Here is a 456,520-nt window from a genome sequence, read left to right on the forward strand (position 1 = left end):
CACGATCGCCACCGCGCCGGCGAGCAGCGCGATCTTCAGCGCGATGTAGTAGAGCCAGTGCCGCGGAAACGGCGTGTCGGGCCGCTTCATCGCGCGATCTCCCAGGTCGTGCCTTCCTTGGAGTCCTTGATCGCAACGCCCATCGTAGCGAGCAGATCGCGGATGCGGTCGGACTCCTTGAAATCCTTGCGGCCACGGGCGGCCGTCCGCTCGGCGATCAGACGCTCGACTTCCTTGGCATCGACGCCGCTCGCCTGCTGCTTGCGCCTTTCCCACTGCGCCGCGCTCTCGGCCAGGAATCCGAGCAGCCGCAACGAGCCCGCAAGACCCGCGATATCGTTGCCGCGCAGGCCGTGCAGCGCCGCGATCGCCTGCGGCGTATTGAGGTCATCGAGCAGCGGTTCGACCACCGACGCATCCGGCTCGCCCGGCACGGCGTCGGCCGCGATGCGGTACCAGTCGTCGAGCGTCTTGGCGCTCTCCTCGAGCGACTTCATGGTCCAGTCGATTGGAGAGCGGTAATGCGTCTTCAGCATGTTGAGGCGCAGCACCTCACCCGGCCAGTCCTTGAGCAGTTCGTGGATCGTGATGAAGTTGCCGAGCGACTTCGACATCTTCTCGCTCTCGACCTGCAGGAAGCCATTGTGCATCCAATAGTTCGCCATGCGCTGCTGGTGGAAGGCGCAGCAGGTCTGAGCGACCTCGTTCTCGTGGTGCGGAAACACGAGATCGATGCCGCCACCATGGATGTCAAAGTGCTCGCCGAGATGCTTCCAGGCCATGGCCGAGCACTCGATGTGCCAGCCAGGACGACCCTGCGCGGCGATACCGGCCGGCGAGGGCCATGACGGCTCGCCCGGCTTGGACGGCTTCCACAGCACGAAGTCGGTATTGCCCTTCTTGTATGGCGCGACATCGACGCGGGCGCCCGCGACCATCTCGTCCAGTGAGCGGTTGGACAGCGCGCCGTAGCGCGGCAGGCCGGCATTGGCCGCGTTCATGGCCTGCGGCGAGAACAGCACATGGTCCTCGGCGACATAGGCAAAGCCGCCGGCGATCAGCTTTTCGATGATCTCGCGCATCTCGCCGATATGCTCGGTCGCGCGCGGCTCCACGGTCGGCCGAAGCGCGCCGAGCGCATCGACGTCGGCGTGAAACTGCTTGCCGGTCTGCTCGGTGACCTTGCGGATGGCCTCGTTCAGCGGCAGGCCCGGGAAATCGCGCGCGGCGCGGTCGTTGATCTTGTCGTCGACGTCGGTGATGTTACGGACATATTTGACATTCGCTTCGCCATAGAGATGGCGCAGCAGCCGAAACAGCACGTCGAACACGATCACCGGCCGCGCATTGCCGATATGGGCGAAGTCGTAGACGGTCGGTCCGCAGACATACATGCGGACGTTCTTCGGATCGAGCGGTACAAAGGTCCGCTTTTCCCTCGTCAGCGTATCGTGAAGGCGCAATTCCATATGGATACCCGTCGGCTGTTGGCCGGGCGTCCAAGGCTCTCAATGTGTTTGAGAAAAGACGGCTCCAGCCAGCGAATCGCTAGCTCGTAATCTCGCGGCAAATGGCGCAAATGGCGAGGAGACCGTTCATGCGGTCACATATGGGCCACCACGGGCCCCGGCGTCAAGAGCCGCGGAAATGCCGTTTTTTCTCCGCAAAGCGCGCGGCCCGCCCTGATGGTTCATGATCCCCTAACCATTTGAGGCCATTCTGGAACCAGCGGTTCCTCCATTTTTAGCCTCGGTATTTTCATGCGATCCCTGCTCGCGCTCGTTTTCAGCGCCGCGATCCTTGCAGCACCCCGCGCTTGCGCCGAGACCCGCGTTTTCATCATTGCCAATCAGGCGGATGGCTACGGCGTCGACCAGTGCCTGGCCAAAGGCGACAAATGCGGTGCATCCGCTGCGCGCACCTACTGTCAGTCACGAGATTTTGCGATAGCCTCGGCCTATCGCCGGGTCGATCCCGACGAAATTACCGGCTCCGTCCCCAAAACTGGCGCAAACTGCTCCCATGGCCGTTGCGACGAATATGTCGCAATCACCTGCCAGCGCTGAATTCCCTCGGAGCTGGCGGACCTTAGGACCGGTCTTTGTCCCTGAAACGACGTGACGATGCCGCAGGAAGCGGCTATTGGGAGGGCGCGCTTCGGCCCCCCAGATCACGCTGGGCCGTGACCTCGCTAGAATGGCGGATATGCCTGAATTTTTGTCTCTCTCCCGCGCCCGCTCCCTCCTTGCCTGCACCGTGCTCCTGAGCACCGTCATGCTCGCCAATGGCGCTTTGGCGCAGGCTGGCCCGCCTGGCCCGCCGCCTCAGCCGGGCCAGAACGGGCTCGGACCGAACCCGATGTGCGCGCGGCTGGAAGGCCAGCTCGCCGCGCTCGATCGTGGCGGCGGCGGTGGTGACCCCGCGCGCGAAGAGCAGATCCGCCGCTATCAGGATTCCCAGGCCAAGCAGCAGGCCGAGCTGGATCGCGTCACCATGCAGGCCAAGCGCATGGGCTGCGACTCCTCCGGCTTCTTTTCGCTGTTCAACGGCCAGTCGGCTCAGTGTGGCCCGGTGAACACCCAGATCCAGCAAATGCGCGCCAATCTGGACCAGATCACCGGCAATCTCGAACGGCTGCGCGGCGGTGGCCCCGGCGGCTTCAGCCCGGAGCGCGACAACCAGCGCCGTTCGGTCCTGTTGGCGCTGGCGCAGAACAATTGCGGCCCGCAATATGCCAATGCCGCGCAGTCGCAAGGCGGCGGCAACTTCCTGAGCAATTTGTTCGGCGGCGGCAACAACCCGAACAATCCGCAAGCCGTGCCGCCCTCCGATCTCGGCCCGCAATCCGGCACCTTCCGCACGGTGTGCGTGCGCACCTGCGACGGTGCCTATTTCCCGATCTCGTTTGCGACCGTGCCGGCGCGCTTTCCCGACGATGAGAAGACCTGCAAGGCGCTGTGCCCGGCGGCCGAAGCCGTGCTCTACACTCATCGCAATCCCGGCGAGGACATGAACTCGGCGGTCTCGATCGGCGGCCAGCCCTACACGGCGCTGCCGACCGCGTTCAAATTCCGCAGCGAGTTCAACCCGTCCTGCTCCTGCAAGGCAGCGGGCCAAACCTGGGCGGATGCGCTGAAATCAGCCGACGACAAGGCCGCAGCCGAGCAGCAGGGCGATATCATCGTCACCGAGGAGAGCGCCAGGAAGATGCAGCAACAGCGGCTCAACAAGGGCACGCCTGCCAATGCCAAGAAGGGCGCGGCTCCCGCGCCGACCACGGCGACTGCACCTGCAACGCCGCCGGCGGAGACGGCCCCCGCTGTCAACTCCGAGAACAAGCCGATCCGGTCGGTCGGTCCAACCTTCTTGCCGCAGCAGCAGAAGTAGGCAGCCCTGCTTTTACTGTCATGCCCCGCGAAGGCGGGGCATCCAGTACGCCGTGCATACAAGCAGTGCCGCAGGGTACTGCATCATCTGTTTCGCGGATGATGCAGCAATCCACAATCGCACGTCTTACTCGCAACCGTTATCCCTCAAGCGCGCGCTACTACTCGCCCTCGCGGCTCCACGGGAAGAGATTGGCCGGAAAGTCTGCTGCGTAGCGCCTGCCCCTCGCGGGCGGCGGCGGTGCGTCCGGTGGATTCGGATTGGGTTCGACCATCCGCCGATAGAGATGCCAGGTGGCATGACCGAGCACCGGAAGAACGACGGCGAGACCGACGAAGAGCGGCAGCGAGCCGATCACGAGCAGCGCCGCCACGATGAGGCCCCATCCGGCCATCGCAACCGGATTCGCCGCCACCGCTCGCAGCGAGGTGCGGATCGCGTCGATCGCGGTCGCATGCCGGTCGAGCATCAATGGAAATGACACGACGCTGACGCACAATGCCACAACCGCAAACAGGAAGCCGACACCGCAACCGATGATGATGAGCGACCAACCTTCCGGCGTCGTCAGCACGCGCGTTGCGAAGTCGGGGATGCTTGCGGCCGCCGCATGACCGAAGATTGAGACATAGATCGCGTTCGCGACGCCGATCCAGGCCCCGAACAGGACCAGCAGGAGCACGCCGAGTTCGATCATGGCGCCGAACGACGGTGCGCGCAGCACCTTGATCGCATCCCACGCTTCGACCTCCTCGCCGCGCTCACGACGGCGGCTGAGTTCGTAGAGACCGATCGCAGCAAAAGGACCGATCAAGGCAAAGCCGGCGGCCAGCGGAAACAGTAGCGGCAGCACCGAATAGCCGAGCACCATCCTGAACAGGACGAGACCGAGAACGGGATAAATCAGGCACACGACGATCGCGTGACTCGGCATCGCCTGGAAATCCTCCCAGCCCAGGCGCAGGGCCTCGGTCAGGTCGGACAAGCTGATCTTGCGAATGGGATACGAGGCTGCTTCACCGAATACGTGCCGCCTGACGATGTGGTGGGAGTAGAGAGTGGCCATGGACGGACCTCCCGTGCTGAAGATCGCGGTTTTCGACAACACGCGCTTTCCAGCCACGCGTGTCCGCCGGACGAGCAGGAAACGCGATGGGTCAGGTACGGCAACCCAGGTTCAGCGAACGAGCCTGGCCGGACGGAACCCGTCGCGACCTTACCTCCCAAGCTTAGCGCGCGCGGGGCATGGCTGCACTCACGGTTGGGTGAATTGTGCACCAGCACCGACTTGTGCATTGCACCACCAAGACGCGACATGCGCACCTCATGCTTTGTCGGTTTGCCCAGCCTGGCTATCGCACCACTTTGGGGCACCCACACTGCTCTATTGACGCCGGATCAGGCTGGGATCATTTTAGACGCAGACGCCCTTAGAGTTGATGGTCGCGAGCGTTCTCTTGAATTTCGCGACCAGTGGAATGGGCGAAGCAAGAGGCCGGCGATGGCATAGATGCCAACCAGAAAGGCCAGCCATCGCGACAGACATGAGCTCCGCCCTGGATTCGTATCCGTAGCCTTCGATGGCAAGGATGGATCAGGATGGCTGTCGCACTGATACTGCTTCTGGTCGCGATCGGCTCGGTGCTGTTTCATATCTACAGCCCGTGGTGGTGGACGCCGATCGCAACCAACTGGGCCTATATCGACCACACCATCAACATCACGTTCTGGATCACGGGCTTCGTTTTCGTCGCGGTGATCGCCTTCATGGCTTACTGCGTCTTCCGCTTTCACCACAAGGAGGGAAGACGGGCCGACTACAATCCGGAAAACAAAAGGCTCGAATGGTGGCTGAGCGTCGGGACCGGCGTCGGCGTCGCAGCCATGCTCGCGCCTGGCCTCGTGGTCTGGCACCAGTTCGTGACGGTGCCTGCGGATGCCACCGAGGTCGAGGTCATGGGCCAGCAATGGCAGTGGAGCTTCCGCCTTCCGGGCAAGGATGGGCAGCTGGGCACAACCGATGTCCGCAACATCGCTTCCGACAATCCGATGGGTCTCAATCGTGACGACCAACACGCGCAGGACGACGTCGTCATCGAGAACGGCGACCTGCACCTTCAAGTAGGCAAACCGGTCAAGGTTCTCCTCCGCTCGGTTGATGTCCTGCACGATTTCTACGTGCCCGAATTCCGGGCCAAGATGGACATGGTTCCGGGCATGGTGACCTACTTCTGGATAACGCCGATCCGAACCGGAACGTTCGATGTTCTCTGTGCGGAGCTTTGCGGCGCTGCTCATTATCAGATGCGCGCCAAGGTCATCGTCGACGAAGAGCGTGAATATCACGCCTGGCTGGAGCAACAAAAGACGTTCGCAGAATTATCGCCGGCAAAAGCCGTCGTGAAGGCGACGTATCAACCCGGCGGCAAGTAGCAAGCTGCCGCCGCGAAGATGGATCGGGTGCAATGAGGCCGGGCCTCATCCCCGATGGAAACGACCGAGGAGGTTTCTATGGTCGATATTCCATATGAAGGGATCCGCGGCATCCCGCCTGCCGAAGTACCCGATGTCGAGCTCTATCATCCGCGGAGCTGGTGGACACGGTATGTCTTCTCGCAGGACGCCAAGGTAATCGCCGTCCAGTATTCGCTGACCGCGACCGCCATCGGGCTCGTGGCCCTGGTGCTGTCGTGGCTGATGCGGTTGCAACTGGGATTCCCCGGCACCTTCTCTTTCATCGATGCCAATCAGTACCTCCAGTTCATCACCATGCACGGGATGATCATGGTGATCTATCTGCTCACCGCGTTGTTCCTGGGCGGCTTCGGCAACTACCTGATCCCGCTGATGGTCGGCGCCCGGGACATGGTCTTTCCGTATGTGAACATGCTGAGCTATTGGGTCTACCTGCTCGCAGTCCTGGTGCTGGCCTCGACATTCTTCGTGCCCGGCGGCCCCACCGGCGCCGGCTGGACGCTCTACCCGCCGCAAGCAATCCTCTCCGGAACGCCAGGGCAGGATTGGGGCATCATTCTCATGATGTCGTCCCTGATCCTGTTCATCATCGGCTTCACGATGGGCGGGCTGAACTATGTGGTGACGGTGCTGCAGGCGCGCACCCGCGGCATGACGTTGATGCGCCTGCCCCTGACGGTCTGGGGCATTTTCACGGCGACCGTCATGGCGCTCTTGGCATTCCCTGCACTGTTCGTTGCCTCGGTCATGCTGCTGCTCGACCGTCTTTTGGGCACCAGCTTCTTCATGCCTTCGCTCGTCGAGATGGGCACGCTGTCGAAATATGGCGGCGGCAGCCCGCTGCTCTTCCAGCACCTGTTCTGGTTCTTTGGCCATCCCGAAGTCTACATCGTCGCCCTGCCCGCGTTCGGCATCGTCTCCGATCTGATCAGCACGCATGCGCGCAAGAACATCTTTGGTTACCGCATGATGGTCTGGGCGATCGTGGCCATCGGCGCGCTGAGCTTCATCGTATGGGCGCACCACATGTATGTGAGCGGCATGTTCCCGCAATTCGGGTACTTCTTCGCCACCACGACGCTCATCATCGCGATCCCCACCGCCATCAAGGTCTACAACTGGGTGCTGACGCTTTGGCGCGGCGACATTCACCTCACGGTGCCGATGCTGTTCGCGCTCGGCTTCATCATCACCTTCGTGAACGGCGGGCTCACCGGCCTCTTCCTCGGCAACGTCGTCGTCGACGTACCGCTCTCGGATACCATGTTCGTGGTCGCGCATTTCCACATGGTGATGGGCGTGGCACCGATCATGGTCGTGCTCGGCGCGATCTATCATTGGTACCCCAAGGTCACGGGACGGATGTTGAACGAGACCCTGGGCAAGTTTCACTTCTGGGTCACCTTCTTGGGTGCCTACCTGATCTTCTTCCCCATGCACTATCTCGGACTGCTCGGGGTTCCGCGCCGGTATTTCGAACTCGGGGATGCGACGTTCATCCCGTCTTCGGCCCATTCGCTGAACGCGTTCATCTCGGTGGTGGCCTTGACCGTCGGCTTCAGCCAGATGGTATTCCTGTTCAACCTTGCTTGGAGCTTGTTCAAAGGTGAGCCCTCAGGCGGCAACCCGTGGCGGGCGACGACGCTGGAGTGGCAGACGCCGGAGACGCCCCCAGGGCACGGCAACTGGGGCAAGGAGCTCCCGGTCGTGTACCGCTGGGCCTATGACTACAGCGTGCCCGGCGCCGCCGAGGACTTCATTCCGCAGAACCAGCCGCCGCGCGCGACGCAGCTCGCTCAGGGAGCCGCTTCGTGAGCGCCATCATCCTGTTCCTGGCAGTGCTTGCGGTAATCGCCGGATGGTGGCTGTCGCAGCAGCGGCTGACGGCCAAGCCCTGGCTGGAGGAAGGCCCGGTCGGTGACTTCCCCGGCGGCGATGCCATGGCCTGGCCGGCAGCGAAGGTGGGACTTGGCGTGTTTCTCGCTGTCGCGAGCGCGTTATTCGTCCTCTTCATCAGCGCCTACTCGATGCGCATGAGCGTGGCGGACTGGCGGCCGCTGCCGGTACCGCGGCTGCTGTGGGTCAATACGGGTGTCCTGGTCATGAGCAGTGTCGCGCTGCAATGGTCCTACGTGGCCGCGCGACGATACGATGCGGAAGGCATCATGATCGGTCTGCTCGCGGGCGGAGCATCCGCGGTGATTTTCCTCGCCGGACAGCTCCTGGCCTGGCAACGGCTCGGGGCCGCCGGATATTTGGTGGCGTCCAATCCGGCGAACTCGTTCTTCTACCTGTTGACCGCAGTGCACGGGCTGCATCTGACGGGCGGTCTGGTGGCCTTGGGCCGAACCTCGGCCAAGATGTGGCGCGGCGCCGAGATCGCCGAGATGCGCTTGAGCGTGGAGCTGTGCGCCATCTACTGGCACTTCCTGCTGCTGGTCTGGCTCGTCCTGCTCGGTCTTCTCACGGGCTGGACCGACGATTTCGTCAACATCTGCCGCCAATTGCTGAGCTAGGGAGGCGAGACCAGATGGCCGAGACCCTGCTGACAGATCCGGGCCAATCGCCTGCGCGGCTTGAAGGCTGGCGCGGCATCGCCGCCGACTGGGCGTCCGATCAGCGCGCCTTCAAGAACGTGTCCTGGGGCAAGGCCATGATGTGGATCTTCCTCCTCAGCGACACCTTCATCTTCAGTTGCTTCCTGCTCTCCTACATGACGGCGCGCATGTCGACGACCGTGCCGTGGCCGAATCCCAGCGAAGTCTTCGCTCTCAACATCGCCGGCAAGCACATTCCGCTGATCCTGATCGCCATCATGACGTTCATCCTGATCAGCAGCAGCGGCACCATGGCGATGGCCGTCAATTTCGGCTACCGCCGCGATCGCGTGAGAACCGCAATCCTGATGCTGGTCACTGCAGCCTTCGGCGCAACCTTCGTCGGAATGCAGGCCTTCGAATGGACCAAGCTGATCATGGAGGGCGTCCGGCCCTGGGGCAATCCATGGGGTGCCCCGCAATTTGGCGCGAGCTTCTTCATGATCACCGGCTTCCACGGCACCCATGTGACGATCGGCGTGATCTTCCTGATCGCCATTGCGCGGAAGGTCTTTCGCGGCGACTTCGACGTCGAAAGGCGCGGCTTCTTCACGAGCCGCAAGGGGTATTACGAGATCGTCGAGATCACGGGCCTGTACTGGCACTTCGTCGATCTCGTGTGGGTGTTCATCTTTGCATTCTTCTATCTTTGGTGAGGTCGGCGCATGACAAACGCGGCGGTACACATGGAAGGACAGCTCCACGCTCCGGCGCATGGCGCAGTCGCAACGGCAGCCGTTCACGCCAAGGGTCAACAGCACCCGATCAAGCTCTACCTGGTGGTCTGGGGCTGGCTGTTCGTCCTCAGCACGTGCTCCTACCTCGTCGACTACTTTGGCCTGCACGGCTATCTGAGGTGGTCGCTGATCCTGTTGTTCATGGTGTTGAAGGCCGGCCTGATCGTCGCCGTCTTCATGCACATGGCCTGGGAGCGGCTGGCCTTGGCCTATGCCATCCTGTTGCCGCCGATCGCGGTATTGGTATTTGTGTCGATCATGGTGCTCGAATCCGAATACACGCACTTCCTGAGGGTGCTGTTTTTCGCAGCCCCGTCATAGGGCCCACCGTCGCTCAAGCTGGAGTTCAGCCCTCGAAGGCGTCGATCGACGCCTTGCTGCCGCGCGAGACCAGCGTCTCGTCCGGCGCCGGCAGCGGCTCGCCCTTGTCGCGGAAGCGGTTGGTGATGGGATAGCGCCGGTCGCGACCAAAGTTCCTCGCCGTCACCTTCACCCCGGGCGCGGCCTGGCGGCGCTTGTATTCGGCAACGTTGAGGAGATGGTCGATGCGGGTGACCGTCTCGCGGTCGAACCCGGCGGCGATGATCTGGTCGAGCGGCTCCTCGCGTTCGACCAGGCGTTCGAGGATCGCATCGAGGACCTCGTAAGGGGGCAATGAATCCTGATCGGTCTGGTTCTCGCGCAGCTCCGCGGTCGGCGGACGCGTGATGATGTCTGGGGGGATGACCTCGCCGGCAGGACCGAGCGCGCCATCCGGCTTCCAGAGGTTACGCAGCGCCGCCAGCCGAAACACCTGCGTCTTGTAGATGTCCTTGATGGGGTTGAAGCCGCCATTCATGTCGCCATAGAGCGTGGCGTAGCCGACCGACATCTCCGACTTGTTGCCCGTCGTCACCACCATCAGGCCGGTCTTGTTGGAGATCGCCATCAGAAGCGTGCCGCGGGTGCGGGCCTGGAGGTTTTCCTCGGTGATATCAGGCGGCAGGTTCTTGAAGATGCCGGACAGGATGGTCTCGAACCCGTTCACGGCTTCCGCGATCGGCAAGACTTCGTAGCGAATGCCGAGATGGCCGGCGAGCTCGCCGGCATCGGCAATCGAGTGTGCTGCCGTATAGCGGTAAGGCAGCATCACGCCGTGCACCTGGTCGGCGCCGAGCGCATCGACCGCGATCGCCGCGCAGAGCGCGGAATCGATGCCGCCGGAAATACCGAGCAGCACGCCGGGAAAGCCGTTCTTGCCGACATAGTCGCGCAGGCCCAGCACGCAGGCGGCGTAATCGGCCTTGTCGCCCTCAGGCAGTTCGGCAATCGGTCCGGTGCAGCGCCAGTCGTCGCCGTTTCTGGTGAAGCGCAGCGTGACGATGCTCTCTTCGAAGGCCGGCAACTGCGCCGCAAGCGAGAGATCGCCGTTGAGGGCGAAGGATGCGCCGTCGAACACAAGCTCGTCCTGGCCGCAAACCTGGTTGAGATAGAGCAGCGGCAGCCCGCTCTCGGTCACGCGTGCCACCGCGACCGAGAGGCGCACGTCGTTCTTGTCCCGGGCATAAGGCGAGCCGTTCGGCACCAGGATGATCTCGGCGCCGGTCTCCGCCAGCGTCTCGACCACGTTCTCGTAGTCCTCGGATTCCTCCAGCCAGATGTCCTCGCAGATCGGCACGCCGACGCGAACGCCGCGCACGGTGAGGGGACCGGCAGTAGGGCCGCGCGAAAACAGCCGCTTCTCGTCGAACACGCCATAGTTCGGCAGATTGCACTTGAACCGCAGTGCGGCGATGCGGCCCCCGTCGAGCAGCGCGCAGGCATTGTAGAGCCTGCCCTCCTCGACCCAGGGCGTGCCGACCAGCATCGCCGGACCTCCGTCGGCGGTCTCGCGCGCGAGCGTCTCGATGACGGCGCGGCAGGCGGACTGGAACGCCGGCTTCCGTACCAGGTCCTCCGGCGGATAGCCGGCGATGAACAATTCCGGAAACAGCACGAGATCGGCGCCGTCAGCGGCAGCTCGCGCACGCGCCGCGCGGACCTTGCCCGCATTGCCCTCCACGTCGCCCACCGTCGGATTGAGCTGGGCGAGCGTGACCGCGAATGTGTTGAGACGTTCGGTCATGGCGCTCTCGCTGTCACCTCTCCCGAAGGGAGAGGTCGGATTGCATCGAAGATGCAATCCGGGTGAGGGATTGCGGTCTCTCGTGGGACCCACGCCCCCTCACCCGCGTTGCGCTCGACGATGCACATCGCGAGACGCAAATCGACCTCTCCGCGTTGGGGAGAGGTGAAGGAGCCTCGGGCACCGACGCTCAATCGACTATCTCCGCGTCTTACAGGAACCCCAACCGCTCGACGACGGCAAAGATCCAGAACGCGCCGGCCATCAGCAGCGCGACACCGACGGCCGCCGAGCCCATGTCCTTGACCCGCCCGATCTGCTTGTCGTGATCCATCGTCAACCGGTCGGCGAGCTTTTCGATCGCCGTGTTGAGCAGCTCGACCACGAGGACGAAGGCGACGGCACAGACCAGCTCGACCGCGCGCATCGCGGTCGCGCCGATGAACCAGGCGAGCGGCACCGACAGCAGCAGCGCAAAGATCTCCTCGCGGACGGCCTGCTCCGATTGGAACGCAAAGGCCAGACCGTTGCGGGAATTGATCGTGGCCTTCCAAATCCGCAGCAAGGTCTTAGAGCCCCGCTGCGGCCGGAATCGGCTGCGCCTTGCCGGCGCGCTCCTGTTTGAGGAGCTCGGCGACCAGGAAAGCCATATCGATGGATTGCTCGGCATTGAGGCGGGGATCGCAGACCGTGTGGTAGCGGTCGTTGAGATCCTCGTCCGTGATCGCGCGGGCGCCGCCGAGACATTCGGTGACGTCCTTGCCGGTCATCTCCAGATGCACGCCGCCGGCGTGGGTGCCTTCGGCGGCGTGGATCGCGAAGAACGACTTGACCTCGGACAGGATGCGGTCGAACGGCCGCGTCTTGTAGCCCGACGTCGAGGTGATGGTGTTGCCGTGCATGGGATCGCACGACCAGACCACCACCCGGCCCTCGCGCTTCACGGCGCGGACCATGTTCGGCAGATGCTCGCCGATCTTGTCGGAGCCGAAACGGCCGATCAGCGTCAGCCGACCCGGTTCGTTGTCGGGGTTGAGCACGTCGATCAGCTTCAAGAGCTCGTCCGGCTTGAGCGACGGGCCGCATTTGAGCCCGATCGGGTTCTTGATGCCGCGGAAATATTCGACGTGGCCATGATCAAGCTGGCGGGTGCGGTCGCCGATCCAGATCATGTGGCCCGAGGTCGCGTACCAGTCGCCGGTGGTGGAATCGACGCGGGTCAGGGCCTGCTCGTAACCGAGCAGCAGTGCCTCGTGGCTGGTGTAGAAATCGGTGGCGCGCAGCTCGGGATGGCTCTCGAGATCGAGGCCGCAGGCGCGCATGAAATTGAGCGCGTCCGAGATGCGGTCGGCCAATTCCTTGTAGCGGCGGGACTGCGGACTATCCTTCAAGAAGCCGAGCATCCATTGATGCACGCTGCCGAGATTGGCGAAGCCGCCGGTGGCGAAAGCGCGGAGCAGGTTCAGCGTCGCCGCCGACTGGCGATAGGCCATCAGCTGGCGCTGCGGATCCGGCACGCGCGCTTCCTTCGTGAAGGCGATGTCGTTCACGATGTCGCCGCGATAGCTCGGCAGCTCGACGCCACCCACCTTCTCGGTCGGCGAGGACCGCGGCTTGGCAAACTGGCCGGCGATGCGGCCGACCTTCACCACGGGGACAGCGCCGGCATAGGTCAGCACCACCGCCATCTGCAGCAGCACGCGGAAGAAGTCGCGGATGTTGTTGGCGCCGTGCTCGGCGAAGCTCTCGGCGCAGTCGCCGCCCTGGAGCAGGAAGGCGTCGCCGGCCGCAACGCGGCCCAGCGCCTTCTTCAGATTGCGCGCCTCGCCCGCGAACACCAGCGGCGGAAAGGTCGCAAGCTGCGCCTCGACGTCGGCCAATGCCTTGGCGTCGGGATAATCGGGCACCTGTAGAACCGGCTTGCTGCGCCAGGACTCGGGCGTCCACCGCTCGGACATCGCAATCTCTCCGTGAAGCAAAAAGTACAACCTGATCTAGGGGTTGCGAGGGTCGCCTTATACACAGGCTGGCTCCCGGCCGCCAGTTGTAAATCCATTTCGCACCGCAACCCTTGCGGCGAAAGCCAAATTCGCATTTGCTGGGGATGGCTAAGAAAACTGGCAGGACAGCTTCTGCCCATGGGCGCGGCACTGGACGACGTTTTCATCGACGAAATCAGCTCTCCGGCAACCGACGGCTATGCGCTGACCGGCACCCTGTTCCTGCCGCGCGGCGTCAAGCGCCACGCCGTCCTGATCAATTCAGCGACCGCCGTGCCACGCAAGATTTATCGGGGCTTTGCCTCCTACCTCGCCCATCGGGGCTGCGCGGTGCTGATCTACGACTATCGCGGCATCGGCGACTCCCGGCCGCCGGCGATGGTCGGCTACAACAAGCCGAAATCGCTGGCCGGCTTCAAGGCCTCGATGTCCGACTGGGCCGCGCTCGACGTCACTGCCGCGGTCAGCTGGATGCGCGAGCGCTATAGCGCCCTGCCGCTTGCCTATGTTGGCCATTCCTTCGGCGGTCAGGCGCTCGGGCTGATCGCGAACAACAGCGACGTCTCGCGCGCCGCGCTCGTGGCTTCGCAAGCGGCAACTTGGCGGCTGATGACTTCGCCGGAGAAATACCGCGTCTACGCCTTCATGAACTTTGTTGGCGTGCCGCTGGCCCACGCGCTCGGTTACGCGCCGGGCTGGGCCGGTGTTGGCGAGGATTTGCCCAAGGGCGTGTTCCTGCAGTGGGCCGAGTGGGTCTCGAGCCCGCGCTATCTCTTCGATTCAAAACTGCCGGCCCTCGAGAACTTCACCAAGTTCAAGGGCGAGCTGCGCGCGCTATGCTTCTCCGACGATCCCTGGGCCACGCGTCCCGCGGTCGAGCTGCTCGCGAGCGGATTCACCGCAACCAAGCCGGAGGTGCTGACGGTAAAACCGTCCGATATCGGCGCCAAGGCCATCGGCCATTTCGGCTTCTTCCGCCCCGAGCACCGCGACACGCTGTGGCGCGGCCTCGCGGAATGGATCCAGGGGGAATGACCCTGGGGCGCCAGCGAGGACCAATTTTGGTTGAATCGATGCCAGCTGCGAGTCCACCTCTCGCGTAGGGAGAGGTGAACCGAGCAAATCGACCGAGCCGCAACTCGTCATTCTTTAACGAATGATCGTCGTCATCGACGAGTAGCGCCTGTTCGGCTTGGCGTCACCCGGCGCAAACTGCGCGAAGGCGTCGCTGACGCGGACTGCCGGCGGCGTGTCGCTCGCAAAACGAAATTCCTTCGGCCCCGGCGCATAGAAGCTGGCACTGTAATAGGCGTCGTCGAAGCGCGTCTCGCCGGTCCCGAACAATGTGTCGCAGACGAACAGGAGCGCGTAGACTCCCGCGACCGCTGCGACGATCTCCCTGAAAATTGACATGCTGATGCCCTGCCCTTTTGCGGGCAGGATGCCGATCGGTTCCAAAGCTCTGGTTTAAAGCGCCGTGCTTCTTGTCCTCAGCGTTTGCCGCCGCTGGACCGATTGCCGACAATTTTATCGATCTTGAAAGAGAGCCCGCCCGACCGGACGATCAGGCGAGCTCCAGGATTGGCCGCTCGGGAGGTATTCAGGCGGCCGGGTTGATCAGCCGTGGCCGGCCTCCTTGCGATGGCCGCTCTCGCTGAGCCGGTCGACCCAGGCGATGCCGATCGCCGAGATGATGAAGGTCATGTGGATCAGCACCTGCCACATCACGCCAGTCTCGGTGAAATTGCTCCGCGTGGTGCCGAGATTGCCGGCCTCGATGAAGGTCCTGAGCAGCGAGATCGAGGAAATGCCGATGATCGCCATCGCGAGCTTGATCTTGAGCACGCTGGCATTGACGTGGCTGAGCCATTCCGGCTCGTCTGGATGCCCACTCAGGTTCAGGCGGGAGACGAACGTCTCGTAGCCGCCGACGATCACCATCACCAGCAGATTCGAGATCATGACGACGTCAATCAGCCCGAGCACGACCAGCATGATCTGCTGCTCGCTGGCGTCGAACGAGTGCGCGACCAGATGCCAGAGCTCCTTCAAGAACAACAGCACATAGACGGCCTGCGCGACGATGAGGCCGATATAGAGCGGCAATTGCAGCCAGCGCGAGCCGAAGATCAGCTTCGGAAACAGGCCAATCGGCGGCTGCGGCGCGGCCAGCGCCGAAGGTGCTTTGAGTTCAGACGTCATTGATCACTCCGGATTGCAGACAGGCGAGCGTCTCAGAGACTCGCGATGACAGGCGCGAGCTCGAGCGAGCCCCGATAGATCATCTCGAACGCGACGTAAATGATGATGGCGAGACCGACATAGGCGACCCAACGATGCTTCTGGAGCACGCGGCCGAGCAGATCGGCGGCGATGCCCATCATCGCAACCGACAGCAACAGGCCGAAGACGAGAATGTAGGGATGCTCGCGCGCAGCGCCCGCGACTGCGAGCACGTTGTCGAGCGACATCGAGACGTCGGCCGCGACGATCTGCACCGCCGCCTGGCCGAAAGTCTTTCGCTGCACCGGCGCAGCATCCGCGCCGCCGCCATGGCTGAGCACGAGCTGGCTCGAATGCCCGGACTGCTCGCGCAGCTCGCGCCACATCTTCCAGCACACCCAGAGCAACAGCACGCCGCCGGCGAGCAGCAGGCCGATCACTTGCAGGAGCTGGGTCGCGATGCCGGCAAAGACGATGCGCAGCGCAGTCGCAGCGATGATGCCGACGACGATGGCCCGGCGGCGCTGCTCGGCCGGCAGACCCGCCGCGGCAAGACCGATCACGACGGCGTTGTCGCCGGCGAGCACGAGGTCGATCAGGACGACTTGGAACAGCGCGGTCAGCGCCTCGGGAGTGATGAATTCAGTCATGTTTGATCATTCTTCGATGCCGACGGATCAAGCCAATGCGGCTTGCGGCGCTCGATCCAGTCGAAGACCTTTGAACGGGAGGAGCGCAGCGCAGGCACGTCCTCGGCGAGCAGCGCGAGGCCGAGCGGCAGCATCCAGACGCCGAGCACCGGCAGGAAGGAGAGCACACCGCCGACGACCAGCAGCGTGCCCGAGGGAATCCTGACCCAGCGGCTGGACGGCTTGAGCAGATAGGTGAATGTGTCGCCCATGCGCGGTGGCAGGCGGCGGACGAGCTTGGCCAGGCGCGGGTCTCCACCGGCGATCTGGCCGGTGGTGCCCTCGGTTTCCGTGGTGCGCCCGTCCGAAACCGTGCTCATGCTTACTCCTTCAAGGCGGCCTGCAGCTCGGCGCGCGCCGCGCTCGGCACGACCGGCTTGGCGCGCGGCAGCACCAGCGTCAGCAAGCGCAACAATTTGATCGCCTGCACTTCGTGGGGATGTACGTCCTCATCTGCGGCGGCAACGCGCTCCGACAGCTCCATCAGATGGGACGAGAGCGGCAGATTCGAAACCGGCCGCAGCGTGTCGATCACGACATTGGCAAAATCCGGTTCTGCAAGCCGTTCGGCGAGTTCATCGAACATCGCACAGAGCCGTTCGTCCGACATGTGCGGCGCCAGCTTGCGATCCCGGATGAAACGAACCACCTCGTCGCGTTCGACCGGCGAGACGCGGCGGTCGGCAACCGCGACCAGCGCGCCTACGATCACCAGCGCGACCGCGGCCTGCTCGTTCAGGCTGAACGGCTCCGCGATCTCGATCGGATGTGAGGTTTTGGCGTCAGACATCGTAGCTCCCTTAACTTGCGAAATGGCCGCACGGAGTTGCGATGGAGACGAATGGTCGGAGGGAACGAAAAGGGGCCCGACAATCGGCCGATCCATCGCATTCGCGCGGGACAGGTCATCCGACATCACGAGGTTTGCCGACATCTGTCGGCGTCCTCGCCAGAGGGGCCCGGATTCTTGTTCGTCCCAGAGATAACGGCGGGTCTGTCGGAATCAAGGCGATACGACTGCGACCAGCCGCCGCATCGGTTCCGTGTTGGAAGCGCTGCGCCCGGGGCAAGAGAGCGTGGTTTTCGCGCACACCTGTTTCAACAGCGTCATTGCTGTCGATGTTCAATAATTCGCTGATTGGATCGCGGTGGTCTTGGAAGCGGCGAAAGCCTTGGGAGTTTGTCCTGCCAAGGCCTGATGGGGTCTGTGGTTGTTGTAGTAGACGAGGTACTCGAACAGTTCATTGGCGAAGTGGTCCAGGTTGTCGAAGGTCGCGCCGTCGATGACGTCGTCATCGAGGGTACGCCAGAAGCGTTCGACCTTGCCGTTGGTCTGCGGCCGATAGGGCCTGGTGTAGCGGTGCTTGATGCCGAGCTCGAGCAGCATGGCCTCGAATGGATGCTCGGCCGGCTTGGTGCGGGCGGCGAACTCGGCGCCGTTGTCGGACAGGATTTCCTGGAAGACGAGCCCATAGGTGACGTTGAGGGTGTTGATCATCTTCAGGGTCTTGAACATGACCGGCAGCGCCTTCTTGGATGTCAGGACCTCGGCCCAGGCCAGACGCGAGCAGCTGTCGATCAGGCTGATGATGTAGGCCGTGACCGGGGGTGGCGCGAGGAACATATCGCGCGGCAATTGATGCAGATCGACGTGGCCCAGCTCCCCGAGCTTGTCCTTGATAATACGGCGTTTCTCCTCGCGCATCGCCGGCGTGCGGCGGTTCAGGCGGTGGCGCTTCAGCACCCGGTAGATCGTGATCGGCGAAGGTACCGTGTCGCGCGTTTCGCGCAAGCAAGACGGCATGAATCTCATAACGGTTCATCCCCGCTTGCGATGGGCGACGATCTCCGCCTCGATCCCTTCCGGCTCGCGCCGTTCCCGCCACTTCGGGCCGCGCCGCCGCGGCAGCAGATCCGCGTCCTCGCCGCTCTGCAGATAGCGATTGTAATACTTGCGGAACGTCTGCGAGCAGGTCCCGTGGTGCCGGTAGAAGTCGCCGACCCGCTTGAACAGCGGCGATCGGCCAGCCTTCACCGCCTCATACTCCGAAATCAGAAAACGCCACTTCTGCAGATAGTTGCGTTCAACCGTTCGGTCATAGCTGTTGTCTCGCATCGGATCGTTCCTCCGCTGGAGCGATCCAATCAGCGAATTATTGAACATGCACAATTGCGAGCGCAGCGAAAGCAATCCAGAATCCCTCCGCGGAAAGACTCTGGATTTGCTTCGCTGCGCTCGCAACGACGCAACATGGCCGACAGGCGTCACTCCTTCAATTCACCCGCTCGACAAGATGTGCACGGGACGGCGACGGATCGAACCGGTCGCCGAAATATTGCGTTTCGTGCGCGACCAATCCGTCGCGGAACTCCATGATGCTGACGACGTAGGACGGCACCCCGTCATAGCTCAGGATGAACTCGCTCACCCAGAGATCGCCGCCGCCGATGATCCGACGGACCGTGAAGCGCTTCCTGTTCGGCTGCACGAAACGGCTCTGCTGGATGTTCCTGCGGCCATGAATGCGCTCGCCCGATTGCGGATAATCGAGCATCGCATCCTCGCAATAGATGTCGTGCTCGGCCTCGAAATCATTTGCGTCCGAGGCGTCCCAATGGCGCTGAAGCGCAGCTCGCGTGGCGTGATCGTCCATCTCGACCTCCGATCTCGACGTCTCCATCTTAGCACCGGAGCCGCGCAAAACGGCGACATCGCAACCGTGTCACGATGAAGTGCGACGCTCTCAGCGACAAGCGCTTCCGAGGGGGCGCAGCGCGCCCTCATAGCGTCCGCGCAAGCTTCGGCAACGAAAATGCCTTTCCTGAACTCGACGATCGCGGAGAAGCGCATGAATCGCATCACATCCTGCAGGCGGCGGCGGCCACGCGCTTGTCCCGATGCTGGCGGCCAAAGGCCGCCCGGAGCTGAGCTGCCTCTGGTGCGAAGTGTTCGACGCGTGCGCGTTGGACATGGCCAAGTGGACCGATAGCCCGTTCGGCAAGCCCGAGGGCACCGTCCGTCGATCGTTCGAATGAACCGCGTCAGACGTTGAGCTGTCGGCACTTGCCTGTCGCTGCAACCGGCGCGGCTGCATGCCCTTTGCAGGACATGCCGACAAATTAGACAAGATCAGTCGCTCCACCCACATGCGGTTGGCACGGACAGGCCAGGCATGTTGGCGCCCCCTGTTGCCTAACCTCAGGTGCAATCTCGATTATTTTCGCGCCGCATGGAGCCGGCGAGCCTGCAGCGCTCCGACTGGCCTAAAATTCGCAAGACGGCATCAGGCCAATTCCCTGCCCCGCCACGATAAGGAGCGGCAAGTTGCGCGCGCCCAGCTCCGGGATGAACGGCCTCAGATCGGAGAATGCCATGAACGTGCATGCTGCCGGAGACCTCAAATTCACCGGTCTCGCCCATCCGAACGGCGCGCGGCTGCGCCTCAACGATCAGGATTTCGTGGCGATCGATCGCGACCGCGATGCGAAATTCGAGGCAACGTACCGGCCGCAGGCGCTGTACAACCGCGCCAATGAAGGCTTTCACGCCAACAACGAGACCTTCCTCCTGCACGAGGTCGCGACCAATCTGCCGATCTACCGGGCCGACACCGGCCCCACTGATTTCCATCTGCATCTGCCACCGGGCGGCTTTCAGCTCGTGCTGGTCACCTCTGGCGCGTTCACCTTCGACTATGACGGGCGCTTCTACAATGTGGGCCCTGGCGCGGTGATGCTGCAAAGCGCGATCGTGCACCGGCAGCTGTTCTACACCTGGTCGGGCCTGTCGACCGAAGAGAATTTGAAGACGCCGCAGACCGTGGTGCCCGATCCGATCTCGATGGGCTATTCGGGCAAATTCCTCGAAGCCTTCATCACCGATCCCACCACCTTTCCCAACCCGACCATCGTCGGTCCGGACCAGATCAACGAGGCCGAGACACCACGTGTGGCCTGGAGCCATCCGTTGCACAACCGACCGGCCGGTGCCGGCTTCTGGCTGCAGGATCCCCTGGCGCTGGACGCGGTGTTCAAGCCGCTCGCCGGTGGCGCGGTCAAATCGGCGATGCCGGTTTACGTGCGCGACATCGGCATCGAGATTCCCAGCGGTCATCTCGTTACCGGCCACATCATCGCGACAGACCCGCGCGGTCGGTCGCTGCTGCCGAAGAGCACGTCGGTCGCCGCGGACGCGGCCTGTTTCGCCAGGGGAGAGGTCGTGATCTACCGCGTCATTCGCGGCACGGCCGAATTTCAAAAGAAGGCCGGCGAGAGCTTCGAGCTTTCCGCCGGCGACGTTGTGACCGCAGGCAAGGAGTCCATCAGCCTCACGGGTGTCGGCGAAAATACCCAGGTCCTCCGTCTCGGCCTGCTCAAGGGCATGAACGAGCTGCGCAGCTGGACACCGACGCAGCGTGACGAGATCGACGGCCTCGCCGGTCAGATCATCACGCAGAAGGACGTCCGCCCCCTGCGCACCGAAGGCAAGCCGGTCGGGTATCTGTACGGGTAGGCGCGGATCTCGTTGCGGCCATCCTTCGAGCCGCCCGCCTACGGCGGGCCCTCAGGATGAAGTCGTGTTTTGCGGCGAAATCTTAGACCCTCATGGTGAGGAGCCCGCCACAGCGGGCGTCTCGAACCATGCAGGCCGAGCTCGTCCGGCGGACGATAGCCCTACTCCGCCGCCTGACGCACGTGGCGTGCGGTCGGGGTGCGCATCGTGACGAGCTCTTCGGCCGCGGTCGGATGCAGCGCGATCGTCGCGTCGAAATCCGCCTTGGTCGCCTTCATCTTCACCGCGATCGCCACGGCTTGCGTGATCTCGGCGGCAGAGTCGCCGACGATGTGACAGCCGAGCACGCGGTCGGTCGCGCCGTCGACCACGAGCTTCATCAGCACGCGGGTGTCGCGGCCCGACATCGTCGCCTTGATGGGCCGGAAGGTCGTCTTGTAGATGTCGACGTGGCTGTATTGCGCGCGCGCCTCGGTTTCCGTCAGGCCAACCGTGCCGACTTCCGGCTGCGAGAACACCGCGGTCGGGATGTTGGCATGATCGACCCTCACCTCGCGCTTGCCGAACACGGTGTCGGCGAAGGCATGGCCCTCGCGGATCGCGACGGGCGTCAGGTTGAAGCGATGGGTGACGTCGCCGATGGCATAGATGCTGTCGACCGAGCTCCTGGAGAAATGGTCGACCGCGATGCCGCCGTTGTTCGGGTTGATGGTGACGCCGGCCTTCTCCAGACCGAGATTGGCGACGTTGGGATGACGGCCGATGGCGAACATCACCTGGTCCGAGGCGAGGCTCGAACCGTTCGACAGATGGGTGGTGAAGCCCTCGCCCTGGCGCTCGACCTTCGTCACCGTGCAGCCGGTGAGAATCGTGATCCCCTGCTTCTCCATCTCGGCTCGCACGTGCGTGCGAACATCCTCGTCGAAGCCGCGCAGAATGTTGTCGCCGCGATAGATCACGGTGACGTCGGAGCCGAAGCCGGCGAAGATGCCGGCGAATTCCAGCGCGATATAGCCGCCGCCCTGGATCACGATCCGCTTCGGCAGCTTCGCAAGGTGGAACGCCTCGTTGGAGGAGATGACGTGCTCGATGCCGGGAATCGCCGCGCCATGGTTCGGCGCGCCGCCGGTTGCGATCAGGATGTATCTTGCAGTGATCTTCTTGTCGTTCTCGAGCAGGCGGACGGTATGCTTGTCCTCGATCACCGCGCGGCTCTTGACGATCTGCGCGCCCGACTTCTCGACATTGGCGGTGTAGGCCGCCTCCAGCCGCGCGATCTCCTTGTCCTTGTTGGCGATCAGCGTCGGCCAGTCGAAGCTGGCGGACGGAACGGTCCAGCCGAAGCCTGCGGCGTCCTCGAGTTCCTGACGGACATGCGAGCCGATCACGAACAGCTTCTTCGGCACGCAGCCGCGGATCACGCAGGTGCCGCCCATGCGGTACTCTTCCGCGACCATCACGCGGGCACCATGACCGGCCGCAATGCGGGCGGCACGCACACCGCCCGAGCCGCCACCGATGACGAAGAGATCGACGTCGAATTCAGCCATAGTCCACTCCGACCTCTCCTAGAGCATGATCAGGATTCTGATCAGATAGGTACTGTCAGATCTCCTTGCCACGCTTGCGCATTTCGGCGCGGAAGGCGCCCATCACGGTCTCGGAGAAGTTCTGGGCCCAGGAGTTCATGAAGGCCATGCTGAGGCCGATGGCGCGCGGCTCGGCTTCGATCAGCTTCTTGCCCAGCGGCGACTTGTAGAAGGTGACGAGATCCTTCAACTCCTGTTCGGTGAACTCGCTGGCGTAGATCTGCGCCATGCCTTCGCCGATCTCGTTCTGGCGGCCGGCGAGCTGCTGGGCCACGATCGGCGCGACCTCGTTGAGGTCCTTCTGGTAGTTGAGGTTCTGCTGCGTCAGCGCGATCTTGGTCTTCTCGACGAGGCCCGGCACGGCGCCCTGATACATCGCCGTAGCGTTCTTGATCTGCAAAATTTCCTTGGCCGCTGCGATCGCCGCCGGCGAGGCTTTCGGCTGGGCCGGCGCGGCGGCCGCCTTGGGCTGGGCCGGCGCCGGCTGCTGCGCGATCGCCGGGACCGCCGAGACGGCCAGGCCAGCAGCAAAGGTCGCGGCCGGCAACAATTTCAAAACGCTCTTCATTCCTAGTCTCCTTAGGGCTTTCGCCGTTCAATCACGCGGATTCCCTCGCCGCCCGCCAGAACGGCCGAGCTGGCCAAGCCGATGAACAATCCATGTTCGACCACGCCGGGGATCGCGCTCAACGCCTTGGCGAGGCTGGCGGGATCCGCAATACGTCCGAGCTGGGCATCGACGATCCAGTGGCCGCCATCGGTGACGAAAACGTGGCCGTCTTTGGCATTGCGGACCGCCATTTGCCCGGAAACGCCGCAGTCCGCAAATGCCTTCTCGATCGCGCGGCGCGTCGCCCCGAGGCCGAACGGGATGACCTCGACCGGCAGCGGAAACTTGCCGAGCGTCGGCACCCATTTGCTGTCGTCGGCAATCACGATCATGCGATCCGAGGCGGCCGCCACGATCTTCTCGCGCAAGAGCGCGCCGCCGCCGCCCTTGATCAGATTGAGCTCGGGATCGATCTCGTCCGCGCCGTCCACGGTGATGTCGAGATGGTCGATCTCGTCCAGCGTCGTCAGTGGCACACCGCAACGCTGCGCATCGGCCCGCGTCGCCTCGGAGGTCGGCACGCCGACCACCTTGAGCCCGGCGGCGACGCGCTCGCCGAGCAGCTCGACGAAATGTTTGGCCGTTGAGCCCGTGCCGAGCCCGAGCTGCATGCCGTCACGAACCTCCTCGAGGGCGCGCGCAGCAGCCTGCCGCTTCAACTGGTCCATATTCACGTGTGCGCCCGCCTCTGAATCCGGAGGATGCGCCGCCGATCGCGGCCGCTTTCGGCGGCCTATGTAGCCTCGTTTTTCCCGCGGGAACAGGCCTATAAAGCGATCTTATGGGCCCGCCCCTTGCGCGGATGCGACCGGGCCGGTAGCGCTTGGATCATGACCTCCTTCAAAAAGACGCGCCCGCACACCATCGTCTTCGATCTCGACGGCACGCTTGTGGATACGGCGCCCGACCTGATCACCGCGCTGAATTATGTGCTCGACCGCGAAGGCCTGCCGCCCGTGCCGATGGCCTCGGCCCGCAACATGATCGGCGCAGGCGCCCGCAAGCTGATCGAGCGAGGGCTGGAGGCCGAGGGCCGCACCGTCACCCCCGCCGACATGGACCGGATGACGGCGGATTTCATCGCCTATTATGCCGACCATATCGCGGTCGAATCCCGCCCCTTCGATGGGCTCGAGGCCGCGCTCGATCATTTCGCGGCGCAGGGCCATCGCCTCGCGGTCTGCACCAACAAGCTGGAATGGCTGTCCAAGCGTCTGCTGGACCAGCTCGACCTCAGCCGGCGCTTCGCGGCGATCTGCGGCGCCGATACCTTTGGCGTCCAGAAGCCCGATCCGACCATCTTTCGCGAGACGGTGGCTCGGGCCGGCGGGGATGTGAAGGCGAGCATCATGGTCGGCGATGCCGGAACCGACGTCGGGGTCGCCCGGCGGGCCGGGGTTCCCGTGATCGGGGTCAGCTTCGGCTACACCGACGTGCCGATTGCCGAGCTGAAGCCGGACCGGTTGATCCATCACATGCGCGACCTGCCGGCGGCCGCAATCGATCTGATGGCGACTCCTACAACTAACTGATATTACTGGGTTATTATCTATGCGCCGCGCGCCAATTGCTTGCCCCAAACGACACTTCTAAGGTCGGCCCGGGGATGTGGCGGTTCGCCGCAGTAGATGTGGATGGTTCATGCGTCGTGTCATCGCGATTGCGTTAGCGGGGGCGAACCGCACCCGCTGCCAGCTCGCCCTTCCCCGATCCGAATGCAGGCAAGCGCTGAGTTACATACACCAGCCGATTGTCCTAGCCGCGTCCGATGCTTAGATTGCGTCGACCGCACCGCTGAAAAGTGCGCCCGTCGCCGCAAGTGACAAGGCATTTGGTATGAACGGACCTTCCGTGAGCCCCCGCGCCGCGCTATCGAGCGCGATGACCGATCCGTTCGGACGGACCATCACCTACTTGCGCGTTTCCGTCACCGACCGCTGCGACCTGCGCTGCTTCTACTGCATGTCGGAAGACATGACGTTCCTGCCCAAGGCCGACCTGCTGACGCTGGAGGAACTGGACCGGCTCTGCTCGGCCTTCATCGCCAAGGGGGTGAAGAAGCTGCGGCTCACCGGCGGCGAGCCCTTGGTCCGCCGCAACGTGATGACGCTGGTGCGCTCGCTGTCGCGGCATCTTTCGAGCGGCGCCCTGAACGAGCTGACGCTGACCACCAACGGCACCCAGCTTGCGAAACACGCGCGGGAGCTCGCCGATTGCGGCGTCCGCCGCATCAACGTCTCGCTCGATACGCTCGATCCCAAGAAGTTTCGCGAGATCACCCGCTGGGGTGAGATCGACAAGGTGCTGGAGGGCATCGAGGCCGCACGCGCCGCAGGACTTGCCGTGAAGATCAACGCCGTAGCCCTGAAGAACCTCAACGAGGACGAATTGCCCGAGCTGATGCGCTGGGCCCACGGCAAGGGCATGGGCCTGACGCTGATCGAGGTGATGCCGATGGGCGAGATCGGCTCGGGCCGGATCGACCAGTATCTGCCGCTGTCGCTGGTGCGTGCCCGCCTCGCCCAGCAATTCACGCTGACGGATCTGGCCGAGAGCACCGGCGGTCCGGCCCGCTATGTCAGCGTCGCCGAAACCGGCGGCAAGCTCGGCTTCATCACGCCGATGACCCATAATTTCTGCGAATCCTGCAATCGGGTGCGCATCACCTGCACGGGGACGCTGCACACCTGCCTGGGCCACGAGGATGCCTCGGACTTGCGCAAACCTCTGCGTGCATCGAGCGACGATCTGCTGCTTGCAGATGCGATCGACCGCGCCATTGGACTAAAGCCCAAGGGCCACGATTTCATCATCGACCGCCGCCATGACCGTCCCAGCGTCTCCAGGCACATGAGCGTCACCGGCGGCTGAGGGATTCGCCAGCCGCCATCTAAGCCGCTGCTGACGCGTCAATTTGTCCATTTTCCGATTGACGGCACGTGAACCCGCTGGTTTGGTGCGACCGCCTTTGCTTGCCCGGCAACATAAGCCGGCCCGCCCGTTGGCGGTCGCGGTCAAGACGGCAAGGCGCGAGGGGAGGACTGACGCTGCAATCGCTTCGGAATGCGATCCGTGTGGTCGTGTGCCTTTTGCACGCGAGCCGAGCGATACGTGCTGAAGCCTCCCGGTGAAGTATTAGGCCGCGACGGAGAGAGAGTAAGATGCGTCCATTGCTGGCGCTGAGTAACGCCATTGACGCCCTCAACGAAAAGATTGGGTACGTCTGTAACCTGCTCGTGCTCCTGGCATGCCTGGTTAGCGCGGCGAACGCCATGATCCGCTACGCCTTCAACGACTCGTCAAACGGCTGGCTCGAGCTGCAATGGTACATGTTCGCCATTCTCGTGATGTTCGGCTCGGCCTACACCTTCAAGCGCAATGAACATGTGCGGGTCGAGATCTTTTATCTGGTCCTGTCCGAGCGTGGTCAGCTCTGGCTCGACATGATCGGCACGCTGTTCTTCCTGATTCCCTCGTGCCTCCTGCTCGCCTATCTGTCCTGGCCGTTCTTCATGCAGGCCTACAGTGTCGGCGAGATGTCGGCCAACGCCGGCGGCCTGATCCGCTGGCCGATCAAGTTCGTGATCCCCGCCGGCTTTGTGATGCTGGCGATCCAGGGCGTTTCCGAGGTCATCAAGCGTATCGCGGCTCTCCAGGGCTATGTGACGATCGACGCCAAGTACGAGAGGCCGACCCAATGATTACGCTGGAGATGATGCCGCCCTTGATGTTCGGCGGCCTGGTTCTGGCGATGCTGATCGGCTTCCCCGTGGCATTCACGCTCGCCGCGGTCGGCCTCTCCTTCGGCTTCCTCGCCATCCATCTCGGCTTCTTCGACCTCAACTTCCTTCAGGCCATTCCCGGCCGCGTGTTCGGCAGCGTGCTGTCGAACGAGCTCCTGCTCGCGATCCCGTTCTTCACGTTCATGGGCGCCATATTGGAGAGATGCGGTCTCGCCGAGGACATGCTGGATTCGATGGGCCAGCTGTTCGGCCCGGTCCGCGGCGGCCTCGGCTATTCCGTGATCATCGTCGGCTTCATTCTCGGTGCCATCACCGGCACGGTGGCGGCGCAGGTGATCGCCATGGCGCTGATCTCGATGCCGGTGATGATCCGTTACGGCTACAACATGCGCTACATCACCGGCGTGCTGGCGGCCTCCGGCACCATCACTCAGCTGGTGCCGCCCTCGCTGGTGCTGATCGTGCTCGCCGACCAGCTCGGCAAGTCGGTCGGCGACATGTATCTCGGCGCCTGGGGCCCCTCGGTGTTCCAGATCGTTCTGTTCGCCGGCTACACGTTCATTCTCGGCCTGATCAAGCCAGGCCATGTGCCGGCAGTGCCGCTGGAGGCGCGCACGCTGACCGGGTGGGCGCTGTGGAAGAAATGTCTGAAGGGCATCATCCCCTCGGCCGTGCTGATCTTCGTCGTGCTCGGCACCATGATGATGGGTCTCGCGACGCCCACCGAGGCCGGCGCGATGGGCGCCGTCGGCGCGATCGTGCTCGCCGCGATCCACCACAAGGACTTCTCCTCGACGGACAACAAGATTTTGCTCATCGGCGTGATCGCGGCCGGCATCGGCACCATCGTCGCGATCCTGTACAGCGAGAACTTGATCTTCAAGATCGCCTTCGCGGTGACCTATCTGGCGATCGCGTGGATCTGCATTCGTGCCGCGCGCATCCCCGACCTGCGCGACCTGATCACGCAGGGCTACCAGTCCACCATGCGCCTCACCTGCATGGTCACCTTCATCCTGATCGGGTCGACCTGCTTCTCGGTGGTGTTTCTCGGCGTCTCCGGCAGCGTCTGGCTCGAACATCTCCTGACCTCGCTGCCCGGCGGCGTCTGGGGCTTCCTGATCTTCATCAATCTCTTCATCTTCTTCCTGGCGTTCTTCCTCGACTTCTTCGAGATCGCCTTCATCATCCTGCCGATGATCGCGCCGATCGCGCAGAAGATCCTTGCGCCGGTGGTGGGACCGGACGCGGCCCTGATCTGGTTCGGCGTGATGCTCTGCGTCAACATGCAGACCTCGTTCCTGCATCCGCCGTTCGGCTTCGCGCTGTTCTACCTGCGCGGGGTCGCGCCGAAGGAAGTGAAGAGCTCCGACATCTATTGGGGCGCCGTGCCCTGGATCGGCTTGCAACTGATCATGGTGCTGCTGGTGATCATCTTCCCGTCCGTGGTGACGGGCCTCCTGGACAAGCCGCTCAACGTCGATCTCGACAAGGTCAAGATCGAAGTGCCGCAGATCGAGCTGCCGCCGCTGGATCTCGGCCCGCCGCAGAAGTAGGTGGTTCTACCAGCAAGCGCCGATCCCCTCTTCTCCCCTTGTGGGAGAAGGTGGCCTCTCTCCGCGCATTTGACTCGCAGTCCGACTCGCGTAGGCAACCCCTCGCCCAGCCTCGCTATCGCGAAGCCACCCTCTTCCCCACGAGGGGAGAGGGTGCAGCACCGCCGCGCGTGACAAGCGCCGCGAACACAGGCATATCGGGCTACTTCTTCAACCGAAGGACCGCCGCGCATGCCCCGATCGCACCCTGTTCCCTCGCTCGTCGCTCCGTTGATCGCCTCGCTGTGGCTGGCATGTGCCGCCACCGTCGCGCATGCCGAGCCGATCGCCGATGTCCATGCGCTGGCGCAAAAGGAACAGCAGCCGCTGCTCGACACGCTGCGCGATCTCGTCAACATCGAATCCGGCAGCAAGGACATCGAGGGCCTGAACCAGATCGCCGAGCGTGTTGCCGGTCAGCTCAAGCAGCTCGGCGGCACGGTGGAGATCCTGCAACCGACCGACATCTATCGCCTCGACGACACCCCCGAAAAGATCGGGCCGGCCGTGCGCGCCGTGTTCAAGGGCACGGGGGATAAGAAGATCATGCTGATCGCCCACATGGACACGGTGTACCTGAAGGGCATGCTGAAGGACCAGCCGTTCCGCGTCGAGGGCGACAAAGCCTACGGCCTGGGCATTGCCGACGACAAGCAGGGCGTCGCGCTCATTCTGCACACCGTCGCCCTGCTGCAGAAGCTGAACTTCAAGGATTACGGCACGCTCACCGTGCTCACGAACGGCGACGAGGAGATCTCCTCCCCCGGCTGGCGCAGCACCATCACACGCCTCGCCTCGGATCAGGACGTGGTGTTCTCGTTCGAAGGCGGCGGCACCGACGGGACGCTGCGTCTCGCGACCAGCGGCATCGGCTCGGCCTATCTCACCGTGCAGGGGAAGTCGTCACATGCGGGCGCACGGCCCGAGGGCGGCGTGAATGCGCTGTACGAGCTGTCGCACCAGGTGCTGCAGATGAAGGATCTGTCCAAACCCGAGCAGGGCCTGAAGCTGAACTGGACCGTCTCAAAGGCCGGCACCAACCGCAATGTGATCCCCGCCGAGGCCACGGCCCAGGCTGATGCACGCGCGCTCAAGGTGTCCGACTTCGACGAGTTGCAGAAGGTGCTGCAGGACAAGATCAAGAATCGGCTGCTGCCCGACTCCAGGGTCGACCTGAAGTTCGAGGTACGACGCCCGCCACTCGAAGCCAACGAGGCCTCGCGCCGGGTGGCGGCCCATGGCAAGACGGTCTACGGAGAGATCGGGCTATCCCTCAAGGTGGACGAGAAGGCGACCGGCGGCGGCACCGATGCGGCTTTTGCCGCGCTGCAGTCCAAAGGAGCCGTGGTGGAAGGCATGGGCCTGTCGGGCTTCGGCGCGCACTCCAACGATGCCGAATATGTGAAGCTCGACAGCATCGTGCCGCGGCTGTATCTGGCGACGCGCATGATCATGGACTTGTCCACCGGCAAGCTGAAATAGGGACGGCGCTTTCTTCCTTCTCCCTTGTGGGAGAAGGTGGCGCGAACGCAAGAACCCCTCACCCGTCTCGCCGCTGACGCGGCGCGCCACCCTCTCCCACAAGGCGAGAGGGTGTAGCGTCACTGCCGCGCCAGCTCTTCTCAACAGTCTTTAGCGCCTTCACCAACCTGAACCGAAGCGTGAACTCCGCACCGCCGCCTGCAAGGTTCTCCACCGCAACCGTGGCCGCGTGATCGTCCGCCACTGCGCGCACGATCGAGAGTCCCAGCCCCGCACCGTCGCTGCGCCGGCGGTCGCCGCGCCAGAAGCGCTGGAAGATCAGCTCGCGTTCGGCTTCCGGGATGCCCGGGCCGTGGTCACGTACGCGCACCGAACCGTCTTCGCGCACCTCGACATCGACGGAGGTGTCCTTTGCCGTGAACTTGATGGCGTTTTCCGCAAGGTTGAAGATCGCACGCTGGAGCATCTCGGAATTGCCGTGGATCTCGACCGGTGCGTCCGTGCCCTTCAGCTCGATATCCTTGTGCTGCGCAATCGCGAACGGCGCGATCGAGCCGACCACCTCGGCGCAGACGGCGCGCAAATCCGCGGTCTCGCCGGGATCGAGCACCAATGTGTCGAGTTCGGCGATCTCCAGCAGCTGGGCGACGAGGCGGCTCATGGTTTCGATGTCGGCATGCAGCGCCTGTCGTGCCGCACGGTCGTCGAGCGTCTCGATGCGCGTGCGCAGGATCGCGAGCGGCGTGCGCAACTGATGCGCGGCGTCCGCCGTGAACTGCCGCTGCACGCGAAAGCCGCCCTCGAGGCGATCGAGTGCCTGGTTCACGGCGGTGACCAGCGGCAGGATCTCGCGCGGGATCTGTGCCGTAGGCAAGCGGATGTCGGTCCGCGCCGGGCCGATATTGCTGGCCTCCTCCGAGGCCTTCCACAGCGGCGCAATCGCCCGGCGGAAGATGATGATGTCGGTGGCAAGCAGGACCAGGAGGATCGGGATGGTGATCCAACCGACCCGCCGGAAGAAGTTCGAGACGATGTCGTCGATGATGACGTCGCGGTGCGCGAGATCCTCGGCAACCTGGATGCGCACAGTCTTGCCGTCGATGTCGCGGGTGACGCCGGCGCCGGAAATGGTATCGGACAAGCGCGGCGCCGCCACCGCGGGAGAACGCCGGTGGGAGGAGAACAGCAGCCGGCCTTCGGCGTCGCGAATGTCGTACTGGTAGCGGCCATAGGCGTCTGAATAGAGGCCCTTGAGGCTGTCGGGCAGGTTGAAGGTCAACGTACCGTCCGGCTGCGCGACGATGCGCTCCGCCAGCACCTCGGCCTGGGCGCGCATGGCGTCGCGATGCAGCTGGCTGATCTCGGAATTGAGCAGCCAGAACAGTACCAGCGGCAGGAAGATCGCGACCACCGCGACCGCAACGATGTGGAGGAACACGATGCGCCAGATCAGCGATTTGAAGGTCGGCGACCTGCCATAGGACCCGGCGCCGGATCCGAGCTGGGTCACGCTATTTCTCCTCGGTCATGAGATAGCCGACGCCCCGGATGGTGTGGATCACCACCTTGGCGCCATGTTCCGCCAGCTGCTTGCGCAGTCGCGAGACATAGACCTCGACCGCGTTGGAAGCGACTTCGCCTTCGAGCCCGAAGATGTGGTCCTCGACGTTCTTCTTCGGCACGACCCGCCCCTGCCGGCGTAGCAGGATCTCGAGCACCGAGGTCTCGCGCGCGGAGATGATCCGCGGCTGGTCGTCGACGAAGATCTGGCGGCTCTCGGTGTCGTAGACGAGGTTGGCGAGACTGAGCGAGCGGCCGAGCAGCTGGCCCGGCCGGCGCAGGATCGCCTCCAGCCGCGCCACCAGTTCCTCCATCGCGAACGGTTTTACGAGGTAGTCGTCGGCACCGCTGCGCAAGCCGCTGACGCGATCCTGCACGCCGCCCCGCGCGGTCAGCACCAGCACCGGCAGCGGCTCCATCTTGAGGCGCAGCTCGCGCAGCACCGACAGGCCGTCGCCGTCGGGCAGGCCAAGGTCGAGAATCATCGCGGCATAGCTGACACTGCTCACCGCCTCGCGTGCCTCGGCCGCGCTGCCGACGATGTCGCTCTCATAGCCGGCCGCCGCCAGCCCGCCGGCAACGAGCCGCGACAGCTCGACATTGTCCTCAACGATCAGAAGGCGCATCAAAGTCCCGCCGGACAGCCCGGTGTCATTGTACGGCCTGCGCCGCATCGGCGCTCTCTTCCACTATTCCGAGCGCTTGGGCCAGTGAAAAAGCAGCCGGTTGACTAGTCAAGATCTTGTCAGCTTCATGTCAGCCGATCAGATGTGTTCCAGTGGTTGACCAGACCAGCAAATTCGGCCCCAGGACGAAAGGATGAGCTTCATGAGCAGACCGTTGAAAACGGAAAGCGAGCTGATTGCAATGGCAAGGGCCGAGTTGAAGGCTCACGCCGACTGTCCCGACACAATGACGATTTCCATCATTCGCGACGGCAGTTCCTGGGAGTTTCGAGCCAGCGCAGATCAGGCCACGTCGGATCGGCCCGGTTATCCGGAATGTGTCGCCATGCTGGTTCAGATCGGCGATCACCTCAGCAAGCAGTACGACCTTAAGGGTTAGATCACCCCCGCGCTTCGAACAGCGCGTAGCGGCTTCAGAACGTGTGTTCGAGCACCATCGTCAGACCGGCTGCGAACCCGATGACGACCAGCAATGAAAGAGTACGACTTTAAAGGAACCACGTTACTACGAGCCCGGCGCTGGCCGAGAACACGGCGGCCGTGGTGATCCAGCCGAGCGCGTTCATCCACGCAGAATTCACCTTGTCCCCCATGATCTTGCGGTTGTTCGTCATAAACATGATCAGCAGCAAGAGCGGCGGGGTCGAAAATCCCTGAACGATCCCCGACCAGACCAGGGCCTGCATCGGATTGAAACCAAGGAAGTTCAGAGCGACAGCAATCGCTGTGAGTCCGGCAATCGCCCAATAGAATCCTGGTGCTTCGCGTGGACGGGCGTGAAGGCTGGCCCTCCAGCCGAGCGCCTGTGCTAGATCGTACGCGGCGCCGGCAGTCATCACCGGTACGGCGAGAAACCCGACGCCTATGATGCCAGCGGTAAACAGCACGCTTGCGCCCGCACCAGCAAGAGGGCGCAACGCCTCCGCCGCTTGCGCAGCGGTTTCTATGTTGGTCTGGCCGTGGTCGTGGAGCGTGACTCCTGTGGACATGATGATGAAATACATGACGGCATTGGAAAACAGCATGCCGATGAGCACGTCGCGGCGGCTGCGGGAGAGCTCGGTACTGGATGCTCCGATGCGCTGAGAAAGTCTGATCTTCCCTTCCTCAATCTTCTCTTCGACCTGCTGGTTGGATTCCCAAGTGTAGATATAGGCCGACAACGAAGTCCCGATGATCGCGACGACGATGGACAGAAAGTGCCGGTCTAACCGCACCGTGGGGATGAATGTGCCAATCAAGACCTCTGCAGGATCTGGCTGAGCGAGCAGAGCGGCGGCCGCGTAGGCGAGCAGCGCCAGGGCGAGCCAGCGGAAGATCGCCCGTATGGTTGCGTAAGATCCCCACAATTGAAGTGCCAGCAGTACGACGGCGACTGCAACCACGATCCATGGAACGGGGAGCGGAATGAAAATGCCGAGCGCGGCGGCCATGCCGCCGAGATCGGCGGCCGCTTCGATCGTGTTGCCGATCATCACGCCCACCAGCACAGCCCAGAGCAGCCAGCGCGGATAGAAGTCTCGGATGACGTGGAAGAGCCCTCGTCCCGAAACTTGCCCCAACTTCGAGGACAGGTAGACGACCGTGAACATCATCGGCAGGACGACAGGCGCCAACCAGAGGATTTGTGTTCCGAATTGCGCCCCGGCGCTGGCATATGTGCCGATTGCGGAAGGATCGTCGTCGGCCGCCCCGGTGATGACGCCCACCCCTATCGACCTTGCGAGCCCTCGTTCCTTCTGGTCGTCCTTGTCGGCCATGTAATCCGCGGCACTCCTTGCCCTTTGACGTCGACAAGTGCCGGCGGCTGATCGTAGTTCCTATGCGATGACGTGGTCCGCGGCGGCCTCACCGGACCTTCCGAAGCGAGGCGCCAGGTTGCCTCCTCCTCACTTAAGCTGGCTCGATACGCTGCGACTCGAAGGCCGCTCTGAGTGCAGCCAGCTGGTCGCCTGTTGCTCCCAGCTCTGCCTCGGCCGGATCCGCAGGTAGATCCGCGTAAGCAATCGGCTGATCGAACTGGCTCGCCGTGAAGTCGTATCTCTGCCCTTCAATCCGGTTGTAGAAGTGGTCGCCGGCCGACAAGGGCGTCTTCAGTAATTCGCCGCAGAAGAGTTCTCGTATCAGCAATGCCGTGACGTTGCATTGCCCTGCCGCCGGATTATCCGCACTCCATTGGCTTGAGGTCGACAATGACCACGCCTTGCGAAGCGCCCTTTGGACGGCGTCGGGATCGAAGCTCATCGTCGTCTCCAGAGTGAGTGCCGGCGAGATATTTCGGATTATTCGATACTCACACTCTGCCACTGTTTTGCCCGACAGGTCAAACCGCTCCTGGTTCGTGGGAGCTGGTGAGCGGAACGATCCTTCGATCGAGCCGGTTCCGGAGTCGCCCTCTCCTGCATGCCGCAGCACAGACCCGCCTCCCGCGAAGACCGTTTGTACCGCCAATTTTTTTTCACGGCTTATCAATCGGTTGGCTACTGTGCATGGGGTTGTTTTTCGAGTTTTGAGTGGGGCACTCTTCGCGACGCCCAAAAAGAACGCCCCGGAGCCTTCGCTCCGGAGCGCTGCATGCGACAGATGACGTGATCAGCTCTGTGAGCGCCGCGCCATGAAGATGTCGTAGCCGACCTCGGCGACCTGGAACCAGGCGTAGCCGTCGCCCGTGAACTTGGCGAGGGAGTCGTGCACCTTCTTGAAGTTGGCGTTGGTTGCGCCAACTTCGGCGTGCAGCTCCTTGGCGGCCTTGTAGCAGGCATCCATGATCGCCGGCGAGAAGGCGTGCAGCTTGGCGCCGCCGGCGAGCAGCTTCTTCAGCGCCAGCGGATTGGCGGTGTCGTAGCGCGCCATCATGTAGTTGTTGGCATAGTGGCCGGCCTGCTCCAGCACGCTCTGGTAATATTTCGGCAGCGCGTTCCATTTGTCGAGATTGACGAAGGCCAGCAGCATCGGCCCGCCTTCCCACCAGCCGGGATAGTAGTAGTGCGGCGCGATCTTGTAGAAGCCGAGCTTCTCGTCGTCATAGGGACCAACCCATTCCGCGGCATCGATGGTGCCCTTCTCCAGCGCTGGATAGATATCGCCGCCGGCGAGCTGCTGCGGCACCACGCCGAGTTTCTGGAGCACACGGCCGGCAAAGCCGCCGATGCGGAATTTCATGCCCTTGAGATCCTCGGGCGAGTTGACCTCTTTCCTGAACCAGCCGCCCATCTGGAAGCCGGTGTTGCCCGCGAGCAGCGAGATGACGTTGTAGCTCTTGTAGAACTCGTTGAGAACGTCACGTCCGCCGCCTTGCATGTACCAGGCCTGGTTGATGCGCATGTTGGGCCCGAACGGCACGGCCGAGCCGAAGGTGAAGGTCGGGTCCTTGCCGAAATAATAGTAGGACGCGGTGTGGCCGATCTCGCAGGTGCCGTTCTGCACGGCGTCGAGCACCTGGAGACCCGGCACAATCTCGCCGGCCGCGAAGATCTGGATCTGGAATTTGTTGTCGGTCGCCTCAGCGACCATCTTGCACATCATCTCGGCACCGCCAAACAGCGTGTCGAGCGATTTCGGCCAGCTCGTGGGCATCCGCCATTTGATTTCCGGCATCGACTGCGCGATCGCGGGAGCCGCGAGCGTGGCGGCGCCGGCCGCACCAAGTCCTGTGACCTTGATGAAGTCTCTTCTCTTCATGATTTCCTACCCTGATGGATGTGCTTGTGGAGCCTTCTTGTCGAGGCTTTCCGACAGCATGGAACATCGCCGGGCCGAAAGCCATCCCGATCGCACTGCGGCAACGAAATAGCCCGGCCTCCTGCGAGGCCGGGCTATCCGGTCTTACGACTTAAGCCGTAGATCAGCCGCGGGTGCGCGAGCGGATCATGAAGCTGTCATAGGTGTATTCGGCAACCTGCCACCACAGATATTCGTCGGAGCGGTAGGCCTGCATGGCGTCGATCGACTTCTTGAAGTCGGCGTTCTTGGCCGAGGTCTCCGCCCACAATTCGTTAGTCGCCTTGAGGCAGGCCTCCAGCACTTCGTTGGTGAAGGGACGGAGCTGGGTGCCACCCGCGACCAGACGCTTCAACGCCGACGGGTTCTGCATGTCGTAGCGCGCGGCCATCCAGGTGTTGGCATTGGCCGTCGCGTTGGTGAGAATCGCCTGGTAATTCTTCGGCAGCGCATTCCACTTTTCCAGGTTGGTGAAGGCATGCACGGTCGGGCCGCCTTCCCAGAAGCCTGGATAGTAGTAGTACTTGGCGACCTTGGCGAAGCCGAGCTTCTCGTCATCGTAGGGACCGACCCACTCGGCGGCGTCGATGGTGCCCTTTTCCAGCGCGGGATAAATGTCGCCGCCGGCGAGCTGCTGCGGCACCACGCCGACCTTCTGAAGCACCTGGCCGGCGATGCCGCCGATGCGCATCTTGAGGCCGGAGAGGTCGGCGACCGTCTTGATCTCCTTGCGGAACCAGCCGCCCATCTGGGTGCCGGTGTTGCCGCAAGGGAAGCCGATCACATTCGACTTCTTGAAGAACTCGTTGGCGAGCTCGTTGCCGCCGCCCTGGTAGAGCCACGAATTCTGCTGGCGCGCGTTGAGGCCGAACGGCACCGAGGCGAAGATCGCGAAGGTCGGATCCTTGCCGACGTAATAGTAGGAGACGGTGTGGCACATCTCGACCGTGCCGTTCGAGGTCGCATCGAGGGCCTGCAGGCCAGGGACGATTTCACCGGCCGCGAACACCTGGATCTGGAACTTGTTGTCAGTCATTTCGGCGACGTATTTCGCCACCTGCTCGGCGCCGCCATAGATGGTGTCGAGCGACTTCGGAAAGCTCGAAGTCAGCCGCCACTTTACCTCGGGCGAGGACTGCGCGATCGCCGGCGAGGCCACCGCGGTCGCCGCCGCGCCTGCTGCCGACACTTTGAGAAAATCACGACGCTTCATCTCAGGTCTCTCCTTGCTGGGGCGTTTCCCCTTGACTTCTCTTCTTGCCGCCGCGCATTCCGGCGACGCGTTGGGACGCGCCGAACCGAAGGGGCTTGACTGCCGTGGGCCTTTAACACGGAAGCCCCGCTTGCGGAACGCGACAATGGCATGACGGGGCTCTACGAAAGTCGCATGTCCCCGCAGCTTGCCGCGGGGATCGGATCAGGCCGCCGCGATGACACCCTTGAGCTGGTCCCGGACCTGGCCGGCGATGGCGCGGTAGATCGCCGCATGGGGACCGTCCGGCTCGCTGTCGACGACGGGATTGCCGGCGTCCGAGGTGGCGCGAATCGCCATGTGCAGGGGGATCTCGCCCAGGAACGGTACCCCGAGCTTCTCGGCCTCATGCCGCGCCCCGCCATGACCGAAAATGTCCGACCGCGTGCCGCAATGCGGGCACTGGAAGTAACTCATGTTCTCGACGATGCCGAGCACGGGCACGTTGACCTTCTTGAACATGGCAAGGCCCCGCCGCGCGTCGATCAGGGACAGATCCTGCGGGGTCGAGACGATCACCGCGCCCTTGAGCGGCACGTTCTGCGCCAGCGTGAGCTGGGCATCGCCGGTGCCCGGCGGCATGTCGACGACGAGCACGTCGAGCTTGCCCCATTCGACGTCGCGCAGCATCTGCGTCACCGCCGACATCACCATGGGACCGCGCCAGATCATCGCGGTCTCCTCCTCGACCAGGAAACCGATCGACATGATTGCGAGGCCGAAACGCCGAAGCGGAATCATCTTGCGCTCGCCGTTCAGCTCCGGCTTGTCGCGCAAGCCCGTCAGGCGTGGCACTGAGGGGCCGTAGATGTCGGCATCGAGCAGCCCGACCTTGAGGCCGAGGTCGCGCAGGCCGAGCGCCAAATTGAGCGCCGTGGTCGACTTGCCGACGCCGCCCTTGCCGGACGCCACCGCAATCACCGCGGCGACGCCGGGGATCTCAGACTGCCGTGCCATCGGCGACCCACCGCCCTGCGGCGGCTTGTGGGCATGGACCGGCTGCACGCCAGGCGAGCCGCGGCTCGGTTGCGGGGGTGGCGGCGGCGCGGCACCCGGCTTGCGCTCGGCGGTCAACGCCACCATGACCGTGGTGACGCCGGGAATGGTGCGCACGGCGGCCTCCGCTTCGGCCCGGACCGATTCCCAGGCCCTCGCCTCGGCGGCATCGACATTGATCGAGAAGAACACCTTGCCGTCCGACGCGCTGATCGCGCTCAGCACATTGGCATGGGTGAGCGCGACCCCGCGGGGTGATTTGACCTTGGTGAGGCTGTCGAGAACCTGTTGCTGCGTCACGCTCAAAGCGCATCTCCTGGACTTGAGGATGCCCCATTAGAGCGGAAACGCCCAAAAGGCTACTGCCTGCCGATATCGTCGGCTTTTTCGGCAGGCGCCGCCCCCTGCTCCCTGGCGGCCTCGTAGTTCAGCTCGATCATGACCCCGTTGGGGTCGTGGACGAAGATCTGCCAGAGGTCGCCGCCGGGCACTTGGCGGGACTCGAACTTCATCCCCTTTGACGCCAGCCGCTGTTTCATGCCGTCAAAGCCGCGACTGACGAAGGCGACGTGGTGGACAACGCCGGAATCCGGCTTTTGTGGCTCGGCGGTCGGAGAAATATCGACGAGGTGCACCACTGGCTTGCCCTCGCTATACATCCAGGCGCCCGGGAAGACGAAATTCGGCCGTGGCCCTTTTTCCAGGCCCAGCACATCCTTGTAGAAGCGGACGGTCTCGGCCAGATTCCGCGTCCGGATGTTGAAATGATCGAGGACGCCAACGCTCACGCCGCCCATGCTCTCGCTCCCTTGTTTTGAAGTCCTTAGGTCCATCATCCTAGCACAGGAGGCCGCCAAACGAAGCCGTTGCCCTCTGCCCTCAAGGGTTTATGGTGCGCCTCCGATCCGCCCTCACCGCGGAACCCAGGCGTCCCCCGCCTGGCAAGAACCGTAAAACCCAAACTACGGACAAGGTACCACAATGGCTAAAGTCGCTTTCCTCGGTCTCGGCGTGATGGGCTTCCCCATGGCCGGACACCTCGTGAAAAAAGGGGGCCATGAGGTCACCGTCTACAACCGCACCGCGGCCAAGGCGAAAGAATGGGCGGACAAATTCGGCGGCAAGACCGCACCGACGCCGAAGGCGGCCGCCGAGGGCCAGGATTTCGTGATGTGCTGCGTCGGCAACGACAACGATCTGCGCGCGGTCACGATCGGCCCCGACGGCGCGTTCGCCGGCATGAAGAAGGGTGCGACCTTCGTCGACCATACCACGGCCTCCGCCGAGGTCGCACGTGAGCTCGACGCGGCCGCCACCAAGGCCGGCTTCAAATTCGTCGATGCGCCCGTCTCCGGCGGCCAGGCCGGCGCCGAGAACGGCGTGCTGACCGTGATGTGCGGCGGCGCGCAAGACGGTTATTCGGGCGCCGAGCCGATCATCACGGGCGCCTATGCACGGATGTGCAAGCTGCTCGGGCCCGCCGGAAGCGGCCAGCTGACGAAGATGGTCAACCAGATCTGCATCGCCGGTCTGGTGCAGGGTCTCTCCGAGGGCATCCACTTCGCCAAGAAGAGTGGCCTCGACGTCGCCGCGGTGATCGAGACCATCTCGAAAGGGGCCGCACAGTCCTGGCAGATGGAGAACCGCTACAAGACCATGAACGAGGGCAAGTACGATTTCGGCTTCGCGGTCGAGTGGATGCGCAAGGACCTCTCGATCTCGCTGGCTGAAGCCCGCCGCAACGGCGCCAATCTGCCAGTGACCGCGCTGGTCGACCAGTTCTACTCCGAGGTCGAGAAGATGGGTGGCAAGCGCTGGGATACGTCGAGCCTGCTTGCACGACTCAATCGCTGACAGCTGACGTTCTGAAACGACCTTGCTGATCGCGATCGCCGCCATCTTCATCCTCGCCTATGCGGCGATCGCGCTCGAGCACCCGCTTCGCGTCAACAAGAGCGCTACGGCGCTGCTCGGCGCTGGGCTGCTGTGGACCATCTACGCTGTCGCAACCGGCGACCACGCGCTGGTCGGCCGCCAGCTCGACGCGTCCGTCGGCTCCACCGCGCAGATCGTCTTCTTCTTGATCTGCGCCATGACGATCGTCGAGGTGATCGACGCCCATGATGGCTTCGAGGTCATCACCTCGCTGATCCGCACCACGAGCCAGGTCACGCTGATCTGGCTGATCGGCTTCGTCACGTTCTTCCTCAGCGCGATTCTGGATAATCTGACGACCACCATCGTCATGATCTCGCTGATCCAGAAGCTGATCGCCCGCCGCGACGACCGCCTGTTGTTCGCCTCCCTCATCGTCATTGCCGCCAATGCCGGCGGCGCCTGGACCGTGATCGGCGACGTCACCACGACCATGTTGTGGATCGGCGGACAGATCTCGCCGCTCAAGATCATGAGCGCGGTGTTCCTGCCCTCGCTGCTCAATCTGCTGGTGCCGCTCGTCTTCATCAGCTTCTCGCTCAGGGGCAAGATCATCGCACCGCCGCCGAAAGATAACGGATTGCTGGCCGTCGACCGGTTCGAGCGCAACCTCATGTTCTATCTCGGCCTCGGCACACTGATCGCGGTGCCGGCGTTCAAGGCGGTCACGCATCTGGCGCCCTTCATGGGCATCCTGTTCGGCCTCGGCGTGCTCTGGCTGGTCGGCGAGATCGTGCATCGCCACAAGGAGGAACACGTGCGCCAGCCTCTCACGCTGGTGCACGCGCTGACCCGGATCGACATGAGCTCGGTCGTGTTCTTCGTCGGCATCCTGCTCGCGGTTGCCTGCCTCGAGCATGCCGGCCTGCTGTCGATGCTGGCGCGCTGGCTGGATACCGCCATCGGCCGCCAGGACGTCATCGTCGTCGTGCTCGGCTTGCTGAGCGCCGTCATCGACAACGTACCGCTGGTCGCCGCGACCATGGGCATGTACGACCTCGCGCATTATCCGCCCGACAGCTTCATCTGGGAGTTCATCGCCTATTGCGCCGGCACCGGCGGCTCGATCCTGATCATCGGTTCGGCGGCGGGTGTTGCCGCCATGGGCCTCGAGAAGATCGAGTTCTTCTGGTACGCGCGCCGCATCGCGGGGCCGGCCTTGGTGGGATATTTGGCCGGGGCCCTGGTGTACATAGCGCAGCACGCGGCACTGCATTGAACGGCGCAGGCGAGATCCGAATTAACGCCGGGTTAACGTAATTCTTTAGCTCCTTAAGTCAGCTCTTAAGGATTTCTTGCCACAGATAGACAATGCAGAAGGCCCGCGTCCGGCGTGGGCAGGAATCGTGTTGCTTGATGAGTAACCCCGCTGAAAAGCCCGAGGTTGTGCAGCTTCCGGCCGAGCCGGTGAGCGCGCCATCGGCGAGCAGCCGAAGGGCTGCGGCGCAGCGGGTGCGCGAGGCACGCGACAAGTTAACGTCGACCAGTGGAACCCGGCCGGCCTTCGACGCCGAGATGCTGCGGCAATACGCCCAGACGCGACTGTCTGCCTCCTATGTCGTGATGCTGCTGGTGGTGGCGACCGGCATGCTGTTCGGGCTGTGGATGCAGCCGATCCCGGCCGCGGCCTGGACCGCCGGCATGCTTTGCATCCACAGCGCCATGATCCGCAGTTGTCGGCGCTTCCTGACCGAGCCCGCCTCGCCCTCCGCGACGCGCGCATGGCGGACGCGCTTTGTCATGCTCGACCTGCTCTATGGCCTGTGCTGGATGGCGATCCTGATCCATCCCGTGCTCGACATGGTCACGGAAACGTTGATGATGTTCCTGATGCTGCTGGTGATCGCAGTATCGAGCATGCTCGCTGCCAATCTGCCGATCGCCGCCGTTGCCGCCACCGCGCCGGTCGCCGTCGCGATGGCGCTGAGCTTCGTGATGACCGGCTCGCTGGACAATTACATCCTGGCGGCACTCGCGCTCGCGGCCGAAGGCTATTTCGTCCTGCTGGCGCACCGCCTGCACTCCTCCACCTTTGCCACGCTGGAAGCGCGCGCAGAGAAGGATGCGCTGATCGGCGAGTTGGAACAGGCCAAGGCAATCTCGGACGAAGCCCGCCACCGCGCCGAAGCCGCCAATGTCGCCAAGTCGCGCTTCCTCGCGCAGATGAGCCACGAGCTGCGCACGCCGCTGAACGCCATTCTCGGCTTCTCCGAGGTGATGAAGAGCGAAATTTTCGGCGCGCATGCGGTGCCGGTTTACAAGGAGTACTCGGCGGACATCCATAATTCCGGCGTGCACCTGCTGAACCTCATCAACGAGATCCTCGATCTGTCGCGGATCGAGGCCGGCCGCTACGAACTCAACGAGGAAGCGGTGTCGCTGGTCGGTATCGTCGCAGACTGCCATCATTTGATGAAACTGCGTGCTTCGAGCCGCGGTATCACCATCCACGAAGTGTTCGAGCAGGCCATGCCGCGGCTTTGGGCCGATGAGCGCGCGATCCGCCAGGTCGTGCTCAATCTGCTCTCCAACGCGATCAAGTTCACCCCGCAAGGCGGCGAGATCTGGCTCAAGGCGGGATGGACCGCCTCGGGCGGGCAATATCTCTCGGTGAAGGATACCGGCTCCGGCATCCCCGAGGACGAGATCCCGGTGGTGCTCGCATCCTTCGGCCAAGGCTCCAATTCGATCAAGTCAGCTGAACAGGGCGCCGGCCTCGGCCTGCCGATCGCCAAGAATCTGATCGACCTGCATGGCGGCACGTTCACGCTGAAATCGAAGCTGCGCATCGGCACCGAGGTAATCGTCACCTTCCCGCCGGAGCGCGTGATGAGCGCGCTGGCGCCGCTGTCGGATGATTCTCCGCCTCTCCAGCCGGAGAGTTCCGTCCTGCCGGACGAGAAACGCCGGCCGCGCCACAAGCCGATCATGAGCGCCGGCACAGGTTCCTAACCAGATGCTTGCCGACATGCCCGATTATCCCTCACTATGTCCGTATGAGCAAAGAAACGCCGTGCGTCGCCGTCTGCATGATCGATCCCAAGACCAAACTGTGCTTCGGCTGCGGCCGGACCTTGCCCGAGATCGCGCGCTGGCACACAATGGAGAGCGTGGACCGGCTCGCGATCATGGCCCTCTTGCCGGCGCGCATGGCGGAGGCTGGACTTATGCCGATTGCGGCGTCGCCGAAACGCACCTGATCCGCCTGCGTACATTCGGAGGCGCGCGATGATCCGCCTCCTGCTCGTTCTGATCATGCTCGCCGGCACGGCAGGTGCCGTCGTCGCCTATGGCGATCCCGACCAGATCGCGCGAGCCAGCCACAAGGTCTCGCACATTTTTCGCGCACAGGCCGCCTCCCCGGCACCGGCCGTCCAGATCCCGCGCAGCCAGGGCGGCGAATTCACGCTGCGCGCGAAGATCAATGGCGTCACCGCACCGATGGTGATCGATACCGGCGCGACGTCGGTGGTGCTGACCTGGGAAACCGCAAAGGCGATCGGGCTGCCGCTCGAAATGCTGGAATACGATGTCGACCTCGAGACCGCGGGCGGTCACACCAAGGCGGCCCGGCTCACGCTCGACCGTCTCGCCGTCGGCAAGCTGGTCGAGAAGTCGGTGCCGGCCCTCGTGGTGCAACGCGGCCAGATGAAGACCAATCTGCTCGGCATGAGCTTCCTGGATCGCCTGCAAAGCTGGGGCGTGCGCGCGGATACGCTGATGCTGACAGGATATCCGGAGCTCCAGAGCAGCCCTCGCCGCTCCCGCACGGCGGTCGACTAGCAAGGGGCGGCTACGCCGCCGCCTCGGCCGGCGCGCTTGCACCGACGCGCGCGATCGCATCGCGCAGCACGTCGAGACCGGCACCCGGCTTCACTCCTTGCTCGGCAAGATGGCGGCGGAACGCCCGTGCGCCGGGCACGGCATGGAATGCGCCGACGAAATGCCGCGTAATGGCGTGCAGCCGGGCGCCGCGCGCCAGCTGCCCTTCGATGTAGGGCATCATCGCCTCGAGCGCGTCCTGCATGGAGGCGTGCGGTGCCGCCTCGCCGAAGATGTCGGCATCGACGCTGAGCAGCCGCCATGGCTCCTGATAGGCGGCGCGGCCGAGCATCACGCCGTCAACATGGGCAAGATGCGCATTTGCCTCGTCAATGCTCCGAACGCCGCCATTGATGATGACGGGCACACCAGGCATCGCGCGCTTGAGCCGATAGACGCGATCATAATCGAGCGGCGGGATGTCGCGGTTCTCCTTCGGCGACAAGCCGTTGAGCCAAGCCTTGCGCGCGTGCACGATCAGCGCATCGCAGCCGGACGCCACCACCGCACGCGCGAGCGCATCGAGCGCGACCTCCGGATCCTGGTCGTCGATCCCGATACGGCACTTCACCGTGACGGGAACGGAGACCACGTGCTTCATGGCATCAACGCATCTCGCCACGAGCTCCGGCTCCGCCATGAGGCAGGCGCCGAAACGGCCGTCCTTCACGCGATCGGAGGGGCAACCGACATTGAGGTTGATCTCGTCATAGCCGAACGCCTCGCCAATCCGCGCGGCCTGCGCCAGCTCCTTGGGATCAGACCCGCCAAGCTGAAGCGCCACCGGATGCTCGCACGCGTCGAACCCTAGCAGCCGCTCCTGGTCGCCATGGATGATTGCGCCCGTGGTCAGCATCTCCGTATAGAGCAACCCCCGCCGCGTCAGTTGCCGATGGAACACCCGGCAATGCCGGTCGGTCCAGTCCATCATCGGGGCACAGCTAAATTTCCAATGATTTTCAATCACTTAAGATTCTCTGTCGATCCAATCCTGGGAGGACACGGCGACGTATCTATACTGGTTTCGTTCGGTTTTTTAGAGATGGTTCGATTATCTAGCCAGTTTTTGGGCAGTCCTTTGCTACCAAATTTGCTGCCAAACCGGCCCGCGCGACGGCTTCGCCGCGAGGGTAAGCCCCATCCACTCCAACGTCGCAGAGGGACGTGATGAACTTGCATCACACACCCGGCCAATCCGACGGCGGCACATAATGGGCTCGTCGGACCAGAGGCGTGCGACGGACAGGGAAATAGCCGTCTGACGCCACATAAAAGAAGCCGTGTCCGAGGGACACGGCAAGTTTCAGGGAGGGGAACCGGAAAATTCCGATACGTGCGTGAGGCGTAGCCCCCGGACCGATCGTCCGCCGGAGCGCGATCGGAAAAAAAATCAGCAGTCGTTCCCAGCCGCGGTCACCATTTCAACGCGGGCGTACGCACGGGATGGTCCCACAGCGCCGCGGTCTCACTATCGAGCAGGCTCACGGTGAGCGAGCACCCGGCCATGTCCAGCGAGGTGACGAAGCTGCCGACCAGCGAGCGAGCGATGCGCAAGCCGCGCTTCTCGAGCATCCGCCGCGCAGCATTGTACATCAGATAGAGCTCGATCGTCGGCGTCCCGCCAAATCCGTTGACGAGCAGGATGGCCTCGCCCCCACCGCGCGCGTCGAGATCCTGCGCGATGGCCGTTGTCATCTCGTCTGCGATCGCATCGGCCTGCTCCAGCTTGACGCGGCGGCGCCCCGGTTCACCGTGAATGCCGACCCCCATCTCCATCTCGTCCTCCCGAAGCGAAAAGGTCGGCGTGCCCGCGGCCGGGACCGTGCAGCTCGTCAACGCCACGCCCATCGATCGCGTCCGCGCATTGACGCGCTCACCGAGCGCAACGCAACTTTTCAGGTCAGCACCCTTCTCGGCAGCCGCGCCGACGATCTTCTCGACGATCAGCGTGCCGGCCACGCCGCGGCGTCCGATGCTGTGGGTGGAGTTCTCGACCGCGACGTCATCGTCCGTCACGATCGTCGCCGTGCGGCCCTCGGCGATCTCGGCCGCCATCTCGAAATTCATGCGGTCCCCCGCATAGTTCTTCACGATGAACAGCACGCCGGCTTCACCAGAAACCGCCTGCGCGGCCTCGACGATCTGGTCCGGCGTTGGCGACGTGAAGACCTGCCCCGGACAGGCGGCATCGAGCATGCCATAGCCGACGAAGCCCGCATGCAGCGGCTCATGCCCGCTGCCGCCACCGGACACGAGTGCGACCTTCTTCGGGTTCAGCTCACGACGTCGCACGAATTTCCGCTCCGGCCCGAGCGCGACGAGATGGGCATGCGCACCAGCAAGCCCGTCGAGACTCTCTGCGAGCACGCCGTCGACCGAATTGATGAACTTCTTCATTGTCTCCTCCCCGTTTTCTCCCCTGGCCTCACGCTATTTTTCCCGCATGATGGCAATCAAGCGCCGCGCAAAATCCTGGAGCAGCGCATCGAGTTCGGCGTTCCGCTTGGCGCTGCCGAGATCCGGCAAATGCAGCGTCAAGCTCCGCTCATGCGATCCCTCCGTCAGCCGGCCGATCCGGCGCGGATGGGCGCGCGCATAGGCACGAAGGAAGGCGGCCTTCGCCTGCGGCGGGAAGTGGCAGACATCGAAGATCGTATTGAGGTGCTGCACGGGTATCGGCACCGGATAGGCGGGGTTGCTGATCTGGCTGACGAAGCTGCGGTTCTTCCCGATGGCATGCGCCAGACGCAGCCGCATGCCCGACGGGCGGCTCTCCAGCACTTCCTTGAAGATGCGCTTGTAGACCGCAACAGCGCCGGCTTCTGCCGGTTCATCGATCGCCGTGTCAGCCAAGCCCGCCTCCGTTGCTCAGCCGGTCGATCGTCCGCTTGATCTGTGCGAGCGCCGATGCATTCACGGACAGCTCCCGCAAGCCGCAATTCAACAATGCGGGAAGGCAGCGCGGGTCGCTGGCCATGTCGCCGCACAGGCTCACGCTGATGCCGGCGCGCCGCCCGTGCTCCGCGGTCCGTGCGATCAGTTCGAGCAAGGCCGGATGTAGTGGATCCATCAAGGGGGCGAGAGCTCCATTGGAACGATCGCAGGCAAGGACATATTGCGCGAGATCGTTCGAGCCGATCGAGAAGAAGGAAGCCTTGAAGCTCGCAATCGCAAGGGCCGCCGCCGGGACTTCGACCATGATTCCCAGCTCGGGGAGCATCGCGTCAATGCCGTCCACCTGCAAGCGCTGCACGATTTCAGCGAACAGCTTCCGCCCTGCTTCGAGCTCGTCCGCCGATGTGACCATCGGAAACATGACCTTGAGGTTTCCGCGCACGGCGGCACGCGCGAGCGCGCGAAGTTGAACGGTAAAGACGTCGGGCCGGGCCAGGCAAAGCCGCAAGCCGCGAACCCCCAGGAAGGGATTGGCTTCGCCGTCCAGCGTGAAGCCGGGCACCGGCTTGTCGCCACCGGCGTCAAATGTACGAATGGTGACTGGACGCCGGTCGGCCCAACGCAACACCGCATCGTAGGCTGCGAACTGGGCCTCCTCGTCGGGCAGGCGCCCCCGCTCGGTGAGCAGAAATTCGGTGCGCATCAGGCCGATGCCATCTGCGTATTGTGCGTCGGCGTGATCGAGATCGTCGACGCGCTGGATATTGATGAACAGCTTGATCCGCTCGCCCCGCCACGAAGCCGTCGGCCGCCGCAGGATTGCGCGCGCAGACGCCCTGCTCTTGCGATGGTTCTCGCGCCGCTTCTCGAACAGCCGGACCTGCTCCGCATTTGGATCGAGCTCGAGCATCGCACTTTCGCCGTCGAGCAGCGCCGTGGCTCCGATCTCCGGAATGGCGCCGAGTTGCACGACCATGGGGATCCCCCGTGCCCGCGCCAGCATGGCGACGTGGCTCGTGGGGCTGCCGCGCAGGAGCGCCAGACCGCCGCCGCTGGACCAGTCGATCTCAAGGAATCGCGAGGGCGGCAGATCGTCGGCGCAGACGACGGCGCCGTTCGGAATCTTCAGGACCTGGCCTTCGCCTCCCCGCAGAATGTTGATCACGCGGTCGCGCAGGTCAGCGAGATCCGACGAGCGCGCCTTCAGATATTCGTCCTCTGCCGAATTGTAATCGGCAATCTGCTCATCGAGCGCCGAACGCCACGCGACGTCCGCAGAACTCCCCTCCCCGATCGACGCGAAGATCGCTTCGATGAAATCTTCATCCTCCAACAATGCGACCTGGAATTCGAGAATTTGCGCGGCTTCGCCTCCGGCGATCGTGGCAAGCTCCGCAATCTGCCCGCTCGCCACGTCTATCGCACTGCGCAGCGCGAGTGCCTCTTCGACCAAGGTACCCGCGACGCGCTCGCCGTTCGTGCCCGCATCGACGCGGACGAACGGGCCATGGGCAAAGCCGATCGAGGCGGTTCTGCCGCGGTAGGCCAGTCCTGTCGCGCCTCCCTGCATGCTACGAAGCTCCGTCCGGAAAATCAGTTGCGATCAGGTCGACCAGCGCCGCGACGGCGGCCTCGGCGTCACTGCCGGATGCCTTGATCTCGATCGTGCTGCCGTGCGCCGCACGCATGGCCATGATCTTGGCCACACTCTTGGCATTGATCCACTCGGCCGCGCCCGCCACCCGAACGAAAATCTGCGCCTCGAACTTCTTGGCAAGCTTTGTGAGCTTGACCGCCGGGCGTGCATGCATGCCCACCGCGTGCACCAGCCGTACATTGCCGATGAATGTCTGTCCGTCCGCTCTGTCCAGCATGCTCATCTTCCATCATCGCTTCGCCGACGCGTCAGTCGGCAGAGAGTTCCTCGGCCACGGCCTTCACCTGGGCCAGTGAGCTGCCGCCCGCCGCCTCGGTCGCCGCCATCACGGCGCCCTCGACGATCGGCGCGTTGCATACGACAACGAGCTCGCGCCGTGCGGGCTCCAGCATTTCGACTGCCATTTCGCTGTTGGTCTCTGCGCCGCCGAGATCGACGAGGATCGCGACGCCCTTCGCCGACCAGGCATCGTTGATGGCATCGATGATCAGGGAGACGCTCGTGCCGAGCCCGCCGTCGGGATTGCCGCCGCAGAAGGCCACCTTGACCTCGCTGCCGACCATCTGCCGCACCATGTCGGCGGTGCCCTTGGCGATATCCTTCGAATGCGAGACGATCACGATACCCACAGTGTCGGTCATTGCTGTCCCTCCAGGCTCGCGCAGACCGCCTGCACGAGTATGCAGCTCGAACGTGCGCCGGGATCGACGTGTCCGACGCTGCGCGGCCCGAGGAACGACGCTCGCCCCTTGGTGGCCTGCATCGGTGCAGTCCGCTCGACTGCTTCGGCAGCAGTGGCTCGGACCCGCGCGATCAGATCCGGCTGACCGGCCGCCGTCCTCAACGTTTCCAGGACGGGAACAAGCACGTCGAGCATTGTCTTCTCGCCGGCCTGCGAGCGCCCCCGCGCGCTCACCGCATTCACGCCGCTGCCAAAGACGTCCGCGAGATCGTCCGGCAGGTGCTTGTCGTGCGAAAGTGCTTCGCCCGCGCCAAGAAAGAAACTGCCGTAAAGCGGCCCGGAGGCGCCTCCGACGGTCATCACCAGCGTCTTGCCGATCATCTTCAGCCCCTCGTCCAGCGGCTGCGCCGAAATGGCATCGAGCTTGCCGAGCACGGCCTCAAAGCCGCGCTTCATGTTCGTTCCATGGTCGCCGTCGCCGATCGCTTGATCCAGGGTCGTGAGTTCCGGCGCGCTCGCGATGACCTGCTCTGCGGCCATCTTGACCAGCGACTTGAATGTCTCGGGTTGCAGCGACATCGAACGGATCCTCTAGTGAACCATCGCAGGGATGCGTTGCCCCGCGCGATCGAAACAGAGCGGATGCAGCAGGTGTAGTTCGACCTCCTGGCCGGACTGAAGCGGCCGGCGCGGATCCGCAAGCGTCACCAGCATCTCGCCCTTGTAGTCCAGGTGGACGTGATTCTGCTCGCCGAGGTGCTCGACGCGGTGCACACGCCCGACCATTCGTCCGCCGTTGCGCGCGGCAATTTGCAGATGCTCGGTTCGGATACCAATGGTCTCCGTCCCCGGCGGCACCGGCACGTCTGACAACAGACGGGCCGGAAGGAAGTTGATCTGAGGCGTGCCGAGGCGCGAGGCGACATAGCTCGATGAAGGACTCTCGTAGATCTCCCGCGGCGTACCGCACTGAAGGAGCTGGCCGTCCCTGATCACGCCGATCCTGGAAGCCATCGTCATGGCCTCGACCTGATCGTGGGTCACGTACAGAATGGTCGCGCCAAGCTCGAGCTGGATCCGCTTGAGTTCGAGACGAAGCTCCGCACGCAGCTTCGCATCCAGCGATGAGAGCGGCTCGTCCATCAGGTAGATCGAGGGATCGCGAACCAGCGCGCGGCCGATCGCCACCCGCTGCATTTCGCCTCCGGACAGACGGGTTGCACGGTTGTTCAGCTTGCTTGCGATGTGCAACAGCTCCGCAGTCCGTTCGACGCGCTTGCGGATGATCGGCTCCGGCACGCGCCGTGCGGGAGAGCGCAACGGAAATGCCAGATTGTCATAGACCGTGAGGTGCGGATACAGCGAATATTGCTGGAAGACGAAGGCGATATCGCGTGATCCCGGCGGATCACGCGTCACGTCGCGGCCGTCGATCATGACCGAGCCGGTGTCGGGGGTCTCGAGCCCCGTGATCAGCCGCAACGTCGTGGTTTTGCCCGCGCCGCTCGGCCCGAGCAGGACCAGGAACTCTCCATCGTTCACCGCCAGCGAAAGCTCGCGGACCGCCTCGGCCGCGCCGAAACGCTTGCTAATGTTGCGCAACGCGACGTCAGCCATGGCGCACCCTCCCCTCATTGGCGGTTCGAACAGCGAGACCGCTGGCGACATCGAACAGCGCCAGCCGCTCGGAGTGGAATTCAAGACCCACCGTCTCGCCGATCCGCACCGACGCGCTGGAGGGCAGCCGCGCCGCAAGGCGTCCGTGCGGCGTGTCGACGGTGACGATCTGCGTGGTGCCGAGATATTCGGCACCGAACACTTCGCCGCGGACGGGAGCCTCGTCGGCAAAGCGGATGTGCTCAGGACGTATCCCGAGCGCCAGCGGTGCGCTCGCACGATCCTCGCGGATCTCCGGGACGTCGACGCTGACGCTATGAAAGGCGACAGTCCGATCCCCCGACCGCAAGCCGCTTTCAAACCGCAGGAAATTCATCGGCGGCGAGCCGATGAAATCGGCCACGAACATGCTGGCGGGCCGGTCATAGACTTCTTGCGGCGAGCCGATCTGCTCGACCCGTCCCTTGTTCATGACCGCGATCTGATCCGCCATCGACATCGCTTCGAGCTGGTCGTGCGTCACGTAAACAGTGGTCGCACCGATGCGCTCGTGCAAGTCGCGAAGCTCGCCGCACATCAGATGCCGAAACTCGGCATCGAGCGCCCCGAGCGGCTCATCCATCAGGAAGGCCTTCGGCCGCCTCACCATGGCGCGGCCAAGCGCGACGCGCTGCCGGTCGCCGCCCGAGAGCTTCGACGTCTTGCTCGACAGGAGATGCTCGATCCGCAGCAGCCGCGCGGTTTCCTGCACCCGCTCGCGAATCTCGCGCCGCCCCATGCCCTGGCACTTCAGGGGAAAGCCAATGTTGCCCGCTACATTCATGTGTGGATAGAGCGCAAAGAGCTGGAAGACGAAGGCGATATCGCGGGCGGCGGCGCGGCGGAAGGTCACGTCCTCGCCGTCGAGCAGGATCTTGCCCTCGGTTGGCAACTCGAGGCCAGCGATCATGCGCAGCGTGGTTGTCTTGCCGCAGCCGGAGGGCCCGAGCATCGCAAAAAAGGTGCCGTCGTCGATGGTGAAGTTCGAGCCTTCAACGGCCGTGAACTGATCGAACGACTTGCGCAGGTTTTCGACGCGGATTTGTGCCATGGCTGCCGCCCTATTCCGGAAAATGGCTGACGATGACGTAGCCAACCGTGCCGGCGAGGATGGTCGCGAAGGAATAGCTGTACAGATCGATCGACCACGGCTGCACCAGCATGACGATGCCGCCCCCGATCAGGGTCATCGCGCCGGCCTCCCAAGGCCCACGCAGCAACCAGCGAGACATTCCGCTTTTTCCAACCGCAGAACCGCTCATTTGCGCACAGCTCCGAAGGTGATGCCGCGCAACAAGTGCTTGCGCAACAACACGGTGAACAGGACGATCGGCACGACGAACAGTGTGGTCGCGGCAGCAACCGCCGGCCAGTCCTGCCCGCCCTCGCCGATGATGAAGGGAATGAAGGGCGGCATGGTCTGTGCCTCGCCGCTCGTCAGGAGAACCGCGAACGCGTACTCGTTCCACGAGAAGATCAGACAGAAGATTGCGGTTGCGGCGATCCCCGTGACGGCCTGCGGCAACACGACCTTGCGCAGGGCCTGGAGCCGCGTGTAGCCGTCGACGAGGGCGGCCTCCTCGTATTCGCGCGGGATCTCGTCGATGAACCCCTTGAGCAGCCAGACCGCGAGCGAGACGTTCACGGCGGTATAGAGCAGGATCATTCCGAGCCTGGTGTCGGTCAGGTTGAGCTGCCGGTACATCAGATAGATGGGGATCGCCACGGCAACGGGCGGCATCATGCGCGTCGACAGGATGAAGAATAGAAGATCGTCTGCCAGGGGAATGCGGAAGCGCGAGAAGGCGTAGGCTGCGAGCGTGCCGAGAAAGACGGCCAGGAAGGTCGAGCCGAACCCGATGATCAGCGAGTTGACGAAGCGCGGCACGACCTTCGACGGTCCGGCAATGACCATGTCGCGCTGGCGCACGAGCTTGTCGTACCACGTGTCCGGCGGCGGCAGCTTGGCGATGAAATCCGGTGTCTGGCGGGTACGTACGGTAAAGAGGTTCACGTAACCCTCGAGGGTCGGCTGGAAGATCACCTTCGGCGGATAGGCGATGGCGTCACTCTGCGACTTGAATGCGGTGGCGACGATCCAGAGCAGCGGCAGGATCGTGATCACGGTGTAGAGGATCACGAGGCCGCCGGCCACGGCCTTCGCGCGCGGCGAGGCCTCCACGATGGAGTGAGCGGTGGACTTGGTGAGGACGGCGGTCATCGTTGCTTCACCTTGTTGAGCGCTTTGACGTAGATGTTGGCGGCACCGAACACGGTCACGAACAGGATGATGGCGAGCGCGGAGGAATACCCGGTGCGCCATTTCTCGAACGCGGCGCGCTTCAGCGTGATCGACACGAGCTCGGTGGTCGAGCCGGGGCCTCCGGACGTCAACAGATTGACCATGTCGAACATCTTGAAGTTCTCGATCGCGCGGAAAAGCACGGCGAGCATCAGGAATGGAACCGTCATCGGCAGCGTGATCGACCAGAACTGCCGCCAGGCTGAGGCGCGATCGACTTCGGCCGCCTCATAGATGTAGTCGGGAATGGAGCGAAGCCCGGCGAGGCAGATCAGCATGACGTACGGAGCCCACATCCAGGTGTCGACCAGCACGATGGTCCAGGGTGCGAGCGAGACCTGCCCGGTCATGCTGAACGAGCTCGGCGGCACACCCGTGAACAGGCTGATCAGGTAGTTGAACGGACCGATCTGCGGCTGCAACAGCAGTGTCCAGAAGTTGCCGACCACCGCCGGCGACAGCATCATCGGCAGCAGGATGATCGTGGTCCAGAAGCTGTGGCCGCGGAACTGGCGGTTGATGAGCAGCGCGAGGCCAAACCCGATGATCACCTGCAGCGTCACTGACCAGATCACGAATTGCGCCGTGGTCTGCAGGCGGAACCAGATGTCCTCGTCGCCGAGAATGTCGGTGAAATTGTCGAGCCCGACGAACCGCAGCGGCAGATAGGACATGCTGAGATTGAGGCTGGTGAACGACAGCCGGATCATCCAGATCAGCGGAAAGATATTGATCGCGAGCAGCAGCCCGATCGTCGGCGCAACGAACAGCCAGGCGATGGTCCGGTCCGACAGGCCGCGGACACGCCGCTTGGCGCGCGATTTGGCGGGCTCACTCACGCCGGCGATCGTAGCATGATCAGGTTGAAAGATCGTCGTCATCTTGTCCATCGGTTGGCTGGTTCGGCTTCCCCGAGGCACCTCCCCGGGGAAACCAGTTCAGTTGATGCGAGAACCCGAGTCTATTGCGACGCGACCTGCTTGCCCTGTTCCTTGAAGACCTTGGTCCAGTCCTTGACGAGGAGATCGAGCGCTTGCTGCGCCGTGCCCTTGTCGGCAACGACGTAGTCATGCACCCGCTTCTGCATGTCGAGCAGCAGTTGCGCGTAGGATGGCTCGGCCCAGAAGTCCTTGACGATGCCCATCGACTCCAGGAATTGCGGTGCGAACGCTGCGCTCTTCGGGAAGTCGGGCGCGTCGACGACCGCCTTGAGAGCCGAGTAGCCGCCGAGCTGCCACCATTTCTGCTGCACGGCGGGCTGCGCGAACCATTTGATGTAGGCCAGCGCGTCGTCCTTGCGGTCGGAGGTCGCGACCACCGAGATCCCCTGCCCGCCAAGCTGGGTGAAGTGTCCGCCTGGACCGGCCGGATTGACGAAGAAGCCTATTCTGTCGCCGCCGACATTCGGATCCTTGTACAGGCCGGGGAAGAATGCGAACCAGTTCATCTGCATCGCCACCTGGCCGGACTTGAAGGCGTCGAGCCCCTCCTGCATGTAGGCGTTGGTCATGCCCGGCGCGGTGCAGCACTTGTAGAGCTCCTTGTAGAACTCGAGCCCCTTGGCCGCCTCGGCCGAATTGACGACGCCCTGCATTTGGTACGGCTTCTTGGGATTGTCGTAGCTGAAGCCGTAATTGTAGAGCACGTTGGTCACGCCCATGGTGATGCCTTCGGAGCCGCGCTCGGTGAAGATGTAGGCGCCGTAGACCTTTTTGCCGTCGATCTCGCGGCCCTGGAAGAACTCGGCGACCTGCTTCAGCTCGTCATAGGTCTTCGGCGGCGCCAGGTCGCGGCCGTACTTGGCCTTGAACGCGGATTGAATTTCGGGCCGCGAGAACCAGTCCTTGCGATAAGTCCAGCCGACCGCATCGGCCATGGCCGGCAGCGCCCAATAGTTCGGCGAGTTCTTCGGCCACTGCGAATAGCCGACAACCGTCGCCGGAACGAAGTCGTCCATCGATATCTTCTCCTTGTCGAAGAAATCGTTGAGCTTGACGTACCACTTGTTCTCGGCGGCTCCGCCGATCCACTGGCTGTCGCCGATGATCAGGTCGCAGAGCTTGCCGTGGGAGTTGAGCTCATTGAGGAAGCGATCGGCATAGCTCGTCCATGGGACGAACTCGTATTTCATCTCGATGCCGGATTGTTTCGTGAAGTCCTTGCCGAGTTCGACCAGCGCATTGGCGGGATCCCATGCCGCCCAGCACAGCGTGAGCTGCTTACCTTGGGCCGCAGCTTCGCCTCCGCCAAATCCCCCCAGCAGCGCCGCTCCGAGAACGGTGGTGGCCGCCGAGCTTCTCAACCAACTGAATGTCCGCATATCCGTTTCCTCTCTCGTTGAAGCATCCAATCCGCTCGGCGCTTCCTGCCGGAACGACGCCGAGACCCTGAAACCGAGTTTGAGGAGCGATGAGTGAAGGACGAGACGGACCGCTTCCGGAGACGGCTCCGGAATGGCTTGGGCTCCTCCCACACATCGGCCCGATGCGTGATGTTTAGTTTTTTTACAGAACTAAACGTATTACTAAATTCTGGAGATCGTCAAGCCCCGTTTGTCGCGAGCCTGGCGAAAAGACTTACAGTGTTCGCGCGCAAGCGGGATGTTCGCAGTTGCAGCGAAAATTCCGCAAAATCTTGCCGAATGCGACCGCCGATGTCGCCCGGCAGGAGCAATCCAGCCCATCCGAACAACAGGAGAGCCGGAAGGTCGGCCATAGCCGCGTGTTTAGCAAACGGCTTTTACTGAAATGTTCAATGAAGCAGTTCGGAGGCGCAAGTAGCCCCCTCGTTGTCCGAAATCTGACGATGGCCGCCTCCGTTCGGATTCGTCGCATCTGTGCGGTCGGTGCTGCCTCGCAACCTGCTTCGAGACAGCTCCCTGCGCCCTTGTGTCCCCGAAATCTGCCAGAATGTGGCAACGGGCGGTTGGATCAGAACCGCCCGTTGCCGGAACTGAGCCCGTTGCGCCCAAAGGCGACAGAGCCTGCTAAAGAGCAAGGGACAGCTCCGGTGTCTTCCTGAACCCGAACAGTTGCAAGGGCTGCGAGCCCGTACCAGGCAAGGAAGGGAGTGGATGATGACACAAGACGATCTGGTTGTCGTCGGCATCGATGTCGCTAAAGACAAGATTGATGCGTGCATTCGGACCGTAACGGAGCGGAAGACTTGCCCAACAACCGCGGCGGGGCGACGGAGCTTGATTGCATGGCTTCGCAAGCATCAGGTCGGCAAGGCAGTGATGGAGGCAAGCGGCGGCTACGAGCGGGTATGGGCCAAGGCGTTGCGCCAAGCAGGGCTGGAAGTACGGATCGTCGATCCCAAACGGGTTCGCCACTTTGCGGAATCGGCGGGACGCCTTGCGAAAAATGACAAGATCGACGCGGAGATGATCTCCTGGTTCGCCGAGACATTCGGCGAGGCTCCCAGCCAAGTCGACAATCCCGCTCACGAGGAGATGAAGGCACTGGTGAAGGGACGCCAAGGCCTGCTTGACGTCAGGGCTCGCCTGGAAATGCAGAAGGAGCATGAGGCGCCGGCCCTTGTTCAGAGGCTCGCGCGCGTCTTCTTAAGAAGCTGGCTGACGAAATCGCCGCGCTCGAGACCGCGATCGCGGCGACGATCAAGACAACGCCGGACTTTGCCAAACGTGCCGAGATCATCCAGAGCGTACCAGGCTTTGCTGAGGGGACCGCAATGGCGCTGCTTGGAGGACTACCGGAGCTGGGGCAGGTGAGCGACGAAGTTGCCGCCGCGTTGATGGGCGTTGCTCCTTATGACGACGATAGCGGCAAACGTCGAGGTGAACGCTGCATCAAGGGTGGCCGCCGCTGGGTGCGAAATGCCCTCTACATGCCCTGTGTCGGTGCCGCAACGCTGAACAATCCGGTGTTCAAGGCCTTCTACGAACGGCTGATTGCCAAGGGCAAGCCGCCAAAGGTCGCGATCGTCGCCTGCATGCGCAAGCTGATCATCATCCTCAACACCATGATCGCGCGCGGCGAGACGTGGGATCCGAAGAAATACAGGGTGGCCTGACGAGCGCGCCTATCTCGCGCTCGGACCTCGGCCGAGCGCATGCAAAGCCAACAGACCGGTGAGCGGACGGGGTCAAGGCCGTCAGCCGCCGCAGGCGGGGGCGCGCCAGCGCCAGCCTTGAGGCCGGCCGATCGCCGGGCTACTTCGCCACAGTTGCTCTTGGCTTTCAGAGGGTGAACCGACGAAGCAAAGCTCGGGCGGAAGGCGCCGCGAGAATGCGGAGGTGTGTCCTTGAAAGAAGTGTTGGCGCGCCGCGATGCTGCCGCTTGCTTCATCAGCGAACACCGGGAGCTGCGGCTCTCGTTTGAGTCGTTGCAAGGCGACCGGATTCTGCTCTCCTCGGCTGCGATGCGATCTTTCTTGATCGCGGTGCACACCGCAAATTGCGGCCGAAAGCCAGCAGGTCCTGTCACTTCTGGTCTAGATGCTGCGATAGCGCTCGATCGAGGCAAGATCGGGCACTATTCCGAGCCCGGGGTCTTCGCCCAGCTGAACGGTTCCTTCCCTCACGTTGACGATCGAGCCACAGAACAGATCGCGCAGTGGGTTATCGTTGGCATCGACTTCCAGCCAGCCATCACCTCCGATACCGGCGAGAAGATGCGCGGATGCAAGCAGGCCGAGACCACCGCCGAGATAGTGCGGACAAAACGTCTTTCCCGCCTCCAGGATGTCGCGAGCCAGACCGGCACAGAGGCTGAGGCCGCCCCATTTCGCAATATCGGGCTGAACCACGCCAAGCACGCCTTCCGACAGAACGTCGTTGAAGGCTTCGACGCTCGAAATGTTCTCGCCGCCGGCGATCGGCATCTTCGCCGCGGCATGCAGCCTGCGCCACTCCTCGCGCGGGCGATCGGCGCGGATCGGCTCCTCCAACCAGCGCAGATCGAATTCGGCAAGCCGCGGCAGCATCTGAAGCGCCTGAGCCGTTGACCAGCCCTGATTGGCATCGCTGGCAAGCATGCCGGCGCCGACAAGTCCGCGCAGCGCGGCCAAATTGGCAAGGTCGGTCTCGATGCCGAAGCCGACCTTCAGCTTCAGCGCACGATGACCGCGCGCGAGCGCGGCCTCCGCTGTCTGTGCCGCACCGCCGGGATTGATGCCGCTGGCATAGACCTTGATCGTATCGGACTGCGCGCCCAGAAGCCGCCAGAGCGGCGAACGCTGGCGGCGTGCGGAGAGGTCCCACAGCGCGAGGTCGATACCGGCGATCGCCTGCGCAAATGGTCCCGGTTCGCCGCATTGAAGCGCCAGCACCTCGGTGCCCTTGGTCAAGGTCTCGAAAGCCTGAGCGGGACCGCCGAATTTGCGACCGACAAGGCCGGGCGCAAGCACCTCGTTGACGAGCCGGGCGCGATGCTCCGCGCCGGGCGCCGGAAAGTTGGACCAGGATTCACCCCACCCCTCGACGCCGTCTTCATCGACAGCGCGAACAAAGACGGCGGGACGGTTGAGCATCTTGCCGAACGACGTCACAACCGGCGTCGCCAGTGGATAGCGATAGCAGAACGCCTCGATCGAGCGGATGGTGAAGCCGTCAGTCATGTTGCGGATCCTGCGATCGGGGTGAAACCACGCAGAGCCACTATCTCAATAGGCGCGCGCGAAGTCACCTTCCTGCTTGATCTCAGTGAACACCGGAAAGCGCGCTTTCCACGGCGGCCTTGGCCGTGGTCAGCTTGTCGAGCCTTCTGAAGTGGGCCGAGAGCGGCACCGATTTTGCCATCGGCATGAACCGCGGCCGCATCGATATGGCGACGCCTTACTTGCGGGAAATCCTGCGCTTCATCGGCATCAGCAATGTCCGTTTCGTGCTGATAGGTCCAACCACCGGACCGCAGCAGCGATCGACGCTGCCCGTAAGGACCCATCAGCGCCTCGCTGCAATGGCCGCGAGCTTCTGGATGTCCGCTTTGGCGGCAGGTGGAGCCGGATCAGATCAGGCTCGACTTGCCCCGGCTCAGCACTTGGCCTGCACCTTTGGCACCGACGATCCGCCCCTTGTTGAAGACCACCTCTCCGCGGGCGATCGTCGTCACCGGCCATCCCGTGACCTCGAACCCTTCCCAGGGCGTGTAGTCCGAGCCGTGATGCAAATCGGCCTGCCGGATGGGCTTCTTCAATTTGGGATCCCAGAGAACGATATCGGCATCAAAGCCGACGCCGATCGAGCCCTTGCGCGGATAAAGACCATAGATCCTTGCATGGTTGGTCGCGGTCAGCTCGACGAACTTCTGCAGGGTGATGCGTCCCTTCGAGACGCCTTCTGAGAACAGGATCGGCAGCCGCGTCTCGACACCGGGGATGCCATTCGGCACCCAGCGGAACGAGGTGCGGGCGTTCGGCGTCTGCTTGCCCTTGGGATCGTCGTAGCGGAACGGGCAATGGTCGGACGAGAAGGTCTGGAACACACCCGACGTGATGCCTTCCCAGATCGCTTGCTGGCTCTCGATATCGCGCGGCGGCGGCGAGCAGACATATTTCGCGCCCGTGATGTCCATGTTGAGGCCCTTCATGTCGTCGGCCGTCAGCGTGATGTATTGCGGGCAGGTCTCTGCATGCACCGGCAAGCCGCGCTGCTGCGCCCAGCGCACCTGCTCCATCGCCTCGCGACCGGAGACGTGCACGATCATGATGGGGACGCCGATCACCTCGGCATGGCTGATGGCGCGGTGCGTCGCCTCGCGCTCGACCGCCTGGGGCCGCGACACCCCGTGATAATAGGGCGCGATATGGCCTTCGCGCTCCAGCTTGCTGGTGAGGAAGCGGATGGCGTCATAGCCCTCGCAATGGACCATGACCAGCGCCTCCTCGCGGCGCGCGACCTCGAACACCTCGAGCAGCTGCTTGTCGCTGAGCACGAGGTCGTCATAGGTCATGAACACCTTGAAGGAGGTGTAGCCGTCCTTGACCAGGGCCGGCAGCTCCTGCCCGAGCACGACCGCGGTCGGGTCGGAGATGATGAGGTGGAACGCGGTATCGATATAGCATTCGCCTTCGGCGAGCTTGCGATAGTTCTCGACACAGGTTCGCAGCGAGGTGCCCTTCTCCTGCAGCGCGAAGGGCAGCACCATGGTGTTGCCGCCGGCAGCCGCCGCGCGTGTCGCCGAGGCAAAATCATCGGCCATCACCACGTCGGGGCCCGAGGGCTGGGAGATGTGGACGTGGCTGTCGATGCCCCCCGGCAGCGCCAGCAGGCCGGTCGCGTCGATCTCCTGCGCCGCGCCCTCGAGATGATCGGCGATGCTGACGATTCGGCCGTCGCGAATGCCGATATCGGCGCGGAACTCGTCGCTGGCCGTCACGATGGTGCCGCCCCGAATGGCGAGATCGAGTTGGGTCACGTGCGCCTCCGTCACTTGATGGCCGCGGATGTCTGGAATATGCGGCCCCACCCCGCAAGGGCCCTGATGTCGCAGCAGGCAAGACCGAGGGTCCGCCACAGCGTGACCGCGACCGAGTCGAGCACAGCGACGTCCAATTCCCGTTCCAGCGAGGCCGCAAGCGCCGCAGCGTCGAGATTGGTGCAGAGGATGACGATCGCATCTGCTCCCTCCGCCGCCACGGCGCGAATCATGTCCGCAATGGTCGTCGGCGCGACCTCTCCAAAGGAGAAATTGTCGCGCAGGCCGAGGTGCCGCTCGGCGTGCGGGGCGATCCCCTCCTCGGCCCAGACGTCGGCGATCCGCCGCTGCACATCGTCCGTATAGGGCGAGACCAGGCCGACGCGCTTGGCGCCGAGCGAGCGGGCGGCATCGATGCAGGCGAGCGTCGACGTTGTCGCCGGGACGCCCGCGCGCGCCGTGATCGCCTCGCACAGGCTCCGGTCGCGGCCGATACCGAGCCAGCTTGCGGAGGTGCCATTCCAGGCAATCGCGTCGACCTTGGCATCGGTCAGCAGGTCCGCGGCCGGCAGCATCACCGAGGCATCGAACTGGCTCAGCGCGGCGGCGTCGAGCGCAATCTCGGTGACGCGAAAGCGCGAGAAATGTGCGGTGACATCAGCCACGCCATGCAGCATGGCGCTGGTGACGGGCTCCAGCACCGAGTTGGAGGATGGCGTGATCATGCCGAGACGCTTGCGCATGGCGATACCTTACGACGCCTGCGCAAGCCGCGTCGACTCCTCCCGGATCAAAGCCAGGATGTGGCGCTTGGCGTCGTTGAATTCGGGGCCGGTGATGTCGCGCGGGCGCGGCAGGTCGAAAGTGACGGCCTCGCGGATCCGGCCCGGCCGCCTGGTCATCACCACGATCTTGTTGCCGAGCACCAAGGCCTCGTCGACGCTATGAGTGACGAACACGATGGTGCAGCGGCGCTTCTGCCAGATCGCGACCAGCTCCTCCTGCATTTCGAGCTTGGTCTGGGCATCCAGCGCCGCGAACGGCTCGTCCATCAGGATCACGCTCGGGTTCATCAGCAGCGCGCGGGCGATGCCGACGCGCTGGTTCATGCCGCCCGACATTTCGGAAGGATGATGATGCTCGAAGCCGCGGAGGCCGACGAGATCGATGAACTCCATGGCGTGGTCGTGGCGCTCGGCCTTGGCGACCCCCTTGAGCTTGAGATGGAAGGCGATGTTGTCGATTGCGGTCAGCCACGGCATTAGCGTCGGCTGCTGGAACACCACCCCACGGTCCGAGCCGGGCCGCTCCACCTGCTTGCCGTCCACCAGCGCGCGGCCGCTTGTCGCCTGCTCGAAGCCCGCAATGATGTTCAGGAGTGTCGACTTGCCGCAGCCGGAGGGGCCGAGCAGGCAGACGAAATCGTTGGACTCGATGTCGAGATTGATGTTGTCCAGCGTCAAGAGGTCCCGGCCGCGGCGCTTGTCGGAGAACACCTTGACGATGTTGCGAAGCTCGATTGCCGCCATCAGCCCGCCCTTCCCTGCACGGTGGTCGTCTGCTGCCAGCGCAGCGTGCGCGCCATGATCGCCTTGAGTCCGAGGTCGGAGAGATAGCCGAGCAGGCCGATCGAGATCATCGCAGCCAGCACGATGTCGTAGCGCAGGAAGTAATAGGAATCCCACAAGACATAGCCGAGGCCGCTCTTCACCGCGACCATCTCGGCCGTGACCGTCAGCATCCAGGCCGATCCGACCGCGATGCGCAAGCCCGCAAAGATCGACGGCAGCGCCGCCGGCAGCACGATGTCGGTCAGCATCTGCCGGCTATTGGCGCCCATCATCTCGCCGGCGCGCACGAGATTGTGGTCAACGGTCTTGACGCCGTGGATGCAGTTCATCAGCACCGGAAAGAAGGCGCCGAGGAAGACGAGGAAGACCGCCGGCTTGTCGGCGATGCCGAACCAGATGATCGCCAGCGGAATCCAGGACACCGGCGGGATCGGACGCAGCATCTGCAGCGTGGGCTCCAGCGTCTTCTCGAACAAGCGCGACCAGCCGATCGCGACTCCCGCGAGGATGCCGAGCAGACTTGCCAGCGCAAAGCCGCCGAACACGCGAAACGCGCTGGCGAGCGCGTCACGCAGCCAGTGCCCCGAATAGGTCTGCGTGGTCTCGTCGAAACCGAACACCCAGTCGCCGAGCGCATGCAGCACCGCGCTCGGCGCCGGCAACAGCGCCGGCGGAAGCATGCCGCTGCGGGCAAAGGCCTCCCAGCCCGCGATCAGCAGCGCGGGTACGACGAGGCGTTCGAGCCCCTGGAATGCCCGCGTCAGCCGAAACGCCGGCCTTGCGGGAGAGACATCAGTAACCGAGGTCATTCTTGGCCTTTCCGGTGGCCTGCTCCAGGAACGAATAATCCATGTTCTTCTCCGCTTCCGCGGAGACGTCCTTCGAGATGTATTTGAGGTCGCGCATCATCGCGGCGATCGCCAGCGTCTGCGAGCGATGGATCGCAGGATCGGGCGAAGCGTTCTTCAGCGCCTCGGTCGCCACATTCTTGTCGAGGCCGGTGAGCTTGTTGATGACCTCGACCCACGGCCCCTTGTCGGCGATCAGCTTGTTGTCGAGCTCGACCACGGCGCCGACGACGGCCTGGACGCCGGCGCGCTGGCCCGCGATCACATCCGAACGCGTGACGATCAGATTCGTGAGATTTCCCGCAGCCTGCTCATACGGCAGCACAAAATGCTTGCCGGCGCCGGCGAGCCGGATCTGGGAGGCGAACGGCTCGACCGAGCAGATCATGTCGACCTCGCCGCGCTGGAGCGCGGCGAGATGATCTGACGGATTGGGGATGTTGATGAACTGGATGTCCTTGTTGGGATCGACGCCCTGCTTGAGGAACGCGCCGCGCATGTGGATGTCCTGCGCATTGCCGCGGGACGCCGCGACCTTGAGCGGCTGACCGTCGCTCTTCGCCTTCGCAACGGTCGTCTTGAACGTCGCCCAGTCCTCAGGGGGAAGGTTCAGCTTCGCGGAGGAGAGACATTCCGAGCCGCCATTGATCTGACCTGAGACGGCGACGACGTCGAAACCTTTGTCGAGCGCGGTGATGTAATGGAGATAGGTCACCTGCGCGACGTCGATGCTCTTCGAGACCAGGGCGGTGAGCACGTCATTGCCCGAGTTGAAGCCGGTCGCCTCGACCTCGATGCTCTTGGCAATGCCCGGGATCAGCGACATCGGCAGGCAGTGCGCGCATTTGGCGTAGCCGAGCTTGATCTTCGCCGCCTGCGCGGAGGCGAGATCGCTTCCGCCAAGCATCGCCGCCATTACCACGAGGCCCAGTCGCAAACTCGTCCGCATCACCTGCTCCGTTTCGAATGCGCGGGATCTCGCGCGTCGGAAACGATCATCCGCCGCCCTTCGCCGCAAGGCAATCCAGTTTCTGCATGCTGCATACAATTTGCGCGCTATGACATTGTTTTCAGCGAGATACGTCGATATTTTGGGCAGGCCAAAGGACCGGAAACGGCTAAGATCCAACGTGAGAAGTGAGGCACGCGTGCAGCCAAAATCGGAAGCGTCAAAGGGACGAAAGTCGCCCAAACTCAAGCGGATGGGCCTGCATGAGCGTGCCGCGGCGCGGATGCGGACGATGATCATTCGCGGCGAGCTGCCGCCGGGTTCGCAAACCCAGGAGACTAAGCTGTCGAAGGAGCTCGGCGTGTCGCGCACCCCCTTGCGCGAGGCGATGAAGGTGCTGGCGGCTGAAGGATTGATCGAGCTTCGTCCCAACCGCAGCCCGCGCATTGCCGATGTCGCAGTGGACGGCATCTCGGAATTGTTCGAGGCCCTCGCCGGCATCGAGCGGCTCGCCGCCGAGCTCGCCGCGGAGCGCGCCACCGAGCGCGACCTCGCCCGCCTGCGTACGCTTCAGACCCGCATGGAGGGTCATCACCGCAACGGCAAGCTCGACGATTATTTCACCATCAACGGCGAGATTCACAACACCATCGTCCGCATGGCCCGCAACACGCCGCTGCGCGAAGCCCACGAGACGCTGATCTCCCGCGCCGAACGCGCGCGCTATCTCGCGCTCGGCGCGAACAGGCGCTGGAGCAATTCGGTCGACGAGCACGCGGACATCCTGGCTGCACTGGAGGCACGCGACGGCGAAGCCGCCGGCCGCCTGCTCGGCGCCCACGTCGCGCGCACCGGCACGGCGCTGCTCGAAGTCCTCGCCGCCCCTCAGGCCAAACGGACGGCGGCATAATCATGAAGCTGCTGCTGCTCAACCCGAACACCAGCACCGAGGTCACGCAGCTGATGCTGGGAGTCGGGCAGCGCGCCGCTTCCTCCGGAACCGAGCTGATCCCCTGCACCGCGACCCGCGGCGTGCCCTATATCGCCACGCGCACCGAAGCGCAGATCGGCGGCGCCATCGCGCTGGAGATGCTGGCCGAGCAGCACATGAAGGTGGATGCCGCAATCATCGCGGCATTCGGCGATCCCGGCCTGTTCGCGGCGCGCGAGATCTTCGACATCCCCGTGATCGGCATGGCGGAAGCCGCCATGCTGACCGCCTGCATGGCCGGACGCCGCTTTGCCATCGTCACCTTCGCCCAGGCCCTGGGCCCCTGGTACGAGGAATGCGTCCGCGCCCACGGGCTGTGGGAGCGGTGCGCCGGCATCCGCATGCTCGATGCGCCGTTTCAGGCGATCTCCGAGGTCGGCACCGAGAAGGAAGACGTGCTGGTCGAACTCGCCCAGCGCGCCATCGTCGAGGACGAGGCCGATGTGCTGATCTTTGCGGGCGCGCCGCTGTCCGGCCTTGCCGAGCGCGTCGCCGACCGGATCCCTGTCCCCGTGGTCGATCAGGTCATCGCCTCCGTGAAGCAAGCCGAAGCGCTTCATGCGCTGCACCTGCGTAAGGCGAGCGCAGGTACGTTCCGCCGCCCCGCCGCGAAGCCGACCATCGGCCTTGCCGATGCGCTCGCCGCCCGGCTCGAGCATCGCGACAGCTGATCAGAGAGGCGGCCGGCGATGCGAAAAACCCAGTTCGTTCTCGAGGCTGCGGCCGAAGGCAAACAAGCGGGATTCGCACCCCGGCGACGCGATGACCTGGATGCCGAAGGGCAGCTCATTCTCGCCTCGCGGCACCGGCAAAGTCAGGACCGGAAAGCCGACCAGCGACACGATGAAAGTAACGGCGAGATAATCGATCGGCGTCTCCAGCGCCGCCCCGTCGATCGCGGTGACGTCGCTGATCTCGTTCGGCCAGGGGAAGACCGACGCAGCCGGCGCGACCAGGATATCGGCACGGGTGAACAGCGCGCGAAAGCTGCGATAGATCACGGTGCGGCGTCGTTCGGCGTTCAGGTAAGCCTCCGCGGACAGCCTTGCGCCGGCCTCGATGTTCCAGATCACCGTCGGAGTGAGCTCGGTACGACGCATCCTCAGCAACTCGCCATAGCTGCTCGCGATGTGCGCGCCGCGCAGCGTACCAAAGGTTTCGATCGCCCCGCCACAATCGGGCGAGGACAGCTCGACATCGCCAACACGCGCGAGCGCCTCGCAAGCCGCAGCGAAGCGCGCACGAACCTCGCACGCAACCGGCGCGACACCGAAATCGGGCGTAGCGGCAATCCGGGGACGGCCAGCGATGGGTCGATCATCGCCGGCGCCGTGGAGCGAGAGCGGATCATTCGCATCGCCTCCGGCGCAGGCCGACAGCGCAAGCTCGAGATCGTCGACACTGCGGGCGAGAAAACCGTGCGTGGCCAGCATGTCCCAGCCGAGCGGCCGGCGCGGCGACGGAATGCGGCCGGGGGTCGGCCGGATCGAAGCAACGTCGCAGAAGCTGGCGGGCGTGCGCACCGAGCCACCGAAATCGGTGCCGTGCGCCAGCGGCGCCATGCCGGTCGCGACGGCGACGGCAGAGCCGCCGGACGATCCGCCGGAGGTCAGCGCGAGATCGAACGGATTGCGTGTCGGCCCGCGCAATCTGTTGGTACAGACCGCACCAAAGCCAAACTCCGGCGTGTTGGTCTTGCCCAAAATGATCGCGCCGGCGCGCCGCAGCCGCGCCACGATGAGATCGTCCTCGGCCGGGACGTGATCGCGGAACAGCACCGAGCCGTAAGTCGTCGCAAGTCCCGCCGTGTCGGTGAGGTCCTTGATCGCGATCGGCACGCCATGCAGCGGGCCGATCGGCGCAGAGGCCGCATCGCACATCTGCGCAGCGCGGCGGGCGCCGTCCGCATCGACCGTCACGAATGCCGCCAATCGGGCGTCGAGGCTCGCAATCCGGGCCAGATACGCTTCGATGGCGTCACGGGAGGACAGCTCGCCCCTCGCAATGGCACGCGCAAGCTCCGTGGCCGTGACGTCGCATATCGATCGATCCGATGTCATCGGGCCACCATGCCAAAACGCTCGCCGAAAAGCGACAGGCGCGGGCACGAGACTTGCTTTCTCTTCCGGAGCAACGGGAGGCAACACCATGGCTGATGCGCCAAGCGGCCGATCGCTCGTCGTCGACGCGGTCACCCACCGGTATCCGAGTGGCGCGCTTGCGGTCGAGAACATCAATCTCGACATCAAGGGCGGCGAGATCATCGCCCTGCTCGGCCCCTCCGGCTGCGGCAAGACAACGCTCTTGCGCATCATCGCCGGCTTCATCGCCCAGACGCAAGGGAGGATCATCATCGGCGACGACATCGTCGATGCGCTGCCGCCGAACAAGCGCGCGGTCGGCATCGTGTTCCAGAACTACGCGCTGTTCCCGCACCTGTCGATCATCGAGAACGTCGCCTATGGCCTCGCCGCCCGCGGCATCGACAATGTGACGCGGCAGCGCGAGGCGCAGCGCCTGTTGGAGCTGGTGCAGCTCCCGACAATGGCCGAGCGGCTGCCGCGGCAGCTCTCCGGCGGGCAGCAGCAGCGCGTTGCGCTCGCCCGCGCGCTCGCGATCAAGCCGTCGATCCTGCTGCTCGACGAGCCCTTCGCCGCGCTCGACAAGAATTTGCGGCTGGACATGCAGATCGAGGTCAAGCGGCTGCAACGCGTCTCCGGCATCACCACGCTGCTCGTGACGCACGACCAGGAAGAAGCGCTGTCCATGGCCGATCGTGTCGCCGTGCTGAGCCATGGCAAGCTCGAGCAGTTCGGCTCGCCGTCGGACGTCTACGACCGTCCGCAGACGCTGTTCGTCAACACCTTCGTCGGCTCCACCAACCGCATGCCCGGCGTCGTGGTTTCGGTGGACCGCACGGCGGCAAAGGTGCGCCTCGATGCCGGCGCGGAGATCATCGCGCGTCCCGCGGGCGGTACGCTCAGCGAAGGCGGCCGCGTCACGGTCTGCATCCGTCCCGAGCATCTGCAATTCGTCGGCGACGAGACCGGCTTTGCCGGCGTGATCGGGATGTCGCTGCCGCTGGGCGCCACCGTCGTGCACGAAGTCACCACCGCCGATGGCTCCGGTGTCAAGGTCTCCCAGGCGCGCATCGGCGAGACGCGCGCGCTGGAGAACGGCGCGGCGGTGCGTCTCGCGCCGCTCGCCCCGTCGCTCGCCAACGCCTTTCCCGCAACGCTTTGAATTCAGTTTCTGTCCAGAGGGGAGTTCGACATGATCATGAATCGCAGAAGCCTGCTGACCACCGCGCTCACACTCGGCGCCATGAAGGCATTTCCTGGCCTGAGCTACGCCCAGGCCCGTCCACTGGTGTTTGCGACCTTTACGGGAAGCTGGGAGGAAGCGCACAAGGCCGTGCTGGTGCCGGCGTTCCGCAAGGCTAACGCGGACGCCGCGATCGTGCTGGACCCCATGCTCTCGGTCGACCAGATCGCCAAGGTGAATGCCGCCAAGGCCAATCCGCCGATCGATGTCATGCTGCACGATCCCGGCCCGGCCCTCGTCGCCATCGGCCAGGACCTGGTCGATCCCTATCCGGTCGAGAAGAGCGCCTACTACAAGGACCTGATCGCCGAGGCGCAGGAGCCGATGGGCCCCGCCCCATTCTTCCAGGTCGTCGGCCTCACATACAATCCCGAGGCCGTCAAGACGCCGCCGACCTCCTGGGCCGACCTCTGGAAACCGGAGTTCAAGGGCCGCGTCGGCATCACCAACCTCAACTCGACGCTCGGCACCGGCTGGCTTGTCGAGATCGCCAAGATGCGCGGTGGCTCCGAAGCCAATGTCGATCCCGGCTTCAAGGCGCTGGAGGAGCTCAAGCCCAATCTCGCCGCGGTCGCCGCCAATCCCGGCGCGCTCGCCACCCTGTTCCAGCAGGGTCAGATCGACATCTCGCCCGGCAATTTCAACGCCATTCAGATCCTCAAAGCCCGCGGCGTGCCGGTCGAGTTCGTGGCGCCGAAGGAAGGCGCCATCGCCTTCAAGACCACGATCCACATCGTCAAGAATTCGCCGAACCGCGAGCTCGCCTTCAAGCTGATCGAGGCGGCCTTGATGCCGGAAGTGCAGACCACGCTGATGAACCCGCCCTATCTGATCGTGCCGACCAATTCCAAAGTGGCGATGGGCGGCGAGATCGCGCGCGTGCTGGCCAAGGACGCGGCCGAGCTGAAGAAGAAGTTCGTGTTCCAGGACTGGAAGAAGATCAACGAGCAGCGCTCGGCCTGGATCGAGCGGTTCAACCGCGAGATCAAGATCTGAGACATTGAAGGCTTGAGTCATGGGCGCAGCACCGGCATCAAGGGACGTGACGTCCTACGGAATGGGATTGGCGGCGCCGCTGGCGCTGTTCTTCCTGGTCTTCTTCGTCGCGCCGCTGCTGCAATTGTTCTGGCTCTCGCTGCACAACGACACGGCCGGGCTCCAATGGGGGCTCGGCCAATACCTGCACTTCCTCACCGATCCCTTCAGCCTCGGCGTGCTCGGCTCGACGCTGCTATTAGGGGCCGAGGTGACGGCGGTCTGCCTCGTGCTCGGCTTTCCCATCGCCTGGCTGTATCAGCGGGTCGGACCAAGGCTTCAGACCATCATCATCCTGATCGTGCTGCTGCCGCTCTTGACCAGCGTCGTGGTGCGCACCTTCGCCTGGATCGTCATCCTCGGACGCCAGGGCATCATCAACGCGACGCTGCAATCGCTCGGCGTCATCGATACGCCGCTAAAATTGCTCTACACCCAGTTCGGCGTGGTGATCGCGCTGGCGCAGGTGCAGATGCCCTTGATGACGCTGCCGCTGATCACCGCGCTCGGCCGCATCGATCCCAATCTCGACGATGCCTCCTGCTCGCTCGGCGCCGGGAGCTGGCGCACCTTCTTCCGGATCGTGCTGCCGCTGTCACTGCCCGGCGTCATCGCCGGCTGCACGCTGACCTATGCCGCCGCGATCACCGCCTTCATCACCCAGTCGCTGGTCGGCGGCGGGCAGATGCTGTTCATGCCGATGTATCTCTACCAGCAGGCCTCGACACTGCAGAACTGGCCGTTCGCGGCCGCGATCTCGATCATCTTCCTGCTCGCCGTGCTCGCGGTCGTCTCGGTCTTCACCACGCTCGGCCGCCTGTCGCGCGGCTATGGAGGCGCATGATGCGCGGGCGCAGGCGCACATTGGAAGCCCTCAGTTTCGAGCTCGTGATGACCGTGATCGCGGTGATCGCGCTTGTCATCATCATCGCGCCGTCGCTCGTGGTGCTGATCGTCTCCTTCACCAGCGGCTTCTCGCTGCGCTTCCCGCCGCCGGGCTATTCGCTGCGCTGGTACGCCGAATTGTGGAATGCCTGGCAGCTGCATTTCGCGGCCAAGAACAGCCTGATCGTGGCGCTGTGGGCGACGGGCCTGTCAGTCGTGCTTGGCGTCGCCGCGGCGCTCGCGATCTCGCGGTCGCGCACGCTATCGGCGCGGCTGCTCGATTCCCTCTTCATGTCGCCGCTGGTGCTGCCGGCCCTCGCCTTCGGCCTCGCCGCTCTGATGCTGTTCTCGCTGGTCGGCCTGCCGGTGTCGCCGCTGACCTTGGTGATTGGGCACACCGTGGTCTGCGTCCCCTATGTCGTGCGCAACACGGTCGCAGCCCTCGCCCAGCTCGAGCCGACCCTGCTCGAAAGCTCGGCGGTGCTCGGCGCGAGCCGCCTCTACACCTTCCGCCGCATCGTGCTGCCGCTGATCCGCCCGGGCATCATCGCGGGCGCCTTCATCGCCTTCATGTCGTCCTTCGACAACGTGCCGGTGTCGCTGTTCCTGCGCGATGCCGCCACGGACATGCTGCCGATCCGGATGTGGCAGGACCTCGAGGGCAAGCTGGATGTCACCATCGCCGCGCTGTCGGGCGTGCTGATCATCGCGACCGTCGCGCTGGTCGCAATCATGGAGCGCGTCACCGGCCTGTCGCGGCGGCTGACGAATTGATCAGGCACCGCGGAACAGCGAATAGCCCCAGCGGGTGAATTTCAGCGGCAGATGAAAATGCTCGTCAACGTTCTTGATGCGGAAGCGGAACGGCGTCACGGTCAGGAAGCCGTCGCGCTCGCCGAAGAACTCGCCGAGATGAAACAGCACCTCGTATTCGCCGGCCGTCACGCCGGCGCCTTGCGCGATGGCATGATCGAGCACGCCATTGCCGCCGAGCCGCCCGTCGGCGATGCGCAGCGAGTCCGGATCGATCCGCCAGATCTCGACGCGCAGCCCCTGCGCCGGGCGCCCGCTTGCCACATCGACCGCGTGAATGGAAATGCCGCCTGCCACGATGTTCCTCCCATGAGCACGCCGCTATGGTAGACGCAAACACGGCCGCTCGGCCAGCACCGGCGTTGCTGCCGGCCCTCGGAGCGATGACCGCGCTGCAGGGCCTCGTCGCGCTGGCCTTGTTCGCGCCCGGCGTGGTCGCGCCGCGCGCGCATATCGAGGTCTGGCAGCTCTCGATGTTTTCCTGCGCGGTGTTCGCGGTCGGCATCCCCGCCTCGTTCTGGGGCGGCGGCTTCATCGCGCGCCTTGGCTCGCTGCGGATCGCGAGCCTCTGTGCGGCGGCCATCGTCGTCGGCATGGCATTGGCTTCGCTCGGATCGAGCGCCGCGCTGCTCGCCGCAGGCCTTTGCCTCGGCCTTGCCATGGGGCCCGAGACGCCCGCGAGCGCGGCGCTGCTGGCGCGGCTCGTCACCGCCGAGCGGCGCGCCTTCGTGTTCTCGGTGCGTCAGACCGGCAACCAGATCGGCGCGGTTTGCGGCTCGCTCGCGCTGCCCGCGATCGCGATCTCGCTCGGACCGGCCTGGTGCTATGCGTTTGTAGGCGGCTGCGCGCTGCTCGCGATCCTGTTGTTCGAATGGTTGCGGCCGGCCTATGCCGGCAAGGTCGCTCCGCCGCCAAAGCTCGATCTCCGCGCGCGGCTGGCGCTGGTGATTGCGGACCGGCGGATCGCGACGCTGGCGCTGGCCTCGATGCCGTTCAGCGCGATGCAGGTGTCGCTCAACACGGTCTTCGTCACACTCGGCACGCGCGAGCTCGGCCTTGGCCATATCGAGGCCGGCATGGCGCTCGCCTGCGCGCAAGCCGGCGGCCTCGTCGGCCGGCTCGGCTGGGGCTATGTCGCGATGCGCCTCGATGCCTCGCGGACGATTCTCGTCGTCATTGGCCTCGGCATGGCATTCTGCGCCGCGCTGCTGGGCCTCAACGGCGCTTCGCTCGGTCGCGGCGGGCAATTCATCATTGCCGCACTGTTCGGCCTGACGGCGTCGGGCTGGAACGGCGTCTTCATCGCCGAGATCGCCCGCCTCGCCCCGCAGGAGCGGATCGGCGAGACCACCGGCGCGGTGCTGACAGCCTCCTATGCGGGCCTGCTTGCGGCGCCGGCGCTGGTGTCGATCCTGGATGGCGTGGCCAGTCTCGGCATGGCATTCTTCACCTTGGCCTGCCTCGCTCTCTGCGGCACATTGGCGCTGATCTGGGGAGGCCATGACAAAGCCGACAAGTAGCGTGCGCGAGATTGCTGCCGACGTCGCCGCCGGACGGACGACTGCTGTCGAGACCGCCAAGGCCGCCCTCGGCCGCATCAAGGCCGCAAAGGCCTTGAACGCGGTCGTCGCGGTCAATTCCGCACGCACGCTCGCCGATGCCGCAGCCGTCGATGCTCGCCTGCGCGCCGGCGAGACCATGCCGCTTGCCGGCGTCCCCATCGTCGTCAAGGACAACATCTGGGTCGGCGGCTGGCGCGTGACGCAAGGCTCGCGCCTGTTTGCGAACTTCATCGCGCCGCAGGACGCGATCGCGATCGAGCGCCTGCGCAGCGCCGGAGCGGTCATCGTCGGGATCGGCGCGACGTCCGAATTCGCCTGCAAGGGCGTCACGACCTCGCAGCTGTATGGGCCGACGCGGCATCCGCTCGATCCCGCGCTGACACCCGGCGGCTCATCGGGCGGCCCGGCCGTGGCCGTCGCTGCCGGCCTCGTGCCGCTCGCGATCGGCACAGATGCCGGCGGCTCGAGTCGCAGGCCGCCGGCGCATGTCGGGGTCGCCGGCTTCAAGCCGTCCTATGGTGCGATCCCCTATGGGCCAGGTTTCGCCGAGCCCTTCTTCGGCCTCTCCGTCATTGCACCGATCGCCGCCGAAGTCGCCGACATCACGCTGGCGTTCGAGGCCATGGCCGGCCTCGATGGACGCGATCCGGATTCTGCCGTCGTTGCGCAGCAGGCCAAGGACACCGCCGGTCAGCGCATCGCGTTTTCGCCGCGCCTTGGTCTCGATGTCGCGATTGACGATGTCGTCGCGAATGGGCTCGCCTCCGCTGTCGACCGGCTTTCCGCGGCAGGTTTGCGCATCACGCAACGCGATCCCGTCTGGTCGGCAAACGCCACGGAGGACGCCATCATGCCGCTTCAGCATGCGGGTCTGGCGGCGCTCTATGGTAACGCCTTCCGCACGGATCCGACTATCTTCGATCCCGATGTCGCCAAGCAGATCGAGCGAGGTCTCTCCTGGTCGGGTACGGAAGTTGCCGGAGCGCTGCTCGCGAGCGCCGCGATCGCCAATGCCTTCGCGGCTTTCTTCACCGAGATTGACCTGCTGCTGACGCCAACCGTCCCATGCGCTGCGTGGCCGCTGACGCAGCTCGGCCCGGACATGATCGGCGGAAAAGCCGCAAGCCCTCGTGCCCACGCGGTGTTCACGCCCTTTGTCAATCATGCCCGCCTGCCGGCGATTTCGATTCCGTGCGGAACCGATCGGCACGGACTTCCATTCGGCCTTCAGATCATCGCCGCGCGCGGACAAGACCGCTCGCTGCTCGCAGCAGCGCAAGAGATAGAGGCCATCTTGCGAGCGTAGTTTCTGGCGCAAGATGCAGGCAAGCTCATCCCGGTCGAAGGTGCCGACCATTTCACCATTCTCGAGGCGCTGCGGCGGCCGGACGGCATTCTCGTGGAGGCTGCTCGGCGACTGCTGAAACTGCAAAAACAACCCCATGCACAGTAGAGACGCCGTTGTTTTCAAAGGACAATTTTCGAGGCCAGATCGACACCGCCATCGCTTTGACTCGTCGGGCAAAACAGGAGCATAGTGCCATCATCGCCGCGGCTGCAGCTCCTGCATCTCAATCCAGATTTGCTCGCCCGTGATCCGCACCGGATAAAGCCGCAGCGGCGGGCTCGACCATCCCGAATTGATCGCACCGTCGCGGAGATCGAACGATGCGGCGTGACGCGGGCAGTACAGCCGCCCTGCCCTCACCTGCCCCAAGCCGAGATCCGCCTGCTCGTGCGGGCACGCGCGATCGCGTGCGATGATATCGCCCTCGTTCCAGATCACGAGCACGTCGAGGCCCGCGACGTGTACGCGAACGATCGTCTCCGCCTTCAGCCGGTCGAGATCGCAGACCGCTCTCCAGGCTGAAATCCAGTCCGCGGCGGGATCGGCATGGCTGAGCGAGCCGCCGATCGTGCCGCGGTTGCGCACCGGGCGATAAGCGATGTTGGCGGCGACGCCGCGCATGGCGCCGCGGGTCACATCCGTGATTGCAGCAATCAAACCTCACTTCATCGCGCTTTAGATCATCCGCCGCCCCGCTCGCGATCAGCGATCGCCTCGACTGGCGTGCACGCGCGCGTTTGGAACACCGCGTCACGCGCCGCGTTTAATGTCGAAATTGGAGATTTCAGATGACATATCGATTGCTCGCCGCTACCGCCGCTCTCGCGATCATGGGCAGCTTTGCCGCCCCGAGCGCCGCGGTCGCGCAAGATCGCTATTGCCTGCAGGGCCGGATCTGGGGCTATCCGGGCAATTGCCAGTTCGCCAGTTACAGTCAGTGCATGGCGAGCGCATCGGGAACGAACGCCTATTGCGGCATCAATCCCCGCTACGCCGATGCGCGCCGTTACAGGGGATACCGGTGATCAGCCCAGGCCTCCACATCGGCGACAGGCGCGCGTCTTGACCGATCCCACAGCAGAGCCGAGCGGCACGACGCCAGCAGAGCGCCCCCTCACCGCCATCGCATTCTCCGGCGGTCTCGGCCTCGGCGCGTATCATGGCGGTGTGTTTGAAGCGCTCACCTCTCTTTTGTTGCCGATCGACTGGGTGACGGGCTCATCGGCAGGGGCCATCACCGCCGCACTGATCGCGGGGAGCCCGAGTGCCGAGCGGCTGCGCAATCTACGCAGCTATTGGCATGCGCCAAGCAGTCCAGCCGGAGTGCCGAACGCGGGCCGCCATACGTTCGCCTGGCTGAGCTCGATCAACACGCGCGTGCTGGGTCGTCAGGGCTTCTTCCGTCCCCGCCTCCCGATTCCGACATCTCACTTCGCCGGCCTTTACGACCTCGGCCCGACCCGCGAACGCCTTCAGCAGTTGATCGATTTCGGACGTCTGAACGACGGCGATCCGCGCATCACGATCTGCGCCACGGACCTGGAAAGCGGCGATGCCGTACTGTTCGACTCCTCGTCCGAGCGGATCGAAATCGACCATATCCTGGCCAGTTGCGGATTCCTCCCTGAATTCGCTCCGATGCAGATCGCCGGCCGGTGGCTCGGCGATGGCGGGTTCGCGTTGAACGCGCCATTCGATCAGATCCTCGAAACTGCGCGACGGCTCCGCCTCTATGTCGTCGATCTCTTCCCGCGCGACGGCAAGGTCCCCGACGGGCTCGAGGCCGCGGCCGAGCGCAAGAGCGACCTGACCTTCGGCAACCAGACCTTCCAGCGCCTTGGCTACGCCCTGGAGGCCCGGCAGCTCCGTGCCGAGCTTCAGGACCTCGATGACGACGACGAGGTCTATCTGCTGAGCTACCGGCCGGGCCGCGAGGAAGCAGGTCCCGAAAAATCCTTCGACCTGTCGGAGGAGGCCATGGCGCAACGCTGGCGGGCCGGCTTTCTGGACATGCAGTATGCCGCACGCCTGGCCCCGATCCCGAACGGGATCTGCAGCGTGCGGCGGCTTTAACGATGTCTCTCAATGGCCAGGGCGCGAGCTGCTCTCCATGGGTCGATCGAGGCGCCGGCGAATGTCGCGCGGCAGCTGCGTGAGACCGTCGTCGGCGGCCATGCCATCGGGCGGAGCAATGGTGGTGATCCCCCGGTTCGCGAGCACAGCCTCCTGCACCGGATTACGCTGCGCGACGAACACGAAGGATTTCGGCCGTTCCTGACTGTGCCCGGACTCGTCCCAGATCTGCCAGATCCGGTGCAGCAGCAGGCGGATATTGGGATCGGACATGCTGTATCCGATGAAGAGCAGCGTGCTTCCAAGCGCATCAGCGCGAAAACGGATATCGAGCGGAGAATTGAAGGCGAGCCGATTCGAATTTCTCCGTGCTGAGGCTCCCGTGGGATCGCCACTCGCGTTGTGACCTTCACGTGGAGCAATGAGTTGGCAGCGGGGTCGTTCCCGAGCCGATCGTCGCGGCGCGAACGAATACAGAGGCGCAAGAAATCCCGAAAAGGACCGGATCGACGCGAGCGGCCGCCAGTCGCCTGGAGCGTTGGCAACTCGAATGCGCGCCAACCAGATGCACGCTCCTACGAGCCGTCGAGATCATGAATGACCGGCCGCAGCGGGCCGCTCGGATCGAGCTCGAGCGTTGCCAGCGTAATCGGCAGCTTGAACCGCCGCTTCCCTGCACTTCCCGGATTCAAGTAGAGCACGCCTTCGGCGGTCTCGATTCGCACGCGGTGGGAATGGCCTGAAACCACGACGTCAATCCCAAGCTCCGCAGGATTGATCGTCAGCTCCTTGAGGTCGTGCAGGATATGGAAGCAGCGGCCGCCGAGGCGCAGCGTTTGCGTTTCAGGCAAACGTTCAGCCCACGCCCCGCGATCTACATTTCCTCTGATCGCGGTAACCGGCGCGATCCGGCAAAGCCCATCCATCACAGCCTGGGTGCCGATATCGCCGGCGTGGATGATGTGCGAGACGCCGGCGAGGCAGTGCTCCGCCTCCGGCCTCAGCAGCCCATGTGTATCGGCAATCACCCCAATCCTGAACGTCATCAATGCAGCACGTCCAAAGGCATCCGGCCGACTTCCTCGCCATCGTCGTTCGTGACCAGGATCGAGAAGTGACGGCCCTTGAGCTCGGGATGCTCCTCGAGCAGGCGCCTGGCAATTTCTTCGGCAACATCCATGGCTTTCATGTCATCCGGCAGTTCGGCACCCCTCTCGTCTGCCACGGTTTCGGAATCCACCAAATCAAAATGATAGCGCGGCACGTCCGGCCCTCGGGTTTTCCCGCAGGAACGCCCGGTCTCGAACCTTCGTTCCGGCGTGGAGGCCGTCTGCGGTTCTGAACAACAGGAACATCTCGGTTCCCAAGACATTGCAAGCAGCGAGCATTGGCACCGCCCGCAACCTCGGGGCGTTTCTCCCTCCGCTGAAGTGAACCCCATGATCCGTCGTTCAGTAGACTGGTTACGCGACGCGCCATTGCTGGCCGTCACCATCCTTGTCGTCACCATCATGGGACTGCGGTGCCGCAGGGTCCGGCGCCCGGGGATCGGCTGTCGCCCACCCAACCCTTCTCCGAATTGAGCTTCCGGCCACCTCGCATGCTGACGGACGCTCAGATGTGGGGCAGCACGATGTTCGACCAGCTCGCCTGCCGCATCAAGTTCAAGCGCCTGCGCTATGAGGGGCCGTTCACGCCGCCGTCCGAACAGGGCACGCAGGTCTTCCCTGGAGATTTCGGCATGTTCGAATGGGGCGGCATCGCCGTCGATCCGCGGCGCCAGATTGCGATCGCAAATCCGCAATCGATTCCCTTCATCTCGCGTCTCGTGCCGCGCGGAAAGGACAATCCGGCGGCGCCCAACGCGGCGCATCCGCCCGGCACCGAGCTCGGCGTGCAGCCGATGTACGGCGCCCAGTTCGGCGTCGATCTCGGGATTTTCCTCTCGCCGCTCGGCATCCCCTGCCTCGCCCCGCCCTGGGGCAACATCGCCGCCATCGATCTCAGGACGCACAAGGTGGTCTGGCAGCACCGTATCGGCACGATCCGCGATCAGGCTCCGTTGTCGCTGCCCTTCAAGCTCGGCGTTCCCATGCTCGGCGGCCCGATCGTGACGGCTGGCGGCATCATCTTCATCTCGGGAACGATGGATGACTACATCCGCGCCTTCGACGTCCGCGACGGCAAAGAGCTTTGGCAGGCCCGCCTTCCTGCCGGCGGGCAGTCGACGCCGATGACCTACTCAGTCGGCGGCAGGCAATACGTCGTGACCGTCGACGGAGGCCATGGCTCATTCGGCACCAAGCTCGGCGACTACGTCCGGGCCTACGCGTTGCCCGAGCGGCGGCAATAGCCGAGTTGCACCTCGAGCGCATCGCGCACTTCGGCGACGACATGGCCCCAATCGCCCGGCCGTCTTTGGCGAAACAGCCGCACGCTCGGATACCAGAACGAGTGCGCTCCGGATTGAGGCCAGCGCCAGTCGCAATCGGCATGCAGCAGCACCCAGGCCTCGCATCCGAGCGCTCCCGCAAGATGCGCGACCATGGTGTCGACGCAAATGAGAAGGTCAAGCTGCCGCAGGCGATGGCCGAGGGCCACGATATCGGGCGTGCTGATCTCCAGCGCACCGAGCGCCGCGAGCTCTTCGCTGCTGGCGCCGCGCTGGAGCGAATAGAGCGTCACGCCCGGTCCGGCGACATGACGCAGCAAGACGGCCGGAACCTCCCGCCGCTTGTCCCAGTCGCCGACTTTCCAGACCAGGCCGAGGGCCAGACCTTGTTCCCCCCGCAGCGGCGGAACTGCAGCGGGAGGCAACGCCAGGTAGGGAACGCGCATCTCGACCTGATCCCGCCGCGCCCTGATGGCGTGCGGCACCTCCATGATTTCGATATCGACCTCGAAACCGACCTCGGGCGCTCCATCATGCAGCGGAATTGCGCGATCGACGCCCGTGGCGCCCGCGGCCAGCGGCAGCAGCTCGGGTTGACACCACAGGGTGACGCTGCGCGCGATCTCGCGAAGCGCGCGCATGAAGCGCAGGAACTGAATGGTGTCGCCGAGTCCGTGATAGCAGCGCACCAGCACGTGCTTATCTTTCAGATCCTCGCCGCGCCAGATCCGCTGGAGATGCCGCGGGCCGGTGTGCTTGGGCGGATGCGCCGTTTCCAGCAGATCACGATCGTTGATCGCCCAGGCGCGCGCAAAATCGCCCGCCCTGATCGCCTCAGCCCAACCGCCCGCCATTTCGCGCAGTCGCTAGTGTCGAACGAATTTGTGGAATCGGCTGAGCTTGCCGTCCTTGGTTCGGTCCTGGTGCAGGAACGCAATGCCGGCTTCATCGAATTTTTCAAAGAACTCGTCCCAGCTGATGCGGTCCAGCCCTTCGTCCGGCGGATCGAAATCGATGCGCAGGATTCCGGCGTGGCCATCTTCTTCCGTCGCCTTCACGGTTGCGGGTTTCCCTCCGCGCTCCTCGGCCCATTTCCGGATGACATTGTGATCGGTGGTCTGCTGGGCTTCAATATTCTGCGCCTTTGAAGTCATGTCATACCTCGCTTACTGGCCGGGCGATGAGCCCGGCATCGCATCGAACCATTGGCCGACAAACGCGGACCGAAGCAATTTGTTCTTTCGCTCGGATGCTAAGCAGTCCTGCGACGCAAGCATCATCTTCTTCATCTTCATCATGAAAGTTCTTCGTTCCCTACGGGCGGCCGGGGATCCTATCCCATGTTAAGCCCGCCGCATTTTATCTACCCGAATCGCGCGCGACGCGACGCTCGGATCTTCCTGCCAGGAACGAACATACCTTCCGCACGTTCGCCGACGTACTTACCGACGCCGTCTGTTTCCCGGAGGCTCCATTCCATGCATTCTCGTCTTCAAGACAGGCGCCGCGTGCGCGTCGGACTCGTCGGCGTCGGCAATTGCGCGAGCTCCTTCGTCCAGGGCCTCTCCTACTACCGGAACGCCAAATCGAACGAGCCGGTCCCGGGACTGATGAATGCCGAGCTCGGCGGCTACCATATCAGCGACATCCAGATCGCGGCGGCGTTCGACGTCAACGCCGGCAAGGTCGGCCGCGATGTCGCCGACGCGATTTTCGCGCCACCCAACAACACGCACCGCTTCTCCGATGTCGCACCGACCGGCGTGATCGTGCAGCGCGGACCGGTCATGGACGGCATCGGGCACTACCTGACGGACGACGTTCCGATTGCGGACGTGCCGGAGGCTGACGTGTCCGAAATCCTGGCGATGTCCCGCACTGACGTCCTGGTGTCCTATCTACCGGTCGGCTCGCAACGCGCCAGCGAATGGTATGCGGCGCGTGCCATCGAAGCGGGCTGCGGCTACGTCAATTGCATTCCCGTCTTCATCGCCTCCAATCCGGAGTGGCGGCGCCGCTTCGAGGAGGCCGGCCTGCCGGTCGTCGGGGACGACATCAAGAGCCAGGTCGGCGCCACCATCTTGCATCGCGTGCTCGCCAATCTCTTCCGTGACCGCGGCGTGCGGCTCGACCGCACCTATCAGCTCAACGTCGGCGGCAATACCGATTTCAAGAACATGCTGGAACGGGAGCGGCTGACCTCGAAGAAGATCTCCAAGACCCAGGCCGTGACCAGCCAGTTCGACGTCCCGATGGACCCTGATAACATCCATGTCGGGCCGAGCGACCACGTGCCGTGGCTGACCGACCGCAAGCTCGCCTTCATCCGCCTGGAGGGAACGACGTTCGGCGGCGTTCCCCTGAGCGCCGAGGTCAAGCTCGAGGTCTGGGATTCTCCGAACTCGGCGGGCGTCGTGATCGACGCAGTGCGATGCGCCAAGCTCGCCATGGACCGCGGCCAGGCTGGAGCGCTGACCGGTCCTTCCAGCTATTTCATGAAGTCGCCGCCGCAACAGTTCACCGACGAGGAGGCCGGACGGCGGACACGCGCCTTCATCGACGACAAGGCGTATGCGTGATGGCCAAGATCATCCATCTCGTTCGGCACGGTCATCACGCCCTGCTGGGCCGCGTTCTGTGCGGGCGAATGAGAGGCGTCGAACTCGACGATCTCGGCTGCGAGGACATGGCGCGCTGTGCCGGAACCCTTTCGCCTCGACCGACGCTCATTCAATCCAGCCCGCAGCGACGGTGCATGCAGTCGGCCTGCATCCTCGCCGCGCATTTCAGACTGCCGGTCGAGATAGCCCCGGCCCTCGACGAGATCGACTATGGCGAATGGACCGGACGATCATTCGACGACCTGGCGCCGGATTCACGATGGTCGCGCTGGAATGGGCGACGCGGCACGAGCCGACCGCCGGGCGGCGAGAGCATGCGGTCGCTTCAAAGTCGCATCGTTGCTCATCTGGAGCAACTGCGCAGCGATCGCAATCTCGACATCGTCGTCGCAGTCAGTCATGCCGAGCCGATCCGTGCCGCGCTCCTGCACTATTCGCGGACGCCGCTCGACGAGTTTCTCTCGATCGAGATCGATCCAGCCAGCACCAGCACGCTCCGCGCCGACAACCGCGGCATGAAGATCACCGGGATCAACCAGCGGGTGCCGGCGTGAAGATCGTCATCTTCGGCCTGACAATCTCCTCCTCCTGGGGCAACGGACACGCCACCCTGTGGCGCGGCCTCTGCAAGCACCTGGCACGGTCGGGATACAGCGTGGTCTTCTTCGAGCGCGACGTTCCCTACTATGCCGGTGCCAGGGATCTCTACGAACTGCCCGGCGGCGAGCTCCGGCTGTTCTCGAACTGGGACGATGTGCGGCAGGCTGCAAGCGCCGACGTCCGTGACGCCGACGTCGCGATTGTGACCTCCTATTGTCCCGATGCGGTTGCGGCGACCGACCTGATCTTCTCCGAAGGTCACGCTATTCCCGTGTTCTACGACCTCGATACTCCGGTCACGCTGGCAAGGCTCCTGGCCGGCGAAGCCGTTCCTTATGTCGGCCCGCGCGGCCTGCGGGATTTCGAGCTGGTGCTCAGTTTTACCGGCGGACCTCGCGTCGCGGATGAATTCCGAGACAGGCTGGGTGCCCGCGACACCCGGCCGCTCTATGGTCACGTCGACACCGACATCCACCGGCCGGTCGCGCCCCAGCCGCATTATCGCGCCGATTTGTCCTATCTCGGCACCTATTCCGAAGATCGTCAGCGCACGCTCGAGACGCTTTTCGTCGCGCCCGCGCGGGCGCGCAGGGATCTCCGCTTCCTGATTGGCGGAGCGCAGTATCCGGACGATTTCCCATGGTCGCCCAACATCTATTTCGTGCGGCACCTGCCGCCGCCTGAGCACGCACCGTTCTTCGCCTCGTCGCGGCTGACCCTCAATGTCACGCGCCGGGCCATGGCGGAGATGGGCTGGTGTCCGTCCGGCCGGTTGTTCGAGGCCGCGGCCTGCGGCGCGCCGCTGCTCAGCGACGATTGGCCGGGAATAGCGGATTTCTTCGCGCCCGGAGAGGAGATCCTGATCGCACGCGACGAGCATGACGCGCTCGCCGCACTTGCGATGACGGATGCCGAACTCCGCCGCATGGCCCGGCGCGCCTATGAACGCACCATGGACCAGCACACGTCCGACAAGCGCGCGCGTGAACTGATCTCGATGCTCGAGCAGATAACGTCGAACCGCGTGAGCCGGCAACAACCCGAGGAGGCCTGATCATGTGGGGCATCGTTCCGGCCGCGGGCCGCGGCAGCCGCATTCAGCCGCTCGCCTTCTCGAAGGAATTGCTGCCAGTCGGCAGCCGGCGTGACGACGGTACGGACCGCCCCTGCGCCGTCTCCGAATATCTCCTGGAGCGGTTGATCCTGGGCGGTGCCGACAAGATCTGCTTCGTGATCTCGCCGGGCAAATCCGACATCCTCGAATATTTCGGTGACCATTACGGCAGCGCCGAGCTCGCCTATGTCGTGCAGCCGGAGGCAGCCGGCCTGTGCGACGCCGTGTTCAGGGCAAGCACCGTCGTCGGGCAACACGAGGATGTCTTCGTCGGACTGCCCGATACCGTGTGGTTTCCCAAGGCGGCCTTGCATTCCCTGCCGGATGCAGACCTCTCGTTCCTGCTGTTCCCGGTCGAGCACCCCGAATTCTTCGATGCGGTGGTGCTGGACGGCGAGCAGGTGACGGAGATCCAGGTCAAGCAGCCGCACGCAACCTCGCGCTGGATCTGGGGCGCCTTCAAGATGTCGGCGCGCGGCTTCCGCGAGCTCCGGTCGCTGTGGCACGCGCGCGAACGCCGCGACGAATATTTCGGGACGCTGGTCAATGCTTATCTTTCGGCCGGTGGCCGCGGCATCGGCGTCAAGGCCGGCGAATCCTACGTCGACGTCGGAACCATCGACGGCTATCGCACGGCGATGGCGCTGCTCGCCGAGACCGCCGAGGGCCGATCGAGGCTGCGGGCCCGCGCGTCGTCGGACGGCGCCCGCCCGCTCGCAGCGAACAACGGAGCGAATGCATGACCAGAGGTGCCCTCTCCCGTGAGGAGATCCGCCAGCGCATCGACGCGCTCGGGCCATGGTTTCACAATCTCGACCTCAAGGGCGTGCCGACCGCGCCGTCGCACTTTCTCGGCGACTATCCCAATGTGAAGTGGCAGCGCTTCTCCGGAATCATCCCCGATCGGCTCGAAGGCAAGACCGTGCTCGACATCGGCTGCAACGCCGGCTTTTACGCCATGGAGATGAAGCGGCGCGGCGCCGAACGCGTGCTCGGCCTCGACACCGACGAGGAATACCTTGCGCAAGCCCGCTTCGCGGCCGAAGTGAATGGACTCAGGATCGAGTTCCGCAAGATGTCGGCCTATGATGTCGGCCAGCTGCGTGAAAGGTTCGACCTCGTCATCTTCATGGGCGTGCTCTACCATCTGCGGCACCCGCTGCTCGCGCTGGACCTGATCCATGAGCACGTCGCCGGCGACCTCCTGCTGTTCCAGTCGATGCAGCGCGGCGACAGCCGCGTCGACGCGATCGAGAAGAACTACGACTTCTGGACCACCGAGCAGTTCGATTCGTCCGGCTACCCCAAGCTGCACTTCGTCGAGCATAAATATGCCGACGACCCCACCAATTGGTGGGTGCCCAATCGCGCCTGCGTCGAAGCCATGCTGCGCAGCGCGGGCTTTGCCATCGCGGCCCATCCGGAGGATGAGGTGTATCTGTGCAGGCGCACGACGCGGCCGCAGGCCGATGGCCCGGTCTATCCGTCGCGGGAGACGGACCGATGATCGAGGCCGCCAAGATCTGGAACGAGCCCAACAACAAGTCGCATTGGGACCTCCTGATCGACCCGGCCTGGGCGATGTTCGCAAACCTGGCGCTGGCGGCCGGCAAGGCGATCCGCAGTGCGCACCCGACCTTGCCGCGCGTGCTCGGCGGCATCTCGCCGATCGACCCGTCCTTCATGCGCAACATGCAGGCGCGCGGCGTGATCGATCACGTCGACGCCGTCGCCGTGCACGGCTTTCCGCTCGACTGGAATTTGTGGCAGATCGGGGAATGGCCGGCCAAGATCGAGGAGATCAAGGCTGTCATCTCGCTCCCGGTCTGGGTGACCGAAGTCGGCGTCTCCTCGTTCGGCGCCGAGGAGGTACAGGCCTGGGGCCTGTCGCGCACAGCCGAGCTCTTGATCGGCCGCGCGCCGCGTATCCACTGGTACAGCCTCTACGATCTCCCTTCGACCTGGGAGGCGACCACCCGGCACAAGGAGGCGGAGGGTTCCTCCTATTACCGGCACTTCCACATGGGCCTGCTGCGCGAGGATGGAACGCCGAAAGCCGCAGCGGAGCTGTTTGGCCAATATGCGCCAGACATGGGTCTGTGCCAGTGGTTTCACTTCGAGGACCATCGACTTGATGACGCCGTGCGCTGGATGCGCCGCTTCGGCGTGAGGCACTTACGGACCGGCCTGTCATGGGCCGACAGCTTCCGTCCCAACGCGCTCGACTGGTTCGACCGCCAGATGGACGCGCTGGCCGAGTTCGATGTCACCGTGACCTTCTGCTTCACACCGGAACACCGCGGTCTCGAACCTCATCACACCAGCCCGCCGCTCGACGTCAACGAGTTCGCCGATTTCTGTGCGCAGATGGTCGAGCGCTATTGCACGAAAACCGGCGTCGCTTCGTCGCTGGCGACGCCGCCGCTCAGGGAGCCGACATGCGTGCCCTGATCCTCGTGATGGATTCGGTCGGTATCGGCGCGGCGCCCGATGCCGTCAATTACGGTGACGAAGGCGCCAATACGGTCGGCCACGTCGCGGACGCGTGCATGGCCGGCCATGCCGACAGCCCGCAGCGGGAGGGCAGACTGCGCGTTCCCAATCTGGTGGCACTGGGACTGGGTGAGGCCTGCCATCTGGCCACCGGCCGCGTCCCGCCCGGGCTCGACGGCCGGGTTCAACTTGCGCGCTATGGATGCGCGAGCGAGATATCCTGGGGCAAGGACACGCCGTCCGGCCATTGGGAGATCGCCGGCGTGCCTGTCGCGTTCGACTGGGGCTATTTTCCAAAGATCCAACCCTGCTTCCCGCGCGATCTCGTGGAGAAGCTGTGCGAACTGGCCGGACTGCCCGGCATCCTCGGGAACTGCCACGCCTCCGGCACCGACATCATCTCCGAATTCGGCGAGCGCCACATGCGCAGCGGCGAACCGATCTGCTACACCTCCGCCGACAGCGTGTTCCAGATCGCGGCGCACGAAGAGACGTTCGGGCTCGAGCGGCTCTACGAGGTCTGCACGATTGCGAGGCGGCTGGTCGATCCCCTGAACATCGGCCGCGTCATCGCGCGTCCGTTCGTCGGATCGAACGCGCATGACTTCAAGCGCACCTCGCACCGGCGAGATTTCTCCGTTCCGCCGCCCGAACGAACCATTCTCGACCTTGCGCAACTCTCCGGCCGCGATATCGTGACGATCGGCAAGATCGACGACATCTTCGCCCATCGCGGCACCGGGCGAAACCTGCGCGGCGACGGCAATGCGGCACTCTTCGATGCCACGCTGGATGGGCTGGCGAGCCTTGCAGAAGGCGGGCTGCTGTTCGCGAACTTCATCGATTTCGACACGCTCTACGGCCACCGCCGCGACGTGGCCGGCTACGCAGCGGCGCTCGAAGCCTTTGACGCCCGCCTTCCCGAACTGCTGAACCGGCTGCGAAGCGACGATCTGCTGATCATCACCGCCGATCATGGCTGCGATCCGACCTGGAGCGGAACCGATCACACGCGCGAGCAGGTCCCGATCCTGGCACAGACCGCGCAATCAATGTCTCCGATTGGCCGACGCGCGGGGTTCGCCGATATCGGTGCGACCGTCGCAAGCCATCTCGATCTGCCCGCGCCGCTTCATGGCGCGCATTTCTAGCCGCCATTCACTTGGGTTATTGATCCAGGTTAGAGAAATTTTCGTTTGTAGGTCTCGCAGGAACGAACATTCCTTGCATCGCTTCTAACTCCCAGACGTGACTGGCGCGCGGGTCGCCCGACCAAGCAAAGCGCGCTTCAACTCTCATCATCGACTGATCCCGAACGGATCGGTCCCATGCGGCACGGAGCGGTGAATGACGCGAGTATTGATTACTGGAGGCGCGGGATTCATCGGCTCACACACGGCCGACGTGCTGCTTGCGGCCGGTTACGACGTCCGCCTTCTCGACAATCTCTCTCCGCAGGTCCACGGCGGCAACCGTCAGCGGCCCGCCTATCTTGCGGACGATGCGGAGCTCGTCGTCGGCGACGTCACCGACTCCGTCGCCGTCGAACAGGCCTTGCGCGGCGCCGACATGGTGCTGCATCTCGCCTCCGCCGTCGGCGTCGGCCAGAGCATGTACGACATCGAGCCTTATGTCAGGACGAACGAACTCGGCACCGCGGTGTTGCTGCAGGCGCTGGCCAAGCGCCCCGTCGCGCGGCTGGTCGTGGCATCCTCGATGAGCATCTATGGCGAGGGCCTCTATCGCGACGGCGGCGGGAGCATCGTCGCGTGCGACGAACGACCGATCGAGCAGCTTCGCAAAGGCGAATGGGAATTGCGGGACACCGCTGGTCATCTGCTCGATCCCGTGCCCACCCCTGAAACGAAGCAGCCGTCGCTGAGCTCGATCTACGCGCTGAACAAGTATGCGCAGGAGCGCATGTGCCTGATCACGGGCAAGGCCTACGGCATTTCGACCGTCGCCTTGCGCTTCTTCAACGTGTTCGGTCCGCGACAGGCCTTGTCCAATCCCTACACCGGCGTGCTGGCCATCTTCGCTGCACGGCTGCTCAACGGCCGTCCGCCGCTCGTTTTCGAGGATGGCCTGCAGCGGCGCGACTTCGTCCATGTGCGCGACGTTGCCCGCGTCTGCCGCATGGCTCTCGAAGCCGAGCACAGTCAGGACGTCTTCAACGTCGGCTCGGGTCAGAGCCGCAGCATACTGTCGGTCGCCGAGGATCTGGCCCAGGTGATGGGACGGCGCGAGATCGCGCCCGAGATCACGCGAAAATACCGGGCCGGCGACATCAGGCACTGCTTTGCGGATATCGGCAAGTCACGCGACCTGCTCGGCTTCGAGCCGCATGTCGCGTTCAAGGACGGCCTTGAAGAGCTCGCCGGGTACCTCGCTGACCAGATCGCGGACGATCAGGCCGAGCGGGCGACCCGCGAGCTGCTGCAACGGGGGTTGGTTGCGTAATGAGCGAGCAAGCGAACGGACACGTCCTGGTCACCGGCGGCTGCGGCTTCATCGGCTGCAATCTCGCCGACCGCCTCGCCGAGCGGGGTGATCGCGTTCTGGTGCTGGACAATCTCGCCCGCGCCGGCGTGCGCGAGAACGCGCAATGGCTGAAATCCCGGCATGGCGACCGCGTCACCATCACGGTGGCTGATATCCGCGACCCAATTCCGGTGATCGACGCCGTGCGCGAGGCGCGGGCCGTGTTGCACCTGGCAGCTCAGGTCGCCGTCACCGACAGCGTCAGCGATCCCGCCGCCGATTTCGAGATCAACGCGCGCGGCACGCTGAACGTGCTCGAGGCCGTTCGCCTGCACAACAAGTCCGCGCCGGTTATCTTCGCTTCGACCAACAAGGTCTATGGGCGCCTGATCGAGGACAGCGAGATCGCGCTCCAGGAGCGCCGCTACATGCCGATCAGCGACCTGCTCACCGGCGGCGTCTCGGAGAATGCGCCGCTGGATTTCTACAGTCCCTATGGATGCTCCAAGGGCACGGCCGATCAATACGTCCACGACTATGCCCGGGTGTTCGGGCTGCAGACCGTGGTGATGCGCATGAGCTGCATCTACGGGCCGCGGCAATTCGGCACCGAGGACCAGGGCTGGATCGCACACTTCCTGCTCAGCGCCATCCGCGGCAATCCGCTGACGATCTATGGCGATGGCAAGCAGGTCCGCGACGCGCTGCACGTGTCGGACGCGGTGAGCGCCTGGCTCGCAGCCCTCGACCACATCGCGCTGGCCCGCGGCCGCGTCTTCAATCTCGGCGGTGGTCCGGCCAATGCGGTCAGCCTGCTCGAACTGATCGACCGCATCACCGAGCTGACCGGCCGCAAGATCAACTACCGCTTTGCGGATTGGCGACCTGGCGATCAACCCTGGTACGTGACCGACACAAGGGCGCTGGCAACCGCGCTCGGCTGGACGCCGCAAATGTCCCTCGCCGACGGCCTGCGCTCGCTTCACGCCTGGCTCGACGGCCGCTTCGGATCACCCGGAAACCGCGAGGCCATGGCATGACGCGGATCGCTCTCATCAATCCCAACTGGGATTTTGCGGGAAGCATCTATTTCGGCTGCCGCTCGCCCCATCTTCCGCTCGAGCTCGGCATCTCCGAGCACTATTTGAAGGCGGCCGGCCACAAGACGCTGCTGCTCGATGCGCATCTGTTCGATCTCTCGCTCGGCGAGATCGAGGCCGAGCTGCACGCTTTCGGTCCCGACCAGATCGTCTTCACCACTGCGCCGACATACCTGTTCTGGCGCTGCGCGCCGCCGGAGCTTCGCGTGCCGCAACAGCTCGCACTGGCGGTGAGGGACCATGCGCCGACACTGATTGCGGTGGGCCCGCATGGCTCGACCACGCCGAGGACGGCCTTGAAGAAGCTCGGCGCCGACATCGTCGTGATGGGCGAGTGCGAGGCGTCCCTGCTGCGTCTCGCCAACGGCGAGTGGGACTTTCCCGGCCTGTGCTTCGCAGACGGTGCTTCTTTGCGCGTCAATGGCGGCCCACAGGCCGTCGCGTTCAGCGACCAGCCCGCACTCGATTGGCCGGACGAGATGATCCGGCGCCATCATCACCATCATCACCGCTTCGAGGCCGAGCCGAGTGCACCGGGCGCCGAGGTCGAGGCCTCGCGCGGCTGCCCCTACAACTGCACGTTCTGCGCCAAGGAGAATTTCCGCAACGCCTACCGCAAGCGGCCGCCAGCGGTCATTCTCGACGAGATCGACCGTTTGTGCGACCAGGGTATCGAGTACGTCTACTTCATCGACGAGATCTTCCTTCCCAATCGCGAGCTGCTGGAGGGGTTGACGACCCGCGGGCTGAAGTTCGGCGTGCAGACACGTATCGATCTGTGGAAGCCCGACATGCTCGCCCTGCTCGGCCGCGCCGGCTGCGTCTCGATCGAAGCCGGCATCGAGAGCCTGACCGTCGAGGGGCGCGCAGCACTCGCCAAGAACTGCAAGATGACCACGGATCAGCTCGCCGACCGGCTGGTCGAAGCCCGCCGCCACGTCCCCTTCGTGCAGGCCAATCTGATCGAGGTGCCCGAGGACGACGATCCCGTCGTGCAGCGCTGGCGCCGCACGATGCAGGATGCCGGCGTCTGGGCCAACGATCCGGTGCCGCTCTATCCCTATCCCGGTTCGCCTGACTATCGGAAGCTCTGGGGCGAGCCCGACGATTTCGCCTGGGAGCGCGCGCACCGGCACTATCTGGCGATGTTCGACCAGTTCAGCGACGTGCAGAACGACCGCCCGGTCCCACTCGACACTCTCGAACGTCAGGTGACCTCATGAGGCCTAGCGCGGACCTCAGGATCATGATGACGACCGACACGGTTGGCGGCGTTTGGACCTATTCCTGCGCCCTCGCCTCCAGCCTCGCTGCGTCCGGTGCCGACGTCACGCTCGTGACACTGGGCCCGCAACCTCGCAACGATCAGCGCCGGATGCTGCGCGACACCCGGGTGCACCTGATCGAAACGGATCTCGCGCTCGAATGGCAGGACCCGGACGGGCGGAATGTTTCCGAGGCGAGGCGCGTGCTCGCCAACCTCGAAGCCAGCTTGATGCCCGATGTCGTGCACCTGAACAGCTTTCGCGAAGCGACCTTTGCCTGGCACGCCCCGACCGTGCTGGTGGCGCACTCCTGTGTGAATTCCTGGGCCGTCGCCTGCCGCGATACGGCCTGGCTCGACGAGCCCCGTTGGCGTCGCTACACCGAGCGGGTCGCCGCGGCGCTCGACATGGCGGAGGCCTGGGTGTGTCCGAGCGGGGCCTTCTACGACGACATGACGGCGATCTACCAGCCGCGGTCGCGCGGCGCGGTGATCTGGAACGGCATTGCGCCTCGCGACCCCGCGGGACGGAAGCAGGACTTGATCTTCGCGGCCGGTCGGCTGTGGGACCGCGCCAAGAACATCGAGGCTCTCGCCGCCGCCGCACCCGAGCTCGATTGGCCGGTCGAGGTGGCCGGCCCCATCGATACAGACCTGGCTGCGGGTGTGACCTGGCTCGGAGAGCTGCCGCACGAGGCCATGGCCGCGCGATTGCAGCATGCGGCGATCTTCGTCAGCCCCGCGCTCTATGAACCCTTTGGCCTCTCGGTGCTGGAGGCAGCCGCGGCAGGCTGCGCCCTGGTCCTCTCGGACATCCCGACGTTCCGGGAATTGTGGAGCGGTGCCGCCCTGTTCTTCGATCCGGCCGACAGCCAGGCGCTCCACCGAACGCTCTCAGAGCTTTGTGCCGACAATTTCGGGCGCACGCGCCTGCAACGCGCCGCCTATGAGCAATCCCTGACCTATTCGCTGACGCGGACGACGAGCGCCTATCTTGGTCTCTACGAGGACCTGCTCGCATCGAGCCGGACGAGCGCGGCGGCCAGCAAGATCGAGGTGCGCGCATGAAATGCATCCTATTCTATCATGCGTTCACTTCCTGCTGGAACAACGGCAACGCGCATTTCCTGCGTGGCTATGCGCGCGAGCTTCATGCGCTCGGGCACGAGGTCGTCGTATTCGAACCCGTCGACGGCTGGAGCCGGCTGAACGCCATCCGCGAAGGCGGCAGTCATACACTGGAGGATATTCCCGCCCTTTTCCCCGGCATCGAGATCCGCCGCTACGATGCCAGTCTGGATCTCGAGCGGGCGTTGGACGGTGCCGATCTCGTCATCGTGCATGAATGGAATTCGCCCGATCTGATCGCGCAGATCGGTCGCAGGCGGGCGCAGGGCGCGCCCTTCACCCTGCTGTTCCACGACACCCATCACCGCGCCGTCAGCGCGCCTGAGGAGCTGGCGCAATTCGACCTCGACGGATTCGACGGCGTGCTCGCCTTCGGCGAGGTGCTTCGGCAGATCTATCTGAAGCTCGGCTGGGCCGACCGGGTCTTCACCTGGCACGAGGCAGCCGATGTCGCGCTGTATCATCCGCTGCCACAGGTTGATCGTACAGACGATCTGGTCTGGATCGGCAATTGGGGTGATGGCGAGCGCAGCGCCGAACTGACCGAATTCCTGGTCGAGCCCGTGGCGGAGCTGAAGCTCCGCGCGAGCGTTCACGGCGTGCGCTATTCGGACGAAGCGCTCCACACCATCAGGAGCGCAGGTATCCGTTATGGCGGCTGGCTGCCGGCACACTGGGCTCCCATTGCCTTCGCCGGTGCGCGCGCAACGATTCATGTGCCGCGCGGGCCTTACGTAGCCCTGCTTCCGGGCATTCCGACCATCCGCGTGTTCGAAGCGCTCGCCTGCGGCATTCCCCTGGTCTCGGCGCCTTGGTCGGATACTGAAAGGCTGTTTCCGGAGGGCGCCTATCTCAGCGTTGCCGATGGCGCGCAGATGAAGCGTGCGCTTCGCGCGGTTATCGACGATCCGCAGTTGGCGTCCGCCATGGTGGAGACCGGCCTGAAGGCCATCCAGGATCGTCATACCTGCCGCCACCGCGCCGCGCAGCTCATCGACATCGTGAGCGACATTCGGGATTCGAGCCGCCGGGCGCGCTCCCGCCACATCGGAGCCGTCGCATGAAGATCTCGTTCTTCGGATCCAGCCTCGTCTCGTCGTACTGGAACGGCGCCGCCACCTATTATCGCGGCATGCTGAAGGAGATCGCAGCGCTCGGCCACGAGGTCACCTTCTACGAACCCGACGCCTTCGGGCGCCAGGCGCATCGCGACATCGACGATCCGGATTGGGCCAGAGTGGTGATTTATCCCGCGACTCCGGACGGCTGGCGCCGCTCGCTCGATGCAGCCGTGCAATCGGCCGACATGCTGATCAAGGCCAGCGGCGTCGGCGTGTTTGATCTGGAGCTGGAGAACGCCGTTGCTGCGTTGCCTTCCCGGCTGATCCGGATCTATTGGGACGTGGACGCGCCCGCCACGCTCGAAGCGATGGAAAGCGATCCACAGCATCATCTGCGTCGCGCGATCCCGTGCTACGACATGGTGCTGACCTATGGCGGCGGCGATGGTGTCGTGTCGGCCTACCGATCGATGGGCGCGCGGCACTGCGTGCCGATCTACAATGCACTCGATCCGGCCACGCATTTTCCGGCGCCCGCCAATGCGCGCTTCGCCTGCGATCTCAGCCTGCTGGCGAACCGCCTGCCCGATCGCGAGACGCGTGTCGATCACTTCTTCCTGGACGTCGCACGCCACCTGCCCGGCAAGTCCTTCGTGCTCGGCGGCTCCGGCTGGGACGACAAGGACGCCTCCGCCAATGTGCGCAAAGTCGGCCATGTCGGCACCGCCGATCACAACGCGTTCTTCGGCTCCGCTCTCGCCACGCTGAACGTCAATCGCGACAGCATGGCGCGCTACGGTTTCTCTCCGCCAACCCGTGTGTTCGAAGCGATCGGCGCGGGCGCCTGCCTGATCACCGATCAATGGGCCGGCATCGATCATTTTCTCGAACCCGGCCGCGAGGTGCTGGTTGCCGCTGACGGAGCCGAGGTCGCGGAGCACCTCGCCGCACTGGATCCGGAGCAGGCCCGATCGATCGCCCGCCGCGCCCGCGCGCGCATCCTCAGCCAGCACACCTACCGGCAGCGCGCCCGCCAATTCAACGATCTCTTCGTCGCCAGTAGCTCGCGAATCGAGGCAGCAGAATGAACCTCTCCATCGTCGTCATCGGACTTTCGGTCACTTCGTCCTGGGGCAACGGTCACGCCACGACGTACCGCGCCCTGATCGAAGCCCTGGCGCGACGAGGTCACCGCGTCACGTTTCTGGAGCGGGACGTACCCTGGTATCGAGATCACCGCGACCTGACCAAGCCCTCTGCCTGGGCCGTCGAGCTGTACCAATCCTTGAAGGAAATTCCGCGCCGGTTCGGCAAGCTGATCCGCGATGCCGATCTGGTGATCATCGGCTCCTATGTTCCTGACGGCATTCCGATTGCCGAATGGACGACGACCCATGCGAGGGGCATCACGGCGTTCTACGACATCGATACGCCGGTCACGTTGGCGAGGCTCGAGCACGGCCTCAATTATCTTTCCGCCGCAATGATCCCGCGCTTCGATCTTTATCTGTCGTTCACCGGCGGACCGGTGCCCGGGATGATCGAGCAGAGCTACGGCAGTCCACTCGCACGTGTCCTCTATTGCAGCGCGGATGCGGAGATCTACGCACCGAAGCGGGCACAGCCGAAATGTGCGCTGGGCTATCTCGGGACCTACAGCGAGGACCGGCAGCCGGTTCTCGACGAGTTGCTGCTTGCGCCGGCGCGCTCGCTGCCGTCGGAACAATTCGTCGTCGCCGGCGCGCAGTATCCCGAACATATCGCCTGGCCCGCCAACGTCGCCCGGATCGAGCACCTCCCGCCAAAGCAGCATCCGACGTTCTACGCCGCGCAACGCTTTTCCCTGAATGCCACCCGCGCCGACATGAGGGCGCTGGGCTTCTCACCGAGCGTCCGGTTGTTCGAGGCCGCCGCCTGCGGCACGCCGGTGATCTCGGACCGATGGCCTGGGATCGAGACGATCTTCGCGCCGTCCCGCGAAATCCTGCTGGCGTCCAGCCCGCGCGAGGTGATCGAGATCCTGCGCGATATGCCGGAAGAGCAACGGCGCACCATCGCTCACAACGCGCGGCGGCGGGTTCTCGCCGATCACACCCCCGATCATCGCGCCCGGCAGCTGGAGACCTATTACGCCGAGGCATCCGCGCGGCTCCGCCGTAAGACGGCGCCCCTTCCCGTCGCTCGCCCCATGCAGGTCGCAGAACTCTGAAAGGCCAGATCATGACACTCCAGACCCGCATCCACGCCTCCCGCCGCTCGCCGACAGTCCTGGTCGCCGGCGGTGCCGGCTTCATCGGATCGCACCTCTGTGACGCGCTCCTGCAACGCGGCAGCACGGTGATCTGCCTCGACAATTTGTTCACGGGGACGGCCGACAACATCCGGCCGCTGCTCAATCATCCGAATTTCCGTTTCGTCGAGCATGATGTTCGCGATCCCATCGAGATCGAGGGCGATATCGACCGGATCTACAGCCTCGCCTGCCCGGCCTCCCCCCGGCACTATCAGACCGATCCGGTCGGGACGATGAAGACCTGCGTGCTCGGCTCGATCAACCTGCTCGAGCTCGCGCGGCAGAAGCGCGCTCGGGTCCTGCAGGCCTCCACCAGCGAGGTCTACGGCGACCCGGAGGTGCATCCGCAGCCGGAATCCTATCTCGGCAGCGTCAATCCGATCGGGCCGCGGGCCTGCTACGACGAAGGCAAGCGCGCCGCGGAGACGCTGATGTTCGACCACCGGCGCATGCACGGGACGGAGGTCAAGGTCGCGCGCATCTTCAACACTTATGGCCCGCGCATGCTCGAGAATGACGGACGCGTCGTCTCCAACTTCATCGTGCAAGCCTTGCGCGGAGAGCCGATCACGATCTACGGTCAAGGCACGCAAACCCGCAGCTTCTGCTTCGTCGACGATCTCGTGCGGGGGCTTCAGCTTTTGATGGAGAGCCCCGCCTCGGTCACCGGCCCATACAATCTCGGCAATCCGCACGAGGTCACGATCGAGGCGATCGCTCGTGAAGTGCTGGCCTGCACTGAATCGGCCTCCCCGCTGCGCTTCGAAGCGCTGCCAAAGGACGATCCCAAGCGACGCAAGCCCGTGATCGATGCCGCAGAGAAGATTCTGGGATGGCGTCCGCGGGTGGCACTGAGGGACGGTCTTCAAGCGACCATTGCTTATTTCGCGCTGCGTCTCGCCGGCGAGTCGCCCCCGCTCGTGCCGGCCATCGCCCCGCGCAGGGCACGCCATCCAGCGCGCGACCGGCTGACGATGTCCGATCAATCGTGACGGCGGATCATTGGGTTGCGCCCCGCTGCAGAGCGCCAGCGCAGGGTCCGCGATCTGAGCAAACCTAAAGCGCGATGAGATTTGGATGAATCGTCATCGCGCTTCAGCTTGTTGTTTACGCATGATCTTTTCCGGAAAACCGCTTCGCACTTTTCCGGATCATGCTTTAGAACGTCCCGGCCACGGTGACCCGGAATGTCAGCGGCTCCGCCGGGTGCAGCACGTAGTCCATCACGCCATTCCGGCAGACTGCCGCTGGAGCGGCGCCTGACGTGCAGAGATTGTAGAGCGTATCGGTCTTGAGCAGCGAACCATAAGCATAGGTGATCTGGTTCGCCCTCGCGTTGAAGAGGTTGAGCACGTCGAGCTGAAGGCGCCAGCCGTTATCGATACGATAGCCGAGGCGGCCATTGAAGATGCTGGTCGCAGAGGAGCGGAATGCGTTGTCCTCCGTCAGCGGGCTCGAGGCCAGATAGCGCCAGCGCAAAGTTCCGAACCAGCCGGTCTTCTCGCCCACCGTGACGCCGGCTGATGCCACCATCGCCGGCGCGTTCGGAATGTAGTTGCCGGGCGCATTGCCGATCTGCGCCTCGGGATAGCCGGCAAGCGAGGCATAGGCCTGTGCCTGCTCGCTGTCATAACCGCGAAAGCGCGCATGCGTCATTGCGAGATCCGCGTCGATATCGATCCACGACCATGGCCGGTAATGATTGCTCCACTCGAAGCCGTACCGACGGCTGGCGCGGGTTGCCGAGGTGTCGCCGGCATCGCCCGAGAACAGGATCTCGGAATCCTGATCGAGGATGAAGAGACTAAGCGAGGTGTCGAGGCCGTGAACAATCCTGCTGCGGATACCGATCTCCGCGCCCCTGGTGCGCACCAGGAGCGGCGACGGCGTGAGCCTTGTCGCGGGATCGGCGGGGTCTTCCGTCGTGGTCGCGCCGCGGGCATCGTTCGAGTGCATGCCGTAGCCGGCACCGAGGAAAAATTCGGTCTGGTTGAACGGACCAAGCACCATCCTGAATTTCGGACTGCCGAGCGCGGCATCGGCGCAGCCGGAATTGGCGGCATTGAACAGAGAGGTGACGTCAGCGGCGTAATAGTCGCCGCGCCAGCCCACCGTCGTCCTGAGCCAATCGGTCCAGCGCACCGCGTTTTCGGCATAGATCCCGACGCTCCCCTCGCCGACCTTGTCGCTGCGGATATTGGCGCGGAAGCCGCGCTGGAAAGTGTTGGTGAGCGCGAGATCGATCGCATCATAACGCGATTGCAGACCGAGGGTGATCTGCATCGGCAGGCCGGCAAACGAACCGTTCAGCGTGCGCGAGATGTTGGCGCCCGCCATCAAACGCTTGTCGTGCTGGTGGAACTGGTCGCCCAGCAGGGGATCGTCGAGAAAGTAGGTGAAATTGTTGAAGAGGTCGAGCTGGCTCTTCACCACATAGGCATTTGCTTTCCACGATCCCGTATCGTCGGTCTGCGCGATACGGCCGGAGAGCGCGAAACGGTCGGCGTTTCCACCGTCGCTCGGGTCTTCCGAACCGTACCGGTCGAGCAGGCCGCTGGTGATCGCGCGCTGCGGCACCTGGTCGGTCGAATTCCATTTGTTGACGTAGGCCATGCCGGTGATGGACACGCCGTCGGTCGCAGTGCCATGGCTGTAGCGCACGAGGCCGTTGAGCTTTCTCACATTGTCGGAGTTGTCCCACGGCCCGTTGTAGGTGCCCACTTCGCCGGCCACCAGCAGCGAACCGTCACCGAGCTTCGCCGAATCCATGCCGAGCAGACGGCGGTAACCAAAGCTGCCGGCGCTCACCTGCGCCAGTCTCCAGGTGCGATCGATCAGACCGATATGAACGCTTCCGACCGAGGCGAAATCGCCCTCGTCGGCGAAGTAAGGCCCCTTGCGCACGTCCATTGCGGCGACGGTTTCCGGGATCAGCCAGTTGAGATCGGCATAGCCCTGCCCATGCGCGTGGGTACGCATGTTGACGGGGACGCCGTCGACGATGATCGCCAGATCGGTGCCGTGGTCGAGATTGTAACCGCGCAGGAAGTACTGGTTGGCTTTGCCCTCGCCGGAATGCTGCGTCACGATCAGACCCGGCACGGCTTCGAGCACCTCACCAGGCCGCGAGATCGGGCGCGCGTTGATCTCCTCGCGGGAGACGGTGATCTCGCTGGCCGTGCCGGCTCCGCTCTTTGCACCCGAGCCGGCACTGCGCGCATCCGACGCCTGCGTCGCTGCTGGATACACGAGGATGCGGTGAACGGCGGGGGACGGCTTTCTGGTGCGGCGCGATGCGAGCGGCTTCTTGCGGACCAGCGCCTCGCCATCGACCTGGATTGGCGGAAGTTCGCGCGAGATGCCGGTGCTCTGCGCAAGCGCGCGGCCATTATCGGCGAGGAGCAGCAGGGCCGAGAGTGCAGTCAGCGCGCCGCCGCAACAACTAGGCTCACACCGCCTCGGTTGCATCGGCGCATTCCAAGACCTTCGTCCCGGCACAATGGCGGCCGTCCGCGAACATGCGGCGATAGAGCACGACCGAGACGAGCCATGCGATCGCGAATAGCGCGATCACGGCGAAGCCGACATTCGCCAGCGACTCGTTGAGGCCCTCGACCAGCGTCCACATACCGCCGGAGAGGCCGAGCCGATCCGCGATCAGGCCGAGCGCCTCGACGCCGCCGATGAACAGCGCGACCGCGACCGAGGCGCCCGTGATCGTGAGGTTGTACCAGAGCTTGCGCAGGGGATCGACGAAGGCCCAGCGATAGGCGCTCACCATCAGCGCGGAATCGGCCGTGTCGACCAGCGCCATGCCTGACGCAAACAGCGCGGGAAAGACCAGGACATCGGCGAGCGAGGCGCCACGCGCGGCTTCGCTGGCGGAGATGCTGAGCAGGCCGATTTCGGTCGCAGTGTCGAAGCCGAGCCCGAACAGGAAGCCGAGCGGGTACATATGTCCCGGCTTTGTCACCAGGCGGAACATCGGGCCGAGCAGCCGCGCCAGGATGCCGCGGCTGGCGAGCAACGCGTCAAGCTGCGCAACATCGTGGACGCCCTCCTCCCGTGCCGCGCGGAACGTCCGCCACAGGCCGACGAAAATGACGAGGTTGATGAGCGCAACAGCGAGCAGGAACAGCGCCGACACCGACGTGCCGATCAAGCCGCCGATCTCCTTGAGCAGGCTGTCGCCGCCAAGACTGACCACGCCCAGCGCAAGCAGCATGGTGGCGACAACGACCACGCTGGAATGGCCGAGCGCGAAATAGAGACCGACGCTGCGCGGCGCGCCACCCGCCTGCATCAGCTTGCGCACGACATTGTCGATCGCGGCGATGTGGTCGGCATCGACGGCGTGGCGGAGGCCGAACACCCAGGCCAGCAGTGCGGTCGCCATCACCGTCGGCCGGTCGCCGAACAGCATGAAGGCCCAAGACCACGTGGCGAGGTTGGCGGCGACGAGCCCGCCGAGCAGCGCCACAGTTCCGGGCTCGACCGCCCGCAAAGTTCGCATCGCCGCTCGTTCCATTCCCGACCCCACAGTATGACGTTTATCAAAATCCCTCATACTGGCAAGAGCAAGAGCTGGGCCACTTTCGACCTGACGGTTGAAAAGCCGCCAAGAACCGAAGCCAAATCACTGCTCTCATGGAAGAATTCTGCGCCCGGCTCATCATGACGCTGGGGTGGGATGGGGCGCTGCTATTGGCAACCTAATATCCACTTTCACGATCAAGTTGACGGTCGCCAGGTGATCACGCGCAGCACGGCATGGCATCCATTCAAGGCATGCAGACAGGCCAAGCCATCAAGCTTCCCGAGCAGGAGCTGCAGGACCGCTCCGTCTTGTTTGCGAAAGAGTCGGCTCGGTAGGTCGGAGCGTCCGCGCCGGTGCTTCGCCCTATTCAGCCGCCGCGGTCGCGGGTTGCGGTCGTCCGTCGTTGGGTCCCGTTCGCGCCATCTGCTCGTCGAGCCAGAGGCTATGGTGCTCGCGAGCCCAGTTGACGTCGACTTCGCCCGTGCCCATGGCCTCGAACGCACCTTCCATGCCGATGGTGCCGATATAGATGTGTGCGATCATCGCCGCGACGAACAGGACCGCCACGACCGAGTGGACGATCTGGGCCATTTGCATGCCTTCGATCCCCGTTGTGTAGAACGGGAACATCAGGACATAGCCGCTCGCAGCGACCAGTCCGCCACCGATCACGACGATCCAGTAGACCGCCTTCTGGCCGGCGTTGAAGCGATAGGCCGGCGGATGATCATGCCCGACGATGCCGCCGCCCCGCTTCAGCCACTCGACGTCCACCTTGTTCGGAATATTGCCGCCGATCCACATCAACAGGATGAGGACGACTCCGATGGTGAACGGGAAGCTCAGATAATTGTGGGCGTACTTGGCCCATAGCGACCATTCGGAGAAGTTCTCGAAGCCGATCAGCGGCAATAGCAACGGTCGGCCAAAGGTGATGTTCAGTCCGGAGATCGCCAGAATGATGAAGCAGGTGGCGGTCATCCAGTGCACGAAACGCTCATAGATATTGAAGCGCACGAGGGTGCGGCCGGACCGTCCGCTTTCGAGCCGCACCATGCCGCGGGTCAGATAGAAGATCACGAGCACCGCCAGCATGCCGATGATCGCGATGCCGCCGATCCAGCGCAGCGTGACGTTGTGGAACTCGCGCCATTGCCGCCCCTGCGGCTGCTCGAGAACGCCGGACCTCTGATCAGGGATGCTGACGCGACCCTGGATCCGCTTCAGCTCCTGCAGGAGCTGCTGCTCCTTGACCGAGCTCGCGGTCGGATTGACCTGCTGGGCGCCGACCGGCGCCGGAGCTGCCACGACGAGGAGGAGTAAAGCACAGGCGCCGACGGCCGCCCGGACGAACCTTGCAAACGACACCATGAGCTCCTCCTCAATGTCCGCGCGCGACCTTCGTCAGGATTCGATCGTCTCGCGATAGGCCGTCTTCCAGCCCCAGGCACCCGAGCCGTAACCGCGCTTCATCACGCGCTCCTTGTAGATCTGCGCAATGATCTCGCCGTCGCCCGCAAGCAACGACTTTGTCGAGCACATTTCGGCACACAGCGGCAGCTTGCCTTCGGCCAGCCGGTTCGCACCGTATTTCTCGTACTCCTCCTTGCTGCCATCGGCTTCCGGACCGCCGGCGCAATAGGTGCATTTGTCCATCTTGCCGCGCGAGCCGAAGTTCCCGACCTTCGGATATTGCGGAGCGCCGAACGGGCAGGCGTAGAAGCAGTAGCCGCAACCGATGCAGAGGTCCTTGGAGTGCAGCACCACAGCATCGGCCGTGGTGTAGAAGCAGTTCACCGGGCACACGGCCGCGCACGGCGCGTCCGTGCAGTGCATGCAGGCCATCGAGATCGAGCGCTCGCCCGGCTTGCCGTCGTTGAGGGTGACGACGCGGCGCCGGTTGATGCCCCAGGGCACCTCGTGCTCGTTCTTGCAGGCGGTGACGCAAGCGTTGCACTCGATGCAGCGATCGGCGTCGCAGAGGAATTTCATACGTGCCATCGTCGTTACTCCTAAGCCGCCGCGATTTGGCAGAGAGTGACCTTGGGCTCCTGCATGCCCGTCGCGGGGTCGTACCCGTAGGTCGTGATCGTGTTGGCGCTTTCGCCGAGCACGATCGGATCGGTGCCCTTCGGGTAATTGCCGCGAAGATCCTTGCCTGCGAACCACCCGCCGAAGTGGAATGGCATCCAGGCAACGCCCTTGCCGACGCGCTCGGTGACGAGCGCTTTCATCCTCGCCCTGGAATTGTTCTCAGCACCGGTGACCCAAACCCAGCCACCGTCCTTGACACCGCGCTCGGCGGCATCGGCAGGATTGATCTCGATGAACATGTCCTGCTGCAATTCGGCAAGCCACGGGTTGGTTCGGGTCTCCTCGCCGCCGCCCTCATATTCGACCAGACGGCCGGACGACAGGATGAGCGGGAACTGTTTTGCAATTCCCTTCTCCACTGCCGCCTTCTGCACGGAAAACCCGATATTCGGCATCCGGAACTGCTTGGCGTCGGGTAGCGTCGGATATTTGGCGACGAGGTCGACGCGTGGCGTGTAGATCGGCTCGCGGTGAACCGGGATAGGATCGGGCAAGCCGAAGGCATTCATGCGCGCCTTGCCGTTGCCGTAGGGAACGCAGCCATGCGCCAGCGCCACGCGCTGGATGCCTCCCGACAGGTCGAGCGCCCACGACACCGTGTCCGGATTGGCGGGATTGACCTTGTTGATGACGGCCATTTCCGCTTCGGTGAGCTCGCTGTCCCAGCCAAGCTTCTTCAGGCTCGCCAGCGTGAACTCCGGGTAGCCGTCCTGAATGCCCGACCCCAACGAGTACGAGCCGTCCGCAAGCAGGCTCACCTTCCGCGTCGTGCCGTCCGGCAGCTTCTCCTCGCGCTCGATGCCGAATCGCGGCCGGAACGTGCCGCCGCCGTCCATCACGTGCAGATTGGTGTTGTAGAGCAATGGCGTGCCGGGATGCTTGACTTCCGGTGACCCCCAGCACGGCCAGGGCAGACCGTAATAGTCGCCTCCGACCTCGGGATCGTCCTTCGGCGCCCGCATCGTCAGCATATCGAACTTGGCCTGGTTCTTCATGTGCGCCTTCAGGCGCTCGGGCGATTGCCCGCAATAGCCGGTCGACCAGCTGCCGCGGTTCATCTCGCGCAGCACATCCTCCGCTTCAGGAAGATTGTTCTCGACCTTGATTTTCTTGAACATCTGGTCGGCGAAACCGAGCTTCTTCGCCATCAGATAGATGACCTCGAGATCATCCTTCGATTCAAAGATTGGCTTCACGATCTGCTCGCCCCATTGCAGCGAGCGGTTGGAGGCGACGCGCGACCCCTTGCATTCGAATTGCGTGGCAACCGGCAGAATGTAGACGCCATCCTTGCGGCCCGCCTCGACGGCAAGCGAGGCCCAGGTCGTCGGATGCGGGTCGGCAATGACGAGCAGCTCGAGCGCCTTCAGGCCATTGAGGGACTCGGGAATGCGGGTGATGCTGTTGGAGGCGTGCCCCTGCACGAACACCGCCTTCACAGTGTCCTTCTGCGCGACCTGATCCTTCGGCAGCGTCACCGCCTCGAACCAGCGGGTCAGCGGGATGCCGGGGGTTTCCATGATCTGCTTGGAATCGAAGCGGGACTTCAGGAAGTCGTAGTCGACCTCCCAGACCCGCGACCAATGCTTCCAGGCGCCTTCGGCGAGGCCGTAGTAGAACGGCAGCGTGACGATATCGAGCCCGACGTCGGTCGCGCCCTGCACGTTGTCATGGCCACGGAAGATGTTGGCGCCGGCGCCGGCCTTACCGACGTTGCCGGTCATCAGGAGCGCGATGCAGCTCGCCCGCACGTTGGCGGTGCCGACGGTCTTCTGGGTCTGGCCCATGGCCCAGATGAGGGTTGCCGGCTTCTCGGTGGCGAACATCTTGGCGACTCGCTTGAGCTGCTCGCCCGGAATGCCGGTGACGCGCTCGACTTCTTCCGGAGGCCACTTCTCAACCTCTTTCTTGATGTCGTCGAAACCGTAGACGCGCTGCCGGATGAACTCCTTGTCCTCCCAGCCGTTCTGGAGAATGTGCCACATCATGCCGTAGAGCACCGGGATGTCGGTGCCCGGCCGCATCCGCACATATTCGGTTGCATGCGCGGCCGTGCGCGTCAGACGCGGGTCGATGACGACAAAGTTGGCCTTTTGCAGCTCCTTGCCCTCGAGCAGATGTTGCAGCGATACCGGATGGGCTTCGGCCGGATTGCCGCCCAAGACGACCTGTGTCTTCGCATTGCGGATATCATTGTAGCTGTTGGTCATCGCACCGTAGCCCCAGGTATTGGCGACGCCGGTGACGGTGGTCGAATGGCAGATGCGAGCCTGGTGATCGGTGTTGTTGGTCCCCCAGAACGCACCGAGCTTGCGGAATAGGTAGGCGCCTTCGTTGGTCATCTTGGCCGAGCCGAGCCAATAGACCGAATCGGGGCCCGACTTCTCGCGTACAGCCTGAAGCTTGTCTCCGATCTCGTTGATCGCGGTGTCCCAGGACACGCGTGTCCACTGCCCGCCCACGAGCTTCATCGGATAGCGCAGCCGCCGCTCGCTGTGCACGAGTTCGCGTACCGAAGCGCCCTTGGCGCAATGCGAGCCTCGATTGATCGGCGAATCCCAACTGGGCTCCTGCCCGATCCATACGCCGTTCAAGACCTCGGCCGTCACCGTGCAGCCAACCGAGCAATGCGTGCAGATGCTCTTGCGGATGGTCGCGCCTTCGGTGAGCGGACCGGCCTTGGCTGCTTCCGCCTTGCGCACGCTGCCGAGCGGCATGGTGCCAAGCGCAGCAAGTGCGCCGCCGGCAACACCGGATTTGCGCAGGAAGCTGCGGCGGTCGAGACCGCCGGCCCGTGCCGCTAGGGACTCGACAACGGAGCCCTGGCGAGGGGAATGCTGGTGTGTTCGCTTGATCAGCACGGTCAGCCTCCCTTAGCCGGATAACGATTGACGCGGTAAAAAGCCTTCACGTGATCGGATTCCTTGTAGCGCGCCTTGCGCTTCTCATCGTTGTTTTCGCTGTCCGCCTGTGCGGACCCGACCAACGGCGTCGCAAGCGTCGCGCCGACACCGGCCGTGCCCAAGCCGACCTTGCGAAGGAAATCGCGGCGTCCGACCTTTGCTTTCGTCTCGTCACTCATCGCATCTCTCCCGGACCGAGGCACCTCGGTCAGCTCGCGAATGTGAATGCTTCCGTTTCGATTTCGATGAAGGTCCGGCCGAGCGCGCCGACCGCTCGATAGAAGCCGGCATCCCGGGCGCTCTCGATGTCTGTGAACAGCCGCCCCATCCAGGGCGACACATGCTTTTCGAAGAAGGCGCGCTGCGCCTCGGGCGAGGCATCGAAGCGGCCGCCGGCAAGGCCCGCCATGATCTCGCACAGGATGGCGGCGTGATCCTCGGGCTCGGAATTGTTGGCAACCGGCTCGATGCCGAGCGTCGTCAGGTCACCGCGCAGGCGCGACAATGGCCGCTCGTTGAGAAAGCCCGTGAGATAATAAGAGGCATAGGGCAGCAATTCGCCGCGGCCGAGCCCGACGAACAGATCGAAATATTCCCGCTCGACTTTCGCTGCGACGGCACTTGCAGCGGCCTCGGCCAGCGCCGCATGCGCGCGCCCGAGGGGCGTCGCGTCACCGCTCAAGGCCGCGAGCTGATCGAGCAGTCGCTTCGACGGAGGCGCGGACAGCAGCAGCGCCAGCAACGCGTATTCCTGCGCCCGCGCCGCATCGATGGGGTCGACGAGCTCAGCGGATCCGGCTTGTTCGCTGTAGAGATCGGGCCGCAGATCATTCCGGGAAACGCCGGTGGCGGCTTCGACTGCAACCACCCGTTGTGCGGGCACGCGGGTCCAATTCGATACGGAGGGCTGGCTGATGCCTATTTTGCGCGCAAGCTGAGCAATGCCGCCCGCGGCGTCGATCGCGCGATCAAGCCCGTCATCACGCACGTGGACCTCCCATCCAAGTCCCGTCTGCTTGATTATCGCTTTTGTTACAAAGCAGTAGGCAGCGTAATCCCGGTTCCACTGACCGTCAATCGCCTGCCATAGCCTGGGCCTATAGCCTTTGGTCGAGTTGCTCAGCGCGGCAGTGCACCGCCGTGCGTACGGGGCCTGACGGGCTCGGCAGATTCTGCAGATCTGTCGACCACTGCTGGTTGCACTGCAGCAGGGATTGCCGGGTGCTCGGTCTCATCGGGCGGCTCAGCGACATTGGAAACCGCTGTTGCTTCGGCTTGATGCAATTCCGCCGAGGAATCTGCCGTTTCGATCGACGCCTCGGGGAGAGACTGGGCCACCTCGCGCACACCACCAACTATGCGATCGACCAGTGCGGCCAGTTCCTCCGACGAGCAATCCAGTGGTCCAAAACCCGGCATCGCAGTCGGATCGTTGAAGTCCCATGCATTCTCCGCAAGCCCGACGAAGTCGCGGATGGCGGGGTCGGTCGCCCAGGCGCGGCGAAGAGCCGCACGGCTCAACTCCCGAGGAACACCTTTGCTGAGAAAGGCCGTGATGTCGGTCGCCGCATTGATTTCGTCGATCGACGGCAGACAAGAGAGATCGAACTTGCTCTCGTCGTCCTTGGCCTCGGACGGCGGCATGGGCTGCGCCGGGGCAGGCTTCGCCGGCTCCGCCAGCGATGCGCGCTTGCGGCGGGACCAACGTGCAAGGAATTCCTCCTCACTCATTCCTGTCCGCCTTCATGTTCGCGCCGTGCCAGCGCCTCCGGGTCGGCGCGGCGCCGCGTACGCTTGACGAATTCCCGCTCGACATGGTGCTCGGCCACGAAGCTTTCAATCGCTTCGCGCAGCACCTCCGGCATCGGCACGGCCTCGACGAGATTATCGGCGGCTTCGGTAAAGCCTTCGCCCTCCGCGGGGTCGGCGGTCACCGCGGCGACGGCATAGGGCCAGGGGCCCTCCGAGGGCGACAGCACGGTCCAGATGCTCGGGCTACCCGAGGCAAGATTGTCGCGATAGCGCGCGGTCTCGGAAGGATAGAGATCGACGGTGGCACTTCCGGCATAGAACATGGTCGTGCCATCCTCCTCGCGAAGCACGGTCCAGGGTTGGGTCACCGGCTCGTCTGGCAGGACGGCAATTCCGCGCCAGATGAAATCGACCCAGGGCGAAGCGGCCTTGCGCCGCTCGACCACGACGCCGACGGCAATCGAGAGGGACGGCAGCGCCGCAGGGCTCATGTCACCATCTCCAGGCATTTCACCGGCAGCCCGGTCAGAAGATTCTGCGGCTTCATCCGGAGCTTCTGATCCGCCGTCATCGACAGGATCAGGTAGACCGGTTCACCGCTGACATCGTCAAGCGCACGCCTTGAATCCGCAAGTGTCAGCCGGAACAGCGCAAGCACACGATCGGCGTCGCGCTCGCCGAGGTCGTCACCGTGCCACAGCCGGTCGCCAAGCCTGGTGGCATCGGCATCGAGCCCGACATACCAGGTGAGCTTTGTCTCGCGCAGCGCCCGCAGCGGCTCGATCACGACGTCGATGCCGAGCAGATGGGAGACCCAGCGCGTCATCGCCTGCGCCAGCGCAGCCGGTCCGCGGCCGCCGGCCGTGAGGTCGAGGGCCATGTCGAACTGATCGCTGCGCTGCCAATAGGCCTCGGCATTCTCCTCGCTCAACACGTCGACCACAGCGTCGGTGGTGGCGCCCAGCATCGACATCAAAGAGAGCACCGGGGTCGGGCTCCGGCCGCCGACGATCTCCTCGTCGCCGAGCAACAGGGCGTGCTCATGCGGCAGGATGCGTTGGGTCCGGAAGAACAATTCGGCCGCGCGCAGCACGAACGGGTCATCGCAGCCATCGAGCGCGTTCCGCAGGATGACGTGCACGAGCTGGTTGACGAACAGCGGCGGCAAATCGTTCGCGCCGGATCGCACCGATGCAAGATAGGCGGCTTCGAGCGTCGGATGCCGCAACAGAAGATCGCGAAAGGCCAGCACGAACTGCCAATTCTCCCGGGCATCCGCATCGACAATCCCGGCGATTTCACCCGCGCTGACCGCCTGGCGCGGGTCGGCGAGCAATTCGCGGTGCAGCCGGCGTTCGATCGGGCACGCGTCGTCCGGCGGCATCAGTTCGGGACGGGCGAAATAGGCCTTGAGGAACTCGTCGGTGACACGGAGCCCACCCCCCTCCTCGCGATCGAGCAGGTGATGGCCGCAGGCGATCCAGAAATCGTTCATCTGATGGTCGGCTCCCGGCCCAGATCCGCAAGCTTGAGATCGCCATCAGGCAGGAGGTCGTCCTCCATTTCCATGAACGAGAATGCCTTGCCGTGCCCCTGCCCTTCCCGGAGTTGCAGCCGGCGGAAGGATTCGCGGACCTCGCCATCGCTCAAGGTGCGATGCACTGCAATAAGCGAGCTGATCGGATGGCTGCAGAGGGATTGCGAGAACGCCACCTCCTCTTCCGCCGCCGCCTTCGCTGCCGCCATGTCCGGCGCGCCGAAACGATCGACGAGTTGCCTCGCCAGGAGATCGACCAGGCCGCGGTAATCGTCCTCGGTCGCCGGAACGATCTGCGCCAGCGTCGACCAGCCCCAGGATTGCACCCCGAGAAAACCACCGCGAAACGCCGCCCGCGCTTTCCCCTCGAGCTTCGCAGCGTCGCACTCCCAGAAGCGGAAAGCGCCGGAGACGGCCCATTCGCCTGGCTCCGCCGCCACGTCGAACACGAAGGTGTCGGAGGGATCGAGCGCGATGGTACGCAGGAGCTTCACAGGCGTGGTCCTCCGAGGGCCGGATCAAGCCAGGATGGCGTCGCGAGCGCCTGGACGAGGTCGCTTCGCTCGATCGTATCCGTCCCGATCCGGCGCGTCAGGACATCGCCGCAATCATCAATGCGCTGAACTGCCTGCCTTTCACGCGGCACCCGCGTAAGATAATCGCGCGCGACACTGTCAAAGCCGTCGACCCGCCATCCGTCCAGCGCCAGCATCAGGTGCCTGGCGAAGCTCTCCGTGATCTGCGCTGCGCCAGCCTCGCCAAATCCTTCCTGGTCGAGTGCCGAGGCCAGCGGGTGAACGCCTGGATCGTCATCGTTCATGGCAACCGTCCGGATCATGGCCCCGAACACCAGCCAGGACGGCGGCGCATCCTCGCCGGCGGCGGAAGGCCAGCCCATCCGTCCGCCGCCGACCAGCCCTCCGTCGACCCTGACCTGATCCGGCCAGCTGATCGTGATGGGCTTGCTCGGCGGCGCATAGGCGCGAAGCGCATCCGTGAGCGCGACCATACAAGCGTAGAACGCGCGCCGCGCGCTGCGTAGCGGCTCGGCCGGCTCGAGCACCACGGCGAACTCTGCCAGGTCGAAGCGGCCGACATAGACCAGCGTTCCGGCTCCGCTCTCCGGTGCAATGCGGCATGCATGGGCAAAAGCATCGCCACTCTCGCGCAGCCGCACCAACGTGAACGGCGGCGGCAGGTGGATCGGTTCCGCCAGGGAAACATGGCTCACTGGGGTCGACGGCAGGCCGTCCTCCGCTTTCCTTTTCTTCGCGATGGATAATGTCTATACGAGGCGAAGGGCCGGCGCGAGTCCGTCGTCGGCGTCCGAATGGCGGAGAGATTAACCTGGAGCAGCCAGCGAAGACCGTCCTGATCTGCTCGTGCGAAGACACGATGCGTCTCGACGTGGCTGCGATCCGGCGCGAATGCCCGAACTGCGAGCTCAAGAGCTTTCGCCACCTCTGCGGTGCGGAGCTCGATCATTTCCGCAACATTGCCGCGGCGGAAGGCATGCTGACGGTCGCCTGCACGCAGCAGGCCGCGCAGTTTTCTGACGAGGCCGGCGAACGGCCTGATGCAATCAGCTTCGTCAATATCCGCGAAACGGCCGGCTGGTCGCGCGAGGGCGCGCGCACTGGCCCAAAGATGGCCGGCCTGCTCGCATCCGCCTCCATCCCGGCCCCGGACTATCCGCTCGTCACCTTGTCGAGTGAGGGCGTTATCCTGATCTACGGCCGCGATGAGGCTGCGATCGAGGCCGGCCGCCTGCTTGCCGATCACCTCGACGTCACGGTGATGCTGAAGCAGCTCGATGAGGCGGTGCCGCCGGCTGCAACGGTGTTCCCGATCGTCAAGGGTACGATCCGCTCCGCGAAGGGACATTTCGGCGCGTTCGAACTTGCTATCGACGACTATGCGCGTCTCCGCCCCTCCTCGCGCGATCGTTTCGTGCTGGACCCGCCACGAAGCAGCGTCACCTCGCGCTGCGATATCGTGCTCGATCTGTCCGGCGATTTGCCGCTGTTTGCCGCCCACGACTTGCGCGACGGCTATCTTCGCGCCGACCCGAAAGATCCCGCTGCAGTGCTGCGCGCCGTGCTGACCGCGCGCGATCTGGTCGGCAGCTTCGACAAGCCGAGATATGTCGACTTTGCGCCCGCCCTTTGCGCCCATTCGCGCTCGAAGCGCACGGGCTGCCACCGCTGCCTCGATCTCTGCCCGACGGGGGCGATCACGCCTGACGGCGATCATGTCGCAATCGATCCGAACATCTGCGCCGGCTGCGGCCAATGCGCGGCTGCCTGCCCGACCGGCGCGGCCTCCTACGCGCTGCCGCCCCCCGATACACAGCTCCAGAAAATTCGCGCCATGCTGCTCGCCTATCGCGAGGCTGGCGGCGCTGATGCGGTGCTGCTTTTTCATGACGGATCGCACGGCACGCCTCTGATCGAGGCCCTCGCGCGGCATGGCGATGGCCTGCCGGCGAACGCGCTCCCCTTTGCCGTCAACGAGGTCACGCAGGTGGGGCTGGAAGCGATTGTCGGCGCCTTCGCCTATGGCGTATCCGCCGTGCGCTTCCTGCTCCGCGCCAAGCCGCACCACGATGTGACCGGATTGGCGCAGACGATCGCGATGGCCGAAGCGATCCTAGGCGGCCTTGGATTTGCAGGCCGTCGCCTCGCCACCATCGAAACGGATGATCCCGATGCGCTCGGCGAGCATTTGACCGATATCGGCACGCTTGCCGCGGTCGCGACGCCCGCGACCTTCAAGACCGTCGGCAAGCGGCGCGACCTCTTGCGGTTCGCCCTCGGCGAGTTGCACCGACTGGCGCCGCAGCCGGTCGACGTGATCGCCCTGCCGCAAGGTGCGCCGGTTGGCGCAATCACCGTCGATACCGATGGCTGCACGTTGTGCCTCTCCTGCGTCTCCGCCTGCCCGACCGGCGCGCTGCGCGACGATCCCGAGCGGCCCGTGTTGAAATTCATCGAGGATGCCTGCGTGCAATGCGGCCTGTGCCAGAGCACCTGTCCGGAAAAGGTCATCAGCCTCAAGCCGCAGATCGATTTCCGCGCGGCGCGTGCTCCCGCCGCGATTATCAAGGAAGAAGAGCCCGCACTCTGCGTCCGCTGCGGCACGCCCTTCGGCGTGAAGAGCACGATCGACCGCATCGCAGCCAAGCTCGAAGGCCGGCACTGGATGTATCCGGCCGGCGACAAACGGGTCGAGGCACTCAGGATGTGCGCAGACTGCCGCGTCATCGTCATGAGCGAACAGCAATTCGATCCGTTCAAGGGCGTTCCGGAACGAACCCCGCCACGGACGACGGATGACTATCTACGCCAACGCAACGGCAAGGATTAGACGAAGCGGACGTCTTCGCAAGGCCGGAAGAGGCAATCATCGCGACGTCGCGCGGCCCAGGAACTCGGTGAGTGCGCGCCGGTCTTCGGCCGAACCGATGCGTTGCTCCGGCATCTTGGTGCCGGGGGTATAGGTGTTCGGCCCAATTTCGAACAGTCTTGCGACCGTTTCCGGCGTCCAGACGATGTCCATCCTCTTCAGCGCATCGGAGAAGCGATATCCCGGGAGCGAAGCGATCTTGCGGCCATATAGTCCAGCAAGCGTCGGGCCGGCACGCTGCACCTCCTTGTCCGACAGCGTGTGGCAGGCAACACACGCCCGAAATACATCGGCGCCATGATCGCCGGCATAGGCCGCGAGCGGATCGGCCGGTGTGCCGATCAGACCTGAGCCGATGGGATCGCCTGTGCGCGCGTTCCAGCGCCTGATCCTGCCGTCCGCACCACCCGTCATCAGTGTCTCGCGGTCTGGAAGGAAGGCGACCGACCACACCGGCTGCCCGGGCCCAACCAGCGTGCGCAGCAGGTTGCGCGACTTGCGATCGATGATCGCCACCGTGCCGCCGATGCCGGCCGCAGCGATCAATGCGCCGTCCGCCGACATCGTCAAGGCCACCACCGGTGTCGGGCTGGCCGCGACCTCGCCGCTGACCTTGCCGTCGGTGCTCAGCATGCGCAGCTTGCCGTCGACCGCGCCTGTGACGATTTCACCATCCGGCGCCACGGCCACCGTGTTCAGCGCCGCCGGCAACGTCACGATTTCCGGCTGGCCATCCGGCAAACGCCAGATTCGCAGCGCAAGATCGTAGCCGACGCTGACAAGTCTGCCGTCCGGCAGGAAAGCGACACCGTTGACGTTCTGCGTATGCCCTTCGAGCGCGCGGGACGTGCCGTCCGATAGCGACCAGAGCCGTACCGTCCGATCCCATGAAGCCGATGCGAGAACCGACCCATCGGGCGACACGGCAAGCGCCGCGATCGGAGCGACGTGCCCTTCCAGCACCCGGTCTGGCTCCTGCCGTCCCGCCGTCCACACCGCAATTCGTGCATCGGCGCCGGCCGTGATCATGCGGCCGTCCTTCAGAAAGACGACCGCATTGACGCCATCAGCATGATACCGCAGCACTTGCTCTGCGGTATCCGTCTTGAGCGACCAGCGGATGACCGCCGTGTCGAAGCTGCCGGAAAGAAGGCTGCCCCCGTCGGGCGAGATGGCGAGAGCCCGTATCGGGCCGCCGTGTCCGACCATGTCGGCGTGCGCGGGCGATGCGGCAAAGATGACCCACAGCGCCGCAGCGACGTTCCTGCACCAAGGCGATCTGTTCATTCGTGGCCGCCCTGCTGACATTCACGCTCTCAAGATTGCCAGAACGGGCAACGGAAATGAATATCCGGGACCGGTCTACTTGGCAGGTGCGGTCGTGGTCTTGGAGGATCCCTCGGGAGCGGCCTGCATTCCAGGCGGACTCTGGCCCTGGGGGCTTTCGGCTGGCGCACCACCCGAACCTGTATTGGTCGGGCCCGTCCAACCTTGCGGCTGTGCTTGACCTTTCTCCTCGGGACGGGTTGGCGTCGGCGAGGAGTTGGTTTGCGCGGGCTGGGCCAGGGCGCTCCCAGCAAAGCAAAGTGCAGCGAAGCACAAAAGCGTTTTCGCTAATCTCACGCAATATCTCCGATGCGCTCACTAACTCGCAAGAACTTCCAAACCCTCCTTCCGTTCCGAAGCGTGCAGTGCAATAGCCCGGCTCGCGCATCCTCCGCCTTGAATGCCGATCGCCCCGACACCAGATTCTGGCTGCTCACGTCAAGGAAGACGGCATGCAGGGGCGAACGGGGCCAATTCTGCGGATGATTGCGCGGCTGCGCGTTCTTCGTGCCATTGATGGCCTGCAAGATCCCGCTGCGCGAGAAGCCTCGCCTTTCCTCCTCCTCGTTGCCGTCGTGCTCGCGCTGCTGCTCGCAGTCTTGGAAGTCGATTTGAATGGCACCGAGCTTCAGTCCCTTGGCTTGATGGGCGATGCGTTTTCCGCCGATCCCGTGTTCAAGAGCCCATAGGACCGCGGAAGCCTTGGAGCGATCAACGAGCTTGCTGGCGGCAAGCCGTGTCGTATAGATGGTTTGCTGGTCCAATCGAGGGAGGCTGAGGATGAAGGCTTTTTTGCTTGGCTGCGTCGCGGCCCTGGTGATTGCGATTGCGGGGATGCTGATCTTGGATCGCGTTCAGGAGCCCGCCGCGCAGGCGTTTGCTACGACCGGGGTGCGTCTCTGAGAAGCACTCAGTCGCGCTTGAGCCCGATCGACTTGACGATGGGAGTCAGGCGGACGAGTTCGTCCTCGACGAGGCGCTGAAATTTATCGGGGCCTGAATCGATGTCCGGCTCCAAACCTTGCGAACGATAGCTTTCCTGCAACTGAGGATCGGCCATCGCCGCGCGGGTCGCGGCGGCGATCCGCTCCACGACCGCGTCCGGGGTCGCTCTTGGGGCAAACAAGCCAAACCAGCCGACATATCTGAGGCCTGGCATGCCGGATTCGGCAACCGTCGGAACTTCCGGCGCTCCGCTCAACCGCCGGTCGCCCGTCACGGCGATCAGCCGCAGCTTGCCCGCAAAGTGCAATTGCAGGATCTGGCTCGAGACCACTGCAATGACCGAGTTGATCTGGCCACTGACGAGGTCGCTGGTCGCGGGCCCCATGCCCCGGTAAGGGACGTGAACCAAATCCGCCGCAAGACCCGATTGCTGTCTGAACATCTCTCCGACGAGATGATTGCCGGTGCCGACGCCGGGAGTGCCATAGGTAAGCCCACCCGGATTGGCCTTCGCAAAAGCTGCCAGCTCCCGCAGATCCTTCACCGGCAGGGACGGATGAACGGCGAATGCAAGCGTGCTCGTGATCAGCCGGTAGATGGCGCGGAAATCGCGAACCGCGTCGTAGGCGGGCTGCGCCGACGACAACGGAATCGTCACTTGGGTGCTGCCATTGCCGAGCAGAAGCGAGTAGCCATCCGGTGCGCTCTGCGCCACCGCGGCGGAGCCGATCGCACCGCCGGCGCCGCCGATATTCTCGACATGGACCTGCCCCAGCAGCGGAGTGACCTTGTCGGCCCATGGACGGCCGATCTGATCACCTGCAGCGCCAGCCGAATAGGGAATGACCAGCTTGATGGAGCGGGAGGGGTAATCGTCGGCGGTTGCTCCACCGGGCCAGGCAGCCAGCGCCGCGAGGCACGCCGCCATATCGAGCAGTTCTCGCCGTGAAAGGGACATCTTCTGCGTATTCGGGACCGAGCTGATCATCTTGCACGAATGAGAGGTCTCGAAAATCCGTGCAAGGAGGTCGCTGCCCTGCACTGTGCGGGCGGCAATGGCCGCGCGAGCTGTGTCGCAATCCTTGCCGACGCTCCACCGCTACCAACCGTTTGCTGGCGCGAGTCGATCTTGGGCCCCATATCCATCTCCGGCATCTTAAGGGTTTGGTAACGATACGAACATGGTTGAACGCATTGATGCAAATCGCGCGCCGCCGGTGTTTGACCCGTAACGACCTTGCTATAAGCGCAGCTACGGCTCGACGACGCTCGCGAATGACTTGGTTTCCCTGATTGCGCATGAACAAGCTCAGCAACACGTTCGACATCGTCATCGAACAGTCGTTCGACTTTCTGTCTCCGGAATATGCACAGCTGTTTGATCGCTCGGCCGCCACTGCGTTCCAGCATCCGATCTGGCTGCACAGTCTCTACACCAGGCTCGCGCCCGAAGCGGGTGCGACAGCTTTGGTCCTCGTGGTCCGCTACCGCGCGACGGGGGCCCTCGCGATGGTGTTGCCCCTGCTCCGGATCCGGCGCGGTCCGATACGAACCGTCGAGTTCGCCGACCTCCGCGTTTCCGACTATCTGGCGCCGGTTTGCAGCCCTGACGTGTTGTCGCAACTGCTCGGTGACGCCGCTGCATGCGCGCAGATTCGGCGCCTTGTCCGCCCTTTCGATCTGCTCCGAATGGCCAAGCTGCCCGACGCGCGGCTTCCGATCGAAGAGCTCCTGGGCGCGCCACGCCGTGTATCGATGGACACCAATGCCTATGCCACGGTTCTCGTCGCGCCTTTCGAGCAATGGCGCGCCAGCGCGATGGATCGCTCCTATCAGAAGGAGCTCGCAAAGAAGTATCGTCAACTGCAGAAGAAAGGCGCGCTGAGCTTCTCATGCTGCGGCGACGGCCCCGCCGTGCTCGAGACGCTGGACGTGATGAGGAAGTTTCGCGGCCCGCGCTTTCACGCACAGGGCGACGGAGATCTGCTTCAGCGTCCCGGATATTACGGCTTCTATTCCGACGTCGCCCTTCGCGGCATGGGCTCCTTTGTCCGCGTCTATGCCATGAAGATGGACGGCGACGTGATTGCCGCCGTGCTGGGACTGTGCCACCGGGGCAGCTTCCTCGTCATCATGAGCGCCTTCGATATCGAGGGCTACAAGAGCCAATCCCTCGGCGCGCTGATGTTCGAACAAGTGGCGCGGGATTGTATCGAGCGCGGAGATCAGATGCTCGATTTCACCATCGGCGATGAGCCATACAAGAAGTTGTTCGGCGGGCGGCCTTCGCCGATGTGGGCGGTCACGCAGGCGGGCAGCACCATAGGGGCCATCGCCCTCTTCGCGTTGAAGCAGGCTCCCTGGCTCAAGCTGGCGGCCAAGCGGCTGTCGGATTTGAGGCTCCAGCCCGCCCGACCCACAACTCCGACGCGCTGACCGGCGGCAGGCGCAGGGGCGCAGAGCCTAGGCACGCAACGCGCCGCGGACACGCCCGAGCCAGCCCGGATTCATTTGGTCGACGCGGTGTGCAAGACTGCGCCGCAGGAAGTGCAACCGCCGCCGCACGTCCCAGCCGATATCGTTGCGGGACGTCAGGGCCTGGCGGAAGCGCGCCATCTTCAGCGACTGCTGGTCCGCCGCGATCTTGTCGCGATCGGAATAGAACTGCGAAATCTTCTCCCGGCCCATGCCTGCGGTCATGAGCCACCGCGGAACGTATTCGGTGCAAAGACGGTCGACGTCCACCAGCAGGCGGGCGACGCCCGTGCCGGCGGCGGGACAGTTGGTCTGGAACGCATCGCCGATGAGCACGACGCCGGGCTGGAGATGACCCTCCACGACAGTCAGATCCATCACCCAATTCTGGACCCGGTCGGTCACGCGGAAATCGCCGAGGTAGGACTGCAATCCCGGCAGCAGGCGCAAAACCGTCGCTTCCGGTTCGCGACGCAATTCGCGCATGATCGGCTCGGTCGGATCGCGGAACATGAAGAGATTGGCCCGCATGCCGGCACGGACGGGAAACAGGCTGAGATAGTCGATGCCGTCCGCCGTGCGTTCGCCGTAGCAGGTCAACGCCTCGAAATCGAACGGGCGACCGTCCTTGCGAGCGATCGTGAAGCCGAAAGAAACCGAATGGCGCTCGGCCAGCACACGCCGCCTGATGCCAAGCTTGTAACCCAGCACTCCCGCCATGCCGGTGGCGAGAACAACGAGGCGAGCCGTCACACACCGTCCGGAGGCCAGCTCGAGATGCTGGACGTCGTCGCTGCTGCTGATCAATGTGACCTCGTCGACGATCAGGTTGGACGGATCGGGAATCTGGCTGCGCGCCATGGCGACAAGATCGGCATAGGGAAATCCGTAAGCCTGGCCGACGCTGACATCGACCACTTTACCCTCCCGGATATTGAGCACCCGCTGATATCGGCAAGCGATGCCGTCGAGCGCGCTGAGGAAGCCCAGCTTGCGGAGCAACTGCAGCTGATGGCCGCCGATCTTTTCGACCCGGAACTCGTCCGGATAGACCGCCCGCTTGTCGACGAGAGCAACGCGATGCCCTGCCCGCGCCAGCACGGCCGCCGCAAGCGATCCCGCAAGGCCGCCGCCGACAATTGCGATGTCCGAGACGATCGGTGCGGTCCCGCCCCCGTCGATCGGCCCGGTCACGGTTCTATCCGTCATCATGGCTCCTGCTCCCACGGTTAACGGGCGCTTCCAGTGCAATTCTCTCGCCTGATGTCGCATCGCAGAGCCAAGTGCGATCATTTCCGGAGATTGAGGTTAACGACCGGGAGCGTCGGGCACGCCGCCGCCATCGCGGCACGCGTCTTGCTCGGGAGGCTCTGCAAATTCCGGATTCCGTCTCGGCGGCCAATCTCCGCGAGCCATTCCGCACTCAAACGGCTGATCTCGCCTCTTTCGGTCGTCGATGCGGCGCTATCACGTCAGTCGATCGGGTCGGACTTTGCATTGCTTGGGACAATGGGGACGGCGATGTTCAAGAGTGAAGCAACCGGCGTAACCGCGATATCGTCGCGACCGGCGCGATCTCGCGAGCCGTCCATTAACACTCACGATTTTTCGGCATGCTAGGCTGTCGCCAGTATCGGAACATGTCCCCTTCCATGATCGAATCCATCCTCCAGTTCATGCGGCGCGACGTCACGCGCGGTGTTGTCGGAACCATCCTTCTCAAGGTTGGCAGCGGCGTGCTCGCGTTTGCATTGTTCTCGCTGGCGGCACGAACGATGTCGCCTGATGGCTTCGGCATCTTTGCGACCTGGCTTTCGGTGGCGCAGATCGCAGCCGTCGTGGGACTGGTCGGACAGGAATCCTTGCTGGTGCGATTCCTGAACGAATATCAGGTCGGCGGCCGGCCGGACCTCACCAAAGGTGTCCTCCTGTCAAGCTTGAAGATCGCCTCGGTCGCAATGCTGGTCGTGATCGGCGGGATCGCCGTCGCGGCGAGCGTGAGGGGCGACTGGTGGCTGCTGATCCTTGCGGTGTCCGCCTATACCGCCGTCAATGCCGGCGTGATGCTCGGCAGCCAGATCGCGCGCTCGCTGGTCAGCATTCTCATGGGCGAAGGAAATCGCGAGTTCTTCTGGCGGGTCATCGTCGTCCTGTTCCTGCTCGCGATGCTGCTCGGCCATCGGCAACTCGATCCCGCCGAACTGTTCGCGGTGATGACAATGGCCATGTCGGCAGGGCTGGTTGCGCAGATCGTTTCGATCGCGCGAGTGCTGCCGGATTTGCGCGGTACGCCGGCGCGCTCGGAGACGGCCCGCTGGCGATCGAGCGCCCTTCACTTCTGGCTCGCATCCATCCTTGAAGTCGCCAACCAGTATTTCGACGTCATTCTCGTCTATTGGATGCTGGATCCGGCCACCGCAGGGATCTATTTTGCCGCCTCGCGCCTCGCCAACATCTTCGCCATGCTGTCCGCGGCGCTGTACACGTTCGGCGCGCGCCGACTTCCTTCGCTGTATTTCAGCAAGAACCACCAGGAGTTCGAGCGGACCTTACAATTGATGGCGGAAGTGACCGCGCTCTGCGTCATCGCCGGTCTCGCCACGATCTGGATCGGCGGCCCCTATCTCCTCAACCTGTTCGGACCTCATTTCACCGCGCAGCATTCGGTCTTGATCGTGCTCGCAATCGGAACCGCCATCCAGGCAGCTGGCGGTCCGTCGGCTGCGATCCTGCAGCTGACCGGTCATGAAAGAATCTATGTTCCCGTCGTTGCCGCCAACGTCGCGCTGCGGCTCGTGGGATTTCTCGTCCTCATTCCCTGGCTCGGCGTGCTCGGCGCGGCGATTTCGGCCACTGTGTCGCTCGCGCTCGCGACGATCGCCCTGAACGTCCTCTGCCGCCGGCGAACCGGGGTGGATCCATCCGTTCTCGTGCTGTTGCGCTTCTCTGCATCGAGGCGCGGCACCTATGCAATCCGCAGTGCCGACTCGCGTGACTAGATGTCATCACGCCGTCATTCAGGTCCGCAGTCACGCGCCGGCAGTGCGCAAGACAGACTGGTTAACGCGCGCGCTGTGCGTCGTCCGGGAACGAGCGAAAATGCTGCGCGAACGACGTCGTAGCCATAGCCTCGCATTAACTCCGTTTGTTGCTAGTCGGTGTCCACCGCGATGCCCGCATGATAGGTACGGAGTTAAGAAGGTGAAGATTTCGTTTCTTTAGCGGGTCGGGATCCGTGCTCCATTATCAGCCGAACAAGGACTTGGGCGAGACGAGCGCGACGGCACCCGCGCGGCCAGACGGCAGCGGGCCGAAGCTGCACGTGCTTCTCGCGCAAACTCAGGCCGAGAACGCCGGTGCGCAGGAGATCTCCCGGCTCCTCGGCGCCGGACTGACCGCTCGCGGCTACCGGGTCACCAATCTATTCTTCTTCCGCAAATCGGACTCCTTCGATGAGCCGCCCGATACGCTCTACTGCGCGCCGAGCCGACCGGGCGATCCGGCGGCGCTGCTGCGGATGCTGTGGACGCTCGGCCGCCATATCAGGACCACCAGGCCCGATGCCGTCCTGACGTTCCAGCATTTCGGCAACGTCATCGGCGGTGGCGTCACGCGCCTCGTCAGCCGTGCACCGGTTGTCGCAAATCAGGTCTCATCCGCGCTGTCGATGAGCTGGCCGGTCCGCACCGCCGACATCGTCATGGGCAGCCTCGGCTTCTTTGACCGCATCACGCTCAATTCGCAGGATATGCAGCGCGAATACTCGCGCTACCCCGCAGCCTACCGGTCGCGCATGGTGCATGTGCCGCACGGCTTCGACGACAAGGCTCTCACCCTGTCGAAGGAGGCTGCACGGCATGAGTTCAATCTGCCGCCGGACTGCGTCCTGCTGGGCTGCGCGGCAAGGCTGCATCCGCACAAGCGGCTCGACATGGCGATACGTCTGCTGCCGGATCAACCGTCCTGGCACCTTGCGCTTGCCGGCCAGGGAGCCGACGAGGCCCGGCTGAGGCAGCTCGCGAACGACTTGAACGTCTCGGACCGACTGCATTTGCTCGGGGAAATCGCCCCCAGCCGGATGGCGGACTTCCTGGCCTGTCTGGACGTGTTCGTATTTCCAACACAGGCCGAAACCTTCGGTCTCGCCGCGGTCGAGGCCGCGAACGCCGGGGTTCCCTCGGTCGTGACCGATCTTCCCGTCCTGCGTGAAGTGTTGTCCTACGAAGGAAGACCGACTGCACTCTTCGTCGATGCCGCCGATCACGCAAAGCTCTCCGCAGCCGTCTCCAAGCTGCTGACGGACAAACAGCTGAGCGACGAACTGCGACAAAATGCCAAGGGCCTGCGATTGCGCTATTCGGTAGATGCCATGGTCGAGGAATACGGTCGAATTCTCGACCAGGTCATTTGACCTGATACGTTGAAATAGATTGGCTCGACATGATCATCGAGTTTCGCTGTGAACGCGAGTACGCGCGGCAGTGGATGGGCCGCGAGACACTGCCGATCGACGGCCGGGACGTTCCGGTCCAAATCGGATGGACGCCAACGGCGGAGCCGCGGCCCGCGGGTCTCGATGCCCTGTTCGAGCTCGAGCGCGTGGTACTGCACAAGGGCAGACATAGCGGCGCCAACAAGCTGAAGATCGTTCCGGAACGGACACAGGTCCGTACCGAGACGGCCGACGTGGTCGTCGATTTTACGGGTGCCGCGCGGGATCCGGACCGCCCTGCCCGGCTGTATCTTCGGCCATTGTTCAACGGGGTTGCGGGCGAAAATGCCGCGCTCGCCGCCATTCTCGCCGGCGACCTGCCCGTGATCGACATCGTCAACGAGATCGACGGTTCAGTCCTCGACCGCGGCCATCCATCCGGAGAAATTGCCGCAGGTCTCAGCGGCGCGCTCGAAACGGTCATGGCGCGGACCCTGACCATGGTGGCGGCGATCCTGTCGGGAAGGCCGCGTATCGTGCCGCAGCTGGCGCGCCCCGCCGGAAATGGCTTGCCCCGCGGACCCGTTGGCTATGTCGTGCGCGGCCTTGCCATGTCGATCGCCAAGGAAATCTATCGTCTCTGCTGCTATGCTCCGCATTGGCATATCGGATGGCGCTTCAATGACGGCGCGGGCGTCTGGCAGACCGGAGATCTGTCAGGTCCAAGCTGGAACGTTCTGGCAGATCCAGGAAACCACTTCTACGCCGATCCCTTTCCCATCACATGGCAGGGACGGACATTCGTCTTCTTCGAGGACCTCGATCACCGTGTCGGGAAAGGCATTATCTCGGCGATCGAGTTCAATGACGCGGGGCCGGTCGGCGAGGTGATGCCGGTGCTGGAGGAGCCCTGGCACCTCTCCTATCCGTTTCTGATCGAAGACGATGGCGAGCTGTGGATGATCCCGGAGAGCTCGGTCCGCGGGGACGTCGCCCTCTACAAATGCGTTCGATTTCCGGACCAATGGGAGCGATACGCGACGCTCCTTTCCGGCCTCGAGCTGGCCGACGTCACGATCACGCGGCACAACGGCCTGCATTATCTGTTTGGCGCCTGGCGCGACGGAACGGCTGGCTATTCGGATTCGCTGGCGATCTATTGCGCCGATCGCCTCTTGGGGCCCTGGCTGCCCCACGCCAGCAATCCGGTCTTGATCGACCGTGCAAGCACGCGGCCCGCGGGGAACTTCGTCACCCTCGATGACAAATTGTGGCGCCCGGTCCAGGACTGCACCGAGGGATACGGCGCAGCGCTTGCCCTGGCGGAAGTGGTCGAACTGTCACCGACGACGTTCAAGCAGATCGTGCGTCACTCTCTGAAACCCGGACCGGCCTGGCCCGGCAGGAAGCTGCACACCTTGAACCGCTGCGGTCGGCTCGAGGTGATCGACGGATCGCGCGTCCAGCCCAAGACCAGTGCCTTCGCGAGCAGATTTCCATCCGCCATGCTGGCTCCGCGCACCAGTCCATATACTGTCCGCTGAAGCCACCGGCGCGCTCGTGCGGCCGATGACGCACCTGCGTCAGCGACGGACGGCGTCGATCAGAACGCCGTCCGTCATCTTGGGTTTGGGTGCTCGCGAGGAGCCGCGACTTACTGGGAGCGATCCGAGGTCCAGCCCTTGTACTCGGCGACGTTGTCTCTGGTCACGAGCTTGGACGGAAGCAGCTCGACGGTCGAGGCCGGCTTCTGGCCGTTGAGAATGCCGACACCGACCTGTACGGCCCGCCGCGCCATGAAGAACGGGTCCTGCGACGCCGAGGCCTGGATCTGCGGCGACTGCGGATCTTTTAGCGCGGCCTCGATATCAGGCGCACCGTCGACCGCGGTGATGATGATGCCGCTACGGTTCTGCTGGCGCGCGGCAAGATCGGTGCCGATCGCCTGCGGATCGTTGATGGCGAAGATGGCGTCGATCTTGGGGAAGCGGGTCAGATAACCCTGCGCGACGGTGAGCCCGCCCTCGCGCGAGCCCTTGCCGTCCTGGTCGCTGGACAGCACCTTGATGCCGGGATTTTTCGAAAAGACGTTCTTGCAGCCGACGACGCGGTCGATCACGGCGGAGACCTGCGGCCCGTTCTCGATGATGACGTCGCCCTTGCCGCCCAATTTGTCGACGATGTACTGGCAGGAGATCTCGCCGGCCTGCACGTTGTTCGTGGTCACGGTGGCGTCGGCGCCTTCGGCCGCGGTGTCGACGGCGACGACGACGATGCCCGCCGCCTGCGCCTTCTTGATCGCCGGCCCGATCGCCTTGGGATCGCCGGGGTTGAGCAGGATCAGGTCGACACCTGCGGCGATGAAATTGTCGATTTGGGTAACCTGCTTGCCGAGATCGTATTCGAATCCGACCGTCGTGATCTTCACGTTGGGATTGGTCTTCTTCGCCTCGAACTCGGCGCCCTTCGACAGCGCGACGAAGAACGGATTGCCCATCGATCCCAGCGAGACGCCGATCGACTTGAGCTCCTTCGCCGAGGACGGCACGGTGCTAAGAACAAGCGCCGTCGCAGCGCCGGCGAGCATGATTGTCTTCAACATGGACTTCCTCCCTGGTCTGTCTTCGTCCCCGGCGCGGCAGACCAGTTGCCGCAACGGAATTCGCATCGAAGGCGCGCCCAGCCTGTCAGGTCCTGGCCGAGCCTTGCAGCCGGTACCGATCGAGCGCCACGGCGCCGATGATCACCAGGCCCTTGATCACATATTGCCAGATATCGGAGACACCGATGAGGATGAGGCCGTTGGACAGCACGGCGATGATCAGCGCGCCGACCAGCGTGCCCCAGATCGAGCCGATGCCACCGACGAAGGAGGTGCCGCCGAGGATCACGGCGGTGATCGCGTCGAGCTCATAGGACTGGCCGAGCTGGAGGCCGTTGGCCGCATAGAGCCGTGCCGCCTGCATGGCGCCGCCGAGCCCGGCGAAAAGTCCGGAGACACCGTAGACGAAGATCAGCACGGCCCAGACCTTGATGCCGGCAAGCCGCGCCGCGCTTTCGTTGCCGCCCACCGCATAGATATGCACGCCGAGCACGGTCCGGCGCAGCACCAGCCACGAGACGAGGATGACCAGCAAGGCGATCACCGAGAGCCACGGGATCGAGAGGGCGCCGGGAACCAGCGTCAGCGAACCGTTGCCGATGAAGGCATAGGGAATGGATGGATTGAACACGGTGGTGTCGGCCCCGAGCAGTCGCGCGAGGCCGCGCACGGCGGTGAGAGAGCCGAGCGTGACGATGAAAGGCGGCAGGCGGAGCAGCGCGATCAGCGCGCCGTTGACGACACCAAAGCCAAGGCCCGTGAGCAGCGCGGCCGGCAGCCACAACATGCCGAGTTCCGGCAGCTTGGAGAGCGTCAATCCTGCCATTGCGGAGGCCGCCAGGATCGAGCCGACCGAGAGGTCGATGCCGCCAGTGAGGATGACGAAGGTCATGCCGGCCGCGAGCACCGTGTTCACCGCGGCCTGTTGCAGCACGATGCCGAGGTTCTGTCCGGTGAAGAAGCGGCCCTCGGACAGCACGTGGAAGCCGATGCACAGAATAAGCAGCACCGGCAGCATGCCGAGCGCACTGATCAGCATCCTCATCCGCTGACGCCTTGTCTCTGCGGCAGCACCGTTGGTCGTCGTCGATGCCGGCTTGGCCTCCGCAGCACCATTACTAGGCATCGAGATGCTCCATTCCCGTGGCAAGCGCCATGATGTCTTCCTGCGTCAGCGGCGAGTTCGGGCCGCGGGTGACCTCACCGGCGATGTGTCCGGCCCGCATCACGACGACGCGGTCGCAAATGCCGATGATCTCGGGCAGATCGGACGAGATGACGAGGATCGCGGTGCCGGCCTTGGCCAGATTGTCGATGATCGAATAGATCTCCGACTTGGCGCCGACGTCGACGCCGCGCGTCGGCTCGTCGAGGATCAGTACCTTCGGCGCAATGGCGAGAAGCCGCGACAGCAGCACCTTCTGCTGGTTGCCGCCGGACAGGCCACCGGCGGGAACGCCGGCATTGGCGGCGCGGATGCTCAGGCCTGCGAAGGCCCGGTCGGCGCGCTCACGCGCCTTGTCGCGATCCAGCACCCAACCGAGCTTGGCATCGCGCGCGAGCACGGCGAGATTGATGTTGTCCAGGCACGACATGTCGAGAAACAGCCCGAGCGCCTTCCTGTCCTCCGTTAGATAGGCGATGCCGGCCGCGAGCGCCTCGCCAGGCGTGCGGATCTCGACCGGGCGCCCCTCCAGTTCGAGCCTGCCGGAGGTCTTCGGTGACGCGCCGATGATGAGGTGCGCAAGCTCGGTGCGGCCGGCGCCGATCAGGCCGGCGAGCCCGACCACCTCGCCCGCATGCACGGTGAGCGAGCAACCCTTGACGCGCCGGCCATCGGCCATGTCGATCGCTGCGAGCACGGGGTGCCCCCGCCCCGCCTCCGGATCGTGGTCCTTCTTGTAGAACGAGGAGACGTCACGCCCGACCATCAGCCGGACGATGGTGTCGGCGCGGATCTCGGGCTTGTCCAGTGAACCGACCAGCCGGCCGTCGCGCAGCACGGTGACGCGGTCGCCGAGCGCGTAGACCTCGTCCATGCGATGCGAGATGTAGATGATGGCAAGCCCCTCGGCACGAAGCTGGCGGATCAGCGCGAATAGCCGCTCGCTTTCGGCAGCCGACAACGAGGTGGTCGGCTCGTCCATGATCAGGATCTTTGATCGGGCGTGCAGCGCACGCGCGATCTCGACCAGCTGCCGCTGGCCCATGGAAAGATGCGCCACCAGTGTCGATGGCAGAAAGTCCGCGCCCAGTCTCGTCAAGATGGGGCCAACGCCCTCGCGCATCGCCCCGCGCGCCAGCAAACCTGATCGCGACATTTCCCGGCCGAGATAGATATTCTCGGCCACGGTGAGATTGGGAGCGAGCGACAGCTCCTGATAAATGATGGAGATGCCCGCAGCGCGGCCGCCGAGCGGGCCTTCGATCCGCACTGCCTTGCCCTCGATGCGGATCTCGCCGCCGGGATCAGGCCTGTAGGCGCCGGACAGGATCTTCATCAGCGTCGACTTGCCGGCGCCGTTCTCCCCCATCAAAGCATGGATTTCGCCGGCATAGACGATGAGATCGACGGCACGCAGCGCCTTGATGCCGAAGAAGGTCTTCGAGACCCCGCGCATCTCGAGGATCGGATCGTTCATCGTGCCTCCCGGCGCACAATGCGTTTCCCACCCGCGTCTCGATCTTCCTGTCAGCGCGGTTTGGTCATTAAACAAAAGCGGGTGACGCAGGGCAATACCGAAGGCGAGTATACCGAAGTATGCACACCAGATTGGACCAGCTAGTGGCGCGGCCGATACAGTTCACGCCACGCGGGAAGCCGCTCGGCATAGGCATCGACCAGTCCGGCGTCGGGTTCGAATGTCTCGATGCGCTGCGGACGTGTGCACACGACGTCGATTGCCTCCCCCGTGACAGCAAGTCGCCCCAATCTCGCCGCACCGAATGCGGCGCCGGTCTCGCCTCCGGCAAAACGATGGACCGGAATATTCAGCACGCTGGCCAGCACCGAGAGCCAGAACGGGGACCGTGAACCACCACCAATGACATCGGCTTGCGCAATCGCAATGCCGGCATCCGCGAGCGCGTCGCGGCAATCGGCAAGCGCGAAGGCAACGCCCTCGAGCACCGCCTGCACGATCGCGGAGCGATCGGTATCATGGCTCAAGCCATCGAGCATGCCGCGCACCGCGAGATCGTCGTGCGGGGTCCGCTCGCCTGCGAGATAAGGCAGAAAGCTCACGGGCGACGGCGCCGGCGGGCGTGCTCCAAGTGGCGCCAGCAGCTCGGCTTCTGTGACACCGAACAGGCGCGCACCCCAGGCGAGGCAGGACGCGGCCGAGAGGATCGCGCCGGCCTGGATCCACATGCCGGGGATGGCGTGGCAGAACGTGTGCACCACGCGATCGGGATTGGCGGCTATTCTGTCGGTCGGCGACAGCAAGGCACCCGAAGTTCCCAGCGAGATGAACGCAGTGCGCGGCCGGATCGCGCCGATGCCGACGGCGCCCGCGGGATTATCGCCGGCGCCGCCCGCGATCACCGGCGGCCTCGCCATGCCCCAGCGCTGCGCGAGTTCGCGGCGCAGCGTTGTTGCAGGCGCGCAGCCCTCGACCAGGCGCGGCATGTGCTCGCGCGATAAGCCCGTCGCTGCCAGTGCTGCGTCCGACCAGTCCCGGCGCGCGGCATCGAGCCACAGCGATCCCGATGCGTCCGAGACATCCTCGACGGCCTCGCCCGATAGCACCAGGCGCAGATAGGCCTTTGGAAGCAGAACGAGCGTGGTCGCCGCAAAGATGTCAGGCTCGTGCGTGGCGATCCAGAGCAGCTTTGGCGCAGTGAAACCCGCCATAGCCTTGTTGCCCGTCACCGCACGCAAGGCGGGCCAGCGCTGCTCCAGCACGCGGCACTCCGCGGCCGCGCGTCCGTCGTTCCAGAGGATGCAGGGCCGCAAGGGTCTCAAGCTCGCGTCGAGCAGCGTGGCGCCATGCATCTGGCCGGACAGTCCGATGCCTTCGACCGCCGCCAGCGCAGACGCATGGCTCGCCTTCAGCGCATCCACCGTGGCAAAGGTCGCAGCGATCCACTGCGCGGGATCTTGCTCGTAATAGCCTGATTGCGGCGAGGCCGTCGCGAGCGGCCGGCTCTCGCTTGCAATCACGCGCTGCGCATCGTCGACGAGAACGGCCTTGACCGCGGAGGTGCCGAGATCGATTCCAAGATACATGAATGCTTCCCGCTCACTTCGCCGCGTCGATCCAGATCCCCGGCTCGGAATGCTCGCGGATATGGCTGACCAGGAAGTCCGAGAAGACCCTGATCTTGGCGGGCAGCCTGACGCGGTTCTGATAGGCGATGTTCATGGTCAGCAGCGGCAGCTGCCAGTCCCTCAGGACGGGCACCAACCGGCCGGCCGCGATGTCGCCCTGCACGATGTAAAGCGGCTGGATCAGGATGCCGAGCCCTGCGCGCGCCGCACCACAGATGATCTGGCCGTCATTGCTGTCGAGCGTCGGTGCGATCCGAACCGTCTGCGTCGTGCTGCCCTTGCTCAGCCGCAGTGAATAGGGATCATTGGCGAGATTGTAGATCAGCATATTGTGGCGGGCGAGATCGGCGGGATGCTCCGGCCGGCCGTGCTTCTCCAGATAGGTGGGAGCGGCCGCGAGCACGCGGTGCATCTGGCCGATACGGCGGACGATGATGTTGGAATCCGGCTCGTGCTCCCGCGTGCGGATCGCGACGTCGATGCCGGCTTCGATGAAGTCAGGGTAGCGGTTTGCGCTGATGATCTGCACGCTGAGATTGGGATAGAGCGCGCGGAAGGCGGGCAGCATCGGCGCGAGATAGATCATCGCGAAGGACAGCGAGCTCGTCACGCGCAGCATGCCCTTGGGCGACAGCGCGCGGTCGGAGACGGCGTCCTCGGCCTCGGCGAGCTCGTTCAAGAGCGTACTGCAGCGCTGCAGGAGCTCCTGCCCTGCTTCGGTCAGCCACTGCCGGCGGGTGTTGCGCTCGATCAGCCGGACCGCGAGCCGCTCCTCAAGCGCGCTGAGGTGACGGCTGGCGGCCGCGTTCGACATCCGCAGCGTTTCGGCGGCTTTGGAAAGGCTGCCGAGCTCAGCGGTTTTGGAGAAGACCTCGAGTTGGAGCAGCCGGTCCATTCTTACGCTATGAGGAAAAGAGACTTACAAATTTTGACCTTTATTTCCGATTTCTGCAAGGCAATATAGCGCCAACAAAACACCGTCGCAGGCGAGGAAATCAGGAAATGTCGGGCCCGATCAGGCACATCGTGATGTGGCGGCTGCGCGGGGAGACGCCTGCGGAGCGTTCTGCCGCCCGCCTCAAGGTCAAGACCCTGTTCGAGGGCCTCAAGGGCCGGATCGAGGGCCTCACCCATATCGAAGTCGGCGTGGACGTCAGCGCTGTCGACTACGCCTGCGACGTGGTCCTGTTCTCCGAATTCAAGGACCAGGCGGCGCTTGCCGCCTATGCCAACCACCCCGAACATCTGCGCGTGCGCGAGGCCTTGGGCGACTTGCGGATCGGGCGCTTCCAGGTCGATTATCCCATCAAAGAGACCGGCGCATGATCGGTTCGTTCATCTTTGAAAACCTGCCCTGCCGCGTCGTGTTCGGCAGCGGAACGCTGGCCTCCGCCAAGGCCGAAGTCGAGCGGCTCGGCGGCAAGCGCGCGCTGGTGCTGACGACGCCGCAGCAGGAGGCGCAAGGCAAGAGCCTGGGGATCGCGCTCGGCCCGCTCTATGCCGGCATCTTTCCCGGCGCCACCATGCACACGCCGGTCGAGGTCACGGAACGTGCGCTCGTTGTGATGAAGGCGTGCGAGGCCGACTGCGTCGTGTCGCTCGGCGGCGGCTCAACCACGGGTCTCGGCAAGGCTTTGGCCTTGCGCACCGGCGTCAACCAGCTCTGCATCCCCACCACCTATGCCGGCTCGGAGATGACGCCGATCGTCGGCCAGACCGAGAACGGCCTGAAGACCACGGTGCGCGATGCAGCGGTGTTGCCGGAGACGGTGATTTACGATGTGGATCTCACCCTGACGCTGCCGGCAAGCCTGGCTGCGACATCGGGCATCAATGCGATCGCGCATGCGGTGGAAGCGCTCTATGCACGCGACGCCAATCCCGTGACATCGCTGATGGCGGAGGAAGGCATCCGCGCGCTGGCGCGCGCCCTGCCCGCGATCGTCGCCGAAAGCGACGACCGCGAGGCCCGCACCGAAGCGCTCTATGGCGCCTGGCTGTGTGGCGTCTGCCTCGGCACCGTCGGCATGGCGCTGCACCACAAGCTGTGCCATACGCTCGGCGGCACCTTCGATCTCCCGCACGCCGAAACCCACACCATCGTGCTGCCGCATGCGCTGGCCTACAACGCACCGGCGGTGCCCGACGCGATGGCGCGCATCTCGCGCGCCATCGGCGCCGCCGATGCATCGCAGGGGCTGTACGACCTTGCGAAGGGGTTGGGTGCAAAGCTTGCGCTGCGCGACGTCGGCATGCCCGAGAGCGGCATCGACAAGGCGGCTGATCTCGCGGTGACGAATGCGTACTGGAATCCGCGGCCGCTCGAACGGGGCACCATCCGCGACCTGATCGCGCGCGCCTGGGCCGGCGAGCCGCCGAGCGCCATCAAAGCGGGGGCGTGACGCGATGCGACGCACGCTGATCAAATCCGCCACTGTCATCAGCATGGATGACGCGATCGGCGATCTTTCGGGCGGCGATGTGCTGGTCGAAGGCAACCGTATCGCTGACGTGCGCCCGTCGATCGATCTTGGCAGTGGCGCCGCCGAGGCTGAGATCGTCGACGGCACGGGGCGCATCATCATCCCCGGCCTGATCAACGCGCATATGCACACCTGGCAGACGGGCTTGCGCGGCTTTGCCGCGAACTGGACGCTGCTCGAATATTTCCGCCGCATGCATGCCGGCCTCGCAACCGTGTTCCAGCCTGCGGACATCCATATCGCGACGCTGGTCGGCGCGCTGAACCAGATCAATCACGGCGTCACCACGCTGGTCGACTGGTGCCATAACAATCCGACGCCTGATCATACCGACGCCGCGGTGCGCGGCCTGATCGAGAGCGGCATCCGCGCCGCGTTCTTCCACGGCTCGCCAAAACCGGAGCCGAAGCCGGGCGAGCCGCACTTCTCGGAGGTGCCGCATCCTCGCCGCGAGGTCGAGCGGCTGCTGGCCGGCCCTCTCGCCACCCGCGACGGCCTCGTCACGCTCGGGCTCGCCATCCTCGGCCCGCATTATTCGACGCTCGACGTCGCCATGCACGACTTCCGCCTGGCGCGGGAGTTCAAGCTGATCGCGTCGATGCATCAGGGCGGCGGCCCGGCCAAGACACAAGGCGGCTGGGAGAGGCTGATCGAGGCCGGGCTCGTCGGCACCGGCGTCAATGTCGTTCACGGCAACGATCTGCCCGATGAGTTGCTGGACCGGATGATTGACCTCGGCGTGTCGTTCTCGGTCACGCCCGAGAACGAGATGATCCAGGGCCATGGCTTTCCGATCACCGGACGTCTGCTGAACCGCGGCGTGCGACCGACGATCGGCATCGATCTCGAATCCGTGCTTGCGGGCGATCTCCTTTCCGCCGCACGCGTCGCGCTGTCGATGCAGCGGGCGCTCGACAATGCGGAGTCGCGCAAGGCGAGCGGCGCCATTCCGGCAACGACCACGATTGCAGTGCGCGAGGCGCTGTGCTGGATCACGACGGAAGGCGCCCGCATGCTCGGCCGCGAACACCAGATCGGCTCGCTGACGCCGGGCAAGCTCGCGGACCTCGTCATCATCAACGCCTCCGATCTCAATCTTTATCCGGTGCACGATCCCCTTGCGACCGTGGTGATGCAGACGAGCCTGGCCAACATCGAGGCCGTCATGATCGGCGGTGTCTGGAAGAAGCGGAATGGCCGGCTGCTGGCCGAGGGGCTGGAGACCAAGAAGGAGCTGCTGGCACAATCCGGCCGGCGACTGGTGCAGGACATCGAACGACAGGGAGGCGCCGCCTGAGGGCGCCAATGGACAAGAATAATGACTGATGCTCTGAAAGACGTCGCTTTCATCGGGATCGGCAAGATGGGCTTGCCGATGTCGGTGCTCGTCGCCAAGGCCGGTTACACCGTGACCGCATTCGATCAGAACGCGGCGCGCATCGCCGAAGCACGCACGCAGGGCATTGCAACTGCCGCTTCGCCGGCCGAGGCCGTGGGCGGCAAGACCGCAGTCGTCACGTCCCTGCCCGACGACGCCGCCTTGCGCGGCGCGCTGCTCGGTCCTGCCGGCCTCATCGCCGCGATGACACCCGGAGCCGTCTTGATCGAGACCAGTACCGTGAGTGTCGAGGCCTCGACCGAAGTTGCAGCCGCCGCGCAGGCACGCGGCATTGCCTATCTTCGTGCACCGGTCTCCGGCAACGCCAGCATCGTTCATACCGGCGCTTTGACCTGCTTCGTCTCGGGGCCGAAGGACGCTTTCGAAAATACAAAGCCGCTGTTCGCCGCCTTCACGCGCGCCCAGACCTATCTCGGGCCGGCCGAGGAAGCCCGCTACGCAAAACTCTCGGTCAACCTGATGATCGCGGTGTCGGCGGCGATGATGGCGGAGAGCCTGGCGCTGGCGCGCAAGGGCGGCATCGCCTGGCAGGACATCTTGAAAGTGCTCGACGACAGCGCGGTTGCCTCGCCCATGGTGAAGTACAAGACCGCGCCGCTGCGGACCCGCGATTTCGAGTCGACCTTCTCCTGCAGGCAGATGGCCAAGGACCTCGACCTCATCTTGGGTGCCGGCCATGCCGTCGGCGTGCCGCTGCAGCTCGCCGCCCAGGTGCGCGAGACCTATGGCTCGCTGGTCGCGCAGGGCGAGGGCGACACCGATTTCATCGCGACCGTCAAGCATCTCGAACGGTTGTCCGGCCTCGGCGAGCCGAAGCTGTGATCAACGGAGGCACATATGCGTAATTTCAACGAGACCACCATCACGGACGCCGTGCTGGAGCGGATCGCGGGCGCAACCGACCCACGGATCAAGGAGGTCAGCGAGGCGCTGGTGCGCCATCTCCATGCCTTCGTCCGCGAGGTGCGGCCGACCCAGAAGGAATGGGAGTACGGCATCGACTTCCTGACCCGCACCGGGCACATGTGCGATGACAAGCGCCAGGAGTTCATCCTGCTGTCGGACACGCTCGGCGTCTCCATGCTGGTCGATGCCATCAACCATCCGCTGCCGGAAGGCGCGACCGAAATTACGGTGCTCGGCCCCTTCTTCGTCCAGGCCGCGCCGGAGAAGGACAGCGGCGCAGATATCTCCGGCCCGATGGAAGGCGACCCGATGCTGGTCACCGGCTCGGTCTCGACCGTTGACGGCAAGCCGCTCGCGGGCGCCATCGTCGACGTCTGGCACTCCGACGATGACGGCTATTATGACGTGCAGCAGCTCGACGCCATCGGCGATCTCGCGATGCGTGCCCGCTTCCACACCGATGCCAATGGCCGCTTCCATTTCTGGTCGATCAAGCCCGCCGCCTATCCCATTCCGCATGACGGCCCGGTCGGCGAGATGCTGGAGGCGCAGGGACGCCATCCCTGGCGTCCCGCACATGTGCACTTCATGATCTCGGCACCCGGCTTCGAACAGCTCGTGACGCACGTGTTCGTCGCCGGCGACCAATATCTCGACAGCGACGTCGTGTTCGGCGTGAAGGACAGCCTGATCCGGGAGTTCGTCCGTCATCCCGCTGGCCGCGCGCCGGATGGTCGCATGGTCGAACGCGCGTATTTTCACCTCAACTATGATTTCGGCTTGAAGCAGGTTGCGAGCAACGCAAGAGCCGCCTAAGCCGAACGACAACGCGGACCGGCAAGAGTCCGCGATCGGGAAGACGAGGAGCAAGGATGGGACCGCGGGTCAGCACGAGCATATTTGCCGAGCGCCTCACCGGCATGATCGGTCCGCGCGCGAGCGTCGCGCGCGGCGTGCTCGATCAGCATGGGCAGAGCGAGTCGCATTATCGCAATTTGCCGCCCGACATCGTCGTCTATCCCGAGACGACGCAGGAAGTCGCTAAGATCGTCAAACTGTGCGCCGACGCGGGCATGCCGATCGTTCCGTTCGGCGCCGGTACCTCGCTCGAAGGCAATGCCGCGGCAGCCGCGGGCGGCGTCTGTTTCGACTTCGCGCGCATGAACAGGGTGCTGGCCGTCCACGACAGCGACATGGATGTGGTGGTGCAACCCGGCATCACCCGCAAGCAGCTCAATGCGGAGCTGCGCAACACCGGCCTGTTCTTCCCGATCGACCCCGGCGCCGACGCGTCGATCGGCGGCATGACGTCCACCCGCGCCTCCGGAACCATGGCGGTGCGCTACGGCACCATGAAGGACAATGTCATGGCGCTGGAGGTGGTGCTGGCCGACGGCCGTATCATCCGCACCGCCAAGCGCGCCCGCAAGTCCGCCGCCGGTTATGATCTGACGCGGATGTTCGTCGGCGCTGAAGGCACGCTCGGTGTGATCACCGAGATCACGTTGAAGGTGCACCCGGTACCGCAGGCGATCTCGGCCGCGGTCTGCAGCTTCGACACCCTTCACGATGCCGTGGACACCGCGATCTCCGTGATCCAGTCCGCGATCCCCGTGGCGCGCGTCGAACTACTCGACGACGTCATGATGCGCGGCATCAACGCCTACGCCAAGCTCGGCCATCGCGAGGCGCCGACCCTCTTCTTCGAATTCCATGGCTCCGAGAGCTCCGTAGCCGAACAGGCCGAGGCCGCTCAGGCGATCGCCGCCGACCATGGCGGCCACGGCTTTGCCTGGGCCAAGGCTCAGGAAGACCGCAGCCGGCTCTGGCACGCCCGCGACAACACGCTCTATGCCGGCCTCGGCCTCCGCCCCGGCGCTCGCGCGGTGATCACCGACGTCTGCGTGCCGATTTCGCGTCTCGCGGAATGCCTGACCGAGACGCGGCGCGATGCGGACGCGCACGGCTTCACCGCGCCGATCGTCGGCCATGTCGGCGACGGCAATTTCCACATGCTGATCCTGATCGACGCCAGCAAGCCGGAGGAGACCGAAGGCGCCAAGGCGCTGCAGGCCCGCATGGTCGCCCGCGCCATCGCCATGGACGGCACCTGCACCGGCGAGCACGGCATCGGGCTCGGCAAGATCGACTATCTCGCCGACGAACTCGGCGAGGCCGTCGATGTGATGCGCTCCATCAAGACGGCACTCGACCCGAATGGCTTGATGAACCCCGGAAAGATCTTTGCGAGCGGAGTCATGGCATGAGCGACGGGCTTCCGATCGAGGTCACCTTGCCCACGCCGCTGCTGGAGCTGCGCGGCATCAGCAAGGAGTTTCCCGGCGTCAAGGCGCTGGACGACGTGTCCTTTGCCATCTATCCCGGCGAAGTCCATATGCTGCTGGGCGAGAACGGCGCCGGAAAATCGAGCCTGATGAAGGTGCTGTGCGGCGCCTACCGTGCCGACGCTGGCGAATTCTACCACAAGGGTGAGAGGGTCGCGATCAGTTCCACGGCCGATGCGCAGAAGCTCGGCATTGCCGTGATCTTCCAGGAATTCTCGCTGGTCCCCTATCTCGACATCGCCCAGAACATCTTCCTCGGCCGCGAACCGAAGGGCCGCATCCCCGGCACCATCGACCGTCACAGGATATTGGCCGACGCAAGGCGCGTGCTCGACACGATCGGTTTCGACATCGATCCATCCACCACCGTCGATAAGCTGGGAGTGGCGCAGCAGCAGATGGTCGAGATCGCGAAGGCGATCAGCCAAAACGCCCGCATCCTCGTGATGGACGAGCCCACCGCGGCGCTGTCCGACCGCGAGACCGAGCTCTTGTTCGCTCTGATCGCACGACTGAAAGCCGATGGGGTGGCGATCGTCTACATCTCGCACCGGATGGCCGAGGTGTTCGCGCTCGGCGACCGCATCACCGTGCTGCGCGACGGCCGCCGCATCGACGGCGTCCGACCGGCCGACGTGACGCCGGACCAGCTCGTCCGCATGATGGTCGGCCGCAATGTCGACATGACCTACCCGCGGAATTTCGCCGACAAGCCGGGCGAGGTGCTGCTGGAGGTCAAGGGCCTGACTGCGCCCACCGGCATCTCCGACATCAACATCGAGGTGCGCCGGGGCGAGATCGTCGGCCTGTGCGGCCTGGTCGGCTCGGGCCGCAGCGAGGTCGCGCGCGCCATCTTTGGCGCCGATCCCGTGACGTCGGGCGAGATCATCTTCGACGGCAAAACTATCTCGGGCGAGCCGGACCTCGCCGCCCGCCGCGGCATCGCGCTGATCCCGGAGAGCCGCAAGAGCGAAGGCCTCGCGCTGCTGCGATCGGTGAGCGATAATCTGGTGGTCTCGGCGCTGAAGAAGCTTTTTCCGAGCGGGTTGTTCGATCGGCGCTCGGCCCAGCGCACCGCCGATGGCCTGATCCGGCAGCTGCGCATTGCAACCCCGAGCGCGCGCCAGACCGTCGGCCTGCTCTCCGGCGGCAACCAGCAGAAGGTCGTGATCGGCAAATGGCTCGCGGCAGGCTCAAAACTCTTCATCTTCGACGAGCCGACGCGCGGCATCGACATCGGCGCCAAGTCCGAGATTTTTGCGCTGATCGACCGCCTCGTCGCCGACGGCGCGGCGGCCCTGATGATCTCGTCCGAACAGATCGAGATCTGCCATGTCTGCGACCGCGCCTATGTGATGCGCGAGGGGCGCATTGCCGGGCACCTGACACGCAGCGAACTCACGGAGGAGAACATCGTGCGACTGGGGATGCATCATGCGTGAAGCCGCGGTCATTTCGCAACCCAATCCGCTGCAGCGCATTCCCGGCGTTGCCATCGTGCTGGTGCTGCTGATCGCGCTGTTCAGCGTGATCGCGCCCGGCTTCCTGTCGGTCGCCAACCTCTCCAACGTGCTGGTGCAGTCCACCATCCTGACCATGCTCGCGCTGCCGATGACGTTGATCATCATGACCGAGGGGCTGGACCTGTCGATGGGCGCGGTGCTGACGCTGACCTCGCTCTGCGTCGCGATCGTGTCGCTCGCGACCAAGTCGATGCTGCTGGGCCTAGGGGCCGGCCTCCTTGTCGGCGCAACGTTCGGCGTCGCCAATGGCTGGCTGGTCGCGATCATTGGCATCCCGCCCTTCGTCGCGACGCTCGGCACGCTCGGCATGGCTCAGGGCCTGTCCCTGATCGTCAGCGATGGGCAGAGCGTGGTCGGCATTCCCCACAGCGTCCGCGACATCTATTCGGCGACGCTTCTCGGCATTCCCGTGCCGGTCGTGATGGCATTGGTGACGTACGCCGCCTTTCACGGCCTGCTCTATCACACCCGCTTCGGCACCTACATCTTCGCGCTCGGCGGCAATCGCGAGGCGCTGCGCTACGCCGGCCTGTCGCCGAACAGGCTGCTGATCGCGGTCTACGCGATCGGCGGAGCCATGGCCGGCATCGCCGGTCTGTTGATGACCGCACGGATGAACTCCGGCCACCCTACCGCCGGCCTTGGCCTCGAATTCGACGCCATCGCCGCCGTCGCCGTCGGCGGCACGTCTTTCGAGCGCGGCAATGGTTGGCTCCTCGGCACCGTGCTGGGCGTGATCGCGGTGGGCGTCTTGCGGAACGGGCTGAACCTGATCTCACTGCCGTCCTCGGTGCAGGTCGCAAGCGTCGGCGTGCTCGTCATCCTCGCGCTGTTCCTCGACGGCCTCAGGAGCCGGGCATGACCGACATCACCAAGGGTGCCATCGTGCCGCCCCGCTCCTTCCTCTCGCAGGACGCAGTCCAGCTGTTCTATCGCCTGCTCGCCGCGCTCCTGATCTGCGCCGTGCTGGCCGTGCTCAGCGACTCCTTCCTCAGCCTCGGCAACATCCTCAACGTGCTGAGGCAGGCGAGCCTGACCTTCTTCATCGCCTCCGGCCTGACGCTGGTGGTGCTGACCGCGGGTCTTGATCTCTCCGTCGGCGCCAACGTCGCGCTGTCGGCCTGCATCGCCGGCACCATCATCCACAAGACGGGGTCGCCGGCGCTCGGCATCCTCACCGGGCTCGCGTGCGGCGGCATCGTCGGCCTGCTCAACGGCATCATGGTCACGGCGCTGCGCATCCCCTCCTTCATCGCCACCTATGGCATGCTCTGGGTGCTGAACGGCCTCACTTATTGGTACATGGCCGGCGAGACGCTGCATGGCTTCCCGGCCGGATTCCGCCAGATCGGCAGCGGCTATCTGTTCGGCCTGCCGATCCCGGTCTATCTGCTGCTGGTGTTTCTCGGGATCGGCACGCTGTTCGCGCAGCGCACGATCTGGGGCCAGGAGATCTACGCGATCGGCGCCAATCCGGTCGCGGCGCGGCTCTCCGGCATCCCGGTCGCGCGGCGCCTGCTGCTGGTCTACGCGGTCTCGGGCACCATGGCGGGGCTCGCCTCGATCATCTTCCTGTCACGGCTCAATTCGGCCGAAGCCGACATCGGCGAGAGCCTGACGCTGCCGGCAATCGCGGCCGTGCTGATCGGCGGCACCTCGCTGTTCGGCGGCGTCGGCACCGTGTTCGGCACCTTCATTGGCGCGCTGATCCTGACCTTGGTGCTGAACGGCATGAACTTGCTGTCAGTCAGCGCCAACTGGCAGCCGCTGGTGACAGGCATCATCGTCATTCTCGCGGTCTGGCTCGACATGAAGACCCGCCGCCGCGCGCAATGAGCACTCAGAAATCCAACAAGCAAAATGAGGGATGGAGGCAATATGAAAAAGAAGCTGGGTTATCTGGCGCTGCCGCTGCTGATGGCAGTTGCACTCGCCACCGAAGTGAGTGCCGACGGCGAGGCTATCGCCGTCTTCACCAAGAACCAGACCAACCCGTTCTTCCAGACGGTGCGGGTCGGCGCCGACAATATGGCGAAATCGCTGAACGCCAACACGCTGCAATACATCCCGACCAAGCCGGACTCGATTCCCGAGCAGCTCAGCCAGATCGAGGACGTGGTCGTGAAAAAGCCGAGCGCGATCGTCTTCACGCCTGTCGATTACAAGGCGATGGTGCCCGGTGTCGAGAAGATCAACGAGGCCAAGATCCCGGTCGTCAACATCACCGACCGCTCCGCCGGCGGCAAGTTCCTCTCCTTCGTCGGCGCCGACGATTACAGCCTCGGGCTGGAGACCGCGCGCTTCCTACTCAAGACCCTCGGCGGCAAGGGCAACATCGTCATCATCGAGGGCGTCAAGGGCTCGCTGACCAATGTCGATCGCGTGCGCGGCTTCAACGACGCGCTGAAGGAAGCGCCCAGCGCCAAGCTGCTGGCTTCACAGCCCGGTAACTATCAACGGCTTCAGGCGCTTCAGGTGATGGAGAACCTGATGCAGTCGAATTCGCAGATCGACGGCGTGCTCGCGGCCAACGACGCCATGGCCATCGGCGCGATCGAGGCGCTCGACGGCGCCAACCGCAGGGCGCTGGTGATCGGCATCAACGGCACCAAGGAGGCGATCGACGCGATCAAATCCGGCAAGCTGCTGGCGAGCGGCGACTACAACGGCTTTGCGCAAGGCTGCCTCGGCACCATGATGGCGATCCGCTCCTTGCGCAATCAGCCTATCATCAACGAGATCGTGCTGAAGCCGACCGTCATCACCAAGGATAATTACCAGCCCTTCGACGTGCCGTTGGAGCAGCGGACCTGCCCGACGTTCGAGGACGCCGGCAAGCTCAGCGCGAAATAAGCCGAACACCACGAGTCCGGACGGCCGCTCCTGCGGCCGTCCCAAGAATTGAAGCAAGAAACGGAGACATCATGCTGTTTGCCATTCACGCCGTCGACCGCACCGGAGCGCTGCCGACCCGGCTTGCCAATTACGATGCTCACAAGGCTTTCCTGAGCGACACCTCGCGCTTCGGCGTCAAGATCGTCATGTCGGGACCGCTGGTCTCCGACGATGGCCAGACGATGATCGGCAGCCTGTTCCTGATCGAGGCACCGGGCCGCGCCGAAGTCGAAGCCTTCAACCGTGCCGATCCCTTTGCTGCGGCCGGCATTTGGGAAAAGGTCACGATCACGGGCTTCCTGCGCCGGCAGGGGTGAGCCCCTACGGCGGCTCTTCGAGGTGACAGGCCACCCACTGCTCGTCTCCCACCACACGCAGCGTCGGCTCCTCCGTTCGGCAGCGGTCAAAGACGAAGGGACAACGGGTATGGAAGCGGCAGCCGCGCGGCGGGTTGATCGGGCTCGGCACGTCGCCCTTGAGGATGATCGGATTGCGCTGGGCGCCGGGCTCGGGCAGCGGCACCGCCGAAAGCAGCGCCTTGGTGTAGGGATGCCTTGGCGCGGCAAAGATCTCGCGGCGCGGCGCCACTTCCACGATCTTGCCGAGATACATCACTGCGACCCGATGCGTCATGTGCTCGACGATGGCGAGGTCGTGGCTGATGAACAACAGCGCCAAGCCGAACTCGCGCTGGAGGTCCTGGAGCAGATTGACGATCTGCGCCTTGACTGAGACGTCGAGCGCGGAGACTGCCTCGTCACACACGATCAGCTCGGGCTCGGCCGCGAGCGCACGGGCAATCCCGATGCGCTGGCGCTGGCCGCCGGAGAATTCGTGAGGCCTGCGGTTCAGCGCCTCGCGCGGCAGGCGCACGGTATCCATCAGCGCGGTGACGCGGACCTCGAGATCCTCCTTGGACTTGGCGAGACCGAAATTGCGGATCGGCTCGGCCAAGATGTCGCGCACGCGCATGCGCGGGTTGAGGCTGGAGAACGGGTCCTGGAACACCACCTGCACGCGACGGCGCATCTGGCGCATCGTGCTCGGATGCGCGTCGTCGATGCGCTGGCCGTCGAGAATGACCTGGCCCGAGGTGATCTCGAACAGTCGCAAAATGGCGCGGCCGACCGTCGACTTGCCACACCCGGACTCGCCGACCAGCGACAAGGTCTCGCCGCGCGCGATCTCGAAGGACACGCCGTCGACCGCATAGACGAACTCGGACTTGCGGCCGAACAGGCCCTTGTTGATCGGGAAGTGCTTCTTGAGGTCGTTGACCTGGAGCAGCGGGGGACTCATGCCGCGATCGCTCCCTTGGCGGCGTAATGACAGGCGGCGATGTGGCGCGGGCCCTTCTCTTCGAGCCCCGGCGCATATTGCCGGCAGAGGTCGGTCGCAAGCGCACAGCGGCCGGCAAAGACGCAGCCGATAATGGGCTTGCGGAGGTCAGGCACCTGCCCTGGGATCTCGGCGAGCCGCGTTGCGGTCCCGGCAAGCGATGAGCCGAGCTTCGGCACCGCGCCGAGCAGGCCTTGCGTATAGGGATGACGCGGCGAGCGGAACAGCTCGGCGACCGGCGCCTCCTCGACCTTGCGACCGGCATACATCACCATGACACGTTCGGCGATTTCGGCGACGACGCCGAGATCGTGGGTGATCAGGATGATGGCGGCGCCGACCCGGCGCTTCAAGTCCAGCATCAGCTTCAGGATCTGCGCCTGGATGGTCACGTCGAGCGCGGTGGTCGGCTCGTCCGCTATGAGAAGCTTCGGATTGCAGGCGAGCGCAACCGCGATCATCACGCGCTGGCGCATGCCGCCGGAGAGCTGGTGCGGATATTCGCCGACGCGCCGCTTCGGCTCGGGAATGCCGACCAGCGTCAGCATCTCGATCGCGTGCGCCTCGGCGGCCTGCTTGTCGAGCCCCTGATGGATCATCAAGGTCTCGCGGATCTGGCGGCCGACGGTCAGCACCGGGTTGAGGCTGGTCATCGGCTCCTGGAAGATCATCGAGATGTCGTTGCCGCGGATTGCGCGCATCTCGCGGTCCGACAGCTTCAGGAGATCCTTGCCGGCAAAGCGGATGCTGCCGGCGATCCTGCCCGGCGGCTCCGGGATCAGCCGCATCAGGGACATCGAGGTCACCGATTTGCCGCAGCCGGATTCACCGACGATGGCCAGCGTCTCGCCCTCGTTGACGTGGAAGGACACCCCGTCCACCGCGCGGTTGATGCCGCTGGGGGTGCGGAAGTGGGTCTGGAGGTTCTCGACTTCAAGCAGCGCCATCGCGATCAGCCCCGAGACATCTAAAGACGCTTGGCCAAGCGCGGATCGAGCGCATCGCGAAGGCCGTCGCCGAGCAGGTTCACGGCGAGCACGGTGACGGACAGGAAGGCCGCCGGGAAGAACACGATATAGGGCTTGACCTGCCACAGCGCGCGGCCCTCGGCCATGATATTGCCCCAGGACGGAATGGTTGGCGGCGTGCCGGCGCCGATGAAGGACAGGATCGCCTCCGTGATCATGGCGCTGGCGCAGATATAGGTCGCCTGCACCAGCATCGGCGCAACCGTGTTCGGCAGGATGTGACGCAAGATGATCATGGGCGTGCGCGTGCCGCAGGCGACCGCCGCGTCCACATAGGGCTGCTCGCGCAGCGACAGCACGACACTGCGCACGAGGCGCGAGACGCGCGGGATTTCGGCGATGGTGATGGCGAGGATGACGTTGCCGACGCTGCCGCGCGTCAGCGCCATCAGCGCGATCGCGAGCAGGATCGGCGGAATGGACATCAAGCCGTCCATGAAGCGCATCAGGATGCCGTCGGCCCAACGGATGAAGCCGGAGACCATGCCGATGGCAAGACCCGCCGCGGACGCGAAGATCGCGACCGACAGGCCGACGGTGAGCGAGACCCGCGCGCCAAACAGCACCCGCGAATAGATGTCGCGGCCGAGCACGTCGGTGCCGAACCAGAAATCGGCCGACGGCGCCCGTGTGCGCTTTGCGGGCGCAAGCGCGGTCGGGTCGACCGTCCCGAGATGAGGGGCGAAGACGGCGATCAAAACCAGTGCGAGCAACAACACGCCGCCGATCGCGACGGTGGGATGGCCGCGCAAGAGGCCGACGAAGCCGCGCCGGATCTTGACCGGCCGGAGGATCTCCGGCAGTCGCGGCGCGAGAACGAGGCCGGTGGGAAGCGATTGCGGATTGACGGTGGTGTCGGTCAATAGCGGATCCTCGGGTCAACGAGCGTATAGACGACGTCGATCATCAGATTGACGAGGACGTAAACGAAACTGAACAGCAGCACGATGCCCTGGATCACCGGATAGTCGCGGCGCAGGATCGCATCGATCGTGAGGCGGCCGAGGCCGGGAATCGCGAACACGCTCTCGGTCACGACCGCACCGCCGATCAGCAGCGCGATGCCGATCCCGATCACGGTGACGATCGGGACCGCCGCGTTCTTCAGCGCGTGAATGAACAGGATGCCGCCCTGCCCAAGGCCCTTGGCCTTGGCAGTGCGGATATAGTCCTGCTGCAGCACTTCGAGCATGGCTGCCCGCGTGATGCGCGCGACCAGCGCGATGTAGACGCAGCCGAGCGCGATCGCCGGCAGGATCAGGTTTTCCAGCCACGGCCAGAAGCCTTGCGCAAGCGGCGTATAGCCTTGCACCGGGAGCCATTCGAGCTCGAGCGCGAAGATGTAGGCGAGCATGTAGCCGACCACGAACACGGGCAGCGAGAAGCCGAACACGGCAAAGCCCATGATGACGCGGTCGATCAGGCTGCCGGCCTTCCACGCCGCCACCACGCCGAGCGGCACCGCCACCACGATCGTGAGCAGCAGTGTGACGACCATCAGCGACAGCGTCGGTTCGAGACGCTGCCCGATCATCGCCGAAACCGGCAGGTTGGTGAAGATCGAGGTGCCGAGATCGCCATGCAGGATGCGCCAGACCCAGCTTCCGAACTGGACCAGGAACGGACGATCGAGACCGAGGCTCTGGCGGATGCGCTCCACATCCTCCGGGCTCGCCTGGTCACCCGCGATCACCACGGCCGGATCACCCGGTGCGATGTAGAGCAGGCTGAACACGAACAGCGCGACGATCGCCATCACTGGCAAGGTCGCGACGATGCGACGGAGGATGTAGGAGAGCATCTGGCCTCAGCGCGCGATCATGCGGACTTCGTCACACCCCAGAAGAACGGCAGCGGCCCCTTGGTGATGCCGGAGACGTTCTTGCGCCAGGCGGTGTAGCTCAGGAAGAAGCCCGTCGGCACGTAGACGACGTCATCGAGCGCCGCCTTGTTGAGGCGGCCGATGGCGGCCTTCTCCTCGTCGAGGTTCTTGGCCTCGAACCAGGACGTGACCTCCTTCTCGGTCCCGGGGCTGTTGGGCCAGCCGAACCAGGCCTTGTCGCCGTTGGCGCGAATGGCGGTGTAGGGAGCCGGATTGATGCAGTCCGCGCCCGCGTGCCAGGTGTGGAACATGTTCCAACCGCCCTGCCCCGGCGGCGTTTTCTGCGCACGGCGGGAGCCGACCGTGCCCCAATCGGTCGCGACGAAGTCGACGTTCATGCCGAGCTTCTTCAAGAGGTCCGCGGTGACGTCGCCCTGCGCCTTAGTGATCGGCTGGTCCTGCGCCACGAGGCACGTCACGGGCTGGCCGGAATAGCCGCTCTCGGCGAGCAGCTTCTTGGCCGCATCGAAGTCGCGCTTGCCCTTCAGGATCTCGCCACCGACTTCGCTGTAGAGCGGCGTATTCGGCGTGAAGAAGCCGGGCAGCGGCTTCCACAGCGCGGTCTCGTCGCCGACGATCGCGCGCATGTAGTCTTCCTGGCTGAGCGCCATCAGCACCGCGCGCCGCGCCCGAACGTCGTTGAACGGCGGAAACAGATGGTTCATGCGGAACGAGCCGATATTGCCGAGGGGATCGCCGATGTCGACGCTGATGTTCTTGTTCTTCTTCAGGACTGGAACGAGGTCTGCAATCGGATTTTCCCACCAATCGACCTCGCCGTTCTGCAAGGCAGCGGCTGCCGTGGCCGGATCCGGCATCACGATCCATTCGATGCGGTCGAGCAGCATCTGCTTGCCGCCCGCGAGCCACGATGCTTTCTCTTGCCGCGGCTGATAGTCGGCAAATTTCTCGAACACCGCCTTCGCGCCGGGCACCCATTCGGCCTTGGCGAACTTCATCGGCCCGGAGCCGACATAATCCGTGATCTGCTTGAACGGATCGGTCTGCGCGATGCGCTCCGGCATGATGAAGCAGCACGGCGAATTGTTCTTGGCCAGCGCGTACAGCATCTTCGGGAAGGGCTGCTTGAGCACCCACTTGAAGGTGCGGTCGTCGACCGCCGTGAGCTCCTGCTGCAGCGCCTTGATCATCAGTCCCATGGGATCGCGCGCCGACCAGCGCGTCAGGCTTGCAACGACGTCCTTGCTCAGCACCGGCTCGCCGTCATGGAACTTGAGCGCCGGCCGCAGTTTGAACGTCCAGGTCGTGCCATCGTCGGTCACTTCCTCGGATTCGACCATCTGCCGTTGCGGCTGCAGCGAGGAATCAATGCCGTAAAGAGTGTCCCAGACCATCGCGGACGCATTGCGCACGACATACTGCGTGCCCCAGATCGGATCGAAATTGGCGAGATTGGCCTGCGGCACGAAACGCAGGGTGCGTGCCGCCGCACCCTGGGCGATCGCCGGGGCCGACAGGCCACCCGTCAACGCCAGACCGCCCGCGCCTGCCAGTCCCTTCAATACGGTCCTGCGATCCATCAAGTCCTCCCAGTAATGCCGTGATGCCAGCTGTTCATTGGCAATGGGGCAAGTGAAACCGAGCCCATTTGCAAGCAAATGCTATGCCACTAAATCCGCCTTCGCCAGCGGGATCTCATCGCCTTTCCGGACGATACGGGCTCAGAGGGCGGCCACCAGCGCCGGCCCGGCCTCGATGTGGGGGATCGCCTCGACCAATTTGCGCGTGTAGTCGGTCTTCGGATTTTCGAACAGAGCCCGGCTCTCGCCCTGCTCCACGATGCCGCCATTGCGCAGCACGATGGTGCGATCGCACAGCATGCGCACGACGTTGAGATCATGGCTCACGAACAGCAGCGCGATGTCGTTCTCGCGCCTGAGGCGGTCGAGCAGCTGCAGCACCACCGCCTGCACGGAGACGTCGAGCGCGGCGGTCGGCTCGTCCAGCACAAGGAGCCGCGGCCGGCAGGCAATGGCGCGGGCGATGCCGACGCGGGCTTTCTGGCCGCCGGAGAGCTGATGCGGAAACCGCGGCAACAGATCCAGCGGCAATCCCACGCGCTGCGCGCACTCTTCCACGCGTTGGCGCAGCGCCTCGCCAGCGCGCATGCCGTCGAGTCGCATCAAGGGGTGGGCAATGCAGTCGAAGGCGGTGAAGCGCGGGTTGAGGCTCTCGTTCGGGTCCTGGAACACCATCTGAATGTTTTTGCGCAATGGCGAGCGGTGAAAATCACGCGACGCTACGTGCCCGATCGACTGACCGTCGAACACGATGTCGCCTTCGCTCGGATCGATCAGGCGGCAGATCATCCGCGAAGTCGTGCTCTTGCCGGAGCCGGACTCGCCGACGAGACCGACACTTTCGCCGCTGGCCACCGTCATCGAGAAGTCGGCGACTGCTGCTGAGCCCTGGTCGAAGCGCTTTGCGAGCTTCCGTACTTCCAGAAGCGGCGGCGTGCCGTGCGCGAGCGTCGGCCGCGGCTTGCCGAGAACGGCCGTGTAACGCTCCCTCTCCTCTTCCGTCACGAGGTCTTCGATCCGTGACGTCGCCGTCGGCGACGCCGCAACCAGGCGTCTCGTATAGGCGTGCCGTGGCGCGCTGAAGAGAGTGCTCGGGCTCGCCTCCTCGACGATGCGGCCACGCTCCATCACGGCGATGCGGCGGCAATAGCGCGCTGCGAGCCCGAGGTCGTGCGTGATCAGGATCGTCGCCATGCCGCGCGCGGCCGCGATGTCTGCCAAGAGATCCATCACCACCTTCTGCGTGGTGACGTCGAGCCCGGTGGTCGGCTCGTCGGCGATCAACAGTGCGGGATTGCAGGAGATCGCAATCGCGATCATGACGCGCTGGCACATGCCGCCGGAGAGCTCGTGCGGATAGGCGTTCATCCGCTGCTCGGGATCGCGGATCTGGACGGCGCGCAACAACTCCAGCGCCTCGGCGCGCGCGGCCTGTTTCGAGATACGCTTGTGCGTAAGGATCGCGTCCGCGATCTGCAGGCCGATCGCTCGGATCGGATTGAGCGCCGCCCGCGGGTCCGCAGGCGCGCGCGGCCTCGACCCAGCCGACATTGCGGCGGACGTTGACCTCGGCCCGCGCGAAGCGGATGTAGAATGGAAGATTGATGATCGCGGTCGCGATCACGATGTTTTCGATCCGGTTGCCGAGGGCTGCGACCATCGCCATCGCCAGCACGAACAGTGGAAACGCCATCATCACATCGACGAAACGGCCGACGGTGCGATCGAGGCGGCCGCCCGCATAGCCGCAGAACGCGCCGACGACGGCGCCGATGACAAAGGAGATTCCGACCGCGGAGACTGCGATGGCAAGGTCGAGCCGCGCGGCGATGACGAGACGGCTGAACACGTCGCGGCCGAGCTGGTCGGTGCCGGCAATATGCGCCGCACTCGGCGGCAGCAGTGCCTCCGAGACATTCGAGGCCACCGGATCGTAAGGCACGATCCACGGTCCGAAGATCGCGACCAGGACGAACAGCGTCACCCCGGCCGCAGCCACCGCCGTGAGCGGATTGCCGCGCAGGATCCAGACCGAATGGCGAAGTGTGGCGCTGGTCATTCGATCGACACCCTGGGATCGGCGATACCGTAGCAGATATCGACCACGAGATTGACCAACACGAACAGGCTGGCCATCAGCAGCACGAAGCCCTGCACCGGTGCATAGTCGGAGGACAGCAGCGCATCGAGCGCATAGGAGGCAACGCCCGGCCAAGAGAACACCTTCTCCACCAGGACGTTGGCGCCCAGCATCGTCGAGAACACGATGCCGGCGATGGTGATGACCGGCAGGATCGCATTGCGCAGCGCGTAGGTCACGACCACCTTGCGCCAGGATAACCCGACCGAGCGCGCAGTGCGCACGAAATCGCTGCCGAGCGAGACCAGCATCGAGGCCCGCGTGATCCGCGCCAGCGGGGCGATCACGAACAGCGCCATGCTCACCGCCGGCAGCATCAATTGCCTGCAGGCCGTCCACCAGCCCTCGAGATCGCCGGCGAGCAGGAAATCGATCGAAAGAAAGCCGGTGCGCTGCGGCGGCAGCGAGGTGAAGACGTCGATCCGCCCGGTCGGATCAGGCGCAAGCCCGAGCAGATAATAGAATACGTAGATCAGTAGCAGGCCCGAGACGAAGGTCGGCACGCAGACACCGAGCGCGCAGAACAGCCGCACGCCGTGATCGATGACCGACCCCGGCCGTAGCGCCGCGATGACGCCGAGCGGCACCGCCGCAATCAGCGCGATCAGGAGCGCGGTGAAGGTGAGCTCCAGCGAAGCCGGCAGCCGCTCGCGCAGGTCCTTCAGCACCGGCTGGCCGGTCATCATGGAGCGGCCGAGATTGCCGTGGCTGATGTCGGAGAGATAGAACACGAGCTGCTCCGGCACCGACCTGTCGAGGCCCATCTGCTTGCGGATCAGCTCGATCTCCTCCTTGCCGGCATTGGGCCCCGAGGCGAAGAACACCGCGGGATCTCCGGGCAGGACGCGCATCAGCAGGAAGGTGAAGACCAGCACGCCGAACAGCGCCGGCAGCGACGACAGAAGCCGCCTGCCCGCCCGCACGAGCGTTGCGCCAAGACCGGTCATCGCTCTTCAGAGCCTCCTTCGCTTTCCGATATCACTTGCGGCTGACGTCGCGATAGTCGACCTGGCGATGGAACTCGTAGGTGTAGCCTTCGATCGACGGCGCCATGACGGCGTCCTGGTTTGGCTGCCACAACATGATCTGCGGCATCAGATCAAAGTGCATCGCGTTGAGCTTGCGGCCGGCTTCCTCATACTTGGCCTTATCAGGCTCGAAGCGCGCCTCCTGCGCGATCGCGGCAAGCTCCGGGTTGTTGATCGAAGAGTAGTTCCAGCGCTGATTGCCGGTGTAGAAGTTGCGGTAGAAGTAATCGGTCGACGGCAGCCAGGCGACGATGCCCTCCGTGTAGAAGGGAAGCTTCTTCTCGTTGATCTGCGTCGACATCTGCGCGTCCGGCAACTTCTGGATGTCGACCTTGATCCCGATCTTGCCGAGCGATTCCTTCACGAGAGCCGCCATCGGCTCGGCGGTCGAGGCCTGGCCGACGTTGAAGCTGAAGGTGGTCGAGAAGCCCTCGGGGAGACCTGCGGCCTTCAGATATTCCCTGGCCTTGTCGAGGTCGAGCTTCACCGGCTGCTGGAACGGATAGATTCCGTTCGCCGGCTTGCCGTCCGCCCAGGTTGCGCCGAACAGCGGCGAACCGCGGCCGAACAGGGCGGCCTTGAACATGTCGTCGTAGGGCAGCGCGTAAGCGATGGCGCGGCGGACATTGACGTTGTCGAAGGGCGGGATCTGGTTGTTCATGGAGACGTAGGTGATCGCATTGTATTGCGGCGTCGAGACCACCTTCAGCTTGCCCTTGGCTTCCAGCGACTGCACGTCGCTGGCCTGCAGATCGAGCACGAGATCGGCATCGCCGCGCTCGACGAGGTTGGCGCGGGTCGCGGGCTCCGGCACCGATTGCACGATGATGCGCTTGAAGAAGGCCGGCTTATTGGCCGAGCCGCGGTTCCAGTCCTCGTTGCGCTTGACGATCACCTGCTCGCCGGGCTTGAAGCTCTCGACCACATAGGCGCCGCTGCCGGCGGTGTGCTCCTTCAGCCAGGCTGTTGCCCACGGATCGTCAGCCGTCGCGTGCTCCTTTGCCACTTTCGAATTGATGATCATGGGATAGACGGTCGCGAGATTCGGCAGCGCGAGCTTGTCGGGTTTTGGCAGCGTCACCTCTATGGTGAAGGGATCGACCACCTTGAACTGGTCGGCCGACGTCAAAGAGCCGGTGAGCAGCTGCGCCTTGCCGAGGATCGGCGCGGTGACGCAGCGATCGAGCGACCATTTCACGTCCTCGGCCGTGACGGGCGAGCCGTCCTGGAATTTTGCGTCCTTGCGCAGGCGGAAGGTGAGCTTCAGGCCGTCGGGGCTGACCTCGTAGGATTCGGCGAGCTCGCCCGTGATCGTGTCGAGATCGAACACCCATTTGCCGTTGAGCTGCTTGCGGCCGAACGCGACCAGACGGTCATAGGTGCTCATGCTCAATGCGAAGGACTCGCGGGTCGAGCCGGGGATGTTGGGATCGAGCGTGTTGACGGACGCGCCGGTCACGTAGCGCAATGTCTCTGCCCTGGTTTGCGCTTGCGACGGCGCGGTGACGATGAGCAACAGTGCGGTGATAGCGAGCACTGAGGTCGCCGGCCTGAAAGACACAAAACGCATCGGTTTTTCCCTGAATTTCGAACGAGAACGCCAGCAAGGCAGGTTAAGAGAGAAGCAAGTTGCGCGCCAGTCTCATCGGCCGTTTTGCGGACGAATCGTCGCGGCGGCGCATAGATGGTCACAGCGATCCCCCCATTTTTCGCGCCGGCCGCGTGACCACGGCCTGCGGCGCGTCATAGGCGCTGAGCGAGGCCCAATGGCGGGCGATATCGGCGCGGAACAGGCCGCGCGTCAGGCCGTGGACCAGCTTTGGAACGGCAGTCGTCATCGCATTGATCGAGGATCCCGACGGACCGAAGCTCATGGTGGAGGCAATGGCGAAGAGATGGATGTCGGAGATCCACGGTGTCTTTCCCGGCACGAGCTCGGTGAAGGCGTAATCATCGGCAAGATAGGGAAAGCGGCCGAGGCGTTCGTTGCGCTCGTCCTCGGGCGGCTGGTAGCGGTCGGCCCAGGTCGCGATATTACCGGCGCACTTGGCGAGCTCGCCGCGGCCGCCAAAGTTCATGTCGATGCCGGTGCCGCAGATGACGAAATCGGCGGTGATCGCGCCGCGTGGCGTCTCCAATTCGATGGCCTCGCCGGTCTTGCGCGCCGCCTCGACCGGCGCGCCCTCGTGCAGCGTAAAATTGGCGTGCCGCGCGCAGCGGTCATAGGTTGGTTGCGGAAATCCCTCGCGCATCTCGAGGATCTTGCGCATGAAGCGCCAGCGCCAGGTATCGTCGAGATCGCTGAGATGGCGCAGGAAGCCGCGGAAGGTCAGCCAACGATAGGGCTGGATCACCTGGATCTGCGCACGCCGGCAGAGCAGGTGCACTTCGGCGGCACCGGCTTCCAGCGCCGTTGCCGCATTGTCGAAGGCAGAGGCGCCGGCGCCGATCACGGCGACGCGCTTGCCGCGCAGGCTTTCGAAATCGATGTCGTCGGCGACGGTCGCGACCGAACTCGCCGGCAGATGCGCGAGCTGCTCCGGAATCATCCAGCCGCCCATGCCCTCCTGCCCCGTCGCCAGGACGATCTTGCGGACGTAGAGCGTCTCGACCTCTCCTGCCCGTTTCACGCGCGCGGCGAGCAGGCCGTCAGACGCAGGCGCAATCTCGAGGAGCTCGCAACCGTTGCGTACCGGCAAGGCGATCGTGCGCCGCAGCCAGAGCAGATACGCCGCCCAATGGGCGCGCGGGATCAGGTCGAGTGCCTGCCAGCTCTCCTTGCCGAAGCGGGCCTCATGCCAGGACTGGTAGGTCAGGCTGGGGATATCGAGGTCCGGACCGGTGTAGTCCTTTGGACTGCGCAGCGTCGGCATGCGGGCATAGGTGAGCCACGGGCCCTCCTTCCCTTCCTCGGCCTTGTCGATCAGCAGGATGTTGCTGACGCGGGAGCGCAGCAGGCCGAAGCCGATGGCGATGCCCGACTGGCCTGCGCCGACGATGAGCACATCCAGCGCCGTCTTGCCGTCGGGTCCCGTTTTCGCTTCGAGCCACGCGGCGCCGGGATGGGCGATCCGCGCCAGATCGGCGCGAATATCAGCTTCGAGCTGGGTGAGCGCCTCACTCATGCCGCGAGCCAGCCTCCGTCGACCACCATCACGGTGCCCGTCGTGAACGAAGAGGCATCGCTGGCGAGATGCAACGCGGCCTGCGCGACCTCTTCGGCCTGACCGAACCGCTTCATGGCGTGGCGGTTGCGCGAGGCCTCACGCACCTCATCTGGATTGGCGTGACGGGCAAAGCTGCGGCGAAGCATCGGCGTGTCGATCGCGCCCGGCGCAATCGCGTTGACGCGAATGCCGTCCGTTGCGAAATCCACCGCCATCGTCCGCGTCAGGCTGACGATTGCGCCCTTGGCGGCGATATAGGCGCTGTTGCCCTTGCCGCCGGCGATCGCAAGCTGCGAGGCCAGCGTGATGATCGAGCCGCTGTTCTGCCGCTGCATCTGCGGCACCGCGGCCCGCGCCCACAGCCAGGTGCCGCCGACATTGGCGCGGAACACCGCGTCCCAGTCTTCCGGACTCGTGGTCAGCACCGAGCCGCCGCAGGAGAACCCCGCAGCGGTCATCAGGATGTCGAGCCGACCGTGCCGCGTGACGACATCGCCGACAACCGCCTCGGCGAACGCGGCATCGCCGACGTCGCCGACATGCGTCGTTGCCTCGCTCAGCAGCTTCAGCGTGTCTTGAAGCCCTGCAGCATCACGATCGACCAGAGCAAGGCGCGCGCCTTCCTCCGCGAACAGTTTTGCGCTGGCGCGGCCGATCCCCGAGCCCGCTCCCGTGATGATCGCCGTGCGCCCCTGCAGCCGCATGTCAAATCCCCTCCTTGTGCTGCACCCACCAGGCGCTCATCGCGGCAGCGGATTCGGCGCAGCCAAACCGCGCGCGCCAGCCGAATTCGTCGGCCATCCGCCTGACCGACAGCGGCGCGCGATCCCCGCCATGAAGCTTGATGACGGTCTTCTCTCCGGGAGACACGAGCCGGCACTCCAGCCCGGGATGCAGGGCCGCAAACGCCTCGCCCCATTGCAGCGCCGACCACGCCACGCCGCTGGAGATATTGTAAAGCCGATCGCGCGGCCGCTCGGCCTCGATCAGCAGTGCCACTGCCTCGGCGACGTCCGGCGCATAGGTCCAATCTTTGATTCCAGGAGCTGGCAAGAGCGCCGGTTCGCCGCGGGCGAACGAAGCGAGAATTTGGAACTGGAGGCTCGGCGTATCTCGCACCGAGCCGGGCCGCTCCCAAGGACCGAACACGGCACTCAAGCGCACGCTCAGGAAATCACCGCCAAAGAGCTCGGCATGGCGCGCTACGGAGCGCTCGGAGATGAATTTGCTGATGGCGTAGAACGAGACGGGATCGCAGGGCGTTTCCTCGTCCAATATCCGGTGACGTTGACCTGCTGCCCCGTAGGCCGACGCCGACGAAAGATTGATGACGCGGCGAACACCATGGCGGATCGCCGCAAGCAGAATGGGAATCTGCGCCATCACGTTGATTTCGAGAACGCGCGCGGGCGATGCCCGTTCGAGGTCATCGCCGGCGGTGACCGCGGCGCCCAGCACGATCGCGTCGCAGCCCTGTGCCATGAGGGCGTCGATGCCTTGCGCGTCGGTGATGTCGCCCTGAACGACCTTGAGCCGCTCGCGATAGTCGGCAAGCGATCGCTGCGCAGCCGGTGGCAGCGGCGAACGATCATGCAGCGTCACCTCGTGTCCGCGCGCAAGCAGCACCTCGGCAAGATTGAGGCCGACAAACCCGGTGCCGCCGAAGATGACGATCTTCATCGCGAGCGATCCACCGTCACAGCAGTTTTGCTCCGAAATTCCGTTCCGGATCCATGTCGGCGACGAGCCGGCCCGTCGGCTTTGCCGCCTCGCCGCCGCTGCGCGCCAGGAATTTTCCGCTGCCGGCGCTCGCGAGACACTTGTTGCCGTCGATGATCACGCGGCCGCGCGAGAGCACCGATACCGGCCAGCCCTTCAGCTTGCGACCCGAGAACGGCGTGTAGCCGGCGAGATCGTGCATCATCTCGTCGGCAATCGTGACCTCGCGGTTTGGATCCCAGATCGCGATATCGGCATCGGCCCCGACCGCGATCGAGCCCTTGCGCGGATGCAGATTGTAGATTTTTGCCGGCGCGGTCGCGGTCAGCTCGACGAATTTTTCCAGGCCGAGCCGCCCCTTCGACACCATCGCGTCGAACAACAGCGGCAGCCGCAGCTCAAGCCCCGGCAGGCCGTTGGCGACCTGCTTGAAATTGGGATTGGGGCCGGCGCGCAGCTTGCCGGTCTCATCGTAACGATACGGCGCGTGATCGGAGGAGATGGTCTGGAGATCGCCGAGCGAGAGCGCCTGCCACAGCGCCTCCTGGTCGGCATGCGTGCGCGGCGGCGGGCTGCACATCCATTTGGCGCCTTCGGCGCCGGGCTTGTCGAGATCGTGGGCGGTGAGGAACAGATATTGCGGGCAGGTCTCGGCGAACACCTTGAGCCCCTGCCCGCGCGAGTCGCGGATCACCTTGGCGCCTTCGGCGGTCGAGACATGGAAGATCATGATCGGCTGGTCGATCAGCGCGGCCATGCCGATCAGGCGTGTGAACGCTTCCGCCTCCGACACGCGCGCGTGGCTGACGGCGTGATATTTCGGCATGGTGTAGCCGCGCGCAAGCAGCCGCTTCACCATCCAGGCGATGATGCCGTGATTCTCGGCATGCGCACACAGCATCGCGCCGGACTCGCGCGCGGCGAGCAGGATGTCGAGCAAAGGCTCGTCATCGACCTTGAGCCGGTCGTAAGTCATGAAGATCTTGATCGACGCATGGCCCTGCTTCACCAGCGACGGAATGTGCTCCTCCACCGTCTCCCTGGTCGCATCCGCGATGATCATGTGAAAGGCGTAGTCGATCACCGCACCCTTCTTCGCCAGCGCGTGATAATCCTCCACCACCTGTGGCAGCTTCATCCCGACATGCTGGGCGGCGAACGGGATCACCGTGGTGGTGCCACCGAACGCGGCCGAGACCGTCGCGCTCTCAAAAGTGTCGGCGTTCATGATGCCGGCGGCCGACAACTGCTCGATATGGGCGTGGCTGTCGACGCCGCCGGGCAACACCAGCTTGCCGCGTGCGTCGATCTCGCGCTTGGCCGCCGGAAGCCCGCGGCCGACGGCGGCGATGGTTTCGCCTGATATGGCGACGTCGGCCTCGAAGACGTCGGTCGTGGTCGCGACACGGCCGCCGCGGATGATCAGGTCGTAAGCGGGTTCAGTCATGAGGCACTCCGTGATAGGCTCAAGGCATGCAATTGCAATTTCGCAGGAAGACCATGATGTCCCGTCCGCGCATTCTCGTCATCAATCCGAATTCCAATCCTGCGGTCACGCGAGGGCTGGAGGATGCGCTGAAGCCGCTCGGTTTCGAAGGCGGGCCGGAGCTGGTCTGCCAGACGCTGGCCGAGGGTCCCTTCGGCATCGAAAGCCAGGCGGACGTCGACAGCGTTGCGATGCCGCTGCGAAAGCTCGTCGAAAGCGACAACGGCTCGGCCGCCTTCGTCATCGCCTGCTACAGCGATCCCGGGCTTCAGGTCTGCCGCGAAGGCACCGACCGCCCCGTGTTCGGCATCGCCGAGTGCGGCGTGCTGACGGCGCTTTCCCGCGCTGAGACCTTCGGCGTCATCGCAATTGCGCAGCGTTCGATCGCGCGGCACATGCGCTATCTCAGGCAGATGGGACTGACCGAGCGCCTTGCCGGCGAGCGGCCGCTGAACATGAGCGTTGCGGAAACGGCCTCCGGTGAAGGCACGCTGGCCAAGATGATCGAGGTCGGTCGCGCGCTGCGCGACGAGGACGGCGCCCGCGCCATCGTGATGGGCTGCGCCGGCATGGCGCGCCACCGCCGCCCGCTGGAAGACGCGCTCGGCATTCCCGTGATCGACCCGACACAGGCGGCCGTCACCATGGCGCTGGGTACGGTGCAGTTCTCGGCTCACTAGGCGTCCTTCAGCTCTTTGGCAACTTGGCGCGCGAGCCATTGCGCATGGCTCTCGCGCGTCAAAGCAAACGTATCCCGCTGCGTCGTGTAGAGATTGCCGAACATGCGGCCGATCGGCCGGTAGGCGTCGAGATCGATATACATGTTGGCGGTGTCGACGAGCCCCTCACGCGCGTGCACCCTGAGCACCTCGCCGACCAGGAGCTCACGATCCGGAGAGAAGTTCAGCACGACGTGGCGCCGGCATTCCAGCGCGAAGGGCGCGGCGGCGAGGCGCGGCACCTTCACATCGATCGAGGGAAGCGTCGCAAGCCCGGTCGCGGCGACCTCGCTATCGCCGGAGGGAAAATCGACGGCGCAGTCGTTCATCGCCACCGACAGCGCCTCATCGACCATGTGCACCACGAACTCGCCGTCGCGATGGATGTTGCGGGTCGTGTCCTTCGGCGAGCGATCCGGCTTGTGCTGGAGCCCGAGCACGATCAGCGCTGGATTCTCCGAGAACACGTTGAAGAAGCTGAACGGCGCGGCGTTGACCGCACCATTCTCGTCCAGCGTCGTGACCAGCGCGATCGGCCGCGGCACGACCACGCCGCAAAGCAGCTTGTAGCGATCGCGCGGATCGAGTTCACGCAGCGGGATGCCCTTGTCCACCGTCGGCCTCACGTCTCCGGCGGCGGCACCACGCCGGTCTGGCTGGTGATCAGGCCATAATGCTCGACGCGGCGGTGCCGCGCGAAATCGAAAATCGTTGTCTTGCCGAAGGTGGTGGCGTCGAGGTCGCACGCGTGGACCAGAACCTCGTCGTCCTCGGTCTTGGCTTCGGCGACGATCTCGCCGTTGGGATCAACGATCAGGCTGCCGCCGAACAGCGGGTGGCCGTCCTCGACGCCGGCCTTGGCCACCGCGACCACCCAGGTCGAGTTCTGGTAGGCACCGGCCTGCACCGAGAGGCTGTTGTGGAACAAGCGCTTCTCGACGCCCTCCTCGCTTCTTTCCGCATTCACGGAAGGCGTATTGTAGCCGATCAGCACCATCTCGACGCCCTGCAAGCCCATGACCCGATAGGTCTCCGGCCAGCGGCGATCGTTGCAGATGGCCATGCCGATGATACCGCCCAGCGTACGCCAGACGTTGAAGCCGAGATCGCCCGGCTCGAAATAGCGCTTCTCCAGATGCTGATGCGAGCGCTTGGTGTCGTACTCGACGTGGCCGGGCAAATGGACCTTGCGGTATTTGCCGACGATATTGCCGGATTTATCCGTGAGGATCGCGGTGTTGAAGTGATGGCCGTCTGGCGTCAGCTCCGCATAGCCGAAATTCATCGCCATCCCGTGCTGCGCCGCACGCTCGAACAGCGGCTTCGTCGCCGTGTTCGGCATCTCGCGCTCGAACCAGATGTCGAACTCGGAGCGATCCTCCACGTACCAACGCGGGAAGAACGTCGTCAGCGCCAACTCAGGATAGACGATGAGGTCGGCACCCTTGCTCTTGGCCTCGTCCATCAGCGCGATCATGCGCTTGACCACGGCGTCGCGGCTGTCGGCCCTCTGGATCGGGCCCATCTGGGCGGCAGCAACATTGACGATACGCATCAGTGAATTCCTGGTGATGTCTTGGTAGAAGATGTCTTGGTAGAAGATGTCTTGGTAGAAGATGTCTTGGCAGAAGCCACAATTTCAACGATGTGCCGGCGCGCGCAGCTTAACGCAGCATCGCCCGAAATTTCCAGCCTGCGGCGTGCGAGACGGCAAGATACGCTTTGCATGACCTGCATTCACCCGTGCTCCTCGTCAGCAATATCGAGACCGTGGTCGAGCGCATCGAGCAGCAGCGTAGCCTCGCGCTCGGAGATCACCAGCGGCGGTGCCAGGAACAGCGAGGTCTGCTCGCCGCTCGTCCCGATCACCGCACCCGCCTCCAGCGCGCGCTCCGCAACGCGTGAGGCGATCGGCACCTCGGGGGTGTCGGCGTGCCAGGTGCGCCAGTCCGGGCCGTGCAACTCCACAGTCCAGTGCAGTCCCTGCCCCGCGACGCGCCGCACGCTCGGATGCTTTTGCGCGATCGCAAGCAGGCGACCGGTGAACAGCTTCTCCAAGTCTTGCACGTGCTCCAGAATATTGTCGTCGCTGACGACCTTCAAATAGGCGCTGACGGCCGCCATGCTGATCGGATGGCCGCGCAGCGTGCCGTAGTTCTGCCAGCTCGTGCCCTTGAGCCGCTCGACGATGTGCTTGGACACCACGACCGCAGCCACCGCTGCCGCGCCGCCGCCGAGCGATTTGCCGAGAGTGACGATGTCGGGGCGGCTCCGCGCGCCCTGGAACGCGAACCAGCGGCCGGCTCGGCCTGCGCCGGTGACGACCTCGTCGGCGATCCAGTACGAGCCCGCCTGCCGCGCGCAGCGCGCCACCTCGTCCTGATAGGCGCTGTCGTAATAGATGCCTCCTTGCGTGTAATGGATGATCGTCGCCGCCGTGTCCGAGAGCAGACGCGTGGCATCGGCGAGATATTCGCTCGGCGGGGTATGATTGGCCGGCGCGCCATAAATGGCACCATCCGGCGCCGGCAGGATCCGCACCGGCGCCATCGGCGCCGGCAGCTTCGAGCCGCCTGCGTGCACGGCGAGGCCTCCGTGCCATTGCGGCTGCACGGTCATGCTGCGCGACAGGCCGGTGATGCCGTGATAGGCGCGCTCGCGCGTTGCGAGGGCCGAGCGCTGCGTCAGCGCCTGGCAGAGCGACAACGCCATGTCGTTCGCCTCGCTGCCGCTGATGCAGAAGCGGACCGCGCCGACCCAGTCCTCTTCGCCCGCAAAGGCGGTCGCCATCAGATCATCGGCGGCCTGCTCGCGGCCGACCCAGGTCCAGCCTTCGTTGACGACGGGCGTGTCCGCCGCGCGGCGGATCGCCTCCACCATCGCGGGATGGCGATGGCCGAGACCGCCGCCGGTGTTGCTGCCGTCGATCAGCTTGCGGCCGTCGGACAAGTGGAAGTAGACGCCCTCGCCGCCGACCACGGCCATCGGCGCGGCCTCGCCCGCATTCAGCCCGGTTCGCAACAATCTGCTCATCGCGGGGCTCCTTACTCTGTGGCCACGGCGCCGTAGCCGCCGCCGCCGCACATCTCGATCGTGACGAGATCGTCTTGCCGCAACACCAGGTTCGATTTGCCGTCGATCGCGATGTTCGCGCCCTGCCTGACCAGCGAGATGCGGCAGGCCCTGCCGGATTCGCCGCCCTGCATGCCCCAGGGCGCAATCACCATCCGCTCGATGCAAGTGGTCAGGTGCATCGAGGGCGCGAGGATACGATAGGTGCGGACCGAGCCGTCACCACCGCGATGGACCCCTGCGCCACCGGACCGCCGGCGGATGGCCTGCTGCTCGAGCCGGATCGCGTAGTTCGCCTCGATCACCTCGACCGGCGTGTTCGACGTGTTGGACAGATGCACCCGGGTTGCGGAGGTGCCGGCCCGATCGTGCCGCGCGCCTTCGCCACCGCCATGGACCTCGTAAAGCATCTTCCATGATCCGTTCGGCCGCGGCTCGGCAAAGAACAGCACGCCCGCGGTAGTCGCCCCGCCCGCCGACAGGCGCTCGGGAATGGTGCCCTGCATGGCGCGGAAAATCGCATCGACGATGCGCATGGAGGTCTCGTGGTTGCCGGCGGCAACGGAGGCGGTCCAGCCGGGCTCGAGGATCGAGCCCGGGCGCGTGATGATAGTCAGAGGCCGCAGCGCGCCGGCGTTCTGCTGCATGTCGCGTCCGCTCATGATGCGCGCGGCATAGGCGACAGCCGAGCGCGCCATGAATGGCGTCGTGTTGCAAAAATTGGAGACGCGGTCGCAGCTTTCGGAGAGGTCAAAGATCGCCTCGTCGCCGCGAATGGTGATCTTGACGTGGATACGCGCCGGCGCGTTGTTCGCGCTGCCGTCGTCGAGGTAGTCCTCGCCTTCGTAGACGCCGTCCGGCAGGTCGTGCAACGCCTCGCGCATCTCGATCTCGGAGAGATCGTGCAGGCGCGATTGCGTCGCCACGAAGACGGCCTTGCCATGCTCGCGGCAGAGCTCGATAATGCGCTTTTCGCCGGCTTTCGTCGCCGCGATTTGCGCCAGAAGATCGCCCTCGCAGGATTCGGCGTCGCGGACATTGGCCTTGAGCAGCTGCACGATCGGCAGGTTGAGGCCGGCCGCGGTCGCGATCAGCACCGGCGGAATCCGCATCGCCTCCTGGAACGTGTCGATGGCCTTGGCAAAATAGCTGCCAGGCCAGGTGCCGCCGATATCGGGCCAGTGCGCGAGGCTGACCGCGAAGGCCACGATTTCGCCCTCGAAGAAGACGGGCCGCACGACCTTGACGTCATTGAGATGATTGCCGCCGAGCGCGCCGACATTATAGATCACGACGTCGCCGTCATTCAGGCTGTCGCGCGGCATCACCTTCAGTAACTCCGGGATGGTGTAGGCCATCGCGCCGAGATGGATCGGAATGTCGCGACCCTGCCCGACCAGGCCGCCGTAGCCATCGGTGATCGCCGACGACAGGTCGCCGGCCTCGCGCAGCAGCGGCGAGCGCGCCGAGCGCGTCATCACCAGGCTCATCTCCTCGGCCGCGGCCGAGAGCCCGTGCCTGATAACCTCGACGACGAACGGATCGAGCTTCATGCCGCCCCCCGCGTCAGGAATAGATTGCCGGCGGTATCAGGCTTTGCCTGCCAGCCCGGCGGCACTACCACAGTCGACCACGCATCTTCGATGATGGCCGGACCGCTGACGGTCTCCGTGAGCGCGGCGCGGTCGATGATTGCTGTCGCGATCTCGTGGACGCCGTCGAACGAGCAGCTGCGCGTACCCCTGGACTCCGCCCTCGCTGCCGTGGCCGGCCGGCTCACGGCGGTCGTCGATGGACGGCGGGCCTGAGCCCGCACGGATTCAATCACGCAAGGCTCACCGGTCGCATAGCCGAACAGCGCGTGATGCCGCGCCAGGAAATCCTGCTTCAGCCTGGCGACATCGAGCGGCAGCACGAACGGCACCGGAATGGCGTCATTCTGCGCGGCATAGCGCATCAAGGCCACCAACTCGACCTGGATCTCCGCCTTCGCAACGCCGTTGGCGAGAAGCGGTGCCGAGGCATCGGCACTCAAGGCCTCGATCCGCTCCGACACGCGCGCGAAATCGATGCCGTCGAGGGCGGCGCGAAGGGTCTGCTGCTGCAGGAAGCTGAAATCGGCGGTGAGGCAGCCCAGCGCCGAGAACGCACTCGAGGCGCTGGGCACGACGACCTCTGCGATCCCGTAGAGATCGGCGAGACCGGCCGCATGCATCGGGCCGCCGCCGCCGAACGCGAGCAGCGTGCAGTCGCGACCGTCGATGCCGCGCTCGACCGTGACACGGCGGAGCGCGCGGGCCATGGTCGCGTTCGCGACCTTGATGATGCCGAGCGCTGTTTCGGTGAGGCTCAGTCCGAGCGCGCGCGCGATCGGCTCGATGACGCGCTTTGCGGCCGCGATGTCGATCCCGATGCGGTCACCAAGCTTGGTCTCGGGATTGAGATAGCCGAGCACGGCATTGGCATCGGTGATTGTCGGCTCCGTGCCGCCGCGGCCGTAGCAGGCCGGTCCAGGCTCGGAGCCGGCGCTCTCCGGCCCGACCGCCAGGCCGCCGGGACCGTTACGCACGATCGATCCGCCACCCGCGCCGATGGAATGAACCGCGAGCATAGGCTGGCGCAGCGGCTTGTCGCCGAGCATGCGGCCGTCGGTCATCTCGGCCTGCCCATCCACGATGAGGCAGACGTCGGTCGTGGTGCCGCCCATGTCAAATGTCAGCATCCGCGAGGCGCCGAGCTGGCGCGCGATGCTGACGGAAGCCGAGACACCAGCGGCCGGGCCCGACATCGCCATCACCAAGGGCCGTCGCTTCACCGCCGAAATCGGAACCATCGCGCCGGCCGAATGAAACACCTGCAAGCCGGGGCCGATCGGCAGCCGCTGCTCCAACTCGCTCAGATATTCGACCGCGATCGGCATCGCGGCGGCGTTGAATACGGTCGCGGAGGTCCGCTCATATTCGCGCGCCTCGGGATTGACCTCGTGCGAGAGCGAGACATGAGCGACGACATCCTTGAGCCGCTCACCCAGCATCTTTTCATGCACCGGATTGGCATAAGCGTGAAGCAGAGCGACCGCGACGCTCTGAACGCCGGTCTCCTTCAGCCAGGCCAGCAGACGCTCGATCTCCGCTTCCTCCAATGCCTTCAGCACCCGGCCCTCGTGATCGAGGCGCTCGGCGAGCCCGAAGTAGCGTTCGGGCGGCACCAAAGGCGGCGATTTCGGCGCAATGTCGAGACGATAAAGATCGCGGCGGCGATAGCGCGCGATCTCCAGGACATCGGCAAATCCTTCGGTCGCCACCAGCGCCACCTTCGGCAGCCGGTTCTCGACGATCGCGTTGGTCACGCGCGTGGTGCCATGGACGAAGCGCTTGACCTCGCTCTTGCGCAGGCCCACCGCCTCGATCGCCTCCAGCATTGCCTGAACCGGCGCCTGTGGGCGCGACGGCACCTTTGCGATCCGGGCCTCTGCGGTATCGCGCCTGATGGCGATGATGTCGGTAAAAGTGCCACCTACGTCGGTGCCGACTTCCCAGTGATTTTCGAAAGCGCTCATGTCTGGAGGTCAGCTACGCGCAACGTCCGAACCGGACGCCGGCTTCTGCCCGTCCATCACCACCTCGAATGCCGAACCGAGAGCGCTCATCATGCATCCCCTGTCATGCCATCGTCTGCGAGCGTGCGACAGAGCCGTGACCTCCGATAGGGCCAGAGTTGCCGCAGTTCGCTGGGCCAGCAAGCAGCCGGCGCGGCGTACGGCGCAACCTGATGCACGTTTTGGTGCAGCCGTGCCTGCCCAGACGGCACGCGAGCGCGCGCCGTTCCACGCCAGAAACGTGCAGCGCAACACGGATTTCTCTGAGCAAATCGCGATGCCTATTGCACCGCAATCCAAGCGACCAAGATCAGCTGTCTAATTTGCAGGCGATCAATCGGCAGCGCGGGATATCCGCGGTGCCTATCAGCTATGCACGGGAGTCGGCTCAGCCCCTCTTTATTGTAGGATCAGCAAGAGAGCGTCTTGGCAGGATCGGATGATGCGTTGAGAGAAGCGCCGCCGATGCAGGCTGCGATTCTCGTAAGCAGCGGAGCAGCGTCCTCGATCACCCAGATGTCGTTCTTGTTCGCCCAGTCGAGCAGCTCGAGCCGCCGCTCCAGCCCCATGCTGACGCCGAGCGGATATTGATGCGACGGCGTGACCACGATCAGCCGCGCGCGTGGTGCGCGCCGAACTCCCTCCGAGACGACCAGCCCCTCGTCGTCGACCGGTACAGGAACGAGCTTTGCGCCGGCCGCGGTGAGCTCATCGTCATTCCGGTGCGCGCCAATTGGCGCGCCCCGGACTGACACCGCGTCTTTCGTTACGCGCTCGCCTGGGTGACGAACTTCGTGTTGAGATAACCTTCGATCGCCTCGAGTCCGCCTTCGGAGCCGTAGCCGGAATCCTTGATGCCGCCGAACGGCACTTCGGGCAGCGCGAGGCCGTGATGGTTGATCGAGACCATGCCGCTCTCGATGTCGGCACCGATGGCCTGCATCGTCTTGGTCGAGGTGGTGTAGGCGTAGGCCGCCAGGCCGTACGGCAGACGGTTGGCCTCGGCCACCACCTCGTCATAGCTGCGGAAGGAGGTGATCGGCGCCAGCGGGCCGAACGGCTCCTCGTTCATGATGCGCGCATCGCGCGGCACGTCGGTCAGCACCGTCGGCTCGAAGAAGAAGCCTTCGTTGCCGATGCGCTTGCCGCCGGCCTTGACCTTGGCGCCGCGCTGGACCGCGTCGGAGACGAAGCCCTCCATGGCGTCGACGCGGCGCGGGTTCGCCAGCGGGCCCATACGGGTGTCCTTGTCGAGACCGTTGCCAACCTTGAGGCTCTTGGCCGCAGCGACGAACTTGTCGACGAAGGGCTGGTAGACGCTCTCATGCACCAGGAAGCGCGTTGGCGAGACGCAGACCTGGCCGGCGTTGCGGAACTTGTTGGCCGACAGGATCTTTGCGGCGTTGTCGAGGTCGGCATCCGCGAACACGATCGCCGGCGCATGGCCGCCGAGCTCCATGGTGACGCGTTTCATGTGCAGGCCGGCGAGCGCGGCCAGATGCTTGCCGACCGCGGTCGAGCCGGTGAAGCTGATCTTGCGGATGATCGGATGCGGGATGAGATATTCCGACACTTCAGCCGGCACACCGAACACCAGCTGGACGACGCCGGCAGGAATGCCCGCATCCGCATAGGCGCGCACCAGCTCCATGCAACTCGCCGGGGTCTCTTCCGGCCCCTTGACGATGATCGAGCAGCCGGCGGCGAGCGCGGCCGAGATCTTGCGCACGGCCTGGTTGATCGGGAAATTCCAGGGCGTGAAGGCTGCGACCGGGCCGACCGGCTCCTTGGTCACGAGTTGGGAGACATTGCCCATCCGCGGCGGCACGATGCGGCCATAGGCGCGGCGCGCTTCTTCCGCGAACCAGTCGATGAGGTCGCCGGCCAGCATGGTCTCGCCCTGCGCTTCCACCACGGGCTTGCCCTGCTCCATGGTCATCACGGGCGCGATCTCGGCGGCGCGCGAGCGGATGATGTCGGCGGCCTTGCGCATCAGCTTGTAACGGTCGAACGGCGAGGTCTTGCGCCAGATGTCGAAGCCGGCTTTGGCCGCGTCCAGCGCGCGGTCGAGATCCGCGCGCGAGGCGTGCGGGGTCTTGCCGATCGGCTGGCCGGTGGCGGGATTGAGGATGTCCTCCGACTTGCCGGACGACCCATCGGTCCACTCGCCGGCGATGAACATCTGAACTTTCGGGTACATCCTTGCTGTCTCCTGCATGATTTCGGTCGTCGACGGGGTTACTGCCGCCGTTTCGAGCGAGCGCAGAGCTACACCGAAAGGCGGCCGGCGAAAAGGCGTCAATGACGATTGGCCGCAAGGGCATTGCTGATCTGCTGACCCGACCGTATCGAGCCGCAGTTGCGCCTCAAATTCAGGCAGCCAGCGACGACCGCAAGCGCCGCCAGCCAATGATGATGCCGGTGATGGAGAATGCCAGCCCGAGCGTACAGAGGCCGACGATCACGACATCACGAATGCGCGGGTGGGCCACTAAGACCGGGAAGTCGAGAGTGTGCAATGCACTGTAAAGCCAGCGGTAGGCGCGCCGCGACGGATCCAGTCTTTGCAGCATGCCGCCATCGGCGCCATCAATGTCGAACCAGAGATCGCCGCCACAGCGCGAGCGGTAGACTGGTGCACCCGGTATTGTGGAGAGCGCGGGGTAGTCGTCGTTATCAGGAAGGACGGACGGTGGGCCGCAGCCGACCGCAAGGCGCGCCGTCAGAGCCTGAATCTCGTGCACATCAAGGAATCCCGTGAGTCCATCCTGCGGCGCATCCCCTCTCCTGATCAACGTCTGACGGCCGAGGGCAACCCGATCGCGCCGATAGACGTGGCCGCGGAAGGCGAACCATTCCGCCTCGCTAGCCGCCGGAGATATTGGCTGCCGATCGAGCGACGAGGCCTCGCGCCAATCCGGGGCGGCGTTCATTGGGCCGGCCTCTGTCGCGGTCAATTGCCCGCGCGAGAACAGCCGCCCGTGATCCATCGAGAGCCAGCCGCTGAAGATCCAGGTCAGCACGAATACCGCCGTTGTCAAGCCGAGCAGGTGATGCAAGACGTGCCAGCCACGATAAGGCGAGGAGATTTGCCTCTTGTGAATCCTGATCCGCACGATCCCGAGTACAGCACCCAGCACAGCCGCGATCAGGGCCAGCAGCGATAGCGACCACACCATCCGATCCCATAGCGCCCAGTTGCTTCTCACAACGGTCGGATAGATCCAGTGCAGCACGCTGCCGGCAAGATTCCACCCGCGCTCGCGCCTCGTCGCATCCAAGACGATCTCACCGGTGAGCGACGAGACGTAGACTTCCGTCCCCGCCGCATCGCCGAGGGCCACGCGAAATAGGGGGCGATGACGATCGAAGCCGTTCGGTACGCTCCACTGATCGTAATCCGCACGGCCGACGATCGTCGCATGCGAGGCATCGATCTCGCGCTGGCGTGCATGAGCCTGCGCAACGGCCAGTGCGACATCGGCGGATTTCACCGACGCGTCGCTCCCGTCGGCCGCGCGGATCGCGCGCTGACGCGAGGGACCCGAGACGATGTAGACCGCGCCGTCGCTCCGCTGGATCAGCCGAACACGCGTGGCATCGGCGATCCCGCTCGCCGCAAACGGCATCCACGACCGAGATCCTTGCCCCGTCGCGATCCACCGGCGTGAGTCCCGAAAATCGCTCCGCTTCCGTCAGCGACGGAAACGGAACGAAGTGCATCACGATTCCACTCGCGAACCACATCGCGAACAGCAGGCAGAACGCGATCCCGAGCCAGCGATGCGAGAGGACGATCGCGCCCATCATACGCTCAAGGCCTCACCATTTGAACGCCGCCGAGATCTCGTAGGTGCGCGGCGCGCCCAGCAGGATCTGATCGGGATAGAACGGATCGCCCCAGATCGCGTAGCGCTTGTCGGTGATGTTGCGGACACGGAAGGTCAGGCGGGCCTGGTCGACGGCATTGAAGACGGTCTTCGGGATATCGACGAAGGCGTAGACGTCGCCGACCGTGTAGGCGTTCATCGTCACCGTGTTGGCGTCGGTGTTGTAGCGGTCGCCGACATGCCGGCCGACGATGCCGAGCTCTACCGGCCATGGCGTGAAGAACCGGTACGACGCACCGGCATTCGCGACGATGCGCGGCACGTTCGGCGGCGTGTTGCCGGAGAACGAGCCACCGACGAAATTGTAGTCGGCATAGCGCGCATCGACATAGGCGATGTTGCCCCACAGCCGCAGCGGCTCGATCGGTCGCACCGAGGCGGCGAGCTCGACGCCCTTCGATTCCTGCCGCCCGGCGATATTGAGCGCCTGCCCGCCGGCCGCCGCATAGACATTCTTGCGCAGGATGTCGTAGGCCGAGAACGACCATTCCGCCCGGTTGTCCCAGAACAGGTGCTTGACGCCGGTCTCGTAGGTGCGCGCGGTAGTCAGGTCGAGCGGCTGGGTCGGCCCGAGCAGGAAGATGTTGTTGGCCGCGATGTCGGCGCCAGTGGCGTACTGGCTGAAGAAGGTCAGGCCGGGAACGGCCTCCCAGGTGTAGCCGATGCGGCCGGTGACCGGCGCCCAGTCTTTCGTGAAGGGAAAGCCTGCCTTCTCCAGCCCGGTCTTGTCGGTCCAGTTGCGGTCGAGCCCGATGTGCTCGACACGCAGGCCGCCGATCAGCGCGAAGCTGCGTGTCAGCTTCAACCGGTCCTCGAACGACAGCGCTTCGTTGTCAATCCGTGCGGTCTGCCGCTGAATTGTAAGGGGGCCGTAAAAGCCCCTGTCGAAGTTTACCAGTGGGACGGAGTCGTTCGGGAAGGGGAAGGCCGCTCCGGGCCGAACAAAATCAAGAAAGCTCGACGACAAAGTCGTGACGAGGCGATTGTCGAAACCGGCGACGTTCGCGTCCCAAATCAGGTCGGTGATGTTGCCGACAAGACGCTGGCTGTGCGCGACATAGAAGCGCTCGCGATCCACTAGGTTCGTAGTGGAGTTGAACGCCTCGACTTCGTTGTTGAACCAGGTCCGTTCCGCGCCATAGCCATAGGCCTGACTCTTGAGCGTCAGGTCGGGCGCCAGCTTCAACTCGAAGCCACCCCGCAGCCACACCTCCTGCGCCACGTTGCGATTGTCGAGGACGTTGTAATTGGTGTTGAAGGTGCGGTCGTCGATCGTGATAGCGCCAAGATTGGTGTTGTTGTAGTTCGAAACGTAGTTGCCGGAGACGATCCCCGTCGTCGCATGCGAGCCGCTGAAAGCGATCGGCACCAGTGGCGCGCCCCAATAGGCCTTGCCGCGGTCCTCGCGGTACTCGATCGCACCCCAGACCTTGAGACCGTCGGAGATGCGGTAGTTGAGCTGCCCGGACACGTCGAACGTCCTAGTATAGGTGTCGTCGACAAAGCCGTTGAGCGAGGAGCGGCTGATGTCGAAGCGGTAGTCGAGGCCCCGGACGTTGGTGCTGCCGCCCGAGCCGTAATGGGCGCGGAACGAGTTCAGGGAATCGTACGAGAAATCCGCCTCGTTGCGGATCGCTCCGGTATGCGGCTGCTTGGTGACGAAGTTGATCGCGCCGCCCGCGGCGCCCTCGCCCGAGATCAGCGAGGCCGGACCTTTCAGGAATTCCACGGCCTCCAGATTGGCGGTGTCGACGATCCGCGAGGTCATGTTCTGCGGACCGATCTTGATGCCGTTGTAGAGCGTGTTGATCTGGCTGTTGGTGAAGCCGCGCATGGAGAAGGCCGAAGGTTCGGCCGGGTTGTCGCCGGAGGTGACGCCGACCGCGCCCTGCGCCACCTCGGACACGGTGCGATAACCCTGCTCGCGCATGGTTTCGGCGGAGATCACCTCGACGGTCGCGGGCGTCTGCCGCACCGTCAGTCCGAGCCGTGAGGCGCTTTCGGCCACCACATTGCTGTTGAGCGGCGTCTGCACGGCTGCGGCCGGCGCGGCGGGCTTCGGCGCTGCGGATGCCACCGGCCTGCGCACTGCCGCGCGACGCGTGCCCGGTGCGTCCCGGGCAGCCGGCTTGCGCGGTTGGGCGGGCGATACCTCGACGGGCGGCAGCGGCTCCCGGGCTTGCTGCGCCAGTGCGGCCGGCAGATCAACAACGGCAAGTAATGTGAATGCGACGGAGGCAAGCGGGAAGCGGCGCGGTCGTACGTTACGGATGGAAGACACGGTATAGGACCTCGGTATGACGTCAGTGGCACGTCACAGCGAACGAGGTCTCACCCTTGGCCTTGAGCCGTCCGATGAAGCCGAATGTCTGTACTCCCCGACCGACATCTTCGCGTGTGACCACGGCTGACGGCAGGTCTCCTGGCTCGCGGGTCATGACCGCTTCGTCGCCTTCCCGGGACCGAGGACCCAGTGGCTCGTGACGAAGGATTATCCGCTCACAGTTGCGGGGGCAGCCACGGTATTGGGGACAACGCCCCGCACCGCATTCCCTTTTCATTCCCTCTCGGGAAAACCGTCGCGAGCATCTAGGATTACCATCAGGACAGAGTCAATGTGGCAGTTGCGGCGTTGTGGCCACAGCGACCAACTTCCTTGGAGATAAGCATGGAAGGCGAGACGCTCCTCTGGTTGATCCGGCATGCGGCCGTCGAGGGCGCAGCCGGAGCGATCCATGCAGACGATGCGCGGGCCGATCTCGGCGATCACGCGGCATTGGCGGCTCTGCGGCAGCGCTTGGCGCCGGACGCCACCAGCTATGCCAGCCCGTCGCGACGCACGGTCGAGACGGCGCGCGCACTGGGGCTCGCACCGGAGTTGGTCAGCGAATTCCGCGAGCAGGATTTCGGTGACTGGACCGGTCATCGGCATGACGAGCTCGCCGCGACCGGTGGCGATGCCTATGCGCAGTTCTGGCGCGATCCGGCGCGCGGACAGCCGCCGAACGGCGAAAGCTTTATCGATCAGGTCGCGCGCGTCCGGCTGGGTCTGTCGCGGATTGGCGCAGGCTCCGCAGCGCTGGTCGTACATTCCGGCACCATCCGCGCCGCGCTCTGCATCGCGCTGGACCTGACACCGCAAGCCGCCTTGCGCTTCGTGATCGATCCGCTGTCGCTCACCCGGATCGATCGGCTCGCGAACGGCTGGCGCGTCGTTTCCGTCAATCAGCGCATCAGCTAGGCCGATCCGGTACGTTGGCCTGTGCGAACGTCGCCATTCCGTTGTGAAGCGCACAGGCCGAGCGGACCAGCGGCAGCGCGATGGCCGCACCCGATCCTTCGCCAAGCCTGAGATCGAGGCTGATCAGCGGCTGCACGTCCAGGGCCCGAAGCACGAGGCGATGCCCCAGCTCTGCCGATTGATGCGAAGGCAACAGGTAAGGCTGGCACGACGGATTGAGCCGCACTGCCGCCAGGGCCGCGACCGACACGATGAAGCCGTCGATCAGCACAGGGATGCGGCTCTGCGCGGCCGCAATGATCGCACCTGAGATCGCCGCGATCTCGAGGCCGCCGACGGCGCACAGGATCTTCTCGGCCGAGGCTCCGGCAACGCCGTGGCGTGCAATCGCCGCATCGATCACCCGCGCCTTGTGCGCGCGGCCCAATGCATCGACGCCGGTGCCGCTGCCCGCGATCTCCTCGGCGCTCACGCCGAGCAAGCTCGCCGCGATCGCCGCTGACGTGGTGGTGTTGCCAATGCCCATCTCGCCGAAGATCAGGAGATCAGGCTGGCTGGCTTCCGCACGCGCCACCGCGCGCTGGCCGGCGCCGAAGGCGTAGGCCAATTCCGTGGGCGTGAGCGCGGCCTCGACACTGAAATCGCGCGTGCCGCTGCGCGGCTTGTCGGTGACGATTCCGGGCATCTGCGCTTCGGCCAGCGTGCCGGCATCGACCACCTCGAGGTTTGAGCCCAGCTCGCGCGCCAGCACCGAGATCGCGGCGCCACCGGAGGCAAAATTCGCCATCATCGCGATGGTCACGGCTTGCGGATAGGCCGACACGCCTTGCGCGACGATGCCGTGATCGCCCGCGAAGATGATGATCGGCACGCGCGCCGCACGCGGCCGCTCAGTCGCTTGCAAGCCCGCAAGCTCGATCGCGAGCTGCTCGAGCCGGCCGAGCGCGCCGGTCGGCTTCGTCAGTTGCGCCTGCCGCGTAACGGCCGCCTCGCGATGGACTGCGGAGATCTCGGGGCAGTTCCGGTAAACCCATTCGGGAAGCATGCTGCCTCAACGCCTTCGCTTGAGAATGTAACTGTCCATGATCCAGCCGTGCCGCTCACGCGCCTCTTGCCGCGACGCGACGATGCGCGGGCCGACCTCGGCCAGCACGCCGGACATGATGATCTGATCGGGCATGCCGAGATAGGCCCCCCACCAAATGTGGAGCCCGGCCGGATCGAGCGACTGAAACGCCGTACCGCCGTCGAGCATCACCACCACGGTATCGACGCCTTGCGGCCAGCCGCCGTCGCGCAAACGCCGACCCGTCGTCACCAGGAACGGCTCGCCGATATCGTTGAGTGGTAGCGCATGCGCGGCGCACAGCGCCTGGATCGAGGTGATGCCGGGTACGACTTCGATATTCGGTAGTGGATCGAGCCGGCGCGCAATGCGTAGCGAAGAGTCGTAGAGCGATGGATCGCCCCAGATCAGCAGCGCGACCTTGCCGTCACCTTGGCGATGCCTCGCGATGGTCTGCGACCAGGTCGCGGCCACCGCATCATGCCAGTCGTCGACACCCTTGCGGTAATCAGCTTCACCGCCATCGCGCACGGGAAGATCGAATTCGGCGATGACTGCCTTGTCGCTGGCGAGCACCTCGGCGCAGATCGTCCGTCTGAGATCCGCAAGATCGGACTTCGCAGTCCCCTTGCGCGGGATCAGGACGAGATCGGCCTCATTGATGGCTTGAATCGCGGCGCGCGTGAGCTGCTCGGGATCGCCGCAACCGATACCTATCAGAGAGAGCGTGAGCATCGCGAGCGCGACGGGCGGCCGCTGCGGCCGCCCATTCGCTTGTCTCTCAGGCCGCGTTGTGCAGGCGCGGCGTGACGAGGCCGGGCGCAGTGACGCCACGCAGCGATTTCGCCAGCGCCAGCACGGCGAGATCGGCGAGCGGCTCGATCACGACGACCAGCGCATAGGATCCGGCAAACGCCGCGATGTTGGCGAGGTTGGTCGCGCCGAAGCCGGAGCCGTAAAGCGCCCAGAACGCCACCCACGCGACGATGCCGGACTGATAGGCGGTCGAGAGCGCCAGCGCTTGGCGGTATTGCAGATCGACGTAGGCGGTATTGCGCGGAATGATCCGCGTCGCGAGCGCCTGGATCGCAAACAGCGGCACCAGGAGCGTGGTGACGTTCATGCCATATTGCGGCAGGTCGGTCGGCACGAACAACACGCCCTGGAGCAAGAGGCCGAACGCGAGGCCAAAGGCTGCGGGCGCAGCACCAAACAGCAGGAATAGGGTCGAGCCGAGGATGAAGTGCACCTCGGACACGCCGACCGGGAAGTGCGGCAGGATTTGGAAGAAGGTGAAGACAAGGCCCGTGGTGGCCAAGGTGCGCGCCGCGAACGAGCCAACGCCCTGCTCGCGCACGGTTTCGGCCGCGAGCTTGAAGGCAACGCCGCCTGCGGCGATGCCGGTTGCGTAACTCAACACGAGCTTGGCGCCCGTCACGATCCCGGGTTCGATATGCATGGTTCAATTCCTTCCTGCCGTCACACCCGACGGCCTTGGCCTCGAAATTTGCAGGGCCGGTCTCCTGGCTCGCGGTTCACTGGGATTCTCCGGCCTTCCCGGACCTTGCGGCCCAGTGGCTGATCGGAGCCCCTCACCGCTTACAGTCGCGGGGGCGGCTGGGGTTTTGGGCGCCGCAATTGGGTCCGCCCACCCCCATTCCCGTTTATGCTCGGGCGCTTTGCGCCGCGTTGAGCACCATGCCTCTCTTGTGTGCCCCTTTCGTATCGCAGGCGTCAAGGGGCGACTGGCTGCGGGAGCCGTCATGACGGATATTCCCCGGCCAGCGCGCCGAACAGAATCACGGCGGCGGTGGAAGCCGCCCCACCGCGCGCAAGCTGCTCGGCGAGCTCGACAATGGTGGTGCGGACCAGCCGTTCGTCCGATCTCCCGAGAGATTCGGCGAACAGCGCCGGGGTGCTTGGCGCGAGGCCATGCGCGATCAATTTTGCGGCAAGCGCCGGAAAGGTGCGCCGGCCCATATAGACCACAGTCGTGGCCTCGGGGTCGGCCAGCGCCGCCCAATTCAGGTTTGGTGGCAATTCCCCGGTGACATCGGCCCCGGTCACGAACTGCACCCGTCGCGAGGTGTGCCGTCGGGTCAGCGGAATTCCTGCTCGCGCCGCGGCGACGCAGGCTGAGGTGACTCCGGGAACGATCTCGTAGCCGATGCCGGCCTCGCGCAGCGTTTCGATCTCTTCCTCGAGCCGGCCGAAAATGCCGGCATCGCCCGACTTCAGCCGCACCACGCGCACGCCGGTTGCGGCATAGTCGACCAGGAGACGGTTGACATGGTGCTGCTTGGTCGAAGGACGCCCGGCCCGCTTTCCCACCGCGACAAGATTGGCCCCGGGCCGCGCGAGGTCGAGGATCGCGCCGGACGCAAGGTCGTCATAGAGCACGACGTCCGCCTCGCGCAGCCGCGCGGCGCCCTTCACGGTGAGGAGCTCGGGATCGCCGGGACCGGCGGAGACGAAGGAGACAAAACCGCTCACCGGTCCTCCGCGATCAGATGAAAGAACGTGCCGGTGGCATGGCCACGGCGCGAGCCGGTCTCGGCAATGACGGTGCCGGTTGCATCGTGCACCACGGCCAGCGGCGTATCGGGTTGGGCAAGGATGGTCGAATAGTGGAACTCATGGCCGCGCAGGCGTGCGCCGGCCTCATGCCCCGGCATCGGCGCAGCCAGTTCGGCGAGGCGATAGCCCAGATGCATGCGGCGCTTGGCAAAGCTGGTCTCCAGGCCGAGCAGCCCCGCCATCTCATGGCGGACGCCGTCGGCATCGGTCAAAGCGGCACCCAGCACCATATAGCCCCCGCATTCGCCGTGCACGGGCCGCGTCTCCGCGAAGCCGCGAAGGCCGCTGCGAAAGCGCGCGTTGGCCGCGATCCTGCCGGCATGAAGCTCGGGATAGCCGCCCGGCAGCCAGCACACGTTGGCGCTTGCATCGGGTGCTTCGTCAGCCAGCGGCGAGAACGGCACTATCTCGGCGCCCGCCGCGCGCCAGGCTTCCAGCATATGCGGATAGACGAACGAGAATGCCGCATCCCGAGCCAGCGCAATGCGCTGGCCCGGCGGCGTCACATTCAAACCGTTCGTTGCAGGATGCGGCGACCATTTGGCTGCCGATTGCAGCACCGCATCGAGATCGACGTGCTCGGCGATAAAGCGCGCGGCCTCGTCGATCAGCTTGCCGATCTCCGCCTGCTCCTCGGCCTGCACGAGGCCAAGATGCCGCTTCGGCAGGCTGATCTCGGCATGGCGCGGCAGCGCGCCGAACACGGCAATGTCGACCTCGTTCAGCGCGCGCCGCACGAGGTCTTCATGACGCGGGCTGGCGACGCGGTTGAGCACGACGCCCGCAAGGCGCACGCCGGGGCGATAGTCGCGAAGGCCCGCGGCAATCGCCGCCGCCGTCTGCGCCTGTCCCGAGGGATCGATCACCAGCACCACCGGCCAGCCCAGCATCTCCGCAATGTCCGCGGTCGCACCTGTGCCGGAGACGCCACGTGCGGCGACACCGTCGAACAGGCCCATCGAGCCCTCGGCGAGCACGACGTCGGCATCGGCACCGCGGCCGACGAGGTGCGCAATGCTCACGCGATCCATCGCCCAGCTGTCGACGTTGACGGAGGCGCGCCCCGTCGCCGCGGCGTGGAACGCGGGATCGATATAGTCAGGGCCGCTCTTGAAGCACTGCACGTTCAGGCCGCGATTGCGCCAGGCGCGGGCGAGCGCCAGGGTCAGCGTGGTCTTGCCCACTCCGGAGGCAGGTGCGGAGATGACGAGGCCCGCCGCCATCACGATACCTCCGGAAAGCGCGGCTCGGCGCCGACCGGCCGATAGCGGCGGTCGTAATCGGCGGCATAGAGGCGGCTCTCGTCGAAATCCGCAGCGCCAAGCGTCTTGCCGACCAGGATCAGCGCGGTGCGCTCCATCTCGCCGCCCACGGCCGCATCGAGAGTGCCGAGTGTCGCGCGGACGATACGCTGGTCCGGCCAGCTCGCGCGCCACACGATCGCGACCGGGCAGTCCGCACCGTAGTGAGGCGTCAGCTCGGCCACGACCTGATCGAGCAGATGGATCGACAGGTGAATTGCGAGCACCGCGCCGGTCGCGGCGAATGCAGCGAGCTTCTCGCCTTCAGGCATCGCGCTGGCGCGGCCCGGCGTGCGCGTCAGCACCACGGTCTGAGCCAGGCCCGGCAAAGTCAGTTCGGCCTCCAGCGCCGCCGCCGCAGCCGAGAACGAGGGCACGCCGGGTGTCAGCGTGTAGGGAATTCCGAGCGCACGCAAACGGCGAAGTTGCTCCCCCATCGCCGACCAGATCGAGAGATCGCCGGAATGCAGCCGCGCGACGTCCTTGCCCTCGGCATGCGCGGCGGCGATCTCCGCGATGATCTCCTCGAGCGAAAGCGGCGCGGTGTTGACGATGCGCGCACCGGCCGGGCAATGCGCCAGCACGCCCGCGGGCACCAGCGAGCCCGCATAGAGGCAGACCGGACAGGCCGCGATCAGGTCGCGGCCGCGCAAGGTCAAGAGATCGGCGGCGCCAGGCCCTGCGCCGATGAAATGCACCGTCATGCGCCGTCTCCTTCGGCAATCGCCGCGGTTGCGGTGCGATCCTTCGAGACCATACGCGTCCCAATCAACCGCGCGCGAGGACCGGCGGCAGCGAGCGCCGCAGCTTCGGCGACCGATCCTGTGCCGAACTTTTCCGCGACAAGCGTCGACTGCGTCGGCGTGTCGATGCCCGCCAGCCTATCGGCCGGAACCGCCATGATCGGCACACCGCACTCACGTGCGAGCTGCTTCAGCACCTCTGCGTTGGCCTTGTCGATGACAGTTGCCACCGCCGCAAGCCCCTCGGGGCCGCCCGCCGCCAGAAGCGCTTCGCGCAGCGAAGCCAGCGTGACATCCTGTCTGAACCCGAGCCCGGCAACCTTCATCGGTTCGTACTCCACTGCACCACGGGCCGCGCGGCGTTCCACGACCGGTAGCGGCCGAGCGGAGCGGCATGGGCGATCTCGACCCGCATCAGCTCGCCGCCATGGCGCTGATGCAGCTCGCCGAGCAGCGCTTCCGTCTCCAGCGTCACGGCATGCGCGACGACTCGAGTGCCAGGCGCGAGCCGCGCCCAGACGGCGTCGAACAGCGCGCCATCGAGGCCACCGCCGATGAAGACGGCGTCCGGCGGATCCAGCGCCGCGAGAGCTTCGGGCGCTTTGCCTGCGACGACGTTGATCCGATGCTCCAGTCCGAACTCGGCCGCGTTGCTGCGGATGTTGGCAGCCCGATCGTCCCGCGCCTCGACCGCGATCGCCGTTCCGCCGCACAGCGCCCATTCGATCGAGATCGATCCCGAACCCGCGCCAACATCCCACAGCCTCCTACCGGGACACGGCGCCAGCGCCGAAAGCGCCAAGGCCCGCATCGGCCGCTTGGTGATCTGCCCGTCGTGAGCGAAGAAATCGTCCGGCAGGCCAGAGCTGCGAGACAGTCCCTGCCCTCCCTCCGCCTCCAGCGCCACCGCAATCAGGTTTCCAGCCGAAGCGCGCGTATAGCTTTCAGCGCGATATTCTCTGATGCTTTCATTCGGCCCGCCGAGCGCGGCGAGAATCCAGAATGCGGAAGCCCCCCATCCGCGCTCGCTCAGCCATCTCGCGAGGTCGCCGGCAGCCTTGGCGTCACGCACGAGACAGATGATCCGCGCCCCATGCGCCAAATGCGGCACGAGACGTTCGAAAGGCGCGGCGTGAAGTCCGAGGCAAATCACGGATTCCAGCCGCCAGCCCAGCCGCGCGGCGGCAAGCGAGAAGGTCGACGGCGCGGGGTGCGCGATCCACTCGTCACCATGGAGCTTCTCGGCGAGACTTGTCCCGGCGCCATGCCAGAACGGATCGCCTGAGGCGAGCACGGCCGTCGGCCTACCGCGACAGCTCAGCACGATGTTTGCGTCGAACGGCACGGGCCACGGGCGTCCGCGGCTGCCGACATCCGCGAGCGCAAGATGACGCTCGCCACCGAACACGGTTTCTGCCCTGGCTAGCGCCTTTCGGCTTGCTTCGGACAGCCCGGCAAGGCCATCTTCGCCGATACCGATGATCGTCAGCCAGGGATCAGCCATGACGCGCGCCCTCATTCTGGGCGGAACGAGCGACGCGAGCGTGCTCGCAACGGCGATCGCGCGCGCCGGCATTGGCGCCGTGTATTCGTACGGCGGCCGCACCCGCGCGCCGGCCGACCAGCCGCTGCCGACCCGCATCGGCGGCTTCGGCGGCGCGAGCGGCCTTGCCGACTACGTTCGTCGTGAGCGCATCACGCATGTCATCGACGCGACGCATCCATTCGCAGCCGAGATGAGCCGGAACGCGGTCGAGGCGTGCACGGAGACGGCCACGCCGCTGATTGCGCTCGAACGCGCGCCCTGGACGAAAGCGCCCGGCGACAATTGGATCGAGGTCGTCGACGTCAACGCCGCCGTCGCCGCGCTGCCCGAGGTGCCGGCAAACGTATTCCTCGCCATCGGCCGTCAGCACATCGCGCCATTCGCGACGAAGCCGCAGCACACCTATACGCTGCGCTTCGTCGATCCGCCAGCAGCGCCCCTGCCCTTCGCGGCCGATATGATCGTGTCCCGCGGCCCCTTCACCCTCGACGGAGAGCTGGAGCTGCTGCGCACACGCGGCATCGCGTGGATCGTCGCCCGCAATTCCGGCGGCGACGGCGCGCGCGCCAAGATCGACGCCGCCCGCAGGCTCGGCCTGCCCGTGATCATGATCTCGCGGCCAGAACTGCCCGCGCGGTTGCGGGTGGAGAGCGTCGTCGAGGTGATGCAGTGGCTCGGTCATCGCACCTGCCTCGGTGCATAGATCCAGCGGCCGACGCGGCGCGTCTGCGAGTTGCCGACGATCACCAGCGTGCGCATGTCGGCCATTTCGGGCCGGGCCTCGTTCAGCGTCACGGTCTCGATCTTCTCGTCGGCAGCACTGATCGCACGCGCGAAGATCACCAGGCGCTCGCCGCAGCCGGCTTCCCGAAGCACCGCAAGCGCGCGGCCAAATCCTTCTGGCCGGCTCGCCGAGCGCGGATTGTACATCGCGATGGCGAAATCGGCTTCCGCAGCGAGTCGAAGACGCTTCTCGATCACCGTCCACGGCTTGAGATTGTCGGAGAGATTGATCGCGCAAAAATCATGGCCGAGCGGCGCGCCGGTGCGGGCGGCCGCCGCCAGCATCGCGGTGATGCCGGGCAGCACACGGATCGGCAGGTCCTGCCATTGCGGCGTCTGCTCGAGCGCCTCGAACACCGCGGAGGCCATCGCGAATACGCCGGGATCGCCGGAGGAAACGACCACGACCTGTCTGCCCTCAGCAGCTAGCCGCAGCGCTTCGCTCGCACGCTGCAGCTCCTCGCGATTGTCAGATGGATGCAGCTCGAGCCCGGCCCGCGGCGGCACGCGTGCGACATAGGGCGCATAGCCCAGAATGTCGGTGGCGGCGGCAAGCGCCGCCGAGACTTCCGGCGTCACCAGCGTGTCGCTGCCCGGCCCGAGGCCCGCGATGGTCAGCGTGCCCGTCATTCGGCAGCGTCCAGATGCCGGCCCTTGCCGTGCACGAGCACGATCGCGAAGTAAGGGCAATCGGCAGCATCGATCTCGGCGAGCCGCACCACGCGCTCGCCCGGCATGGTGCCGCGCTCGACCAGCCAGGCGTCATCCAGCCTGCCTGCGGAGCGAAGCGCGCGTTGCACCTTTGCGAGATTACGGCCGGTCTTCATGACGACGAGCGCATCGGAATCGCGCATGCGCCGCTCGAGCTCGTCTTCGGCGAGCGTGCCCATCAGCACCGTCGTCACGTCATCGCCGAGCGCGATCGGCTGTCCAACGCCATTCCAGCAGCCGACCATCCCGGGAATTCCGGCGATCACCTCGATCTCGACGCGGCCTTGCAGGCGCGTGTGCAGATGCATGAAGGAGCCGTAGAAGTAGGGATCGCCCTCGCAGAGCACGACGACGTCGACCGCGCGCGAAAGCCGCGCCAGGCGCTCGGCCCATTCGTCGTAGAAGCCGGCGAGCATTTGCACGTAGTCAGGACTGTCGAAGGCGATCTCGGTCGTGACCGGATATTCCATGGGATATTCGGTGACGCCGGCAGCGAGCATGCCCTCGACGATGCGGCGCGCCTGCCCCGGCCTGCCCTTCTTGCGGAAATAGGCGACGTGCTGCGCGCCGCGCACCGTGCGATCGGCGCGCACGCTCATCAGATCGGGATCGCCTGGGCCGAGACCGCAGCAGATGATGCGTCCCATGGCTATTCGCTCCGGCTCGCCAGCGCGTTGACGGCGGCGACCGTGATCGCGGAGCCGCCGAGGCGCCCTTCGACCGTCAGTGCCGGCGCCGGCGGATCGGCCATCAGCGCGGCCTTGGATTCGGCGGCGCCGACGAAGCCGACGGGGCAGCCGATGATCGCTGCCGGCCGCGGGCAGTCGCGATCCTCCAGCATGTTGAGCAGATGAAACAGCGCGGTCGGCGCATTGCCGATCGCGACGATCGCGCCGCCCAGATGCGGCCGCCACAGCTCCAGTGCGGCGGCCGAACGTGTGTTGCGCATGGAGTGCGCGAGCGCAGGAACGGACTCGTCTCCGAGCGTGCAGATCACGGCATTGGCCGCAGGCAATCTGGCACGCGTGATGCCCTCCGAGACCATGCGCGCATCGCACAGGATCGGCGCGCCCTTCTGCAAGGCCGCGCGCGCGGCGATCGCCATGCCCGGCGTGAAGCGGATATGCGCCTCGAGGCCGACCATGCCGGCAGCGTGGATCATCCGCACCACCACCGGCTCCTCGTCGGGCGTAAAGCGCGCAAGATCGGCCTCGGCCCGAATGGTGGCAAAGGATTGCCGGTAGATCGCCGCGCCGTCGGTCTCGTAGCTGTGCGGCATCAGTTCCCTCCGACCAGGATGGAGGGATCGCTGACGATATCCGCGCCGCTCAGCCCGCGCAGCACCGGCTCATCGCGCGTCGAGCCATCGCGGACGAGATCGAATCCGGCGCGCGTCGCGATCAGCGTGACCGCAGCCGTTCCGGAATGGGCGCAGCCCTTGCGGCAGCCGGAAACGTGGAGCCGCCCATCGGCGGCAATGCGCGGGGCGAGCGCTGCTGCGAGCGCGCGCGTATCGGCATGGGCTTCCCGGCAGCGCGGCGCGCCGCTGCAGGCTATGACGCGCAGCGCCGGATCATACGGCTCGGTGATGAGGCCCGCCCCGCTCGGCATCTCGCGATTGCCCTCGCTGAGCACCATCCGCCAGGGAGTCATGCGCAGCGCATGTCCGTAACCTGAGAACTGACGGAGCGTCGCGTGCAGCATTTGTCCGAATGCGACGCCAACCATCGCGCCTTGCGGATAGGGCCCGGGCCGCGCTGCGGCCATCACGGGCGCAGGCTCGGTCTCGCCGCGCAGCGATTGAGGCAACGTCGCGCCGGATGCGATGTGGGCTGCCATGCGCCCTCGCCCACCCCTCGCGCCGCCGGAGATGAGGAACCAGCTTGCGAGCGCCAGCGCCGCGCTCACGGCCTGTCCGCGTTCGACGCAGCGGCCGAGCCTTGCGCCGTCGGCCCGCACAAGGAGGCGGCCCGAGCGGTCGCGCTCGATGCGGATGTCGGCGGAATCGCCGGCCAGAACGCGCGATCGGCCATCGTCGACGGCGAAGCCGAACTTGGTGGGAAGCACGAGGCCGGATTCGGCGAGCGCCTCCTCGAGCTCCGCGGCGAGCGACTGCGTTTCGTCGCCGCTGCTCCAGAACGGCGTCACCAGGATGTTGCGCCTGGCCTCGATATCGGCGTCGGGATCGAGCAGCGCCAGTTGCGCAAGGCCATCGAGCAGCGGCCGATGGCCATCCTCCTTGACGCCCCTGATCTGGAGATTGGCCCGGCTTGTGAGGTCGATCAGGCCGTTGCCGAATCGCTCTGCCAGATCCGCAAGCCCGGAGATCTGTGGTGCTTCAAGGCGCCCGCCAAACGGACGCACACGGACCACGAGCCCGTCGCCCGACAGCATCGGACGCAGCGCGCCGGGACACCAGCCCTTGACTGCCGCCGCGCTCATGAGGCCTCCCGCAGTGCCGCCGCGATCGAATTGCGGCGGGTTCGCCAGAGTGAAGCTTCATGCAGGCGGGTGAAGCACGTCTCCATCGCGGCAAGGGCCGCCGGATTTTCGCGGGCCATGAAGGCGCGGACCTCGTCGTTGCCGAATGTCGCGTCGTAATAGAGATCGAACAAATGCGGCGGCACGGCGCCGGCGAGATGGGCGAAGGCGGCCATGTGCTCCAGCGTCGCGGTGATCTCGGCGGCGCCACGAAAACCGTGACGCATCATGCCGGCGATCCAGGCCGGATTGGCCGCGCGTGCCCGGACGACACGTGAAATTTCCTCCGTCAGCGTGCGCGCATGCGGCTCGTTGGGCCGTGTCGCATCGAGATGATAGAGCGAAGGCGCGCCTTCACCGAGGTGAGCTGCAGCCGCAGCGACGCCTGCTTCATGCGCGGCGTAGTCGGCGGCGAGCAGAAGGTCGGTTTCGGGCAAGTCCTGGATATGGACAAAAGCGTCCGCGGATGCGAGCCGCGATTCGATGCCTGCGCGATCCGGCTGCATTGTACCATCCACCGAGAATGCCCAGGACGACGCCGACAGCCACGCTTCGCCGGCTGCTTCGCGGGTCTCGGGCGTGAAGGCATCCGGGATCGCGGAAAGGCCGACGCCGTATTGTCCGGGACGCGGCGCGAACACGCGGGAGGTGCGTTGGCGATACGGGTTCTCATCGCCCTCCTCGTCGCGCGCCGCGAGCGCCTCGGAGGCGGCTTCGAACAATTGCGCAAGGCCTGCGAAGACATCGCGGAACAGGCCCGACACCCGCAGCGTGACGTCGATGCGGGGGCGACCGAGCTCGGCCGGCGCGATGATATCGTAACCGGTGACGCGGCCGGAAGCGTGATCCCAGCGCGGCGCAAGGCCGGCCAGATGCAGCGCCATCGCGAACTCCTCGCCCGCGGTACGCATCGTCGCCGAGCCCCAGAGATCGACGACGAGGCCCTTCGGCCAATCGCCGTGATCCTGCAGATGGCGGCGCAGCAGCTCTTCGGCGAGCTTGATTCCTTGCGCATGCGCCGACGGCGTCGGCACCGCGCGCGGATCGACGGCGAAGAGATTGCGCCCGGTCGGCAAGAAGTCCTGACGTCCGCGATAGGGTGAGCCCGACGGCCCCGGCGCAACGCGCCGGCCTGCCAGCGCAGCGAGCAGCGCATCCCGCTCCGCCTCGCCGCAGGCGCCGCGGCCGAACACGTGCAGGCCGTCGCCGAACTGGCTTTCCTTGAGGTCGCAGACGAAGCGATCGATCCGCGGAATGGCTTCGGCCGGTGCTGCCGATGCATCGAGGCCGAGATCCTCTTCGAGGCCGGCCGCTCGCGCCTCGTCGCGGATCGCCGCGATCAGGCGCTGGCGACGGGCGGGATCGAGACCATCGGCGGTCGAATATTCGTCAAGGAGCCGTTCGAGTCGGCGCAGCCCTTCCGGCACGGCGGAGCTTTCGAGGGGCGGCGGCAGATGGCCGATCGTCACCGCTCCGATGCGCCGCTTGGCCTGCGCGGCCTCGCCGGGATCGTTGACGATGAAGGGATAGATGACGGGGAGATCGCCGATCAATGCCTCCGGCCAGCAGCTCGTTGACAGCGCCACGGATTTTCCCGGCAACCACTCCAGCGTACCATGCGCGCCCATATGTACGACGGCATCACAGCCCTGCTGCCTGAGCCAGAGGTAGAACGCGACATAGGCATGGCGCGGTGTGCGGGCAAGATCGTGATAATCGGCATCGCGCGTGGCCGCATCGCCGCGCTCGGGCTGAACTGCGATAATCGACTGGCCGCACGCGATGCCGGCGAAATGGAATACGTCATCGCGGCAGCTCGGATCATCCTCCGGCCCGCCCCAGGCACGCGCGAGATCGTCCTGCAAGGATTGCGGCAGGCGCGACAGCCCTGCGCGATAATCGGCGATGCTCCAAGTCAAACTCTGCTGCAACAGTTTCTCGCCAAGCGCATCGACCGGCGCAACGTCGAAGCCGACCTCCGCGAGATCGGAGATCAACGCCTCGACCGATGCCAGCGCATCGAGACCAACGGCGTGCGCGATCTGGTGCGGCCGGCCCGGATAGTTCGACAGCACGATCGCCAACCGCTTCTCACCGACAGGCTTCACCGCAAGGCGCCGCCAGGCCGCGACGCGCGCGCCAACGGCGTCGACGCGCTCCTCGTCAGGCCTGTGCGCCAGATGCGAAAACTGCAGATCGGGATCGCGCATCTCAGCCGATTTGAAGCTCACCACGCCGGCGAACAGGCGGCCGTCGACCTCGGGCAGCACGACATGCATCGCGAGATCGCCGGGCGACAGGCCGCGCAGCGATTCCGCCCAATCCTCGCGCCGCGCCGTCGAGAGCGCGACCTGGAATATTGGACAGGACGCGGCATCGAACGGCGTCGTGCCGTCATCGCCGAGAGCCGAGAACGCGGTCGCATTGACGATGGCCGCCGCAGGATGCCGCGCCAGATGCGCGCGCAGCCAGTCGGCAACGCCCGGCGCCTTCAGCGAGGTGACGAACACGCCGTACGCGTCAAATCCCTTCTCGCGCAGCGCGGCGATTAAGGCGTCGACCGGCCCGGTATCGGCGGCCGTGAGATAGGAGCGATAGAACGTCACGAGTGCGCGCGGCTTGCCCTCGCCGCCTGCCGGCGCAGCAATGACGCCGCGCACGGGATCATAAAAGCCCATCTCGGGCACGGTCATCTCCCCGATGACCGGTCCGGCATAGAGAGCTGAGGCCAGCGCAAGCTGCGCAATCGCGGCTTGCGCTGCGACCGGGCCGCCGGTGTCGCAGAGTACCTTGAGCCGCCGTAGCGTCGAGACCGGCAACGTCGAATACTCATCGAGCCGCGGGTCATCGCGGCCGTCGGCCGGCAGCACGGCGAGCACGATGTTGCGGTCCTTCGCGAGTTGCTGAAGCGCCGCCAGCCCGTACGCCCAATAGGACTCCCCGCCGATCAGACGCACCAATATGCCGCGGGCCTGCGACAGCGTGCGCTCGATGTATGTGTCGACCGACAGCGGATGACGCAGTTCGGCGAGATTGGCGAGCCGCAGCGACGGCAGGCTGCCCCGGCCACGCCGCCAGCCGGCCGCGAACGCGGCGAGATCGGAATCCGAATACGAGAGCACCACGAGATCGGCCGGGTCCTGGCCGATGTCTCTTGGCGTCGCGGTCTCCTCGAGACCGCGGCTCTCGCGGAAGACGACGTGCATCAGATACCAGATCCTGAAAGAGCAAGTCCTGCCCTGATCGCGGCCTCGTCGATGTCGCCATGCTCGCCGATCACGACGAGCTTTGACTGTCTGAGACCTGCGCCCCAGGGCCTGTCGAACTGATGGCGCACGCGCTCTCCGACCGCCTGCAGCAACAGCCGCATCGGCTTGCCGGCGACCGCGATGTAGCCCTTGGCGCGCAGCACGTTCTGCTCGCGGGCGAGCTTCTGGACGGATGCGACCAACGCATCGACGTCCGCCACTTCCGGAAGATCGATCACGACAGAGGCGAAATCGTCGTGCTCGTGCTCCTCTTCGCCGTCATGATGCGAGGGGCGCGCGGCGAGGTCGTTCTCCGCGGCAGCGCCGATGCCGAGGATGACGCGCGCATCGATCGCGCCGTCGGTGATCGGCAGCATGGGCACGCGGCGCGGCATCTCGGCAGCGATCGCGGCCTTTGCGGCTTCGATGCCCGCCGCGCCCGCAAGATCAGCCTTGGTCAGCAGCACGATATCGGCGCAGGCGATCTGGTCCTCGAACACTTCCGACAGCGGCGTCTCGTGATCCAGATTTTCGTCCGCCGCGCGCTGCGCTTCGACGGCCGCCGGATCTGGCGCGAACCGGCCGGCCGCGACAGCCTCGGCATCGGCCAGCGCGATCACGCCATCGACCGTGATGCGCGAGCGGATCTCCGGCCAGTCGAACGCCTTGAGCAACGGCTTCGGCAGCGCCAGGCCCGAGGTCTCGATCAGGATGTGATCGGGCCGCACCGGGCGCGCCAGCAATTGCTCCATGGTCGGAATGAAATCGTCGGCCACGGTGCAGCAGATGCAGCCATTGGCGAGCTCGACGATGTTCTCCTCCGGGCAATTGGCGTCGGCGCAGGATTTCAGGATCTCGCCATCGACCCCCTCGCTGCCGAACTCGTTGACGAGCACGGCGAGCTTCTTGCCGTTGGCATTGGTCAGCAGATGCTGGATCAGCGTGGTCTTGCCGGAGCCGAGAAAACCAGTGACCACCGTGACCGGGACTTTTGCGAGCGAGTTCATTCAGCGGCCTCCGGCACGACGGCAATGGGGGGAATGCGGGCAAGCGATTGCTTGCGGAAGATTTCCGGCCGGCTGCGCCAGGGCACGATGCCATCAGGCGCGGCGGCATAGGCCGCAGCACCTGCGACCACGTCACGCGCATTCGCATCCGACAGACGGCCATAGACATAGGACCAGCGGCCGGGCGCGCTGAGCGCGACCGAGCAGCCCTGGCTGCAGGCCGACAGGCATTCGACGGGAACCACGCTGACGCCATCGGGCACGCCGGCCTCGAGGATCGCACCATGCAGGCGCTTGCCAGGCGTCGTGTCGCCGTCGCCGAGCGTCTGGCCGGCGCGGCAGGTGATGCAGACGTGAAGTGTGACGGTCATCGCCTCTTCCAGGATAAACAGCGGGAGGCGATGAGGCGCGCGGACCGTTCTCCTGAGGGCCCGCTTCCCCGTCGCGGAACACCCCGTCCGCCGGTCCAAAACACGTTCGCGCTGGCAGGTCTCCCGGCTTGCGGAGCAGGGTTTTCACCCTTCGATCCCCGCCTTCCCGATTCCCAAGGGAATCAGTGGCTTCGGGCATCTCTCCGGTCACGGTCGCGGGGGCGGCTGCATTTTGGACCCAAATCTTGCCGATTCGGCCCCTATCGCATTCCCTCTTCGCCTGTCATAGGACAGGAACCAACGCCCGGCCACCATTTGCCGGTGGCCGCCACTTGTCAAGCCGAAGGACCGGGACCGATGACGCCTGAACCGGATACCCAAACAGCTGAGGAAACCGACACCCGGCACGCCCAGAAAATGGCGAAGAAGAAGGCTGCCCGCGACAAGATCATGGCGACCAAGGGCGGTGAAAAGGGCCTCATCATCGTCCACACCGGCGCCGGCAAGGGAAAATCCTCCTCTGCCTTCGGCATGATCGTCCGCTGCGTCGCCCACGGCTTGCCCTGCGCGGTCGTGCAGTTCATCAAGGGCGCCTGGGATACCGGCGAGCGACGCCTGCTCACCGGCCATTTCGGCGATCTCTGCCAGTTCCACGCCATGGGCGAAGGCTTCACCTGGGAGACGCAGGACCGCGCCCGCGACATCGCCGCCGCACGCGCCGGCTGGGAGAAGGCCAAGGAGCTGATCCTCGACGAGCACTTGCGCATGGTCGTGCTCGACGAGATCAACATTGCGCTGCGCTACGACTATCTCGACATCGCCGAGGTCGTCGAGTTCCTGAGGACGCAGAAGCCGCCGATGACGCATGTCGTGCTCACCGGACGCAACGCCAAGGACGAGCTGATCGAGATCGCGGACCTCGTGACCGAGATGACGCTGGTCAAGCACCCCTTCCGCTCCGGCATCAAAGCGCAGGCCGGCGTCGAGTTCTGAAGGCATGACGGCGCGCGCATTGATGATCCAGGGCGCCGGCTCGGACGTGGGCAAATCGCTCATCGTCGCCGGCCTTGCCCGCGCCTTCACGCGCCGCGGCCTGCGCGTGCTCCCGTTCAAGCCGCAGAACATGTCCAACAATGCCGCCGTCACCGTCGATGGCGGCGAGATCGGCCGCGCCCAGGCGCTCCAGGCGCTCGCCGCCAGCGTCGAGCCGCACACCGACATGAACCCGGTGCTGCTCAAGCCCGAGACCGACGTCGGCGCACAAATCGTCGTCCACGGCAAGCGCATCGCAACTGCGCGAGCTCGCGACTATGCCGCAATGAAGCCCTCGCTGATGAGCGCGGTGTTGGAGAGTTTTGAGCGCCTGAAGGCGCGCGCCCATCTCGTGCTGGTGGAAGGCGCCGGCAGTCCGGCGGAGGTGAACCTGCGCAAGTCCGACATCGCCAATATGGGCTTCGCCCGCAAGGCGGACGTGCCGGTGGTGCTGATCGGCGACATCGATCGCGGCGGCGTCATCGCCCAGCTCGTCGGCATCAAGACGGTGATCGACCCCGACGATGCCGCGATGATCTGTGGCTTTGTCATCAACAAGTTCCGCGGCGACCCCACGTTGTTCGACGACGGCTACAGGCTGATCGAACAGAAGACGTCGTGGCGTGGCCTCGGCGTGCTGCCCTGGTTCGCGCGCGCCGGCGAGCTGCCAGCCGAGGACGCGCTGGGCCTGAGCGATGCGCGCAAGCCGGGCCAGTGCAAGATCGCCTGCCTCGCACTGTCGCGCATTGCCAATTTCGACGATCTCGATCCGCTCAAGCTCGAACCAGGCGTCGATCTCGTCATGGTCCGTCCGGGCGAAGCAATTCCCGGCGATGTCAGGCTTGTCATCATTCCCGGCTCGAAATCCACCCGCGGCGATCTCGCCTTCCTGCGCGCGCAGGGCTGGGACATCGATCTGCTCGCGCACCATCGTCGCGGCGGCCATGTGCTCGGCCTCTGCGGCGGCTATCAGATGCTCGGCCGCAGCGTGGCCGATCCCGACGGCATCGAAGGTCCCGCAGGCGACACGCCGGGCCTCGGGCTTCTCGATGTCGAGACCGTGATGAGCCCGCAGAAGACGCTGACGCGCGTCGCGGCCGCGCATGCCGTCACAGAGCAGCCGATCGAGGCCTATGAGATCCACATCGGCCGCACCGACGGCCCCGATCGCGTCCGCCCGTTCGCGAAGCTGAATGGCGAGCCGGAAGGCGCGATCTCGCCGGATGGCCGCGTGCAAGGCAGCTATCTGCATGGCCTGTTCACGTCGGATGATTTCCGCAAGGCATTTTTGGCCAAGCTCGACATTCCCGCGGGCGAAGAGCCCTATCATGCCAGGGTCGGGAGCGCGCTCGAGGCGCTGGCCGATCACATCGAAAAGCATCTCGACATCGAAGGCCTGCTCGCGCTAGCGCGCTAGGACCTCGCCAAGGCGCGCCCATTCGGCTTCGCTGCCGGGAAGCCCGAGGCGCAGCCATGCTGGCGTTTGCGCAAAGACGCGGGACCATATCTGGCCACGCGCGAGCCTCTCCTGCGCGGCCAGCGCGTCGGGGGTCTGGTAAAGACGAAACAGCGGCGTCCCGCCGACGAGCGGCCAGCCTTGCGACAGCACCATGGTGTCGAGACGAACACAGTCGCGGGCGAGCCGCGCCGACGTGGCCTCGGCCCAGGCATCATCGCGCAAAGCCCGGCAGCCGATCGCAATCGCCGCGCCCGACACCGGCCATGGACCCGTCATCGCCGTAAGCTTCACAACGTCGGCCGCATTGCCGATTGCGAAGCCAAGCCGGAGGCCGGCAAGACCATAAAATTTTCCGAACGAGCGCAGCACCAATAGTCCCGGTCGATCCGCTTCCGGCGCAAGCGATAATTGCGGAACGGCATCGGCAAAGCTCTCGTCGATCACGAGGCGGCCGACACGCGGCAGCAGTGCGAGCAGATCCTTTGGAGAATGACACCGGCCATCGGGATTGTTGGGATTGACGATGATGGCGAGATCCGCGCCCGCCAGCGCATCGAGCTCCGCCACCTCCTGGACATCCCAGCCTGCAGCCGACAGCACCCCTGCATATTCATTGTAGGTCGGCGCAAGGATGCGCGCGCGACCGGACGACGTCAGGCGTGGCAGCAATTGAATGGCGGCTTGCGCGCCGCCCATCGCAACGACCGGTGCACGCGTGCGATAGGCCTGCCGCGCGGCCTGATGCAAGGCATCGATCTCGGCGCGCGACGGCAGCGCGCTCCACGCGCGCGAGTTCACCTCGCCCACGGGATAAGGCAACCGATTGATCCCCGTCGACAGATCGATCCAATCCTCCGCGCGGCCGCCAAACCGCTGCTGGGCCAGATCGAGATTTCCACCGTGCTCGCGCATGCCTCGTTCTGTCATGCGAAGGCGAGGATCGCAAGGAGGGCGGCGAGCAGCATCATGGCGCGGCCGTAGACCGTCAGCGCCTCCGTGATATCGGCGGCGCGCGGATCGCGCGCGCCTTGGTTCAGCCAGGGCTCGTCGGTCGCGCTGCCGTGATAGATGCGGGGACCACTGAGCCGCACGCCGAGCGCCCCCGCCATCGCCGCTTCCGGCCAGCCGGCATTCGGCGAACGATGCCGGCGCGCATCGCGCGCCATGCACGACAGCGCCTCCGACCGCCTTGACGCCAGCAGCACGAACAGGAATCCGGTCAGGCGCGCCGGAATGAAATTGGCGACATCGTCGATGCGCGCCGCCGCCCACCCAAAGGCTTCATGTCGTTCGCTGCGATGACCGATCATGGAGTCCAGCGTGTTGATGGCCTTGTAGCCGAAGATGCCGGGCAGACCGAACAGCGCGCCCCAGAACACCGGCGCGACGATGCCGTCGGAGGAGTTCTCGGCAAGGCTCTCGATCGCCGCGCGCGCGATGCCGGCTTCATCGAGCGCTGTGGGATCGCGGCCGACGATGCGCGATACCGCCTCGCGTGCGGCGGCGATGTCGCCCGCCTGCAACGGCATCGCGACGGCGGCAACGTGATCATGGAGCGAGCGCAGCGCGACCAATGGCCAGGCCAGGATGCCAATCAACATGATCTGGATCCAGCCCAGCGAGAGCACCGATTGAACGATCCAGCCGAGCGCAACTGAGAGCGCAATCACCACCAGTGCTCCGGCGACGCCAGCAGCTCGGCGCCACGCCGGCGGATCGGACGCACGATTCCAGGCGGCGTCGATGGCGGCAATCAGCCGGCCGAGCCAGGTGACGGGATGGCCGATCCGCGCGAAGAGCGGGGCGGGCCAGCCCAGAAGGGCATCCACCGCCATCGCCACCACCATCGCACCCGCAAAACCCACACCCGCCTCCTGTCCGCCCCTGTTGCGCAAAGCGAGGGCGGAGCGCAAGCCCCTCGCCCCCTGATTTCGGCTTTGTCTTTGGTCACGATTGATGGTTAGTCAGGCTCACGGGAGACCTTGATGACCACCATCTTGATCACGGGCGGAGCGCGATCGGGCAAGAGCAAGCGTGCGGAAATGCGCACGCGCGCCTTTTCCGGCCAGCCGGTCTACATCGCGACGGCCGAGGCGCTCGATGGCGAAATGGAGGAACGCATCGCAAGACACCGCGCGCGGCGCGGAACCGATTGGATCGAGCGCGAGGTGCCGCTTGATCTCGTGCCCGCGCTGCTCGCAACCGATGGCGGCGGCGCACGGCTGGTGGACTGCCTGACACTCTGGCTCTCCAACCTGATGCATGCGGAGCGCGACTGGGAGCACGAGGTGAATGCGCTTGCCGGCGCCCTGCCCCGGCTGAGGAGCCCGGCTGTTCTCGTCACCAACGAGGTCGGCCTCGGCATCGTGCCCGACAACGCACTGGCGCGCAGCTTCCGCGATGCCGCCGGGATCATGAATCAGATCATTGCCGATGTCGCTGACGAGGTCGAATTCGTCGTCGCCGGTCTGCCGATGAAATTGAAATGATGCCGCGCACCGAACTCTTGCGGGACGTCGTCGCCGATCTTCGAATCGCAGCATCATTCGTGACGATCCTGCCCGTCGCATCGTCGAAGCCCGCCGGTGACGGAGCGATCGCGCGCGCGACCTGGGCGCTGCCCGTCGCGGGACTGCTGGTCGGCCTCGCCGGCGCCTTGGTCTACAAGATCTCCATTCGGTTTGGACTGACACCGAACCTTGCCGCCCTGCTCGCGCTGGCCACGACCGCCCTCATCACCGGCGCGCTGCACGAGGACGGGCTTGCCGATACCGCGGACGGACTCGGCGGCGGCCGTACGCGTGAGCGCAAGCTCGAGATCATGCGCGACAGCCGGATCGGGACCTATGGCGTCTGCGCACTGATCCTGTCGTTCGGCTTGCGCTGGGGTGCGCTCGCGACCATCGCCGATCCCCTCGCCGTCGCGTTCGCACTGTGCGCGGCGCACACTGCTGCCCGCGCCGGCGTGCCGGCCTTCATGTCGCTGGTGCCGCCTGCGAGACCTGACGGCCTGTCGGCCAGCGCCGGAGCGCCGCCGGGCGGCAGCATCGCCATTGCCTTCGCGCTTGGAACGCTCGCGCTTGCCCTGGCGTTGGGGCCGGGCAAGGCGCTGGTCGGACTGATCCTGCTATCGCTTGCCGGCCTCATGCTGGCGCGGCTTGCCATCCGCCAGATCGGCGGGCAGACCGGCGACGTCCTCGGCGCGTTCGAGCAGACGGGCGAGATCCTGATCCTGCTCGTGGCCGCCTCCTTCCAGATGGGACGCTGACCTCATGGTCGAGTTCGACGATACCTTCCGCCAGCACTTGCGCGAGCTGTTTGTGTGGCGTCGCGACGTGCGCCGCTTTCGCAGCGATCCATTGCCGGAGGGTGCAATTGAACGCCTGATCGAGACGGCCTGCCTCTCGCCTTCGGTCGGCCTCAGCCAGCCCTGGCGCTTCGTCACTGTCGATGACGCCGCGCGGCGCCGGGCCGTGACCGACGATTTCAAGGCATGCAATGCCGACGCGCTGAATTGTTATTTCGGCGACCGCGCAGCGCACTACGCCACGCTGAAATTGTCAGGCCTCGAACAGGCTCCCGGTCATCTCGCCGTGTTCGCGGACAAGGCCAGCAGCATCGGTCATGGCCTCGGCCGTGCGACCATGCCGGAGACAACAGAATATTCCGTGGTCGCCGCCATCACGGCGATGTGGCTTTCCGCGCGCGCCGACGGTATCGGCATCGGCTGGGTGTCGATCCTGAGCCCGGATCGGATCCACGCCATTCTCGATGTGCCGCACTCCTGGAAATTCATCGCCTATCTCTGCATCGGCTATCCGGAAGCCGAATGCGACCGGCCCGAGCTGGAGCAGGCGAAGTGGGAGCATCGACGAGGCGCCGACGAGTTCACGCTGCGCCGCTAGGCCCAGCGCTCGAACGGCTTCAGATCGACCTGCTCCGCCCCGCGAGCAGCGCTCGCGCGACCAAAGTCGCCGCATAGCGGCTGACCCTACGTCAGTATGTTCACGACATACCCCCGCACAATGGCGACAACCAAGTGCTCTTGCTATCTACGAGCACACAGTGAAGGGCAACGGAACCGGTCCCGCGAGCCGGCAGTTGCAAGACAGGTCCGGCGGCGTAGCGCCCGCCGGACTCCTGATCGAGCGGCAGGATGCCGCTCACAGTTGGTGCTGAGAGAACGCCATGAGAAACATCGCCGATCTCCTCGTGCGGTTTTGGCAAGCGAACCAGCCTGCATCCGATATTCAGGTGGCCGCTGTGGCCGAACACCGAGATCAATCCAGCATGGCTGATTTTGTCCGCATCCTGCAGGCCTACGATCGGGACCAGTGGGGTGACCGCGTCGGTCCGTGATATGGTCGTCACAGCAAATCAGCGCTCAGGCCGGGCTGCGGACTGCATCCAACCAGCTGGTACAGGATCAATCTTGCGCCCCCAATCCTTCTTCAGCAGGTCGCCCGGCCGGCGATGTGCCGTCGGCCGGGCCAACACCCACACGTGCGTCGAAACGGGCGATCTGATCAAGCTGACCAAGGCTTGCTTCGAAGGCGCTCTTCGGTAGTTCACGGCCCAGCCTCCGCGCGTCTGCGCCCGCCGGCTTCGTCCACGTCGCGCCCAAACCGCTCGACGAGGAAGTCGATGAACAGCCGCACCTTCACCGATAAATGCCGCGTCGGCGGATATACCGCGTAGAGCGCGAGCGGCGGCGCAGAATAGTCGTTCAGCACAACGCGCAGTTCGCCCTTCCGCAAAGCATCGGCGGCGATGAACTCCGGCAGCAGCGCCAGCCCCCTGCCCTTGATCGCGACGTCGCGCAGCACTTCGGCGTTATTGACGCAGAGCGACCAGGCCGGCTGGATCCAGTGATCGCCGTCACTGCCGGTGAGCTTCCACTGGTTGCCCGTGAGCAGGAAGCCGTAGGTGAGTGAAGCGTGCTCACGCAGATCCTGCGGATGCTTTGGTGTGCCATGCCGCGCGAGATAATCCGGCGAAGCGCAGATCATGCGCGCCACCGGCATGATTTTGCGCGCGATCAAGCTGGACGATTCCAGCTCCGCGATCCGCAGCGTCACGTCGAATCCATCCTGGACGGGATCGAGCAGATCGTCGCTGAGCACGATCTGAAGCTGAAGCTCGGGATAACGCGCCATGAAATCGGCCAGCACCGGCCCGAGCCGCATGGTGCCGAACGACATCGGCGCATTGACGCGGAGCAGCCCGCGCGGCGCCGACTGGGCCTGCGTCACGGCCTGGTCGGCCGCCTCGATCTCCGAGAGGATCACGACCGCGCGCTCGAAGTAGCGCTGGCCGTTCTCGGTCGGGCTCGCGTGCCGCGTGGTCCGATTCAGGAGCTGGACCCCGAGGCTCTCCTCGAGATCTGCGATGTATTTGCTGATCGCCGAGCGCGACAGCCGCAGCTGCCGACCGGCCTCGGCAAAGCTGCCGCTTTCGACCACCTTCACGAAGGCCCGGAGACTGCCGAGCTTATCCAAGGGGCGACCCCGCAGATTGTTTCCAAATCGTAGACATAGCTGTCATATTTGCATGGATTGTCTCCAATCCAAAGCGCAGCGATATTTCCACGCAGAGCAAGACCGCTTCCCGAATCTGGAGGACGACAATGTCTGGACTGCACCATGTCACTGCGATTGCCGGCGATCCCATCCGCAATTTCGGCTTCTACACCCGGGATCTCGGGCTGCGCTTCGTCAAGAAGACGGTCAATTTCGATGATCCCGGCACCTATCACTTCTATTACGGCGACGAGACCGGCCGCCCCGGCACGATCCTGACCTTCTTCCCCTGGGCCGGCGTTCCGGCCGGGCGCCGCGGCGTCGGCGAGACCCATCAGACCGCCTTCCGCGTGCCGCAACGCTCGCTCGGCTATTGGACGCAGCGCTTTACCGAGAAGGGCATTCGCTACGAGGCGCTGGAGAAGCGCTTCGGCGAGTCCGTGCTGCCGTTCACCGACCCCGATGGCATGGCGCTGGCCCTCGTCGGCATCCCCGGCGCGGAGAACGAGCCCGGCTGGAGCAATGGCGAGGTGCCGGCCGAGCATGCGATCCGCGGCTTCCACGGCGTGACTTTGCTGCTCGACAGCGCGGCGAAGACGGCTGCCGTCCTCAACGACGTGTTCGGCTTCAAGGAAATGGGACGAGAAGGCTCGGTGATCCGCTTCAAGGCGCCGGGCGATGCCGAAGGCAGCATCGTCGACATCTACGAGGCCAAGGGTTTCCTGCGGGGACATCAGGGCGGCGGCTCGGTGCACCACATTGCCTTCCGTGCGGTCGACGATGCCGAACAGGGCAAGATGGCCGCGAGGCTCGTGAGCAATCACGGCCTGCACCCGACCGAGCAGCGCGACCGCAACTACTTCCGCTCGATCTACTTCCGCGAGCCCGGCGGCGTGCTGTTCGAGATCGCGACCGACATCCCCGGCTTCGCCGTCGACGAGCCCGTCGCCACGCTCGGACGTGACCTGAAGCTGCCGAGCTTCCTCGAACAACATCGCAAGCAGATCGAAGAGGTCTTGCCGAGCCTGGAAGAGACCGCGTCATGACCGAAACCGCATTCATCCATCGCTTCGAGCCCGCGATCAACGCGGGCTCCCCTCCTCTGCTGCTGCTGCACGGCACCGGCGGCGACGAGAACGACCTGCTCGGGCTCGGCAAGATGATCTCGCGCGGCTCGGCCCTGCTCTCGCCGCGCGGCCGCGTGCTCGAGCACGGCATGCCTCGCTTCTTCCGGCGTCTGGCTGAAGGCGTGTTCGACGAGGCGGACGTGCGGCGACGCGCGATCGAGCTCGGCGAGTTCGTCGCGGAGGCGCGGAAGCAATATGGCATCGCCGCGCCGGTCGCGGTCGGCTTCTCCAACGGCGCCAACATTGCAGCCGCGCTGTTGCTGCTGAAGCCCGAGGCGTTGTCCGGCGCGATCCTGCTGCGCGCCATGGTGCCGCTGTCGGATCCGCCGAACGCCGACCCTGCAGGCAAGCCCGTTCTGCTCCTCTCGGGACAGGGTGACCCGATCGTGCCGGCGAGCAACTCGGCACGGCTAGCGGCTTTGCTCTCGCAAGCAGGCGCGAGCGTGACGCACGAGGTCCTGCCGGCTGGCCATCAATTGTCACAAGCCGACGTGACTTTGGCCCGCGACTGGATCGGCAAGGTCGACGCCGAGGCCGCATGATCACATGGCGGCGCATCGTTTTCGAACGGTGCGCCGCGATGCAACGCTTCAAATCAGGAAGTCATGAGGCGCGGGTACAATGCCGTGATGCGGACCATTGGTGCCGTGGTCGGCGGTGTGCTCGACCAGGGCCTGAGGCGCCATTTTGATGATCATCTCGAGGTCTCCTTCCTGACCGAGCGGAACGTGCGGATCGAGAGGATCATGAACTCGTTTAAGCTCGACTGCCTCGACGGAACTGGAAGGAGCTGTCTCACCATCGAAGCGGAACACCAGTTCTTGATCCGCGCCGCCGATCTCGGAAGCAGCTTTAGCCGGCTGTGCGGCTTCTGATGCAGCAGATTGCGCAGCCTGCTGCGCGTTTCCGCCTCCAGCGTCACCGCCGGCTGCAACACTCGGTGCAGCAATCTCGCCTGCTTCCGGCGTGTTTGCAGCGGTTGAGTGCCCCGAGCTGCCGTGTGCCGCGGCGGCCGGTTCTGCCGTCGCCACTGCGGCTGACGCGCTCGCAGCATCCGAAGCCGGAGCGTGATGCTCGGCGCCATTGCCCGGTGTGAAACCAGCTTCAGTCGACTCCGTGGCCGCTAGCTTTGCAGACCCTGGCTCCGAACTGTGCTGCGAATTACCGCGGCCCGCGCCGTCGGTCGTTGCGACGCTCGGTTCGGCGGTCTCGGCTGCTTCCGGTGCGTTTGCAGGGCTTGGGTGTGGATCGTGGCCCGAGTTGCCATGTTCGACGCCGCTTGGTTCTGCCGTCTTCGCCGCCCCTCGCGAACCGTCCGAAGCCGAGGAATGATGCCCATTGTCAGTACCTGCGCCGCTGCCCGGTGCGGACCTCGCTTCGTCCATGTCTGCGGCTGCCGCCTTCGCAGAGCCTGGCTCGGCGTGGTGCGCGTTACTGTGGCCCGCCTTCTCGGCGGTTGCGACGCTCGGTTCGACGATCTCGGCTGCCTCCGATGCGTTTGCAGCGGGTGAGTGTGAATCGTGCCCCGAATGGCCGTGTGCCACGCCACCTTGTTCTGCCGTCTTCGCCGAACCTCGCGAAGCGTCCGAAGCCGGAGCGTGATGCTCGGCGCCATTGCCGACGCCGTTGCCCTTTTCAGTCAACCCTGTGGCCGCCTGTGCAGACCCCGGCTCCGAAGCGTGCTCGGAGTTACCGCGGCCCTTGGTGTCGGCCATTGCGACACCCGGTTCGACGATCTCGGATGCTTCCGGTGCGCTTGCAGCGGCTGAGCGTGAATCGTGCCCCGAATTGCCGTGTTCCGCGCCACCTGGTTCTGCCTTCTTCGCCGACCCCGGCGTGGCCTTCGAAGCCGAAGCGTGATGCTCGGCTTCATTGCCGTCGCCTTTGCCCGGTTTGGAGTCGGCTTTAGCCGACTCCGTGGCTGCCGGCTTTGCAGACTCTGGCTCCGATGCGTGCTGCGAGTTGCCGCGGTCCGCGTCAGCGGCCGCTGCGACGCTCGGTCCGACCACCTCGTTCGGCACAGGCGACAAAATGCCGGTGTCCGCCTTCTCCGGCTCACTCTTGAACGTGAGATTTCCAGCTGCCGCAGCCATCGCGCTATGAGCAAGCTCGGTTGATGAACCGCGGACCGAGACGTGAGAGGCACCATCCCTCTCTTCCGTTGCAGCCGCCGAATCGGCGGTGACGGTCCTGAACTTCGTCGACGCTCCTGAACCGGCCCGCGTCTGCCCGAAGTGAAACCTCAAGCCGTCGTCGGCGAGTGTGTTCCAGATTCCATCCGCCCCGGCTGTGTCCTCGCCTACGATGCCATGGACATTATCCGCACTCTGGACAGTCTCATCGGTTGCGGCCACCGATATCAGCGCTCCTTCGAGCTCCTCCAGGGTGATCGCGACAGCCGTGCCTTTCAGCTGATGGACGGGATCCGCGTCCGCAATGGACACAATCCCCTGCAGATGGATTTCCAGCAGGCTGCGATCCCCGACATCGAGAACATGATCGGTCGGATTCACATAGACGATCGTTTCATTGCTTGCGGAGTCGTAGATCCAGGCGAGTGTGTGTGGCGGTATGGACTTGCTTGCCGCGGTCATATGCAACCAGGCAAGCGCTCCGAAAGCTGCAAGATTGATCCTGCTCGGCCCGGATGCGAAATCGAACACAACGTCGGACGCGGTGGAACTGGAATCGGTCGAGGAACGGTGAACAACCTTTTCAACGTTGCCGCCCGTCAGTTGATCGCGGCCATCTCTGCCAAGACTGACATCGTGACCAAGCTCCACCAAGCCGGACGTTTTTTGGAGGTTGTCACCCGCGGCGTCATCGCTCATTTGGCTCCGAGCGCCTTCTCCGGCGACGCCATCGTTTCCAGTGGTCAGGAACGCGGAAGGCAGGTGGGCCTCGTGCGAAGGGAAACCCGCGACCGAGTTGTCGACATGATGAGCGTCAGCATTGTTGATCGCGGCAACTTTCGTGGTGGCATTCTCTCCGGTGACGGCCTGGAAGCTGTCGATCGATGCATGAGCCGCGTCATGCGTCTGCGCGGCTGCGAGATGAGGATCGTGCAGCGCGTAGATCAGCGCGCCGGCGAGAGCGGCGAAGGTGCCATACTCCCCGTGAACCGACGTCGGATTGGACGCAGGCCGCGGGATTTGATGTTCCGGGGTCGGGTCACCTCCAATCTGTATGCCGTTCATCCCCCGCAGCGAGAGCGGAGCAAGATTCGACGCGCTCGATCCAGCAGGACCGTGGTCTTTCCACGCTTTCGCGCCTGCGGATTGTTCGGCCGCGTGCAGCGCCTCCGTTGCCGCCGCCGGGCTCGTGACTCGGCTCAGCTTGGCAGAAAGCTCTCGCTGGATGAGCGGAGGCGGCTCGGAGGATTCCCAGACGACGAGGTGGCGGAGAATGGCTTTTTTCCAAGGCTCATATTCGGCGTGCTCTCCCGCGTGGCCGATGCCGTCGTCATTCGGAAGCATGTCGTTCGCTTCCGACGCCTTGAGTTCGTCCGCGATGGCGATCGCCAGAAAGGCCAACGCGAGCGTGCCGAAGCCGGAGGGGCGCTGCAGCAACGCGAGGGTCGCGAGTACGGTTCTGTTGGTGATCTCAAGCTTCTGAAATATATTGTAGAGGTGTACTTTGACTGTTCCTGGAGAAACGTCCAGCTGGCGCGCGATCTCCTTGTTCGACATTCCTTCCGACACTAGTCGTACAATTTGACGTTCGCGCTGCGTCAAGAGCTCCAGCATTTTCTCAATTTTGCTGCCCTCGTCAGCGTCGTTGCCGGTTGGCGAGAGCTCGAACTGCTCGGGCGAGACACTGCGCTTCATCATCAGCCGCAGTGATCGCAGCATGCTGTCGGGGGAGGCATACTTCGAAATTGCGCAGCAGGTGCCGGCAGCGATCGCTGCGGTTAGACCGCGGTCGGATTCGGACTCGGTAAAGAACACCAGGCGCGTGGCAAGGTTCTCAGCTTTCGCAATCGCGAGGATCTCGGTTGCCGTCAGATCTGGCAGGGTGTCAGCAAGAAGCGCGATGTCGGGCGCCAAGTTCCGGATTGCCTCGAGACAGCTCGTCCCGTCGCTGGACGAGGCGACGACGTCGAAGTCATGCTGTGCCCCGAGCACCGATCTCAGCCCCTGTAGCACGATCGGTTGTCGATCTCCGATCACGAGCCGGATGCGCGCGGATATCCCCTGCTTGGCAGTCACGTCTAACATGGACTCTGCCTCGGCCCGGCATCTATGAGTTTCGGCATATGGCCGGGGCCGGGTGAGGGTATTAAAATACAATTAACTGCTCGGAGAAAGAGGCTTAGCGGGGTTAACCCTACCTAAAGTCGCAAGCTTTGACGGCGTTTAGGTGAGAAAAAAGAAAAAATATGTCATTTGACCCGATGGCCGTTGCGATTGACTGGCTCGATGCCTATCGCGCGGGCGATCTCGAGGCGATCCTGGACATGTATGCCGAAGATGCCGTGGTTCATTGCGGCTGTGGCGGCGCCAAAACCATTACCGGCCGCGAGGCACTTCGTGCCTATTGGGTCGAGCGCCTTCGAGACTATCCGGCAGGCAAGTTGGACGATCTCAATCTCTCCCAGGACAGCATCATTATTTCGTACAGCACCAGTACTGGTGTCATGACTGCGCATTTTGCGTTTGACGCCGCCGGGAGGATCAAGGAGCTGAGCTGCGGTCCCTCACACTAGAGCTGCGGGTCCGGCGCCAATCTGCTTGGCGGACGTCCTTGGCGCAAATCCGAGAGTCTCAAATGGGTCATTCTCGACGGTTTGGTGCGAAGCTCGGCCGCACCCGGTCTACCCCTCATCGCTGACGGTTAGGCAGCGGGCGGTGTTGGCCGCGATGGGCAATAAGCGGACGAGAAAACTTGATTCACTAGCAGCCGTTGAAGAGCTTAGGGGGAAGCCCACCATCCGTCGGGAAATGGCGCAAGCAACATCCAATCGATTTGGTTGTCGTTGTGAGGGGGCCTGAGACCTCCTGCACCTCTGCTTGGTGGCGAGTAGCGACGGAGACGGACCGACGAGGCGCCGAGATCACAACCTCGGAGGGAGCGCGAAGCATGGCGTCTGGAGCGCAATGCAGGCGCACCGCGGGCGGCGCGCTCTGCATCTGCGACTAGACTTCGAAGATCTTCCAGTTCTGAGAGCTGAGAGGCGAGTTCACCAAGTCGTTGCAAATAAAGGATTGCGCGAGAGCTTCGCATAAATGTCCTCCACAGTACAAAAAAGCACTACAGGACGGCTTCAAACCAATCGGGATAAAGTGGTACTCTACCATGGTGAAAAATCGGCTTTCAATACGTCAGGCTCATTGCCTCATATGAGGGCCGAAAGGCCGCTTACGATCATCCACTGCCCTTGGCACGTCCACGAACGGTATTCTGCTTAGCCTTTGGACTCGTCGCGCAAATGGCATGAAACCGAAATCCGCCCTTGCGAAACACTTTTCCAAGAGCCGTGAAGCAAGCCTGAATCACTAGCGATGAAAAATCACCAACGCAGTTGGAGCTGACTCGATCACGCACCCAGCATCTAAGAGGATGCTGGACCGGGCCCAATCGATGGTACCGGCGAATGTTCAACGTTTCGTCCTGCGGTCAAGTAAGTGCTGGGAGAGGTCGATGGCATACGTTGGCAAGCACGCGATCGTGGTGGGCGCGGGAATGGGTGGTCTGTTGGCCGCTCGCGCTTTGGCGGATCATTTCGACGAAGTGACCGTACTTGAGCGTGATGCGCTTCCGGATTTGCCTGATCCTCGCAAGGGCGTTCCGCAAGGACGGCATACGCACGGATTGCTTGCTCGTGGGCGCGAGATACTTGAGCAGTCGTTTCCCGGCTTTACAGAGGGAATGATTGCTCAGGGAGCAGTGCCTGCGGACCTCGTCAACGATGGGCTTTGGTTCAACTACGGCGTCTATCTTCACAACACCCCCAGCAAGATGGTCGGGCTCGGCGTGAGCCGACCGACGCTGGAAGGCTTCGTGAGACGGCGGCTCGTTCAACTATCCAATATTCGGGTGTGGGAGCGACGTGACGTTGTGGAGCCGGTGTTTGATCGACTATCGGGCCGCGTGACTGGCGTTCGCGTCCAATCAAAAAATGGTTCACATGACGGGGAAACAATAGACGCCGATCTCGTGGTTGATACCAGCGGTCGCGGATCATCGAGCCCCGCATGGCTGAGTGCGTTTGGTTTCGCAAAGCCGCCAGAGGAGCAGATCACTGTCAATCTTGGCTATGTGACCCGCTTCTATCGTCTCAAACCCGAACATATGACGAATTGTTTGCATGGCAGGAAGTTCGTCATCATGGCAGCGTGTTCGCCTGATTTTCGCTTCGGTGCTCTTTTGCCACAGGAGGGCGAACGTTGGACTGTGACATTAGGCGGTTACAGGGACGATCAAGTGCCAGAGGATGATGCTGGTTTCCTTGAGTTTGCGCGCAGCTTGCAACAGCCGGAAATATTCAACGTGATCCAGAATGCAGAACCACTTACTCCGCTTACGTCATACAAGTTTGTTTCGAACTTGCGACGCCATTACGAGAAGCTGCGCCGCTTTCCGGAAGGCTATCTGGTGTATGGCGACGCCTTGTGCAGCTTCGATCCAGCCTATGGTCAAGGAATGACGGTAGCCTGTCTGGAATCGCTGGCCTTGCGCGAGTGTTTGGCAAACGGAACGCAAGGAATTGCTCGCCGCTTCTTCCAGATGGCTAGTCGGTTCATTGAAGCTCCCTGGCAAATCGTCGTGGGCAGTGATTTGCAAAACCCGCGCGTCGAGGGCAAGCGGACGGCGCAGGTGCGCTTTGTCAACTGGTACATAGCGAAGTTTTACCGAGCGGCGCAACGTGATGCCGCGCTGGCGACCAAGTTCTTGGAAGTGGCCAACCTTATGCAACAGCCAACGGCGTTGCTAAGCCCAGCCAATGCGCTGAAAGTGTGGAATGGAAGTCGGGACATACAGCACAGCGACCCTGGTCGGGGGCGCCAAGCCGCTTAGCACGGTAGCGACCGGCCCCCCAATCAAACACCTTATTATTCAGTCGCGTCCGGCACGGCTGATCAGCCCGACGGTCGACTCCGGGGTGACGAGGCCGTTCAAGCTCGCGGAGTGCAGCAGCGAGCCTGAAGTCTCGGTGCCGATCGAAGCCGCGCACAGACCGGCCGCCACCGCGACCGCCGAGCTCGATCCCCCCGGAGACACCACCGGAATGCCGTGATCGTCCATCAGCGCGCGGCGCATAGGGGTTCTTCACCTGACCGCCCAGGGACGAATAGCCGGCGGGCATGTCGATCGCGAGCATGTCGGCGAACTCCATCAGGATTGAGCGCGCGTACCGCGTTGAGCTTGGGCTCGTCGCGGTCGTAGGCCTCAATGCACGCGAGATAGGCTTTGACCAGCGCCGTGGCCGTGACATGCCCAGTGGCCAGAGCATGAGCGGTATCGCATCGACGCCTGATCGAGCCTTGGGGAGATCGGCGCCTCGGCGCTGACGGCCACCGCGGCAGTGCCGGCATCGCGGCGGGATGGCTTCTGCACGGCTGCCTCGCCTGACGGCGCGTCGCTCACCATGAGACCCGACGATGCCATCATGCCAGTGTTTTGCCCGACGGGTCAACGTCAGGGCGCATCGCGTCGACCATCAATCACGCAACGCGCAAGCCATTGAAATGACTACACCCGGCTACTGTGCATGGGGTTGTTTTTCAGATTTTTGTTTGGAGCTGCCCTCTCCAACGAGCGGAGAGGGCACAGCAACGGACGCCGCCCTACTCCCAATACCACGTCGAGAAATCGTTCTCGAATTGCGGGACGTCCTTCCAGACGCCCTTCAGCTTCTTGCTGGTGATGGTGATGAGCTGCGGCTGGTACAGGTAGGCGGAGACGGCGTCGGTCGCGAGCATGCGTTGGGCGTCGCCGAGCAGCTTTGCGCGGGCAGCCTCGTCCGGCGTCGAGACGATCTGCTTGTAGAGCGCATTGAACTTGTCGTTGTTGTAACCGAGATAGTAGTCCGGCTCGGTGATCTTGACGAGGTCGAATGGCTCGACATGACTGACGATGGTGAGGTCGAAATTATGCGGACCGTTCGGCGCGAACACCTGCGACAGCCACTGCGCCCATTCGACGTTCTCGATTTTGGCGACGATGCCGACCTTGGCGAGCTGGGCGGCAGCGATCTCGCCGCCCTGCCTCGCATAGGACGGCGGCGGCAGCTTCAGCGACAATTCGAGCGGCGTGGTGACGCCGGCTTCAGTGAGCAGCTTCTTGGCCTTCTCGGGGTCGTACGGATTGATGCCTGTCGTGTCGACGTAGCCGAGCGCGCCCGGCACGTAGAAGCTGCCGATCGGCGTCCCGAAGCCGTCGACGGCGCCGTCGATCATCGCCTTGCGGTCGATCGCGGCAAGGATGGCGCGGCGGACGCGGACGTCGTCCAGCGGCTTCTTGCGGTGGTTGATGGCGAGGATGGTCTTGGCCCTGGAGCCGCCGACCAGCACTGTGAAGCGCGGATCGGCCTTGAACTGTGCCAAGGCGCGCGCCGCGGCGACGCGCGGGAAGGCGTCGACGTCACCCGACAGCAGCGCCGCCACCTGCGCCGCCGGATCGGAGATGAAGCGGATCGTCACCTTGGACAATTTGACCGCGGCGGCGTTGCGGTAGTCGGCCCATTTGGTCAGAGTGATCGAAGAACCCTTCGCCCAGGCGCCAAGCTGATAAGGCCCGGTGCCAACCGGCTGCGTCACATTGGTGGCTGCGCTCTTCGGCTCGACGATCGAGCCGCTCGCCTGCCCCAGCAGGAACGGCAGATTCGGCTCGGAATATTTCACCGTGATCACGATCGTGTCGGCATCCGGTGCGTCGACCTTCTCGAAAGCCTGGAACAGGCTTTTGTCCTTGTTCGTGCTGTTCGGCGCGGCGTTGCGATCGAACGAGAATTTCACGGCCGCGGAATCGAAGGGTTCGCCGTTCTGGAATTTGACGCCCTTGCGCAGCTTGAACGTATAGGTCTTCAAATCCGGCGAAGCGGTCCAGCTCTCGGCGAGCAGCGGCGAGACCGAGCCGTCCTCGTTGATCTTGGTCAGGGTCTCATAGATGTTGTAGAGCGTGACCTCGGCAATCGCGGCGGCGGCGGCATTGGTGGGATCGAGGCCCGGCGGCTCCAGCGCCATCGCCATGACGACGCTGTCCTTCTTGCTCTGCGCCAGCGCCGGCAAAGGCGCCATGACGAGCGCAGCAGCAAATGCGACGATCGATAGTTTCCTGAACATGCGCAACTCCCCAGCCTGTTCCGTTCTCAAGCCTACGCTAATCCTGCTCCGGACATTAACCTTCCACGGCCGCCTGCGGCAACGCCATCACGGCCTCGGCCTTGTGGCAGGCGGCAAGGTGCCCCTCGCCCATCTTGCGTAACGCAGGCGGAACCTCGCGGCAATGCTGGTCGGCAAGGGTGCAGCGCGATGCATAGGGGCATCCGGCCGCTGCCGCCGATTGCGAGGCGATCGCCTGGGCCCCGCGCCGGCGCCGGCTACCCCCGGCACGCGCCCGCGGCACCGCATCCAAGAGCGCCCGCGTATATGGATGGGCGCAGCACTCGAACAGATCTTCGGGGCGCCCCTGCTCGACGATGCGGCCGAGATACATCACCGCGACTTCGTCGCAGAGATAGTCGACGACGGCGAGGTCGTGGCTGATCAGGATGTAGCTGAGGCCGAACTGCTCCTGGAGGTCCTGCATCAGGTTGAGCACCTGGGCCTGCACGGAGACGTCGAGCGCGGAGACCGGCTCGTCGGCGACGATCAGCTTCGGCTGCGTGATCAGCGCGCGCGCAATGGCGATGCGCTGGCGCTGGCCGCCCGAGAATTCGTGCGGATATTTGTCCATGTCGGCGTCACGCAAGCCGACCTGGCGCAGCACAGCCGCGACACGGTCGCGGAAGGTGGTGCGGTCGGCGCCTTCCATCACGGTCAGCGGCTCGGCAACGATCCGCGCGATGGTCTGACGCGGATCAAGCGAGCCGTAAGGGTCCTGGAACACCATCTGGAAATCACGGCGGGCGCGGCGCAGTTCGTCAGCCGGGATACGATTGAGATCACGGCCGAGCAGCGCGACCTGGCCCGACGTCGGCCGCTCCAGCGCCATCACAAGGCGCGCGAAGGTGGACTTGCCGGAGCCGGATTCGCCGACGATGCCGAGGCTCTTGCCGGCCTGGACCTGCACGCTGACGCCGTTGAGCGCGCGCACCTGCCCTGGCGGGCGAAACAGGCTTTCCCGCGGCAGCGTGTAGCGCTGCTCGAGATCCCTGACATCGAGAAGCGGCGCGGTGCTCATGCGGTCAGCGCTCCGACAGGCTCAGCCATCGAGACGTCCGTCCGGATGCAGCGCACCAGATGGCCGGGGCCGACATCCACCATCGGCGGCAGTGCGGCGCGACATTGGTCAATCACGAGCGGACAGCGATCGGAAAAGGTGCAGCCGGACGGCAGATCGGCGAGCTCCGGCACCGTGCCTGAGATCGTCTTCAGCCGCGTGCCCTTGCGTGCGCCGAGCTTCGGCCGAGCGCGGAACAGGCCCTGCGTGTAGGGATGTCCCATGCGGCGGAACACCTCGTCGGTCGGCCCGCTCTCGACGACGGTGCCGCCATACATCACCATCATGCGCTGCACGTTCTCGGCGATGACGCCGAGATCGTGCGAAATGAGGATCATCGACATGCCGCGCTCCTCGACAAGATCGGCGATGAGGTCGAGGATCTGGCCCTGGATGGTGACGTCGAGCGCCGTAGTCGGCTCATCCGCGATTAGGAGGTCCGGTTCGCAGGCCAGCGCCATCGCGATGGTGATGCGCTGGCGCTGGCCGCCCGAGAACTGGTGCGGATAGGCGTCAACGCGCCGCGCGGGGTCGGGCAGCCCGACGCGGTCGAGCAAGGCGATAGTCTCGCGCCGCGCCTGCGCCGCCGAGTATTTCTTATGCCGCCGCAGCGGCTCGGCGACCTGGTTGCCGATCGTGTGCATTGGATTGAGCGCGGTCATCGGCTCCTGGAAGATCATGCTGATGCGGTTGCCGCGCAGGCGGCAATAATCGGCATCCGAGAGTCCGACGAGCTCGTCGCCGTCCAGCTTGATGCTGCCGGTGACGGCCGCGCTGTCCGGCAGCAGCCCCATCAACGACAATGCCGTGACCGACTTGCCGCAGCCGGACTCGCCGACGAGCCCGAGGGTCTCACCACGCTCGAGAGCGAAGCTGACGCCGCGCACAGCCCGTGCCGGCCCGCGGCTGGTGTTGAGGCGGACGCCGAGATTTTCGACTTCGATCAGCGGCACGTTGGAGCGTTCGTCCATCGTCATCGCTCCCGCGCCAGTCGGGGATCGAGCAGGTCGCGCAATCCGTCACCGAGGAGATTGAGACCGAGCACAGCGATGGCGATTGCAGCGCCCGGATAGACCGCGAGCATCGGCGACTGGAACAGCAGCGTCTGTGCATCGTTCAACATCCGCCCCCAGGACGGCTGCGGCGGCTGCGTGCCGAGACCGAGATAGGACAGCGCGGCCTCGGCGAGAATGGCCAGCGCGAACTGGATCGTGACCTGCACGATCAGGATCGACAGGATGTTCGGCAGCACGTGCTCGATGGTGATGCGGAAGCGCCCCTTGCCCGCCGCGCGCGCGGCCAGCACGAATTCGCGCGCCCAGATCGCATTGGCGGAGCCGCGCGTCAGCCGTGTCAGCGTCGGGATCTGGAAGATGCCGATCGCAACGATCGAGGTCACCATACCGGGGCCGACGACCGCGGCGAGCATGATCGCGGACAGCACGGCGGGAAAGGCGAAGGTGAAGTCGGAAAAGCGCATGATGATCTCTTCGATCCAGCCCCGCTGGGCCGAGCCGATCAGGCCCAGCGTGACGCCGAAGGTGAGACCGATGCTGACGGCGATGACGCCGACCATGATGGTGGAGCGGGCCCCCGCAAGCAGCAGCGAGACGGTGTCGCGGCCGAAGGAATCGGTGCCGAGCCAGTGCGCCGCCGAGGGCGGCTTGAGCTTTGCGGCGATATCGATCTCATAAGGGGACCAGGGTGTCCAGACCAGGGAAAGCAGCGCAGAACCGATCACGGCAAGCACCAAGACGCCACCGAGCACGAAGCTGCGATGCCGCAGCGCCCTCCGCCAAAAGCCCGTCGCGGGGCGCGCCGGCGGGGCGGCCGTCGGCAATCCAACTGCGGTGGCGAGCGGATCACTCACAGGTCGTGGACCTTGATGCGGGGATCGATGAAGGCGTAGAGCACATCGACCACGAAGTTGACGATGACGACCATGGCCGCGAGCAGCATCACGCAGTTGCGCACCACGATGAGGTCGCGGTTGGCGATCGACTGGAAGATCAGCCGGCCGAGGCCCGGCAGGTAGAATACGTTCTCGATCACGATGGTGCCGGCGAGCAGATTGGCGAATTGCAGGCCCATCACCGTCATCACGGGGATCATGGCGTTGCGCAGCACGTGGCTCCACAGCACCTCGCGCTTGCCGAGTCCCTTCGCGCGGGCGGTGCGCACGAAGTCCTCGCGCAGCACTTCGAGTACGGCCGATCGCGTGACGCGCGCGAGGATCGCGGCCTGCACCACGGCAAGCGAGACCGCCGGCAGCAGCAGTGACTTGATTCCCGGCCAGATGCCGTCCTCCCAGCCGGCAAAGCCGCCCGCCGAGAGCCACTGCAGCCGCACCGCGAACAAGAGCACCAGCAGGATCGCGAACCAGAAGTTTGGCAGCGCGATGCCGACCTGGGTCAGCGACATCACGCCGACATCGCCGAGTTTGTTGTGGTTGGCCGCAGTGTAGATGCCGGCGGAGAGCGCCAGCGTCACGGTGATCGCCATCGCCAGGATCGCGAGCGGAATGGTCAGCACCAGCCGTTCGGCGATCAGGCTGGCGACTGGGGTGCCGTAGACATAGGAGTTCCCGAGATCGCCGACGACGAGGCCCTTGATCCATTGCAGGTAGCGAACGGCCAACGGCTGATCGAGCCCGAGCTTGACGGTGAGCGCGCGAACCGCGTCGGGCGAGGCGTCGGCGCCCATCAGCATCTGCGCGGCATTGCCGGGAAGCGCGTCGAGCACCAGGAAGATGATCAGCGACGCGCCGACCAGCGTCGCCAGCAAGGTCAACAGACGTCGGAGGACAAAGACGCTCATGCGTGCTCGGCTGCAGGGCTCACCCGCGGCACGATCAACATTTCTGGGCGCCGGACGCAAGCTCTTTGCGAGCGCACCGATGCTCTATCACCGTCACCCTGAGGTGCTCGTCCTGCAACGCAGGACGTGCCTCGAAGGGCGACGGCCCGGCTGCCTCTCGGCCGTTCATCCTTCGAGGCTCCCGATGGGGCGCTCCGCGCCCCATCACTCGCACTCAGGATGACGGGAGCCACAGCGAACTGGCACATCCCTGAAGATGCAGTCTCCACGAGCTGCCCCTAGCTGGGCCAGCGGGACAGAAGGCCGCTCGAGGCCTCGAACAATGCGCTCACGCGCAGCAATTCTGCGTCCGCCCGGAAGCGGCCGACCAGTTGGAGGCCGATCGGCAGGCCGTCGCGGGCAAAGCCGCAGGGAAGGCTGATGGCGGGATGGCCGGTCATGTTGAACGGCATGGTCCAGGGGAACCAGTGCGGCCGGACGCTGTCGTAGTGCCGACCATCGATCTCGATGTTGCCGAAGAGGTCCTGCTTGATCGGCAGCGCGGTTCGGGTGAGCGTCGGCATCGCCAAGAGGTGTCCGCGCGCAAGCAGCGATTGCACGCGGCGGAACAACGCGGTGCGCGCGAACATCGCCTCCTGATAGTCGACGCCGCTGACCTCGCTGGCGAGCGCGAGCTGCTTGAGGAAGGCCTCGCTCAGTTCGTTCTTGTGCTCGGCCGCGAGCTTTGCAAAGCGCGTGCGCCAGACGGTGTGGTTGATGGCGCGCCAGATCGGCTCGATATCGAAATCATCGCCGGAGAACTCCTCGAGCTCGGCACCTAACCCCGCCAGTCGATCAAGGCTCGCCTTGAAGCTGGCGGCGACCTCAGTGGACACCGGACGGCCCGGCGGCGTCAGGCAGTACAGGATCCTCAAGCCGCGCAGGTCGCCGCGCGAGGCCGCGGTGCCGATGAAGTCAGGCACGGGGACGCCGATCGACCAGGGATCGCAGGCATCCTCGCCCGCCATCGCCTGCATCATCAGCGCGGTATCGGCCACGGTGCGGGTGGTCGGCGTGACGTAGGTCTGATTGCCGAACACATCCAGCGCCTGGCTGTGCGGGATCACGCCGTTGCTCTGCTTCAGCCCGACCACGCCGTTGCAGGCCGCCGGAATACGCGTCGAGCCGCCGCCGTCGGTCGCAATCGCCAGCGGCGCGATGCCGCTTGCCACCGCCACCGCCGCGCCGCCGCTGGATCCGCCGGACGAGCGGCAGGCGTCCCAGGCATTGCGGGTGCGGCCGAACAAAGGTGAATCGGTGAGGCACTTGCTGCCGAACTCCGGCGTCGTGGTCTTGCCGATCAGGATCGCGCCCTCGCTGCGCAGCCGCGCAACGGCGACTGCATCCTCGGTCGGCACGTTGTCCTTGAAGGGAACGGCGCCGAAGGTGGTCTTCACGCCCTTCGTGTTGACGATGTCCTTGACGGTGACGGGGATGCCATGCAGCAGGCCGAGTTCCTCGCCCGCCATTACCTTGCGCTCGGCTTCGCGCGCCGCTGCGATCGCCTCATCACCGCACAGGGTGATGAAGCAGTTCAATTCGGGCTGGAGCGCCTCGGCGCGGGCAAGCACGGCGCGGGTGAGCTCGACTGGCGACAGCTTCCTCGCGACGATCAGGCTACGCAGCTCAGTTGCGGAGCGGAGACAGAGGTCGTTGCTCATGGTGGCAGGCTCGCATCAGGATGTACAGACCTTGCCAGCGCGCAGCCCATCTGTCCATTTCGGTCGGTGCATGGCCGTCGTCGATCGCGGCATCGCGAAGCCTTGCGCCGACTACCACCTCCAGCTGACCTCGTGGCTCCAGGGTGGATCGGCGCCCGGACGGGTGCAAGTGAGGCCGGCGCAATTGGCCGCGAAGGACAGCGCGCGGCGAAGCTCGTCGGCACCGACGTCCTTCAAGGCTTGCTGGGCAATGCGCCTCTGCTTGTGCAGAGCGAACAACAATGCCGCCTGAAAGCTGTCGCCGGCGCCGATGGTGTCGGCGACCTCGACTTTGGGGGCGACGACTTCGATCTGCCCCGCCCCTGCATGCCAAGCGACGGCGCCATGGTTGCCCCTGGTGACGACGACGAGGCTCGTGCCCTGCGCGAGCAGCGCGCTCGCGCGCTGCTGATAGGGCTCGTCGCCAAAGAGATAGGCGAAATCGACGTCCGACATCTTGATGAGATCAGCATGCCCAGCGAACTCCGCCATGCGGGCGAGATAGGCCGGCTTGTCCTTGACGAGATTCGGTCGGCAGTTCGGATCGAAGGAGATGGTCGAGAACGCGCGCGCATCCGCGATCAGAGCTGTGGTCTCCGCCGCGCCCCGGTCGTTGACCAGCGTGGTCGAGCCGACATGGAGAGCTTCAACCGTGTCGAGCGGAATTGTCCCGCGTCGGTACGTCCAGTTCCGCGTCGCCGTCTCGGCATCGTAGAACGCGTAGTGCGACTCGCCCGCGACGATGCGGACGAAGGCGAGCGTGGTCTGGTGATCGCTGCGGGTGGCAAGACCGAGGTCGACGCTGGAGGCGGTTGCATGATCGGCGATCATCCGCCCGAACAGGTCGGTCGAAACGCCGCCGACGAAGCCGGTCGGCGCGCCGAGCCGCGCCATACCGATCGCGACGTTGAGACAGGAGCCGCCGACGGCGGGCATCACGGCCTCGCGACCTTCCGCATTTCGCGTCGGCACGAAATCGATCAGCGCATCGCCGCAGGCAATCAGCATGTCTTTCAACCTCTCGCGACGCTGCGCATCGCCGCGCGGCTCCCCTGGTCGACCTCGCGCAGCAGCTTGTAGACTTCGCGCTTGCGGGCATGAAACGCCGCCATCTCGGGCGCGGTCGGCTCGCTCTTGCGTCCCAGCGCCGACATTTTGGCCATGGTCTGGCCGATGTTGGCATAGGCACCGCCGGCGACGGCGCCGAGCATGGCGGCGCCGAGCAGCACCGGCTCCTTCGTCTGCGGCAGCGCGACGGTAAGGCCGGTCGTGTCGGCCATGATCTGCCGCACCAGCGGACTCCGGCTGGCGCCGCCGCCCATGATCATGATGTTCGAGCGCACGCCATGAGCGGCAAAAGCCTCGATCACCTCGGCGAGCCCATAGGCAAGACCGCAGAGGCCGGCGACGAACAACCGCTCCATCGAACCGATGTCGGTGTCGAGATCGAGGCCGGCGATCACCGCGCGCGTGTCCGGGTCGGCATAGGGCGAGCGGTTACCGATGAATTCCGGCAGGACGTGGACGTCACGCGCCAGCAGCGCAGCGCGACTGGCATCGCCTGCGCGCGCGATGATTCGGCGCTCGAGGAAGTCGATGAGATCGAGGCCGTCGCTGCGCGCGACCGTGCTCACCTCGCCGAAACCGGGGTGCGACTTGAGGAGATGGTCGATCGCCGCGCCCGCCGCCGACTGGCCACCCTCGTTGAGCCAGAAGTCCGGGACCATGCCGGAATAATAAGGCCCCCACACGCCTTGCACGAAGCATGGCTCCTTCGTCGTCGCCATGATGCACGCCGACGTTCCCATGATGTAGGCGAGACGGTCGCAGACGTCGGTCACCTCGCCCGCCCCATCGCGTCCGCCGATCGCCCCGACGCCGCCGGCGTGGGCGTCGATCAGTGAGGCGCCGACCGGCGTGCCCGGTGAGAGGCCGAGTTCAGCCGCGGCAGTTCGGGTCAGCCCTGCCCCAAGCCGCGTGCCGGGGGCGACGATCTCGATGCCGATGCGCGCATAATTCTCGGCGACAAAGTCGGACAGACCAATGCGCTTGAAGAATGGCGCGCTCCAGCCGCCGCCCTCGTGGGCGAGGTAGTTCCACTTGCAGGTGACCGTGCAGGTCGAACGCTGCAGCGAGCCGGTCGCGCGCCAGGTCAGGTAGTCCGCGAGATCGAAGAAATGGCCCGCTGCGTCAAAACTCGTGCGCAGATGCCGCTTCAGCCACAGCAGCTTCGGCATCTCCATCTCGGGTGAGATCGAGCCGCCGACATAGCGCAGCACCGCATCCTCGGTCTCGTTGATCAGCCGCGCCTCGGCGATGGCGCGATGGTCCATCCAGACGATGACGTTGCGCTGCCTGTCGCCGGATCCACTGACGGTGAGCGGCTCGCCATGCCGATCGAGGACAACCAAGGAACAGGTAGCGTCGAAGCCGATACCGCCGACGTTATCGGGCGTAATGCCAGCCTCCGCCATCGCCGCGCGTACCGATGCCGCGCAGGCCTCCCAAATGTCCTGTGACGACTGCTCGACGATATCGCCGGCCTCGTGCCAGACCCGGATCGGATGACGCGCCATCGCGAGCAGCGTGCCAGCCTCGTCAAATACCCCTGCCCGCGTGCTCGTGGTCCCTACATCGACGCCGATATACGCTCGCGGCATTGTCGCTCCCGGTCGCTTCGTCAGTCTCGACGGGAGCCTACCAGCAAGTGTAGCCGCCATCCACCAGCACGATGCTGCCGGTCATCAGGCTCGCGGCCTCCGACGAGAGGAACAGCACGACGGAAGCGATCTCCTCGACCTGCCCCATCCGCGCCATCGGAGTTCCGCCGATCCAGGCGTCGTACATCTTGGGATTGCTCTTTACGAAGGCGTTGAGCGGCGTCTCGATGTAGGTCGGGGCCACCGCATTGACGCGGATGCCGCGCGCGCCCCATTCGGCGGCGAGCGACTTGGTCAGATGGTGCACGGCAGCCTTGGAGGCGTTGTAGAAGCACTGCTCCTGCGGCTTGTTGACGATGAAGCCGCTCATCGAGCCGACATTGACGATGGCGCCGCTTCCAGCCTTCAGCATGTGCTTGCCGAACTCGCGGCAGCACCAGAACGTGCCGTTGAGATTGACGTCGATGACGTTGAGCCAGTGCTCGTCGGTGACGGTCTCCGCGGGCGTCTCGCTGCGGGCGATGCCGGCATTGTTGACGAGGATGTCGACCTTGCCGTGGCGGGCGACGAGGTCGTTCGCGACTTCGGCCACACGGTTGGTATCGGTGACATCCATGACCGCGGTCTCGACGTCAAGACCCTTTGCCTTCAGGCTGGCTTTCCCGCTGTCAGCGACCTTGCCGTCACGGTCGCCGATGATGACCCGGGCGCCGGCCTCGGCCAGCGCCTCGGCGCAGCCAAGGCCGATGCCCTGTCCGCCGCCGGTAATGAACGCGGTCTTGCCGTTCAGCTTGAATTTTTCCAGGTACATGATCGTCTTTCCGTTTTCTTGCCGTTTCTTGTCAGCTCCGAAGAGCGTTGCCGTTCTCGTCGAAGCGGTGGATGCGCGCGGGGTCCGGCACCAGCGATACGGGGTCACCGGCGTGCAGACTCAATTCGCCGATGTAGCGCGCCGTCAGCATGCCGAGCGCGCCGGCATCGACGTAAAGGAAGGTGTCGCTACCGAGATGCTCGGCCACTGCGATAGTGCCCTGCCAGCCGCCAGTGCCGTCGCGCTCGATTTTCAGGTGCTCCGGCCGGACGCCGATCGTCGCTGCCCCCTTGTGCAAAGCAGGCTCGCCGGTGACGAAATTCATCTTGGGCGAGCCGATGAAGCCGGCGACGAAGAGATTGGCGGGCCGCTCGTAAAGCTCCAACGGTGAGCCATATTGTTCGATCTTGCCGCCGTTGAGCACGACGATCTTGTCGGCCATGGTCATGGCTTCGACCTGGTCATGGGTGACGTAGATCGCGGTGGTGCCGAGTTGCTTCTGCAGCCGCGTCACCTCGATGCGCATCTGCACGCGCAGCGCCGCGTCGAGATTGGAGAGCGGTTCGTCGAACAGAAACGCCTTGGGCTCGCGCACGATGGCGCGGCCGATCGCGACCCGCTGGCGCTGGCCGCCGGATAGCTCGCGTGGCTTGCGATCGAGATAGGGCGTGAGATTGAGCGTCGCGGCGGCGGCCTCGACCTTGCGGTTGATCTCGTCCTTGGCAAGGCCGGCCATCTTGAGGCCGAAGCCGATATTGCCGCGCACGCTCATATGCGGATAGAGCGCGTAGGACTGGAACACCATCGACAGCCCCCGTTTTGCCGGCGGCGTGTCGACGACGTTCTTGCCGTCGATCAGGATCTTGCCGCCGCTGACGTCCTCGAGCCCCGCAATCAGCCGCAGCAGTGTGGTCTTGCCGCAGCCGGAGGGACCGACGAACACAACGAAGGACCCATCGGCGATATCGAGGTCGGCCCCCTTGATGATGTGCACCGGGCCGAAGGATTTTTGTACGCCCTGAAGTGTGATCTGACCCATGATCCCCCTCTACTTCACCGCGCCGAAGGTGAGCCCGCGCACGAGCTGCTTCTGACTGAACCAACCGAGGACGAGAATGGGTGCGATCGCCAGCGTCGAGGCCGCCGACAGCTTGGCCCAGAACAATCCTTCCGGGCTCGAATAGGAGGCGATGAACGTGGTGAGTGGCGCGGCGCTCGAGGTCGACAGATTGAGCGTCCAGAACGCCTCGTTCCAGGCCAGGATCAGGTTCAGCAGCAAGGTTGAGGCGAGCCCCGGGATCGCCATCGGGGTCAACACGTAGATGAGCTCACGGCCGATGGTGGCACCATCCATGCGTGCGGCCTCCAGAATGTCGCGCGGAATCTCCTTGAAATAGGTGAACAGCATCCAGATGACGATCGGCAGGTTTCCGAGGCACAGGATAAAGACGAGGCCGATGCGGGAATCGAGAAGGCCGAAGGACTTGTAGATCAGGTAGATCGGCACCAGCACGCCGACCGGCGGCATCATCTTGGTCGAGAGCATCCACAGCAGGACGTCCTTGGTACGTTTGGTCGGCGAGAACGCCATCGACCACGCCGCCGGAATGGCGATCAACAGTGCAATCAGCGTCGAGCCGCCGGCGATGATGATCGAGTTCATGGCGTGGTGCAGATAGTCGCTGCGCTCCTGCACGGTAGCGTAGTTTTCCATGGTCCAGTGGAAGAACAGGAACGATGGCGGTACCGCGAATGCCTCGAGTTCGGTCTTGAAGCTCGCCAGCCCCATCCACAGAATCGGGAAGAAGATCAGGAAGCCGAACAGCCAGGCCGCCGCCGTCGATATCGCCACCCGCCGCGTCGTCGCCATCCGCGCCATGTCAGGCCTCCAAATTGCGGCCGACGATACGGACCAGGAAGAAGGCGACGACATTGGCGATCACCACCGCGACGAGGCCGCCCGCGGAGGCGCTGCCGACGTCGAACTGGATCAACGCCTGCGAATAGATCAGGAACGCGATGTTGGTGGTTTGCAAGCCCGGCCCGCCGCCGGTGGTGACGAAGATCTCGGCGAATACGGTGAGCAGGAAGATGGTCTCGATCAGGATCACCACCGTGATGGGCCGCGCGAGGTGCGGCAGCGTGATGTAGATGAAGGTCGAGACCGCGCTGGCGCCGTCCATCTCGGCGGCTTCCTTCTGCTCCTCGTCGAGCGATTGCAGCGCCGTCAGCAGGATGAGCGTCGCGAACGGCAGCCATTGCCACGTCACGATCAGGATGACGGCAAGCAGCGGTACATCGTTGAACCAATCGATCGGCGTAAGGCCGAACAGCGAAGTGAGCCAGGCGAACAATCCCGACACCGGATGCATCAACAGGTTCTTCCAGACCAGCGCGCTCACCGTCGGCATCACGAAGAACGGGGCGATCACCATCAGCCGCACGAAATTGCGCCCGATCACGGGCTGGTCCATCAGCAGCGCCAGGGGAATGCCGAGCAGGATGGTCAGCGCCAGCACGGAGCCAACGAGCACCAGCGTATTCTGGAGGGAGGCCAGGAAAGCGGGATCGGTGAGGAAGTAGCGGAAGTTTTCCAGGCCGACGAACGATTCCGAGCCGGGGTCGAGCAGGCTGTAATGCAGTGTCGAGAAGTAGATCGTCAGGGCGAGCGGGACGATCATCCAGATGAAGAGCAGCCCGACCGCAGGTGTCAGCAGCGAGCGCGCAAGAAACTGCGTCTGCCGGGTTGCCATCCTGACTTCTCCTCTTGGGGAAGAAGGCGGCCATCCATCCGGGGACGGACGAATGGCCGCGAGTCTGAGCTCAGGAGGAAGAGCTCGGGTTCATTTGATGTAGCCGGCGCGCTTCATCTCGCGCTCGGTTGCGGATTGAGCGGCCGAGAGCGCCGCGTCGACGGTGGTGGAGCCCGCAAGCGCCGCGGAGAATTGCTGGCCCACCTGGGTGCCGATGCCCTGGAATTCTGGGATCGCGGCGTATTGCACACCCACGTAGGGAACGGGCTTCACCGTCGGCTTGTTGGGATCAGCGGCGTCGATCGAGGCCAGCGTCAGCTTGGCGAACGGCGCGACCTTCAGATAGTCGGGGTTCTGGTAGAGCGAGGTGCGCGTGCCCGGCGGCACGTTGGCCCACCCCTCCTTCGATGCCACAAGCTTGGTGTAGTCCTTGCTGGTTGCCCAGGCGATGAACTTCTCGGCGGCTTCCGTCTTCTTGGAGCCGGCGGGGATTGCGAGATTCCAGGCCCACAGCCAGTTGGCGTTCTTGCCAAGCCCGGTGTTGGGCGCGAGCGCGAAACCGACCTTGTCGGCGACCGTGGAGTCCTTCGGGTTGGTGACGAAGGAGGCCGCGACCGTGGCGTCGATCCACATCGCGCATTTGCCGGCGTTGAACAGTGCCAGATTCTCGTTGAAACCGTTGGAACTCGCGCCGGGCGGGCCGGCTTCCTTCATGAGATTGACGTAAGTCGTCAGCGTCGCCTTCCATTCCGGCGTGTTGAACTGCGGCTCCCACTTCTCGTCGAACCAGCGCGCGCCGTAGGAATTGGCCATCGCCGACAGGAACGCCATGTTCTCACCCCAGCCGGCCTTGCCGCGCAGGCAGATCCCGTAGACGCCGGCGCTCTTGTCCGTGAGCTTCTTGGCGGCGTCGACGACGAAATCCCAGGTCGGCTTTTCCGGCATCTTCAGGCCGGCCTTCTCGAACAGATCGGTGCGGTACATCACCATCGAGCTCTCGCCGTAGAACGGCGCGGCGTAGAGCTTGCCGTCGAAGGAGACCGCATCCTTGATCTTGGGCAGGAGGTCGGCGACGTCGTAATCGGCGCCGAGATTGGCCAGCGGCACCAGCCAGCCCTTCTTGGCCCAGATCGGCACCTCGTAGGTGCCGATGGTGAGGACGTCGAACTGGCCGCCCTTGGTGGCGATGTCGGTGGTGACGCGCTGGCGCAGCACGTTCTCCTCCAGCGTCACCCATTTTACGGTGATATCAGGATTCTTCTTGGTGAATTCCCCCGTCAGCCCCTGCATGCGGATCATGTCACCATTGTTGACGGTGGCGATGGTCAGGGTCGTTTCGGCCATCGCGGGGACGGCCAGCAGCAGGCAAGACGCGCCGCAGACGGCGCCCAGGACGTGTTTCACGGTGACCTCCCTAAGAGTCGCGTTTTGAGCATATGCCCACGCGTTGAGCGTATGTTCAGCCCAAGGAAGACAGTTGTCAAGCAGGCGCGCGAGTGTTCAAGCAACTTATGAGTGCTGCGGTGCGGGAGGGACGGGGTGTCGCTTCACTCATAGCCGTCATACCCCGCGAAGGCGGGGCATCGAGTACTCCGCGTCGTCCATTGGTTTGCCTCAAGTGGGGCCGCGGCGTAATGGATCGTCCGCCTTCGCGGACGATGACAGCGGTGTGGGTAGAGGGACTTCCCGCCTCGTATGCACGCCGGAGGCGTAAACGCCCTATCGCTCCAAGATCGCCCTTGCTGTCGCCTCGTCCGTGATCAGCCCATTGATCAACCGCCCGTTCAGTGCCGCAGCGATCGCCGCCACTTTGGCGGCGCCAACCGCGGCGCCGATCGTCGTGGTCTTCGCCGGCACTTCCGGCGGAATGCTGGTGAGGCGCTTGTTGGTGCCGGCCTTGAGCAGGCGGCCCTTGGCATCATATGCCCAGCCCGTGATCTCGCCGATGGCCCCCAGACGCATCATCTCGAACAATTCGTCCCGGGTGACGAAACCGTCGATATGCACCTGCGCCTTCTGGTCCATCTGACCGATGCCGACGAGGCGCAAATCCGCCTTGGCCGCGACTGCCTTCACCTTCGCGATCGGCTCGATGCGCACCATCCTATTGCGCTCGTCCTCCGACGACATCAGGAACGGCAGCGGCATCGGATAGTGCCGCGCCCCGGTGCGGTCGGCGAGCCGGCCGACGGTATCGTAGAAGCTGGCCGAGCCGTCGGCGGAGATATTGCCCACCAGCGAGACGATCTGGTGATTGGGCCGGTCGATCGGCGTGACGCGCTCGACCGCGGCGCGCACGGCCCGGCCGGTGCCGAGCGCGACGATGACCGGCGTCTCCGAGCGCAGCGTCGCATCGAGCAGATTGGCGCAGCGCTCGGCGATGCCCGCATTGGCCTGCGGCGCGACAAGATCTGCCGGCACCACCTCGCAATGAACGAGATTGAACCGCTCCTTCAGACGCGCCGCCAGCTCCATGCAGGCGGCGATGGGATGTTCGAGCCGGAAGGTGATGAGACGTTCGGCAAGGCACAGCGAGACCAGCCGCTGCGCCGAAGCGCGCGAGACCTGGAGCATCTTTGCGATCTCGTCTTGAGTGTGGCCGGCAATGAAGTAAAGCCAGCCGGCGCGCGCAGCGTCGTCGAGTTTCGACTTGTCGTTCTCGGCCGCCATGCGGGGCTCACACCTTCCAGAAATCGCTCATGCGCGCGAAGACCCGATCGGCCCCGGCGGCGGACAATATAGCGTGGCCGTCGCCGGTGCGATAATGGCCGCCGCCGACAAATCCCCAGACGGTCATTCCGGCCGCCTTGCCCGCCTGCACACCGCTGACGCTGTCCTCGATCACCAGCGTGCGTGAGGGCGGCGAGCGCATGTTCTCGGCCGCATGGAGAAAGAGATCGGGCGCCGGCTTACCGTGCCTGACCATCTGCGCGGTGTAGAGCCGATCGCCGAAATGTGCGCGAAGACCGGTGACGTCGAGCGAGAGCGATACGCGGTCGATGTCGCTGGACGAGGCCACGCAGAACGGCACGGTCAGCTCCGAGATCACCGCCTCCACCCCGGGGATCGGCTCGAGCGAGGCGACAAACGTCTCCAGCACATGTGACTTCAATCGCGGCAGGAAGCCATCCGGCACGATCTGGCCGAGATCGCGGTAGTGCTGCTCGATCGCCTTGGTGCTGCGTCCAAGAAACAGTTCGAGCGCTTGCTCCTCGCTGAGCGCGAAACCGAACTCGGCCAGCACCTCGGACAGGCAGCGGCAGCTCAAGAGCTCGCTGTCGACGAGCACGCCGTCACAATCGAAGATGATCAGATCGGGTTCTGGCCGGCCTTGGTCCATCCGGACATTCGATCATATACTCAGCAAGTGAGCAATAGCTCAGAAGCCGATGTTGAATCATGGGATCGCCGGGGAGATCTTCGAGGATTCGCAGCCGGCCTCTCGTTGCTCGCAATCCGTCGCCGACATCTGCCTTCCACATCAAAGACGCCGAATAGACCACCGGCGCGGTTCCGACTTTGTCGGCGCACAAACAATGCATCCGGCCGGAGGCGCGTTTGCGCTATCGCAACGTCCCGCTGGTCCTTCCGCCCTAACGTGGATCAATTGAGTTCCAGGCGACGATATGATCGATGCACAAATCGGGCTGATGACCGCGCCCCCACTATCATCGCATTCGCCATCGCGCTCCGGCGAATGGGGGTGCTATCGACGGTGGCAACGGTCTCGGCGGTGAGCCTTTCGGTTGCCATCGCCGTGGTGCTCTTCACGAGGCAATAATCGTCGGGCGTCGCAGCCCATTCCGGCAACAGAGCGCTTCGGCTCATCGCCGTAACGCGGTAAAGTTCGCTACCGCACACGACCCAATGAGTTCGCTATGCCTGAGATCATCAATCTTGGTGGGCTGCAGCTGACTTTTCTCCGGAGCAAGGACGACACTGCCGGCGCTCTCGATCTGTTCGAGATGACCCTCCAGCCGAACGCGCGAATGCCGATCCCTCACTATCACGATCGTTGGGACGAAACGATCTATGGACTAAGCGGCGTCTCGACCTGGCGGATCGATGGAATGGACGTCGACGTGGCGCCGGGCGAGACCGCGTTCATCAAGCGCGGCGTGGTGCACGGCTTTACAAATCGTTCGGCCCGGCCGGCGACCTGCCTGTGCATACTCACCCCCGGCGCGCTTGGCCCTAAATATTTCAAGGAAATGGCGGTCCTGCTCGCCGCCGGCACGCCCGATCCGGCAAAGATGAAGGAGACGATGCTGCGCTACGGATTGGTACCAGTGCTGCAGTCTTGAGCTGTTTACGACGCAGTAGCGGGCTGGCAGTCGGGACCGTAGACCGCATGGAACGCAGCGGAATGCGGGACAGTCTCGCCGAGCGGACAGAACCCGGAATGCGCTTCACTCCATCCGGGCGACGACGGCCTCATCGCCGCTGGTTATAGACATCGATGCACACCGCACCGAGCAGCACCAGGCCCTTGATGACCTGTTGATAGTCGATGCCGATGCCGAGGATGGACATGCCGTTGTTCATCACGCCCATGATCATGGCGCCGACGACGGCGCCGCCGACCCGCCCCACCCCGCCATAGGCCGAGGCACCGCCGATGAAGCAGGCGGCGATGACGTCGAGCTCGAAGCCGAGGCCGGCCTTGGGAGTCGCGGTGTTGAGGCGCGCGGCGAAGACGAGCCCGGCGAGGGCGGCGAGCACGCCCATGTTGACGAAGGTCAGGAAGGTCAGCCGCTCGGTCTTGATGCCCGACAGGCTTGCCGCCTTGGCGTTGCCGCCGACCGCATAGATCTGCCGGCCGATCACGGTGCGACGGGTCACGAAACCGTAGAGCGCGATCAGCGCGGTCATGATCACCAGCACGTTGGGCAGGCCGCGATGCGATGCGATCAGATAGGTGAAATAGAGCACGGCGCACGCCAGCAGGATGCTCTTGCCGAGGAAGAAAGCGTAGGGCTCGATCTCGATGCCGTGCGATTGCTCGCGCGACCTGCCCTTGGCACTGGCGTAGACGAGACCGAGCGCGAGCACCGCCCCGATCAGCATGGACGTCGGGTGTAGCGTGCCGGCCTCGGGCAGCAGCTCCGGAATGAAGCCGGAGGACAATTTCTGGAAGGTCGGCGGGAACGGGCCTAGCGACTGGCCCTGCAACACCGCCAGCGCCAGCCCCTTGAACACCAGCATCCCCGCCAGGGTGACGATGAAGGACGGAATCTTGAAATAGGCCACCCAATAGCCTTGTGCGGCGCCAATGGCGGCACCGACCAGCAGGCAGGCGATGAAGGCAAGCGTGTAATCGACCTTGTAGGTCACCATGAGAACAGCGGCGACAGCGCCGATGAAGCCCGCGACCGAGCCGACCGAGAGGTCGATATGGCCGGTGACGATCACCAGCAGCATGCCGAGCGCCATGATGACGATGTAGCTGTTCTGGAGCACCAGATTGGTGAGGTTGAGCGGCTGCAGCAGCGTGCCGCCAGTCACGACCTGGAAGAACAGCATGATCGCGACCAGCGACATCAGCATGCCGTAGTTGCGCAAATTGTTCTTGATGAAGCTGCCGTGCCGGCGCTCCTCGGGCAGCGACACCGTCTTGTCGGTCATGGCTGCGATCCTCCCATCTCCGCGGCCGCTGGCGCGGCGTTCCCAATGCTTCGTTCGTTGCGCATGATGGCGCGCATGATCTTCTCCTGCGTCGCCTCCGATCCCCTGAACTCCCCAACAAAGGCACCGTCGTTCATGACGCAGATGCGGTCGCAGATGCCGAGCAGCTCGGGCATTTCCGAGGAGATCACCACGACGCCGCGGCCCGCTTCCGCGAGCTCGTTGATGATACAGTAAATCTCGTATTTGGCACCGACATCGATACCCCTCGTCGGCTCGTCCAGGATGAGAACCTTGGGGTCGGTCATCAGCCATTTGGACAGCACGACCTTCTGCTGATTGCCGCCGGAGAGCTGGCCGGTCTCCTGGTAGACGTCGGAGCAGCGGATCCGCATCCTGCTGCGGTAGTCGCTGGCGACCTTCAGCTCGGCGATGTCGTCGATCACGCGGCCGGGCGCGACCTGGTCGAGGCTCGCAAGCGTGATGTTCTTGCGGACATCGTCCGCGAGGATCAGGCCGAGCTGCTTGCGGTCCTCGGTGACATAGGCGAGGCCGGCGTCGATCGCCGCGGCGACGCTCGGCAGGGCCATCTCCCTGCCCTCGAGGCGGAGGCTGCCGCCGATATTGGTGCCCCAGGAACGGCCGAACAGGCTCATCGCGAATTCGGTACGGCCGGCGCCCATCAGGCCGGCGATGCCCACGACCTCGCCGCGCCTGACACTGAAATTGACGTTCTTGATCACCTGCCGCTCGGGATGAATGGGGTGATAGACCGACCAGCTCGCGACATCGAGCACGGGCTCGCCGATCTTCACGCTGCGCTCCGGGAAACGATGCGCCATATCGCGATTGACCATGCTGCGGATGATGCGGTCTTCCTGGATCGGCTCGGCATGGCAGTCGATGCTATCGACGGTGCGGCCGTCGCGCAGTACGGTGATGTGGTCGGCGACCTTGGCGACCTCGTTCAGCTTGTGCGAGATCAGGATCGAACCGATGCCCTGCTCGCGGAACGCCTTCAGGCGTTCGAGCAGCGCGGCGCTGTCGGCCTCGTTGAGGCTCGCGGTCGGCTCGTCCAGGATCAGCATCCGCACGCGCTTGGACAGTGCTTTGGCGATTTCCACGAGCTGCTGCTTGCCGACTCCGAGATCGGTGATCAGTGTATCAGGCGATTCCCTTAGGCCGACCTGCGCCAGCAGCTCGCGCGTGCGCCGGTACACTTCGTCACGATCGATCACGCCGAGCTTCGACGGCGGATGCGACAGGAAGATGTTTTCCGCGATCGACATCAGCGGGATCAAGGCCAGTTCCTGGTGGATGATGATGATGCCGAGCGCCTCGGAATCGTTGATGTCGCGGAAACGGCGCTCCTCGCCCTCGAAGACAATTGTGCCCTCGTAGCTGCCGTGCGGATAGACGCCGCTCAGCACCTTCATCAGCGTCGACTTGCCGGCGCCGTTCTCGCCGACGAGGGCGTGGATCTGCCCGGCATGAACAGAGAAGTTGACGTCGCGCAGCGCCTGTACACCGGCAAAGCTCTTGCTGACGTTACGCATCTCCAGCATGGCGGTCATTGGCTTTGGTGTCCCTTGCTCTACTTCGCCTCTCGCCGCGTGCGCGGAGAGATTGAATGATATCACTGCATCCACATCGTCATTGCGAGCGCAGCGAAACAATCCGGACTATTTCCGCGGCGGCAGACTGGATTGCTTCGCTGCCCTCGCAATGACGGAGTGCATAGCAACCATTGCCCGTGTGGAAACCCTCTCCCCGCAAACGGGGAGAGGGGAAAGAGAGAGTCTTACTGGAACTGCGACTTCTTGTAGTAGCCGCTGTCGACCAGCACCTTCTCCCAATTATCCTTGTACACCACGACCGGCTTGAGCAGATAGGACGGCACGGTCTTGACGCCGTTCTCATAGGTCTTGGTGTCGTTGACGGTGACCTCCTTGCCGGCAAGCGCGGCGTCGACCATGTCGGCGGTCACCTTGGCGAGGTCGCGGGTGTCCTTGAAGATGGTCGAATACTGATCGCCGCGCAGCATGGCCTTGATCGAGGGCACTTCGGCGTCCTGGCCCGAGATAACAGGCATCGGCTGGTCGGCACTGCCATAGCCGACGCCCTTCAGCGAGGAGATGATGCCGATCGAGATGCCGTCATAAGGCGACAGTACGGCATTGATCTTCTTGTTGCCGTAGTAGGCACTGAGCAGGTTATCCATGCGGGCCTGCGCCGTGGCGCCGTCCCAGCGCAGGGTTGCGACCTTGTCCATGCCCATCTGGCCGGAGACGACGACGAGCTTGCCGCTGTCGATATACGGCTTCAGCACGCTCATCGCGCCGTTATAGAAGAAGTAGGCGTTGTTGTCGTCGGGCGAGCCGCCGAACAGCTCGATGTTGAAGGGACCCTTGCTTTCCTTGAGGCCGAGCCCCTTTTCGATCGACTGCGCCTGGAGCACCCCGACCTGGAAATTGTCGAAGGTCGCGTAATAGTCGACGTTCGGCGTGCCGCGGATCAGGCGGTCATAGGCGATCACGGTGATGCCCTTGGCCTTGGCTTGCTTGAGCACGTCGGACAGCGTGGTGCCGTCGATCGCGGCGATCACCAGCGCCTTGGCGCCCTTGGTCACCATGTTCTCGACCTGCGAGAGCTGGTTCGGGATGTCGTCCTCGGCATATTGCAGGTCGGTGTTGTAGCCGCGCTCTTTCAGCACCTTGACCATGTTGTTGCCATCGTCGATCCACCGCGCCGAGGATTTGGTCGGCATGGCGATGCCGACCGTCGCCTTCTGGGCGAAGGCGGGCACGCCTGCGGCCATCGTGGCAGCACCGGCCAGCGCCAGCGCGAGAAACGTCGTCTTCAGTTTCAACATGTTTCACTCCCTTGTGTTTCACTGTCTTCTTCGTAGCGTCGAGAACGTGGTGGTGGGCTGCCTCTGGTCTCCTATGCGAGCTTGACGTCGGGTTCCGCGCGTCCGCGCGCGGATGCCTCCAGTAGAAAAGTGCAGCCGGCTTGCGGATCGGCGGCGCGCGCGGCCGCGTCCATGTCCTGCCAGGCCGAGGTGACGAGGAGGCGCGACAGATCGGGGCCGACGAAGGCGGGACAGCTTGCCTGTATTGCGGGCACGCTCAACGAGCGAAGGCGCTCGCCTTGCGGAGAATAGACGTCGATCCGGCTCGCCCCCCAGCAGGCATTCCAGATCCTTCCATCAGCGTCGCACACTGAGCCATCAAGGCCGCCGATGCCGCTGTGGCGCAACAGCACCTCCGGCTCGCCGCGCGGCAGGCCGGTCGCAGGATTGAGCGGCACGGCATAGAGCACGTCGCGCGGAGTGTCGGTGAAATAGCCGGTGGCGCCGTCAGGCGAGAAGCAGATCGAATTTGGAATGCTGATGCCCGGAAACAGCGTCGCGATCCTCCCCCGATGGAGCGCATAGATCGCGCCCGCCTGCGGCTCGGCCCTCTTGCCCATGGTGCCGATCCAGAACGTGCCTGATTGATGCACGCGGCAATCGTTTGAGCGCGTCGCCGGATTGTCCGCTTCGAGCGGACAGAACAGTGTCATCGCGCCGTCGACGAGCGTTCGAATGTAGAGCCCGTCCTCCGCGACGATCAACTGGCGTTCGGCATCGATGCGTCCGAGCGCGCTCGCCATCCGGTCGAGTGCGTGGACACGAACGCCGCCGCTGCCGAGCCGAGCCTCGAACAGCAGCCCTTCACGGATGTCGAACCACCAGGCCGTATCGGTGGTCACGTCATAGGTCGGACCTTCGCCGAGATGGCAAGGATGGTGCGACAGGACAGTGGTTGGCACCTGTTCCATCATGGCGACCTCGCCGAGAATCGATAAACCGTGTGATGGCGATACGTCCCGCCGGGATCAAGGCGCGGGCTCGGGAAGTCCGGCCGGTTCGGCGCATCAGGCCAGATGTGTGGCTCCAGGCACATCGCGTCCGATTGTCGGATGAGCTTGCCGCCCTTGCCCGAAATGGTGCCGTCGAGATAGTTGCCGGAATAGACCTGGAGTCCGGGCTGATCGGTGAACAGCTCCATGATGCGCCCGGAGCGCGGCGCCTCGAGCCGCGCCGCGAGCGCAAGCTTGCCATCGCGCCCGAGGCAGTAGGTGTGATCGTAGCCCCTGCCGTTTTGCAATTGCTGATCGTTCTCACGGATCCGCTCGCCGACCGGCCGGCCCCTGCGGAAGTCGAACGGCGTGCCGGCAACCGCGCGCGCCGGCTCCGGCAGCGGAATGGCGGTGGCATCAATGGCCAGGAAATGGTCTGCGGCGACGGTCAGCTCGTGATCGAGAATGGACGTTCCCGACGTCGCGCCCTCCAGGTTGAAGAAGCTGTGGTTGGTCAGGTTGACGATGGTCGTTCGGTCCGTCCGCGCCTCCATGACGAGCGACAGTTCGGCTGGACCGGTGACGCGATAGGTCACGCGCACGTCGAGCCGGCCGGGATAGTTCTCTTCGCCATGCGGGCTCGTATAAGTGAGCGTCACCGCGGGCTCGGGGCCCTCCTCGATTGCGGCAATCTCCCAGAGCTTGCGGTCGAAACCATCCAGGCCGCCGTGCAGCGCGTTGGGACCGTTGTTGACGGGAAGCTGCACCGTCTCGCCATGAAGCGAAAACTGCCCCTTGGCGATGCGGTTGGCGTAGCGGCCGACCGTGGCGCCGAAAAACTTTCGTTCGGCGAGGTAGCCGGCAAACGCGTCATGGCCGAGTACGACGTCGTCGTATCCACCTTTGGCATCCGGCGCGATCAGCGCTTGCAACACCGCGCCGTGGCTGATGATGCGCGCCTCGAAGCCGCCCTCCCCGCGCAGCGCGACGCGCTCGACCCTGCGGCCATCCGGCAACTTCCCGAAAACGTCTCTCGTGACCTTTGATGCGGCCATGCTCAATCCACAAACGGTTCGACGATCGTGCGCTTGCCAAGCAGGAAGGCGTCGGCGACGAGACGAAGCGGCGTCAGGTCGACGTCGCTTGCGCCGGTCGCCGCGAGCTCGACGAAGCGACGGTAGAGCCCGCGATATTCCTCATCGGCCGCCTCGGCAAGCACCTTGCCGTCGACAGTCATGCGCGCGCCACCGCTGGACAGAGCAAGCCGGCCCTGATCGGTTTCGACAACGATATCCCAGCTCTGCGGACCGGTCTGGCGGAAATCGAACTCGGCGGTCACAGGCAGACCGTTGATATCCGTCAGTGTCAGGTTCGCCGCGATCGGCGCCTGGCGGTTCGCCGGAAAGGCCAGCTCGGCCGCGGTGACGAACACCGGCTTTGGCAGAATCCTGGTCAGGATCGACAGCGCATTGATACCGGGATCGAACACGCCGAGACCGCCTGGCTCCCAGATCCAGCCCTGCCCGGGATGCCAGACACGGACGTCTTCCTTCCAGCTGATGTGCACGGAAGCGATGCGGCGCTCGGCGAGCCATTGCCGCGCCGGCTCGACCGCCGGCGCATAGCGCGAATGCCAGGTCGCAAACAGTGTCCGCTTCGCACCCGCCGCCATCGCGATCAGCGGATCGAGCTCGGCGACGCCGGTGCCCGGAGGCTTCTCCAGCATGACATGCTTGCCGGCGGCGAGCGCGGCTGCGGCCTGGGCGCGGCGCACCTGCGGCGGCGTGCACAGCGACACCGCGTCGATCGGCGGACCTTTTTCCAGCAGCTCCTCGACGGTGGCGAAATGCGGCAGACCCGGAAGCGAAGCATTGCGGCTCGCCACCGCCGCGAGCGTCGCGCCCGGGGTCGCCGCGATCGCGCCGACATGCTGGTCGCGCGCGATCTTACCGAAGCCGACGATGGCGATGCGAAGGTCTGTCACGCTTGTTCTCCAGTATCTGCCGACGGCAGCGGCTCGGCCGGCGCGGTCTCGATCACCGTGCCCTCGTGGCGGCGCATGCCGTTATGAATGACATAGATCATGGCCTCGGAGGCGGCGTCCGCATCGCCCGCGGCGATGGCATCGACGATCTTCTGATGCCAAAGCAGCACGGTGTCGCGGTCCTCCGCCTCGACCGGGGCGCTGAGCAGGAACGAGGCGCGCAGCGCGGCCTCGATGACATGCCCGATCGAGCGCATGAACAGATTGCCGGAGGCGCGCGCCACGGCCACATGAAGCGCGAGATCGGCATCGGCAAAGCCCACCGAGTCGGACGCCTCATGCCGCATGCGCTCCATGCTGCGGCGGAGCTCGGCCAGATCCTCCTCGGACCGCTGCGCCGCTGCGAGCATGGCCGCACGTGGCTCGACTGCGAGACGGATCTCGGCGAGGTCGTTGAGGAAGCGCTTGTCGATGCCGGCATCCAGGTGCCAGGCCAGCACGTCGGCATCGAACATGTTCCAGGCGCCGCGCTCGCGCACGACGGTGCCGACGCGCGCCTTGGTGGTGAGCAGCCCCTTGGCGACCAGGGTCTTGACGCTTTCGCGCAGCACCGGCCGCGACACCCCGAACATCGCGATCATCTCGGCATCACCCGGCAAGCGCGTGCCTTCCGCATAGCGGCCGGCGATGATGTCGACGCCGATCGAACGGGCCACCTCCGCATGATTGGAGTGGGCCCGCCGCGTCGGGATGACGACGATGCGTGAGGTCATGTGGCTGCTCCTGCGCTCTTCCTCACCGGCCGGCGTGCAAGCACGACCAGCCCCTGCTGCAAGGCGATGAAAGCGAACAGCAGCACGCCGGTCGCGATCTTGGTCCACCAGCTCGACAGCGTCCCGTCGAAATTGATGTAGGTCTGGATCAGGCCCTGGATCAGCACGCCGAGGAAGGTGCCGATCACCGAGCCCTGCCCGCCCGTGAGCAGCGTGCCGCCGATCACGACGGCGGCGATGGTGTCGAGCTCGACGCCGACGGCGGAGAGCGAGTAGCCGGCGCTGGTGTAGAAGGAGAAGACGATGCCGGCGATCCCTGCGAGCAGGCTCGACAGCATGTAGATCTTGATCGTCATCTTGCCGACGGCAACGCCCATCAGGCTCGCGGTCGTGCGACTACCGCCGAGCGCATAGACATTGGCGCCGAACCGGGTGAGATGCAACAGCAAGGCGCCGCCGATCACGATCGCGAGCATGATGATGGCGATGGCGGTCAGTCGCCCACCCACGGGCATCCGTAAGGCGAAGTCCGACACGGTGGAATAGATCGGCGCGGTGATCGGCACCGATTCCGTCGACAGCAAGAAGCTTGCGCCGCGGGCGAGGAACATGCCGGCCAGCGTCACGATGAAGGGCGGCAGGTCGAAGACATGGATGACCGTGCCCATCGCAGCGCCAAAAGCGGCTGACAGCGCGAGGATGGCGACGAAGGCGACCAGCGGCGGCACGCCCCAGCGCTCGATCGCCAGCGCAACGAACACGGTGGTGAAACCGATCACCGAGCCGACCGACAGATCGATCCCGCCGGAGATGATGACGAATGTCATGCCGGTCGCGACGATGCCGAGAAAGGCATTGTCGGTGAGGAGATTGCCGACGACGCGGGTGGAGGCAATGTTGGGGAATTGCACCGCGCAAGCTGCGAAGCCCGCGACGAGCACGATGGCGGTGATAAGGACGGGCGGCAGGCCTTTCATGCCTTGGTCCTCCACAGCCTTGCGGCGATCCCGGCGAGACCGGAGAATTTCGGCGATTGCAGCAGCAGCACGGCGAGCACCACCACCGCCTTGACCAGCAGGTTGAACTCCGGCGGATAGCCCGACAACAGGATGCCGGTGTTCATGGTCTGGATGATCAGCGCGCCCAGCACTGCGAGCACGAGACTGAAGCGGCCGCCGAACAGCGAGGTGCCGCCGATCACCACGGCGAGGATCGCGTCGAGCTCGAGCCAGAGGCCGGCATTGTTGGCATCAGCCCCCATGATATCGGCCGCCGCGATCACGCCGGCGAGCGCGGCGCAGACGCCGCACCAGACATAGACGGCCAGGATCATCGCGCGGGTGCCGACACCGGCGAGCTCGCTCGCCCGTGCATTGCCGCCGGTCGCCTCGATCAGCAGCCCGAGCGCGGAGCCGCGCACGACTGCACCGGTGAGGATCAGCATGCCCAAGGCAATCACGATCGGCACTGGCAGGCCAAGCACCGACCCATTGCCGAGCCAGACCAGATCCGGCGAGGAGAACGTCACGATCCGCCCTTCGGTGATGAGCTGGGCGATGCCGCGACCCGCGACCATCAGGATCAGCGTGGCCACGATCGGCTGCATGCCGAGCACCGCGACGAGAAAGCCGTTCCAGAGGCCGCAGACGAGGCCTGCGCCGAGCGTGGCTGCCAGCACCACCGGGAGGCCGTGACCGTCGGCAAGGCTCGCCGCGATCGCACCGCAGATCGCCATGACCGCGCCGACCGAGAGGTCAATGCCACGCGTCGCGATCACCAGCACCATACCGAGCGAGAGTAGCGCCACCGGCGTGCCGCGGTTGAGCACGTCGATCAGGCTGCCGAACAGACGGCCGTCCTGGAGGCGCAGGTCGAAAAACTGCGGCGACACTACGCGATCGACCGCGAGGATGACGATCAGCGCGAGGATCTGGGCGAGGCCGCGGCGCGGCAGCAGCGCTGTCATGCTCCGGCCTCCTGCATCGCGGCGCCCTCGGCGGCGATGGCAGCGAGAATGTTGCCGACGTCGATCGCCTCGCCCGCGAGCTCTTCGACATGGGCCCGGTCGCGCAGCACGACGACGCGATCCGAATAGGTCACGATCTCATCGAGCTCCGATGAGATCACGAGCAGTGAAAGCCCATCATCGCAGAGCTCGCGGATCAGGCGGATGATTTCGGCATGCGCGCCGACATCGATGCCGCGCGTAGGTTCATCCAGGACGAGAAGCCGCGGTGATGTCGCGAGCCAGCGCGCCAGCAGCACCTTTTGCTGGTTGCCGCCGGAGAGGAGCCCCACCGGGCGTTCGGGATCTGACGGGCGGATGTCGAGCATCTTGACGTAGCGGCGCGCGATTTCATCCTGTTCGCGGCGTGACAGCGGGCGATGCAGGCCGCGCTTGGCCTGGAGCGCGAGCACGATGTTCTCGCGCACGCTGAGCTCGGCAACGATGCCGTCGGTCTTGCGCTCCTCCGGGCAATAGCCAAAACCATGGCGGACGCCGTCGCGCGGTGACTGCAACCGCACCGTCGCGCCTTCCACCCTCGCCTCTCCGCCATCGGCGCGCTCGGCACCGAACACCAGCCGCGCCGTCTCGGTGCGACCCGAGCCGAGCAATCCGGCAAGACCAACGACCTCGCCGTGGCGCAGCTCGAGATTAAAGGGCGCGATATAGCCGGCCTTGCCGTAACCCTTGAAGCTCGCGCAGATCTCGCGCGCCCCATGCTCGGTGGCGGAAGCCCGCACGCTGGTGGTCTCGGCCAGTTCGCGGCCGAGCATCATCCGGATCAATTCCAGCCGCGGCAGCGAGGCGGTCTCGCGCTCGCCGACGAGGCGGCCGTTGCGCAGCACCGTGATGCGGTCGGAGATCTCGTAGACCTGCTCGAGGAAGTGGCTGACGAAGACGATGCCGATGCCACGCTTGGCAAGCTCGCGCATGATGCCGAAGAGGATCTCGACCTCGTGGCGGTCGAGGCTCGCGGTCGGCTCGTCCAGGATCAGCACGCGCGCGGAGAGATCCACCGCGCGGGCAATCGCGGTGACATGCTGGATCGCCACCGAATAATTGCCGAGCGGCGCGGTGACGTCGATATCGAGGCCGAAATCTGCGAGCAACGCCTTGGCGCGGCGACGCATCTCGCCTTCGCGCACGACGCCGAAACGCATCGGTTGGCGATCAAGAAATAGGTTCTGCGCCACGGAGAGGTTCGGCAGCAGGTTAACTTCCTGGTAGACGGTGGCAATGCCGGCCTGGAGCGCCGCCTTGGCCGAGCGCGGCGCGACCTCTTCGCCACCGAGCCTGACAATGCCGGCATCGCGCGGGAATACGCCGGTGACGACCTTGATCAGCGTGGACTTGCCGGCGCCGTTCTCGCCGAGCAGCGCATGAATCTCACCGGCGCGGAGCGTGAAGTCGACCTCCTGCAACGCGCGCACCGCGCCAAAGCTCTTGCTGAGCCCGCGCACCTCCAGCAGCTGCGAAGCAGGATCGGAATTATTTTCCATCGCGACGTCACTCCCACCGGCGTCCGCTGATGATGCGGACGCCAAGCCTATTCGTTCGCGCAGCGGTTTCGAAGGGTGACCGGACCGCTGGAAGCAATCCGGCGTATTGCCCGCCTCAGTAACCGAGGCCCTTCTTGCTGTCGTAGATCTTCTGCGGATCGTCGGCGGCGGTATAGAGCTTGGACTCGGTCTGGATCCATTTCGGCGGTACCGTACCCTTGTCCTTGAACGCCGCGATGGCATCGAGCGCGGGCCCGGCCATGTTCGGCGTCAGCTCGACGGTGGCGTTGGCTTCGCCGGCGGCCATCGCCTTGAAGATGTCGGGCACCGCGTCGATCGAGACGGTGAGGATCTCCTTGCCGGGCTTGAGGCCGGCCTCCTTCATCGCCTGGATCGCGCCGACCATCATGTCGTCATTGTGCGCGTAGACGGCGCAGATCGACTTGCCGCCGCCTTCCGCCTTGATGAAGCTCTCCATCACCTCCTTGCCCTTGGCGCGGGTGAAGTCGCCGGTCTGGCTGCGCACCAGTTTCAGGTTCGCATGCTTGGCAATCGCAGTGTCGAAGCCCTTCTTGCGATTGGCGGCGACGCTGGCGCCGACCGTGCCCTGCAATTCGACGATGTTGCACGCCTTGCTGCCGACCGTCTTCGCCAGCCACTCGCCGGCGACCTCGCCTTCGTGCACGCTATCGGAGGTGACGGCGGTGAGATAGAGGTCCTTGCCGGAAGGATCGATATCGCGGTCGAGCAGCACGACCGGGATCTTGGCCTCCTTTGCTTCCTTCAGCACCGAATCCCACCCCGTCGAGACGACGGGCGCGAGGAAGATCGCATCGACGTTCTGCGCGATGAAGGAGCGGATCGCCTTGATCTGGTTTTCCTGCTTCTGCTGGGCGTCGGCGATCTTGAGATTGACCTGGCGCTTGGCGGCCTCCTGCTTGGAGACCGACGTCTCGGCCGCCCGCCAGCCGGATTCCGATCCGATCTGCGAGAAGCCGATGGTGAGCTGGCCGGCACTGGCCGGCAGCGCGAGCAGCAAGGAGGCCATGGCGCTGGCCGCAAAGAGGACTTTAGGGGTCATCAGGCGTGTCTCCCAAGATGTTTTATCCGGGGCGCCGATTGGTGTCATGGCACCCTCAGGCCAGCCTGTAGGCCGACGGAAGGCACTATTCCATGGAAGATGGGTTCCGACTAGTCATATTATTTGACTATTTGGAGGAAAATGCGCGTTCGCAACGATAGGCGAATCTAAGACACGCCAAGCGCGATATTGTTCCGGGGATGCAACGCGGAGATGAAGGAGATTGTGCGGCCGTTGGGATGAGTGAGTCTCTGCGAGGACGGTGACAGACGAGCTCGCGACCTCTCCTCCACGTCATTGCGAGCGCAGCGAAGATTCCATGGGGAGTGGATAGCGACCAGGTCTGAGGCCAGACTGAGGGTTGCTGAATCCATTCAACCTGGAGACGACGATGTTGCTCGATCATCCTTCCGACGGACTGGCCGCTATCCGCACGCAGTTTGGCGCAATTTTTGTGTCATTGGAACTGAGCCGTTCGACATGGCTGGTCACTTCGCTGTCGCCCTGCAAGGGCGAGAAGATGTCCAAACGCAGCATGAAGGCCGGCGAGCTTTCGGAACTGTTGAAGCTGTTTGCGGAGCTGAAGCGCAAGGCGCAGGCGCGAACGGGTGAGAGCTATCCGCTCATCGCGATCCAGGAGGCGGGGCTGGACGGGTTCTGGCTTCACCGCGCCCTGCAGCAGGAAGGCATCGAGAGCCACGTAGTCGATCCGGCCTCGATTGCGACGCCGCGCCGGCGCCGGCGGGCCAAGACGGACCGGCTGGATGGCGAGACGCTGTTGCGGACGCTGCTGGCCTACAAGCGCGGCGAGGTACGGGTCTGCGCCATGGTCGTTGCGCCCTCTCCGGCAGAGGAGGACCGCCGTAGGCTGTGCCGCGAGCGAGAGACCTTGATCGCGGAGCGGATCGAGCATGTGAACCGGATCAAGGGTCTTCTGTTCGCGCAAGGGATCTTCGACTACGCGCCGCTGCGGCGAGACCGGCGGAAGCGGCTGGAGGCCTTGCGGACGGGCGACGGGCGCGCCTTGCTGGCGCATCTGAAGGCGCAGATCAGCCGCGAACTCGACCGGCTCGAACTGCTGCTCGACCAGATCACGGCGGTGGAGCGCGAGCAGGATGCGTTGCTGGCCGCGAGCAAGGCGGCGGGGGAGAAGACCGTATCGAACCCGGTGGCAATGCTGCTCGAACTGAAGAGCCTGGGCCCGAACTTCACGGCCGTTCTCTGGTCGGAGGCCTTTTACCGGCAGTTCGCCAACCGCCGCCAGATTGCATCCTATGCCGGCCTTGCAGCCACGCCATGGCGCAGTGGCGGCATCGAGCGCGAGCAAGGCGTGTCGAAGGCTGGCAATCCGCGCCTGAGAACCACGATGATCCAGCTCGCCTGGCTCTGGGTACGCCACCAGCCTCAATCGGCTTTGACCCAGTGGTTCAAGGTGCACAGCCAACGCGGCCGCAAGCGCGCGATCGTGGCGCTCGCGCGCAAGCTGCTCGTGGCCCTCTGGAAGTACGTGACCGCGGGCGTGGTGATCGAGGGAGCCGAGATAAAGGCCGCCTGACACCACGCTCCTCAGCCTCAAAGCCAATCCGCCGAGATTGATCAGCCTCGGCCGATCCGGGTGGACGAACCGATGGATTGCATGGCTTCAAACGCCGTAACGAAGAATGGTCTCGTCCTCTCGAGCCTGCCCGCCGCAAGCGGAATGTTGGTGCAGCCGCCGCCGCGCGGCGACCGAATGTGAGTTTGATCTGGCAAGCAAACCAGATTGCAACAACCGGCTCGACCCTTGGATCGCCTGACGAAAAGGAGTTATCCGCCCGCTGCCCCGACTGCCAAAGCCTGATGGCGTGCTCGCTCGAGTCAAGGCCAAGTCGCTTCGCGACGGCCCTCCGGGCCGACCTTGACTCGATCTGCGCGCGCCATCCTACGTGCTCCACGGTCGGGACGAAGAGCTGGCCTGCAATCGAACAAAGAGCTGAACAAACCGCCTTGACACACCAAATCCCCATGTGAGCAATCCAGGGTCCCTCCGCGGAAAGATTCTGGATTGCTTCGCTGCGCTCATGGAGCTCTGGGTCGCTCAAGCAGATTGACTCGTGGAGAGTCCCCTCACCCGATTGCATCTCCCCGCACGCGGGAGAGGCGAAGGCCGCAGCACTAAATCAGCTTGCGCTGCGCCAGGTTCTTCATCAGCGCGCCGATACCGAAGGTCCAGGGCTCGCACTCGTCGCTCGTGCGCATGCGGTTGACGAGCTTGCCGAGCTGGGGCGCTGCGATCGTGACGATGTCGTCGCGCTTGTGGGTGAAGCCCTGCCCCGGCGCGTCGCGATCCTTCACGGGTGCGAACATGGTGCCGAGGAACAGCACGAAACCATCGGGATATTGATGGATCTTGCCGATGGTCTGCGCGACGAGATCGGTCGGATCGCGGCTGATCTTGCTGATCGAGGAATGGCCGTCGAGGACGAAACCATCAGTGCCCGTCACGTTCAGGCTGATATCGAGCTTGCGCGCGTCGTCGAGCGTGAAGGTGTCGTCGAACAGGCGCAGCAGCGGACCAATGGAGCAGGACGCATTGTTGTCCTTGGCCTTCGAGAGCAGCAGCGCCGAACGGCCCTCGAAGTCCCGCAAATTGACGTCGTTGCCGAGCGCACCGCCGACGATCTTGCCGCGGCTCGAGACGAACAGCACGAGCTCGGGCTCTGGATTGTTCCAGGTCGATTTCGGATGCAGCCCGGCATCCATGCCGGTGCCGACCGAGGACAGGGTCGGCGCCTTGGTGAAGACTTCGGCATCCGGGCCGATACCGACTTCGAGATACTGGCTCCACGCGTTCTGATCGATCAGCACCTGCTTCAGGTGCATCGCCTGGTCCGAGCCCGGCTTGAGTTTTGACAGATCGTCGCCGATCAACCGCGTCACCTCTTTGCGGATCGCCTCGGCCGAGGCCGGATTACCCTTCGCGCGCTCCTCGATGACGCGTTCCAACATCGAGATCGCGAAGGTGACGCCGGCAGCTTTCAAGGTCTGGAGATCGACCGGCGCGAGCAGCCACGGCTTCTTGGAATCGCGACGATCGGGCGCCGTATTGGCAACAATGGATTCGAGATCGCCGATGCATTCGCCCTTGGTCGCAGCGAGCGCCTTGGCCGGATCGTCCTCCTCGCACAGCGCGCTGATGGTCGGAAATCGTGCGGTAACATCGAAGACGCCGTCGCCCCGGACGGCGACCACGGCCGGACCATTCACCTGCGGCAGCCAGACGCGGCCGGCCAATGTTCCCCGCGTGCCGTCCTCGGGGAGAAGGTCTTTCACAGTCAAACTCGTCATGGCCGGCGTCCTCGCTGTTTCTTTGGGATCGGTCGCATTTGCGGCGGCCGGTCCCATTGGCGAAGACCAATAAACGTCTGGCGCGGGAAGTCCAGAGCGGCCGCGACGAGCCGCTATGCCGCCGCCCGCGCCTCTTATGCCCCTGCTCGCGCCTTTCGCGCCGCGATCTGCTGCAGCGCCCAGCGCGCGTTCTTGCGCACATCGGGATCTGGATCGTCGGCGATGATGGCCAGGAACGCCTCGCCGTCGGGATGGGCGATCTCGCCAAGCGCCGCAGCCGCCTCTTTCCGCAAGTTCGCCTGGTCGTGGTTGACGCAATTGCCGATCGGCCGCACCGCCCGCTCGATCTTCATCTTGCCGAGGCTGCGGATCGCCTTCAGCCGCACCTGCCAGAACTCGTCGGCAAGGCAGACGGTCAGTTGATCGGCGGCCAGCGAACCGTTGATATTGAGGCCCAGCGTTTCGGCCGCCATCTCGCGCACCATCCAGTCGGCATCCTTCAACGCGCGCGTGATGGTCTCGGCCGCAGGTTTCATCTGCGAGAACGCCAGCGCGCTCACGGCGGCACGGCGCACATGAGCATCAGGGTCGTTGATCAACGCCGTTAGTGCCGGGATGGACTCCTCCAGCTTGAGAAAGCCGATCACGCCGATCGCTTGCACGCGGACGGCGGCGTCAGTGTCCTGGAGCGCTTCCAGCGCCGGCTTAAGCGTGTCCTTGCAGCGTAATTCCTTGAGCGCGCGCAGCGCGCCCATACGGACGAAGGCGTGGGCATGCTTCACCAGTGGCAGGATGATCTTGGCGCAGGCGGGATCCTTGAACTCTGCCATGCTGTCGGCCGCGGCTGCCGCAACGATCCTTTCGGGGTCGACAAGCAGCTTGACCAGTGCGCTCGCGGCCTCCGGCCCATCGAACTCCCCGAGCGCCATCGCGACCTGCTGGCGCACGCCCACATCGGGATCTGCGACCAAGTTGGCGAGATGCGCGACCGCTGCCGGATCGGCGGAATGGCCGAGCGCGATGATGGCGACGCGGCGCTCGGCGGGATCGGCGGCCTGAAGCCGCTCGTCGGCGTCCTCTAGATCGTCGTAGGATTCGAACGGGCTCGACATGATCACCTCAACAGATACGGAATGTTGACGGTGACGGCGCCGGTCGGGCAATCGGCCTCGCAGGGCATACAGTACCAACACTCGTCATAGGCCATGTAAGCCTTGTTCGTCATCTCGCTGATGCGCAGCACGTCGAGCGGGCAGACATCGACGCACACCGTGCAGCCCTTGTCCGCGATGCATTTGGCGTCGTCGACGACCACCGGAACCGATGTCTGATAGGACGCGAGAGGCATTTGATGTCTCCTGTTGCTGCATTTCTGGTGGATCAGGCCGAGGCGCGGATGCGCTGCTTGTCGTAGAGGTCCTTCTCGTCGTCGGAGATCGGCACGACGTACGGTTCGACTGCGCGCTTCTCGCTGGTCATCTTGCCGTCGCGCTTGCTCAGCAGCGCATGGCAGAACCAATTCTCGTTGTCCTTTTCCGGGAAATCCGTGCGCCAGTGATAGAGACCCCAGCGGCTCTCCTCGCGATAGAGCGAGGCGTGCGCGGCCATGTCGGCGCAGTCCATGATCGACTGCACTTCGAGGGCGCGGAGCAGCTCGTGCGCGTTGCGTGCGATCATGCGCTCCTGCATGTCCTCGCGCGCCTCCGCCAGACGGCGCATGCCGAGCTCGTATTTGCGCGTGACCTTCGGCGGCTGGAGATAGTCGTTGACCAGGCGGCGCGTCTTGTACTCGATCTGGTTCGGCGGAATGCCGTCCTCGCGCTTGGTCGGCGCCATCACGCGGTCGCGCTCCAGCGCGACATCGCCTGCGTCGAACTCCGCAAAATCATGTCCGTCGGCGAACTCCATCGCGTCGATGCCGGCGACCGAACCGTTGGTGAAGGCGCCCAGCATGTAATTGTGCGGCACGCTCGCCATGTCGCCGGCTGCGTAAAGACCAGGAATGGTGGTGCGCGCATTGTCGTCGACGAACACGCCGGAGGCACTGTGGCCGGAGCAGAAGCCGATCTCGGAGATGTGCATCTCGATCGACTCGCTGCGATAGTCGACGCCGCGCCCCTGCTGGAACAGGCCGCGCGTCGGACGCTCGACCTTGTGCAGCGTGGACTCGATCTCGGAGATGGTGTCGGGGTGCAGATGCTTGAGCTGGAGGAACACCGGGCCCTTGCCGGACAAGAGCTCGTTGTAGAACTCCAGCATCATCTGACCGGACCAGTAGTCGCATTCGATGAAGCGCGCGCCTTCGTTGTTCGCCGTATATGCGCCGAAGGGACCCGCGACATAGGCGCAGGCCGGGCCGTTATAGTCCTTGATCAGCGGATTGATCTGGAAGCATTCGAGGTTCGCGAGCGCCGCGCCGGCGTGATAGGCCATGGCGTAGCCGTCGCCGGAATTGGCGGCGTTCTCGTAAGTGCCGAACATGTAGCCGGAGGTCGGCAAACCGAGCCGGCCGGCCGCGCCCATGCAAAGGATCACGGCCTTGGCCTTGATCACCAGCATCTCCGCCGTGCGCGTATTGACGCTGATCGCACCGGCGATGCGGCCATCAGAGGACTTCAGCAGCCGCGTTGCCATGTAGCGGTTTGAGATCAAGATGCGGGCGCGGCGAAGCTGGCGGTACAGCGCCTTCTTCACGGTCTCGCCGTTCGGCATCGGCAGGACGTAGGTGCCGATATGGTGCACCTTCTTGACCGCGTAGTCGCCGTTTTCGTTCTTGAGGAAGCGGATGCCGAAGCTGTCGAGTTCTTCGATGATTTTGTAACAGTTCTGCGCGTATTTATAGACCGCCTTCTGGTCGACGATGCCGTCGTTGGCGATGGTGATTTCCTTGGTGTACTGCTCCGGCGTCGCGTAGCCGGGGATGACGGCATTGTTCAGTCCATCCATGCCCATCGAGATCGCGCCGGAGCGTTTGACGTTGGCCTTTTCGAGCAGGACGACATTGGCTTTCGGGTTCTTCAGCTTCGCCTTCAGCGCCGCCATCGGGCCGGCCGTGCCGCCGCCGATCACCAGCACATCGCAGGAAACCTCCGAAAGTCCGTCGACAATCTGATCTAGTGCCATCACTTGCTCCTGGTTCGCCGATCCGGCGCCTTTGCGTCAGATTTGTTCAGGGGGCGTCCCGGCGATAGCAATTAGTTGTCGCCGGGATGCGATTTGCGGCTCAGCGCTCGACGAAGGCCTTTTCGATGACGAAATGGCCGGGCTGGCTGTGATTGCCCTCGACGAAGCCGCGTGCGGCGAACATCGCGTGCAGTTCCTCCAGCATCGCGGGGCTGCCGCACAGCATGATGCGGTCGGTCTCGATGTCGAGGCCTGGCCGCCCGATGTCGTCGAACAGTTGGTTTGAGGCGATCAGGTCGGTGATGCGGCCGCGGTTCCGGAACGGCTCGCGGGTGACGGTCGGGTAGTAGACCAGCTTGTCGCGGATCAAGGGGCCGAAGAATTCGTGACTGCGCAGGCCCGCGACGAGGTGCTCGCCATAGGCGAGTTCCGAGATCTGGCGACAGCCATGGGCGAGCACGATCGTCTCGTAATTCTCGTAGACGTCGGGGTCCTTGATCAAGCTGGCGAAGGGCGCGAGTCCCGTGCCGGTCGAGAGCAGTAACAGGCGCTTGCCTGGCATGAGATTGCCGGTGATCAACGTGCCCGTCGCCTTGCGGCCGACCAGGATGATGTCGCCTTCTCTGATCTTCTGCAGGCGCGAGGTTAGCGGACCGTCCTGGACCTTGATCGAGAAGAATTCGAGCGCCTCCTCGTGATTGGCACTGGCCATGCTGTAGGCCCGCATCAGCGGCTTGCCTTCGACTTCGAGCCCGATCATCGCGAACTGGCCGTTCTGGAAGCGGAAGCCGGGATCTCGCGTTGCGGTGAAGCTGAACAGAGAATCGGTCCAGTGCCTGACCGACAAAACCCTTTCCCTCTGAAATGCGCTCATGATCTCTCCTTCGCCATCGGTGACGTTCAAGGTTTCCGAGAGAGGAGAGCCCGGCAATTCGGAAGTGAAATTCCCAGTCGATTAGTTGCACATTTCGCGAGCGATGACCGAAGACGAGGCAGCGAAGGCCATCGCCACGTGTCCGCACCGGCAATTAGTTGCTATTCGTGGGCGCCTGCGCCGACGTAGAGAGAAGCCGGAGATTTATCATGACCATGACCGCATTGCTGGCACCGACCGTAGCCGACTATGAAGCCAGCGCCGATCTGGCGGCGCTCCTCGTCCGCACCACGCAGAACGATGCGTTGAGCGTCACTGCCGAAACACTCCGCCTCTCCTGCAAATGCGCCCACTGCACCCGCGCCCGCTTCGACGGCCGCTTCCCGGAAGCATTTCCGGGGATTGCGATCACCGAGATTGGCGATCTCGGCTACGGACTGAACATCTCATTCTCGGACGGACATAACCGGGGGATTTACCCGAAGCCGTATTTGCTGAGCTTGGCGGGGCAGTGAAGCCGGCTGCTCGCTCCTCAAATTGCCGGTCGGCTCAGTTCGCGAGCAGCTCCCGGGCGTCGATGATGTGAACATCGACACTGCCAGAACCGCGTGCGATCCGTACGCTGTGCCCGGTCCCACCGGCACGTCCTGGTTCCTCATGCTGGTTCCACAGGGCAAGCAGCATGATTTTCTTCGCCGAGCTGGACAACGCCATTCTCAGCACCCATTCGTTGCCGCGCTCCCAGGCATCGACTCCCGCCTTGGTGCTCAGCCAATTCGGCAACCCTGCACGGTCGCTCAGTTCGAGCACTGGCCGCTTCTCGAGCAGATTGAAATACCGGGTTCGCCACGCATCAAATCCATCAGTGAAAACCTGGCTGGCATAGACGTTCCGGGGCATCGGAAGGCACAGCGTGCTGTCGACATTGATCTCTCCGCAAACCTCGTGACAGATGATATCGCTGCCCGGCGCAGCCGATGCCAATACGCGAAGCTTCCTTCCCTCCTTTTGAAGGCTCAGAAGCCGGTCCTTGATGAGCTGTCGGGCCTTTTCGACCCTATCGGGAGGGAAGCGAGGCTCGGGACGGCCCGGCTCATCGATCAAGTGCCCGGAGAAAATGACCATCTCATAGTCTTCCTTCGCAGCGGGCCGGCACAGATGCGCCTCGACAGCCGCGATCACCGCGTCGGCCAAGTTCGGGCGGAAGCCAAGGCTGTCAAACAGTTTCATCTGCCCCTTGGCAGCGTCCCAGGCAAAGAGGTGGGATTCCGAAACGCTATCGCGATAAAGTCGAGCGACGCGAGAGGCGTTCGGCTCCACCAAAAAAGCCAGATCGGCCGGGCCCATTTTGGCCCAAACGCGATCCTTGTGACCTTCCGGCAAACGCTCCAAGGCGGCATCGATGACCAGCGGCAAGAGCGCGCTGAGCTGATCGACTGACTGACGGAGCTTCTCGCGGTAGTATGAAGCCCCACCATTGCTCGGAAACGACGCTTCCCATTCTTCCGCATCTTTGGAAAGGTCCAACGCAATTTGGCCGAGCTGAAAGGCGGCGAGGCCTGACCAAAAATGATTCAAGTCCGTCAGGTAGGCGTCACGATATGCTTCATATGCCTCTCTGAGCGTCGCGCTGGTGGCGATCCTTCGTCTCTCGGCCTGATCCGGCACCGTTTCGAAACTCAATCGCCACGACGTCTTCTTGTTTCGCCCCTTCAAGGCGAGCGCTTCGGCGCGCTGCGCGGCCGTAACGCCCTGACCGAGCGACAGGACGCGAGCGATTGCAGCATCGGATGCAGCAAAGAGCTGGGGTTGATTTCGGCCTTGCGCGCGTTCTTTTCGATATCGTCGCTCGTAGATATTGGCCAATGCGAGGTTGGCAGCGACATCGTTTGGATAGACTTCAACGACCTTGACGAAGGTCGTAAGCGCTCCGTCATAGTCTTCGAGATCCCATTGCGCCTGGCCGATCATGCGAAGTGCCGGCCACTCGAAGCGGAGGCCCTCCACTTCCTTCGCAAGCAGACGCAACCAACCCATCGAGTGTGCGGCTCTCGCCCGGTCGATTTCTTCGATCAACTCGTTGGGAATGACCTGCGAGACGGCGGCCGGCTCGACTTCGGGTAAGGTCGGCAACATCTTGAAGATGGGACTGTCCGTGTCGCGCTCGCTTGCCAAGGCCTGACGAATGACCTCTGTGAGCTCGACGACCGACTCCTCCGGCTTGTCAACGGTATAGGCAAGGTAGCGATCGGTCAGGAGATCGAAGACAGGGCCATCCGCGACCGGCTTACCCTTGATCAGAATCGAACGCTTCTTTCGTAAAGCATGCCGGATTCCCAATTCGTAGAAGACGTTAGCGTTGTGGATCGTGAGATCGGCAATGACGAGGTCCGCCTCGACGAGGAGCTTAAACATGTCTTCCCTGATATTGCCCGGCTCGACAATGTCGCCGGTGGTGCCCCCGGCGATACCGAAGGTTCCCAGCGCGGGTGTGATCAGCCCGTCGTGGACCCGATTGAAATCGATGAGCTTTCCCGCAGAATCCGGCTTGATTCCAAATGGCCGGATCACGAAGACGCGTGTCATGCCTCCCCCCCTCCGTGCCGGCCTTGGTCCAGGCCGGATGATGTAAATCTCAGTTCGTCCTGACCGGCCGCTCCACAAATCCCGCCGCCAGTCCGAGGACGCGAAACTGCTCGGTGGCATCGCCCGCGCCGCGGGAGCTGCCTTCGTTGACGATGACCGCAACGGGCCGGCATGGCGGCGCCTCGGCACGGCACAGCGCGAGCGCTTCCCTCACGATCGCATCATTGGCCGCGGCGTAGGCCGCGTCACCGTCTCCGGCATCGAGCACGACGACGTCGCCCGCCTGCCCCACCTCGCCCATCACACGATCGAATAGTCCGCCCCAGTCGCCAGGGCGATCGGTCACCGACGTCTCGCGGAACCGGGCTGGCGCGAATGGCAGCACGATCCGGCGCCGAATACCCATGCGTCCGGCCTCCTCGAGCGCAATGAGATCGGCCCCGCATGCGGCCGAGCAGACCAAAGCCTCAGCCTGCTCCTGCCTAAAGACATCGGCAAGCCGCTGGCGGACCAACGGCACGGCGCCCAGCGGAAAGCGCTTCGCTTCCGCGTCCGGTGCGTCGATGCGGCGGCCCGCCAGGGCGATAACGGCCTTCTGCTGTTGGTCCTGCGGCATCACTGCTCTTTAACGGGGAGGTGGGAAATTCGGGAAATGCGTAGAGGGAAGGACGTATTTTTCGGCGTAAGCCGCTCCCACGTCGCCGATCTGATTGATGTGCTTGACCGAGTCCATCACCTGCACATCGGCGGGCGAAATCTTGGCGAGACCCAGATCCGCCAACCCCGTCGCGGTGACGTCCGGATCATACCTGACATAGGTGAACTGGGATGGAATGGTCGAAGGCAGTGGATCTTTGGGGTCGATATGCATCGCGTGACCGAACTCGCGGTCTATCGGCGCGCCATATCGGCAATCGCCGACCGTCCGACAGGCCATGTCCCAGCCGGCACTGGCCGCATTCATCAGCGCGGACGGAATGTTGCGGGCGTGGTCGAGCAGCCAAAGATCACCTGCCTTCAAGTCAGGCCGCTCGCGTGGCGCATTGCCGGTACCGACGGACACGATCAGGAGCTGGTCGCGCCCGGTGGCCCAGTTCATCTGGTAAGCTCGTGCGGTCGCCATCTGAAAGGCCAGAAACGCCGGGTTATTGTAGGTGGTCACCCCGCCGTCGACGAAGATGAAGCTGTATTCCTTGGCTGTCCCCTGCGCGAATACCACCACCTCAGGGGGAAAGAAGGTCGGCGCAGCTGTGCTGGCACGGACGAGCTGCCACAACGGTAAACCGAGGTTGCAGTCGGGACGGCTGCGGTCGTTGTAGTGGGCGCGCGGATTGTTACTGACCGGCCAGGGCGAATCTGTCGTGTGATTGCGCATCACGACCATGAGGAGGGTCTTCAGATTCGCGTCGCCGAGCTCCGCAGGCTGGTCAGTGGCCCCGTATCCAAGCTCTTTATTGATCGTCTCGCGAAGCATCTTTGCCAACGGTTCGTCGTTGTAAGCGTACTGCGCACGCTTGAGAATGCTGGACTTCTCGAACATCAGCTCACCGCTGCCCACGTAGAACTGGCGGATCTTATCCGTGGACATACCGAGTGAGATGCAGGTCGCGATGATTGCACCGGTGCTCGTGCCGCAGACGAAATCGAAATAGTCGGCGAGGACGAGCTTGTCGTTGCCGGACGCTGATCGCAGGTCTCTTTCGAGCTTGGCGAGAATCTCCACGCTCATCAGCCCGAGAATGCCGCCGCCGTCGCAGGCAAGGATTCGTTTTGGTCCGGCAGACGTCAATTTAGTTTCGACTAAATTGGCCATAAATTCCCTCCGTTTCCTCGCAATAAACTGAACTTCAATTCTGCTTCGGCCGCAGCTTTTCAACGTGCTCTTGGTATTCGTCGTATTCGTCCAAAATCGCCAGCATCAGCTCGTCCGGTGGCTTGGAGCCGAGAAACTGCAGACGACCTCTCAATGATCGTGCCGACGCGCGATCTTCGTAACGATGATCTTGAAATCGAAAGTTCCGCCATGTCCATCTCCGCGGCGGTATCAATCTGACGACTATCCTCGTCGCGCGAGGAAGGGCTGCTTCAATCAAAATGTGCGCCCGACCCGGCGCCATTCCCAATCGTTCGGTTCAGAGCAAAAAAACCTCATCAGAAACGACCGGCCAACGAATGAAATACGGATCGCGTTCGACACCCGACATGCTGACGTGTATCCACCGTGAACGCAAGCTCTAGATGTGCGGCGCGCTGTCACGATCGCGAGTTCGGCGGGCGTTCGGCGGCCCTTCCCGCCACCCTCACGGTATGCCCCCATCTGGCACGGACATTGCTCCTCTTTAGAACGATTTGAACGTTCCGGAGGAAGGTGATGTTGCAGGCGGCGAATGCGGTTCGCGGAGCTGTTCCAGTCGCGATGCGGTCTGCCGGCAGCTCCTCGCTGCTGCTCACCGAGAACCAGCAATGGATCGGCGGTCCACCACCGTTGATGGACAAGCTCTCGCCGCGCGAGCGGGAGTTGGTGCTGAAGCAGGGCCGGCGAAAAGTGCTCAACCGCGGCCAGACACTGTTCAGCCAGGGCGGCAAGCATGATGGCATCTGGCTGATCGAGAGCGGCCGCATCCGCGTGTTCTACACCTCGCCGCTCGGGCGCGAGATCACATTGGCCTACTGGCATGTCGGCAATTTCGTCGGCGGTCCCGAAGTGTTCGAGGGCACCGTGCACCAATGGTCCGGCGTTGCGTCCAGCAATTGCAGCGTCGTGCACCTGCCCGGAAAGGAACTGCGCATCCTTGCCGCAGAGATCCCCAATCTCGCGATCGGCCTGATCGAAGGCCTCACCTTCAAGGGCAAATGCTATTCGGCGCTGGCGCAGATGCTGGGAACGCGCTCCATCACGCAGCGCCTTGCGCATCTCTTGCTGCATCTCGTCGAGCTCTACGGCGTCGAGGATGCCGACGGCACCGTGATCGCGGCGGCCTTCACCCATGCCGACATCGCCCACATGGTCGGCGCCACCAGGCAATGGGTCACGATCAGCCTGAAGCGGATGCAGGAGAAGGGAATCGTCCTGACCAAGCGGTCGCAGATCGTGGTGTGCCGGACCGACGTTCTCGAGGAAATGCGCGGCCAGGCGTCGGATTGAGGCGGCAGCGACGACGATGGTCGGTGCACAGGCAAGCGGCTTTATAGTGCAGGATTGCCCAAGGAGTATGCAATCGGCTTTTCCCGGCAACTAATCGACTACCGCGGTCACTCCCGATTTGCTCTGCCTGCGCCCTCACCCAATCATGGCAACCACAGCACATCCAACCGAATGAGGATGAGAATGGTCCGCCATCTTCCCACGCTCTCGATCGCGATGCTGGTGACGTCGCTGGCGCTCCTCGTCACGCAGCCGGCATCGGCGGAGACCGTCACGCTCGGCATTGGAACGCAGGACACCACGACCAACACGGTGACCGCGGGCGTCGTCATCCGCCAGTTGCATCTGCTCGAAAAATATCTGCCGAGGGACGGCAAATACGCCAACATCAAGTTCGAGCTGGAGTGGCAGAACTTCACCTCCGGGCCGCCGGTCACCAACGCGATGATGGCGAACAAGCTGCAGATCGGCATGATGGGCGACTATCCGCTGATCGTGAACGGCTTCACCTTCGAGAACAACCCGGAGAGCAAGAGCCGCCTCGTCGGCGTTGCGGCCTACAGCCTCGAGGGCTCCGGCAACGGCCTCGTCGTCCACAAGGACTCGCCCTACTACGACCTCGCCGACCTCAAGGGCAAGCTGGTCAGCGTGCCCTTCGGCTCTGCCGCGCATGGCATGGTGCTGAAGGCGATGCAGGACCGCGGCTATGCATCCGACTTCTTCCAACTCGTGAGCCAGAGCCCGGAGGTCGGCTCGACCAATCTCCAGGAAAAGAAGATCGACGCCCACGCCGACTTCGTCCCCTTTGCCGAGTTGCTGCCGTTCCGCGGCTTTGCGCGAAAGATCTTCGACGGCGTCGAGACGAACTTGCCGACCTTCCACGGCATCGTCGTCCGCACCGATTTCGCCGAAAAATATCCTGAGGTCGTCGTTGCCTATTTCAAGGCGCTGATCGCCGCCGACCAGTGGCTGCGCGACGACCCGAAGCTAGCTGCGGAAAAAATCCAGGAATGGACCGGCATCAGCAAGGAAGTGGTCTACATCTTTCTCGGCCCCAGCGGCAACATGACCACCGATCCCACGATCAAGCCGGCTCTGATCGATGCCGCCACCGCCGATGTGAAGGTGCTGCAAAACCTCGGCCGCATGAAGGAGTTCGATCCGAAGAAGTGGGTCGACGACAGCTACATCCGCAAGGCCTATGCCGAGATGAATCTCGACTACGACGCGCAGCTTGCAAGCACGAAGAACTACGAGATCTCCGGCGACGATTCCTTCTGCAAGAAACCGATCGCCGATCCGCGCAAGGCCGGCGAGGTCTGGGTGGACGACGCCGGCATCCTGCCGTTCTCGTCCGCCGCCTGCACGCTGGGTGCCTATGCCGACTACAAGGCCAAGGGCAAGAAGATCAACGTCGCCTACGTCTTCGACACCACGCGCGGCATCAAGCTGTTCGCCGACCAGGCCTTCTTCGCGGTCGGCAATGGCGACGTCACTCCGTTCCTGCTGAAGAAGGACGCCGAAGCCTATGCGGTCAAAATCGGCGGCAAGGTGCTCGGCTTCGACGAAGCGGTGAAGGCGGCGGTCAGCGGAGGCAAGACGTGAGCAATCCCGCCATCCTCAGACATTCCGAGGACAGCATGCCAGCCATTGCAGAGGCGGGCTCCGTGCGTGCCGTCAGGCCGCCCGCAACACCGCCCTCGTTCGGCACGCTCGCTTTGCGCTGGTACCGGCTGAACCAGAGCCGGCTGCGTGCGACCGCGATCGGCCTGATTTCGCTGCTCGCCTTCCTGCTGGTCTGGCACCTGCTCACGACCTACCGCGTCGTGTTCTTCGTGCGTTTCACCAACGTGCCTTCGCCGCTCGCGGTCTATGCGAGCTTCACCAAGGCGATGCACGATCCAAAATTCCTGATGCACATCCTCTTGAGCTGCCGGCGCATCTTCATCGGTTTCTCGCTGGCGGCGATCATCGGGGTGCCGCTCGGCCTGATCATGGGCCGGTTCAAGCTGGTGCACGAGGTGATCTTCCCGGTCGCCGAGGTGCTGCGGCCGATCCCGGCGATCGCCTGGGTGCCGATGGCGATCATGCTGTGGCCGACCAACGAGCAAAGCATCGTCTTCATCACCTTCCTCGGCTCGTTCTTCCCGATCCTGGTCAACACGCTGCACGGCATGTCGCTGGTCGATCCGGTGCTGGTCCGCGCGGCGCAATGTCTCGGCGCGCGCGAGCGCTCGATCTTCCGCGAGGTATATTTCCCGGCGTCGCTGCCGCACATCTTCACCGGCCTCACTGTCGGCATGGGCGTCGCCTGGGTGTCGCTGATCGCTGCCGAAATGATCTCGGGCCAGTACGGCATCGGCTATTTCACCTGGGAGGCCTATTCGCTGGTCCAGTATGCCGACATCGCGCTCGGCATGATCGCGATCGGCGTGCTCGGCCTCGGTTCTAGCCTGTTGATCCGCGGCGCCGGACAATTGGTGATGCCGTGGAGGTCGACATGAGCGAGATGCTTGCGAACACGTCGAAGGGCCATATCGAAGTCAAGAACTTCTCCCTCGCCTACGAGACCATCGAGGGATCGGTTCAGGCCGTCACCGATACGCAAATCCATGTGAAACCCGGCGAGTTCGTCTCGATCGTCGGCCCCTCCGGTTGCGGAAAATCGACGCTGCTCAACGCCGTCGCCGGCTTCCTTAAACCCACGACGGGCATCGTCACCGTCGACGGCGAGCGCGTGAACGGCCCGAGCGCCGAGCGCGGTATGGTGTTCCAGCAATATTCGCTGTTTCCCTGGAAGACGGTGCGGGAGAATGTCGAGTTCGGCCTGAAGATGCGCGGCATGCCGCGCTCCCAGCGCGAGCGCGCCGCGCGCACCCTGCTCGGGCTGGCGGGGCTGGAGGCGTTCGAGAAGCACTATCCGGAAAGGCTCTCCGGCGGCATGAAACAGCGCGTCGGCATCGTAAGAGCGCTCGCGACCGGACCGAAGGTGCTGCTGCTGGACGAGCCGTTCGGCGCGCTCGACGCGCAGACGCGCGTCATCATGCAGCAGATCCTCACCAACATGTGGCAGCGGCTGAAGATCTCAGTGCTGTTCGTCACCCACGACATCGATGAAGCCATCTTCCTATCCGACCGCGTTTACTGCATGACCGCGCGGCCCGGCTCGATCAAGGCGGAGATTCCGATCCCGCTGGAGCGGCCGCGGCAGCAATCCATGATGATGTCGTCGGAATTTTTGGCGCTGCGCCGCGGGCTGATGTCCCTGATCCGCGAGGAAAGCCTCAAAGCGATGGGCGGCGAGATCAACGACATGGGCATGCAGGGACTCAACATCGAGCTGCACGGGCACTCGCTGGCGGACGTGATTTAGCGATCGCCCTCGACGCTTGCGCTGTTCTTCCCTTGTCCCTTGTGGGAGAAGGTGGCGCAAAGCGCCGGATGGGGTGCTATCCGCGAATGACACGGTGAAAGAAGCGCTCGCGGAGTGAACCCCTCACCCTCTCGCCGCTAACGCGGCGAGCCATCCTCTCCCGCAACGACCCGCAAAGGGAGAGGGTGCAGCGCGCTTGCGGCCGGATCGTCTCACTTGAACCAGTGCACCAATGCGATGCTGATCCCGAGCAGCAGCAGCAGCGAGAGCGTCACGGCTGCCGTCACTCGGCCGCCGACATTGGCGAGCACGCGCACGTCGACGCCGAGTCCGAGCGCTGCCATCGACACCACCGTGAGAAAGCCCGTGATCTTCGTCACCGGTCCGACCACAGCGGCCGGCACGATCTCGAGCGAGCGCAGGGTCGCGAGCGCGAGGAAGCCGAGGATGAACCACGGCACTAGGCGAAAGAAGCCGAGATTGGTCTTCTTGGCATCGGCCTGCCAGCGCGAGGCGACCAGCGAGAGGCCGACGACGACCGGGCCGAGCATCAGGACGCGCATCAGCTTGACCAGCGTGCCGATCTGGGTCGAGACGAGGCCGGCCGGCACCGTCGCTGCAAGCACCTGTGGCACGGCGTAGACGGTGAGACCCGCAAGGATCCCGTATTGCGTGGCGGACAGCTGCAGCAGCGGGATCAGCAGCGGCAGGCCCAGCACCATCATCACACCGAGGATCGCGGTGAAGGAGATCGAGGACGCGATCTCGTCACTGTTGGCGCCGATGATCGGCGCCACGGCCGCAATCGCGGAATTGCCGCAGATCGAGTTGCCACAAGCGATCAGGATCGAGAGACGCGTCGAGAGGCCGAGCAGCCGGCTGAGGCCGAAGGAGACACAGAGCGCGACCACGACGACGGCCGCGATCGAAGCCAGCAGGGCGATGCCCGACGCAGCGATGGCGGCAAAGCTGATGGAGGCGCCAAGCAGCATGACCGCGACTTCAAGGAGCTGCTTGGCGCTGAAGGCGATGCCAGCCTGCCAGCGTGGGCCAGGCTTCCAGAAGCTGCGCAGCGCCATGCCGAGCAGGATCGCCATCACGAGCGCCTCGACATAGGGATGCTCGAACACACCCAGTTCCGCCTGCTCCAGCAGGGCCGAGACGCCGGCGACGAGAATGCAGAGGAGGATGCCCGGAATCAGCGCCGCAATGCGGCTGACGGCGGTGGCCGGCTTGGTATCGGCCGGGCTGGATGCTTGATTCTGCGACACAAATCTCTCCCGGAGGAGAAGGATTTATACGCAGCGCCACCCGATTGGGAAATAAGTTTTCGACATATCAGGGCCGAGGGAAGTTCTGTCCTCGGCCTGGAATAATCGGGCTCGGAAGATCAGGCGAGCCTTAGAAGATCAGGTTCTTGGCGAGCGAGGCGACCCGGCTGAAGCCGTCATAGATGCCCGGCTCGAAGAAGGCCGCACGCGCCAGCACGATGCCCGCGACCAGCGACCAGAACAGCGCGGTGCCGGCTCGCAGCAGAAGCTTTGAGGCGCGCGACTTCGGCTGGGCGTCCGTTGCGGACACCAGCTGCTCGCCGAAGGGCTCAAATCCAGTGCGTTCCATGACCGTAGCCAATCCGTCAAATCTGACGGGAATGTCGTCGTTTCGGGCCCAAACAGCAATGGAAGCGATTGGCGTTTTTGCCCTCGAGGAGGAAATCTCCTTCCGCCGGATGACCTCGGAACAATAGTTTTCTTCTTTTGGCTTACCAAGACACCGGCGGCCGGAGCTATAGGGCCAGATAACGCGGCCGGATCGCTTCGTTCGCCTTCTCGTCGACGAAGGCGGATTGAACTGGAGCGGCAACGCCAGCACCGCTTCGCAAGCGAGCGCAGGCCGTGTCCTTACGCCGCCAACCCACTCCCCACCGGCGCAAAGTTCAGTCCCAGACTCTCCGCCACCGCCTTGTTGGTGATCCGCCCGCGGTGCACGTTGAGGCCGTTTCGCAAATGCGGGTTCTCCAACACTGCGGCAAATCCCTTGTTTGCGAGCATCAGGCCGAACGGCAGCGTCGCGTTGTTCAGGGCCTGGCTCGAGGTCACCGGCACGGCGCCGGGCATGTTGGCGACGCAATAGTGCACGACACAATCGACCTCGTAGGTCGGATCGGTATGCGTGGTCGGATGCGAGGTCTCGAAGCAGCCGCCTTGGTCGATCGCGACGTCGACCAGAACGGCCCCCGGCCGCATCGATTTCAGCATGGCGCGCGTGACGAGCTTCGGCGCACTGGCGCCGGGCACCAGCACGGCACCGATCACCACGTCGGCGGCGAACACCTCTTCCTCGACCGACTCGATGGTTGAGAAACGGGTGCGCATGCGTCCGGCAAAGAGATCGTCCAGTTCGCGCAGGCGCGGAATCGAGCGGTCGATCACGGTGACTTCGGCACCGAGGCCCGCGGCCATGCGCGCAGCCTGCTTACCGACCACGCCCCCGCCGAGCACGACGACGCGTGCCGGCTGCACGCCGGGCACGCCTCCAAGCAGCACACCGCGGCCTCCGGCCGAACGCCTGAGCGCGGCGCCGGCGGCCTCGATGGCGAGGCGGCCGGCGACTTCGCTCATCGGCGCGAGCAGCGGGAGGTGGCCGGCCGCGTCGGTGACGGTTTCATATGCAATCGCGGTACAACCGGAAGCGAGCAGGCCCTTAGCTTGATCCGGATCCGGCGCAAGATGAAGATAGGTGAACAGGATCTGGTTTTCGCGGAGCTGAGCCCATTCGCTCTTCTGCGGTTCTTTCACCTTCACGATCATGTCGGATTTGGCAAAGATCTCGCGGGCGGTCTCGGCAATGGAGGCCCCTGCCCGCCGGTAGACCTCGTCGGACGCGCCGATGCCGCTGCCGGCGCCGCTCTCGACCGTCACCTGGTGTCCGGCGGCGACATATTCACGGACCGCGCCTGGGGTGAGCCCGACGCGATATTCCTGCACCTTGATCTCCTTCGGGACTCCAACGCGCATCTTGATCTCCCTCGCCAATCCTTTGATTCTATTGTTGATCGTAGCGAGAGGGCCGGTTTGGTTCCGTGCAAATATCCGCTACCTTGGCGGCGCCCGTGCCGGTTTCCGGCGCGGAAACGTCTTTTGACGCTGGAAACGAAACTTTGGCCCTCGACCGGAAAGACCTTGCCATCCTCGCGGAGCTCACGACCAATGCGCGAGCCAGCCACACCGAGCTTGCCAACAAGGTCGGCCTGTCGAGCACGGCGCTAGCGCGGCGGCAGAAGGCGCTGGAGGACGAAGGCTACATCCAGGCCTACCAGGCAGCGCTCGACCTCGCCCAGTTTGGTCTCACCACCACCGTGCTGGTTCGCATTGCGCTGGAGAGCCAGAGCGACGAGGCACTGAAGGCGTTCGAGGCGGAGGTGGTGAAGTGTCCGTCCGTCGTGCGCTGCTTCCTAATGTCGGGGACCGACGACTACATCTTGATCGTGCTCGCCCGCGACATCCAGGATTTCGAGCGCATCCACCGCACCGAGCTGTCCCGCCTGCCCCGCGTCGCGCGGGTGCAATCGAGCTTCGCGCTGCGCGAGATCGTCAACCGCGCGGTGCCGACCGTGGTGTTCGGCGAAAAGCGCTGATCTCATCCCAACCATCGCGAGAACCGGCCGGGAACTAAGCATCCTGTCATCCGTTGGGCGCTATTGGCCAGCGGCGGCAACGCATCCTCGCGTCAGCATCCTTGCCCAGTTCGGCCTCTCCACAGGGAAACAGGACATGGCCGATATCACGGATCAGATCCCCGAACGCATTCCGATCAACCTTGTCGTCAATGGCGCAAGGCGCACACTGGAGGTCGCGCCGTGGACCACGCTGCTGGATGCCCTGCGTGACCGTCTGGAGTTGACCGGCACCAAGAAGGGCTGCGATCACGGCCAATGCGGCGCCTGCACCGTCCTGGTCGACGGAAGACGCGTCAATTCCTGCCTGACGCTCGCCGTGATGAAGGATGGCGCTGCGATCACGACGATCGAAGGCTTGGCCAGTGACGGCACACTGCATCCCCTGCAACAGGCCTTTATCGAGCATGATGCCTTTCAATGCGGCTATTGCACGCCCGGACAGATTTGCTCTGCCGCGGGCCTGTTGGCCGAAGGTCGTGCGCGGGATGCCGACGAGATCCGGGAGCTGATGAGCGGAAATCTCTGCCGCTGCGGCGCCTACCCCAACATCGTGGCTGCGATCGAGCAGGCAATGGGCCGGTCATGAACAACGTCCAATATTCCCGCGCAAGCGACGTGCCCGACGCCATCCGCCTGCTCGCCGCCGATCCAGGCGCAAAGCTGATTGCCGGCGGCACCAACCTGATCGACCTGATGAAGGAGAATGTCGAACGACCCTCCCGGCTGATCGACATCTCCCGCCTGCCGCTCCGCGACGTCGAGGACACCGCGGACGGCGGCCTGCGCATCGGCGCCTTGGTGCCGAATTCGGATCTCGCCTACCACCCGCTGATCGAAAAGCGCTATCCCCTGCTCGCCAGCGCCATCCTGGCCGGCGCCTCCGCGCAACTGCGCAACATGGCCTCAGTCGGCGGCAATCTGATGCAGCGCACGCGCTGCGCCTACTTCTATGACACGGCGACGCCTTGCAACAAACGAAGCCCAGGGACCGGCTGCTCGGCTCTCGATGGCCTCAACCGCAACCACGCAATCCTCGGCACCAGCAAGTCCTGCATCGCGACCAACCCGTCCGACATGAGCGTGGCGCTGGCCGCGCTCGGCGCGCTCGTGCACATCGCAGGCGCCACCGGTCAGCGCACCATCGCGCTGACCGATTTCCATCGGCTGCCGGACGACAAGCCCCATCTCGATACAAATCTCGGTAGCGGCGAGATCATCACCGCAATCGAGCTGCCGCCACGCGGCTTCGCCCGGAACTACAGCTATCTGAAGATCCGCGACCGACTGTCCTACGCCTTTGCCTTGGTCTCGGTCGCGGCCGCGCTCGAACTGGAGGGCAACGCAATCAGCGAAGCCCGCCTGGCGCTTGGCGGCGTGGCCCACAAGCCCTGGCGAAGCCTCGAGGCCGAAGCGGCTTTGCACGGCCAGGCGGCAACGCCGGATCATTTTGGGCGCGCCGCCGACCTGCTGCTGCAGGGGGCAACCGCTCGTTCGCAGAACGGCTTCAAGATCGAGCTCGCGCGCCGCGCCGTTGTGCGTACGCTGATGCAGGCCGCAAGCGCCACGCCGCAATCGCAAGCTCACAAGAAGATCGCATGAGGGCTCGATGAACGCCTATGTCGGAACACCAACGTCACGCGTCGACGGCCGGGCCAAAGTCACGGGGGCAGCCAAATATGCCGGCGAATTCGCGGCAGACCACCTCCTCCATGGTTTCGTCGTCGCGGCCACCATTCCGCGCGGGCGCATCGCCCGCCTCGACACCAGCGAGGCGCTGAAGGTGAAGGGCGTGGTCGACGTGCTCACCCACGCGCATCGTCCGCCCCTCGCCGACAAGGACGACGCCTGGAAGGACGAGGTGGCGCCGGAGAAGGGCTCGCCGTTCCGGCCGCTCTATGATGACAGGATCAAGTTCAACGGCCAGCCGATCGCGCTGGTCGTGGCCGAGGACTGGGAAACCGCCAAGTTCGCCGCAACCCTCGTCCGCGTTGAATACGAGCAGGAGGCGTTTGCGACCGATCTCGAATCCGAGCGCGGCAAGGCTGCCAAAGTGGATCAGCCGCACAAGCCGCGCGGTGACGCGCCAGCAGCGCTGACGCGGGCGGCCGTCCGTCTCGAGGCGGACTATGTCATTCCGAGCGAGCATCACAACCCGATGGAGCTGTATGCGACGACGGCCGTCTGGGACGGCAACGGCGGCATTACCGTCTATGACAAGACGCAGGGTGTCCAGAACGTCCAGAAGTTTCTCTGCAGCGTTTTCGGCAAGAAGCCGGACGACATCCGCGTGCTCTCGCCCTATGTCGGAGGCGCCTTCGGCTCAGGCCTGCGGCCGCAGCACCAGGTGGTCTTGGCAACGCTTGGCGCGCTCGCGCTGAAGCGGTCTGTCCGCGTCGTCCTGACACGGCAGCAGATGTACAGCTTGGGCTACCGTCCGATGACCATCGAGCACGTTGCGCTCGGCGCAAAGCCCGATGGCACGCTCGATGCCGTCAGCCACGAGGCCATTGCGGTCACCTCGCGCTTTGAGGATTTCTCGCGCAACGATACCGGCTGGGCGGAGCAGCTCTACAAGAGCCCCAACAGCCGTCTCTCCCACAAGCTCGTCCACCTCGACGTCGCCACCCCCTGTGACATGCGCGCGCCGGGCGCGGCATCGGGCGTCTGCGCGCTCGAATGCGCCATGGACGAATTGGCCGTCGCGCTCAAGCTCGACCCGATCGAGCTGCGGCTGAAGTGCTACTCGGATCGCGACCAAAGCGAAGACCTGCCCTACACTAGCAAGCGGTTGCGCGAATGCTACGCCCGCGGCGCCGAAGCCTTCGGCTGGGGGCGGCGGAACCCCGCGCCGCGCTCCATGCGCGACGGCAAGGAGCTGGTCGGCTGGGGCATGGCGACAGGGGTGTGGGAGGCGCTGCAGATGCCCGTCGCCGCCCGCATCGTGCTGACGGCCAACGGCCATGCCGAGGTCTCCTGCGCCGCATCCGACATTGGCACCGGTACCTACACCATCGTGGCACAGGTAGCGGCCGATGCCCTCGGGCTGCCGATCGACAACATCAGCGTCCGGCTCGCCGATTCGACCTTGCCGCAAGCCCCTGTCGAGGGCGGCTCCTGGATGGCGGCGTCCAGCGCGCACGCGGTGCTGGGAGCGGCCGAAGACATTCGCCAGGAGCTGGCACGGCTCGCCAAGGCGATGCCGGGCTCGCCGCTCGCTGACCCCGTCAATGTCACGTTGGTCGACGGCATGATCGCCAGCAACGGAGCCGCCGTCTCGATTGCGGATGTCATGCGCCACAGCAAGGTCGAGCGGATCGAAAAACAGAAGCTCAACCAGTTCGTAGAAGACAAATCGTACGCCCACAACACGCATTCGGCCGTGTTCGCCGAGGTGAAGGTCGACGAGGAGCTCGGCGTGATCCGCGTCACGCGGGTCGTGAGCGCGGTCGCGGCCGGACGCATCCTGAACACCAAGACCGGCCGCAGCCAGATCATGGGCGGCGTTGTCTGGGGCATCGGAATGGCGCTGCACGAGGAGACGGTGATGGATCACCGCTTCGGCCGCATCATGAACGCGAACATTGCCGAGTACCACATTCCCGTGAATGCCGACGTTCACGACATAGACGTCATCTTCGTCGATGAGCCCGACGAACGGATCAACAGGCTGGGCGTCAAGGGTCTCGGTGAGATCGGTATCGTCGGCGTGCCTGCGGCGATTGCGAACGCCGTCTATCACGCCACCGGCAAGCGCATCCGGCGCTTCCCGATCACGCTGGACAAGCTGATTGACTGAATCAGGGCTAAACGAAACAACAGGCCGGCGCTCTACGCATCTGACGATGTGTCCGTCCCGTTCTCCAACTCGCGTCGCTTGGATTCGAGTTCCGACTGCGGCATCTCCTCGATCCCGACGAGATCTTTCCGCGGCGCGGTGGCCCGAATGAGCTCATCGAGTTTCAACTGGAGTGCAGCACTGTTCTGCGTGTTCTGTATCAGGAACACCATCAGGAATGTGACGATGCTGCTGACCGTATTCATGATCAGCTGCCATGTGTCGGAGAAGCCGAAGATTGGTCCGCTAACGAGCCACGCTGCCACGGTGCAGACCGCCAATGCAAACGGCCAGGGGCGGCCGCTCCGCGTTGCAATTTCGGACGCAAACCTGGAAAACCAGTGCTCTTTTCGTCGCTGAACCAAATTCGCACCGTCGCCCGATGCGCCGACGATCCTGGTGATGGAGGCGGTGAATTGCCGCGAGGCCATCGGCTCCATCGTGTCGGACGCCATCGAGAGTAGAACACGTCCCCCCGGCAGAGGTTTCAAACGCCTCCGCGGCTGAAGCAATCGGGGTGGGTATGCTTGGCGTGGCGAACTGCGGGCCTGGCCGGCCTATCATGCGGTGTCGCCAGCGCCACGGCTGCTGGTTCGACACGTCAAGGCACAGCGGTCGCTGGGTGCCCGTCCGCTGGGCCTTCACGACGGGAAATCGGCCGGTCTCACCTGGATGCGGTCGGCATGCAGGGACCAGTGATGCAAGGCCTGGTCCTTGCAAAATTTCGCCTTGGCCCGCTCTCTGGCTTCGTCCTCATCGGAGGCGTCGATCTCGAGCGTGCCCTGACACACCTCGATCTGTCGGCCATAGTCGCCGAGCACGTCCTTCATGAACCTGACGACATAAGTTGACATGGGACCTCCTACACCCCCGTCAGCCCCGGCGGCACTCTAATCCCATTTAGGCTGGTCTGGGGAAAGAGATTTTGACGCGGATCAAGGTCAGGATGCGGTTTTCTTCGCGCCGTCATTTCGGGGCGGCTCGCAGGGCCGAACCCGGAATCTCGGGATCCCGGGTTCGATTCCTCGCATTTCCCTATCCCGGCGTCACGCCAAAAGCCTGCTTGAAGCGTTCCGCATAGCGCGGCCAGACTTCGGGATTGATGATGCGCGGCGGGCGCTTGCCGTCGAGCACGTCCAGCACCTGTTCGGCGGCGATGCGGCCCATGTTCTGGCGCGCTTCGATGGTGACGCCGGCCGTGTGCGGGCTCGCCAGCACGTTATCGAACTGGAGCAGCGGATGCTCCGGCGGCGGCGGCTCCTTGGACCAGACGTCGAGGCCGGCTCCCGCGATGCGCTTGTCGCGCAGCGCCTTCAGCAAAGCGTCCTCGTCGTGGATGAAGCCACGTGCCGTGGTGATGAAATAGGCATGCGGCTGCATCAGCGCAAATTCGCGCACGCTGATCATGTTGCGGCTGCTCTTGTTCAGCGGGCAGGAGATCGAGACGAAATCGGCTCGGCGCAGCAGCTCGTCGAGCTCGACCTTCTCCCCGCCCCGCTCGGCCATCACTTCGGCCGACAAATATGGATCATAGGCCAGCACCTTCATGCCGAGCAGGCCCTTGCACAGCGCGGCGATGCGGCGGCCGACATTACCGAGGCCGATGATGCCGACGGTCTTGCCCTCGACTTCGTTGCCGACGAGCTCGTTGCGGTTGACGTCGCGTTCGCGGCGCAGACGGCGATCCGACTGGATGATGCGCTTGGACAGCGTCAGCATCATCGCCAGCGCATGCTCGGCGACCGAATGGGCGTTGCCGCCGGACTGATTGACGACGACGACGCCCGCCTCCGTGCAGGCCTCGACGTCGACGGGGTCGAAGCCCGCGCCATTGCTGGAGACCAGCAGCAAATTCGGCATCCGCTTCAGGAAGGCGGCATCGACGTGGAAATGCGGCGCCAGCTCATCGCGCGCCGCGCCGATCTGATAGACATGGGCCGCGCTCAGGATGGGCGCATAGAAATCTTCAGGGCTTTCGTTCTCGATCCGATCGAGCCGGACGTCGGGCCGCGCCTTCAGGATGTCGATATAGATCGGATTGGCCAGGTATTTGACGTAGAACACGCGCTTGTTGTTGACGGACATCAGGCCCCTTCCGGCTCGCTCGCGGGGGGAGCTTGGCAGGTCGGCGCGACGCGCTCCGTCCGGTGCTTCCTCCCGTTCCTTCGTTGCCGCACTTATGACATGGCGACGCCCTCCCCGGCAGGCCTTCTGGCGCAGATCACGGTGCTGGCTCGGACATGTTGACAATCCCGCTGCCCGCGTCAAGTTCGGCTCACCGCCGCGACGACCAGAACAATGGTCACGACCAAGAAGCATGCGCGGCCCTAGGGAGAACGCAATGGCGATTGCGGAGCAACAGACGGAGGGGACCAGCGACAGAAGCTGGCACGGCATCGTCCTGCAAACCCTGAAGCGGAACGCGGTCAGCCTCATCCCCTACGTGCCCGACCGCGTGCTGACGCCGCTGATCAAGAACCTGCACGCCGATCCCTTCTTCACCACCTTTGCCACCGCCCGCGAAGAGGAAGCGGTCGGCATCGTCTCAGGCGCGTGGATGGGCGGACGGCGCGGCGCGGTGCTGATGCAGACCTCCGGCTTCGCCACGCTCGCCAACGTGCTCGCTTCCCTCGCAGTGCCCTACCAGATCCCGCTGATCATGTTCGTGTCCGAGCGCGGGACGCTCGGCGAGTTCAACTACGGCCAGTCGCTGGTCTGCCGCACCATGCGCCCGGTGCTGGACTCGCTGGCGCTGGAGCACCACACCGTCACCCGGCTCGACGAGCTCGAATTCATTGCCGACCGCTCGATCAAGCAGGCCGTCACGACGCAGGCGCCGGTGGCGCTGATCCTCAACCCGCTGCTCACGGGCGGCAAGGTCTTCGACAAGTGAGGCCGGCCATGAGCGCACGCAACACCAAGATAATGAACCGCTTCGATGTGACTTCGCGCCTGATCGCGAAGCTCCAGCACGAAGAGGCCGTGATCGGCGGCATCGGCAACACCAATTTCGATCTCTGGGCCGCCGGCCACCGCCCACAGAATTTCTACATGCTTGGCAGCATGGGCCTCGCCTTCCCGATCGGGCTCGGCGTGGCGCTGGCGCAACCCGACCGCCGCGTCTTCGCGCTCGAAGGCGACGGCTCACTGCTGATGCAGCTCGGTGCACTGTTGACGATCGCAGCCCTGAAGCCGAAAAATCTCACGATGATCGTGATGGATAACGGCATCTACCAAATCACCGGCGCGCAGCCGACGCCCGCCGCGAATGTCGCTGACATCGTCGCAATCGCCGTTGGCTCCGGTCTCACCAACAGCGCCTGGGCCGCAGACGAGGAGGATTTCGAGCGGCTGGTCGACGATGCGATGGCTGCCTCCGAGCCCAACCTGATCGCCGTCAGAATCGACGATAAGCCGGGCGTGGGTACCACCCGCCGCGACCCCGTGCAGATCCGGGAACGCTTCATGCATGGTCTCGGCGTGCGCGAACCACTTTAACATTTTGTCATCAACTACATGTCGATCTGATGGCGGGACTATTCGGCGCCTTGCAAATCTGTGCTAAGCGAGCCGGATGCCCCTTTTGGTTCGTTCCTTTGCCTGGCTGCTCGCGGCCGCCGTCACATTCGCAACCCTTGGTCCACCGGGCCTGCGGCCCCATTCCGACCTCGGTCAGGACGGCGAACATGCGCTCGCCTTCATCCTGGTGGGGCTGGCCTTCGGCCTTGCCTACCGGCGGCGGCGCCTGCTGACCGCAGCGGCTGCAGTGGTCCTGATCGGCGTGCTCGAACTGATGCAACTTTGGGCACCCGGCCGCCACGCGCGGCTCGAGGATTTTCTGGTCGACGCGCTCACCGCTTGCCTCGGCTTCGTGCTCGCGGCCGCCGCAGATTGGGCCGTCGCCCGGCTTCGGGCCGATTCGGTCCTGACGAGCGAAGGCCCCGCGGAGTGACACTCCGCAGGGCCGATATTGTCAGCGTCGCAGATCAGTCGATGATCCTGACGACGCGGCGCGTGCGCGGTTCGACGATCACGCGGCGGTCGTTCACGACCGCGTAGCGATACTGGGTGTAGTTCGGCACCGGGCGCAGCACCACCGTGGGCGGCAACGGCTCGCCGACCACGACGCGCTCGCGGATCACCACGGAATCATCGCGCGGAATGCCGCCCAGAATTGCATTCGGAATTTCCAAACCTGCGCCAACGGCCGCGCCGACGGTGCCGCCGACCATCGCGCCGACCGGGCCGCCGATGTCGCCGCCCGCACGCGCGCCTTCTGCAGCGCCTTGGGCGGTGGTCGATTGAGCAAAGGCTGCGCTCGACGCCAGCAGCGACGCAGCAGCCAACGTAATCGCCAGACGGGTTTTCATGTCCTTACGCCTCCAGTGATTGCTATGCATGTTCAACCCGCGGGGCCGGAGCATTGTTCCGGTTCCCCTGCGACAAAGATGCAGCACGCATCTGGAGAGTGTTACCCGGTAACAGATCAGACCGCAGCGATCTCGTACCCTGCCATCAGTTCCAACGCGCGCACCATCGCCGAATGATCCCAGGCCTTGCCGCCATGGGCGGTGCAGGACGAGAACAATTGCTGCGCCACTGCGGTGCTCGGCAGCGAGAGGCCGAGCGTCCGCGCGCCTTCGAGCGCAAGGTTGAGATCCTTCTGGTGCAGCTCGATGCGAAATCCCGGATCGAAATTGCGCTTCACCATGCGCTCGCCATGAACTTCGAGAATCCGCGACGAGGCGAAGCCGCCCATCAGCGCCTTGCGCACCAGCGCGGGGTTCGCACCAGCCTTGGATGCGAACAGAAGCGCTTCGCTCACCGCCTCGATCGTCAGCGCGACGATGATCTGGTTGGCGACTTTCGTCGTCTGACCGTCGCCATTGGCACCGACATGCGTGACGTTCTTGCCCATCTTGTCGAAGATCGGCTTCATGGTGCCAAAGGCCCGCTCCGGCCCACCGACCATGATGGTGAGGCTCGCAGCTTTCGCCCCGACCTCTCCGCCCGAGACAGGTGCGTCGAGATAGTCCGCACCGAGCGCCTCGATCTTCTTGGCGAACTCTTTCGTCGCCAGCGGGGAGATCGAGCTCATGTCGACCACGATCTTGCCCTTGGAGATGCCGCTTGCGACGCCGTCCTTGCCGAACAGCACTGCTTCGACATGCGGCGTATCCGGCACCATGATGATGACGGCATCCGCCCGCTCCGCGACCTGCTTGGCCGATTTGCAGGCGATGCCGCCGGCGGAAATCAGCTCCGGCGCGATCGGCGCGAGATCATGCAGGAGAACGCGATGGCCCGCAGCCAGAAGATGGCCGGCCATCGGCCGTCCCATGGTGCCAAGTCCGATGAAGCCGATATTGGTCATGGTTTGATTTCTCACAGTTGGAGTAGCAAAGTTCATCGACGCATTCGGTGCACCTCTCCCGCTTGCGGGAGAGGTCGGCGCGTAGCGCCGGGTGAGGCTTCTCTCCACGTTGGGATTTCTTCCGCAAGGATCCCATCGCGGAGACACCCTTTCCCGCACGCGGCCGCACGCGGGAGAGGGAGCGCACCGTCATCGCGGCCGCATCTGGCCCTCAGGTCTCAAACGTCTGCGCCGCGTGCCACGAAAGGCCTTCCAGCGTCGTTGTGCGCGGCTTGTATTCGCAGCCGATCCAGCCGCGATAACCGATCGCGTCGAGATGGCGGAACAGTCCGATGAAGCCGATATTGGTCATGGTTTGATTTCTCACAGTTGGAGTAGCAAAGTTCATCGACGCATTCGGTGCACCTCTCCCGCTTGCGGGAGAGGTCGGCGCGTAGCGCCGGTGAGGCTTCTCTCCACGTTGGGATTTCTTCCGCAAGGATCCCATCGCGGAGACACCCTTTCCCGCACGCGGCCGCACGCGGGAGAGGGAGCGCACCGTCATCGCGGCCGCATCTGGCCCTCAGGTCTCAAACGTCTGCGCCGCGTGCCACGAAAGGCCTTCCAGCGTCGTTGTGCGCGGCTTGTATTCGCAGCCGATCCAGCCGCGATAACCGATCGCGTCGAGATGGCGGAACAGGAAGGGATAGTTGATCTCGCCGGTGCCGGGCTCATGGCGGCCGGGATTGTCGGCGAGCTGGATGTGGGCGATCTGGGGCAGATATTCCTGCATGGTGCGGGCGAGATCGCCCTCCATGATCTGCATGTGGTAGATGTCGTACTGGATGAAGAGGTTGTTCGAGCGCACTTCCGAGATCAGCTGCACCGCCTGCTCGGTGCCATTGAGATAGAAGCCGGGAATGTCGAGCGTGTTGATCGGCTCGACCAGCAGCTTGATGTTCTCGCGCGCCAACGTCGAGGCCGCGAAGCGCAGGTTTCCGATCAGCGTTTCCTGAAGTTCGCGGGGATCAGCGTCGACAGGCGCAACACCGACGAGACAGTTGAGCTGGTCGCAATCGAGCGCCTTGGCGTAGTCGATGGCGCGGAACACGCCGTCGCGAAACTCGGCGCTGCGGTCGGGCAGGATCGCGATGCCGCGTTCGCCCGCTGCCCAGTTGCCTGCGGGGAGATTGTGCAGCACCTGCGTGAGGCCATGGGCCTCGAGCTGCTCACGCAGCTGCGCCTTGTCGAAATCATAGGGGAAGAGATATTCGACTCCGGAGAAGCCCGCCGCCTTCGCTGCGGCGAAGCGGTCGAGGAACGGCATCTCGTTGAAGAGCATGGTGAGGTTGGCAGCAAACTTCGGCATGATGCTCTTCCCTATTCCGCCGGCTGCAACACGCGGGTGGCGCCGACTTCGTCGAGCGGAAGATCCAGCACTTCCTCGAACTCGACGATGTTGTCGATCTCCGCGCCCATCGCGATGTTGGTGACGCGTTCGAGAATGAACTCGACCACCACGGGCACACGGTGCTTCGCCATCAGTTCACGTGCGGTGGCGAACGCCGCCTGCGTGTCCTTCGGATCAGTCACGCGGATCGCCTTGCAGCCGAGACCTTCGGCGACCGCAACGTGGTCGACGCCGTAGACGCCGATCTCGGGCGCGTTGATGTTCTCGAAGGAGAGCTGGACGTGGTAGTCCATATCGAAGCCGCGCTGGGCCTGGCGGATCAGGCCGAGATAGGAATTGTTCACGACGACGTGGATGTAGGGCAGATTGAACTGCGCGCCGACCGCGAGCTCCTCGATCAGGAACTGGAAGTCGTAGTCTCCGGAGAGCGCGACGATGTCGCGATCCGGGCACGCCGCGCGCACGCCGAGCGCGGCCGGCAGCGTCCAACCGAGAGGACCCGCCTGCCCGGCGTTGATCCAGTTGCGCGGCTTGTAGACGCCCAAAAATTGCGCGCCGGCAATCTGCGACAGGCCGATCACGGTGACATAGGTGGTATCACGACCGAACGCCTTGTTCATCTCTTCATAGACGCGCTGCGGCTTGATCGGGACGTTGTCGAAATGGCTCTTGCGCAGCATCGTCTTCTTGCGATCGCGGCAGGCCGCAGGCCACGCCTGGCGCTCGCGGAGCCTGCCTGACCGCCGCCACTCCCTGGCGACGGTGACGAAGAGCTCGAGCGCGGCCTTGGCGTCCGAGACGATGCCGAGATCGGGATTGAACACACGCCCGATCTGGGTCGGCTCGATGTCCACGTGGACGAATTTGCGGCCCTTGGTGTAGGTCTCGACCGAACCGGTGTGGCGGTTGGCCCAGCGGTTGCCGATGCCGAGGACGAAGTCGGATTCCAGCAGCGTGGCGTTGCCGTAGCGGTGGCTGGTCTGAAGGCCGACCATGCCGGCCATCAGCACGTGGTCGTCGGGGATCGCGCCCCAACCCATCAGCGTCGGGACAACAGGCACGTTGGCGATCTCGGCGAATTCGACCAGAAGCTCGGAGGCATTGGCATTGATGATGCCGCCGCCGGCGACGATCAGCGGCCGCTCGGCGGCGTTGAGCATCTCCAGCGCCTTCTCGACCTGCTTGCGCGTCGCGGTCGGCTTGTAGACCGGCAGCGGCTCATAGGTCTCGTCGTCGAACTCGATCTCGGCAAGTTGCACGTCGAGCGGCATGTCGATCAGCACCGGTCCCGGCCGGCCCGACCGCATCACATGAAACGCCTGGCTGAATACGCGCGGCACCAATGCCGGCTCGCGCACCGTCACCGCCCATTTGGTCACGGGTTTTGCGATCGACTCGATGTCGACGGCCTGGAAGTCTTCCTTATAAAGCCGCGCCCGCGGCGCCTGCCCGGTGATGCAGAGGATCGGGATGGAATCGGCGATCGCCGAATAGAGCCCGGTGATCATGTCGGTGCCGGCCGGCCCTGACGTTCCTATGCAGACGCCGATATTGCCAGCCTTTGCCCTTGTATAGCCCTCGGCCATGTGCGAGGCGCCCTCGACATGCCGCGCCAGGATGTGGCGGATCGAGCCGCGCTTCTTCAGCGCCGAATAGAGCGGATTGATCGCAGCCCCGGGAACACCAAAGGCAGTCGAGATGCCTTCCTTCTCCAGGATACGCACGGCCGCATCGACAGCTCGCATCTTCGCCATATCGGACCTCGCTCAGGTTAAGTCAGCGAGCGAGATCATCAGATGCGCGGAAGCCGATCTCAACGAGATCGATTTTATTTTCCACGATGCGGCAGCCACGGAAAAATCGTGGCGGTCTCAATCAGTTAGATCGAGATATGTGTGAAAGCCGCTTCACTCGAACAGCGGCGCCAGTTCCATCTGCGGCACCAGCACGAGGCCCTTGTCGGTGATGCGAATTTCCGGAATGACCGATAGGGGAATCAAATTGAAGCCCATGTAGGGGATGGTGCAGCCGGCCTCGGCCCACTCTTTCTTCAGCGCCTTGACCTCTTCGGCCACTTCTGTAACGCGCTTGTCCGAGAGCAGGCCTGCGATCGGCAGCGGGACCAGCGCCCTCACCCTGCCGTCGGCCACGACGCAGACGCCGCCCTGCCGGTCCTTGATGGCGGCGATGGCGACCTGCATATCGCCCTCGTTGGTGCCGGCGACGATGATGTTGTGGCTGTCGTGCCCGACACTGGAGGCGACCGCGCCGCGCTTCAGGCCGAAATCCTTCAAAAGGCCGTAGGCGACGTTGCCGGCCGATTTGCCGTGGCGCTCGACCACCGTGACGAAACAGAGGCCGTAGCGCGCGAACAGCGACGGCCAGTCCTTTGCGGGCTCGATCGCCACCTTCTCGTGGATCAAGGTGATGCCCGGCAATGCGGTCTTGATGGCGTTGATGGTGCAGGCCTTCGCGGGCAGTTCCGGCGTCAACTTCATCTTCTCCGGCAGCTTCACGGTGGCATAAGCCGCCTTCGGATATTGATAGCGCTGCGACAACACCCGATCGAGGCTATCAGTGATCTTGCCGTGCTCGACCACGAGCTCGCCGCCATACCACGTGCATTGCGGCTTGAGCTGGTCGTCCATCAGCACGAGATCGGCGCGACGGCCGCCGCCGAGGCCGCCGATTTCGCCCTCCATGTTGAAGCGCGTCGCGCCATGCAGCGAGCCCATCGACCAGGCCTGCTCCGGCGACATCCCTGCTTTCACGGCTTCGCGGACCACCCAGTCGACACCGAACAGCAGCAGATCGTCGGCGTCGCGATCATCGGTGCACACGGCGGTGCGCTTGTGCGAGGCCCCGAGCTCGGTGATGGTCCGGATCGCCTGCGGCAGCGAATGCCAGGGCGTCGTTGGCGGGCCGCCGCGCAAAAACACCCAGACGCCGGCATCGAGCAGATCGTCGGCGATGTCGCGGTCGATTGCCTCGTGGGTGTCGGTGATGCCGGATGCCGCATAGGCCGCGACGAATTCGCGGCCATAGACGTGGCCGGATACCGGACGTCCCCGTTTCAAAGCAGCCGCGAGGATCGCATGACTGCGATCGTCGCCCATGGTCACCGGCACGAAATCCATCTTCTCGCCGAGCGCGACCGCTTCTGGCCAGCGGTCGAACAGGCCGGCGATCTTGTCCGGCGTCAGATCGCCGCCTGCAGTCTCCAGCTCGGCCGATGTCGCCGGCACCGTGCTCGGCACCGTCAGGAAGATCGAGAGCGGCGCCTCGCGCGCGTCCTCCAGCATCGCCTCGACGCCGGCAACGTCCATGACATTGCCGATCTCGTGGCTGTCGCAGAAGATCGTTGTGGTGCCGTTGAGCAGCGCGGCCTCGGCATACGCGCAGGCCGTCACCATCGAGGATTCGATGTGGATGTGCGGATCGACCAGGCCCGGCGCGATGATGCCGCCAGCTGCGTCGTAGGTCGTGACGTCGCGCCATACCTTCCGTGCTGTTCCGGAAGGCTTCACGGCCGCGATACGGCCGCCTGTGATCCAGACCTCCCGCGCCGGATGGATCCGCTCCGAATAGGTCGAGAGCACCCGCGCCCCGGTGACGACGAGATCCGGCGCGGCGCGTGCGGATGCGACATCGGCGAGACGTCGCGTCATGCTGTGAAGCGGCGCGACGGAGAAGCGGGTGAGCTTGTTCATCGGGGCTCTCGCGTGGGAATGATAGCCCGCGATGGTTGCCGCCGTTGGCGGCGAGGGCAACTCAAATAATACAGCACCCGTGCTTACGCATTGGGCAGAGGACCCCGACGTATCGAGGCATCGGGGCCCAACCTACCACTGCGGTCAGTCGCAGATGCGGCGGCGAACCACAACATCCTCACCGAACCGGTTGACCCGGTGTTGTACGATGGTGCGGCAACCGCCGTAGTATTGGTCACCGTCGTAGTCACGGTAGCATCGGTCCGGGCCAACATAGACGCCGCCGGAACCGATGCCAAACTCAACAGCGTTTGCTGTTGTTACCGCTCCCGCAGCTAGAGCAGCCACTGCGGCGAGCGCGAGGATCATTCACTTCATTTGGCACTCCTCTCGCAAGTGACGGAGCATTGGGCCAACGATCGGGCTTGAGATTGGTTTCGTGACGATGAGCGAACACCAATGCAGAAAATCGTCGTTCCATTAAAAACAGCGCGTTCAGATCGGGAACCAGCTTGCGGCGCAATCGCACCAATTTACGCATCACTCATTGTGGCGTTTGCCACGCGCCGAAATTGGAACCCTTATGATGTTACCCATACCCATTTTGCAATTGTCTGCGCGCGGCGCTCGGATCTAATTGAAACAGCAGAATTCGCCTTCGCATGTGCTTGGAGTTTCACTTTTGCGGTTAAGAGCTTTCGCATCTGAATTGGATTTCGCGGCGAAAAGCATATGTGAGTTCAAACAAAGTTTGAGGTTGTCGCCGTTTGCCGCTCGAAATGCGATGGGGCGGATTGTCCGCATCGGGCTGCAGTGATGCTTGTAAGCGGAGTTGGTAACCGGCTTCTGTCAGCACTGCCGACCGCGGATCTCGATCTTTTGACACCCGATCTACAGACGGTCACTCTCGATCGGGAAGAGGTCGTCTCGCGAGTGGGGGATCATACCGAACACGTCCTCTTCCCTCACAGCGGCGCCGTTTCGGTGATGGTCGATATGGCGAATGGGCAGACGGTCGCCAGCGCCGCAATAGGGCGCGAGGGGGCAGTGGGCACTCTGTCCGTGCTGGGACCATCCCCTGCGGCCGTTACGACCATCGTTCGTGCCGCGGGGACGGCCTCGCGGATCCCCGCAGCGCGATTCCATGCTGCTTTCAGCCGGAGTCCTGCGATCCGGCACGTAGTCCAGCTTCACTTCAAGGCGGTGCTGATACAGTTTCAATTGGGCGGGGCTTGCAATGCACTGCATCCGGTCCAAGCCCGCATGGCACGCTGGCTGCTTCAACTTCACGATCGCATCAACCAAGACGTCCTGCCTCTCACGCAGGACGCGCTTTCGCAGATGTTGGGTGTGCGACGAACGACGGTGACGCTCCTGATGCGCAATCTGCGCGCTTCCGGAGCGATCAGATCTGAGCGGCGGGGCGAAATCGAGATCGACTCATCGCGGCTCGCTGCGGTGGCGTGCGAATGCCGCGACACCATGCGGCTCGAACTCGAGAAGATCTTCTCTATGAGTACAGCGCCATCTCGCGCTTTCGATCTGCCGATCCGGTAGAAACGGGCGATGCTCCTAGCTAGTCCTCGTTCGCCTTGAACCGCCCCAGCCCCTTGAGCACGAACGGCGCCAGCAGCGCGATCAGCGCGACACCGAGCAGCGTCGCCGAGATCGGGCTCTGCAGCAGCGTCATGGGATCGCCGAGGCTGATCGCGAGTGCGCGGCGGAGCTGGCTCTCGGCGATCGGGCCGAGGATCAGGCCGACGACGACCGGAGCAATCGGAAAATCGAACCGGCGCATCAGGAAGCCGAGCACGCCGAAGCCGGCCAGCATCGACAATTCGACGACCGACGGCTTGGCCGCGATCGTGCCCATGGTTGCGAACACGAGAATACCGGCATAGAGCCAAGGCTGCGGGATCGCGAGCAGCCGTACCCACAGGCCGACCAGGGGCAAGTTGAGCACCAGCAGCATCATGTTGGCGATGAACAGGCTCGCGATCAGGCCCCAGACGAGGTCAGGCCGTTCGGCGAACAGCAGCGGGCCCGGGTTGAGGCCGTATTGCTGGAAGCCCGCCAACATCATCGCGGCGGTTGCCGAGGTCGGAAGTCCCAGCGTCAACAGCGGCACCAGCGTGCCGGCGGCGGAGGCGTTGTTGGCGGCCTCAGGTCCCGCGACGCCTTCGATCGCGCCCTTGCCGAACTCTTCCGGATATTTCGTGAGACGCTTCTCGGTCGAATAAGACAGGAAGGTCGGGATCTCGGCGCCGCCGGCGGGCAGCGCGCCGATCGGGAAGCCGAACATGGTGCCGCGCAGCCACGGCTTCCACGACCGCTTCCAGTCTTCCCTGGTCATCCACAGCGAGCCGCGCACCGGCTCCAGCTTCTCCTCGGTGTGGTGGCGGCGCGATGCGACGTAGAGCGCCTCGCCCACCGCGAACAAGCCGACCGCGAGCGTCGTCACCTCGACCCCGTCGAGCAATTCAGGCACGCCGAACGCAAGCCGGGCCTGGCCGGTCAGCTTGTCGATGCCGACGAGGCCGAGCGTCAGGCCGACGAACAGGCTGGTCAGGCCGCGGACCGGGGAATCGCCGAAGGTCGCCGACACCGTGACGAAGGCGACGCACATCAGCGCAAAATAATCCTCGGGGCCGAAGCGCACCGCGAAGTCGACCAGCCAGGGCGCGAGGAAAGCGAGCCCGATGGTGGCGATGGTGCCGGCGACGAAGGAGCCGATCGCAGAGGTCGCGAGCGCCGGCCCGCCGCGGCCGGCCTTGGCCATCTTGTTGCCTTCGAGCGCGGTCGCCATCGATGCGCTTTCTCCGGGCGTGTTGATGAGGATCGCGGTGGTCGAGCCGCCATACATGCCGCCATAGTAGATGCCGGCGAACATGATCAGCGAGCCGCCGGGATCGAGCTTGTAGGTCACCGGCAGCAGCAGCGCGACCGTCAGGGCCGGGCCGATGCCGGGCAGCACGCCCACGGCCGTGCCGAGGAACACGCCGATCAGCGCGTAAAGCAGGTTCATCGGCTGGACGGCGACCGCCATGCCATGCGCCAGCGCGGCAAAAGTATCCATCACAGCAATCGCTCCAGCGGGCCCGCAGGCAGGCTCAGCGTCAATAGCCGGTCAAAGGCGAGATAGATCAGGGTCGACATCACGAGGGCGATGGCGCTGTCGACGAGGACCGCGCGGCGACCGAAGGCAGCGGACGTCGTCACGAACAGCGCCGAGGTCGCCAGGATGAAGCCGCCGCCAAAGCCGATGATCGCAATCAGCAGCGCGAGGCCGACGAGGATCAGAAAGACCGGCACGGGACCGGTGCTCTCACGTGGCGGCAAGTTGCCGCGCAGCGCATCGATGAAATTGCCGACCGCCAGCAGCGCAAGGCCGCTGGCGACCACGACGGGCATCACCTCCGGCCCCATGCCGTACATCGCGGCGGATTGCAGGCCGCGCGCGTCCCAGACCAGCACCGCTGCGAGCGCCGCCAGCAACGCAGCGATAACGATGCCGGCGCGATCGACACGCCGCGGCGGCTGCGCAGAATCGCCTGATGTCATGACTTGACGAGACCGACCGATTTCAGCACGTCGGTGACGCGCACGGTTTCCTTCTTCAGGAAGTCGGCGAAGGCGTCGCCGCCGAGATAGGCGTCCTCCCAGCCCTTCTGCTTGAGGATCTCCTTCCAGGCGTCCGACTTCACCATCTTCTCGACCGCATCGCTCAAGGTCTTGCGCTGCTCCGGCGTGATGCCGGGAGGTGCGACCACCGAGCGCCAGTTGGCGATCACGAGGTCGATGCCCTGTTCCTTGAAGGTCGGGATGTCGCTGCCGGCAATGCGCTTCTCCGATGTCACGCCGATCGCGCGCAGCTTGCCGGACTTGATCTGCCCTTCATATTCGCTCAGCCCCGAGATGCCTGCGGTGACCTTGCCGCCAAGGATCGCAGCGAGCGACTCGCCGCCGCCGGAGAACGGGATGTAGTTGATCTTCTTCGCGTCGGCGCCGACGGCGCCGGCGAACAGCGCAGCCATCACATGGTCGACGCCGCCAGCCGAGCCGCCGGCGAAGGTCACCTTGGCGATATCCGCCTTCACCGCGGCGGCCAGATCCTGCCCGGTCTTGATCGGCGAGTTCGCGGGCACCACGATCACCTGGATTTCCTCGGTGAGACGCGCGATCGGCGTCACCTGTTCGAGCGTCACCGGCGACTTGTTCATGGCGAGCGCGCCCACCATGACGAAGCCGTTGACCATCATCTGGTTGCCATCGCCCTTGGCGCCATTGACGAACTGCGCGATGCCCACGCTGCCGCCCGCACCGGGAACGTTGGTGACCTGCACGCTGCGGGCGACGCCGGAGGCCACCAGCGCCTGCTGCATCGAACGCGCCGTCTGGTCCCATCCCCCGCCTGGGGCGGCCGGCGCCATCAGCTTGAGCTCGAGCTGCTGGGCAAAGGCCGGATTGGCTGCCGCCAGGGTCAACGCGACGGCTGCGCCGACAAGGCGCACGGGAAATCGAAACATGCAGGCATCTCCAGGCTCGTGCGGACTTCGCCGCATTATGTCGTTTGGTCGCATATCAACCAAAACGGCCGATGCTGTCCAGTGAGATCCCCTCAGGGTTTTGGCTAGCGGGATGCCGGGATCACCCCGCCAAGCGCGGCCGTCAATTCGGCAGCGACATCCCGGACGATCTGGCCAATCTCCGGCAAACGCTCGTCGGTGACGCGGCTGGTCATGCCGGATACGGAAATCGCGGCTAGCGGTTCGGCCAAAGCATTGTATACCACCGCGGCTACGCAGCGCAGGCCGATCTGTGCCTCCTCATCGTCGACGGCAAAGCCCTGCTTGCGGATTTTTTCAAGCTCCTTGAACAGGTCACTCGGCCGCACGATCGACTTCTCGGTCAGCCGGGGCATGCCGTGATGGCGGATGACGGCGCCGACGTCCTCGTCTGAATAGGTTGCGAGCACCGCTTTGCCGACGCCGGAGGTCACCATGGGAACGCGGCCGCCGACCTTGGTCAGCGAGCGCATGATCTCGCGGCTTTCCATGCGGGTCAGCACGATGATGAACTCATCGTCGACCACGGCGAGATTGGCGGTCTCGCGGGTGAGATCGCGCAGCTTGCGCAAGTAGGGAATCGCCTGCGCGGAAAAATTACGCCTCCGCGCAAAGCTGGCGCCAACTGTGAAGCTGCGCACGCCGACATGCCATTTCGATTCGCCACGGTCGAACTGCACGAAACGGCGGCTTTCGAGCGTTGCGAGCAGTCGGTGCACGGTGGAAGCCGACAGGCCGGTACGGATCGCAAGATCGCTGAGGCGATAACCTTCGTCGTCCTCGGCCAGCGTCTCGATGATCGACAGCGCGCGATCAACGGACTGCACGCCACCGTCGCGGCCCTCTTGATCAGCCTCCGCCGGCGATCTGGGTTCGAGCGATTTGCGCCGGATCACGTTCTTGCTCATCGCGACCTGCCGCTCTGGCTGGCATCATTCCGGGGCGCGCGTGAGCGCGAACCCGGAATCTCGAGATCCTCAGGTGCGCAAGCGCGCACCATAGTTGGACGCTTCGCGCCGCCCCGGGACGACGGGAGAGACAACGCTCAGAGCAGCCCTGCCCCGCGCGCCCACTTGTACTTGGCGCCGAGGACCTCGACCGGCAGCTCGGTCGAGTAGGCGTAGGCCGGGATACCGTTCTGGTAGAGATATTCGGCGGCTTCCTCGACCTCGACGTCGCCCGCGAGCGAGGCGACCATGGGCTTCACGAAGCCCTTGGCCTCCATCTCCTTCTTCACCTCGACCATGTTGCGGGCGAACACCATCGGTGGGGTCACGATGGTGTGCCAGTAGCCGAGGATCAGGGCGTGGATGCGCTCGTCCGACAGGCCGAGCTTCACCGTGTTGACGTAGGTGATCGGCGGCTCGCCGCCGGTGATATCCACAGGATTTCCGGCCGCACCAAACGGCGGGATGAACTTGCGGAAGGCCGCATCGAGGTCCGGGGGCATCGACATCAGCGACAAGCCGTTGTCGACGCAGGAATCCGACAGCAGCACGCCCGAGCCGCCGGCACCGGTGATGATGAGCACGTTCTCGCCCTTCGGCGTCGGCAACACCGGCACGCCGCGGGCGAATTCGAGCAGCTGGCGCAAGCTGCGCGCACGGATCACGCCGGACTGCTTGAACACGTCCTCATAGATGCGGTCGTTACCGGCGAGCGCGCCGGTGTGGGAGGACGCAGCCTTCGCACCGGCCGAGGTGCGGCCGGCCTTGAGCACGACGACCGGCTTCTTCTTGGAGACGCGCTTGGCGGCTTCCGCGAAGGCGCGGCCGTCCTTGAGGTCTTCGCAGTGCTGCGCGATCAGATTCGTGTTCGGGTCCTGCTCGAAGAAGGCGAGCAGATCGTCCTCGTCGATGTCCGACTTGTTGCCGAGGCCGACGATCGCCGAGACGCCCATCTTGGCCGAGCGCGAGAAGCCGATGATGGCCATGCCGATGCCGCCCGACTGCGACGACAGCGCCGCGTGGCCCTTGACGTCATAGGCCGTGCAGAAGGTCGCGCAGAGATTGGCCGGGGTGTAGTAGAAGCCGTAGATGTTCGGCCCCATCAAGCGGATGTCGTACTTCTTGCCGACCTCCACGATCTCGGCCTGCAGCTCCGGTGCGCCGGCTTCGGCAAAGCCCGAGGGAATCAGGACTGCGCCCGGAATCTTCTTCTCGCCGCATTCGGTGAGAGCTGCCGCCACAAACTTCGCGGGAATCGCGAACACCGCGACGTCGATCACGCCCGGCACGTCCTTGACGCTCTTGTACGCCTTATAGCCGAGGATCTCGGCGGCCTTGGGATGGATCGGATAGATCTCGCCCTTGTAGCCGCCGTTGATGAGGTTCTTCATCACGGAGTTGCCGATCTTGCCGTCCTCGGCGGAGGCGCCGACCACGGCGACCGCTTTCGGCTGCATGATGCGGTTCATCGCCGCGACGATCTCCTCAGTCGGGCGCGGCTTCGGCTTCGGCTTGTAGGCGAAATCGACGACGATGCGCACGTCCGCGGCGGTCGCGCCCTTCGGCGTCGCGAACACAGGGTTGAGGTCGAGCTCGACGATCTCCGGGAAATCGGTGACGAGCTGCGAGACCTTGACGATGACGTCGGCCAGAGCGTTGCGGTTCACCGGCTCGCTGCCGCGCACACCCTTCAGAATCTCGTGTGCCTGGATGCCGTCGAGCATCGAGAGCGCGTCTTCCTTTGTGGCAGGCGCGAGGCGGAACGTGATGTCTTTCAAGACTTCGACCAGCACGCCGCCAAGGCCGAAAGCCACCAGCTTGCCGAACGAACCGTCGGTGATCGAACCGACGATGACCTCGGTACCGCCGGCCAGCATCTGCTGCACCTGGACGCCCTCGATCTTGGCATCGGCCTTATATTTCTTCGCGTTTCCGAGAATGGTCTCGTAGGCCTTCGCGGCTTCCTCGGCCGTCTTGAGGCCGACGATAACGCCGCCGGCTTCGGTCTTGTGGAGAATGTCCGGCGAGACAATCTTCATTACGACGGGGAAGCCCATCGCGGCCGCCATTTTGCCGGCTTCGCCCGCCGATTTCGCCACGCCCTCCTTCGGCACCGGAATGCCATAGGCGTCGCAGACCAGCTTGCCTTCCGGCGCGGTCAGGCTGGTGCGGTTGTCCGCCTTGACCTGGTCAAGCACCTTGCGGACGGCATCTTTGGAATTGGACATGTGGCTTCTCCCTTGACCTCAGTTCGTTCTTTGCAAAGCGCGCGCGTGGTTTGCGGCTGCCTGTGATGCTTGCCATTCGCCGCGCTCTGTTCCATGCGACGGAACGGAGTGGCATAAAGCCCAAGACTACTCCGCCGGCTTGGATCAAAAATGGCTGGCGATGGCATTTGGTATGCCAGAAGCCAACTTGTCAAGCCGCCACGCATCTAAGAACGCCGCAAAAATAGGCAGCTTGACATTCTGGCATGTGGTATGCCAAAAACTTTCCCGTCAATATTCCTGTAAAAGACGACTCCCACTGGAGGAGATTCGTCGTGTCACTACGGAAACCAACCAAGGCATTGCCGAACATGGCCGAGGCAGACATCGCAATCGTTCGTATTGCGCCGGAGAGCAGCTTCAAGAACAAGGCGTATGACGCCTTGAAGGAAGCCATCCTCAAGATGGACATCTACTCGACGCCCGAGCCGGTGATGCTCGACGAGCGCGCGCTGTCCGAACGCCTCGGCGTCAGCCGCACGCCGATCCGCGAAGCCATCGCGATGCTCGAGCAGGACGGCTTCGTGAAGACGGTGCCGCGCCGCGGCATCATGGTGGTGCGCAGGACCAAGAGCGAGATCGTCGACATGATCCGCGCCTGGGCGGCGCTGGAGAGCATGGCCGCCCGCCTCATCACCACCACCGCACGCAAGAAGGACATCTCGGCGCTGCGCGACTTCTTCAAGGATTTCGGCAAGGACCGCCTGCCCGAGGATCATGTCGAGGAATACTCCAAGGCCAACATCGCCTTCCACCAGGCGCTGATCTCGCTGTCGGAATCCCCCGTGCTGGTCGACCTCACCAACGACCTGTTGCTGCACGTGCGCGGCTACCGGCAACTGACGATCGGGCGCAAGGACCGCACCGCGACCTCGCTGCCCGAGCATCTCGGCATCATCGAAGCCTTGGAAGCGCGCGATACCGAGCTCGCCGAGAAGCGCGCCCGCGATCACACCCTCGGTCTTGCCGCTTACGTCGAAGCGCACGGCCAGGAACTCTTCACTTAAGCAACGTTCACCAGAAGGGCGAACAATTCGCCCCAACGACCTTGAGACCAGGGAGACAAGGCCCATGCTGAATACCGCGACCAAGTCCGAAGCACCGGGCACCGAGCAGGAACTGACGGATGGCTTCCATCTCGTCATCGACGCGCTCAAGCTGAACGGCATCAACACCATTTATAATGTGCCGGGCATCCCGATCACGGATTTGGGCCGCATGGCGCAGGCCGCCGGTATTCGCGTGATCTCCTTCCGCCACGAGCAGAACGCCGGCTACGCCGCAGGCATCGCCGGCTATCTCACCAAGAAGCCCGGCGTTTGCCTCACGGTGTCGGCGCCCGGCTTCCTCAATGGTCTCACTGCGCTCGCCCACGCCACCACCAACTGCTACCCGATGATCCTGGTTTCGGGCTCCTCCGAGCGCGAGATCGTCGACCTCCAGCAGGGCGACTACGAAGAGATGGACCAGCTCGCGATTGCAAAGCCCCTGTGCAAGGCGGCCTATCGCGTGCTGCACGCCCAGGACATCGGCATCGGTTTCGCCCGCGCCATTCGCGCTGCGGTCTCGGGCCGTCCGGGCGGCGTCTATCTGGACCTGCCGGCAAAGCTGTTCGGGCAAGTGATGAACGCCGAGGCCGGCCGGAAGTCGCTGGTCAAGGTGATCGACGCGGCGCCCGCGCAGATCCCCTCGCCCGCTTCGGTGAAGCGCGCGCTCGACGTGCTCAAGAGCGCCAAGCGTCCGCTCATCATTCTCGGCAAGGGCGCGGCCTACGCGCAGGCCGATGAGGAGATCAAGAACTTCGTCGAGAAGAGCGGCATGCCGTTCCTCCCGATGAGCATGGCCAAGGGCCTCCTGCCCGACACCCATCCGCAGTGCGCCGGCGCGGCCCGCTCGACCGTGCTGAAGGAGTCCGACGTCGTCATGCTGATCGGCGCGCGGCTGAACTGGCTGCTCTCGCACGGCAAGGGCAAGAGCTGGGGCGAAGCGCCGAAGAAGTTCATCCAGGTCGACATCGAGCCGAAAGAAATGGACTCCAACGTCGAGATCGTCGCGCCCGTCGTCGGCGACATCGGCTCAGTGGTCTCCGCCTTCAACCAGGCGATGGGCTCGAGCTGGACTGCACCGCCCGCCGACTGGACCAAGGCCGTCTCGACCAAGCGCGAAGAGAACGTCGCCAAGATGGCGCCGAAGCTCATGAACAACAAGTCGCCGATGGACTATCACGGCGCGCTCGGCGTCTTGAAGAACGTCATCAAGGAGTATCCCGAGGCGATCCTCGTCAATGAAGGCGCCAACACGCTCGACCTCGCTCGCGGCGTCATCGACATGTACCGCCCGCGCAAGCGCCTCGACGTCGGCACCTGGGGCGTGATGGGCATCGGCATGGGCCAGGCGATCGCGGCCGCGCTCGAGACCGGCAACCCCGTGCTGGCGGTGGAAGGCGACTCGGCGTTCGGCTTCTCCGGCATGGAGGTCGAGACGATCTGCCGCTACAACCTGCCGATCTGCGTCGTGATCTTCAACAATGACGGCATCTATCGCGGCACCGATGTCAACGGCGCCAATTCCGATCCGGCGACCACCGTGTTCGTGAAGGGCGCGCGCTACGACAAGATGATGGAAGCCTTCGGCGGCGTCGGCGTGAATGCCACCTCGCCGGATGAACTGAAGCGCGCCGTCAACGAAGCCATGAAGTCCGGCAAGCCGACGCTCATCAACGCCGTGATCGATCCGGCCGCGGGCTCGGAGAGCGGCCGCATCGGCAACCTCAATCCGCAGAGCGTTCTGCAGAAGAAAAAGTAAGTCCACCCCTTCAACCCTTACTCCCTGTGGTTAGCAGGGGCAGACAGAGTACGGAGCAACACGATGACCAAAGCGCTCACGGGCGTTCGCATTCTCGATTTTACCCACGTCCAGTCCGGACCGACCTGCACGCAGCTGCTGGCCTGGTTCGGCGCCGACGTGATCAAGGTGGAACGCCCGGGCGTGGGCGACATCACCCGAGGCCAACTGCAGGACATCCCGAACGTGGACAGCCTGTATTTCACCATGCTCAACCACAACAAGCGCTCGATCACGCTCGACACCAAGAACCCCAAGGGCAAGGAAGTCCTCACCGAGCTGATCAAGAAGTGCGACGTGCTGGTGGAGAATTTCGGCCCCGGCGTGCTCGACCGCATGGGCTTCCCCTGGGAGAAGATCCAGCAGATCAACCCGAAGATGATCGTCGCCTCGATCAAGGGCTTTGGTCCTGGCCCATACGAAGACTGCAAGGTCTATGAGAACGTCGCGCAGTGCACCGGCGGCGCCGCCTCCACGACCGGTTTCCGCGACGGCCTGCCGCTCGTCACCGGCGCGCAGATCGGCGATAGCGGCACCGGCCTGCACCTGGCGCTCGGCATCGTCACCGCGCTCTATCAGCGCACGCATTCGGGCAAGGGCCAGCGCGTCACCGCCGCGATGCAGGACGGCGTGCTCAACCTCTGCCGCGTCAAGCTGCGCGACCAGCAGCGCCTCGCCCATGGTCCGCTCAAGGAGTACAGCCAGTTCGGCGAAGGCGTGCCGTTCGGCGATGCCGTGCCGCGCGCCGGCAACGATTCCGGCGGCGGCCAGCCCGGCCGCATCCTGAAGTGCAAGGGCTGGGAGACCGATCCCAACGCCTACATCTACTTCATCACCCAGGCCCCGGTCTGGGAGAAGATCTGCGACGTCATCGGCGAGCCGACCTGGAAGACCGATCCGAACTACGCCAAGCCGGCGGCGCGCCTGCCGCGGCTCAACGAGATCTTCGCCCGCATCGAGCAGTGGACGATGACCAAGACCAAGTTCGAGGCGATGGAGATCCTCAACAAGGACGACATCCCCTGTGGCCCGATCCTGTCGATGAAGGAGATCGCCGAAGACCAGTCGCTGCGCGCGACCGGCACCGTCGTCGAGGTCGACCACCCCACCCGCGGCAAGTACATTTCGGTCGGCAACCCGATCAAGCTGTCGGATAGCCCGGCCGAAGTCACCCGCTCGCCGCTGCTCGGCGAGCACACGGACGAGATCCTGCGCTCGGTGCTCGGCTTCAGCGATCATCAGGTCGCCGACATCCACAAGTCCGGCGCGCTCGACCCGCCGCAGAAGCAGGCCGCTGAGTAAGCGACGCTTCTTCGACGCGAGACAAAGGGCCGCCTATCGAGGCGGCCCTTTTTGCATGAGAACGCCTGCCATCGCGGGCAGCAACTCAAAAAATCGAAAAACAACCCCATGCACAGTAGCCAACCACTTGGGCCAAAAAGGGTTTTCTGATTTTACGAAACTCCCTTTGACCCGTCGGGCAAAACAGGGGTATGATGCCAACATCCAGAGATACGGATGCCAGGCTCGCAAGGGAACCTTGACGAGCAATTGGTCCGGTTCACCCCACACACCGGAAGGCGCAGTCATTCGCGCCAAATCGGCGGCGGGCCACAACCGGACTCATGCGACGCAGCAATGAATGTTCCTATTCGAACTTGCCAGCAGCGCTGGGCCCGCGATGCCAAGCTGCTTCTCCTGACCGGGGGCGTCCCAAATCACTGCGGCAACTGTTCCGATATATCTCAAAGACCTTGACGTTCGTGGGGTTGTCTTTCTCGGATACTGCGTACAGTACCAGCACACCGGGCTCCTTACGAATTGCAAGCTCAACGCCAAGGCCAGGCAACCGAAGATTCTGCGGACGGGAACCAAGCCATAACTCGCTCCCGGGCGATCAGTGAGCAGTGAACCCGCCGTCTACCGGCAGGCCGATGCCGATGACGAAACTGGCGGCCGGGCTGCACAGCCAGAGCACCGCCGCGGCGACCTCCTCCGGGTGACCGAGCCGTCCGATCGACTGCTGCTTCATGATCTCTGCCATTGCGTCCGACTGACCTTGCAGCATGTCCGCAACCATCGGAGTATCGATTGTCCCCGGACATACGGCATTGATCCGGATTCCGCGTGGCGCATACTCCACGCCGGCGCTCTTGGTCATGCCGAGCACGGCATGTTTGGTCCCGTGATAGGCGGCCCGCTGAGGCAAGCCGACGAGGCCTCCGAGCGAGGAGCAATTCACGATAGCACCAGAGCCCTGTTCGCGCATGACCCGAAGCTCGTGCTTCATACAGCTCCAGACACCGCGCTGGTTGACGGCGACCACCCGATCGAACTGTTCGATTGGCTCGTCAGCGGCGTCGGACGGCGGCACCTGTATCCCGGCGTTGTTGAACGCCATATCGAGCCGTCCGTATTCGCCAACTGTCCGGTCAACGGCCGCCGCGACCTGTGCTTCGTCTGATACATCGCACCTCAATCCGAGCGCCGAGCCTCCGCCGCGAACGATCTGGTCCGCCGCTTGCGCGGCCAAGTCGCCGTCCAAATCGCAAAGCACGACTGAAGCCCCGCTCTCGGCGAACATACGCGCGGTCGTCAGCCCCATGCCCTTGGCAGCGCCTGTAATCAGCGCGACCTGGCCGTTGAAATCGTACCGGGGGTTCATCATTGCTCCTCTCCCAAAGTCAAAGCTATGCGGTGGGCGGCGTTACAGGCGCGATCGGTCCGATCACTTGCGATACTGCTCGTCGCTGACCTTCTCCATCCAGTCGACGTTCCTGCCTCCGACGGACTCCTGTATCGCAATGTGAGTCATCGCCGTCGTCCGCGATGCGCCGTGCCAATGCTTCAGTCCAGGCGGAAACCACACCACGTCCCCTGGACGGACTTCTTCGACCGACCCGCCCTCGCGTTGCACCCAGCCCAACCCAGCAGTCACGATCAGCGTCTGTCCGAGAGGATGAGTGTGCCAGGCCGTGCGGGCGCCAGGTTCGAAGGTGACCTGTCCGGCGCTCACGCGGCCGGGGTCCGGCGCCTGAAACAGCGGATCTACGCGCACGTTCCCGGTAAACCAATCGCCCGATCCTTTCTGGGAAGGACGGGAGCCGTTTCTTTTGATGTCGATGTCCATTCCATTCCCCTTGTGCGGCTCAGTCGCGAGCGCTGACGCCCCTGTGGCTTTCACCGATGCGGCGGCGCCCGCGACTAACAATGTTCGGCGCGAGATCATTGGGTGCCTACTCAGTTCGCGCGCTTTTCGATGACGTCTTTGATCACGGGCGCAGCGGAAAACGCGTTGGGCCAGCCGGCGTAAAACGCCAAGTGCCCGAGCACCTCACCGGCCTCGTCCCGCGTCAGCCCGTTGTCCATCGCGCGGTTCAGATGGTAGGTGATCTGCGCGACCTGACCGGTAGCGATCAGGGCGCTCACTGTGATGAGGCTGCGGTCCCGGGGAGCGAGCGCCGGTCTCAGCCAGAGATCGCGGAACAACGCGTCCGTCGTGTACTGGACGAGGCTCGGCGTGATCTGCCCGAATTGCTCTCCGACCCGCGTCGCCCGCTGTTTCTCCGCCGCCTCGTCGAGCGGAAGCTGTGGCCCCGTCGCCGGCGGGAGCTGGTCGGCCCCGATGTTGCGGCTCTCGAAGACCTCCCGCACCGCGGGGATCGCATCCATCGCGTTCGCCCAGCCGGTGTAGAACGCCAGGTGCGTGATGATCTCCGATATCTCGGACGGCTTCACGCCGTTATCGAGCGCGAGCGCCAGGTAGTGCGGCAATTCAACGGTCTGGTCGCGGGCGATCAGCGCGGCCACCGTCACGATGCCGCGGTCGCGGCGGGACAGGCCCGGGCGCTTCCAGAGGTCGTCGACGACGAATTTCTGCGCATAGCTTTCGAGGGCCGGTGCAACTGCGCGGACGTCTTCGGACTTGGGCATGGCGGTTGCTCCTTCCTTGGGTGCCTGCTGCGCGGCGGCCGCGCCGGCGAACAGGCAGAGTGAGATCAAAGTGGCTGCAAGCGTTCTCATTGCGGGGATCCTTCCAGGGTCGATGGGTTCGCGATCAGCCACCAGGCGACGAGCGAAGCGCACAGCACGGTGACCGAACTGACCAGAAACAGAGCGTTCAGCCTGGACCCTGCAGCGATCAGGCCGAGCGCGGGACTGGTCAGACCCTGGGCGAGATCGAGGAACGCGGTGTAGGCGCCCATGGCGAGACCCCGGCTCTCTGCCGGCACGCGGCGGACTGCTTCGACGCCGAATCCGGGATAGACCAACGAGAAGCCGAAACCGGTGAGCGCCGCGCCGACGAGCGCCATCTCCGGACGGATGGCAAGCCAGATCAGCGCCTGGCCGACCGCTTCGATGGCGGCGCAGACCAGCGCGACTTTCGCTCCGCCGATCCTATCGGCCAGATGGCTGAAGAACACCCTCGCCAGGATGAAGGCCACCGCGTAGGCGGTGTAGGCTGCCCACCCGTTGGCCCATCCCCTTGCCGCGAACAGCAGGGCGACGAAGGTTGTCACGGCGCCGAAGCCAACGGAGCCGAGCGCCGAGCCCAGGCCCGGCACCCAGACGGCTCCAATCACTTCGACGAAAGACGCCCGCGCGTGCTTCCCAGGTGCGACCGCGGGCAGGAGAGCGACGAGAGGCAGCGCGACGAGCGGAGCCAACGTGGTCGCGAGCGAAATCGCGGCGAATCCGTAAGCCGCATACACAGCGGAGCCAGCCGGCGCGCCGATCGCGAAGGCCGCGAACATGGCCGATCCCACCCACGCGATCACCTTACCGGTGTTGCTCGAATGGGAGAGCGCGAGCCCCCAGCTCAGCGCCGCGGTGATAATGAAGCTTTCCGCTCCGCCGAGCAGCGCGCGCCCCGCGAGAAGGATCACGACCGAAATCAACGGGGATCCGCTGAAGCCGAACGACAGCAGATAGAGCAGTCCTGCGGCGGCCGCCGCCAGCAGGCCTGCGATGATCCCGCGCTTGGCGCCACGAGCATCGGAGAAATGCCCCGCCCACGGTCGGGAGATCAACGATGCGGCGAACTGGCTACCGGCGACCAGACCCACCACGAAGGGGCCGAAGCCTAGCCCGTCGTGCACATGAAGAGGAAGCACCGGCATTGCCACGCCGATGATGAGGAAGCCGACGAACACCACGCCCATGATGGGCGCCAAAGTCGCTGTGACACTGGGCGCCGAAGCAGGCGCCTGCATGACAGTGACCGACATAGCTAGAGCTCCTGGCCGGTCGGGGTAGACGCGATCGCTTCACCCGCCACGCTGGTTGCTTCCGTCATCATGACGATCTCGTCCTTGCTTCCTTCCGCCATGGGATCCTTGCCTTGGGCGGCTCTTCGCCGACTGCCGACTAAACGTAGTCCTATTCCTCAAGCCTGATTAGGTGATAGATTTTGAATGAGGTAATTAGACAGGCTTATGAATGAACCGGGACGATGCCAGCGATCTCATCGCGTTCCTAGCCGTCGCCCGGGAACGTAACTTCACGCGGGCCGCGGCTAAGCTAGGCATGACGCAGTCCGCCCTAAGCCAGATCATCCGGTCTCTGGAGGAGCGGCTCGGGGTTCGATTGCTGAACCGGACGACGCGCAGCGTCACACCGACACAAGCTGGGGAACGGCTATTCCTCAGCGTCGGCCCTAAGTTTACCGACATGGATGCCGATCTCGCGGAACTGAGCAAGCTCCGCGAGAAGCCCGCCGGAACGGTCCGACTAACGGCCACTGAGTACGCAGCCGCAGAGATCCTGCTGCCGGCTCTACGGAAGCTTCTGCCTAAATACCCCGACATCAACGTCGAAGTGATCGTCGACTACGGCCTCACCAACATCGTTGCGCAGCAGGTGGATGCGGGCATCCGCCCTGGGGAACTCGTCGCCAGGGACATGGTCGCAGTGCGCGTCAGCCCCGATCTCCGGATGGCAGTCGTCGGCTCGCCCTCCTACTTCGCCGATCGCAAGAGGCCGAAGACGCCGCAAGATCTGACTCAGCACAACTGTCTCAACCTCCGCCTGCCGACACACGGCGGCAGCCTCTACGTTTGGGAGTTCGAGAAGAACGGGCGGGAGCTCAACGTCCGGGTCGATGGACAGCTTATATTCAACAGCGCCGGCCTTCTCCTAGACGGCGCGCTCAAAGGCTTTGGTCTCGCATACCTAACGGAAGGCCATGTCCAGCGTTACATATTGGAAGGTCGGCTTGTTCGGGTCTTGGCGGATTGGTGTCCGCCGTTCTCGGGTTACCACCTCTACTATCCCAGCCGGCGGCAGCCATCCCCAGCCTTCTCACTGTTGGTTGAAGCGCTCCGGTATCGAGAGAAGTAGCTGTTGCTTAGCTGCTTAAGCTGTCGTTGCGCCAGTGAGCGGAAGCGGTCGCGCGCCAGCGACCGAGTCGGCTATGGGTCAAAAACGGCCGTGACGAGCTTGAGTGGGCCCGTTCGCGTGACTATCAGGAAGCAGACTTCGCAGCGCTGCGAGTTAGGATCAGCCACGGGCCACTCACCGACGTGAGCCCGCTGTTTGCGCATCCTCTATCAGAAGCGCCGAGTCGCACCAGACGCTGCGTCTGCAATTACTTCTTGCGCGGATCGTCCGCTGGGTTGATGTAGTCGATGCCTCCAGGACCAACGAATTGAACTTGGAGAATCCCCTCCTCATTTCCGGTCCAAGCGTAGTGAGCGTGTTTAGCCGGATACACCCACAACGAGCCCGGCTTTAACGGCTCGCCTTTCTTCTCAAATTTTTCACCGTGGCTAGTCCCCACGTTGCCGCTAATGATAGTGACAACTTCGGAATAGGGGTGAGTGTGCGGCGGCATTTGAAAGTTTGGGGGAAACTTGATCCGTAAGACGACCACATCCCCTGCTTTCGTCGGGTCGCCCACGAGAGTTGCTGTCTGGACGCCCTTTGGGAAGGCCGGGTTCTCAGCCCACGTAATTGCCTCTGGCGTGACCCGCATCGGCGTGTCTTGTGCCGTCGCCGGCAGTGAGAATGCGACTAAACCTGCTATTACCAAGAGTTCCCTCATCTGAGTTCCTCCCGTTGTGAAGGTAGATCATGGCACCATTAGAAACTCCTACGCCACCACCCACGAATAGCGGGCATAGCCGGATCTACACGCTCGCCGCAAAAAGATCCCATCGTCCCGGAATGCCTTTAAGCTGATGCGATCCGCGATCAAAGAATTTCAAGCCCGCGCCAGCCACAAGATCGGTCACGACCCTCGAGACAAGGATCTCGTCAGCTCCGGATTGCGCCATGATACGAGCTGCCACATGCACAGCAATACCGCCAATATCGCGCTCCCTTATTTCGATTTCACCGGTGTGCAGACCCTCACGCAGCGGCAAGCCGATTTCTCTAGAAGCGGTCCTAAGCGCAAGCGCACACCTAACAGCACGACCAGGTCCATCAAATGTCGCGAGAATGCCATCGCCGGTCGTTTTGATCAGCGTGCCGCGGTGCTTTTCGACCAAGTCTTTTGCCAGCTGATCGTGCATATCCAGTAAGTGGGTCCATCTTTGGTCACCCATATCGGCGGCGCGACGTGTGGACTCCACGATATCCGTGAAAAGAACCGTGGCTAAAACACGCTCAATATCGGTTGATGGAATTTCGCGGTGTCCGGTGATGAACTCCTCGACATCTCCCAACAAAGTTTCGACGTCACCAAACGTCATCATGTGATCGCCGTCAGGGTATTCAATGTATTTGGCACCAGGAATTTGCTTTGCGAGATCCTGACCTGTTTCGACTGGAATCAAAGTGTCCGTTCGTCGGTGAAGCACCAACGTAGGAACTCGTACCGCTGACAGTATGGGCCTGACATCAATCGATGCGTTCATTAACGCCAGCGACCTATATGCCCCTGGACTCGCAGATAGCCTTTCAAACTTGGCAAACTGGCTCACCGCGTTTGGGTCGCGTGCACGGCTTGGATTGATGAGCTTGATCAGCATGCCGGTCCCCCAAGCCTTGGCGCGCTCGGACACTATCTCTTCGTAATTGTCCATCCTTTGGGCAGGAGAGCTTGCGAACCCGGAATACAAAACTAGGTGAGAGACGCGATCAGGGTACGTCGCGGCGAACATGATACTCATGGCTGAACCCTCGGAAATACCCAAGAGCGCCGCCCGTTTCGAGCCGATGTCATCCATGATGGCCCGAACATCATCCATTCGCTGTTCGAGCGAAGGTGCGCCTGGTACCCTGTCGGACAATCCCTGCCCTCGCTTGTCGAATGTTACGACACGGGCGAAACCTGACAGGCGACGCAGGGACGCTGTATACCCCGGCGATTCATGCATGAACTCGACATGCGAGACCATGCCGGGAACGATGATGAGATCGATCGGTCCATCGCCCATGGTTTGGTATGCGATGCTTACATCGCCACTCATCGCATAGCGCGTCAGGGGCAAATCGAAATCACTCATTGTCGAGCCCACGCAAAGATCTTCACTGCCTTTCTTATCACGAAATGACCGGTCCGGCTCATGGATTTGGCATCGCCTAAACCAAGCGTAACGCGCCGCGACTGCGCTTCAAGCCTCTTTCGAGGGGCAGCACGAAGTCGCCCTTGGGTCAATCGCGTTGGTTCTGCGCGATCAGGCCCGCGTCCGGCTTACCCCTCATTGCCGACATCAAGACGCCCGACCGAATTTGTCGCTTCGGGCCAGAAGCAGACATCCGCAGGTGAAAGCCCGGTTGACCATCTCGACCCGGAAAGCCGGGAAGACCATCATCTCCGTTGTTACCGTGGCCAGGCGGGGTGGGCGGAGGTCGAGTAGCAGGAGCTCTTGCTGCGCGCTGCGGGCGAAGCTCGACGACCTCTGCCGTGACGCGAGTTACTGCGCTCCAAGATCGGCCGAGGAGTCCGCGGAACGATGAACCTCGCGACATGGAAGCCTTCCGATTGCGTCGAGTGGCTTCCATGATATCGGCGCAAGATCGAGCGTCGACAACACTCCGTCGGCGATCTATTCTGCGGCAGATTTGCCGGTTACTTGTTTGTGGAGCTCGAACCGACCGTTGCCGATGGCGCCGGCGGAGCTTGCCGGGTGAGGCTTTGGGCCGCGATCTTCCAGTCCGAACCTTCTTTGACTAGGACCCGCATCCAATTGCCGGTGATGGTGTCGCCCGGCTTCAAATTCGGATTGTTGCTGTAGCTTACGGTAAATGTGCCGCTGGCCAGGAGTGCCTGCCCTGAGGCTAGGGAACGGACGTCGTCGACTTTGTTGGTCAAGTCGATGCCCATCTCGTGCACTTTCTTGGTCAACTCGCCCATCTGGGCGCCGGAAGTTCTGCCGTAGACGTCGATGCCAAAAGCATCGGACGTGAAGAACGATGACGCGGTCTTGTCGTCTCCCTGATTGACCGCCTGCGTCCATTTCATGACCATGGCTTCTATCGCCTGCTTCGTCTGATTGTCGGCCTGCTGCGCCCTGCTGACGGGTGCCATCGCGACAGTCAGCGCCAGGATCGTCGTGGTTATGATTGGCCTCATGTCTGCCTCCTTTTCATATCTGATCGCGACGTAAACCTCCTTCGCGAGCGCGCCTTGAAGCGCAAGCGCTTTGTCGTAGAGATCGGCGGCGGGACACTCTGAGGGATCGGCACCGCTCCTCAGAGTGGCAGCCAGGAAGAACTATAGCACGCGATCGGCCCAATCGCTCGGAAATGTACGCGTTCACATTTCATGAGCCCGACCGCTGCTCATGACCCAATGTATGTCCCGGGCTCACCTTACCGTGGCACCGAACGGTGCTCTCTAACGGCCTCCACAACAGCCAACCGGTAGACCGTCCCGCCTTTGCGCGGGAGATCCTCAGAGGGATCGGGCTAATGACCGGTGTGGGTCAAAGGTTGCCCTCGGTGGCTCCACGACGGCTTTCCACTTAGCCCTTAAGCGGACCGTGCGGGCCCAAATGGGGAGGTCAGCCACGGGCCAGGAGCGGAATTCTTGCCGATGACGCGCTTCCGACGAAAAAAACGAACGGACTTCGAAATCTTTGCGGCGAGAAGGGTGGTGTCGATGGGCTGGTCACCAAGAGGTTGTAAGGTCGATCATGTGAACGGCCGGATGCAAGGTTCCGAGCACCGCAACAATGACGAGGATGCCCAGTCCGAGTGCTATCTCGATCGCACTGTTATGGATCAGTTGACGAAGCGCGATGGAGGATTGTTCGTTTCCGCTGGAAGCAAGCTGCGGCGTCAAGCGAAAACGGTTGGTCGCAGCGAACGCGAGCATCACTGCGAAGATCGCCAATTTGAGCGTCAGCACGCGCCCATATTCGGTGGCAACGAGCCCATGCAGCGAGCCGACCAGAATGCCAGCGTTGACAACGCCACTGAGCAGGATGATGGCCACGCTGACAATGCCCAGCGTCGAAAACCGTTCGATGGCATCGCGGGCGAGCAACATGTTTTCGCGTATCTCGGTGATCGCCAAGAAAGTGATCAGCGACACCAGGCCGCCGATCCAGGCTGCCGCGGCCACTGCATGCAGCGCATCTGCTGCCAGATGCAGATAGCCGGTCACGCCTACGGTCGAGCCGGCATGGCCGGTCCAGGCAAGGCTGCCGGCGAACCCGGTCGCCGCGGCGAGTCCCAGCCATTGTGTGGTGACCGCACGCTCACAGGCGAGGCAGGCTGCCAGGCAGAACGCAAGACCTGCGCGAATGGCCGTCACCTCGCCGAACTGGGTTTCGTTAATGACCGTCGACAGCACGTCTGCGGTCAGAGCCTCTTTGAGCGGCATGCCGCTCATCGAGGCCGCCTGCAGCAACAGCCAAATCGCGCCCGAGACCACCGCGAGGACGAGACAGACCCAAATTCCACGCCGCGTCCGGCTCCGGAACGAGATGGCCGCCGCGGCGTGGCCCCGCAAGACCGGCAGAGCGATGAAGCGGTCGAAAATAACGCTTCCGACTGTCATCGCTGTAGCCGCGAAGTGCACGGCGCGCGTCGCAATCATCGGCACTCCTGCTGCGGACCAATCCATCGCAACAGTGCTCTAGGGACCGACCTGGAAGGTAAAGCTCCCATCGGTCGTGTGGGTGTCGACGGAAAGCACATGCCAATTGACGTGGTAGGTCCCGACACCGCCGCCTTTCAGAGAGACCGATATCTGGCTGCCGTTCACGCGCGCCCTTCCCGCATCGACGCGCTGGCCGGAAGGACCGGTGACCGTCACCGAACTGAACGCCGGCTCCAGCTTCTGGGTGAAGTAGAGCGTCACCTCGCGCGGCGGACTAGCCACTTTGTTGCCGACGCGCGGCTCGGCATGATCGAGAAAGGCGTGGGCGTCTGCCTTGCCGGTCGCAAACGACAGCAATAGCGCGATGATCAAGGATGAGCGTCGCATGATCAATTCCTGGCAAACGGGCTGGCGGGTTGCACCGGCCCGCCAAAGATGGGCCTGCCGATGCCGCGGGGATCGATGTCATCGAGATAGAAGTGCAATTGGCCGATAACGCCGACATTGGTCCCGCTTTGCCGGTTGATCGGGATCAGCGCCTCGACTCCGATTTGAAAGGTATTTCCGACCCAGAGGAATCCGGGGTTGATGGTCCCTGTGGTCTTGGTACCCGACGTCAATGTGTTCGCTACCGGCGTCTGCAGCGTCGCCTCGACCAGCGGGATCAGATGATTGACGAAATCCGGCAGGCCGAGGTCGATCACCGACGATTTCAGATAGGGCATGCTGTACTGGATCGTGCCGCCCCAGTTCAGCACCCGCGGATGAAATTCGGTGTCGGCGCTGAGATTGCCGGTGTCGGGGTCGATGCTGAAGGTCGTGGTGGAGTTTCTGCCCGGGATGGCATAGCCGACCTGACCGGTGATCGCGACCGGCCGCAGCCATGACAGGGTGTCGGGCAGATCGCCGAGGCCTTTGCCGAAAAAGATCGTCGGCGTATAGGTGTTGAACGGGTCCGCACCGACGGCTGCTGCGCCCGTGCCGCCCCATTCAATGCCCAGCCCGACCGACACCACGAATTCATGCGCCGGGTCCTTGAACAGCCGGTACTTGAACAGGGTTTCGAGATTTTGAAATCCCTGCGCGCCGATCCCGGTCGGACCGCCGGGCGCTGCGAGCGAGCTGTGGGTTGCGCCGATCGAGATCGCAAAGGCCTCGGTGATCCGCTTGGAAAATTCGCCCGAGAAATCGCGCTGCCGAAACGACGGATCGTCACCGGTCTTGAAGTTCGCGACCGTTGGGAAAGACAATTCATCGTTCACACCGGGATCGTCGATACCGATTGTCGCTGGAAAGAAGCGGTTGCCGACGATTTCGTGGGCGGTGCTTCCGAAAAGGGGAACGAGCGCGATGGCGAGCCCTGGCACGGCTGCGCGCGCATGACGGATAAACATGAAAATCTCCGCAGGCGTTGATGTGTAGAGGGTTCACGGCCGGTGGCCGCGCGACTTTACGACAGGGACGGCGGAGCGCGTGCCTGGGCCCCAGAAGCGGTTCTCGAACCGGACAGGCCCGGCCCGAAATCCTGCCAGGCGACCTGGCTCGTCACGCGATCGACCACGATCGCGGCTGATGTCTGCGGGGTGTCGATCGGCGCCCCGGTCTGCAACACGCCGCAGGCGGCGCAGCCGCCATCGTGGGCGCGGTGGCCGGTCTGATCGTCCTGCCCAGTCCCTTGTGCCGAACCGCCGTGGCAGATGACCGCGCCGACAAGTGGATGGGAGGCCGCAAGGCTCGCCGCCCAGCACGCACCGATCGGTACAAAGATCTGCACCAACAGGGCAACCAGGACTATCGGTAGAAAATTCTTCAGCTGTCGGCGCATCGCTCCATCCTGCGGCAACCTATCGCAGTGAAGGGCCGCCGTCGAGCCAAGCGGCAATGCCGAGGCGCCGAAGGGAGAGAGGCTGACGATTTAGTCGAGTGTGTTGTGCGCCGGCAACGATGGGACCTCGCTTTCAGAGCTGCGCGCTCAATTCACTTGATCTCGCTGTGGACGCCCCAATTTACACGACCGCTGCTGGCGTTAGCCAGAAAAGCGGCCGACCTGACACTTCTGCTTGGGGTCAATCGCGTTGGTTCTGCGCGATCAGGCCCGCGTCCGGCTTACCCCTCATTGCCGACATCAAGACGCCCGACCGAATTTGTCGCTTCGGGCCAGAAGCAGACTAACCAGCTAGTGCCAGCAAAACCATCGCTCTACCGGGGTTTTTTAGTGCTGTGACGGTACGCTAGACGCATATGGCAACGATTTCTCGGTGCGCGCCGCATTAGATACCCGCGAAGGGTCTCTCCGTTCTGATGAGATGCTTGCTGAACAGAGCGACTACGCTCTGAGGCGCGGTATCGTCGAAAAACCGCTTGAGATTCTGGGCGGTCTCGTCGGCGACTTCAGCACTTCGGGGAAAGAGGCCGTTTTCATAGCTGGCGAGCGCGGCTTCGATGTCATCGGGAGTGGCAACGAGCGCTTGGGCGAGTTCTGCGCCATCATACATAGCGAGGTTCGCGCCTTCGCCTGCGAAAGGGGACATCAGATGCGCCGCATCCCCAAGTAATGTTAAGCTCGGCACGCGCTCCCATCGATGTCCAACTGGGAGCGCATAGATGGGGCGAAGCACGGGATCGGTTTCGCCGTCTGTAATGAGTGCGGTCAGTTGCGGAGCCCATCCTTGGAATTGCTCGGCAATATGGGCCAAGGCAGCTTTTGTGTTGCTAAAATCGATGGACTTAATCCAATCTTCTGGCTTGTTTAAGGCCGCATAGGTGTGGAGCGTCCTGTCTGCATAGCGGTGCGCCAGGATGCCTTTGCCCGGAGCAACGGCCATGAGCGTGCCGCTGCCGATCGCATCCACGCTTGCCTTGTGGCGCGTGTCGCCATCGAAAAGGAATGTTTCGATAAACGAGGTGCCCGTGTAGGTTGGCGTTGATTTTGAAAGAAGGGGGCGGACCTTCGACCACGCGCCATCGGCACCCACGAGCACGTTGGAAGTGACCGTCAAGCCATTGGCAAAGGTGACTTCATGCCGTCCGTTCCCGAGGGCTGCAATAGACGCAACTCTATGACCCCACTTAATCGTTTCCGGCGGGATCGAATCAATAAGCATTTGCCGAAGATCGCCCCGGTCAATTTCGGGGCGATTGCCTGTGTGGCTGCCGGGGTTGTCGAATAGGACATTGCCGTCTTTATCGACGATACGTTTTGCATCTTCGCGAGGGCGGACCAGAGAGAGGAACGTGTCAAATAGTCCTGTGGCTTTGAGGGCGATCTGACCGTTGTATTCATGAATATCGAGCAGACCTCCCTGCGTTCTTGCGCTCGCCGAGGCTTCAGCTTCGTAGACTGTTGCTGCGAAGCCGTGGAGATGTAAAACACGGGCGAGTGTGAGGCCACCAAGGCCGGCACCAATAATTGTAATTGGATTTCGCATTGTTGCGCTCCTATCGTCGCAGACATGCAGCGTCCGTAGGCGCGTTGATGGCTGCGATTGCCTGATGTTCGTCAGGCGGTTGCTATCGGAGACGCTGGCCGAACCACGCGTGGCGCGCGGTTGACTTGTATTCGACGGCCTAAGAGCAGGTAGTCGTTTTTCGCGACGAGGGTGAAGTTATATCAGTAGGTCGAGCGGAACAAGAGGCCGAGGAGCGCGACGGCTAGCCAGGAAATTCAAAGAAATACCGAGAATCGGTCGGCAAAGCCATATCGACCAGGGCAAGGCGATTGGCGACGTACTGATGGAAACCTTTGGTGACCGGCCACCGTGTGCTACTTGGATAGGTGTGCCGAGCCTCGCGCGAGAGGAATTCTTAATCGAGGTTGAGCCGTCAATTATCTTCGTTGCCCGAGCGGACTGCGGCGCTGCTCGAACACTGCGTCAAGCCAAGCGAAGCCTCCGCTGGCAGGATACCGTCATCGGGCTTTGGTCGACTGGTCGGATCGAACGAGCAAGGAGGCCCGTCGTCGTTAAGAGAGTAGCCTTAGCTTGACTATTCGCCCATAAATTGAAGTTGTGTGGCGGGCGTGTGAATGTCTGCTACGTCTTGGTCTGCGCAGTAAGTGGGGAGAGACGATGACATCCAAGATCCCGGTTCGCTTCGTCTGGTTGCAGCTTTCGACCGGACTGCTTCTCGCCACGATCGGAATTTCATCGCCGGGTGCCGAGGAGGCAGCGGGTCCATCAGGCGAGGCCCTTTATGAGCAACGCTGCGCCTCGTGTCATGAGGGCGGCGCGGCACGGGCGCCCGACAGAAATGCGCTACGGCAGCTGAACGAGCAGCGGATCGGCTTTCAGATCGCCTACGGGCTAATGAGCGCGCAGGGGCGAGATCTGAGCAAGGATCAGATCGGCGCCATCACTCGCTATTTGAAGGGCAACGCGCCGCCACCGGCGATCGAACTGCCCGATTCCAGCTGCCGCGATGAAGGACCCAAACTCGCTGATCCCGCGCTGCCGCGCTGGAACGGTTGGGGGGTCGACATTCGCCAGCATCGCTTCCAGCCCGCCGAGAGCGCGCTGCTTGCGGCGCACGATGTCCCCCGTCTCAAGCTGAAATGGGCTTTCGCTTTTCCCGGTGACGTCAGAGCCTTCGCGCAGCCGACGGTCTGGGGCGGCCGGCTGTTCGTCGGTAGCGCCGGCGGCAAGGTCTATGCGCTCGACGCCAGGACCGGATGTCAGCGCTGGGTGTTCGATGCAGGCTTTGGCGTCCGCAGCGCCGTCACCATCGGCGAGGACGGGCGCGGTTTCACGGCCTATTTCGGCGACCAGCGAGGGAACGTCTATGCGCTCGACGCCGAGACTGGGAAGCTAAAGTGGACCCGTCGGGTCGAGGACCATCAAGCGGCTATGATCACGGGTGCTCCGACACTTGCGGACGGCATCCTCTATGTACCGGTTTCCTCACTCGAAGAGGCGTTGGCGGCGGATCCACGGTACGGCTGCTGCAGCTTCCGCGGGCTGATCGTGGCGCTCAGCGCAGCGACGGGAGAGGTGAAATGGCGCAGCTACGTTTCGCCACCGCCGGGACCGCAGGGCATCAGTTCGATGGGCGTGCAACTTTTCGGGCCCTCGGGCGGCGCGATCTGGTCCGCGCCAACGGTCGACCTCCAGACGAACACGGTCTATGCGACCACTGGGGACAGCTATTCAAATCCCGCACAGGACACGTCTGACGCTTTTGTGGCGTTCGACCTCGTGAACGGAAAGCTCAAATGGTCGCGACAGATGACCGAGAGCGATGCCTACAATGTCGCATGCACCTCGCAATATCGCGCGAACTGTCCAGACAATAAGGGCCCCGATTTCGACTTCGGATCGTCGGCTATCCTGGTTGATCTCGCGGACGGCAAGCGCGCGCTGATCGCGGGGCAGAAGTCGGGCGTCGTGCATGCGCTCGATCCCGATCATGGTGGCGCGATACTGTGGCAGCGCCGGATCGGGCAGGGCTCCGCGCTTGGCGGTGTGCAATGGGGAATGGCCGTCGATGACGAGAATGTCTACGTGTCAGTATCGGATGTCGGACTCGAACGCGCGGCGCCGGGCACGCCGGGTGCTCAGAAAACCATCATGGGCGGCGAGTTGAAGATGGATCCTCGCAAGGGCGGCGGACTGTTTGCTCTCAAGCTTGCCACTGGCGAGGTCGTCTGGCGCACACCGCATCCGGGCTGTAATGACAAGCCCGGCTGCAGTCCAGCCCAGTCGGCCGCGGTCACAGCAATTCCCGGCGTGGTCTTCTCGGGTGGGCTCGATGGCCACCTTCGCGCCTACAGCGCCCGGACTGGCGAGATCATCTGGGACGTCGACACCGTCCAGGACTACACGACTGTCAATGGCGCAGCCGGCCAAGGCGGCTCGCTCGACGGTCCGGGCGCAGTTATTGCTGGGGGCATGCTCTACGTCAATTCGGGCTACACCAACTACGGCACGTTGCCGGGTAACGTGCTGCTCGCGTTCTCGGTAGAAGGGAGGTAGGTGCGATATCACCTGAAGCATTCAACGACGGGAACGTGGTCGCAATCATGAGGATCACCGACCTGAAGGCTTGAGGCCGGCTTCATCGGAAATCGATTGCACCCGGATGCTTCGTTCGGTGCGTCGCCCGCGCCGAGTGCGTCCACGAACGGGCCAGTGCGTCCACGAACGGGCCAGCTCTCGAGTGCCGAGTTGAAGTTGGTGCAGCGGTGCGATGAGGTGGCGTCAAGCGAGCGGTCGGGCTTGTCTGAACTGGAAAGTGCTCGGCGTGAACCTCCTGGCCACGGCGCGCGCGTTAGCCTCGCATGTTTCCAGCGCAATCTTCTGGGCGAGCATGACATCTCCGATCGGAAGCGCGCCGATCGGCATGAAGCACAACCCGTCCTGCACGCGGCCTCTTTCGTCAATCTCGCAGACGTTCACCGACGTTCCGGCGTAAATCCGGTACCGCTTCCCACTCTCGCTTCCGACAACCTCGAAGTAGCCCTTCGTCGCTAACTGCTCCTGCTGCGCAGGCGATAGCCAACGCCGCAAGAGCAGCAGCGACCGTCCCTCTGGCGTGCGTTCGGCGCCGTGCCTGATGAAGAGCATTCGCGCCGCTCTCATGCGGGAGCGGACGTGCGACGCCGCCGGCCGAAAGCCGAACATGAGCGGCTAGCCGCCGATCAATCTGGGGAAAAAGAGGGTTTCATCCGCAGTGGGGTCGAACGATCGGATCTGCGAGATCTGACCGGGACCCGTCCGGACCGCGGCGGTGAAGCCGGCATTCGTCAGCTCATAGAACCGCTGCTCCGCCTTCGCCACTTCCTGCAGGTCGCTGGGGTCGAAAGGGTGATGGCGGTCGCCGGTGCGGTCCATCACGATCTGAATCGCCATGATCGTCCTCCTCGGATTGATAATGGGCCCAAGGGATCCTATCCAGTATCCGACTAACCTGACGAACTTTCAAGACAAGACCACTTCGATCCGAAGAGCCGACTGAAAGGCGGCCAAGCGCCACGCCCCGTCGGCTCTGCCGCGCAGGGGTACCAGATCGCGGTGCCGAACAAGGCTCGAACAAAAATCCGAGCCCCCTGTCGGATCGGCGGCTTCCCGGTCGTCCTCGTGACATGAATGGGCCGTAGACGCCAAACTCGGGCCCATCAATCACCGAGGATAACAACCATGCCCAATACCGTCCGTCTGCACCGCGTGCTCGCAACCAGTCCGGAGAAAGTCTATCGCGCCTTCCTGGAGGCCGATGCGATGGCGAAATGGCTGCCGCCGAACGGCTTCACCTGCACCGTGCATCATCTCGAGCCCAAGGTCGGGGGCACGTTCAAGATGTCGTTCCGGAATTTCACCACGGGCAACGGCCATTCGTTCGGCGGCGAATATGTCGAGCTCGTGCCCGGCGAACGCCTGCGCTATACCGACAAGTTCGACGATCCCAATCTGCCGGGCGTGATCGAGGTGACCGTGATCCTGAAGAAGGTCTCGGTCGGCACCGAGGTCGAGATCACGCAGTCCGGCCTGCCCGACGTCATTCCCGTCGAGGCCTGCTATCTCGGCTGGCAGGAATCGCTGCGCAATCTGGCGCGGCTCGTCGAGCCGGAGATCAATCAGTAGCAGCCGCAACGGCCTAGCGGTCGAGTACACCTCTCCCGAAGGGTCCCGAAGGGAGAGGTGTAACAGACCCGGCGGATCGTGCTTCGTCCAATAGTGCGCTACGCACCCGCCTTTTTCAGCCCGCCGTCCGCCGTCCATCGCTCCGGATCGGGACTGTGCCCGATCAGTGCGAGCCCATAGGCGATCGATTCGAATTGGTCGCCGGACATCAGCCGCTCGTTGCCGAACCGCTCGGCGAATAGTTTTCGGACGGCAGGTACGAAGGACGTGCCACCGGTCAGGAACACCTTCTCCACCTCGCGCGCGGTGATGCCGGCTTCAGCCAGCACCTTGTCGACCGTGGCGCGCAACCGGGCGATATCGTCGGCAATCCAGGTCTCGAAATTCTTGCGCGTGATGGTGGCGCCGATGTCGACGCCGCCGCCCTTGAAGCGGAAGTCCACCTCGTCCTGCGCCGACAGGGCGACCTTGGCATCGGACACCGCGCGGTACAGCGCAAAGCCGAGGTCGAGATCGACGATGGTGATGAAATCCTCGAGCAGATCCGGCTTCAGCGCGGTGCGCGCAAGCTCGCGGAGCTCGCGCAGATCGCCGTTGCTCTTCATCATCGCGAGCTGATGCCAGCGCGCGAGGTTGGTGTAGTGGCCGCTCGGGACCGGGAGCACCTTGTCGAACGAGCGGAAGCTCGAGCCCTTGCCGAGCCGCGGCGAGACGACGTGGTCGACAATGCGATAATCGAACGTGTCGCCGGCAATGCCGATACCGGCATGGCCGAGCGGTTCGGCGCGAAGCGTGCCGCCCGCGCGGGAAAACCGCATCACCGAGAAATCGCTGGTGCCGCCGCCGAAATCGGCAACCAGCACGGTGGCATCGCGCTCCAGCCTGCGGGCGAAGGAGAACGCCGCGCCCACGGGCTCGTAGACGTAGCGCGCGTGGCCGGCCCCCAAGCGCTCGAACGCGGCCCGGTAGCGCTGCATCGCCAGCGCCTCGTCGGGATTGCCGCCGGCAAAGCGCACCGGACGGCCGACCGTGATGTTCGCCGTCTCGAAGCCGAACTTCTCGCCGCCATGGCGCGCCAGCGTGCGCAGGAACGCCGCCAATATGTCCTCGAACTTGTAGCGTTGCCGGAATACCTGCGTGGTGTTGAAGCTGGAACTCGCCGCAAACGTCTTGAACGACTGCAGGAAGCGGTAGACGTGGCGCCCTTCGAGAAACTGCTCGATCGCCCACGGGCCGCCTTCGGCCTGGGCACCGGCGCCCGGCCGGTCCTCCCAGAAGCACAGGGCCGACACATAGACGCTGTGACGCTGTCCGCCGTGGTCGAACCGAATGGCCTCAACCCGGCGGTCGTCCGACGCAAGCGCGACGACCGTGTTGCTGGTCCCAAAATCGATGCCGATCGAGACGGCGGGCGAGGCGCTCGACATGAAGCACTCTGAACGTTTGATTGGAAAAGGGGGCGGACCACTAGCCGCTTTGACCTGCGCTGCCAAGGGCCGTTTTGCTGCGGCGCGGTCGGAATTCATCCTCGTCGGGCGCCGTTCCGAGCCACGGGAAACAAGGTTTTCCTGCTCCCAGAGGCCGAAATCCCTGTTTCGGCTGTCCAGCTTGCAATCTTAAGCCCGGAATGGCCGCTTTAATGGAGCATTATGTTGCGATGCGGTGGAGCACATGCTGCTATGCAATGACATGCATGGACATTGGTATCTGGTATACATAAATTGCCTTTCGAAAGGAGACAGCAACTGACTGTCTCAAGAAAGGGAATTCCGATGTCCAAGACCGCTACCGTCGCTCTCGCCCCCTCCAACTCGCTGTTCGCCCGCTTCATGGCCGCGGTTGACCGCTTCCTGATGGCGAGTGCCGAGATCTCGAATCACAACGGCGACCTGCCCCGCTTCGGCCTCTAAGCCCGTGCTTTTGCGCTGCCGAGGCAGCGCGCCGGCTTCGGCACCGTCAACATTCGACTTTTGATGAATGGCCCCGCAGCACGGGGCCATTTCTACTTGTGCTGTCCCGAGTCAGAGTCGCAGCCGGACATTCCTGCGACATTTGCGCACGGTGGCCGGACCAGCGCTTGAAGCTTGGCATAATGCATACAAGAATGCCAGCCCAGCGCTCGCAAAATAATTAGAGGCGCCACGGGAGGCTTTATGACGGACATGGTGCAGGCAACGGCGGCTCCAAGCGCCGCGCGCGTCAGCGATGCTTATCGCTGGGCGCAATTGGCCATCGGCGTAGGCGCGATGGTCATGATCGCCAACTATCAATACGGCTGGACGTTCTTCGTCCCCGACATCCAGAAGACGTTCGGTTGGGATCGCGCATCGATCCAGTGGGCATTCACCCTTTTCGTTTTGTTCGAGACCTGGCTCGTGCCGGTCGAAGGGTGGTTCGTCGACAAATACGGCCCGCGTATCGTCGTGCTGATCGGCGGCGTGCTCTGTGCTCTGGGCTGGGTGATCAACGCGCAGGCGACGACGCTCAACGGCTACTATCTCGGCATGATCATCGCGGGCATCGGCGCCGGCGGCGTCTACGGCACCTGCGTCGGCAACGCGCTGAAGTGGTTTCCGGACAAGCGCGGTCTTGCCGCGGGCATCACGGCGGCAGGTTTTGGTGCGGGCTCTGCGCTGACCGTCGCGCCGATTCAGGCCATGATCAAGGACAGTGGTTTCCAGACCACCTTCCTCTATTTCGGCCTCGGGCAAGGCATCATCATCTGCATCCTCGCCTTCTTCCTGCTCGCGCCCAAAGCGGGCCAGGTGCCGAACGTGGTGACGAACGCCGCACTGCTGCAATCTCGCCGCAACTATCAGCCGACCGAGGTGCTGCGTCAGCCGATCTTCTGGCTGATGTACTTCATGTTCGTGATCGTCGGCGCCGGCGGGTTGATGGTGACCGCGAACCTGAAGCCGATCGCGGTCGACTGGAAGGTCGACAGCGTCCCGGTCACCCTGATCGGCATGACAATGACCGCGGTGACGTTCGCAGCGACCATCGACCGCGTGCTCAACGGCCTGACGCGTCCATTCTTCGGCTGGATCTCCGACATGATCGGCCGCGAGAACACGATGTTCATCGCCTTCGGCATGGAAGGGATCGGCATCTGGATGCTCTACCTCTGGGGCCACGATCCGATCTGGTTCGTGCTGCTCTCGGGCTTCGTGTTCTTCGCCTGGGGTGAGATCTACTCGCTGTTCCCGTCGACCTGCACCGACACGTTCGGCGCCAAGTTCGCGACCACCAATGCCGGCCTGCTCTACACCGCGAAGGGCACCGCCGCATTGCTGGTGCCGATCGCCAACTACGTGCAGCAGACCTCGGGGCATTGGGACAACGTCTTCATCATCGCGGCCGGTGCCAACATCCTGGCCTCGCTGCTGGCGATCGTGGTGCTCAAACCATGGCGCAAGGTCGTGGTTGCGAAATCGACCCTCTGACCCGCTCCACTACAGTCACCAAGCAAGACGCCCGGCCTCACGGCCGGGCGTTTTCGTTTGGCGCCAGTATCCCAGGATACCTCTGCGCTTTGCGGAGCCGCGCATTTTGTCGAACGGGAACCAAGATAGGGCTTGCAATCTGGGATATGGTATACCAAGCTCCGCGCCGCGCTTGCGACGATAAGCCACAACATTTGCGACCCTGGGTCATCTTGCACTCCTGCGTCGCAATCAATCAGGCGCGTTGGGAGGTTCTTGATGATTTCCAGCACGGATGGCGCCGTCACAGCCGCGCCTCTTCGCACCGGTTTCCGTTGGCTCCAACTCGCGATGGGCATCGTCTGCATGGCGATGATCGCCAACCTGCAATACGGCTGGACGCTGTTCGTCGATCCGATCGATGCGACCCATCATTGGGGGCGCGCCGCCATCCAGCTCGCTTTCACCATCTTCGTCGTCACCGAGACCTGGCTGGTGCCAGTCGAGGCCTGGTTCGTCGACAAATACGGCCCGCGCATCGTGATCATGTTCGGCGGCGTGATGATCGCGCTGTCCTGGGTGCTCAACTCCTACGCCGACAGCCTCACCCTGCTCTACACTGCCGCGGTCATCGGTGGCATGGGCGCGGGCGCGGTGTACGGCACCTGCGTCGGCAACGCGCTGAAATGGTTTCCTGATCGCCGCGGCCTGGCGGCCGGCGCGACCGCCGCCGGCTTCGGCGCGGGTGCCGCACTCACGATCGTGCCGATCGCGAGCATGATCGTCTCGAGCGGCTACCAGCACGCGTTCCTCACCTTCGGCATCGGCCAGGGCCTCGTCGTGTTCGTGCTCGCCTTCTTCATCCAGCCCCCGCGGATCTCGATCCCGCCGAAGAAGAAGCAGCTCAATCTGCCGCAGACCAAGATCGACTTCACCCCGCCGCAGGTGCTGCGCACCCCTATTTTCTGGGTCATGTACCTCGTCTTCGTCATGGTCGCCTCGGGCGGCCTGATGACCGCGGCGCAGATCGCCCCGATCGCGCACGACTTCAAGATCGCGAACACGCCCGTCACACTCGCCGGCTTCCAGATGGCGGCATTGACCTTCGCGATCTCGCTCGACCGGATCTTCGACGGTTTCGGCCGCCCGTTCTTCGGTTTCGTCTCCGACACGATCGGCCGCGAGCACACCATGTTCATCGCTTTCGGCACCGCCGCGCTGATGCTCTTGACGCTATCGGCCTACGGTCACATCCCCGTCGTCTTCGTGCTGGCGACCGCAATTTACTTCGGCGTGTTCGGCGAGATCTACTCGCTGTTCCCCGCAACCTGCGGCGACACCTTCGGTGCGAAGTTCGCAACCACCAACAACGGCATGCTCTACACCGCGAAAGGCACGGCCTCCCTGCTCGTCCCGCTCGCGAGCGTGATCTCGACCGCTTATGGCTGGAAGGCCGTGTTCGTGGTGGCAGTGGCGCTGAATGCGACGGCGGCGCTGATGGCATTGTTCGTGATCAAGCCGCTGCGCCGCTCCTTCATTCTCGGCAAGGAAGCCGAGAGCACGGACACCGCGACCGGCACAGCCAAGACCGAAACGGCGTAGCCACCACAAGCCTTCGCACGAAAGAAAGGGGCGCAGCGATGCGCCCCTTTCTTTTTGGCCGCGACAAACGTCAGCATTCCTGTCGCAAGATTTTTCGGATCAGCCAAATCCAGCGCTTGACGATTGGCATTACGTATACCACACTTCTCCCAACATTCACCCAGGGAGGTTGCAATGCTGGTCGGAGACATTCTGCGCAAGAAGACGCCGCGCGTTGTCACGGTTCGTATGAACGAAACGGTGGGGATCGCGGCCAAGCTGATGCGCGCCAACAATATCAGCGCGCTGGTGGTCAAGGACGTGGTCCGCTCGGAAGGAAACACCGCGGTCGGCATGTTCACCGAGCGCGACGTGGTGCGCGCCGTCGCCGAGCACGGCGCCGGCGCCATCAACGTCAAGGTCTCCCAGCTGGTCTCGGTGCAGCAGCTCGTCTCCTGCACTTCCTCGGACACGATCGAGCACGTCCGCCACCTGATGAACCGTCATCACATTCGCCACCTGCCCGTGATCGACGATTACAGCCTCGTCTCGGTCATCAGCATGCGCGACATCGCCGCCGCGGTCGACGAGGCCGCCAACTCGACGCCGCAAGCAGCTTAAAGCGTCTCACTTCCCTGCGACTGCCGGCCCCGGCTCGGATCCATCCGAGCCGGACCGGATCATTCGTCCCAAAATTCCGCCTTACCCGCGAGGATTTCATGAAGATCTGCATCTACGGCGCCGGCGCGATCGGCGGATATCTCGGGGTTCAGCTCGCCCGCGCGGGCGCCGATGTCAGCCTGGTCGCACGCGGCGCACATCTCGCCGCCATGCGCGAGCGCGGCCTCACGCTGCTCGCCGGCGAGGAGACGCACACCGTCCATCCGCGCTGCACCGATGATCCCACCGCGCTCGGTGTGCAGGACACCATCATCGTCACGCTGAAGGCGCATTCGATCACCGGCGTGATCGAGAAGATGCAGCCGCTGCTCGGGCCCCACACCCGCATCGTCACCGCCGTCAACGGCATTCCCTATTGGTACTTCTACAAGCACGGCGGCCAATACGAGAATTCGACGCTGGAGAGCATCGACCCCGGCGGACGGCAGTGGCGCGAGTTAGGGGCCGAGCGCGCCATCGGCTGCATCGTCTATCCCGCCACCGAGATCGAAGCGCCCGGCGTGATCCGTCACGTCTACGGCAACAATTTCCCGCTCGGCGAGCCCTCCGGTGAGATCACGTCCGACGTGCAGCGCCTCGCGGACCTCTTCGTCGCCGCCGGCCTGAAGGCTCCCGTGCTCGATCGCATCCGCGACGAGATCTGGCTGAAACTCTGGGGCAATGTCTGCTTCAACCCGATCAGCGCGCTGACCCACGCCACGCTCGACGTGATCTGCACCGATCCGGCCACGCGCGCGCTGTCGCGTGCGATCATGGTGGAGACGCAAGCGATCGCCGAGACCTTCGGCGTCAAGTTCCGCGTCGACGTGGAGCGCCGCATCGAGGGCGCGCGCAAGGTCGGCGCCCACAAGACCTCGATGCTGCAGGATCTCGAGCGCGGCCGCCCGATGGAGATCGACCCGCTCGTCACCGTCGTGCAGGAGATGGGCCGCCTCACCGGCATCCCCACGCCCGCGCTCGACTCGGTGCTGGCGATGGTGACCCAGCGCGCCCGCATCGCCGGCCTCTATGACGGCATCTCGACATCATCGGATCCCCGCGCACTGGCGGTGGCGTGATGGCGGGCGAAATGAAGAAGTGGCTGCGCTTCCGCCATGCCGGCGCGACCGGCTTCGGCACGCTGACGGCATCAGGCATCAGCGTGCATGAGGGCGAGATGTTCGGCCGCCACGCCGCCACCGGCAAGATGCTGGCGCTCTCGGAGGTCGAGCTGCTCGCGCCTTGCGTGCCCAGCAAGATCGTCGCGCTCTGGAATAATTTCCACGCGCTCGCGACCAAGCTGAACCAGCCCGAGCCGCCGGAGCCGCTCTATCTGCTCAAGGCCACCACCAGCATCACCGCTCCCGGTGCCGTGATTCGCCGGCCCTCTTATTACGACGGCAAGACGACCTATGAGGGCGAGCTCGGCATCGTGATCGGCAAGACGTGCGCGCGTGTCTCACCTGGCGAAGCCGACAGCTTCATCTTCGGCTACACTTGCGTCAACGACATCACCGCCAACGATATCCTGACCCGCGACCCCACCTTCCCACAATGGGCCCGCGCCAAAGGCATCGACGATTACGGCCCGTTCGGCCCGGTCATCGCGACCGGCCTCGATCCCGCGAAACTCACGGTCCGCACCATCCTCAACGGCGCGGAGCGGCAGAACTATCCGATCTCCGACATGATCTTCACTGCGCAGGACTTGGTCAGCAGGATCTCCCACGACATGACCCTGCTGCCCGGCGACCTCATCGCGGTCGGCACTTCCGTCGGCGTCGGCGTGATGAAAGAGCCGGTCAACACCGTAACGGTTGCGATCGACGGCATCGGCGAGCTCACCAACGAGTTTCGGCTGTAGCCCCGCAGCGCAGCAAAATTGATCCCGCGCAAATCGGGCTTCGCGGCCACTGGTATCCTTCCTTGCAAGACATCGGTCTCTGACGCAAAGGGAGGACGCCATGACGAATGCCGGCAACGCACTTTTGTGGACGGCCCTGTACTTCGCTCTCTCGTTCGCGGCGATTTTCGTCGTGTGGTTCGCCGACAAGATGCGCTCGAACTTCCTCGGGAGACAATAGCCGGAGGCGCGCCGGTTCTCGTCGGCGGCGACCGCTGACGAAAAAGCAAGCGCGAGGTCGAAGACCGCATCGCCCGCATTTTAGGATTTCAACGTGCTCGACGCCTTGCGCAAGGACATCGGCGGCATCTTCACGACGATCAGGACCAGTTTGAACCGGATCGGGTGAAGCGCGGCTGCGCAGGGGTTGAGCGCAGCGACACGGCCATCACGCCCTCCGAAACATCCCGACACATCACATCTCCGCGCGCCCGACATATGCCGCCAACATTTCCCGCGCGTGCCGCAACTTGGACGCATTCGGTCGCCCATCTGTGGAGCGTGTCTGGGGGCACGGCACAGCCGTGTTTGGACCAAACCTTCTAGGGGTATGACTGTGAAGAAGATTGCAATTGCTCTGGGTGCCACGCTTGCTCTGGTGACGGCCGCGAACGCTGCGGATCTGCCGCGCCGCCAGCCCGTGCCGGCCTATCCGGCTGAGCAGGCTCCGATCGGCAAGATGCCGATCGGCAAGAGCCCGGTTGGAAAGGCCCCGATCGGCAAGGCGCCCGGCCCGGTCGCAGCGCGCTACTGACGCGCGAGCGTAACACGCGCAGAATCCGCGTAGCGGCCGATAGTCGAGGGGGAATTGCGTGACGAACAAAGCTAATCGATCGGGATCCTGCATCCTTGCGGGGTTCGCTCTTGCGGCTATGCTCTCGTGCATGACGCCCTCGGCCTCGGCCCACGAGGCAAACAAGCGCGTTGCCGATGCGAGCGCGCTTGCTACGACCGACACCGCCTCGCGACCGGCGCCGCAATCGACGCGGCGCTCCGTCGCGCGCGCGGAGAAAGGCCCCTACTACGTCGACTTCCGCGCGCGTACCGCCGCGAGCTGGGGCCATGCCTTCGTCTGGTACGGCAAGACCAGCGAGAAGGCGGTCGAGGTCGCGGGGCTCACGCCGGCCGGCGACACGCTCGCTTACGTGCTCGGTCACATCACCTTTGTGCCGTCCGAGACCGGCGCGAGCTACGGTGATCTCGATCCGGAATATCTGACCGCGAGCTATCGGGTCTACCTGAACGAGGCCGACGCCAAGCGCGTGTTCGCCCATATCAGGGAGTTGCAGGCCAACACTCCGGTCTGGAATGCCGAGACAATGAACTGCACCGGCTTCATCGGCGAAATCGCGGAGTTCATGGGATTGAAGGTCCCCCATCGTTGGCAGCGTCCGGAGAACTTCGTCAACCGCCTCAAGGAAATGAATGGCGGCCGCCAGATGGTGCGGCTGTCGGCGGAGTAGCCGAAGCCCGGCAGCGCCGCCGTGATCCCATGGGTCCCGGCTCAGCGCCGCAACGTGAAGAACGTTGCAGCGCGTCCGGGACACGAGACCTGGTCGCGCCGTCACATGCGGGCCCACCCAATTATCCGCCCCGCGGAATCACCCACATCTCCGCATGATCGCCCCACGCCGGCGCAATAGACATTTCCCGCCCCCGGCGGCATCCTCCCCGCCATCAACCGATAGCAGATCGCCACACCGGCCGGGGGAAACAGATCATGTTGCAGACACGGTTCACCAAGCTCGTCGGCGTCCAGCACCCGATCGTCCAGGGCGGCATGCAATGGGTCGGACGGGCCGAGCTGGTCGCCGCGGTCGCGAATGCCGGCGCGCTCGGCTTCATCACCGCCTTGACCCAGCCGACGCCGGAGGACCTCACCAGGGAGATCGCGCGCTGCCGCGACCTCACCGACAAGCCGTTCGGCGTCAACCTCACCATCCTGCCCGCGATCAAGCCGCCGCCTTATGCCGAGTACCGCGCCGCCATCATCGAGAGCGGCATCAAGGTGGTCGAGACCGCCGGCAACAAGCCGCAGGAGCATGTCGACGAATTTAGGAAGCACGGCGTCAAGGTCGTGCACAAATGCACCAGCGTCCGCCACGCGCTCTCCGCCGAACGCATGGGGGTCGACGCCATCTCGATCGACGGCTTCGAATGCGCCGGCCATCCCGGCGAGGACGACACGCCGGGCCTGATCCTGATCCCGGCTGCCGCCAACAAGATCAAGATCCCGATGATCGCCTCGGGCGGCTTTGCCGATGCTCGCGGCCTCGTCGCGGCGCTGGCGCTGGGTGCCGATGGCATCAACATGGGCACCCGCTTCATGGCCACCAAGGAAAGCCCGATCCACCAGCTCATCAAGGAGAAAATCGTGGCCAATGACGAGCGCGAGACCGAGCTGATCTTCCGCACCATGCGCAACACCTCGCGCGTCGCCAAGAACGCGGTCTCGACCAAGGTCGTCGCAATGGAGAAGGAAGGCGCCAAGTTCGAGGACATCCGCGAACTCGTTGCGGGTGCCCGCGGCAAGATGGTCTATGCGACGGGCAATTCCGACGAAGGCATCTGGTCGGCCGGCCAAGTCCAGGGCCTGATCCAGGACATCCCGAGCTGCGCCGAGCTCGTCTCTCGCATCGTGCGCGAGGCGGAGGCGATCATCCGCGCAAGGCTGGATGGAATGATTGTTCATCCGGCAGCGCAAGCTGCTGAATAGCCACGGCAAGAAGCGAGAGCAATTCATGAAAGCTTACGTCTACGGCCCTGATGGCGCTACGATTTCCGAGGTCGCTCAACCAAAACCGAAGGGCACACAGGTCCTCGTCCGCGTCCGCGCCTGCGGGCTGAACCGCGCCGACACCGGCATGCGCAAAGGCCACGCCCACGGCGCGGCCGGCGGCGTCGGCACCGTGCTCGGCATGGAATGGGCCGGCGAGGTCGCCGAGCTCGGGCCGGATGCCGAAGGCGTCAAGGTCGGCGACCGCATCATGGGCTCGGGCAGCGCGGCATTTGCCGAATACACGCTGGCCGATCACGGCCGGCTGTTCCACGCACCCTCGAACATGAATTTCGAGGAGGCCGCCACCCTACCCGTCGCGCTCGCGACCATGCAAACGCCGTCGTCACCGTCGGCGGCGTGCAACCCGGGCAAGCCGTACTGATCCAGGGCGCCAGCTCCGGCGTAGGCCTGATGGCAATGCAGATCGCAAGGCTCAAAGGCGCAAGGCTCGTGATCGGCTCGTCGACCGACGCCACCCGCCGCGGCCGGCTGAAGGAGTACGGCGCCGATCTCGCCATCGACAGCTCCGATCCGAAATGGGTCGACGAGGTCCTGAAGGCAACGAACGGCGAAGGCGTCGACCTCATCGTCGACCAAGTCTCCGGCAAGGTCGCGAACCAGAATCTCGCCGCGACGAAGATCAAGGGCCGCATCGTCAATGTCGGCCGGCTCGGCGGCACCCACGCCGACTTCAATTTCGACCTGCATGCGGCGCGCCGCATCGATTATGTCGGCGTCACCTTCCGCACCCGCACCATCGAGGAGGTCCGCGAGATCTTTGCGCAGGTCCGCAAGGACATCTGGAGCGCAGTGGAATCGCGCAAGCTGCAACTGCCGATCGACAAGGTGTTTTCGTTCGACCAGATCGATAAGGCGTTCGAGCATATGGATGCAAACAAGCACCTGGGGAAGATCGTGGTGACAGTGTAACGAGTGCGAAGCTCTCTCCTTGTCGTCATGGCCGGGCTTGACCCGGCCATCCACGTCTCTGCGGCATGGTACGAAGAACGTGGATGCCCGGGACAAGCCCGGGCATGACGGTGAGAGCGCCAGTCCCGCTTCTGCAACTCACTAGCGACTGCTCCTGTGGATCATCACTTGATGTCCGACGCTGGCCTGCTAAATCCCCGGCATGACCTCCCAGCACGACAAGACCTCGGTCGCCGCGCTCTCGATCTTCGCCAGCGGCGGCATGGCGGCGGCCAAGTTCGTGGTCGGGATCGCGATCGGCTCGCTGGCGCTGATCTCCGAGGCCCTGCATTCCTCGATCGACCTGGTGGCAACCATCATCACCTGGGCGGTGGTGCGGGTGTCCGACAAGCCCGCGGACGAGGAGCATCATTACGGCCACGGCAAGCTGGAAAGCATCTCCGCGCTGGGCGTCACTGCCCTGCTCTACGTGCTCGCCGGCGGCATCCTGGTCGAGGCCTATAGCCGGCTGCGCGAGGGAACCCCGCCGCCGACCATCTCGGCCGTACCGTTCGTGGTGCTGGTGACCGACATCGCCGTCAATCTCTGGCGCGCCCGCGCGCTGCACCGCGCCGCGCGGGAGACCAGGAGCCAGGCGCTGGCGGCGGACGCGCTCCATTTCGCCTCCGACGTCATGGGCTCGTTCGCCGTGATCGTTGGCCTGGTGCTCGCCTGGCTCGGCTACTGGTGGGGCGACGCAGCCGCGGCTGCCGCCGTCGCCGTGATGATCGCGGCTCTCGGCCTGCGCATGGCCGGCTCGACCGTGCAGACGCTGGTCGATCGCGCTCCGGAGGGCGCCCAGGAGAAGGCCACCGCCGCGATCCGCGGGGTACCGGGCGTGATCGACGTCGACCGGTTGCGCGTGCGCATGGTCGGAGCGACCACGTTCATCGACACCATCGCGAAGGTGCCGCGGACCTATCCGATCGACCGCGTCGAGGACATCAAGCGCAACGCGCAAGCCGCGGTCACCAAGGCCTTCGGCGATGCCGACCTCACTTTCGCCGCGGTGCCTGTCGCGCGCGACAACGAGACGGTGCGCGACCGCATCATGGTGATCGCGCGCAATTCCGGGCTCGCCATCCATCACGTCACGGTGCACGACCTCGGCGCCAAGCTGATCGTCAGCATCGACCTCGAAGTCGACGCCGACATGCAGCTCGAGGCCGCCCACGACGTCGCCAACACGCTGGAGCGCAATATCCAGGAGGAATTCGGCGAGGACGTCGAGGTCGACGTTCACATCGAGCCGTTGGAACCGGAACTGCCGTTCGGCGTCGATGCCGCGCCTGAGAGGGTGCAGACCATCGCCGCCGCGCTGACCGAATTCGCCGGCGAAGGCGAAATCCACGACATCCACAATGTGCGCGTCCGCAACACCGACGCCGGCGAGATCGTCAATTTCCACTGCCGCGCGGCGCCATCGATGAGCGTGATCAAGGTGCACGAGCGTGTGGACTCGATCGAGCGCGCGTTGCGGCGCGCGTTTCCGAGCGTGAAGCGCGTCATCAGTCACGCCGAACCGCCGCGGGCGTGATGAGAATGTGTGACGAGTCACACGTTCTCGTTTCGGACTCGTTGCGCCCTGGAGTTTGCGGGCATTCGATGCACAAACTGCGCGTTGGATAAGAATAATTTCGCGTTAACGATTCGTTGACTCTCGACAGCCTGCGAAAACTGGATTCAAATCAGTGTGATTCGGAAGCAACGTGGGGCTGCTTCCGGACTTCAGTTGCAAGCAGGTTTTCAGGGGGCCGAAGGCATGGCGAGCGCAGACGCCGCGAACGCGTGCGTCCAATCCGATTCGATCAAGGGATTGGCGCAATCGATCGCGAAACCTGCCTATCACCGGCTCCTGATCGCGGAGCCGGCACTGCGCCGCGCGGTGCCGACGCTCATCATCGCCTTCCTGATCACGATCTGCCTCGGCGCGTTCGTGCAGGTGGTCGATCAGACGCGCCAGAAGCGGCTGGTGATCCGCCACGACATTTCGGCACTCGCGGACCTGCTCGCCGAGCGCATCGATCGCCTCACCTCGGTGCGGCAGGAGCGGATCAAGACCATCGAGAACCTGCCGACGCTGCTGCCCGATCTCATTCCCTCCTGGGGCACCGCCTCGGGCCGCCACGTCATCGTCACCTCGGCCGGAATCGATCGTCGTATCCTCGCCCGCATCCCGGTCGACAGCGACCCGGTCGGCAACGACCGCCTGCTCGATGCGATCACGACCGCGCAACTGATCGCGGCGCCGCCACGCGACGGCACCATCACCGACATGACGCTGCCGAGCGGCAACGCGGCGATGGCGACCTCCCGGCAGATCAAGTCGCTCCCTGGCTTCGTCACCGTGATCCAGGAGCGCAACGAGCCGATCTGGGGTTCGGACGCCGCGCTCTCGGTGACGCTGTCGGCGACCACGGGCTTCGTCGTCCTGATCCTCGGCTTCGCCTTCCACTGGCAGTCGACCCGCGCCCGCGAGGGCGACCTCATCAACGACGCCGTGCGCGGCCGCATCGACACCGCGCTCAATCGCGGCCGCTGCGGGCTGTGGGACTGGGATCTGTCGCGCGGCAGGATTTTCTGGTCGCAGTCGATGTTCTCGATGCTCGGCCTCGACGGCCGCAACGAGCTCCTCACCTTCGGCGAGGTCAACGCACTGGTGAAGTCCGACGACATCGACCTGTTCGAGATCGCCGATCAGCTGATTTCCGAGAAGATCGACCACATCGACCAGACCTTCCGCATGCAGCATGTCGACGGTCACTGGATCTGGCTCCGCGTCCGCTGCGAGAAGACGCGCGGGGCGACCGATTCCAGCGTGCACCTCATCGGGATCGCCGTCGACATCACCGAGCAGAAGAGCCTCGCGGAGAAGACGGTGGAAGCCGACCTCCGCCTGCGCGATGCGATCGAGACCATTCCGGAAGCCTTCGTGCTGTGGGACGCGAGCGACCGCCTGGTGCTCTGCAATTCGCACTTCCAGCGCCTGCACAAGCTGCCCGACAGCGCGGTCATCCCCGGCACCTCCTACGAGACCGTGCTCGAGGTCGGCCGCATGCCGGAGGTGCGCACCCGCCACAACGAGACGGTTGCCCAAGGTCCGGGCGCGCGCACCTTCGAGGCCCAACTCGACGACGGCAGCTGGCTGCACATCAGCGAGCGCCGCACCAAGGACGGCGGCTACGTCTCGGTCGGCACCGACATCACCCGCATCAAGGAGCACGAGCAGAAGCTGGTCGACAACGATCTGCGTCTGCGTGCCACCGTCATCGACCTCAAGCGCTCGCAGGCCGCACTGGAGCGCCAGGCGGTCGAGCTCGCCGACCTCGCCGAGAAGTACCAGCGCGAGAAAACCCGCGCCGAGGAAGCCAACCAGACCAAGTCGAAATTCCTCGCCAACATGAGCCACGAGCTGCGCACGCCGCTCAATGCCATCATCGGCTTCTCCGAGATCATGGGCTCGGGCATGTTCGGCGAGCTCGGAAGCGAGAAGTATCAGGAATACTGCCAGGACATCCTGACCAGCGGCCACTATCTGCTCGAAGTCATCAACGACATCCTCGACATGTCCAAGATCGAAGCCGGCCGCATGAAGCTCGACATGGAAGAGCTCGACCTTTCGAAGACGCTCGCGGAATCCTTACGGGTCGTCTCTGGCCGGGCCCAGGACAAGCACCTGACGCTCGACGCCGACATCGCAAAATCCATCTCGGTGGTCGCCGACCGCCGCGCCACCAAGCAGATCATCGTCAACCTGCTCTCCAATGCCGTGAAGTTCACCCCCGACGGCGGGCGCGTCGTGGTGCGCAGCCGGCAGCTCGAGGACAGGATCGTGCTGATGATCGCCGACACCGGCATCGGCATCGCGCCGCATTCGCTGGCCCGGCTCGGCCGCCCGTTCGAGCAGGTCGAGAGCCAGCTCACCAAAACCTATCACGGCTCGGGCCTTGGCCTTGCCATCGCCCGCTCGCTGGCGCAGCTCCACGGCGGCTCGATGCGGCTGCGCTCCAAGCTCGAAGTCGGCACCGTCGTCCGCGTGGCGCTGCCGCGCGACGCGGTCAAGGCGGCGTCGGGGATATCGGCCGCGGCGTGACCGGCGGAACGAGCTTTGAATTGGGTGAATCGATGTCAGCCCAGAGCTCAGATCACCTCTCCCGAAGGGGATTACGGTCTGACCGTCTACTGCGGTCCCTGACCCGGATTGCGCTGGACGATGCTGCGCATCGCCAGGCGCAATCCGACCTCTCCCCGTTGGGGAGAGGTGGCACCCACATCGCGGACGCACTCTGTCTCGTCATGCTCTACAATTGCAGCGTCGGCGCGACCTCGCGCGCGACGTTGACCAGCGCCGCGATCAGCGGCGTCATCGGATCGCGCTGCGGGATCACCATGCCGATGCTGTAATTGACCTCGGGCTCGACGATCGGAATCGAGCGGACGGTATCGGACAGGCCGAGCGTCTCGGCGAGCTTGGCCGGCATCACGCTGGCCCAGCGCCCCGTCTTCACATGCGTGAACAGCACCAGCAGCGAGTTCGAGGTCAGGGTCGGCGTCGCCTCCGCGCCGACCGAGCGCAGCGCGCGGTCGATGATGCGGCGGTTCTGCATGTCGGGCGTCAGCAGGCAGAGCGGCACCTGCCCGACCTCCTTCCAGGTCACCGTCTCGCGGTCGCCGAACATCGCATCCGGTGCAGTGAGCAGGCGGTAGCTCTCGTTGTAGAGCGGAATGGTGCGCACCTTGCCGATCGGCTCGTTCTCGATATAGGTCAGCCCCGCATCGACCTCGAGATTCTCGAGCAATCCCAGCACCTCCGACGAGGTCGTCGAGCGGATGCTGAAACGCACCTCGGGATGCTTCGCGCGAAACGGCGTCGTCAGCGAGGCGACCATGCCGAGCACGGTTGGGATCGCGGCGATGCGGATCTCGCCGGAGAGCTGATGCTTCAGCCCGTTGATCTCGTCGCGCATTGCGCGGGCATCGCCCACGATCCGCCGCGCCCAGTCGAGCGCCCGCTCGCCTTCAGGGGTGAATCCCTGAAAGCGCGAGCCGCGCTGGACCAGCATCACGCCGAGAATCTCTTCGAGCTGCTTGAGCCCGGTCGACATTGTCGGTTGCGTCACGCCGCAGGCCTCGGCAGCACGTCCGAAATGCCGCTCCTTCGCCAGCGCCAGCAATAGTTCAAGCTTGTCGATCAACCGGTCGTCCCCTCGAATTCCATCGTGGCATGCAAGCTAGCATGCCGGGCCTGCACCAACACGCAAAAACCGGCAGCCGATACGACTTTCATTACCGTTTCGTATCGACTGATTGTCGTTGCAAATCGATCCGAATTCGCAATCGCAGCACGGGACAGCTTTATTGATCTTCGAACGATTCCAACTAGTTTGCGCCGATGGAACGCTCAGGTTGAGAACGAAGAATGACAGCGATTTTTGAGCCTTGGAACGAGACGCGCGGCGCCGAAATCATCGCCGAACATGCCGATCAAGAGGGTGCGACGCTGGTCATCCTGCATGCGCTACAGGAGGCATTCGGCTATGTGCCGGAGGCCGCCATCCCCATGGTTGCGCAGGCGCTCAATCTGTCGCGCGCCGAAGTCCATGGCGTCTTCACGTTCTATCATGATTTCCGCCAGAAGCCGGCCGGCCGCCATGTGCTGAAGCTGTGCCGCGCCGAAGCCTGTCAGGCCGCGGGCGGCGATGCGCTCGCTGCGCGGGCCGAGGCGAAGCTTGGCGTCTCGCTCGGCAACACGACGGCTGACGATCGCGTCACGCTGGAGCCGATCTACTGCCTCGGCCTGTGCGCGACTGCGCCATCCGCGATGCTCGATGGCCGCCTCATCGGCCGGCTCGACCAGAAGCGCCTCGATGCGCTGGTTGCGGAGGCGCAGCGATGAGCATGCGCCTCTACGTCTCACGCGACGCCGGCGCGGTCGCCGTCGGCGCCGACGAGGTCGCCCTGGCGCTGGAGCAGGCCGCCGCCAAGCGTGGCGTGGCGATCGAGATCATCAGAACCGGCTCGCGCGGGATGTACTGGCTGGAGCCGCTGGTCGAGGTCGCGACGCCCCAGGGCCGCATCGCCTTCGGTCCTGTCACCGAGACCGATGTGCCCTCGCTGCTCGATGCGCTCGCCAGCAACGCACCGCATCTCTTGCGGCTGGGCGCGACCGAGGAGATTCCCTGGCTGAAGCGCCAGACCCGCCTCACCTTCGCCCGCTGCGGCGTCATCGACCCGCGCTCGCTCGACGACTACCGCGCCCATGGCGGCTACAAGGGTTTTGAGCGCGCACTCTCGCTCGGACCTGATGCGATCCTGAACGAAGTCACCGCATCGGGCTTGCGCGGCCGCGGCGGCGCGGGCTTTCCGACCGGGATCAAGTGGAAGACGGTCGCGCAAGCCAAGGCCGACCGCAAGTTCATCGTCTGCAACGCCGACGAAGGCGACAGCGGCACCTTTGCCGACCGCATGATCATGGAAGGCGATCCCTTCCTGGTGATCGAGGGCATGACCATCGCCGGCCTCACCGTCGGCGCGACCAAGGGCTACATCTACATCCGCAGCGAATATCCGCACGCGGTCGAGGCGATGAACGCCGCAATCGCGGCGGCCAGGCGCGGCGGCTATCTCGGCACCGACATCGGCGGCTCGAAGCAAGCCTTCGATCTCGAGGTGCGCGTCGGCGCCGGCGCCTATGTCTGCGGCGAGGAGACCTCGCTGCTGGAGAGCCTGGAAGGCCGCCGCGGCATCGTGCGCGCCAAGCCGCCGCTGCCGGCGCATCACGGCCTGTTCGGCAAGCCGACCGTGATCAACAACGTGCTGTCGTTCGCGGCCGTCCCCTTCATCCTCGCCGAGGGCGCCAAGGCCTATGCGGATTTCGGCATGGGCCGCTCGCGCGGGACGATGCCGATCCAGCTCGCCGGCAACATCCGCTACGGTGGCCTGTTCGAGACCGCCTTCGGGGTGACGCTCGGCGAGCTCGTCGACGACATCGGCGGCGGCACGTTCACGGGCCGCCCCGTGCGCGCCGTGCAGGTCGGCGGGCCGCTCGGCGCCTATTTCCCGCGCGCGCTGTTCGACACTCCATTCGACTATGAGGCTTTTGCCGCGCGCGACGGCCTGATCGGCCATGGCGGCATCGTCGTGTTCGACGACAGCGTCGACATGCGGAGGCAAGCGCGCTTCGCCATGGAATTCTGCGCCATCGAATCCTGCGGCAAGTGCACACCGTGCCGGATCGGCTCCACCCGTGGGGTCGAGACCATCGAGAAGATCATCCGGGGCGAGCGCGTCCATGAAAACCTCGCGCTGGTCGAGGACCTCTGCAACACCATGAAATTCGGCTCGCTCTGCGCACTCGGCGGCTTCACGCCTTACCCCGTGCTCAGTGCGCTGAAGCATTTCCGGGAGGATTTTGTCCCGGCGCCGACGACGCTTCAGGCCGCGGAATAGGAGAACGACGATGTCTCTGATCGAGGAAATCGACTTCGGCACGCCGGCTTCCAAATCGGAAGCGATGGTGACGCTGACCATCGATGGCAAGGAGATCTCGGTGCCCGAGGGCACCTCGATTATGCGCGCGGCGATGGAAGCCGGCCACCAGATTCCAAAGCTCTGCGCCACCGACATGGTCGATGCATTCGGCTCCTGCCGCCTCTGCCTGGTCGAGATCGAAGGCCGCGCCGGCACGCCGGCCTCCTGCACCACGCCCGTCATGCCCGGCCTCGTCGTGCACACCCAGACCGAGCGGCTCAAGAAGCTGCGCAAGGGCGTGATGGAGCTCTACATCTCCGATCATCCGCTCGATTGCCTCACCTGCGGCGCCAACGGCGATTGCGAGCTGCAGGACATGGCGGGCGCCGTGGGCCTGCGCGACGTGCGCTACGGCTATGAGGGCGAGAACCACGTCTTCGCCAAGACCCACGGCTGCGACAACGACCACTGGATGCCGAAGGACGAGTCCAATCCGTACTTCATCTATGATCCATCCAAGTGCATCGTCTGCTCGCGCTGCGTCCGCGCCTGCGAGGAGGTGCAAGGCACCTTCGCGCTGACCATCTCCGGCCGCGGCTTCGAAAGCCGGGTTTCGCCGGGCATGAACGAGAGCTTCCTGGGCTCCGAATGCGTCTCCTGCGGCGCCTGCGTGCAGGCCTGCCCGACCGCGACGCTGACGGAAAAATCCGTGATCGAGATCGGTCAGCCCGAGCACTCGGTCGTCACCACCTGCGCCTATTGCGGCGTCGGCTGCGCCTTCAAGGCCGAAATGCGCGGCGAGGAAGTGGTGCGCATGGTGCCCTACAAGGACGGCAAGGCCAACCGCGGTCATTCCTGCGTCAAGGGCCGTTTCGCCTGGGGCTACACCAACCACGGGGAACGCATTCTCAAGCCGATGATCCGCGAAAGAATCGAGGATCCCTGGCGCGAAGTGTCCTGGGACGAGGCGTTCTCCTTTGCTGCCGCCAAGATGCGCGGCATCCAGAAGACATACGGCCGCGACGCCATCGGCGGCATCACCTCGTCCCGATGCACCAATGAAGAGACCTATCTGGTGCAGAAGCTGATCCGCGCCGGCTTCGGCAACAACAATGTCGACACCTGCGCCCGCGTCTGCCACTCGCCGACCGGCTATGGCCTCGCCACCACCTTCGGCACCTCCGCCGGCACGCAGGACTTCGACTCGGTCGAGGACACCGACGTCGTCCTGATCATCGGCGCCAACCCGGCCTCCGCGCACCCCGTCTTCGCCTCCCGCCTGAAGAAGCGGCTGCGCCAGGGCGCAAAGCTGATCGTGATCGACCCGCGCCGCACCGAGATGGTGGAATCGCCGCATGTGAAGGCGCTGCACCTGCCCCTGATGCCCGGCACCAATGTCGCAGTCATGACCGCGCTGGCGCATGTCATCGTCACCGAGGGCCTCGTCAACGAAGCCTTCGTGCGCGAGCGCTGCGACTGGAGCGAGTTCGAGGAGTGGGCCGCCTTCGTCTCCCAGCCGAAGAATAGCCCGGAATCGACCGCCATCCTCACCGGCGTCGATCCCAAGGTCCTGCGCGAAGCCGCGCGCACTTACGCGACCGGCGGCAACGGCGCGATCTATTACGGTCTCGGCGTCACCGAGCACAGCCAGGGCTCGACCACCGTGATCGCGATCGCGAACCTTGCGATGGCGACCGGCAATATCGGGCGCCCCGGCGTCGGCGTGAACCCGCTGCGCGGCCAGAACAACGTGCAGGGCTCCTGCGACATGGGTTCGTTCCCGCACGAGCTGCCGGGCTATCGCCACATATCGGGCGATGCCGTGCGCGACCAGTTCGAGGCGCTGTGGAACGTCAAGCTCAACCCCGAGCCTGGCCTGCGCATCCCCAACATGTTCGATGCCGCGGTCGAAGGCACGTTCATGGGCCTTTACGTGCAAGGCGAGGACATTCTCCAGTCCGACCCGAACACTTCGCACGTGGTCGCTGCGCTGTCGGCGATGGAATGCGTCATCGTCCACGACCTCTTCCTGAACGAGACAGCGAACTATGCCCACGTCTTCCTGCCCGGCTCGAGCTTCCTCGAGAAGGACGGCACCTTCACCAATGCCGAGCGCCGCATCCAGCGCGTGCGCAAGGTGATGACGCCGAAGAACGGCATGGCCGACTGGGAGGTCACCATTGGCCTTGCCAGGGCCATGGGCTTCGAGATGAACTACAGCCATCCCTCCGAGATCATGGACGAGATCGCGGCGCTGACCCCGACCTTCGCCGGCGTCTCCTACGCCAAGCTCGACGAGCTCGGCTCAGTGCAGTGGCCCTGCAACGAGAAGGCGCCCGAGGGCACGCCGGTGATGCATATCGACGGCTTCGTCCGCGGCAAGGGCAAATTCGTCGTGACCGAGTATGTCGCGACGGACGAGCGCACCGGTCCGCGCTATCCGCTGCTGCTCACCACGGGCCGCATCCTCAGCCAATACAATGTCGGCGCGCAGACCAGGCGCACCGACAACGTTATCTGGCACAGCGAAGATCGGCTGGAGATCCACCCGCACGATGCCGAGCAGCGCGGCGTGCGCGACGGCGACTGGGTGCGGCTGAAGAGCCGCGCCGGCGAGACTACTCTGCGCGCGGAGATCACCGACCGCGTCGCGCCCGGCGTCGTCTACACCACCTTCCACCACCCGGACACGCAGGCCAACGTCATCACGACGGACTATTCGGACTGGGCGACCAACTGTCCCGAATACAAGGTCACGGCGGTGCAGGTCTCGCGCTCGAACGGCCCGTCCGATTGGCAGAAGGCCTATGACGCACAGGCGCGGCAATCCCGTCGCATCGTACCGGCCGAAGCTGCGGAGTAAGGGCATGCACGTTCCGGTCCAGGCCATCGACCGCGAGATCTGGCGTGACGGCATCGCATCAGAGGGGACGCGGCTGATCCCCGAGGAGACGCCGCTGGCGCTGACCTATAATGGCGGCACCTATGCCGTCATGATGGGGACGCCGCAGAACATGGAGGATTTCGCCGTCGGCTTCAGCCTGGACGAAGGCATCATCAAGTCGGTCGACGACATCAAATCGCTCGAGGTTGTTCGCCTCGACGACGGCATCGAGCTCAGGATGTGGCTGGCACCGGAAGATGCGGTACTCATCAGCGAGCGCCGGCGCCGCGTCGCCGGTCCTACCGGCTGCGGCATCTGCGGCATCGAGTCCATCGCTGAAGCCGTGCGGCCCGCGGCGGTCGTGCCGTGCGGTCAGACCTTCACGCCGGAGCAGATCATGGCGGCGATGCAGGCCATTGCGCCGCTGCAATCGATCAACATGCAAACCCGCGCCGTTCACGCCGCTGCGTTCTGGTCCCCTGCCGGCGGCATCGTTGCGCTGCGCGAGGATGTCGGCCGCCACAACGCGCTCGACAAGCTCGCGGGCGCCCTGGCACGCAGCCGCACGGATGCGCGCGGCGGCATGATGCTGCTGACGAGCCGCGTCTCGGTCGAGATGGTGCAGAAGACCGCCGCGATCGGCGCGCCGGTGATGGTCGCCGTCTCGGCGCCGACCGCGCTCGCGGTGCGCACGGCGGAAGCTGCCGGCATCACGCTGATCGCCATCGCCCGGCAGGACGGGTTCGAAGTGTTCTCGCATGGTGACCGGGTCATCGCCCGCCATGCCCAGGAGGTTGCCGATGTCGCCTGATCGCCTGATCTACATGGCCAACCAGATCGGCAAGTTCTTCCAGAGCCAGGGGCATGACAAAGCCGTGCCGGGCATTGCCGAGCACATCAAGAAGTTCTGGGATCCCCGGATGAAGCGCGCGATCTTCGCCCATCTCGATGCCGGCGGCGCGGGACTGGAGCCGAACGTGCGCGAGGCCCTCACCTCGCTGAAACAGGCGACGTCCCTAAGAGCATCCTGAAAACGCGCCGCACCTCGCTCTGCGTTTCCTTCACCCGCGCCTCCAGCGACGAGAAGTCCGGCGCATCGCCGGCGCGCGCCATGACGCGCAGGAGATCGGTGCCGGCGGTTTCCGGCTTGAAGCGCTCGCTGACGCAGAGCCGCAGGATCTGCGTCAGGTCATGATAGAGCCGCGCCGCCGCACGCAAGATCTCGGTCTCGGATTGAGCGAGCACGCCGAGCCTGCATGCGTTTTCCAGCACCTGCACGGTGCTGACGTCGAGAATGTCCGGCTTGTCGTGGGCATGCACGAGTTGGAGATATTGGGCGATGAAGTCGACGTCGATCATGCCGCCGGCGGCGTATTTGAGATCCCAGTGGTCGGCCTCCCCCTTCTCCTGGCCGATCGCGCTGCGCATGTCGGCGACGTCGTTGGCGATGATCCCGCGGTCGCGGCGGCGGGTCAGGACATCGCGGATGACGCGCTCGATCCGTTTCCGGAATTCTGGCGAAGCCGACACCACGCGCGCGCGCGTCAGCGCCATGTGCTCCCAGGTCCAGGCCTCGTTGGCCTGGTAATCCGCGAAGGAGGCAAGGCTCGACGCCACCGGGCCGGCGCGCCCCGACGGACGAAGCCGCATGTCGATCTCGTAGAGCACGCCGTAGTTGGTCCGCGTCGTGAAAGCACTGATCAGGCGCTGGGTGAAGCGGGCAAAATAGTGCGCACCTTGCAGCGACTTCGGCCCATCCGAGTCAGGGTTCTCGCTGTCGAAATCGTAGAGCAGGATCAGGTCGAGGTCGGACGAGGCCGTCATTTCGCGGCTGCCGAGCCGGCCCATCGCGATGATCGCGGTCTCCTGCCCCTTGATGCGGCCGTGCTGGGCGGCAAAGCGATCGGCGACGAGGCCATGCACCGTGTGGACGATGCCTTCGGCCACGTCTGCAAAGGCCGTGCTCGCCTGCTGCGCCGAGACGGTGCCGGACAGGATGCGCGTGCCGATCAGGAACAGGCTCTCCTGCCCGAACAGGCGCAGGCGATCGAGAAACTCCTCGTAGGAGCCGGCATCCTGCACGGTCGCGGCGAGCCGGCCCGACAATTCCAGCCTGTCGGGCATCGCGCCGAAAAAGCGGGGATCGATGAGGCCATCCATGAGCTGCGGCTGCCGTGCCAGCATCTCGCCGAGCCGCGGCGCCGCGCCCAGCACCAGCGCCACCAGCGCGACGAGATCCCGGTTCTGACTGAGCAGCGTGATCAGCCGGCCGCCGCGCTGGAGCGCCCCGAGGAAATGATCGAACGCCACGACGGCGCGATCCGGATCCTCGGCATGGGCAAGGCCGTCGATCAAGGCCGGCACGAATTCGACGAAGGCGCTTCGCGTCGTCTCAACGCGGAACACGCGGTAGTCGCCGGTGATCCAGTCGCACACGGTTTGCGCGACGGCGGCGGGCTTCTTGAAGCCAAGCGTCGCCAGATGCTGAAGCAGGCGCGGATCGTCTGGACCCGCACCGTAGTCGAGCGCCGGCAGCTTGGCGGTGCCGGTCGGATCGTCGCCCTCGAAGAGCTTTTCGTAGTGACCCTGGACGATCTTGAGCTGGTGCAGCAGGTCGCGCGCAAAGGCTTCGCGATCCGGATAGCCGAAGAACCATGCGAAGCGCTCGACCGCTTGCTTGTCCTCGGGCAGCGTGTGGGTCTGCTCGTCGGCGATCATCTGGAGGCGATGCTCGACCCGGCGCAGGAATTCGTAAGCCGTGGTCAGCTCGTCGCGCGCAGCAAGGGTGATCCAGTTGCTGGAGGCGAGCACGTCGAGCGCCCTCAGCGTCGGCCGCACCCGCAATTCCGGATGGCGGCCGCCCGCAATCAGCTGCTGGGTCTGCGCGAAGAACTCGATCTCGCGGATGCCACCGCGCCCGACCTTGACGTTATGGCCCTCGACCGCGATCTCGCTCTGGCCGCGATAGGTCTGCATCTGCCGCTTCATGTCGTGGACGTCGGCGAGCGCGGCGAAGTCGAGATGCTTGCGCCAGACAAAGGGCGCGATCTCCGCCAGAAGCGCCTCGCCCGCCCTGGGATCGCCGGCGCAGGCCCGCGCCTTGATCATGGCGGCGCGCTCCCAGGTGCGCCCTTCCCGTTCGTAGTAATTCAGCGCGGCGTCCCGTGAGATCGCCACCTGCGTCGAGGACGGATCGGGGCGCAGCCGCAGGTCCACGCGGAAGACGTAACCATCATGGGTGCGCTGCTGCAGGATGCGCGCCATGCCCTGTGTGACCCGCACGAAAAACGGCTGCGGCTCGATATCGGGCGCCAGCGTCGTGGCATCGGGATCGAAGAAGACGATGAGATCGATGTCGCTGGAATAGTTCAGCTCGCCCGCGCCCATCTTGCCCATCGCCAGCACGATCAGCCCGCAGCCCTTTTCGGGCGCCTCGGGGTCGGGCGGTGAGAGCTTGCCACGTGCGGCTTCCTGCCGCAGCAGGTACTGGAGCGCCGCCTGGACCGAGAATACCGCGATATCGGTCAGCGCCGCCGTCACCCGCATCACCGGCCAGACGCCGCCGATGTCGCAGAGTGCGGTCAGCAGTGCTGCCTCCGCCTTCATGCGGCGAAGCAGGCGCATCACCTCGGCTTCATCGGATGCCGCGAGCACGGCGCTCCTCGCCTCCGCCATCAGCACCGCCAGGTGCACATCGGGATCGCATTCGAGCAGCCTGACCAGACGCGCGGGGTCGGCGCGCACGAGATCGAACAGATAGGGCGAGAATTCCGCGATCCCGGCCAAGATATCCCGCGCGAATGGATGAACCAGCAGGGATTCGAGACGTGCCGATTGTGCCGGCTCGAGCTCGGCCAGCCAGGTTTCGAAACGTCGTTCGTCGGTTGTGGAAGCGGCAATATGGGGAGCCTCCGCGAAGCGTGCGGCCAGCCTCTCACCATGCTTGTCCGCGTTTCCCGGCGCGGAGTGGTTCATGCCACCTTCTGTGGCACATCCTGCATCGGCGGAGCAACCCTGTCGCCGGCCCCCGCGCGCGCCGGCACGACGAGCGTGGCGACGAGGCCGGGATTGGCATCGCCCAAGCGCAATTCGCCACCGTGCAACGTCGCGACCGCCGAGGCGAGGCTGAGGCCGAGACCTGAGCCCGGCAGCGTGCGGCTGGCCTCCAGCCGCACGAATCGCTCGACCACGTGCTTGCGATCGGTTTCGGGGATGCCTGGACCACGATCGGTCACGCTGAGCAGCACCCGGTCGCCCTCGCGCCGCGCCTCGATCGTGATTTGCCTCGCGTCCATGCTGACCACGGTTCCGGCCGCTTGTGCCGCCGGCTTGCCGTATTTGATCGCGTTCTCGACGAGATTGGCGAGCGCCTGGCTGATCAGTTCGCGATTGGCATGAACCGGCGTCGGCTCGCATTTGACCTTCAGGGTCATGCCGTCTTCCTCGGCGAGCGGCTCGTAGAGCTCGTGGATGCCCTCCGCAACCTCCGCGGCATCGAAGTCGTCCATGTTGCCGCGCGCCTGTCCGGATTCTGCGCGCGCGATCATCAGAAGCGCGTTGAAGGTCCGGATCAGCCCGTCGGACTCCTCGATGGTCCGCTCCAGCGCGGCGCGATAATCGGCCTCGCAGCCTGATCTCGCCAACGCCTCTTCGGCGCGATTGCGCAGCCGCGTCAGCGGCGTCTTGAGATCATGGGCGATGTTGTCGGAAACCTCCTTCAGACCCGCCATGAGCGCCTCGATCCGCTCGAGCATGGCGTTGAGGTTCTCGGCGAGGCGATCGATCTCGTCGCCACTGCGCCCCACGGGCAGGCGCTCGCTGAGATCTCCGGTCATGATGCGCTGCGTGGTGCCGGTCATCGCGTCGATGCGCCTCAGCACCCTGCGTGCGACGAAGATGCCGCCGCCGAGGCCGAGCACGACGACGATCAGGATCGACCATTGCGCTGCCTTGGCGACGATGCCGAACAGGCGCCGCCGTTCGGCGAGGTCGCGGCCGATCAGCAGCCGGAAGCCGTTCTCCAATTCGGTGACGCGCACCAAAGCGCGATGATCGCGATCATCGGCATCCTCGAGGCGTCGATAGGCCGTCTCCGACCAGCCGCGCGTCGCCATCACGCCGGGCGCCAGCGAGCCGACATTGCCGGCAATCGCCTGCCCCGTCGGCGTGGTCACGAGATAGAGGTTGGCACCCGGGCGTAGCGCGCGATACTCGATCGTACGCACGAGGCTGAACATGCCGCGGCGATCGTAGATCTCGCTGATTTCCGAAGTCTCGGAATTGACCGTCTGCGTGATTTCCTCGGTGATCAGCCGCCGTGTATTCCAGGCGAAATAGCCGAGCAGCGAGGCCGCGAACATCGCGAACAGCAGCAGATAGACCAGCGTCAGCCGGAACGCCGTGGTGCGGACGAGTTTACCGAATGCCGTCACGGATCATGTATCCGGCGCCGCGGATCGTGTGCAGCAGCGGGCGCTCGAAGCCCTTGTCGATCTTGGAGCGCAGCCGCGAGATGTGCACGTCGATCACGTTGGTCTGCGGATCGAAATGATAGTCCCAGACGTTCTCCAAGAGCATGGTGCGGGTCACCACCTGGCCGGCATGCTTCATGAGATATTCGAGCAGGCGGAATTCGCGCGGTTGCAGGGTCAGCTCGTCCTTGCCGCGGGCGACGCGATGCGACAGCCGGTCGAGCTCGAGGTCGCCGACGCGATAAAGCGTCTCTTCGGCCGGGCCGCCGCGACGGCGCGACAGCACTTCGACGCGGGCCAGCAGCTCGGCGAAGGAATAGGGCTTTGGCAGATAGTCGTCGCCGCCGGCACGCAGGCCCTTGATGCGGTCATCGACCTGCCCGAGCGCTGAGAGAATCAGCACCGGCGTCGTGTTGCCCTTGTCGCGCAGTGCGCCGATCAGCGACAGGCCGTCGCGCTTGGGCAGCATGCGATCGACCACCAGCACGTCGTAGTCGCCGTTCTCGGCCATGGCGAGGCCTTCCTCGCCGTCAGCGGCGTGGTCGGCAATGTGTCCGACTTCGCGAAACGCCTTGGCGAGGTAGTCGGCGGATTCGCGGTCGTCTTCGATGATGAGGAGGCGCATCGTGCGTTCAGCGGCGGTCAAGGAGGTCAACCTTCTCTAAACATGGCGCGAGCGGCAATCGCATGCAAGCCGAGCGGGGGAGTCTCGAAGCGGGAAAAAGGCGGGCGGTGAAGCTGGGGGGACCTCACCGCCCTAGGCCTTCCGACGGAGGGGGGCGTAATTCCACCGGAAGGTAGATGAGGGAAGCGAACGTTGCGCTGCTTCCCCGAAGGGCACCGGCGGCGGGGGCGACTGATGCCGGCGATGCCCTTCATCTCGTAGACCTCCTGAAGGCTCAGCCCTTGGCGATGGGCACGGCGACGAAGCGCGACTGGCCGCCGCTCTTCACGCGCATCAGGACGCTGTTCTTGTTGTCGGTCCGCGCCGCGTTGATGGCGTCGCGGACCTCGCCTGCGGTGGCAACGCTCTTGCCACCGACTTCGAGAATCACATCGCCTTCCTTGAAGCCGCGCTCGGCCGCGGCGCTCTTCGGATCGACTTCGGTGACGACGACGCCTTCCTTGCCGGCGCCGGCAACGGAATTTGCGGGCGCAACGGTCATGCCGAGCTTGGGCACGTCGGTGCCCTTGCTGGCACCCTTGCCGCTGTCATTATCGGTATCGGCCTTGGCCTCGACCGCGTTCGGCAACTGGCCGAGGGTGAGGTTCACGACCTTATCCTGGCCCTTGTGCAGCACGTTGAGCTTCACGGAGGCGCCGGGCGCCATGCCACCGATGGTGCGGGCAAGCTCACGGGCGTCCTTGACGGTCTCGCCGTTGACCGCGGTGATCACGTCGCCGGACTCGATGCCGGCCTTGGCGGCCGGACCGCTCGCCTGCGGCTCCGCCACCAGGGCGCCCTCAGCCTTCTTCATGCCGAGGCTGTCGGCGATATCGGACGTCACGGGCTGGATCTGCACGCCGATCCAGCCGCGGCTGACCGAGCCCTTCTCCTTGAGCTGGGCGACGACGCTCTTCACCGTGTTGGCGGGGATCGAGAACGCGATGCCCACGCTGCCGCCGGAGGGCGAGTAGATCGCGGTGTTGACGCCCATCACTTCACCATCGGTGTTGAAGGCCGGACCGCCGGAGTTGCCCTTGTTCACGGGCGCGTCGATCTGGATGAAATCGTCATAGGGACCATTGCCGAGGTCGCGGCCGCTGGCCGAAACGATGCCCGCGGTCACGGTGCCGCCGAGACCGAAGGGATTGCCGACCGCGAGCACCCAGTCGCCGATCCGCGGCTTGCCGTCGGCAAGCTTGGCGAATGGGAAGTTGGAGCTACCCTCGACCTTGATCAGGGCGAGGTCGGTGCGCTGGTCGGTGCCGATGACCTTGGCGGTGTAGGTCTTGCCGTCATCGGTGGTGACCTCGACCTTGTCGGCGCCGTCGACCACATGGTTGTTGGTGACGGCATAGCCGTCAGCGGAGATGAAGAAGCCGGAGCCCTGGCCCTGCACGACGCGGCCGCGGCCGCCCTTCAGGCCCGGAAAACCATCGGGACCGCCGAAGCGGCGGAAGAAGCGCTCCATCGGCGAGCCCGGCTGGAACGGCGAGGAGGAATCATCACCGTCATCGTTGCTCGCGGTCTTCTCCTTGATGTTGACCTTCACCGAGATCACGGACGGCTTCACGCGCTCGACGATGTCGGCGAAACCGATCGGACGCTCGACCTTTCGGACCTCGTTGTTGACCTGCGCATGCGCCGGGCTGGAGAACAGGTCGGCCGGGGAGGTCGATGGGCTGAAGCCATAGACGGCCGCGCCGAGACCGGCGACGACCGAAGCCATCAGCGCCAGCTTGCGCGCGGAAAACACCGACCGGCGCGGCGGCCGGTACGTCGGAAGGTTCGAGAGGTCGATACGATCGGTCATGCAGAAATCTCCAGGGCCTTGAATTCCTTTTGGTGCCGGATCCCAGCACCTTGCGGACTTGAAGATGGGGATTCCCGCCTTACCGCGCGCTGGCGGCGGGGTTAAACTTTTGTAATGAAGGGACGAGACAGATGCGGCAGTTTAGCACAGGCCAAAAATCGTGGTCTTACAGGAACTTAATCGAGTTCCCGTGACCAAAGCGGAAGCGCGATTTTTGGCGCTCAGCTCGCCCTGACGCTGACGATGAACGCGCCGATTTCGCGCTTCAAGGTCTCGGCCTGCTGCGACAGGTCGACCGCCGAATCCCGCGCCTCGGCGGCCATGCGGCCGGTCTCCGCGGAGGTCGAGGTGATCTGGACGATATGGTTGGAGACGTCGAGGGTGCCGCGTGCGGCATCATAGAGCACCGCGATGAAACCGGTGCCGCCGCCGATGCCCAGCAGGAACAATAACGCAGCGACAACGGCGCCGACCAGGAAGCGGATCGTCAGATTGCTGTTCGCGAACGTCGGGGGACTCAGATCTGGAATCAAATTCGCGACAAGCTTCCAGACAAAGGTCAGCATAGGATGAAACACGCGGGCGACGGCCAGCCTACGTATCACTGCGCAGCTACGACGACCTGGCTTCGTCCGACATCAATGCTGCAAGCCGCGCTTCTTCCTCAGGCGTGAGCGGCGGGGCCGGTACGTCGGCACCACTCCGCGAACGCCGGCGGATTTGCAGCCACAGCGCCAAGCCGCCACCGATCAGCAGCGCCGGCCCGAGCAGCCACAGCAGCAGCGTCTGCCGCTCGAAGCGCGGCTTCAGCAGCACGAACTCGCCGTAGCGCGCCACCAGGAAATCGAGCACCTGCGAATTGCTGTCGCCGGCCGCAATGCGCTCGCGCACCAGAAGCCGCAAATCGCGTGCCAGCGGCGCATCGGAATCGTCGATCGACTGGTTCTGGCAGACCATGCAGCGAAGCTCGCGCGACAACTCGCGCGCGCGCGATTCCTTGGCCGGGTCCGACATGATCTCGTCGGGCTGGACAGCGTGGGCCGCCGGTGAAGCCAGCAGCATCAAGGCGATGAGCGCGGTCATCATCCGGCGCATCGGATCACTCCGCCGGCTGGAGGCGCTGCTTGGCCCGCGCCGGCTTCGGCGCGCCGACCCGCAGGCGGCGGTCGGAGAGCGAGAGCACGCCGCCGAACGCCATCAGCACCGGCCCCCACCAGATCAGGAGGACCAACGGCTTGTAATAGATGCGCACGGCGATGGCGCCTTCCGTGGCGTCGCCGAGCGAAATGTAGAGCTGGCTCGCGCCGCGCGTCAGCAATGCGGCCTCGGTGGTCGATGAGCCGCGGGTGGTGAAGCTGCGCTTGGACGGCGTCATGACTCTGATGGCTTCGCCCTCGCGGCTGACGTTGAACTCGGCGATCATCTCGCGGTAGTTCGGGCCCTGGCGTTGGAACAGCCCGTCGAGCTTCAGGTCATAGCCGGCGACATGGGCGACGTCGTTCGGCTTCATCGTCGCGATATATTCGCTGTTCCAGGTGGTCTCGCAGGCGATTCCGATCAGCGCGACGCCGAGGCCGGCATGCGCAAACGCCGTGCCCCAGGCTGACCGCGGCAGGCCGCGCGCCCGGTGCAGCACCGTTGCGAACGGCAGACGAACCAGCCCAGTCCGTTCGACGAGGTCGGTGACGGCGCCGGCGATGACGAAAACGCCGAGCCCGATCGCGAGCGGCGCCAGCGCGCTGCCGCCCCGCACCCAGGCCCAGGTGATGGCAACCACGACGAGCCCGGCAACACCTGCAGCAAGCAGACGCTGCGTCACGCCCAGCAGATCGCCGCGCTTCCACGCCAGCATCGGCCCGAACGGCACCGCGAGCAGCAACAGGGCAAACAGCGGCGCGAAGGTGAGGTTATAGAAGGGTGCGCCGACCGACATCTTGAAATCGGCGAGCATCTCCATCGCCAGCGGATAGAGCGTGCCGAACAGCACGACCGCGCAAGCCACTGTGAGCAGCAAATTGTTCAGCACCAGCGCGCCCTCGCGCGAGATCGGCGCGAACAGCCCGCCCTGCTTCAGCGACGTTGCGCGGCCGGCGAACAGCGACAGGCTGCCGCCGATGAACAGGCACAGGATCAGCAGAATGAACACGCCGCGGGTCGGATCGGTGGCGAAGGCGTGCACCGAGGTGATGACGCCCGAGCGAACCAGGAAGGTGCCGAGCAGCGACAGCGAGAAGGTCAGGATCGAGAGCAGGATGGTCCAGACCTTCAGCGCATTGCGTTTCTCCATCACCAGTGCCGAATGCAGCAGCGCGGTGCCGGCGAGCCAGGGCATCAGCGAGGCGTTCTCGACCGGATCCCAGAACCACCAGCCGCCCCAGCCGAGCTCGTAATAGGCCCAGTACGAGCCCATGGCGATGCCGAGCGTCAGGAAGATCCAGGCAACCAGCGTCCAGGGCCGCACCCAGCGCGCCCAGGCCGCATCGATCCGGCCCTCCATCAATGCCGCGACGGCGAAGGAGAACGAGATCGAGAAACCGACATAGCCGAGATAGAGCATCGGCGGATGCACGGCGAGGCCGATATCCTGGAGCACGGGATTGAGATCGCGCCCCTCGATCGGCGGATTGACGATGCGCAGGAACGGATTCGAGGTCATCAGGATGAAGAGATAGAACGCGCTGGCGATCCAGGCCTGCACGGCCAGCACATGCGCGCGCAGCGACAGCGGCAGATTGTTGCCGAAGCTCGCGACCAATCCGCCGAACAGCGCGAGGATCGACACCCACAGCAGCATCGAGCCTTCATGGTTCCCCCACACGCCGGTGATCTTGTAGAGCAGCGGCTTCATCGAGTGGGAGTTCTCGTAGACGTTGGCGACGGAGAAATCCGAATTCACGTGCAGCATCACGAGCGCAACGAACGACACACCGACGAACAGGAGCTGCGCCAGCGCCGTTGAGCGCGCCACGTTCATCAGAGCAGCATCGCGCAGGCGCGCGCCGACCAGGGGCACGATGGACTGGATCAGTGCGAGCCCCAGCGCCAGCACCAGCGCGTAATGTCCGGATTCGGCGATCACCGCACCGCTCCCTGCGGATTGCCCTGCGCGGTCGTCGCCGCAGGTTTGCCGGCACCAGAAGCTTGGGGGCCGTAATCGTCCTTCCAGTGCCCCTGCTTCTTCAGGGCATCGGCGACGTCCTTGGGCATGTAGGTCTCGTCGTGCTTGGCCAGCACGGTATCGGCCTTGAACACGCCATTGGCGTCGAGCGCGCCTTCGGCGACCACGCCCTGCCCTTCGCGGAACAGGTCGGGCAGGATGCCCTTGTAGGCGACCGGCAGCTTGGCGTTGCCGTCGGCGACCTCGAACGTCACCGCGAGATTGTCGCTGCGCTGGAGCGAGCCGGGCTGCACCAAGCCGCCGAGGCGAAACCGCTTGCCCGGTTCGATATGTTTCTCAGCGACCATGCTCGGCGTCGAGAAGAACACGATGGAGTCGCGAAGCGCGTTGAGCACCAGCGCGGCCGCGAGCGCGAGCACGGCGAGCGAGCCGCCGATGATGGTCATACGTCGCTGCTTGCGCGTCATGGCGTATCCGTTCTCCGCATCTCTCGTCGTGCATTCGTCATCCGCCGAGCCCGAGAGTCCTCAGGCCTTCGTTGAGCTGGCGCAGCCGCTCGGTGTCGCCGGCAACCGCCTGCCGGGCATCAGCCGAGGCGCCCATCGCCTTGTCTCGCTCCCCCATCACGAGATAGGCGCGCACCAGACGCAGCCACCCCTCGACATCATCACCGTTCTGCTTCAACCGCGTGGCCAGACGATCGACCATGCCGCGCACCATCGCGTTGCGATCGCCTTCGGCCATATCCTTGGAGGCAGCAATCGTCTCGTCGGACAAGGCCGGCATCGTGCCGCCGCCACCGACTCGCGCGAGCGAGGACTGCACCAGGGCACGCCACGGCGCATCCGCAGGCGCTTTCGCAAGCAGCGCGCGCCACATATTGGCCGCATCGTCCTTGCGGCCGTCCTGCTCGGCGGCGAGGCCCAGGAAGTAGTTCGCCTTGGGATCGTCGGCGTTCAACGCGCGTGCTCGCTCGAATTCGGCCTTGGCCTCGGCGGTCACCACGCCGCCGGCGGCAGCCGAGATCGCTTCACCGAGATCGGACCGGCGCTCTGCGCTCTCGCCATTGTAGGTGAGCGAGTTGCGATAGGCGCGCACGGCGTCGTCGAAGCGGCCCAGCCGCTCCAGAACCGGCGCGAGCACGTTCCAGCCGCGCCCGTCCGTCGGATTCTTCTCCAGATGCTGCTCGACCTGCACGACGAGGTTCTCGAGCGACTGCGCCATGCCGGACCCGCGCTCCCGCTGCGCGAGGGGAAAGTCCTGTAGTCGGGGTGAGCCGAGCGGCATATAGACGCCGACCGCAACGAGCGGCAGGCCGGCGAACGCCAGCACGGCCGCCGCACGGCGCCATTTGAGGCTCGACGTCGGCGCGGTCGCGGGCTCGCTGGCAGCCGCCGCGAGCAGCCTGCGGCTGATCTCGACACGCGCGGCCTCGGCCTCCGGCGCCAAGATCAATCCTGCGCTGAGATCACGCTCGATCTCGGCCAACTGGTCCTTGTAGACCGCAACCTCGCTGCCCTGATCCTGCGCGCGGCTGGTGCGGCCGAGCGGCCAGAGCACGGCGAAAATCGCCGCGACCGTCATCAGCGCGAACACGAACCATAGCGTCATCGGGCAAGCTTCCGGCGGCGCACGAACCGCGCCCATAGGTGGCTTTACACCACGGCCGGACGAGGCGGCAATTGACAATTGTCAATTCGGCGCGACCGCATTCGGTCCCGAAGCGGTGAAAATCCAACGGCTTAGCCGATCTCGAAGTCGATACTTTGCGCGGCGTCCTCGCCGTGCCCGTTGAAGGCCTTCAGGAAGTATGTTCCCGGCTTGATTGCATCGGGCAATCTGATGCGCAATGCTCCGACGGGAACCCGAGATGCAACCCTCGTGATTGTCTCAGGCAGCTGCCGATCGCTTGCCTTCTCGACCAGCACCACCTTGGCGCCAACCATCAGCCTTTGATACTTGGCCACGACAACGCGGTTCTCAATTTCGATGGAGCTAATAACGGGTTTCATGCGCCCACAAATAGAAATTCCCAAGACTTGCACGGGGACCGTACGGCGCGCCAACGGCACCGTCAACCATAAATTGTGATTACGAAGATATGCAGCTGGTCAGCCTGCGCGCGACGATTTGCGCTCGCCTGTGAGCGCGTTTTCTGCCGCGCGGCTCATCAACGAGGCGTAATCGTGGCCGAACAGCACCTGGCAGAAGCGAATCGCGGCCTGCACCTGCTGCTGCCGATAGGCGCGGACCTTGTGATCGGCGGCGCGCAATGACTGCACAAGCTGCTCGGTCGATCGTTCCACATATTGCTGGAGGTCGGAATAGGTGCGCAGCGTCACCTCGTTGATCGCAAGCTCGCTCGCATAGTTGCGGCAGGTCGCGACGAAATCGATCAGCGCCACGGTTTCCTCGACCTCGGTGCCGTCGATCCGCGCGCCCGGCGGAATGTCCTTCTCGGGGCGCTGGCGCAGAATGCGGCGAACGCGCCCGGGAACGCTGTCGATCTCGGATTGCAGCGCATTGGAGATGTCGGCCCGGATCGAGGTCAGCTGCTTGCCCCAGGCGGAATCGTTGCGCAGGTCGAGCTCGGTGCGCAGGCCGCGCACGCCGTCGTGCAGCGTCTTGAGATTGGCGGCGACATTGTCGAAATGGCCGCGCTTGATGTCCGTGCGCAGGATCGCGGCAATGCAGGACAGATCGTGCAGGGCGATCGTGACGGCGACGCCGTAAGGTGTCGCCGCGACGCGGATCTCGTCGTCCGACGCGGCAATCTTGATGGCAAGGCGGATGATCTGCCACGGCGCGGTCATCCGCTGCACGACGACCGATAAGGCGAAAGGCAGCATCTGCGGCGTCTGGAGCACCGGAATGTTGAGCGCCGAAGTCACCGAGGCGATCTGGGAATCGCCGAAGGTCCGCAAGGTGCGCGGCAGCTTCTCGTTGAGCGTCGCGATGGCGTCCCGGACCTGGAGCACCGCACCGATCGAATAGAGATCCTCGATCACGTTGGGGGGACCGACACGGGCGAGCGCCCGCGACTTGTCGCCGCCGCCCGGCCCCGTCAGCTCCATGATCGCGTCCGTGGCTACCGCCTGGAGCTTGTGCGCCAGCGCCTCGATTTGCCCGGCACCGTCAGGCGGCATACGGGCGAGCGCCGCCTCGAATTCGCTCACCTTGTCTGAAGCGCCGTCACGGCCGAGCCATTGCCAGATCGGCTGCAGCGAGGAGCGGCGGATCTGGCCGACCCGGATCGGCGTCCCCGCCTCGACCAGGAAGGGTTCCACCACTTGGAACAACAGCCGCGACAGATCGTCCGTCCGTGGCGGCGGGGCTTCCTCGGCTTCCGTCTTGCGCACGATCTTGCGCAGCTGCTCGAGCACGAGGGTTGCCACCGCCGTGTCCTGGCCGCGCTCGAGGGCGCGCTCGAACTCCCGCATCAGCAGCGCCTGCGACTGCGGCGGGAGCTGCGCGAGATATTCCCTCAGCCGCTCGATCGATGTCTGGCTCATGCGCCCGGGTAATGCACGGTAAAATGGCGGACAACGGGATGCGTCCGGGCGCAATCATAGGAGGCCGCGCCTTAAGAAGCCGTTGAGGACGTTCGCCCCAATGCCTTCATGGGCTTTGCGGATCGGGCGCGCCCGAGCCGAAAACTCCCATTGGAACAAAGGACTATATTCCGGGCAGGACCAGCACCGCCCGCAAGCCCCCGATCGGCGCAGCGCCAAGGGAGAGGCCACCGCCATAGAGGGCGGCGAGATCGGTCACGATCGACAGGCCGAGGCCCGATCCGGGCTTGGACTCGTCCAGCCGCTGGCCGCGCCGGGCGACCTGGGCGCGCTCCGCTTCCGACAGGCCGCGGCCGTCGTCATCGACGATGATCCGCAAACGCGGCCCGGCGCCGGCCTGGTGCGGCGTCTCGACCAGAACCTCGATGAAGACGCGCGAGGCCGCCCATTTGCAGGCATTGTCGACGAGATTGCCGACCATCTCCTCGAGATCCTGCCGCTCGCCCCGGAACTTCGCGGATGGGTCGGCCTTGGCCTCGACCACGACGCCGCGGTCGCGATGGATCTTCTCCATGGTCCGCCGCAGCGCCTCGATGGCGGGCGCCACCTCCGTCACGGTCGCGACCACCGAGACCCGCGCCGCAATGCGTGCACGCTCCAGATGATGGGCAACTTGGTCGCGCATGACGTCCGCCTGCTCCATCACCTTGGTAGCGAATGGATCAGACGGGTGGGCGCCGGCCTCGTTGACGATGACCGAGAGCGGCGTCTTGATCGCATGGGCGAGATTGCCGACATGGGTGCGCGCGCGCTCGACGATCTCGCGATTGGCCTCGATCAGCGCGTTGGTCTCGCGCGCCAGCGGTGCGATCTCGACCGGGAATTCCCCCTCGAGCCGTTCGGCCCGCCCAGAGCGGATGTCGGCGATCGATTCCGAAATGCGCTTGAGCGGTGCAAGGCCGAAGCGGACCTGGAATACGGTCGTGAGCAGCAGCACGATGCCGAGCGCGGTGAAGGTGCCGCCGAGATAGTAGTCGAAGCTTCGCGTCTCATCGAAGATCTCGGTGTCGTCCCCGGCGACGCTGACGAGAAATTTGCCGTCGGCACCGAGATCGACCGGCCGTTCCACCATGCGCAGATTCTGCCCTTCGGGCCCGTCGACATAAGCGAGGCGGATGCCGGCGGCGGTGAGCTCGGCGCCCTGCTCCTCCAGCTTCGGCAGCTTCTTGTCCCAGAGCGAGCGCGAGGAGCGCACCTCCGGTTTCTCGGTGTCGGTCCGGGTGATCTGCCAGTACCAGCCGGACAGCGGCAGCTCGAACAGGGGCTCGCCAAGCGACTGGAACTGACGGTCCGGCGGTTCGTCCGGGGTCGCGACTTCGGCGATCAAGGTGCGCAGATAGAGATTGAGCCGGCGGTCGAAGGCGCGCTCGGTGGCGTTCTTGTAGACCGACGACAGCACCACGCCGGTGATGGCCAGGATCACCACGAGCCAAGCGGTCGCCGACAAGAACAGTCGGTTCGCAAGGGAGCTAGCGGCCATCGGAACGGTCCCGGCAGGGGCTGGAAGTCAGGTCGTCGGACGTCATGACCGGACCAAGGGCCCTGTTCGGCCTCCCGTCAAGCCCGAGAACGCCTCAGGCGCCGGGCGCGGGCGGCGGGGTCAGGAGATAGCCGAGGCCGCGGACGGTCTGGATGATATCGACGTCGAGCTTCTTGCGGATGCGTCCGACAAAGACCTCGATGGTGTTGGAGTCGCGATCGAAGTCTTGGTCGTAGAGATGCTCGACCAGCTCGGTCCGGGAAACGACGCGGCCGGAATGGTGCATCAGGTAGGCCAGAAGCCGATATTCGTGCGACGTCATCTTGACGGGATTGCCCGACACGCTGACTCGTCCGGTCCGGGTATCGAGCGTGACCGGACCGCAGCTCAGCTCGCTCTGGGCATGGCCGGTGGAGCGGCGCAGCAGCGCGCGGATCCGCGCCAGCACCTCCTCCAGGTGGAACGGCTTTGCGACGTAGTCGTCGGCGCCGGCGTCGAAGCCCTGCACCTTGTCGCTCCAGCGGTCGCGTGCGGTGAGGATCAGGACCGGCATGGTGCGGCCGTTGCGGCGCCAGGCCTCCAGCACCGAGATGCCGTCCTTCTTCGGCAGGCCGATATCGAGCACCACGGCGTCATACGGCTCGTTGTCGCCGAGATAGTGCCCCTCCTCCCCGTCGAAGGCCCGATCGACGACATAGCCGGCGTCGGTCAGCGCCTTGGTGAGCTGGCGATTGAGATCGGGGTCGTCCTCGACAACGAGCAGGCGCACGCTTCTCTCCAGAAATAGACCGCACGAACACCGCTCCAGATGAGCAATTCCGGCGTGAACTGAATATGAACGCCGGGAACCGGCCGCGTTACTTTTTGGTCATATACGATTTCTCATGCACTGACGCGAGTGCGCCCGCCGCGCAGCCGGGCGAGCCGACGGCATGGCGGGCGCAATGGCCGCGTAACGCGGCGAGCCGGCCGGTTCGGGCCGTCAGGTTCTGAAGAACACGAACCAGACGACGGCAAGGATCAGGATCGCAAGTCCCGTCGAGATGGCGAGAAGCGCCGCCACCGAAGGCCCGGGTTCGCCCTGGCGCGCCTCGGTCGGAGTTTCCACGATCCGGTTCTGCTCTCGCGTGGTAGCCATGGTGACCTCAATCTGTGGCTGTCGCGCCGGTTTGCCGCGCTCCTCGCGGCGTCGAATTGCCGGGGAGCAACGCGCGATCTCGGGCGATGTTCCGGAGCATGGGCCCAACCGGCAACATGGCGCAGGCGGCGATTAACGCCGTTGCGAGATTCCGCGCCGGCGCTTGCTATGATTCGCACCTGGGCGATGTTATCCTCAGGACTTGTCCTCTGTTGCGTCTGGAGTAGCCCATGGCCCCCCGCGCCAATTGGAAGGGTTTTCTGCGTCTGTCGCTCGTGACCTGCCCGGTCGCGCTCTATCCGGCCACTTCGGATACCGAGAAGGTCTCGTTCAACCAGATCAATCGCAAGACCGGCCACCGCATCAAGTACCTCAAGGTCGACGCCGAGACCGGCGACGAGGTGACCTCCGAGGACATCGTCAAGGGCTACAAGATCGACACCGATACCTATATCGAGGTCACCAAGGACGAGCTCGACGAGATCGCGCTGGACTCCACGCACACGATCGAGATCGACGAGTTCGTGCCCAAGTCCGACATCGACAACCGCTACCTGATCCGCCCCTATTATCTCGTACCCGATGGCAAGGTCGGTCACGACGCTTATGCGGTGATCCGCGAGACCATCCGCAGCATGGACAAGGTCGCGATCGGCCGCGTGGTGTTGACCAACCGCGAGCACATCATCGCGCTGGAGCCGCTCGAGAGCGGGCTGATGGGCACGCTGCTGCGCTACCCCTACGAGGTCCGCAGCGAAAAGGAATATTTCGACGATATCCAGGACGTGAAGCTGACGAAGGACATGCTCGACCTTGCAAAACACATCGTCGAGAAGAAGTCCGGCGCGTTCGAGCCCGAATTGTTCGAGGATCACTACGAGACCGCGCTGATAGATCTCATCAACAAGAAGCGCAGCGGCATGCCGATTACCGCGAAGGCCGCACCGAAGACGGGCGGCAACGTCATCAACCTGATGGATGCGCTGAAGAAGAGCCTCGCGAGCGAGAAGGAGGCTCCCCCTGCTGCGAAGGTCGTTAAGGAGACCGCCAAGGGCAAGAAGCCGAAGAAGCGCGTCGAGGGCCAGCGCGAGATGCTGCTTCCGATATCAGGCAAGGGCGGCAAGGACGCCGCGGCAAAGACCGCGCCCAAGGAGGCCACGAAGAAGGCCGACAAGCCGGTGCGGGCTCCGGCGCGGGCAAAGAAGGCCGGCTAGCAGCATCACACCCCACGATCGCGCCGTGATGTCTCTCCTCGCCGATCGGGCGGCCTGACATGCCCTGGTCGACGGCGTTCGACGATCCCGTTCGCGTGAGCAACAAGCGCAAACTGCTCACGCTGCAAGATGCTGCGGACTACATCATGCAGCTGCCCGACGACGTCCAGCACGAGGCGCACTGGCAGACCGCGATCGAGACGTTGATCAATGCGGCCGAGACCAGTGGCGCCTGGCTGATGTTCGCCCGCATCGCCATGTTGCGGGCGCTGAATGCGGACGCCTCGCGCGGATGAGAGCGATCCGAGTATGCTTGCCGACGCATTGACGAACAGGGTCAAAAATCGGTTAAGGGGCACGCCTTGACGGACACTGCGCCGGCGCAGCCGTGCGGCCGCTTGCCGATATCAATCCACTTGGACGGATCGACGGAACCTTAATTTAATGAATGCCGTCGTATGAGCGGAGGTGCGATTGCCCGGGGTTTAATTCTTTTGGTGCGCACACGACTTACTCGATCTATTTGCGAGTTCGCTGACGAGGCGGCCATCCGTTCGATCGGATGAACAGGAGTTGGCAATGCGTTTGCTCAGGTCTTTCCTTGCAGATGAGAATGGCGCCACCGCCATCGAGTACAGTCTGATCGCCGCCGGGATCGCACTGGCAATCGTGGTCGCCGTGAACAACACCGGCGGCGCGCTATTGAACAGCAAGTTCAACCTGGTCAACTCGGCTATCAAATAGCGGCTGGCCCAGTCCCGCCTAACGACGCGCCGCGCTCGCCATGTCCGCCGGCCGAGGGCCATGATCTGGGTCAACAGCATCAGGACGGCGAGGTCTAAGCATGGAGGCCCGACTCCCTCCTGCCGGCCTGTCCATGCATCCAGACCTTCCCGCACTCCCAACTTAAGCTGTTCGAATTCGTCGGCGACCGCTTCGGCCGCGCGGTCGCGGTGATCATAGCCGACGGAAGCCAGCCGATCGGCGACGGCATCGGGCCGATCCTCGAGGCCAACGACGTAATGGCAGTGCTCGGCAACGATAGGGCGGCGCCGGCCATGCCCGGGCGCGAGACCTGCTCGACAGCGGCGCGGCGCTGAAGCAGATGCAGAAGATCATCGACGCCCAGGGGCCCTCGACCTGCAGCAACGAGCTGGGACCGCTCAGTTTCAACGTCAGGGCGGCGCATGATCCGCAATCGACTGCCTGCGTCTGAACCGTCTCGCCCGCATCGCCGGCGCGTCGCTCGAGAAGGGCGCCGGCATCCGCCTGTGCCCCAGGCTGCGGCGCTTTGACGGTCCTCTGAGTGCTGATATTCTTCAGCGGAGCGGGCTCGACGAGCCATGCTGTCAATCGATCAACCAACGCTGCTAAGGATGCGGATGAGAAACGTGATGCTCTTGGCTCTCGGCCTCATGTTTGTCGCCTGGCCGCACGACAGCGCCAGAGGACAGACTACGGTCACGCCGCCGGTTTCCCTTGCTCCGCCCGCATCGCCGCCAGGCGCAAGCGCCACACATTCCAGAGTTCCGCCGGCGACGTCGGGCAGAGAGGCTTCGACACCGGTGATCGGCGGGTTTCCGACGACGCCAAATGCAGCCGCCGACTACGATGGCTTCAGCGTAGGGACCCTCGACGACAATGACACCCCAAAGCAGGTGGCGCCGCCCGTGAGGGCGCGCACAGCAAAGGGCTCCAAACCCAATCTGGGCACAAGTGGGGTCACGGGGCAGTCATCAGTCGATGAGGAAGATGACGCCTTGAAACGCAAGCTGACGATCTGCCGCAACTGCAAATAAGACGTTTGTCGGGCATGATCGAAGCCGATCGGCAAATGGCAAGCTCTTAACGGAATGGACCGCAGCGAACTCCGGCGAGCTGCTCCGCGGATAACATCGTCCGAGATTGGGCTGCGCTCCCCCGGGATTCGGCAACTTGTTGCATGGCAGCCCTACCGCAGCGCTAGCTGCACGCGCTTTACCGCTCCAACATTTCCTGATCCTCTCTCCTGCAATCGGCCGGATCAACCGGCCTTGCCAGGGAGAGACGCCATGAAGCTCGGCACCGCCATTGCGGAAATCATGAGGCGCGAGGGGATCGAGATCCTCTGCGGCTATCCGGTCAACCATCTCATCGAGCATGCGGCCAAGGCCGAGATCCGCCCCGTGATGGTGCGGCAGGAGCGCGTCGGCATTCACATGGCGGATGCGATCTCGCGGGTGACGTCGGGGCGCAGCATCGGCGCGTTCTGCATGCAGCATGGGCCGGGCGCCGAGAATGCGATGGGCGGCGTCGCGCAGTGCTTCGGCGAATCCGTGCCCGTGCTGGTGCTGCCGATGGGCTATCAGCGCAGGCTGTCGCATATCGAGCCGAACTTCAATTCCAGCGAGGCGATGAAGCCGTTTGCGAAATCGTCCGAGCCGATCATCCTCGCGACTGAGGTCGCCAACATTTTCCGCCGGGCCTTCACGAAACTGAAGAACGGACGCGGCGGGCCGGTCATCGTCGAAATTCCCTCGGACATGTGGAACGAGGAAGTGCCGGAGCCGCTGAACTACACGCCGGTGCTGCGCACCCGCTACGGCGCCGATCCTGTTCACGTCAAGGAAGCAGCAGGCCTGCTCGTGAATGCAAAGCGGCCGGTGATCTATGCCGGCCAGGGCGTGCACTACGCGCAGGCCTGGCCGCAGCTGAAACGGCTCGCCGAGCGGCTGGCGATCCCCGTCACCACCAGCCTCGGCGGAAAATCATCGTTTCCGGAAACGCATCCGCTCTCGCTCGGCTCGGGTGGGCTCGCCGTGCCGCGGGCAGTGCCGAAGTTTCTGAGCGAGGCCGACGTCATCTTCGGCATCGGCTGCTCCTTCACCGAGACCAATTTCGGCGTCGCGATGCCGAAGGGCAAGACCATCATCCATTCCACGCTCGATCCCAATCATCTCAACAAGGATGTGGAAGCCAAGATCGGCCTCGTCGGCGACGCCGGGCTCGTGCTCGACGCGCTGCTGGAGGAGATCGGCAAGACCGTCACCGCGGATCGCGATGCCTCGGCGGTCGCGGCCGAGATCGCGGCCTCGCACAAGGAGTGGCTGGCGAAATGGATGCCGAAGCTGGCCAGCAACGACGTGCCGCTCAGCCCCTATCGCGTACTCTGGGACTTGCAGCACACCGTCGACATCCACAACACCATCATCACGCATGACGCCGGCAGCCCGCGCGACCAGCTCTCGCCGTTCTGGAAGGCGGTCGAGCCCCTCACCTATCTCGGCTGGGGCAAGACGACGCAGCTCGGTTATGGCCTTGGGCTGGCGATGGGCGCCAAGCTGGCAAGACCCGACAAGCTCTGCATCAACGTCTGGGGCGATGCGGCGATTGGCTTCACCGGCATGGATTTCGAGACCGCGGTGCGCGAACGCATCCCGATCATGTCGATCCTGCTCAACAATTTCTCGATGGCGATCGAGTTGAAGGTGATGCCGGTCTCGACCGAAAAGTATCGCTCGACCGACATTTCCGGCGACTACGCCGCGATGGCACGCGCCTTCGGCGGCTATGGCGAGCGGGTGGAGAGGCCAGAGGACATCGTGCCCGCCATCAAGCGGGGTATCCAGAAGACAAGGGAAGGCGTGCCGGTGCTACTGGAGTTCATCACCAGCAAGGAGACCGAGGTGTCACGGCCGGGGACGTGAGGTCGGCAGGGCCCCCAATGGCAAGACCACTGGCGCTGGCTCCAGCCACAGAAGATGTGATAATCCGGCCCGGTGCCGCGCATGTCGCGGCATCAAGCCGGATGAGGAATGACCACCCCTTCGAACGAAATCGAGGAACTCGAGCGCCGATTGCAGTCGGCCGCAGCCGAGAATGCGCAGCTGCGCAGTGAGCTTGCGATTGCACGCGATCGCCAGAGCGCAAGCGCCGAGATTTTGCGCACCATCGCGGCGTCGCCCTCCGACGCCCGGCCGGTCTTTGCGGCGATTGCGTCCAGCTCGAAGCGCCTGCTCGGCGGCTTCTCCGCCACCGTGCTTCAATTCATCGCCGACGAGCTGCATCTCGTGGCGTTCACGCCGACCAACGCGGAGGCGGACGAAAGGCTCAAGGCGTCGTTCCCGCGCAAGATCGCGGACTTCCCGACCTTTGCGCTGGTGCGTGGCGGCGAGACGATCCAGTTTCCCGACAGCGAGGCCGCTGACGTCCCGGAGCTGAACCGGGAGCTGGCGCGGCTGCGCGGCTTCCGCAGCGTGCTGTTCATGCCGCTGATGAACCGGGGCACGCCGGTCGGCATGATCAGCGTCACGCGCGCCGAGCCGGGCGCGTTCGCGGCCGACCTCGTACAACTCCTCCAGACCTTCGCCGACCAGGCCGTGATCGCGATCGAGAATGCGCGACTGTTCAACGAGACCAAGGAAACGCTCGAACGCCAGATCGCCACTGCGGAGATCCTGAAGGTGATGGCGGCCTCCCCGTCCGACGTGCAGCCGGTGTTCGATGCCATCGCCACCAATGCCAACCGGCTGATCGGCGGCTTCTCCACCGCGGTGCTGCGCTATACCGACGGTGCCGCGCACCTTGCGGCATTCACGCCGACCGATCCGGCCGGCGATCGCGTGCTCCAGGCTTCCTTCCCGGTGCCGTTCACACAGTTCCCGCCCTACCAGCTCGTGGCCAATGGCGCCGCCGCGCAACTTCCCGACACCGAGCTCGAGCCGGCCGCGCGCGACATCGCGCGTGCCCGAGGCTATCGCAGCATGCTGTTCACGCCGCTCATGAGCGAGGGCGAGGCCATCGGCATCATCATCGCCACGCGCCGCGCGACCGGCGCGTTCGCCGAGCATCACGTGCGGCTGCTGCAGACCTTCGCGGACCAGGCCGTGATCGCGATCAAGAATGTCAGCCTGTTCAACGCGACCAGGGAGGCACTGGAACGTCAGACCGCGACCGCCGACATCCTCAAGGTGATCGCGGCCTCACCGTCGGATGTCACGCCGGTGTTCCAGGCCATCTCCGACAGCGCCAAGGCGCTGATCGGCGGGCACTCCTCTACCGTCACTCGCGTCATTGACGGTATGCTGCATCTGGCCGCCTTCACCACCGACAACGAAGCCGGCAATGCCGATCTGCTCAGCTCCTTCCCGACGCCGCTATCTTCGTCAGGCATTCACAGCCGGGTGGCGCGGAGCGGCGAGTATGCCTTCCGCAGCGACATGCAGAACGAGCCTGATCTCACCGAGGCCATGAAGGAGCTGGCACGGACGCGTGGCTATCGCAGCATCCTGGTGGTGCCGATGCTGCGCGACGGCGTCACGATCGGCACCATCGCCGTCACGCGGCGGGAGCCCGGGCATTTCCCCGACAAGGCGATCAACCTGCTCAAGACCTTTGCCGACCAGGCCGTGATCGCGGTCGAGAACACCCGCCTGTTCAACGAGGTGCAGGACCGCACCAGCGAGCTTGCCAAATCGCTCGATGATCTGCGCGCAGCACAAGACCGGCTGATTCAGACCGAGAAGCTGGCCTCGCTCGGCCAGCTCACTGCCGGCATTGCCCATGAGATCAAGAACCCGCTCAACTTCGTCAATAATTTCGCATCGCTCTCCGCCGAGCTGACTGCGGAGCTGAACGAGGTGCTCGCGCCGGTCCCCCTCGCAGGCGATCTCCGCGCGGAGGTCGACGAGCTGACGGGGCTTCTGAAGGACAATCTGCAGAAGGTCGTGCAGCACGGCCGCCGCGCCGATTCCATCGTCAAGAACATGCTGCTGCATTCGCGCGAAGGCGGCGGCGAGCATGGGCTGAGCGACATCAACGCGCTGGTCGAGGAGAGCCTCAACCTCGCCTATCATGGCGCACGCGCCGAGAAGCCGGGATTCCACGTGACGCTGAAGCGCGAGCTCGATCCTGCGGCGGGACACGCCGAAGTGTTTCCGCAGGAGATCACCCGCGTGCTGCTGAACCTGATCTCGAACGGCTTCCACGCGGTCACCAGGCGCAAGGCGGATGTGGCCGCCGACTACGAGCCGACGGTAATCGCCGCGACGCGAGATCGCGGCGATCACATCGAGATCACCATCCGCGACAACGGTACCGGCATTCCGGACGAGGTGAAGGAGAAGATGTTCAATCCGTTCTTCACCACCAAGCCGGCCGGCGAAGGCACCGGGCTCGGGCTGTCGATGAGCCACGACATCGTCGTGAAGCAGCACGGCGGCACGATCGACGTCGCGACGGAGCCCGGCGCGTTTACAGAGTTCACGATCCGGCTGCCGCGGAAGAGCAGCTTCCCGGGCGCAAGCCGCTGAGACTTACTCGGCCATCTCGACGGATTGCTGGACCGAGGGCCCGGCCAGCGGCCGCTCCTCCATCGCGATCAGGCACAGCGCAGCGGTGGTCATCAGCGCGGTGGCGGCGCCGAACACGTAGCGGAAAGCGTGCCGCATGTCGTCGGCGGGTATCGCGACGGCGCCCGCGGCGTGATGCTCGCCGGCGAGCGGGAGGTCGGTACCGAGTGCGATGAGCAGGATCGCTGCGAACGCGGCGACCGTGAACGAGGACATCAGCGAGCGGAAGAAGTTCATCGCACCGGTAATGGTGCCGACTTGCGGACGCGCGACCGAATTCTGCAACGAGACCACGCACACCGGGAAGGTCGTGCCGAGCCCAAGCGCGAACGCGGCCATCAGCAACAGCAGGCCCCAGAGCGGCAAGGTGGTGACCGTGAGCCCGAATCCGCACAGCGCAGCCCAGGACGTGCCGACGATGGCGACGCGCTTGTAGTGCTTGGCCCGCGCCATGGTGCGGCCGGCAATCGCCGCGCCGCAGGTCGAGACCGCCGCGAGCGGAATCAGGGCAAGCCCCGCCTCGCTGGCGGTGAGATGATAGACCTGCTCGTAATAGAGCGGCAGCTGCACGGTGAGGCCGGTGATCGCCCCCAACCCGCAGCCGCCGGCCGTCAGCGCGAAAGGCGCCACCGATCCTGTCAGCAACGGCAGCGGCAGAAACGGCTCGTCGGCGCGCCGGGCGTGCCACACGAATGTCATCGCGAGCGCGACGGCGGCGCCCACCATCGCAAGCACGATCGGTGATAGCCAGGCATAGCGCGTACCGCCCCAGGTCAGCACCAGCATGAAGACGACGGCGGCAGCCATCAGCAGAACCCCGCCGAGCCAGTCGACCTTGCGCTTGCGGTGGAACACCGGGATCTTGCTCATCTTGGGCAGCAGCAGAGCGAGCGCGGCGGCCGCAAGCGGCAGGTTGATCCAGAAAATCATCGACCAGTGCAGATGCTCGGCGAAGACGCCGCCGATGACCGGGCCGAGGATGCCGCCGACCATCCAGACGCTGGAGAAATAGGCTTGGTATTGCCCGCGCTCGCGCGGGCTGACGACGTCGGAGATCACGGTCTGCACTACCGGCATGATGCCGCCACCGCCGAGGCCCTGAAGCCCGCGCGCCAGGATCAGCATCGGCATGTTCGGCGCGATCGCGCACAGCACCGAGCCCGCGACGAACAGGCTGAGCGAGATGATGATCATGACGCGGCGGCCGTAGATGTCGCTCAGTGTGCCGAACACCGGCGCGACCGCAGTCGAGGCGAGCAGATAGGCGGTGATCACCCAGGAAAGATTGGAGACGTCCTGAAACTGGCGTCCGATGGTCGGCAGCGCAGTCGCCACGATGGTCTGGTCCAGCGCTGCCAGAAACATGGTCAGCATCAAGCTGATGACGATGGTGCGGACCTCGTCCCGTGACAGCGGCACCGGCGGCGCGATGGACGGCGCATCATCGACGCTCAACACTTCGCTGGGAAGGCGGGACAGCTCTTCGGCGATGTCCTCAGGCAACGTTTGGACGTCGGCAGCGCTCTGCCGTTCGAACTTGTTCATCTCGATCGGACGTCATGTGGCGGCGCAACGCCGCGAAGGAATCGTTCTATGCAGCGCAATGTAGACAGCAAAGCTTTTCCCAGGCAGGCACCGCGGCGCATGGGTGCATCCCGCCCCGGGGCCATCCCGAAGACGTGATCCGATCGCGCGGCGGATCAGTCCTTCGGGCGTCGCTTCAGGCGGGCCCGTTTCGGCAAGGTCGCCGGCCATTGCACGATGTGGTCCTCGAGCTCCTCGTCCGGGACCTCTTCCTCGCTGCCCTCCACCCGGCCGCGCACGGAGACGCCGGCTTCATGCACGGTGTTGGGATCGCCCGACACCAGCGGATGCCACCAATAGAGGTCGCGCCCCTCCGCGACGAGCTTGTAGCCGCAGCTCGGCGGCAGCCAGTTCAGGGTGCGGACATTGGCCGGGGTCAGGCGGACGCAGTCCGGAACCTTGTCGGAACGATTCGGATAGTCCTTGCAGGCGCAGCTGGCACCATCGAGCAGCTTGCAGCCGATATGGGTGAAATAGATATGCCCGGTGTCCTCGTCCTCGAGCTTGTTCAGGCAGCAGCGACCGCAGCCGTCGCACAGGCTCTCCCATTCGTCCCCAGACATCTCTTCCAACGTCTTGGTTTTCCAGAAGAATCCTTCCTGGCCGGAAGGTCGTTTGGGAGCTGCGGTCATACGCCTCAACAACAATTCGAAAGAGCTACGGCAACCCCATCTAGGGCGCGCGGCGGCAAGGGTGCAAGCGAGGCCCCTTTGAAGCCCGTAAAGAACCGGGGTCAATTGGACCTGTTGTTCAAAATCCCGAGCGTGACCATTGGTTTATAGGCCCCGCTCGGCTAGAAGAAAAAGCAAGTCCCTCGGATGCTGGCCGGGCGCCTTGGGTTTGCCGCAACATTCCCGCAAGACGTCTCGATGCCGCCCCGGCCGGGTGCTTGAACGCTTTCGAAGCAAGCCTCAAGGGTTCTAGGTGCGCCAGATCATACCACCGCATTGGAAGCAGAGGGTCCGGAATTTCTTCCTCGACCTCGATGCGCGCATCGACTCCTCGCTGTTTTCCTCGGCCAAGGGCATCCGCGAGCTCTACGAGCGCTACTCGACCTTCATGGACCGCTTCTATGTCGGGCGCTGGAAGCGCTGGGTGTTCATCGAGCCGCTGTCTGAGGCGGCAACCCTCGGGCTCGGCGGCCTGGTCGTGATGCTCACCCTCGCCATTCCCGCCTTCCGCGAGACCGCGGACGAGGACTGGCTGAAGAAGTCCGACCTCGCGGTGACGTTCCTCGACCGCTACGGCAGCCCGATCGGCAGCCGCGGCATCAAGCACAACGACTCGATCCCGCTGGAAGATTTCCCCGACGTTCTGATCAAGGCGACGCTGGCGACCGAGGACCGCCGCTTCTACGAGCATTTCGGCATCGACATCGCCGGCACCGCGCGCGCGCTCGTCACCAACGCCCAGGCCGGCGGCGTGCGCCAGGGCGGCTCCTCGATCACCCAGCAGCTCGCCAAGAACCTGTTCCTGAGCAACGAGCGCACCATCGAGCGCAAGGTCAACGAAGCCTTCCTCGCGGTCTGGCTGGAATGGCGCCTGACCAAGAACGAGATCCTCAAGCTTTATCTCGACCGCGCCTATATGGGCGGCGGCACCTTCGGCGTCGACGGCGCGGCGCATTTCTACTTCAACAAGTCGGCGCGCGACGTCACGCTGGCGGAAGCGGCGATGCTCGCCGGCCTGTTCAAGGCGCCGACGAAATACGCCCCGCACATCAACCTGCCCGCCGCCCGCGCCCGCGCCAACGTCGTGCTCGACAACCTCGTCGATGCCGGCTTCATGACCGAGGGCCAGGTGTTCGGCGCCCGCCGCAACCCGGCCTTCGCCGTCGACCGCCGCGACGAGGCATCGCCGAACTATTATCTCGACTATGCCTTCGACGAGATGCGCAAGCTGGTCGACACCTTCCCGAAGTCCTACACCGAGCGCGTCTTCGTGGTCCGCACCGCGATTGACACCAACGTGCAGAAGGCCGCCGAAGACGCGATCGAGAACCAGCTGCGCCAGTTCGGCCGCGATTATCACGCAACGCAAGCGGCGACCGTCGTCGCCGACCTCGATGGCGGCATCCGCGCCATGGTCGGCGGCCGCGACTATGGCGCCAGCCAGTTCAACCGCGCCACCGACGCCTATCGCCAGCCCGGCTCGTCGTTCAAGCCTTACGTCTACACCACGGCGCTCTTGAACGGCTTCACGCCCAACTCGATCGTGGTCGACGGCCCGGTCTGCATCGGCAATTGGTGCCCGCAGAACTATGGCCATTCCTATTCCGGCTCGGTGACGCTGACGCAGGCGATCACGCGCTCGATCAATGTCGTACCGGTGAAGCTGTCGATCGAGATCGGCCGGCGGGAGCAGCCGAAGGCGCCGAACCCGGCCAAGGTCGGCCGCGCCAAGATCGTCGAAGTCGCCCGCCGCTTCGGCATCAAGGCGCCGTTGCCCGACACGCCGTCGCTGCCGATCGGCTCGGACGAAGTCACCGTGCTCGAGCATGCCGTCGCCTACGCGACCTTCCCGAACCGCGGCAAGGCGGTGACGCCGCATACAGTGCTGGAGGTGCGTACCGGCGCCGGCGATCTCGTCTGGCGGTGGGATCGCGACGGCCCGAAGCCGAAGCAGGCGATTCCGCCGAACATCGCCGCCGACATGGCGGGCATGATGAGCCACGTCGTCAGCGAAGGCACCGCGCGACGCGCGGCGCTCGACGGCATTCCGACTGCGGGCAAGACCGGCACCACCAATGCGTATCGCGACGCCTGGTTCGTCGGCTACACCGGCAATTTCACCTGCGCGGTGTGGTACGGCAACGACGACTATTCGCCGACCAACCGCATGACCGGTGGCTCGCTGCCGGCGCAGACCTGGCACGACATCATGGTCGCCGCGCATCAGGGCGTCGAGGTCCGGGAGATCCCCGGCATCGGCATGGGTCAGAAGCTGCCGCCGCAGCCTGTGAGCAACGCGCAAGCCAATGCGGCGCCGAAGGTGCTGGAGACCAAGCCCGGCCCGCCGCCGGTACTGACCAAGCGCGGCGCCGACATCCTTGTGCGCGTCGAGAAGCTGCTTGATGATGCGGCCAAGACTGCGAACAAATCGACGGCAAATGACAGCAAGCCGGCCTCGTCGACGAGCGCGCTCGCCTTCCCGCAGAATTATGCGGAAGAGAATGCCAACGCATCCGCTCCGCGCAAGAACTGATCGAAACCCGTGCGGCTGATCCTGATCACATTGACGGCGCTTCTCCTCGCGACGGTGGTCGGCTTGGGTGCGACCTGGATGACGACGACGCGCGGCACCGAGATCGGCGCACTGACCATCGGCGCCTGGACGGCGCGGCCGCGCACCGGCACTGCCGACGTCGACCCCTATTCGCGTGCCACCATCGTTCGCAACGGCGAGCTGCCGATCGGCACCGGCGACGGCGTCGCCTTCACCGCCACCACCGACGACCAGAAGAAGGCGCTCGACGGCCGCTGTGACGTCGTCGTCTCCGGCGTGACGCCGCCGGCGCGGTTCTGGACGCTGACGCTGTACGACCGCAAGGGCCATCTCGTCGCCAACTCGCTTGCCCGCTACGGCTTCACCAGCCAGGAGATCGTGCGCTCCTCCGACGGCTCGTTCGAGATCCGCATCGCCTCGCGCTCGCGCGCCGGCAACTGGCTGCCGACCGGCGGCATCGAGCGCTACGCGCTGATGCTGCGCCTCTACGACACGCCGGTCGGCGTTGCGACGCGCACCCAGCGCGATGCGCCGATGCCGAGCATCACCACGGTGGGCTGCTCATGATCCGGCTCGCGTTCACCATCATCGCCGGCGTGGTGCTGGGCCTCGTGGTCCATCTCGTCAGCGTGCTGGCGCTGCCGCGGATCGCCACGCAGGATGCCTATTCGCGGCTGACGCCGATGACGAAGGTGAACGCCGTCACCCAGCTTCCCCTCGCCGACCCCAACAATTCGCCGATGCCGTTCATGGACCCGGCCTTTGCGCTGGCGATCTGCCGCTATGACCTCTCGGGCGGGCCGATCAAGCTCACCGTGCCGGTGAGCCAGGCCTACACCTCGGTGTCGTTCTACACCCGTAACGAGATCGCCTACTACGCCATCAACGACCGCTCGGCCGGCAAGAAGGTGATCGAGCTCGACCTGATGACGGAAGCGCAGCACAACGAGCTGCCCGAGGACGAAGAGGTCACCGCAGCCGACCGCCTGATCATCGACTCTCCCAGCACCACCGGCCTGATCCTGATGAAGGCACTCGCCCCGGAGCCCAGCCTGATGCAGCAGGCGCAAGCAACGCTTGCAGCTGCGACCTGCGCGCCGCAGACCGAGCCGCCGGCCAAGGCCGAGACGCCGCGCGGCCGCCGTTGAGCGCTGCCATATCGGCAGTGCAAGACAAAAACTGCGAAAACAACCCCATGCACAGTAGCGGGGGCATTGAAATCATTACGTTCTTCGGTCGGCGATGACGAAGCCACCGGACGGACGTGTACGCTCCCTTTGACTCGTCGGGCAAAACAGGGGCATACTGGCATCATCGAGAGTTCGTCACACCCGCGCGGAGCAATCCGTCGCGGGTGTTTTCATTTGGGAGCACGGAGCATAGTCAGCAGCAGGTCATAATGTGAAGGAGCGTTGCGATGCTCGTTAGTTCGCTCCATTTGCGCTCTGTTTCCTTCAGATTGTTTGTCGCTTCGAAGCGACTAAGTCGCTTCTAGCTACGCAGATGTCTTTCTCAGTCATCACTTGAATGGCGTAATCTTCGTGGTGGTAGACCGAACGAGAAGCGATTGAACTCGCCTTTCCGAGTAGACGCGGCAAGCCTCCCTGCTCTAACCGCATGGGGGCATGCTTCATCGTGCCAAGCCAGTCCGATCGGTATCTTTGCGGAAAGCGGACAGTGAATGTCATTGCAACTGCGGTAGAGCCAGGAGTAGCCTCAGGCCCTTGATACCGTTCTCCGACTCTAGAATGCGACACGCGACACGTCATTCTCGCGAGCTCGTGGTTGCCCTATCTTTTGACCTAAGCCTCTGTAGCAGGCGACTAACACGACTCCGCGGGTGATGAAAAACAGGATGAAAGCGATCCACAAACCTTCGTTGCCTAACGGACCTACGAGCAACCGTTGCAGAACGACAAAAACTAAGGCTCCTGCGGCTGCCCCCCAAAGCATTGGCTTAGCGGAAGTTGCCCCGATGAATATCCCGTCAAATTGATAGCTCCACACCGCTAGCACTGGCCACAAAGCGACGAGGTGGAGCTGCCGCTCAGCCGCGGCAAGCACCCCCTCGACGTTGGTAAATGCTGCCACGATCGCTCCTCCACCGATACCGTAGACAAGCGTCATGGCCATCGCGACCACAAAAGACCAGAACGCCGTTCGCGCCGACCAGAAATAAAAGAGAGCACGGTCGCCGGCCCCCGTGGCCTCGCCGATCAAGGTTTGGGTCGCGCTGCTCATCCCAACGATCGCTAGCGTGGCCACAAAGACCAGTTGGAGCAAAACGTGGTTCGCGGCCAACACCTCATCACCCAAGCGTGCGCCACAAACTGACATCATCGCAAACACGATCTGGACGCACAAAGTTCGCATAAAAAGGAAAGTGTTGACTGTCGCTTGCTCGCGGAAATGCGCCAGGTGCCAGAACCCGGCGCGCCGAACGGTGGCTGCCGAACGGGCGGGACGAATTAGCCGCACCAACCACGCAACCCCTGCCGCTGCGGCGCCCCATTCGGCAATCAAGTTACCGGTAGCCGCACCAGCAACCCCCCATCCCAGCCCGACGACAAAAGTCACAGTAAGCAAGGTATTTAGAGCATTCAGGATAAGATCGAGGCCCAATGAAATTCGCGCCCGTTGAGTACCGATCAGAAAGCCTTCAATTGACATGCTCATGAAGATTGCAGGCGCGCTCAGCATCCGAATTCCGAGATAGGTACTGGCAGCTTCGGCTGCTTCCGGCGACGGATTCCAGACACGCACGGTCAGTTCCCGAAGTACGGGAGATAGAAGAGCTACCAGGAGCCCCAATCCAGCGGCCATGACGAGGGAGCGCATTGTAACTTCGATAATCTGCCGACGCCGACCGAATCCAAAGGATTGGGCCACAAAACCAACGGTGCTCATATAGAGGAAGCTGAACAACACATAGAGGTTGATCATAAAGAACGTGCCGACTGCCAGGCCCGCCAACGGAGCTTCACTGCCAAGGTGACCGATCGCCCAGATATCGACGATTCCGACTAAAGCGCCCGATATGTTGGCCAGCATGGCAGGCCCAGCAACACGCCAGATCCTTCTATCGGCTTCCCGCTTAGGATTAGTCTGTATCAATGCAAGCCCAGCAGTCATAGTCTGCCACTTCCCCATCATCTACACGTCCCAGTTGCCGCATAGATGAGCCCTTCACACCGGCTATGGTCAAGCGCCGCAACAGTAACGAGCCCCTCCATTGGGCCCCACGCTCGGCGGCATTGTCTCGTCCTGGCTCGGGTGGCGTTGGATATTCCTGGCGAATATTCCGGCTTGCGTCTTAGTTGCCTGGGGCATCCCCCATCTTGTTGGCGAAGCAAAGGAGCCTTCACCTCGTCCGCTCGACTTCGTCGGGATGATCATCCTGACAGCTGCCCTCTTCGTGCTGATAGAGGCTCTTCTCTACGGTCGGACTGCAAGGATGACGCTCGTGGTCGGCTGTGGCATTGCACTCGTGCTATTTTTCGTCTTCGCGCTTCAACAAAGAAGGCGTGCGCAGCCCATCTTCGACCCAGTCGTCTTTTGCGTCCCGCGATGGTTGGGATTGCTGTGCTTCTCGCCGCGGTTTCGATCGGGTACTGGGCCATGCTCGTCTACCTGCCGCCGTTTCTCAGCGCGTCCCTTGGCGTGAGCGCCGACACGGGCGGCATCGTCATGTTGGCGGCAACCTTGCCAATGTTGTTCGTGCCACCGCTCGGGGGCAGAATTGTACCCGCGCTCGGATGGCGATGGTATTTCACATTGGCTCTCGCGATCATGACCATCGGGAGCGCAGGTTTCGTTGCGGCGCTGACAGCCAACGGCACCCCAAATCAATGGCCAGTGATATTGGCTATGATTGTCGTCGGACTCGGCGCCGCCCTGGCACATCCTCAGTTGTCCGGTGTCGTCGTTGCCTTGGTTCCTAGTGAGCAAGCCGGCATGGCATCGGCGGTGACCATCGTCATGCGACAAGCGGGCTTTGCCGTCGGTATCGCGGCGTTTGGAGCGCTACTGAGTTCCTCGGATCGAGCTGTGGCATACTTCTGGCCCTTCGTGGGCACTGGCTTGGCGTGCGCATTGGGAACGCTGGCAGCCGTGATTTTGCTTCCACCGCGCCTTCCGGAAAGCTAGCGGAGCCGGCTTGTGGAGGTCGGCTAATGGTCTGCGATCTGCTGCGTATCATTTCCGGCGTGAGACCCTCGGCTGTCGATCAAACACATCCGAGGACGCCCTTATGTCACATGAATACGGTCTGGACCGTAGAAGCCGAAGTCGGCGTTGTTGACGAGCACATCGACCCCGTCCAACTCACGCAGGATGGCATCGACCGTCGCCGGATCACGGCCTCATTCGAAATATCCATTCGCAGAGATCTCGCTTTGCGCAGTCGATACTGTCGTGGGTGTGGATGGTGCCGATTCCTTGGCGAAAGCGGCGCGGCACCAGCTTGGAACAAGTCGCTTGCCCACGCCGTTTCCTCAACTGGAGAGGAAACACAGATGAAAACAGCAACGCTTACTTTGGCGATCTTACTGGCCTGCTCGACCGGCTATGCCTCGGCCCATAGCGCCAAACGCCATCACCACCACGGGTGGTTCAATTCGATGAACATGATGCACGGCCCCGGCCGGACCGCCGCCAGAACCGACCCGAATGGGACGGCCGGCGGGCCGACGAGCGTCAGCGGCACCGGCCCGTCAAAGTTCGGGGGGCAAATCCCCGGGGCCAGCGGCGCGGCACGACAGTAGTTTCTGCGAATTGCAGTCTCAACGTACGCTTGGGCTTGTCCCAGGCGTAGTCGTGGCAGCTCGATCAGAATGCGGTTCTCGGGGCGACGGAAGCCGAATTGCCTTGCGTCATAACCCAAGCGCGATCTCGGCCCATTTCAACATGCGGTCGCTATTGAGGAACGCCAGCACCGCCGGCTCCAGTGACGCGGGCGCGCCCTGTCCAACCAAGGCCGTCGCGGCCACCATGTCGCAGCGCTGATTGAAGGCGAGTGAGAGCGCGGCATTGCGATGTCCCTCGATGCGATAAGCCCGGCTGCGGCCGCGCATCGCACCGACGACGATCTCTCGGCCGGCAGCGATTGGCGTTGCCTTGCCGATCAGCGCCAGGTCGCCCATTTGCTCGAGGTCGCCATCGTCGGCGATGCCGGTGGCGCAATTGCAGAAGCCGAGCTTGGCGCGAACGTAGAGCTGGACCTCGCCGCCGCAATCCTCGGCCTTGCAGCGGAACGCCTTTCCTTTCCCCCAGGGATCTGCGGCGAAAGGCCAGTCGGTTTCCGTCCACACCGGGCGGACATCGCCGGACGCCGCTGTTGTGCGGGCCGGTTCGCCGGATCGCGATATCCAGAACGCAGCGGCTGCGCAGAGCAGTGCGGCGGCTGCGCTGATCGCAATAAATTTGCTTGTCAGGCGCATGGCAGCTGTCGCGGCACTTCTACTAATTCTGAGCCATGAACTTTCGCGCCGCCGCGAGGTCCTCCCGCGAGGAGTCGCCATTGCGCGCCATGTCGACGACTTTCGCGTAGTACTGGCGTGCCTTCACCGCATCACCCGCCTTCTCGGCGGCGCGAGCGGCGCCGATCGTCGCGCCGAAGCGGTTCGGCTCCTTGCGCATGGTGCTTTCGAACGCGGCCAATGCTTCTGTCGCCATGCCGCGCTCGAGCAGCATGGTTCCGTAAAGCTCGCGTGCCGGGGCAAGCGGTCCCGGCGTCACGATGGATTTTTCGGTCTTGTCTTCGGCATCGGCGGCAAGGCGCATCGCTTCCAACGCCTCCGCCTGTTTCCCTTGGGCATTGAGCTGCCAGGCCGTGGCGACCTGCCGCTGAATGTCGACGATCTCGGCCCAATAGGCGTCCTTGTCCTGCTGCAGCTTGTCGCGCAGCTCCGCCAGCTTGGCGATATCAGCCGTTGCTGCGTCTGCATTGCCGGAGCGCGCGGCGCCAAGGGCGCGGGCGAAACAGGTGATCGCATCGACATAGGCAAATCGGCTCGGCTCGACCTTCAGCGCGGCGGCGCCCTGCCAATCACCGCGCTCGACCATATAGCGCGCCTGGCTGGCCGCTATCGCGTAGGGACCGGCGCGCACGGAAGGTGCATAGCCCGTGGTCGCAACCATGTCCGCGATGACGTCGCGGGCTCGGCTGTCCTGCGCAAGCTGGAGCAGGGCGTAGACCATATAGTCGTCGGCATGCAGCTGCTCGCTGGGATCCTTGCCCTCCTTGGCAGCCTTGGCGGAACGGCTATTGGCCTCGATGGATTCGTTCCAGTAGCCGACGCGCGTGAAGATGTGCGACGGCATATGCAAAGCGTGCGGCGCCGCCGGCGCGATCTCGGAATACCGCTTGGCGGCGTCGAGGCCTTTCTCGGCAATCGCCGGATAGTCGTAGAGGTGGATCAGATAATGGGCGACGCCGGGGTGCCGTGGCTGCCGCTTGAAGATCGGCTCCAGGATGGCCGCGCCCTTGAGCTGGTTGGCATAGGTCTTGTCGTTTGGTGAGGCCGTGACATTCAGCGTGATGGCGTAGGCGATCTGCGCCTCGTCATCGTCGGGGTAGCGCGCGGCGACGGCTTCGGTTGCCTTGAGATAGGCCTGCGCGCGCTGGCCAAACGTCGTCTTTTCGTCGCCCGAATAGAACGCCAGCAGCGCGTCGATATAGTCACGTTCGCGTTCGCTCTTGGCGCCGAGTGCCTTGGCCTTCTGCAGCGCCGCGAGGCCCTCGGCGAGGTTTTCCTTCGGGGCGGGAAAATGCGGGTTGTACAGCAGGCTCAGGGCAATGCCCCAATAGGCGATCGCGCAGTCGGGATCGGCCTGCAATGTCTCCTCGAAAATCTCTTTCGCGGGCCGGTACCAGAACGAGTGCTGATAGCGCATCCCGCGGTCAAAGCGGCGCTGCGCCACCTCGTTGCAGGAGGTCTGGAAGTGGACCTTGCCAAACTGCTGGTCGGTCCCGTCCTCCGCGCGTGCCGCAGGTGTGGCGGAGATCGAGCCCAGGGTCGCGATGGCGAGAAGAGAGACGGTTCTCAAGGCGAGCGCGCGCATGGGCCCCTCCGTTTCTGTTCAGAATAATTTGGTCGGATGGCGCCGACAAAGGCCGAAGCGCCGAAGTTCGTCGTGCTGAAATGGGCGATGACAATTGCGTGTTGGAAGGATTTGCTCATTCGCGATGCGAGTCAATAGGAGCGTTAGGGAAGCACGCCTGTCAGGCTCCATCCGCCCGTGTGCGAAATCGTATCCTGACCGGCATTGGCCGAAACGCAGCCGTGCGGCACAGCGCGTCGTCGGGACTCATTCAAGCTCGGGCGCGCGGAACTGCGGCGCCTCCCTGCATTTCCCGCGGTCTGGGTGGCTCCGATGGCAGGAGCTGTCAGGCGACAGATGGACGCAATCGCAAATCACTCGCCGCGTTGCAGTCGCAAATGTCGTGAGCTATCGATTTGAAAAACCGATCTTGAATCGGAGGTACGCATGAGCACCATCACCGGCGGCTGTCACTGCGGCGCAATCCGTTATGAGGTCCAGGGCGACGCGATGGTCCACGCGCTGTGCCACTGCCGCGATTGCCGGCTCCACGCCGGCGCCCCAGTCGTCGGCTGGACGATGTACGCGGAGGGTGCCGTCAAGGTGACGAAGGGCGAGCCGAAGGTGTACCGGTCTTCGGAACATGTCCGGCGGCACTTTTGCGCCGACTGCGGAACCGGCCTGTTCTATTTCAACGCCAGCATGCCTGGTATCGTCGACATCCAGAGCGCGACTTACGATGATCCCGAGGCCGTGCCTGTGACGATGCAGATCCAGGTCGCCGAGCGGCTGCGCTGGATGAAGCGGGCGCACGAACTGCCGGCATTCGACCGCTTTCCTCCGCAACCGTAGCGGCCGAAGATGACGCCGGCTCTTTTGCGGTCTTCCCGGGATTGGCAAGGCTCGTGGCGCCGCGCAGGGTTCTGAGCCGATCGGCTGCGAACCGATAAAGCGCATGAATGGCCGGACCGGATCTCCGGTTGACGCGGCGCCCATAGTTCCGTAACTCCAGATATATGGAAATAGAGAAAGCTGTCCTGGCACTCGCCGCGCTGTCCCAACCCACCCGTCTGGAGGCGTTCCGGACGCTGGTCAGACACGAGCCTGAAGGTCTTGCGGCCGGCGACCTCGCGCGCCTGCTGGAAGTCCCGCAAAACACGCTGTCGGCGCATTTGTCGATACTGAGCCGCGCCCGCCTCGTGTCTTCGGAGCGGCACAGCCGCTCGATCATCTATCGCGCCAGTCTCGGCGAATTTCGTGATGTTGCCGTCTTCCTGCTGCGCGATTGCTGCGGCGGCCGGCCGGAAGTTTGCGAGCCTGTCGTCGAGACCCTGCAATCGTGCTGCTCACCGAAACCCAGAGGGCGAGCCCGCTGATGGACAATTTCGCTCTCTCGCGGCGCCTCGCCGCCGAAGCGCTCGGCACGGGCATTCTCGTCGCCACCGTGGTCGGCTCCGGCATCATGGCGGAAACGCTGACCAAGGACGTCGCCCTTGCCCTGCTCTGCAATAGCTTGCCGACCGGCGCCATTCTGGTTGTCCTGATCACGGTGCTCGGCCCGGTCTCAGGCGCACACTTCAATCCCGCCGTGACACTGGTCTTCACCGGCAAGCGCGAGCTGCCGGCGAACGAGGCTGCGCTCTATGTCATCGCGCAAATCGCCGGCGGCATCGCGGGGACGGTGGCGGCGCATCTGATGTTCGCCCTGCCCCTGCTCGACCTCTCGACGAAAATTCGAACCGGAAGGCCGCAATGGTTCGCCGAAGCGGTGGCCGCCTTCGGGCTGGTTGCGACGATCCTGGCCGGCATCCGGTTTCAGCGGACGGCAGTGCCTTGGCTGGTGGGCCTCTATATCACCGCGGCCTATTGGTTCACGGCCTCCACCTCGTTCGCCAATCCGGCCGTGGCCATTGCGAGGTCGCTGACAAACACGTTCTCCGGCATCCGTCCCGCCGACCTGCCCGGCTTCATCCTTGCCGAGCTGTGCGGCGCCTTCGCCGGCATGCTGCTGATGAACTGGCTGCTCGGACGCTCACGCGCGTCCGCCTCAGTCGCAATCACGGAGACAACCCGATGACCGTCACCATTTATCACAACCACGCCTGCGGCACCTCACGCAACACGCTGGCGATGATCCGGCAGAGCGGCACCGAGCCCGTCGTCGTCGAATATCTCAAGACGCCGCCGTCGCGGGACAAGCTCAAGGAGCTGATCGCGACAATGGGCATTCCGGTCCGCGCGCTGCTGCGTGAGAAAGGGACACCCTATAAGGAGCTCGGCCTGGATGACCCAAAATGGACGGACGACCAACTGCTCGATTTCATGGTCGCCCATCCCATTCTCATCAACCGTCCGATCGTGGTGACGCCGAAGGGCACGCGCTTGTGCCGGCCGTCGGAAGCCGTGATCGATCTCCTGGACAATCCTGTCGGCCGCTTCGTCAAGGAAGACGGCGAAGTGGTCGAACCGCGCGGACGAAACTAAGCGACTTTCGGGACAGGCAGGTCGACCACCCCGGCACCACCGACTTGATGCGAATGTTTCGGAATTGCACCTTCGAACCATCATGATGGTCAAATGGATGCGCGCTCCGCTCTGATCCAACGAATGGATCCTTGAACTTGTCCGCACCACAGCGAGCGCCTGCGATTGTGCGGGACGGCTATCGACTCACTGCCGCTCACGATCGTCAGGATGAGTCCGCCAATCTCGACCCACTGTTTGATGATCCTGCCCGGACGGCTCAGCTCGCCCCATGTGCTCGGCTTCGTTGCCACCTTGCGCTTTCCAGTCACGGCCAATCTGGACGTCTTCGGCATCTCTCTTGTCCTGCCCCCGGGTCTGCTCGGCCTGCCGTGGCGTTTGATCCGGCAGCACCGGAGCGGCGGCCGGACCTGGCTGAGCCGGGGCCTTCTCCAATTCGGCGGCAAGCGAAGGACCAACAGTACAGGACAGCAGAACTGCCGTTGTCATTGCAAGAACGCGCATGGTTTCCTCCTCGGTTCGACGAAAGGGTCAGACCAGCACCCGAGTTCAGAAGCGATCGCAACCCCTGGCGCTGCACGGGACAACGCTCGAATAAGGCGCCTTGCTCCACGCCCATGCACTGAATTGATGCTCTGAATGACTTCGACTCCGTAAAGCACGCGCCTCGCTCGACGAGCATCATCGTCTGCAGCTCCCCTCCCTCGTAGCTCCCTCCCCTGAGCTCAACTCTTGGTGCTGGCCGTCTTGTCCAGCGCCGCACGCACGCCGCTCGCGAGCTTGATCGCATCGTCGTTGGCCCAGAAATGCATGAAGAACAGGCGCGGCTGCTCGTCCAGCATGTGGCTGTGCAACGCCGTCACGGCGATGCCATGCGATCGCAGCGCCTTGATCACCGGGTTGACCTCGTCGCCGGTCAGCACGAAGTCGCCGGTGATGGCCGCCTTGCCCGCGCCGGTCGGCTGGAAGTTGATGGCGGTCGCAACCCCCAGCGGCCCGACCGGGCTCAGCTGCATTCCCTGCTCGGTGACGGGATCACGGCGGGGCACGTTGAACTGGTAGACGCCGCCATTGGCCTGTCCCTTGACGCCGATGATCTGGTCGAGCTGCGCGGTGTCGAGATCGACGGCAGACGGCGGGGCCGCGGGAGCCGGCACGGAGAGCGGCGTCTTGCTTTCGGCGAGCGCCTCCTTGAGAGCCGTCGCGATCCTGACGGAATCGCCGTGTCCGGCCACGTGCATGTAGAACGTCGCAGGGCTCGCGCCGAGCAGATGGTTGTGCACGGCCGTGATCTCCAGCCCGTTCGCGATCATCTTCGTCATGACCGGGCTGATCTCGGATTCGAGCAGCACCAGATCGCCCATCGCCATGACGCCTCCATGGGCCGGCTTGAACGCGACCCAGCCGCCGAGCGCCAGCGCCGGCTTGATGGTCACGCCATCGAGCGTCACCGTGAGGTCGGTGCGGGGAAAACCGTAGCGATGCACATCGCCGGTGACGGCCGGCTTACGGCCGAGCGCGTCATCGACTTTCTGCCAGTCGACATCCTGTGCATGAGCGGTCGCGATGAAGCAGGCGCCGATGGCCATCAGCGCCGAGATTGTCTTGCGCATTGATCTCTTCCCTTGAGCTTGAATTCGGTTTCCGGAGCCGTCTCAGTTCCGCTCCTTGATCTGGCCGCTACTGTCGACGACGAGCCGCACCTGCTTGCCGTTCTTGATCGCCTTGGCGGTCGTTCCCTCGGCGGTCGACTTGATGTCGCTGACCTCGGTGTAGCCAGCCGCCTTGATCCTGGCGATGAGTTCGTCCTGGGTCAGCGCGCGTGCGGCCGAAGCGCCGCCCGTCAGCGCCAGAATGAGGAAAGCGTGGAGGATTGTCCGTGTGCGCATGGTCGTTCTCCTGTGTCCCCGCCCCAGGTGAAGTCCGTTTCGCAAGGTTACGCATCGAGAAGTCCGGCGCGCCGCGCCGGACTGACGAGCCGAAATGATGTGTTGGATGATATCGGGGTGTCGGATGACATGCGGCGTCCCTGGTGAAGATCAGGACGCGATTCTTGGGCATGTCGCCTCACGGGGAGATCGCACATCCCCGACAGGCCGAGTAGAAGACCGGCTGGCCGAGCTGTCAACTCACCCCTCCCCCGGGAATCCTCACAAAGAATTTCATGCTTCGTTTGGAACCACACCAGTCTTGAAACCGGAAGACCATGTCGATGCGGCCGGCGCCGACAGCTACGTGCTGTGCGAGATCAACGCGAGCTCGTGCTTTGCGATTGCCGAGGAGGCACCGGCGCAATCGCGCGGACGGTGAGGCGACGCATGCTCCGGACGACAGCGTGCGTTCGGGCGCATAGCGGAGCGGCGGGCATGCTTTCGCAGATCAGATCTTCGGGAGCTTCGCCCGCTCCACCACGCCGGTCCATTTGACGATCTCGGTCTCGATCAGCGCCTTCATCTCCGCCGGCGAGCTGCCACGGACCTCGCCGCCGACAGCCGTCTCGAGACGCTGCTTGATCTCGGGGTCCCTGAGCACCTCGAGCGTCGCGGCATTGAGCGTCGCCATGATCGCAGGCGGCGTGCCCTTCGGAGCCAGGAGCCCTGCCCATGTGCGCACGTCGTAGCCCTTGATGCCGGCTTCCTGAACCGTGGGGACATCGGGCAGCAGGGCGGTGCGCGTCGGCGAGGTCACCGCGAGGCCGCGGATCGCACCACTCTGGATCTGCGGCGCCAGCAGGACGGGCGTGCCGACGATGATGGGCACTTCGCCGCCGAGCAGCGCGGTGATGGATTGCGAATCGCCGCGATACGGCACGTGCACGATCTCGACGCCGGCCGCCGCGTTCAGCAGCTCCCCGGCGAGATGATGCGTGCTGCCGAAGCCGACCGATCCGAAGCTGAGTGCACCCGGCTTCTCCTTCGCGATGGTGATGAGATCGCCGAGCGATTTTGCGGGGTAGTCGTTGCGCACGGCGATGACCAGCGCGTAATAGACCAGCGTCGAGATCATCTCGAAACTCTCGGCGGGCTGGTAGGCGAGGCTCTTGTAGGTCGCCGCGGAAATCGCATGCGCCCCGGTGACGAGACCGATCGTGTAACCGTCGGGCGCGGCCTTTGCGATCGCATCCGCCGCGATGTTGCCGCCCGCGCCGGGCTTCGCCTCGACGATGATCGGCTGCCCGAGCTTCTTCGAGAGCCCGTCGGCGATGATGCGCGACAGCGCATCGGCCGCACCGCCCGCGGCAAATCCGTGCACCAGGCGGATCGGGCGCGATGGATAGTTATCCGCCGCCGCAAGAGTGGTTGCAAGGCAACCACTCAGCAGAAAAATGGCCGCAGCAAGTCGCTTCATCCCACGCATGGATGCTTCTCCCCTTGATTGTTATGTCTTTGGCCGCAGCGCGTGCGGCGATCTCTCGTTCGAACTCAAATTCGTTAAAGTGTGAGCATGATCTATTCGGAAAACCGCTTCACACTTTTCCGGATCATGTCTAGCGCGCGAACTCCGTACATTCCGGCGAAGGCGCCATGCCCCAGACGTCGCGCGGCAGGCCGACCCAGACTTTTGGCCGCTGCGGACGATCGCGGTGCCACGGGCGCGGCTCGAAATAGCCGAGCGCCTCGTCGGTCATGCGGTCGAGATCGCAGAACAGTTCGACCAGATGGCCGTCGGGATTGCGGTGGTAGATCGCGGTGTTGTGGCCGGGGCCGTGACGAACCGGGCCCCAGAGCACGGGCAGCTTGTGCCGCGCGAGATGATCGCAGGCGCGATGCATGTGGTCCGGGCCCCGCAGCTCGAAGGCGAAATGATGCAGGTTGCGCACGGGCGCGCGAGCGAAGTTGAGCGTGTGGTGCTCGAAGCCGCTGCGCATGAAGACGAAGCGGTCCTCGATCCAGTCTGAGACCCGCAGGCCCATCACGTTCGCATAAAACTCCGAAGCGGCTTGCGGATCGGGCGTGCGCAGCGCGACATGGCCGAGCTTGGCGACGGCGAGCCCGCCGATCCGCTCCTGCGCGGGCGTCGGCGTCCAGCCCTGGATCAATTCGAAGCGCGTTCCCTCGGGGTCGCTGAAGGACAGCAGCCGGGACACGCCAGGCAGGGGATCGCTGTGAAGCTCGGGCCGCAAGCCGGCCTGCTTCAGCGCTGCGCCCAGCGCCTCGATCTGGACATCGGGGGATATCTCGAAGGCGATGCTCTGCAGCGCGGCGTCCCCTCGCTCGATCACCAGCGAGAGCTGCTCGGACTCGTTGGCGAGGAATAGGCGGCCACCATCACGGGCGACGAGGCCGAGACCGATCACGACGCGGTAATAGTCGAGCAGCCGCTCCGGATCGGGCGAGGTGAAGGTCGCGTGCCGCAACCGGGTAAAGCGTGCAATGGGCGCTTGTGTCATCGTCCACCCCCTCATGGCGTCATGATGATCTTGCCGAGCGCGGAGCCCTGCTCCAGCAGCGCATGCGCCTTCCTGACCTCGTCGAGCTTCAGCACCGCCGAGATCGCCGGCTTGATCGCATTGCGGCTCAGCGCCTCGATCACGCTGCGCATCAGGGCGCGGCGGCCGTCGCGATCATGGTCGTAGATGTGGAAGGAGAAGCAGCGCACGGCCGGACAGATGTCGAGATGGTTGCGCATCGCCCCCATCAGATTCTCTTCCGGCAATCCGGCGAAGGCATTGTACGACAGCAGCGTGCCCCATTTGCCGAGCGCGCCGAGATAGGCGGTGAACTCCGGCCCACAGACATGATCGAGCACGAGGCCGACGCCCTCGCCTTTCGTCAATTCGCGCGTCCGCGCCACCACATCCTCGCTGCGGTAGAAGACGATGTGATCGGCGCCGTTCGCCTTCGCGAACGCGGCCTTCTCCTCGGTCGAGACCGTACCGATCACGGTCATCTCCGCGAGCTTTGCCAGTTGCACCAGCGCGGTGCCGACGCCGCCGGCAGCCCCGATCACCAGCACGCTTTTGGGAGCGCGCGGATGGCGGCACTCGTGCAGCAGCGCGTAGGCGACCTGGTAGTTCGACAGGCACACGGCGGCTTGCAGATCGACATGGTCGGGCAGCGGGTGGATGGCATCTGCGGGTGCGACCACATAATCGGCGTAGCAGCCGCCGCGCTGAGACAGATCGCGGGCGCTCAGCAGTACCTTCTGGCCGATTGCAAAGCCCTCGACATCGGGCCCGAGGGCAGAAATGCGGCCGGCGACGTCGTTGCCGGGATTGGCCGGCAATGGCGGCATCCATTTGTAGACGCCGCGCCGGATCAGCGCGTCGGGCTGCCCGACCCCGAACGCCTCGGCCCGGATCTGCACCTGGCCTGCGCCCGGCACGGGCACTGGAAGCTCGACCACCTCAAGTGCATCCGGCCCGCCCGGCTGACGCACCAGCACTGCCCTCATTTGTTTATGCTCCCCAGATCATATTTTCGAAAATCATACCGTTTACGAAAATTATTGCAAGATGGTCGTTGCCGCGGCATCTTGAGCCATCGATTCATTGGCAGGCCCATGCCCGACAGCGCCATTCGCCCCCGCAAGGAATTCGGCAAGACCATCGCCGCCGACATCACCCATCGGCTGCGCGAGGAGATCATCGCCTGCGGCCTCGCGCCGGGCGAGCCGCTGCGCTTCGACGTGCTGCGCGAACGCTTTGGCGCGAGCTTTACGACGCTGCGTGAGGCGCTGACGGCGCTGGCCGCCGAAGGCCTGGTTGACGCCCAGGAGCAGCGCGGTTTCCGCGTCGCGCCGGTCAGCCGCCAGGATCTGGTGGAGGTCACCGATGCCCGCGTCCTGATCGAGGTGGAATTGATCCGCCGCTCGATCGAGCGCGGCGACGATGACTGGGAAATCGCTGTCATCTCGACGCTGCATCGCCTGAAGCGGATCGAGCAGCGCGATCCCGAACATCCCTTGCGCGATCCCGAATGGAAGATCGCCCATCGCCAGTTCCATCAGGCGCTGGTCTCCGCCTGCGGCTCGGCGACGCTGCTCGCCATTCGCGCCGAGCTGTTCGATCGCGCCGAGCGCTACCGGCACCTCTCGGCCAATTTCCGGCCTCGCCCCCGCGACAAGGCCGGCGAGCACCAGGCCATCATGCAGGCCGCGATCTCGCGCAATGCCGATCTCGCCGTGCAATTGATCGAGGCGCATATCCGCTCGACCTCCGACAACGTCGCGACGTACGCCGGCCATCTGCTCGACGCCGAATAGGGGCGGGTAGCATTTTCGCGCTGCGGGCTTGCGTCGCGGATAATTTTCGAAAATAATGCGTCTCATCGAAAATCAAAACCTTGGGACGGAACCATGAAGCTGCTGTCGTTCTTGGACGGAAATCGGGAAAGCTGGGGCGCCGTTGTCGAAAATGGCGTGGTGGATCTCAGCCGCGCCCTGCCCCAGTACCCCACGCTCGCCGACTTCCTTGGCAGCGACGACTACGCGCGCCGTGAGGCCATCGTCGCCGGGCACAAGCCGACCTTCGCGCTCGGCGATATCAAATACCTGCCGGTGATCCCGCGGCCGGAGAAGATCGTCTGCGCGGTGCGCAACTATCTCGACCACCACAACGAGGCGGTGGCGTTCGGCATGAAGCGCGAGATCACCGAGTTTCCGCCGATCTTCCTGCGGGTCTGGCGCTCGCAGGTCGCGCACAACGCGCCGGTGATCCGGCCCAAGGTCTCCGACAATTTCGACTGGGAGGGCGAGCTCGCCGTCGTCATCGGCAAGGGTGGCCGCCACATCAGCCAGGCCGACGCCTGGAATCACGTCGCGGGCTACTCGATCTACAACGACGTCAGCGTGCGCGACTGGCAGCGCCACGCGCAGCAGATCGCCTCGGGCAAGAACTTCGTCGGCACCGGCCCGTTCGGGCCCTGGCTGGTCACACCTGACGAGATCGGCGATCCCACCAAGCTGAAGCTGGAGACCCGCGTCAACGGCGCGACCGTGCAGTCCTCCGACACCTCGATGCTGATCTTCTCGATCCCGCGGCTGATCGAATATTGCTCGACCATCTTCGACCTCGTGCCCGGCGACGTCATCGCCACCGGCACGCCCGCCGGCGTCGGCTTCACCCGCAAACCGCCGATCTTCCTCAAGCCCGGCGACGTGGTCGAGGTCGAGATCGAGAACATCGGCGTGCTCCGCAATCCCGTCGTGGACGAGGCATAAGACGCGGCATGTCCCACGACACTCGCAAGACCGCGCTCAGCGTCGAGACCGTCTGGCACGAGCGCGGCCCGCGGCTGGAGAAGCCGCTGCTGGTCGGGACGGCCATAGCAGTCGTTCGCAATCCCTTCGCTGGTCACTATGAGCCTGATCTGATGCCGTTCCAGGCGTCCTTGCGTGAGCTCGGACGCGAGCTCGCATCCGGGCTGATCGCGCAGCTCGGCGGCGCCCAGCGCATCGAAGCCTATGGCAAGGGCATCATCGTCGGCGAGGACGGCGAGCTCGAGCACGGCGCCGTCTGGCACGAGGCCGGCGGCCACGGCATGCGCGAAGTGCTGGGACAGCCCAAGGCGATCGTGCCGGCGGCGAAGACCATCGGCGGCGCAGGCACGCGCCTGATGGTGCCGCTCGGTCACATCCATGCCGCCTATGTCCGCAGCCATTTCGGCACCGCCGAGATGACGCTGTGGGATGCACCACGGCGTGACGAGATCGCTTTCGGCCTCGTGATGGCGACCGGCGGCCGCCCCCACGCCCGCATCGGCGGCATCAAGGCGTCGGAGATTTCCGTGCACGACGGGCAGCGCTGACGCGCCGCCCGTCTCCGCCTCACAGGAAACCGGTCGAGATCCACGGGATCGCCGCGACGATCAGCGTGCCGATCAGCGAGGCGACGATATAGCCGACGATCGGCTTGATGCCCTCGTCGGGACTGATGCGGCTGATGGCGCAGGCCGCGTAATAGCCGACGCCGAACGGCGGTGCGAACAGGCCGATGCCCATGGCGAGCACGACGACCATGGCGTAGTGCACCTCATGCACGCCGACCTGGCGGGCGATCGGAAACAGCAGCGGCCCGAACAGCACGATGGCCGGGATGCCCTCGAGCACGCTGCCGAGAATGACGAAGGCGAGGATGGTCACACCGAGGAAGACAGGTGTTCCGCCCGGCAGCGCCGTCATGAACTTTGCGAGCGAGGCCGAAAATCCCGATTGCGTCAGGGCCCACGCCATCCCGGTCGCGGCGCCGATGATCAGCAGGATCGCGCCGGATAGCGACGCGGTCTCCACCAGCATCGGATAGAGCCGGCGCCAGGAGAACTGACGATAGATCAGCAGTCCGGTGAGAACCGCGTAGACGATTCCGATCGTCGACACCTCGGTCGCGGTCGCGACGCCCTCGACCACCGCGGCGCGGATGACGAAGGGCAGTGCCATCGCCGGAATGGCGATGACGAAGGCGCGGCCGATCTCCCTCCACGTCGCCCGCTTCACATGCGACAGGTCCTCGCCCCGGTATCGCCACCACACCACGGTGCAGAGGCCGATGGCGAGCACGATGCCGGGCAGCAGGCCGCCGGTGAACAGGGCGGCGATCGACACCCCAGTGACCGAGCCGATGGTGATCAGCACCAGCGACGGCGGAATGGTCTCGGTCTGGGCGCCGGTTGCCGCGAGCAGCGCGACGAGATCGCCGGGCTTGGCGCCGCGCTTGGTCATCTCGGGAAACAACACGGGCGCCACGGCGGCCATGTCCGCCGCCTTCGAGCCCGAGATGCCCGAAACCAGATACATCGCTCCGATCAGCACGTAATGCAGACCGCCGCGCACGTGCCCGAGCAGGCTGGCGAGGAAGCCGACCATGGCGCGCGCCATGCCGGTCATTTCGATCAGCAGGCCGAGGAACACGAAGAGCGGCACCGCAAGCAGGATCAGATGGCTCATGCCTTCGTCCATGCGTCCGATGATGACGACATCGGGCGTGTTCGTCGTCAGCGCGAGATAGCCGACGGTCGCAAGTCCAAAGGCGAACGCGATCGGCACCGCCGCCAGCACCATGGCGCCGACGATGACCACGAAGAAGATCAGCAGGTTCAGGTTGCCGAGCGGCTTGAGCACCGGCGCGATGAGAACGAGCGCGGCGATGATGCCGGCGACGAGCGCGACGGCTGCGAGCAGGCTGCGCAAGCCCGAGATGCGGACGAGCCGCAGGACAGCCGCGATCAGCATCAATCCGATTCCGACGGGTAACGCCGCCGCCCGCCAGCTGTTGACGATCTCGAGCGCCGGCGTGGTGACGAACACCTCGTCGGCCGCGAATTCGTAAGCCGGGTGGATCACCAGCAGCAGGAACGCCAGTGATGCCGCGGCGGCAACGACGTCCAGGAATGCGCGTGCGTCGGGACTGAGCATGCCGATGATGGCCGTCATCCGCATGTGCTCACCGCGCTGGAACGCGATCACCGATCCCAGCATGGCGAGCCACAGGAACAAGATGCCGGCGAGCTCGTCCGCCCAGATGATCGGGGCGTGAAACACATATCGTCCGACGATGCCGGCCGACAGCACGACGATCTCGGCCAGCACCAGCAGTGCAGCCGGGATCGCAACCACATGACCAAGCGCCCTGTTGGCCCTGACGGCCCATAGGCGCACACCGGATTGAGGTGCCGCGACAGCGGCGCCTTCGTCGATGCTCGGCGTATGGTTGCGCGCCGTCATGACAGCTTGCCCGCCGCCTTCTCGAGTTGCGCCCAAGCCTCCTCGCCGAACTTGCCCTTCCAATCGGAGTAGAAGCTCGTCTTGGCGAGTGCCCGCCGGAACGCACCACGGTCGACTTCGATGAACTGCATGCCCTTGGCGGTGAGGTCCGCGCGCAGCGATTCGCTCAGCTTCGCGATATGGGCGCGCTCGTCTTTGGCCGAACGGTCGAACTCGCGCGTCACGATCGCCTGCACGTCCTTGGGCAGCTTCTCGAAGGCACGCTTGTTGCCGAGGATCCAGTAATTGTCCCAGACATGCCCGGTCAGGGAGCAGGTTTTCTGCACCTCGTAGAGCCGGGCGGTCGCGATGATCGGCAGGGGGTTTTCCTGACCGTCGACCACTTTGGTCTGGAGCGCGGAGTAGACCTCGTTGAAGTTGATCGGCGCGGGACCGGCCCCGAGCGCCTGGAACAGCGATGTCAGATTGGGGGCGGCCGGCACGCGCAGCTTGAAGTTCTTGAGGTCCTCGGGCGTCCTGATCTCGCGGCCGGACGAGGTGACGTGGCGGAAGCCGTTATCCCAGGGGCTCGATACCGCCATGATCGGCGTCCTCGCGATCTGCGCGCGGATGTAGGCGCCGAGCTCGCCATCCATCGCCTTCCAAACCGCATCATAGCTGGTGAAGAGAAAACCGAGATTGACGATGCCCGCGGCCGGGACCAGCGTCGCCAGGATCAGCGACGACAGGTTGAAGAACTCGACGCCACCGTTGCGGACCTGGGTGAGCAGGTCGGTATCGGAGCCGAGCTGGTTGGCCGGGAACAGATTGATCTCGAGCCGGCCGCTCGTTGCCTCGCGAATGCGGTCGGCAGCTTCCTTGGCGCGGATATTGACGGGATGCGTCGGATCCTGACCGGTCGCGAGCTTGTAGGTGAATTCGGCGGCCGAAGCGGGACGCGTGAGAATGGCGCACAACGGCACGGCCGCGCCGGCGAGGAGCAGCTTGCGACGGGTGAGGGTGATTGGTTTCCGCGGAATCATCTATTCCTCCTGTTGAGCTTGGATTGTTCTGCAGCGATGGCTTTCGCCACTGCCGTGGCTGCCGGCCGGCCCTCGGTGCACCGGCATTGGACAGCAGCTCTCCCTCTCCGCAGCAGCGCTGCGAAGCATGTTGGCCTGGTCGATGCTGAACGGTGGCTGCGGGCTAGCGCAGCCACTCCTTGATCTGCCGCGTCACTTCGGCGGTCGAGATGCCGTAGCGATCATGCAGCGTCGGCAGCGCGCCGGCGGCGAGAAACTCGTCCGGAAGTCCGATCTGGCGGAATGCCGGATGAACGCCCGAACGCATCAGGAGCGAGGCCACGGCCTCGCCGAGACCGCCGATCACGGTGTGGTTCTCGGCGACGACGACGAGGCGGCCGGGCCTGCCGGCCTCGTGCAGGATCGCCTCGGTGTCGAGCGGCTTGATCGTCGGCACGTGCAGGACAGCCGCGTTGACGCGGTCATCCGACAAGGCCTGCGCCGCCTCCAGCGCGCGCATGGTCATGATGCCCGAGGAGATGATGAGGACGTCGCCGCCATCGCGCAGCAGCGCGGCCTTGCCGAGCTCGAAGCGATAGTTGTACTCGTCGAGCACCAGCGGCACCTGTCCGCGCAGCAGCCGCATATAGACCGGTCCACGATGAGCAGCGACCGCCGGCACGATCTGCTCGATCTCGTGCGCATCGCAGGGATCAATCACCGTCATGTTGGGCATCGCACGGAACAACGCGAGGTCCTCGGCCGCCTGATGGCTCGGTCCGTAGCCCGAGGTCAGGCCGGGCAGCGCGCAGGCGATCTTCACGTTGCGGTCTTCTTCCGCGATAGTCTGGTGGATGAAATCGTAGGCCCGGCGCGAGGCGAACACCGCATAGGTTGTCGCGAATGGCATGAAGCCTTCGGCCGCGAGTCCGGAGGCTGCGCCGAACAGGAGCTGCTCGGCCATGCCCATCTGGTAGTAACGATCGGGAAAGGCCTGCGCGAAGATCTGCAGGTCGGTGTATTTGCCGAGATCGGCGGTCATGCCGACCACGTCCTCGCGGCTGCGGGCGAGTTCGACGAGCGCGTGGCCGAAGGGAGTGGGCTTGGTGCGCTGCCCTTCCGCCGCGATCGAAGCGATCATCGCAGAGGTGGTCAGGCGCGGCTTGGCCGAAGAGCTCGATCCGGCGGATTTCATGGCTGCTCTCCCGCGTTCAGTTCAGACAGCGCGAGCTGCCATTCATGCGGCTCGACGCGGATGAAATGATTCTTCTCACGCTGCTCCAGGAAGGGAACGCCCTTGCCCATCAAGGTGTCGGCGACGATCATGCGGGGCTTCGGCTCGGCATGTGCCATCGCGGCATCGAAAGCACCCACCACGGCGGCGAGATCATTGCCATCGACGCGCTGCACGAACCAGCCGAACGCTTCGAGCTTGTCGACCAGCGGTTCGAAGCCGAGCATCTGCTTGGAGGGACCATCAGCCTGCTGATTATTGACGTCGACGATTGCGATCAGATTGTCGAGCTTGTGATGGGCCGCCGACATGATGGCCTCCCATTTGGAGCCCTCGTCGAGCTCGCCGTCCGAGAACAGCGTGTAGATGCGCGCCGCGGATTTCTTGCGCTTCAACCCGAGCGCCATTCCGACGGCGATGCCGAGCCCAAGGCCGAGCGAGCCGCCGGACATCTCCATGCCCGGCGTGTAAGAGGCCATGCCCGACATCGGCAGGCGGCTCTCGTCGAAGCCGTAGGTTTCCAGCTCCGCCTCGGGGATGATCCCGGCCTCGATCAGCGCCGCATAAAGTGCGATCGCATAATGTCCGTTCGAGAGCAGGAAGCGGTCGCGCCCCTCCCAGGCGGGATCTTCGGGCCGAAAGCGCATCGCGTGAAAATAGGCGACCGCCAGCACGTCGGCGATGTCGAGCGCCTGCGCAATATAGCCCTGGCCCTGAACCTCGCCCATGAGCAGGGCATTGCGGCGGATGTTGCGGGCGCGCTGTGCCAGCGTCAGCGCATTTGCGAGTGTCGGTGTTGCCATGTGTCTCCCCTCCTCGCTCAGTGGATCAGCATGCCGCCGTTGACGTCGATGACCGCGCCGGTGACGTAGGCCGACAGATCGGAGGCGAGGAAAGTGTAGATGCCGGCTACGTCGGCGGCCTCGCCCAGCCGTCCGAGCGGTATGCCCTCGAGGATCTTCGCCCGCATCTCGTCCGTGAGCTTGCCTGCGGTGATGTCGGTGCCGATCAGGCCGGGCGTCACGCAATTGACGCGGATGCCGTCGGGCCCGAACTCGCGCGCCATCGCCTTGGCGAGCCCGAGCACGCCGGCCTTGGCCGCCGAATAATGCGGCCCGCCGAAGATGCCGCCGCCGCGCTGGGCGGAGACGGAGGACATGCAGGCGATCGATCCGCTTCTGCGCTTCTGCATGTGCGGGATCACGGCCTGCGACAGGAACAGGATGCCCTTGAGGTTGACGTCCTGGATGCGGTCCCAATCTTCCGGCGTGATGTCGAGAAGCTTCACCGGCTGGGTCACGCCGGCGTTGTTGACGAGAATGTCGATCCGGCCGAACTTTCCGATGACCGCCTCGACGGCCTTGATACAGGCGTCCTTGTCAGTGACGTTGCAGGCGAGGCCGAGATGCGGCTGGCCATTGACCGGTTCGAGGTTGCGCGCTGCGTCTTCCGCCGCCGGACCATCGATGTCGAGAATGGCGACCCGGGCGCCTTCGGCGGCAAAGCGCCGGGCCGTGGCAAGGCCGATGCCCCGCGGCGAAGCCGCGCCGGTGATGATTGCAGTCTTGCCGCGAAGCAGCATCTGATCCTCCCTGAAGGCTGTGCCGAGGCTCCCGAGGGGCGCCATTGTTCTTGACCGGTTGATAATGCCCCTGCCCGCTTTCCGACAAACGCGCTGTTGTCTTGCATGGGTGAATTTGGTTCACTCGTCGGATGCTGCTATCCAGCATCCCGATATCCGCTGTCCGCGCTTTCGAGGCGGCTGCGCGCACCGGCTCGTTCCGCGATGCGGCGAACGAGCTTCATCTGACGCCGAGCGCGGTGAGCCACGCTATTCGCAAGCTCGAAAGCGCGATGGGCACGATATTGTTCGAACGCAGTGCCCGCGCGGTCCGCCTGACGCCAGCGGGCGAGAACCTGATGCGCCATGCCGGCGCCGCTTTCGATAATTTGCGCCGCGGCATCGAGGAGGTCGCCGGCCGCGGCCCGCAATTGCTGAGGGTGCACTGCGCACCGAGCTTTGCCGCCCAGTGGCTCGCTCCGCGCCTCGCCCGCTTCATGGCCGCCGAACCCAAGCTCGAGGTACGCCTCGCCGCCAACACCGAATATGCCCGGTTCAGCAACGACGATTTCGACATCGACATCGTGTATGGACAGCCGAGAGCCGAGGGGGTCGAAGTCATTCCGCTCGGCGAAGAGACCGTGACGCCGCTCTGTACGCCCGCACTGGCGAAGAAAATCCGCAAGCCGAAGGACCTGTTCGATCAGGTCCTGATCCGCTCGGAAGTGAAGCAGGTGCAGTGGCATCAATGGTTCACCGCCAACGGGCTCGAAGCGCCGGCGATTCACGGCATGCGCTTCGATCGCAGCTTCCTGGCGATCGCAATGGCGTCGAGCGGCCTCGGCGTGACGCTGGAATCAACCCGGCTGGCCGAACAGGAAATCGCGACCAGGCGATTGGTCGCCCCCCTTCGCCGGACGCTCGGTCGATATCCGCTATGTTGGCCATCATCTCGTCTTTCCGCGTGCAAGCCGGCAGCGGCGGCCCGTCCGCGTTTTCGCCGCGTGGATCACGCGTGAGATTGGAGCCGGCGGCTCCCTTTGACCGGCGCTTGATACTGTGCATCGGTGGCAGACGCGCAGGCAGGACCGGTCAGCCCTTCGAGACGACCGCGCGTCCGTAAGGCGGCTGTGCCTGGACCGGCGGATTGGCGGTTTGGGCGGCGAGTTCGCCGATCAGTCGGTCGGCATCGGCGGCCATGCCGTCGGGGGCCTGGATCACCAGGTGTTCCAGCGCCCAGCGGTAGGATGAGATGCGCTGCTCCAGGCATTGCTGCACCCACTGGATGATCAGTGAGTTCTCCTGCATGCGCGCGACCGCGTCGTCCCTCTCCCTCGGCGATAGCGCAGAGACGCGCGCCATGCTGGCATTGCGTTTCCTGTCGAGATCGATGACGCGGATCGCGCTGGCAAAGAACGGCTCGAAGCGGGTGATGTCGTTGCGGACGTCCTCGATCAGCTGCGCATAGCGCGAGGAATGCGAGCGGTGCGGCTCGTCGATCAGCGTGCGGCCGTACATGGTACGGTCGAACACGATCTTCTGCCGCCAGGGCGAGGGCAGCGGCTTGTAGTCGCCGAACACGCTCTTCCAGGCGGGCCGAGACAAGGGCGGCTCGATCATGGGATAAGCGAGGTCGCGCAGCTGGCGCTCTTCGTCGGTGAGCTGGAATTGCGAGGGCGTCACGCCGACGCTGGAGGTGACCTCCGCGCCCAGCCAGCGGTGCATGTCGTCGCTGCGCATGTCGGCGCGGGTGCGGCCGAAATCACCGCCGCTGCACGCGCCGAGAGTCGCGGCGAGCAGCGCGAGCAGGACGGCCGACAGCACAGGCCGGATCTGGCGGATGGAGTCCGGCATCGCATGAAACCGGATGTCAGCGACGGCGGCGACGGCGCCCCGGCGCTGCGCCCTGCTCCGGCCCGCGATCGCCGCTGGTTTCGTCCGCCTCACGCTCGATGCGGATCACGGGAAGGATCAGGACCGTTCCCATGTCCACGCGCGGAGCGACATCCCCCGACGAGCCCACCCGGCGACCGGCCGGAAATTCGATGATGGTCCCCATGCCAGCTCTCTTCAATTGCCGCGCGACCGAACGCGCCCCTGCAACATGCATGCATTAAGATCAGCTCATGGTTAACGGGGTGTAAACGCGTCCCGTGGACCGTAACCGCACGGACGGGCCGCGCCGTCCCGTTGCGGCACGACAACGCCTCAAATTGCAGGGCCGGCTTCACGCCTCGTTTTCCTTAACGAGGCTTTAAAAGAACTTGCGCTAGGCTCGCCCCAAGTATCTTTCCCGAGTTGCGTACGCCTCCATGACCAAGTCGCTGTTTCCCGGATTCGACGGGCTGATGACCCTGTCCCGTCGCGAAGGTGTCGATGTCCGTCCGACGCTGCTGCGCGTGCTGACCGACCTTTATGTCCAGACCAGCACCCACAGCGATGACGAGCAGCGGCAGTTCGTCGAGCTTGCCACGCGGCTGATCGACCAGGTCGACGATGCGACGCGCGCGGCCGTCAAGGCGCGGCTCGCGGTCTATCCGCAGACGCCCGTCCCGATCCTGCAGAAGCTCGGGCTGGTCGCGACCCAGGAAGGCCGCAGGATTCCATTGGCGCGGGAGATTCCCGCTCCGCCCCACGCACCCGCTGCGGCGCGCGCGCCGAGCGAGGCCGAGCAGCGCATGGCCTCGAACATGGCGATGCAGCCGAAGGAGGCCGCCGAGATCCACGACATGTTCTTCCGCGCCGGCGCCTCCGAGCGCGCGCTGATCCTGCATAATCTGGCGCAGACCCCGCTGAAGGCCGCTCCCCGCATTCCGACCGCGCGCGCCAAGCGCGCGATCCAGATCCTGGAGATGGCGGCGATCGCGGGTGACGCCGAGAACTTCACCTTCGAGCTCGGCGACAGCCTGATCCTGCCCTCGCGCGTCGCAGCCCAGATCGTCGACGATGCCGGCGGCGAGGCGCTCGCGGTTGCCGCGCGCGCGCTCGACATGCCGAGCCCGGTCTTCCAGCGCATCCTGCTGTTCTTCAAGCCCGAGATCGGCACGTCCGTGAACGCCGTGTACCGGCTGTCGCGGCTCTACGACCGCCTCGGCGACCGCTCGGCGCTGGTGATGGTGGCGGCCTGGCGCGGCTCGACGCTCGCGGTGACGCGGGCGAAGTATCAACCGTCACTGCATGACGGCGAACGCCAGCGGGCGCGCGCGGGCGCGAACCAGACGCGGCCTGGCGTACAGCCGGGCTCCAGTCCGACGGTGCGCACCGGGACCGGCGGATCGTCGGATCGCTGATTTGCTCGCGCCGCCTCAGCAGGTGGCGACGCTGAGCGTTAGGCACGAAACGACTTCCAATCTCGTCATTGCGAGCGCAGCGAAGATTCCATGGGGAGTGGATAGCGACCAGGTCTGAGGCCAGACTGAGGGTTGCTGAATCCATTCAACCTGGAGACGACGATGTTGCTCGATCATCCTTCCGACGGACTGGCCGCTATCCGCACGCAGTTTGGCGCAATTTTTGTGTCATTGGAACTGAGCCGTTCGACATGGCTGGTCACTTCGCTGTCGCCCTGCAAGGGCGAGAAGATGTCCAAACGCAGCATGAAGGCCGGCGAGCTTTCGGAACTGTTGAAGCTGTTTGCGGAGCTGAAGCGCAAGGCGCAGGCGCGAACGGGTGAGAGCTATCCGCTCATCGCGATCCAGGAGGCGGGGCTGGACGGGTTCTGGCTTCACCGCGCCCTGCAGCAGGAAGGCATCGAGAGCCACGTAGTCGATCCGGCCTCGATTGCGACGCCGCGCCGGCGCCGGCGGGCCAAGACGGACCGGCTGGATGGCGAGACGCTGTTGCGGACGCTGCTGGCCTACAAGCGCGGCGAGGTACGGGTCTGCGCCATGGTCGTTGCGCCCTCTCCGGCAGAGGAGGACCGCCGTAGGCTGTGCCGCGAGCGAGAGACCTTGATCGCGGAGCGGATCGAGCATGTGAACCGGATCAAGGGTCTTCTGTTCGCGCAAGGGATCTTCGACTACGCGCCGCTGCGGCGAGACCGGCGGAAGCGGCTGGAGGCCTTGCGGACGGGCGACGGGCGCGCCTTGCTGGCGCATCTGAAGGCGCAGATCAGCCGCGAACTCGACCGGCTCGAACTGCTGCTCGACCAGATCACGGCGGTGGAGCGCGAGCAGGATGCGTTGCTGGCCGCGAGCAAGGCGGCGGGGGAGAAGACCGTATCGAACCCGGTGGCAATGCTGCTCGAACTGAAGAGCCTGGGCCCGAACTTCACGGCCGTTCTCTGGTCGGAGGCCTTTTACCGGCAGTTCGCCAACCGCCGCCAGATTGCATCCTATGCCGGCCTTGCAGCCACGCCATGGCGCAGTGGCGGCATCGAGCGCGAGCAAGGCGTGTCGAAGGCTGGCAATCCGCGCCTGAGAACCACGATGATCCAGCTCGCCTGGCTCTGGGTACGCCACCAGCCTCAATCGGCTTTGACCCAGTGGTTCAAGGTGCACAGCCAACGCGGCCGCAAGCGCGCGATCGTGGCGCTCGCGCGCAAGCTGCTCGTGGCCCTCTGGAAGTACGTGACCGCGGGCGTGGTGATCGAGGGAGCCGAGATAAAGGCCGCCGCCTGACACCACGCTCCTCAGCCTCAAAGCCAATCCGCCGAGATTGATCAGCCTCGGCCGATCCGGGTGGACGAACCGATGGATTGCATGGCTTCAAACGCCGTAACGAAGAATGGTCTCGTCCTCTCGAGCCTGCCCGCCGCAAGCGGAATGTTGGTGCAGCCGCCGCCGCGCGGCGACCGAATGTGAGTTTGATCTGGCAAGCAAACCAGATTGCAAAAACCGGCTCGACCCTTGGATCGCCTGACGAAAAGGAGTTATCCGCCCGCTGCCCCGACTGCCAAAGCCTGATGGCGTGCTCGCTCGAGTCAAGGCCAAGTCGCTTCGCGACGGCCCTACGGGCCGACCTTGACTCGATCTGCGCGCGCCATCCTACGTGCTCCACGGTCGGGACGAAGAGCTGGCCTGCAATCGAACAAAGAGCTGAACAAACCGCCTTGACACACCAAATCCCCATGTGAGCAATCCAGAGTCCCTCCTCGGAAAGATTCTGGATTGCTTCGCTGCGCTCGCAATGACGTTGTGGCGACAGCTACGTCTTCGCCAATTCCAGAAAATGCCGGCCCGCGCGATCCTCGGTCTCGACGATCCACGCGTCGGGATCGAAGCGGATCTCCTTGGTCAGCCGCTCCTCGATCGTGTGCTCCGGCAGAGGCTGCGGCGCGACCGGCACGAAGAGGCGATCGATGGGCCGACCCTCGTCATAGACGGTCTGCGGCGCCGGCGCATACAGCATCGCATTGCCGTCGAGCAGCGACACCTTCACGAACACCGCGCCCGCCTCCTCGGCACCACGACGCCGCACGGCACCGAACACGCCCTCGGTCTGGCAGCGGCGCAGGTAAGCCGCCACCCAAATGTTGGATTTCAAACGCATGAATCCGACGATAGGCCAGCGCGAGGTCTCACGCCAGCCTCAGCTCGTGCGGCTATTCGACGGGATGGCCGATCGCAGCGGCGAGCTCGCGCAGCAGCCGATCGGACACCTGCCCGGTGACCTGCATCTTGTGCTCGCGCTCGAACTTCTGGATCGCGGACTGGGTCTCGCCGCTCATGGCGCCGGTGATCTTCAAATTGCCGTAGCCATATTCGGACAGCGCGCGCTGCACGCCGGCGATACGTCGCGCGGCGGGGCTTTGCGCCGGAATCGGCGCGGGCGGACGCAAGGCCGCGGGCGGCGTCGCGGTCGTGGCCTTGACGAGATTGGTCATCGGATCGTTCGAACGCGTCGAGGCCGTCGCCTCGACGGGTTTTTCGGGCGCCTTCTCGGCGGCACGCTCGACAGGCTTCGGCTCGACGCGAAACTCCGTCGCCCTCGGCTCGAGCGGCGAGGTATCGGCGCCGACGGGGCGCGGACGCGGCATGGGATTGGACAGCGGCACCGAGGACGGCGCGGGAAGATTGATCACCGTGCCGAACATCGGCGCGGGGTGCCGGCCGGTCTGGAGGAACAGCGCATTGGCAACGATCGCAGTGATCGCGGCGACGGCGACGAGGCCGGCCAGCGTATCCTTGGGGCTGTGCAGCAGCACGCGCATCACGAGATTGCGCTCGGTGTCGACGTCAACGACCGCGGTCTTGGCGCCGCGGCGGCGCGGAGCGGCTTCGTCCTTCGCAGACTTCTTAGGCACTTTTCTTCACCAGAGCGGGTTGGTCCTGAGACTGGTCGAGAGTTTGGTCTTGAAGGTCCTGGCGCAACGCCGGCGTCAGCATCGCGATCTTGCTCGCGTTCGCCTTGTCATCGACCAGCCTGTCTTGCGGCGGCGTGTAGACGAGCGGAAGCTTGACGGTGACGGCGGTGCCCTCGCCCAACCTGCTTTGTACCGTCAATTCGCCGAGATGCAACGCCACGAGGCTCTTGACGATCGAAAGTCCGAGGCCGGTGCCTTCGTGACGGCGCTGATAGGTCTTGCCGGCCTGGAAGAACGGCGCGCCGATGCGCTTGAGGTCGTCAGGTGCGATGCCGACGCCGGTGTCGCTGATGCGCAGCGTCAGCTGCGAACCAGACACGCCGGCTGATACGCAGACCTGACCGCCGCGCTCGGTGAACTTGATGGCGTTGGCGACGAGGTTGAGCACGATCTGCTTGAAGGCCCTGGGATCGCCGGTCATGACGGGCAGGTCCTGCGGCGCGTCGGTGATCAGGTCGATGCCGTTCTCCCGCGCCTTCAGCGCCAGCAGATTGCAGCAATGGAGCAGCGAGGCGCGCGGCGCGAACGGCTCCGACGAAATCTCGAAATTGCCCGATTCCATCTTCGACATGTCCAGGATGCCGTTGACGACCGAGAGCAGATGCTGGCCGGAATCGTTGATGAGCTGGGCGTATTCCTTGCGCTGGGCCGCACCCAGCATCAGGATCTGCTCCTGCGCGATCATCTCGGAGAAGCCGATGATGGCATTGAGCGGCGTGCGCAGCTCGTGGCTCATGGTGGCGAGGAAACGCGTCTTGGCGGCATCGGCCGCTTCGGCGGCGCTGCGCGCCTGATCCAGCGCCTGCTCGGAAAGCTTGCGGTCGGTGACGTCGCGCATCACGGCGACGACTTCGGCTTCGCGCGTGGACCCACGATCAGTATCCCGGCGGCCCAGATCCTGATCGAGCGGGCGGCAGCGCATCTCGACCCAGATGAAATCGACCTGACCGCGCTCGGAACCGACAGGCTCGCGCCGCAGCCGGAACTCGACGCTGCGCATGTCGCCGCGCGCCGCGTCGGACAGTGCCGTGAGATAGGCCGGCCGATCTGCGACGTGGACGCGGTCGAACAGGCCGTGGCCGAGCAATTGCGCCACTTGCATGCCGAGCATGGTCTCCACGGCCGGCGAGATGAACTGCACCGCGCCATTGCGCTGATGCCGCGAGATCACGTCGCTCATGTTGCGCGCCAGCAGGCGGTAACGCTCCTCTTCGCGCGACAAGAGCGCGACGCTGGTGCGCGCGAGCGATTCCGCGCCGAAGGCGAGGCCTGCGGCATAGAGGGTCGCGGACGTGACGCCGAAGGCCATCAGCACGCCGCGCTCGGCCGCGCTCGGCTCCTGCACCGGCAACCAACCGAGCTGGCTGATCAGGATCAGAATCCCGGCGCAGGACAACGCGAGCAGCGAGGCGAACGCCGCGACGCGGCGCGAGGCCGACAGCGCAGCTTCGAGGGGAACCACGACCAGCCAGACCGCGGCGAATGATTCGATGCCGCCCGTCGTGACCGCGACCGCCATGATCATTCCGGCGAGCGCCAGCGACGATAGCACGTGCGCGCCCTCGTAACGGCCGGTGCGCGACAGGAACCAGGACAACATGATTGGCGCGATCAGCCAGGCAAAGGCCGCAACCTCGATCGCGCTCGGCGCGCCACGCATGGCGAGATAGACAGGGAATGCGGCAAAAGCTGCCAGACTGCCCAGCAGCCGCGGTGCCATGAAGGCGCGATGGCGCGCTCGCATCAGCGCATCGTAGCGCGCGGAGGGATGCAGCAGTGCATCGAGACAATCGCGGATGATACTCAAAACTGTCACGGGTCTCGCGCTTCGGCTCAATCGTCTTTGGAAGACGCGCCGGAACGCCTCCTTGTCGTTGAGCCACCGTGTCAGAGCGACCTTAAACGAGTGCTAAGGCGGCGCCGCATGCGGCCGGACACCGCGTTATCGCGGAGCTTTTTAGACGATTTGGCGACGTCTTCGCTACGGATGGTGAACACAGGGTTTCATCGTCGTCCGCATGGTTTCGAATTGGTGGACGCGTTGCGGCCAGCAAAATCACGGGCGCGGGCATCAATCGAAAATTTACGAGACCGCCGCTTCCAAAGAATTTTGCGTCAATTTTCCGCGAATTAAGCTCAAGGCAATCACTTGCGATTTATCGAGGGTTGCTAGGTCCGGCATCCGCGGAGATCGCCGCGGGCGGATTCTAACGGACAGGTCGATAAGATGCGCTTTCTGCTTCGCATCACATTCTGGCTCGGGCTGGTGCTGGTGCTCCTGCCGCGGGACAAGACGCCCGAATCGGAGAAGCTGCCGCAGATCGGCGCCGCCGACGCGGTGCAGGCTGCGACTGCGGCCGTCTCCGACATGACCCAGTTCTGCAAGCGCCAGCCGGCGGCCTGCGAGGTCGGTGGCCAGGCCGCGACCATCATCGGCCAGCGAGCCCAGGACGGCGCGAAGAAGCTCTACCAGATCATCAACGACAAGAAAGAGCAGATCACCAACGACAAGAACGACGGCAACAAGAACGACAACAAGAAGGCCCCCGACCACACCGGCTCGATCGCGATGGCCGGCGAGGGTGACGCTGCCGCAAACGAGGCGCCGCGCGATACCCTGACCCAGGACGACCTCGCGCTGGAATGGCGCGGGCCAGGTCCAGCGAATTAACGCCCAAACCCTATCGATTTCACGTCCTCGCGTCCCTATATTGGCCTTAACGGGAACTGTGGGCCAAGATGACGACGATCGACGAAATCAGGGATAATTTCGAGCTTCTGGACGAGTGGGACGACCGCTACCGGTATGTCATCGAGCTCGGCCGTACCCTGGAACCGATGCCCGAGGCGGAACACTCCGCCGCGAACAAGGTGCAGGGCTGCGTCAGCCAGGTCTGGCTGCAGAAGCTGATAGATCGCAGCAATGGCGCGCCGATCCTGAAATATCGCGGCGACAGCGACGCCCATATTGTTCGCGGGCTGGTCGCGATCGTCCTTGCGCTGTATTCGGGCCGCACGCCGCAGGAGATCCTCGATACGGACGCCATCGCCGTGTTCAATGAGTTCGGTTTTCGCGATCATCTGACGCCGCAGCGCTCCAACGGCCTGCGCTCGATGGTCGAGCGCATCAAGACCGACGCGAAAGAAGCGCTCGCGGAAGCTTATTGACAATCCTCGTGGTGAGGAGGCGCGTCAGCGCCGTCTCGAACCATGAAGCCCCGCCCTTCGCCCGCAGCCATCCTTCGAGACGCTTGCTTCGCGGTCTCCTTCCGGATGAGGGCGGAGTGCGTTGCAAGCTGCAGCAGCTTTACTTCCGCTTCCGCTGCTGCTGCCCCAAGCCCATCTGCTTGGCCAGCTGCGAGCGCGCCACCGCATAGTTCGGCGCGACCATGGGATAGTCGGCCGGCAAGCCCCACTTCTCGCGGTATTGCTCCGGCGTCATGTTGTACTGCGTGCGCAGATGGCGCTTCAGCGACTTGAAGCGCTTGCCGTCTTCCAGACAGACCAGATAGTCGGGCGCGATCGACTTCTTCAGCGAGACGGCCGGCTTGGCAGGCTCGAGCGGTAGGGTCTCGGTGCGGCCTGAGGAGACCCGCACCAGGGCCCCATGCACCTGGCTGATCAGGTTCGGAATCTCAGCCGCCGGCGTCGGATTGTTGCTGAGATAGGCCGACACGATGCTCGCGGTCAGCTCGATGAAATTCTTCGCCCCCGCGTCCGACATGCGCCCATTCCTTCTCCCGCTTAAGTCTCACGGGATTGACGACATCACAGTATTCCGTGTCAAGAATACATTCGGCTGAAATAGGACAACTGACGACGGTGCGTTGATTACTGATGAACGGCGCCGCTTTACTTGCAAGCGTGACCTCAACCGCGCTGGTCAAGATGCGCGCGGAGCTCGTCGATCGAGGCAAAGCGCATCATGCCTTCCGGCATCTGTGCCTCGATCGAGCCGTCGGAATAGAGCGAATAGGCCATGCCGTCGACGACGCCGGATTTGAGTACGGTCACGGGTGTCGGCTCGGCAGGTGGTGGCGGCTCGGGTGCAGGCGGTGGGACGGCCTCCGCAAAGGTCGGCGGGGAGCGCGGCGGCGGACGGCGCGGGGCGGCCGGTGGCTCCGGCGAGCGCATCCGGTCCGGCTTCGGCCAGGCAACGTCAAAGCTCGCAGGCGGAAGGTCCGGGGCCTCACGGGGCTCCGCAGGCGGCTGCGGCGGCGCACCTTCAGTGGTCTTCGCCTCCGCGCGCTCGCGCTCCTTGCGGGAGGTCGAGGCGAACAGCAGGTTGCGGCGGCGGGGCGCCTCTGGAGCGGCGGGCGGCGTAGGAGCTTCCGGCTCCTGCGCTCCCTCGACGCGCGGACGCTCGCGCGCAGCAGCTTCGCTCTGCCAGGGCGGCGGACCTGCGGACGGCGGTGGCGCCGGCTCGATTCTCGCCGCCGCGGTGGGCACCGGTTCGGGCGCAACCGCGCCAGGCACGGCGAGGCCCGGCAGCACGGGCCTCACCCGAACCTCGGACGGGGCGACCACGCCCGCCAGCCGGCGAGCGACGCTCTTGAGCTCAAGCAGCACCAGATGCAGGCCGACCAGTAACATTCCGGAGCAGACGCCAATGGTGCCGGAGATTATGAGAGTCCCACCGAGGCTGAATTCCCTGATCGTCAGGCCGAAAATGATCGCAAGGAGACCCGCCAGGACGGCGCAAATCCCCACGATCAACAATGCCAAATTCATCGAACTCACCCCCGGCCGCGCAGCCGCCGCTGGGCCACGATACCGCCATACGATGTTCCTCGCCAACGGCCAATTCTAGGCAGTGTTCCTAAAGGGAAGGAAATCAGGGACTTATTCACGTTCCCTTCAGCTCCGGCTCGCTACTGCTGGGCTGCTCTCAAGTAACCGGAATTGCTGCGTCGCATCAGGAATTTAGCCATAATGCCCAATTACTTGGTAATGGAACTGCGCTATACGGAGTCCGGGGAGCAGGCCCGCGCGCACCAGCAGGGCCAAAAGGGGATTCCGGGGCACCGATAGCCATGACATCCATCACGACTTCGGCGATCGACGCGCCTCAGCGGCGCTCGGTCGAACGAACCTGCGACGATCTCGCCATGCTGGTGCTGGCCGCGGTCGCCGTCATTGCGGGCTTGACCTTCCGGGACTACGGGCTGGGTTGGGACGACTACACACACGCGGAATACGCCGACCTGCTGCTGCGCATGTTCGGTTCCGGGTTCAGGGACACGGCGGCGCTCTCCTTCGCCAACCTCTACATGTATGGCGGCGGCTTCGACATGATCGCGGCCCTGCTCCACAAGGTCATTCCGCTCGAGCTGTTCGAGACCCGCCGTCTGGTCGGCGCCATCGTCGGCGTGATCGGGCTTGCCGTGACCTGGCGGCTCGGCCGCCGCATCGGCGGACCACTCGCAGGCCTCGCGGCACTGCTCCTGCTCGCGCTCTGCCCGATCTTCTACGGCCACATGTTCATGAACCCGAAGGATGCACCCTTCGCGGTGGCCATGATCATCCTGATGCTCGGCCTCGTCCGGCTCGCAGAGGAATATCCGCAGCCGTCGCCGCGCACGGTCCTGATCGTCGGCCTGGGTGCCGGCCTTTCGCTGGGCTGCCGTGTTCTCGGCGGGCTCGCACTGGTCTACGCCGTGCTCGGCTTCATGCCGCTGTTCCTGGAGGAATTGCGCACCGAAGGTTTGCGCGAGTCGGTCCGCCGCTTCGCCCATGTCGTCTATGTGCTGCTGCCCGGCCTCACGCTCGGCTACCTCGTGATGGGCCTGATCTGGCCGTGGTCGATCATGGAACCCGGCAATCCCTTCGAGGCGCTGACCTACTTCTCGCATTTCTTCGAGAAGCCGTGGAAGGAGATGTTCGACGGCGCGATCGTGTCGGTGCCCGACATGCCCTGGTCCTATCTGCCGACGCTGTTCGCGCTGCAGCTGCCCGAAGTGATGCTGGTGCTGATGGGCGGCGCCGTGGTCGGCACCTTTGCGCTGCTGCCGCGGAACGACGTTCCGGCGCGCCGCAAGACCATTCTCCTGATGCTGACGCTGGCTGCGACCCTGCCGCTCGCGATCGCGATGGTGAAGCGCCCGGCCCTGTACAACGGCATCCGCCATTTCGTCTTCGTGATCCCGCCGATGGCGGTGCTAGGCGGTGTCGCCTTCGCCTGGGCCATGGAGCGCCTGCGCGCCAATCACCGCATCTGGCAGCCGGTCCTGCTCGGCACCTTCTGCTTTGGCCTTGCGCTGTCGCTCGCCGAGATGATCCGCCTGCACCCCTATCAGTACACGCACTTCAATCACATCGCGGGAACCGTGCGCGGCGCCGACGACCGCTTCATGCTGGACTATTGGGGTCTCGCCCTGAAGCAGGCCTCCGACGAACTGCGCGAGCAGCTGGTCGAGCGCCAGGAAGTGCCGCCTGCAAACCGCAAATGGAAGGTCGCGGTGTGTGGTCCGCAGCGCCCGGCCCAGGTCGCGCTTGGGCCCGACTTCACCATCGGCTGGGATTCCAACGCAGCCGATTTCGCCATGACGCTCGGCGAATTCTACTGCAAGGGTCTCACCGCGCCCGTCATGGTCGAGATCAAGCGCGACGACGTGGTATTCGCCCGCGTCTACGACATCCGCGGCCGCAGCATTTCCAGCCTGCTGTCGATCCCGGCGCCGTAATAATTTTCTCCTGTACGTAGCCCGGACGGAGTGCAAGCGAAATCCGGGCGCTTCCGCCTTCGCTCTTCGAGCTACGGTGAAAGCTCCATGCGGGCTACGCGCGACAGCCACGCTCTTCGCGCCTTGCCCCCAGCCCCGCCCAAGACTACGGTCGCTTCCTGCAACAACGATGTTCGGAGAAAATTGCCATGTCGCCAGCGGAAGCGCGCCTGAGGGAAGTGCCGTCGAACATGACGGAGGCGGAGTGGCAGCAACGGGTCAATCTCGCCGCCTGCTATCGCCTGGTCGCGCTGTACGGCTGGGACGATCTGGTCGACACCCACATCTCCGCGCGCGTCCCCGGTCCCGATCATCACTTCCTGATCAATCCTTACGGATTGATGTTCGAGGAAATCACGGCCTCCAGCCTCGTCAAGGTCGATCTGCACGGCAACCAGCTGTCCGAGAGCGAATACAGCATCAACCCGGCCGGCTTCACCATCCATTCGGCGATCCACGAAGTGCGCGAGGACGCGATCTGCGTGCTGCATCTCCACACGCTCGACGGCACTGCGGTGTCGAGCAGCGCGGAAGGCCTGTTGCCGCTGAACCAGACCGCGCAGCTCGTCACCCACGACCTCGCCTATCACGACTATGAAGGCATCGCGCTCGATCACGACGAGCGGCCGCGGCTGCAGAAGGATCTCGGCAACCACAACCACATGCTGCTGCGCAATCACGGCACGCTGACGGTCGGCCGCTCGGTCGCCTCCGCCTTCGAGCGCATGTATCATCTCGAGCGCGCCTGCTCGATGCAGGTGCGGACGCGTGCGCTGGGCACGCCGGTCTATCCGGTCGAGGAGATCGCGATCGAGAAGAACACCGAGCTCTTGTCCAATCGCGACCGCGCCGAGCTGCGCGCCACCACCCTGGTGTGGCCGCCCTTGCTGCGCAAGCTCGACCGCGAGCTTCCGGGCTACCGGTCTTGAGATTTTCGCGATTTCGTGTAGGGTAGTTTTCGAACGACCTCTGCACGTTTTGGAATGAAACGCCGCCCAATTCCGGGCGGCGTTTTTATTTGTTCATCACGCCCGTCATTCCGGGGCGCGCTACGCGGTCACTTCACCTCCGCCAGCGCGGCGAGGATGCGGGCCCAGGAGCGGATGCCTTTCTGGAAGCTCCGCAGGTCGTATTTCTCGTTTGGTGAGTGGATGTTGTCGTCGTCGAGGCCAAAGCCCACCAGCAGCGAGTCGAGGCCGAGCGTGCGCTTGAAGTCGGCGACGATCGGGATCGAGGCGCCCGATCCCATCAGCACGGTCTCCTTGCCCCACTCGTCGGCCAGCGCCTTGCTGGCGGCAGCGAGCGGCTTCATGGTCCAGTCGAGCGCAACTGCGGGCGCGGCGGAATGGTCGCCGAACTCGACCTTGCAGTCGCCGGGAATGCGCGCCGTCACGTAATCACGGAAAGCCTTGCGGATCTTTTGCGGGTCCTGGCCCTGCACCAGACGGAACGAGACCTTGGCCGAGGCATGCGAGGGAATCACCGTCTTGGAGCCTTCGCCGATGTAGCCGCCCCAGATGCCGTTGACGTCGCAGGTCGGACGCGTCGAGGCCTGCTCGACCAGGAGCCTGCCCTTCTCGCCAGCCGGCAGCGACAGCCCGACCGGCTTGAGGAAGGTCTCGGGCGTGAAATCAAGCTTCTTCCACTGCTCCAGGATGTCGGGCGGCGTATCCTTCACCCCGTCATAGAAGCCGGGGATGGTGATGCGGTTGTCGTCGTCGAACAGGCCGCCCAGAATTTTAGTGAGCAGACGGATCGGGTTCATCGCGGTGCCGCCGAACACACCGGAATGCAAATCGCGATTGGCGGCGGTGATCTTCAGCTCTTCATAGAGCAGGCCGCGCAGCGAGGTCGTGATCGCCGGCGTGGTGGGATTCCACATGCCGGTGTCGCAGACCAGCACGTAGTCGGCCTTGAACTCGTCCTTGTTGGCCTCGATGAAGGGCACGAAATTCTTCGAGCCGACCTCCTCCTCGCCTTCGATCAGGAAGGTGATGTCGATCGGCAGTGAGCCCGTCACCTTCTTCCAGGCGCGGCAGGCTTCGACGAAGGTCATCACCTGACCCTTGTCGTCCTCGGCGCCGCGCGCGACGATGATCTTGCGGCCATCGGCATGATCGGTGACGACGGGCTCGAACGGCGGACGGTGCCAGAGATCGAGCGGGTCGACCGGCTGCACGTCGTAATGGCCGTAGAACAGCACGTGCGGCCGTCCGCCCGCGCCGGTCTTGCCGACGACGGCCGGATGGCCTGCGGTCGGCCTCACCTCGGTGGCAACACCGAGACTGGCGATGTCCTTGGCGAGATGCTCGGCCGCGGCCTTACAATCATCCGCAAAGGCCGGATCGGCCGAGATCGACTTGATCCGCAACAACGAGAACAGGCGCTCCAGGCTGTTGTCGAAATCCTTGTCGATGTGGTCGAGCACGGATTGGAGCTGCGCATTGGCCATGATTGCGAATCCAAGTTGTTGGGCTCAAGAGGTCCCGGGTTTTAGCGCCGGCGCGGCCTCGGGACTAGCCGCAAGCGGCGGATGCCTGATGTGCCAGGCGAGGCACCCTGCGAGGACCGCGGTCGCAGCGAGGTTGTTGCCCCAAGCCTGGAAGGCGATCGGAAACCACGGCAATGACAGCAGCATGAGGATGCCGGCGGCACCCAGGGCGAGCCAGGTTCCCAGGCGCACCTGCGCTCGCTCGTCGAATGCGGCGCGATGCATCAACACCGTCACCGGGAAGTACAGCCACATGAAATAGTATTGCCGGGCCAAGGGCGAGGCTACCGTCATGAGGCAGAACAAGATGCCGAGCTCCTCGGCATCCGAGCGCGCCGTCCGCCGCGCTTGCCGCGGCATGATCGCAACGAAGCCGAGCCCGAGCAGCGCCGACAGCGCAAGCACGATCCAGTTCGCCGTCCTGTAGTCGACGTCGATCACGTTCATGGTGCGCGGCGGCTTGTTGGGATCGTCCTGATTGTAGTTGATCGGCCGGACCAGGCGATGCGTGACGGCAATGAGGGACTGGTTGACCCACGACCAGTTCTGCTCGCGACGCTGGCCAAAGCCCTTTTCCGAGCTGGTCCCGACCATGCCCTGGTACCAGGTCGCCAGCTCGGCCGCGTTGCGTTCGAAGCCGCGGATCGGTGCCGGCACGACATAGAGAAGAATGCCGGTGAAGACGATCGTGCTGACCAGGGCCGCCCATTTGCGCCGCCAGGCCAGATAGGGCAGCACGGCGATCGGGAACACCTTAATGGCGGCGGCGAGCGCGAACATGAAGCCGGCCAGCCACGATCGCTGATGCCGCAAGCTCCAGAAGCCGTAGAGCATCATCGCCAGCAGGAGAAGGTTCGGCTGGCCGAGGTCGAACATGTCGAACACGAAGGTCACGGTGACGGCGACCGGCAGCGCCTCGAGCCAACGACCCGGCGCGCGGTCCGAGCCGGTCATGACCTGGGAGAACGCCGCGGTGTACCACCACGCCACGGCGTTCAAGATCGACAGGACGACATAGAGCGGGATCTTGCCGAACCAGCTCGGGATCGCCAACAGGATTGCCGGCAGCGGTGGATAGATGAAATCGAAATGCTCGACGGCTGTGGCAGGATACAGCGGCCCACCCTCCAGGACCTGCTGTCCGGCCCAGTACCAGAGCGAGTAGTCCTTGGTCTTGCCGTGCCCTAAAATCTCGGGGACGAGCACGTCGGCGGTCAGGAGGACGCAGCAGAACAGAAAAAGCAGATCCAGCGGCGCACCCAGCGACGGGCGTCTGGCTGCGTCAGGCTTGCCTAATTGGGCGGGCGGGTTCACGGTGTGGTCCTGAACGGCGACGACACAGGACCTAGCAGACCGGCGAAGGCTTGCAGAGCCCCTCACCTGAAATTGTGCGCCGTGGTAGCTCGGACGAGCAAATATCAGGCGACGGTCAAAGTCCTAGAGCTTCATGACCGGATACGGCGACTGCCTCAAACCAGGCGCTCTGCCTATCGCCGCAGCAATCCGCCGAGCGCGCCGCGGACCAGGGTGCGGCCGATCGAGCCGCCGAGCTGGCCGCCAATCGACTTGCCGACATTGGCGGCCAGTCCGCCGATCACCTGATTGGTGACCGATCGCGTCACGTCTCGCGCAATGACCTGGCCGGTCGACAGACGGCCCCGCTTGACGTTGGTACCGAAGATGGTGCCGACGATCGAGCCGATCTGGCCCAGGATGCCGCCGCCTCCGCCGGCCGGAGCGTCCGCCGTGGCCGCCGTGGCGGCGATGCGTTTCTGAATCATCTCGTAGGCGGACTCGGAATCGACGGCGGTGTCATATTTGCCCTTCACCGGGCTTGCAGCCATGATCGCCTTGCGCTCGTCCGGCGTGATCGGTCCGATGCGGGCCGACGGCGGCCGGATCATCACCCGCTCCACCATCGAAGGCGTGCCGTTGCCCTCGAGGAAGGACACCAGCGCCTCGCCCTTGCCGAGCTCCATGATCACCTTCGCGGTGTCGAGCTTCGGGTTGGGCCGGAAGGTCTGCGCCGCAGCGGCGACCGCCTTCTGGTCGCGCGGGGTGAAGGCGCGCAGCGCGTGCTGCACCCGGTTGCCCAATTGTCCGAGCACGCGGTCGGGCACGTCGATCGGGTTTTGCGTCACGAAATAGACGCCGACACCCTTGGATCGGATCAAACGCACCACCTGCTCGATCTTGTCCATCAGCGCCTTGGGCGCGTCGTTGAACAACAGATGCGCTTCGTCGAAGAAGAACACGAGCTTCGGCTTGGGCAGATCGCCAGCTTCGGGCAGCTCCTCGAACAGCTCCGACAACATCCACAGCAGGAACGTCGCATAAAGCCTGGGGCTCTGGAGCAGCTTGTCGGCGACCAGGATGTTGACCATGCCGCGTCCGTCGCGGTCGGTCTTCATGAAGTCCTTCAGCGTCAGCGCCGGCTCGCCGAAGAATTTGGTGCCGCCCTGGTTCTCCAGCACCAGAAGCTGGCGCTGGATGGTGCCGACGGTCGCTTTGGTGACGTTGCCGAAGCCCTGAGCGGCCTTGCGGATGGCGGCGAGCGGATCCTCTTCCGCATCCGCCCCCTTCTTTCCGCTGTCGGGCACGATGGCATCGAGCAGCGCCCGCAAGTCCTTCATGTCGATCAAAGTCAGGCCGTTGTCGTCGGCGACGCGGAACGCGACGTTGAGCACGCCTTCCTGCACATCGTTCAGGTCCAGCATGCGCGCGAGCAGAAGCGGCCCCATTTCCGTGACGGTGGCGCGCACCGGGTGGCCCTGCTCGCCGAATACGTCCCAGAACACCGTCGAGAACTGATCGGGCTGGAATGACAGCCCCATTTCGGTGGCGCGCTTGACGATGAAATCCTTGGGTTCGCCGACCTGGCAGATGCCGGAGAGATCGCCCTTGATGTCGGCTGCGAAGACCGGAACACCGGCGCGCGCAAATCCTTCTGCCATCACTTGCAGCGATACGGTCTTACCGGTTCCAGTTGCACCCGTGACGAGGCCGTGGCGATTGGCGAGCGCCAGCGTCAGCCAAGCCTGCTCGTCTCCCTTGCCGACAAAGATCTTCTCGTCGGTATCGCCGAGCTTGCTGTCCTGTGCGGTCATTATTCTCTCTGATCTCTCTGCCGAGTTTCCCGTATTGAAACTCAAATGCACCAGTTCCGTAGTTTAACGCATCTCGTGCACCGATTGAAACCGTTCAACGCGCCCAAGCATGCGACATTGTCGGACGAGAACGATCGACATAAGCCGAAAGTGGGAACGAGCCGTTCGCAACGCGGCAAATTATCGCCGATTCGTCCTCGGCTCTTGCACGACTGCAACACCTTTCGCGCGTTCGAAGCTGAATCGCGGCGGCGCGTGCGTTCATCGCTTGAATTTCACATCACACCGGCTCAAGATCATTTTTCGAAAGCAATACTCCGGCATGTAAACCGGCTGAGGGGCGGGTCTTATGGACGAGCTGATCGGACGGCTGGCGGCAAGCGCCGGCATAGATGGTGCTGTCGCTGAAAAGACCGTCGGCATCATCCTGGGCTTCCTCCGCAGTGAGGGTCCTTCCGACAGCGTGCAGGCCCTGATCGACCAAATCTCCGGAGCGGAAGCTGCGATCGAGGCATCCAGGAGCGGCGGCGGCCTGTCGCGGCTGATGGGCGGCGGCCTGATGGCCGTCGGCACCCGCCTGATGGGTCTGGGGCTCGGCATGTCCGAGATTCAAAATGTCGCCCGTGAACTTTTCCGCTACGGTCGCGACGAAATCGGAGCGGATCAGATGGGCAAGATCATTGCGGGGACGCCGGGCCTCAGCCAGTTCGCCTGAAGGCACGCATTTCACATCGAGCATCATGACATATCCGATCTCCGAGATTGAGGGCCTGCCTGCCTTTGCAGCCAACAAGTTGAAGGCGCAAGGAATCCGCACAACCGACGCGTTGCTCGAGGCGGCCTCGACCGTGAAGGGCCGCAAGGCGCTTTCCGCCAAGACGGGAATCAGCGAGCAGTCGCTGCTGGAGTGGGCCAACGTCTCCGACTACATGCGCATTCCCGGCATGGGCAAGGCCAAGGTCGGTCTGGTCCGCGCCGCCGGCGTCACCACCGTGCGCGAGCTCGCCTATCGAAATCCGGCAAGGTTGGCGCAGAGCATGCGCGAAGCCAACGAGAAGAAGAAGCTGGTCCGCATCCTGCCGTCGGAGAAGTCGGTCGGCGACATCATCGCCAAGGCCAAGAAGCTGCCGCCGAAGATCACGTATTAGACCGGACGTCTCGGCGCACGACCTGCAGCATTAGCTGTCGGTGTCATACCCCGCGAAGGCGGGTATCCAGCACGCCATGGCTCCTCCGTATCACCGCACTGCCTCGGAATACTGGATTGCCCGCCTTCGCGGGCAATGACAGGGAGGGTGTTGGTCTTGACACCCCCTTCCCAACCGCGCAAAGCGGGCCGCATGAATGCCTCGCCCTCCCCTTCCGTCCCGCCGGCCGGCTCGGCCGGGGCCGATGTGCTGCGGACGCTGCTGGAACAGCCTCTTCCTGCAGTGATGGGCGTGCTCAACATCACCCCGGATTCATTCTCCGACGGCGGTGCCTTCATCGCACCAGATCAGGCACTCGCGCGGGCGCAGGCGATGATCGCCGATGGTGTCGACATCATCGATGTCGGCGCCGAGTCCACCCGGCCCTACAAGGGCGCCCGGCCGGTCACGGCGGCGGAAGAGCTCGCGCGGCTGAAGCCGGTGCTGGCTGGCGTCGTGGCGCTCGGTGTGCCCGTTTCGATCGACAGCATGAAAGCGGAGGTGGTGAAATTCGCGCTCGATCAGGGCGCGGCGATCGCCAACGACGTCTGGGGCCTGCAACGGGATGCCGACATGGCGCCGTTGATCGCCGCAAGGGGCGTCCCCGTCATCGTCATGCACAACCGCGACAGTGTCGATCCCGCCATCGATATCGTCGCGGACATGAAAGCATTCTTCCTGCGCTCGCTGGACATCGCCGCAAAAGCCGGCATCGCGCGCGAGAGCATCGTGCTCGATCCCGGCATCGGCTTCGGCAAGACGGCCGAGCAGAGCATGATCGCCCTGGCGCGCTTGCGCGAACTCGACATGTTCGGCCTGCCGATCCTCGTTGGTGCCTCGCGAAAACGCTTCATCGCCTCGGTGTCGCCGTCGGAGCCATCGGAGCGGCTCGCCGGCTCGATCGCGGCACATCTGATCGCCGCGCAACGCGGTGCGAAGATCATCCGGACCCATGACGTCGCCGAAACCCTGCAGGCCCTGCGGGTGGCGCATGCAATCGAGAGCAAGCAATGACCGATACGATCTTCGTCACCGGCCTGTCGATCCATGCCCGCCACGGCGTGATGGATCACGAAACCGAGGTCGGCCAGCGTTTCGTCATCGACCTCGAACTCTACACCGATCTGTCGGAGCCGTCGCGCAGTGACCGGCTCGCCGACACCGTGTCCTACGCGGATGTCGTCGCGACCACGACGGCGGCGTTCAAGAACACCAACTACAAGCTGCTGGAGCGCGCCGCCGGCGCGGTCGCCGATGCCATCCTGTCGCACTTCCCGCGCATCCGCGCGGTGAAGGTCACCGTGCACAAGCCGCACGCGCCGATCGCTGCGATCTTCGACGACGTCGGCATCATGCTGACCCGCTCTCGGCATCCGTAATATGGCGAGCGTGCTGATCGCACTCGGCGGCAATGTCGGCGATGTCCGCGCGACCTTCGCCAAGGCGATCGCGCATATCTGCGGCATGGCGCAGGCCGCGCTGATCGCGCGCTCGTCGGACTATACGACCCCGCCCTGGGGCGATGAGAACCAGGCTCCCTTCATCAACGCCTGCATCGAGATCGAGACCAGTCTCGATCCACACGCGCTGTTGTTCGTGCTGCAGAAAGTCGAGCAGAAATTCGGCCGCACGCGGACCAAGGAACGGCGCTGGGGCCCGCGCACGCTCGATCTCGACATGATCGCCTATGACGACGTCAGTTTGCAGAAGCCGGATTTGACGCTGCCGCATCCACGCCTGTTCGAGCGCGCCTTCGTGCTGGTGCCGCTGGCCGAAATCGCGCCCGACCGCATCATCTCAGGCATTCGCGTGCGTGACGGGCTCGCCAGCGTCTCGACGCAAGGCATTGAGCGGCTTCCGGATACCGGTTAACCAAAAACAACCGTTTGCAGGGACGGTCGGCCGTGGCAATTTCGCCTGCGAATAACAAGATTTTCGGGAGCCCATCGCCGCATGACCTCCGTGACTGACGACCTGCCGCTGGCGGCGGATTTTCCCAAAGCCACCGTGGAGGACTGGCGCAAGCTGGTCGACGGCGTGCTGAAGGGCGCGCCGTTCGAGAAGCTGGTCGGCAAGACCTATGACGGCCTCAAGATCGATCCGCTCTATCCGCGCGCCAAGGGCGTTGCGCCCGTGGTCGGCCGGCCGGCGGCGGCGCCGTGGCAGATAATGCAGCGGATCGACCATCCCGATACGGCGCTCGCGAATGCGCAGGCCTTGCAGGATCTGGAGAACGGCGCGACGGGGCTCGCGCTGGTGTTCGCCGGCGGCAATGCGGCCCATGGATTTGGCCTGGAACCTACGGCCGACGCCGTTGCCAAGGTGTTGAGCGGGATACATCTCGACGCAGGGATCGGCATCGAGCTCGAGATCGGACCGCAATCGCGCATGGCCGCGATCCATGTCGCGGAATATGTCGAGAGCAAGGGGTTCGATCCCGCAGCCTGCAACATCCGCTTCGGGCTCGATCCGCTCGCGGCCGCCGCAGCGTGGGGCCACAGCCCCTATACCTGGGACGAGATCGTTCCGGCCATCACCGGCGCCATCAGGGGCCTGGCCGCACTCCGTTTCAAGGGACCGTTTGCGTCCGCCGACGGGCGCGTGATCCATGATGCCGGTGGTTCGGAAGTGCAGGAGCTTGCCTTCGTGCTTGCCTGCGGCGTCGCTTACTTACGCGCCATCGAAGGCGCTGGCATCCCCCTCGAGCAGGCGCAGGGCATGGTCTATGCGCGGCTTGCTGCGGATGCCGATCAGTTCCTGACCATGGCCAAATTCCGCGCGCTGCGGCTGTTGTGGGCGCGCATCGAGACGGCTTGCGGGCTCGCGCCAAAGCCGCTGTTCATCGCCGCCGATACGGCCTGGCGCATGCTGACGCAGCGCGATCCTTACGTGAACATGCTGCGCGCGACCATGGCAACGTTCGCGGCAGGACTGGCCGGCGCCAACGCGATCACCGTGCTGCCGCATACGCTGGCGCTCGGCCTGCCCGATCCGTTCGCGCGCCGCGTGGCGCGCAATACCCAGCTTCTGCTGCTGGAAGAAAGCAACCTCGCCAAGGTCAGCGATCCCGCAGCCGGCGCAGGCGGCATCGAGACGCTGACAGGGCAACTGTGCGAAGCGGCCTGGGCGCTGTTCCAGGAGAGCGAGACAGCCGGCGGCGCTTTCGCGGCGCTTCAGCAGGGCGTGTTCCAGAGCAAGGTCGCGGGCGCGCGAAAGGCGCGCGCCGCCAACATCGCAAAGCGCCGCGACGTGCTGACCGGTGCCAGCGAGTTTCCGAATCTCCATGAGAGCGAAGCCACCGTACTGAAGGCAACGCCGATCGTCCTTCCGCCCTATGGGGAACAGCGATACAAGTTCGAGGCGCTGCCGCCGATCCGGCTGGCGGAACCGTTTGAGGCGCTGCGCGACAAGTCCGACGCGGCGCTGAAGGTGCGGGGCACGCGGCCAAAGGTTTTCCTGGCCAATCTCGGCACGCCAGCCGATTTCACGGCGCGCGCGACCTTCGCCAAAAGCTTCTTCGAAGCCGGCGGCATCCAGGCCGTCGACAGCGAGGGCTTTACCGATCCGGCCAAGCTGGCCGCCGCCTTCAAGGCCTCCGGCGCGGAGCTCGCCTGCCTCTGTTCCAGCGACAAGGTCTATGCCGGTCAGGCGGAACCGGCCGCCCGGGCGCTGCAAACGGTGGGCAGCAGACATATCTATCTGGCAGGCCGCCCGACCGATGGCGAGGCGGCGCTGCGCGCGGCCGGCGTCACGGGCTTTGTCTTCGCCGGAGGCGACGCGCTTGCGACGCTGCAAGACGCCTATCGACGGATGGAGCAGCCATGACTGAAACCGGCAAACCCGTTCTCACCGGCGGCTGCCAATGCGGCGCCGTGCGCTTTGCAGTCATGACGGCACCGACCAGGATTTCGATCTGCCATTGCCGGATGTGCCAGAAGGCGAGCGGCGCGCCGTTCGCCTCCTTTGCCGATATCAACAAGACGGACTTTGCCTGGACCAAGGGACAGCCCTCGTTCTTCCGCTCTTCCACCATCGCCGAGCGTGGCTTTTGCGCCGGCTGCGGCACGCCACTGAGTTTTGGCCGCATCGACGGCGACCGGATCGAGATCATGACCGGTACCTTCGACCACCCCGACCGCGTCATCCCGACGCGGCAGTTCGGCACCGAATCCCGCCTCGGCTGGGTGGTCGGCATCGCCAACCTGCCGAGCCAGACCACGCAGCAGAATTACGGACCGGAGAAGATGGCGACCATCGTCAGCTATCAGCATCCGGATCATGATTGAGTGCTTTTGATATGGTTGAAGCCATGAGCCGCATTCCCAATTTCGCCGACGTCGCCTTCGACCGGACCGCCCCCGCTGCGCCAGCCGGCAGCGCCGAGCCGTGGCTGACGCCCGAGGGCATTCTGGTGAAGCCCGTCTATGGCGAGGCGGATCTCGGCGGGCTCGATTTCCTCGAGACCTATCCGGGCATCGCGCCGTTCCTGCGCGGGCCCTACCCGACCATGTACGTCAACCAGCCCTGGACCGTCAGGCAATATGCCGGCTTCTCGACGGCTGAGGATTCCAACGCGTTCTACCGCCGCAACCTCGCGGCGGGGCAGAAAGGCCTCTCGGTCGCCTTCGATCTCGCCACCCATCGCGGCTATGACTCTGATCATCCGCGCGTCGGCGGCGACGTCGGCATGGCCGGCGTTGCCATCGATTCCATCTACGACATGCGCACGCTGTTCGCGGGCATTCCGCTCGACCAGATGAGCGTATCCATGACCATGAACGGCGCGGTGCTGCCGATCCTCGCGCTCTACGTCGCGGCCGCCGAGGAACAGGGCGTACCGCCGGAAAAGCTCTCTGGCACCATTCAGAACGACATTCTGAAAGAGTTCATGGTGCGCAACACCTATATCTATCCGCCCGCGCCATCGATGCGGATCATCTCGGACATCTTCGCCTACACCTCGCAAAAGATGCCGAAGTACAATTCGATCTCGATCTCCGGCTATCACATGCAGGAGGCCGGCGCGACGCAGGATCTCGAGCTTGCCTATACGCTCGCCGACGGCGTCGAATATCTGCGTGCCGGCCTTGCCGCCGGCCTCGACGTCGACCGTTTCGCGCCGCGGCTGTCGTTCTTCTGGGCGATCGGCATGAACTTCTTCATGGAAGTCGCCAAGCTGCGCGCGGCGCGGCTGCTCTGGGCGAAGCTGCTGAAGCCGTTCAATCCGAAGGACCCGCGGTCGCTGTCACTGCGCACGCACAGCCAGACCTCGGGCTGGTCGCTGACCGCGCAGGACGTCTTCAACAATGTGATGCGCACCACGGTGGAAGCGATGGCGGCCACCCAAGGCCACACGCAGTCGCTGCACACCAATGCGCTTGACGAAGCGCTGGCCTTGCCGACCGACTTCTCGGCGCGCATCGCCCGCAACACCCAGCTGTTCCTGCAACAAGAGAGCGGCACCACCCGCATCATCGATCCCTGGGGCGGCTCGTACTATGTCGAGCGGCTGACGCGCGACCTCGCGGCCAAGGCGTGGGGCCACATCCAGGAGGTCGAGGAGCTCGGCGGCATGGCAAAAGCCATCGAAGCCGGCGTGCCAAAACTGCGCATCGAGGAGGCCTCGGCCAAGACGCAAGCCCGCATCGATGCCGGCAAGCAGGCGGTGATCGGCGTCAACAAGTACAGGCCGACCGACGAGGACAAAATCGAGATCCTGAAGGTCGACAACACCAATGTCCGCCGGCTTCAGATCGACAAGCTCCAGCGGCTGAAAGCCGAACGCAACCAGAAGGACGTCGATGCCGCGCTCGCCGCGCTGACGCGCTCGGCCGGTGAAGGCAATGGCAATCTGCTCGCGCTCGCGATCAACGCGGCACGCGCCAAGGCGACCGTCGGCGAAATTTCGGACGCGATGGAAAAGGTGTTCGGCCGCCACCGCGCCGAGATCAAGTCCATCACCGGCGTCTACAAACGGGAGGCGTCCAGCATGGGCAACCGGGTCGAGAAGGTTCAGGCGCTGATCGACGCGTTCGAGGAGGCGGAAGGCCGCCGCCCGCGCATCCTGGTCGCCAAGATCGGCCAGGACGGCCACGATCGGGGCCAGAAGGTGATCGCGTCGGCATTTGCCGATATCGGCTTCGACGTCGACATCGGGCCGTTGTTTGCCACCGCTGACGAAGCCGCACGGCAGGCCGTCGAGAACGACGTCCACATCCTCGGAGTCTCCTCGCTCGCCGCCGCCCACCTTACCGCGGTGCCGGAATTGAAGGCCGCGCTGAAGAAGCAGGGCCGCGACGACATCATGATCATCGTCGGCGGGGTAGTGCCGCCGCAGGATTACGATGCGCTCTACGCGGCCGGCGCCGAGGCCATCTTCCCACCCGGCACGGTGATCGCGGATGCGGCCGAGGAGCTGATCCGCAAGCTGAATGCCCGGCTCGGCCATAGCGAGGCAGCGGAGTAGATGATGGACTGGCCGTGTAGCCGGCCAGATTGTGTCCATGACACGCGACGAAATCATCGCGGCGATACGCAAGAACGCCGACGCCATCAAAGGCAAGGGCGTCTCGAAGCTTGCCATTCTCGGCTCGCGGGCAGGCGAAGACTACCGCGCCGCCAGCGATATCGACATTCTGGTCGAGGTCGAACCTGAGACCACTTTCTCGCTACTAAACCTGATCGATGTCGAACACATCATCGAGGACGCGACCGGTTTGCGTGCGCAGGCAACCGTTCGCCGCTCGATGTCGCCCCGCTTTGCGCCACACAGCGCAGACGACATTCTGGAAATATTCTGACGCTCACGCGAGGAGCACAATCCTTGAAGTTCATGACCGGTTTGAGCGTCGCCCTGGCGCTTGGCGCAACGTGCGTGTTTTCCGCCCTCGCCGCCGATCCCAAGCCCGATGCCGTCCTCAAGACCAAGAACATCGCGGCGCGCGTCCTGCTCGACGACACGATCAGGGCCGATCCTGCCCTCGCGGCCGATTGCCTCGCTGAGGGGAGAAACTGGCTCGACAAGAGCGCGGCGGAAGCGGCGGCCACGCGCAAGACCGACCCGGAGCTCTTCAGGGATCGCGCCTGGGAATTCGAGCGCAACTACACCGTCGATTCGGTGGTCGGCGGCCGCTATGTCAGCATCGTCAGGTCCGAGTATACGGACACTCTCGGCGCGCATCCCAATTCCGACACCAACACGATCTTGTGGGACAGAACCGAGAACAAGCGCAGCTCGATCCGCCCATTCTTCAACGAAACCGCCGACAACGGCCCGACCATGAAGGCGATGATGAAGGCCGTGATCGCCTCGCTCAGGATCGAGAAGAAGAAGCGTGATGTGCCCGACGTGGACGGCGACGATTGGGTCAAGAATATCAAGCCAAGCCTCTTGAAGATCGGCGCAGTGACCCTCGCGCCGTCAACCGAGATCGGAAAGAGCGCCGGCCTCAAGTTCTACTATCCACCCTATGCCGTCGGCCCCTATGTCGAGGGCGCATACGGCGCTTTCGTTCCGTGGGAAGCCTTGAAGCCCCATCTCTCGCCGGAAGGTCTGCGAATTTTCGGCGGCCAGCGGCCGAAGACCGACGGGGACGAAGGGCAGTAATCAGCCTTGAGCCGGCGCGCGTTGCTCACAACGCGTTGGTAGCGCTACCTTGCGGCCCCGCCGCAAAGCCGACTAGAATGCCGCTGTTGAGAAGAGCGCCCGACGTCACGGGCGCCGCTGGGAGGCATTCATGTCCAAGATTTCGCGCCGCGCGTTTGCGGCCTCGACCGCTGCAGTTGCAGCATCCGCCGCATTCGGCTTCAGGCCGGCCCTTGCACAAGCCTATCCGGCGCGTCCGGTCACCGTGATCGTGCCCTGGGGCGCGGGCGGCGGCACCGATGCCACCGCGCGCATCGTCGCGGCGCTACTGGAGAAGGACCTCGGCCAGCCCTTCAACGTGGTCAACCGCACCGGCGGCTCCGGCGTCGTCGGCCATAGCGCGATCGCGACCGCGCAGCCCGACGGCTACACCATCGGCATGCTCACGGTCGAAATCTCGATGATGCACTGGCAGGGCCTGACCGACCTGACGCCAAGGAGCTACACCCCCCTGGCGCTGATGAACGAGGATCCCCCCGGCATCCAGGTCTCCTCCTCCTCGCCCTACAAGACGGTCAAGGAGCTCGCCGATGCGATCAAGGCGGCGCCTCCCGGCAAGTTCAAGGCTTCCGGCACTGGCCAGGGCGGCATTTGGCATCTCGCATTGGTCGGCTGGATGCAGGCCATGGGGCTGCCCGCCAACCAGGTCGCCTGGGTGCCGTCGAACGGCGCGGCGCCCGCGATGCAGGATCTCGCCGCCGGCGGCCTCGACCTCACCACCTGCTCGGTGCCCGAAGCGCGCGCCATCATCGAGGCGGGCAAGGCCAAGAGCCTCGCCATCATGGCGCCTGCGCGCAACCCGATCTTCAAGGATGTGCCGACGCTGAAGGAGGCGATGGGCATCGACTACGCGACCGGCGCCTGGCGCGGCATCGGCGCGCCCAAGAACCTGCCGCCGGAGATCGCAACCAAGCTCACCGCGGCACTGAGGAAGGTCTACGACTCCGCCGAGTTCAAGGACTTCATGAGCAATCGCGGCTTCGGTACCGTTTGGGGCGATGCCGCTCACTTCGCCGGCTTCATGGACAAGGGCGACGCCCAGATGGGCGAAGCGATGAAGGCGGCCGGATTGAGCAAGGCGTGATCCGCACCTGCGACGCTCTGATCGCCTCTCCCCGCAAGCGGGGAGAGGGACCGCACCTCCCATAGGACCCCTCCCATGCGTCTTCCCGACTCCGTCACGGGATCGTTTCTCGTCGTGCTCGGCGCTGCAGCTGCCTACGGTGGCTGGATCCTGCCGCCGGTGCCGGGCCAGCCGGTCGGCCCCAACGTGTTTCCGCTGCTGATTGGCATGGGCCTCGCACTCTGCGGGCTCGCGATCGTGTTCGGCGTCGGTCATTCCTTCGAGGAAGAGGAAGAGCTCGTCCCGCTCGAGGACGGCCAGGCAGCCGCCCCGCCGCCGCAAGGAAAACTCCCAGGCAAGCTCTACGGCCTGCGCGCCTTGCTGCCGCCGGCACTGCTGCTGTTCTACGTCTTGGCCGCCGACCGGCTCGGCTTCATCATCACCGCGGCGATCATGGTCTACGTCACCTCGACCGCGCTCGGGGCGAAATGGAAGCTGGCGCTGCCGCTCGCGGCGCTCTCGCCCTTCGCCATCCACCTCATCTTCGGCAAGCTCTTGCGCGTGCCGCTGCCCGCCGGCCTGTTGCCGACGCCCTGGTAATCCCATGCTGAAAACCCTGCTTGACGCCTTCGCGCTGATATCCACCTGGGAGGTCATCATCGCGATGTTCGCAGCCTCCGTGTACGGCCTCGTGATCGGCTCGCTGCCGGGCCTGTCGGCGACGATGGCGACCGCCCTGCTCGTCCCCGTGACCTTCTATCTCTCGCCGATCGCGGCGATCGCGACCATCGTGGCGGCGTCCTCGATGGCGATCTTCTCCGGCGATATTCCCGGCGCGCTGCTGCGCATTCCCGGCACGCCCGCGTCCGCCGCCTACGCGGACGAAGCCTACGCCATGACGCGCAAGGGCCAGGCCGAGCTTGCGCTCGGTGCCGGCGTTTGGTTCTCCGCGGTAGGCGGCATCGCCGGCGTGCTGTCGCTGATGATCCTGGCACCGCCGCTCGCCGAGATCGCACTGTCGTTCTCGACCTTCGAATATTTCTGGCTGGCGCTGCTCGGTCTGATGTGCGCCACTCTGGTGGCGCGTTCCTCGCCGGTGAAGGCGATCGCGGGCATGTTCATCGGCCTGCTCGTCTCCTGCATCGGCATCGAGAACCCCGGCGGCGTGCCGCGCTTCACCTTCGGCATCACCGACCTGTTCGGCGGCATCGAGCCGATCCCGGCCCTCGTCGGCGTGTTCGCGGTGGCGCAGGTGATGCGGGCGATGCTGACGCCGGAACCGCCGCCGCTGCCGCGGCGCAAGTTCGGAAGCATCATGGCCGGCCAGTGGAAGCTGACGAAGTTGTATCACTGGCAGATGACGCGCGGGAACATCGTCGGCATCATCATCGGCGTGCTTCCCGGCGCCGGCGCCGACATGGCCGCCTGGGTGTCCTACGCGATGTCCAAGCGTTTCTCCAAGGAGCCGGAAAAGTTCGGCACCGGACATGTCGAGGGCCTGGTCGAAGCCGGCGCCAGCAACAATGCCAGCATCGCCTCGGGCTGGGTGCCGTCGCTGCTGTTCGGCATCCCCGGCGACACCATCGCCGCGATCGCGATCGGCGTGCTCTACATGAAGGGGCTCAATCCCGGCCCGACGCTGTTCACCGAGAAGGCGTCGAGCATGTATGCGATCTATCTGATGTTCATCATCGCGAACATCCTGATGATCCCGCTCGGCATCGCCATGATCCGGGTCGCTGCTTATATCCTGCTGGCACCACGTTCGACCGTGATGCCCATCATCATGCTGTGCTGCGCGGTCGGCTCGTTCGCGATCGGCAACAACATGTTCGGCGTCGTCACCGTCGCCGCGTTCGGCGTGATCGGCTATGTGATGGAGGCGAACGGCTATCCCGTCGCCGCGATGGTGCTCGGCATCGTCATGGGCACCATGGTGGAACAGGCCTTCGTCACCTCGCTGATCAAGTCCGACGGCAGCATCCTGCCGTTCTTCGAGCGGCCGGTGGCGGCCATCCTCGCCGCGATGGCGATTGGCGCCCTGCTCTGGCCGGTGATGGTGTGGGTATGGCGCAAGGTGAAGCAGCCGCAGACGGTCGTGGCGACATCCCGGTGATATCGGGCGGGCGGCCCTCGCCTGTCTCTCCCCGGCGTTGTAAAGCAGGGCATGACTGAGAAGAAGGCCTCGCCGGATATCAAATCCCTTGCCCGCGACTTGCGCACCGGCAGTCGCGCGGCCCTCGCCCGGGCCATCACGCTGGTCGAGAGCCGGCGCGCCGACCATCAGACGCTGGCGCGGGAGCTGGTGCAGATGCTGCTGCCGGACACCGGCAAGGCGTTTCGCGTCGGCATCACCGGTTCGCCCGGCGTCGGCAAATCCACCACGATCGATGCGCTCGGAACCTATCTGATCGAGCAGGGCCACAAGGTCGCGGTGCTCGCGGTCGATCCGTCCTCGGCGCGCAGCGGCGGCTCGATCCTCGGCGACAAGACGCGGATGGCGCGGCTCGCGGCATCGGACGATGCCTTCATCCGGCCCTCGCCCTCCTCGGGCACGCTCGGCGGCGTCGCCGCGAAGACGCGCGAGGCGATGCTGCTGTGCGAGGCCGCCGGATTCGGCGTCGTGCTGGTCGAGACAGTCGGCATCGGCCAGTCCGAGACCGCCGTGTGCGACATGACCGATTTCTTCCTTGCCTTGATGCTGCCGGGCGGCGGCGACGAACTACAAGGCATCAAGAAGGGCCTGGTCGAGCTCGCCGACATGATCGCGATCAACAAGGCCGACGGCGACAATCTCAAGCGCGCCAAGATCACCGCTGCCGACTATCGCGGCGCGCTGCATATCTTGGCACCGCGATCCGAGCATTGGCATCCGCCGGTCGAGACCTATTCGGCGCTCACAGGCGATGGCATCGCAAAGATCTGGCAGAAGGTTTTGGACCACCGCAAGGCGATGAACGCCTCCGGCGATTTCGCCGCGCGACGGCGCGAGCAGCAGGTGAAATGGATGTGGTCGATGCTGGAGCAGCGCATGCTGGCGCGGCTGCGCAGCGAGGCATCGGTGCGCACGAAAGTCCGGAAGATCGAGGCCGAAGTCGCCGACGGCCATCTCACGCCGGCGCTTGCCGCCGAGCAGATCCTGGAGTTGCTGCAATGAGCGACAAGCTCCGCATCCTCCTCACTGGGTTTGGTCCGTTTCCCGGCGCGCCCTATAACCCGACCCAGCCGCTGGTGGCGCGGCTGACGCAACTGCGCCGCCCGGCTCTCGACGATGTCACAATCGCGAGCCACATTTTCCCGGTGACCTATGCCGCGGTCGACCGGCAACTACCCGAGGTGCTCGCGGCGCGAAAGCCCGACGCGCTGCTGATGTTCGGCCTCGCGGCCCGCACGCCTTACCTGCGCATCGAGACCCGCGCGCGCAACGCCGTCACCATGCTCTGGCCCGATGCCGCCAACACCCGCTCCAGCAAGCGCGGCATCGCCGGCCATGCGGACGCGATGATGTTCGGCCCGCACACCGCAAGGCTGCTGCGCGCGGCGCGCCGCACCGGCATCGACGCGCGCGCCTCGCGCGATGCCGGCGCCTATCACTGCAACTACCTGAGCTGGCGCGCGATCGAGAACGTCAGGGCGGGTGGGCCACGGCTCGCGGCGTTCATCCATATCCCCCTGCTTGCGCGCAGCGGCGCAACCCGGCGCAAGGGCGCGCCGCGGATCACGCTGGAGGAGCTGGTGGATGCGGGGGAAGCCATGCTGATGGAGATGGTGCGGCTGGCAAGGAAAACACGCAGCCCGATTGCGTAAACATTTAACCCTACCGCGAACAATCCTCACGGCCCCGGCCACGCTGCGCTACCCAATCCCGCGCGGACACCTCCCGCGTCCGCCGGAGGACGCGTCATGCTCAATCGCCGTCACCTCATCGGAGCCTCAACCGCGGGCATTGCCGGTGCGCTGGCCACGCCTGTTGACGCCGCGCACGCGGCGCCGCTGACGTCGCTGCTCGGCCGCGATGCCACGCAATATGGTGTGCGACCCGGCAGCAGCGAGGATCAGACGCGCGCGCTGCAGCGCGCCATCGACGAGGCCGCGCGGGCGCAAACGCCGCTTGCCTTGCCGCCCGGCACCTACCGGACCGGTCTGTTGCGGCTCCCGAACGGCGCGCAACTGATCGGCGTGCGCGGCGCGACCAAGCTCGTGTTCACCGGCGGCGCCTCGGCGATCCAGAGCGACGGCGCCGATGCGATCGGCCTCACCGGCCTCACCTTCGACGGCGGCAATATCCCACTGCCGACGCGTCGCGGATTGGTTCACGTCCTCGGCGGCCGCGATGTCCGCATCACCGATTGCGAGATCACGAACTCCGGCGGCAGCGGCATCTGGCTCGAGCAGGTCGCGGGCGATATCTCCGGCAACATCTTCACTGACATCGCGGTGACGGCGGTGGTCTCGTTCGATGCCCGGGGCCTCAGCGTCTGCCGCAACACTATTCGCGGCACCAACGACAACGGCATCGAGATCCTGCGCACCGCGATCGGCGATGACGGCACGTTAGTCGCCGACAACCGCATCGAGGACATCAAGGCTGGGCCCGGCGGCTCGGGCCAGTACGGCAATGCCATCAACGCTTTCCGCGCCGGTAACGTGATCGTGCGCGGCAACCGCATCAGGAACTGCGATTACTCGGCGGTGCGCGGCAACTCGGCCTCGAACATCCACATCAGCGGCAACAGCGTCAGCGACGTGCGCGAGGTCGCGCTCTATTCCGAATTCGCGTTCGAGGCCGCGGTGATCGCCAACAACATTGTCGACGGCGCCGCCGTCGGCGTCTCCGTCTGCAATTTCAACGAAGGCGGCCGCATCGCGGTGGTCCAAGGCAACATCATCCGCAATCTGATCCCGAAGCGGCCGCTCGGCACCGCGCCGGACGACGATGCCGGCGTCGGCATCTACATCGAGGCTGATACCTCGGTCACCGGCAACGTGATCGAGAACGCGCCGTCCTACGGCATCGTCGCCGGCTGGGGCAAATATCTGCGCGATGTAGCAATCACGGGGAACGTGATCCGCAAGGCGCTGGCCGGCGTCGGCGTCTCCGTAATGCCGGGCGCCGGCACCGCGCTCGTCAACAACAACATGATCTCGGAAACGCCACGCGGCGCCGTGGTCGGGCTCGACCACGCGCGTGCGGTGACCTCCGATCTGTCGGCCGAAGGAGCGCAGCGTTTCGCGCAGGTGGTGGTCGGCGGCAATGCGGTGCGGCGGTAGGCGCGCGGCCGGAAAGACGGGCCGTGCATCCTTCGAGGCTCTCAAAACGGCGCGTTGCGCCGCTGTGCTCGCACCTCAAGGATGACGGAGCGAGAAATGGCGTTGCTCCCCTCTGCCCACGCTCCGGAGCGTCAGAACGCGTTCCGCAGCAGCGGGTACTTCGCTTCCAGGCCATCGAGGCTGAAGGTGAATTCGACGACGCGCTCGGGGGCTGCGACGATCTCAGTGGCGGGCGGGGAGAACTGCGGCAGGAGCGCCGCCAGCGCCGCGCTCGGCGCCGTGGCAGCAGGCAAGGTGAGCGGTGCCGTTGCTGCGGGCGCGGCACGCGGTGCGATCGGAGCAAGCGGCGCGATCGGGGCTTCGGTGATCTCCGCGAGCACATCCGGTTTCGGATCGAGCCTCACCGGCATGGCGGTCTCGGGAGCGATGTGAACGGCCTTTGGCTGCAAGGTCTGCGGCTGCTGCTCGCGCGGAAACACGCGCGGCATCGTCGCCGGCGACCAACCGAATGCGGGCGTCACGCTCGCAGCCGCCTCGGCGACATCCCCGCCGGTTGCAAGCGCGCGCCATGTCTGGACGGCACGCTTGGCTTCCTGGATGTTTTCGAGGAACGCGATCTCGGAGTGATAGCGGCGCCAGCGGCCGGTCTCGAACATTTCAGAGAGATGTTGCAGGCGCTGCTCGGCGAGAGCGCACCAGCGCGCCGCGACTTGGCGGCTGCTAGCCGCGTCGCGAACAAACCCTTGGCGATGTGTCATGAACCAGCCCGTCAGGAGAAAATACGGACGCGGGGACGCAAACGCACACGAATCAATTTAGACGCGACATGAATATTTTGTGGAAAAGTTTTGACTTGTCCAGCAACGACACGACATTCGTCATCAATCACCGTAGTCGAGCGGAGATTTGCTGTGTTTTCGAGTCAAGCTTCGCACAAGCATAATGGACTTGCGGCGCGTTGCGCGAGTGACGGCGACCCAACGCGCTGGCGATCTTCAACCGCAAGCTGAACGAATGCGAAGCTTCAAAAAATCGGACGCCCGAAAAGAAAAGACCCGTCCGGGGGGACAACCGGACGGGTCGAGCCATATGGGCGCTTGGGGTGGATGGGCGCTCGCGCCTGATATGACTGATGGGGAGGGATGACCGCTCCCACATCAGTTGGTCGTGGCAGCCGGCTGAACGTTCAATGCAGGGTCTGCTTTTTTGACCTTCGGCCTCTGCCGCATCATTGACGCAGCCGCTACCGCGTCGCCGGCCTATCTGCCTGAGAAACCGCGGATTTATCGTCCGCGCCGGACAGCGAGGGTTGCTCGATCGCGCGGCTGCCGGGCTCGTCGCGACGCTTCCCCACGTCTTCACGTTTTGTTGTATCTGAGGCAGCCGCGACCGGCGTCGCGCTGTCGGCGGGAACAGCCGTGACCGCCGCAAATGCGTCGGCCTGACCGTCGCCGAAAAGGTCGTCACGTCCGGGTGAGCCGAGATCGCGCGCAGTCTTTGCCAGCGTCATGCGCAGCGCTTCCGGCTTCAGAGCGTAGTTGCGCGCGAGCAGCAGCGCCGCGACGCCGGAGACATAAGCGGCCGAGAACGAGGTCCCCGACGTCATCTGGTATTTGCCGTCGGGCGCCGGCAGGAAGATATCGACGCCTGGGGCTGCGAGCGCAATGTAGTTGCCGCGGTTGGAGGCGGAGAAGAGCCTGTCCTGCTGATCCGTCGCACTGACCGCGATCACGTTGGGATTGGCTGCCGGATAGAGCGGCGGTGATTTCGCGCCGGCATTGCCGGCGGCGGCAATCAACACGAGGCCGCGCGCGGCGGTCGCCGCGATGGCGCGCTCGATCACCGCGTCCTTCGGACCGGCAAAGCTCATATTGACGATCTGTGCGCCGTGCTCGGCGGCGTAATTCAGCGAGCGCAGGATGATGTAGGACGAGCTCTCGGCGCCGCCGTTGGCGCCCCCGAAGGCGCGGATGGCGATGATGCGGGCCTCGGGCGCGCTGCCCATCAGCCGGGCATGCGCGACGATGGCACCGGCGATGCCGGTGCCATGGACGTGCGGCCCTTCGGCACTGCCGAGTGCATCGAAATTGTCGGCGACGGAATTGGCGAGTTCGGGATGCTTGGCGTCGATGCCGGAATCGATCACGGCGATCGTGACGTTGGCTCCGCGTGCCAGCGTATGCGCCTGCGGCAGGCGGAGCTTTGTCAGCGCATATTGCGCAGGATCGCCCTCGGTCGTTTCCGCCGATTTCTGGTCCTGAAGCAAATAACGGAAGTTCGGCTGGAGCGAGCGCACGCTGCCGTCGGCCGCGAATTCGCGGCGCAGCGTCTCGTACGGCCGGCCGTCGGTGATGCGGAACAGACCGAACGTGGCTCCGATCAGTGGGAAGGTCTCAGAAGCGACGCGGGTCAGGCCATGGCGACGCGCCAGCTCGTCGGCCTCGGCCGATGACAGCGCGCCGTCGATCTCGGCGACGAATTCGCCTGCGACGCTGCGCAGGTTGGCCGCGGCCGGCGTGCTGTTGCCACGCCCCTTGCCGGTGCTCTTCTTGCCTGATTTTCCGGTGCCCTCGCCGCCAGCGTTCGACTGCGCCAGGCATTCGCCATCGCCGTCACGATAGGGTGCGGTGCAGGCCGGATAGAGGTTGGGCGAGTAGCGCACATAGGGCAGCACCGGCGTAAGCCGCGTGCGCGACGACGTGGTGTGAGGAATGGTCGCTATCGCCCGCGGGCCGCGGTCGACGCTGACCGCGCGCGCGGCGACGCTGGGGCTGACCCGCGGGGCGATGCTCGGAGTGATGGTCGGCGCGCGCGAGGGAACGCTGATCGTAGGCGTGCGCATGATCGCCTGCGCCTGCGCAACCTCGACACCAAGACAGGTGGCGATCAGAAGCGCGGCCCCGATCGATGAAGCGCAGGCCCCGGCACGCACCCTGCTCTCGGATTTGCGCGTCATCGGCTCGACGGCGCGCCTAGGGCGCCGCGACGGCGAGGTTGACGAACTTCTCGCGCTGCATCCTGCCGAGCAACGAGGCGAGCTCGTCCTGGCTCATCGCCCTGTCGAATTGCAGGCGGAACATGCCACCTTTGGCGTCGCCGATGATCGAAGCCTGGTAGCTGTCGAGCAGCGCGGTGATGTCGGCGACGCGCGCCTCTGGCGTGAAGCGCACCAGCGCACGCGCCGGCGCGGCCGTGCTACCGAGCTCGCGTGTGATCGGCGCGCTGGTCGAGAGCGAAGCCGTCTGGAAGGTCGCCGGCTGGTTCTTCATCAGCACGGCCCCGATGATTCCGGCCTGCAGCACGAGCGCGACGGCGCCGAGGCTTGCCGACCACGCCAGCGTGCGCGGCGACAGGCTCGCGAAGAAGGCCGAGATGCGCGCCGACAGCGGCAGCGAGCCGGTCGTCCGCGCCGGCTCGGCGTCGATCGCTGCGAACAGCTTCTGCATGGCGCGCGCCGACGGCGCCCCTAGGCTCTCGTTCAGATGGATCGTCTCTTCGTACTCGCCGCGGATCGCGGCATATTGCTTGGCAAGCTCGGGATCGCGCGCCAGCGCTTCCTCGACACGGCGCGCATCGCGCGCGTTCAGCGTGCCGGCAGCGTGCCAGGGCAGCAGCAGTTCAATTTCACTGGGCTCTTGCTCCAGCATCTTCTTGCTCAAAGCCATCATGGCCAGCCTCGCTCAACGCCGGCTGCCTTCAGCAGTTCGGCCAGTTTCTTGCGCGCATAGAACAAGCGCGTCTTCACAGTGTTCTCCGGTATCCCGACGATTTCGGCCACCTCTTCCACGGATTTCTCGTGGTAGTAGACGAGATCGACGATCTCCCGATGTTCCGGCGAGAGACCCGTCAGACACTCCCGCAACGCCTCACTGGTATCCTTCTTCTGCACCACCGTTTCCGGATCGTCGGACGAATCCTCGATCGCGTTGGCAGCTTCTTCGTCCAGCTCGAAATCCTTCCTGCGCCGCAGCGCAGACAGGGCCTTGAATCGGGTGATTGCCAGCAGCCAGGTGGAAACGGCGGATCGGCCCTCGAACTTGCCGGCTTGACGCCAGACGTCGAGAAACACCTCGCTGATGAGGTCTTCCGCAGCCTGCTCGTCCCGCACGAGCCTCAGTCCGAACCTGTAAACCCTGACATGGTGCCGCCCGTACAGCACCTGCATGGCGAGCCGGTCACCTTGAGCGATCCTGGCGATCAGGATCTCGTCCGAAGCCGCCTGTGTCACGCTCAATGGCCGTCTCGCAAAGTTGGTCGGGTCGATGCGGTGGACGGTTCGACGGGAGGGGCAAAATTGTTGAGGCTACCGCAGTCATACGAGGGCTGATGTGAGCTACCCCACATCCGCGCATTTTTCTTACCCCACCCGCCGAAGTCAGCGGCATCGATCCAGCTAGGTATCATAATACTAAGACGCTTCCCTGCGGAATGCCGCCCGGCACAGGCGGGGCCGGCTAATTCCGGTTCCATAGCAGCCCTGCACCAGGTTTGTCGCGCCAAGCCCTGCTTTGGCTCGACCGCATCGCGAAAGATGCATGATCCCCGGTAAAAATTCTCGCGGTGCCCGGTTCGGATTCGGCTGCAGAAGGATACCAAACCTAAAGGCTTGCCACGTAGATTTTGCGCTGACATCCATCATTGGCGGGACCATGAGCACGGCCGCGACGTCCTTTCCCGAGAGGAATGCCGCAGAGGTCGCGGATCTTGTCCTCGCACCTGGGACGACGGCCCCCGAAGTCCAGGCGCGCCGGGCCCGGCAGCGCCGCCAGATGTATATCGGCCAGGTCCACGGCCATCCCATTGGCGATGAGGTGCTTCGCACCTTCGCGATCAGCATTTTCGCCAACATCCGGCCGACCGACAGTTTCGGCCGCTATGGCGGCGAGGAATTCCTGCTGCTGCTGCCGGGCACCTCGGGCGACGCCTCACGCCACATGCTCGAGCGCTTGCGCCAAATCGTTGCCGATCTCGACTGGAGCGCGTTTTCCCCGGGCATGCACGTGACCATTTCCGCGGGCGTCGTGACGCTGCACGACAACGATACTGCCGATACGTTTCTAGCGCGCGCCGACCGCGCGCTTATTCCGCCAAGGCGCAAGGGCGCAATCGCGTTGCAACGGGCTGACCAATTCATTTCCTCCGGCGCGTGAGAAGACGCCGCCGGATCGAACGCTCCAGGACAGGGCAATGAGATCGAAATCGGCAACACCATCCGAGAACCTGATCGAGGAACTGCAGGCGGCCCTCTCGCACGGCACAGTTGCGCGCCGGGTCGAGACGCTGCGCCGTGTCACCGATCTCTTCGTGGGCAATGCAGTCGATTATTCCGACGACCACATCCGGGTGTTCGACGACGTGTTCCAGTGCCTGATCGAGCAGATCGAGATTTCGGCCAGGGCACTGCTCGCCGAGCGCCTCGCACCGATCGCGTCCGCGCCACCGCAGATCATCCGCACGCTCGCGCTCGACGAGATCATCGAGGTCTCCGGCCCGGTGCTGTCGAAGTCGGAACGGTTGGACGAGGCGACCCTGATCGAGATCGCGCGCACCAGGAGCCAAGCGCATCTCAAGGCGATCTCGCTGCGGCGGATGCTGTCGGAAGCGCTGACCGACGTGCTGGTGACGCGTGGCAACGAGGACGTGGTGCAGTCAACCGTCAGCAATCCGGGCGCGCGGTTCTCCGAGGGAAGTCTCGACGACCTCGTCACGCGCGCCGAACGCGACGACGACCTCGCCAGCTGCATCGGCTTGCGGCCCGACCTGCCGCGTCATCACTATCTGAGGCTGGTCGCCAAGGCGTCATCGAGCGTGCGCAGGAAGCTCGCGGCCGCGCATCCCGAGCTCGCAGACGAAGTGTCGAGCGCAGTCCAGCAAGCGGCCCAACGGGTCCGCGCCGCCACCATGACCAGGCAGACCGAGATGGCGCGCGCACTGGTGAAGTCGCTGCACGAGGACGGCCGCCTCAACGAATTCCAGGTCACGACCTTCGCCGAACAGGGCAAGTTCGACGAGACCAATGCCGGGCTCGCCGCGCTCGCCGGCGTCGCGGTCGAGACCGCCGAGACTGTGATGATCGAAAGCCGCACCGAGGGCGTGATGATCCTCGCCAAGGTCGCGGGCATGCAATGGTCGAGCGTGCGCGCCATCATCGCCATGCGCGAGAAGCTCTCCGGCGGGCCGCAGACCGACATGCTGGCACTACGCGACACCTACGAGGCCTTGCGCTCATCGACGGCGCAGCAGGTGCTGCGCTTCCACCGCATGCAAAGCGCGACGCCGGTGGCCTGAACTAAAGCGCGACGAGATCAGGATGAATCGTCATCGCGTTTTAGGTTCTTGTTTAAGCATGATCTTTTCGGAAAACCGCTGCACATCTTTCCGGATCATGCCCTAGTATCTCAACACCCTCGCACCAACCGCCGCACCGATCACGGTCATGACCACCGTCGCGAGCGTGTACCAGGTCGCGACGAACAGGGGCGAGTCGTCGGTGCAGTGCGAGGCATAGAGGGTCGCGGCGAGCCCGGCCGAGACCAGACCGGCGAATGCACCGGCCAGTGCAGGCCGCGACGGCGCGCCGTGGCGCAGGCCGAACAGCGCCCCCGCAAGCAGCGGCAATGACATCGCAGGGATCGCGACCAGGCACACCCGGGAGTTCTTGCCCATCAGGCGCATCGTCATCGGCATAGCTGGTGCCATCATCGCCTCGCTGCCGATCGCCACCGCAAGCAGGCCGACAGGGAGCAGCAGCAGCCAGCCCCAGCCGCGCAGCAGGGCTTCTGGCCGCGACAAATGCAGGCTAACGATGATGGCGGGGATTGCGAGCGACAGCGTCACCGCGAACTTCATATCGAAGAACGGATTGCGCATGGCGCTCATCACGTCGGCGCGCACACCGAGGAATGTCGCAAAAATCAGGATCGACAAGGGCGCGGCGACCAGCAGCGCCAAGGTCAGCATGGCGCCGACGCGCGGCGCGCGGTGCGCGTTGTCGGCTGCGAGCGAGCGAATGAGTTGATCGGTGTCCATGACTAATGGTCCCGCAATTTGGCCGTCAGCGCGGCGAGTCCGCGATGCAGCGCGACCCGCACCGCACCTTCGCTCATCGAGAACTTCGCTGCAGTGTCCTTGATCGAGGCGGCCTCGACCGCGATCGACTGCAACACGTCACGCTGGCGCTGCGGCAAGGTGCTCAGCTGCGCGGCAACTTCGCCCGCCGAAGCCGTCTCCTGCGGCGCCTCGCCCGGCAGCGTCTCGGCGAAATCGTCGATGTTGACGAAGACGCGCTTGCCGCGCCGGCGGAGCGCGTCGATCAGTTTGTTGCGGCCGATCGCAAACAGCCAGGGCGCGAAGGGGGCTTCGCTGTCCCAGGTGTGCCGCTTCAGATGCACCGCCAACAGAATCTCCTGCACGATATCCTCGGCCTGGTCGGGAGGCTGCCCGGCACGCGCCAGGCCGCGCCTTGCGGCGGCGCGCAGCACCGGCGTGACCGCCTTCAACAGGCGATGATACGCCGCATCATCGCCTGCCATGGCCGACCGCATCAGGCCGGTCCATTCGTCCTCACGTCCGCGCACCCGCGCCCCTCACCATGCAATTCGGCCGCTCTTTCAATTTGTTACGGGGACGCCGGGCTTATCACGAATTCGTGATCGAGACCCGGACCTCGCGACCGATGCGACAGCAAACATCGGCGACGGCTCATAACACCGATTGACGCGTCCCGCATCGGGCCGCCGGTGGCGAGGGGACGCTTTGCCCCGTTTTTGCCGGGTGCAACTCGAAGATTCCCATTTTTTGCCCCGCTGTCGTCACGCCCCGGGGTCTCTGTTCGCAGCCGGGACGGGCGGAATTGGGGAGATCGTCAACATGATGAAGACCAGCGCGCGCGCGGCCCTGATTGTCTTGGCCGGGCTTTTCTTGCTGTTCGGGGGCGTTGCTCAGGCGGCGCCGGATTCGGCCGCGAGCAGTAAAGCGGACAGCGCGGACAAGCAGGCCGATACGGCCAAGCACCGGCGCCAGGACTCGCGCCGCACCAGCAGCAGCAAGGCGGTGCAAAAATCCGACGACAAGGCCGACAAGAAGGACGCTGCGGCAAAGGCCGACGAGGCCAAGAACGGCACCAAGGCCGATGGTGAGGTGCCGGCGTCCAGCCAGATGCCGCCCAACGTCGCCAACGCCAATGCGCAGCTCGCCGCCGATACGCCGCCTGCCGCTGCCGCCTCCGCGATGACGAACCGCGCCAACGACAATGTCCAGGCAGCAGCCGATAATACCAACGCAGCGCCCCCCGAAAGTCAGGTCGTCGCGCCCGATCAGCTCAACGACATCGATCGCGCCCTGCAACAGGAGAACCCGCCGGCGCAGAAGGCGGTGATTGCCGCAACCGAGGCGCAGCCAAGGCCGGCGCCGGTGATGGCAAGCAGCCAGCAGAGCTCGGCCTGGGACCAGAGCTCCCTGATCGGCAAGATCTTCATCGGCGTCGGCACGCTGCTGACGCTGGCGTCCGCCGCGCGGATGTTCATGGCGTGATTGCTGGCCGATTGGCGGCCTGAGACCTGGCCTGGCGGACCTCGTCCGGAACGCGCGTCTCGTCGCGTTCCGGCGGCCGGTAGCCCCTTGAAGCCCACCGCGCCAGCGGGCACATTGCCCGCTCAGTCAAAAGCGTGGGTGGAGCATGAGCACGTTCGAACACATCATCGTCGAAAACATCGGTGCGGTCGGCATCATCAAGCTGAACCGGCCGAAGATGCTCAACGCGCTCTCTTTCGGCGTCTTCCGCGAGATCGCCGCCGCCGTGGACGATCTCGAGGCCGATGATGCCATCGGCTGCATCGTCGTGACCGGAAACGAGAAGGCCTTTGCCGCCGGCGCCGACATCAAGGAGATGCAGCCCAAGGGCTTCATCGACATGTTCTCCGAGGATTTCGCCGCGATCGGCGGCGACCGCGTCGCGCGTTGCCGCAAGCCGACGATCGCGGCGGTTGCCGGCTATGCGCTGGGCGGCGGCTGCGAGCTCGCCATGATGTGCGATTTCATCATCGCCGCCGACACCGCAAAGTTCGGCCAGCCCGAGATCACGCTCGGCACCATTCCCGGTATCGGCGGTACCCAGCGCCTGACGCGGGCGATCGGCAAGTCCAAGGCAATGGACCTCTGCCTCACCGGCCGGATGATGGATGCGGCGGAAGCCGAGCGCTCGGGTCTCGTCAGCCGCATCGTACCCGCCGACAAGCTGATGGACGAAACGATCGCCGCAGCCGAGAAGATCGCGTCGATGTCGCGCCCTGCGGCCGCGATGGCCAAGGAAGCGGTGAACCGCGCCTTCGAGACCACGCTTGCCGAGGGCATGAGCGTCGAGCGCAATCTGTTCCACTCCACCTTCGCGCTGGAGGACCGTGCCGAGGGCATGGCGGCATTCATCGAGAAGCGCAAACCGGTGAACAAGAACCGGTAGGGCGCACACCGGTCAGGCTGGTGTAAGGCTCTGGCGCCTTCCCGCTGAAATCCTGTGACGGAGCTGCAACAAGCACGGAATACATGGGAGTTTTCCCCGCGGCAGTTTGCCTGCGGGACCTCGGCTGGCTAAACAGTTAAGAGGCCATCGTCGGTGGGGGCGGATAGCCGGGGGTTAAGCGGGATTACATGATTGGGCGTACCGCCAGAGCCGGTCGCGTGGTGACGCGGCATCGATGGGGCGTGGGTCCCGTGTTTGCGACATGGACCACGCTGGCACTCTCCTGCGCCCTGCCCTCCGCCGCCTGGGCCGAAGCTCTGCCCGAGGCGCTGGCCAAGGCCTACCAGACCAATCCGCAGCTCAATGCCGAGCGCGCGCGCCAGCGCGCGACCGACGAGAACGTGCCGCAGGCGCTTGCCGGCTACCGGCCGCAGATCGTGGCGAGCCTCAGCGCCGGCCTGCAATCGGTGCGCAATCTGTTGCCCGACAACACCATCCAGACCGCCAATCTGAAGCCCTGGATCATCGGCGTCACCGTGACGCAGACCCTGTTCAATGGTTTCCGCACCGCCAATGGCGTACGGGCCGCCGAACTCCAGGTGCAGTCGGGCCGGGAGGCGCTGCGCAATGTCGGCCAGGGCGTGCTGCTCGATGCGGTCACCGCCTACACCAACGTGCTCGCCAACCAGTCGCTGGTCGAGGCGCAGCGCTCCAACGTCGCCTTCCTGCGCGAGACACTCGCCGTCACCCAGCGCCGTCTCAATGCCGGCGATGTCACGCCGACCGACACCGCCCAGGCCGAGGCCCGTCTCAACCGCGGCCTCTCCGATCTCAACGCGGCCGAGGTCGCGCTCGCCGTCAGCCAGGCCACCTATACGCAAGTGATCGGCAATGCGCCGTCGCAGCTCAAGCCTGCCGAGGCCATCGACCGCTATCTGCCGAAGAGCCGCGAGGACGCCATGACGATGGCGATCCGCCAGCATCCGGCGGTGATGGCCGCCAGCTTCGACGTCGACGTCGCCTCCACCAACATCCGCATCGCCGAAGGCACGCTGCTGCCGAGCGCGACCATCCAGGGCAGCGCCAGCAAGAGCCGCAACAACGACCCGACCCTCGGCACCTTCGCCGAGGACCAGGCCTCGATCATCGCCAACGTCACCGCGCCGATCTATGACGGCGGCCAGGCCGCGGCGCAGACCCGGCAGGCCAAGGAGATGACGGCGCAGAGCCGGCTGGTGCTCGACCAGGTGCGCAATCAGGCGCGCACGGCGGCGGTCAGCGCCTGGGCCGCCAATGAAGGCGCCAAGATCGCGGTCTCGGCCTCGGAGTCCGAGGTGAAGGCGGCGACCGTCGCGCTGCAGGGCGTGCAGCGCGAGGCCGCCGGCGGGCAGCGCACGACGGTCGACGTCTTGAACTCGCAAGCCGATCTGATCCAGGCCAAGGCCCGCCTGATCGGTGCGCAACGCGACCGGGTGATCGCCTCCTACACGCTGCTCAGCGCCATCGGCCATCTCGATGTCAAGACGCTGAACCTGAATACGCCGGACTATCTGCCCGAGGTGCACTACCACCAGGTCCGCGACGCCTGGCACGGCCTGCGCACGCCGTCGGGGCAGTAGCCTAAATCTCTCTGGTGGATGCCGATGAAAAGCCGCCGCATTCATCTGATGGGAGCCTCGGGCTCCGGCGTGACCACGATCGGTCGCGCGCTCGCCGGCCGGCTGGCGCTGCCGCATCACGACAGCGACGACTATTTCTGGCTGCCGACCGTGCCGCCCTATCAGACGACCCGCCCCGCCGCCGACCGCCTGCGCCTGATGCGCGAGATGTTCTTGCCGCGCCTCGACTGGGTGCTCAGCGGAACCGTCACCGGCTGGGGCAACGAGCTCGTCCCGCTCTTCGATCTCGTCATCTTTGTGACGACGCCACGCGAGCTTCGCTTGCAGCGCCTGCGTGGCCGCGAGGCCGCGCATTTCGGAGCTGATGCCGTCGCGCAGGGCGGCTGGCGTCATGAGGAAACGGAATCTTTCGTCGAATGGGCCTCGCGCTACGAAGCCGGCGACCGCGAGGGCCGCAGTCTCGCAAAAGATGAGGCTTGGCTCGCGGGCCTGTCCTGCCCGGTCGTGCGCGTGGACGGCTCGCGTCCGCTTGCTGGTCTCGTCGAGCAGCTATGCAGCGAAGCGGAGCGGCTGCCCGGCTGACGTGATAGTCTCCTCTCACCCGCCTACAAAAAAATAACCGGGAGAGAAACCATGCTCAATCGACGCAGCGTCCTGCTTGCCTCCCTCGCCGCCGGAGTAGCCATGACCAACAGAGCCCACGCCCGCGCGGCGCAGCCTGCGACGCCGATCAATTTCGACGTGCCGGCGCATGCCTGCGACTGCCATACCCACATTCATGGCGATGTCGAAAAGTTTCCGTTCTTCGCCGGGCGCGTCTACACGCCGGAGCCGGCTTCGCCGGAAGAAATGGCGGCGCTGCACAAGGCGCTGCATATCGAGCGCGTGGTGATCGTGACGCCGAGCGTCTACGGCACCGACAATTCGTCCACTCTGTTCGGCATGAAGGCGCGCGGCGCGACCGCGCGCGGCGTCGCCGTGATCGACGACAAGACGCCGGAGAGCGCGCTCGATACGATGCATCAGGACGGCTTCCGCGGCATCCGCCTCAATCTGGCGACCGGCGGCGTCAATGATCCCAATGTCGGCCGACCACGCTTCACCGCCGCCGTCGAGCGCATGAGGACGCGCGGCTGGCACGTGCAGCTCTACACCACGCTGACCATGATCTCGGCGATCAAGGACCTGGTCGAGACGGCGCCGGTGCCCGTCGTGTTCGACCATTTCGGCGGCCTCGACGCTTCGCTCGGGCTGGAGCAGCCGGGCTTCTCCGATCTCGTCGCACTGGTGAAGTCCGGCAAGGCCTACGTGAAGATCTCCGGCGCCTATCGTTCGTCCAAGCTCGCGCCCGACTATCAGGACATGGTGCCCTATGCCCGCGCGCTGATCACGGCGAATGCCGACCGCATCGTCTGGGGCACCGACTGGCCGCATCCGGATTCGAGCCGCGTCGAGGGACGCAAGCCCACCGACATCGCGCCGCTCTATCAGATCGACGACGGCCGCCTGCTCAACCAGCTCCCGGTGTGGGCGCCGGACGCGGAGGTGCGCAAGAAGATCCTGGTCGACAATCCGGCGCGGCTCTACGGGTTCTGACGGTCAGCGCGCGCGGCGGGAGAAAAAGGAGATCAGGACCGGCAAGGTCACCAGGATCACGACCGGCGCCAGCATCATGCCGGTGACGACGACGACCGCGAGCGGCTTCTGCACCTGCGAGCCGATGCCTTCGGACAGTGCCGCCGGCAGCAGGCCGACGCCTGCGACAACGCAGGTCATCAGCACGGGCCGGAGCTGCAGCTCGCCGGTGCGCACGACCGCGCCCATGCGGTCCATTCCCTCCTCGATGAGCTGGTTGAACTGCGAGATGATGATGATGCCGTCCATCACGGCGATGCCGAACAGCGCGATGAAGCCGATTGCCGCGGACACGCTGAACGCCGTGCCGGTGATCAACAGCCCGAGCACGCCGCCGAAGATTGCCATCGGGATCACGCTCATCGCGAGCAGCGTGTCCGCCATCGAACCGAAGTTGAACCAGAGCAGGATGCCGATCAGCGCCAGCGAGATCGGCACCACGATCGACAGTCGCCGGATCGCGTCCTGGAGATTGCCGTACTCGCCGACCCATTCCATGTGCGAGCCAGGCGGTAGTTGCACCTGATCGGCGATCTTCTGCTGCGCCTCGCGGATCGCGCTGCCGAGGTCGCGCTCGCGCACCGAGAACTTGATCGGCAGATAGCGCTCCTGCTGCTCGCGATAGATGTAAGCCGCTCCCGAGACGAGGTTGATAGTGGCGACCTCGCTCAACGGGATCTGCGTGACGGTGCCGTTCGGCCCGGGCGCGCCGACCCGCAAATTCTGGATCGCCTCGGCACTCCGGCGGTATTCCGGCGCGAGGCGAACGATGATCGGAAAATGGCGGTCACTTCCAGGCTCATAAAGGTCGCCGGCGGTGTCGCCGCCGATCGCGACCTTGATGGTGGCATTGATGTCGCCCGGCGCAAGGCCGTAGCGCGCGGCCTTGGCGCGATCGATGTCGATCTGGACGGTCGGCTGCCCGAGCGAGGTGAACACCGCAAGGTCGGTGACGCCCTGCACGGTGGCCAGCACCGACTTGATCTTGTTGGCGGTGTCGGTGAGCGCCTGGAGGTCGCTGCCGAACAGCTTGATCGAGTTCTCGCCCTTCACGCCGGAGACGGCTTCCGAGACGTTGTCCTGGAGGTATTGCGAGAAGTTGAACTCGACACCGGGGAAGCGATCGTCGAGCTGCTTGAGCAGTTGCGCGGTCAATTCTTCCTTGTCGTGCGTGCCGGGCCATTGGCTCGCGGGCTTGAGCGGCGCGAAGAACTCGGCGTTGAAGAAGCCGGCCGCGTCGGTGCCGTCGTCGGGACGACCGTGCTGCGACACAACGGACTCGACCTCGGGCCGCGCGCGGATCACCTTGCGCATCTCGTTGACATAGGAATTGCCTTCCTGCAGCGAGATGGTCGGCGGCAGCGTGGCGCGGATCCAGAGATTGCCCTCTTCCAGCTTCGGCAGGAATTCGAGACCGAGCAGCCGGCCGAGTGCCACCGTCATCACCACGAGGCCGACGGCGCCGCCGAGGACGATGTTGCGGTTGGCGACGGCCCAGTTCAGCACCGGCATGTAGAGCCGGTGCAGGATCAGCATGACCTTCGTCTCGGTTTCCTGGACGTGGGCGGGCAGGATGATCGCGGACAGCGCCGGCGTGACAGTGAACGTCGCAAGGAGCCCGCCGGCGAGCGCATAGGCATAGGTGCGGGCCATCGGCCCGAAGATGTTACCCTCGACGCCGGAGAGCGTGAACAGCGGCAGGAAGGCCGCGATGATGATTGCCGCTGCAAAGAAGATTGAGCGCGAAACGTCCGCCGCGGCGCTGAGGATTGCATGGCTCTTCATGCCGAACAGCGTCTCATTCGACATCTGCTCGGTTTCCGACACCGGCGTCGTCTCGGTCAGACGCCGGAAGATCGCCTCCACCATGATCACGGTGGCATCGACGATCAGGCCGAAATCGATCGCTCCGACTGACAACAGGTTCGCCGATTCTCCGCGGAGCACCAGGATGATCACGGCGAAGAACAGTGCGAATGGAATGGTGGCGCCGACGATCAGCGCGCTGCGGAGATCACCAAGGAATATCCACTGCAACAGCACGATCAGCAAAATGCCGACCACCATGTTGTGCAGCACGGTGTGAGTGGTGAGCTCGATCAGATCCCCACGGTCGTAGATGCGCTCGATGCGCACGCCGGGCGGCAGGATGCTGGAGTTGTTGATCTGCTGGACCAGCTGGTGGACGCGCTTGATGGTCGGCGAGCTCTGCTCGCCGCGCCGCATCAGGACGATGCCTTGCACGATGTCGTCGGCCTCGTCGATGCCGGCGATGCCGAGGCGGGGTTTCTGGCCGACCGTGACGGTGGCGACGTCCTTGACCAGCACCGGGTTGCCGCCTGTCTGCGCCACCATGGTATTGGCGAGATCGTCGATCGAGCGGATCAGGCCGACGCCGCGCACCACGGCCGATTGCTGGCCGATATCCACGGTGTTGCCGCCGACATTGACGTTGGAATTGCCGACTGCCTGGAGCAATTGCGGCAGGGTCAGGCCGTTGGCGACCAGCTTGTTGAAATCGACCTCGAGCTCATAGGTCTTGCTCTTGCCGCCCCAGCCGGTGACGTCGATGACGCCGGGCACGGCCCGGAAGCGGCGCTGCAGGATCCAGTCCTGGATGGTCTTGAGGTCGAGCACGCTGTAATTCGGCGGGCCGACGAGACGATACCTGAAGATTTCGCCGATCGGGCTGAGCGGCGAGATTTGCGGCTGCACGTTACCGGGCAGCGGCGCGAGCTGCGCCAGGCGGTTCAGCACCTGCTGCAACGCTTCGTCATAAGTATAGGCGAAGGAGAATTGGAGCTTGATGTCGGAGAGGCCGTAGAGCGAGATGGTGCGGATGGTGGTGAGGTTCTTCAGACCTGCGACCTGGGTCTCGATCGGGATCGTGATGTAGCGCTCGATCTCCTCCGCCGACAGGCCCGGGCTTTGCGTCACGATGTCGACCATCGGCGGGGTCGGATCGGGATAGGCCTCGATGTTGAGCTGGTTGAACGCGATCAGGCCGCCGATCAACACGGCGACGAACATGCCGACCATCAGAAAGCGCCGGTTGACGGCAAGGGCGACGAGACGATCCATTCAGGTCTTCAATTTCTTTGGGTCGTCGATCAGCTGCCTGACGCCGCGCGGTCGATGAAAAGGCTGCCTTTGGTGACGATCTGCTCGCCAGGCTTCAGATTGCTGGTGACTTCGACGAGGTTGCCGTTGATGAGACCGGTCTTGATCTGGCGCAGCTCGACCGATTTGTCCTCGCGCGCGACCCAGAGGCGAACCTTGTCGGCTTCATAGATCAGCGCCTGCTTCGGCACCGCCGGCGCGGCGCGGTCGCCGGCCGAATAGATCGTGACATTCGCGAACATCTCCGGCTTCAGCAGCCCGTCCTGGTTGTCGATGGTGGCGCGGACCAGCAGGCGGCGGGTGGTGGGGTCGATCGCGGCGGCAACGTAGTTGATCTTGGCAGCGAGCGGACGGCCCGGCAGGGCCATCACATTGACGCTGATGTCCTGCCCGATGCACACCGCGGCCGCATCGCTCTCCCGCACGAAGGCGGTGAGCCAGACCGTGGAGAGATCGCCGACCACGAAGACCGGATCGCTGGCGCCGGCGCTGACATATTGGCCGGGGCCGATCTTGCGCTGCACGACCGTGCCGGAAATCGGCGAGTAAATCGTGATCTCCCGATTGATCGTACCCTTTTCCTGGAACGTCTTGATGGTCTCGTCGGTGAAGCCGAGGATGCGCAGCTTGTTGCGCGCGGCTTCCAGCGCCGTCACCGCGGAGCGCATGTCGTTCTGCGCCTGGATCTGGGTTGTTTCCGCCTGCTGGTAGTCCTTCAGCGGAATGGCGTGCCCCTCGTAGAGATCCTTGGCGCGTTTGTACTGGATGTCGGCGAGATCGATCGCCGACTTCGCCTTGTTCTGCGCAGTCATCGCCGCGATGAAATCGTTCTGGGCCTGCACCGTGTCGGCGGCCTCGATCGTAAACAGCGGTTGACCTTGCTTCAGCATCTCGCCGGGCTTGGCCAGCAGCTTGGTGACCCGGCCCGCATAGGGCGAAAACACCGGTGTCGAGCGGTCCTCGTCAACGGCGACCTTGCCCTCGGTGACATATTCGGCGCGGAAGGTCTTGGCCTTGACCGGCTCGATCGTCAGCGTCGCCCATTCGGACGGCGTCGGCGTGAAGGTCTGCGCATTCTTGCGTGACTGGCTCGAGATCTCGGAGGGCTTCTTTTCCTTCGGCCCCGCATAGAGGAAGCCGTAGGCCCCGGCACCGGCAAGAGCTAGTAAAACTACGGACACGATCATCCGTTGTCTTGTAAACACCTGCAATCGCTTGGTATTTTCAACTGCCATGGAGCCCGGTCGTGTCTGCGGCGATCTCGGCAGACGCCTGCCTTGTCGATCGCGCTAATACTGCCGAATTGGGAGTTCAAACAACCTAAAAAACGCCTCGCACCTTTCGGTTTGCGTTAAAATTTTGCGACACGTCAGCTTCACGTCAGCTTCGCTCCGGCCACTGTGCCGGATGGCTGCCAAGCGGCATTGCCGGACGGCCCCATCGCGCCGGCGTCTTCGATAGCAGTGCGGAATGGCGCACTGCCTTCAACGTGCCGAAGCCAGATGGCACGCTCTCGATGAACGCAGCGTGTACGGCCTCGCCCGTAAGATCCGTGGTATTCAGCCCGCCGTCGAGCCGGCCGAGATTCCACAGCCACCGTCCGGTCTGCGCCAGCGACACGCGCACGTGCCAGCTGCCGCCTTCGCGCGCCTGGCGCGCTTTGGCCATCATCGCGCCGAACGCCATCAGATAGCCGGTGGCGTGATCGAGGATCTGTGCCGGCAATTCCTTGGGCGCATCGATGCCGGCGGCCCGCCCTTCGGCATGATTGAAGCCAGTCGCGGTCTGCACCAGAGAGTCGAAGCCGCGCCGTTCGGCCCAGGGGCCGGTGTGACCATAGGCCGACAGCGTGACATAGACGAGGCCGGGATTGATTTGCGCTGCGTCCTCCGGCGCAAAGCCGAGCGCGGCGAGCGCACGCGGGCGATAGCCTTGCGAGAAGATGTCGGCGTCTTTCAATAGCTCGCGCAGCTGCGCACGCCCGGCCTCATTCTTCAACTCGATGGAGGTGGTGAGCTTGCCGCGACCGGTATCGATGGTGAGCCAGGGAATCGCGGGCAGCTGTGGCCCTGACACCAGCAGCACGTCTGCGCCGTGCGCAGCGAGCGTGCGGCCGGCGACGGGGCCCGCGATGACGCGGGAGAGATCGAGGACGCGAAGACCCGAGAGCGGACGATCGCCTCTTGGCCACGGCTTTGGCCGGGCCTCGCCGATCCTCTCGATCGATACCAGCGGCAGTTCGGCGAGTGCACGCGCCTGCGGCAGCACCGCCCATTCGTCATAGCCGCGCATCAAGGCGACGACGCCGCCTGCTGCGTAGGCCGCGGTTTCGAAATCCTCGCCGCGCCACTGCATCAACGCGGCTTGAACTTTCTCGCGTTCGGGCGCGCAGGAAAGCACCTTGCAGACGGCGTCACGATGATGCGGGAAATTGGTGTGGCAGCGGACGAAGCGGCCGTCGCCGGTCCGGTAGACGCCGGCGATGGCGTCCCAGGCCGGCGGTGGCGGCTTGTCATCGACGCGCAGATAGCGCTCGGAGCGGCATTCGGCGACGGCGTGGCGCATGTCGACATGAACATCCTGAGTCTCACCGCTGCGCAGTCGGCAGATTTCGGCGGCGGCAAGGCCGGCGGCGGCTATCGTCGTCTGGCCGGCGACGGCGACACGAAACGAGGATGGGATCTGTGGCTCGGTGCCGGTCAGCCGCACGCGATCCAGGGCGGACGCATCACCGCCGACGGAGGTCCAGATACTGCGAAGAATATCGGCGGGGCTTTGCATGGCCGCTTCTCTCCGTTTCCAGGAGCATGATCTTTCGGAAAACCGCTGCACACTTTCACGGATCATGCTGTAGTTTTTGCGACCATCCATCAGCACACAAGGGAATGCAATGGCCGCCATCGATCCCCTCACCGCAGGCGCCGTCTTCGTCGCGACGGCGGCCACCGACGCGGTCTATGTGATGTTCACCTCGGCCGTGGTCGCGCGCAAGCGCGTGCCGGCGGCGACCTGGAGCGCGATCTGGTACCTGCTCTCATCCTACGCGGTGATCAGCTACACCGAGAATGCATTCTATGTCGCCTTCGCGGCGCTCGGCTCCTGGGTCGGCGCCTACGCATCGCTGACCTTCCTGCACCGGCCGCCCGGCGGCCCGCCAGTGGGCGCGGCGCCGGAGTGAGGCGAGCGCATCTCCTTCCACGTCATTGCGAGCGAAGCGAACCAATCCAGAATCGTTGCTGCGGCATCCAGTCTGGATTGCTTTCGTCGCAAGAGCTCCTCGCAATGATGATTTGAAGGCTTCTGCGTGTCCCTTCAAGCAGCTACACTTCCTGCGACCAAGAAACAAAGAAGGAGTCCAAGATGGATCTCGGTCTGAAAGGCAAGAACGCGATCGTGCTCGGCGGCACGCGCGGGATCGGGCGGGCGATCGCGACGACGCTAGCCGGTGAAGGCGCCAATGTCGCGGTCTGCGCGCGCAATGCGGACCAGGTTGCGGCCACTGTCGCGGAGTTGAAGGCGGGCGGCATCAACGCCACCGGCGGCCCGGTCGACGTCACCAACGGCACGGCCCTGAAATCCTGGATCGAGGCTGCAGCAAAGGAGCTCGGCGGCATCGACATGCTGTTCTCCAATGCCGGCGCAATGGCGCAAGGACACGATCCCGCGTCCTGGGAGCAGAATTTCCGGCTCGACGTTCTCGGCGCCGTGCACGCTTTCGACGCGGCGCGGCCGTTTCTCGAGACAAGCGGTGCCAGCAGCGGCGATGCGGCCTTCGTGATCATCTCGTCGATCTCCGCGGCGCAGGCGGACACGGCGAGTTCCTACGGTCCGATCAAGGCCGCGCTGATCCACATGGCCAAGGGACTGGCGCGGCAATATGCGAAGAAGAAGATCCGCGTGAATGTCGTTTCACCCGGCACCGTCTATTTCAAGGGCGGCGTCTGGGAGATGATCGAGAAAAACATGCCGGAACGCTATAAGGATGCGATGAGCCGCAATCCGACCGGCCGCATGGCAACGCCGCAGGAGATCGCGAGCGCGGCGGTGTTTCTGGCAAGCCCGGTATCGGGGTTCACGACGGGATCGAACCTTGTCGTGGATGGCGCGATCTCGAACCGGGTGAATTTTTGAAGTGAGCCTGATTTGCGCGGCTTCCTCCACCGTCATGGCCGGGCTTGATCCGGCCATCCACGCGGTGCCGGAGCACTCGGAGAGACGTGGATGCCCAGGTCAAGCCCGGGCATGACGACTGAGAGTGTGGCGCGCGATCCGCATCATCAAACTCGTGATCGCGAGCTCGCAATGAGATGTGGCGGCATCCTGCGCGCCGTGTCTTCAATGAAAATCGCGCGACGGCGGCAGGATGCGGACGTTGCGGGGGTGGCGGATTTTTTGCGCCGGCATGTCTGCGAGCGCGCGAGGGTCTTCGTTGAGCGGTTCGACCACGGTGGCTCCTGCCGGCACCGGATGCTTGCGGCTGAGCGCATCATTGGCCAATCCGACCAGATCGTGCGAGCGGTCGACCATGCGCTGGGCGATGAGATGCGTCACCTTCTCGGGGCTGCTCTGGATGTAGCCCTCGACCAGGATGAGGCGCGCGCCCATCACCTCCTTGCGGTACTGCTCCATGATCTTGGGCCACACCACGACGTTGGCGATGCCGGTTTCGTCCTCCAGCGTCATGAACACGACGCCGCTGGCGCTGCCCGGCCGCTGCCGCACCAGGACCACGCCGGCGCAGCGGACGCGACGCCGCTCGTTCTCATGGCTGATCTCCTTGCAGGCGACCACGCGCTCACGCGTAAACATCTCGCGCAAAAATTCCATCGGATGGCCCTTCAGCGACAGGCGGATGGTCTGGTAGTCCGCGACCACCTGCTCGGCGCGCGGCATCGCCGGCAGCGGTCTTGCGCCTTCGTCCGGCTGCTCGCGCGCGGTCGCCGCCTCGAACAGCGGCAGCGGCACGTCGTCGGGCAGCCGCCGCACCTGCCACAGCGCCTCGCGGCGGTCGAGCCCGAGCGAGCGGAAGGCGTCGGCATCCGCCAGCAGGATCAGCGCGCGCTTGGGCAGGCCGGTATCGCGCGCGAAGTCTTCCAGCGAGGAGAAAGGACGGCGATTGCGGGCGGCAATGATAAGGTCGGCCCAATCTTTCTGGCTGACATATTCCTTGCTTTGCCGCTTTGCCTGCTCGTTTTTCAGGAACTCCTCATCAGGATCAAGCCAGTGAAAACCGTCGATCTGGCGGAAGCCGAGGCGTACGGCGCAGAATTTGCCATCTGTATTTTCCAGCGTGTTCTGCGCAAAGCTGTAGGACACGTCGATGTCACGGACCTCGACGCCGTTCTTGCGGGCATCGCCGACGATCTGCGCCGGCGCATAAAAGCCCATCGGCTGGGAGTTCAACAGACCGCAGCAGAAAGCATCGGGATGGTAGTGCTTCAGCCACGACGAAATGTAGACCAGCTGCGCGAAGCTCGCCGCATGGCTCTCCGGAAAGCCGTAGGAGCCAAATCCCTTGATCTGGTCAAAGCAGCTTTTGGCGAAATTGGGATCGTAGCCACGCCGGATCATGTTGCCGATCAGCTTCTCCTCGTATTGGCCGATGGTGCCGACATTGCGGAAGGTCGCCATCGAGCGGCGCAGGCCGTTGGCTTCCTCGGAGGTGAAATGTGCGGCCTCGATCGCAATGCGCATCGCCTGCTCCTGGAACAGCGGGACACCGAGCGTCTTGTGCAGCACCTTGTAGAGTTCGTCCTTGTCGCCATGCTCCGGTGAGGGCGAGGGATAGCTCACCTGCTCGAGCCCGTTGCGTCGCCTCAAGTAAGGATGCACCATGTCGCCCTGGATCGGCCCGGGGCGCACGATCGCGACTTCGATGACGAGATCGTAGAAGGTCCGCGGCTTCAGACGCGGCAGCATGTTCATCTGCGCACGGCTCTCGACCTGGAACACGCCGAGCGATTCCCCGGCACACAACATGTCGTAAACCCTGGGATCGTCCTGCGGGACACTCGCCAGCACAAGACGCTCGCCCTTGTGCTGGTCGATCAGATCGAAACATTTCCTGATGCAGGTCAGCATGCCCAGTGCCAGCACGTCGACCTTCATCATATGAAGCGCGTCCACATCGTCCTTGTCCCATTCGATGAAGGTGCGGTCGTCCATCGCGGCATTGCCGATCGGCACATAGGTGTCGAGCCGGTCCTGGGTGAGCACGTAGCCGCCGACATGCTGGGAGAGATGGCGCGGGAATTCGATCAGCTCGGTCGCAAGCTCGACCGCAAGGTTGATCATGGGATTGTTGGGATCGAGCCCGGCCTGCCTGACCTGCATGTCGTTGAGGCCTTTGCCCCAGCTGCCCCAGACGGTGTCGGCGAGCGCGGCGGTGACGTCCTCGGTCAGGCCAAGCGCCTTGCCGACGTCGCGGATGGCACTGCGCGGGCGATAATGGATGACGGTAGCGATGATCGCGGCGCGGTGGCGGCCGTAGCGGCGATAGACATATTGCATCACCTCCTCGCGCCGCGAATGCTCGAAATCGACGTCGATGTCGGGCGGCTCCAGCCGCTCCTTGGAGATGAAGCGTTCGAACAACAGATCGACCTTGGTCGGGTCGACCGAGGTGATGCCGAGCACGTAGCAGACGGCCGAGTTGGCCGCCGATCCCCGCCCCTGGCACAAAATGTTCTGGCTGCGCGCGTAGTGGACGATGTCGTGCACGGTGAGGAAGTAGTGCGCGTATTTCAGCTCGGCGATCAGCGCGAGCTCTTTCTTCAAGGTGGCGCGCAGCTTGTCGTCGATCTCGCCACCGAAATACTTTTGCACGCCGGCCCAGGTCAGGTCCTCCAGATGTCCCTGCGCGGTCTTGCCCGGCGGCACCGGCTCGTCCGGGTACTGGTATTTGAGCTGGTCGAGCGAGAAGTCGATCCTGTCCGCAAAGCGTATGGTCTCCGCGATCGTCTCGGGGAAATCGCGGAACAACCGCGCCATTTCGCGCGGCGTCTTCAGGAATCGCTCGGCATTGGCCTCGAGCTTTCGCCCGACCGCCTCGATCGTGGTCTTCTCCCGGATGCAAGTGAGCACATCCTGAAGCGGCCGGCGGCCGGGATCGTGATAGAGCACCTCGTTGGTCGCGAGCAGCGGCACTTTGGCTTTTACCGCGAGATCGTCGAGCCGCGCCAGGCGGCGGCGGTCGTCGCCGCGATAGAGCAGGCTCGCCGCCAGCCACACGCCCTCGGCGCGACTGCCCTTGAGCTTTGCGAGAACATCCAGCGCCTGCGCCGGGTCGAAACGATGCGGTAGCGTCAGGACCAGGAGCTGGCCTTCCGAAAACTCGAGGAGATCGACGAAAGTGAGACGGCACTCGCCCTTCTCGATCCGCGTGATGTCGTCGCCGCGCTTGCCCCGGGTGAGAAGCTGGCACAGCCGGCCATAGGCCGCGCGGTCGTGCGGATAGACCAGGATGTCGGGCGTGCCGTCGATGAAGACGATGCGGGCGCCGATCAGCAGTTTCGGCTTGTGCAGCACCTCGTCATTGTCGAGTTCCTTGTAGGCCCGCACCACACCGGCGAGCGTGTTGTGATCGGCGATGCCGATCACCGGAATTCCCAAAGCGCTGGCTTGATGCACATAGGCGCGCGGATCCGAGCCGCCACGCAGGAAGGAGAAATTGGTGGTGATGCCGATCTCGGCATAAGCGGGCGTATTCATGCGAAGAGACCATGCACATACCAGCCGGGAGAAGCGGGCTTGCCGTCGCCGTCGAACACCTCTCCCTCGTAAAGACCATCGCGAAAGATCCAGAAACGCAGGCCCTCGGCATCCTCGATGCGGAAATAATCCCGCGTCAGCTGCTTGCCGTCCTGCCGCCACCATTCCATCGCGATGCGCTCGGGCCCTTCCACCCTCACCACCGCATGCAGCGCACGCCGCCAGGTGAATTGGTGTGGCGGACCATCAGGCACGGTCGCGAACGGCACCTTGATCGGCTCCGGCTTGTCGAACAGCCTTAAGGGACGCAGCGGCGGCTCGCTCTCGGTGCGCGCCGGCCATTCGGCCTGCATGGCAGAGGTGAGATGATGCTGCGCCGATGCAACCAGCACCGCGCTTTCGGGGATATGGGTCTCCTGCGGCAGGTGCACGACGACGCGTTTTCCCCCGATGCGCGCGGCGATGCGGTCGATCAGCGCGGCAAGCTCGTCATTGTCGTGGACATGGGCATCGAGATCGCGCTGCTCCTGCACCACGATCTCGGTGCGGCTCGCCGACAGCCGCACCATATCGAAGCCGAAACCGGGATCGAGGGGATCGGCGAGCGCATCGAGGCGTTCGCGGAATAGCCGGTCGATCACGGCGCTTCGCGTCACCGGACGTCCGGTCTCGATCGTGATCGCCCGCACCACGCCGTCGGTGCGGAAGAAGGCGGCCTCCAGCCGCCGCGCGCCCTTGCCCTGCTTCTCCATGGACGTAACAAGCGTGTCGGCGAGCCGCGACAGCGTCATCGCAATCATCGTGTCGGTCGCGATCGGCTCGGCAAAGCGCTTCTCCACGATGTAATCGGGCAGCGGTTTGCGCGGATTGATCGGCGCATCGCCCTGTCCGAGCGCATGCGCGAGCAGGGTTGAGAACCGCGCACCGAACCGCGCCGTGATCTCGTGCGGCTCGCGCGAGGCGACATCGCCGATGGTCTTCAAGCCGGCGCGACGCAAGCCGGTGGTGATGGCCTCGCCCGCACCGAGCGCGGACACCGGCAGCCCGCTGATCGCCTCCGCCTCTCCGCCATCGGCCACGATGGTGCCGGATGCCTGCCGCGTCAGCGTGCGGGCGCAGACCGAAGTGCCCGCGATCGCCGCGCTGACGGCAAAGCCCTGCCGGCCGAGCGCGCGGACCAGTGTTCGCAACAGCGCGGCTTCGCCGCCGAACAGATGCGCGCAGCCGGTGATATCGAGGAACAGCCCGTGCGGCGCATCGAACGCCACCAGCGGCGTGAAGCGGTCGCACCAGTCGGCGATGTCGCTGAGCGTCTTGGCATCGGCGACGGTATCGGCATCGAACACCTTCAAGTCAGGACACATCGCCCGCGCATTGGCCAGGGGTTGGCCGATGTACAGGCCGAGGCGCTCGGCGGCCTCGTCCAGCGCATGGATCACCAGCGCATTGTTGTCCTTGATGACGACGATGCTCGGCTCATGATTGGCCTTACCCAGCCCGGCGCTGCTGAAGAAGCGCTGGATCCGGTCGATGGGCAGGCGCGGCAGCCACAGGCTGAGGATACGTCGACGGCTCGCTGAACTGGCACTCATCACAACTCCATTCCATGATCCACCGGCCGCAGGGGCCATGACGATTGCGCAAGAGCTCGGCATCGAACACCGGCGCGCCCCAGGCGCTCCACATCGAGCCCGGCGGCGAATGCGCCGCCCGCAACATCCATCGTGTCTCCGCGGTGGAGGGCAGCGGCTGCGCGGCCATGCGCAGCATCAGACCGGTAACGCCCGAGCCTTGCGCAGCGAGCGTCAGCTTACGGCTCGCGACGAGATCGAACTGCCTGATCTCGCCCCAGAGCTCGATCACGACGGCCCCCAGCGCATCGCAGGCGAGTGCATCGGCAGAAGTGCGCAGCGCGCTCTCGACATCGGCGGCACGCACCATCACTACGCGGCGCGGGTCGAGCCCGAGCTCGGCGAGGCCGCTCATCGACAGCGCGCCGGTTTCGATTTCCGAAAAATCCTGCCGCACCCACAACAGCGGTCGACGCGCGCAGACGCGCCCAGCAAGCCCCATGACGAAGCCGGTGGCGGCCGCGCCCTGGCGTCCTTCGCAAAACACCTCGTGGATTGCCGCGCGCGCCAGCCCGCCCTTCAGCGCAGCGTCGGCCTCGCTATGGCCGAGCGCGACGCGCTCGTGCTGATGCGCGACCTCCGCGGTCTCGATGCGCTCGATCTGGCCGCGCAAGATCGCAAGCGCGCTTCCACGTGCGCCGCTCATGCTCGCCGCTCCTTCAGAGATTGGTGCCGTGGTCCTCAAAAGAAGAACCAACGGCTGGCTCATTTGTTCATGATATGTTCTAATATAAAGCTAACGGCGGCCACAGAGTCAATCGAATTGCGCGCTCAGGGATTCATGAGCTGAATCAAGGGGATTCCAGGATGGACGTACAACGCAAGCTGGAGATTCTGGCGGATGCCGCCAAATACGACGCGTCCTGCGCCTCCAGCGGCACCGAGAAACGGGATTCCAGCGACGGCAAGGGCATGGGCTCGACCGCGCCAGGCATGGGCATCTGCCATTCCTATGCGCCGGACGGACGCTGCATCTCCCTGCTCAAGGTACTGCTGACCAACGCCTGCAATTACGATTGTCTCTATTGCGTCAACCGCGCCTCCTCGAACGTAGCACGCGCCCGCTTCACCATCGAGGAGGTGGTCAAGCTGACGCTCGACTTCTACCGGCGCAATTACATCGAGGGCCTGTTCCTCTCCTCCGGAATCATCCGCAGCCCCGACTACACCATGGAGCAGGTGGTCAGCGTCGCGCGAAAACTGCGCGAGGAGCATCACTTCCGCGGCTACATCCACCTGAAGACCATTCCCGAAGCCGACGACGCGCTGATCGCGGAGGCCGGCAAATATGCCGACCGCCTCTCCATCAACATCGAGATGCCTGAGGAGACGAGCCTGCAGCAATTCGCGCCGGAGAAGGACGTCCGCGCGATCCGCCGCACCATGGGCCGGCTGCGGCTCAAGCTCGACGAAGCCGAGGACAGCCGCAGCGCAAAAACCAAGGCAAAACCGCAGCGCTTCGCGCCGGCCGGCCAGAGCACGCAGATGATCGTCGGTGCCGACGCGGCCTCCGATCACACCATTCTCCACACCAGTGCCAATCTCTACGGCGCCTACCGGCTGCGGCGCGTCTACTACTCCGCCTTCAGCCCGATCCCCGATGCGAGCCGCGCTTTGCCACTGATACAGCCACCGCTGCTGCGCGAGCACCGGCTCTACCAGGCCGACTGGCTGATGCGGTTCTACGGCTTCGACGTCGGCGAGATCGTCGACGACAGCGCGATGCTGCCGCTCGACATCGATCCAAAGCTCGCCTGGGCGCTGCGCCATCGCGACCGCTTCCCCCTCGACGTCAACCGCGCCAGCCGCGAGGAACTGCTGCGCGTGCCGGGCTTCGGCACCAAGGCGGTCGAACGTATCATCGCGACGCGGCGCACCAGCACGATCCGCGTGGCCGATCTCACGCGACTGCACGTGCCGCGAAACAAGGCGCTGCCGTTCATCGTCCTCAGCGATCACCGCCCCTCACCGCATCAGCTCGACGCTGCCGGGCTGATCGAACGATTCAGGCCGAAAGCAACGCAACTGGGATTTGGCTTCTGATGCAGTACATCATCCTCGACACCGAAACCGATTTCGGCGGCTGGCGCAAAGCCGCGCGTACGCTCGTACTACATCATGTGGAGCCGCGCGATGTCACCTGGACCGTGCGAGGCGGCGAAGCAGAGTTATTCGCGCCATCCGCGCCGTCTCCGATCCTCGAGGTGAACGACGGCACCTTCAACGTATCCGCAAAATTCGTCGAGCTCGCCAAGGCCGCAATTCTGCACCGCGATGTCGAGCGTTTTGCGATCCTCTATCGTCTGCTGTTCCGGCTGAAGGACAACCACGATCTCATCGAGGTCGCAACCGACCCTGATGTCGCGCAGGTCACTTCCATGGCGAGAGCGGTCTATCGCGACGAGCACAAGATGCATGCCTTCGTCCGCTTCCGCGAGATCGGCCGCGAACGCCAGGCCCATTACGTCGCCTGGTTCGAGCCGGAGCATCACATCGTCGAGCTCGCCGCGCCGTTCTTCGCCAAGCGCTTTGTCGACATGCCCTGGTCGATCCTGACGCCCGATCTATGCGCGCATTGGGACGGCCACGCGCTCTCGTTCACGCCGGGTGTCAGCAAGAGCGAGGCACCGGGCGATGACCGGCTGGAGGAAACCTGGCGGCGCTACTACGCCAGCATCTTCAATCCGGCCCGGCTCAAGGTGAAGGCGATGCAGGCCGAGATGCCGAAGAAATATTGGAGGAACCTGCCCGAGGCTTCGATCATTAAGCCCTTGATAGAGGACGCCGAGCGCATGACCGGCGCCATGATCGCCAATGCCGCAACCGATCCGCATAAGCCTCAGAAGCGGCCGGAGGCTCCGATGAAACGCAAGCCAGCTGCCGACGATCTCGAAATGCTCCGCGAGGAAGCCGCCCATTGCCGCGCCTGTCATCTCTACAAGGATGCGACGCAGACCGTGTTTGGCGAGGGCCCGAAGAACGCCAACGTCATGCTGGTCGGCGAGCAGCCCGGCGACAAGGAAGACCTCGCCGGCCATCCCTTTGTCGGTCCGGCCGGACAGATGCTCGACCGCGCGCTGGAGGAGGCCGGCGTCGACCGCAAGAAGGTCTATGTCACCAATGCCGTGAAGCACTTCAAATTCGTGCCGCGCGGAAAGATCCGCCTGCACCAGAAGCCGAACACACCTGAGATCCGGGCGTGCCGGCAATGGTATGAGCGGGAAGTTTCGGCAATCCAGCCGGATCTCATCGTGGCGATGGGCGCCACCGCCGCGCAAAGCGTGTTCGGCAAGATCACCCCGATCGGCAAGAACCGCGGCCGGCTCATGGACCTTCCCGACGGACGCAAGGCGCTGGTGACGGTGCATCCGTCTTATCTGCTGCGGCTGCCCGATCCGGAATCCAAGGTGCTGGAGTATCAGCGCTTTGTCGATGATTTGAAGATCGCTGCCGGCTTGCAGAAGAAGGCTGCACGGGCCGCCTGAGTATTGGCAGGGAAACCAGAGCGGCGGCCTGCTGATAGCAACCTGCACCGGCGTCAGCTTCGCGCACGGCTCGAACGACGGCCAGAAGGGCATGGGCCTGATCATGCTGATCCTGATCGGCACCGTGCCGACTGCTTATGCGCTCAACCGCGCGCTGCCGGAATCCCAAGTCGCCCAGTTCCAGAAAACGTCCGACGCGGCATCCAAGGTGATCTCTCCCTCTCCCCGTTCTTACGGGGAAGGGCAATTGCCTTGCACATTCAGCACACGTCGTCATGCCCGGCTTGTCCCGGGCATCCACGTTCTATGCACTGCGTGGTAAGGCGTGGATGGCCAGGACAAGCCCGGCCATGACGCTGTGGTTACTGTCAGTGCCCGAGCCCGAACCTCATCGCCATTGCCTACAGCAAGCGGGACAAGGTGAACGACTCGGCATTACGACGCCGCGAGCTGTTCCTCGACCAGCTTCACCCAATACGACGTGCCGTAGACGATCGCCTCGTCGTTGAAATTGTAGGCGGGATGGTGCAGGCCGGCACTGTCGCCGTTGCCACAGAAGATGAAGGCGCCGGGCCGCGCTTCCAGCATGTAGGCGAAATCCTCGCCGCCCATCAGCGGCGCCATCTCGTGCACATTGGCCTCGCCCGCGACCTGCGTGGCAATGCGACGCGCCACCTCGGTCTCCGCCGCATGATTGTTCACGACGGGATAATTGCGCTTGTAGTGCAGGTCGATCTTGGCGCCGGTGATCTGTGCGACGCCGGCCACGACTTCATGCACGCGCTTCTCGACCAGCTTGCGCACTTCCGGCGACAGCGTGCGGATGGTGCCTCTCAACGTCGCGGTCTGCGGAATGACGTTGCGGGCGTTGCCGGCGTGGAATTCGCAGATCGAGATCACCGCGGATTCAAGGGGATCGACGCTGCGCGCGACGATCGACTGCAGTGCCGTGATCACCTGCGCGCCGACCAGCACGGAATCGACGCATTTGTGCGGACGCGCGGCGTGGCCGCCGACACCCTCGATCATGATGTCGACCTCGTCGGTCGCTGCCATGATCGGACCCGGCCTGATCGCGAACGAGCCGATTGGGATGCCCGGACCGTTGTGCATGCCGTAGACTTGCTCGATGCCGAAGCGCTCCATCAGGCCGTCCTTGACCATTGCCGCGCCGCCGGCGCCGCCCTCCTCGGCGGGCTGGAAGATCACCACGGCATCGCCGGCAAAATTGCGGGTCTCGGCGAGATAGCGGGCGGCACCCAGCAGCATCGCAGTGTGGCCGTCATGGCCGCAGGCGTGCATCTTGCCGGGCGTCTTGGAGGCGTAAGGCAGATTGGTCTGCTCCTCCACCGGCAGCGCGTCCATGTCGGCACGCATGCCGATGACCTTGAGCCCCTCGCCGGCTGGCCTGTTGCCCTTGATCACACCGACGACGCCGGTCTGGCCGAGGCCGGTCACGACCTCGTCGCAGCCGAACTCCCGCAAGCGATCCGCGACGAATGCTGCAGTGCGGTGAACGTCATACAGCAGCTCGGGGTGCTCATGGATGTCCCGGCGCCAGGCCTGAATATCGGGTTGGAGGTCGGCGACACGGTTCACGATGGGCATGGAGGGTCTCAAGCCTTCTTGGGAATATGGGAATACAGGACTGTCTATCATGCAAGCGTCAGTCCACCCAACTCCCTGGGATCGGGGTCTGGCCCTGACGAACGGACATGGCCGGGCTTGTCCCGGTCCGGCGGGTCTGCCTATTAGGACGGAACGTTAAGTGACCATCCGGGTGGAAACAGAATGCCAAGGCGGCTTGAAGGTGAGTTTGACTACATCGTCGTCGGAGCCGGGACGGCGGGCTGCATCGTCGCGAACCGGCTGTCAGCCGATCGCAGCAATCGCGTTCTCGTCCTTGAAGCCGGAGGCGACGACAATTGGATCTGGTTCCACATCCCCGTCGGCTATCTCTTCGCCATCGGCAATCCCCGTTCCGACTGGATGTTCAAGACCGAGGCTGAGCCCGGCCTGAACGGCCGTTCGCTGGCTTATCCCCGCGGCAAGGTGATCGGCGGCTGCTCGGCGATCAATGCCATGATCTCGATGCGCGGACAGGCTGCCGATTACGATCACTGGCGCCAGCTTGGCCTGACCGGCTGGGGCTATGACGACGTGCTGCCGCTGTTCAAGCGTATCGAGGACCACTTCCTCGGCGCCAGCGAGCATCACGGCGCCGGCGGCGGCTGGCGCATCGAGGCGCCGCGGCTGTCATGGGACATTCTCGACGCGGTCGGTGACGCCGCCGAGGAGATGGGCATCAAGCGCATCCCGGATTTCAACACCGGCGACAACGAAGGCACCAGCTACTTCCACGTCAACCAGAAGCGCGGCCGGCGCTGGTCCTCGGCGCGCGGCTTCCTCAAGCCCGCCTTGAGGCGCCCCAATCTGCGGCTCGAGAAGCACGTGCTGGTCGACCGTCTCATCATCGAGCAGGGCCGCGCTGTCGGCGTGCGATTCATCCAGAACGGCGAGATCGTCGAGGTGCGCGCGAAGCGCGAGGTGGTGCTCTCGGCCGGCGCAATCGGCTCGGTGCAGGTGCTGCACCGCTCCGGCATCGGACCCGCCGACTGGCTGTCGCCGCTCGGCATCGACATCGTGATGGACAAGCCCGGTGTGGGGCGCAACCTCCAGGATCACCTCCAGCAGCGCGCGATCTACAAGGTCGAGGGCATACGCACGCTGAACGAGACCTACTACAATCTGTTCCGCCGTGGCCTGATGGGGCTCGACTACGCCTTCCGCCGCCGCGGACCGCTGACCATGGCGCCGTCGCAGCTCGGCATCTTCACGCGCTCCGATGCGACGCGCGCCCGCGCCAACATCCAGTTCCACGTGCAGCCGCTGTCGCTCGACAAGTTCGGCGATCCCCTGCATCGTTTCCCTGCGATCACCGTCAGCGCCTGCAACCTCCAGCCGACCTCGCGCGGCACCGTGCGGCTGCGTTGCGCGAGCCCGGACGAGAAGCCGATCATCGCGCCGAACTACCTCTCGACCGACGACGATCGCCAGGTCGCCGCCGACGCCATTCGCACCACGCGCCGCCTGATGCAGCAGAAGGCGCTGGCAAAATACCGGCCCAGCGAGTACCTGCCGGGGCCGACGGTCGGCGACGACGACGCCTCGCTGGCCAAAGCTGCTGGCGACATCGGCACCACCATTTTCCACCCCGTCGGCACCGCCAAGATGGGCACGGCAAACGATCCGATGGCGGTGGTGGATGAGCGCCTGCGCTTCTATGGCCTCAGCGGCCTGCGCATCGTCGATGCCTCGATCATGCCGACGATCACTTCGGGCAACACCAACACGCCGACCGCGATGATTGCGGAGAAGGGGGCGACGATGATCCTGGAGGATGCGAAGTAGCCGCTATCGTGTCCCGGACGCGGCGCAGCGCAAAGCGGTGCTGCGCCTTGCCCGGGACACGGGACTGCACTCACGAAATCGTCATCCCATTCAGGAATAAACCCGCCCCTCCCCTGATCACGTCCCCGAAGCCCAATTCCGGGCGACGTGGAGAGGCGCTATGAGCGGACAAGATCACGGGGATGACGGCGTCAGCCGCCGCAAGGTGCTCGAATGCATGACCTGGGCCGGCACCGGAGTGCTCTGGACCGTCACGGGCGGCGTGCCGCGCTCGCTCGGCATCATCGATTCCGCTGAGGCCGCGACCGCGGCCGCGCCCGGCATGAGCTTCCTCCAGATCAGCGACAGCCATGTCGGCTTCGACAAGCCGGCCAATCCCAACGCGCTCGGCACGCTGGAGGAGGCCGTGAACAAGATCAACGCAATGCCGGCGAAACCCTCCTTCATGATCCACACCGGCGACATCACCCATTTGTCGAAAGCCGCCGAGTTCGACAATGCCGAGAGGATCATCTCGCAGACCAAGCTCGACGTGCACTACGTGCCCGGCGAACACGATTTCATCGACGAGGAGGTGAAGCTCTATCGCGAACGCTACGGCCGCGGCACCAAGGGGTACGGCTGGTACTCTTTCGACGCCGGCGGCGTGCACTTCATCGGCCTCGTCAACGTCGTCGATCTCAAGGCTGGCGGCCTCGGCAATCTCGGCGCCGAGCAGCTCGCCTGGCTGGAGGACGATCTCCGCGGCAAGTCGAAATCGACGCCGATCGTGTTGTTCGCGCACATCCCGCTGTGGACGGTCTACCCGCAATGGGGCTGGGGAACCGAGGATGGTGGCCGCGCGCTGGAATACGTCAAGGGTTTTGGCTCGGTCACCGTGCTGAACGGGCACATCCATCAGGTGATGCAGAAGGTCGAGGGCAACGTCACCTTCCACACCGCGCGCTCGACCGCCTTCCCGCAGCCGGCACCGGGGGCCGCCCCCTCGCCCGGACCGATGAAGGTCGAGGACGCAAAGCTCCGCTCCATGCTCGGCGTCGCCAGCATCAGTTTCAAGCAGAACGAGCAGCGGCTCGCGATCATCGAGACACCGCTTCAGGGCTGAGTTTGAACGGAAGCTGACAATGAAGACACTCAATCGCCGTGACTTCGGTGTCCAGCTCGGTCTGGCCTTGGCCGCAGCCATGCTGTTGCCCGCAACAAAAGCCCGCGCCGACGACATGGACGTGCACATCGACAATTTCGTGTTCCAGCCGGCCGAGCTCAAGATCAAGGTCGGCACCACCGTGACCTGGACCAACCGGGACGACATTCCGCACACCGTGGTGTCGGCGGGCAGGTTCAGGTCCAAGACCCTGGACACCGACGACAAGTTCTCCTTCACCTTCACCAATGCGGGCGAGTACAAGTATTTTTGTTCGCTGCACCCGCACATGACGGGGATGATCAAGGTTGAGTAACGTCTTCAACCTAGGCATCAACGTCTTGCCCGGCCGGTGGTCCCACGCCGGCCGGGCGCGTGCGTGTTCGATGACGGCAAAACAAGACGCAGAGGCAAAGCGAGGAGCGATGCCCGCCACCGACGATGTACAGAAGGCGCAGCGTTTCCGCGAAGCGGCGCTGCCCCATCTCGACGACGTCTATACGCTCGCGCGCTACCTGCTGCGCGACGCCTCCGACGCCGAAGACGCGGTGCAGGAGTGCTATCTGCGCGCGCTGAAGCATTTTGACAGTTATCGCGGGCCGGCAATGAAGCCCTGGCTGTTCGCGATCCTGCGCAACGTCTGTAACGCCGAATATGCGCGGCGCGCGCACAGACCGACCCCGATCGAGGATACTCCCGGCGCCGCCGAGCAGACGCCGCTCTGGCAGGAGACCGAAGCGAATCCGGAAACCGAAGTGCTGCGCAGCCGCGATGCCGGCGCGATCCGCAAGCTGATCGACACGCTCGCCGAACCGTTCAAGGAGACCTTCGTGCTGCGCGAAATCAATAATCTGTCCTATCGTGAAATCGCCGAAGCCGTCGGCGTCCCCGTCGGTACCGTGATGTCCCGCCTCGCCCGCGCCCGCGCCATGCTGCGCGCGGCCTGGATGGCGGGAGAGGAGCAAGCAAGATGACCTGCGACGAAGCAAGGATCCTGCTTCACGCGTTGCTCGACAACGAGCTCGACGCCGGCCATGCGCGCGAGGTCGAAGCCCATGTCGCCGGCTGCCCGAACTGCACAGTCGAGCTTGCCGCACAGCGCGAGATGCAGCGCGTGCTCGCCGACACCAATTTACGCTACACCGCACCGGCAAGCCTGCGCAGCCGGATCGAAGCCTCGCTGCCGCAGGCGCAGCGCCAGCAGCCGTCGCGCCGCGCCGTGCTGCGCGGCTTTGCGATGGGCTCGGCGGTCTCCGCGCTCGCCGCTTCCGGCGTTGTTGCCGTGGTGTTGCGCCAGGACGACCAGCAGCGCATCTTGTCGGAGGTCGTCTCCGCGCATCTGCGCTCGCTCCAGGCCGGCCACCTCACCGACGTCGTCTCCACCGACCAGCACACCGTCAAGCCCTGGTTCAACGGCAAGCTCGACGTCGCCCCGCCCGTGATCGATCTCACCGCGCAGGGTTTTACCCTGGTCGGCGGCCGGCTCGACTATATTGATGCGCGCGCCATCGGCGCCGTCGTCTACAAGCGTCGGCAGCACGTGATCAATTTGTTCGTGTCGCAAACCGCGAGCACCGAGCACCGGCCGCCGAAGACGCAGTCGATGCAGGGCTTCAACTGCCGCCGCTGGGGTGACCGCGGCCTGAACTTCTGGGCCGTCAGTGATCTCGGCGCCGACGAGCTCGCCGAGTTCGTCGATAAGTTCGACGCGGCGATGAAGGCGAATGTGGAGGGGTAAAGGCGCTCCTAGAGGGCAGCGAAGCTGCACCGTATGGTTGCACCATTGACCGGTCGCTGCTAATTCGGCGTCATGCACCGCATTCTTTTTCTCGTGATTGTCTTCACCTCGACGATAGCCTCGTGCGGACCGGCAGCGTCCCGTAATGGACTAGCCACCACGATGCGCGCTGTCCTCTATGAAGAGAGCATTGGCAACCCGAAGGGCGATCGCGCGGTCGGACAAGTCACCTGGCGGGTAGAACCGACGACAGATGCGTCTGCCCCGCCCGGCGACGTCACGGTTCGCGGCGACGTCGAAGTGCCTTCGCGAAATCTGCGGATGACACGCTCCATTCGACGCAATTTCGATTCGTCCCTGCCCGCCACTCACACGGTGCAGATCGAATTCGCGCCTTCGCTCGATTTCGCCGGCGGCAGTATCAAACAGGTCATGGGCCTCCTCATGAAGAGCAACGAAGCGGCCAAGGGTGCACCGATTGCCGCGCTATCGGTGAGGATCGACGACCGGCATTTCCTGATGGGTCTCTCCGCTGTCTCGCAGGACGCGTCCAACAATTCGCTTCTGATCCGAAGCAGAGCTTGGATGGACATCCCGATGATCTATGCGACGCAGCGCCGCGCCATTCTCGCGGTCGAGAAGGATGGCGACGTCCTGCCGCTGTTCAATGCGGTGTTTTCTGAAGCGATGACGAGAAAAGTCGAGAGCCCGGCTCGGCAAGGCGCTCGATCGCATCGAGACCCCGAACAAGCCCAAGGCCGCCTGAATGATCAGCCTTAAGCCGACCTTCTCACCGCGTTGTCGACCAGCGTCTTGCCGAGCGACCAGATCGCACCGGGGACCTTGTGGCTGCCTGCAATGACGTCGTCGAAGGCGCGCTCGATCCAGCTGCAGTCTTCCTCGGTGATGGTGAGCGGCGGCAGCAGCTTGATGGTGTGGCTGCCGTGGCCCGCCACTTGCGTGAGGATCTTGTGATCCTTGAACAGCGGCACGGTAATGAGCTGGCAGAACAGGCCCTTGTTGGCGGCCTCCAGCACGTTCCACGAGGCGCGCAGGCGCAGCGATTTCGGCGGGCCGAACTCGATGCCAATCATCAGGCCCTTGCCGCGGACTTCCTTCAACAGCTCGTAGCCGGGCACCATGCGCGTCAGCGCAAGGCGCAGCTCGGCGCCACGCTTGGCGGCCGCCTCGATGAGCTTCTCGGATTCCATCACGTCGAGCGTGGCAATGCCCGCGGCCATCGCGAGGTCGTTCTTCGAGAACGTGGAACCGTGCACCACCGCGCGGTCCATCTGGTTGAAGATCTTGTCGAAGATGCTCTTGCGCGTCAGCACCGCGCCGACCGGCACGTGGCCGCCGGACAGCGACTTCGACAGCAGCACCATGTCGGGCTCGACGTTCCAGTGCTCGACCGCGAGGAAGCGGCCGGTGCGGCCCATACCGGTCTGGATCTCGTCGGCGACGAACAGCGTGCCGTATTTCTTGCAGAGCGCGGCCGCGCCGGGCAGGAACTCGTCGGTGGGCATGTTGACGCCCTTGCCCTGGATCGGCTCGACGACGAAGGCCGCGACCTCGCGCGAGGCCAGCGCCTTTTCCAGCGCGGCCAGATCATTGAATGGGATCGGGGTGCAGCCCGGCAGCAGCGGCTCGAAGCCGGTGCGGAAATTCGAGTCACCGGTCAGCGACAGCGCGCCATAGGTCAGGCCGTGATAGCCGTGGGCGCAATACACGATGCCGGGCCGGCCGGTAGCGCCGCGCGCGAACTTGATCGCGGCCTCGACGCATTCCGCGCCGGAATTGGCGAAGAACGCCTTGTCGAGATAGGGAACGTATTTCAGCAGCCGTTCGGCCAGCACGCCGGCGAGCGTCGAGACATCGAACTGGACGAGGTTGGGAAGGTCGGCATCGAGCACGCTCTTGAGCGCATCCCGCATGACAGGATGATTGCGCCCGATCGCAAACACGCCAAAGCCGGACAACAGGTCGAGATAGCGAGCGCCCTCGCGGTCGTAGAGATACTGCCCCTGGCCCTTCTGGAAGCCGACATCGTAGCCGATGGTCTTGAGAACCCGAACGAACTGCTCGTTCAGATACCGATTGTGCAGGGTGCTGCGCTGGGCCTGACGGTCCGCGAATAGCTGAGACATGTCTGGATTTGGGCTGTGCATCCGCTACATACTTCGCTTGAGGGCCGTCTCGTCAACTGAAAACCGGACCATTACTGTAAACGGTCTGTGCGGCCTTTTGCCCTTTTTCGGACCATCTTCGCAAGCACAGCTTTAGACCATGTTGCACTGCCAAGGAACACTCATGCGTTCGGCCCTTTACACCGGAATTATACTGGCTGGCGGTTACGCCTGCCTGACCCCAGCCCTCGCCGCCGATCCCACCGGCGACTGGCGGGTCGCTGACGGCGTCGCCAACATCCGTGTCGCCCAATGCAATGGCAGCATGTGGGGTGCGGTCTCCTGGGAAAAGCAGCCCGGCGGCCGCGACGAGAACAATCCGGATGTCTCGAAAAAGAACAGGCCGACCCTGGGCATGGCAACCCTGATCGACATGAAGAAGAAGCCCGGCGTCGATCAGTGGGAAGGACAGGTCTACAATGCCAAGGACGGCCAGCTCTACAGCGCAACCATAACGCCGGCCGGTCCCGATCAGCTCGAAATCAAGGGCTGCGTGATGGGCTTCCTCTGCGGCGGCGAGACCTGGACCCGGGTCGGCCCGCCAATCCCCTCGAGTCCTGCGAACGCCATGGCCAAGGGCGTGCAGAAATCCGGTGGCGCCGCGCCGAAACCCCAGGGGCCCCAAGCAGCCCAAGCCACGACAGGCGCGACCGCGCCTGCGCCCGCGGCTCCGAAGGCCGCAGCCAAGCCCGGTCAGAAGGGCGCCGCCGACCCCGTCGGCGACATCTGCCTACTCCCTGAGATTGCGGGGTTTGCCCATTAGGGCCGGCTGGAACAGCAGCACAGCGGCGAGCGTCGTCACCAGCGAGAGTGCCAGCAGCTTGCCCATGCTGGACGTGCCGGGGTGGCTCGACAGCCACAGACTGCCGAACGCGGTCGCCGTCGTCAGCGCGCTGAAGAAGATCGCACGCGTCAGGCTGGTCTGGAGCAGGTTTGTCCTGCCCGACCGCCAGGCCACGACATAATAGATCTTGAAGGCGACGCCGACGCCGAGCAGCAGCGGAAACGCAACGATGTTGGCGAAGTTCAGCGGCAGGCCGATCAACACGCAGATCTCGAGCGTCACCGCGCCCGCAACCAGAAGCGGCACCAACGTCATCAGCACGTCGACGAACCGGCCTAGCGTGATCCACAGCAATAGCCCGATCACCAGCAGCGCATAGATACCGGCGTGGATGAACGCCTTCACCACGGTGTCGCCGGACTTCAGGATCGAGACCGGTCCGCCGATCGCGGTCGGCTCGGCCGCGAGCACCGCCGCGGCGAATTTGCGCAGCGTGTCGTTGTCATTGGGATCGCCCTTGGGCAGCGCCTCGACGCGGATGATGCCGTCCTTGCTCTTCCAGGCACTGACGAGATCGGGCGGCAGTGATTTCAGGGTGACCGGCTCGGCCTGCATGGCGTTCCTGAGCTGGTCGAACACGATCTTCATTGGCGTGACGAACACGTCCTGCGCCTTGTTGCGCGTGGCCTCGTCGCCATTGGCGAGCCTTTCGAGCGCGTCTGCAAGACGGCGCGAGGCAACCGCCCCTGGGCCCTTCGCGTCGCCCGCCGTTCGGCGCAGATTGTCGACCGCAGATTTCAGCGATTCGACATTTTCCTGGTCCGTCGGCGCCGCATCGATCTGATCGGGATTGAGCGCCGGGTTCAGCACCTTGGCGCCCTGTGCGATCAGCTTCAGCTTCGGCTGCTGGTCCTGCGGCACGAAGCTGTCGAGCGACATCACCCGGAGCACCTCGGGCACCTTCTCCAGCTTCGCCTGGACCTGCCTCGCCTGCTCTTCCGACGTCGTCATCACGTTGACGGCATTGGCCCCGGTGTTCGGGTCCTTGCGCAGGTCGAGGAAGGTGGCGATCGATTCGGCCTTCGGGTTGCGCAGGTTCATCGGGTTGAAGTCGAACTTCATGAAGTAGAGCAGCGGCAGGCCGCCAAGCGCGAGCAGCAGCGTGCCGCCGACGATCAGCACGCGATGCTTCTCGAGGAAATGATCGAGCGGCGCCAGGAAAGCATAGCCGACGGGCTCCGGTTCGCCGGGCGGATTCAGAAGCTTGAGCAGCGCCGGCAGCACGGTGATGCTGGACACGAACGCCACCAGCATGCCGACACCGGCGATCTGGCCGAGCTCCGAGATCCCCTTGTAATCGGTCGGCATGAAGCAGAGGAAGCCCGCCGCAGTGGCCATAGCCGCCAGCGACAGCGGCACCGCCGAGCGCTTGGCCGCCAGCACCAGCGCGCTCGAGAGATGGTCGACCTTGTAGCGCTCCGAGCGGTAGCGGACGCTGTACTGGATACCGAAATCGACGCCGAGGCCGACGAACAGCACCGCAAAGGCGATCGACAGCAGATTGAGCGAGCCGACCATCATCAGGCCGGCCGCGGTCGTGATCGCAAGGCCTACGAAGAGATTGACGAAGACGGCGAAGATGATCTTCGCCGAATGCAGCGCCAGCCACAGGATCAGCAGCACGACGAGGACGGTCCCGACGCCGTTGACGACGGCGCCTTCCTGGACGGTGGCGTATTCCTCGTTGGCGATCGGGACCGGGCCGGTCAGCCGCACCCGCGCCTGGTACTTGTTTGGGAAATCGAGATCGGCGGCGGCCTTGCGGATCGCGTCGGTCGCATCCTTGCCGGGCTCCAAAGCGTTATAGTCGAGGATCGGCTTGAACTCGATGAAGGCGCGCTTGTCCGAATCCTTCAACGGCTCGTCGCTGACGAGCTCGCGCCAGGAGAAGCTGGCATTGCCCTTGTTGAGCACGGTCTCGACCGTCTGCGCGATCAGGTTGAAGGGCCGCTCGGTGTTGTCGAGCTTGACCTGACCGCGCTTGACGCCGGCAAGGCCGGTCTCCAGCGCGCCGGTGAGGCCGCGGATCGAGGGATCGCCGGCCATGATCTCGATCAGGGGCGCGGCGGATTCGAACTGGCCGGTGATCTTGGCGACCTCCTCGGTCGGCAGGAACAACAGGCCGTTCTTCTCGAAGAACTCGCCGCTGCCGAGCTGCTGCATCGACTGGAAGTGGGTCTTGTCGTCCTTCAATCTGGCATAGAGCGCGTTTGCTGCGGCGCTCGTCATCTCCGGCGTCCGGGCCTCGATGACGGCGAGAATCGTTTCGTTTTGATCAAACGCTTGGTCGAATTGCTGGTCACGTTTGCGCCAGTCGAGATTTTGAGAAATCAGCGAGTTGATGTCGGTGTTGATGGCGAAGTGGCGCGCAGCGTAATAGCCCGCTCCCACCGACAGCAGGAGCCCGAGAATGACGACGAGGGAGGCAAACCGGGTGCAGGCCCTGACGATGGCGACGACGACGCTTTGCAGCACTTCTTTTCTTTCTGCGGTTAACAGCTTGCCGGAAACGCCCGCTGTTTATCGGAGTTCCCGGGCGAAACCTATTGCTGTTTTGATGGTTCTCGCCCCGAGAAGGTTCGAGGTAAACGGCGCAAGGCCGCGGCAAAATCATGCGGGGCGGCCGGTATAGCCGTGGAGTTGAGGCGGGAAAGTGACGAAGGACGATGCACGAATGCCGCGCGCTTGCGCACCCCCGTATGCCTTACTAAAATACCTCAGAATCGGTCCAACAGAGTTCCGGGCTTTCCCTATTGCCGATTTTTTGACACAAAGTATTGCGCCTGCATGCGCCGGAGCCCTACGGGGTGGGCAGGCTACCGCATGCGCGAACCAATGGTGCGGATATTGCAGTTCATTGGTCAGTATCTGGGTGCCGCCGGGGACATTGAAGCGGATTGGTGCAACTTGCGTGATGGGCGTCCAATGGAAGTTTATCTGGCGCAGCCGCGCGGCTTCTGCGCAGGCGTGGTGCGTGCGATCGAGATCGTGGAGCGGGCGCTGGAGAAGTACGGCCCGCCCGTCTATGTGCGCCATGAGATCGTGCATAACAAATACGTCGTCGAGAGCCTGAAGAACAAAGGCGCAATCTTCGTCGAGGAGCTCTCCGAGGTTCCGCCGAAATCGGTGACGGTGTTCAGCGCCCACGGCGTCGCCCGCAGCGTCGAGGAAGAGGCCGCCGCGCGCAACCTCCCGGTGCTCAATGCCACCTGCCCGCTGGTCACGAAAGTTCACAATCAGGGGAAGCGCTACATCGGCAAGGGCCGGACCCTGATCCTGATCGGCCATGCCGGCCACCCCGAAGTCGAGGGCACGATGGGCCAGGTCCCGGGGCCGGTGCAGCTTGTCCAGAGCGTTGAAGAGGTTAAGGCCCTGACCCTGCCGGCGGATACGCCAGTGGCCTACATCACCCAGACCACGTTGTCGGTCGACGACACCAGGGACATCATCGCGGCCCTTCAGGCCCGCTTTACAGATATTCAAGGCCCGGATATCCGGGATATCTGCTATGCGACACAGAACCGCCAATCTGCGGTAAGGAACCTGAGCAAGCTGGTCGACGTGATCTTGGTGGTGGGCGCTGCCAACAGCTCGAACTCGAACCGGCTCCGCGAAATCGGCACTGAAGCCGGCGTCGCGAGTTATTTGATTGCCGACGGCAGCGAGCTCAATCCGGAGTGGTTGAAGAATGCGAGGACCGTCGGCGTCACGGCCGGTGCTTCGGCGCCCGAGGTACTCGTGGATGACGTGATCGAAGCGATGCGGCGGATCGGACCCGTGAAGGTCTCGGTGTTGCCGGGCCGCGAGGAAGACATCGAATTCCGGCTTCCGGCCCAACTGGCCGCGAGCTGACCCATCCGAATTCAAAGCCCAGAAAGAAACTGTAATGGCTATCCCGTTCTTCAAGGAAATGCGTATCGGCGGCTATTTGCTCAAGCAGAAACTGCTTGGCCGCAAGCGCTACCCGCTCGTGCTGATGCTGGAGCCGCTGTTCCGCTGCAACCTCGCCTGCGTCGGCTGCGGCAAGATCGATTATCCGGATGCGATCCTCAACCGCCGCATGACCGCGCAGGAGTGCTGGGACGCCGCCGACGAGTGCGGCGCGCCGATGGTCGCCATTCCCGGCGGCGAGCCGCTGATCCACAAGGAGATCGGAGAGATCGTACGCGGCCTCGTTGCGCGCAAGAAGTTCGTCTCGCTCTGCACCAACGCGTTGCTGCTCGAGAAGAAGCTCGACCTGTTCGAGCCCTCGCCCTACCTGTTCTTCTCGGTGCATCTCGACGGTCTGCGCGATCACCACGACAAGGCGGTGTCGCAGAAGGGCGTGTTCGACCGCGCCGTTTCGGCGATCAAGGCCGCCAAGGCGCGTGGCTTCACCGTCAACGTCAACGCCACCATCTTCGACGGCCACCCGGCCGAGGAGATCGCCAAATTCCTCGACTTCACCACCGAGCTCGGCGTCGGCGTCTCGATGTCCCCGGGCTATGCCTATGAGCGCGCGCCGGACCAGGAGCACTTCCTCAACCGCACCAAGACCAAGAAGCTGTTCCGCGACGTCTTTGCGATGGGCAAGGGCAAGAAGTGGAATTTCATGCATTCCGGCCTGTTCCTGGACTTCCTCGCCGGCAACCAGGAATACGAGTGCACGCCGTGGGGCATGCCCGCGCGCAACATTTTTGGTTGGCAGAAGCCCTGCTACCTGCTCGGTGAAGGCTACGCGAAAACCTTCAAGGAGCTGATGGAGACCACCGACTGGGACAGCTACGGCACCGGCCGCTACGAGAAGTGCGCCGACTGTATGGCCCATTGCGGCTACGAGCCGACCGCGGCGGCCGCAGCTTTCAACAACCCGCTGAAGGCGATGTGGGTGGCGCTGCGCGGCGTCCGGACGAGCGGCCCGATGGCGCCGGAGATCGACCTCTCCAAGCAGCGCCCGGCGCAGTACATCTTCTCCGAGCAGGTCCAGAAGAAGCTGTCGGAGATCCGCCGCGACGAGGCCGAAGCCGCTGCGGCGAAGGCCGCGCAGAAGGCTTCGACGGCCGCGTAAGGGCGCACGATCAAATCTCACGACGAAAGCCCGGTCGCCACCGCGACCGGGCTTCTTTTTGCGCAAGTTTCGTGAGGCTTGGAGGCACGCGTTCACCCCAGCGTCATTGCGAGCGCAGCGAGGCAATCCAGAATCGTTCTGCGGAGACAGTCTGGATTGCTTCGCGGAGCCTGTCATCGGGCCGCGCTTCGCGCGGACCCGTTGGCTCGCAATTGTCGATGTTCAATAATTCGCTGATTGGATTGCGGTGGTCTTGGAAGCGGCGAAAGCCTTGGGAGTTTGTCCTGCCAAGGCCTGATGGGGTCTGTGGTTGTTGTAGTAGACGAGGTACTCGAACAGTTCATTGGCGAAGTGGTCCAGGTTGTCGAAGGTCGTACCCTCGATGACGTCGTCATCGAGGGTACGCCAGAAGCGTTCGACCTTGCCGTTGGTCTGCGGCCGATAGGGCCTGGTGTAGCGGTGCTTGATGCCGAGCTCGAGCAGCATGGCCTCGAATGGATGCTCGGCCGGCTTGGTGCGGGCGGCGAACTCGGCGCCGTTGTCGGACAGGATTTCCTGGAAGACGAGCCCATAGGTGACGTTGAGGGTGTTGATCATCTTCAGGGTCTTGAACATGACCGGCAGCGCCTTCTTGGATGTCAGGACCTCGGCCCAGGCCAGACGCGAGCAGCTGTCGATCAGGCTGATGATGTAGGCCGTGACCGGGGGTGGCGCGAGGAACATATCGCGCGGCAATTGATGCAGATCGACGTGGCCCAGCTCCCCGAGCTTGTCCTTGATAATACGGCGTTTCTCCTCGCGCATCGCCGGCGTGCGGCGGTTCAGGCGGTGGCGCTTCAGCACCCGGTAGATCGTGATCGGCGAAGGTACCGTGTCGCGCGTTTCGCGCAAGACGGCATGAATCTCATAACGGTTCATCCCCCGCTTGCGATGGGCGACGATCTCCGCCTCGATCCCTTCCGGCTCGCGCCGTTCCCGCCACTTCGGGCCGCGCCGCCGCGGCAGCAGATCCGCGTCCTCGCCGCTCTGCAGATAGCGATTGTAATACTTGCGGAACGTCTGCGAGCAGGTCCCGTGGTGCCGGTAGAAGTCGCCGACCCGCTTGAACAGCGGCGATCGGCCAGCCTTCACCGCCTCATACTCCGAAATCAGAAAACGCCACTTCTGCAGATAGTTGCGTTCAACCGTTCGGTCATAGCTGTTGTCTCGCATCGGATCGTTCCTCCGCTGGAGCGATCCAATCAGCGAATTATTGAACATGCACAGCAATGACGGCGTCTATGGCACCGGCTTGCTTTTCCATCAGCCCTCTGCCTCGTAGACATACCTGCGCATTCTCGCGGCTTCTTTCGCCCGAGCTTTGCTGTTCGTTCACGCCCCGTGAAAGCCAGAGGGCGCAGGGAAGGTCGGGCGCCGGCGGCACCCGCGGTCCGCGTGCATCGGAAACGCACACGGGGTGGATCACAGGTGATGCCGGTCGCCGGCCTTCCCTGCGCGGATGGTTTTAACGGTGTTCTTCGTGCTCTCCTCGGGGAGCGTTGCACTATTGCCCCCGTCGCCTCGCCGCTGATCGATGCGCGTGCCGGTTGGCTGCCACATCACCGCGAAGTTTGACGCCAGAACCCCGGGCGTCGGGACCACACGACTTCTCCGTCCGCGGACGGCCCTGCCGGACGCATCCGAGGCTCGCGTGTGCTCACCCCGCAAGATCCAGCTTGGCCGCTGTGACAGCGCCGTGTCGTATCGCGCCGCGCATGACTCACGGTTGCCCGCCCTGTCATCGCCTTTCGCGCCGGCGCTGCCGCGTCCACCGCACCCCGACCCGCATCTCGTGACGATCGCGAAGCGCCCCTCTGGCAGGATCGGGATGACAGCCCTATGCCATAAATCCGAAATTCGGAAAAGTGAAATATTTTTACGGAAGGGATTGACTGGCTGTTCCGGTGTTTTGCCCGACCGGCTGACAGTGCTGGATGGAAACGCTTCGCCTTCTATTTTCCGATCTCGACATCCTCGACCTCGACCAAGAGGACGCGCGAGCCGCGGGCGAGATCCGGGCGGAGCTTGCGAAGCACGGCACACCAATCGGTCCCTATGACATCTTGAGCGCCGGTCAAGCGATGGCGCGCGGCCTGCCGCTTGTCAGCAACAACACCGCCGAATTCCAGCGTATCGCCGGGTTGCGGCTAGAGGACTGGACCAGGGATTGATGCTCGCAGGCGTTACCGTGACCGTCAGTACGAAGCTGGCCTAACGAAAAAGGCCCGCACGCCATGGCGAACGGGCCTTCGGCAGTTGGACGTATGCGCTCACGCGGCCTCGGAGACCAGCGCCTCGCTGCCGATCAGCTCCGTCCCGATCAGATAATCGCGGCAGCCGCGCAAGGACCGCAGCGCGCGGTTGAAGTCGATGCCGGTCGAGACCAGGGCATGCAACGTCGCCGGATTGCGCACGATTCCGCGCAGCACGGCACCGAGATCGATCTGCCCGTTCGGCTTGATCGCGGCGCGGGCCAGCGCCGGCAGGGCGCGATGGGCGGGGTCGCTGATGACGCGGACCGCGGCAAAGGGCAGCCCGGCCTCGGCGGCATAGGCGGCCGCGATGTGGCTTTCCATGTCGACGGCGGCTGCGCCCGTTTCCGAATGCAGCGCCGCCTTGCACGAGCGTTTCGTGACCACCTCCTCGGCCCCGGCGAGGCTGCCGCGCACGACGCGGCGGCGGCCGGAGGTCAGGCGCTCGATCAGGTCGTCGCCGAGCGACAGCCCGGCGGCCCAGCGGGCATCGCCGGACAGCACCTCGGTCGCCAGCACGACGTCGCCCGAGCGCAAGCTCGGGTCGAGCCCGCCGGCCACGCCGAACGAGATCACACCGCGAATCGTGTCGGGGTCCACCACCGTCAGAAGCGCCCGCAACTGCGTCGGGCTGCTGGATGAACAGATAACCGCCATTCCGGGCCCGGCTGCGATACGGGCCTCTTGAACCAGTCCGGTCACGATCAGTATCGGCCGCGGGTCGATGGCTTGACCCGCGGTAAAATAGTCCCCCGTCCCCAAAGTCACATTCCGACCCCTACCACCCTGCTGTTGGTGTTCCGCAAGTTCCGATACCGCGCCAATGCCCACAACGGAAAGAACTTTGGGTAACCATGATACCGTAGATAGAACACGCGGGGGAAGCCTGTGGCGGTGTACCGCTGCTCGTCCCACAATCCTTTTTTGTTTTGTGTTGCAATCAGGTACTCCACCCCGCGGGCGACGGCGGGGTGATCAACCTCGCCTGCCGCCATCAGGGCAAGCAAGGCCCATGCCGTTTGCGAGGCGGTCGAGGGGGCGGACTCCCAGCCCTTGTAGTCGAGCCGGTAGCTGACGGCGTCCTCGCCCCAGCCGCCGTCATCGTTCTGGATCGAGGTCAGCCACGCCGCGGCCTTCCGGATCATGGGGTCCTTGTGGTCGACGCCCGCCATGTTGAGGGCGCACAGCACCGACCAGGTTCCATAGATGAAGTTCATGCCCCAGCGGCCGTACCAGGACCCCTCCGGGTGCTGGGTCTTCCGCAAGTAGGCAACACCATCGGCCACGTGCTTGCTGGTCTTCACGGTCTCGCCGAGCTGGGCCAGCATCGAAATGCAGCGCGCCGTGACGTCCTCGGTCGGCGGATCGAGCAGCGCGCCATGGTCGGAGAACGGGATGTTGTTGAGGTAATATTCGAGGTTGTTGACGTCGAAGGCGGCCCAGCCGCCGTCGTCGCTCTGCATGCCCTCGATCCACTCGCGGCCGCGGGCGATCGCGGCATCATAGCCGGCGACGCCGTGCTCACGGCGCATGCGGTCCATCGACATCACCACGACCGCGGTGTCGTCGAGATCAGGGTAGTGCGCGTTGTTGTACTGGAAGGCCCAGCCGCCGGGGCGGACGTCGGGCCGCTTCACCGCCCAATCGCCCTTCACCTCGAGCTCCTGCTTCGGGATCAGCCAGTCGAGGCCCTGCTTGGCCGCAGGCACCGCCTTGTCGCCGCCGGCTTCCAGCAGCGCATGCGCCGTGAGCGTCGTGTCCCACACCGGCGAGACGCAAGGCTGGCAATAGGCCTCCTCGTCGCCGATCACGAGCAGCTTGTCCAGGCCGCGGCGCGTGATCGCGCGCGGCGGATAGTTCTCGTCCTTGCCGAGGGCGTCGTACATCATGACGATGTTGGCCATGGGCGGGTAGATCGCGCCCATGCCGTCCTCCCCGTTGAGCCGCTCCTCGATGAAGGCCAGCGCCGCATCGATCGCGCGCTTGCGCAGGCTCTTCGGAAACATCGGTTCGATCACGCGTAAGATCGCATCGAGCGAACGGAACAGCAGGAACCAAGCCATGCTCTGGTGCGGTGCCTTCGCGGTCATGCCGATCGAACGCGGATCCTGCAGGAACAACTCGTCGATGCCGACGCCCTTCGGATTCTTCGCGCGCGGCTTCAGCGCGGCGATCACCATCAGCGGCACCATGGTTGTGCGCGCCCAGTAGGAGATCTTGTTGAGATGGAACGGCGACCAGAACGGCAGCAGCACGATCTCGACCGGCAGCACCGGCACGGCGCGCCAGGTCACGACGCCGAACGTCGCGAGCAGGAAGCGCGTGAAGACGTTGCTATGAATCGCGCCGCCACGGGCATGAATGGCCTCGCGCGCCCGCACCATGTGCGGTGCGTCGACGGAGTCGCCGATCATCTTGAGCGCGAAGTAGGCCTTCACGCTGGCGCTCATGTCGAACTCACCATCGTGCACCAGCGGCCAGCCACCATGGGCGCCCTGCACGCGGCGCAGGTAATTGCCGATCTTGGCCTCGAGCACGGCGTCGACCGGCTCTCCGAGATAGTGGCGCAGCAGGATGTACTCGGCCGGAATCGTGCAGTCGGCCTCGAGCTCGAATACCCAATGGCCGTCCGCCTGCTGGAAGTCGAGGACGCCCTGCGTCGCCGACGCAATGCTCGATTCCAAAGCTTCGCGGCTGGTCGCGTTCACGGAATCCATATCGCTCGATTGCTCCGATAGTCGATTGAAGGTTGGCCGGGACATTGCCCGTCAGGGCCGCTGTGCAGCGAGAACCAGATCGGCGGCGCGATCACCGGACCGAACTGATCCCTCGATGGTTGCAGGCAATCCCGTAGCAGTCCAATCACCCGCAAGGAACAGGTTCTTCAGCGCAGTGACCGGCCCGGGACGCAGGGCATTCTGCGCCGGCGTCGCGGCGAAAGTCGCACGGCGCTCGCGCACGATCTGCCAGGGAGGCAGCTCGCCGGAAACGCCGCCCGCCGCGCAGACATCGTTCCAGATCGCCTGCGCGAGCTCCTCGCGCGGCACGTCGACGAGACGGTCGCCATTGCTGATGGTCACCGAGAGACGGTTCGGGAACGCGAACAGCCATTCCACGACGCCGCCGATCACGCCGAGGATCGGCGCCGAGCCCGGCGGCGGTGTGATGCGGAAATGCGCATTCACGATGGCGCGGAATTCGGTCGGCGTCTTCAGGCCCGGCAGCAGGCTGGAGGCCGCGCGCGGCGGCACCGCCATCACGATGACGTCACCGGCACCGAGCTGGATCACGTCCTCGCCGCCGAAATTCAGTGCAGCCACCTTGCCGCCGGTGTTGGCGAACGAACGCAGCTCGTGGCCGAGCTGAACGGTGTGGCCCCGCTCCTGCAAAAACTTCACGGCGGGCTCGATCAAGACGGCGCTGAGGCCGTCACGCGCGATCAGCGGACGGCAGGCCTGCCCGCCCGCGAGCAGCGTCTCGCGCACGATCGCGCCAGCAAGCCCCGCCGAGCCCTCGGGCGGATCGACGTTGAGCGCCGCCAGCAGCAGCGGCTGCACCAGGCGCTGGTAGAGGATGCCCTCGGTTGGAATGGACTTGCCAACCAGCGTCTCCTCCGACGCCCAGAGCAGCGGCGCCAGCTTGAGATAATCGGTGAGGCCGGTGTCGGGCACGCGGCGGCTTTCGTCGAGCACCCAGGTCGGCAGCCGGCCATCGCCGAGGTCGATCTGCCAACGCTGCCCCGTCTTGATGTCGACGAAGGGAAACTGCGCGCGCTCGGGGCCGACGAGGCCGGCCTCGGTGCCGATCGCGCGCGCATAGGCGCGCACATGGCTGTTGCCCGACAGCACCAGATGATTGCCGTTGTCGATGGTGAGATTGGTGGCGCCGTCGAAATAGGACCGGCAGCGGCCGCCGGCCTGGTGCGTCGCCTCGTGCACGGCGACCTTGAAGCCGGCATTGGCGAGCCGCACGGCGGCGGAGAGGCCGGACATTCCAGCGCCGATGATGTGAGCTGTGTTTTGCATCAGATGAAAGCGTAACGGAGCAGGATCAGGATGCGTGTGATCTTCGACACACGCACCGGCTCGCGCGGCGCGGCGAAGCCGCGCGCGATCAGGAGGTCCAGAATGGAATGATAGTATTTCGACATGATCCGCGGCGCGCGCACGGCGCGGCGCTTGTTGCGATTCATGATCTCGTCCGACTTCTCGAAATGCGATTTCGCGCGCTGCGCCAGCGGCAGACAGACCTTCGGCAGCGCGCGCTCGGCGATCACGCGGTTCGGATCATTGGAGGTGATACCGGCATGCAGCAGCGCCTCGCGCGGCAGATAGAGCCGGCCGAGACCGGCATCCTCGTCGATGTCGCGCAGGATGTTGGTGAGCTGAAGCGCGCGGCCGAGATGGTGCGCGAGCAGGATGCCGTCTTCCTCGGGGATGCCGAACACCCGCACCGACAGCCGTCCCACGGCGCTGGCGACACGGTCGCAGTAGAGATCCAGCGTGGCCATGTCGGGCGCGCGGATGTCCTGCGGCACGTCCATCTCCATGCCGTCGACGATGGCCAGGAAATCCTCGCGCTTGAGGCCGAAGGTCTTCACCGAGGCGACGTAGTCCTTCAGCCGCGGCGGCGGATGGCCCTGGTAGAGCGCGTCGATGTCGTTGCGCCATTCCTGAAGCGCTGCGAGCCGCTGTTCGCGCGGGCCGTCGGAATCGGCGATGTCGTCGACCTGGCGGCAGAAGCTGTAGATCTGGAACATCGCTTCGCGCTGGTCACGCGGCAGGATGCGCATCGCGGCATAGAACGAGCTGCCGGATGCGGTCGAGCCGTAATTGGCGCCGGGCGTGGTCGCCTCAAGCGTCATGTGCAGTCCCCGGTCTGGAAACGGCCTTGCGTCCGATCGCGCGGCGGCCGACTTCGCCGATCATGCCGGCGAGGCTGAAGGTGAGAAGCTCGAACTTGTTCAGATGCACGCGCTCGCGCAGGGGATCGCGCACCCTGAGCAGGCGCACGATCCGGTCGGCATAGGCCTGGATGACGGAAACGTCGACGCCGAGGCGGAAATCCCGGATCTCCGCAGCTAACGACCTGCCCTCGTCGAGCAGCGCTTCGTTGCGCGCGGCGAGCCCGTGCAGGCAGGCCAGCATCGCCGGCGGCGATTGAGCGAGGCCAAGCTGCTCGACCGAGGCACCGTGTGCTGCCAGCGCATCGCGCGGCAGATAGACGCGGTTGAGCTCGCGGAAATCCTTGCCGCAATCCTGCAGGTGATTGTTGATCTGCAGGCCTGCGCAGAGCGCGTCCGACGCGGCCCAGGTCGAGGTGCTCTCGCCGTGAACGTCGAGCATGAAGCGGCCGACCGGCATCGCAGAATATCGGCAATAGTGGATGACTTCGTCCCACGTCTCGTAGCGCAGCTTGGTCACGTCCATGCGGAAGGCGATGAGCACGTCGAGCGCATGGCGCGGCGCCATGCCGCGCTCGGCCAACGCACGGCGCAGGGTGACCGCCTCGGCCTGGGTGTCGCCCCCGCCGAGGAGTTCCGTCTCGAGCAGGTCGAGATAAGCGAGCTTCTGGTCGGCCGGCAGTGTCGCATGGTCGGCGATGTCGTCGGCGGTACGGACGAAATTGTAATAGGCCAGGATCAGGGCGCGATGACGCGGATGAATGATCCAGGACGCGACGGGAAAATTCTCGTCGCGGTCACCCTTGCCGGATCGCAATTCGCTCGCAGATGTCATCGAGGGCTGGTTTACAATCGTTTGGACAGGAACGGCTTTTTCGCTCGCGCGGGCTCACGCCGGCGATGCCGCCGCGGCCCCCATATAGGGGAAGACGGCCGCAAAACCAATCCTGCCGCTCGATGGCTGCCCTCTGCGGACCGCGGCCGAAAAGGCGGCGCCGGGGCCGCCTTGGTGTGGGCCAGCGGCCGAGCTTACTGGTTGTGGTTCTTCAGCACCTGGTCGCAGGCCTGCGAGATCTTGGCCCGGTTCTCCTTGAGGCAGGCCAGGATGGTGAAATCGCCCTGATCGATGACCGGACGGCAGAACTTCTGCACATCGCGGGTGCAGGCCTTCTGCTCGGCCTCCGTGCCGCGCCCTTGCTGGGCGAGCGCAGCCGTCGAGAGGGATGCCGACAGCAGGGTGAGAGCGACGAGAAGCTTACGCATTGTATTCCTTCATTCTGACGGCAGAATCGCACCGATCCCGGGCTGCACAGGGCGGACAACCGGAGCGGATTGTTCTGATGGCAAGTCGCCGCAGGAGGTGCGGCCGAGAGAAGGCACAAGCACTGGCAAATGCGGCCAAATTGGCGCCGCACCCACCAAATCAGGTCTTCCCCGCGCCTTCATTGGCAGATGTAAGGGGTTGATACTACATCATAATTCAGAGAGACCGCATTTTGCTGCACGGCTGTTGCAGAGCTGCATCTCTCCGCCCCGTGGTTTTGGCCAGAAACACCCCGGAACAAGGTAAATCGGATGGTCCTCGCCCCCTTCCCGGGCCCGGTGAACCGCCATCTCGGGTGAGGGCACGTTGAACCTGGCACAGGCTCGGAACACTAAACTTTCGATGTGGCGAGACGTCTTCGATCTTGAACGGACGTCGTTCCAAAACGGGATATTTGTGATGAGATTCTTTGGGCGATCTGGACTGGCAATCACTGCGGCCGGCGTTGGGGCTGCGCTGCTCTTCTCGGTTTCGGCGAGCCATGCTCAATCGTCCGGGCCGTTTGCCGGCTTCGACGGCGCGTGGACCGGCACCGGCACGGTCTCGCTGTCCGACGGGTCCACCGAGCGCATCCGCTGCAAGGCCGACTACAAGGTCGCGGGCAGCGGTCTCAACCTCAAGCAGGCCCTGCACTGCGCCTCCGACAGCTACAAGTTCGACCTCACCAGCGACGTGACGAGCCAGGGCGACCGCATCTCCGGCAATTGGAGCGAGGCGAGCCGCAACATCTTCGGCAATCTCCAGGGCACGGCCGGCGGCGGCCAGATCGACGTATTCGTCGAGGCCAACGGCTTTGCAGCCAATCTGTCGCTGCGCACCAACGGCACCAAGCAGACCGTGCAGATCTCTTCCAAGGGCGAGATCCGCGGCGTCAACATCACGATGACGAAGGGATAGAGCCCGTTTCCGTTCAAGAACAACAAAGCCCTCGGCTCTCTCGCGAGCCGGGCGCTTTTTGCTGGAGCACTCGCTGCGCCTCCTCCAGTGGTGCACGGACCAAAGCGCCACGATGCCGCTCAGATCGCCGGCTTGTCCGTGCCCTGCAGCTTGCCGTGCAGGTTGATCAGCCACATCGCCGTCGGCCTGAGGATGAAAAGGTCGGCGACGAGCGCCATGACCATCGAGAAGGCGCTGAGCCAGCCGAACAGCCGCAGCGACGGCAGATCGGAGAACACGGTGACGACGAGGCCGCAGGCCAGCACCACCGTGGTCAGGATCAGCGCAGGTCCCACCAGCACGGTCGCCCGCTCCACCGCGAGAGCCGAGCCGACGCCCGGCTTGCTCTCGAGTCTCAGGCGGTTGAGGAAGTGGATGGTGGCGCTGAGGCCCAAACCGAACGAGACGGTGAGTGCGACGACGCTGGCGAATTGCAGCCCCTCGCCCATCGCCCATAGCACCGTTCCCGACATCACGACCGGGAAGATGCCGGGCAGGATGCAGGCGAGCATCACCACCCAGGAGCGGAAGGCGAGGCCGATGAAGATCGCGACCAGCGCGAATTCGACGGTGAGGCCGCGATTCAGCTTCTCGATCATGTTGGCCGAATTGCGCGCCGCGATGGCGGCAAGGCCGGTCACCGCGACCTCGTAGCCGGGGTGCTTCTTGCGGACGGCGTCGAGCTCGGTGTCGAGCTTGTCCACGATCGGCAGGAGCTGGCTCGAATCCTTGTCCGGCACGCGGCCGGCGACAACGACGGCATCCTGCTCGGCGTCGATGAAACGCCGCACCAGATGCTCGGGAATGACGTTGACGTATTCCTTCAACGTGGCGACGTCGGTGCTTCCGGCCTTTTCCGCGAGCCAGCGGCGCAGGGTCTCGAGCGACCAGACGTTGCCGACGCCGGCCGCCTTCTCCACGGTCGCGTGCACGTCGGCGATGGTCTGCAGCGTCTCCGGCGAATACAGCGATTCACCCTTCGGGAACACGATCAGCACGTTGACGGGATTTGCGCCGGTGAGCTTGGCATCCAACCGGTCGCTGGCGGCAACCGCCTGGCGCTTGTCCGGCACCTGATCGGCGAGCCGGTAGCGCGGCTCCAGATTGGCATAGATGACGCCGAGGCCACCGACGAACAGCACCGCGATCAGGCTGAACAGGCCGGGACGGCCGACCATGCGCACCGCGATCCAATAGCAGAAATTGCGCAGCGCCTGGACGCCGGCATCGGCGCCCTGGAACTTGACCGCAAAGACCTTCTCGTTGCGCACGAACAGCACGCCGAACACCGGCACAAGCGACAGCACGGCGACCAGCGCGATGATGGTGGCGGCGAGCCCGGCTTCGCCGAACTTGCGGATCAAATCGGAGTCGGAGAATTGCAGCGCGATGAAGGAAATGCCCGCGGTGCCGTGCGTCAGCACGCAGGCCGGGCCGACCACCAGCACCGCGTTCTTGAACGCGGTGAACTTGTCCTGGCCTGCAATCAGCCGGTCGCGCGCAGCGAAGGTGAGCTGCATCGAGTCGGAGAA

Annotated in this window: 415 protein-coding genes, 15 pseudogenes and 3 riboswitches (1 of these 433 running past the window's edge); of the genes and pseudogenes, 183 read left to right on the forward strand and 247 right to left on the reverse strand. The window is 64.5% G+C overall.

The window, feature by feature from the left end:
- Positions 1-86: 86 nt before the first annotated feature.
- The gene (gene cysS / locus P6U27_RS21875; protein WP_122403843.1) at positions 87-1,469 is read right to left on the reverse strand and encodes a cysteine--tRNA ligase; all 1,383 of its coding nucleotides are present in this window, start codon (positions 1,467-1,469) and stop codon (positions 87-89) included.
- A 291-nt stretch (positions 1,470-1,760) separates the two neighbouring features.
- On the opposite strand from cysS, the gene P6U27_RS21880 reads away from it, so the two are divergent.
- Positions 1,761-2,066, forward strand: coding sequence for a hypothetical protein (locus P6U27_RS21880; protein WP_407122099.1), 306 nt, complete (start codon positions 1,761-1,763; stop codon positions 2,064-2,066).
- Between the two features lie 130 nt (positions 2,067-2,196).
- The gene (locus P6U27_RS21885) at positions 2,197-3,387 is read left to right on the forward strand and encodes a DUF2865 domain-containing protein (RefSeq protein WP_122403845.1); all 1,191 of its coding nucleotides are present in this window, start codon (positions 2,197-2,199) and stop codon (positions 3,385-3,387) included.
- Between the two features lie 160 nt (positions 3,388-3,547).
- Here P6U27_RS21885 and P6U27_RS21890 read toward each other — a convergent pair whose 3' ends face one another.
- Positions 3,548-4,453, reverse strand: coding sequence for a DUF2189 domain-containing protein (locus tag P6U27_RS21890; protein ID WP_122403846.1), 906 nt, complete (start codon positions 4,451-4,453; stop codon positions 3,548-3,550).
- Between the two features lie 533 nt (positions 4,454-4,986).
- On the opposite strand from P6U27_RS21890, the gene P6U27_RS21895 reads away from it, so the two are divergent.
- The 5 genes from P6U27_RS21895 to P6U27_RS21915 all read left to right on the forward strand — a co-directional run bounded on the left by P6U27_RS21895 (position 4,987) and on the right by P6U27_RS21915 (position 9,517).
- Positions 4,987-5,820 carry a cytochrome c oxidase subunit II gene (locus P6U27_RS21895; protein WP_122403847.1) on the forward strand — a complete coding sequence of 278 codons (834 nt, stop codon included), beginning with the start codon at positions 4,987-4,989 and terminating at the stop codon, positions 5,818-5,820.
- Between the two features lie 78 nt (positions 5,821-5,898).
- On the forward strand, positions 5,899-7,677 hold the full coding sequence (locus P6U27_RS21900) for a cbb3-type cytochrome c oxidase subunit I (RefSeq protein ID WP_122406731.1): 1,779 nt from the start codon (positions 5,899-5,901) through the stop codon (positions 7,675-7,677).
- Positions 7,674-8,378 carry a cytochrome c oxidase subunit 3 gene (locus P6U27_RS21905; protein ID WP_407192578.1) on the forward strand — a complete coding sequence of 235 codons (705 nt, stop codon included), beginning with the start codon at positions 7,674-7,676 and terminating at the stop codon, positions 8,376-8,378. Before P6U27_RS21900 ends, P6U27_RS21905 begins: the two co-directional genes overlap by 4 nt.
- Positions 8,379-8,392: 14 nt before the next feature.
- A complete protein-coding gene (locus P6U27_RS21910) occupies positions 8,393-9,115 on the forward strand; it encodes a heme-copper oxidase subunit III family protein (RefSeq protein WP_122403849.1) in 723 nt (240 codons plus the stop codon).
- A 9-nt stretch (positions 9,116-9,124) separates the two neighbouring features.
- The gene (locus P6U27_RS21915; RefSeq protein ID WP_162500331.1) at positions 9,125-9,517 is read left to right on the forward strand and encodes a cytochrome C oxidase subunit IV family protein; all 393 of its coding nucleotides are present in this window, start codon (positions 9,125-9,127) and stop codon (positions 9,515-9,517) included.
- A 25-nt stretch (positions 9,518-9,542) separates the two neighbouring features.
- On the opposite strand, the gene P6U27_RS21920 is transcribed toward P6U27_RS21915, so the two are convergent.
- From P6U27_RS21920 to P6U27_RS21930, 3 genes are all read right to left on the reverse strand, one after another.
- The gene (locus tag P6U27_RS21920; RefSeq protein ID WP_407192579.1) at positions 9,543-11,300 is read right to left on the reverse strand and encodes an NAD+ synthase; all 1,758 of its coding nucleotides are present in this window, start codon (positions 11,298-11,300) and stop codon (positions 9,543-9,545) included.
- Positions 11,301-11,511: 211 nt separating this feature from the next.
- Positions 11,512-11,865, reverse strand: coding sequence for a diacylglycerol kinase (locus tag P6U27_RS21925; RefSeq protein WP_122403852.1), 354 nt, complete (start codon positions 11,863-11,865; stop codon positions 11,512-11,514).
- 4 nt (positions 11,866-11,869) lie between these two features.
- Positions 11,870-13,258: a class II 3-deoxy-7-phosphoheptulonate synthase gene (locus tag P6U27_RS21930; RefSeq protein WP_122403853.1), complete on the reverse strand. Its 1,389-nt coding sequence runs from the start codon at positions 13,256-13,258 to the stop codon at positions 11,870-11,872.
- Between the two features lie 180 nt (positions 13,259-13,438).
- On the opposite strand from P6U27_RS21930, the gene P6U27_RS21935 reads away from it, so the two are divergent.
- Positions 13,439-14,335: an alpha/beta fold hydrolase gene (locus tag P6U27_RS21935; RefSeq protein WP_407192580.1), complete on the forward strand. Its 897-nt coding sequence runs from the start codon at positions 13,439-13,441 to the stop codon at positions 14,333-14,335.
- A gap of 114 nt (positions 14,336-14,449) precedes the next feature.
- On the opposite strand, the gene P6U27_RS21940 is transcribed toward P6U27_RS21935, so the two are convergent.
- The 8 genes from P6U27_RS21940 to P6U27_RS21975 all read right to left on the reverse strand — a co-directional run bounded on the left by P6U27_RS21940 (position 14,450) and on the right by P6U27_RS21975 (position 18,866).
- On the reverse strand, positions 14,450-14,713 hold the full coding sequence (locus P6U27_RS21940; RefSeq protein WP_122406732.1) for a hypothetical protein: 264 nt from the start codon (positions 14,711-14,713) through the stop codon (positions 14,450-14,452).
- A gap of 204 nt (positions 14,714-14,917) precedes the next feature.
- Entirely contained in the window at positions 14,918-15,502 is a 585-nt protein-coding gene (locus P6U27_RS21945) for a TIGR00645 family protein (protein ID WP_122403854.1), read from the reverse strand.
- Between the two features lie 32 nt (positions 15,503-15,534).
- Positions 15,535-16,173, reverse strand: coding sequence for a TerC family protein (locus P6U27_RS21950; protein WP_122403855.1), 639 nt, complete (start codon positions 16,171-16,173; stop codon positions 15,535-15,537).
- Positions 16,170-16,532, reverse strand: coding sequence for a hypothetical protein (locus P6U27_RS21955; protein ID WP_122403856.1), 363 nt, complete (start codon positions 16,530-16,532; stop codon positions 16,170-16,172). The genes P6U27_RS21950 and P6U27_RS21955 overlap by 4 nt, the downstream gene beginning before the upstream one ends.
- 2 nt (positions 16,533-16,534) lie before the next feature.
- Positions 16,535-17,002: a TerB family tellurite resistance protein gene (locus P6U27_RS21960; RefSeq protein ID WP_122403857.1), complete on the reverse strand. Its 468-nt coding sequence runs from the start codon at positions 17,000-17,002 to the stop codon at positions 16,535-16,537.
- 333 nt (positions 17,003-17,335) lie between these two features.
- A complete protein-coding gene (locus P6U27_RS21965; RefSeq protein ID WP_407192581.1) occupies positions 17,336-18,025 on the reverse strand; it encodes an integrase core domain-containing protein in 690 nt (229 codons plus the stop codon).
- Between the two features lie 6 nt (positions 18,026-18,031).
- Positions 18,032-18,328, reverse strand: coding sequence for a hypothetical protein (locus P6U27_RS21970; protein ID WP_407192582.1), 297 nt, complete (start codon positions 18,326-18,328; stop codon positions 18,032-18,034).
- 157 nt (positions 18,329-18,485) lie between these two features.
- Entirely contained in the window at positions 18,486-18,866 is a 381-nt protein-coding gene (locus P6U27_RS21975) for a nuclear transport factor 2 family protein (RefSeq protein WP_122403858.1), read from the reverse strand.
- Between the two features lie 719 nt (positions 18,867-19,585).
- On the opposite strand from P6U27_RS21975, the gene P6U27_RS21980 reads away from it, so the two are divergent.
- Positions 19,586-20,725, forward strand: a complete 1,140-nt coding sequence (locus tag P6U27_RS21980) for a hypothetical protein (protein WP_122403859.1) — start codon at positions 19,586-19,588, stop codon at positions 20,723-20,725.
- A 161-nt stretch (positions 20,726-20,886) separates the two neighbouring features.
- On the opposite strand, the gene gor is transcribed toward P6U27_RS21980, so the two are convergent.
- Genes gor through rpiA form a run of 3 tightly spaced genes read right to left on the reverse strand, consistent with a single transcriptional unit; the run spans position 20,887 to position 23,598 of the window.
- Positions 20,887-22,275, reverse strand: coding sequence for a glutathione-disulfide reductase (gene gor, locus P6U27_RS21985; RefSeq protein WP_407122091.1), 1,389 nt, complete (start codon positions 22,273-22,275; stop codon positions 20,887-20,889).
- Between the two features lie 55 nt (positions 22,276-22,330).
- Positions 22,331-22,882 (reverse strand): DUF2059 domain-containing protein, encoded by a 552-nt coding sequence (locus tag P6U27_RS21990; protein WP_122403861.1) that lies wholly within the window; start codon positions 22,880-22,882, stop codon positions 22,331-22,333.
- 11 nt (positions 22,883-22,893) lie between these two features.
- Entirely contained in the window at positions 22,894-23,598 is a 705-nt protein-coding gene (gene rpiA / locus P6U27_RS21995) for a ribose-5-phosphate isomerase RpiA (protein WP_122403862.1), read from the reverse strand.
- Between the two features lie 156 nt (positions 23,599-23,754).
- Here rpiA and P6U27_RS22000 point away from each other — a divergent pair, with 156 nt between their 5' ends.
- From P6U27_RS22000 to P6U27_RS22020, 5 genes are all read left to right on the forward strand, one after another.
- Positions 23,755-24,456, forward strand: coding sequence for an HAD family hydrolase (locus P6U27_RS22000; RefSeq protein ID WP_407192583.1), 702 nt, complete (start codon positions 23,755-23,757; stop codon positions 24,454-24,456).
- Between the two features lie 304 nt (positions 24,457-24,760).
- Complete coding sequence (gene moaA, locus P6U27_RS22005) at positions 24,761-25,795, forward strand: GTP 3',8-cyclase MoaA (RefSeq protein ID WP_122403864.1); 1,035 nt, start codon at positions 24,761-24,763, stop codon at positions 25,793-25,795.
- 290 nt (positions 25,796-26,085) lie between these two features.
- Positions 26,086-26,625 (forward strand): TRAP transporter small permease subunit, encoded by a 540-nt coding sequence (locus tag P6U27_RS22010; RefSeq protein ID WP_122403865.1) that lies wholly within the window; start codon positions 26,086-26,088, stop codon positions 26,623-26,625.
- The gene (locus tag P6U27_RS22015; RefSeq protein ID WP_407192584.1) at positions 26,622-28,223 is read left to right on the forward strand and encodes a TRAP transporter large permease subunit; all 1,602 of its coding nucleotides are present in this window, start codon (positions 26,622-26,624) and stop codon (positions 28,221-28,223) included. Before P6U27_RS22010 ends, P6U27_RS22015 begins: the two co-directional genes overlap by 4 nt.
- Positions 28,224-28,454: 231 nt before the next feature.
- Positions 28,455-29,744 (forward strand): M20/M25/M40 family metallo-hydrolase, encoded by a 1,290-nt coding sequence (locus P6U27_RS22020; RefSeq protein ID WP_209294621.1) that lies wholly within the window; start codon positions 28,455-28,457, stop codon positions 29,742-29,744.
- A 58-nt stretch (positions 29,745-29,802) separates the two neighbouring features.
- On the opposite strand, the gene P6U27_RS22025 is transcribed toward P6U27_RS22020, so the two are convergent.
- Entirely contained in the window at positions 29,803-31,254 is a 1,452-nt protein-coding gene (locus P6U27_RS22025) for an ATP-binding protein (RefSeq protein WP_407192585.1), read from the reverse strand.
- A 1-nt stretch (position 31,255) separates the two neighbouring features.
- Complete coding sequence (locus P6U27_RS22030) at positions 31,256-31,930, reverse strand: response regulator transcription factor (RefSeq protein WP_122406733.1); 675 nt, start codon at positions 31,928-31,930, stop codon at positions 31,256-31,258.
- 202 nt (positions 31,931-32,132) lie between these two features.
- On the opposite strand from P6U27_RS22030, the gene P6U27_RS22035 reads away from it, so the two are divergent.
- Positions 32,133-32,369 carry a hypothetical protein gene (locus P6U27_RS22035; protein ID WP_162500332.1) on the forward strand — a complete coding sequence of 79 codons (237 nt, stop codon included), beginning with the start codon at positions 32,133-32,135 and terminating at the stop codon, positions 32,367-32,369.
- Between the two features lie 109 nt (positions 32,370-32,478).
- On the opposite strand, the gene P6U27_RS22040 is transcribed toward P6U27_RS22035, so the two are convergent.
- From P6U27_RS22040 to P6U27_RS22065, 6 genes are all read right to left on the reverse strand, one after another.
- Positions 32,479-33,750 carry an NRAMP family divalent metal transporter gene (locus tag P6U27_RS22040; protein WP_129143106.1) on the reverse strand — a complete coding sequence of 424 codons (1,272 nt, stop codon included), beginning with the start codon at positions 33,748-33,750 and terminating at the stop codon, positions 32,479-32,481.
- 133 nt (positions 33,751-33,883) lie between these two features.
- Positions 33,884-34,234, reverse strand: a complete 351-nt coding sequence (locus P6U27_RS22045) for a hypothetical protein (protein WP_407194471.1) — start codon at positions 34,232-34,234, stop codon at positions 33,884-33,886.
- Between the two features lie 348 nt (positions 34,235-34,582).
- Positions 34,583-35,671 (reverse strand): TRAP transporter substrate-binding protein, encoded by a 1,089-nt coding sequence (locus P6U27_RS22050; RefSeq protein WP_407192586.1) that lies wholly within the window; start codon positions 35,669-35,671, stop codon positions 34,583-34,585.
- A 163-nt stretch (positions 35,672-35,834) separates the two neighbouring features.
- On the reverse strand, positions 35,835-36,923 hold the full coding sequence (locus P6U27_RS22055; RefSeq protein ID WP_407192587.1) for a TRAP transporter substrate-binding protein: 1,089 nt from the start codon (positions 36,921-36,923) through the stop codon (positions 35,835-35,837).
- 204 nt (positions 36,924-37,127) lie between these two features.
- Positions 37,128-38,264, reverse strand: a complete 1,137-nt coding sequence (locus P6U27_RS22060; RefSeq protein ID WP_122403873.1) for an Mrp/NBP35 family ATP-binding protein — start codon at positions 38,262-38,264, stop codon at positions 37,128-37,130.
- A gap of 53 nt (positions 38,265-38,317) precedes the next feature.
- Positions 38,318-38,755, reverse strand: coding sequence for a VOC family protein (locus P6U27_RS22065; RefSeq protein ID WP_407192588.1), 438 nt, complete (start codon positions 38,753-38,755; stop codon positions 38,318-38,320).
- A 184-nt stretch (positions 38,756-38,939) separates the two neighbouring features.
- Between P6U27_RS22065 and P6U27_RS22070 the strand changes: the two genes are divergently transcribed.
- The 5 genes from P6U27_RS22070 to P6U27_RS22090 all read left to right on the forward strand — a co-directional run bounded on the left by P6U27_RS22070 (position 38,940) and on the right by P6U27_RS22090 (position 43,676).
- Positions 38,940-39,812, forward strand: a complete 873-nt coding sequence (locus tag P6U27_RS22070; RefSeq protein WP_407192589.1) for an NAD(P)-dependent oxidoreductase — start codon at positions 38,940-38,942, stop codon at positions 39,810-39,812.
- A 22-nt stretch (positions 39,813-39,834) separates the two neighbouring features.
- On the forward strand, positions 39,835-41,112 hold the full coding sequence (nhaD, locus tag P6U27_RS22075; protein WP_129143103.1) for a sodium:proton antiporter NhaD: 1,278 nt from the start codon (positions 39,835-39,837) through the stop codon (positions 41,110-41,112).
- A 137-nt stretch (positions 41,113-41,249) separates the two neighbouring features.
- Positions 41,250-42,845, forward strand: coding sequence for a HAMP domain-containing sensor histidine kinase (locus P6U27_RS22080; RefSeq protein WP_164936831.1), 1,596 nt, complete (start codon positions 41,250-41,252; stop codon positions 42,843-42,845).
- Positions 42,846-42,889: 44 nt separating this feature from the next.
- Entirely contained in the window at positions 42,890-43,093 is a 204-nt protein-coding gene (locus P6U27_RS22085; RefSeq protein WP_407192590.1) for a DUF1289 domain-containing protein, read from the forward strand.
- 28 nt (positions 43,094-43,121) lie between these two features.
- Positions 43,122-43,676: a TIGR02281 family clan AA aspartic protease gene (locus tag P6U27_RS22090; protein WP_122403879.1), complete on the forward strand. Its 555-nt coding sequence runs from the start codon at positions 43,122-43,124 to the stop codon at positions 43,674-43,676.
- A gap of 10 nt (positions 43,677-43,686) precedes the next feature.
- Here the strand turns inward: P6U27_RS22090 and dusA are convergent, their stop codons facing one another.
- From dusA to P6U27_RS22155, 13 genes are all read right to left on the reverse strand, one after another.
- Complete coding sequence (gene dusA / locus P6U27_RS22095) at positions 43,687-44,646, reverse strand: tRNA dihydrouridine(20/20a) synthase DusA (protein WP_407192591.1); 960 nt, start codon at positions 44,644-44,646, stop codon at positions 43,687-43,689.
- Between the two features lie 482 nt (positions 44,647-45,128).
- Positions 45,129-46,112, reverse strand: a complete 984-nt coding sequence (gene dhaK / locus P6U27_RS22100) for a dihydroxyacetone kinase subunit DhaK (RefSeq protein ID WP_407192592.1) — start codon at positions 46,110-46,112, stop codon at positions 45,129-45,131.
- Between the two features lie 33 nt (positions 46,113-46,145).
- Positions 46,146-46,568, reverse strand: coding sequence for a hypothetical protein (locus P6U27_RS22105; RefSeq protein WP_122403882.1), 423 nt, complete (start codon positions 46,566-46,568; stop codon positions 46,146-46,148).
- Complete coding sequence (ptsP, locus tag P6U27_RS22110) at positions 46,561-48,180, reverse strand: phosphoenolpyruvate--protein phosphotransferase (protein WP_407192593.1); 1,620 nt, start codon at positions 48,178-48,180, stop codon at positions 46,561-46,563. The genes P6U27_RS22105 and ptsP overlap by 8 nt, the downstream gene beginning before the upstream one ends.
- A 1-nt stretch (position 48,181) precedes the next feature.
- Positions 48,182-48,490, reverse strand: a complete 309-nt coding sequence (locus P6U27_RS22115) for an HPr family phosphocarrier protein (protein ID WP_129143099.1) — start codon at positions 48,488-48,490, stop codon at positions 48,182-48,184.
- A 25-nt stretch (positions 48,491-48,515) separates the two neighbouring features.
- Complete coding sequence (dhaM, locus tag P6U27_RS22120; RefSeq protein WP_129143098.1) at positions 48,516-48,908, reverse strand: dihydroxyacetone kinase phosphoryl donor subunit DhaM; 393 nt, start codon at positions 48,906-48,908, stop codon at positions 48,516-48,518.
- Complete coding sequence (dhaL, locus tag P6U27_RS22125; RefSeq protein ID WP_122403886.1) at positions 48,905-49,528, reverse strand: dihydroxyacetone kinase subunit DhaL; 624 nt, start codon at positions 49,526-49,528, stop codon at positions 48,905-48,907. Before dhaL ends, dhaM begins: the two co-directional genes overlap by 4 nt.
- A 12-nt stretch (positions 49,529-49,540) precedes the next feature.
- Positions 49,541-50,566 (reverse strand): ABC transporter ATP-binding protein, encoded by a 1,026-nt coding sequence (locus P6U27_RS22130; RefSeq protein WP_407192594.1) that lies wholly within the window; start codon positions 50,564-50,566, stop codon positions 49,541-49,543.
- On the reverse strand, positions 50,559-51,656 hold the full coding sequence (locus P6U27_RS22135; protein ID WP_407192595.1) for an ABC transporter ATP-binding protein: 1,098 nt from the start codon (positions 51,654-51,656) through the stop codon (positions 50,559-50,561). Before P6U27_RS22135 ends, P6U27_RS22130 begins: the two co-directional genes overlap by 8 nt.
- A 10-nt stretch (positions 51,657-51,666) precedes the next feature.
- Entirely contained in the window at positions 51,667-51,867 is a 201-nt protein-coding gene (locus tag P6U27_RS22140; RefSeq protein ID WP_407192596.1) for a hypothetical protein, read from the reverse strand.
- Positions 51,864-52,826 carry a carbohydrate ABC transporter permease gene (locus P6U27_RS22145; RefSeq protein WP_407192597.1) on the reverse strand — a complete coding sequence of 321 codons (963 nt, stop codon included), beginning with the start codon at positions 52,824-52,826 and terminating at the stop codon, positions 51,864-51,866. The genes P6U27_RS22140 and P6U27_RS22145 overlap by 4 nt, the downstream gene beginning before the upstream one ends.
- The gene (locus P6U27_RS22150; RefSeq protein ID WP_407192598.1) at positions 52,823-53,797 is read right to left on the reverse strand and encodes a carbohydrate ABC transporter permease; all 975 of its coding nucleotides are present in this window, start codon (positions 53,795-53,797) and stop codon (positions 52,823-52,825) included. The genes P6U27_RS22145 and P6U27_RS22150 overlap by 4 nt, the downstream gene beginning before the upstream one ends.
- A 71-nt stretch (positions 53,798-53,868) precedes the next feature.
- A complete protein-coding gene (locus P6U27_RS22155; RefSeq protein ID WP_129143093.1) occupies positions 53,869-55,227 on the reverse strand; it encodes an ABC transporter substrate-binding protein in 1,359 nt (452 codons plus the stop codon).
- Positions 55,228-55,983: 756 nt separating this feature from the next.
- Here P6U27_RS22155 and P6U27_RS22160 point away from each other — a divergent pair.
- Together P6U27_RS22160 and P6U27_RS22165 are read left to right on the forward strand one after the other, a co-directional pair.
- Entirely contained in the window at positions 55,984-56,640 is a 657-nt protein-coding gene (locus P6U27_RS22160) for a transposase (RefSeq protein ID WP_407194453.1), read from the forward strand.
- Positions 56,601-56,942 carry a transposase gene (locus P6U27_RS22165; protein ID WP_244608010.1) on the forward strand — a complete coding sequence of 114 codons (342 nt, stop codon included), beginning with the start codon at positions 56,601-56,603 and terminating at the stop codon, positions 56,940-56,942. Before P6U27_RS22160 ends, P6U27_RS22165 begins: the two co-directional genes overlap by 40 nt.
- A gap of 420 nt (positions 56,943-57,362) precedes the next feature.
- Here the strand turns inward: P6U27_RS22165 and P6U27_RS22170 are convergent, their stop codons facing one another.
- On the reverse strand, positions 57,363-58,487 hold the full coding sequence (locus P6U27_RS22170; protein WP_407192599.1) for a mandelate racemase/muconate lactonizing enzyme family protein: 1,125 nt from the start codon (positions 58,485-58,487) through the stop codon (positions 57,363-57,365).
- Between the two features lie 161 nt (positions 58,488-58,648).
- Here P6U27_RS22170 and P6U27_RS22175 point away from each other — a divergent pair.
- Positions 58,649-58,843 (forward strand): annotated as a pseudogene (locus P6U27_RS22175) (FMN-dependent NADH-azoreductase); the annotation flags it as partial.
- A gap of 33 nt (positions 58,844-58,876) precedes the next feature.
- Here P6U27_RS22175 and hydA (P6U27_RS22180) read toward each other — a convergent pair.
- From hydA (P6U27_RS22180) to P6U27_RS22200, 5 genes are read right to left on the reverse strand one after another with little or no spacing between them, the layout of a single operon-like run.
- A complete protein-coding gene (gene hydA, locus P6U27_RS22180; protein ID WP_407192600.1) occupies positions 58,877-60,286 on the reverse strand; it encodes a dihydropyrimidinase in 1,410 nt (469 codons plus the stop codon).
- Between the two features lie 11 nt (positions 60,287-60,297).
- Positions 60,298-61,029 (reverse strand): aspartate/glutamate racemase family protein, encoded by a 732-nt coding sequence (locus P6U27_RS22185; RefSeq protein WP_407192601.1) that lies wholly within the window; start codon positions 61,027-61,029, stop codon positions 60,298-60,300.
- 9 nt (positions 61,030-61,038) lie between these two features.
- Positions 61,039-61,815 (reverse strand): ABC transporter ATP-binding protein, encoded by a 777-nt coding sequence (locus tag P6U27_RS22190; protein ID WP_407192602.1) that lies wholly within the window; start codon positions 61,813-61,815, stop codon positions 61,039-61,041.
- Positions 61,815-62,666 (reverse strand): ABC transporter permease, encoded by an 852-nt coding sequence (locus P6U27_RS22195; protein WP_407192603.1) that lies wholly within the window; start codon positions 62,664-62,666, stop codon positions 61,815-61,817. The genes P6U27_RS22190 and P6U27_RS22195 overlap by 1 nt, the downstream gene beginning before the upstream one ends.
- A complete protein-coding gene (locus tag P6U27_RS22200) occupies positions 62,650-63,654 on the reverse strand; it encodes an ABC transporter substrate-binding protein (RefSeq protein WP_407192604.1) in 1,005 nt (334 codons plus the stop codon). The genes P6U27_RS22195 and P6U27_RS22200 overlap by 17 nt, the downstream gene beginning before the upstream one ends.
- A 292-nt stretch (positions 63,655-63,946) precedes the next feature.
- Between P6U27_RS22200 and P6U27_RS22205 the strand changes: the two genes are divergently transcribed.
- Both P6U27_RS22205 and P6U27_RS22210 read left to right on the forward strand, forming a co-directional pair.
- A complete protein-coding gene (locus tag P6U27_RS22205) occupies positions 63,947-64,564 on the forward strand; it encodes a GntR family transcriptional regulator (protein ID WP_407192605.1) in 618 nt (205 codons plus the stop codon).
- Positions 64,565-64,566: 2 nt separating this feature from the next.
- Positions 64,567-65,316 carry an aspartate/glutamate racemase family protein gene (locus P6U27_RS22210; RefSeq protein ID WP_407192606.1) on the forward strand — a complete coding sequence of 250 codons (750 nt, stop codon included), beginning with the start codon at positions 64,567-64,569 and terminating at the stop codon, positions 65,314-65,316.
- Here P6U27_RS22210 and P6U27_RS22215 read toward each other — a convergent pair whose 3' ends face one another.
- The gene (locus P6U27_RS22215) at positions 65,317-66,705 is read right to left on the reverse strand and encodes an amidase (protein ID WP_407192607.1); all 1,389 of its coding nucleotides are present in this window, start codon (positions 66,703-66,705) and stop codon (positions 65,317-65,319) included.
- A gap of 88 nt (positions 66,706-66,793) precedes the next feature.
- Between P6U27_RS22215 and P6U27_RS22220 the strand changes: the two genes are divergently transcribed.
- Genes P6U27_RS22220 through P6U27_RS22235 form a run of 4 tightly spaced genes read left to right on the forward strand, consistent with a single transcriptional unit; the run spans position 66,794 to position 70,663 of the window.
- Complete coding sequence (locus P6U27_RS22220; RefSeq protein ID WP_407192608.1) at positions 66,794-67,888, forward strand: ABC transporter ATP-binding protein; 1,095 nt, start codon at positions 66,794-66,796, stop codon at positions 67,886-67,888.
- A gap of 30 nt (positions 67,889-67,918) precedes the next feature.
- Complete coding sequence (locus tag P6U27_RS22225; protein WP_122403903.1) at positions 67,919-68,965, forward strand: ABC transporter substrate-binding protein; 1,047 nt, start codon at positions 67,919-67,921, stop codon at positions 68,963-68,965.
- Positions 68,966-68,984: 19 nt separating this feature from the next.
- Positions 68,985-69,848 carry an ABC transporter permease gene (locus P6U27_RS22230; RefSeq protein ID WP_122403904.1) on the forward strand — a complete coding sequence of 288 codons (864 nt, stop codon included), beginning with the start codon at positions 68,985-68,987 and terminating at the stop codon, positions 69,846-69,848.
- A complete protein-coding gene (locus P6U27_RS22235; RefSeq protein ID WP_407194472.1) occupies positions 69,848-70,663 on the forward strand; it encodes an ABC transporter permease in 816 nt (271 codons plus the stop codon). The genes P6U27_RS22230 and P6U27_RS22235 overlap by 1 nt, the downstream gene beginning before the upstream one ends.
- Here the strand turns inward: P6U27_RS22235 and P6U27_RS22240 are convergent, their stop codons facing one another.
- Entirely contained in the window at positions 70,664-70,999 is a 336-nt protein-coding gene (locus tag P6U27_RS22240; protein WP_129144225.1) for a hydroxyisourate hydrolase, read from the reverse strand.
- A 26-nt stretch (positions 71,000-71,025) separates the two neighbouring features.
- On the opposite strand from P6U27_RS22240, the gene P6U27_RS22245 reads away from it, so the two are divergent.
- Positions 71,026-72,222, forward strand: a complete 1,197-nt coding sequence (locus P6U27_RS22245) for an MFS transporter (protein ID WP_407192609.1) — start codon at positions 71,026-71,028, stop codon at positions 72,220-72,222.
- Entirely contained in the window at positions 72,203-73,570 is a 1,368-nt protein-coding gene (locus P6U27_RS22250; RefSeq protein ID WP_407192610.1) for an amidase, read from the forward strand. The genes P6U27_RS22245 and P6U27_RS22250 overlap by 20 nt, the downstream gene beginning before the upstream one ends.
- Before the next feature lie 237 nt (positions 73,571-73,807).
- On the opposite strand, the gene P6U27_RS22255 is transcribed toward P6U27_RS22250, so the two are convergent.
- Both P6U27_RS22255 and P6U27_RS22260 read right to left on the reverse strand, forming a co-directional pair.
- Positions 73,808-74,137: a Rieske (2Fe-2S) protein gene (locus tag P6U27_RS22255; RefSeq protein ID WP_407194473.1), complete on the reverse strand. Its 330-nt coding sequence runs from the start codon at positions 74,135-74,137 to the stop codon at positions 73,808-73,810.
- Positions 74,117-74,257: pseudogene (locus P6U27_RS22260) on the reverse strand (FAD binding domain-containing protein); the annotation flags it as partial. The gene P6U27_RS22255 and the pseudogene P6U27_RS22260, both read right to left, overlap by 21 nt.
- Before the next feature lie 143 nt (positions 74,258-74,400).
- On the opposite strand from P6U27_RS22260, the gene P6U27_RS22265 reads away from it, so the two are divergent.
- Positions 74,401-74,637: a DUF3551 domain-containing protein gene (locus P6U27_RS22265; protein WP_407192611.1), complete on the forward strand. Its 237-nt coding sequence runs from the start codon at positions 74,401-74,403 to the stop codon at positions 74,635-74,637.
- Between the two features lie 37 nt (positions 74,638-74,674).
- Complete coding sequence (locus tag P6U27_RS22270) at positions 74,675-75,685, forward strand: patatin-like phospholipase family protein (protein ID WP_407192612.1); 1,011 nt, start codon at positions 74,675-74,677, stop codon at positions 75,683-75,685.
- A gap of 9 nt (positions 75,686-75,694) precedes the next feature.
- Here P6U27_RS22270 and P6U27_RS22275 read toward each other — a convergent pair.
- The 3 genes and pseudogenes from P6U27_RS22275 to P6U27_RS22285 form a co-directional block, all read right to left on the reverse strand.
- Positions 75,695-76,042 (reverse strand): annotated as a pseudogene (locus tag P6U27_RS22275) (SIR2 family protein); the annotation flags it as partial.
- Positions 76,043-76,260: 218 nt separating this feature from the next.
- A complete protein-coding gene (locus P6U27_RS22280; RefSeq protein ID WP_129144228.1) occupies positions 76,261-76,731 on the reverse strand; it encodes a metallophosphoesterase family protein in 471 nt (156 codons plus the stop codon).
- On the reverse strand, positions 76,731-76,949 hold the full coding sequence (locus P6U27_RS22285; RefSeq protein ID WP_122403912.1) for a DUF6894 family protein: 219 nt from the start codon (positions 76,947-76,949) through the stop codon (positions 76,731-76,733). Before P6U27_RS22285 ends, P6U27_RS22280 begins: the two co-directional genes overlap by 1 nt.
- 258 nt (positions 76,950-77,207) lie before the next feature.
- Between P6U27_RS22285 and P6U27_RS22290 the strand changes: the two are divergent.
- A pseudogene (locus P6U27_RS22290) lies at positions 77,208-78,038 on the forward strand (PQQ-binding-like beta-propeller repeat protein); the annotation flags it as partial.
- On the opposite strand, the gene P6U27_RS22295 reads toward P6U27_RS22290, so the two are convergent.
- From P6U27_RS22295 to P6U27_RS22305, 3 genes are read right to left on the reverse strand one after another with little or no spacing between them, the layout of a single operon-like run.
- The gene (locus tag P6U27_RS22295) at positions 78,011-78,931 is read right to left on the reverse strand and encodes a hypothetical protein (protein WP_122403913.1); all 921 of its coding nucleotides are present in this window, start codon (positions 78,929-78,931) and stop codon (positions 78,011-78,013) included. The pseudogene P6U27_RS22290 and the gene P6U27_RS22295 sit on opposite strands and share 28 nt — an antisense overlap.
- Positions 78,932-78,943: 12 nt before the next feature.
- Entirely contained in the window at positions 78,944-79,231 is a 288-nt protein-coding gene (locus P6U27_RS22300) for a hypothetical protein (protein WP_122403914.1), read from the reverse strand.
- Positions 79,232-79,243: 12 nt separating this feature from the next.
- Positions 79,244-79,375 carry a hypothetical protein gene (locus P6U27_RS22305; protein WP_283809893.1) on the reverse strand — a complete coding sequence of 44 codons (132 nt, stop codon included), beginning with the start codon at positions 79,373-79,375 and terminating at the stop codon, positions 79,244-79,246.
- Between the two features lie 180 nt (positions 79,376-79,555).
- Between P6U27_RS22305 and P6U27_RS22310 the strand changes: the two genes are divergently transcribed.
- The 15 genes from P6U27_RS22310 (at position 79,556) to P6U27_RS22380 (ending at position 95,224) form a co-directional block, all read left to right on the forward strand.
- The gene (locus P6U27_RS22310) at positions 79,556-80,656 is read left to right on the forward strand and encodes an inositol-3-phosphate synthase (RefSeq protein WP_122403915.1); all 1,101 of its coding nucleotides are present in this window, start codon (positions 79,556-79,558) and stop codon (positions 80,654-80,656) included.
- Positions 80,656-81,252 carry a histidine phosphatase family protein gene (locus tag P6U27_RS22315; RefSeq protein ID WP_122403916.1) on the forward strand — a complete coding sequence of 199 codons (597 nt, stop codon included), beginning with the start codon at positions 80,656-80,658 and terminating at the stop codon, positions 81,250-81,252. Before P6U27_RS22310 ends, P6U27_RS22315 begins: the two co-directional genes overlap by 1 nt.
- Complete coding sequence (locus P6U27_RS22320; protein ID WP_122403917.1) at positions 81,249-82,352, forward strand: glycosyltransferase; 1,104 nt, start codon at positions 81,249-81,251, stop codon at positions 82,350-82,352. Before P6U27_RS22315 ends, P6U27_RS22320 begins: the two co-directional genes overlap by 4 nt.
- Before the next feature lie 2 nt (positions 82,353-82,354).
- Positions 82,355-83,155, forward strand: coding sequence for a nucleotidyltransferase family protein (locus tag P6U27_RS22325; RefSeq protein WP_407192613.1), 801 nt, complete (start codon positions 82,355-82,357; stop codon positions 83,153-83,155).
- Complete coding sequence (locus P6U27_RS22330; protein WP_122403919.1) at positions 83,152-83,919, forward strand: TIGR04290 family methyltransferase; 768 nt, start codon at positions 83,152-83,154, stop codon at positions 83,917-83,919. Before P6U27_RS22325 ends, P6U27_RS22330 begins: the two co-directional genes overlap by 4 nt.
- On the forward strand, positions 83,916-84,863 hold the full coding sequence (locus P6U27_RS22335) for a beta-xylosidase (protein ID WP_407192614.1): 948 nt from the start codon (positions 83,916-83,918) through the stop codon (positions 84,861-84,863). The genes P6U27_RS22330 and P6U27_RS22335 overlap by 4 nt, the downstream gene beginning before the upstream one ends.
- A complete protein-coding gene (locus P6U27_RS22340) occupies positions 84,851-86,056 on the forward strand; it encodes a phosphopentomutase (protein ID WP_407192615.1) in 1,206 nt (401 codons plus the stop codon). Before P6U27_RS22335 ends, P6U27_RS22340 begins: the two co-directional genes overlap by 13 nt.
- Before the next feature lie 196 nt (positions 86,057-86,252).
- The gene (locus tag P6U27_RS22345) at positions 86,253-87,365 is read left to right on the forward strand and encodes an NAD-dependent epimerase/dehydratase family protein (protein ID WP_407192616.1); all 1,113 of its coding nucleotides are present in this window, start codon (positions 86,253-86,255) and stop codon (positions 87,363-87,365) included.
- A complete protein-coding gene (locus tag P6U27_RS22350; protein WP_407192617.1) occupies positions 87,365-88,426 on the forward strand; it encodes an SDR family NAD(P)-dependent oxidoreductase in 1,062 nt (353 codons plus the stop codon). The genes P6U27_RS22345 and P6U27_RS22350 overlap by 1 nt, the downstream gene beginning before the upstream one ends.
- Complete coding sequence (locus tag P6U27_RS22355) at positions 88,423-89,709, forward strand: TIGR04295 family B12-binding domain-containing radical SAM protein (RefSeq protein ID WP_407192618.1); 1,287 nt, start codon at positions 88,423-88,425, stop codon at positions 89,707-89,709. The genes P6U27_RS22350 and P6U27_RS22355 overlap by 4 nt, the downstream gene beginning before the upstream one ends.
- Positions 89,706-90,818: a glycosyltransferase family 4 protein gene (locus P6U27_RS22360; protein ID WP_407192619.1), complete on the forward strand. Its 1,113-nt coding sequence runs from the start codon at positions 89,706-89,708 to the stop codon at positions 90,816-90,818. Before P6U27_RS22355 ends, P6U27_RS22360 begins: the two co-directional genes overlap by 4 nt.
- Complete coding sequence (locus P6U27_RS22365) at positions 90,815-91,942, forward strand: glycosyltransferase (RefSeq protein WP_407192620.1); 1,128 nt, start codon at positions 90,815-90,817, stop codon at positions 91,940-91,942. The genes P6U27_RS22360 and P6U27_RS22365 overlap by 4 nt, the downstream gene beginning before the upstream one ends.
- Positions 91,939-93,027 carry a glycosyltransferase gene (locus P6U27_RS22370; RefSeq protein ID WP_407192621.1) on the forward strand — a complete coding sequence of 363 codons (1,089 nt, stop codon included), beginning with the start codon at positions 91,939-91,941 and terminating at the stop codon, positions 93,025-93,027. The genes P6U27_RS22365 and P6U27_RS22370 overlap by 4 nt, the downstream gene beginning before the upstream one ends.
- Positions 93,024-94,148 (forward strand): glycosyltransferase, encoded by a 1,125-nt coding sequence (locus P6U27_RS22375; protein ID WP_407192622.1) that lies wholly within the window; start codon positions 93,024-93,026, stop codon positions 94,146-94,148. Before P6U27_RS22370 ends, P6U27_RS22375 begins: the two co-directional genes overlap by 4 nt.
- Positions 94,149-94,159: 11 nt before the next feature.
- On the forward strand, positions 94,160-95,224 hold the full coding sequence (locus P6U27_RS22380) for a UDP-glucuronic acid decarboxylase family protein (RefSeq protein ID WP_122403929.1): 1,065 nt from the start codon (positions 94,160-94,162) through the stop codon (positions 95,222-95,224).
- A gap of 166 nt (positions 95,225-95,390) precedes the next feature.
- On the opposite strand, the gene P6U27_RS22385 is transcribed toward P6U27_RS22380, so the two are convergent.
- From P6U27_RS22385 to P6U27_RS22440, 12 genes are all read right to left on the reverse strand, one after another.
- Positions 95,391-97,700: a TonB-dependent receptor gene (locus tag P6U27_RS22385; protein ID WP_407192623.1), complete on the reverse strand. Its 2,310-nt coding sequence runs from the start codon at positions 97,698-97,700 to the stop codon at positions 95,391-95,393.
- Positions 97,681-98,745 carry a HoxN/HupN/NixA family nickel/cobalt transporter gene (locus tag P6U27_RS22390; RefSeq protein WP_407192624.1) on the reverse strand — a complete coding sequence of 355 codons (1,065 nt, stop codon included), beginning with the start codon at positions 98,743-98,745 and terminating at the stop codon, positions 97,681-97,683. Before P6U27_RS22390 ends, P6U27_RS22385 begins: the two co-directional genes overlap by 20 nt.
- Positions 98,746-99,132: 387 nt before the next feature.
- Positions 99,133-100,140 carry a formate dehydrogenase subunit gamma gene (locus P6U27_RS22395; RefSeq protein WP_407192625.1) on the reverse strand — a complete coding sequence of 336 codons (1,008 nt, stop codon included), beginning with the start codon at positions 100,138-100,140 and terminating at the stop codon, positions 99,133-99,135.
- A gap of 33 nt (positions 100,141-100,173) precedes the next feature.
- Positions 100,174-100,770, reverse strand: a complete 597-nt coding sequence (gene fdh3B / locus P6U27_RS22400; protein ID WP_122403933.1) for a formate dehydrogenase FDH3 subunit beta — start codon at positions 100,768-100,770, stop codon at positions 100,174-100,176.
- An 11-nt stretch (positions 100,771-100,781) separates the two neighbouring features.
- A complete protein-coding gene (locus P6U27_RS22405; RefSeq protein WP_164937000.1) occupies positions 100,782-103,724 on the reverse strand; it encodes a formate dehydrogenase subunit alpha in 2,943 nt (980 codons plus the stop codon).
- Between the two features lie 2 nt (positions 103,725-103,726).
- The gene (locus P6U27_RS22410; RefSeq protein ID WP_027571964.1) at positions 103,727-103,945 is read right to left on the reverse strand and encodes a twin-arginine translocation signal domain-containing protein; all 219 of its coding nucleotides are present in this window, start codon (positions 103,943-103,945) and stop codon (positions 103,727-103,729) included.
- Positions 103,946-103,974: 29 nt separating this feature from the next.
- The gene (locus P6U27_RS22415) at positions 103,975-104,754 is read right to left on the reverse strand and encodes a molecular chaperone TorD family protein (protein ID WP_407192626.1); all 780 of its coding nucleotides are present in this window, start codon (positions 104,752-104,754) and stop codon (positions 103,975-103,977) included.
- A 131-nt stretch (positions 104,755-104,885) separates the two neighbouring features.
- Positions 104,886-105,497, reverse strand: coding sequence for a DUF3306 domain-containing protein (locus tag P6U27_RS22420; RefSeq protein WP_407192627.1), 612 nt, complete (start codon positions 105,495-105,497; stop codon positions 104,886-104,888).
- Positions 105,494-106,009: a DUF3305 domain-containing protein gene (locus P6U27_RS22425; protein ID WP_122403937.1), complete on the reverse strand. Its 516-nt coding sequence runs from the start codon at positions 106,007-106,009 to the stop codon at positions 105,494-105,496. The genes P6U27_RS22420 and P6U27_RS22425 overlap by 4 nt, the downstream gene beginning before the upstream one ends.
- A complete protein-coding gene (locus tag P6U27_RS22430; RefSeq protein WP_407192628.1) occupies positions 106,006-107,013 on the reverse strand; it encodes a DUF6352 family protein in 1,008 nt (335 codons plus the stop codon). The genes P6U27_RS22425 and P6U27_RS22430 overlap by 4 nt, the downstream gene beginning before the upstream one ends.
- A complete protein-coding gene (locus P6U27_RS22435; protein ID WP_407192629.1) occupies positions 107,010-107,549 on the reverse strand; it encodes a DUF6505 family protein in 540 nt (179 codons plus the stop codon). Before P6U27_RS22435 ends, P6U27_RS22430 begins: the two co-directional genes overlap by 4 nt.
- Positions 107,546-108,286: a biotin/lipoate--protein ligase family protein gene (locus tag P6U27_RS22440; RefSeq protein WP_407192630.1), complete on the reverse strand. Its 741-nt coding sequence runs from the start codon at positions 108,284-108,286 to the stop codon at positions 107,546-107,548. Before P6U27_RS22440 ends, P6U27_RS22435 begins: the two co-directional genes overlap by 4 nt.
- A 164-nt stretch (positions 108,287-108,450) precedes the next feature.
- Between P6U27_RS22440 and P6U27_RS22445 the strand changes: the two genes are divergently transcribed.
- Complete coding sequence (locus P6U27_RS22445; RefSeq protein ID WP_407192631.1) at positions 108,451-110,421, forward strand: 4Fe-4S binding protein; 1,971 nt, start codon at positions 108,451-108,453, stop codon at positions 110,419-110,421.
- A 36-nt stretch (positions 110,422-110,457) separates the two neighbouring features.
- Here P6U27_RS22445 and P6U27_RS22450 read toward each other — a convergent pair whose 3' ends face one another.
- Together P6U27_RS22450 and P6U27_RS22455 are read right to left on the reverse strand one after the other, a co-directional pair.
- Complete coding sequence (locus P6U27_RS22450) at positions 110,458-111,747, reverse strand: c-type cytochrome (protein ID WP_407192632.1); 1,290 nt, start codon at positions 111,745-111,747, stop codon at positions 110,458-110,460.
- Between the two features lie 332 nt (positions 111,748-112,079).
- Positions 112,080-112,550 carry a hypothetical protein gene (locus P6U27_RS22455; RefSeq protein WP_160118838.1) on the reverse strand — a complete coding sequence of 157 codons (471 nt, stop codon included), beginning with the start codon at positions 112,548-112,550 and terminating at the stop codon, positions 112,080-112,082.
- 16 nt (positions 112,551-112,566) lie between these two features.
- Between P6U27_RS22455 and P6U27_RS22460 the strand changes: the two genes are divergently transcribed.
- On the forward strand, positions 112,567-112,689 hold the full coding sequence (locus P6U27_RS22460; protein WP_283809894.1) for a hypothetical protein: 123 nt from the start codon (positions 112,567-112,569) through the stop codon (positions 112,687-112,689).
- 7 nt (positions 112,690-112,696) lie between these two features.
- On the opposite strand, the gene P6U27_RS22465 is transcribed toward P6U27_RS22460, so the two are convergent.
- Positions 112,697-113,689 (reverse strand): Bug family tripartite tricarboxylate transporter substrate binding protein, encoded by a 993-nt coding sequence (locus P6U27_RS22465; protein ID WP_407192633.1) that lies wholly within the window; start codon positions 113,687-113,689, stop codon positions 112,697-112,699.
- Between the two features lie 341 nt (positions 113,690-114,030).
- On the opposite strand from P6U27_RS22465, the gene P6U27_RS22470 reads away from it, so the two are divergent.
- Positions 114,031-115,167 carry a GNAT family N-acetyltransferase gene (locus P6U27_RS22470; protein ID WP_407192634.1) on the forward strand — a complete coding sequence of 379 codons (1,137 nt, stop codon included), beginning with the start codon at positions 114,031-114,033 and terminating at the stop codon, positions 115,165-115,167.
- Positions 115,168-115,194: 27 nt separating this feature from the next.
- Here the strand turns inward: P6U27_RS22470 and P6U27_RS22475 are convergent, their stop codons facing one another.
- The gene (locus P6U27_RS22475; RefSeq protein ID WP_407192635.1) at positions 115,195-116,418 is read right to left on the reverse strand and encodes an FAD-dependent oxidoreductase; all 1,224 of its coding nucleotides are present in this window, start codon (positions 116,416-116,418) and stop codon (positions 115,195-115,197) included.
- A gap of 440 nt (positions 116,419-116,858) precedes the next feature.
- Between P6U27_RS22475 and P6U27_RS22480 the strand changes: the two genes are divergently transcribed.
- The 3 genes from P6U27_RS22480 to P6U27_RS22490 all read left to right on the forward strand — a co-directional run bounded on the left by P6U27_RS22480 (position 116,859) and on the right by P6U27_RS22490 (position 121,182).
- Positions 116,859-118,205, forward strand: a complete 1,347-nt coding sequence (locus P6U27_RS22480) for a polysaccharide biosynthesis C-terminal domain-containing protein (protein ID WP_407192636.1) — start codon at positions 116,859-116,861, stop codon at positions 118,203-118,205.
- Positions 118,206-118,441: 236 nt separating this feature from the next.
- Complete coding sequence (locus P6U27_RS22485) at positions 118,442-119,617, forward strand: glycosyltransferase family 4 protein (protein ID WP_407192637.1); 1,176 nt, start codon at positions 118,442-118,444, stop codon at positions 119,615-119,617.
- 29 nt (positions 119,618-119,646) lie between these two features.
- Positions 119,647-121,182: a hypothetical protein gene (locus tag P6U27_RS22490; protein ID WP_407192638.1), complete on the forward strand. Its 1,536-nt coding sequence runs from the start codon at positions 119,647-119,649 to the stop codon at positions 121,180-121,182.
- Between the two features lie 110 nt (positions 121,183-121,292).
- Here P6U27_RS22490 and P6U27_RS22495 read toward each other — a convergent pair whose 3' ends face one another.
- From P6U27_RS22495 to P6U27_RS22515, 5 genes are all read right to left on the reverse strand, one after another.
- Positions 121,293-122,240: an ABC transporter substrate-binding protein gene (locus P6U27_RS22495; RefSeq protein ID WP_122403946.1), complete on the reverse strand. Its 948-nt coding sequence runs from the start codon at positions 122,238-122,240 to the stop codon at positions 121,293-121,295.
- Between the two features lie 85 nt (positions 122,241-122,325).
- Positions 122,326-123,366, reverse strand: coding sequence for an ABC transporter permease subunit (locus P6U27_RS22500; RefSeq protein WP_129144254.1), 1,041 nt, complete (start codon positions 123,364-123,366; stop codon positions 122,326-122,328).
- Positions 123,359-124,882, reverse strand: coding sequence for a sugar ABC transporter ATP-binding protein (locus tag P6U27_RS22505; protein ID WP_407192639.1), 1,524 nt, complete (start codon positions 124,880-124,882; stop codon positions 123,359-123,361). The genes P6U27_RS22500 and P6U27_RS22505 overlap by 8 nt, the downstream gene beginning before the upstream one ends.
- Before the next feature lie 140 nt (positions 124,883-125,022).
- On the reverse strand, positions 125,023-126,468 hold the full coding sequence (gene xylB / locus P6U27_RS22510; RefSeq protein ID WP_407192640.1) for a xylulokinase: 1,446 nt from the start codon (positions 126,466-126,468) through the stop codon (positions 125,023-125,025).
- Positions 126,469-126,481: 13 nt separating this feature from the next.
- Positions 126,482-127,405 (reverse strand): LysR family transcriptional regulator, encoded by a 924-nt coding sequence (locus tag P6U27_RS22515; protein WP_122403949.1) that lies wholly within the window; start codon positions 127,403-127,405, stop codon positions 126,482-126,484.
- Positions 127,406-127,512: 107 nt separating this feature from the next.
- Here P6U27_RS22515 and P6U27_RS22520 point away from each other — a divergent pair, with 107 nt between their 5' ends.
- From P6U27_RS22520 to P6U27_RS22570, 11 genes are all read left to right on the forward strand, one after another.
- Positions 127,513-127,836, forward strand: coding sequence for a Dabb family protein (locus P6U27_RS22520; RefSeq protein ID WP_122403950.1), 324 nt, complete (start codon positions 127,513-127,515; stop codon positions 127,834-127,836).
- Positions 127,833-128,912, forward strand: a complete 1,080-nt coding sequence (locus tag P6U27_RS22525; protein WP_407192641.1) for a maleylacetate reductase — start codon at positions 127,833-127,835, stop codon at positions 128,910-128,912. The genes P6U27_RS22520 and P6U27_RS22525 overlap by 4 nt, the downstream gene beginning before the upstream one ends.
- A 4-nt stretch (positions 128,913-128,916) precedes the next feature.
- Positions 128,917-130,290, forward strand: a complete 1,374-nt coding sequence (locus P6U27_RS22530; RefSeq protein ID WP_407192642.1) for an amidohydrolase family protein — start codon at positions 128,917-128,919, stop codon at positions 130,288-130,290.
- A gap of 21 nt (positions 130,291-130,311) precedes the next feature.
- Positions 130,312-131,214, forward strand: coding sequence for an NAD(P)-dependent oxidoreductase (locus P6U27_RS22535; protein WP_407192643.1), 903 nt, complete (start codon positions 130,312-130,314; stop codon positions 131,212-131,214).
- A 15-nt stretch (positions 131,215-131,229) separates the two neighbouring features.
- Positions 131,230-132,114, forward strand: coding sequence for an intradiol ring-cleavage dioxygenase (locus P6U27_RS22540; RefSeq protein WP_407192644.1), 885 nt, complete (start codon positions 131,230-131,232; stop codon positions 132,112-132,114).
- A 56-nt stretch (positions 132,115-132,170) separates the two neighbouring features.
- A complete protein-coding gene (locus tag P6U27_RS22545; protein ID WP_407192645.1) occupies positions 132,171-133,565 on the forward strand; it encodes an FAD-linked oxidase C-terminal domain-containing protein in 1,395 nt (464 codons plus the stop codon).
- Positions 133,562-135,085, forward strand: coding sequence for a sugar ABC transporter ATP-binding protein (locus P6U27_RS22550; protein ID WP_407192646.1), 1,524 nt, complete (start codon positions 133,562-133,564; stop codon positions 135,083-135,085). The genes P6U27_RS22545 and P6U27_RS22550 overlap by 4 nt, the downstream gene beginning before the upstream one ends.
- Positions 135,078-136,028, forward strand: coding sequence for an ABC transporter permease (locus P6U27_RS22555; protein WP_122403957.1), 951 nt, complete (start codon positions 135,078-135,080; stop codon positions 136,026-136,028). Before P6U27_RS22550 ends, P6U27_RS22555 begins: the two co-directional genes overlap by 8 nt.
- Complete coding sequence (locus tag P6U27_RS22560) at positions 136,025-137,002, forward strand: ABC transporter permease (protein ID WP_122403958.1); 978 nt, start codon at positions 136,025-136,027, stop codon at positions 137,000-137,002. Before P6U27_RS22555 ends, P6U27_RS22560 begins: the two co-directional genes overlap by 4 nt.
- Positions 137,003-137,044: 42 nt before the next feature.
- A complete protein-coding gene (locus P6U27_RS22565) occupies positions 137,045-138,019 on the forward strand; it encodes a sugar ABC transporter substrate-binding protein (RefSeq protein WP_407192647.1) in 975 nt (324 codons plus the stop codon).
- Between the two features lie 71 nt (positions 138,020-138,090).
- Entirely contained in the window at positions 138,091-138,378 is a 288-nt protein-coding gene (locus tag P6U27_RS22570) for a YciI family protein (protein WP_129144264.1), read from the forward strand.
- Positions 138,379-138,382: 4 nt separating this feature from the next.
- Here P6U27_RS22570 and P6U27_RS22575 read toward each other — a convergent pair whose 3' ends face one another.
- The 13 genes and pseudogenes from P6U27_RS22575 to hydA (P6U27_RS22635) form a co-directional block, all read right to left on the reverse strand.
- Positions 138,383-139,360 carry an ABC transporter ATP-binding protein gene (locus P6U27_RS22575; protein ID WP_122403961.1) on the reverse strand — a complete coding sequence of 326 codons (978 nt, stop codon included), beginning with the start codon at positions 139,358-139,360 and terminating at the stop codon, positions 138,383-138,385.
- A complete protein-coding gene (locus tag P6U27_RS22580) occupies positions 139,357-140,346 on the reverse strand; it encodes an ABC transporter ATP-binding protein (RefSeq protein WP_407192648.1) in 990 nt (329 codons plus the stop codon). Before P6U27_RS22580 ends, P6U27_RS22575 begins: the two co-directional genes overlap by 4 nt.
- Positions 140,347-140,366: 20 nt before the next feature.
- On the reverse strand, positions 140,367-141,290 hold the full coding sequence (locus P6U27_RS22585; protein WP_407192649.1) for an ABC transporter permease: 924 nt from the start codon (positions 141,288-141,290) through the stop codon (positions 140,367-140,369).
- A complete protein-coding gene (locus tag P6U27_RS22590; RefSeq protein WP_122403964.1) occupies positions 141,287-142,228 on the reverse strand; it encodes an ABC transporter permease in 942 nt (313 codons plus the stop codon). The genes P6U27_RS22585 and P6U27_RS22590 overlap by 4 nt, the downstream gene beginning before the upstream one ends.
- Positions 142,229-142,245: 17 nt before the next feature.
- Complete coding sequence (locus tag P6U27_RS22595; protein WP_407192650.1) at positions 142,246-143,850, reverse strand: ABC transporter substrate-binding protein; 1,605 nt, start codon at positions 143,848-143,850, stop codon at positions 142,246-142,248.
- 141 nt (positions 143,851-143,991) lie between these two features.
- Positions 143,992-145,368 (reverse strand): annotated as a pseudogene (locus P6U27_RS22600) (ATP-binding cassette domain-containing protein); the annotation flags it as partial.
- Positions 145,367-145,909: pseudogene (locus tag P6U27_RS22605) on the reverse strand (ABC transporter permease); the annotation flags it as partial. The pseudogenes P6U27_RS22605 and P6U27_RS22600, both read right to left, overlap by 2 nt.
- Positions 145,906-146,937, reverse strand: coding sequence for an ABC transporter permease (locus P6U27_RS22610; RefSeq protein WP_122403968.1), 1,032 nt, complete (start codon positions 146,935-146,937; stop codon positions 145,906-145,908). The gene P6U27_RS22610 and the pseudogene P6U27_RS22605, both read right to left, overlap by 4 nt.
- A gap of 31 nt (positions 146,938-146,968) precedes the next feature.
- Positions 146,969-148,588, reverse strand: coding sequence for an ABC transporter substrate-binding protein (locus tag P6U27_RS22615; RefSeq protein WP_407192651.1), 1,620 nt, complete (start codon positions 148,586-148,588; stop codon positions 146,969-146,971).
- Positions 148,589-148,706: 118 nt separating this feature from the next.
- Complete coding sequence (locus P6U27_RS22620; protein ID WP_407192652.1) at positions 148,707-150,143, reverse strand: NAD(P)-binding domain-containing protein; 1,437 nt, start codon at positions 150,141-150,143, stop codon at positions 148,707-148,709.
- Entirely contained in the window at positions 150,140-150,889 is a 750-nt protein-coding gene (locus P6U27_RS22625) for an SDR family oxidoreductase (protein WP_407192653.1), read from the reverse strand. Before P6U27_RS22625 ends, P6U27_RS22620 begins: the two co-directional genes overlap by 4 nt.
- A gap of 1 nt (position 150,890) precedes the next feature.
- Entirely contained in the window at positions 150,891-151,865 is a 975-nt protein-coding gene (locus P6U27_RS22630) for an NAD-dependent epimerase/dehydratase family protein (protein WP_407192654.1), read from the reverse strand.
- 16 nt (positions 151,866-151,881) lie between these two features.
- The gene (hydA, locus tag P6U27_RS22635) at positions 151,882-153,351 is read right to left on the reverse strand and encodes a dihydropyrimidinase (RefSeq protein WP_129144273.1); all 1,470 of its coding nucleotides are present in this window, start codon (positions 153,349-153,351) and stop codon (positions 151,882-151,884) included.
- Between the two features lie 56 nt (positions 153,352-153,407).
- Between hydA (P6U27_RS22635) and P6U27_RS22640 the strand changes: the two genes are divergently transcribed.
- Positions 153,408-154,070: an aspartate/glutamate racemase family protein gene (locus P6U27_RS22640; protein ID WP_407194474.1), complete on the forward strand. Its 663-nt coding sequence runs from the start codon at positions 153,408-153,410 to the stop codon at positions 154,068-154,070.
- Here P6U27_RS22640 and P6U27_RS22645 read toward each other — a convergent pair.
- From P6U27_RS22645 to P6U27_RS22685, 9 genes and pseudogenes are all read right to left on the reverse strand, one after another.
- A complete protein-coding gene (locus P6U27_RS22645; protein ID WP_407192655.1) occupies positions 154,067-154,735 on the reverse strand; it encodes a flavin reductase family protein in 669 nt (222 codons plus the stop codon). The two genes, P6U27_RS22640 and P6U27_RS22645, sit on opposite strands and share 4 nt — an antisense overlap.
- On the reverse strand, positions 154,732-155,664 hold the full coding sequence (locus P6U27_RS22650; RefSeq protein ID WP_407192656.1) for an N-carbamoyl-D-amino-acid hydrolase: 933 nt from the start codon (positions 155,662-155,664) through the stop codon (positions 154,732-154,734). The genes P6U27_RS22645 and P6U27_RS22650 overlap by 4 nt, the downstream gene beginning before the upstream one ends.
- A 182-nt stretch (positions 155,665-155,846) precedes the next feature.
- On the reverse strand, positions 155,847-157,142 hold the full coding sequence (locus P6U27_RS22655; RefSeq protein ID WP_407192657.1) for an aminotransferase class III-fold pyridoxal phosphate-dependent enzyme: 1,296 nt from the start codon (positions 157,140-157,142) through the stop codon (positions 155,847-155,849).
- An 11-nt stretch (positions 157,143-157,153) separates the two neighbouring features.
- Complete coding sequence (locus P6U27_RS22660) at positions 157,154-158,734, reverse strand: hydantoinase B/oxoprolinase family protein (protein ID WP_407192658.1); 1,581 nt, start codon at positions 158,732-158,734, stop codon at positions 157,154-157,156.
- Positions 158,731-160,740: a hydantoinase/oxoprolinase family protein gene (locus tag P6U27_RS22665; RefSeq protein ID WP_407192659.1), complete on the reverse strand. Its 2,010-nt coding sequence runs from the start codon at positions 160,738-160,740 to the stop codon at positions 158,731-158,733. Before P6U27_RS22665 ends, P6U27_RS22660 begins: the two co-directional genes overlap by 4 nt.
- A gap of 449 nt (positions 160,741-161,189) precedes the next feature.
- Complete coding sequence (locus P6U27_RS22670; protein ID WP_407192660.1) at positions 161,190-161,534, reverse strand: hypothetical protein; 345 nt, start codon at positions 161,532-161,534, stop codon at positions 161,190-161,192.
- Between the two features lie 11 nt (positions 161,535-161,545).
- Positions 161,546-162,979 (reverse strand): NAD-dependent succinate-semialdehyde dehydrogenase, encoded by a 1,434-nt coding sequence (locus P6U27_RS22675; protein ID WP_407192661.1) that lies wholly within the window; start codon positions 162,977-162,979, stop codon positions 161,546-161,548.
- Positions 162,980-163,151: 172 nt separating this feature from the next.
- A pseudogene (locus P6U27_RS22680) lies at positions 163,152-164,589 on the reverse strand (PepSY domain-containing protein).
- Positions 164,590-164,601: 12 nt separating this feature from the next.
- Positions 164,602-166,950: a TonB-dependent receptor gene (locus P6U27_RS22685; protein WP_407192662.1), complete on the reverse strand. Its 2,349-nt coding sequence runs from the start codon at positions 166,948-166,950 to the stop codon at positions 164,602-164,604.
- A 113-nt stretch (positions 166,951-167,063) separates the two neighbouring features.
- Positions 167,064-167,265, reverse strand: a riboswitch (cobalamin riboswitch).
- 72 nt (positions 167,266-167,337) lie between these two features.
- Here P6U27_RS22685 and P6U27_RS22690 point away from each other — a divergent pair.
- A complete protein-coding gene (locus P6U27_RS22690) occupies positions 167,338-167,910 on the forward strand; it encodes a histidine phosphatase family protein (protein WP_407192663.1) in 573 nt (190 codons plus the stop codon).
- Here the strand turns inward: P6U27_RS22690 and cobT are convergent.
- The 8 genes from cobT to cbiE all read right to left on the reverse strand — a co-directional run bounded on the left by cobT (position 167,903) and on the right by cbiE (position 175,101).
- Positions 167,903-168,955, reverse strand: coding sequence for a nicotinate-nucleotide--dimethylbenzimidazole phosphoribosyltransferase (gene cobT / locus P6U27_RS22695; RefSeq protein WP_407192664.1), 1,053 nt, complete (start codon positions 168,953-168,955; stop codon positions 167,903-167,905). The genes P6U27_RS22690 and cobT overlap by 8 nt on opposite strands.
- A 6-nt stretch (positions 168,956-168,961) precedes the next feature.
- A complete protein-coding gene (gene cobF / locus P6U27_RS22700) occupies positions 168,962-169,711 on the reverse strand; it encodes a precorrin-6A synthase (deacetylating) (protein WP_122403984.1) in 750 nt (249 codons plus the stop codon).
- Positions 169,712-169,757: 46 nt separating this feature from the next.
- The gene (locus P6U27_RS22705; protein ID WP_122403985.1) at positions 169,758-170,435 is read right to left on the reverse strand and encodes an energy-coupling factor ABC transporter permease; all 678 of its coding nucleotides are present in this window, start codon (positions 170,433-170,435) and stop codon (positions 169,758-169,760) included.
- Between the two features lie 36 nt (positions 170,436-170,471).
- Positions 170,472-170,692: riboswitch (cobalamin riboswitch) on the reverse strand.
- A 45-nt stretch (positions 170,693-170,737) separates the two neighbouring features.
- Entirely contained in the window at positions 170,738-171,469 is a 732-nt protein-coding gene (gene cobA, locus P6U27_RS22710; protein ID WP_122403986.1) for a uroporphyrinogen-III C-methyltransferase, read from the reverse strand.
- Positions 171,466-172,776 carry a cobyrinate a,c-diamide synthase gene (locus P6U27_RS22715; RefSeq protein WP_407192665.1) on the reverse strand — a complete coding sequence of 437 codons (1,311 nt, stop codon included), beginning with the start codon at positions 172,774-172,776 and terminating at the stop codon, positions 171,466-171,468. The genes cobA and P6U27_RS22715 overlap by 4 nt, the downstream gene beginning before the upstream one ends.
- Positions 172,776-173,558, reverse strand: a complete 783-nt coding sequence (cobM, locus tag P6U27_RS22720) for a precorrin-4 C(11)-methyltransferase (protein ID WP_122403988.1) — start codon at positions 173,556-173,558, stop codon at positions 172,776-172,778. Before cobM ends, P6U27_RS22715 begins: the two co-directional genes overlap by 1 nt.
- On the reverse strand, positions 173,555-173,923 hold the full coding sequence (locus P6U27_RS22725; protein WP_162500344.1) for a cobalamin biosynthesis protein: 369 nt from the start codon (positions 173,921-173,923) through the stop codon (positions 173,555-173,557). The genes cobM and P6U27_RS22725 overlap by 4 nt, the downstream gene beginning before the upstream one ends.
- A complete protein-coding gene (cbiE, locus tag P6U27_RS22730) occupies positions 173,920-175,101 on the reverse strand; it encodes a precorrin-6y C5,15-methyltransferase (decarboxylating) subunit CbiE (protein ID WP_407192666.1) in 1,182 nt (393 codons plus the stop codon). Before cbiE ends, P6U27_RS22725 begins: the two co-directional genes overlap by 4 nt.
- On the opposite strand from cbiE, the gene P6U27_RS22735 reads away from it, so the two are divergent.
- Positions 175,100-175,846 carry a cobalt-precorrin-6A reductase gene (locus tag P6U27_RS22735; RefSeq protein WP_129144285.1) on the forward strand — a complete coding sequence of 249 codons (747 nt, stop codon included), beginning with the start codon at positions 175,100-175,102 and terminating at the stop codon, positions 175,844-175,846. The two genes, cbiE and P6U27_RS22735, sit on opposite strands and share 2 nt — an antisense overlap.
- Here P6U27_RS22735 and cobJ read toward each other — a convergent pair.
- The 7 genes from cobJ to P6U27_RS22770 are packed head-to-tail and all read right to left on the reverse strand — an operon-like array spanning position 175,822 to position 183,744.
- A complete protein-coding gene (gene cobJ, locus P6U27_RS22740) occupies positions 175,822-176,556 on the reverse strand; it encodes a precorrin-3B C(17)-methyltransferase (protein ID WP_407192667.1) in 735 nt (244 codons plus the stop codon). The genes P6U27_RS22735 and cobJ overlap by 25 nt on opposite strands.
- Positions 176,553-177,284 (reverse strand): precorrin-2 C(20)-methyltransferase, encoded by a 732-nt coding sequence (locus P6U27_RS22745; protein ID WP_122403992.1) that lies wholly within the window; start codon positions 177,282-177,284, stop codon positions 176,553-176,555. The genes cobJ and P6U27_RS22745 overlap by 4 nt, the downstream gene beginning before the upstream one ends.
- Before the next feature lie 2 nt (positions 177,285-177,286).
- Positions 177,287-177,916, reverse strand: a complete 630-nt coding sequence (locus P6U27_RS22750) for a precorrin-8X methylmutase (protein WP_407192668.1) — start codon at positions 177,914-177,916, stop codon at positions 177,287-177,289.
- On the reverse strand, positions 177,916-179,079 hold the full coding sequence (gene cobG / locus P6U27_RS22755) for a precorrin-3B synthase (protein ID WP_407192669.1): 1,164 nt from the start codon (positions 179,077-179,079) through the stop codon (positions 177,916-177,918). Before cobG ends, P6U27_RS22750 begins: the two co-directional genes overlap by 1 nt.
- Positions 179,076-182,324 (reverse strand): cobaltochelatase subunit CobN, encoded by a 3,249-nt coding sequence (cobN, locus tag P6U27_RS22760; RefSeq protein WP_407192670.1) that lies wholly within the window; start codon positions 182,322-182,324, stop codon positions 179,076-179,078. Before cobN ends, cobG begins: the two co-directional genes overlap by 4 nt.
- On the reverse strand, positions 182,324-183,373 hold the full coding sequence (gene cobW / locus P6U27_RS22765) for a cobalamin biosynthesis protein CobW (protein ID WP_122403996.1): 1,050 nt from the start codon (positions 183,371-183,373) through the stop codon (positions 182,324-182,326). Before cobW ends, cobN begins: the two co-directional genes overlap by 1 nt.
- Positions 183,370-183,744 (reverse strand): DUF1636 family protein, encoded by a 375-nt coding sequence (locus P6U27_RS22770; protein ID WP_407192671.1) that lies wholly within the window; start codon positions 183,742-183,744, stop codon positions 183,370-183,372. The genes cobW and P6U27_RS22770 overlap by 4 nt, the downstream gene beginning before the upstream one ends.
- A gap of 95 nt (positions 183,745-183,839) precedes the next feature.
- A riboswitch (cobalamin riboswitch) is annotated at positions 183,840-184,061 on the reverse strand.
- Positions 184,062-184,101: 40 nt separating this feature from the next.
- Between P6U27_RS22770 and cobO the strand changes: the two genes are divergently transcribed.
- Together cobO and P6U27_RS22780 are read left to right on the forward strand one after the other, a co-directional pair.
- Positions 184,102-184,737 (forward strand): cob(I)yrinic acid a,c-diamide adenosyltransferase, encoded by a 636-nt coding sequence (cobO, locus tag P6U27_RS22775; RefSeq protein WP_407192672.1) that lies wholly within the window; start codon positions 184,102-184,104, stop codon positions 184,735-184,737.
- Between the two features lie 4 nt (positions 184,738-184,741).
- Positions 184,742-186,193 (forward strand): cobyric acid synthase, encoded by a 1,452-nt coding sequence (locus P6U27_RS22780; RefSeq protein ID WP_407192673.1) that lies wholly within the window; start codon positions 184,742-184,744, stop codon positions 186,191-186,193.
- On the opposite strand, the gene cobD is transcribed toward P6U27_RS22780, so the two are convergent.
- The gene (gene cobD / locus P6U27_RS22785) at positions 186,182-187,147 is read right to left on the reverse strand and encodes a threonine-phosphate decarboxylase CobD (RefSeq protein WP_407194475.1); all 966 of its coding nucleotides are present in this window, start codon (positions 187,145-187,147) and stop codon (positions 186,182-186,184) included. The genes P6U27_RS22780 and cobD overlap by 12 nt on opposite strands.
- An 11-nt stretch (positions 187,148-187,158) precedes the next feature.
- Entirely contained in the window at positions 187,159-188,100 is a 942-nt protein-coding gene (gene cbiB / locus P6U27_RS22790; RefSeq protein ID WP_407192674.1) for an adenosylcobinamide-phosphate synthase CbiB, read from the reverse strand.
- A gap of 120 nt (positions 188,101-188,220) precedes the next feature.
- Here cbiB and cobU point away from each other — a divergent pair, with 120 nt between their 5' ends.
- The 4 genes from cobU to P6U27_RS22810 all read left to right on the forward strand — a co-directional run bounded on the left by cobU (position 188,221) and on the right by P6U27_RS22810 (position 190,594).
- A complete protein-coding gene (cobU, locus tag P6U27_RS22795; protein ID WP_407192675.1) occupies positions 188,221-188,724 on the forward strand; it encodes a bifunctional adenosylcobinamide kinase/adenosylcobinamide-phosphate guanylyltransferase in 504 nt (167 codons plus the stop codon).
- Positions 188,721-189,503, forward strand: a complete 783-nt coding sequence (gene cobS, locus P6U27_RS22800) for an adenosylcobinamide-GDP ribazoletransferase (RefSeq protein ID WP_407192676.1) — start codon at positions 188,721-188,723, stop codon at positions 189,501-189,503. The genes cobU and cobS overlap by 4 nt, the downstream gene beginning before the upstream one ends.
- Before the next feature lie 4 nt (positions 189,504-189,507).
- Entirely contained in the window at positions 189,508-190,140 is a 633-nt protein-coding gene (bluB, locus tag P6U27_RS22805) for a 5,6-dimethylbenzimidazole synthase (protein WP_407192677.1), read from the forward strand.
- A 283-nt stretch (positions 190,141-190,423) separates the two neighbouring features.
- The gene (locus P6U27_RS22810) at positions 190,424-190,594 is read left to right on the forward strand and encodes a hypothetical protein (RefSeq protein ID WP_407192678.1); all 171 of its coding nucleotides are present in this window, start codon (positions 190,424-190,426) and stop codon (positions 190,592-190,594) included.
- A 209-nt stretch (positions 190,595-190,803) separates the two neighbouring features.
- On the opposite strand, the gene P6U27_RS22815 is transcribed toward P6U27_RS22810, so the two are convergent.
- Positions 190,804-191,733 carry a LysR substrate-binding domain-containing protein gene (locus tag P6U27_RS22815; RefSeq protein WP_407192679.1) on the reverse strand — a complete coding sequence of 310 codons (930 nt, stop codon included), beginning with the start codon at positions 191,731-191,733 and terminating at the stop codon, positions 190,804-190,806.
- Positions 191,734-191,861: 128 nt separating this feature from the next.
- On the opposite strand from P6U27_RS22815, the gene P6U27_RS22820 reads away from it, so the two are divergent.
- Positions 191,862-192,800: a ring-cleaving dioxygenase gene (locus P6U27_RS22820; protein ID WP_407192680.1), complete on the forward strand. Its 939-nt coding sequence runs from the start codon at positions 191,862-191,864 to the stop codon at positions 192,798-192,800.
- Positions 192,797-193,423 carry an alpha/beta hydrolase gene (locus P6U27_RS22825; RefSeq protein ID WP_407192681.1) on the forward strand — a complete coding sequence of 209 codons (627 nt, stop codon included), beginning with the start codon at positions 192,797-192,799 and terminating at the stop codon, positions 193,421-193,423. The genes P6U27_RS22820 and P6U27_RS22825 overlap by 4 nt, the downstream gene beginning before the upstream one ends.
- 48 nt (positions 193,424-193,471) lie before the next feature.
- Here P6U27_RS22825 and P6U27_RS22830 read toward each other — a convergent pair whose 3' ends face one another.
- On the reverse strand, positions 193,472-197,098 hold the full coding sequence (locus P6U27_RS22830) for a LuxR C-terminal-related transcriptional regulator (RefSeq protein ID WP_407192682.1): 3,627 nt from the start codon (positions 197,096-197,098) through the stop codon (positions 193,472-193,474).
- A gap of 161 nt (positions 197,099-197,259) precedes the next feature.
- Between P6U27_RS22830 and P6U27_RS22835 the strand changes: the two genes are divergently transcribed.
- Together P6U27_RS22835 and P6U27_RS22840 are read left to right on the forward strand one after the other, a co-directional pair.
- Entirely contained in the window at positions 197,260-197,586 is a 327-nt protein-coding gene (locus P6U27_RS22835; protein WP_122404007.1) for a nuclear transport factor 2 family protein, read from the forward strand.
- Between the two features lie 935 nt (positions 197,587-198,521).
- Positions 198,522-199,898: an FAD-dependent oxidoreductase gene (locus P6U27_RS22840; protein WP_407192683.1), complete on the forward strand. Its 1,377-nt coding sequence runs from the start codon at positions 198,522-198,524 to the stop codon at positions 199,896-199,898.
- Positions 199,899-199,937: 39 nt separating this feature from the next.
- Here P6U27_RS22840 and P6U27_RS22845 read toward each other — a convergent pair whose 3' ends face one another.
- The 16 genes from P6U27_RS22845 to P6U27_RS22920 all read right to left on the reverse strand — a co-directional run bounded on the left by P6U27_RS22845 (position 199,938) and on the right by P6U27_RS22920 (position 217,384).
- The gene (locus P6U27_RS22845; RefSeq protein ID WP_244607683.1) at positions 199,938-200,141 is read right to left on the reverse strand and encodes an amidase family protein; all 204 of its coding nucleotides are present in this window, start codon (positions 200,139-200,141) and stop codon (positions 199,938-199,940) included.
- Between the two features lie 527 nt (positions 200,142-200,668).
- Positions 200,669-202,165: an ABC transporter substrate-binding protein gene (locus P6U27_RS22850; RefSeq protein ID WP_129143084.1), complete on the reverse strand. Its 1,497-nt coding sequence runs from the start codon at positions 202,163-202,165 to the stop codon at positions 200,669-200,671.
- 55 nt (positions 202,166-202,220) lie between these two features.
- Positions 202,221-203,225 (reverse strand): ABC transporter ATP-binding protein, encoded by a 1,005-nt coding sequence (locus tag P6U27_RS22855; RefSeq protein ID WP_407192684.1) that lies wholly within the window; start codon positions 203,223-203,225, stop codon positions 202,221-202,223.
- Entirely contained in the window at positions 203,222-204,235 is a 1,014-nt protein-coding gene (locus P6U27_RS22860; protein WP_407192685.1) for an ABC transporter ATP-binding protein, read from the reverse strand. The genes P6U27_RS22855 and P6U27_RS22860 overlap by 4 nt, the downstream gene beginning before the upstream one ends.
- 2 nt (positions 204,236-204,237) lie before the next feature.
- The gene (locus P6U27_RS22865) at positions 204,238-205,134 is read right to left on the reverse strand and encodes an ABC transporter permease (protein WP_407192686.1); all 897 of its coding nucleotides are present in this window, start codon (positions 205,132-205,134) and stop codon (positions 204,238-204,240) included.
- The gene (locus tag P6U27_RS22870; protein ID WP_129143081.1) at positions 205,131-206,081 is read right to left on the reverse strand and encodes an ABC transporter permease; all 951 of its coding nucleotides are present in this window, start codon (positions 206,079-206,081) and stop codon (positions 205,131-205,133) included. The genes P6U27_RS22865 and P6U27_RS22870 overlap by 4 nt, the downstream gene beginning before the upstream one ends.
- A 278-nt stretch (positions 206,082-206,359) precedes the next feature.
- Positions 206,360-207,781, reverse strand: coding sequence for an amidase (locus tag P6U27_RS22875; RefSeq protein ID WP_407192687.1), 1,422 nt, complete (start codon positions 207,779-207,781; stop codon positions 206,360-206,362).
- A gap of 111 nt (positions 207,782-207,892) precedes the next feature.
- Entirely contained in the window at positions 207,893-208,828 is a 936-nt protein-coding gene (locus P6U27_RS22880) for a carbohydrate kinase family protein (RefSeq protein ID WP_407192688.1), read from the reverse strand.
- A 5-nt stretch (positions 208,829-208,833) separates the two neighbouring features.
- A complete protein-coding gene (locus tag P6U27_RS22885) occupies positions 208,834-210,480 on the reverse strand; it encodes an FGGY-family carbohydrate kinase (protein ID WP_407192689.1) in 1,647 nt (548 codons plus the stop codon).
- A gap of 37 nt (positions 210,481-210,517) precedes the next feature.
- Positions 210,518-211,291 carry an SDR family NAD(P)-dependent oxidoreductase gene (locus P6U27_RS22890; protein ID WP_129143077.1) on the reverse strand — a complete coding sequence of 258 codons (774 nt, stop codon included), beginning with the start codon at positions 211,289-211,291 and terminating at the stop codon, positions 210,518-210,520.
- A gap of 31 nt (positions 211,292-211,322) precedes the next feature.
- On the reverse strand, positions 211,323-212,330 hold the full coding sequence (locus tag P6U27_RS22895) for an ABC transporter ATP-binding protein (protein ID WP_407192690.1): 1,008 nt from the start codon (positions 212,328-212,330) through the stop codon (positions 211,323-211,325).
- Positions 212,331-212,339: 9 nt separating this feature from the next.
- Positions 212,340-213,170, reverse strand: a complete 831-nt coding sequence (locus P6U27_RS22900; RefSeq protein WP_129143075.1) for a carbohydrate ABC transporter permease — start codon at positions 213,168-213,170, stop codon at positions 212,340-212,342.
- A 1-nt stretch (position 213,171) separates the two neighbouring features.
- Positions 213,172-214,044 carry a carbohydrate ABC transporter permease gene (locus P6U27_RS22905; protein ID WP_122404020.1) on the reverse strand — a complete coding sequence of 291 codons (873 nt, stop codon included), beginning with the start codon at positions 214,042-214,044 and terminating at the stop codon, positions 213,172-213,174.
- Positions 214,045-214,134: 90 nt separating this feature from the next.
- Positions 214,135-215,448 (reverse strand): ABC transporter substrate-binding protein, encoded by a 1,314-nt coding sequence (locus P6U27_RS22910; RefSeq protein ID WP_407192691.1) that lies wholly within the window; start codon positions 215,446-215,448, stop codon positions 214,135-214,137.
- A gap of 315 nt (positions 215,449-215,763) precedes the next feature.
- Positions 215,764-216,714, reverse strand: a complete 951-nt coding sequence (locus P6U27_RS22915) for a sugar-binding transcriptional regulator (RefSeq protein ID WP_407192692.1) — start codon at positions 216,712-216,714, stop codon at positions 215,764-215,766.
- A gap of 7 nt (positions 216,715-216,721) precedes the next feature.
- Entirely contained in the window at positions 216,722-217,384 is a 663-nt protein-coding gene (locus P6U27_RS22920) for an HAD family hydrolase (RefSeq protein WP_122404023.1), read from the reverse strand.
- A 538-nt stretch (positions 217,385-217,922) separates the two neighbouring features.
- On the opposite strand from P6U27_RS22920, the gene P6U27_RS22925 reads away from it, so the two are divergent.
- On the forward strand, positions 217,923-218,348 hold the full coding sequence (locus P6U27_RS22925) for a cupin domain-containing protein (RefSeq protein ID WP_122404024.1): 426 nt from the start codon (positions 217,923-217,925) through the stop codon (positions 218,346-218,348).
- Between the two features lie 130 nt (positions 218,349-218,478).
- Here P6U27_RS22925 and mmsB read toward each other — a convergent pair whose 3' ends face one another.
- The 11 genes from mmsB to ytfQ form a co-directional block, all read right to left on the reverse strand.
- The gene (mmsB, locus tag P6U27_RS22930; protein WP_122404025.1) at positions 218,479-219,669 is read right to left on the reverse strand and encodes a multiple monosaccharide ABC transporter permease; all 1,191 of its coding nucleotides are present in this window, start codon (positions 219,667-219,669) and stop codon (positions 218,479-218,481) included.
- Positions 219,666-221,243 carry a multiple monosaccharide ABC transporter ATP-binding protein gene (mmsA, locus tag P6U27_RS22935; protein WP_407192693.1) on the reverse strand — a complete coding sequence of 526 codons (1,578 nt, stop codon included), beginning with the start codon at positions 221,241-221,243 and terminating at the stop codon, positions 219,666-219,668. Before mmsA ends, mmsB begins: the two co-directional genes overlap by 4 nt.
- A 227-nt stretch (positions 221,244-221,470) precedes the next feature.
- Positions 221,471-222,541: a multiple monosaccharide ABC transporter substrate-binding protein gene (chvE, locus tag P6U27_RS22940; protein WP_407192694.1), complete on the reverse strand. Its 1,071-nt coding sequence runs from the start codon at positions 222,539-222,541 to the stop codon at positions 221,471-221,473.
- Positions 222,542-222,612: 71 nt separating this feature from the next.
- On the reverse strand, positions 222,613-223,491 hold the full coding sequence (locus P6U27_RS22945) for an SMP-30/gluconolactonase/LRE family protein (protein ID WP_162500616.1): 879 nt from the start codon (positions 223,489-223,491) through the stop codon (positions 222,613-222,615).
- A complete protein-coding gene (locus P6U27_RS22950) occupies positions 223,491-224,567 on the reverse strand; it encodes an aldose epimerase family protein (protein WP_407192695.1) in 1,077 nt (358 codons plus the stop codon). The genes P6U27_RS22945 and P6U27_RS22950 overlap by 1 nt, the downstream gene beginning before the upstream one ends.
- Before the next feature lie 2 nt (positions 224,568-224,569).
- Positions 224,570-225,496 carry a Gfo/Idh/MocA family protein gene (locus P6U27_RS22955; protein WP_122404031.1) on the reverse strand — a complete coding sequence of 309 codons (927 nt, stop codon included), beginning with the start codon at positions 225,494-225,496 and terminating at the stop codon, positions 224,570-224,572.
- The gene (locus tag P6U27_RS22960; RefSeq protein ID WP_122404032.1) at positions 225,493-226,269 is read right to left on the reverse strand and encodes a FadR/GntR family transcriptional regulator; all 777 of its coding nucleotides are present in this window, start codon (positions 226,267-226,269) and stop codon (positions 225,493-225,495) included. The genes P6U27_RS22955 and P6U27_RS22960 overlap by 4 nt, the downstream gene beginning before the upstream one ends.
- The gene (gene yjfF / locus P6U27_RS22965; protein ID WP_122404033.1) at positions 226,266-227,246 is read right to left on the reverse strand and encodes a galactofuranose ABC transporter, permease protein YjfF; all 981 of its coding nucleotides are present in this window, start codon (positions 227,244-227,246) and stop codon (positions 226,266-226,268) included. The genes P6U27_RS22960 and yjfF overlap by 4 nt, the downstream gene beginning before the upstream one ends.
- Complete coding sequence (locus P6U27_RS22970; protein ID WP_122404034.1) at positions 227,243-228,235, reverse strand: ABC transporter permease; 993 nt, start codon at positions 228,233-228,235, stop codon at positions 227,243-227,245. The genes yjfF and P6U27_RS22970 overlap by 4 nt, the downstream gene beginning before the upstream one ends.
- On the reverse strand, positions 228,232-229,773 hold the full coding sequence (locus tag P6U27_RS22975; protein WP_122404035.1) for a sugar ABC transporter ATP-binding protein: 1,542 nt from the start codon (positions 229,771-229,773) through the stop codon (positions 228,232-228,234). The genes P6U27_RS22970 and P6U27_RS22975 overlap by 4 nt, the downstream gene beginning before the upstream one ends.
- A gap of 115 nt (positions 229,774-229,888) precedes the next feature.
- On the reverse strand, positions 229,889-230,854 hold the full coding sequence (gene ytfQ, locus P6U27_RS22980) for a galactofuranose ABC transporter, galactofuranose-binding protein YtfQ (RefSeq protein WP_129143062.1): 966 nt from the start codon (positions 230,852-230,854) through the stop codon (positions 229,889-229,891).
- A 391-nt stretch (positions 230,855-231,245) separates the two neighbouring features.
- On the opposite strand from ytfQ, the gene P6U27_RS22985 reads away from it, so the two are divergent.
- On the forward strand, positions 231,246-232,409 hold the full coding sequence (locus P6U27_RS22985; protein ID WP_407194476.1) for an IS110 family transposase: 1,164 nt from the start codon (positions 231,246-231,248) through the stop codon (positions 232,407-232,409).
- A 599-nt stretch (positions 232,410-233,008) separates the two neighbouring features.
- Here P6U27_RS22985 and P6U27_RS22990 read toward each other — a convergent pair.
- The 5 genes from P6U27_RS22990 to P6U27_RS23010 form a co-directional block, all read right to left on the reverse strand.
- Positions 233,009-234,181 (reverse strand): fumarylacetoacetate hydrolase family protein, encoded by a 1,173-nt coding sequence (locus tag P6U27_RS22990; protein ID WP_122406743.1) that lies wholly within the window; start codon positions 234,179-234,181, stop codon positions 233,009-233,011.
- 134 nt (positions 234,182-234,315) lie between these two features.
- Complete coding sequence (locus P6U27_RS22995) at positions 234,316-235,293, reverse strand: HEAT repeat domain-containing protein (RefSeq protein WP_162500349.1); 978 nt, start codon at positions 235,291-235,293, stop codon at positions 234,316-234,318.
- A gap of 2 nt (positions 235,294-235,295) precedes the next feature.
- The gene (locus tag P6U27_RS23000; protein ID WP_011085981.1) at positions 235,296-235,529 is read right to left on the reverse strand and encodes a ferredoxin family protein; all 234 of its coding nucleotides are present in this window, start codon (positions 235,527-235,529) and stop codon (positions 235,296-235,298) included.
- 32 nt (positions 235,530-235,561) lie between these two features.
- Complete coding sequence (locus P6U27_RS23005) at positions 235,562-237,304, reverse strand: fumarate reductase/succinate dehydrogenase flavoprotein subunit (RefSeq protein ID WP_407122044.1); 1,743 nt, start codon at positions 237,302-237,304, stop codon at positions 235,562-235,564.
- A 100-nt stretch (positions 237,305-237,404) separates the two neighbouring features.
- Positions 237,405-238,178 carry a ferredoxin--NADP reductase gene (locus P6U27_RS23010; RefSeq protein WP_122406744.1) on the reverse strand — a complete coding sequence of 258 codons (774 nt, stop codon included), beginning with the start codon at positions 238,176-238,178 and terminating at the stop codon, positions 237,405-237,407.
- A gap of 209 nt (positions 238,179-238,387) precedes the next feature.
- Between P6U27_RS23010 and P6U27_RS23015 the strand changes: the two genes are divergently transcribed.
- Positions 238,388-238,693, forward strand: coding sequence for a gamma-butyrobetaine hydroxylase-like domain-containing protein (locus tag P6U27_RS23015; protein ID WP_122404039.1), 306 nt, complete (start codon positions 238,388-238,390; stop codon positions 238,691-238,693).
- 34 nt (positions 238,694-238,727) lie between these two features.
- On the opposite strand, the gene P6U27_RS23020 is transcribed toward P6U27_RS23015, so the two are convergent.
- From P6U27_RS23020 to P6U27_RS23030, 3 genes are read right to left on the reverse strand one after another with little or no spacing between them, the layout of a single operon-like run.
- Positions 238,728-240,764: a tetratricopeptide repeat-containing protein gene (locus P6U27_RS23020; RefSeq protein ID WP_122404040.1), complete on the reverse strand. Its 2,037-nt coding sequence runs from the start codon at positions 240,762-240,764 to the stop codon at positions 238,728-238,730.
- Between the two features lie 49 nt (positions 240,765-240,813).
- Positions 240,814-241,380: a hypothetical protein gene (locus tag P6U27_RS23025; protein ID WP_122404041.1), complete on the reverse strand. Its 567-nt coding sequence runs from the start codon at positions 241,378-241,380 to the stop codon at positions 240,814-240,816.
- A 9-nt stretch (positions 241,381-241,389) separates the two neighbouring features.
- A complete protein-coding gene (locus P6U27_RS23030; protein WP_122404042.1) occupies positions 241,390-242,577 on the reverse strand; it encodes a patatin-like phospholipase family protein in 1,188 nt (395 codons plus the stop codon).
- A gap of 558 nt (positions 242,578-243,135) precedes the next feature.
- On the opposite strand from P6U27_RS23030, the gene P6U27_RS23035 reads away from it, so the two are divergent.
- From P6U27_RS23035 to P6U27_RS23050, 4 genes are all read left to right on the forward strand, one after another.
- Positions 243,136-243,909, forward strand: a complete 774-nt coding sequence (locus P6U27_RS23035) for a Crp/Fnr family transcriptional regulator (protein ID WP_174221590.1) — start codon at positions 243,136-243,138, stop codon at positions 243,907-243,909.
- Positions 243,910-244,092: 183 nt separating this feature from the next.
- A complete protein-coding gene (locus P6U27_RS23040) occupies positions 244,093-245,514 on the forward strand; it encodes an ABC transporter substrate-binding protein (RefSeq protein WP_407192696.1) in 1,422 nt (473 codons plus the stop codon).
- On the forward strand, positions 245,511-246,413 hold the full coding sequence (locus tag P6U27_RS23045; RefSeq protein WP_122404045.1) for an ABC transporter permease: 903 nt from the start codon (positions 245,511-245,513) through the stop codon (positions 246,411-246,413). The genes P6U27_RS23040 and P6U27_RS23045 overlap by 4 nt, the downstream gene beginning before the upstream one ends.
- Positions 246,410-247,282 carry an ABC transporter ATP-binding protein gene (locus tag P6U27_RS23050; RefSeq protein ID WP_162500351.1) on the forward strand — a complete coding sequence of 291 codons (873 nt, stop codon included), beginning with the start codon at positions 246,410-246,412 and terminating at the stop codon, positions 247,280-247,282. The genes P6U27_RS23045 and P6U27_RS23050 overlap by 4 nt, the downstream gene beginning before the upstream one ends.
- A 212-nt stretch (positions 247,283-247,494) precedes the next feature.
- Here the strand turns inward: P6U27_RS23050 and P6U27_RS23055 are convergent, their stop codons facing one another.
- The 3 genes from P6U27_RS23055 to ald form a co-directional block, all read right to left on the reverse strand.
- Entirely contained in the window at positions 247,495-248,553 is a 1,059-nt protein-coding gene (locus P6U27_RS23055; RefSeq protein WP_122404047.1) for a YeiH family protein, read from the reverse strand.
- Between the two features lie 130 nt (positions 248,554-248,683).
- A complete protein-coding gene (locus P6U27_RS23060; protein ID WP_122404048.1) occupies positions 248,684-248,902 on the reverse strand; it encodes a hypothetical protein in 219 nt (72 codons plus the stop codon).
- Positions 248,903-249,183: 281 nt separating this feature from the next.
- Positions 249,184-250,299 carry an alanine dehydrogenase gene (ald, locus tag P6U27_RS23065; protein ID WP_209294326.1) on the reverse strand — a complete coding sequence of 372 codons (1,116 nt, stop codon included), beginning with the start codon at positions 250,297-250,299 and terminating at the stop codon, positions 249,184-249,186.
- Positions 250,300-250,442: 143 nt separating this feature from the next.
- On the opposite strand from ald, the gene P6U27_RS23070 reads away from it, so the two are divergent.
- The 4 genes from P6U27_RS23070 (at position 250,443) to P6U27_RS23085 (ending at position 254,757) form a co-directional block, all read left to right on the forward strand.
- Positions 250,443-250,919, forward strand: coding sequence for an Lrp/AsnC family transcriptional regulator (locus tag P6U27_RS23070; protein ID WP_162500352.1), 477 nt, complete (start codon positions 250,443-250,445; stop codon positions 250,917-250,919).
- A 136-nt stretch (positions 250,920-251,055) separates the two neighbouring features.
- Positions 251,056-251,547 carry a (2Fe-2S)-binding protein gene (locus tag P6U27_RS23075; RefSeq protein WP_129143050.1) on the forward strand — a complete coding sequence of 164 codons (492 nt, stop codon included), beginning with the start codon at positions 251,056-251,058 and terminating at the stop codon, positions 251,545-251,547.
- Positions 251,544-252,560, forward strand: coding sequence for a xanthine dehydrogenase family protein subunit M (locus P6U27_RS23080; protein ID WP_122404051.1), 1,017 nt, complete (start codon positions 251,544-251,546; stop codon positions 252,558-252,560). Before P6U27_RS23075 ends, P6U27_RS23080 begins: the two co-directional genes overlap by 4 nt.
- A gap of 7 nt (positions 252,561-252,567) precedes the next feature.
- Positions 252,568-254,757, forward strand: coding sequence for a xanthine dehydrogenase family protein molybdopterin-binding subunit (locus tag P6U27_RS23085; protein WP_407192697.1), 2,190 nt, complete (start codon positions 252,568-252,570; stop codon positions 254,755-254,757).
- A 32-nt stretch (positions 254,758-254,789) separates the two neighbouring features.
- On the opposite strand, the gene P6U27_RS23090 is transcribed toward P6U27_RS23085, so the two are convergent.
- From P6U27_RS23090 to P6U27_RS23100, 3 genes are all read right to left on the reverse strand, one after another.
- A complete protein-coding gene (locus tag P6U27_RS23090; RefSeq protein ID WP_407192698.1) occupies positions 254,790-255,251 on the reverse strand; it encodes a low affinity iron permease family protein in 462 nt (153 codons plus the stop codon).
- Positions 255,252-255,437: 186 nt separating this feature from the next.
- Positions 255,438-255,650 (reverse strand): hypothetical protein, encoded by a 213-nt coding sequence (locus P6U27_RS23095; RefSeq protein ID WP_122404053.1) that lies wholly within the window; start codon positions 255,648-255,650, stop codon positions 255,438-255,440.
- A 181-nt stretch (positions 255,651-255,831) separates the two neighbouring features.
- Positions 255,832-256,881: a hydroxyacid dehydrogenase gene (locus P6U27_RS23100; protein ID WP_407192699.1), complete on the reverse strand. Its 1,050-nt coding sequence runs from the start codon at positions 256,879-256,881 to the stop codon at positions 255,832-255,834.
- Between the two features lie 256 nt (positions 256,882-257,137).
- Here P6U27_RS23100 and P6U27_RS23105 point away from each other — a divergent pair, with 256 nt between their 5' ends.
- The 3 genes from P6U27_RS23105 to P6U27_RS23115 all read left to right on the forward strand — a co-directional run bounded on the left by P6U27_RS23105 (position 257,138) and on the right by P6U27_RS23115 (position 258,748).
- A complete protein-coding gene (locus tag P6U27_RS23105; protein WP_162500353.1) occupies positions 257,138-257,689 on the forward strand; it encodes a thiamine pyrophosphate-binding protein in 552 nt (183 codons plus the stop codon).
- A gap of 8 nt (positions 257,690-257,697) precedes the next feature.
- Positions 257,698-258,294 (forward strand): thiamine pyrophosphate-dependent enzyme, encoded by a 597-nt coding sequence (locus P6U27_RS23110; protein WP_407192700.1) that lies wholly within the window; start codon positions 257,698-257,700, stop codon positions 258,292-258,294.
- A gap of 76 nt (positions 258,295-258,370) precedes the next feature.
- Entirely contained in the window at positions 258,371-258,748 is a 378-nt protein-coding gene (locus tag P6U27_RS23115; RefSeq protein WP_122404057.1) for a VanZ family protein, read from the forward strand.
- 34 nt (positions 258,749-258,782) lie between these two features.
- On the opposite strand, the gene P6U27_RS23120 is transcribed toward P6U27_RS23115, so the two are convergent.
- The 7 genes and pseudogenes from P6U27_RS23120 to P6U27_RS23150 form a co-directional block, all read right to left on the reverse strand.
- Positions 258,783-259,166, reverse strand: coding sequence for a DUF1236 domain-containing protein (locus tag P6U27_RS23120; RefSeq protein WP_164936828.1), 384 nt, complete (start codon positions 259,164-259,166; stop codon positions 258,783-258,785).
- A gap of 116 nt (positions 259,167-259,282) precedes the next feature.
- Positions 259,283-260,170 (reverse strand): 2-hydroxy-3-oxopropionate reductase, encoded by an 888-nt coding sequence (locus tag P6U27_RS23125; RefSeq protein WP_209294327.1) that lies wholly within the window; start codon positions 260,168-260,170, stop codon positions 259,283-259,285.
- Positions 260,171-260,381: 211 nt separating this feature from the next.
- Positions 260,382-260,513: pseudogene (locus P6U27_RS23130) on the reverse strand (hydroxypyruvate isomerase); the annotation flags it as partial.
- 219 nt (positions 260,514-260,732) lie between these two features.
- Complete coding sequence (gene hyi / locus P6U27_RS23135) at positions 260,733-261,518, reverse strand: hydroxypyruvate isomerase (protein WP_122404061.1); 786 nt, start codon at positions 261,516-261,518, stop codon at positions 260,733-260,735.
- Between the two features lie 11 nt (positions 261,519-261,529).
- The gene (gcl, locus tag P6U27_RS23140) at positions 261,530-263,314 is read right to left on the reverse strand and encodes a glyoxylate carboligase (RefSeq protein ID WP_122404062.1); all 1,785 of its coding nucleotides are present in this window, start codon (positions 263,312-263,314) and stop codon (positions 261,530-261,532) included.
- Positions 263,315-263,467: 153 nt separating this feature from the next.
- Positions 263,468-265,270, reverse strand: coding sequence for an adenine deaminase C-terminal domain-containing protein (locus P6U27_RS23145; protein WP_407192701.1), 1,803 nt, complete (start codon positions 265,268-265,270; stop codon positions 263,468-263,470).
- Positions 265,271-265,414: 144 nt separating this feature from the next.
- Positions 265,415-265,639 carry a hypothetical protein gene (locus P6U27_RS23150; RefSeq protein WP_407192702.1) on the reverse strand — a complete coding sequence of 75 codons (225 nt, stop codon included), beginning with the start codon at positions 265,637-265,639 and terminating at the stop codon, positions 265,415-265,417.
- 90 nt (positions 265,640-265,729) lie between these two features.
- Between P6U27_RS23150 and P6U27_RS23155 the strand changes: the two genes are divergently transcribed.
- Positions 265,730-265,978, forward strand: a complete 249-nt coding sequence (locus P6U27_RS23155; RefSeq protein ID WP_145987023.1) for a hypothetical protein — start codon at positions 265,730-265,732, stop codon at positions 265,976-265,978.
- Positions 265,979-266,086: 108 nt separating this feature from the next.
- Positions 266,087-266,827, forward strand: a complete 741-nt coding sequence (locus tag P6U27_RS23160) for a Crp/Fnr family transcriptional regulator (protein WP_245162605.1) — start codon at positions 266,087-266,089, stop codon at positions 266,825-266,827.
- Positions 266,828-266,846: 19 nt separating this feature from the next.
- On the opposite strand, the gene P6U27_RS23165 is transcribed toward P6U27_RS23160, so the two are convergent.
- The 5 genes from P6U27_RS23165 to P6U27_RS23185 all read right to left on the reverse strand — a co-directional run bounded on the left by P6U27_RS23165 (position 266,847) and on the right by P6U27_RS23185 (position 273,010).
- Positions 266,847-268,346 carry a tripartite tricarboxylate transporter permease gene (locus P6U27_RS23165; protein ID WP_122404066.1) on the reverse strand — a complete coding sequence of 500 codons (1,500 nt, stop codon included), beginning with the start codon at positions 268,344-268,346 and terminating at the stop codon, positions 266,847-266,849.
- On the reverse strand, positions 268,346-268,831 hold the full coding sequence (locus tag P6U27_RS23170; RefSeq protein WP_122404067.1) for a tripartite tricarboxylate transporter TctB family protein: 486 nt from the start codon (positions 268,829-268,831) through the stop codon (positions 268,346-268,348). Before P6U27_RS23170 ends, P6U27_RS23165 begins: the two co-directional genes overlap by 1 nt.
- Entirely contained in the window at positions 268,828-269,796 is a 969-nt protein-coding gene (locus tag P6U27_RS23175) for a tripartite tricarboxylate transporter substrate binding protein (RefSeq protein WP_162500356.1), read from the reverse strand. Before P6U27_RS23175 ends, P6U27_RS23170 begins: the two co-directional genes overlap by 4 nt.
- Positions 269,797-269,900: 104 nt before the next feature.
- The gene (locus tag P6U27_RS23180) at positions 269,901-270,743 is read right to left on the reverse strand and encodes an IclR family transcriptional regulator (protein WP_122404069.1); all 843 of its coding nucleotides are present in this window, start codon (positions 270,741-270,743) and stop codon (positions 269,901-269,903) included.
- A gap of 137 nt (positions 270,744-270,880) precedes the next feature.
- A complete protein-coding gene (locus P6U27_RS23185; protein ID WP_122404070.1) occupies positions 270,881-273,010 on the reverse strand; it encodes an acetate--CoA ligase family protein in 2,130 nt (709 codons plus the stop codon).
- Positions 273,011-273,360: 350 nt separating this feature from the next.
- Here P6U27_RS23185 and P6U27_RS23190 point away from each other — a divergent pair, with 350 nt between their 5' ends.
- The 3 genes from P6U27_RS23190 to frc all read left to right on the forward strand — a co-directional run bounded on the left by P6U27_RS23190 (position 273,361) and on the right by frc (position 277,195).
- Positions 273,361-274,056: a GntR family transcriptional regulator gene (locus P6U27_RS23190; RefSeq protein ID WP_162500618.1), complete on the forward strand. Its 696-nt coding sequence runs from the start codon at positions 273,361-273,363 to the stop codon at positions 274,054-274,056.
- 64 nt (positions 274,057-274,120) lie between these two features.
- A complete protein-coding gene (gene oxc / locus P6U27_RS23195; protein ID WP_122404072.1) occupies positions 274,121-275,854 on the forward strand; it encodes an oxalyl-CoA decarboxylase in 1,734 nt (577 codons plus the stop codon).
- A 63-nt stretch (positions 275,855-275,917) separates the two neighbouring features.
- Positions 275,918-277,195: a formyl-CoA transferase gene (frc, locus tag P6U27_RS23200; RefSeq protein ID WP_129143031.1), complete on the forward strand. Its 1,278-nt coding sequence runs from the start codon at positions 275,918-275,920 to the stop codon at positions 277,193-277,195.
- Positions 277,196-277,790: 595 nt separating this feature from the next.
- On the opposite strand, the gene P6U27_RS23205 is transcribed toward frc, so the two are convergent.
- From P6U27_RS23205 to P6U27_RS23220, 4 genes are all read right to left on the reverse strand, one after another.
- Complete coding sequence (locus P6U27_RS23205) at positions 277,791-278,558, reverse strand: glucose 1-dehydrogenase (RefSeq protein ID WP_122406747.1); 768 nt, start codon at positions 278,556-278,558, stop codon at positions 277,791-277,793.
- A 63-nt stretch (positions 278,559-278,621) separates the two neighbouring features.
- On the reverse strand, positions 278,622-279,017 hold the full coding sequence (locus tag P6U27_RS23210) for a cupin domain-containing protein (RefSeq protein ID WP_197711551.1): 396 nt from the start codon (positions 279,015-279,017) through the stop codon (positions 278,622-278,624).
- Between the two features lie 116 nt (positions 279,018-279,133).
- Complete coding sequence (locus P6U27_RS23215) at positions 279,134-279,916, reverse strand: carboxymuconolactone decarboxylase family protein (RefSeq protein ID WP_122404074.1); 783 nt, start codon at positions 279,914-279,916, stop codon at positions 279,134-279,136.
- Positions 279,913-281,121 carry an arabinose transporter gene (locus P6U27_RS23220; RefSeq protein ID WP_407192703.1) on the reverse strand — a complete coding sequence of 403 codons (1,209 nt, stop codon included), beginning with the start codon at positions 281,119-281,121 and terminating at the stop codon, positions 279,913-279,915. Before P6U27_RS23220 ends, P6U27_RS23215 begins: the two co-directional genes overlap by 4 nt.
- Before the next feature lie 211 nt (positions 281,122-281,332).
- Here P6U27_RS23220 and P6U27_RS23225 point away from each other — a divergent pair, with 211 nt between their 5' ends.
- The gene (locus P6U27_RS23225; protein WP_122404076.1) at positions 281,333-282,232 is read left to right on the forward strand and encodes a LysR family transcriptional regulator; all 900 of its coding nucleotides are present in this window, start codon (positions 281,333-281,335) and stop codon (positions 282,230-282,232) included.
- Positions 282,233-282,479: 247 nt separating this feature from the next.
- On the opposite strand, the gene P6U27_RS23230 is transcribed toward P6U27_RS23225, so the two are convergent.
- The 8 genes from P6U27_RS23230 to P6U27_RS23265 all read right to left on the reverse strand — a co-directional run bounded on the left by P6U27_RS23230 (position 282,480) and on the right by P6U27_RS23265 (position 290,314).
- A complete protein-coding gene (locus P6U27_RS23230) occupies positions 282,480-282,935 on the reverse strand; it encodes a cupin domain-containing protein (protein WP_122404077.1) in 456 nt (151 codons plus the stop codon).
- An 85-nt stretch (positions 282,936-283,020) separates the two neighbouring features.
- Positions 283,021-284,343 (reverse strand): adenylate/guanylate cyclase domain-containing protein, encoded by a 1,323-nt coding sequence (locus P6U27_RS23235; RefSeq protein WP_122404078.1) that lies wholly within the window; start codon positions 284,341-284,343, stop codon positions 283,021-283,023.
- A 566-nt stretch (positions 284,344-284,909) separates the two neighbouring features.
- Positions 284,910-285,368: a nuclear transport factor 2 family protein gene (locus P6U27_RS23240; protein WP_129143028.1), complete on the reverse strand. Its 459-nt coding sequence runs from the start codon at positions 285,366-285,368 to the stop codon at positions 284,910-284,912.
- A gap of 582 nt (positions 285,369-285,950) precedes the next feature.
- Complete coding sequence (gene copD / locus P6U27_RS23245; protein WP_244607684.1) at positions 285,951-286,883, reverse strand: copper homeostasis membrane protein CopD; 933 nt, start codon at positions 286,881-286,883, stop codon at positions 285,951-285,953.
- Between the two features lie 39 nt (positions 286,884-286,922).
- Entirely contained in the window at positions 286,923-287,273 is a 351-nt protein-coding gene (locus P6U27_RS23250) for a copper resistance CopC family protein (RefSeq protein ID WP_122404081.1), read from the reverse strand.
- A gap of 2 nt (positions 287,274-287,275) precedes the next feature.
- The gene (locus P6U27_RS23255; protein ID WP_122404082.1) at positions 287,276-288,280 is read right to left on the reverse strand and encodes a hypothetical protein; all 1,005 of its coding nucleotides are present in this window, start codon (positions 288,278-288,280) and stop codon (positions 287,276-287,278) included.
- A 56-nt stretch (positions 288,281-288,336) separates the two neighbouring features.
- A complete protein-coding gene (locus tag P6U27_RS23260; RefSeq protein WP_122404083.1) occupies positions 288,337-288,711 on the reverse strand; it encodes a DUF2946 domain-containing protein in 375 nt (124 codons plus the stop codon).
- 445 nt (positions 288,712-289,156) lie between these two features.
- Positions 289,157-290,314, reverse strand: a complete 1,158-nt coding sequence (locus tag P6U27_RS23265) for an FAD-dependent oxidoreductase (protein ID WP_407192704.1) — start codon at positions 290,312-290,314, stop codon at positions 289,157-289,159.
- 639 nt (positions 290,315-290,953) lie between these two features.
- On the opposite strand from P6U27_RS23265, the gene P6U27_RS23270 reads away from it, so the two are divergent.
- Complete coding sequence (locus tag P6U27_RS23270) at positions 290,954-292,852, forward strand: PQQ-binding-like beta-propeller repeat protein (protein ID WP_122404085.1); 1,899 nt, start codon at positions 290,954-290,956, stop codon at positions 292,850-292,852.
- Positions 292,853-293,077: 225 nt separating this feature from the next.
- On the opposite strand, the gene P6U27_RS23275 is transcribed toward P6U27_RS23270, so the two are convergent.
- On the reverse strand, positions 293,078-293,500 hold the full coding sequence (locus P6U27_RS23275; RefSeq protein WP_162500357.1) for a hypothetical protein: 423 nt from the start codon (positions 293,498-293,500) through the stop codon (positions 293,078-293,080).
- A 6-nt stretch (positions 293,501-293,506) separates the two neighbouring features.
- Positions 293,507-293,728, reverse strand: a complete 222-nt coding sequence (locus tag P6U27_RS23280) for a hypothetical protein (RefSeq protein ID WP_122404086.1) — start codon at positions 293,726-293,728, stop codon at positions 293,507-293,509.
- Between the two features lie 288 nt (positions 293,729-294,016).
- Between P6U27_RS23280 and P6U27_RS23285 the strand changes: the two genes are divergently transcribed.
- On the forward strand, positions 294,017-294,460 hold the full coding sequence (locus P6U27_RS23285; RefSeq protein ID WP_027572003.1) for an SRPBCC family protein: 444 nt from the start codon (positions 294,017-294,019) through the stop codon (positions 294,458-294,460).
- 98 nt (positions 294,461-294,558) lie between these two features.
- On the opposite strand, the gene P6U27_RS23290 is transcribed toward P6U27_RS23285, so the two are convergent.
- Complete coding sequence (locus P6U27_RS23290; RefSeq protein ID WP_122404087.1) at positions 294,559-295,887, reverse strand: Hsp70 family protein; 1,329 nt, start codon at positions 295,885-295,887, stop codon at positions 294,559-294,561.
- A gap of 345 nt (positions 295,888-296,232) precedes the next feature.
- Between P6U27_RS23290 and P6U27_RS23295 the strand changes: the two genes are divergently transcribed.
- From P6U27_RS23295 to P6U27_RS23350, 12 genes and pseudogenes are all read left to right on the forward strand, one after another.
- Complete coding sequence (locus tag P6U27_RS23295) at positions 296,233-296,370, forward strand: hypothetical protein (protein WP_164936819.1); 138 nt, start codon at positions 296,233-296,235, stop codon at positions 296,368-296,370.
- A 243-nt stretch (positions 296,371-296,613) separates the two neighbouring features.
- Positions 296,614-297,903, forward strand: coding sequence for an oxalate/formate MFS antiporter (gene oxlT / locus P6U27_RS23300; protein WP_122404088.1), 1,290 nt, complete (start codon positions 296,614-296,616; stop codon positions 297,901-297,903).
- A 258-nt stretch (positions 297,904-298,161) separates the two neighbouring features.
- The gene (oxlT, locus tag P6U27_RS23305; protein ID WP_122404089.1) at positions 298,162-299,484 is read left to right on the forward strand and encodes an oxalate/formate MFS antiporter; all 1,323 of its coding nucleotides are present in this window, start codon (positions 298,162-298,164) and stop codon (positions 299,482-299,484) included.
- A 174-nt stretch (positions 299,485-299,658) separates the two neighbouring features.
- A complete protein-coding gene (locus tag P6U27_RS23310) occupies positions 299,659-300,084 on the forward strand; it encodes a CBS domain-containing protein (RefSeq protein WP_122404090.1) in 426 nt (141 codons plus the stop codon).
- 98 nt (positions 300,085-300,182) lie between these two features.
- Positions 300,183-301,202 (forward strand): 2-dehydropantoate 2-reductase, encoded by a 1,020-nt coding sequence (locus tag P6U27_RS23315; RefSeq protein ID WP_122404091.1) that lies wholly within the window; start codon positions 300,183-300,185, stop codon positions 301,200-301,202.
- Between the two features lie 11 nt (positions 301,203-301,213).
- Entirely contained in the window at positions 301,214-301,987 is a 774-nt protein-coding gene (locus P6U27_RS23320; RefSeq protein ID WP_174221591.1) for a fumarylacetoacetate hydrolase family protein, read from the forward strand.
- A gap of 589 nt (positions 301,988-302,576) precedes the next feature.
- Positions 302,577-302,780: a hypothetical protein gene (locus P6U27_RS23325; protein ID WP_122404093.1), complete on the forward strand. Its 204-nt coding sequence runs from the start codon at positions 302,577-302,579 to the stop codon at positions 302,778-302,780.
- A 58-nt stretch (positions 302,781-302,838) separates the two neighbouring features.
- Entirely contained in the window at positions 302,839-303,489 is a 651-nt protein-coding gene (locus tag P6U27_RS23330) for a hypothetical protein (RefSeq protein ID WP_122404094.1), read from the forward strand.
- A gap of 257 nt (positions 303,490-303,746) precedes the next feature.
- Complete coding sequence (locus tag P6U27_RS23335) at positions 303,747-304,742, forward strand: nitronate monooxygenase family protein (RefSeq protein ID WP_122404095.1); 996 nt, start codon at positions 303,747-303,749, stop codon at positions 304,740-304,742.
- A 25-nt stretch (positions 304,743-304,767) separates the two neighbouring features.
- Positions 304,768-305,735, forward strand: a pseudogene (locus P6U27_RS23340) (zinc-binding dehydrogenase).
- A gap of 202 nt (positions 305,736-305,937) precedes the next feature.
- Complete coding sequence (locus tag P6U27_RS23345; RefSeq protein WP_122404096.1) at positions 305,938-307,311, forward strand: cation-efflux pump; 1,374 nt, start codon at positions 305,938-305,940, stop codon at positions 307,309-307,311.
- A gap of 225 nt (positions 307,312-307,536) precedes the next feature.
- Positions 307,537-309,867 carry a PAS domain-containing sensor histidine kinase gene (locus P6U27_RS23350; RefSeq protein WP_122404097.1) on the forward strand — a complete coding sequence of 777 codons (2,331 nt, stop codon included), beginning with the start codon at positions 307,537-307,539 and terminating at the stop codon, positions 309,865-309,867.
- A gap of 208 nt (positions 309,868-310,075) precedes the next feature.
- Here the strand turns inward: P6U27_RS23350 and P6U27_RS23355 are convergent, their stop codons facing one another.
- Complete coding sequence (locus P6U27_RS23355) at positions 310,076-310,969, reverse strand: LysR family transcriptional regulator (protein ID WP_122404098.1); 894 nt, start codon at positions 310,967-310,969, stop codon at positions 310,076-310,078.
- 224 nt (positions 310,970-311,193) lie between these two features.
- Here P6U27_RS23355 and P6U27_RS23360 point away from each other — a divergent pair, with 224 nt between their 5' ends.
- From P6U27_RS23360 to P6U27_RS23380, 5 genes are read left to right on the forward strand one after another with little or no spacing between them, the layout of a single operon-like run.
- Positions 311,194-311,670 carry a formate dehydrogenase subunit gamma gene (locus tag P6U27_RS23360; RefSeq protein WP_407192705.1) on the forward strand — a complete coding sequence of 159 codons (477 nt, stop codon included), beginning with the start codon at positions 311,194-311,196 and terminating at the stop codon, positions 311,668-311,670.
- Positions 311,667-313,223 carry an NADH-quinone oxidoreductase subunit NuoF gene (locus P6U27_RS23365; protein WP_122404100.1) on the forward strand — a complete coding sequence of 519 codons (1,557 nt, stop codon included), beginning with the start codon at positions 311,667-311,669 and terminating at the stop codon, positions 313,221-313,223. The genes P6U27_RS23360 and P6U27_RS23365 overlap by 4 nt, the downstream gene beginning before the upstream one ends.
- A gap of 10 nt (positions 313,224-313,233) precedes the next feature.
- Positions 313,234-316,107 carry a formate dehydrogenase subunit alpha gene (gene fdhF / locus P6U27_RS23370; protein ID WP_122404101.1) on the forward strand — a complete coding sequence of 958 codons (2,874 nt, stop codon included), beginning with the start codon at positions 313,234-313,236 and terminating at the stop codon, positions 316,105-316,107.
- A 4-nt stretch (positions 316,108-316,111) separates the two neighbouring features.
- The gene (gene fdhD, locus P6U27_RS23375; RefSeq protein WP_122404102.1) at positions 316,112-316,939 is read left to right on the forward strand and encodes a formate dehydrogenase accessory sulfurtransferase FdhD; all 828 of its coding nucleotides are present in this window, start codon (positions 316,112-316,114) and stop codon (positions 316,937-316,939) included.
- A complete protein-coding gene (locus P6U27_RS23380) occupies positions 316,929-317,159 on the forward strand; it encodes a formate dehydrogenase subunit delta (RefSeq protein ID WP_162500359.1) in 231 nt (76 codons plus the stop codon). Before fdhD ends, P6U27_RS23380 begins: the two co-directional genes overlap by 11 nt.
- Here P6U27_RS23380 and P6U27_RS23385 read toward each other — a convergent pair.
- The 14 genes and pseudogenes from P6U27_RS23385 to P6U27_RS23450 form a co-directional block, all read right to left on the reverse strand.
- A complete protein-coding gene (locus P6U27_RS23385) occupies positions 317,119-320,103 on the reverse strand; it encodes a bifunctional [glutamine synthetase] adenylyltransferase/[glutamine synthetase]-adenylyl-L-tyrosine phosphorylase (protein WP_122404104.1) in 2,985 nt (994 codons plus the stop codon). The genes P6U27_RS23380 and P6U27_RS23385 overlap by 41 nt on opposite strands.
- Positions 320,100-321,560, reverse strand: coding sequence for a HAMP domain-containing sensor histidine kinase (locus tag P6U27_RS23390; protein ID WP_122404105.1), 1,461 nt, complete (start codon positions 321,558-321,560; stop codon positions 320,100-320,102). Before P6U27_RS23390 ends, P6U27_RS23385 begins: the two co-directional genes overlap by 4 nt.
- Positions 321,544-322,224, reverse strand: coding sequence for a response regulator transcription factor (locus P6U27_RS23395; protein ID WP_122406751.1), 681 nt, complete (start codon positions 322,222-322,224; stop codon positions 321,544-321,546). The genes P6U27_RS23390 and P6U27_RS23395 overlap by 17 nt, the downstream gene beginning before the upstream one ends.
- Positions 322,225-322,498: 274 nt before the next feature.
- Positions 322,499-324,076 carry a Do family serine endopeptidase gene (locus P6U27_RS23400; protein ID WP_122404106.1) on the reverse strand — a complete coding sequence of 526 codons (1,578 nt, stop codon included), beginning with the start codon at positions 324,074-324,076 and terminating at the stop codon, positions 322,499-322,501.
- 221 nt (positions 324,077-324,297) lie between these two features.
- Positions 324,298-324,474 (reverse strand): annotated as a pseudogene (locus P6U27_RS23405) (methyl-accepting chemotaxis protein); the annotation flags it as partial.
- Between the two features lie 214 nt (positions 324,475-324,688).
- Positions 324,689-325,171: a cytochrome c-type biogenesis protein gene (locus tag P6U27_RS23410; protein ID WP_122404107.1), complete on the reverse strand. Its 483-nt coding sequence runs from the start codon at positions 325,169-325,171 to the stop codon at positions 324,689-324,691.
- 4 nt (positions 325,172-325,175) lie between these two features.
- A complete protein-coding gene (locus P6U27_RS23415; protein ID WP_407192706.1) occupies positions 325,176-327,155 on the reverse strand; it encodes a heme lyase CcmF/NrfE family subunit in 1,980 nt (659 codons plus the stop codon).
- On the reverse strand, positions 327,152-327,661 hold the full coding sequence (gene ccmE, locus P6U27_RS23420) for a cytochrome c maturation protein CcmE (protein WP_122404109.1): 510 nt from the start codon (positions 327,659-327,661) through the stop codon (positions 327,152-327,154). Before ccmE ends, P6U27_RS23415 begins: the two co-directional genes overlap by 4 nt.
- A 37-nt stretch (positions 327,662-327,698) precedes the next feature.
- Positions 327,699-328,805 (reverse strand): c-type cytochrome biogenesis protein CcmI, encoded by a 1,107-nt coding sequence (gene ccmI / locus P6U27_RS23425; protein WP_122406752.1) that lies wholly within the window; start codon positions 328,803-328,805, stop codon positions 327,699-327,701.
- Positions 328,806-328,936: 131 nt separating this feature from the next.
- Entirely contained in the window at positions 328,937-329,206 is a 270-nt protein-coding gene (locus P6U27_RS23430; RefSeq protein ID WP_162500360.1) for a hypothetical protein, read from the reverse strand.
- Positions 329,207-329,305: 99 nt separating this feature from the next.
- Positions 329,306-330,706 (reverse strand): hypothetical protein, encoded by a 1,401-nt coding sequence (locus tag P6U27_RS23435; protein WP_407192707.1) that lies wholly within the window; start codon positions 330,704-330,706, stop codon positions 329,306-329,308.
- 163 nt (positions 330,707-330,869) lie between these two features.
- The gene (locus P6U27_RS23440; protein WP_122404111.1) at positions 330,870-332,246 is read right to left on the reverse strand and encodes a sensor histidine kinase; all 1,377 of its coding nucleotides are present in this window, start codon (positions 332,244-332,246) and stop codon (positions 330,870-330,872) included.
- 94 nt (positions 332,247-332,340) lie between these two features.
- Positions 332,341-333,015 carry a response regulator transcription factor gene (locus P6U27_RS23445; protein ID WP_011085905.1) on the reverse strand — a complete coding sequence of 225 codons (675 nt, stop codon included), beginning with the start codon at positions 333,013-333,015 and terminating at the stop codon, positions 332,341-332,343.
- Between the two features lie 213 nt (positions 333,016-333,228).
- Positions 333,229-333,384, reverse strand: a complete 156-nt coding sequence (locus P6U27_RS23450) for a hypothetical protein (protein WP_162832009.1) — start codon at positions 333,382-333,384, stop codon at positions 333,229-333,231.
- A 230-nt stretch (positions 333,385-333,614) separates the two neighbouring features.
- Between P6U27_RS23450 and P6U27_RS23455 the strand changes: the two genes are divergently transcribed.
- From P6U27_RS23455 to P6U27_RS23485, 7 genes and pseudogenes are all read left to right on the forward strand, one after another.
- Entirely contained in the window at positions 333,615-334,598 is a 984-nt protein-coding gene (locus P6U27_RS23455; protein WP_122404112.1) for a Ku protein, read from the forward strand.
- 59 nt (positions 334,599-334,657) lie between these two features.
- Positions 334,658-334,894 (forward strand): hypothetical protein, encoded by a 237-nt coding sequence (locus tag P6U27_RS23460; protein WP_122404113.1) that lies wholly within the window; start codon positions 334,658-334,660, stop codon positions 334,892-334,894.
- Positions 334,895-335,177: 283 nt separating this feature from the next.
- The gene (locus P6U27_RS23465; RefSeq protein ID WP_122404114.1) at positions 335,178-335,342 is read left to right on the forward strand and encodes a Flp family type IVb pilin; all 165 of its coding nucleotides are present in this window, start codon (positions 335,178-335,180) and stop codon (positions 335,340-335,342) included.
- A 164-nt stretch (positions 335,343-335,506) separates the two neighbouring features.
- Positions 335,507-335,882: pseudogene (locus tag P6U27_RS23470) on the forward strand (thymidine phosphorylase); the annotation flags it as partial.
- Between the two features lie 59 nt (positions 335,883-335,941).
- The gene (locus P6U27_RS23475; protein ID WP_312016147.1) at positions 335,942-336,397 is read left to right on the forward strand and encodes a hypothetical protein; all 456 of its coding nucleotides are present in this window, start codon (positions 335,942-335,944) and stop codon (positions 336,395-336,397) included.
- Positions 336,398-336,451: 54 nt separating this feature from the next.
- Positions 336,452-338,284 (forward strand): thiamine pyrophosphate-requiring protein, encoded by a 1,833-nt coding sequence (locus P6U27_RS23480; RefSeq protein WP_283809895.1) that lies wholly within the window; start codon positions 336,452-336,454, stop codon positions 338,282-338,284.
- 108 nt (positions 338,285-338,392) lie between these two features.
- A complete protein-coding gene (locus tag P6U27_RS23485) occupies positions 338,393-340,888 on the forward strand; it encodes a GAF domain-containing protein (protein ID WP_209294330.1) in 2,496 nt (831 codons plus the stop codon).
- A gap of 3 nt (positions 340,889-340,891) precedes the next feature.
- On the opposite strand, the gene P6U27_RS23490 is transcribed toward P6U27_RS23485, so the two are convergent.
- Together P6U27_RS23490 and P6U27_RS23495 are read right to left on the reverse strand one after the other, a co-directional pair.
- Positions 340,892-342,472, reverse strand: a complete 1,581-nt coding sequence (locus P6U27_RS23490; protein ID WP_122404117.1) for an MDR family MFS transporter — start codon at positions 342,470-342,472, stop codon at positions 340,892-340,894.
- 155 nt (positions 342,473-342,627) lie between these two features.
- A complete protein-coding gene (locus P6U27_RS23495; protein WP_122404118.1) occupies positions 342,628-343,143 on the reverse strand; it encodes a YcgN family cysteine cluster protein in 516 nt (171 codons plus the stop codon).
- A gap of 292 nt (positions 343,144-343,435) precedes the next feature.
- Here P6U27_RS23495 and P6U27_RS23500 point away from each other — a divergent pair, with 292 nt between their 5' ends.
- Genes P6U27_RS23500 through P6U27_RS23510 form a run of 3 tightly spaced genes read left to right on the forward strand, consistent with a single transcriptional unit; the run spans position 343,436 to position 346,884 of the window.
- Positions 343,436-345,715: a transglycosylase domain-containing protein gene (locus tag P6U27_RS23500; protein ID WP_122404119.1), complete on the forward strand. Its 2,280-nt coding sequence runs from the start codon at positions 343,436-343,438 to the stop codon at positions 345,713-345,715.
- A 9-nt stretch (positions 345,716-345,724) separates the two neighbouring features.
- Positions 345,725-346,303 carry a DUF1214 domain-containing protein gene (locus P6U27_RS23505; protein ID WP_122404120.1) on the forward strand — a complete coding sequence of 193 codons (579 nt, stop codon included), beginning with the start codon at positions 345,725-345,727 and terminating at the stop codon, positions 346,301-346,303.
- Positions 346,300-346,884, forward strand: a complete 585-nt coding sequence (locus tag P6U27_RS23510; RefSeq protein ID WP_122404121.1) for a DUF1254 domain-containing protein — start codon at positions 346,300-346,302, stop codon at positions 346,882-346,884. The genes P6U27_RS23505 and P6U27_RS23510 overlap by 4 nt, the downstream gene beginning before the upstream one ends.
- Positions 346,885-347,479: 595 nt before the next feature.
- On the opposite strand, the gene P6U27_RS23515 is transcribed toward P6U27_RS23510, so the two are convergent.
- Positions 347,480-348,787: an MATE family efflux transporter gene (locus P6U27_RS23515; RefSeq protein ID WP_160118840.1), complete on the reverse strand. Its 1,308-nt coding sequence runs from the start codon at positions 348,785-348,787 to the stop codon at positions 347,480-347,482.
- Positions 348,788-349,303: 516 nt separating this feature from the next.
- Between P6U27_RS23515 and P6U27_RS23520 the strand changes: the two genes are divergently transcribed.
- Positions 349,304-349,882 (forward strand): MFS transporter, encoded by a 579-nt coding sequence (locus tag P6U27_RS23520; RefSeq protein WP_283810996.1) that lies wholly within the window; start codon positions 349,304-349,306, stop codon positions 349,880-349,882.
- 110 nt (positions 349,883-349,992) lie between these two features.
- A complete protein-coding gene (locus P6U27_RS23525; RefSeq protein WP_209294332.1) occupies positions 349,993-350,499 on the forward strand; it encodes a hypothetical protein in 507 nt (168 codons plus the stop codon).
- A gap of 108 nt (positions 350,500-350,607) precedes the next feature.
- Here the strand turns inward: P6U27_RS23525 and P6U27_RS23530 are convergent, their stop codons facing one another.
- On the reverse strand, positions 350,608-351,174 hold the full coding sequence (locus tag P6U27_RS23530; protein ID WP_122404126.1) for a hypothetical protein: 567 nt from the start codon (positions 351,172-351,174) through the stop codon (positions 350,608-350,610).
- Positions 351,175-351,196: 22 nt separating this feature from the next.
- Positions 351,197-352,798 carry a hypothetical protein gene (locus P6U27_RS23535; RefSeq protein ID WP_122404127.1) on the reverse strand — a complete coding sequence of 534 codons (1,602 nt, stop codon included), beginning with the start codon at positions 352,796-352,798 and terminating at the stop codon, positions 351,197-351,199.
- A gap of 426 nt (positions 352,799-353,224) precedes the next feature.
- On the opposite strand from P6U27_RS23535, the gene P6U27_RS23540 reads away from it, so the two are divergent.
- From P6U27_RS23540 to arsC, 4 genes are all read left to right on the forward strand, one after another.
- Positions 353,225-353,629, forward strand: a complete 405-nt coding sequence (locus tag P6U27_RS23540) for a GFA family protein (RefSeq protein WP_209294333.1) — start codon at positions 353,225-353,227, stop codon at positions 353,627-353,629.
- A 164-nt stretch (positions 353,630-353,793) separates the two neighbouring features.
- A complete protein-coding gene (locus tag P6U27_RS23545) occupies positions 353,794-354,153 on the forward strand; it encodes a helix-turn-helix transcriptional regulator (RefSeq protein ID WP_122404129.1) in 360 nt (119 codons plus the stop codon).
- A complete protein-coding gene (locus P6U27_RS23550) occupies positions 354,153-354,854 on the forward strand; it encodes an MIP/aquaporin family protein (RefSeq protein WP_122404130.1) in 702 nt (233 codons plus the stop codon). Before P6U27_RS23545 ends, P6U27_RS23550 begins: the two co-directional genes overlap by 1 nt.
- Positions 354,851-355,261: an arsenate reductase (glutaredoxin) gene (gene arsC / locus P6U27_RS23555; protein WP_122404131.1), complete on the forward strand. Its 411-nt coding sequence runs from the start codon at positions 354,851-354,853 to the stop codon at positions 355,259-355,261. The genes P6U27_RS23550 and arsC overlap by 4 nt, the downstream gene beginning before the upstream one ends.
- Before the next feature lie 186 nt (positions 355,262-355,447).
- Here arsC and P6U27_RS23560 read toward each other — a convergent pair whose 3' ends face one another.
- The 6 genes from P6U27_RS23560 to P6U27_RS23585 all read right to left on the reverse strand — a co-directional run bounded on the left by P6U27_RS23560 (position 355,448) and on the right by P6U27_RS23585 (position 360,655).
- Positions 355,448-355,765 (reverse strand): hypothetical protein, encoded by a 318-nt coding sequence (locus tag P6U27_RS23560; RefSeq protein WP_181956122.1) that lies wholly within the window; start codon positions 355,763-355,765, stop codon positions 355,448-355,450.
- Between the two features lie 221 nt (positions 355,766-355,986).
- Positions 355,987-356,874, reverse strand: a complete 888-nt coding sequence (locus P6U27_RS23565) for a DUF1259 domain-containing protein (RefSeq protein ID WP_122404132.1) — start codon at positions 356,872-356,874, stop codon at positions 355,987-355,989.
- Between the two features lie 42 nt (positions 356,875-356,916).
- Entirely contained in the window at positions 356,917-357,150 is a 234-nt protein-coding gene (locus P6U27_RS23570) for a hypothetical protein (RefSeq protein WP_122404133.1), read from the reverse strand.
- Between the two features lie 490 nt (positions 357,151-357,640).
- Positions 357,641-358,618, reverse strand: coding sequence for a tripartite tricarboxylate transporter substrate binding protein (locus P6U27_RS23575; protein ID WP_122404134.1), 978 nt, complete (start codon positions 358,616-358,618; stop codon positions 357,641-357,643).
- Positions 358,619-358,748: 130 nt separating this feature from the next.
- The gene (locus P6U27_RS23580; protein WP_122404135.1) at positions 358,749-359,651 is read right to left on the reverse strand and encodes a VOC family protein; all 903 of its coding nucleotides are present in this window, start codon (positions 359,649-359,651) and stop codon (positions 358,749-358,751) included.
- Positions 359,652-359,662: 11 nt separating this feature from the next.
- The gene (locus P6U27_RS23585; protein WP_209294334.1) at positions 359,663-360,655 is read right to left on the reverse strand and encodes a zinc-dependent alcohol dehydrogenase family protein; all 993 of its coding nucleotides are present in this window, start codon (positions 360,653-360,655) and stop codon (positions 359,663-359,665) included.
- Between the two features lie 108 nt (positions 360,656-360,763).
- Here P6U27_RS23585 and P6U27_RS23590 point away from each other — a divergent pair, with 108 nt between their 5' ends.
- The 3 genes from P6U27_RS23590 to P6U27_RS23600 all read left to right on the forward strand — a co-directional run bounded on the left by P6U27_RS23590 (position 360,764) and on the right by P6U27_RS23600 (position 363,009).
- The gene (locus P6U27_RS23590; RefSeq protein ID WP_063690882.1) at positions 360,764-361,465 is read left to right on the forward strand and encodes an FCD domain-containing protein; all 702 of its coding nucleotides are present in this window, start codon (positions 360,764-360,766) and stop codon (positions 361,463-361,465) included.
- A 93-nt stretch (positions 361,466-361,558) separates the two neighbouring features.
- On the forward strand, positions 361,559-362,422 hold the full coding sequence (locus P6U27_RS23595; RefSeq protein WP_122404137.1) for a fumarylacetoacetate hydrolase family protein: 864 nt from the start codon (positions 361,559-361,561) through the stop codon (positions 362,420-362,422).
- Positions 362,423-362,430: 8 nt separating this feature from the next.
- Entirely contained in the window at positions 362,431-363,009 is a 579-nt protein-coding gene (locus P6U27_RS23600) for an amino acid synthesis family protein (RefSeq protein WP_209294335.1), read from the forward strand.
- Between the two features lie 19 nt (positions 363,010-363,028).
- On the opposite strand, the gene P6U27_RS23605 is transcribed toward P6U27_RS23600, so the two are convergent.
- From P6U27_RS23605 to P6U27_RS23625, 5 genes are all read right to left on the reverse strand, one after another.
- Positions 363,029-364,921, reverse strand: coding sequence for a TRAP transporter large permease subunit (locus tag P6U27_RS23605; RefSeq protein ID WP_407192708.1), 1,893 nt, complete (start codon positions 364,919-364,921; stop codon positions 363,029-363,031).
- On the reverse strand, positions 364,918-365,943 hold the full coding sequence (locus P6U27_RS23610; RefSeq protein ID WP_407192709.1) for a TRAP transporter substrate-binding protein: 1,026 nt from the start codon (positions 365,941-365,943) through the stop codon (positions 364,918-364,920). The genes P6U27_RS23605 and P6U27_RS23610 overlap by 4 nt, the downstream gene beginning before the upstream one ends.
- A gap of 163 nt (positions 365,944-366,106) precedes the next feature.
- The gene (locus tag P6U27_RS23615) at positions 366,107-367,117 is read right to left on the reverse strand and encodes a transketolase family protein (RefSeq protein ID WP_407192710.1); all 1,011 of its coding nucleotides are present in this window, start codon (positions 367,115-367,117) and stop codon (positions 366,107-366,109) included.
- A complete protein-coding gene (locus tag P6U27_RS23620) occupies positions 367,114-367,959 on the reverse strand; it encodes a transketolase (RefSeq protein ID WP_122404142.1) in 846 nt (281 codons plus the stop codon). Before P6U27_RS23620 ends, P6U27_RS23615 begins: the two co-directional genes overlap by 4 nt.
- Positions 367,960-367,976: 17 nt before the next feature.
- A complete protein-coding gene (locus P6U27_RS23625; RefSeq protein ID WP_122406755.1) occupies positions 367,977-368,738 on the reverse strand; it encodes an SDR family NAD(P)-dependent oxidoreductase in 762 nt (253 codons plus the stop codon).
- Between the two features lie 134 nt (positions 368,739-368,872).
- Between P6U27_RS23625 and P6U27_RS23630 the strand changes: the two are divergent.
- Positions 368,873-369,761, forward strand: a pseudogene (locus tag P6U27_RS23630) (LysR substrate-binding domain-containing protein).
- 48 nt (positions 369,762-369,809) lie between these two features.
- On the opposite strand, the gene P6U27_RS23635 reads toward P6U27_RS23630, so the two are convergent.
- Both P6U27_RS23635 and P6U27_RS23640 read right to left on the reverse strand, forming a co-directional pair.
- Entirely contained in the window at positions 369,810-370,571 is a 762-nt protein-coding gene (locus P6U27_RS23635; RefSeq protein WP_407192711.1) for a hypothetical protein, read from the reverse strand.
- Between the two features lie 16 nt (positions 370,572-370,587).
- A complete protein-coding gene (locus tag P6U27_RS23640) occupies positions 370,588-370,776 on the reverse strand; it encodes a hypothetical protein (protein ID WP_122404144.1) in 189 nt (62 codons plus the stop codon).
- Between the two features lie 253 nt (positions 370,777-371,029).
- Between P6U27_RS23640 and P6U27_RS23645 the strand changes: the two genes are divergently transcribed.
- Both P6U27_RS23645 and P6U27_RS23650 read left to right on the forward strand, forming a co-directional pair.
- Positions 371,030-372,007: a DUF2336 domain-containing protein gene (locus P6U27_RS23645; protein ID WP_122404145.1), complete on the forward strand. Its 978-nt coding sequence runs from the start codon at positions 371,030-371,032 to the stop codon at positions 372,005-372,007.
- Between the two features lie 162 nt (positions 372,008-372,169).
- Positions 372,170-373,336, forward strand: coding sequence for an IS110 family transposase (locus tag P6U27_RS23650; RefSeq protein ID WP_122406392.1), 1,167 nt, complete (start codon positions 372,170-372,172; stop codon positions 373,334-373,336).
- 526 nt (positions 373,337-373,862) lie between these two features.
- Here the strand turns inward: P6U27_RS23650 and P6U27_RS23655 are convergent.
- From P6U27_RS23655 to P6U27_RS23665, 3 genes are read right to left on the reverse strand one after another with little or no spacing between them, the layout of a single operon-like run.
- Positions 373,863-374,207, reverse strand: a complete 345-nt coding sequence (locus tag P6U27_RS23655; protein ID WP_122404146.1) for a DUF1491 family protein — start codon at positions 374,205-374,207, stop codon at positions 373,863-373,865.
- 52 nt (positions 374,208-374,259) lie between these two features.
- A complete protein-coding gene (locus tag P6U27_RS23660; protein ID WP_122404147.1) occupies positions 374,260-374,961 on the reverse strand; it encodes a peptidoglycan-binding domain-containing protein in 702 nt (233 codons plus the stop codon).
- Positions 374,954-376,837 (reverse strand): PAS domain-containing sensor histidine kinase, encoded by a 1,884-nt coding sequence (locus P6U27_RS23665; RefSeq protein ID WP_162500361.1) that lies wholly within the window; start codon positions 376,835-376,837, stop codon positions 374,954-374,956. The genes P6U27_RS23660 and P6U27_RS23665 overlap by 8 nt, the downstream gene beginning before the upstream one ends.
- Before the next feature lie 411 nt (positions 376,838-377,248).
- On the opposite strand from P6U27_RS23665, the gene P6U27_RS23670 reads away from it, so the two are divergent.
- Both P6U27_RS23670 and P6U27_RS23675 read left to right on the forward strand, forming a co-directional pair.
- Complete coding sequence (locus P6U27_RS23670) at positions 377,249-377,692, forward strand: DUF5330 domain-containing protein (RefSeq protein WP_122404149.1); 444 nt, start codon at positions 377,249-377,251, stop codon at positions 377,690-377,692.
- A 68-nt stretch (positions 377,693-377,760) separates the two neighbouring features.
- Positions 377,761-378,189, forward strand: coding sequence for a SufE family protein (locus P6U27_RS23675; protein ID WP_122404150.1), 429 nt, complete (start codon positions 377,761-377,763; stop codon positions 378,187-378,189).
- A 139-nt stretch (positions 378,190-378,328) separates the two neighbouring features.
- Here the strand turns inward: P6U27_RS23675 and P6U27_RS23680 are convergent, their stop codons facing one another.
- Both P6U27_RS23680 and P6U27_RS23685 read right to left on the reverse strand, forming a co-directional pair.
- Positions 378,329-378,745 carry a MucR family transcriptional regulator gene (locus P6U27_RS23680; protein ID WP_122404151.1) on the reverse strand — a complete coding sequence of 139 codons (417 nt, stop codon included), beginning with the start codon at positions 378,743-378,745 and terminating at the stop codon, positions 378,329-378,331.
- Between the two features lie 146 nt (positions 378,746-378,891).
- Positions 378,892-379,752 (reverse strand): DUF308 domain-containing protein, encoded by an 861-nt coding sequence (locus P6U27_RS23685; RefSeq protein WP_122404152.1) that lies wholly within the window; start codon positions 379,750-379,752, stop codon positions 378,892-378,894.
- Between the two features lie 302 nt (positions 379,753-380,054).
- Here P6U27_RS23685 and P6U27_RS23690 point away from each other — a divergent pair, with 302 nt between their 5' ends.
- A complete protein-coding gene (locus P6U27_RS23690) occupies positions 380,055-381,704 on the forward strand; it encodes a glycosyltransferase family 39 protein (protein ID WP_122404153.1) in 1,650 nt (549 codons plus the stop codon).
- 188 nt (positions 381,705-381,892) lie between these two features.
- A complete protein-coding gene (locus tag P6U27_RS23695) occupies positions 381,893-382,672 on the forward strand; it encodes a class II aldolase/adducin family protein (RefSeq protein ID WP_122404154.1) in 780 nt (259 codons plus the stop codon).
- A 128-nt stretch (positions 382,673-382,800) separates the two neighbouring features.
- Here the strand turns inward: P6U27_RS23695 and P6U27_RS23700 are convergent, their stop codons facing one another.
- The 3 genes from P6U27_RS23700 to P6U27_RS23710 all read right to left on the reverse strand — a co-directional run bounded on the left by P6U27_RS23700 (position 382,801) and on the right by P6U27_RS23710 (position 387,341).
- A complete protein-coding gene (locus P6U27_RS23700) occupies positions 382,801-384,195 on the reverse strand; it encodes a M20/M25/M40 family metallo-hydrolase (RefSeq protein WP_122404155.1) in 1,395 nt (464 codons plus the stop codon).
- Between the two features lie 24 nt (positions 384,196-384,219).
- Complete coding sequence (locus tag P6U27_RS23705; protein WP_162500362.1) at positions 384,220-385,548, reverse strand: glycosyltransferase family 87 protein; 1,329 nt, start codon at positions 385,546-385,548, stop codon at positions 384,220-384,222.
- Positions 385,549-385,721: 173 nt separating this feature from the next.
- Positions 385,722-387,341, reverse strand: a complete 1,620-nt coding sequence (locus P6U27_RS23710; protein ID WP_122404157.1) for a helicase HerA-like domain-containing protein — start codon at positions 387,339-387,341, stop codon at positions 385,722-385,724.
- 349 nt (positions 387,342-387,690) lie between these two features.
- On the opposite strand from P6U27_RS23710, the gene P6U27_RS23715 reads away from it, so the two are divergent.
- From P6U27_RS23715 to P6U27_RS23790, 16 genes are all read left to right on the forward strand, one after another.
- On the forward strand, positions 387,691-388,056 hold the full coding sequence (locus P6U27_RS23715; protein WP_122404158.1) for a DUF2267 domain-containing protein: 366 nt from the start codon (positions 387,691-387,693) through the stop codon (positions 388,054-388,056).
- Positions 388,057-388,081: 25 nt separating this feature from the next.
- Entirely contained in the window at positions 388,082-388,489 is a 408-nt protein-coding gene (locus tag P6U27_RS23720) for a DUF4332 domain-containing protein (RefSeq protein ID WP_122404159.1), read from the forward strand.
- A gap of 192 nt (positions 388,490-388,681) precedes the next feature.
- Positions 388,682-389,542 (forward strand): dihydropteroate synthase, encoded by an 861-nt coding sequence (gene folP, locus P6U27_RS23725; RefSeq protein WP_122404160.1) that lies wholly within the window; start codon positions 388,682-388,684, stop codon positions 389,540-389,542.
- Positions 389,539-389,907, forward strand: coding sequence for a dihydroneopterin aldolase (gene folB, locus P6U27_RS23730; protein ID WP_018315750.1), 369 nt, complete (start codon positions 389,539-389,541; stop codon positions 389,905-389,907). The genes folP and folB overlap by 4 nt, the downstream gene beginning before the upstream one ends.
- 1 nt (position 389,908) lies before the next feature.
- Positions 389,909-390,400 (forward strand): 2-amino-4-hydroxy-6-hydroxymethyldihydropteridine diphosphokinase, encoded by a 492-nt coding sequence (folK, locus tag P6U27_RS23735; protein ID WP_122404161.1) that lies wholly within the window; start codon positions 389,909-389,911, stop codon positions 390,398-390,400.
- Positions 390,401-390,481: 81 nt separating this feature from the next.
- Positions 390,482-392,353 (forward strand): methylmalonyl-CoA mutase family protein, encoded by a 1,872-nt coding sequence (locus P6U27_RS23740; protein WP_122404162.1) that lies wholly within the window; start codon positions 390,482-390,484, stop codon positions 392,351-392,353.
- Positions 392,350-392,814 (forward strand): GFA family protein, encoded by a 465-nt coding sequence (locus tag P6U27_RS23745; RefSeq protein WP_122404163.1) that lies wholly within the window; start codon positions 392,350-392,352, stop codon positions 392,812-392,814. Before P6U27_RS23740 ends, P6U27_RS23745 begins: the two co-directional genes overlap by 4 nt.
- A 23-nt stretch (positions 392,815-392,837) precedes the next feature.
- A complete protein-coding gene (gene scpA / locus P6U27_RS23750; RefSeq protein ID WP_122406757.1) occupies positions 392,838-394,994 on the forward strand; it encodes a methylmalonyl-CoA mutase in 2,157 nt (718 codons plus the stop codon).
- A gap of 37 nt (positions 394,995-395,031) precedes the next feature.
- Positions 395,032-395,328: a nucleotidyltransferase family protein gene (locus tag P6U27_RS23755; protein ID WP_122404164.1), complete on the forward strand. Its 297-nt coding sequence runs from the start codon at positions 395,032-395,034 to the stop codon at positions 395,326-395,328.
- Positions 395,329-395,360: 32 nt separating this feature from the next.
- Complete coding sequence (locus P6U27_RS23760; protein WP_209294350.1) at positions 395,361-396,134, forward strand: DUF3298 and DUF4163 domain-containing protein; 774 nt, start codon at positions 395,361-395,363, stop codon at positions 396,132-396,134.
- Between the two features lie 130 nt (positions 396,135-396,264).
- Positions 396,265-397,257, forward strand: coding sequence for a tripartite tricarboxylate transporter substrate binding protein (locus P6U27_RS23765; RefSeq protein WP_122404165.1), 993 nt, complete (start codon positions 396,265-396,267; stop codon positions 397,255-397,257).
- A 75-nt stretch (positions 397,258-397,332) separates the two neighbouring features.
- Entirely contained in the window at positions 397,333-397,836 is a 504-nt protein-coding gene (locus tag P6U27_RS23770; protein ID WP_122404166.1) for a tripartite tricarboxylate transporter TctB family protein, read from the forward strand.
- Positions 397,837-397,840: 4 nt separating this feature from the next.
- Complete coding sequence (locus P6U27_RS23775; RefSeq protein WP_122404167.1) at positions 397,841-399,352, forward strand: tripartite tricarboxylate transporter permease; 1,512 nt, start codon at positions 397,841-397,843, stop codon at positions 399,350-399,352.
- 51 nt (positions 399,353-399,403) lie between these two features.
- The gene (gene meaB / locus P6U27_RS23780) at positions 399,404-400,393 is read left to right on the forward strand and encodes a methylmalonyl Co-A mutase-associated GTPase MeaB (protein ID WP_122404168.1); all 990 of its coding nucleotides are present in this window, start codon (positions 399,404-399,406) and stop codon (positions 400,391-400,393) included.
- Positions 400,390-401,043, forward strand: coding sequence for a pyroglutamyl-peptidase I (locus tag P6U27_RS23785; protein ID WP_407192712.1), 654 nt, complete (start codon positions 400,390-400,392; stop codon positions 401,041-401,043). Before meaB ends, P6U27_RS23785 begins: the two co-directional genes overlap by 4 nt.
- Before the next feature lie 96 nt (positions 401,044-401,139).
- On the forward strand, positions 401,140-402,507 hold the full coding sequence (locus tag P6U27_RS23790) for a TIGR03808 family TAT-translocated repetitive protein (RefSeq protein ID WP_122404170.1): 1,368 nt from the start codon (positions 401,140-401,142) through the stop codon (positions 402,505-402,507).
- Positions 402,508-402,638: 131 nt separating this feature from the next.
- Here P6U27_RS23790 and P6U27_RS23795 read toward each other — a convergent pair whose 3' ends face one another.
- The 4 genes from P6U27_RS23795 to P6U27_RS23810 all read right to left on the reverse strand — a co-directional run bounded on the left by P6U27_RS23795 (position 402,639) and on the right by P6U27_RS23810 (position 406,741).
- Positions 402,639-403,265: a TIGR03809 family protein gene (locus P6U27_RS23795; RefSeq protein WP_122404171.1), complete on the reverse strand. Its 627-nt coding sequence runs from the start codon at positions 403,263-403,265 to the stop codon at positions 402,639-402,641.
- 485 nt (positions 403,266-403,750) lie between these two features.
- Positions 403,751-405,463 (reverse strand): S8 family serine peptidase, encoded by a 1,713-nt coding sequence (locus P6U27_RS23800; protein WP_407192713.1) that lies wholly within the window; start codon positions 405,461-405,463, stop codon positions 403,751-403,753.
- A 16-nt stretch (positions 405,464-405,479) separates the two neighbouring features.
- Positions 405,480-406,175, reverse strand: a complete 696-nt coding sequence (locus tag P6U27_RS23805) for a hypothetical protein (RefSeq protein WP_122404173.1) — start codon at positions 406,173-406,175, stop codon at positions 405,480-405,482.
- A complete protein-coding gene (locus tag P6U27_RS23810; RefSeq protein ID WP_162500363.1) occupies positions 406,172-406,741 on the reverse strand; it encodes a sigma-70 family RNA polymerase sigma factor in 570 nt (189 codons plus the stop codon). Before P6U27_RS23810 ends, P6U27_RS23805 begins: the two co-directional genes overlap by 4 nt.
- A gap of 541 nt (positions 406,742-407,282) precedes the next feature.
- Between P6U27_RS23810 and P6U27_RS23815 the strand changes: the two are divergent.
- Positions 407,283-407,632 (forward strand): annotated as a pseudogene (locus P6U27_RS23815) (GGDEF domain-containing protein); the annotation flags it as partial.
- 62 nt (positions 407,633-407,694) lie between these two features.
- Entirely contained in the window at positions 407,695-408,795 is a 1,101-nt protein-coding gene (locus P6U27_RS23820) for a DUF2336 domain-containing protein (RefSeq protein WP_122404175.1), read from the forward strand.
- Positions 408,796-408,897: 102 nt separating this feature from the next.
- On the opposite strand, the gene P6U27_RS23825 is transcribed toward P6U27_RS23820, so the two are convergent.
- Positions 408,898-409,536, reverse strand: a complete 639-nt coding sequence (locus P6U27_RS23825; protein WP_122404176.1) for an NrsF family protein — start codon at positions 409,534-409,536, stop codon at positions 408,898-408,900.
- Positions 409,537-409,538: 2 nt separating this feature from the next.
- Positions 409,539-410,084 carry a sigma-70 family RNA polymerase sigma factor gene (locus P6U27_RS23830; protein WP_122404177.1) on the reverse strand — a complete coding sequence of 182 codons (546 nt, stop codon included), beginning with the start codon at positions 410,082-410,084 and terminating at the stop codon, positions 409,539-409,541.
- A gap of 292 nt (positions 410,085-410,376) precedes the next feature.
- Here P6U27_RS23830 and P6U27_RS23835 point away from each other — a divergent pair, with 292 nt between their 5' ends.
- The 5 genes from P6U27_RS23835 to P6U27_RS23855 all read left to right on the forward strand — a co-directional run bounded on the left by P6U27_RS23835 (position 410,377) and on the right by P6U27_RS23855 (position 415,179).
- The gene (locus P6U27_RS23835) at positions 410,377-411,039 is read left to right on the forward strand and encodes a hypothetical protein (protein WP_122404178.1); all 663 of its coding nucleotides are present in this window, start codon (positions 410,377-410,379) and stop codon (positions 411,037-411,039) included.
- Positions 411,040-411,184: 145 nt separating this feature from the next.
- Positions 411,185-411,964: an enoyl-CoA hydratase gene (locus P6U27_RS23840; protein ID WP_122404179.1), complete on the forward strand. Its 780-nt coding sequence runs from the start codon at positions 411,185-411,187 to the stop codon at positions 411,962-411,964.
- A 188-nt stretch (positions 411,965-412,152) separates the two neighbouring features.
- A complete protein-coding gene (locus P6U27_RS23845) occupies positions 412,153-413,583 on the forward strand; it encodes a TolC family outer membrane protein (RefSeq protein ID WP_122404180.1) in 1,431 nt (476 codons plus the stop codon).
- Positions 413,584-413,607: 24 nt separating this feature from the next.
- Positions 413,608-414,165, forward strand: coding sequence for a hypothetical protein (locus P6U27_RS23850; RefSeq protein WP_122406759.1), 558 nt, complete (start codon positions 413,608-413,610; stop codon positions 414,163-414,165).
- A 51-nt stretch (positions 414,166-414,216) separates the two neighbouring features.
- The gene (locus P6U27_RS23855; protein ID WP_122404181.1) at positions 414,217-415,179 is read left to right on the forward strand and encodes an amidohydrolase family protein; all 963 of its coding nucleotides are present in this window, start codon (positions 414,217-414,219) and stop codon (positions 415,177-415,179) included.
- A 3-nt stretch (positions 415,180-415,182) separates the two neighbouring features.
- Here the strand turns inward: P6U27_RS23855 and P6U27_RS23860 are convergent, their stop codons facing one another.
- The 3 genes from P6U27_RS23860 to P6U27_RS23870 all read right to left on the reverse strand — a co-directional run bounded on the left by P6U27_RS23860 (position 415,183) and on the right by P6U27_RS23870 (position 421,119).
- Entirely contained in the window at positions 415,183-418,299 is a 3,117-nt protein-coding gene (locus P6U27_RS23860; protein WP_122404182.1) for an efflux RND transporter permease subunit, read from the reverse strand.
- A 29-nt stretch (positions 418,300-418,328) separates the two neighbouring features.
- Entirely contained in the window at positions 418,329-419,573 is a 1,245-nt protein-coding gene (locus P6U27_RS23865; RefSeq protein WP_122404183.1) for an efflux RND transporter periplasmic adaptor subunit, read from the reverse strand.
- 145 nt (positions 419,574-419,718) lie between these two features.
- Positions 419,719-421,119 carry a CoA transferase gene (locus P6U27_RS23870; protein WP_122404184.1) on the reverse strand — a complete coding sequence of 467 codons (1,401 nt, stop codon included), beginning with the start codon at positions 421,117-421,119 and terminating at the stop codon, positions 419,719-419,721.
- A gap of 109 nt (positions 421,120-421,228) precedes the next feature.
- Here P6U27_RS23870 and P6U27_RS23875 point away from each other — a divergent pair, with 109 nt between their 5' ends.
- Together P6U27_RS23875 and P6U27_RS23880 are read left to right on the forward strand one after the other, a co-directional pair.
- Positions 421,229-421,516 carry a hypothetical protein gene (locus tag P6U27_RS23875; RefSeq protein WP_129142952.1) on the forward strand — a complete coding sequence of 96 codons (288 nt, stop codon included), beginning with the start codon at positions 421,229-421,231 and terminating at the stop codon, positions 421,514-421,516.
- Positions 421,517-421,698: 182 nt separating this feature from the next.
- Complete coding sequence (locus tag P6U27_RS23880) at positions 421,699-422,469, forward strand: SDR family NAD(P)-dependent oxidoreductase (RefSeq protein WP_122404186.1); 771 nt, start codon at positions 421,699-421,701, stop codon at positions 422,467-422,469.
- Between the two features lie 204 nt (positions 422,470-422,673).
- Here P6U27_RS23880 and P6U27_RS23885 read toward each other — a convergent pair whose 3' ends face one another.
- Genes P6U27_RS23885 through P6U27_RS23895 form a run of 3 tightly spaced genes read right to left on the reverse strand, consistent with a single transcriptional unit; the run spans position 422,674 to position 428,325 of the window.
- Complete coding sequence (locus P6U27_RS23885; protein ID WP_209294341.1) at positions 422,674-426,048, reverse strand: error-prone DNA polymerase; 3,375 nt, start codon at positions 426,046-426,048, stop codon at positions 422,674-422,676.
- Positions 426,045-427,640, reverse strand: coding sequence for a DNA polymerase Y family protein (locus tag P6U27_RS23890; protein ID WP_162500364.1), 1,596 nt, complete (start codon positions 427,638-427,640; stop codon positions 426,045-426,047). Before P6U27_RS23890 ends, P6U27_RS23885 begins: the two co-directional genes overlap by 4 nt.
- Positions 427,537-428,325, reverse strand: coding sequence for an ImuA family protein (locus P6U27_RS23895; RefSeq protein ID WP_122404188.1), 789 nt, complete (start codon positions 428,323-428,325; stop codon positions 427,537-427,539). The genes P6U27_RS23890 and P6U27_RS23895 overlap by 104 nt, the downstream gene beginning before the upstream one ends.
- 161 nt (positions 428,326-428,486) lie before the next feature.
- On the opposite strand from P6U27_RS23895, the gene P6U27_RS23900 reads away from it, so the two are divergent.
- The 3 genes and pseudogenes from P6U27_RS23900 to P6U27_RS23910 all read left to right on the forward strand — a co-directional run.
- Positions 428,487-429,722, forward strand: a complete 1,236-nt coding sequence (locus tag P6U27_RS23900; protein WP_122404189.1) for a putative DNA modification/repair radical SAM protein — start codon at positions 428,487-428,489, stop codon at positions 429,720-429,722.
- Positions 429,722-431,164, forward strand: coding sequence for a UdgX family uracil-DNA binding protein (locus P6U27_RS23905; protein WP_122404190.1), 1,443 nt, complete (start codon positions 429,722-429,724; stop codon positions 431,162-431,164). The genes P6U27_RS23900 and P6U27_RS23905 overlap by 1 nt, the downstream gene beginning before the upstream one ends.
- Positions 431,165-431,189: 25 nt before the next feature.
- Positions 431,190-431,381, forward strand: a pseudogene (locus P6U27_RS23910) (inorganic phosphate transporter); the annotation flags it as partial.
- 218 nt (positions 431,382-431,599) lie between these two features.
- Here P6U27_RS23910 and P6U27_RS23915 read toward each other — a convergent pair.
- Positions 431,600-432,772 carry a M20 aminoacylase family protein gene (locus P6U27_RS23915; RefSeq protein WP_122404191.1) on the reverse strand — a complete coding sequence of 391 codons (1,173 nt, stop codon included), beginning with the start codon at positions 432,770-432,772 and terminating at the stop codon, positions 431,600-431,602.
- A gap of 183 nt (positions 432,773-432,955) precedes the next feature.
- On the opposite strand from P6U27_RS23915, the gene P6U27_RS23920 reads away from it, so the two are divergent.
- From P6U27_RS23920 to P6U27_RS23945, 6 genes are all read left to right on the forward strand, one after another.
- A complete protein-coding gene (locus P6U27_RS23920; RefSeq protein WP_407192714.1) occupies positions 432,956-434,575 on the forward strand; it encodes a GMC family oxidoreductase in 1,620 nt (539 codons plus the stop codon).
- Positions 434,576-434,735: 160 nt separating this feature from the next.
- Positions 434,736-435,680, forward strand: coding sequence for a metallophosphoesterase family protein (locus P6U27_RS23925; RefSeq protein ID WP_407192715.1), 945 nt, complete (start codon positions 434,736-434,738; stop codon positions 435,678-435,680).
- Positions 435,681-435,699: 19 nt separating this feature from the next.
- Complete coding sequence (locus tag P6U27_RS23930; RefSeq protein ID WP_209294344.1) at positions 435,700-436,035, forward strand: cupredoxin family copper-binding protein; 336 nt, start codon at positions 435,700-435,702, stop codon at positions 436,033-436,035.
- Positions 436,036-436,144: 109 nt separating this feature from the next.
- Positions 436,145-436,693 carry a sigma-70 family RNA polymerase sigma factor gene (locus P6U27_RS23935; RefSeq protein WP_162500365.1) on the forward strand — a complete coding sequence of 183 codons (549 nt, stop codon included), beginning with the start codon at positions 436,145-436,147 and terminating at the stop codon, positions 436,691-436,693.
- Positions 436,690-437,457: an anti-sigma factor gene (locus P6U27_RS23940; RefSeq protein ID WP_129146344.1), complete on the forward strand. Its 768-nt coding sequence runs from the start codon at positions 436,690-436,692 to the stop codon at positions 437,455-437,457. The genes P6U27_RS23935 and P6U27_RS23940 overlap by 4 nt, the downstream gene beginning before the upstream one ends.
- A gap of 162 nt (positions 437,458-437,619) precedes the next feature.
- Complete coding sequence (locus P6U27_RS23945; RefSeq protein WP_122404197.1) at positions 437,620-438,237, forward strand: hypothetical protein; 618 nt, start codon at positions 437,620-437,622, stop codon at positions 438,235-438,237.
- Here the strand turns inward: P6U27_RS23945 and hpnO are convergent.
- Entirely contained in the window at positions 438,234-439,625 is a 1,392-nt protein-coding gene (gene hpnO, locus P6U27_RS23950) for an aminobacteriohopanetriol synthase HpnO (protein WP_122404198.1), read from the reverse strand. The genes P6U27_RS23945 and hpnO overlap by 4 nt on opposite strands.
- A 142-nt stretch (positions 439,626-439,767) precedes the next feature.
- Between hpnO and P6U27_RS23955 the strand changes: the two genes are divergently transcribed.
- Positions 439,768-440,406 (forward strand): DUF2147 domain-containing protein, encoded by a 639-nt coding sequence (locus tag P6U27_RS23955; protein WP_162500366.1) that lies wholly within the window; start codon positions 439,768-439,770, stop codon positions 440,404-440,406.
- Here P6U27_RS23955 and P6U27_RS23960 read toward each other — a convergent pair.
- Positions 440,374-442,962: an MMPL family transporter gene (locus P6U27_RS23960; protein ID WP_122404200.1), complete on the reverse strand. Its 2,589-nt coding sequence runs from the start codon at positions 442,960-442,962 to the stop codon at positions 440,374-440,376. The genes P6U27_RS23955 and P6U27_RS23960 overlap by 33 nt on opposite strands.
- A gap of 450 nt (positions 442,963-443,412) precedes the next feature.
- Here P6U27_RS23960 and ispH point away from each other — a divergent pair, with 450 nt between their 5' ends.
- Both ispH and hpnH read left to right on the forward strand, forming a co-directional pair.
- Positions 443,413-444,339 (forward strand): 4-hydroxy-3-methylbut-2-enyl diphosphate reductase, encoded by a 927-nt coding sequence (gene ispH / locus P6U27_RS23965; protein WP_122404201.1) that lies wholly within the window; start codon positions 443,413-443,415, stop codon positions 444,337-444,339.
- 34 nt (positions 444,340-444,373) lie between these two features.
- Positions 444,374-445,534 (forward strand): adenosyl-hopene transferase HpnH, encoded by a 1,161-nt coding sequence (gene hpnH, locus P6U27_RS23970; RefSeq protein WP_122404202.1) that lies wholly within the window; start codon positions 444,374-444,376, stop codon positions 445,532-445,534.
- 222 nt (positions 445,535-445,756) lie between these two features.
- On the opposite strand, the gene P6U27_RS23975 is transcribed toward hpnH, so the two are convergent.
- Complete coding sequence (locus tag P6U27_RS23975; RefSeq protein WP_160118749.1) at positions 445,757-446,746, reverse strand: integrase core domain-containing protein; 990 nt, start codon at positions 446,744-446,746, stop codon at positions 445,757-445,759.
- 761 nt (positions 446,747-447,507) lie between these two features.
- Between P6U27_RS23975 and P6U27_RS23980 the strand changes: the two are divergent.
- Positions 447,508-447,744, forward strand: a pseudogene (locus tag P6U27_RS23980) (PIN domain-containing protein); the annotation flags it as partial.
- A gap of 99 nt (positions 447,745-447,843) precedes the next feature.
- On the opposite strand, the gene P6U27_RS23985 reads toward P6U27_RS23980, so the two are convergent.
- The 6 genes from P6U27_RS23985 to P6U27_RS24010 all read right to left on the reverse strand — a co-directional run bounded on the left by P6U27_RS23985 (position 447,844) and on the right by P6U27_RS24010 (position 453,991).
- Positions 447,844-448,593: a phosphorylase gene (locus P6U27_RS23985; RefSeq protein WP_162500367.1), complete on the reverse strand. Its 750-nt coding sequence runs from the start codon at positions 448,591-448,593 to the stop codon at positions 447,844-447,846.
- On the reverse strand, positions 448,590-450,542 hold the full coding sequence (gene shc / locus P6U27_RS23990) for a squalene--hopene cyclase (protein ID WP_122404205.1): 1,953 nt from the start codon (positions 450,540-450,542) through the stop codon (positions 448,590-448,592). The genes P6U27_RS23985 and shc overlap by 4 nt, the downstream gene beginning before the upstream one ends.
- Before the next feature lie 51 nt (positions 450,543-450,593).
- A complete protein-coding gene (gene hpnE / locus P6U27_RS23995; RefSeq protein WP_122404206.1) occupies positions 450,594-451,850 on the reverse strand; it encodes a hydroxysqualene dehydroxylase HpnE in 1,257 nt (418 codons plus the stop codon).
- The gene (gene hpnD / locus P6U27_RS24000) at positions 451,850-452,689 is read right to left on the reverse strand and encodes a presqualene diphosphate synthase HpnD (RefSeq protein ID WP_122404207.1); all 840 of its coding nucleotides are present in this window, start codon (positions 452,687-452,689) and stop codon (positions 451,850-451,852) included. Before hpnD ends, hpnE begins: the two co-directional genes overlap by 1 nt.
- Positions 452,679-453,563, reverse strand: a complete 885-nt coding sequence (gene hpnC, locus P6U27_RS24005) for a squalene synthase HpnC (protein ID WP_122404208.1) — start codon at positions 453,561-453,563, stop codon at positions 452,679-452,681. The genes hpnD and hpnC overlap by 11 nt, the downstream gene beginning before the upstream one ends.
- A 194-nt stretch (positions 453,564-453,757) precedes the next feature.
- Complete coding sequence (locus tag P6U27_RS24010) at positions 453,758-453,991, reverse strand: hypothetical protein (protein WP_122404209.1); 234 nt, start codon at positions 453,989-453,991, stop codon at positions 453,758-453,760.
- 460 nt (positions 453,992-454,451) lie between these two features.
- Here P6U27_RS24010 and P6U27_RS24015 point away from each other — a divergent pair, with 460 nt between their 5' ends.
- On the forward strand, positions 454,452-454,949 hold the full coding sequence (locus P6U27_RS24015; protein ID WP_122404210.1) for a hypothetical protein: 498 nt from the start codon (positions 454,452-454,454) through the stop codon (positions 454,947-454,949).
- Between the two features lie 119 nt (positions 454,950-455,068).
- Here P6U27_RS24015 and P6U27_RS24020 read toward each other — a convergent pair whose 3' ends face one another.
- Positions 455,069-456,520 carry the 3' portion of an efflux RND transporter permease subunit gene (locus P6U27_RS24020; protein ID WP_407192716.1) on the reverse strand. The gene runs 915 nt beyond the window's last position, so only the last 1,452 of its 2,367 coding nucleotides appear in the window; its start codon lies off the right edge, out of view — the gene reads right to left on this strand; its stop codon occupies positions 455,069-455,071.

This window comes from Bradyrhizobium sp. STM 3566 (assembly GCF_045571445.1).
Taxonomy (GTDB): Bacteria; Pseudomonadota; Alphaproteobacteria; order Rhizobiales; family Xanthobacteraceae; genus Bradyrhizobium; species Bradyrhizobium vignae.

Excerpts from the sequence above, each read along its gene's own strand:
- cysS (WP_122403843.1), bottom strand. The coding sequence starts at position 1,469 with ATGGAATTGCGCCTTCACGATACGCTGACGAGGGAAAAGCGGACCTTT.
- P6U27_RS21880 (WP_407122099.1), top strand. The coding sequence starts at position 1,761 with ATGCGATCCCTGCTCGCGCTCGTTTTCAGCGCCGCGATCCTTGCAGCA.
- P6U27_RS21885 (WP_122403845.1), top strand. The coding sequence starts at position 2,197 with ATGGCGGATATGCCTGAATTTTTGTCTCTCTCCCGCGCCCGCTCCCTC.
- P6U27_RS21890 (WP_122403846.1), bottom strand. The coding sequence starts at position 4,453 with ATGGCCACTCTCTACTCCCACCACATCGTCAGGCGGCACGTATTCGGT.
- P6U27_RS21895 (WP_122403847.1), top strand. The coding sequence starts at position 4,987 with ATGGCTGTCGCACTGATACTGCTTCTGGTCGCGATCGGCTCGGTGCTG.
- P6U27_RS21900 (WP_122406731.1), top strand. The coding sequence starts at position 5,899 with ATGGTCGATATTCCATATGAAGGGATCCGCGGCATCCCGCCTGCCGAA.
- P6U27_RS21910 (WP_122403849.1), top strand. The coding sequence starts at position 8,393 with ATGGCCGAGACCCTGCTGACAGATCCGGGCCAATCGCCTGCGCGGCTT.
- P6U27_RS21915 (WP_162500331.1), top strand. The coding sequence starts at position 9,125 with ATGACAAACGCGGCGGTACACATGGAAGGACAGCTCCACGCTCCGGCG.
- P6U27_RS21920 (WP_407192579.1), bottom strand. The coding sequence starts at position 11,300 with ATGACCGAACGTCTCAACACATTCGCGGTCACGCTCGCCCAGCTCAAT.
- P6U27_RS21930 (WP_122403853.1), bottom strand. The coding sequence starts at position 13,258 with ATGTCCGAGCGGTGGACGCCCGAGTCCTGGCGCAGCAAGCCGGTTCTA.
- P6U27_RS21935 (WP_407192580.1), top strand. The coding sequence starts at position 13,439 with ATGGGCGCGGCACTGGACGACGTTTTCATCGACGAAATCAGCTCTCCG.
- P6U27_RS21940 (WP_122406732.1), bottom strand. The coding sequence starts at position 14,713 with ATGTCAATTTTCAGGGAGATCGTCGCAGCGGTCGCGGGAGTCTACGCG.
- P6U27_RS21945 (WP_122403854.1), bottom strand. The coding sequence starts at position 15,502 with ATGACGTCTGAACTCAAAGCACCTTCGGCGCTGGCCGCGCCGCAGCCG.
- P6U27_RS21950 (WP_122403855.1), bottom strand. The coding sequence starts at position 16,173 with ATGACTGAATTCATCACTCCCGAGGCGCTGACCGCGCTGTTCCAAGTC.
- P6U27_RS21955 (WP_122403856.1), bottom strand. The coding sequence starts at position 16,532 with ATGAGCACGGTTTCGGACGGGCGCACCACGGAAACCGAGGGCACCACC.
- P6U27_RS21960 (WP_122403857.1), bottom strand. The coding sequence starts at position 17,002 with ATGTCTGACGCCAAAACCTCACATCCGATCGAGATCGCGGAGCCGTTC.
- P6U27_RS21965 (WP_407192581.1), bottom strand. The coding sequence starts at position 18,025 with ATGAGATTCATGCCGTCTTGCTTGCGCGAAACGCGCGACACGGTACCT.
- P6U27_RS21970 (WP_407192582.1), bottom strand. The coding sequence starts at position 18,328 with ATGCGAGACAACAGCTATGACCGAACGGTTGAACGCAACTATCTGCAG.
- P6U27_RS21975 (WP_122403858.1), bottom strand. The coding sequence starts at position 18,866 with ATGGACGATCACGCCACGCGAGCTGCGCTTCAGCGCCATTGGGACGCC.
- P6U27_RS21980 (WP_122403859.1), top strand. The coding sequence starts at position 19,586 with ATGAACGTGCATGCTGCCGGAGACCTCAAATTCACCGGTCTCGCCCAT.
- gor (WP_407122091.1), bottom strand. The coding sequence starts at position 22,275 with ATGGCTGAATTCGACGTCGATCTCTTCGTCATCGGTGGCGGCTCGGGC.
- P6U27_RS21990 (WP_122403861.1), bottom strand. The coding sequence starts at position 22,882 with ATGAAGAGCGTTTTGAAATTGTTGCCGGCCGCGACCTTTGCTGCTGGC.
- P6U27_RS22000 (WP_407192583.1), top strand. The coding sequence starts at position 23,755 with ATGACCTCCTTCAAAAAGACGCGCCCGCACACCATCGTCTTCGATCTC.
- moaA (WP_122403864.1), top strand. The coding sequence starts at position 24,761 with ATGAACGGACCTTCCGTGAGCCCCCGCGCCGCGCTATCGAGCGCGATG.
- P6U27_RS22010 (WP_122403865.1), top strand. The coding sequence starts at position 26,086 with ATGCGTCCATTGCTGGCGCTGAGTAACGCCATTGACGCCCTCAACGAA.
- P6U27_RS22015 (WP_407192584.1), top strand. The coding sequence starts at position 26,622 with ATGATTACGCTGGAGATGATGCCGCCCTTGATGTTCGGCGGCCTGGTT.
- P6U27_RS22020 (WP_209294621.1), top strand. The coding sequence starts at position 28,455 with ATGCCCCGATCGCACCCTGTTCCCTCGCTCGTCGCTCCGTTGATCGCC.
- P6U27_RS22030 (WP_122406733.1), bottom strand. The coding sequence starts at position 31,930 with ATGCGCCTTCTGATCGTTGAGGACAATGTCGAGCTGTCGCGGCTCGTT.
- P6U27_RS22035 (WP_162500332.1), top strand. The coding sequence starts at position 32,133 with ATGAGCAGACCGTTGAAAACGGAAAGCGAGCTGATTGCAATGGCAAGG.
- P6U27_RS22040 (WP_129143106.1), bottom strand. The coding sequence starts at position 33,750 with ATGGCCGACAAGGACGACCAGAAGGAACGAGGGCTCGCAAGGTCGATA.
- P6U27_RS22045 (WP_407194471.1), bottom strand. The coding sequence starts at position 34,234 with ATGAGCTTCGATCCCGACGCCGTCCAAAGGGCGCTTCGCAAGGCGTGG.
- P6U27_RS22050 (WP_407192586.1), bottom strand. The coding sequence starts at position 35,671 with ATGAAGAGAAGAGACTTCATCAAGGTCACAGGACTTGGTGCGGCCGGC.
- P6U27_RS22055 (WP_407192587.1), bottom strand. The coding sequence starts at position 36,923 with ATGAAGCGTCGTGATTTTCTCAAAGTGTCGGCAGCAGGCGCGGCGGCG.
- P6U27_RS22065 (WP_407192588.1), bottom strand. The coding sequence starts at position 38,755 with ATGGGCGGCGTGAGCGTTGGCGTCCTCGATCATTTCAACATCCGGACG.
- P6U27_RS22070 (WP_407192589.1), top strand. The coding sequence starts at position 38,940 with ATGGCTAAAGTCGCTTTCCTCGGTCTCGGCGTGATGGGCTTCCCCATG.
- P6U27_RS22080 (WP_164936831.1), top strand. The coding sequence starts at position 41,250 with ATGAGTAACCCCGCTGAAAAGCCCGAGGTTGTGCAGCTTCCGGCCGAG.
- P6U27_RS22085 (WP_407192590.1), top strand. The coding sequence starts at position 42,890 with ATGAGCAAAGAAACGCCGTGCGTCGCCGTCTGCATGATCGATCCCAAG.
- P6U27_RS22090 (WP_122403879.1), top strand. The coding sequence starts at position 43,122 with ATGATCCGCCTCCTGCTCGTTCTGATCATGCTCGCCGGCACGGCAGGT.
- dusA (WP_407192591.1), bottom strand. The coding sequence starts at position 44,646 with ATGATGGACTGGACCGACCGGCATTGCCGGGTGTTCCATCGGCAACTG.
- dhaK (WP_407192592.1), bottom strand. The coding sequence starts at position 46,112 with ATGAAGAAGTTCATCAATTCGGTCGACGGCGTGCTCGCAGAGAGTCTC.
- ptsP (WP_407192593.1), bottom strand. The coding sequence starts at position 48,180 with ATGCAGGGAGGCGCGACAGGACTGGCCTACCGCGGCAGAACCGCCTCG.
- P6U27_RS22115 (WP_129143099.1), bottom strand. The coding sequence starts at position 48,490 with ATGAGCATGCTGGACAGAGCGGACGGACAGACATTCATCGGCAATGTA.
- dhaM (WP_129143098.1), bottom strand. The coding sequence starts at position 48,908 with ATGACCGACACTGTGGGTATCGTGATCGTCTCGCATTCGAAGGATATC.
- dhaL (WP_122403886.1), bottom strand. The coding sequence starts at position 49,528 with ATGTCGCTGCAACCCGAGACATTCAAGTCGCTGGTCAAGATGGCCGCA.
- P6U27_RS22130 (WP_407192594.1), bottom strand. The coding sequence starts at position 50,566 with ATGGCTGACGTCGCGTTGCGCAACATTAGCAAGCGTTTCGGCGCGGCC.
- P6U27_RS22135 (WP_407192595.1), bottom strand. The coding sequence starts at position 51,656 with ATGGCACAAATCCGCGTCGAAAACCTGCGCAAGTCGTTCGATCAGTTC.
- P6U27_RS22140 (WP_407192596.1), bottom strand. The coding sequence starts at position 51,867 with ATGAGCGGTTCTGCGGTTGGAAAAAGCGGAATGTCTCGCTGGTTGCTG.
- P6U27_RS22145 (WP_407192597.1), bottom strand. The coding sequence starts at position 52,826 with ATGACCGCCGTCCTCACCAAGTCCACCGCTCACTCCATCGTGGAGGCC.
- P6U27_RS22150 (WP_407192598.1), bottom strand. The coding sequence starts at position 53,797 with ATGGACAAGATGACGACGATCTTTCAACCTGATCATGCTACGATCGCC.
- P6U27_RS22155 (WP_129143093.1), bottom strand. The coding sequence starts at position 55,227 with ATGCGGACATTCAGTTGGTTGAGAAGCTCGGCGGCCACCACCGTTCTC.
- P6U27_RS22160 (WP_407194453.1), top strand. The coding sequence starts at position 55,984 with ATGACACAAGACGATCTGGTTGTCGTCGGCATCGATGTCGCTAAAGAC.
- P6U27_RS22165 (WP_244608010.1), top strand. The coding sequence starts at position 56,601 with ATGGCGCTGCTTGGAGGACTACCGGAGCTGGGGCAGGTGAGCGACGAA.
- P6U27_RS22170 (WP_407192599.1), bottom strand. The coding sequence starts at position 58,487 with ATGACTGACGGCTTCACCATCCGCTCGATCGAGGCGTTCTGCTATCGC.
- P6U27_RS22185 (WP_407192601.1), bottom strand. The coding sequence starts at position 61,029 with ATGCGCAAGCGTCTCGGCATGATCACGCCATCCTCCAACTCGGTGCTG.
- P6U27_RS22190 (WP_407192602.1), bottom strand. The coding sequence starts at position 61,815 with ATGGCGGCAATCGAGCTTCGCAACATCGTCAAGGTGTTCTCCGACAAG.
- P6U27_RS22195 (WP_407192603.1), bottom strand. The coding sequence starts at position 62,666 with ATGACCTCGGTTACTGATGTCTCTCCCGCAAGGCCGGCGTTTCGGCTG.
- P6U27_RS22200 (WP_407192604.1), bottom strand. The coding sequence starts at position 63,654 with ATGCGGACGAGTTTGCGACTGGGCCTCGTGGTAATGGCGGCGATGCTT.
- P6U27_RS22205 (WP_407192605.1), top strand. The coding sequence starts at position 63,947 with ATGATCATTCGCGGCGAGCTGCCGCCGGGTTCGCAAACCCAGGAGACT.
- P6U27_RS22210 (WP_407192606.1), top strand. The coding sequence starts at position 64,567 with ATGAAGCTGCTGCTGCTCAACCCGAACACCAGCACCGAGGTCACGCAG.
- P6U27_RS22215 (WP_407192607.1), bottom strand. The coding sequence starts at position 66,705 with ATGACATCGGATCGATCGATATGCGACGTCACGGCCACGGAGCTTGCG.
- P6U27_RS22220 (WP_407192608.1), top strand. The coding sequence starts at position 66,794 with ATGGCTGATGCGCCAAGCGGCCGATCGCTCGTCGTCGACGCGGTCACC.
- P6U27_RS22225 (WP_122403903.1), top strand. The coding sequence starts at position 67,919 with ATGATCATGAATCGCAGAAGCCTGCTGACCACCGCGCTCACACTCGGC.
- P6U27_RS22230 (WP_122403904.1), top strand. The coding sequence starts at position 68,985 with ATGGGCGCAGCACCGGCATCAAGGGACGTGACGTCCTACGGAATGGGA.
- P6U27_RS22235 (WP_407194472.1), top strand. The coding sequence starts at position 69,848 with ATGCGCGGGCGCAGGCGCACATTGGAAGCCCTCAGTTTCGAGCTCGTG.
- P6U27_RS22245 (WP_407192609.1), top strand. The coding sequence starts at position 71,026 with ATGGTAGACGCAAACACGGCCGCTCGGCCAGCACCGGCGTTGCTGCCG.
- P6U27_RS22250 (WP_407192610.1), top strand. The coding sequence starts at position 72,203 with ATGACAAAGCCGACAAGTAGCGTGCGCGAGATTGCTGCCGACGTCGCC.
- P6U27_RS22265 (WP_407192611.1), top strand. The coding sequence starts at position 74,401 with ATGACATATCGATTGCTCGCCGCTACCGCCGCTCTCGCGATCATGGGC.
- P6U27_RS22280 (WP_129144228.1), bottom strand. The coding sequence starts at position 76,731 with ATGACGTTCAGGATTGGGGTGATTGCCGATACACATGGGCTGCTGAGG.
- P6U27_RS22295 (WP_122403913.1), bottom strand. The coding sequence starts at position 78,931 with ATGGCGGGCGGTTGGGCTGAGGCGATCAGGGCGGGCGATTTTGCGCGC.
- P6U27_RS22300 (WP_122403914.1), bottom strand. The coding sequence starts at position 79,231 with ATGACTTCAAAGGCGCAGAATATTGAAGCCCAGCAGACCACCGATCAC.
- P6U27_RS22305 (WP_283809893.1), bottom strand. The coding sequence starts at position 79,375 with ATGATGAAGATGAAGAAGATGATGCTTGCGTCGCAGGACTGCTTAGCA.
- P6U27_RS22310 (WP_122403915.1), top strand. The coding sequence starts at position 79,556 with ATGCATTCTCGTCTTCAAGACAGGCGCCGCGTGCGCGTCGGACTCGTC.
- P6U27_RS22315 (WP_122403916.1), top strand. The coding sequence starts at position 80,656 with ATGGCCAAGATCATCCATCTCGTTCGGCACGGTCATCACGCCCTGCTG.
- P6U27_RS22325 (WP_407192613.1), top strand. The coding sequence starts at position 82,355 with ATGTGGGGCATCGTTCCGGCCGCGGGCCGCGGCAGCCGCATTCAGCCG.
- P6U27_RS22330 (WP_122403919.1), top strand. The coding sequence starts at position 83,152 with ATGACCAGAGGTGCCCTCTCCCGTGAGGAGATCCGCCAGCGCATCGAC.
- P6U27_RS22335 (WP_407192614.1), top strand. The coding sequence starts at position 83,916 with ATGATCGAGGCCGCCAAGATCTGGAACGAGCCCAACAACAAGTCGCAT.
- P6U27_RS22340 (WP_407192615.1), top strand. The coding sequence starts at position 84,851 with ATGCGTGCCCTGATCCTCGTGATGGATTCGGTCGGTATCGGCGCGGCG.
- P6U27_RS22345 (WP_407192616.1), top strand. The coding sequence starts at position 86,253 with ATGACGCGAGTATTGATTACTGGAGGCGCGGGATTCATCGGCTCACAC.
- P6U27_RS22350 (WP_407192617.1), top strand. The coding sequence starts at position 87,365 with ATGAGCGAGCAAGCGAACGGACACGTCCTGGTCACCGGCGGCTGCGGC.
- P6U27_RS22355 (WP_407192618.1), top strand. The coding sequence starts at position 88,423 with ATGACGCGGATCGCTCTCATCAATCCCAACTGGGATTTTGCGGGAAGC.
- P6U27_RS22360 (WP_407192619.1), top strand. The coding sequence starts at position 89,706 with ATGAGGCCTAGCGCGGACCTCAGGATCATGATGACGACCGACACGGTT.
- P6U27_RS22365 (WP_407192620.1), top strand. The coding sequence starts at position 90,815 with ATGAAATGCATCCTATTCTATCATGCGTTCACTTCCTGCTGGAACAAC.
- P6U27_RS22370 (WP_407192621.1), top strand. The coding sequence starts at position 91,939 with ATGAAGATCTCGTTCTTCGGATCCAGCCTCGTCTCGTCGTACTGGAAC.
- P6U27_RS22375 (WP_407192622.1), top strand. The coding sequence starts at position 93,024 with ATGAACCTCTCCATCGTCGTCATCGGACTTTCGGTCACTTCGTCCTGG.
- P6U27_RS22380 (WP_122403929.1), top strand. The coding sequence starts at position 94,160 with ATGACACTCCAGACCCGCATCCACGCCTCCCGCCGCTCGCCGACAGTC.
- P6U27_RS22385 (WP_407192623.1), bottom strand. The coding sequence starts at position 97,700 with ATGCAACCGAGGCGGTGTGAGCCTAGTTGTTGCGGCGGCGCGCTGACT.
- P6U27_RS22390 (WP_407192624.1), bottom strand. The coding sequence starts at position 98,745 with ATGCGAACTTTGCGGGCGGTCGAGCCCGGAACTGTGGCGCTGCTCGGC.
- P6U27_RS22395 (WP_407192625.1), bottom strand. The coding sequence starts at position 100,140 with ATGGTGTCGTTTGCAAGGTTCGTCCGGGCGGCCGTCGGCGCCTGTGCT.
- fdh3B (WP_122403933.1), bottom strand. The coding sequence starts at position 100,770 with ATGGCACGTATGAAATTCCTCTGCGACGCCGATCGCTGCATCGAGTGC.
- P6U27_RS22410 (WP_027571964.1), bottom strand. The coding sequence starts at position 103,945 with ATGAGTGACGAGACGAAAGCAAAGGTCGGACGCCGCGATTTCCTTCGC.
- P6U27_RS22420 (WP_407192627.1), bottom strand. The coding sequence starts at position 105,497 with ATGAGTGAGGAGGAATTCCTTGCACGTTGGTCCCGCCGCAAGCGCGCA.
- P6U27_RS22425 (WP_122403937.1), bottom strand. The coding sequence starts at position 106,009 with ATGAGCCCTGCGGCGCTGCCGTCCCTCTCGATTGCCGTCGGCGTCGTG.
- P6U27_RS22430 (WP_407192628.1), bottom strand. The coding sequence starts at position 107,013 with ATGAACGATTTCTGGATCGCCTGCGGCCATCACCTGCTCGATCGCGAG.
- P6U27_RS22445 (WP_407192631.1), top strand. The coding sequence starts at position 108,451 with ATGCGTCTCGACGTGGCTGCGATCCGGCGCGAATGCCCGAACTGCGAG.
- P6U27_RS22450 (WP_407192632.1), bottom strand. The coding sequence starts at position 111,747 with ATGAACAGATCGCCTTGGTGCAGGAACGTCGCTGCGGCGCTGTGGGTC.
- P6U27_RS22460 (WP_283809894.1), top strand. The coding sequence starts at position 112,567 with ATGAAGGCTTTTTTGCTTGGCTGCGTCGCGGCCCTGGTGATTGCGATT.
- P6U27_RS22465 (WP_407192633.1), bottom strand. The coding sequence starts at position 113,689 with ATGTCCCTTTCACGGCGAGAACTGCTCGATATGGCGGCGTGCCTCGCG.
- P6U27_RS22470 (WP_407192634.1), top strand. The coding sequence starts at position 114,031 with ATGAACAAGCTCAGCAACACGTTCGACATCGTCATCGAACAGTCGTTC.
- P6U27_RS22475 (WP_407192635.1), bottom strand. The coding sequence starts at position 116,418 with ATGATGACGGATAGAACCGTGACCGGGCCGATCGACGGGGGCGGGACC.
- P6U27_RS22480 (WP_407192636.1), top strand. The coding sequence starts at position 116,859 with ATGATCGAATCCATCCTCCAGTTCATGCGGCGCGACGTCACGCGCGGT.
- P6U27_RS22490 (WP_407192638.1), top strand. The coding sequence starts at position 119,647 with ATGATCATCGAGTTTCGCTGTGAACGCGAGTACGCGCGGCAGTGGATG.
- P6U27_RS22495 (WP_122403946.1), bottom strand. The coding sequence starts at position 122,240 with ATGTTGAAGACAATCATGCTCGCCGGCGCTGCGACGGCGCTTGTTCTT.
- P6U27_RS22500 (WP_129144254.1), bottom strand. The coding sequence starts at position 123,366 with ATGCCTAGTAATGGTGCTGCGGAGGCCAAGCCGGCATCGACGACGACC.
- P6U27_RS22505 (WP_407192639.1), bottom strand. The coding sequence starts at position 124,882 with ATGAACGATCCGATCCTCGAGATGCGCGGGGTCTCGAAGACCTTCTTC.
- xylB (WP_407192640.1), bottom strand. The coding sequence starts at position 126,468 with ATGTATCTTGGAATCGATCTCGGCACCTCCGCGGTCAAGGCCGTTCTC.
- P6U27_RS22515 (WP_122403949.1), bottom strand. The coding sequence starts at position 127,405 with ATGGACCGGCTGCTCCAACTCGAGGTCTTCTCCAAAACCGCTGAGCTC.
- P6U27_RS22520 (WP_122403950.1), top strand. The coding sequence starts at position 127,513 with ATGTCGGGCCCGATCAGGCACATCGTGATGTGGCGGCTGCGCGGGGAG.
- P6U27_RS22525 (WP_407192641.1), top strand. The coding sequence starts at position 127,833 with ATGATCGGTTCGTTCATCTTTGAAAACCTGCCCTGCCGCGTCGTGTTC.
- P6U27_RS22530 (WP_407192642.1), top strand. The coding sequence starts at position 128,917 with ATGCGACGCACGCTGATCAAATCCGCCACTGTCATCAGCATGGATGAC.
- P6U27_RS22535 (WP_407192643.1), top strand. The coding sequence starts at position 130,312 with ATGACTGATGCTCTGAAAGACGTCGCTTTCATCGGGATCGGCAAGATG.
- P6U27_RS22540 (WP_407192644.1), top strand. The coding sequence starts at position 131,230 with ATGCGTAATTTCAACGAGACCACCATCACGGACGCCGTGCTGGAGCGG.
- P6U27_RS22545 (WP_407192645.1), top strand. The coding sequence starts at position 132,171 with ATGGGACCGCGGGTCAGCACGAGCATATTTGCCGAGCGCCTCACCGGC.
- P6U27_RS22550 (WP_407192646.1), top strand. The coding sequence starts at position 133,562 with ATGAGCGACGGGCTTCCGATCGAGGTCACCTTGCCCACGCCGCTGCTG.
- P6U27_RS22555 (WP_122403957.1), top strand. The coding sequence starts at position 135,078 with ATGCGTGAAGCCGCGGTCATTTCGCAACCCAATCCGCTGCAGCGCATT.
- P6U27_RS22560 (WP_122403958.1), top strand. The coding sequence starts at position 136,025 with ATGACCGACATCACCAAGGGTGCCATCGTGCCGCCCCGCTCCTTCCTC.
- P6U27_RS22565 (WP_407192647.1), top strand. The coding sequence starts at position 137,045 with ATGAAAAAGAAGCTGGGTTATCTGGCGCTGCCGCTGCTGATGGCAGTT.
- P6U27_RS22570 (WP_129144264.1), top strand. The coding sequence starts at position 138,091 with ATGCTGTTTGCCATTCACGCCGTCGACCGCACCGGAGCGCTGCCGACC.
- P6U27_RS22575 (WP_122403961.1), bottom strand. The coding sequence starts at position 139,360 with ATGAGTCCCCCGCTGCTCCAGGTCAACGACCTCAAGAAGCACTTCCCG.
- P6U27_RS22580 (WP_407192648.1), bottom strand. The coding sequence starts at position 140,346 with ATGGCGCTGCTTGAAGTCGAGAACCTCCAGACCCACTTCCGCACCCCC.
- P6U27_RS22590 (WP_122403964.1), bottom strand. The coding sequence starts at position 142,228 with ATGCTCTCCTACATCCTCCGTCGCATCGTCGCGACCTTGCCAGTGATG.
- P6U27_RS22595 (WP_407192650.1), bottom strand. The coding sequence starts at position 143,850 with ATGGATCGCAGGACCGTATTGAAGGGACTGGCAGGCGCGGGCGGTCTG.
- P6U27_RS22610 (WP_122403968.1), bottom strand. The coding sequence starts at position 146,937 with ATGACCGGTCTTGGCGCAACGCTCGTGCGGGCGGGCAGGCGGCTTCTG.
- P6U27_RS22615 (WP_407192651.1), bottom strand. The coding sequence starts at position 148,588 with ATGCGTTTTGTGTCTTTCAGGCCGGCGACCTCAGTGCTCGCTATCACC.
- P6U27_RS22620 (WP_407192652.1), bottom strand. The coding sequence starts at position 150,143 with ATGAGTGAGGCGCTCACCCAGCTCGAAGCTGATATTCGCGCCGATCTG.
- P6U27_RS22625 (WP_407192653.1), bottom strand. The coding sequence starts at position 150,889 with ATGCGGCTGCAGGGGCGCACGGCGATCATCACGGGAGCGGGCTCGGGG.
- P6U27_RS22630 (WP_407192654.1), bottom strand. The coding sequence starts at position 151,865 with ATGAAGATCGTCATCTTCGGCGGCACCGGGTTTGTCGGCCTCAATCTT.
- hydA (WP_129144273.1), bottom strand. The coding sequence starts at position 153,351 with ATGACTGAACCCGCTTACGACCTGATCATCCGCGGCGGCCGTGTCGCG.
- P6U27_RS22640 (WP_407194474.1), top strand. The coding sequence starts at position 153,408 with ATGTCCCGTCCGCGCATTCTCGTCATCAATCCGAATTCCAATCCTGCG.
- P6U27_RS22650 (WP_407192656.1), bottom strand. The coding sequence starts at position 155,664 with ATGCGTATCGTCAATGTTGCTGCCGCCCAGATGGGCCCGATCCAGAGG.
- P6U27_RS22655 (WP_407192657.1), bottom strand. The coding sequence starts at position 157,142 with ATGAGCAGATTGTTGCGAACCGGGCTGAATGCGGGCGAGGCCGCGCCG.
- P6U27_RS22660 (WP_407192658.1), bottom strand. The coding sequence starts at position 158,734 with ATGAAGCTCGATCCGTTCGTCGTCGAGGTTATCAGGCACGGGCTCTCG.
- P6U27_RS22665 (WP_407192659.1), bottom strand. The coding sequence starts at position 160,740 with ATGAGCGCTTTCGAAAATCACTGGGAAGTCGGCACCGACGTAGGTGGC.
- P6U27_RS22675 (WP_407192661.1), bottom strand. The coding sequence starts at position 162,979 with ATGTACCCGAAAGTTCAGATGTTCATCGCCGGCGAGTGGACCGATGGG.
- P6U27_RS22690 (WP_407192663.1), top strand. The coding sequence starts at position 167,338 with ATGGAAGGCGAGACGCTCCTCTGGTTGATCCGGCATGCGGCCGTCGAG.
- cobT (WP_407192664.1), bottom strand. The coding sequence starts at position 168,955 with ATGCTTCCCGAATGGGTTTACCGGAACTGCCCCGAGATCTCCGCAGTC.
- cobF (WP_122403984.1), bottom strand. The coding sequence starts at position 169,711 with ATGCTCACGCTCTCTCTGATAGGTATCGGTTGCGGCGATCCCGAGCAG.
- P6U27_RS22705 (WP_122403985.1), bottom strand. The coding sequence starts at position 170,435 with ATGCATATCGAACCCGGGATCGTGACGGGCGCCAAGCTCGTGTTGAGT.
- P6U27_RS22715 (WP_407192665.1), bottom strand. The coding sequence starts at position 172,776 with ATGGCGGCGGGCCTCGTCATCTCCGCACCTGCCTCCGGAGTGGGCAAG.
- cobM (WP_122403988.1), bottom strand. The coding sequence starts at position 173,558 with ATGACGGTGCATTTCATCGGCGCAGGGCCTGGCGCCGCCGATCTCTTG.
- P6U27_RS22725 (WP_162500344.1), bottom strand. The coding sequence starts at position 173,923 with ATGAAGGTTGCCGGGCTCGGGTTCAGACAGGATGTCACGCTGGCTTCG.
- P6U27_RS22735 (WP_129144285.1), top strand. The coding sequence starts at position 175,100 with ATGACGCGCGCCCTCATTCTGGGCGGAACGAGCGACGCGAGCGTGCTC.
- cbiE (WP_407192666.1), bottom strand. The coding sequence starts at position 175,101 with ATGGCTGATCCCTGGCTGACGATCATCGGTATCGGCGAAGATGGCCTT.
- cobJ (WP_407192667.1), bottom strand. The coding sequence starts at position 176,556 with ATGACGGGCACGCTGACCATCGCGGGCCTCGGGCCGGGCAGCGACACG.
- P6U27_RS22745 (WP_122403992.1), bottom strand. The coding sequence starts at position 177,284 with ATGGGACGCATCATCTGCTGCGGTCTCGGCCCAGGCGATCCCGATCTG.
- P6U27_RS22750 (WP_407192668.1), bottom strand. The coding sequence starts at position 177,916 with ATGCCGCACAGCTACGAGACCGACGGCGCGGCGATCTACCGGCAATCC.
- cobG (WP_407192669.1), bottom strand. The coding sequence starts at position 179,079 with ATGAGCGCGGCGGCAGTCAAGGGCTGGTGTCCCGGCGCGCTGCGTCCG.
- cobN (WP_407192670.1), bottom strand. The coding sequence starts at position 182,324 with ATGCACGTCGTCTTCCGCGAGAGCCGCGGTCTCGAGGAGACCGCGACG.
- cobW (WP_122403996.1), bottom strand. The coding sequence starts at position 183,373 with ATGAACTCGCTCGCAAAAGTCCCGGTCACGGTGGTCACTGGTTTTCTC.
- P6U27_RS22770 (WP_407192671.1), bottom strand. The coding sequence starts at position 183,744 with ATGACCGTCACACTTCACGTCTGCATCACCTGCCGCGCCGGCCAGACG.
- cobO (WP_407192672.1), top strand. The coding sequence starts at position 184,102 with ATGACGCCTGAACCGGATACCCAAACAGCTGAGGAAACCGACACCCGG.
- P6U27_RS22780 (WP_407192673.1), top strand. The coding sequence starts at position 184,742 with ATGACGGCGCGCGCATTGATGATCCAGGGCGCCGGCTCGGACGTGGGC.
- cobD (WP_407194475.1), bottom strand. The coding sequence starts at position 187,147 with ATGCGCGAGCACGGTGGAAATCTCGATCTGGCCCAGCAGCGGTTTGGC.
- cobU (WP_407192675.1), top strand. The coding sequence starts at position 188,221 with ATGACCACCATCTTGATCACGGGCGGAGCGCGATCGGGCAAGAGCAAG.
- cobS (WP_407192676.1), top strand. The coding sequence starts at position 188,721 with ATGATGCCGCGCACCGAACTCTTGCGGGACGTCGTCGCCGATCTTCGA.
- bluB (WP_407192677.1), top strand. The coding sequence starts at position 189,508 with ATGGTCGAGTTCGACGATACCTTCCGCCAGCACTTGCGCGAGCTGTTT.
- P6U27_RS22810 (WP_407192678.1), top strand. The coding sequence starts at position 190,424 with ATGAGAAACATCGCCGATCTCCTCGTGCGGTTTTGGCAAGCGAACCAG.
- P6U27_RS22820 (WP_407192680.1), top strand. The coding sequence starts at position 191,862 with ATGTCTGGACTGCACCATGTCACTGCGATTGCCGGCGATCCCATCCGC.
- P6U27_RS22825 (WP_407192681.1), top strand. The coding sequence starts at position 192,797 with ATGACCGAAACCGCATTCATCCATCGCTTCGAGCCCGCGATCAACGCG.
- P6U27_RS22830 (WP_407192682.1), bottom strand. The coding sequence starts at position 197,098 with ATGTTAGACGTGACTGCCAAGCAGGGGATATCCGCGCGCATCCGGCTC.
- P6U27_RS22835 (WP_122404007.1), top strand. The coding sequence starts at position 197,260 with ATGTCATTTGACCCGATGGCCGTTGCGATTGACTGGCTCGATGCCTAT.
- P6U27_RS22840 (WP_407192683.1), top strand. The coding sequence starts at position 198,522 with ATGGCATACGTTGGCAAGCACGCGATCGTGGTGGGCGCGGGAATGGGT.
- P6U27_RS22845 (WP_244607683.1), bottom strand. The coding sequence starts at position 200,141 with ATGCGCCGCGCGCTGATGGACGATCACGGCATTCCGGTGGTGTCTCCG.
- P6U27_RS22850 (WP_129143084.1), bottom strand. The coding sequence starts at position 202,165 with ATGTTCAGGAAACTATCGATCGTCGCATTTGCTGCTGCGCTCGTCATG.
- P6U27_RS22855 (WP_407192684.1), bottom strand. The coding sequence starts at position 203,225 with ATGAGCACCGCGCCGCTTCTCGATGTCAGGGATCTCGAGCAGCGCTAC.
- P6U27_RS22860 (WP_407192685.1), bottom strand. The coding sequence starts at position 204,235 with ATGGACGAACGCTCCAACGTGCCGCTGATCGAAGTCGAAAATCTCGGC.
- P6U27_RS22870 (WP_129143081.1), bottom strand. The coding sequence starts at position 206,081 with ATGAGCGTCTTTGTCCTCCGACGTCTGTTGACCTTGCTGGCGACGCTG.
- P6U27_RS22875 (WP_407192687.1), bottom strand. The coding sequence starts at position 207,781 with ATGAGCAACGACCTCTGTCTCCGCTCCGCAACTGAGCTGCGTAGCCTG.
- P6U27_RS22880 (WP_407192688.1), bottom strand. The coding sequence starts at position 208,828 with ATGCTGATTGCCTGCGGCGATGCGCTGATCGATTTCGTGCCGACGCGA.
- P6U27_RS22885 (WP_407192689.1), bottom strand. The coding sequence starts at position 210,480 with ATGCCGCGAGCGTATATCGGCGTCGATGTAGGGACCACGAGCACGCGG.
- P6U27_RS22890 (WP_129143077.1), bottom strand. The coding sequence starts at position 211,291 with ATGTACCTGGAAAAATTCAAGCTGAACGGCAAGACCGCGTTCATTACC.
- P6U27_RS22895 (WP_407192690.1), bottom strand. The coding sequence starts at position 212,330 with ATGGGTCAGATCACACTTCAGGGCGTACAAAAATCCTTCGGCCCGGTG.
- P6U27_RS22900 (WP_129143075.1), bottom strand. The coding sequence starts at position 213,170 with ATGGCGCGGATGGCGACGACGCGGCGGGTGGCGATATCGACGGCGGCG.
- P6U27_RS22905 (WP_122404020.1), bottom strand. The coding sequence starts at position 214,044 with ATGGCAACCCGGCAGACGCAGTTTCTTGCGCGCTCGCTGCTGACACCT.
- P6U27_RS22915 (WP_407192692.1), bottom strand. The coding sequence starts at position 216,714 with ATGGCGGCCGAGAACGACAAGTCGAAACTCGACGACGCTGCGCGCGCC.
- P6U27_RS22920 (WP_122404023.1), bottom strand. The coding sequence starts at position 217,384 with ATGGACCAAGGCCGGCCAGAACCCGATCTGATCATCTTCGATTGTGAC.
- P6U27_RS22925 (WP_122404024.1), top strand. The coding sequence starts at position 217,923 with ATGCCTGAGATCATCAATCTTGGTGGGCTGCAGCTGACTTTTCTCCGG.
- mmsB (WP_122404025.1), bottom strand. The coding sequence starts at position 219,669 with ATGACCGACAAGACGGTGTCGCTGCCCGAGGAGCGCCGGCACGGCAGC.
- mmsA (WP_407192693.1), bottom strand. The coding sequence starts at position 221,243 with ATGACCGCCATGCTGGAGATGCGTAACGTCAGCAAGAGCTTTGCCGGT.
- chvE (WP_407192694.1), bottom strand. The coding sequence starts at position 222,541 with ATGTTGAAACTGAAGACGACGTTTCTCGCGCTGGCGCTGGCCGGTGCT.
- P6U27_RS22945 (WP_162500616.1), bottom strand. The coding sequence starts at position 223,491 with ATGGAACAGGTGCCAACCACTGTCCTGTCGCACCATCCTTGCCATCTC.
- P6U27_RS22950 (WP_407192695.1), bottom strand. The coding sequence starts at position 224,567 with ATGGCCGCATCAAAGGTCACGAGAGACGTTTTCGGGAAGTTGCCGGAT.
- P6U27_RS22960 (WP_122404032.1), bottom strand. The coding sequence starts at position 226,269 with ATGACCTCACGCATCGTCGTCATCCCGACGCGGCGGGCCCACTCCAAT.
- yjfF (WP_122404033.1), bottom strand. The coding sequence starts at position 227,246 with ATGAAAGGCCTGCCGCCCGTCCTTATCACCGCCATCGTGCTCGTCGCG.
- P6U27_RS22970 (WP_122404034.1), bottom strand. The coding sequence starts at position 228,235 with ATGACAGCGCTGCTGCCGCGCCGCGGCCTCGCCCAGATCCTCGCGCTG.
- P6U27_RS22975 (WP_122404035.1), bottom strand. The coding sequence starts at position 229,773 with ATGGAAAATAATTCCGATCCTGCTTCGCAGCTGCTGGAGGTGCGCGGG.
- ytfQ (WP_129143062.1), bottom strand. The coding sequence starts at position 230,854 with ATGACCCCTAAAGTCCTCTTTGCGGCCAGCGCCATGGCCTCCTTGCTG.
- P6U27_RS22985 (WP_407194476.1), top strand. The coding sequence starts at position 231,246 with ATGTTGCTCGATCATCCTTCCGACGGACTGGCCGCTATCCGCACGCAG.
- P6U27_RS22990 (WP_122406743.1), bottom strand. The coding sequence starts at position 234,181 with ATGACGAGTTTGACTGTGAAAGACCTTCTCCCCGAGGACGGCACGCGG.
- P6U27_RS22995 (WP_162500349.1), bottom strand. The coding sequence starts at position 235,293 with ATGTCGAGCCCGTTCGAATCCTACGACGATCTAGAGGACGCCGACGAG.
- P6U27_RS23000 (WP_011085981.1), bottom strand. The coding sequence starts at position 235,529 with ATGCCTCTCGCGTCCTATCAGACATCGGTTCCGGTGGTCGTCGACGAC.
- P6U27_RS23005 (WP_407122044.1), bottom strand. The coding sequence starts at position 237,304 with ATGGCACTAGATCAGATTGTCGACGGACTTTCGGAGGTTTCCTGCGAT.
- P6U27_RS23010 (WP_122406744.1), bottom strand. The coding sequence starts at position 238,178 with ATGAGCGCATTTCAGAGGGAAAGGGTTTTGTCGGTCAGGCACTGGACC.
- P6U27_RS23015 (WP_122404039.1), top strand. The coding sequence starts at position 238,388 with ATGACCATGACCGCATTGCTGGCACCGACCGTAGCCGACTATGAAGCC.
- P6U27_RS23020 (WP_122404040.1), bottom strand. The coding sequence starts at position 240,764 with ATGACACGCGTCTTCGTGATCCGGCCATTTGGAATCAAGCCGGATTCT.
- P6U27_RS23025 (WP_122404041.1), bottom strand. The coding sequence starts at position 241,380 with ATGCCGCAGGACCAACAGCAGAAGGCCGTTATCGCCCTGGCGGGCCGC.
- P6U27_RS23030 (WP_122404042.1), bottom strand. The coding sequence starts at position 242,577 with ATGGCCAATTTAGTCGAAACTAAATTGACGTCTGCCGGACCAAAACGA.
- P6U27_RS23035 (WP_174221590.1), top strand. The coding sequence starts at position 243,136 with ATGTTGCAGGCGGCGAATGCGGTTCGCGGAGCTGTTCCAGTCGCGATG.
- P6U27_RS23040 (WP_407192696.1), top strand. The coding sequence starts at position 244,093 with ATGGTCCGCCATCTTCCCACGCTCTCGATCGCGATGCTGGTGACGTCG.
- P6U27_RS23050 (WP_162500351.1), top strand. The coding sequence starts at position 246,410 with ATGAGCGAGATGCTTGCGAACACGTCGAAGGGCCATATCGAAGTCAAG.
- P6U27_RS23060 (WP_122404048.1), bottom strand. The coding sequence starts at position 248,902 with ATGGAACGCACTGGATTTGAGCCCTTCGGCGAGCAGCTGGTGTCCGCA.
- ald (WP_209294326.1), bottom strand. The coding sequence starts at position 250,299 with ATGCGCGTTGGAGTCCCGAAGGAGATCAAGGTGCAGGAATATCGCGTC.
- P6U27_RS23075 (WP_129143050.1), top strand. The coding sequence starts at position 251,056 with ATGGCCGATATCACGGATCAGATCCCCGAACGCATTCCGATCAACCTT.
- P6U27_RS23080 (WP_122404051.1), top strand. The coding sequence starts at position 251,544 with ATGAACAACGTCCAATATTCCCGCGCAAGCGACGTGCCCGACGCCATC.
- P6U27_RS23085 (WP_407192697.1), top strand. The coding sequence starts at position 252,568 with ATGAACGCCTATGTCGGAACACCAACGTCACGCGTCGACGGCCGGGCC.
- P6U27_RS23090 (WP_407192698.1), bottom strand. The coding sequence starts at position 255,251 with ATGGCGTCCGACACGATGGAGCCGATGGCCTCGCGGCAATTCACCGCC.
- P6U27_RS23095 (WP_122404053.1), bottom strand. The coding sequence starts at position 255,650 with ATGTCAACTTATGTCGTCAGGTTCATGAAGGACGTGCTCGGCGACTAT.
- P6U27_RS23100 (WP_407192699.1), bottom strand. The coding sequence starts at position 256,881 with ATGTCCGTCAACAACAAGCGCGTGTTCTACGTCAAATACCTGGCCAAT.
- P6U27_RS23105 (WP_162500353.1), top strand. The coding sequence starts at position 257,138 with ATGGCGATTGCGGAGCAACAGACGGAGGGGACCAGCGACAGAAGCTGG.
- P6U27_RS23110 (WP_407192700.1), top strand. The coding sequence starts at position 257,698 with ATGAGCGCACGCAACACCAAGATAATGAACCGCTTCGATGTGACTTCG.
- P6U27_RS23115 (WP_122404057.1), top strand. The coding sequence starts at position 258,371 with ATGCCCCTTTTGGTTCGTTCCTTTGCCTGGCTGCTCGCGGCCGCCGTC.
- P6U27_RS23120 (WP_164936828.1), bottom strand. The coding sequence starts at position 259,166 with ATGAAAACCCGTCTGGCGATTACGTTGGCTGCTGCGTCGCTGCTGGCG.
- P6U27_RS23125 (WP_209294327.1), bottom strand. The coding sequence starts at position 260,170 with ATGACCAATATCGGCTTCATCGGACTTGGCACCATGGGACGGCCGATG.
- hyi (WP_122404061.1), bottom strand. The coding sequence starts at position 261,518 with ATGCCGAAGTTTGCTGCCAACCTCACCATGCTCTTCAACGAGATGCCG.
- gcl (WP_122404062.1), bottom strand. The coding sequence starts at position 263,314 with ATGGCGAAGATGCGAGCTGTCGATGCGGCCGTGCGTATCCTGGAGAAG.
- P6U27_RS23145 (WP_407192701.1), bottom strand. The coding sequence starts at position 265,270 with ATGAACAAGCTCACCCGCTTCTCCGTCGCGCCGCTTCACAGCATGACG.
- P6U27_RS23150 (WP_407192702.1), bottom strand. The coding sequence starts at position 265,639 with ATGATCCTCGCGCTCGCCGCAGTGGCTGCTCTAGCTGCGGGAGCGGTA.
- P6U27_RS23155 (WP_145987023.1), top strand. The coding sequence starts at position 265,730 with ATGCAGAAAATCGTCGTTCCATTAAAAACAGCGCGTTCAGATCGGGAA.
- P6U27_RS23160 (WP_245162605.1), top strand. The coding sequence starts at position 266,087 with ATGCTTGTAAGCGGAGTTGGTAACCGGCTTCTGTCAGCACTGCCGACC.
- P6U27_RS23165 (WP_122404066.1), bottom strand. The coding sequence starts at position 268,346 with ATGGATACTTTTGCCGCGCTGGCGCATGGCATGGCGGTCGCCGTCCAG.
- P6U27_RS23170 (WP_122404067.1), bottom strand. The coding sequence starts at position 268,831 with ATGACATCAGGCGATTCTGCGCAGCCGCCGCGGCGTGTCGATCGCGCC.
- P6U27_RS23175 (WP_162500356.1), bottom strand. The coding sequence starts at position 269,796 with ATGTTTCGATTTCCCGTGCGCCTTGTCGGCGCAGCCGTCGCGTTGACC.
- P6U27_RS23180 (WP_122404069.1), bottom strand. The coding sequence starts at position 270,743 with ATGAGCAAGAACGTGATCCGGCGCAAATCGCTCGAACCCAGATCGCCG.
- P6U27_RS23185 (WP_122404070.1), bottom strand. The coding sequence starts at position 273,010 with ATGTCCAATTCCAAAGATGCCGTCCGCAAGGTGCTTGACCAGGTCAAG.
- P6U27_RS23190 (WP_162500618.1), top strand. The coding sequence starts at position 273,361 with ATGGCCGAGGCAGACATCGCAATCGTTCGTATTGCGCCGGAGAGCAGC.
- oxc (WP_122404072.1), top strand. The coding sequence starts at position 274,121 with ATGCTGAATACCGCGACCAAGTCCGAAGCACCGGGCACCGAGCAGGAA.
- frc (WP_129143031.1), top strand. The coding sequence starts at position 275,918 with ATGACCAAAGCGCTCACGGGCGTTCGCATTCTCGATTTTACCCACGTC.
- P6U27_RS23205 (WP_122406747.1), bottom strand. The coding sequence starts at position 278,558 with ATGAACCCCCGGTACGATTTCAACGGCCAGGTCGCGCTGATTACAGGC.
- P6U27_RS23215 (WP_122404074.1), bottom strand. The coding sequence starts at position 279,916 with ATGAGAACGCTTGCAGCCACTTTGATCTCACTCTGCCTGTTCGCCGGC.
- P6U27_RS23220 (WP_407192703.1), bottom strand. The coding sequence starts at position 281,121 with ATGTCGGTCACTGTCATGCAGGCGCCTGCTTCGGCGCCCAGTGTCACA.
- P6U27_RS23225 (WP_122404076.1), top strand. The coding sequence starts at position 281,333 with ATGAACCGGGACGATGCCAGCGATCTCATCGCGTTCCTAGCCGTCGCC.
- P6U27_RS23230 (WP_122404077.1), bottom strand. The coding sequence starts at position 282,935 with ATGAGGGAACTCTTGGTAATAGCAGGTTTAGTCGCATTCTCACTGCCG.
- P6U27_RS23235 (WP_122404078.1), bottom strand. The coding sequence starts at position 284,343 with ATGAGTGATTTCGATTTGCCCCTGACGCGCTATGCGATGAGTGGCGAT.
- P6U27_RS23240 (WP_129143028.1), bottom strand. The coding sequence starts at position 285,368 with ATGGCACCCGTCAGCAGGGCGCAGCAGGCCGACAATCAGACGAAGCAG.
- copD (WP_244607684.1), bottom strand. The coding sequence starts at position 286,883 with ATGATTGCGACGCGCGCCGTGCACTTCGCGGCTACAGCGATGACAGTC.
- P6U27_RS23250 (WP_122404081.1), bottom strand. The coding sequence starts at position 287,273 with ATGCGACGCTCATCCTTGATCATCGCGCTATTGCTGTCGTTTGCGACC.
- P6U27_RS23255 (WP_122404082.1), bottom strand. The coding sequence starts at position 288,280 with ATGTTTATCCGTCATGCGCGCGCAGCCGTGCCAGGGCTCGCCATCGCG.
- P6U27_RS23260 (WP_122404083.1), bottom strand. The coding sequence starts at position 288,711 with ATGCGCCGACAGCTGAAGAATTTTCTACCGATAGTCCTGGTTGCCCTG.
- P6U27_RS23265 (WP_407192704.1), bottom strand. The coding sequence starts at position 290,314 with ATGCGAAATCCAATTACAATTATTGGTGCCGGCCTTGGTGGCCTCACA.
- P6U27_RS23270 (WP_122404085.1), top strand. The coding sequence starts at position 290,954 with ATGACATCCAAGATCCCGGTTCGCTTCGTCTGGTTGCAGCTTTCGACC.
- P6U27_RS23275 (WP_162500357.1), bottom strand. The coding sequence starts at position 293,500 with ATGTTCGGCTTTCGGCCGGCGGCGTCGCACGTCCGCTCCCGCATGAGA.
- P6U27_RS23280 (WP_122404086.1), bottom strand. The coding sequence starts at position 293,728 with ATGGCGATTCAGATCGTGATGGACCGCACCGGCGACCGCCATCACCCT.
- P6U27_RS23285 (WP_027572003.1), top strand. The coding sequence starts at position 294,017 with ATGCCCAATACCGTCCGTCTGCACCGCGTGCTCGCAACCAGTCCGGAG.
- P6U27_RS23290 (WP_122404087.1), bottom strand. The coding sequence starts at position 295,887 with ATGTCGAGCGCCTCGCCCGCCGTCTCGATCGGCATCGATTTTGGGACC.
- P6U27_RS23295 (WP_164936819.1), top strand. The coding sequence starts at position 296,233 with ATGTCCAAGACCGCTACCGTCGCTCTCGCCCCCTCCAACTCGCTGTTC.
- oxlT (WP_122404088.1), top strand. The coding sequence starts at position 296,614 with ATGACGGACATGGTGCAGGCAACGGCGGCTCCAAGCGCCGCGCGCGTC.
- oxlT (WP_122404089.1), top strand. The coding sequence starts at position 298,162 with ATGATTTCCAGCACGGATGGCGCCGTCACAGCCGCGCCTCTTCGCACC.
- P6U27_RS23310 (WP_122404090.1), top strand. The coding sequence starts at position 299,659 with ATGCTGGTCGGAGACATTCTGCGCAAGAAGACGCCGCGCGTTGTCACG.
- P6U27_RS23315 (WP_122404091.1), top strand. The coding sequence starts at position 300,183 with ATGAAGATCTGCATCTACGGCGCCGGCGCGATCGGCGGATATCTCGGG.
- P6U27_RS23320 (WP_174221591.1), top strand. The coding sequence starts at position 301,214 with ATGAAGAAGTGGCTGCGCTTCCGCCATGCCGGCGCGACCGGCTTCGGC.
- P6U27_RS23325 (WP_122404093.1), top strand. The coding sequence starts at position 302,577 with ATGACTGTGAAGAAGATTGCAATTGCTCTGGGTGCCACGCTTGCTCTG.
- P6U27_RS23335 (WP_122404095.1), top strand. The coding sequence starts at position 303,747 with ATGTTGCAGACACGGTTCACCAAGCTCGTCGGCGTCCAGCACCCGATC.
- P6U27_RS23345 (WP_122404096.1), top strand. The coding sequence starts at position 305,938 with ATGACCTCCCAGCACGACAAGACCTCGGTCGCCGCGCTCTCGATCTTC.
- P6U27_RS23350 (WP_122404097.1), top strand. The coding sequence starts at position 307,537 with ATGGCGAGCGCAGACGCCGCGAACGCGTGCGTCCAATCCGATTCGATC.
- P6U27_RS23360 (WP_407192705.1), top strand. The coding sequence starts at position 311,194 with ATGACAGCGATTTTTGAGCCTTGGAACGAGACGCGCGGCGCCGAAATC.
- P6U27_RS23365 (WP_122404100.1), top strand. The coding sequence starts at position 311,667 with ATGAGCATGCGCCTCTACGTCTCACGCGACGCCGGCGCGGTCGCCGTC.
- fdhF (WP_122404101.1), top strand. The coding sequence starts at position 313,234 with ATGTCTCTGATCGAGGAAATCGACTTCGGCACGCCGGCTTCCAAATCG.
- fdhD (WP_122404102.1), top strand. The coding sequence starts at position 316,112 with ATGCACGTTCCGGTCCAGGCCATCGACCGCGAGATCTGGCGTGACGGC.
- P6U27_RS23380 (WP_162500359.1), top strand. The coding sequence starts at position 316,929 with ATGTCGCCTGATCGCCTGATCTACATGGCCAACCAGATCGGCAAGTTC.
- P6U27_RS23385 (WP_122404104.1), bottom strand. The coding sequence starts at position 320,103 with ATGAACCACTCCGCGCCGGGAAACGCGGACAAGCATGGTGAGAGGCTG.
- P6U27_RS23395 (WP_122406751.1), bottom strand. The coding sequence starts at position 322,224 with ATGCGCCTCCTCATCATCGAAGACGACCGCGAATCCGCCGACTACCTC.
- P6U27_RS23400 (WP_122404106.1), bottom strand. The coding sequence starts at position 324,076 with ATGACCGATCGTATCGACCTCTCGAACCTTCCGACGTACCGGCCGCCG.
- P6U27_RS23410 (WP_122404107.1), bottom strand. The coding sequence starts at position 325,171 with ATGCGCCGGATGATGACCGCGCTCATCGCCTTGATGCTGCTGGCTTCA.
- ccmE (WP_122404109.1), bottom strand. The coding sequence starts at position 327,661 with ATGACGCGCAAGCAGCGACGTATGACCATCATCGGCGGCTCGCTCGCC.
- ccmI (WP_122406752.1), bottom strand. The coding sequence starts at position 328,805 with ATGACGCTATGGTTCGTGTTCGCGCTGATGACGGTCGCGGCGATTTTC.
- P6U27_RS23430 (WP_162500360.1), bottom strand. The coding sequence starts at position 329,206 with ATGAAACCCGTTATTAGCTCCATCGAAATTGAGAACCGCGTTGTCGTG.
- P6U27_RS23435 (WP_407192707.1), bottom strand. The coding sequence starts at position 330,706 with ATGAGCCAGACATCGATCGAGCGGCTGAGGGAATATCTCGCGCAGCTC.
- P6U27_RS23440 (WP_122404111.1), bottom strand. The coding sequence starts at position 332,246 with ATGGCCGCTAGCTCCCTTGCGAACCGACTGTTCTTGTCGGCGACCGCT.
- P6U27_RS23450 (WP_162832009.1), bottom strand. The coding sequence starts at position 333,384 with ATGGCTACCACGCGAGAGCAGAACCGGATCGTGGAAACTCCGACCGAG.
- P6U27_RS23455 (WP_122404112.1), top strand. The coding sequence starts at position 333,615 with ATGGCCCCCCGCGCCAATTGGAAGGGTTTTCTGCGTCTGTCGCTCGTG.
- P6U27_RS23460 (WP_122404113.1), top strand. The coding sequence starts at position 334,658 with ATGCCCTGGTCGACGGCGTTCGACGATCCCGTTCGCGTGAGCAACAAG.
- P6U27_RS23465 (WP_122404114.1), top strand. The coding sequence starts at position 335,178 with ATGCGTTTGCTCAGGTCTTTCCTTGCAGATGAGAATGGCGCCACCGCC.
- P6U27_RS23475 (WP_312016147.1), top strand. The coding sequence starts at position 335,942 with ATGCTGTCAATCGATCAACCAACGCTGCTAAGGATGCGGATGAGAAAC.
- P6U27_RS23480 (WP_283809895.1), top strand. The coding sequence starts at position 336,452 with ATGGACCGCAGCGAACTCCGGCGAGCTGCTCCGCGGATAACATCGTCC.
- P6U27_RS23485 (WP_209294330.1), top strand. The coding sequence starts at position 338,393 with ATGACCACCCCTTCGAACGAAATCGAGGAACTCGAGCGCCGATTGCAG.
- P6U27_RS23490 (WP_122404117.1), bottom strand. The coding sequence starts at position 342,472 with ATGAACAAGTTCGAACGGCAGAGCGCTGCCGACGTCCAAACGTTGCCT.
- P6U27_RS23495 (WP_122404118.1), bottom strand. The coding sequence starts at position 343,143 with ATGACCGCAGCTCCCAAACGACCTTCCGGCCAGGAAGGATTCTTCTGG.
- P6U27_RS23510 (WP_122404121.1), top strand. The coding sequence starts at position 346,300 with ATGATCCGGCTCGCGTTCACCATCATCGCCGGCGTGGTGCTGGGCCTC.
- P6U27_RS23515 (WP_160118840.1), bottom strand. The coding sequence starts at position 348,787 with ATGCTGGCCAACATATCGGGCGCTTTAGTCGGAATCGTCGATATCTGG.
- P6U27_RS23520 (WP_283810996.1), top strand. The coding sequence starts at position 349,304 with ATGGTTGGGATTGCTGTGCTTCTCGCCGCGGTTTCGATCGGGTACTGG.
- P6U27_RS23525 (WP_209294332.1), top strand. The coding sequence starts at position 349,993 with ATGAATACGGTCTGGACCGTAGAAGCCGAAGTCGGCGTTGTTGACGAG.
- P6U27_RS23530 (WP_122404126.1), bottom strand. The coding sequence starts at position 351,174 with ATGCGCCTGACAAGCAAATTTATTGCGATCAGCGCAGCCGCCGCACTG.
- P6U27_RS23535 (WP_122404127.1), bottom strand. The coding sequence starts at position 352,798 with ATGCGCGCGCTCGCCTTGAGAACCGTCTCTCTTCTCGCCATCGCGACC.
- P6U27_RS23540 (WP_209294333.1), top strand. The coding sequence starts at position 353,225 with ATGAGCACCATCACCGGCGGCTGTCACTGCGGCGCAATCCGTTATGAG.
- P6U27_RS23545 (WP_122404129.1), top strand. The coding sequence starts at position 353,794 with ATGGAAATAGAGAAAGCTGTCCTGGCACTCGCCGCGCTGTCCCAACCC.
- P6U27_RS23550 (WP_122404130.1), top strand. The coding sequence starts at position 354,153 with ATGGACAATTTCGCTCTCTCGCGGCGCCTCGCCGCCGAAGCGCTCGGC.
- arsC (WP_122404131.1), top strand. The coding sequence starts at position 354,851 with ATGACCGTCACCATTTATCACAACCACGCCTGCGGCACCTCACGCAAC.
- P6U27_RS23560 (WP_181956122.1), bottom strand. The coding sequence starts at position 355,765 with ATGCGCGTTCTTGCAATGACAACGGCAGTTCTGCTGTCCTGTACTGTT.
- P6U27_RS23565 (WP_122404132.1), bottom strand. The coding sequence starts at position 356,874 with ATGCGCAAGACAATCTCGGCGCTGATGGCCATCGGCGCCTGCTTCATC.
- P6U27_RS23570 (WP_122404133.1), bottom strand. The coding sequence starts at position 357,150 with ATGCGCACACGGACAATCCTCCACGCTTTCCTCATTCTGGCGCTGACG.
- P6U27_RS23575 (WP_122404134.1), bottom strand. The coding sequence starts at position 358,618 with ATGCGTGGGATGAAGCGACTTGCTGCGGCCATTTTTCTGCTGAGTGGT.
- P6U27_RS23580 (WP_122404135.1), bottom strand. The coding sequence starts at position 359,651 with ATGACACAAGCGCCCATTGCACGCTTTACCCGGTTGCGGCACGCGACC.
- P6U27_RS23585 (WP_209294334.1), bottom strand. The coding sequence starts at position 360,655 with ATGAGGGCAGTGCTGGTGCGTCAGCCGGGCGGGCCGGATGCACTTGAG.
- P6U27_RS23590 (WP_063690882.1), top strand. The coding sequence starts at position 360,764 with ATGCCCGACAGCGCCATTCGCCCCCGCAAGGAATTCGGCAAGACCATC.
- P6U27_RS23595 (WP_122404137.1), top strand. The coding sequence starts at position 361,559 with ATGAAGCTGCTGTCGTTCTTGGACGGAAATCGGGAAAGCTGGGGCGCC.
- P6U27_RS23600 (WP_209294335.1), top strand. The coding sequence starts at position 362,431 with ATGTCCCACGACACTCGCAAGACCGCGCTCAGCGTCGAGACCGTCTGG.
- P6U27_RS23605 (WP_407192708.1), bottom strand. The coding sequence starts at position 364,921 with ATGACGGCGCGCAACCATACGCCGAGCATCGACGAAGGCGCCGCTGTC.
- P6U27_RS23610 (WP_407192709.1), bottom strand. The coding sequence starts at position 365,943 with ATGATTCCGCGGAAACCAATCACCCTCACCCGTCGCAAGCTGCTCCTC.
- P6U27_RS23615 (WP_407192710.1), bottom strand. The coding sequence starts at position 367,117 with ATGAAATCCGCCGGATCGAGCTCTTCGGCCAAGCCGCGCCTGACCACC.
- P6U27_RS23620 (WP_122404142.1), bottom strand. The coding sequence starts at position 367,959 with ATGGCAACACCGACACTCGCAAATGCGCTGACGCTGGCACAGCGCGCC.
- P6U27_RS23625 (WP_122406755.1), bottom strand. The coding sequence starts at position 368,738 with ATGCTGCTTCGCGGCAAGACTGCAATCATCACCGGCGCGGCTTCGCCG.
- P6U27_RS23635 (WP_407192711.1), bottom strand. The coding sequence starts at position 370,571 with ATGCCGGACTCCATCCGCCAGATCCGGCCTGTGCTGTCGGCCGTCCTG.
- P6U27_RS23640 (WP_122404144.1), bottom strand. The coding sequence starts at position 370,776 with ATGGGGACCATCATCGAATTTCCGGCCGGTCGCCGGGTGGGCTCGTCG.
- P6U27_RS23645 (WP_122404145.1), top strand. The coding sequence starts at position 371,030 with ATGACCAAGTCGCTGTTTCCCGGATTCGACGGGCTGATGACCCTGTCC.
- P6U27_RS23650 (WP_122406392.1), top strand. The coding sequence starts at position 372,170 with ATGTTGCTCGATCATCCTTCCGACGGACTGGCCGCTATCCGCACGCAG.
- P6U27_RS23655 (WP_122404146.1), bottom strand. The coding sequence starts at position 374,207 with ATGCGTTTGAAATCCAACATTTGGGTGGCGGCTTACCTGCGCCGCTGC.
- P6U27_RS23670 (WP_122404149.1), top strand. The coding sequence starts at position 377,249 with ATGCGCTTTCTGCTTCGCATCACATTCTGGCTCGGGCTGGTGCTGGTG.
- P6U27_RS23675 (WP_122404150.1), top strand. The coding sequence starts at position 377,761 with ATGACGACGATCGACGAAATCAGGGATAATTTCGAGCTTCTGGACGAG.
- P6U27_RS23680 (WP_122404151.1), bottom strand. The coding sequence starts at position 378,745 with ATGTCGGACGCGGGGGCGAAGAATTTCATCGAGCTGACCGCGAGCATC.
- P6U27_RS23685 (WP_122404152.1), bottom strand. The coding sequence starts at position 379,752 with ATGAATTTGGCATTGTTGATCGTGGGGATTTGCGCCGTCCTGGCGGGT.
- P6U27_RS23690 (WP_122404153.1), top strand. The coding sequence starts at position 380,055 with ATGACATCCATCACGACTTCGGCGATCGACGCGCCTCAGCGGCGCTCG.
- P6U27_RS23695 (WP_122404154.1), top strand. The coding sequence starts at position 381,893 with ATGTCGCCAGCGGAAGCGCGCCTGAGGGAAGTGCCGTCGAACATGACG.
- P6U27_RS23700 (WP_122404155.1), bottom strand. The coding sequence starts at position 384,195 with ATGGCCAATGCGCAGCTCCAATCCGTGCTCGACCACATCGACAAGGAT.
- P6U27_RS23710 (WP_122404157.1), bottom strand. The coding sequence starts at position 387,341 with ATGACCGCACAGGACAGCAAGCTCGGCGATACCGACGAGAAGATCTTT.
- P6U27_RS23715 (WP_122404158.1), top strand. The coding sequence starts at position 387,691 with ATGGACGAGCTGATCGGACGGCTGGCGGCAAGCGCCGGCATAGATGGT.
- P6U27_RS23720 (WP_122404159.1), top strand. The coding sequence starts at position 388,082 with ATGACATATCCGATCTCCGAGATTGAGGGCCTGCCTGCCTTTGCAGCC.
- folP (WP_122404160.1), top strand. The coding sequence starts at position 388,682 with ATGAATGCCTCGCCCTCCCCTTCCGTCCCGCCGGCCGGCTCGGCCGGG.
- folB (WP_018315750.1), top strand. The coding sequence starts at position 389,539 with ATGACCGATACGATCTTCGTCACCGGCCTGTCGATCCATGCCCGCCAC.
- folK (WP_122404161.1), top strand. The coding sequence starts at position 389,909 with ATGGCGAGCGTGCTGATCGCACTCGGCGGCAATGTCGGCGATGTCCGC.
- P6U27_RS23740 (WP_122404162.1), top strand. The coding sequence starts at position 390,482 with ATGACCTCCGTGACTGACGACCTGCCGCTGGCGGCGGATTTTCCCAAA.
- P6U27_RS23745 (WP_122404163.1), top strand. The coding sequence starts at position 392,350 with ATGACTGAAACCGGCAAACCCGTTCTCACCGGCGGCTGCCAATGCGGC.
- scpA (WP_122406757.1), top strand. The coding sequence starts at position 392,838 with ATGAGCCGCATTCCCAATTTCGCCGACGTCGCCTTCGACCGGACCGCC.
- P6U27_RS23755 (WP_122404164.1), top strand. The coding sequence starts at position 395,032 with ATGACACGCGACGAAATCATCGCGGCGATACGCAAGAACGCCGACGCC.
- P6U27_RS23760 (WP_209294350.1), top strand. The coding sequence starts at position 395,361 with ATGACCGGTTTGAGCGTCGCCCTGGCGCTTGGCGCAACGTGCGTGTTT.
- P6U27_RS23765 (WP_122404165.1), top strand. The coding sequence starts at position 396,265 with ATGTCCAAGATTTCGCGCCGCGCGTTTGCGGCCTCGACCGCTGCAGTT.
- P6U27_RS23770 (WP_122404166.1), top strand. The coding sequence starts at position 397,333 with ATGCGTCTTCCCGACTCCGTCACGGGATCGTTTCTCGTCGTGCTCGGC.
- P6U27_RS23775 (WP_122404167.1), top strand. The coding sequence starts at position 397,841 with ATGCTGAAAACCCTGCTTGACGCCTTCGCGCTGATATCCACCTGGGAG.
- meaB (WP_122404168.1), top strand. The coding sequence starts at position 399,404 with ATGACTGAGAAGAAGGCCTCGCCGGATATCAAATCCCTTGCCCGCGAC.
- P6U27_RS23785 (WP_407192712.1), top strand. The coding sequence starts at position 400,390 with ATGAGCGACAAGCTCCGCATCCTCCTCACTGGGTTTGGTCCGTTTCCC.
- P6U27_RS23790 (WP_122404170.1), top strand. The coding sequence starts at position 401,140 with ATGCTCAATCGCCGTCACCTCATCGGAGCCTCAACCGCGGGCATTGCC.
- P6U27_RS23795 (WP_122404171.1), bottom strand. The coding sequence starts at position 403,265 with ATGACACATCGCCAAGGGTTTGTTCGCGACGCGGCTAGCAGCCGCCAA.
- P6U27_RS23800 (WP_407192713.1), bottom strand. The coding sequence starts at position 405,463 with ATGACGCGCAAATCCGAGAGCAGGGTGCGTGCCGGGGCCTGCGCTTCA.
- P6U27_RS23805 (WP_122404173.1), bottom strand. The coding sequence starts at position 406,175 with ATGATGGCTTTGAGCAAGAAGATGCTGGAGCAAGAGCCCAGTGAAATT.
- P6U27_RS23820 (WP_122404175.1), top strand. The coding sequence starts at position 407,695 with ATGAGATCGAAATCGGCAACACCATCCGAGAACCTGATCGAGGAACTG.
- P6U27_RS23825 (WP_122404176.1), bottom strand. The coding sequence starts at position 409,536 with ATGGACACCGATCAACTCATTCGCTCGCTCGCAGCCGACAACGCGCAC.
- P6U27_RS23835 (WP_122404178.1), top strand. The coding sequence starts at position 410,377 with ATGATGAAGACCAGCGCGCGCGCGGCCCTGATTGTCTTGGCCGGGCTT.
- P6U27_RS23840 (WP_122404179.1), top strand. The coding sequence starts at position 411,185 with ATGAGCACGTTCGAACACATCATCGTCGAAAACATCGGTGCGGTCGGC.
- P6U27_RS23845 (WP_122404180.1), top strand. The coding sequence starts at position 412,153 with ATGATTGGGCGTACCGCCAGAGCCGGTCGCGTGGTGACGCGGCATCGA.
- P6U27_RS23850 (WP_122406759.1), top strand. The coding sequence starts at position 413,608 with ATGAAAAGCCGCCGCATTCATCTGATGGGAGCCTCGGGCTCCGGCGTG.
- P6U27_RS23855 (WP_122404181.1), top strand. The coding sequence starts at position 414,217 with ATGCTCAATCGACGCAGCGTCCTGCTTGCCTCCCTCGCCGCCGGAGTA.
- P6U27_RS23860 (WP_122404182.1), bottom strand. The coding sequence starts at position 418,299 with ATGGATCGTCTCGTCGCCCTTGCCGTCAACCGGCGCTTTCTGATGGTC.
- P6U27_RS23865 (WP_122404183.1), bottom strand. The coding sequence starts at position 419,573 with ATGGCAGTTGAAAATACCAAGCGATTGCAGGTGTTTACAAGACAACGG.
- P6U27_RS23870 (WP_122404184.1), bottom strand. The coding sequence starts at position 421,119 with ATGCAAAGCCCCGCCGATATTCTTCGCAGTATCTGGACCTCCGTCGGC.
- P6U27_RS23875 (WP_129142952.1), top strand. The coding sequence starts at position 421,229 with ATGGCCGCCATCGATCCCCTCACCGCAGGCGCCGTCTTCGTCGCGACG.
- P6U27_RS23880 (WP_122404186.1), top strand. The coding sequence starts at position 421,699 with ATGGATCTCGGTCTGAAAGGCAAGAACGCGATCGTGCTCGGCGGCACG.
- P6U27_RS23885 (WP_209294341.1), bottom strand. The coding sequence starts at position 426,048 with ATGAATACGCCCGCTTATGCCGAGATCGGCATCACCACCAATTTCTCC.
- P6U27_RS23890 (WP_162500364.1), bottom strand. The coding sequence starts at position 427,640 with ATGAGTGCCAGTTCAGCGAGCCGTCGACGTATCCTCAGCCTGTGGCTG.
- P6U27_RS23895 (WP_122404188.1), bottom strand. The coding sequence starts at position 428,325 with ATGAGCGGCGCACGTGGAAGCGCGCTTGCGATCTTGCGCGGCCAGATC.
- P6U27_RS23900 (WP_122404189.1), top strand. The coding sequence starts at position 428,487 with ATGGACGTACAACGCAAGCTGGAGATTCTGGCGGATGCCGCCAAATAC.
- P6U27_RS23905 (WP_122404190.1), top strand. The coding sequence starts at position 429,722 with ATGCAGTACATCATCCTCGACACCGAAACCGATTTCGGCGGCTGGCGC.
- P6U27_RS23915 (WP_122404191.1), bottom strand. The coding sequence starts at position 432,772 with ATGCCCATCGTGAACCGTGTCGCCGACCTCCAACCCGATATTCAGGCC.
- P6U27_RS23920 (WP_407192714.1), top strand. The coding sequence starts at position 432,956 with ATGCCAAGGCGGCTTGAAGGTGAGTTTGACTACATCGTCGTCGGAGCC.
- P6U27_RS23925 (WP_407192715.1), top strand. The coding sequence starts at position 434,736 with ATGAGCGGACAAGATCACGGGGATGACGGCGTCAGCCGCCGCAAGGTG.
- P6U27_RS23930 (WP_209294344.1), top strand. The coding sequence starts at position 435,700 with ATGAAGACACTCAATCGCCGTGACTTCGGTGTCCAGCTCGGTCTGGCC.
- P6U27_RS23935 (WP_162500365.1), top strand. The coding sequence starts at position 436,145 with ATGCCCGCCACCGACGATGTACAGAAGGCGCAGCGTTTCCGCGAAGCG.
- P6U27_RS23940 (WP_129146344.1), top strand. The coding sequence starts at position 436,690 with ATGACCTGCGACGAAGCAAGGATCCTGCTTCACGCGTTGCTCGACAAC.
- P6U27_RS23945 (WP_122404197.1), top strand. The coding sequence starts at position 437,620 with ATGCGCGCTGTCCTCTATGAAGAGAGCATTGGCAACCCGAAGGGCGAT.
- hpnO (WP_122404198.1), bottom strand. The coding sequence starts at position 439,625 with ATGCACAGCCCAAATCCAGACATGTCTCAGCTATTCGCGGACCGTCAG.
- P6U27_RS23955 (WP_162500366.1), top strand. The coding sequence starts at position 439,768 with ATGCGTTCGGCCCTTTACACCGGAATTATACTGGCTGGCGGTTACGCC.
- ispH (WP_122404201.1), top strand. The coding sequence starts at position 443,413 with ATGGAAGTTTATCTGGCGCAGCCGCGCGGCTTCTGCGCAGGCGTGGTG.
- hpnH (WP_122404202.1), top strand. The coding sequence starts at position 444,374 with ATGGCTATCCCGTTCTTCAAGGAAATGCGTATCGGCGGCTATTTGCTC.
- P6U27_RS23975 (WP_160118749.1), bottom strand. The coding sequence starts at position 446,746 with ATGCGAGACAACAGCTATGACCGAACGGTTGAACGCAACTATCTGCAG.
- shc (WP_122404205.1), bottom strand. The coding sequence starts at position 450,542 with ATGGATTCCGTGAACGCGACCAGCCGCGAAGCTTTGGAATCGAGCATT.
- hpnE (WP_122404206.1), bottom strand. The coding sequence starts at position 451,850 with ATGCAAAACACAGCTCACATCATCGGCGCTGGAATGTCCGGCCTCTCC.
- hpnD (WP_122404207.1), bottom strand. The coding sequence starts at position 452,689 with ATGACGCTTGAGGCGACCACGCCCGGCGCCAATTACGGCTCGACCGCA.
- hpnC (WP_122404208.1), bottom strand. The coding sequence starts at position 453,563 with ATGACATCTGCGAGCGAATTGCGATCCGGCAAGGGTGACCGCGACGAG.
- P6U27_RS24010 (WP_122404209.1), bottom strand. The coding sequence starts at position 453,991 with ATGCGTAAGCTTCTCGTCGCTCTCACCCTGCTGTCGGCATCCCTCTCG.
- P6U27_RS24015 (WP_122404210.1), top strand. The coding sequence starts at position 454,452 with ATGAGATTCTTTGGGCGATCTGGACTGGCAATCACTGCGGCCGGCGTT.